This window comes from Enterobacter sp. MGH 33 (assembly GCF_000534535.1).
Classification (GTDB): Bacteria; Pseudomonadota; Gammaproteobacteria; order Enterobacterales; family Enterobacteriaceae; genus Enterobacter; species Enterobacter hormaechei_C.
Genome location: NZ_KI973212.1, coordinates 2169058 through 2630430, shown reverse-complemented (window position 1 = coordinate 2630430; position 461373 = coordinate 2169058). Strand labels below are relative to the sequence as shown.

General features: G+C 55.7%; 432 protein-coding genes, 2 tRNA genes, 1 other RNA gene, 6 pseudogenes and 1 other annotated feature (1 of these 442 only partly in view). Of the genes and pseudogenes, 214 read left to right on the top strand and 227 right to left on the bottom strand.

The genetic code is table 11. The annotated features are described in order from the left end of the window. The 3 genes in view from L379_RS11615 to L379_RS11625 are tightly spaced (at most 15 nt apart) and all read right to left on the bottom strand, a layout consistent with a single transcriptional unit that may run on beyond the window. Window positions 1-713, bottom strand: the start of a protein-coding gene (locus tag L379_RS11615) for an ABC transporter substrate-binding protein (protein ID WP_032653643.1). It extends 820 nt beyond the left edge of the window; only the first 713 of its 1533 coding nucleotides appear in the window; it begins with the start codon at window positions 711-713; its stop codon lies beyond the left edge, outside the window. Window positions 714-728: 15 nt separating this feature from the next. Further along, window positions 729-1301 carry a D-alanyl-D-alanine dipeptidase gene (gene ddpX, locus L379_RS11620; protein WP_032653640.1) on the bottom strand — a complete coding sequence of 191 codons (573 nt, stop codon included), beginning with the start codon at window positions 1299-1301 and terminating at the stop codon, window positions 729-731. 12 nt (window positions 1302-1313) lie between these two features. Beyond that, entirely contained in the window at window positions 1314-2168 is an 855-nt protein-coding gene (locus L379_RS11625) for a MurR/RpiR family transcriptional regulator (RefSeq protein WP_003857080.1), read from the bottom strand. A gap of 267 nt (window positions 2169-2435) precedes the next feature. Between L379_RS11625 and L379_RS11630 the strand changes: the two genes are divergently transcribed. The 11 genes from L379_RS11630 to dsbG all read left to right on the top strand — a co-directional run bounded on the left by L379_RS11630 (window position 2436) and on the right by dsbG (window position 15402). Continuing rightward, window positions 2436-3911: an alpha/beta hydrolase gene (locus L379_RS11630; RefSeq protein WP_032653637.1), complete on the top strand. Its 1476-nt coding sequence runs from the start codon at window positions 2436-2438 to the stop codon at window positions 3909-3911. 87 nt (window positions 3912-3998) lie between these two features. Beyond that, entirely contained in the window at window positions 3999-5210 is a 1212-nt protein-coding gene (locus L379_RS11635; RefSeq protein WP_032653636.1) for a diguanylate phosphodiesterase, read from the top strand. Between the two features lie 88 nt (window positions 5211-5298). Next, window positions 5299-6195: an aminoimidazole riboside kinase gene (locus tag L379_RS11640; RefSeq protein WP_032653634.1), complete on the top strand. Its 897-nt coding sequence runs from the start codon at window positions 5299-5301 to the stop codon at window positions 6193-6195. A 171-nt stretch (window positions 6196-6366) separates the two neighbouring features. Beyond that, entirely contained in the window at window positions 6367-7884 is a 1518-nt protein-coding gene (locus L379_RS11645; protein WP_023303760.1) for a carbohydrate porin, read from the top strand. Between the two features lie 66 nt (window positions 7885-7950). Further along, a complete protein-coding gene (locus L379_RS11650) occupies window positions 7951-9321 on the top strand; it encodes a sucrose-specific PTS transporter subunit IIBC (protein ID WP_017382323.1) in 1371 nt (456 codons plus the stop codon). Further along, window positions 9321-10727 carry a sucrose-6-phosphate hydrolase gene (locus L379_RS11655; protein WP_032619640.1) on the top strand — a complete coding sequence of 469 codons (1407 nt, stop codon included), beginning with the start codon at window positions 9321-9323 and terminating at the stop codon, window positions 10725-10727. Before L379_RS11650 ends, L379_RS11655 begins: the two co-directional genes overlap by 1 nt. Window positions 10728-10755: 28 nt before the next feature. After that, window positions 10756-11772, top strand: coding sequence for a LacI family DNA-binding transcriptional regulator (locus tag L379_RS11660; RefSeq protein ID WP_023303758.1), 1017 nt, complete (start codon window positions 10756-10758; stop codon window positions 11770-11772). A 95-nt stretch (window positions 11773-11867) separates the two neighbouring features. Then, window positions 11868-13418: a methyl-accepting chemotaxis protein gene (locus L379_RS11665; protein WP_023303757.1), complete on the top strand. Its 1551-nt coding sequence runs from the start codon at window positions 11868-11870 to the stop codon at window positions 13416-13418. A 189-nt stretch (window positions 13419-13607) separates the two neighbouring features. Next, the gene (locus L379_RS11670; RefSeq protein ID WP_015570500.1) at window positions 13608-14021 is read left to right on the top strand and encodes a hypothetical protein; all 414 of its coding nucleotides are present in this window, start codon (window positions 13608-13610) and stop codon (window positions 14019-14021) included. 5 nt (window positions 14022-14026) lie between these two features. Continuing rightward, window positions 14027-14584: an RNA polymerase sigma factor gene (locus L379_RS11675; RefSeq protein ID WP_170949734.1), complete on the top strand. Its 558-nt coding sequence runs from the start codon at window positions 14027-14029 to the stop codon at window positions 14582-14584. A 41-nt stretch (window positions 14585-14625) separates the two neighbouring features. Then, window positions 14626-15402: a thiol:disulfide interchange protein DsbG gene (gene dsbG / locus L379_RS11680; protein WP_032653630.1), complete on the top strand. Its 777-nt coding sequence runs from the start codon at window positions 14626-14628 to the stop codon at window positions 15400-15402. 38 nt (window positions 15403-15440) lie between these two features. Here dsbG and L379_RS11685 read toward each other — a convergent pair whose 3' ends face one another. The 3 genes from L379_RS11685 to L379_RS11695 form a co-directional block, all read right to left on the bottom strand. Beyond that, complete coding sequence (locus tag L379_RS11685) at window positions 15441-16730, bottom strand: glycoside hydrolase family 10-like protein (protein ID WP_017382329.1); 1290 nt, start codon at window positions 16728-16730, stop codon at window positions 15441-15443. 7 nt (window positions 16731-16737) lie between these two features. Continuing rightward, entirely contained in the window at window positions 16738-17025 is a 288-nt protein-coding gene (locus tag L379_RS11690; protein WP_003857097.1) for a VF530 family protein, read from the bottom strand. A 324-nt stretch (window positions 17026-17349) separates the two neighbouring features. Continuing rightward, complete coding sequence (locus L379_RS11695; protein WP_032653628.1) at window positions 17350-18831, bottom strand: UbiD family decarboxylase; 1482 nt, start codon at window positions 18829-18831, stop codon at window positions 17350-17352. 111 nt (window positions 18832-18942) lie between these two features. On the opposite strand from L379_RS11695, the gene L379_RS11700 reads away from it, so the two are divergent. Beyond that, entirely contained in the window at window positions 18943-19827 is an 885-nt protein-coding gene (locus L379_RS11700; RefSeq protein ID WP_017382331.1) for a LysR substrate-binding domain-containing protein, read from the top strand. On the opposite strand, the gene L379_RS11705 is transcribed toward L379_RS11700, so the two are convergent. After that, window positions 19818-20741, bottom strand: a complete 924-nt coding sequence (locus tag L379_RS11705) for a LysR family transcriptional regulator (RefSeq protein WP_032653625.1) — start codon at window positions 20739-20741, stop codon at window positions 19818-19820. The genes L379_RS11700 and L379_RS11705 overlap by 10 nt on opposite strands. A gap of 16 nt (window positions 20742-20757) precedes the next feature. Then, the gene (locus tag L379_RS11710; protein WP_032653622.1) at window positions 20758-21639 is read right to left on the bottom strand and encodes a LysR substrate-binding domain-containing protein; all 882 of its coding nucleotides are present in this window, start codon (window positions 21637-21639) and stop codon (window positions 20758-20760) included. A 109-nt stretch (window positions 21640-21748) separates the two neighbouring features. Here L379_RS11710 and L379_RS11715 point away from each other — a divergent pair, with 109 nt between their 5' ends. Next, window positions 21749-22333 carry a nuclear transport factor 2 family protein gene (locus L379_RS11715; protein ID WP_015570507.1) on the top strand — a complete coding sequence of 195 codons (585 nt, stop codon included), beginning with the start codon at window positions 21749-21751 and terminating at the stop codon, window positions 22331-22333. A gap of 117 nt (window positions 22334-22450) precedes the next feature. Here L379_RS11715 and L379_RS11720 read toward each other — a convergent pair whose 3' ends face one another. From L379_RS11720 to L379_RS11730, 3 genes are all read right to left on the bottom strand, one after another. After that, window positions 22451-23428, bottom strand: a complete 978-nt coding sequence (locus L379_RS11720; RefSeq protein ID WP_032653619.1) for an MBL fold metallo-hydrolase — start codon at window positions 23426-23428, stop codon at window positions 22451-22453. A gap of 107 nt (window positions 23429-23535) precedes the next feature. After that, complete coding sequence (locus tag L379_RS11725; protein ID WP_032653616.1) at window positions 23536-24420, bottom strand: SDR family oxidoreductase; 885 nt, start codon at window positions 24418-24420, stop codon at window positions 23536-23538. Between the two features lie 111 nt (window positions 24421-24531). Then, the gene (locus L379_RS11730) at window positions 24532-25059 is read right to left on the bottom strand and encodes a GNAT family N-acetyltransferase (RefSeq protein ID WP_032653615.1); all 528 of its coding nucleotides are present in this window, start codon (window positions 25057-25059) and stop codon (window positions 24532-24534) included. Window positions 25060-25190: 131 nt separating this feature from the next. Between L379_RS11730 and treZ the strand changes: the two genes are divergently transcribed. Genes treZ through glgX form a run of 3 tightly spaced genes read left to right on the top strand, consistent with a single transcriptional unit; the run spans window position 25191 to window position 31534 of the window. Further along, window positions 25191-26978: a malto-oligosyltrehalose trehalohydrolase gene (gene treZ, locus L379_RS11735; protein WP_032653613.1), complete on the top strand. Its 1788-nt coding sequence runs from the start codon at window positions 25191-25193 to the stop codon at window positions 26976-26978. Beyond that, window positions 26975-29443 (top strand): malto-oligosyltrehalose synthase, encoded by a 2469-nt coding sequence (treY, locus tag L379_RS11740; RefSeq protein WP_032653611.1) that lies wholly within the window; start codon window positions 26975-26977, stop codon window positions 29441-29443. The genes treZ and treY overlap by 4 nt, the downstream gene beginning before the upstream one ends. A gap of 15 nt (window positions 29444-29458) precedes the next feature. Continuing rightward, window positions 29459-31534, top strand: coding sequence for a glycogen debranching protein GlgX (gene glgX, locus L379_RS11745; RefSeq protein WP_032653608.1), 2076 nt, complete (start codon window positions 29459-29461; stop codon window positions 31532-31534). Here the strand turns inward: glgX and L379_RS11750 are convergent. Next, entirely contained in the window at window positions 31531-32079 is a 549-nt protein-coding gene (locus L379_RS11750; protein WP_003857118.1) for a winged helix DNA-binding protein, read from the bottom strand. The genes glgX and L379_RS11750 overlap by 4 nt on opposite strands. Before the next feature lie 224 nt (window positions 32080-32303). Between L379_RS11750 and L379_RS11755 the strand changes: the two genes are divergently transcribed. The 3 genes from L379_RS11755 to L379_RS11765 are packed head-to-tail and all read left to right on the top strand — an operon-like array spanning window position 32304 to window position 35014. Further along, window positions 32304-33026 (top strand): DUF969 domain-containing protein, encoded by a 723-nt coding sequence (locus L379_RS11755; protein WP_003857121.1) that lies wholly within the window; start codon window positions 32304-32306, stop codon window positions 33024-33026. Continuing rightward, entirely contained in the window at window positions 33023-34009 is a 987-nt protein-coding gene (locus L379_RS11760) for a DUF979 domain-containing protein (protein ID WP_017382341.1), read from the top strand. The genes L379_RS11755 and L379_RS11760 overlap by 4 nt, the downstream gene beginning before the upstream one ends. A gap of 9 nt (window positions 34010-34018) precedes the next feature. Next, entirely contained in the window at window positions 34019-35014 is a 996-nt protein-coding gene (locus L379_RS11765) for a DUF2891 domain-containing protein (protein ID WP_017382342.1), read from the top strand. Between the two features lie 22 nt (window positions 35015-35036). Here the strand turns inward: L379_RS11765 and L379_RS11770 are convergent, their stop codons facing one another. After that, the gene (locus L379_RS11770) at window positions 35037-36425 is read right to left on the bottom strand and encodes an MFS transporter (RefSeq protein ID WP_032653606.1); all 1389 of its coding nucleotides are present in this window, start codon (window positions 36423-36425) and stop codon (window positions 35037-35039) included. A 129-nt stretch (window positions 36426-36554) separates the two neighbouring features. On the opposite strand from L379_RS11770, the gene L379_RS11775 reads away from it, so the two are divergent. The 3 genes from L379_RS11775 to L379_RS11785 all read left to right on the top strand — a co-directional run bounded on the left by L379_RS11775 (window position 36555) and on the right by L379_RS11785 (window position 38287). Continuing rightward, window positions 36555-37484 carry a LysR family transcriptional regulator gene (locus L379_RS11775; RefSeq protein WP_032653603.1) on the top strand — a complete coding sequence of 310 codons (930 nt, stop codon included), beginning with the start codon at window positions 36555-36557 and terminating at the stop codon, window positions 37482-37484. A 63-nt stretch (window positions 37485-37547) separates the two neighbouring features. Next, the gene (locus L379_RS11780; RefSeq protein WP_003857131.1) at window positions 37548-37814 is read left to right on the top strand and encodes a type II toxin-antitoxin system TacA family antitoxin; all 267 of its coding nucleotides are present in this window, start codon (window positions 37548-37550) and stop codon (window positions 37812-37814) included. Further along, window positions 37802-38287 carry a GNAT family N-acetyltransferase gene (locus tag L379_RS11785; RefSeq protein ID WP_032653599.1) on the top strand — a complete coding sequence of 162 codons (486 nt, stop codon included), beginning with the start codon at window positions 37802-37804 and terminating at the stop codon, window positions 38285-38287. The genes L379_RS11780 and L379_RS11785 overlap by 13 nt, the downstream gene beginning before the upstream one ends. A gap of 50 nt (window positions 38288-38337) precedes the next feature. Here L379_RS11785 and L379_RS11790 read toward each other — a convergent pair whose 3' ends face one another. Both L379_RS11790 and L379_RS11795 read right to left on the bottom strand, forming a co-directional pair. Beyond that, a complete protein-coding gene (locus L379_RS11790) occupies window positions 38338-38907 on the bottom strand; it encodes a hypothetical protein (protein WP_032648331.1) in 570 nt (189 codons plus the stop codon). Window positions 38908-38922: 15 nt separating this feature from the next. After that, a complete protein-coding gene (locus tag L379_RS11795) occupies window positions 38923-39888 on the bottom strand; it encodes a hypothetical protein (RefSeq protein ID WP_032648329.1) in 966 nt (321 codons plus the stop codon). Window positions 39889-40142: 254 nt separating this feature from the next. On the opposite strand from L379_RS11795, the pseudogene L379_RS11800 reads away from it, so the two are divergent. From L379_RS11800 to L379_RS11810, 3 genes and pseudogenes are all read left to right on the top strand, one after another. Beyond that, window positions 40143-40471: pseudogene (locus tag L379_RS11800) on the top strand (ISNCY family transposase); the annotation flags it as partial. Between the two features lie 428 nt (window positions 40472-40899). Further along, the gene (locus L379_RS11805) at window positions 40900-41346 is read left to right on the top strand and encodes a DUF3290 domain-containing protein (RefSeq protein ID WP_032653595.1); all 447 of its coding nucleotides are present in this window, start codon (window positions 40900-40902) and stop codon (window positions 41344-41346) included. A gap of 9 nt (window positions 41347-41355) precedes the next feature. Beyond that, a complete protein-coding gene (locus L379_RS11810) occupies window positions 41356-41991 on the top strand; it encodes a DUF421 domain-containing protein (protein WP_015570517.1) in 636 nt (211 codons plus the stop codon). Window positions 41992-42174: 183 nt separating this feature from the next. Here L379_RS11810 and L379_RS11815 read toward each other — a convergent pair whose 3' ends face one another. From L379_RS11815 to L379_RS11825, 3 genes are all read right to left on the bottom strand, one after another. After that, window positions 42175-42789 carry an NUDIX domain-containing protein gene (locus L379_RS11815; RefSeq protein ID WP_080337332.1) on the bottom strand — a complete coding sequence of 205 codons (615 nt, stop codon included), beginning with the start codon at window positions 42787-42789 and terminating at the stop codon, window positions 42175-42177. Continuing rightward, window positions 42789-44081, bottom strand: a complete 1293-nt coding sequence (locus L379_RS11820; RefSeq protein WP_032653592.1) for a glycoside hydrolase family 28 protein — start codon at window positions 44079-44081, stop codon at window positions 42789-42791. The genes L379_RS11815 and L379_RS11820 overlap by 1 nt, the downstream gene beginning before the upstream one ends. A 104-nt stretch (window positions 44082-44185) precedes the next feature. After that, entirely contained in the window at window positions 44186-44944 is a 759-nt protein-coding gene (locus tag L379_RS11825) for a DeoR/GlpR family DNA-binding transcription regulator (protein ID WP_015570520.1), read from the bottom strand. A gap of 86 nt (window positions 44945-45030) precedes the next feature. Here L379_RS11825 and L379_RS11830 point away from each other — a divergent pair, with 86 nt between their 5' ends. Then, window positions 45031-45615, top strand: coding sequence for an NUDIX hydrolase (locus L379_RS11830; protein ID WP_032653590.1), 585 nt, complete (start codon window positions 45031-45033; stop codon window positions 45613-45615). An 84-nt stretch (window positions 45616-45699) separates the two neighbouring features. Next, complete coding sequence (gene tam, locus L379_RS11835) at window positions 45700-46458, top strand: trans-aconitate 2-methyltransferase (RefSeq protein ID WP_032653587.1); 759 nt, start codon at window positions 45700-45702, stop codon at window positions 46456-46458. Between the two features lie 6 nt (window positions 46459-46464). On the opposite strand, the gene L379_RS11840 is transcribed toward tam, so the two are convergent. The 9 genes from L379_RS11840 to L379_RS26080 form a co-directional block, all read right to left on the bottom strand. Continuing rightward, window positions 46465-47655 carry a cytochrome c biogenesis protein/redoxin gene (locus L379_RS11840; protein WP_032653583.1) on the bottom strand — a complete coding sequence of 397 codons (1191 nt, stop codon included), beginning with the start codon at window positions 47653-47655 and terminating at the stop codon, window positions 46465-46467. A gap of 135 nt (window positions 47656-47790) precedes the next feature. Beyond that, window positions 47791-49086 carry an ATP-binding protein gene (locus L379_RS11845; protein ID WP_032653580.1) on the bottom strand — a complete coding sequence of 432 codons (1296 nt, stop codon included), beginning with the start codon at window positions 49084-49086 and terminating at the stop codon, window positions 47791-47793. Next, window positions 49083-49823 (bottom strand): response regulator, encoded by a 741-nt coding sequence (locus L379_RS11850; protein WP_022651194.1) that lies wholly within the window; start codon window positions 49821-49823, stop codon window positions 49083-49085. The genes L379_RS11845 and L379_RS11850 overlap by 4 nt, the downstream gene beginning before the upstream one ends. 45 nt (window positions 49824-49868) lie before the next feature. After that, window positions 49869-50864 (bottom strand): alpha/beta fold hydrolase, encoded by a 996-nt coding sequence (locus L379_RS11855; protein ID WP_032653577.1) that lies wholly within the window; start codon window positions 50862-50864, stop codon window positions 49869-49871. 134 nt (window positions 50865-50998) lie between these two features. Next, a complete protein-coding gene (locus L379_RS0124040; RefSeq protein WP_254909581.1) occupies window positions 50999-51226 on the bottom strand; it encodes a GNAT family N-acetyltransferase in 228 nt (75 codons plus the stop codon). 11 nt (window positions 51227-51237) lie between these two features. Next, entirely contained in the window at window positions 51238-53445 is a 2208-nt protein-coding gene (locus tag L379_RS11860; protein ID WP_017382355.1) for a peptidase domain-containing ABC transporter, read from the bottom strand. Then, the gene (locus L379_RS11865) at window positions 53445-54698 is read right to left on the bottom strand and encodes an HlyD family secretion protein (protein ID WP_032653575.1); all 1254 of its coding nucleotides are present in this window, start codon (window positions 54696-54698) and stop codon (window positions 53445-53447) included. Before L379_RS11865 ends, L379_RS11860 begins: the two co-directional genes overlap by 1 nt. Window positions 54699-54712: 14 nt before the next feature. After that, window positions 54713-55357: a CPBP family intramembrane glutamic endopeptidase gene (locus L379_RS25010; protein ID WP_023300106.1), complete on the bottom strand. Its 645-nt coding sequence runs from the start codon at window positions 55355-55357 to the stop codon at window positions 54713-54715. 497 nt (window positions 55358-55854) lie between these two features. Next, entirely contained in the window at window positions 55855-56187 is a 333-nt protein-coding gene (locus L379_RS26080; RefSeq protein WP_071992876.1) for a hypothetical protein, read from the bottom strand. A gap of 444 nt (window positions 56188-56631) precedes the next feature. Here L379_RS26080 and L379_RS0124035 point away from each other — a divergent pair. Then, a pseudogene (locus L379_RS0124035) lies at window positions 56632-57180 on the top strand (GNAT family N-acetyltransferase). Here L379_RS0124035 and L379_RS11870 read toward each other — a convergent pair. The 8 genes from L379_RS11870 to sad form a co-directional block, all read right to left on the bottom strand. After that, the gene (locus L379_RS11870) at window positions 57168-58082 is read right to left on the bottom strand and encodes a bestrophin family protein (RefSeq protein ID WP_003857155.1); all 915 of its coding nucleotides are present in this window, start codon (window positions 58080-58082) and stop codon (window positions 57168-57170) included. The pseudogene L379_RS0124035 and the gene L379_RS11870 overlap by 13 nt on opposite strands. A gap of 202 nt (window positions 58083-58284) precedes the next feature. Beyond that, window positions 58285-59736, bottom strand: coding sequence for a tagaturonate reductase (locus L379_RS11875; RefSeq protein ID WP_032653574.1), 1452 nt, complete (start codon window positions 59734-59736; stop codon window positions 58285-58287). Between the two features lie 117 nt (window positions 59737-59853). Further along, entirely contained in the window at window positions 59854-60381 is a 528-nt protein-coding gene (locus tag L379_RS11880) for a GNAT family N-acetyltransferase (RefSeq protein ID WP_032653571.1), read from the bottom strand. 82 nt (window positions 60382-60463) lie between these two features. Further along, the gene (locus L379_RS11885; protein WP_032653568.1) at window positions 60464-61429 is read right to left on the bottom strand and encodes a sensor domain-containing diguanylate cyclase; all 966 of its coding nucleotides are present in this window, start codon (window positions 61427-61429) and stop codon (window positions 60464-60466) included. A 58-nt stretch (window positions 61430-61487) separates the two neighbouring features. Continuing rightward, a complete protein-coding gene (locus L379_RS11890) occupies window positions 61488-61850 on the bottom strand; it encodes a DUF4186 domain-containing protein (RefSeq protein ID WP_032653565.1) in 363 nt (120 codons plus the stop codon). Beyond that, entirely contained in the window at window positions 61850-62776 is a 927-nt protein-coding gene (gene glsB, locus L379_RS11895) for a glutaminase B (RefSeq protein ID WP_032653562.1), read from the bottom strand. Before glsB ends, L379_RS11890 begins: the two co-directional genes overlap by 1 nt. A 62-nt stretch (window positions 62777-62838) precedes the next feature. Continuing rightward, complete coding sequence (locus L379_RS11900; RefSeq protein WP_032653560.1) at window positions 62839-64428, bottom strand: methyl-accepting chemotaxis protein; 1590 nt, start codon at window positions 64426-64428, stop codon at window positions 62839-62841. Window positions 64429-64555: 127 nt separating this feature from the next. Beyond that, window positions 64556-65938 carry a succinate-semialdehyde dehydrogenase gene (gene sad, locus L379_RS11905; protein ID WP_032653557.1) on the bottom strand — a complete coding sequence of 461 codons (1383 nt, stop codon included), beginning with the start codon at window positions 65936-65938 and terminating at the stop codon, window positions 64556-64558. Window positions 65939-66037: 99 nt separating this feature from the next. Here sad and L379_RS11910 point away from each other — a divergent pair, with 99 nt between their 5' ends. Continuing rightward, window positions 66038-66916, top strand: coding sequence for a putrescine utilization regulator PtrR (locus L379_RS11910; protein ID WP_032653554.1), 879 nt, complete (start codon window positions 66038-66040; stop codon window positions 66914-66916). On the opposite strand, the gene L379_RS11915 is transcribed toward L379_RS11910, so the two are convergent. Continuing rightward, window positions 66913-67725 (bottom strand): PhzF family phenazine biosynthesis protein, encoded by an 813-nt coding sequence (locus L379_RS11915; RefSeq protein ID WP_032653551.1) that lies wholly within the window; start codon window positions 67723-67725, stop codon window positions 66913-66915. The two genes, L379_RS11910 and L379_RS11915, sit on opposite strands and share 4 nt — an antisense overlap. 22 nt (window positions 67726-67747) lie before the next feature. After that, a complete protein-coding gene (locus L379_RS11920) occupies window positions 67748-68536 on the bottom strand; it encodes a PhzF family phenazine biosynthesis protein (RefSeq protein WP_017693433.1) in 789 nt (262 codons plus the stop codon). Between the two features lie 176 nt (window positions 68537-68712). Here L379_RS11920 and L379_RS11925 point away from each other — a divergent pair, with 176 nt between their 5' ends. Continuing rightward, the gene (locus L379_RS11925; RefSeq protein ID WP_023296611.1) at window positions 68713-69909 is read left to right on the top strand and encodes a sugar transporter; all 1197 of its coding nucleotides are present in this window, start codon (window positions 68713-68715) and stop codon (window positions 69907-69909) included. Window positions 69910-70146: 237 nt separating this feature from the next. Here L379_RS11925 and L379_RS11930 read toward each other — a convergent pair whose 3' ends face one another. Further along, the gene (locus L379_RS11930) at window positions 70147-70812 is read right to left on the bottom strand and encodes a MarC family NAAT transporter (RefSeq protein WP_017693435.1); all 666 of its coding nucleotides are present in this window, start codon (window positions 70810-70812) and stop codon (window positions 70147-70149) included. Window positions 70813-71067: 255 nt separating this feature from the next. Here L379_RS11930 and marR point away from each other — a divergent pair, with 255 nt between their 5' ends. The 3 genes from marR to marB are packed head-to-tail and all read left to right on the top strand — an operon-like array spanning window position 71068 to window position 72151. Then, a complete protein-coding gene (gene marR, locus L379_RS11935; protein WP_017383983.1) occupies window positions 71068-71502 on the top strand; it encodes a multiple antibiotic resistance transcriptional regulator MarR in 435 nt (144 codons plus the stop codon). Between the two features lie 20 nt (window positions 71503-71522). Next, entirely contained in the window at window positions 71523-71903 is a 381-nt protein-coding gene (gene marA, locus L379_RS11940; RefSeq protein ID WP_001303241.1) for an MDR efflux pump AcrAB transcriptional activator MarA, read from the top strand. A gap of 32 nt (window positions 71904-71935) precedes the next feature. Then, entirely contained in the window at window positions 71936-72151 is a 216-nt protein-coding gene (gene marB, locus L379_RS11945; RefSeq protein ID WP_015570538.1) for a multiple antibiotic resistance protein MarB, read from the top strand. A gap of 38 nt (window positions 72152-72189) precedes the next feature. Here marB and eamA read toward each other — a convergent pair whose 3' ends face one another. Beyond that, window positions 72190-73089 (bottom strand): O-acetylserine/cysteine exporter, encoded by a 900-nt coding sequence (gene eamA, locus L379_RS11950; RefSeq protein WP_017383984.1) that lies wholly within the window; start codon window positions 73087-73089, stop codon window positions 72190-72192. 193 nt (window positions 73090-73282) lie between these two features. On the opposite strand from eamA, the gene ydeE reads away from it, so the two are divergent. Continuing rightward, window positions 73283-74500, top strand: coding sequence for an efflux MFS transporter YdeE (gene ydeE / locus L379_RS11955; protein WP_017383985.1), 1218 nt, complete (start codon window positions 73283-73285; stop codon window positions 74498-74500). A gap of 46 nt (window positions 74501-74546) precedes the next feature. On the opposite strand, the gene zinT is transcribed toward ydeE, so the two are convergent. The 8 genes from zinT to L379_RS11995 form a co-directional block, all read right to left on the bottom strand. Then, window positions 74547-75185, bottom strand: a complete 639-nt coding sequence (zinT, locus tag L379_RS11960) for a metal-binding protein ZinT (RefSeq protein ID WP_017693437.1) — start codon at window positions 75183-75185, stop codon at window positions 74547-74549. A 52-nt stretch (window positions 75186-75237) separates the two neighbouring features. Then, a complete protein-coding gene (gene urtE / locus L379_RS11965) occupies window positions 75238-75936 on the bottom strand; it encodes an urea ABC transporter ATP-binding subunit UrtE (protein ID WP_032103021.1) in 699 nt (232 codons plus the stop codon). 9 nt (window positions 75937-75945) lie between these two features. Beyond that, complete coding sequence (gene urtD / locus L379_RS11970; protein ID WP_032653548.1) at window positions 75946-76743, bottom strand: urea ABC transporter ATP-binding protein UrtD; 798 nt, start codon at window positions 76741-76743, stop codon at window positions 75946-75948. Then, window positions 76743-77816 carry an urea ABC transporter permease subunit UrtC gene (gene urtC, locus L379_RS11975; protein WP_015570542.1) on the bottom strand — a complete coding sequence of 358 codons (1074 nt, stop codon included), beginning with the start codon at window positions 77814-77816 and terminating at the stop codon, window positions 76743-76745. Before urtC ends, urtD begins: the two co-directional genes overlap by 1 nt. Then, entirely contained in the window at window positions 77816-79390 is a 1575-nt protein-coding gene (gene urtB, locus L379_RS11980; RefSeq protein WP_015570543.1) for an urea ABC transporter permease subunit UrtB, read from the bottom strand. The genes urtC and urtB overlap by 1 nt, the downstream gene beginning before the upstream one ends. Before the next feature lie 22 nt (window positions 79391-79412). After that, window positions 79413-80684 carry an urea ABC transporter substrate-binding protein gene (gene urtA / locus L379_RS11985; protein ID WP_015570544.1) on the bottom strand — a complete coding sequence of 424 codons (1272 nt, stop codon included), beginning with the start codon at window positions 80682-80684 and terminating at the stop codon, window positions 79413-79415. A gap of 200 nt (window positions 80685-80884) precedes the next feature. Further along, window positions 80885-81988, bottom strand: a complete 1104-nt coding sequence (locus L379_RS11990; protein WP_032653546.1) for a cobalamin-independent methionine synthase II family protein — start codon at window positions 81986-81988, stop codon at window positions 80885-80887. A gap of 156 nt (window positions 81989-82144) precedes the next feature. After that, complete coding sequence (locus tag L379_RS11995; RefSeq protein ID WP_017693440.1) at window positions 82145-82555, bottom strand: rhodanese-like domain-containing protein; 411 nt, start codon at window positions 82553-82555, stop codon at window positions 82145-82147. A gap of 73 nt (window positions 82556-82628) precedes the next feature. Between L379_RS11995 and ftrA the strand changes: the two genes are divergently transcribed. Continuing rightward, complete coding sequence (gene ftrA, locus L379_RS12000; RefSeq protein ID WP_032653544.1) at window positions 82629-83627, top strand: transcriptional regulator FtrA; 999 nt, start codon at window positions 82629-82631, stop codon at window positions 83625-83627. A gap of 148 nt (window positions 83628-83775) precedes the next feature. Here ftrA and L379_RS12005 read toward each other — a convergent pair whose 3' ends face one another. Next, window positions 83776-84138 carry a hypothetical protein gene (locus L379_RS12005; RefSeq protein WP_015570547.1) on the bottom strand — a complete coding sequence of 121 codons (363 nt, stop codon included), beginning with the start codon at window positions 84136-84138 and terminating at the stop codon, window positions 83776-83778. Window positions 84139-84381: 243 nt separating this feature from the next. Here L379_RS12005 and L379_RS12010 point away from each other — a divergent pair, with 243 nt between their 5' ends. After that, window positions 84382-84615 carry a DUF2554 family protein gene (locus tag L379_RS12010; protein WP_015570548.1) on the top strand — a complete coding sequence of 78 codons (234 nt, stop codon included), beginning with the start codon at window positions 84382-84384 and terminating at the stop codon, window positions 84613-84615. Here L379_RS12010 and L379_RS12015 read toward each other — a convergent pair. Continuing rightward, entirely contained in the window at window positions 84612-86576 is a 1965-nt protein-coding gene (locus L379_RS12015) for a peptidase U32 family protein (RefSeq protein WP_015570549.1), read from the bottom strand. The genes L379_RS12010 and L379_RS12015 overlap by 4 nt on opposite strands. 80 nt (window positions 86577-86656) lie before the next feature. Further along, complete coding sequence (locus L379_RS12020) at window positions 86657-87184, bottom strand: helix-turn-helix domain-containing protein (RefSeq protein WP_015570550.1); 528 nt, start codon at window positions 87182-87184, stop codon at window positions 86657-86659. A 92-nt stretch (window positions 87185-87276) separates the two neighbouring features. On the opposite strand from L379_RS12020, the gene L379_RS12025 reads away from it, so the two are divergent. Beyond that, a complete protein-coding gene (locus L379_RS12025) occupies window positions 87277-88443 on the top strand; it encodes a benzoate/H(+) symporter BenE family transporter (protein WP_032653541.1) in 1167 nt (388 codons plus the stop codon). Here the strand turns inward: L379_RS12025 and L379_RS12030 are convergent. Then, window positions 88423-89295 (bottom strand): helix-turn-helix domain-containing protein, encoded by an 873-nt coding sequence (locus L379_RS12030; protein ID WP_032653538.1) that lies wholly within the window; start codon window positions 89293-89295, stop codon window positions 88423-88425. The genes L379_RS12025 and L379_RS12030 overlap by 21 nt on opposite strands. 174 nt (window positions 89296-89469) lie before the next feature. Here L379_RS12030 and L379_RS12035 point away from each other — a divergent pair, with 174 nt between their 5' ends. Then, window positions 89470-90366 carry a DMT family transporter gene (locus tag L379_RS12035; RefSeq protein ID WP_023303719.1) on the top strand — a complete coding sequence of 299 codons (897 nt, stop codon included), beginning with the start codon at window positions 89470-89472 and terminating at the stop codon, window positions 90364-90366. 34 nt (window positions 90367-90400) lie between these two features. Here the strand turns inward: L379_RS12035 and L379_RS12040 are convergent, their stop codons facing one another. Continuing rightward, window positions 90401-91075 (bottom strand): DUF3313 domain-containing protein, encoded by a 675-nt coding sequence (locus L379_RS12040; RefSeq protein ID WP_015570552.1) that lies wholly within the window; start codon window positions 91073-91075, stop codon window positions 90401-90403. A gap of 133 nt (window positions 91076-91208) precedes the next feature. Beyond that, the gene (locus L379_RS12045) at window positions 91209-92804 is read right to left on the bottom strand and encodes an ABC transporter substrate-binding protein (RefSeq protein ID WP_032653536.1); all 1596 of its coding nucleotides are present in this window, start codon (window positions 92802-92804) and stop codon (window positions 91209-91211) included. 111 nt (window positions 92805-92915) lie between these two features. Here L379_RS12045 and pepT point away from each other — a divergent pair, with 111 nt between their 5' ends. Beyond that, window positions 92916-94145 carry a peptidase T gene (pepT, locus tag L379_RS12050; protein ID WP_032653533.1) on the top strand — a complete coding sequence of 410 codons (1230 nt, stop codon included), beginning with the start codon at window positions 92916-92918 and terminating at the stop codon, window positions 94143-94145. Here the strand turns inward: pepT and tehB are convergent. Together tehB and tehA are read right to left on the bottom strand one after the other, a co-directional pair. After that, the gene (gene tehB, locus L379_RS12055) at window positions 94142-94735 is read right to left on the bottom strand and encodes a tellurite resistance methyltransferase TehB (RefSeq protein ID WP_015570555.1); all 594 of its coding nucleotides are present in this window, start codon (window positions 94733-94735) and stop codon (window positions 94142-94144) included. The genes pepT and tehB overlap by 4 nt on opposite strands. Continuing rightward, window positions 94735-95730 carry a dicarboxylate transporter/tellurite-resistance protein TehA gene (tehA, locus tag L379_RS12060; protein WP_032653531.1) on the bottom strand — a complete coding sequence of 332 codons (996 nt, stop codon included), beginning with the start codon at window positions 95728-95730 and terminating at the stop codon, window positions 94735-94737. Before tehA ends, tehB begins: the two co-directional genes overlap by 1 nt. Before the next feature lie 120 nt (window positions 95731-95850). Between tehA and ydcK the strand changes: the two genes are divergently transcribed. Next, window positions 95851-96831, top strand: coding sequence for a YdcK family protein (ydcK, locus tag L379_RS12065; protein ID WP_023303715.1), 981 nt, complete (start codon window positions 95851-95853; stop codon window positions 96829-96831). On the opposite strand, the gene rimL is transcribed toward ydcK, so the two are convergent. The 4 genes from rimL to L379_RS12085 form a co-directional block, all read right to left on the bottom strand. Then, complete coding sequence (gene rimL, locus L379_RS12070) at window positions 96826-97365, bottom strand: 50S ribosomal protein L7/L12-serine acetyltransferase (RefSeq protein WP_032653529.1); 540 nt, start codon at window positions 97363-97365, stop codon at window positions 96826-96828. The two genes, ydcK and rimL, sit on opposite strands and share 6 nt — an antisense overlap. A 95-nt stretch (window positions 97366-97460) precedes the next feature. Then, window positions 97461-99116 carry a glucan biosynthesis protein D gene (locus L379_RS12075; protein WP_032653527.1) on the bottom strand — a complete coding sequence of 552 codons (1656 nt, stop codon included), beginning with the start codon at window positions 99114-99116 and terminating at the stop codon, window positions 97461-97463. A 230-nt stretch (window positions 99117-99346) separates the two neighbouring features. After that, the gene (locus L379_RS12080) at window positions 99347-100120 is read right to left on the bottom strand and encodes an ABC transporter substrate-binding protein (protein ID WP_032653525.1); all 774 of its coding nucleotides are present in this window, start codon (window positions 100118-100120) and stop codon (window positions 99347-99349) included. 10 nt (window positions 100121-100130) lie between these two features. Next, the gene (locus tag L379_RS12085; RefSeq protein ID WP_017384002.1) at window positions 100131-101300 is read right to left on the bottom strand and encodes a pyridoxal phosphate-dependent aminotransferase; all 1170 of its coding nucleotides are present in this window, start codon (window positions 101298-101300) and stop codon (window positions 100131-100133) included. A 113-nt stretch (window positions 101301-101413) separates the two neighbouring features. Between L379_RS12085 and L379_RS12090 the strand changes: the two genes are divergently transcribed. Then, window positions 101414-102256: a LysR family transcriptional regulator gene (locus L379_RS12090; protein ID WP_015570561.1), complete on the top strand. Its 843-nt coding sequence runs from the start codon at window positions 101414-101416 to the stop codon at window positions 102254-102256. Here L379_RS12090 and L379_RS12095 read toward each other — a convergent pair. Then, window positions 102243-103748 (bottom strand): carboxylesterase/lipase family protein, encoded by a 1506-nt coding sequence (locus L379_RS12095; RefSeq protein ID WP_032653524.1) that lies wholly within the window; start codon window positions 103746-103748, stop codon window positions 102243-102245. The genes L379_RS12090 and L379_RS12095 overlap by 14 nt on opposite strands. 42 nt (window positions 103749-103790) lie before the next feature. Beyond that, the gene (locus tag L379_RS12100; protein ID WP_032653522.1) at window positions 103791-105134 is read right to left on the bottom strand and encodes a 2-oxoadipate dioxygenase/decarboxylase HglS; all 1344 of its coding nucleotides are present in this window, start codon (window positions 105132-105134) and stop codon (window positions 103791-103793) included. A 227-nt stretch (window positions 105135-105361) separates the two neighbouring features. Between L379_RS12100 and L379_RS12105 the strand changes: the two genes are divergently transcribed. After that, on the top strand, window positions 105362-106285 hold the full coding sequence (locus L379_RS12105) for a LysR substrate-binding domain-containing protein (RefSeq protein WP_032104103.1): 924 nt from the start codon (window positions 105362-105364) through the stop codon (window positions 106283-106285). Between the two features lie 41 nt (window positions 106286-106326). On the opposite strand, the gene L379_RS12110 is transcribed toward L379_RS12105, so the two are convergent. From L379_RS12110 to L379_RS12120, 3 genes are all read right to left on the bottom strand, one after another. After that, window positions 106327-108018 carry a methyl-accepting chemotaxis protein gene (locus L379_RS12110; protein WP_032104104.1) on the bottom strand — a complete coding sequence of 564 codons (1692 nt, stop codon included), beginning with the start codon at window positions 108016-108018 and terminating at the stop codon, window positions 106327-106329. 159 nt (window positions 108019-108177) lie between these two features. Continuing rightward, on the bottom strand, window positions 108178-109296 hold the full coding sequence (locus tag L379_RS12115; protein WP_017693450.1) for an S-(hydroxymethyl)glutathione dehydrogenase/class III alcohol dehydrogenase: 1119 nt from the start codon (window positions 109294-109296) through the stop codon (window positions 108178-108180). A 32-nt stretch (window positions 109297-109328) separates the two neighbouring features. Beyond that, the gene (locus L379_RS12120) at window positions 109329-109604 is read right to left on the bottom strand and encodes a metal/formaldehyde-sensitive transcriptional repressor (protein WP_003857256.1); all 276 of its coding nucleotides are present in this window, start codon (window positions 109602-109604) and stop codon (window positions 109329-109331) included. A 606-nt stretch (window positions 109605-110210) separates the two neighbouring features. Between L379_RS12120 and L379_RS12125 the strand changes: the two genes are divergently transcribed. The 6 genes from L379_RS12125 (at window position 110211) to L379_RS12150 (ending at window position 113049) form a co-directional block, all read left to right on the top strand. After that, the gene (locus L379_RS12125) at window positions 110211-110522 is read left to right on the top strand and encodes a hypothetical protein (RefSeq protein ID WP_017693451.1); all 312 of its coding nucleotides are present in this window, start codon (window positions 110211-110213) and stop codon (window positions 110520-110522) included. 339 nt (window positions 110523-110861) lie between these two features. Then, window positions 110862-111485 carry a hypothetical protein gene (locus L379_RS12130; protein ID WP_032104107.1) on the top strand — a complete coding sequence of 208 codons (624 nt, stop codon included), beginning with the start codon at window positions 110862-110864 and terminating at the stop codon, window positions 111483-111485. 143 nt (window positions 111486-111628) lie between these two features. Next, window positions 111629-111901 carry an ElaB/YgaM/YqjD family protein gene (locus L379_RS12135; RefSeq protein WP_003857263.1) on the top strand — a complete coding sequence of 91 codons (273 nt, stop codon included), beginning with the start codon at window positions 111629-111631 and terminating at the stop codon, window positions 111899-111901. A 187-nt stretch (window positions 111902-112088) separates the two neighbouring features. After that, complete coding sequence (ycgZ, locus tag L379_RS12140) at window positions 112089-112328, top strand: regulatory protein YcgZ (protein WP_003857265.1); 240 nt, start codon at window positions 112089-112091, stop codon at window positions 112326-112328. Window positions 112329-112447: 119 nt separating this feature from the next. Continuing rightward, entirely contained in the window at window positions 112448-112747 is a 300-nt protein-coding gene (locus tag L379_RS12145; RefSeq protein WP_032653519.1) for a hypothetical protein, read from the top strand. A 23-nt stretch (window positions 112748-112770) separates the two neighbouring features. Next, the gene (locus L379_RS12150; RefSeq protein ID WP_017384011.1) at window positions 112771-113049 is read left to right on the top strand and encodes a biofilm development regulator YmgB/AriR family protein; all 279 of its coding nucleotides are present in this window, start codon (window positions 112771-112773) and stop codon (window positions 113047-113049) included. A gap of 84 nt (window positions 113050-113133) precedes the next feature. On the opposite strand, the gene L379_RS12155 is transcribed toward L379_RS12150, so the two are convergent. Beyond that, window positions 113134-114591, bottom strand: a complete 1458-nt coding sequence (locus L379_RS12155; protein WP_032653518.1) for an EAL domain-containing protein — start codon at window positions 114589-114591, stop codon at window positions 113134-113136. Between the two features lie 285 nt (window positions 114592-114876). On the opposite strand from L379_RS12155, the gene L379_RS12160 reads away from it, so the two are divergent. Continuing rightward, window positions 114877-115761: a hypothetical protein gene (locus L379_RS12160; RefSeq protein WP_032655601.1), complete on the top strand. Its 885-nt coding sequence runs from the start codon at window positions 114877-114879 to the stop codon at window positions 115759-115761. Between the two features lie 33 nt (window positions 115762-115794). Here the strand turns inward: L379_RS12160 and L379_RS12165 are convergent, their stop codons facing one another. From L379_RS12165 to L379_RS12180, 4 genes are all read right to left on the bottom strand, one after another. Next, window positions 115795-116970 carry an HlyD family type I secretion periplasmic adaptor subunit gene (locus L379_RS12165; RefSeq protein WP_032104109.1) on the bottom strand — a complete coding sequence of 392 codons (1176 nt, stop codon included), beginning with the start codon at window positions 116968-116970 and terminating at the stop codon, window positions 115795-115797. Then, a complete protein-coding gene (locus tag L379_RS12170) occupies window positions 116967-119132 on the bottom strand; it encodes a type I secretion system permease/ATPase (RefSeq protein ID WP_032653515.1) in 2166 nt (721 codons plus the stop codon). Before L379_RS12170 ends, L379_RS12165 begins: the two co-directional genes overlap by 4 nt. Before the next feature lie 176 nt (window positions 119133-119308). Continuing rightward, window positions 119309-137314 (bottom strand): Ig-like domain-containing protein, encoded by an 18006-nt coding sequence (locus tag L379_RS12175; protein WP_032653513.1) that lies wholly within the window; start codon window positions 137312-137314, stop codon window positions 119309-119311. A gap of 121 nt (window positions 137315-137435) precedes the next feature. Further along, a complete protein-coding gene (locus L379_RS12180; protein ID WP_032653510.1) occupies window positions 137436-138773 on the bottom strand; it encodes a TolC family outer membrane protein in 1338 nt (445 codons plus the stop codon). A gap of 732 nt (window positions 138774-139505) precedes the next feature. Here L379_RS12180 and L379_RS12185 point away from each other — a divergent pair. Both L379_RS12185 and L379_RS12190 read left to right on the top strand, forming a co-directional pair. Then, on the top strand, window positions 139506-140249 hold the full coding sequence (locus L379_RS12185) for a DeoR/GlpR family DNA-binding transcription regulator (protein WP_032653508.1): 744 nt from the start codon (window positions 139506-139508) through the stop codon (window positions 140247-140249). A 13-nt stretch (window positions 140250-140262) separates the two neighbouring features. Beyond that, on the top strand, window positions 140263-141330 hold the full coding sequence (locus tag L379_RS12190; protein ID WP_023303701.1) for an oxidoreductase: 1068 nt from the start codon (window positions 140263-140265) through the stop codon (window positions 141328-141330). Window positions 141331-141371: 41 nt separating this feature from the next. On the opposite strand, the gene cybB is transcribed toward L379_RS12190, so the two are convergent. From cybB to L379_RS12205, 3 genes are all read right to left on the bottom strand, one after another. Next, a complete protein-coding gene (gene cybB / locus L379_RS12195; RefSeq protein ID WP_015570570.1) occupies window positions 141372-141902 on the bottom strand; it encodes a cytochrome b561 in 531 nt (176 codons plus the stop codon). Between the two features lie 87 nt (window positions 141903-141989). Beyond that, complete coding sequence (gene aldA, locus L379_RS12200) at window positions 141990-143429, bottom strand: aldehyde dehydrogenase (RefSeq protein ID WP_032653504.1); 1440 nt, start codon at window positions 143427-143429, stop codon at window positions 141990-141992. A 198-nt stretch (window positions 143430-143627) separates the two neighbouring features. Next, window positions 143628-144422: a YdcF family protein gene (locus L379_RS12205; protein WP_032653500.1), complete on the bottom strand. Its 795-nt coding sequence runs from the start codon at window positions 144420-144422 to the stop codon at window positions 143628-143630. A gap of 214 nt (window positions 144423-144636) precedes the next feature. On the opposite strand from L379_RS12205, the gene L379_RS12210 reads away from it, so the two are divergent. From L379_RS12210 to L379_RS12220, 3 genes are read left to right on the top strand one after another with little or no spacing between them, the layout of a single operon-like run. Then, window positions 144637-146289, top strand: a complete 1653-nt coding sequence (locus tag L379_RS12210; RefSeq protein ID WP_032653497.1) for an MFS transporter — start codon at window positions 144637-144639, stop codon at window positions 146287-146289. A gap of 22 nt (window positions 146290-146311) precedes the next feature. Further along, window positions 146312-147394, top strand: a complete 1083-nt coding sequence (locus L379_RS12215; protein WP_032653494.1) for an HlyD family secretion protein — start codon at window positions 146312-146314, stop codon at window positions 147392-147394. Further along, entirely contained in the window at window positions 147391-148770 is a 1380-nt protein-coding gene (locus L379_RS12220; RefSeq protein ID WP_032653492.1) for an efflux transporter outer membrane subunit, read from the top strand. The genes L379_RS12215 and L379_RS12220 overlap by 4 nt, the downstream gene beginning before the upstream one ends. Before the next feature lie 204 nt (window positions 148771-148974). Here L379_RS12220 and hrpA read toward each other — a convergent pair whose 3' ends face one another. Continuing rightward, complete coding sequence (gene hrpA, locus L379_RS12225) at window positions 148975-152877, bottom strand: ATP-dependent RNA helicase HrpA (RefSeq protein ID WP_032653489.1); 3903 nt, start codon at window positions 152875-152877, stop codon at window positions 148975-148977. Between the two features lie 203 nt (window positions 152878-153080). Here hrpA and azoR point away from each other — a divergent pair, with 203 nt between their 5' ends. Continuing rightward, window positions 153081-153686 carry an FMN-dependent NADH-azoreductase gene (azoR, locus tag L379_RS12230; protein WP_015570577.1) on the top strand — a complete coding sequence of 202 codons (606 nt, stop codon included), beginning with the start codon at window positions 153081-153083 and terminating at the stop codon, window positions 153684-153686. 90 nt (window positions 153687-153776) lie between these two features. Then, on the top strand, window positions 153777-154463 hold the full coding sequence (locus L379_RS12235; RefSeq protein ID WP_017384499.1) for an RluA family pseudouridine synthase: 687 nt from the start codon (window positions 153777-153779) through the stop codon (window positions 154461-154463). Between the two features lie 7 nt (window positions 154464-154470). On the opposite strand, the gene L379_RS12240 is transcribed toward L379_RS12235, so the two are convergent. Continuing rightward, the gene (locus L379_RS12240) at window positions 154471-155010 is read right to left on the bottom strand and encodes a DUF2058 domain-containing protein (RefSeq protein WP_017384500.1); all 540 of its coding nucleotides are present in this window, start codon (window positions 155008-155010) and stop codon (window positions 154471-154473) included. Window positions 155011-155178: 168 nt separating this feature from the next. Here L379_RS12240 and L379_RS12245 point away from each other — a divergent pair, with 168 nt between their 5' ends. Beyond that, window positions 155179-156153, top strand: coding sequence for a DUF1852 domain-containing protein (locus tag L379_RS12245; RefSeq protein WP_023296571.1), 975 nt, complete (start codon window positions 155179-155181; stop codon window positions 156151-156153). A 25-nt stretch (window positions 156154-156178) separates the two neighbouring features. Next, window positions 156179-157207: a methionine synthase gene (locus tag L379_RS12250; protein WP_003857302.1), complete on the top strand. Its 1029-nt coding sequence runs from the start codon at window positions 156179-156181 to the stop codon at window positions 157205-157207. Window positions 157208-157210: 3 nt separating this feature from the next. Here the strand turns inward: L379_RS12250 and L379_RS12255 are convergent, their stop codons facing one another. After that, a complete protein-coding gene (locus tag L379_RS12255; protein WP_015570582.1) occupies window positions 157211-158143 on the bottom strand; it encodes a LysR family transcriptional regulator in 933 nt (310 codons plus the stop codon). Window positions 158144-158241: 98 nt separating this feature from the next. On the opposite strand from L379_RS12255, the gene L379_RS12260 reads away from it, so the two are divergent. Next, window positions 158242-158676: a DMT family transporter gene (locus L379_RS12260; protein ID WP_032653486.1), complete on the top strand. Its 435-nt coding sequence runs from the start codon at window positions 158242-158244 to the stop codon at window positions 158674-158676. A 4-nt stretch (window positions 158677-158680) separates the two neighbouring features. Then, window positions 158681-159139, top strand: coding sequence for a DMT family transporter (locus L379_RS12265; RefSeq protein WP_003857305.1), 459 nt, complete (start codon window positions 158681-158683; stop codon window positions 159137-159139). Here the strand turns inward: L379_RS12265 and L379_RS12270 are convergent. The 8 genes and pseudogenes from L379_RS12270 to L379_RS12300 all read right to left on the bottom strand — a co-directional run bounded on the left by L379_RS12270 (window position 159136) and on the right by L379_RS12300 (window position 164484). Beyond that, window positions 159136-159669, bottom strand: a complete 534-nt coding sequence (locus L379_RS12270; RefSeq protein ID WP_032653483.1) for a DUF3833 domain-containing protein — start codon at window positions 159667-159669, stop codon at window positions 159136-159138. The genes L379_RS12265 and L379_RS12270 overlap by 4 nt on opposite strands. A 23-nt stretch (window positions 159670-159692) precedes the next feature. After that, a pseudogene (locus tag L379_RS26435) lies at window positions 159693-159905 on the bottom strand (hypothetical protein); the annotation flags it as partial. Further along, on the bottom strand, window positions 159832-160140 hold the full coding sequence (locus L379_RS12275) for a DUF2878 family protein (RefSeq protein ID WP_017693466.1): 309 nt from the start codon (window positions 160138-160140) through the stop codon (window positions 159832-159834). The pseudogene L379_RS26435 and the gene L379_RS12275, both read right to left, overlap by 74 nt. Further along, window positions 160137-161357: an SAM-dependent methyltransferase gene (locus L379_RS12280; RefSeq protein WP_023303691.1), complete on the bottom strand. Its 1221-nt coding sequence runs from the start codon at window positions 161355-161357 to the stop codon at window positions 160137-160139. The genes L379_RS12275 and L379_RS12280 overlap by 4 nt, the downstream gene beginning before the upstream one ends. Continuing rightward, window positions 161354-162076 carry a DUF1365 domain-containing protein gene (locus L379_RS12285; RefSeq protein WP_023296566.1) on the bottom strand — a complete coding sequence of 241 codons (723 nt, stop codon included), beginning with the start codon at window positions 162074-162076 and terminating at the stop codon, window positions 161354-161356. The genes L379_RS12280 and L379_RS12285 overlap by 4 nt, the downstream gene beginning before the upstream one ends. Before the next feature lies 1 nt (window position 162077). Next, window positions 162078-163337: an NAD(P)/FAD-dependent oxidoreductase gene (locus L379_RS12290; protein ID WP_023303690.1), complete on the bottom strand. Its 1260-nt coding sequence runs from the start codon at window positions 163335-163337 to the stop codon at window positions 162078-162080. Next, window positions 163334-164053, bottom strand: coding sequence for an SDR family NAD(P)-dependent oxidoreductase (locus L379_RS12295; RefSeq protein ID WP_032653480.1), 720 nt, complete (start codon window positions 164051-164053; stop codon window positions 163334-163336). Before L379_RS12295 ends, L379_RS12290 begins: the two co-directional genes overlap by 4 nt. Further along, window positions 164050-164484: a nuclear transport factor 2 family protein gene (locus L379_RS12300; protein WP_023303688.1), complete on the bottom strand. Its 435-nt coding sequence runs from the start codon at window positions 164482-164484 to the stop codon at window positions 164050-164052. The genes L379_RS12295 and L379_RS12300 overlap by 4 nt, the downstream gene beginning before the upstream one ends. A 258-nt stretch (window positions 164485-164742) precedes the next feature. On the opposite strand from L379_RS12300, the gene L379_RS12305 reads away from it, so the two are divergent. Next, a complete protein-coding gene (locus L379_RS12305; protein ID WP_003857318.1) occupies window positions 164743-164940 on the top strand; it encodes a hypothetical protein in 198 nt (65 codons plus the stop codon). A 1-nt stretch (window position 164941) separates the two neighbouring features. Further along, window positions 164942-165694, top strand: a complete 753-nt coding sequence (locus L379_RS12310; RefSeq protein ID WP_022651152.1) for a hypothetical protein — start codon at window positions 164942-164944, stop codon at window positions 165692-165694. A gap of 57 nt (window positions 165695-165751) precedes the next feature. Here the strand turns inward: L379_RS12310 and L379_RS12315 are convergent, their stop codons facing one another. After that, the gene (locus L379_RS12315; RefSeq protein WP_032619718.1) at window positions 165752-167728 is read right to left on the bottom strand and encodes an alkyl/aryl-sulfatase; all 1977 of its coding nucleotides are present in this window, start codon (window positions 167726-167728) and stop codon (window positions 165752-165754) included. A 202-nt stretch (window positions 167729-167930) separates the two neighbouring features. On the opposite strand from L379_RS12315, the gene L379_RS12320 reads away from it, so the two are divergent. After that, complete coding sequence (locus tag L379_RS12320) at window positions 167931-168566, top strand: helix-turn-helix domain-containing protein (RefSeq protein WP_023296565.1); 636 nt, start codon at window positions 167931-167933, stop codon at window positions 168564-168566. Between the two features lie 42 nt (window positions 168567-168608). Here the strand turns inward: L379_RS12320 and paaY are convergent, their stop codons facing one another. From paaY to paaA, 13 genes are all read right to left on the bottom strand, one after another. After that, complete coding sequence (gene paaY / locus L379_RS12325; protein WP_032653477.1) at window positions 168609-169214, bottom strand: phenylacetic acid degradation protein PaaY; 606 nt, start codon at window positions 169212-169214, stop codon at window positions 168609-168611. Between the two features lie 9 nt (window positions 169215-169223). Beyond that, window positions 169224-170159 (bottom strand): phenylacetic acid degradation operon negative regulatory protein PaaX, encoded by a 936-nt coding sequence (gene paaX / locus L379_RS12330; RefSeq protein WP_032103751.1) that lies wholly within the window; start codon window positions 170157-170159, stop codon window positions 169224-169226. A 133-nt stretch (window positions 170160-170292) separates the two neighbouring features. After that, the gene (gene paaK, locus L379_RS12335) at window positions 170293-171609 is read right to left on the bottom strand and encodes a phenylacetate--CoA ligase PaaK (protein ID WP_017384511.1); all 1317 of its coding nucleotides are present in this window, start codon (window positions 171607-171609) and stop codon (window positions 170293-170295) included. A gap of 26 nt (window positions 171610-171635) precedes the next feature. Further along, on the bottom strand, window positions 171636-172841 hold the full coding sequence (pcaF, locus tag L379_RS12340) for a 3-oxoadipyl-CoA thiolase (protein WP_032103752.1): 1206 nt from the start codon (window positions 172839-172841) through the stop codon (window positions 171636-171638). Then, window positions 172841-173263, bottom strand: coding sequence for a hydroxyphenylacetyl-CoA thioesterase PaaI (gene paaI / locus L379_RS12345; protein WP_032653475.1), 423 nt, complete (start codon window positions 173261-173263; stop codon window positions 172841-172843). The genes pcaF and paaI overlap by 1 nt, the downstream gene beginning before the upstream one ends. Continuing rightward, complete coding sequence (paaH, locus tag L379_RS12350; RefSeq protein WP_032653472.1) at window positions 173253-174677, bottom strand: 3-hydroxyacyl-CoA dehydrogenase PaaH; 1425 nt, start codon at window positions 174675-174677, stop codon at window positions 173253-173255. Before paaH ends, paaI begins: the two co-directional genes overlap by 11 nt. A gap of 1 nt (window position 174678) precedes the next feature. Then, window positions 174679-175467 (bottom strand): 2-(1,2-epoxy-1,2-dihydrophenyl)acetyl-CoA isomerase PaaG, encoded by a 789-nt coding sequence (paaG, locus tag L379_RS12355; RefSeq protein ID WP_026094304.1) that lies wholly within the window; start codon window positions 175465-175467, stop codon window positions 174679-174681. Further along, the gene (gene paaF, locus L379_RS12360) at window positions 175467-176234 is read right to left on the bottom strand and encodes a 2,3-dehydroadipyl-CoA hydratase PaaF (protein ID WP_023303680.1); all 768 of its coding nucleotides are present in this window, start codon (window positions 176232-176234) and stop codon (window positions 175467-175469) included. Before paaF ends, paaG begins: the two co-directional genes overlap by 1 nt. Further along, window positions 176231-177301 (bottom strand): 1,2-phenylacetyl-CoA epoxidase subunit PaaE, encoded by a 1071-nt coding sequence (paaE, locus tag L379_RS12365; protein ID WP_017384514.1) that lies wholly within the window; start codon window positions 177299-177301, stop codon window positions 176231-176233. Before paaE ends, paaF begins: the two co-directional genes overlap by 4 nt. A gap of 7 nt (window positions 177302-177308) precedes the next feature. Further along, the gene (gene paaD, locus L379_RS12370; protein ID WP_003857347.1) at window positions 177309-177806 is read right to left on the bottom strand and encodes a 1,2-phenylacetyl-CoA epoxidase subunit PaaD; all 498 of its coding nucleotides are present in this window, start codon (window positions 177804-177806) and stop codon (window positions 177309-177311) included. 11 nt (window positions 177807-177817) lie between these two features. Continuing rightward, the gene (gene paaC / locus L379_RS12375) at window positions 177818-178564 is read right to left on the bottom strand and encodes a 1,2-phenylacetyl-CoA epoxidase subunit PaaC (protein ID WP_015570597.1); all 747 of its coding nucleotides are present in this window, start codon (window positions 178562-178564) and stop codon (window positions 177818-177820) included. A gap of 8 nt (window positions 178565-178572) precedes the next feature. After that, window positions 178573-178860, bottom strand: a complete 288-nt coding sequence (gene paaB / locus L379_RS12380) for a 1,2-phenylacetyl-CoA epoxidase subunit PaaB (RefSeq protein ID WP_003857353.1) — start codon at window positions 178858-178860, stop codon at window positions 178573-178575. 12 nt (window positions 178861-178872) lie between these two features. After that, window positions 178873-179802, bottom strand: coding sequence for a 1,2-phenylacetyl-CoA epoxidase subunit PaaA (paaA, locus tag L379_RS12385; RefSeq protein WP_032103760.1), 930 nt, complete (start codon window positions 179800-179802; stop codon window positions 178873-178875). A 285-nt stretch (window positions 179803-180087) separates the two neighbouring features. Here paaA and paaZ point away from each other — a divergent pair, with 285 nt between their 5' ends. The 7 genes from paaZ (at window position 180088) to L379_RS12415 (ending at window position 189349) form a co-directional block, all read left to right on the top strand. Next, complete coding sequence (gene paaZ, locus L379_RS12390) at window positions 180088-182127, top strand: phenylacetic acid degradation bifunctional protein PaaZ (protein WP_032653469.1); 2040 nt, start codon at window positions 180088-180090, stop codon at window positions 182125-182127. A 225-nt stretch (window positions 182128-182352) separates the two neighbouring features. Further along, window positions 182353-182835 (top strand): Hcp family type VI secretion system effector, encoded by a 483-nt coding sequence (locus L379_RS12395; protein WP_023303677.1) that lies wholly within the window; start codon window positions 182353-182355, stop codon window positions 182833-182835. Window positions 182836-182948: 113 nt separating this feature from the next. After that, a complete protein-coding gene (locus tag L379_RS24995) occupies window positions 182949-183242 on the top strand; it encodes a polymorphic toxin type 44 domain-containing protein (protein ID WP_223825170.1) in 294 nt (97 codons plus the stop codon). Next, window positions 183220-183615, top strand: coding sequence for a hypothetical protein (locus L379_RS12400; protein ID WP_023303676.1), 396 nt, complete (start codon window positions 183220-183222; stop codon window positions 183613-183615). The genes L379_RS24995 and L379_RS12400 overlap by 23 nt, the downstream gene beginning before the upstream one ends. 160 nt (window positions 183616-183775) lie before the next feature. Next, window positions 183776-186049, top strand: coding sequence for a primary-amine oxidase (tynA, locus tag L379_RS12405; protein ID WP_032653466.1), 2274 nt, complete (start codon window positions 183776-183778; stop codon window positions 186047-186049). A 168-nt stretch (window positions 186050-186217) separates the two neighbouring features. Beyond that, the gene (locus tag L379_RS12410; protein WP_023296555.1) at window positions 186218-188191 is read left to right on the top strand and encodes an alkyl/aryl-sulfatase; all 1974 of its coding nucleotides are present in this window, start codon (window positions 186218-186220) and stop codon (window positions 188189-188191) included. 51 nt (window positions 188192-188242) lie between these two features. Further along, window positions 188243-189349, top strand: coding sequence for a GGDEF domain-containing protein (locus tag L379_RS12415; protein ID WP_032653458.1), 1107 nt, complete (start codon window positions 188243-188245; stop codon window positions 189347-189349). 97 nt (window positions 189350-189446) lie between these two features. Here L379_RS12415 and L379_RS12420 read toward each other — a convergent pair whose 3' ends face one another. After that, window positions 189447-190946, bottom strand: a complete 1500-nt coding sequence (locus L379_RS12420; protein WP_017384522.1) for an aldehyde dehydrogenase family protein — start codon at window positions 190944-190946, stop codon at window positions 189447-189449. Window positions 190947-191187: 241 nt separating this feature from the next. Here L379_RS12420 and feaR point away from each other — a divergent pair, with 241 nt between their 5' ends. Further along, the gene (feaR, locus tag L379_RS12425) at window positions 191188-192096 is read left to right on the top strand and encodes a transcriptional regulator FeaR (protein WP_032653456.1); all 909 of its coding nucleotides are present in this window, start codon (window positions 191188-191190) and stop codon (window positions 192094-192096) included. Here feaR and L379_RS12430 read toward each other — a convergent pair whose 3' ends face one another. From L379_RS12430 to L379_RS12440, 3 genes are read right to left on the bottom strand one after another with little or no spacing between them, the layout of a single operon-like run. Further along, the gene (locus L379_RS12430) at window positions 192097-192414 is read right to left on the bottom strand and encodes a YdbL family probable chaperone protein (RefSeq protein WP_006808832.1); all 318 of its coding nucleotides are present in this window, start codon (window positions 192412-192414) and stop codon (window positions 192097-192099) included. Window positions 192415-192421: 7 nt separating this feature from the next. After that, window positions 192422-192613 (bottom strand): YnbE family lipoprotein, encoded by a 192-nt coding sequence (locus L379_RS12435; protein WP_003857369.1) that lies wholly within the window; start codon window positions 192611-192613, stop codon window positions 192422-192424. Then, a complete protein-coding gene (locus L379_RS12440; RefSeq protein WP_032653453.1) occupies window positions 192610-195249 on the bottom strand; it encodes a YdbH family protein in 2640 nt (879 codons plus the stop codon). Before L379_RS12440 ends, L379_RS12435 begins: the two co-directional genes overlap by 4 nt. Window positions 195250-195459: 210 nt before the next feature. On the opposite strand from L379_RS12440, the gene L379_RS12445 reads away from it, so the two are divergent. After that, window positions 195460-196449 (top strand): 2-hydroxyacid dehydrogenase, encoded by a 990-nt coding sequence (locus L379_RS12445; RefSeq protein ID WP_017384525.1) that lies wholly within the window; start codon window positions 195460-195462, stop codon window positions 196447-196449. A 180-nt stretch (window positions 196450-196629) separates the two neighbouring features. Here L379_RS12445 and L379_RS24990 read toward each other — a convergent pair. Next, window positions 196630-196802 (bottom strand): annotated as a pseudogene (locus tag L379_RS24990) (GnsA/GnsB family addiction module toxin). 305 nt (window positions 196803-197107) lie between these two features. Further along, the gene (locus L379_RS12450; RefSeq protein WP_003857380.1) at window positions 197108-197386 is read right to left on the bottom strand and encodes a YdgH/BhsA/McbA family protein; all 279 of its coding nucleotides are present in this window, start codon (window positions 197384-197386) and stop codon (window positions 197108-197110) included. Between the two features lie 227 nt (window positions 197387-197613). On the opposite strand from L379_RS12450, the gene L379_RS12455 reads away from it, so the two are divergent. Next, the gene (locus L379_RS12455; RefSeq protein WP_017384526.1) at window positions 197614-198204 is read left to right on the top strand and encodes a DUF4142 domain-containing protein; all 591 of its coding nucleotides are present in this window, start codon (window positions 197614-197616) and stop codon (window positions 198202-198204) included. 74 nt (window positions 198205-198278) lie between these two features. Here L379_RS12455 and L379_RS12460 read toward each other — a convergent pair whose 3' ends face one another. Then, entirely contained in the window at window positions 198279-200375 is a 2097-nt protein-coding gene (locus tag L379_RS12460; protein WP_032653450.1) for a pyrroloquinoline quinone-dependent dehydrogenase, read from the bottom strand. A 10-nt stretch (window positions 200376-200385) separates the two neighbouring features. Next, window positions 200386-200751, bottom strand: a complete 366-nt coding sequence (locus L379_RS12465; RefSeq protein WP_032653447.1) for a hypothetical protein — start codon at window positions 200749-200751, stop codon at window positions 200386-200388. A 434-nt stretch (window positions 200752-201185) separates the two neighbouring features. Between L379_RS12465 and L379_RS12470 the strand changes: the two genes are divergently transcribed. From L379_RS12470 to L379_RS12480, 3 genes are all read left to right on the top strand, one after another. Then, entirely contained in the window at window positions 201186-202166 is a 981-nt protein-coding gene (locus tag L379_RS12470) for an IS5-like element IS5 family transposase (protein ID WP_001575870.1), read from the top strand. A gap of 418 nt (window positions 202167-202584) precedes the next feature. Beyond that, the gene (locus L379_RS12475; protein ID WP_080473510.1) at window positions 202585-203847 is read left to right on the top strand and encodes an amino acid permease; all 1263 of its coding nucleotides are present in this window, start codon (window positions 202585-202587) and stop codon (window positions 203845-203847) included. 87 nt (window positions 203848-203934) lie between these two features. Beyond that, on the top strand, window positions 203935-204174 hold the full coding sequence (locus L379_RS12480) for a DinI family protein (RefSeq protein ID WP_003857390.1): 240 nt from the start codon (window positions 203935-203937) through the stop codon (window positions 204172-204174). A gap of 320 nt (window positions 204175-204494) precedes the next feature. On the opposite strand, the gene L379_RS12485 is transcribed toward L379_RS12480, so the two are convergent. The 3 genes from L379_RS12485 to fhuE form a co-directional block, all read right to left on the bottom strand. Then, a complete protein-coding gene (locus L379_RS12485; RefSeq protein WP_017384530.1) occupies window positions 204495-205241 on the bottom strand; it encodes a molybdate ABC transporter permease subunit in 747 nt (248 codons plus the stop codon). A gap of 14 nt (window positions 205242-205255) precedes the next feature. Further along, complete coding sequence (locus tag L379_RS12490; RefSeq protein WP_032653444.1) at window positions 205256-206170, bottom strand: extracellular solute-binding protein; 915 nt, start codon at window positions 206168-206170, stop codon at window positions 205256-205258. A gap of 594 nt (window positions 206171-206764) precedes the next feature. After that, window positions 206765-208933: a ferric-rhodotorulic acid/ferric-coprogen receptor FhuE gene (fhuE, locus tag L379_RS12495; RefSeq protein WP_032653441.1), complete on the bottom strand. Its 2169-nt coding sequence runs from the start codon at window positions 208931-208933 to the stop codon at window positions 206765-206767. A 164-nt stretch (window positions 208934-209097) separates the two neighbouring features. Here fhuE and L379_RS12500 point away from each other — a divergent pair, with 164 nt between their 5' ends. After that, window positions 209098-210156 carry a YncE family protein gene (locus L379_RS12500; protein ID WP_017694072.1) on the top strand — a complete coding sequence of 353 codons (1059 nt, stop codon included), beginning with the start codon at window positions 209098-209100 and terminating at the stop codon, window positions 210154-210156. 260 nt (window positions 210157-210416) lie between these two features. Here L379_RS12500 and dcp read toward each other — a convergent pair whose 3' ends face one another. After that, window positions 210417-212450 carry a peptidyl-dipeptidase Dcp gene (gene dcp / locus L379_RS12505; RefSeq protein ID WP_032653436.1) on the bottom strand — a complete coding sequence of 678 codons (2034 nt, stop codon included), beginning with the start codon at window positions 212448-212450 and terminating at the stop codon, window positions 210417-210419. Window positions 212451-212593: 143 nt separating this feature from the next. Here dcp and ydfG point away from each other — a divergent pair, with 143 nt between their 5' ends. Together ydfG and L379_RS12515 are read left to right on the top strand one after the other, a co-directional pair. Next, on the top strand, window positions 212594-213340 hold the full coding sequence (gene ydfG, locus L379_RS12510) for a bifunctional NADP-dependent 3-hydroxy acid dehydrogenase/3-hydroxypropionate dehydrogenase YdfG (RefSeq protein WP_015570609.1): 747 nt from the start codon (window positions 212594-212596) through the stop codon (window positions 213338-213340). 90 nt (window positions 213341-213430) lie between these two features. Further along, window positions 213431-214117: a GntR family transcriptional regulator gene (locus L379_RS12515; protein ID WP_003857403.1), complete on the top strand. Its 687-nt coding sequence runs from the start codon at window positions 213431-213433 to the stop codon at window positions 214115-214117. A 35-nt stretch (window positions 214118-214152) separates the two neighbouring features. On the opposite strand, the gene L379_RS12520 is transcribed toward L379_RS12515, so the two are convergent. Beyond that, window positions 214153-214584, bottom strand: coding sequence for a universal stress protein (locus tag L379_RS12520; RefSeq protein ID WP_015570611.1), 432 nt, complete (start codon window positions 214582-214584; stop codon window positions 214153-214155). A gap of 287 nt (window positions 214585-214871) precedes the next feature. Here L379_RS12520 and ydfZ point away from each other — a divergent pair, with 287 nt between their 5' ends. Beyond that, a complete protein-coding gene (gene ydfZ, locus L379_RS12525; RefSeq protein WP_003857405.1) occupies window positions 214872-215075 on the top strand; it encodes a putative selenium delivery protein YdfZ in 204 nt (67 codons plus the stop codon). A 44-nt stretch (window positions 215076-215119) separates the two neighbouring features. Here the strand turns inward: ydfZ and L379_RS12530 are convergent, their stop codons facing one another. The 7 genes from L379_RS12530 to L379_RS12560 all read right to left on the bottom strand — a co-directional run bounded on the left by L379_RS12530 (window position 215120) and on the right by L379_RS12560 (window position 223921). Next, entirely contained in the window at window positions 215120-216583 is a 1464-nt protein-coding gene (locus tag L379_RS12530; RefSeq protein WP_015570612.1) for a mannitol dehydrogenase family protein, read from the bottom strand. 223 nt (window positions 216584-216806) lie between these two features. After that, on the bottom strand, window positions 216807-218345 hold the full coding sequence (locus L379_RS12535; protein ID WP_032653433.1) for an MFS transporter: 1539 nt from the start codon (window positions 218343-218345) through the stop codon (window positions 216807-216809). Window positions 218346-218372: 27 nt separating this feature from the next. Beyond that, window positions 218373-219779 (bottom strand): glucuronate isomerase, encoded by a 1407-nt coding sequence (uxaC, locus tag L379_RS12540; RefSeq protein ID WP_032653431.1) that lies wholly within the window; start codon window positions 219777-219779, stop codon window positions 218373-218375. Continuing rightward, complete coding sequence (locus tag L379_RS12545) at window positions 219776-221161, bottom strand: MFS transporter (RefSeq protein WP_017694076.1); 1386 nt, start codon at window positions 221159-221161, stop codon at window positions 219776-219778. Before L379_RS12545 ends, uxaC begins: the two co-directional genes overlap by 4 nt. A 73-nt stretch (window positions 221162-221234) precedes the next feature. Further along, window positions 221235-222254: a Zn-dependent oxidoreductase gene (locus tag L379_RS12550; RefSeq protein ID WP_032653428.1), complete on the bottom strand. Its 1020-nt coding sequence runs from the start codon at window positions 222252-222254 to the stop codon at window positions 221235-221237. 14 nt (window positions 222255-222268) lie between these two features. After that, on the bottom strand, window positions 222269-223483 hold the full coding sequence (gene manD, locus L379_RS12555; RefSeq protein WP_017384541.1) for a D-mannonate dehydratase ManD: 1215 nt from the start codon (window positions 223481-223483) through the stop codon (window positions 222269-222271). Between the two features lie 111 nt (window positions 223484-223594). Continuing rightward, window positions 223595-223921, bottom strand: coding sequence for a YnfA family protein (locus L379_RS12560; protein ID WP_003857412.1), 327 nt, complete (start codon window positions 223919-223921; stop codon window positions 223595-223597). A 150-nt stretch (window positions 223922-224071) separates the two neighbouring features. Between L379_RS12560 and L379_RS12565 the strand changes: the two genes are divergently transcribed. Next, a complete protein-coding gene (locus L379_RS12565; RefSeq protein ID WP_006808856.1) occupies window positions 224072-224410 on the top strand; it encodes a DUF1283 family protein in 339 nt (112 codons plus the stop codon). Further along, window positions 224410-224970, top strand: a complete 561-nt coding sequence (gene speG / locus L379_RS12570; RefSeq protein ID WP_032653426.1) for a spermidine N1-acetyltransferase — start codon at window positions 224410-224412, stop codon at window positions 224968-224970. Before L379_RS12565 ends, speG begins: the two co-directional genes overlap by 1 nt. 17 nt (window positions 224971-224987) lie before the next feature. On the opposite strand, the gene L379_RS12575 is transcribed toward speG, so the two are convergent. After that, window positions 224988-225698: a YnfC family lipoprotein gene (locus L379_RS12575; RefSeq protein ID WP_050597035.1), complete on the bottom strand. Its 711-nt coding sequence runs from the start codon at window positions 225696-225698 to the stop codon at window positions 224988-224990. 136 nt (window positions 225699-225834) lie between these two features. Between L379_RS12575 and L379_RS12580 the strand changes: the two genes are divergently transcribed. The 7 genes and pseudogenes from L379_RS12580 to L379_RS12610 all read left to right on the top strand — a co-directional run bounded on the left by L379_RS12580 (window position 225835) and on the right by L379_RS12610 (window position 232156). Continuing rightward, window positions 225835-226590 (top strand): glycosyltransferase family 25 protein, encoded by a 756-nt coding sequence (locus tag L379_RS12580; protein ID WP_032653423.1) that lies wholly within the window; start codon window positions 225835-225837, stop codon window positions 226588-226590. A 128-nt stretch (window positions 226591-226718) separates the two neighbouring features. Further along, entirely contained in the window at window positions 226719-227024 is a 306-nt protein-coding gene (locus tag L379_RS12585; RefSeq protein ID WP_003857424.1) for a DUF1161 domain-containing protein, read from the top strand. A gap of 130 nt (window positions 227025-227154) precedes the next feature. After that, window positions 227155-229591, top strand: a pseudogene (ynfE, locus tag L379_RS12590) (selenate/tellurate reductase subunit YnfE). Between the two features lie 10 nt (window positions 229592-229601). Continuing rightward, window positions 229602-230219: a DMSO/selenate family reductase complex B subunit gene (locus L379_RS12595; RefSeq protein WP_017384545.1), complete on the top strand. Its 618-nt coding sequence runs from the start codon at window positions 229602-229604 to the stop codon at window positions 230217-230219. A gap of 1 nt (window position 230220) precedes the next feature. Further along, on the top strand, window positions 230221-231075 hold the full coding sequence (locus L379_RS12600; RefSeq protein WP_032653420.1) for a dimethyl sulfoxide reductase anchor subunit family protein: 855 nt from the start codon (window positions 230221-230223) through the stop codon (window positions 231073-231075). A 44-nt stretch (window positions 231076-231119) separates the two neighbouring features. Beyond that, on the top strand, window positions 231120-231734 hold the full coding sequence (gene dmsD / locus L379_RS12605; RefSeq protein ID WP_032653417.1) for a Tat proofreading chaperone DmsD: 615 nt from the start codon (window positions 231120-231122) through the stop codon (window positions 231732-231734). Window positions 231735-231844: 110 nt separating this feature from the next. Further along, window positions 231845-232156: a YebG family protein gene (locus L379_RS12610; RefSeq protein ID WP_017384548.1), complete on the top strand. Its 312-nt coding sequence runs from the start codon at window positions 231845-231847 to the stop codon at window positions 232154-232156. A gap of 114 nt (window positions 232157-232270) precedes the next feature. On the opposite strand, the gene L379_RS12615 is transcribed toward L379_RS12610, so the two are convergent. The 3 genes from L379_RS12615 to L379_RS12625 all read right to left on the bottom strand — a co-directional run bounded on the left by L379_RS12615 (window position 232271) and on the right by L379_RS12625 (window position 234271). Continuing rightward, entirely contained in the window at window positions 232271-232585 is a 315-nt protein-coding gene (locus L379_RS12615) for a hypothetical protein (RefSeq protein ID WP_017694081.1), read from the bottom strand. Between the two features lie 38 nt (window positions 232586-232623). Further along, the gene (catA, locus tag L379_RS12620; RefSeq protein WP_015570622.1) at window positions 232624-233301 is read right to left on the bottom strand and encodes a type A chloramphenicol O-acetyltransferase; all 678 of its coding nucleotides are present in this window, start codon (window positions 233299-233301) and stop codon (window positions 232624-232626) included. Between the two features lie 85 nt (window positions 233302-233386). Continuing rightward, window positions 233387-234271 carry a LysR family transcriptional regulator gene (locus L379_RS12625; RefSeq protein ID WP_017384550.1) on the bottom strand — a complete coding sequence of 295 codons (885 nt, stop codon included), beginning with the start codon at window positions 234269-234271 and terminating at the stop codon, window positions 233387-233389. 114 nt (window positions 234272-234385) lie between these two features. Between L379_RS12625 and L379_RS12630 the strand changes: the two genes are divergently transcribed. From L379_RS12630 to clcB, 8 genes are all read left to right on the top strand, one after another. Beyond that, complete coding sequence (locus L379_RS12630; RefSeq protein ID WP_032653414.1) at window positions 234386-235513, top strand: alpha/beta hydrolase; 1128 nt, start codon at window positions 234386-234388, stop codon at window positions 235511-235513. 57 nt (window positions 235514-235570) lie between these two features. Further along, on the top strand, window positions 235571-236755 hold the full coding sequence (locus tag L379_RS12635) for an MFS transporter (protein ID WP_032653411.1): 1185 nt from the start codon (window positions 235571-235573) through the stop codon (window positions 236753-236755). A gap of 146 nt (window positions 236756-236901) precedes the next feature. Then, the gene (locus L379_RS12640) at window positions 236902-237651 is read left to right on the top strand and encodes a YoaK family protein (protein ID WP_017384553.1); all 750 of its coding nucleotides are present in this window, start codon (window positions 236902-236904) and stop codon (window positions 237649-237651) included. 250 nt (window positions 237652-237901) lie between these two features. Beyond that, window positions 237902-238612 (top strand): osmoprotectant ABC transporter permease OsmY, encoded by a 711-nt coding sequence (osmY, locus tag L379_RS12645; RefSeq protein WP_032648184.1) that lies wholly within the window; start codon window positions 237902-237904, stop codon window positions 238610-238612. Between the two features lie 18 nt (window positions 238613-238630). After that, entirely contained in the window at window positions 238631-239530 is a 900-nt protein-coding gene (gene osmX, locus L379_RS12650) for an osmoprotectant ABC transporter substrate-binding protein OsmX (protein ID WP_017694085.1), read from the top strand. Between the two features lie 8 nt (window positions 239531-239538). Then, entirely contained in the window at window positions 239539-240186 is a 648-nt protein-coding gene (gene osmW, locus L379_RS12655; RefSeq protein ID WP_006808875.1) for an osmoprotectant ABC transporter permease OsmW, read from the top strand. Beyond that, on the top strand, window positions 240186-241334 hold the full coding sequence (osmV, locus tag L379_RS12660; RefSeq protein ID WP_003857446.1) for an osmoprotectant ABC transporter ATP-binding protein OsmV: 1149 nt from the start codon (window positions 240186-240188) through the stop codon (window positions 241332-241334). The genes osmW and osmV overlap by 1 nt, the downstream gene beginning before the upstream one ends. A 104-nt stretch (window positions 241335-241438) precedes the next feature. Next, window positions 241439-242749 (top strand): voltage-gated ClC-type chloride channel ClcB, encoded by a 1311-nt coding sequence (clcB, locus tag L379_RS12665; RefSeq protein ID WP_023296525.1) that lies wholly within the window; start codon window positions 241439-241441, stop codon window positions 242747-242749. On the opposite strand, the gene bioD is transcribed toward clcB, so the two are convergent. From bioD to L379_RS12680, 3 genes are all read right to left on the bottom strand, one after another. Further along, entirely contained in the window at window positions 242684-243379 is a 696-nt protein-coding gene (gene bioD / locus L379_RS12670; protein ID WP_015570628.1) for a dethiobiotin synthase, read from the bottom strand. The genes clcB and bioD overlap by 66 nt on opposite strands. 129 nt (window positions 243380-243508) lie before the next feature. Then, window positions 243509-244729, bottom strand: coding sequence for a sugar metabolism global transcriptional regulator Mlc (gene mlc / locus L379_RS12675; RefSeq protein WP_003857451.1), 1221 nt, complete (start codon window positions 244727-244729; stop codon window positions 243509-243511). A 121-nt stretch (window positions 244730-244850) separates the two neighbouring features. Further along, window positions 244851-245756, bottom strand: a complete 906-nt coding sequence (locus tag L379_RS12680; protein ID WP_032653407.1) for a LysR family transcriptional regulator — start codon at window positions 245754-245756, stop codon at window positions 244851-244853. A gap of 121 nt (window positions 245757-245877) precedes the next feature. On the opposite strand from L379_RS12680, the gene L379_RS12685 reads away from it, so the two are divergent. The 5 genes from L379_RS12685 to L379_RS12700 all read left to right on the top strand — a co-directional run bounded on the left by L379_RS12685 (window position 245878) and on the right by L379_RS12700 (window position 250242). Further along, entirely contained in the window at window positions 245878-247131 is a 1254-nt protein-coding gene (locus tag L379_RS12685) for an MFS transporter (RefSeq protein WP_032653405.1), read from the top strand. A gap of 74 nt (window positions 247132-247205) precedes the next feature. Then, complete coding sequence (locus tag L379_RS12690; RefSeq protein ID WP_032653403.1) at window positions 247206-248687, top strand: carboxypeptidase M32; 1482 nt, start codon at window positions 247206-247208, stop codon at window positions 248685-248687. 149 nt (window positions 248688-248836) lie between these two features. Then, complete coding sequence (gene asr / locus L379_RS12695; RefSeq protein ID WP_003857459.1) at window positions 248837-249142, top strand: acid resistance repetitive basic protein Asr; 306 nt, start codon at window positions 248837-248839, stop codon at window positions 249140-249142. A gap of 92 nt (window positions 249143-249234) precedes the next feature. Beyond that, window positions 249235-249318, top strand: a complete 84-nt coding sequence (locus tag L379_RS26430; RefSeq protein ID WP_057979992.1) for a small membrane protein YdgU — start codon at window positions 249235-249237, stop codon at window positions 249316-249318. Between the two features lie 102 nt (window positions 249319-249420). Beyond that, window positions 249421-250242 carry a trypsin-like serine peptidase gene (locus L379_RS12700; RefSeq protein WP_003857461.1) on the top strand — a complete coding sequence of 274 codons (822 nt, stop codon included), beginning with the start codon at window positions 249421-249423 and terminating at the stop codon, window positions 250240-250242. A gap of 5 nt (window positions 250243-250247) precedes the next feature. Here the strand turns inward: L379_RS12700 and mdtI are convergent, their stop codons facing one another. Together mdtI and mdtJ are read right to left on the bottom strand one after the other, a co-directional pair. Continuing rightward, window positions 250248-250577, bottom strand: a complete 330-nt coding sequence (gene mdtI, locus L379_RS12705; RefSeq protein WP_003857463.1) for a multidrug/spermidine efflux SMR transporter subunit MdtI — start codon at window positions 250575-250577, stop codon at window positions 250248-250250. After that, window positions 250564-250926 carry a multidrug/spermidine efflux SMR transporter subunit MdtJ gene (gene mdtJ, locus L379_RS12710; RefSeq protein WP_015570633.1) on the bottom strand — a complete coding sequence of 121 codons (363 nt, stop codon included), beginning with the start codon at window positions 250924-250926 and terminating at the stop codon, window positions 250564-250566. Before mdtJ ends, mdtI begins: the two co-directional genes overlap by 14 nt. A 421-nt stretch (window positions 250927-251347) precedes the next feature. Here mdtJ and L379_RS12715 point away from each other — a divergent pair, with 421 nt between their 5' ends. Continuing rightward, the gene (locus L379_RS12715; RefSeq protein WP_003857467.1) at window positions 251348-252388 is read left to right on the top strand and encodes an AI-2E family transporter; all 1041 of its coding nucleotides are present in this window, start codon (window positions 251348-251350) and stop codon (window positions 252386-252388) included. Here L379_RS12715 and L379_RS12720 read toward each other — a convergent pair. Beyond that, window positions 252385-253332, bottom strand: a complete 948-nt coding sequence (locus L379_RS12720; RefSeq protein ID WP_032653400.1) for a zinc-dependent alcohol dehydrogenase family protein — start codon at window positions 253330-253332, stop codon at window positions 252385-252387. The genes L379_RS12715 and L379_RS12720 overlap by 4 nt on opposite strands. Continuing rightward, the gene (locus L379_RS12725) at window positions 253325-254359 is read right to left on the bottom strand and encodes an LLM class flavin-dependent oxidoreductase (protein WP_017384559.1); all 1035 of its coding nucleotides are present in this window, start codon (window positions 254357-254359) and stop codon (window positions 253325-253327) included. The genes L379_RS12720 and L379_RS12725 overlap by 8 nt, the downstream gene beginning before the upstream one ends. Window positions 254360-254551: 192 nt before the next feature. Between L379_RS12725 and L379_RS12730 the strand changes: the two genes are divergently transcribed. Both L379_RS12730 and yajD read left to right on the top strand, forming a co-directional pair. After that, window positions 254552-255445, top strand: a complete 894-nt coding sequence (locus L379_RS12730; RefSeq protein ID WP_017694091.1) for a PhzF family phenazine biosynthesis protein — start codon at window positions 254552-254554, stop codon at window positions 255443-255445. A gap of 75 nt (window positions 255446-255520) precedes the next feature. Next, window positions 255521-255868: an HNH nuclease YajD gene (gene yajD, locus L379_RS12735; protein ID WP_006808895.1), complete on the top strand. Its 348-nt coding sequence runs from the start codon at window positions 255521-255523 to the stop codon at window positions 255866-255868. Between the two features lie 67 nt (window positions 255869-255935). Here yajD and L379_RS12740 read toward each other — a convergent pair whose 3' ends face one another. Next, entirely contained in the window at window positions 255936-256382 is a 447-nt protein-coding gene (locus L379_RS12740) for a hypothetical protein (RefSeq protein ID WP_017384560.1), read from the bottom strand. A gap of 212 nt (window positions 256383-256594) precedes the next feature. Between L379_RS12740 and L379_RS12745 the strand changes: the two genes are divergently transcribed. The 8 genes from L379_RS12745 to pqqF all read left to right on the top strand — a co-directional run bounded on the left by L379_RS12745 (window position 256595) and on the right by pqqF (window position 264617). Further along, window positions 256595-257860: a Y-family DNA polymerase gene (locus tag L379_RS12745; protein WP_032609083.1), complete on the top strand. Its 1266-nt coding sequence runs from the start codon at window positions 256595-256597 to the stop codon at window positions 257858-257860. Window positions 257861-257964: 104 nt separating this feature from the next. Next, window positions 257965-258984 (top strand): dipeptidase, encoded by a 1020-nt coding sequence (locus tag L379_RS12750; protein WP_032653397.1) that lies wholly within the window; start codon window positions 257965-257967, stop codon window positions 258982-258984. Between the two features lie 138 nt (window positions 258985-259122). Continuing rightward, window positions 259123-259194 (top strand): pyrroloquinoline quinone precursor peptide PqqA, encoded by a 72-nt coding sequence (gene pqqA / locus L379_RS24980; RefSeq protein ID WP_002905689.1) that lies wholly within the window; start codon window positions 259123-259125, stop codon window positions 259192-259194. Between the two features lie 55 nt (window positions 259195-259249). Continuing rightward, window positions 259250-260167, top strand: a complete 918-nt coding sequence (pqqB, locus tag L379_RS12755) for a pyrroloquinoline quinone biosynthesis protein PqqB (RefSeq protein ID WP_017384563.1) — start codon at window positions 259250-259252, stop codon at window positions 260165-260167. Window positions 260168-260169: 2 nt separating this feature from the next. After that, on the top strand, window positions 260170-260925 hold the full coding sequence (gene pqqC / locus L379_RS12760; RefSeq protein WP_003857506.1) for a pyrroloquinoline-quinone synthase PqqC: 756 nt from the start codon (window positions 260170-260172) through the stop codon (window positions 260923-260925). Between the two features lie 2 nt (window positions 260926-260927). Next, window positions 260928-261206: a pyrroloquinoline quinone biosynthesis peptide chaperone PqqD gene (gene pqqD, locus L379_RS12765; protein WP_003857508.1), complete on the top strand. Its 279-nt coding sequence runs from the start codon at window positions 260928-260930 to the stop codon at window positions 261204-261206. After that, window positions 261193-262335 carry a pyrroloquinoline quinone biosynthesis protein PqqE gene (gene pqqE, locus L379_RS12770; RefSeq protein WP_022651046.1) on the top strand — a complete coding sequence of 381 codons (1143 nt, stop codon included), beginning with the start codon at window positions 261193-261195 and terminating at the stop codon, window positions 262333-262335. The genes pqqD and pqqE overlap by 14 nt, the downstream gene beginning before the upstream one ends. 5 nt (window positions 262336-262340) lie before the next feature. After that, window positions 262341-264617: a pyrroloquinoline quinone biosynthesis protein PqqF gene (gene pqqF, locus L379_RS12775; RefSeq protein WP_032653394.1), complete on the top strand. Its 2277-nt coding sequence runs from the start codon at window positions 262341-262343 to the stop codon at window positions 264615-264617. An 87-nt stretch (window positions 264618-264704) separates the two neighbouring features. On the opposite strand, the gene L379_RS12780 is transcribed toward pqqF, so the two are convergent. Together L379_RS12780 and L379_RS12785 are read right to left on the bottom strand one after the other, a co-directional pair. After that, the gene (locus tag L379_RS12780) at window positions 264705-267134 is read right to left on the bottom strand and encodes a glucose/quinate/shikimate family membrane-bound PQQ-dependent dehydrogenase (RefSeq protein ID WP_032653391.1); all 2430 of its coding nucleotides are present in this window, start codon (window positions 267132-267134) and stop codon (window positions 264705-264707) included. A gap of 346 nt (window positions 267135-267480) precedes the next feature. After that, window positions 267481-267900, bottom strand: a complete 420-nt coding sequence (locus tag L379_RS12785) for a translesion error-prone DNA polymerase V autoproteolytic subunit (RefSeq protein WP_032653388.1) — start codon at window positions 267898-267900, stop codon at window positions 267481-267483. 325 nt (window positions 267901-268225) lie between these two features. Here L379_RS12785 and L379_RS12790 point away from each other — a divergent pair, with 325 nt between their 5' ends. Beyond that, complete coding sequence (locus tag L379_RS12790; RefSeq protein WP_003857516.1) at window positions 268226-268426, top strand: hypothetical protein; 201 nt, start codon at window positions 268226-268228, stop codon at window positions 268424-268426. 46 nt (window positions 268427-268472) lie between these two features. Here the strand turns inward: L379_RS12790 and L379_RS12795 are convergent, their stop codons facing one another. Beyond that, complete coding sequence (locus tag L379_RS12795; protein ID WP_032653385.1) at window positions 268473-269339, bottom strand: aldo/keto reductase family oxidoreductase; 867 nt, start codon at window positions 269337-269339, stop codon at window positions 268473-268475. Between the two features lie 145 nt (window positions 269340-269484). Between L379_RS12795 and L379_RS0124015 the strand changes: the two are divergent. Beyond that, window positions 269485-271145, top strand: a pseudogene (locus tag L379_RS0124015) (methyl-accepting chemotaxis protein). Window positions 271146-271177: 32 nt separating this feature from the next. Here L379_RS0124015 and smrA read toward each other — a convergent pair. After that, window positions 271178-271741: a DNA endonuclease SmrA gene (gene smrA / locus L379_RS12800; protein ID WP_032653382.1), complete on the bottom strand. Its 564-nt coding sequence runs from the start codon at window positions 271739-271741 to the stop codon at window positions 271178-271180. 350 nt (window positions 271742-272091) lie between these two features. Next, the gene (locus L379_RS12805; RefSeq protein WP_003857524.1) at window positions 272092-272997 is read right to left on the bottom strand and encodes a LysR family transcriptional regulator; all 906 of its coding nucleotides are present in this window, start codon (window positions 272995-272997) and stop codon (window positions 272092-272094) included. Window positions 272998-273172: 175 nt separating this feature from the next. Here L379_RS12805 and L379_RS12810 point away from each other — a divergent pair, with 175 nt between their 5' ends. The 6 genes from L379_RS12810 (at window position 273173) to uspE (ending at window position 280048) form a co-directional block, all read left to right on the top strand. Continuing rightward, entirely contained in the window at window positions 273173-274483 is a 1311-nt protein-coding gene (locus tag L379_RS12810; RefSeq protein ID WP_032653380.1) for a M20 family metallo-hydrolase, read from the top strand. Beyond that, the gene (locus L379_RS12815; RefSeq protein ID WP_032653378.1) at window positions 274483-275928 is read left to right on the top strand and encodes a M20 family metallopeptidase; all 1446 of its coding nucleotides are present in this window, start codon (window positions 274483-274485) and stop codon (window positions 275926-275928) included. The genes L379_RS12810 and L379_RS12815 overlap by 1 nt, the downstream gene beginning before the upstream one ends. Window positions 275929-275972: 44 nt before the next feature. Further along, on the top strand, window positions 275973-277499 hold the full coding sequence (gene abgT / locus L379_RS12820; RefSeq protein ID WP_032104209.1) for a p-aminobenzoyl-glutamate transporter: 1527 nt from the start codon (window positions 275973-275975) through the stop codon (window positions 277497-277499). A 9-nt stretch (window positions 277500-277508) separates the two neighbouring features. Continuing rightward, window positions 277509-278024: a methylated-DNA--[protein]-cysteine S-methyltransferase gene (gene ogt / locus L379_RS12825; RefSeq protein WP_032653376.1), complete on the top strand. Its 516-nt coding sequence runs from the start codon at window positions 277509-277511 to the stop codon at window positions 278022-278024. A 183-nt stretch (window positions 278025-278207) separates the two neighbouring features. Next, the gene (gene fnr, locus L379_RS12830; protein WP_000611906.1) at window positions 278208-278960 is read left to right on the top strand and encodes a fumarate/nitrate reduction transcriptional regulator Fnr; all 753 of its coding nucleotides are present in this window, start codon (window positions 278208-278210) and stop codon (window positions 278958-278960) included. Between the two features lie 137 nt (window positions 278961-279097). Further along, window positions 279098-280048 (top strand): universal stress protein UspE, encoded by a 951-nt coding sequence (gene uspE, locus L379_RS12835; protein ID WP_006808916.1) that lies wholly within the window; start codon window positions 279098-279100, stop codon window positions 280046-280048. 40 nt (window positions 280049-280088) lie between these two features. Here the strand turns inward: uspE and L379_RS12840 are convergent, their stop codons facing one another. The 3 genes from L379_RS12840 to pntA form a co-directional block, all read right to left on the bottom strand. Further along, on the bottom strand, window positions 280089-281198 hold the full coding sequence (locus tag L379_RS12840; RefSeq protein WP_017694101.1) for a mechanosensitive ion channel family protein: 1110 nt from the start codon (window positions 281196-281198) through the stop codon (window positions 280089-280091). Window positions 281199-281305: 107 nt separating this feature from the next. Further along, window positions 281306-282694 (bottom strand): Re/Si-specific NAD(P)(+) transhydrogenase subunit beta, encoded by a 1389-nt coding sequence (pntB, locus tag L379_RS12845; protein WP_032653374.1) that lies wholly within the window; start codon window positions 282692-282694, stop codon window positions 281306-281308. A 10-nt stretch (window positions 282695-282704) separates the two neighbouring features. After that, window positions 282705-284234: a Re/Si-specific NAD(P)(+) transhydrogenase subunit alpha gene (gene pntA / locus L379_RS12850; RefSeq protein ID WP_032648158.1), complete on the bottom strand. Its 1530-nt coding sequence runs from the start codon at window positions 284232-284234 to the stop codon at window positions 282705-282707. A 535-nt stretch (window positions 284235-284769) separates the two neighbouring features. On the opposite strand from pntA, the gene ydgH reads away from it, so the two are divergent. The 3 genes from ydgH to folM all read left to right on the top strand — a co-directional run bounded on the left by ydgH (window position 284770) and on the right by folM (window position 288044). Further along, on the top strand, window positions 284770-285714 hold the full coding sequence (ydgH, locus tag L379_RS12855; protein ID WP_000769339.1) for a DUF1471 family protein YdgH: 945 nt from the start codon (window positions 284770-284772) through the stop codon (window positions 285712-285714). A 185-nt stretch (window positions 285715-285899) separates the two neighbouring features. Beyond that, window positions 285900-287282, top strand: coding sequence for an amino acid permease (locus tag L379_RS12860; RefSeq protein WP_003857548.1), 1383 nt, complete (start codon window positions 285900-285902; stop codon window positions 287280-287282). Between the two features lie 39 nt (window positions 287283-287321). After that, entirely contained in the window at window positions 287322-288044 is a 723-nt protein-coding gene (gene folM / locus L379_RS12865) for a dihydromonapterin reductase (protein ID WP_003857550.1), read from the top strand. Here the strand turns inward: folM and L379_RS12870 are convergent. Then, window positions 288041-288376 (bottom strand): GlpM family protein, encoded by a 336-nt coding sequence (locus L379_RS12870; protein ID WP_017384576.1) that lies wholly within the window; start codon window positions 288374-288376, stop codon window positions 288041-288043. The genes folM and L379_RS12870 overlap by 4 nt on opposite strands. 127 nt (window positions 288377-288503) lie before the next feature. Here L379_RS12870 and rstA point away from each other — a divergent pair, with 127 nt between their 5' ends. From rstA to L379_RS12885, 3 genes are all read left to right on the top strand, one after another. Beyond that, window positions 288504-289220 (top strand): two-component system response regulator RstA, encoded by a 717-nt coding sequence (gene rstA, locus L379_RS12875; RefSeq protein ID WP_015570649.1) that lies wholly within the window; start codon window positions 288504-288506, stop codon window positions 289218-289220. Between the two features lie 390 nt (window positions 289221-289610). Next, the gene (gene iraM / locus L379_RS12880; protein WP_015570651.1) at window positions 289611-290030 is read left to right on the top strand and encodes an anti-adapter protein IraM; all 420 of its coding nucleotides are present in this window, start codon (window positions 289611-289613) and stop codon (window positions 290028-290030) included. A gap of 387 nt (window positions 290031-290417) precedes the next feature. Continuing rightward, the gene (locus tag L379_RS12885; protein ID WP_017384577.1) at window positions 290418-290636 is read left to right on the top strand and encodes a cold shock domain-containing protein; all 219 of its coding nucleotides are present in this window, start codon (window positions 290418-290420) and stop codon (window positions 290634-290636) included. A 161-nt stretch (window positions 290637-290797) separates the two neighbouring features. Here the strand turns inward: L379_RS12885 and L379_RS26200 are convergent, their stop codons facing one another. Next, window positions 290798-290962 (bottom strand): YnfU family zinc-binding protein, encoded by a 165-nt coding sequence (locus L379_RS26200; protein WP_213083756.1) that lies wholly within the window; start codon window positions 290960-290962, stop codon window positions 290798-290800. Between the two features lie 150 nt (window positions 290963-291112). On the opposite strand from L379_RS26200, the gene L379_RS12890 reads away from it, so the two are divergent. The 3 genes from L379_RS12890 (at window position 291113) to tus (ending at window position 293924) form a co-directional block, all read left to right on the top strand. Continuing rightward, window positions 291113-291340: a hypothetical protein gene (locus tag L379_RS12890; RefSeq protein ID WP_017384578.1), complete on the top strand. Its 228-nt coding sequence runs from the start codon at window positions 291113-291115 to the stop codon at window positions 291338-291340. Between the two features lie 281 nt (window positions 291341-291621). Further along, entirely contained in the window at window positions 291622-292920 is a 1299-nt protein-coding gene (gene rstB / locus L379_RS12895) for a two-component system sensor histidine kinase RstB (RefSeq protein ID WP_032653371.1), read from the top strand. A gap of 74 nt (window positions 292921-292994) precedes the next feature. Next, on the top strand, window positions 292995-293924 hold the full coding sequence (gene tus, locus L379_RS12900; RefSeq protein WP_023296464.1) for a DNA replication terminus site-binding protein: 930 nt from the start codon (window positions 292995-292997) through the stop codon (window positions 293922-293924). Here the strand turns inward: tus and fumC are convergent, their stop codons facing one another. Then, a complete protein-coding gene (gene fumC, locus L379_RS12905) occupies window positions 293925-295319 on the bottom strand; it encodes a class II fumarate hydratase (protein ID WP_017693543.1) in 1395 nt (464 codons plus the stop codon). A 182-nt stretch (window positions 295320-295501) separates the two neighbouring features. Beyond that, entirely contained in the window at window positions 295502-297148 is a 1647-nt protein-coding gene (gene fumA, locus L379_RS12910) for a class I fumarate hydratase FumA (protein ID WP_015570656.1), read from the bottom strand. Between the two features lie 199 nt (window positions 297149-297347). Here fumA and manA point away from each other — a divergent pair, with 199 nt between their 5' ends. Continuing rightward, on the top strand, window positions 297348-298523 hold the full coding sequence (gene manA, locus L379_RS12915) for a mannose-6-phosphate isomerase (RefSeq protein WP_032653368.1): 1176 nt from the start codon (window positions 297348-297350) through the stop codon (window positions 298521-298523). Between the two features lie 99 nt (window positions 298524-298622). Further along, window positions 298623-300149 carry a YdgA family protein gene (locus tag L379_RS12920; RefSeq protein WP_032653365.1) on the top strand — a complete coding sequence of 509 codons (1527 nt, stop codon included), beginning with the start codon at window positions 298623-298625 and terminating at the stop codon, window positions 300147-300149. Between the two features lie 101 nt (window positions 300150-300250). On the opposite strand, the gene L379_RS12925 is transcribed toward L379_RS12920, so the two are convergent. Then, entirely contained in the window at window positions 300251-301279 is a 1029-nt protein-coding gene (locus L379_RS12925; protein WP_022647925.1) for a Mal regulon transcriptional regulator MalI, read from the bottom strand. Between the two features lie 179 nt (window positions 301280-301458). Between L379_RS12925 and malX the strand changes: the two genes are divergently transcribed. The 3 genes from malX to add all read left to right on the top strand — a co-directional run bounded on the left by malX (window position 301459) and on the right by add (window position 305368). Further along, on the top strand, window positions 301459-303051 hold the full coding sequence (malX, locus tag L379_RS12930) for a maltose/glucose-specific PTS transporter subunit IIBC (protein WP_023324552.1): 1593 nt from the start codon (window positions 301459-301461) through the stop codon (window positions 303049-303051). A gap of 49 nt (window positions 303052-303100) precedes the next feature. Further along, window positions 303101-304273 (top strand): MalY/PatB family protein, encoded by a 1173-nt coding sequence (locus tag L379_RS12935; RefSeq protein WP_032653362.1) that lies wholly within the window; start codon window positions 303101-303103, stop codon window positions 304271-304273. Window positions 304274-304369: 96 nt separating this feature from the next. After that, window positions 304370-305368, top strand: coding sequence for an adenosine deaminase (gene add / locus L379_RS12940; RefSeq protein WP_032653360.1), 999 nt, complete (start codon window positions 304370-304372; stop codon window positions 305366-305368). 56 nt (window positions 305369-305424) lie between these two features. On the opposite strand, the gene L379_RS12945 is transcribed toward add, so the two are convergent. Next, complete coding sequence (locus tag L379_RS12945) at window positions 305425-306465, bottom strand: oxidoreductase (RefSeq protein ID WP_032653355.1); 1041 nt, start codon at window positions 306463-306465, stop codon at window positions 305425-305427. Between the two features lie 239 nt (window positions 306466-306704). Here L379_RS12945 and blr point away from each other — a divergent pair, with 239 nt between their 5' ends. The 12 genes from blr (at window position 306705) to gstA (ending at window position 316889) form a co-directional block, all read left to right on the top strand. Then, window positions 306705-306830, top strand: coding sequence for a division septum protein Blr (blr, locus tag L379_RS0124010; RefSeq protein WP_151884424.1), 126 nt, complete (start codon window positions 306705-306707; stop codon window positions 306828-306830). Between the two features lie 229 nt (window positions 306831-307059). After that, window positions 307060-307275, top strand: a complete 216-nt coding sequence (gene ydgT, locus L379_RS12950) for a transcription modulator YdgT (protein WP_000217941.1) — start codon at window positions 307060-307062, stop codon at window positions 307273-307275. Between the two features lie 85 nt (window positions 307276-307360). After that, window positions 307361-307801: a DUF2569 domain-containing protein gene (locus L379_RS12955; protein WP_015570663.1), complete on the top strand. Its 441-nt coding sequence runs from the start codon at window positions 307361-307363 to the stop codon at window positions 307799-307801. Window positions 307802-307877: 76 nt separating this feature from the next. Next, on the top strand, window positions 307878-308459 hold the full coding sequence (rsxA, locus tag L379_RS12960) for an electron transport complex subunit RsxA (RefSeq protein WP_000133206.1): 582 nt from the start codon (window positions 307878-307880) through the stop codon (window positions 308457-308459). Beyond that, entirely contained in the window at window positions 308459-309037 is a 579-nt protein-coding gene (gene rsxB, locus L379_RS12965; protein ID WP_015570664.1) for an electron transport complex subunit RsxB, read from the top strand. The genes rsxA and rsxB overlap by 1 nt, the downstream gene beginning before the upstream one ends. Next, complete coding sequence (rsxC, locus tag L379_RS12970) at window positions 309030-311051, top strand: electron transport complex subunit RsxC (protein WP_032653352.1); 2022 nt, start codon at window positions 309030-309032, stop codon at window positions 311049-311051. Before rsxB ends, rsxC begins: the two co-directional genes overlap by 8 nt. Continuing rightward, window positions 311052-312104, top strand: coding sequence for an electron transport complex subunit RsxD (rsxD, locus tag L379_RS12975; protein ID WP_032653350.1), 1053 nt, complete (start codon window positions 311052-311054; stop codon window positions 312102-312104). A 10-nt stretch (window positions 312105-312114) separates the two neighbouring features. After that, a complete protein-coding gene (gene rsxG / locus L379_RS12980) occupies window positions 312115-312735 on the top strand; it encodes an electron transport complex subunit RsxG (RefSeq protein ID WP_003857590.1) in 621 nt (206 codons plus the stop codon). Between the two features lie 2 nt (window positions 312736-312737). After that, a complete protein-coding gene (locus L379_RS12985) occupies window positions 312738-313424 on the top strand; it encodes an electron transport complex subunit E (RefSeq protein WP_003857592.1) in 687 nt (228 codons plus the stop codon). Continuing rightward, window positions 313421-314056 carry an endonuclease III gene (gene nth / locus L379_RS12990; protein ID WP_015570668.1) on the top strand — a complete coding sequence of 212 codons (636 nt, stop codon included), beginning with the start codon at window positions 313421-313423 and terminating at the stop codon, window positions 314054-314056. Before L379_RS12985 ends, nth begins: the two co-directional genes overlap by 4 nt. A 613-nt stretch (window positions 314057-314669) precedes the next feature. Then, complete coding sequence (gene dtpA / locus L379_RS12995; protein ID WP_003857596.1) at window positions 314670-316178, top strand: dipeptide/tripeptide permease DtpA; 1509 nt, start codon at window positions 314670-314672, stop codon at window positions 316176-316178. 105 nt (window positions 316179-316283) lie between these two features. Beyond that, on the top strand, window positions 316284-316889 hold the full coding sequence (gene gstA / locus L379_RS13000; protein WP_003857598.1) for a glutathione transferase GstA: 606 nt from the start codon (window positions 316284-316286) through the stop codon (window positions 316887-316889). A gap of 90 nt (window positions 316890-316979) precedes the next feature. Here gstA and pdxY read toward each other — a convergent pair whose 3' ends face one another. From pdxY to anmK, 5 genes are all read right to left on the bottom strand, one after another. Continuing rightward, window positions 316980-317840, bottom strand: coding sequence for a pyridoxal kinase PdxY (pdxY, locus tag L379_RS13005; RefSeq protein WP_015570669.1), 861 nt, complete (start codon window positions 317838-317840; stop codon window positions 316980-316982). Window positions 317841-317906: 66 nt separating this feature from the next. Then, window positions 317907-319181 (bottom strand): tyrosine--tRNA ligase, encoded by a 1275-nt coding sequence (tyrS, locus tag L379_RS13010; protein WP_017384594.1) that lies wholly within the window; start codon window positions 319179-319181, stop codon window positions 317907-317909. 125 nt (window positions 319182-319306) lie between these two features. Next, window positions 319307-319963: a pyridoxamine 5'-phosphate oxidase gene (gene pdxH, locus L379_RS13015; protein ID WP_032648127.1), complete on the bottom strand. Its 657-nt coding sequence runs from the start codon at window positions 319961-319963 to the stop codon at window positions 319307-319309. 57 nt (window positions 319964-320020) lie between these two features. Continuing rightward, the gene (gene mliC, locus L379_RS13020; RefSeq protein ID WP_015570672.1) at window positions 320021-320344 is read right to left on the bottom strand and encodes a C-type lysozyme inhibitor; all 324 of its coding nucleotides are present in this window, start codon (window positions 320342-320344) and stop codon (window positions 320021-320023) included. A 93-nt stretch (window positions 320345-320437) separates the two neighbouring features. After that, window positions 320438-321562: an anhydro-N-acetylmuramic acid kinase gene (anmK, locus tag L379_RS13025; RefSeq protein WP_015570673.1), complete on the bottom strand. Its 1125-nt coding sequence runs from the start codon at window positions 321560-321562 to the stop codon at window positions 320438-320440. A 255-nt stretch (window positions 321563-321817) separates the two neighbouring features. Here anmK and slyB point away from each other — a divergent pair, with 255 nt between their 5' ends. Further along, window positions 321818-322285 carry an outer membrane lipoprotein SlyB gene (slyB, locus tag L379_RS13030; protein WP_003857604.1) on the top strand — a complete coding sequence of 156 codons (468 nt, stop codon included), beginning with the start codon at window positions 321818-321820 and terminating at the stop codon, window positions 322283-322285. Between the two features lie 192 nt (window positions 322286-322477). Continuing rightward, window positions 322478-323842 (top strand): sensor domain-containing diguanylate cyclase, encoded by a 1365-nt coding sequence (locus L379_RS13035; protein ID WP_017384595.1) that lies wholly within the window; start codon window positions 322478-322480, stop codon window positions 323840-323842. 35 nt (window positions 323843-323877) lie between these two features. Here the strand turns inward: L379_RS13035 and slyA are convergent, their stop codons facing one another. Beyond that, a complete protein-coding gene (gene slyA, locus L379_RS13040; RefSeq protein WP_017384596.1) occupies window positions 323878-324318 on the bottom strand; it encodes a transcriptional regulator SlyA in 441 nt (146 codons plus the stop codon). Window positions 324319-324505: 187 nt separating this feature from the next. Between slyA and L379_RS13045 the strand changes: the two genes are divergently transcribed. The 3 genes from L379_RS13045 to L379_RS13055 are packed head-to-tail and all read left to right on the top strand — an operon-like array spanning window position 324506 to window position 327638. Beyond that, window positions 324506-324742, top strand: coding sequence for a DUF1656 domain-containing protein (locus L379_RS13045; protein WP_003857607.1), 237 nt, complete (start codon window positions 324506-324508; stop codon window positions 324740-324742). Between the two features lie 2 nt (window positions 324743-324744). Further along, window positions 324745-325605 carry an efflux RND transporter periplasmic adaptor subunit gene (locus L379_RS13050; RefSeq protein ID WP_026080710.1) on the top strand — a complete coding sequence of 287 codons (861 nt, stop codon included), beginning with the start codon at window positions 324745-324747 and terminating at the stop codon, window positions 325603-325605. Continuing rightward, the gene (locus tag L379_RS13055) at window positions 325605-327638 is read left to right on the top strand and encodes an FUSC family protein (RefSeq protein ID WP_026080711.1); all 2034 of its coding nucleotides are present in this window, start codon (window positions 325605-325607) and stop codon (window positions 327636-327638) included. Before L379_RS13050 ends, L379_RS13055 begins: the two co-directional genes overlap by 1 nt. Here the strand turns inward: L379_RS13055 and sodC are convergent. From sodC to L379_RS0124005, 3 genes are all read right to left on the bottom strand, one after another. Beyond that, window positions 327617-328135, bottom strand: coding sequence for a superoxide dismutase [Cu-Zn] SodC (gene sodC, locus L379_RS13060; RefSeq protein ID WP_023303563.1), 519 nt, complete (start codon window positions 328133-328135; stop codon window positions 327617-327619). The two genes, L379_RS13055 and sodC, sit on opposite strands and share 22 nt — an antisense overlap. Before the next feature lie 82 nt (window positions 328136-328217). Further along, window positions 328218-329114, bottom strand: a complete 897-nt coding sequence (locus L379_RS13065) for an aldo/keto reductase (RefSeq protein WP_015570678.1) — start codon at window positions 329112-329114, stop codon at window positions 328218-328220. 48 nt (window positions 329115-329162) lie between these two features. After that, a complete protein-coding gene (locus L379_RS0124005) occupies window positions 329163-329402 on the bottom strand; it encodes a DUF1289 domain-containing protein (RefSeq protein WP_017384600.1) in 240 nt (79 codons plus the stop codon). 147 nt (window positions 329403-329549) lie between these two features. Here L379_RS0124005 and eptA point away from each other — a divergent pair, with 147 nt between their 5' ends. The 5 genes from eptA to rnt all read left to right on the top strand — a co-directional run bounded on the left by eptA (window position 329550) and on the right by rnt (window position 334230). Further along, window positions 329550-331175 carry a phosphoethanolamine transferase EptA gene (gene eptA / locus L379_RS13070; RefSeq protein WP_015570680.1) on the top strand — a complete coding sequence of 542 codons (1626 nt, stop codon included), beginning with the start codon at window positions 329550-329552 and terminating at the stop codon, window positions 331173-331175. A 41-nt stretch (window positions 331176-331216) separates the two neighbouring features. After that, entirely contained in the window at window positions 331217-331816 is a 600-nt protein-coding gene (locus L379_RS13075) for a TetR/AcrR family transcriptional regulator (RefSeq protein ID WP_017384602.1), read from the top strand. A 53-nt stretch (window positions 331817-331869) separates the two neighbouring features. Beyond that, complete coding sequence (locus L379_RS13080; RefSeq protein WP_015570682.1) at window positions 331870-332967, top strand: alkene reductase; 1098 nt, start codon at window positions 331870-331872, stop codon at window positions 332965-332967. A 99-nt stretch (window positions 332968-333066) separates the two neighbouring features. After that, window positions 333067-333474 carry a lactoylglutathione lyase gene (gene gloA, locus L379_RS13085; protein WP_003857623.1) on the top strand — a complete coding sequence of 136 codons (408 nt, stop codon included), beginning with the start codon at window positions 333067-333069 and terminating at the stop codon, window positions 333472-333474. Between the two features lie 96 nt (window positions 333475-333570). Next, window positions 333571-334230 carry a ribonuclease T gene (gene rnt / locus L379_RS13090; RefSeq protein WP_003857625.1) on the top strand — a complete coding sequence of 220 codons (660 nt, stop codon included), beginning with the start codon at window positions 333571-333573 and terminating at the stop codon, window positions 334228-334230. Window positions 334231-334308: 78 nt separating this feature from the next. On the opposite strand, the gene grxD is transcribed toward rnt, so the two are convergent. Further along, the gene (gene grxD / locus L379_RS13095) at window positions 334309-334656 is read right to left on the bottom strand and encodes a monothiol glutaredoxin 4 (protein ID WP_003832760.1); all 348 of its coding nucleotides are present in this window, start codon (window positions 334654-334656) and stop codon (window positions 334309-334311) included. 338 nt (window positions 334657-334994) lie between these two features. On the opposite strand from grxD, the gene L379_RS13100 reads away from it, so the two are divergent. Both L379_RS13100 and sodB read left to right on the top strand, forming a co-directional pair. Continuing rightward, window positions 334995-335753: a C40 family peptidase gene (locus L379_RS13100; RefSeq protein WP_017384605.1), complete on the top strand. Its 759-nt coding sequence runs from the start codon at window positions 334995-334997 to the stop codon at window positions 335751-335753. A 122-nt stretch (window positions 335754-335875) separates the two neighbouring features. Continuing rightward, on the top strand, window positions 335876-336457 hold the full coding sequence (gene sodB / locus L379_RS13105; RefSeq protein ID WP_017384606.1) for a superoxide dismutase [Fe]: 582 nt from the start codon (window positions 335876-335878) through the stop codon (window positions 336455-336457). A gap of 37 nt (window positions 336458-336494) precedes the next feature. Here the strand turns inward: sodB and L379_RS13110 are convergent, their stop codons facing one another. Next, the gene (locus L379_RS13110) at window positions 336495-337661 is read right to left on the bottom strand and encodes an MFS transporter (RefSeq protein ID WP_017384607.1); all 1167 of its coding nucleotides are present in this window, start codon (window positions 337659-337661) and stop codon (window positions 336495-336497) included. A gap of 161 nt (window positions 337662-337822) precedes the next feature. Next, complete coding sequence (locus L379_RS25855) at window positions 337823-337912, bottom strand: cytochrome bd-I oxidase subunit CydH (RefSeq protein ID WP_003857632.1); 90 nt, start codon at window positions 337910-337912, stop codon at window positions 337823-337825. A gap of 297 nt (window positions 337913-338209) precedes the next feature. Between L379_RS25855 and purR the strand changes: the two genes are divergently transcribed. Then, complete coding sequence (purR, locus tag L379_RS13120; protein WP_003857634.1) at window positions 338210-339235, top strand: HTH-type transcriptional repressor PurR; 1026 nt, start codon at window positions 338210-338212, stop codon at window positions 339233-339235. A gap of 17 nt (window positions 339236-339252) precedes the next feature. On the opposite strand, the gene punR is transcribed toward purR, so the two are convergent. Continuing rightward, on the bottom strand, window positions 339253-340164 hold the full coding sequence (gene punR, locus L379_RS13125) for a DNA-binding transcriptional activator PunR (RefSeq protein WP_032653345.1): 912 nt from the start codon (window positions 340162-340164) through the stop codon (window positions 339253-339255). A gap of 112 nt (window positions 340165-340276) precedes the next feature. Here punR and punC point away from each other — a divergent pair, with 112 nt between their 5' ends. Both punC and cfa read left to right on the top strand, forming a co-directional pair. After that, window positions 340277-341476, top strand: a complete 1200-nt coding sequence (gene punC, locus L379_RS13130; protein ID WP_032653342.1) for a purine nucleoside transporter PunC — start codon at window positions 340277-340279, stop codon at window positions 341474-341476. A 298-nt stretch (window positions 341477-341774) separates the two neighbouring features. After that, window positions 341775-342923, top strand: coding sequence for a cyclopropane fatty acyl phospholipid synthase (cfa, locus tag L379_RS13135; RefSeq protein WP_032653339.1), 1149 nt, complete (start codon window positions 341775-341777; stop codon window positions 342921-342923). Window positions 342924-342954: 31 nt separating this feature from the next. On the opposite strand, the gene L379_RS13140 is transcribed toward cfa, so the two are convergent. Further along, entirely contained in the window at window positions 342955-343596 is a 642-nt protein-coding gene (locus tag L379_RS13140) for a riboflavin synthase (RefSeq protein WP_015570688.1), read from the bottom strand. Window positions 343597-343821: 225 nt separating this feature from the next. Here L379_RS13140 and mdtK point away from each other — a divergent pair, with 225 nt between their 5' ends. The 4 genes from mdtK (at window position 343822) to L379_RS13160 (ending at window position 347224) form a co-directional block, all read left to right on the top strand. Next, a complete protein-coding gene (gene mdtK, locus L379_RS13145; protein ID WP_017384611.1) occupies window positions 343822-345195 on the top strand; it encodes an MdtK family multidrug efflux MATE transporter in 1374 nt (457 codons plus the stop codon). Window positions 345196-345348: 153 nt separating this feature from the next. After that, window positions 345349-345425 (top strand) — tRNA-Val (locus L379_RS13150). A gap of 4 nt (window positions 345426-345429) precedes the next feature. Then, window positions 345430-345506 (top strand) — tRNA-Val (locus L379_RS13155). 122 nt (window positions 345507-345628) lie between these two features. Next, a complete protein-coding gene (locus L379_RS13160) occupies window positions 345629-347224 on the top strand; it encodes an FAD-NAD(P)-binding protein (RefSeq protein ID WP_032653336.1) in 1596 nt (531 codons plus the stop codon). Window positions 347225-347252: 28 nt separating this feature from the next. Here the strand turns inward: L379_RS13160 and L379_RS13165 are convergent, their stop codons facing one another. Continuing rightward, complete coding sequence (locus L379_RS13165; protein WP_015570694.1) at window positions 347253-347888, bottom strand: carbonic anhydrase; 636 nt, start codon at window positions 347886-347888, stop codon at window positions 347253-347255. Window positions 347889-347960: 72 nt separating this feature from the next. Then, the gene (locus L379_RS13170) at window positions 347961-348743 is read right to left on the bottom strand and encodes an MBL fold metallo-hydrolase (protein ID WP_032653333.1); all 783 of its coding nucleotides are present in this window, start codon (window positions 348741-348743) and stop codon (window positions 347961-347963) included. Window positions 348744-348868: 125 nt separating this feature from the next. Here L379_RS13170 and L379_RS25850 point away from each other — a divergent pair, with 125 nt between their 5' ends. Continuing rightward, the gene (locus L379_RS25850; RefSeq protein ID WP_003857665.1) at window positions 348869-349009 is read left to right on the top strand and encodes a hypothetical protein; all 141 of its coding nucleotides are present in this window, start codon (window positions 348869-348871) and stop codon (window positions 349007-349009) included. Window positions 349010-349067: 58 nt separating this feature from the next. Here L379_RS25850 and L379_RS13180 read toward each other — a convergent pair whose 3' ends face one another. Both L379_RS13180 and L379_RS26075 read right to left on the bottom strand, forming a co-directional pair. Beyond that, entirely contained in the window at window positions 349068-350474 is a 1407-nt protein-coding gene (locus L379_RS13180) for a DUF1996 domain-containing protein (protein ID WP_032653331.1), read from the bottom strand. Window positions 350475-350618: 144 nt separating this feature from the next. After that, entirely contained in the window at window positions 350619-350786 is a 168-nt protein-coding gene (locus L379_RS26075) for a hypothetical protein (RefSeq protein ID WP_032653328.1), read from the bottom strand. Between the two features lie 245 nt (window positions 350787-351031). Between L379_RS26075 and L379_RS13190 the strand changes: the two genes are divergently transcribed. From L379_RS13190 to L379_RS13205, 4 genes are read left to right on the top strand one after another with little or no spacing between them, the layout of a single operon-like run. Further along, on the top strand, window positions 351032-351862 hold the full coding sequence (locus L379_RS13190) for an ABC transporter substrate-binding protein (protein WP_044488997.1): 831 nt from the start codon (window positions 351032-351034) through the stop codon (window positions 351860-351862). Between the two features lies 1 nt (window position 351863). After that, complete coding sequence (locus L379_RS13195) at window positions 351864-352679, top strand: amino acid ABC transporter ATP-binding protein (protein ID WP_017384620.1); 816 nt, start codon at window positions 351864-351866, stop codon at window positions 352677-352679. Next, window positions 352679-353425: an amino acid ABC transporter permease gene (locus L379_RS13200; protein ID WP_032653326.1), complete on the top strand. Its 747-nt coding sequence runs from the start codon at window positions 352679-352681 to the stop codon at window positions 353423-353425. Before L379_RS13195 ends, L379_RS13200 begins: the two co-directional genes overlap by 1 nt. Next, a complete protein-coding gene (locus tag L379_RS13205) occupies window positions 353409-354095 on the top strand; it encodes an amino acid ABC transporter permease (RefSeq protein ID WP_015570700.1) in 687 nt (228 codons plus the stop codon). The genes L379_RS13200 and L379_RS13205 overlap by 17 nt, the downstream gene beginning before the upstream one ends. Here the strand turns inward: L379_RS13205 and fumD are convergent. The 4 genes from fumD to L379_RS13225 all read right to left on the bottom strand — a co-directional run bounded on the left by fumD (window position 354076) and on the right by L379_RS13225 (window position 356913). After that, entirely contained in the window at window positions 354076-354285 is a 210-nt protein-coding gene (gene fumD / locus L379_RS13210; RefSeq protein ID WP_003857676.1) for a fumarate hydratase FumD, read from the bottom strand. The two genes, L379_RS13205 and fumD, sit on opposite strands and share 20 nt — an antisense overlap. Window positions 354286-354393: 108 nt before the next feature. After that, a complete protein-coding gene (locus L379_RS13215; protein WP_003857677.1) occupies window positions 354394-355206 on the bottom strand; it encodes a MetQ/NlpA family ABC transporter substrate-binding protein in 813 nt (270 codons plus the stop codon). Between the two features lie 23 nt (window positions 355207-355229). Continuing rightward, complete coding sequence (locus L379_RS13220) at window positions 355230-355898, bottom strand: methionine ABC transporter permease (RefSeq protein WP_017384621.1); 669 nt, start codon at window positions 355896-355898, stop codon at window positions 355230-355232. Then, entirely contained in the window at window positions 355891-356913 is a 1023-nt protein-coding gene (locus tag L379_RS13225) for a methionine ABC transporter ATP-binding protein (RefSeq protein ID WP_017384622.1), read from the bottom strand. Before L379_RS13225 ends, L379_RS13220 begins: the two co-directional genes overlap by 8 nt. Before the next feature lie 399 nt (window positions 356914-357312). Here L379_RS13225 and L379_RS13230 point away from each other — a divergent pair, with 399 nt between their 5' ends. The 4 genes from L379_RS13230 (at window position 357313) to lpp (ending at window position 362188) form a co-directional block, all read left to right on the top strand. After that, entirely contained in the window at window positions 357313-358683 is a 1371-nt protein-coding gene (locus tag L379_RS13230) for a pyridoxal-phosphate dependent enzyme (RefSeq protein ID WP_017693563.1), read from the top strand. Window positions 358684-358695: 12 nt separating this feature from the next. Further along, on the top strand, window positions 358696-359841 hold the full coding sequence (locus tag L379_RS13235; RefSeq protein ID WP_017693564.1) for a trans-sulfuration enzyme family protein: 1146 nt from the start codon (window positions 358696-358698) through the stop codon (window positions 359839-359841). 376 nt (window positions 359842-360217) lie between these two features. Continuing rightward, window positions 360218-361639: a pyruvate kinase PykF gene (pykF, locus tag L379_RS13240; protein WP_015570703.1), complete on the top strand. Its 1422-nt coding sequence runs from the start codon at window positions 360218-360220 to the stop codon at window positions 361637-361639. 312 nt (window positions 361640-361951) lie between these two features. Further along, window positions 361952-362188 carry a murein lipoprotein Lpp gene (lpp, locus tag L379_RS13245; protein ID WP_001082307.1) on the top strand — a complete coding sequence of 79 codons (237 nt, stop codon included), beginning with the start codon at window positions 361952-361954 and terminating at the stop codon, window positions 362186-362188. A 60-nt stretch (window positions 362189-362248) separates the two neighbouring features. On the opposite strand, the gene L379_RS13250 is transcribed toward lpp, so the two are convergent. The 7 genes from L379_RS13250 to sufA form a co-directional block, all read right to left on the bottom strand. After that, the gene (locus L379_RS13250; protein ID WP_032653324.1) at window positions 362249-363262 is read right to left on the bottom strand and encodes a L,D-transpeptidase LdtE; all 1014 of its coding nucleotides are present in this window, start codon (window positions 363260-363262) and stop codon (window positions 362249-362251) included. A gap of 97 nt (window positions 363263-363359) precedes the next feature. Continuing rightward, complete coding sequence (gene sufE, locus L379_RS13255; protein WP_015570705.1) at window positions 363360-363776, bottom strand: cysteine desulfuration protein SufE; 417 nt, start codon at window positions 363774-363776, stop codon at window positions 363360-363362. Between the two features lie 14 nt (window positions 363777-363790). Then, a complete protein-coding gene (gene sufS / locus L379_RS13260; RefSeq protein ID WP_032653322.1) occupies window positions 363791-365011 on the bottom strand; it encodes a cysteine desulfurase SufS in 1221 nt (406 codons plus the stop codon). Beyond that, the gene (gene sufD, locus L379_RS13265; RefSeq protein ID WP_015570707.1) at window positions 365008-366279 is read right to left on the bottom strand and encodes a Fe-S cluster assembly protein SufD; all 1272 of its coding nucleotides are present in this window, start codon (window positions 366277-366279) and stop codon (window positions 365008-365010) included. The genes sufS and sufD overlap by 4 nt, the downstream gene beginning before the upstream one ends. Continuing rightward, the gene (gene sufC, locus L379_RS13270) at window positions 366254-367000 is read right to left on the bottom strand and encodes a Fe-S cluster assembly ATPase SufC (protein ID WP_003857736.1); all 747 of its coding nucleotides are present in this window, start codon (window positions 366998-367000) and stop codon (window positions 366254-366256) included. Before sufC ends, sufD begins: the two co-directional genes overlap by 26 nt. 9 nt (window positions 367001-367009) lie before the next feature. Beyond that, window positions 367010-368500 carry a Fe-S cluster assembly protein SufB gene (sufB, locus tag L379_RS13275; RefSeq protein WP_003857739.1) on the bottom strand — a complete coding sequence of 497 codons (1491 nt, stop codon included), beginning with the start codon at window positions 368498-368500 and terminating at the stop codon, window positions 367010-367012. Between the two features lie 8 nt (window positions 368501-368508). Then, complete coding sequence (sufA, locus tag L379_RS13280) at window positions 368509-368877, bottom strand: Fe-S cluster assembly scaffold SufA (RefSeq protein ID WP_017384628.1); 369 nt, start codon at window positions 368875-368877, stop codon at window positions 368509-368511. Window positions 368878-369373: 496 nt separating this feature from the next. Between sufA and L379_RS13285 the strand changes: the two genes are divergently transcribed. Both L379_RS13285 and L379_RS13290 read left to right on the top strand, forming a co-directional pair. Next, the gene (locus tag L379_RS13285) at window positions 369374-369733 is read left to right on the top strand and encodes a hypothetical protein (protein WP_032653321.1); all 360 of its coding nucleotides are present in this window, start codon (window positions 369374-369376) and stop codon (window positions 369731-369733) included. A gap of 1 nt (window position 369734) precedes the next feature. Next, window positions 369735-370187 carry a DUF3828 domain-containing protein gene (locus L379_RS13290; RefSeq protein ID WP_017384630.1) on the top strand — a complete coding sequence of 151 codons (453 nt, stop codon included), beginning with the start codon at window positions 369735-369737 and terminating at the stop codon, window positions 370185-370187. Window positions 370188-370296: 109 nt separating this feature from the next. On the opposite strand, the gene L379_RS13295 is transcribed toward L379_RS13290, so the two are convergent. Continuing rightward, entirely contained in the window at window positions 370297-371028 is a 732-nt protein-coding gene (locus L379_RS13295) for a MerR family transcriptional regulator (protein ID WP_032653320.1), read from the bottom strand. A 188-nt stretch (window positions 371029-371216) separates the two neighbouring features. Beyond that, window positions 371217-372437, bottom strand: a complete 1221-nt coding sequence (locus tag L379_RS13300) for a diguanylate phosphodiesterase (RefSeq protein ID WP_032653319.1) — start codon at window positions 372435-372437, stop codon at window positions 371217-371219. Between the two features lie 339 nt (window positions 372438-372776). On the opposite strand from L379_RS13300, the gene ycgZ (L379_RS13305) reads away from it, so the two are divergent. The 4 genes from ycgZ (L379_RS13305) (at window position 372777) to fdhF (ending at window position 375988) form a co-directional block, all read left to right on the top strand. After that, window positions 372777-373016, top strand: a complete 240-nt coding sequence (gene ycgZ, locus L379_RS13305; protein WP_017384632.1) for a regulatory protein YcgZ — start codon at window positions 372777-372779, stop codon at window positions 373014-373016. A gap of 4 nt (window positions 373017-373020) precedes the next feature. Then, window positions 373021-373341: a hypothetical protein gene (locus L379_RS24960; protein WP_045892962.1), complete on the top strand. Its 321-nt coding sequence runs from the start codon at window positions 373021-373023 to the stop codon at window positions 373339-373341. Between the two features lie 29 nt (window positions 373342-373370). Then, window positions 373371-373649, top strand: a complete 279-nt coding sequence (locus L379_RS13310; protein ID WP_032653318.1) for a biofilm/acid-resistance regulator YmgB/AriR — start codon at window positions 373371-373373, stop codon at window positions 373647-373649. A 188-nt stretch (window positions 373650-373837) separates the two neighbouring features. After that, window positions 373838-375988: a formate dehydrogenase subunit alpha gene (gene fdhF / locus L379_RS13315; protein ID WP_032653316.1), complete on the top strand. Its 2151-nt coding sequence runs from the start codon at window positions 373838-373840 to the stop codon at window positions 375986-375988. 52 nt (window positions 375989-376040) lie between these two features. On the opposite strand, the gene L379_RS13320 is transcribed toward fdhF, so the two are convergent. The 6 genes from L379_RS13320 to L379_RS13345 are packed head-to-tail and all read right to left on the bottom strand — an operon-like array spanning window position 376041 to window position 382047. After that, window positions 376041-376694, bottom strand: coding sequence for a helix-turn-helix transcriptional regulator (locus tag L379_RS13320; RefSeq protein WP_015570713.1), 654 nt, complete (start codon window positions 376692-376694; stop codon window positions 376041-376043). A gap of 41 nt (window positions 376695-376735) precedes the next feature. Continuing rightward, window positions 376736-377248: a fimbrial protein gene (locus L379_RS13325; protein WP_026094315.1), complete on the bottom strand. Its 513-nt coding sequence runs from the start codon at window positions 377246-377248 to the stop codon at window positions 376736-376738. Between the two features lie 11 nt (window positions 377249-377259). After that, window positions 377260-378207 (bottom strand): fimbrial protein, encoded by a 948-nt coding sequence (locus L379_RS13330; RefSeq protein ID WP_032653314.1) that lies wholly within the window; start codon window positions 378205-378207, stop codon window positions 377260-377262. A gap of 1 nt (window position 378208) precedes the next feature. Continuing rightward, window positions 378209-380752 (bottom strand): fimbria/pilus outer membrane usher protein, encoded by a 2544-nt coding sequence (locus L379_RS13335; protein ID WP_032653312.1) that lies wholly within the window; start codon window positions 380750-380752, stop codon window positions 378209-378211. 27 nt (window positions 380753-380779) lie between these two features. After that, window positions 380780-381457 carry a fimbrial biogenesis chaperone gene (locus L379_RS13340; protein ID WP_023303536.1) on the bottom strand — a complete coding sequence of 226 codons (678 nt, stop codon included), beginning with the start codon at window positions 381455-381457 and terminating at the stop codon, window positions 380780-380782. Between the two features lie 59 nt (window positions 381458-381516). Next, complete coding sequence (locus L379_RS13345) at window positions 381517-382047, bottom strand: fimbrial protein (RefSeq protein ID WP_032653309.1); 531 nt, start codon at window positions 382045-382047, stop codon at window positions 381517-381519. A gap of 354 nt (window positions 382048-382401) precedes the next feature. Here L379_RS13345 and L379_RS13350 point away from each other — a divergent pair, with 354 nt between their 5' ends. Together L379_RS13350 and L379_RS13355 are read left to right on the top strand one after the other, a co-directional pair. Beyond that, window positions 382402-383061 (top strand): winged helix-turn-helix transcriptional regulator, encoded by a 660-nt coding sequence (locus tag L379_RS13350; protein ID WP_015570718.1) that lies wholly within the window; start codon window positions 382402-382404, stop codon window positions 383059-383061. A 77-nt stretch (window positions 383062-383138) separates the two neighbouring features. Then, the gene (locus L379_RS13355; protein WP_032653306.1) at window positions 383139-383768 is read left to right on the top strand and encodes a helix-turn-helix domain-containing protein; all 630 of its coding nucleotides are present in this window, start codon (window positions 383139-383141) and stop codon (window positions 383766-383768) included. A gap of 46 nt (window positions 383769-383814) precedes the next feature. Here the strand turns inward: L379_RS13355 and L379_RS13360 are convergent, their stop codons facing one another. The 3 genes from L379_RS13360 to L379_RS13370 all read right to left on the bottom strand — a co-directional run bounded on the left by L379_RS13360 (window position 383815) and on the right by L379_RS13370 (window position 387558). Further along, on the bottom strand, window positions 383815-384009 hold the full coding sequence (locus tag L379_RS13360) for a YdiH family protein (RefSeq protein ID WP_003857766.1): 195 nt from the start codon (window positions 384007-384009) through the stop codon (window positions 383815-383817). Between the two features lie 85 nt (window positions 384010-384094). Continuing rightward, window positions 384095-384505, bottom strand: coding sequence for a 1,4-dihydroxy-2-naphthoyl-CoA hydrolase (gene menI, locus L379_RS13365; RefSeq protein WP_032653303.1), 411 nt, complete (start codon window positions 384503-384505; stop codon window positions 384095-384097). Further along, window positions 384502-387558 (bottom strand): D-2-hydroxyglutarate dehydrogenase YdiJ, encoded by a 3057-nt coding sequence (locus L379_RS13370; RefSeq protein ID WP_032653300.1) that lies wholly within the window; start codon window positions 387556-387558, stop codon window positions 384502-384504. The genes menI and L379_RS13370 overlap by 4 nt, the downstream gene beginning before the upstream one ends. A gap of 199 nt (window positions 387559-387757) precedes the next feature. Between L379_RS13370 and ydiK the strand changes: the two genes are divergently transcribed. Together ydiK and rprA are read left to right on the top strand one after the other, a co-directional pair. Next, complete coding sequence (gene ydiK, locus L379_RS13375) at window positions 387758-388873, top strand: AI-2E family transporter YdiK (RefSeq protein WP_015570721.1); 1116 nt, start codon at window positions 387758-387760, stop codon at window positions 388871-388873. 208 nt (window positions 388874-389081) lie between these two features. Beyond that, an RNA gene (rprA, locus tag L379_RS24955) (antisense sRNA RprA) lies at window positions 389082-389189 on the top strand. 5 nt (window positions 389190-389194) lie between these two features. Here the strand turns inward: rprA and L379_RS13380 are convergent. From L379_RS13380 to ppsA, 3 genes are all read right to left on the bottom strand, one after another. Beyond that, on the bottom strand, window positions 389195-391570 hold the full coding sequence (locus L379_RS13380; RefSeq protein ID WP_032653298.1) for a glycoside hydrolase family 3 N-terminal domain-containing protein: 2376 nt from the start codon (window positions 391568-391570) through the stop codon (window positions 389195-389197). Window positions 391571-391573: 3 nt separating this feature from the next. Next, window positions 391574-392974, bottom strand: a complete 1401-nt coding sequence (locus tag L379_RS13385) for an MFS transporter (protein WP_032653294.1) — start codon at window positions 392972-392974, stop codon at window positions 391574-391576. Between the two features lie 234 nt (window positions 392975-393208). Next, on the bottom strand, window positions 393209-395587 hold the full coding sequence (gene ppsA / locus L379_RS13390; RefSeq protein WP_017384643.1) for a phosphoenolpyruvate synthase: 2379 nt from the start codon (window positions 395585-395587) through the stop codon (window positions 393209-393211). Window positions 395588-395922: 335 nt separating this feature from the next. Here ppsA and ppsR point away from each other — a divergent pair, with 335 nt between their 5' ends. The 8 genes from ppsR to L379_RS13425 all read left to right on the top strand — a co-directional run bounded on the left by ppsR (window position 395923) and on the right by L379_RS13425 (window position 404053). Further along, a complete protein-coding gene (ppsR, locus tag L379_RS13395) occupies window positions 395923-396756 on the top strand; it encodes a posphoenolpyruvate synthetase regulatory kinase/phosphorylase PpsR (RefSeq protein ID WP_017384644.1) in 834 nt (277 codons plus the stop codon). Between the two features lie 150 nt (window positions 396757-396906). Beyond that, window positions 396907-397953 (top strand): 3-deoxy-7-phosphoheptulonate synthase AroH, encoded by a 1047-nt coding sequence (gene aroH, locus L379_RS13400; protein WP_015570722.1) that lies wholly within the window; start codon window positions 396907-396909, stop codon window positions 397951-397953. Between the two features lie 209 nt (window positions 397954-398162). Then, on the top strand, window positions 398163-398351 hold the full coding sequence (hemP, locus tag L379_RS0124000; RefSeq protein ID WP_015570723.1) for a hemin uptake protein HemP: 189 nt from the start codon (window positions 398163-398165) through the stop codon (window positions 398349-398351). 76 nt (window positions 398352-398427) lie between these two features. Beyond that, entirely contained in the window at window positions 398428-400410 is a 1983-nt protein-coding gene (locus L379_RS13405) for a TonB-dependent hemoglobin/transferrin/lactoferrin family receptor (protein ID WP_017693583.1), read from the top strand. 35 nt (window positions 400411-400445) lie between these two features. Next, the gene (gene chuS, locus L379_RS13410; RefSeq protein ID WP_032655592.1) at window positions 400446-401474 is read left to right on the top strand and encodes a hematinate-forming heme oxygenase ChuS; all 1029 of its coding nucleotides are present in this window, start codon (window positions 400446-400448) and stop codon (window positions 401472-401474) included. Then, window positions 401471-402289: a heme/hemin ABC transporter substrate-binding protein gene (locus L379_RS13415; RefSeq protein WP_032104821.1), complete on the top strand. Its 819-nt coding sequence runs from the start codon at window positions 401471-401473 to the stop codon at window positions 402287-402289. Before chuS ends, L379_RS13415 begins: the two co-directional genes overlap by 4 nt. After that, the gene (locus L379_RS13420; protein ID WP_017384648.1) at window positions 402289-403281 is read left to right on the top strand and encodes a FecCD family ABC transporter permease; all 993 of its coding nucleotides are present in this window, start codon (window positions 402289-402291) and stop codon (window positions 403279-403281) included. The genes L379_RS13415 and L379_RS13420 overlap by 1 nt, the downstream gene beginning before the upstream one ends. Then, a complete protein-coding gene (locus L379_RS13425) occupies window positions 403274-404053 on the top strand; it encodes a heme ABC transporter ATP-binding protein (RefSeq protein ID WP_015570728.1) in 780 nt (259 codons plus the stop codon). The genes L379_RS13420 and L379_RS13425 overlap by 8 nt, the downstream gene beginning before the upstream one ends. Here L379_RS13425 and selO read toward each other — a convergent pair. The 14 genes from selO to thrS all read right to left on the bottom strand — a co-directional run bounded on the left by selO (window position 404050) and on the right by thrS (window position 416691). Next, window positions 404050-405492 (bottom strand): protein adenylyltransferase SelO, encoded by a 1443-nt coding sequence (selO, locus tag L379_RS13430; RefSeq protein ID WP_032653291.1) that lies wholly within the window; start codon window positions 405490-405492, stop codon window positions 404050-404052. The two genes, L379_RS13425 and selO, sit on opposite strands and share 4 nt — an antisense overlap. Window positions 405493-405553: 61 nt before the next feature. Then, complete coding sequence (locus L379_RS13435) at window positions 405554-406267, bottom strand: EAL domain-containing protein (protein WP_023303526.1); 714 nt, start codon at window positions 406265-406267, stop codon at window positions 405554-405556. Window positions 406268-406559: 292 nt separating this feature from the next. Beyond that, on the bottom strand, window positions 406560-407024 hold the full coding sequence (locus tag L379_RS13440) for an NlpC/P60 family protein (protein WP_015570730.1): 465 nt from the start codon (window positions 407022-407024) through the stop codon (window positions 406560-406562). Window positions 407025-407096: 72 nt separating this feature from the next. Next, a complete protein-coding gene (gene btuD / locus L379_RS13445; protein WP_032653288.1) occupies window positions 407097-407852 on the bottom strand; it encodes a vitamin B12 ABC transporter ATP-binding protein BtuD in 756 nt (251 codons plus the stop codon). Beyond that, window positions 407852-408403 carry a glutathione peroxidase gene (locus L379_RS13450; RefSeq protein ID WP_017384653.1) on the bottom strand — a complete coding sequence of 184 codons (552 nt, stop codon included), beginning with the start codon at window positions 408401-408403 and terminating at the stop codon, window positions 407852-407854. The genes btuD and L379_RS13450 overlap by 1 nt, the downstream gene beginning before the upstream one ends. 33 nt (window positions 408404-408436) lie before the next feature. Next, window positions 408437-409417, bottom strand: a complete 981-nt coding sequence (gene btuC / locus L379_RS13455) for a vitamin B12 ABC transporter permease BtuC (protein ID WP_032653286.1) — start codon at window positions 409415-409417, stop codon at window positions 408437-408439. A gap of 103 nt (window positions 409418-409520) precedes the next feature. Continuing rightward, the gene (ihfA, locus tag L379_RS13460) at window positions 409521-409820 is read right to left on the bottom strand and encodes an integration host factor subunit alpha (RefSeq protein ID WP_003857805.1); all 300 of its coding nucleotides are present in this window, start codon (window positions 409818-409820) and stop codon (window positions 409521-409523) included. Between the two features lie 4 nt (window positions 409821-409824). Further along, on the bottom strand, window positions 409825-412212 hold the full coding sequence (pheT, locus tag L379_RS13465) for a phenylalanine--tRNA ligase subunit beta (RefSeq protein WP_032653284.1): 2388 nt from the start codon (window positions 412210-412212) through the stop codon (window positions 409825-409827). A 15-nt stretch (window positions 412213-412227) separates the two neighbouring features. Further along, the gene (pheS, locus tag L379_RS13470) at window positions 412228-413211 is read right to left on the bottom strand and encodes a phenylalanine--tRNA ligase subunit alpha (protein ID WP_003857809.1); all 984 of its coding nucleotides are present in this window, start codon (window positions 413209-413211) and stop codon (window positions 412228-412230) included. Window positions 413212-413273: 62 nt separating this feature from the next. Continuing rightward, window positions 413274-413398, bottom strand: a sequence feature (Phe leader region). Next, complete coding sequence (pheM, locus tag L379_RS25845; protein ID WP_001386830.1) at window positions 413349-413393, bottom strand: pheST operon leader peptide PheM; 45 nt, start codon at window positions 413391-413393, stop codon at window positions 413349-413351. (Overlaps the previous feature by 45 nt.) Window positions 413399-413514: 116 nt before the next feature. Beyond that, the gene (gene rplT, locus L379_RS13475) at window positions 413515-413871 is read right to left on the bottom strand and encodes a 50S ribosomal protein L20 (RefSeq protein WP_000124850.1); all 357 of its coding nucleotides are present in this window, start codon (window positions 413869-413871) and stop codon (window positions 413515-413517) included. A gap of 50 nt (window positions 413872-413921) precedes the next feature. Continuing rightward, window positions 413922-414119 carry a 50S ribosomal protein L35 gene (gene rpmI, locus L379_RS13480; protein ID WP_001124225.1) on the bottom strand — a complete coding sequence of 66 codons (198 nt, stop codon included), beginning with the start codon at window positions 414117-414119 and terminating at the stop codon, window positions 413922-413924. A 97-nt stretch (window positions 414120-414216) separates the two neighbouring features. After that, window positions 414217-414759 (bottom strand): translation initiation factor IF-3, encoded by a 543-nt coding sequence (infC, locus tag L379_RS0123995; protein WP_023616141.1) that lies wholly within the window; start codon window positions 414757-414759, stop codon window positions 414217-414219. Between the two features lie 3 nt (window positions 414760-414762). After that, window positions 414763-416691 (bottom strand): threonine--tRNA ligase, encoded by a 1929-nt coding sequence (gene thrS / locus L379_RS13485; RefSeq protein WP_003857814.1) that lies wholly within the window; start codon window positions 416689-416691, stop codon window positions 414763-414765. 321 nt (window positions 416692-417012) lie between these two features. Between thrS and yncL the strand changes: the two genes are divergently transcribed. Then, the gene (yncL, locus tag L379_RS24950) at window positions 417013-417105 is read left to right on the top strand and encodes a stress response membrane protein YncL (RefSeq protein ID WP_071842885.1); all 93 of its coding nucleotides are present in this window, start codon (window positions 417013-417015) and stop codon (window positions 417103-417105) included. Between the two features lie 98 nt (window positions 417106-417203). After that, a complete protein-coding gene (gene yniD / locus L379_RS25840; protein WP_003857815.1) occupies window positions 417204-417311 on the top strand; it encodes a small membrane protein YniD in 108 nt (35 codons plus the stop codon). Window positions 417312-417460: 149 nt separating this feature from the next. On the opposite strand, the gene L379_RS13490 is transcribed toward yniD, so the two are convergent. After that, window positions 417461-417694 carry a YdgH/BhsA/McbA family protein gene (locus tag L379_RS13490; RefSeq protein WP_015570736.1) on the bottom strand — a complete coding sequence of 78 codons (234 nt, stop codon included), beginning with the start codon at window positions 417692-417694 and terminating at the stop codon, window positions 417461-417463. 264 nt (window positions 417695-417958) lie between these two features. Beyond that, window positions 417959-418717 (bottom strand): DUF481 domain-containing protein, encoded by a 759-nt coding sequence (locus tag L379_RS13495; protein ID WP_032655590.1) that lies wholly within the window; start codon window positions 418715-418717, stop codon window positions 417959-417961. Window positions 418718-419013: 296 nt separating this feature from the next. On the opposite strand from L379_RS13495, the gene pfkB reads away from it, so the two are divergent. From pfkB to L379_RS13510, 3 genes are all read left to right on the top strand, one after another. Continuing rightward, window positions 419014-419946, top strand: coding sequence for a 6-phosphofructokinase II (gene pfkB / locus L379_RS13500; protein ID WP_032653281.1), 933 nt, complete (start codon window positions 419014-419016; stop codon window positions 419944-419946). Between the two features lie 91 nt (window positions 419947-420037). Next, complete coding sequence (ghoS, locus tag L379_RS13505; RefSeq protein WP_003857822.1) at window positions 420038-420328, top strand: type V toxin-antitoxin system endoribonuclease antitoxin GhoS; 291 nt, start codon at window positions 420038-420040, stop codon at window positions 420326-420328. A gap of 105 nt (window positions 420329-420433) precedes the next feature. Next, window positions 420434-421294: a fructosamine kinase family protein gene (locus L379_RS13510; RefSeq protein WP_015570740.1), complete on the top strand. Its 861-nt coding sequence runs from the start codon at window positions 420434-420436 to the stop codon at window positions 421292-421294. Window positions 421295-421330: 36 nt separating this feature from the next. Here the strand turns inward: L379_RS13510 and L379_RS13515 are convergent, their stop codons facing one another. Next, window positions 421331-421867: a YniB family protein gene (locus tag L379_RS13515; protein WP_015570741.1), complete on the bottom strand. Its 537-nt coding sequence runs from the start codon at window positions 421865-421867 to the stop codon at window positions 421331-421333. A gap of 141 nt (window positions 421868-422008) precedes the next feature. Here L379_RS13515 and hxpB point away from each other — a divergent pair, with 141 nt between their 5' ends. From hxpB to tcyP, 4 genes are all read left to right on the top strand, one after another. Beyond that, window positions 422009-422680 (top strand): hexitol phosphatase HxpB, encoded by a 672-nt coding sequence (hxpB, locus tag L379_RS13520; protein WP_003857825.1) that lies wholly within the window; start codon window positions 422009-422011, stop codon window positions 422678-422680. A gap of 128 nt (window positions 422681-422808) precedes the next feature. After that, the gene (kduD, locus tag L379_RS13525) at window positions 422809-423570 is read left to right on the top strand and encodes a 2-dehydro-3-deoxy-D-gluconate 5-dehydrogenase KduD (protein ID WP_017384658.1); all 762 of its coding nucleotides are present in this window, start codon (window positions 422809-422811) and stop codon (window positions 423568-423570) included. Between the two features lie 95 nt (window positions 423571-423665). Continuing rightward, entirely contained in the window at window positions 423666-424256 is a 591-nt protein-coding gene (locus L379_RS13530; RefSeq protein WP_015570742.1) for a metal-dependent hydrolase, read from the top strand. A gap of 127 nt (window positions 424257-424383) precedes the next feature. Further along, the gene (tcyP, locus tag L379_RS13535) at window positions 424384-425775 is read left to right on the top strand and encodes a cystine/sulfocysteine:cation symporter (protein WP_032653278.1); all 1392 of its coding nucleotides are present in this window, start codon (window positions 424384-424386) and stop codon (window positions 425773-425775) included. Between the two features lie 48 nt (window positions 425776-425823). Here the strand turns inward: tcyP and cedA are convergent, their stop codons facing one another. Beyond that, complete coding sequence (cedA, locus tag L379_RS13540; RefSeq protein WP_071524159.1) at window positions 425824-426078, bottom strand: cell division activator CedA; 255 nt, start codon at window positions 426076-426078, stop codon at window positions 425824-425826. A gap of 187 nt (window positions 426079-426265) precedes the next feature. Between cedA and katE the strand changes: the two genes are divergently transcribed. Next, entirely contained in the window at window positions 426266-428515 is a 2250-nt protein-coding gene (gene katE, locus L379_RS13545) for a catalase HPII (RefSeq protein WP_032653274.1), read from the top strand. Window positions 428516-428604: 89 nt separating this feature from the next. Here katE and chbG read toward each other — a convergent pair whose 3' ends face one another. From chbG to osmE, 7 genes are all read right to left on the bottom strand, one after another. After that, window positions 428605-429354 carry a chitin disaccharide deacetylase gene (chbG, locus tag L379_RS13550; RefSeq protein WP_032653272.1) on the bottom strand — a complete coding sequence of 250 codons (750 nt, stop codon included), beginning with the start codon at window positions 429352-429354 and terminating at the stop codon, window positions 428605-428607. 11 nt (window positions 429355-429365) lie between these two features. Continuing rightward, entirely contained in the window at window positions 429366-430721 is a 1356-nt protein-coding gene (locus L379_RS13555; protein WP_032653271.1) for a 6-phospho-beta-glucosidase, read from the bottom strand. Window positions 430722-430830: 109 nt separating this feature from the next. Continuing rightward, on the bottom strand, window positions 430831-431649 hold the full coding sequence (gene chbR, locus L379_RS13560) for a transcriptional regulator ChbR (RefSeq protein ID WP_017384663.1): 819 nt from the start codon (window positions 431647-431649) through the stop codon (window positions 430831-430833). A gap of 29 nt (window positions 431650-431678) precedes the next feature. Beyond that, window positions 431679-432026 (bottom strand): PTS N,N'-diacetylchitobiose transporter subunit IIA, encoded by a 348-nt coding sequence (gene chbA / locus L379_RS13565; protein ID WP_003857835.1) that lies wholly within the window; start codon window positions 432024-432026, stop codon window positions 431679-431681. 47 nt (window positions 432027-432073) lie between these two features. Beyond that, entirely contained in the window at window positions 432074-433432 is a 1359-nt protein-coding gene (gene chbC / locus L379_RS13570; RefSeq protein WP_017384664.1) for a PTS N,N'-diacetylchitobiose transporter subunit IIC, read from the bottom strand. 80 nt (window positions 433433-433512) lie between these two features. Next, on the bottom strand, window positions 433513-433830 hold the full coding sequence (chbB, locus tag L379_RS13575; protein WP_015570750.1) for a PTS N,N'-diacetylchitobiose transporter subunit IIB: 318 nt from the start codon (window positions 433828-433830) through the stop codon (window positions 433513-433515). A 281-nt stretch (window positions 433831-434111) separates the two neighbouring features. After that, window positions 434112-434456 carry an osmotically-inducible lipoprotein OsmE gene (gene osmE / locus L379_RS13580; RefSeq protein WP_003857836.1) on the bottom strand — a complete coding sequence of 115 codons (345 nt, stop codon included), beginning with the start codon at window positions 434454-434456 and terminating at the stop codon, window positions 434112-434114. 231 nt (window positions 434457-434687) lie between these two features. Between osmE and nadE the strand changes: the two genes are divergently transcribed. Then, window positions 434688-435515 carry an ammonia-dependent NAD(+) synthetase gene (gene nadE, locus L379_RS13585; protein ID WP_003857837.1) on the top strand — a complete coding sequence of 276 codons (828 nt, stop codon included), beginning with the start codon at window positions 434688-434690 and terminating at the stop codon, window positions 435513-435515. Between the two features lie 115 nt (window positions 435516-435630). Then, on the top strand, window positions 435631-436509 hold the full coding sequence (gene cho, locus L379_RS13590) for an excinuclease Cho (RefSeq protein ID WP_072204511.1): 879 nt from the start codon (window positions 435631-435633) through the stop codon (window positions 436507-436509). Here cho and ves read toward each other — a convergent pair. The 7 genes from ves to L379_RS13625 form a co-directional block, all read right to left on the bottom strand. Beyond that, the gene (ves, locus tag L379_RS13595) at window positions 436487-437044 is read right to left on the bottom strand and encodes an environmental stress-induced protein Ves (protein ID WP_017384666.1); all 558 of its coding nucleotides are present in this window, start codon (window positions 437042-437044) and stop codon (window positions 436487-436489) included. The genes cho and ves overlap by 23 nt on opposite strands. A gap of 167 nt (window positions 437045-437211) precedes the next feature. After that, a complete protein-coding gene (spy, locus tag L379_RS13600) occupies window positions 437212-437706 on the bottom strand; it encodes an ATP-independent periplasmic protein-refolding chaperone Spy (protein WP_015570753.1) in 495 nt (164 codons plus the stop codon). A gap of 337 nt (window positions 437707-438043) precedes the next feature. Beyond that, window positions 438044-439009 (bottom strand): succinylglutamate desuccinylase, encoded by a 966-nt coding sequence (gene astE / locus L379_RS13605; RefSeq protein ID WP_032653269.1) that lies wholly within the window; start codon window positions 439007-439009, stop codon window positions 438044-438046. Between the two features lie 9 nt (window positions 439010-439018). After that, window positions 439019-440344: an N-succinylarginine dihydrolase gene (astB, locus tag L379_RS13610; protein ID WP_023303517.1), complete on the bottom strand. Its 1326-nt coding sequence runs from the start codon at window positions 440342-440344 to the stop codon at window positions 439019-439021. Beyond that, window positions 440331-441818 carry a succinylglutamate-semialdehyde dehydrogenase gene (gene astD, locus L379_RS13615; protein WP_032653267.1) on the bottom strand — a complete coding sequence of 496 codons (1488 nt, stop codon included), beginning with the start codon at window positions 441816-441818 and terminating at the stop codon, window positions 440331-440333. The genes astB and astD overlap by 14 nt, the downstream gene beginning before the upstream one ends. Next, window positions 441815-442849, bottom strand: coding sequence for an arginine N-succinyltransferase (gene astA, locus L379_RS13620; protein ID WP_032653266.1), 1035 nt, complete (start codon window positions 442847-442849; stop codon window positions 441815-441817). Before astA ends, astD begins: the two co-directional genes overlap by 4 nt. Next, a complete protein-coding gene (locus L379_RS13625) occupies window positions 442846-444066 on the bottom strand; it encodes a succinylornithine/acetylornithine transaminase (protein WP_032653264.1) in 1221 nt (406 codons plus the stop codon). Before L379_RS13625 ends, astA begins: the two co-directional genes overlap by 4 nt. A gap of 433 nt (window positions 444067-444499) precedes the next feature. On the opposite strand from L379_RS13625, the gene xthA reads away from it, so the two are divergent. The 6 genes from xthA to L379_RS13655 all read left to right on the top strand — a co-directional run bounded on the left by xthA (window position 444500) and on the right by L379_RS13655 (window position 450675). Beyond that, a complete protein-coding gene (gene xthA / locus L379_RS13630; protein WP_015570756.1) occupies window positions 444500-445306 on the top strand; it encodes an exodeoxyribonuclease III in 807 nt (268 codons plus the stop codon). A 6-nt stretch (window positions 445307-445312) separates the two neighbouring features. Next, on the top strand, window positions 445313-445996 hold the full coding sequence (locus tag L379_RS13635; protein WP_017693601.1) for a TVP38/TMEM64 family protein: 684 nt from the start codon (window positions 445313-445315) through the stop codon (window positions 445994-445996). A gap of 6 nt (window positions 445997-446002) precedes the next feature. Then, on the top strand, window positions 446003-447172 hold the full coding sequence (locus tag L379_RS13640) for an ABC transporter substrate-binding protein (RefSeq protein WP_074174254.1): 1170 nt from the start codon (window positions 446003-446005) through the stop codon (window positions 447170-447172). Next, a complete protein-coding gene (locus L379_RS13645) occupies window positions 447145-448674 on the top strand; it encodes an ABC transporter permease family protein (protein WP_032653262.1) in 1530 nt (509 codons plus the stop codon). The genes L379_RS13640 and L379_RS13645 overlap by 28 nt, the downstream gene beginning before the upstream one ends. Further along, window positions 448674-449294, top strand: a complete 621-nt coding sequence (locus L379_RS13650) for an ATP-binding cassette domain-containing protein (RefSeq protein WP_032653261.1) — start codon at window positions 448674-448676, stop codon at window positions 449292-449294. The genes L379_RS13645 and L379_RS13650 overlap by 1 nt, the downstream gene beginning before the upstream one ends. A gap of 73 nt (window positions 449295-449367) precedes the next feature. After that, on the top strand, window positions 449368-450675 hold the full coding sequence (locus L379_RS13655) for a sulfurtransferase (protein ID WP_023303512.1): 1308 nt from the start codon (window positions 449368-449370) through the stop codon (window positions 450673-450675). Here the strand turns inward: L379_RS13655 and L379_RS13660 are convergent. Both L379_RS13660 and L379_RS13665 read right to left on the bottom strand, forming a co-directional pair. Continuing rightward, window positions 450672-451289 (bottom strand): CDP-alcohol phosphatidyltransferase family protein, encoded by a 618-nt coding sequence (locus L379_RS13660; protein WP_017693605.1) that lies wholly within the window; start codon window positions 451287-451289, stop codon window positions 450672-450674. The genes L379_RS13655 and L379_RS13660 overlap by 4 nt on opposite strands. Continuing rightward, window positions 451279-451851 carry a carboxymuconolactone decarboxylase family protein gene (locus L379_RS13665; protein ID WP_032653260.1) on the bottom strand — a complete coding sequence of 191 codons (573 nt, stop codon included), beginning with the start codon at window positions 451849-451851 and terminating at the stop codon, window positions 451279-451281. The genes L379_RS13660 and L379_RS13665 overlap by 11 nt, the downstream gene beginning before the upstream one ends. A 75-nt stretch (window positions 451852-451926) precedes the next feature. Here L379_RS13665 and L379_RS13670 point away from each other — a divergent pair, with 75 nt between their 5' ends. Further along, the gene (locus tag L379_RS13670; RefSeq protein ID WP_017384679.1) at window positions 451927-452343 is read left to right on the top strand and encodes a pyrimidine (deoxy)nucleoside triphosphate diphosphatase; all 417 of its coding nucleotides are present in this window, start codon (window positions 451927-451929) and stop codon (window positions 452341-452343) included. Here the strand turns inward: L379_RS13670 and L379_RS13675 are convergent. Beyond that, window positions 452303-452575 carry a YnjH family protein gene (locus tag L379_RS13675; RefSeq protein ID WP_003857857.1) on the bottom strand — a complete coding sequence of 91 codons (273 nt, stop codon included), beginning with the start codon at window positions 452573-452575 and terminating at the stop codon, window positions 452303-452305. The two genes, L379_RS13670 and L379_RS13675, sit on opposite strands and share 41 nt — an antisense overlap. A 225-nt stretch (window positions 452576-452800) precedes the next feature. On the opposite strand from L379_RS13675, the gene gdhA reads away from it, so the two are divergent. Beyond that, on the top strand, window positions 452801-454144 hold the full coding sequence (gene gdhA, locus L379_RS13680) for an NADP-specific glutamate dehydrogenase (protein WP_015570765.1): 1344 nt from the start codon (window positions 452801-452803) through the stop codon (window positions 454142-454144). A gap of 32 nt (window positions 454145-454176) precedes the next feature. On the opposite strand, the gene L379_RS13685 is transcribed toward gdhA, so the two are convergent. Genes L379_RS13685 through L379_RS13710 form a run of 6 tightly spaced genes read right to left on the bottom strand, consistent with a single transcriptional unit; the run spans window position 454177 to window position 459910 of the window. After that, window positions 454177-454437, bottom strand: a complete 261-nt coding sequence (locus tag L379_RS13685) for a DUF202 domain-containing protein (protein ID WP_050595163.1) — start codon at window positions 454435-454437, stop codon at window positions 454177-454179. Next, window positions 454434-454829, bottom strand: a complete 396-nt coding sequence (locus L379_RS13690) for a YidH family protein (protein ID WP_032653256.1) — start codon at window positions 454827-454829, stop codon at window positions 454434-454436. Before L379_RS13690 ends, L379_RS13685 begins: the two co-directional genes overlap by 4 nt. Continuing rightward, a complete protein-coding gene (locus L379_RS13695) occupies window positions 454810-455694 on the bottom strand; it encodes a MurR/RpiR family transcriptional regulator (protein WP_032653253.1) in 885 nt (294 codons plus the stop codon). The genes L379_RS13690 and L379_RS13695 overlap by 20 nt, the downstream gene beginning before the upstream one ends. Window positions 455695-455750: 56 nt before the next feature. Continuing rightward, window positions 455751-456608 (bottom strand): aldose epimerase family protein, encoded by an 858-nt coding sequence (locus tag L379_RS13700; RefSeq protein ID WP_032653252.1) that lies wholly within the window; start codon window positions 456606-456608, stop codon window positions 455751-455753. A 4-nt stretch (window positions 456609-456612) separates the two neighbouring features. After that, window positions 456613-458361, bottom strand: a complete 1749-nt coding sequence (locus tag L379_RS13705) for a sulfatase (RefSeq protein WP_032653250.1) — start codon at window positions 458359-458361, stop codon at window positions 456613-456615. A gap of 13 nt (window positions 458362-458374) precedes the next feature. Continuing rightward, complete coding sequence (locus L379_RS13710; RefSeq protein ID WP_032653249.1) at window positions 458375-459910, bottom strand: PTS transporter subunit EIIC; 1536 nt, start codon at window positions 459908-459910, stop codon at window positions 458375-458377. Between the two features lie 152 nt (window positions 459911-460062). Here L379_RS13710 and L379_RS13715 point away from each other — a divergent pair, with 152 nt between their 5' ends. Next, window positions 460063-461277: an anaerobic sulfatase maturase gene (locus L379_RS13715; protein WP_032104153.1), complete on the top strand. Its 1215-nt coding sequence runs from the start codon at window positions 460063-460065 to the stop codon at window positions 461275-461277. Window positions 461278-461373: the final 96 nt, after the last annotated feature.

Genomic DNA, 461373 nt, shown 5'->3' with positions numbered 1-461373 from the left:
CGGGAAAGTTGCAGGCGACGCGAGGCGCTTTCACCGATAATCTTCACCGAGACGCGCTTGAAGTGCGGCTTTTCACCCGGCCAGTGTGGGTTGGGCACCATCACCAGCTGCTGACCTTTCCGCCAGCTTTTCAGCATAAACGGTCCGGAACCCGCGGTGTTTTGCGCCAGGAAACCGCGCGCGTCGTCGGCGGCATTGGCTTTCAGCACCGCCGGGTTGACGATCGACGCGCCGTCATTGGCCAGCGTGTAGAGGAACGGGGCGAACGGCTGGCTGAGGGTGAATTTCACCGTATGTTCATCCACCGCGTCCACTTTCAAATCTTTCGGGAACGCTTCGGAAGGCCCCTGATTAATTTTCAGCAGACGTTCAAACGACAGCTTGACCGCTTCGGCGGTCACCGGCGTGCCGTCAGAGAATTTTGCATTATCTGCCAGGGTGAACGTCCACTCTTTCTGGTCGTCAGACGCCTTCCAGCCCGTCGACAGATCGCCTTCCACCTCCGTGGTGCCAGGCTTGTATTTCACCAGACGCTGGTACGAGGGGTAGGTCACCGTCCAGTCGTTGTTATCGATAGTGACCGCCGGATCCAGCGTTTGCGGATCGGCAGCTTTCCCAATCACCAGCATATCTTTTGGCACCGCCGCCAGCGCGAGAGGGGCGCTCAGGGCGAGCGTAGCGGCAATCAGGGTTGTAAGCAGCGTAGTTTTCATGGCCGGGCTCCAGAATTAGAGTGAGTGTGTGGTCGGATAACAGGCGAACTGGTCATCTAACAGCGGGTAGCTGGCGGCGTTCGGCAGTTCGAAATGCCACCACTCGCTGCTGATGCCCACAAAACCGCCGCCGTACATCACCGCGTTCAGGAGCAGACGATTTCGCTGCGCCTCGGGCGGAACGGAAGGGTGCCAGGCATGAGAACGGTCGTGCATTTCGTCAAACCCGGCGCCCATATCCAGCACGTTGTCGTGTTCATCCATCAGCGTGACGTCAATGGCGGTGCCCCGGCTGTGGTTAGAGCCAATTGCGACATCCACCACGTATTCCGGATTGGGGCAGGCATCCCAGAGTTGCGACTGCGCCTGCTTGGGGCGGTAGGCGTCGTAAACCACCAGCTTCAGACCGGCCAGCGCGGCGATGCTGATCGCTTTCGCCAGCGCGGTGGCGGCATCCGTATGCAACAGGCACGCGGCGTGCTGGTAGATCGGGCGGCCAGTGATGTTATCGGCGGTCGCGTATTTCAGATCGATATGCAGCGTGGGAAAGGTTTTCGCCACATCAATCAGTTGACTCTCTTCAGGCATAGCTCCGCTCCTTTAGCGTTCAAATTGACCAAACTCTTGTTGTAGTTGTCGGTTGATTGCCAGACGTTCCGGCAGCGCATCGCCCAGCGCCTCCACAACGCCCGACAGCAGCAGGTTGAAGAGACAGCTCACCGGCGCCAGCGAATCCCAGAAATGGCCGGTATCGGTCTTCACCTGGAGTAAATCAATCGGATAATCCCGCGCCCACGGGCACCAGATATCGGTGATCAGCGCCATCGCCAGGCCTTTTTCGCTCGCCACGCGGCAGTACTGGCGGGCAATGGCGGAGTAGGCGCGGGTATCCGTCAGCACGATATACGGGTTAGCAAAGCCGGAGTTAAGCGACTCCACCCAGCTACCGGAGAGCCCTTCGGAATAGCTCACCCGCGGGCGCAGATACTCAAGATGGCTGAAGAACGCATTGGCGATCCCGCGCGTGGACTGGATCCCCAGCACGAAGACGGCGTCGGCATGGGTAAGTTGCTGGACCACCTGCCTGAACGTTTCGCTTTGCGCCAGCTGGTAGACATGGGCAATGGCGTCCACCTCCAGCGACAGGGAGTGCTGAAGGCGATCCGACAGCGGCTGTTGCTGCTTCCAGGAGTCGAGACGCTCGTTAATGCCCCAGGGCTGGTGGGGATCGCGCAGGCTTTTTTTGGCGTCGTCCAGGTTGCGATAGCCCAGCTTGCGCAGAAAACGTCCGACGGTGATCCCGCTGGTGGCCGTGGCCAGCGCCACGCTCTCTGCCGTTTCAAAGGGGATCTGCCCGACGTGCGCCAGCATCCAGCTTGCCACCCGCTTTTCGCTCGGGGTGAGCTGGCTAAAGGTCGCTTCGATACGGCTCAACACCTCAGGTTTGGTCGTCATACCGCCTCGCTGTTAACTGGCTGTCAAAGGCCGGGTTTCTGTTACCGGATTAACAATGCAGGACGCGTGCCATGTTCACATTGCGGCGAAAACGCGCTGTGCAGCAAAGTTAATGCAATATTTGTTTAACGGATGCTCAACATTTGTGCAGCGTAGTTCACTTTTGGTGCAGTGTCCGGCCTGAGCGGTATCTATTTGGTGAATACGTCAGCCTCTTCACATTTTTTGGTAAGATAAACGCTCTGTGGATAAGGGAGGGAGCCTAACATGGCGAATTTGCCCTGGCGGGTCAGCGTGCGCCTGATGGCTCTCGCAAAAAAAATAGCGATGGTCATCGGGATCATTGTGCTCGTGCTGCTGGCGGTGCGGGTTTATCTTTCGCAGCAGGGGCCGGCCCTGCATCACTGGCACACCTGGCGGGCTGACGAAATGTCCGTGCAGGAGATGGATAACGCGACCTTCGCAGCGTATGTCGCGCGGGAAAACGCCATCTTCACCGCTCTCGACGCTGAGGTGACGGCGAAAGTCACCCCCGCAGAGCGCACGCCGCTGAACCGTTATTACCGCCAGAGCCTGGTGTGGCCAGGACACTTTTCCCCGGATGCAAACCGGTCATTCGTGCTGATGCCTGCCGGAAAGCCGCGCGGGGCGGTGGTATTGCTGCACGGTCTGACGGACTCGCCCTACAGCGTCAGGCATCTGGCAGAGAATTATCAACAGCACGGCTTTGTGGCCGTAGTGCCTCGTTTGCCCGGACACGGCACGGCGCCGGGCGCGCTGACAGACGTTGACTGGGAGGCTTGGCTGGCCGCATCGCGCCTTGCGGTTCGTGAAGCGACACGCCTGACGGGGAACGATCTTCCCCTGCATCTGGTGGGCTACTCCAACGGCGGGGCGCTGGCGATGAAATACGCCCTCGACGCCCTTGATGCGCCTGAACTGCGTAAACCTCAGCAGATCGTTTTGCTCTCACCGATGATTGGCGTCACGGCGTTTGCGCGCTTTGCCGGATTCGCCGGGCTACCGGCTATGTTACCGGCGTTTGCCAAAGCCGCGTGGCTCAACATTTCGCCGGAATATAATCCTTATAAATACAATTCGTTCCCGGTGAATGCAGCACGTCAGTCCTGGCTGCTTACCCAGGCGCTGCATGAGCAGATAAACCGCGATGTTCATGATCACAAACTGGCGCAGCTTCCGCCGGTGCTGGCGTTTCAGTCGGTCATGGATTCAACGGTCAGTACCCGCGCCGTAGTTAGCGGGCTGTTTGACCAGCTTCCGGCAAACGGCAGCGAACTGGTGGTTTTTGATATCAACCAGGCCGGCAGTTTCCGTCCACTGTTCAGGCCATCATCCTGGACGGCGGTGGCTGACCTGCTGCCCGAGGCAAAAAGGCGTTACAGTGTCACAATTGTGACCAATGCCAGCCCCGACAGGTTTGATATGGTGGCAAAGACGACGCCAGCGGGTAGCACCCGGGAAACGGTGATGCCGCTGTCTGTCGCGTATCCGCAGGAGGTTTATTCCCTGTCGCATGTTGCTATTCCGTTCCCGCCTGATGACGATCTGTATGGCCGCCATCCTGAGGTGAAAAACCACTACGGTATCAGCCTGGGGACGATAGCCCTGTGGGGAGAAACATCGGTTCTGAGCGTCGGCAAAGATGCGCTGATGCGCGTGACGTCGAATCCGTTCTACGATTATATGCAGACGCGGATCGACAGCCGTATCGGGGAGAATTAAGCCCAACGTGGAATAGATTAGGTCACACCGGGGAACTGTGTTAAACAGTACCGTTCAGGCGTATACCCCATACCGGACCCCGTTTCTGTGCTGACAACTCTTATTTATCGAAGCCAGCTGAGCTTAACCTGCACCTCCGCAGCGTTAAGCGCGCTGGTTGAACAGGCCAGGATCCGTAATACGGAGCAGGGCATCTCAGGCATTCTTCTCTCCCGTGGACGTGACGTTCTGCAAATTCTCGAAGGCACGGAACAGCGCGTCGTCGCGCTTTTTAACACCATCCGTGCGGATGACCGGCATACCGGCGTGGTGGAGCTGATGCGCGATTACGGCCCGCGCAGACGTTTCGAAGACGTGGGAATGCTGCTGTTTGACCTGGACGTTCAGACCCCGAAAGCGGTTCTGGCGTCGGTTCTGCATTACAGCAAGCTGGAAAGCTATCTGACTTCTGAGGATCGGGTCTTCAAATTTATTCAGACCTTTATTACCGGCAAAACCGCTATCCCACCCGCTTCGGACTATGAGCCTGATAAATGGACGCTTTCGCGAGAGCGCGCGCCGTTTGGTAAAGGGTTAGGTCTGCTGGCGGGACAGCCCTGCCAGTTTGCGCTGCAACCCATTGTCGAGCCGTCCGAAGGCAAAATCAGTTCTCTCGAAGCGCTTATACGCGGAAACGACGGCGGCAGCCCGGAGCATTTCTTCCGTAGTCTCGATCGTGAACAGATTTACGAAGTCGACCTGCAAACCAAAGCCTGGACCTTTGCGCTGGCGCAAAAGCTCGGCATCGGCAGCCACAAACTGGCGGTGAACCTGCTGCCAATGTCGCTGGTTAACGTGCCGGGCGCGGTAGAGTTCCTGGTAACGCAGATCAAAAAGCACAATCTACAGCCTGAGCAGGTGGTCATTGAAGTCACTGAGAGCGAGATGATCTCTGGCTTCAACCAGTTTAACAGCGCCATTAAACAGCTGCGCGCGGAAGGGGTTGGGCTGGCGATAGATGATTTTGGTTCCGGCTATGCTGGTCTTTCACTGCTCACCCGGTTTCAACCGGATAAGCTCAAAATCGACAGAGAGATCGTCAGCGATATCCATCTGAGCGGGCCCAAGCAGGCGATTGTGAAGTCGATAATCAGCTGCTGCACCGATCTGGAGATTACGCTGGTCGCAGAAGGCATTGAGAAGATAGAAGAGTGGTGCTGGCTTGAATCCGCCGGTATTCGCCGCTTCCAGGGCTTTTTGTTCGCCCGCCCGCAGCTCAATGGCGTAGGTGATATCCACTGGCCCCATCGGGTGGGTTAAGCAAATTTTCCCTCGCCATATTTCCCCGACACCCTGCCTGTGCTTAAATAGCTAAACCGGTTTAACATGATTTAGCTAAGAAGGTGATATGGAGATGATCTGGGTACTTGGCGATGCCGTGGTGGATCTGTTGCCCGACGGAGAGGGCAAACTGCTGCAATGTCCTGGCGGCGCACCGGCCAATGTCGCGGTAGGGGTTGCGCGTCTGGGCGGCAGAAGCGCCTTTATAGGCCGGGTGGGCGACGACCCCTTCGGGCGTTTTATGCAAAAAACGCTTGCGGATGAGCAGGTTAATACAGAATGGCTGCGCCTGGACCCGCAGCATCGCACTTCCACGGTGGTGGTGGATCTCGATAACGACGGTGAACGTTCCTTTACCTTTATGGTTCGCCCGAGCGCTGATTTATTCCTTGACTCTGCCGATCTCCCGCCATTCCGCGCCGGGGAGTGGCTGCACGTTTGCTCTATCGCGCTCAGCGCCGAACCCAGCCGTTCCGCAACGTTTCAGGCGATGGGCGCTATCAGACAGGCGGGGGGATTCGTCAGCTTTGACCCCAATATCCGCGCCGATCTCTGGCACGATGAAGTCGAGCTGCGTCAGTGTCTTGAGCGGGCATTAGCCTGTGCAGATGTGGTTAAAATCTCGGTGGAAGAGCTGGCGTTCTTAACCGGAAATGCGCAGGTCCATGAGGGGCTGGCGGCGCTGATGCGCACCTGTCCGGCCAGGCTGGTGCTGGTGACGCAGGGAAAAGAGGGCGTAACCGCCTGGCAGAAAGGCGCGTTGACGCACTATCCTGCATCACCCGTGGAATGCATTGATACCACCGGCGCGGGGGATGCTTTCGTCGCCGGGCTGCTGTTCGGTCTGGCTCGTGATGGCCAGGCCCGTCTTTCAGAGGTCATCACGCTGGCGCAGCGCTGTGGGGCGCTGGCGACAACCGCAAAAGGGGCAATGACCGCGCTGCCTTATCATCACGAACTGTAATTCACCTCTCCAGGCCTCCGGTCGGCGGCCTGAATTGTCGTCTCGATCACACTTACTAAAACGGTTTAGCAAAAAACGTTGCCGATCCAAAATTCAACGGTTTAGTATCATCAGCCTAAACCGGTTTAGCAATTTAGCACTTTCACCGATAGTTATTAGGGATGCGACAAAATGTATAAAAAACGCAGACTTGCCGTGATGATAGGCATGCTGGCCGGGAGTACCTCTGTTTTTGCCCAGACGGATATGACACGTATCGAAGCGCGCCTGGCGGCGCTGGAGCAGCGTTTGCAGGAGGCGGAAACCCGCGCGCAGGTTGCTGAAAAGCGCGCCACGGCAGCGGAACAGAAAACACAGCAGCTGGTGGCTGCGCAGCAGGAAGCGCAAACCTCCACACAGGCGGTGGCGCAACGTACCACGGTGCTGGAAGAAAAAGCCGACCGGACAGGCGGTTTTGAATTTCACGGTTACGCCCGTTCCGGCCTGCTGATGAACGACGCGGCCTCCAGCAGCAAAAGCGGCCCTTATCTGACGCCCGCCGGGGAAACTGGCGGGGCCATCGGGCGTCTGGGGAACGAAGCGGATACCTACGTTGAGCTGAATGTTGAGCACAAACAGACGCTGGAGAATGGTGCGACGACGCGCTTTAAGGCGATGCTGGCCGACGGTCAGAAAACCTATAACGACTGGTCGGCAGACAGCAGCGACCTGAACATTCGTCAGGCCTTTGCCGAGCTGGGCAATTTGCCTGACTTTACCGGTGCGCTGAAGGGCAGTACCTTCTGGGCGGGTAAGCGTTTTGATCGCGACAACTTCGACATTCACTGGCTGGATTCCGACGTGGTGTTTCTCGCCGGGACCGGCGGCGGCGTCTACGACGTGAAGTGGAACGATACGCTGCGCAGTAACTTCTCCCTTTATGGCCGTAACTTCGGCAGCGAAGAGGAGATCGACAACAACGTTCAGAACTACATCCTCAGCATGAATCACTTCGCCGGGCCGGTGCAGATGATGGTCAGCGGCTTACGGGCAAAAGATAATGACGACCGTAAGGACAGCAACGGCGATCCGATTAAAACCGACGCGGCCAATAACGGGGTACATGCGCTGGTTGGTCTGCATAACGAGAGCTTCTACGGCCTGCGGGAAGGTTCCGCCAAAACGGCGCTGCTTTACGGCCACGGTCTGGGCGCCGAGGTGAAAAGCATTGGTTCAGACGGCGCGCTGCTGTCAGAAGCCGATACCTGGCGTTTTGCAAGTTACGGTGTCACGCCGCTGGGCGGTGGCTGGCACATTGCGCCCGCCGTGCTGGCGCAAAGCAGTAAGGACCGCTACGTGAAGGGCGACAGCTATGAGTGGGTCACGCTCAATACGCGTCTGATCAAAGAGGTGACCCAGAATTTTGCCCTCGCGTTCGAAGGCAGCTATCAGTACATGGATTTAAGCCCGGAAGGCTACAAGGATCGCAATGCGGTTAACGGTAGCTTCTACAAGCTGACCTTCGCCCCGACGTTAAAGGCGGGCAAAATTGGCGATTTCTTCAGCCGTCCGGAGCTGCGCCTGTTCGCCACCTGGATGGACTGGAGCAGCAAGCTGGATAACTACGCCAGCGATGACGCCTTTGGCAGCAGCGGCTTCAACGCGGGCGGGGAATGGAACTTTGGGGTGCAGATGGAAACCTGGTTTTAACCCTTCACGCTCCCGCATCGCGGGGGCGTTTCGAACACCATAAAAAGAGGTCAGGAAGAGGTATCTATGGATTTTAATCATATTGCGCGCGAGCTTATTCCGCTGCTCGGTGGCAAAGAGAACATTGCCAGCGCGGCACATTGCGCCACGCGCCTTCGTCTGGTGCTGGTCGATGATGCGCTTGCCGACCAGCAGGCTATCGGCAAGGTTGAAGGCGTGAAAGGCTGTTTTCGAAACGCCGGGCAGATGCAGGTAATCTTCGGCACCGGGGTGGTGAATAAGGTTTACGCCGCGTTTATTCAGGCGGCAGAGATTAGCGAGTCCAGTAAATCGGAAGCGGCGGATATTGCGGCCCGCAAGCTGAACCCGTTCCAGCGTATCGCGCGTCTGCTCTCCAACATCTTCGTGCCGATTATCCCGGCGATCGTGGCCTCGGGTCTGCTGATGGGCCTGCTGGGGATGGTTAAAACCTACGGCTGGGTTAATCCGGATAACGCGCTCTATATCATGCTGGATATGTGCAGCTCGGCGGCGTTTATTATTCTGCCGATCCTGATTGGCTTCACCGCCGCGCGGGAGTTTGGCGGCAACCCGTATCTGGGGGCAACGCTCGGCGGCATCCTGACTCATCCGGCGCTGACCAACGCCTGGGGCGTAGCATCCGGCTTCCACACCATGAACTTCTTCGGTCTTGAAATCGCCATGATTGGCTATCAGGGAACCGTCTTCCCGGTGCTGCTGGCGGTGTGGTTTATGAGCATTGTGGAAAAACAGCTGCGCCGGGCGATCCCGGATGCGTTAGATCTGATCCTGACGCCGTTCCTGACCGTCATTATCTCCGGCTTCATTGCGCTATTGATTATTGGCCCGGCGGGACGCGCGCTGGGCGACGGGATCTCCTTCATTCTTAGCACCCTGATTGCCCACGCGGGCTGGCTGGCCGGGCTGCTGTTTGGTGGGCTCTATTCGGTGATTGTCATTACCGGCATTCACCACAGCTTCCACGCCATTGAGGCCGGGCTGCTGGGTAATCCGTCGATTGGCGTTAACTTCCTGCTGCCGATCTGGGCGATGGCGAACGTGGCGCAGGGCGGGGCGTGTCTGGCGGTGTGGTTCAAAACCCGCGATGCCAAAATCAAAGCCATTACCTTACCGTCGGCGTTTTCCGCGATGCTGGGCATCACCGAAGCGGCAATTTTTGGCATCAACCTGCGTTTTGTGAAGCCGTTTATCGCGGCGCTGATCGGTGGTGCGGCGGGCGGTGCCTGGGTGGTGTCGGTGCATGTCTACATGACCGCCGTTGGCCTGACGGCGCTTCCCGGCATGGCGATTGTCCAGGCCAGCTCGCTGCTCAACTATATAATCGGCATGGTGATTGCCTTTGGCGTGGCGTTCACCGTCTCTCTGCTGCTGAAATATAAAACGGACTCTGAATAATGACCTTATCTTCCCGCTGGCCTGCCGTGTTGCAGGCCGTTATGCAAGGCCAGCCGCGTGCGCTGGCGGACAGCCACTATCCGCAGTGGCATCCCGCACCGGTGACAGGGCTGATGAACGATCCGAACGGGTTTATCTGGTTTGCCGGGCGCTACCATCTGTTTTATCAGTGGAACCCGCTGGGCTGCGATCATCGCTACAAGTGTTGGGGGCACTGGAGCTCAGCAGATCTGGTGCACTGGCAGCACGAGCCAATGGCGCTGATGCCTGACGAAGAGTATGACCGCAATGGCTGTTACTCCGGCAGCGCCGTGGATAACAACGGCGTGCTGACCCTGTGCTATACCGGCAACGTTAAGTTTGACGATGGCGGCCGCACCGCCTGGCAGTGTCTGGCGGTGCAAAATGACGATGGCACGTTTGCCAAACTGGGACCGGTGTTGCCCCTGCCGGACGGGTACACCGGGCACGTCCGCGATCCGAAAATATGGTGGCATGACGGGCTGTGGTACATGGTGCTCGGCGCGCAGGATCGACAGCAGCGCGGCAAGGTGCTGCTGTTTACGTCAGCCGATTTACACACCTGGGCGTCCTGCGGCGAAATCGCCGGTCACGGCGTCAACGGACTCACGGACGCGGGCTATATGTGGGAGTGCCCGGATCTGTTTGAGCTTGATGGCACACACGTCTTGATCTGCTGCCCGCAGGGGCTGGCGCGCGAACCGCATCGCTATCTCAACACCTATCCGGCCGTCTGGATGAGTGGGGCATTTGATTATCAAACGCCTGCATTTGCGCACGGCGAGCTGCATGAGCTTGACGCCGGTTTCGAATTTTACGCGCCGCAAACCACGGTGGCAGAAGATGGCCGCCGCATCCTCATCGGCTGGTTGGGCGTGCCGGACGGCGAAGAGATGCTCCAGCCTACGCGGGCGCACGGCTGGATCCACCAGATGACCTGTCCTCGCGAGCTGCGCTACCGCGACGGTAAGCTCTGGCAAACCCCGGTCCGTGAGCTGGAAACGCTGCGCGAGGATGAACATCTCTGGCAGGGACGCGCCAGCGATGCCCCGGTGCTGGCGGGAGCGCGTCTTGAGTTCGAACTGAGCGCATCGAGCGTGAACGTGGATTTTGCCGGCGCGTTGCGGCTGATTGTGGATGATGAGGGGATCCGTCTGGAACGCGCCAGTCTGAAAACCACAGACACGCTGACCCGCTACTGGCAGGGCAATGTTCATCATTTACGCGTGCTGTGCGACTGTTCCAGCGTCGAAATTTTCATCAATCACGGTGAAGGCGTCATGAGCAGCCGCTATTTTCCTGACCATCCGGCCCAGGTACGCTTCGAAGGTGCGTCCGATATCACATTACGCTACTGGTCGCTGCGCAGCTGCATGATAGAATAGAGGTTTTGGCAGCCGGATCTAAGTCGTTGTGAGAAAAACAAAACGCGTCACCATTAAAGATATCGCGGAGCTCGCGGGGGTATCAAAAGCCACCGCCAGCCTGGTTCTGAACGGCCGCAGCAAAGAGCTTCGGGTGGCGGAGGAGACACGCGAGCGTGTGCTGGCGATTGCCAAAGAACATCATTATCAGCCCAGCATTCACGCCCGTTCGCTGCGGGACAACCGCAGCCACACCATTGGTCTGGTGGTGCCGGAAATCACCAACTACGGGTTTGCCGTTTTTTCTCATGAGCTGGAGACCCTCTGCCGCGAGGCGGGTGTTCAGCTGCTGATCTCCTGTAGCGATGAAAATCCGGGCCAGGAGACGGTGGTGGTCAATAACATGGTGGCCCGCCAGGTGGACGGGCTGATTGTCGCCTCCAGCATGCTCAACGACGCGGACTATCAAAAGCTGAGCGAACAGCTGCCCGTTGTGCTTTTTGACCGTCATATGAACGACAGTTCTTTGCCGCTGGTTCTCACCGATTCAATTACCCCAACCGCCACGCTGGTGGCCGACATCGCGCGCCAGCATCCGGATGAGTTCTACTTCCTCGGCGGTCAGCCGCGGCTTTCCCCGACGCGTGACCGTCTTGAAGGGTTTAAGCAGGGGCTGCGTGACGCTGGCGTCGAGTTACGTCCGGAGTGGATCATTCATGGTAATTACCATCCGAGCTCCGGCTACGAAATGTTTGCCGAGCTTTGCGCACGCCTGGGCCGCCCGCCAAAAGCCCTTTTTACCGCCGCCTGCGGTCTGCTGGAAGGGGTGTTGCGCTATATGGGGCAACATAATCTGCTGCAAAGCGATATGCGTCTGGCCAGCTTTGACGATCACTATCTCTATGATTCTCTGACCATTCCTGTCGATACCGTTCGTCAGGATAACCGCCAGCTCGCCTGGCACTGCTTTGATCTGATTGGCAAACTGATTGAAGGGGAAACGCCGGAGCCGATCCAGCGTAAGCTGGATGCCACCCTGCAACGGCGATACAAGTCCGTGGAGTGACAGGGTAACGTCTTAGGGTGACATCAATAACTTTAATTAATTAAAGATTGGATTCAGCCGATAACCAAAGGGAAATTATATCCCTGAGGTGTGTTATGTCGTTGAAAAAATCATCCCTGATTATCCTGTTTTCCCTGCTTTTCTTCTTTGTGGCCAGCACTATCACCAGCGTTGGGCTCATCATTAAAAGTAATACTTCGCTGGATAATGTGAACAAAGAAATTCAGGTGGTTCTGTCCATTATTGATCCCATTAACCACAGCCGAACCCTGCGCGTCAGGGTTATGGAGTATGTGAAAATGGTGGAAGCGGGGGACGCCACCGATCTGTCTGCGAAACTGGCCTCGGTTAAAGAGGCGCTGACCAAAGCCGATAGTGCATTTTCGGCGTTTATGGCCTCGCCGCGTTTGCCGGACGAAGCCCCGCTGGTCACTGCCTACCAGGAGGCGTGGCAAAACTACCGTAACCAGGGACTGGCGCCTCTCATCGCCGCTGCCGCCGCTCACGATGTGTCGCGGTTCAACGCTCTTATTCCCGTGGTGTCTCAACTCGATCGCCAATATGAAATTGTGCTCGATCAGGTTCTCTCCGTTCACCAGAAGTACGCCAAAACGCTGAACGAGGATGCGAGCCATAATTTCGTGTCGGGTCTGGTTATTATCGCCTGCATTGCGGTGCTGTTCGTGGTGGTGATCTTCGCCGTCAGCCTGCTGATGAAACGCGTGGTCTTTGCGCCGGTGAACCTGGCGCGCGAGCACTGTCGCCAGATTGCGGCCGGGAAGCTGGACGTACCGGTACCGATCAAGCGTGATTCCGGGAATGAAATCGATCACCTGATGTCCTCGATGGAGCAGATGCGCCAGGCGCTGCTCTCCACCATTTCTCAGGTGCGCGACGCCAGCCACACCGTGACGCATGCGGCGCAGGAAATTGCCTCCGGCAATATCGACCTGGCCTCCCGTACCGAGCAACAGGCTTCGGCCCTGACCCAGACGGCCGCCAGCATGGAAGAGCTGAGCGCGACGGTGGCGAATAACACCGACAACGTTTTCCAGGCCGGTAAGCTGGTGCAGGATGCCGTGAAAAATGCCCATACCGGTGAAGCGGTAACCCGTGAAGTCATCGAAACGATGAATACTATCGCGTCCAATTCGAAGCGTATTGAAGACATCACCAGCGTCATCAACAGCATTGCTTTCCAGACTAATATTCTGGCGCTAAACGCGGCCGTTGAAGCGGCGCGTGCTGGCGCGCAGGGGCGAGGATTTGCCGTGGTAGCAAGTGAAGTGCGCACCCTGGCACAAAAAAGCGCGGTGGCGGCGAAAGATATTGAAAGCCTTATCGCCCAGTCTGTTTCCAGCGTGAAAAACGGTGCACAACTGGTGAATCGTTCGGGAGAGGTGATTGATTCTATTATCAGCTCTGTGAATAAAGTGCATACGCTGATGGAACAGATTTCGGTTGCCTCAGAAGAGCAGAGCCGCGGGATTGGTCAGGTTGGGCAGGCCGTAACGGAGATGGACGGTGTGACCCAGCAGAACGCAGCGCTGGTGCAGCAATCCGCCGCCGCCGCGGCCTCGCTGGAGGAGCAGGCGCAGCAGCTGTCCCAGAGTATCTCGAGCTTTAGTTTGCCTGCTACGGCGTGATGTTCAGAGAGGCTCCTGAGGGAGCCTTTTTAATGTCTGCATGTAGCCGCTGCACAATCTCCTTCAGCCATTACTGTTATCCGTACAAAGCCGCTATGACATAAATTTTATCTTTCCCCGGCAATATTTCTGTTCCTCATCCGTCTACCTCCTCAGAGACCATAATCATTCAACATAAACGAGGTACACATGAGAAATTTTGATATGCACGGAAAAGGTCACGGGCGTGGTTTGGGCCGCCATCGTATGGGTAAGGGCATCGTGATTGGCGCAGTCCTGTTCGTGGTGCTTGGCCTGCTGGTCATGTCCCTGTGGAACGCGTTGCTCCCGGCCATCCTGGGGGTTAAAGCCATTGGCTTCTGGCAGGCGCTGGGGATCCTGCTGCTGAGCCGCATTCTTTTCGGTGGGCTGGGTTTCCGTCCGGGCATGTTCGGTGCGCACCGCCGTATGCACGAACAATGGATGAATATGAGCCCCGAACAACGTGAGGCCTTCATTCAGCAGCGTCGGGCGGGATTTGGGCGCCACGGTCATTGCCGGTGGCACGATGGCCGGGATGAAAAGCGAGATGATAACGGTGCAAAAGCGCCGGAAGCCGAGTGAGCGATATGAAAGCCGGTGAGGCGGGGGAATCATTACTGATCTCGGCACTCAATGCCTGCCGCGCGCGGCTAAAAGCCTTCATTCGCGGACGGACTGCGGTTCGTGATGATGTCGATGATATTCTTCAGGAAGTGACCTGGCAGTTGATGAAAGTGGAACAACCGGTCGAGAACGTCGCCGCCTGGCTGTTTCGCGCCGCACGAAATGAGATGATCGACCGGGCGCGAAAAAAGCACGAGGTTTCACTGCCGGGGTACCTGACAGCAGATAACGAGGACTTTCCTGAGCAGGAGATTGCAGAAACGTTATTCGGCGTACCGCAAACGCCGGAGGAAGAGTATCTCAACATGCTGCTATGGGAAGAGTTGGGGCAAGCCCTGTCGGAACTGCCGCCACCTCAGCGCGAGGTGTTTGAAAAAACGGAATTTGAGGGCTACAGCATGAAGATGCTGGCAGAGGAAACAGGCGACAGTGTGCAGGCGTTATTATCCCGCAAACACAAAGCCGTGCGATTTTTGCGTAGTCGCCTCAAGGATATTTATGAAGCGTTGACAGGGCAATAAACTTCGACCACTCTGAAAAACAATATCTTAGAGGGGTCGTTATGCTTCAACGGTTAGCAAAGAAAAAGGTGCTGTTACTCTCTGCTCTGATGGTTTCAGGGCTGGTCAGGGCAGAGGAGTCGCTTCCGGATGTGGTGAAGCACTTCAGTGAACAGCAGGACATCAAAATCATCAAGAAAATTGACGCTCCCGGCGGCGCGCCAGCGTGGCTGGGGAAATATCAGGACATGGGCGTGACGCTCTTTCTGACCCCTGACGGAAAGCACGTCGTGTCTGGCTATCTGTATGATGATAAGGGAAACAACCTCAGCGAGGCCTTTTTCCAGAAAGAGATCTACGCCCCGATGGGCCGCGAGATGTGGAAAAAGCTCAATGCGGCGCATCCCCTGAAAGAGGGCGCGGAGAGTGCCCCGCGCAAAGTCTTCGTCTTTGCCGACCCATTCTGCCCGTACTGCAAGCAGTTCTGGGCTGAAGCGCAGCCGTGGGTGAAGGCTGGCAAGGTCCAGCTCAACACGCTGCTGGTTGCGTTTCTTAACCCGAACAGCGGGCGTAACGCCTCCGCGATCCTGAATGCGAAAGATCCGGTGTCGGCCTGGAAAACGTACGAGCTGTCCGGCGGGAAAAAGCTGCCGAAACCTGAAGCTGCGGCTTCCCGGGAAACCGTTGAGATCCTGCAAAATCACCAGACGCTAATGGACAGTCTCGGCGCGAATGCCACACCGGCTATTTATTACCTGAATGAGCAAAACGAACTGCAACAGGTCGTGGGTATGCCAGACGCAAAACAGCTTGAGGCGATGTTCGGACCGAAGCCGTAAAAAAAAGGCAGAAACAGGACGTTTCTGCCTTTCTTCAGTCAACTACCCCAGCGTCCCCGGAGGTAATTTACCGCCTCCTGCGTCTGCGGCTGGTTAAGATAGTCTTCACGGAACAGGATGGTGCCCTTAACGTCTGGCAGTGAATCGTTGAGGTCGAGCTGTTTTTTCAGCTCCGGTACGCCGCCGTTCACCGTCCAGTCCGGTTCGTTTCTGGAAGGCGCGCCCACTTTGTAGAACGCGATCCCGATATACAGACGGGTATGGGTCGGTTTCACCACGTCAGCCCACCATTTTGTCAGCACATCGTAACGTGCCGCGTCGCGGGCGAAGGGCCAGTAGATCTGCGGCGCAATGTAATCCAGTAAACCCTGCTGTACCCATTTGCGCGTGTCAGCGTAGGATTCATCATAGGCTGCGGCACCGCGCGTGTCCGAGCCTGCCGGGTCGAAGGAGCGATTGCGCCAGACCCCCGCCGGGCTAACGCCAAATTCGACCTCAGGTTTAGCCTGCTTGATCGCCCTTGAGACCTGCACAATCAACTGCTGCGTATTGTGTCGACGCCAGTCCGCTTTTGACGCAAATCCTTCGCCATAGCGCCTGAAGGTCCAGGCATCATTCAGGGTGGCCCCCGGCGTCTCGGTGTAAAAATAGTCATCGAACTGAACGCCGTCGACAGGGTAGTGATTTACCACTTCCATCACCACCTGGGTTATCCAGTCCCGCACGTCGGGAATGCCCGGGTCGAGAACAAAACGATCCCCCGAGGTGCGGATCCACTCCGGATGCTGGACGTACACGCTGGAAGGATGAAGCGACGAGGTGCGGTTAAGCGCGGCGATGGTCGACGGCTTCGTGTTGGTGGAAACGCGGTACGGGTTAAACCAGGCATGAACCTTCATCCCGCGCTTGTGCGCTTCATCCAGCATAAACTGAAGCGGATCGTAACCGGGATCTTCCCCGATAGTCCCCGTCAGGGTATCTGACCACGGCAGTATTTTAGAGGCCCACAGCGCCGTACTGTCCGGTTTTACCTGAAAGAAGACGGTGTTGATCCCAAGTTTTTTCAGCTTATCGAGCTTGTCCGTCAGCGCCCGCTGTTGCTGGGCGATACGCTGGTCCGCGCTACGGCCATTCACCGATGACACGGGAGGCCAGTCGAGACGGGAGACGGTCGCCAGCCAGATCCCGCGCATGGGTTCGTTAGTCTGCTGTAGAGGTTTCGCCTGCGGCAGCGGGGTAACGAGTGATTTGGGTGGTTTGGAAGTGCAACTTACCAGTAAAAGCGCGCAGCCAAGCAGCGCGCCAGTCCGTTTTACGTGTCGCATCATTTGCGTGTTAGCTCCTGGGTGTCCGGCTATCCGTCCAGGGATTAAACGCCGGTTCGTCCTGTTCCCCGTTACCGTCATCGTGAAGAGAGTCGAGGTAGAGGGCTTCAACTTCCGCCCGCGCCCATGGGGTGCGGCGCAGGAACTTCAGACTCGATTTAACACTCGGGTCCTTGCGAAAACAGTTGATTTTGATTCGGTTGCCCAGTTCATTCCAGCCATATCGCGCAACCAGCGCGTTAACCTGCATTTCGAGCGTTACGCCATGCAAAGGATCGTTGGAAACATGTGCTGTCATAGGCGTCCGGTAGTCTCATTTTTTATGGGGATGTGATAAACGCTCAAAGGTTACAAGAAAGCAGGGGACGCGGCAATTTCAGCGTGAGGTTCTTCACCCGTGAAGGAGAGGGTTACCCAGTAATTTGAAAGAAAAAGCTATAACGTTGCCTCAGAAAAACTGAGGGCTTTCAGCGATGCCCTAAGTGAACGGAATGACCACCAGCGCCGTATGTTCCCCCTCACCCCAGCCCTCTCCCTCAAGGGAGAGGGGGCCGTCTGTGCAGGCATTATTTTGTGGGAAACCCTCAGTCCGTGAAGGGTGAAGAAGATTATCCGGTTAACGCTATTTTTTAAACAGTTCAGGCGCCCATGGCGTCGGGTCTACCTCCATAAAGGGCGCACGCTCAAAGCGGGACTTAAGCGCCCAGGGCACCGTACAGTCGAAAATCGTTTTGCAGGTGATCCCGTTGCCACGAATGGAGGGGCTGTAGTCCGGGGCCTGAGACGGATCGAGCTGGTGTCCGCGGATCCCCGGCAGATGGGTGATGCTGACATCGCCCTGCATACGGGTGGTCATCGCCCACAGGATGTCGTCGCTGTCGAAAATATCCACATCTTCGTCGACGAGAATAATGTTTTTAAGCTCGGAATAGGTGGCTAACGCGATGAGTGCCGCCTGACCCTGACGCCCTTCGTCAGAGGGCTGGCGTTTTTTCACCTGCAATACGCCAAGAAACTTGCCGCCGCCAGCGGTATGCGCATAGACGTTTTGCAGAAAACCGGGGATGGCTTCTTCGACCGCATTACGGATGCTGGCCTCCGTTGGCAAACCGGCCAGCGTGGTGTGCTCCTCGCCCGGTCCTACCAGGGTTTGCAGGATCGCCTGATGACGCATCGTGACGGCCTTCACTTTGATTACCGGTAAGGAGGGGTTAGCCTCCCCGCAGTAGCCGGGAAATTCCGGCATCGCGTGCCCGGTGTGGGTATGCTGATCTTCTTCTACACGCACGCCCGGCAGCAGTTCGCCTTCGATGATAATTTCCGCACGCGCTATCGCTTTTTCATTTACGGCCACACCCTGCACCAGCTCGACGGGGGTCTGACGTAACGCGCCGGCGACACCCAGCTCGTTGTAGCCGAAGGGCGTGGTAGGGGCTTCGAAACAGGCGCCAATATAGATAGCGGGATCGAGACCCATATTGATCGTGACCGGCAACGGTTTGCCCGCCTCCTCGGCTTTCTTACGGAACACTTCAATATGGCGGCCCGCGGCAAGAAACATGGAGAGCTCATCGCGCTCCTGCACGCAGAGACGGTGAATAGTGACATCGGTCAGTGAGGCATCTTCCGGATCGCTTGCCAGCACCAGCCCCAGACAGAAGAACGGACCGGCATCTATCGGCGTGTTGGTCGGTGCCGGAAGTAATTTACGCAGATCGAAGTCCGGATCGTCGGCATAAAATACCTGTTCCTGACACGGCGCCTGTGCCGCCGGAACCACAACGGGAGCAATCGGGTTTTTCACGGCCTGGCCGACATGTTTTGCCAGTTCAGAGGGCTCGCAGCCCAACAGGAGCGCCGCCCGCTCGCGGCTGGCGTGCATTCCGACCAGAATACGCGAGTCGGGATATCCCTTAATAGCGTTAAACATCATCGCCGGGCCAATGCGCGTCGGACGTTTTACCGTGCCGCCAGCACCAATATGCCGGTACACACCCGCCAGCTCCGCGTCAGGATCGACCGGATGGCTGGTTTCAAGGTATTGACCTTCATAGCGTTTGAGCAGTTCGATAGCACTTCTGAGATCGTTGATGTGTTTTTTCATATTTCCCTCCTCGGATGAAGGCTTCCATTCTTAACCGGACGAAGAGGGCTATCAATTGCATCATTTATGCTATTTTAATATGAATTTTATTATCAATAATAAAGGCATGGTATGCAGTTTCGACTGATGCGCAATTTTATCGTGGTGGCGGAAGAGCTTCACATGCATCGGGCGGCGGAGCGCCTTAACATGGCGCAGCCAGCGCTGAGCCAGCAGATAAAAACGCTTGAAGATCGTCTTGGGGTCTTGCTCTTTAGCCGGGCGAATCGTCGCCTGACGCTGACGCCAGCCGGTGAGGCATTTCTCAGTAAAGCCAGAGTCGCGATTTTAATGACCGATCAGGCGATTCTGGATGCCAGACAGACGGCCAGAGGGGAACAGGGCGTGCTGAATCTCGGATGTGTTTCAAGTGCGATATTCGACAGTAAGCTACCCGCCGCGCTACGGCTTTTACATGAGAAATGGCCCGCCATCAGCCTTTCCATGATGACGGGTAACGTGCAAACCCTTTATACCGGCGTGCAAAGCAACCAGCTGGATGTGGCCATTATTCGTGCCCCGTTACCGCTATTGCCTGACGATCTGCAAAGCCGTCCATTTACAACGGAAAAGGCCGTGCTGGCCTTACCTCGTCAACACAGCCTGGCGGGCTCCGCCGCGCTGACGCTTGCGTCGGTGAAAGAGGAGAAGTGGATCGCCCTGCGCGACCCGGAGGGGATGGGGCTGGAGCAATATTTCTATGATGCCTGCCACAGCGCGGGCATACAGCCTGACGTTGTGCAAAATGCCACCGATGTCCCCACGGTGATAAGTCTCGTCTCGGCAGGGTTTGGCATCGCCATGCTGCCGGCTTCAGCGAAGGCGATATGCGTACAAAACGTCGTCTTTGTGGATATTCTTGACCGACTCCGGGAGAGCGAGCTGACGCTGGTTTGCCACCGGATTATTCGCTCTGAGGTCCTGAAAAAATTGATGAGCATCCTCGATCATACCTGACGTCCGGCGGCCTGAAGAAGCTGTTCTCGCAGCCAGCGGTTAGCCGGATCCTGGCTGTTTTTCGGGTGCCAGTACATACCGATGACGATCGGAGGGAGATCCAGCGGCGGCGGAAAAATATCAAGCGTTTGCGTGAACCTTAGCAACATGCGTCTGGGTAGGGTGCAGAGCAAATCGGTACCGGCAACAATCGCAGGCGCCATCGCATAGCTTTGCGTCGACATCACCACGTTACGCTGGTGGCCAAGCCCCGCCAGATGCTGATCGACAAAGCCTGCGAACGGGTCGCCCTCGGATGAAACCACCAGGTGGAAAAGGCTGCAATAGCTTTCCAGATCCATCGGCCCCGTACCGCGCGGATGGCCTTTACGCTGGGCGGTGGCATATTCATCGTCAAACAGCTTGCGTCTGACCCATGCATCGTGCGCCCCCGCGTTAACGCCGACATAAATATCCACATCGCCATTTTCCATCTGCGCTGGCAGCAGCGGGGTTTCCGGGAGCGCAAAACGCAGGCGGATGCCTGGTGCTGCGCTGCTAATCTGATTCTGCAACTCTGCCCCCAGCATCAGCGCCGGGTTCTCGTGCAGGGCAATCACAAAGGTGCGGGTGCTGTTATGCGCGTTGAACGTGGTGGGTTCAAGCATCGCCGATATATCCTGCAAAACCGTCGCGACCTGCGGCCTTAACGCCTCGGCGCGCGGCGTAGGTAACACCCCACGTCCGTGTGGGGAAGGGATAAACAGCGGCTCATTGAACAGGACGCGCAGGCGCGCAAGGCGGGCAGACATCGCCGGCTGGCTGATGCCCAGCCGCGCGGCCGCATGGGTGATATTCTGATCCCTGAGTAACGCATCCAGCGTCAGGATCAGGTCCATATCCATATCGGAGGAGGGCATCTTATTGTGCGTCATAGCTTGCTGCCGTTGTTCAACAGGGAAGGTTAGCCATTGCCAGAAAAGCAGTCACTGCATTACCTGGCTCCTGCATGCGGCTGATCATGACCAGATTTGCGGTCAGCACCTGAGCATTCAGGTTGCGGTAAATCAGTCCGGGTATTTGCACCTGTTGCAGGGGGGCGGGAACCAGCGCCAGACCGAGCCCGGCTGCGGCAAATGCCAGAACGCTTAGCGTACTGTTTGAACGATGTGCCACGCAAAAACCATCCCCGAGCTGCTGCGCCAGCAGCAAAGTCAGATTTTCATTGGCGTCATGCGCGTCGTACAGGACCAGGGGATGACCGGCGAGCATTTCAACGGAGAGGTGCGGATGGATGGCTAAGGGATGATCGTCACACATTGCGATTATCATCTCCCAGTTTCCGGTTTTCTGCACCCTGATCTGCGGATCGGCTGTCGTACTGTTATCCGGTGTATAACCGACATCAATATGCCCTGCGAGGATCGCAGCTACCTGTTTCTGGGGAGCGATTTCCTGAATGGTGACTTCTGCATCCGGATGGGTTTTACGGAAGCGACGTACATCGGTAATCATTTTGCCACTAAAAATGGCGTTACCGGCAAAACCGACCCGTACACGCCCTGTCTCTCCCCGTATCGCACGCTGGACTGCCAGACGCGTGTGTTCCATCTGTTCCAGCATCAGTCTGGCTTCGCTGAGAAGAAGCGATCCGGCCTCAGTAAGTTCCACACGACGGCTGGTGCGGATAAACAGCGGACCGCCTAACTCGGTTTCAAGGGCTTTAATCTGCATGCTGAGCGCAGGCTGAACAATATTGAGTCGCTCAGCCGCGCGTCCAAAATGCTCTTCTTCTGCAACAGCCAAAAAATAGCGTAAGTGCCGGAGTTCCATTGCCACCCTGATTCATCATTAAAAATGATTGTTTAGTAAAATATATATATTTGAGTATAAACCGCTTCACGGCCAAACTGAACGCATCAACTCAAACAGGAACCAAACAATGCAAACTCACCAACTGCAAGACCGTCAGGATCTTAACGACCTCATGAATGGCTGGATGCACCGCGACCTGGGCGAATGGGAGCAGCTGCGTAATCTTTTTCATCCGGACGGCACAATCGAAATTACGTGGTTCGAAGGGCTCGCGAGCGATTTTGTCGAGGGTTCCATGCGTATGGGCGCTTCAGATTTGCGCACAAAACATATGATTGGCTCGCCCGTCGTCACTTTTAACGACCGCGGCGACAAAGCGATTCTTGAAACCAATGCGATGATCATCGCTGAAAATATAAAACTTAATATTGGATGCGAATGCCACAATCGTTTCTACGATCTGGCAGAAAAGAGAGAGGGCGTATGGAAGCTGTTCCATCGTCAGAGCATCTACGACATGGGTATTTTCACCTTTCCGCTGGGCCCGGTTGAGATTGATTCAAAAATTGCTGCCAACTATCCGCGGGAATATGCCGCGCTAGCTTATCTGCTGGAACAAAGCGGTTTCCCCCTCGGCCGCGTATTTGCCACGCGTGACAGTGAACTAGAAGCGAATATGAAAGCGAACGCAAAAAAATGGCTGGCTGTCTGACAGGTTGAGCGCAGGGCCGAACAGATTTCGCCGGCTGGTTAATACCCGGCCGCTGGGCCCTGGGCGTGAGATAGCGGTCCCAGGCTGAAATATTTAGCCTGGGACGCAGAGACTCTCTTATTGGGCGTCACGGTTGGTATAGGTCACCGGAACCCACGCGTAGCCTTCCCGCTCACCTTTCGTCACATAGCCGATCCCGGGGAAAGGCAGATGTGGCGCCGCAATCAGATCTTTGTTTTTCACAAACTCAGCGAAAGCTGCGTTGCGTACCCGGGCGGCGCCGTCCTGATCCTCATCGTACGCAATCGTCACGTTGGGCTGCGGGAACTGAACCGCGGCAACGTGAATGATGTCGCCGACAAACGTCATTTTTTCACCTTTGCTCTCCAGCGTGTAGAACGCGGAGCCTGGGGTGTGGCCCGGGTGTACCGTACCGCTGATGCCCGGCAGAAGCTGTTCCGTCCCGGAGAAAGTCTTCACTTTTCCGGCGTCAAGATAGGGCTTTAAGGTCTTGCGCGCGACGTCGAAGTAGTTCTGGTCATAGCCGGACTTTTTCTGGTTCTCGTCGTTAAAGAAGAAATCGATATCCGGTTTGCCGACATACACCTGCGCGCGGGTAAACACGCGCTGACCGTCTTTAACCAGGCCGCCAGCATGATCGGAGTGCGCATGGGTGATCAGGATATCGGTAATATCCTGCGGTGTAATGCCCTGCGTCGCCAGGCTTTCAATCAGCCGCCCGCCTTTGCCGGGGCCAAAGAGCTGACCGGAACCGGTATCCACCAGAATTTTGTGGCCGGGGATGGCGATATAGAACGCGTTAATCGACGCTTCCACCGGATTGGCCTGGAAGTTTTTAGCCAGTAACGCATCGGTATTTTCTGCCGTCGTCCGGCGCAGTAAGGCGTGCAGATCCTGCGGCACGCTGCCGTCCGTAAAGGCGGTGACAATCGTATCGCCAACCTGAACGCTGTAGCCGCCAGCCTGCTGTTTCACCACATGCTGCGGAACGCTGGCCACCGCGTGGATCGCGGGAAAGAACAAAACTGAACCGGTAAACAGGGTTGATATCGCAAGTTTTTTCACAGTAAACATGATGGGCTCCTCAATAGTAAGTTCATCATAGTTCAACTGAGATTTTTGAGAACAGCAGGGGAGTGAATGTGACCTATCCATGAAATGGATAGGTCTGAGAGGATGCTTTACAGCACGCCGGTGCCGCCGTCAGAGCACCACACTTGACCGGAGGCGTATGAGCAGGTATCGGAGGCAAACAGCACATACAGCGGTGCGATTTCAACCGGCTGGGCCGGTCGGCCCAGGGGCGTATCTTCCCCGAACTTCTGAACTTTGGACTGCGGCTGACCGCCGCTGGACTGAAGAGGCGTCCAGTATGGACCTGGCGCGACGGCATTCACCCGAATGCCACGCGGCCCCAGCTGCTGAGCCAGAGACTTGGTAAAGGCCACGTTACAGGCTTTGGTCTGCGCATAGTCCACCAGGATCGCGCTCGGTTTAAACGCCTGAACGGAAGTGGTGTTAATGATCACGGCGCCTTCCTGCAAATGGCGCAGCGCAGCTTTAGTGATCCAGAAGGGGGCATAGACGTTGGTTTTAAACGTCGCGTCGAAATCTGCCGTGGTGAGATCGTCGATCGATTCGCAGTACTGCTGGCGTCCAGCGTTGTTCACCAGGATATCCAGGCCACCCAGTTCCGCGACGGCTTTTTCCACCAGCGTATCGCAGAACGATTCCACGCGAATGTCGCCGGGAATGGCGACCGCTTTACGGCCTTCGGCCCGAATCAGCGCAATGACCGATGCCGCATCGGACTCCTCTTCCGGGAGATAGCCAATAGCCACATCTGCACCTTCACGGGCATAGGCGATCGCTACTGCGCGACCAATTCCGGAATCACCGCCGGTAATCAGCGCTTTTTTTCCTGCCAGTTTGCCTGATCCGATATAACTTGTTTCACCGTGATCCGGTATTGGCTTCATTTCCGATGCCAGCCCGGGGGCCCTTTGCGGTTGTTCAGCAAACGGTGGACGAGGGTAATGCAGCGTGTGATTATTTCCTGTAGACATACCGGCCTCCTTAATAGTGAATTCAAAGATTAGTCGTTAATTAAACGTAAGCGGGCAAAATTGACAAATTCAGACAAATCTATCTTCCGGGAGCGGATATAAAATATTTTCTCAAGCCAGCATGTAATACCAGAAAAGGGCGACCTCATCTTTTTCCGGCAGGGCGTTGTAAAGGTAGCGATCGTAACCGCCGAGAATAAACCCATAGTGACGATAGAACTGACAGGCAGAAACATTAACGTTCTGCGTCTCCAGCCGTAACCCGGGCGCATTGAGGCTTCGCGCCCAGACGTGGGTGGCGGACATCAGCTTGTGCGCCGCGCCCGTACGGCGTTTTGAACGCTCCACGGCAATGTAATCCACCGAAATAAATTTATTCCAGTTGCAGGACGCGGTAATAAAACCGGCGATTTCACCGTCATCCGTTTCGGCGATAAGAAATATTGAATCCGGATTAACGCAATGATTTTCCAGCGTCTGGAGATCAAGTTCATAGGTTTTAAGATAAGGTTCGGTCAGCGCCTCGATATGCAAATCACCATTGAGAAATGGCTCTCTGGCAATCTCATCAACCTTGAAAGAAAAATCACAACATTCAAGGCGGGCGAGGTCTGTACTTAATCCTTTTCGAATATGCATAGTATTCCTTAAGTGGGAGTTATAAATAGATAATAGACGAAGCGGCATCCCCTGCTGGCATAACACTCTGTAGATCCTGGTCTAAGCTTGTATTTCGTTCCGCGTAAAAGGTGGTCATTCGAGGACAATGAATGGAATTCAGAACATGTCGCAGGCACTGGGGTGCTGAGTTTATTTCCGATGACGTTGTACGTTTTCGCGTCTGGGCAGAAGGGCAGAAAGATCTCACATTACGTTTAACCGATACCGACATTCCCATGGCGGCGGTGGGCGACGGTTGGTTTCAGATTGACGTGCCCGGCGTCAGGCACGGTACGACCTATCAGTTTGTTTTACAGGATGGAATGGCGGTGCCGGATCCGGCCTCACGCGCGCAGCAGGCCGACGTCAACGGCCCGTCGGTGGTGATCGACCCGCGTCGCAGCCAGCCCACTCAGCGGGAATGGCAAGGACGACCGTGGGAAGAGACGGTGATCTACGAGCTGCATATCGGCACCTTCACCGGGGAAGGAACCTTCAGGGCGGCCATCGACAAACTGCCTTATCTGGCCGGGCTGGGTATTACTCAACTGGAAGTGATGCCCGTGTCCCAGTTCGGGGGCGCGCGCGGATGGGGGTATGACGGCGTACTGCTGTATGCCCCGCACTCGGCTTATGGCACACCGGATGATTTTCATGCCTTCATTGATGCCGCCCACGCGCTCGGGCTTTCCGTGGTGCTGGATATCGTACTCAACCACTTTGGCCCGGAAGGTAATTACCTGCCGTTGCTCTCGCCAGCGTTTTTCCATCAGGATCGTATGACCCCGTGGGGCAACGGTATTGCCTATGAGGTTGAGGCCGTCCGGCAATACATCGCCGAGGCGCCGTTATTCTGGCTCTCGGAGTATCATCTTGACGGTCTGCGCTTCGACGCCATCGACCAGATCCATGACGACGCTGAGACCCATATTCTTCCCGAGATAGCGCAACGGATCCGCGACGCATTTCCGGATCGGCATATCCATCTGACCACCGAAGACAGTCGCAACGTGATTTTCCTGCATCCGCGCGATGAGCATGGTCAGACGCCGCTTTTCACCGCCGAATGGAATGATGATTTTCACAACGCCGCGCATGTCTTCGCGACAGGGGAATCTCACGCCTATTATCAGGATTTTGCCTTTGAGCCGGAGAAAAAACTGGCGCGGGCGCTGGCAGAGGGCTTTGTCTACCAGGGGGAAATCTCGCTTCAGACCGGAAAATCGCGCGGGGTAGAGTGTCGCGAGCAACCTCCGCAGTTTTTTGTCGATTTTATTCAGAATCACGACCAGGTCGGCAACCGTGCCCAGGGGGAGAGGCTTATCTCTCTGGCAGGCGCGGATAAAACGCGTGTGCTGTTCGCGGCGCTGCTCATGTCGCCCCATATTCCGCTGCTGTTTATGGGCGAGGAGTATGGCGAAACGCATCCGTTCCTCTTTTTCACCGACTTCCACGGCGACCTGGCGAAAGCCGTGCGGGAAGGGCGCGCGAAAGAGTTCACCGGCCATGCCGGGCACGATGAAACCGTACCGGACCCCAATGACGTAAATACCTTTATGCGGTCCAAGCTTGACTGGAACAAGGCAGACACGGAGGAAGGCAGGGCGTGGCTGCACGCTACGCGCGAACTGATTGCGCTGCGTCAGCGCTTTATCGTCCCGCTACTGAAACAGCGGGGCGCCGTGGAGGGTAACGTCCTGCATACGGCGCTCGGCATGGTTGCCGTGAGCTGGCGTTTCCCGTCCGGTACGCTGTCGCTGGCGCTGAATATCGGCAAAAAGCCGCTCGCCTTACCGAACCTGCCCGGAAAAACGATCTTTAGCTGGCCGGAGGCAGTCGATAACCTGCCGCCAAACAGCATTGTTGTTCGCTTAGCTGATGGAGAAGCAGCGCTATGATCCCTTCCTCTACTTACCGAATTCAGTTTCGCAACGGCATGACCTTCGATCGCGTGGTGGACCTGATTCCGTATATGAAAGACCTTGGAATTAGCCATCTTTACGCGTCGCCTGTTTTCACCGCAACCACGGATTCCACCCACGGCTATGACGTGACCGACCCCAACGAAATCGACCCGGCGATTGGCGGGCGGGAAGGGTTTGACCGCATGGCGGCGGCGCTGAAACAGGCGGGGATGGGGCTGATTCTGGATATCGTTCCTAACCATATGTCGACCTCGCTGGAAAACCGCTGGTGGCGCGATGTTATAGAACAAGGCAGGCAGAGCCGCTATGCGGCGTATTTTGATATCGACTGGTCCCGACCGCTGACGTTGCCGTTTCTTGGCGACACCTTTGAAGCCGAGCTGGAGCGGGGGGCTATCACCTTAAAACGTGACAGTGTCACCAACAGCGCGGCGCTGGTTTACTATGATACCGCCTATCCGCTTAATCCCGGCACGTATGCCGAAGGCAAGAGCATCGCTGAGATCCACGAGGCGCAAAGCTGGCGGCTGATGTCCTGGCGGGAAGCGCCGAAACAGCTTTCATGGCGGCGCTTTTTTGAAATCACCGGGCTGGTCGGCGTGCGGGTAGAGGATGAGGCGGTCTTCGCAGACACGCACCGCCTGATCCTTGAGCTTGTTCACGCCGGGGTTGTCGATGGCCTGCGCATTGACCATGTGGACGGGCTTGCCGATCCGCTGGGCTATTTGGAGCGCCTGCGTGCGGCGACCGGACCGGATTGCTACATCACGGTAGAGAAGATCCTCGCCAAAGGGGAACAGCTTCCTCCGGAGTGGCCGGTCTCGGGTACTACGGGCTATGAGTTTATTGCCTCGCTGGCGGAAGTGCTGGTGGATGATACCAACCTCTCGCGACTGGAGACGCTCTACGACGAGACGCTGGGTACGACCGTGGACAGGCAGGCGGAACTTCGCAAAGCCAAAGGGCTGATGACCGATCGTAATTTTGAAGGTGAATTTACCACGCTGCTCAAAATCGCCAGCGAGCTGGCCGGGCATAACGGCGCCGAAATGGAGCATGAGGATATCCGCCATGCCCTGCGCGAGCTGCTTATCGCGTTTCCGGTGTATCGCACCTACGGCACCGGAGAGGGGCTGACGCCACCGGATGTGGCGCTGCTCAGCCGCGTGGTCGCCAGCGTCAACGCCTCTGAACCCGCTCTCAGCCTGATCGTGCGTATTCTTACCGGCGATCTGCCGGAGGATGACCACGCGCTGGCCTCGCTTTTCCGCACCCGTTTTCAGCAACTGACCGGGCCGCTGATGGCGAAATCGGTAGAGGATACGCTGTTCTTCCGCCATAACCTGGAGCTGGCCCTGAACGAAGTCGGCGCCGACCCGACGCCGCGCGCATTTTCACTTTCCCGTTTTCACCAGGAGATGCGCATTCGTCTTGCCCGCCAGCCCGATGCGCTGCTGGGAACCTCCACCCACGACACCAAACGCGGCGAGGATGCGCGAGCGCGACTATACACGCTGACGGAAGCGCCAGATCTGTGGGGGGAAAACCTGGCGCGCTGGCGCCAGATGAACCAGACGCAGGTTCGATTCCTCAACGACGGCACCGCGCCGAACGCCGCCGACACCTGGATGATCTTCCAGGCGCTGGCGGGCGTCTGGCCAGCCACGCTGTCGCCAGACGATCGTGATGGTCTTAAGTCACTGGAAGAGCGTTTCCTCGGCTTTATTGAGAAAGCCCTGCGCGAGGCCAAGCAGCGTACCGACTGGATCGACAGCAACGAAGGGTACGAGAGCGTGGTGCTGGACTACGTGCGCCATCTGCTCTCCCCGGATAACACCCTGTTCCTGCGTGATTTCAGTGCCGCACTCCAGCCGTTTATTCGGGCTGGGTTAATGAACAGCCTGAGCCAGACGGTGATCAAGCTGACTGCGCCAGGCGTACCGGACATCTACCAGGGCAGCGAAGGGCTTAACTTCAGCCTGGTCGACCCGGATAACCGCCGCGAACCGGATTTCACCGCGCTGGCGGAAAACCTCAGCGTAGCGGATGGAACCATTTTTAACGATGCGCAACGCTGGCGAGAGGGCAGCGTGAAGCAGTACGTCACCGCCACGCTGTTACGGCTGCGGCCGCATTACCCCGCGCTTTTCCGCTACGGCGACTGGCTGCCGCTGAAGGTGACCGGCGAGCGGGAAGAGAATCTGATCGTTTATGCCCGCATAAAAGATGACGAGGCGCTGATCGTCGCCGTGCCGCGTCTGGTGTTTGACGTCACCGACAATGCGATGCTGTGGGCCAATACTACGGTGGCCATACCCCAGGAGCTGGCCGGGAAGCACTACCGGGATCTGTTTACCGGTGAGCGCCGCCTTCTGCCAGAGACGCTGGATTTAACGTCTGAAAAGGGATGTTTGTTGGTTCTGCTTACCTGCGACTAATCGAGGAGAACAAAAATGCCAAAGGATACAACGTTTGAAATTCGGGCCGGTCATGGCCAACAGTTGGGCGCAAATTATGACGGGAAAGGAGTGAATTTCGCTCTGTTTTCCGCCCATGCGGAGCGGGTGGAGCTGTGTTTGTTTGACCCATCGGGAAAAACAGAAATCACCCGCCTGGAACTGCCGGAATATACCCATGAGGTCTGGCACGGCTATGTGCCGGATCTGAAACCGGGGGCGCTGTATGGTTACCGTGTGTATGGCCCTTACGATCCGGAGAACGGTCACCGCTTCAATCCCAATAAGCTGCTTATTGACCCCTATGCCCGTGAACTGGTGGGTGACATTGAGTGGAACGATGCCCACTTCGGCTATGAGCTGGGACACGATGAGCTGGATCTCAGCTTTGATACGCGAGACAGCGCGCCGTTTACGCCCAAATGTAAGGTCATCGACCCCAATGCCGTTGACTGGCAAGACTCCCGCCGACCCGATATCCCGTGGCCGCATACCGTGGTCTATGAGAGCCACGTCAAAGGTTTTACCCAGCTTAACCCGGCTATTCCGCCTGAACTGCGCGGTACGTTTGAGGGGATGGGGCATAAAGCGTCGGTGGAGTACATCAAAAGCCTCGGCATTACCTCGGTCGAGCTGCTGCCGGTTCACTGGTTCCCTGACGATCAGCACCTGCTCGATCGCGGTCTGAAAAACTTCTGGGGCTATAACTCGCTCGGTTTCTTTGCGCCAGCGTCACGCTATTACGGCCCGGCGGGGATCCAGGGTTTCCGCGACATGGTGCGTGCCTATCATGACGCGGGCATCGAGGTGATCCTCGACGTGGTCTATAACCACACGGCGGAGGGCAACGAGCTGGGGCCAACCCTGTCGTTTAAGGGAATTGATAACTTCTGTTATTACCGCACCATGCCGGATCAGCACCGGTATTACATCAACGACACCGGCACCGGAAACACCGTTAATACTTCACACCCGCGCGTATTGCAGATGGTCATGGACTCCCTGCGTTACTGGGCAGAATCGATGCAGATTGACGGTTTCCGCTTTGACCTCGGGACCATTCTCGGACGTGAGCCGGAGGGGTTCGATCCGCGCGGCGGCTTCTTCGATGCCGTGACCCAGGATCCGGTGCTGTCGAAGCTGAAGCTCATCGGTGAGCCGTGGGATATCGGCCCCGGCGGGTATCAGGTGGGAGGCTTCCCGCCTGGCTGGGGTGAGTGGAACGACAAATACCGCGATACGGTACGTGAATACTGGAAGGGGGATAACGTCTCTAACGATTTTGCCGCCCGTCTGTTAGGGTCCGGTGATTTGTACGATCTGCGCGGGCGTCGTCCGTGGGCCAGCGTCAATTTTATTACCGCGCATGACGGCTTCACGCTGAACGACCTGGTGTCGTACAACGAGAAACATAACGCCGATAACGGGGAAGATAATAACGACGGACATAACGATAACCGGTCGTATAACTACGGCGAAGAAGGGCCGACGGAGAACCCGGATATCATCGCCACCCGCGAGCGGCAAAAGCGCAACTTCCTCACCACGCTCTTCTTCTCGCACGGTACGCCGATGCTGCTGGCAGGGGATGAGTTTGGCCGGACGCAAAAGGGCAATAATAACGGCTACTGTCAGGACAGCGAGATCTCCTGGGTAAACTGGAAAGGGCTCTCTGAAAACGACGAGAAGCTGCGCGACTTTACCCGTCGGTTGATTGCCCTGCGCGCGACGCAGCCGCTGCTGCGACGTGAGAACTGGCGCGACGGGCTGGAGATCCGCTGGTTTAACGCCGGTGGCGGACCGCAGCAGTCGGAACAATGGGACGAGGGTTCCACCCTTGGTCTTGCCATCAGCCGCCCGGATCTTAAGCAGGAAGAGGGCGTCTGGCACGACGTGCTGATGCTGTTTAACCCGTTTGAAGGCACGGTTCCATTCCAGATCCCGCAGTTTGGCGAAGGGGGCTGGGTGCTGGAGCTTTCGACGGCGGATGAGGCCCCCACAGGGGAAATCATCACGGAATCCGTCGATTATGAACTGGCCGGGCGGAGTATGACGCTTTTCCGCCGTCCTTAAAGCGAGGCCGCCGCGCGTGCGGCGGTATCATACAGGGAGGAGATCGCGCGGAGTAACTGCGCGGTCTCGCCAATTGATGCTCCCGGAATGCCGCTTTCCGCATGAATGTTGATCAGGCAGGCCTCCCGCACCTCCCGGTACTTCATGCACAGCGCTTTTCCCTCCTCCGTGGTGGAGAAAAAAAGCTCTTTTCCGGCTTTCTCGCTGGTGACATATCCCGCCTTGACCAGCTTTTTCAGCGCATACGTCACCACGTGGGTATCTTCCACGTTCAGCACAAAGCAGATGTCGGCCAGCTTTTTCTTGCGGTTGCGGTGATTCACGTGGTGCAGAAGCGAAACGTCAAAGGCCCCCATATCCGGTTCACCCGCAGCGGTCATGCAGCGCACCATCCATTTGTTAAACGCATTGCTGGTCATGATCAGCGCATATTCCAGCTCTGATAATTCAGCACACCGCTCTGAGACGAGATGACGGGAGGAGACGATTCGCCCGTCCGCAATATCGTCGTGGTTTAACGCTGTCGTCTTTTTCTTTACTGTCATAACGATCCTTCCCCCGAAATGTAAACCCGTCGATAAAATAAGAACATTTTATTGATAAATTGTTTACATGTTTTTGACGTTCAGATATAGCTTTTTAGTGCAGGTTCTGTGGAGCCTGACGCAAAACACAACATCGCGCGCCGTAATGCACCGGCTTCGCTCTGCTGCGAAGTATAAAAAATAGCCGTCGGCGCGCAACGCTCACTTTGGATAGGGTAACGTTTATGGACAGTTCTACACTGTTGCCACTTATCGGGATTCCGGTGGTGGTTATTGGTTTTGCACTGCGTTTCAACCCGCTGCTGGTTGTCGTGGTGGCGGGGCTGGCGACGGGCCTGCTGGTTGGCATGGATTTCGGTATGCTGCTGGAAACCTTTGGCGAAAAGTTCGTGAATAGCCGATCGCTTGCCACCTTCATTCTGATCCTGCCAGTGATTGGCCTGCTGGAGTATTACGGGCTGAAAGAGCGCGCCCAGGCCTGGGTCGCGAAGATCGCCAGCGCCACCTCGGCGCGTATCCTGATGCTCTACTTTGTCGCCCGCGAAGGGACGGCTGCGCTGGGCCTGATGTCCCTTGGCGGCCACGCGCAAACGGTGCGTCCGCTGCTGGCGCCGATGGCGGAAGGGGCGGCCCTGAATGAATACGGCGAACTGCCGCAGACTATCCGCGACAAAATCAAAGCCCATGCCGCCGCGTGTGACAATATCGCGGTTTTCTTTGGGGAAGATATCTTTATCGCCTTTGGCGCGGTACTGCTGATTGATGCGTTCCTGAAAGAGAACGGGATCGAGGGGATCGAACCGCTGCATATCGGCCTGTGGGCCATTCCGACCGCTATTGCGGCACTGATCATCCATATGACGCGTCTGCTGCGCCTCGATGCCAGCATTCGTCGCGACGTGATGGCCTGGAAAGCAGAGCAGGGTACGCAGGAGATCGCACCATGATGACCCTCATCACCATTAACCGCGTGTATTACCTGATCGGCTTCGTCGTGATGCTGCTGGTTGTGATGACCCTTCGCGACCGCGCTAACCCGAAACGCTATACCACGGCGCTGTTCTGGTTTCTGTTCGGCGGGATCTTCCTGTTTGGCGATCTGATGGTGCAGGAGCTGGGTAAGTCGCTGGCGTATCGCATTATTGGCGGCGCCGTTATCGTGATTGCGCTGCTGGCCGGTTTCGGGCTGGTCGGGAAGGGGCATTATAAAATGTCGACCGAGGAGGAGCGTGTTGCCTCGTCGAACCGGCTGAAAAACTGGCTGTTTTTACCGGCACTGATGATCCCCGTGGTAACGGTCATCGGGACGCTGTTTCTGAAAGGCGTGTCGATTGGCGGCGTTTATCTGCTCGACCAGAAACAGCTTACGCTGGCGGCGCTCTGCGTAGCCTGCGTGGCGGCTATCCTTACCGGCTGGTGGCTGACCAAAGGTACGCCGCTGCATGCGGTGCGTCAGTCGCGTCGGCTGGTCGATACCATTGGCTGGGCGGTGATCCTGCCGCAGATGCTCGCCATGCTCGGCGGGGTGTTCGTGGTGGCGAATACCGGCGAATCGGTACAAAAGGTGGTCAGCCTGTTTGTGAACCCGGACAGCCGCTTCATGCTAGTGGTCATTTACTGCGTGGGGATGGCGCTGTTTACCATGATCATGGGTAATGCCTTCGCAGCCTTCCCGGTGTTAAGCGCCGGTATCGCTCTGCCATTCCTGATTAACGTCCATCACGGTAACCCGGCGCCGCTGCTGGCTATCGGTATGTACGCAGGCTATTGCGGCACGCTGATGACGCCGATGGCCGCCAACTTCAACATTGTGCCCGCCGCGCTGCTGGAGCTAAAAGACAAATATCAGGTTATCAAGATCCAGATCCCGACCGCGTTAACCCTGCTGGTGGTGAACGTGTTCTTAATGTATTTCCTCGTGTTTCGCTAAGGAGCTGCAATGGAATTAACGCAACATCAGGCTGACGCCTTCGCCAGAATGCCGTTGACCTATTTACGTCAGGAATACCCGAACCACATTATGCATCTGCTCAACGATGACGGCGACGTTTTGCCGCCTCGCGAGCTGCACCCGATCTTTTACGGCTGTTTTGACTGGCACTCTGCGGTGCACGGCTACTGGCTGCTGCTGCGCTGTCTGCGTCTCTGGCCCGAACTGCCGTGCCGGGAAGAGATCATCACTCTGTTCGAAGAACACCTGATCGACGAGAAGGTGGCGAAGGAGCTGGCCTATTTTACCGCGCCGTTCCGCGCGTCGTTTGAGCGGCCTTATGGCTACGGCTGGCTGCTGGCGCTGGCGCAGGAGCTGAAACAGTCGTCACTGCCACAGGCGGAGCGCTGGTACCAGACGCTGCAACCGTTAACGCGGGATATTCGCCAGCGGCTGGTGGATTACCTCAGCAAGCTCACCTATCCCATCCGCGTCGGAACACATTACAACACGGCGTTTGCGCTCGCGCTGGGGCTGGATTATGCCCGGGCGGTGACGGATGACGGGCTTGAACAGGCGATCCTGGACGCGGCGACGCGCTTTTATCATACGGACACGCAATATCCGGCGCATTATGAGCCGGGCGGCGACGAGTATATCTCCGGGGCGCTGACCGAGGCCCTGCTGATGAGTAAGGTGGTGGAGAATTTCCCGGCCTGGTTTGATGCGTTTCTGCCTGAAGTGGGTGCCGTTTCAGCGCTGATGAACCCGGCTGAGGTAAGCGACCGCACCGACCCGAAAATCGCACATCTGGACGGGCTTAACCTCAGCCGCGCGTGGTGTATGAAGCACATTGCCCGCGCTTTGCCGGAAAACCACCCGGCGCAACAGGCGTTACAGGATGCCGTTGCGCGCCATCTCTCGGCAAGCGTGGAGCATGTTGTCGGCAGTCACTACAGCGGCGGCCACTGGCTGGCGAGTTTTGCGCTGCTGGCGCTGGAGTAGCGCTTAGTTATATTTTTCGTGCTCATCCTGTTTCCGCAGGATGAGTGATTTTACGCAACCGGCTCGCGCTGACGACGACCGCTACCGCAGAAGCTGCGGCGGCGACCCACAGCGCAACATGAATTGACCTTTCATCTGCGGCCAGCAGAACGGCCACGGCGGCGGCGCCCAGACACTGCCCGAACGTGCGCATAATGGATAAAACACCGGATGCATAGCTCGCATGCTCACGAATAACGTTGGAAAGCATTTCCCGGTTATTAGGACTCTGAAAGCAGCCAAACCCCACTCCGCACACCAGACTCCGCAGGCAGATATCCCACACTGAAGGGCGGGCGGGTAATGTTGCCAGCAGGATCAAACCGACGACAAAAATCATCAGCCCCAGGGTGGATATCGCCGGGGCTGAAATCGTGTCTGCCCACCGGCCTGCATGCGGCGCAATCAGTACGATCCCTAGCGGCCACGGCGTAAACAGCAGGGCAGACAACACCGGGCTGTAGCCGTATTCGCTCTGAAACAGGAAGGGCAGCGCAATAAAGGTGATCCCCTGGCTGACAAAAGCAATCATCGACGTGAAGGCCGCGAGGGTAAAACGTTCATTTTTAAACATCATCGGCGGCAGTAAGGGGTTATCCGCGCGGCGGATCTGCCAGATAAACGCTATGCCGCTCAGCGCAGCGAGCATTGTCCAGCAAAGACTGCCAAGGTGATAAGTCGCGTCATGGAGGCTGTTCGCCGCCATGATCGTCGACCCCAACAGCAGCGCCGACAATATGGCGCCCGGGGTGTCGAAAGGCGCTTGCTTTCGAACCGCATCCCGCGGCAGCGCTTTGACCGCCAGCAGTAAGGCGAGGGTGCCGGGAACAACGTTTATCGCAAACAGCCATTGCCAGCTCAGGGTGTGAAGGATCGTCCCGCCCAATACCGGGCCGATAGCGGAGCTGGAGGCGATGAGCAGGGCGTGCAACCCCAGAATGCGGCCAAGCAATCGCCCGGGAAATACGGACCGCAGGATTGCGGGGGCAATACTCAGCGTCGCCGCGCCGCCGATCCCCTGAAGCACGCGCATACCGATAAGCACTTCGGGTGTATTCGCCAGCGCGCAACCCAGTGATGTCAGGGTAAAGGTCGTCAGACCTGCCAGAAATACGGGGCGATAACCCAGGCGGGCCGCAAGCGCCGCGAATATCGCCAGCGTCATCGCAGCCACCAGCAGATACCCGTTGGCGAACCAGACGGCAATACTGGCAGGTACCCGCATCTCCTGAGCCATGGAGGGCAGGGCAATGTTGATCATGGTGCCATCAAACACGCCCATTAAGGTGGTGGTCATAATTGCGGCCATCACCCGTGCGCGCGCCGGGCCAGGCAGTCCTTCGTCGCCGGGTTGACTGGAAAAGAGCGTCATTATGTTGTCCTCTGAGAAGAGTGTATGGATGACAAAACTATAAAGATGGCTTTTACAGGGCGGAAGGCGCACCATTTACACTTTATCGTTGCACGAAACGCCTTATCTGAATGAACAGGAATGAGCGCTATGACCGATCCTGATTTTAATTTACTGATTGCACTCGACATATTGCTGAGCGAAGCGAGTGTCGCAGGTGCAGCACGTCGTCTGAACCTCAGCACCTCGGCCATGAGCCGGACATTAAGCAGGTTACGCGACGTTACAGGCGACCCGATCCTGGTGCGCGCAGGACGTAACATGGTACTAACCCCGTGGGCCGAAGCGACCCGGGATCGCGCCAGACGTGCAGTGCACGAGGCGAGGGCGGTATTGCAGCCCTCAACTGAAACGTTCAGTGCGCAAAGTCTGGCGCGCCTTTTTACCATCAGGGCAAACGATGGTTTTGTGGTGGCGTTTGGGCCTGCGCTTATAGCGGCTGTGGCCGACGCCGCGCCGGACGTCTGTATACGCTTTGCGCCTAAGCCGGAAAAAACGTCGCGCTATCTTCGGGAAGGGCTGGTTGATCTGGAGATTGGCGTCCAGAGCAATATGGGGCCTGAAATACGGCTGCAACGACTGTTTGAGGATCGGTTTGTGGGCGTCGTGCGTAAGGGACACCCGCTGGCTAAGCAGGCAGAAATAGGCGTGAAGGATTATGTCGCCTGGGGCCATGTGGTAGCGTCACCCGAGGGCGCGTTGCACGGTTCCGTTGACGATGCGCTGGCCGAACTGGGGACAAAACGTAAAATCGCCAGCGTCGTACCGGGATTTCCGACGGCACTGTCCGTGGCGCTGGAATCGGATCTTATCGCCATGATACCCGCGCTCTATTTACTCAATCAGCAGGTAACGGACCAGGTACACGTTTTCGAGCTGCCGTTCAAAAGCCGTCGTATTACGGTATCGCAGATGTGGCACCCAAGAATGGAACGCGACCCTGGTCACCGTTGGCTGAGAGAGCAAATTCTTGCGATATGCGGTGTGGAGAGGTCAGACATGATAAAGGGCGCTGTATAGCGATTGCTATACACACTGCTTATGCTATGCTTGTAAAGCAATTGCTATACAAGAGGTATACCTATGAAATCAGATGTTCAACTCAATCTCAGAGCCAAAGAATCCCAGCGGGCGCTTATCGATGCCGCCGCAGAGATCCTCCATAAATCACGCACGGACTTCATTCTGGAGATGGCCTGTCAGGCAGCCGAGAATGTGATCCTCGATCGACGTGTATTCAATTTTAACGATGAACAGTACGCAGAGTTCATTGACATGCTCGATGCCCCGGTCGCGGACGATCCTGCCATAGAAAAACTGCTGGCAAGGAAACCGCAGTGGGACGTGTAACAGCACCAGAGCCCTTATCCAGCGTCCATCAACTGGCGGAGTTCGTCAGCGGAAAGGCCGTGCTTGACGAATGGCTAAAACAAAGAGGTCTGAAAAACCAGGCGCTCGGCGCAGCCCGAACGTTTGTCGTTTGTAAAACGGGCACGAAGCAGGTCGCGGGATTTTACTCTCTGGCTACCGGGAGCGTTAACCATACGCAAGCGACAGGTAATCTGCGGCGTAACATGCCGGATCCCATACCCGTGATTATACTTGCCCGTCTGGCTGTGGATGTCTCGTTACGCGGAAACGGGTTGGGAGCCGATTTACTCCACGATGCGGTTTTACGCTGTTATCGGGTAGCTGAGAATATCGGGGTGCGGGCGATTATGGTTCATGCACTCACTGAGGAAGCCAAAGCGTTTTATATCCACCATGGTTTCAAAGCATCGCAGACTCAGGAACGGACACTGTTTCTCCGGCTTCCCCAGTAGCGATAGTCGGATCGCCGCACGTAGCGGCGGGATTTTAATGGAATGAATGTTTAGCGCGTCTGGCTGATAAGCTTGCGCCAGACTCTGTTATGCAAAGTAAATAGCAGCATCTTATAGAAAGCGGTAGAGAGGATACAGATACCGCTAAGCCCAAGCATGACAATACTTACCAGCGCCGCGGTCAGACTGACGCCCGGAGAAGAATTACCGCTCAGCGCGGCCAGCAGATAGGCTGCCGTTAATACCAGGCTTAGCACCGCCAGCGTAAGATGTAACCGCACGGCACGCATGCTTCCTTTGCCAATCATAAACATCGTCACTCCGTTGATGCCAGCGAAGAGCAGGGCGATCAGCACGACCCACACGAATACGCGCTCTGCTGGCTGGCCGAGTGCGGCGAGTACGCCATACCCCAGCCACAGTTGCGGAATGGCGAAACTGACAATCACCCCGAGCGTACTGACCGCCGCCGGAATACCCATGGTATGTAGTCCCACAGGCTTAACCATATCTTCAGCCAACTGCGTCTTAAGCTGCTGCAACTGTGTCGGGGCGGCATTTTTTATGCTGGCGGACACCTCGTTACAATATTGCAGGCGACGGGTTAAAACTTTAAACATTTATATACTCAGCGTTTAGTTAGGTAAAAATGACTGCAGCACACCAACCACATAACGCCCTGACTGGACGGTATTTTGTGGGTTGCGGATAGTCCCTGTGAGTGAACTCCCCACAAAGGCCGATGCGTTGTTGACCGCACTCATTAACTCGCGCTGCAGTGATTTTTGTAACGATTCGCTGGGGAAACGTTTCGGATAAACACCTGCACGGATCGCGGCCTTTACGCCAGCACTGGAGATGCCTGGATTCTGCGCTTTAATAATCTCTTCCGTGATGCGCTTACGCTCGGCACGGCTCATGCTCTGGAACCAGGCGGTAACTTTACCTGAAGATGCCGCTTTCATCAGCTTGTACGTTTCTAAAGTACCTCGTAGCGCGGTTCCTGCCGCAGTCAGCGAAATGACATCCAGAACCGTCGTGGTGGCAACGTACCAGTCCTGGCTGTCGAGCCAGGCAACATCGGAACCATGGTCGTTATGGATAGCCAGCAGACGGCCCGCGCCAATCATGCATTGTGCTCCCGTAGCCAACGAGCCGGACAGGCTAATCGCCGCAATCACGCCGGATCCGCCAGCGGTAAAAGGCACAGCCGCACCAGCACCAAACGCCATGACAAGCGTAACAATCATCGCGCCACAGGCGAAACCGGTTGAAGTGATTTCAGTCGCAAGTGACGGCGTGGTTAACGTCGCCACCACGGCTTTTTCCGCACTGGTTTCCTTAGCATCCGGAATTTTACTGATGACCACATGGCTGACGGTGCTCTGATTCACATCAGCAATGCGTCGTGACGGACGAACCAGCCAGCGTTGCTTGCCATCATCGAAAATGATGCCGACATTGTAAAAGTTACGTGTACAGTCGAGCTGCGCGGCTAGCTTTTTAAAGTCGATATCAGTACCGGCCTGTAGGCCAAGGCTTCGAGAGACATCATAAGAGGGAAGGGTGCTGTCAGGCGACTGCTGACCGGGTAGATTCATCAGAGAGCTCCTTCATCCCGTGAGGACTGTGAATTAGCAGGATAATTTATTGAAAAAATTATGATTCCAACCTTAAGACTTAGATAATAGCAGCGTTAACTCAGCGATCAAATCACAAACTCATTATCACAACAGACCATTTAACATAATATACATTATGCGCACTAAGGTTGTAACAGCAAAATTGTAATGTCCGTTCTGGGATAAGGATAAGTTAAGTGTACATCACATAGATTCACCATCGAGGGATTCTGATGACGGCACACGCAGCGGAGTTTTTCACTATGGACAAAGTTAACCGACTCAAAATCATTCAGGACGTTGTCGTCCAGCCTCTGACCACACTGATGGCCGCGCAGCGCCTTGATATTTCAGACAGTCACAGCCAACGCCTTCTGTTGCGTTACAATGAATCTGGCCCACTGGGTATGGCTGGCCGTCGTCGCGGGAAACCCGGCAATAATCAACTACCGGATGGTCTTGCCCGGTACGCATTCAATATTATCCGCGAAAGCTATACTGACTTTGGGCCTACGCTGCCAGCGAGGAACACGAAGAACTGCACGATGTTCACCTGTCAAAATATTGGGAAGTACATTGAGGTCTGGCATTACCCGGATGGCCGGAAAGAACTCAGGCTAAACGGAGTCATCCTTCCCTACTTCACTTATAATCGTATTCAGGAAATTGATTAGGCTGCTATCGTGGACAACAAGCGCCTCGGGCAGATTCCTTAGTTTATTAAGCTGGTTCAGGACAAACGTTAGAAGATTATTTATACTCTGAATTCTTTTTCCGGTAGTGAGTGACCTGTATGGAAGAATGATAAATGCCCGACATGAGCGAAGAACGGAAGTTCTGAATGCTACTAACATTGAGATGCCTTGAGTCATAACAAGCAAGTCAACATAGTTGGCTTAAGGATAATGATCAATTTCAGCTGATAACTAATAAATGGAAATGTTTTACTATAATAAAATGTGGTTTTGAGGGGTTAGGGATTGAACTTATATGAAATTTTATAGCATAGATTATCTACAAATGCAGTCTAATATCAATGATTATTTAAAATACATAGTTATATTTAGTACTTTATTTATCTTGATCGTTGTTTTTAGCCTGTATATGCGTCATCGCCTGCAAACCAAATATCGTGACTTAACAATTATAGTTTTCTTGTTTTTGCTCTTCATTTCTGGTGTTCAGTATGCTGATTATACTGATAGTCAAAATATACATTCCCAATCCTCGCAAATGGTTAATTTTGTTAGGCTCCTATCACAAAAAAAAGATGTGAATGTAAATGCTATATTTTCCAGTTCCGTACAACTCTCTGATGGCATTATCGTTAAAATTAGTGATGTTTTTTATCGCGTCAATTTGAGCCCGGATCAAAAAACATACAATTTAGTAGAGGTTTCGTTAGTAAACCCAGAAATAGAAATCATAACAATCTGAGGTGTGGAAATGATAATTTATTTACCTATCATTATAAAGTTGGGCCTGGGGATACTGTGTTTAATTGTTCAAATAAATCTTATGGGAAAAGGAAATCTGGCCCCCTCATCTGCAATGGACCAGGTTCAAAACTATGTGCTGGGGGGAATTATAGGAGGCGTAATTTACAACGAATCTATATCGGTTCTTCAATTTATTCTGGTACTAATCATATGGACTCTTTTGGTCTTCGCTCTTAAATTCCTGAAGGAAAACAATCGATTAATTAAAAGGATAATTGATGGGAAACCGATTACCTTAGTACACAATGGCAGTGTTAATGTTAAGGAGTGTTTACGGAATGGTGTTTCTGCAAATGATCTAATGTTCAAATTAAGAGCAAATGGAATTTATGAGATAGAACAACTAAAACGCGTCGTTCTCGAACAAAATGGGCAATTAACCATCATACAAAGTGGCGATGAAAATATACGCTATCCAATTATAGTGGACGGTTTGGCCAACCATGACCTGCTAGAAATCCTTAATAAAGACAGTGAATGGTTAGAAACTGAAGTTACAAAGAAAGGCTTCAGTAAAATTAGTGAAGTATATTTAGGTGAGTACTTGTCAGGTAGGATTAATTTATACGGATATGAAAAATAACATCCAAACAATAACACCATTTTATCAGGAGGCAGCCATTTCTGGTGTGCCTCCGCCTGAGAATATTGACATTAACGTCCGCTCCTGGCACAGATCAAATATTTGAGCTTTGCGCTGCCCCGGGCATCTGAACTTGGCTTTGACAATGATGTGGAGACTCAATATTAATCTAAAACGTTATGATTAAGAGAACATATTTTTTGTTCTCGCCAGCAGGAATGCCGTAACTGAGGTGGCGTCAGTGATTTTGCCGTCACGTATTAATTGAGCAAAGGCACTAATTTTAATTTTTTTCACCGTCAGGCCGTATTCTTCCTCCTCCAGTTGCTGGCCGGTAAATGTCAGCTCCGTGGCAAGGTAAATATGATAACCCTGGGCTGAATAACCCTGTGCGAGCTTTTGATAACCGACGTACTCCATTTTCCCGGCGCTTAACCCGGTTTCTTCTTTAAGCTCGCCTCTGGCAACGTCTTCAGGTGCAGCGTCGCGAGAACATTCCCAACTTCCCTGAGGGAGTTCTGTGGTTCTCTGGCCCAGAGGGTATCGGTATTGTTCAACCAGATAGATTTCATCATTCTCAACCGGAATGATGACCACGAAATCATCTTTTTCAATGACGGAATAAAGCCCCTCGCTCCCATTGGCTCTCAGAATCCGGTCTTCCTTTAGCGACATCCAGCGGTTACGATAAATCTGTCTCGATTCCAGTGTTTTTATCTCTTTCTTCACGGTAAGCCCCTGATTTCTTTGCTTGTAGCTCTCTAACAGTAACGTTAACGCCTTCACCGTGCAATACATCAACGCTCATAACTGTCGTTACGGTCTTGCGTGTTCTCTACGGCAGTCACCTGCACATCCTTAAAGCGCAACCCATCCACACCGGAAATTTTCCCGAACTCTGACGCGTCAATCAAAATTCCGTCCAGCGTTAACCCGGTCACAGGACGCTCCGGATACCCCTCAATGAAAAATGCCCGCGAGAAATATTTGTTGTCTGAGCGACGCGCCGTCATATTTTTAATCGTCAGTCCGCTGACCGCAGTAAGACCGGCTTCGCCCTCAACACCTTCAGCCAGCTTGCGCCAGTGTTCTGGTTTATCAGATAAATTTCCCCGGTCGCCATAGCTGTACTGCGGAAACCAGTTCAGCTGGATCAGCACCGGAAAACGTACGTCCGTAAGATGTAAATTTTGGACGGTGATATCACGGATAAACCCGCCCCGGTTGCGGGCCGACTTAATGCGAAACCCGACGCCCGTACCGTTAAACGCGTTATCTTCTATCAGGACGCGTTCAATGCCGCCTGAGGTTTCGCTCCCCAGCGTGATCCCGGACCCCTTATTCAGCGTACAACCGCGAATCACTATATCCCGTGCTGTACGTGCTTTTTGCGCCGCTTCGCGTCCTCGTCCTGATTTTATGCAGATATTGTCGTCATTACAGGAAACAATGCAGCGTTCAACCCGCACCTGTTCACAGGAATCGATATCAATCCCGTCGGTGCTCGGCCCCGCAGAATTGCTGATTTTCACGCCCTCAACCGTGATATGGCGCGAATAACAAAAGTGCACGTTCCAGAATCCGGACTCCCGACTGGTAACATCACGCAGCAGAATGCTCTGGCTTTCAAAGACCAGAATATTGCGCGGGCGCTGACAGTCGTAATCAACCACCCAGCGCAATCCTCTGGCGCTGTAATCGCCGACCATGCCGCTGCGCTCGTCATCGCCCCAGAAGCGTCGCCACCAGATAACACCCTGCCCGTCTATCGTGCCTGTACCGGTAATACTGACGTTTTCACAATCGATGATATTAATAATGCCTGCCGGCCAGCGCATATCAATGCCCGCCACCCGGGTGTTTATCAACGGATAATCAGCCAGATCCTGGCTTCCAACGAGCTGTGCGCCAGCGTCCAGGCGAAGCGAAACACCGCTTTTCAGGAACAGTGCTCCGGTCAGAAAACGGCCTTGCGGAATAACAATGACATCGTTCTGTTGAGCGCTATTTATGGCCTGCTGAATGGCAGACGTTGACAGGCGTTGCGCGGTTGGGTCCGCGCCGCACGTCAGAATGGAGACCGCTTTCATGGCTTGTCCTTAAACAGATGAAAGCCTTAGTCTAGAAATCCGCGTGAAGGATAACCTTTGTCTGTTTGACAGCCACGCGGTCAGGCTGGCAAAAAAGCAGATATTTACTGGCTTGCGATCACCGCAACGCCCTTTTCTTTCAGAGCGCTCACCCAGCGTTCATCCGTTGTGTTTTCAACAACCAGCGTATTCACCAGCGACAGGTCGCCAATCACAAACGCCGAGGCCGTGTTGATCTTTTCCGGTGAGGCCAATACCACCGTTTCCGCCGCTCTGCCGGAAAATGCACGTTTGATGCACGCTTCTTCGTAATCTCCGGTGGTCAGCCCGGCCTCAGGATGGACGCCGGTGACCCCCATGAAGAACAGATCCGCATGAATATTATTGATGCCTTCAATAGCGGCCGCGCCGACCGTGACGATGGAGTGTTTATACAAACGACCACCAATCAGGATCACCTCTATGCATGGATGGTCGACCAGCCCCAAAGCGATACCCGGGCTGTGCGTCACCACGGTTATCCGTAAATCGGGTGGTAAGAACGTAATAAGTTCGGAGGTGGTCGTCCCGCCATCAATGATCACCACCTGCCCCGGTGAAATGAGCTGCGCGCCTCGCCGTGCCACGCGTTTTTTTGCATCCATTTTAACGGACTGACGCTCGGCAAAAGGCGCAATCGCTGACGATGCTGGCAGTGCGCCGCCGTGAACACGCTGCAAACGCCCTTCTGCCGCCAGTTCACGTAAATCCCGGCGGATAGTGTCCTCAGACACCGAGAAAAAGAGGCTGAGCGCAGTAGACTGGACCTGACCTTCCGCCTCCAGTTTTTCCAGAATCAACTGTTTACGCTGGCTTGTGAGCATGAATTATTCCTGTTGTTGCACGATATGCCTTGTATTTGCACGATAGTGCTGTTTATGATGCTTACTCTACGAGAGGAGAGCCAAACGTGCAATCAAAACGTGCAGATATACGCATTATCAACAGCGAAACGTTGTCCGACAACTGGTATAACCTGAAAAAATACACTTTTGACCTCCAGCGCAGCGATGGCGACTGGCAGCGACAAGAGCGTGAAGTGTATGACCGGGGGAATGGCGCGACGATCCTGCTCTATAATCGCGACAGCAAAACCGTCATTCTGACGCGTCAGTTCCGTTTCCCGGTGTTTATAAATGGTCACGAAGAGGATCTCATTGAGGCGGCCGCCGGGTTGCTCGATAACCTTGACCCGGAAAGCCGGATTAAGGCCGAAGCGGAAGAAGAAACCGGGTATAAGGTGACGCGCGTAGAGAAAATTTTTGAGGCCTATATGAGCCCGGGCTCGGTTACCGAGAAACTCTACTTCTATCTGGCGGAATATCACCCGCAGGATCGGACCAGCGCGGGCGGCGGCGTTAAAGCAGAGGGAGAAGATATCGACGTACTGGAAATGACGCTGGACGACGCGCTTCGGAGCATTGAAAATGGGCAGATTGTCGACGGAAAAACCATCATGCTGCTCTATCACCTGGCCCTGAAAGGCATTTTATAATCTCACCATTAGCCAGATACCTGCCCCGGCGCAGCTATTTGCCTGTGCTATTCTTGCTGAACACCTCAACATGGAGATGCGAAAATGGCCGACTGGGATCCCTCTCTTTATCTACAGTACAGCGCAGAACGCACACGTCCCGCCGCTGAGTTGCTCGCCCGGGTGCCGCTTGCTGACATAACCTCTGGCGTGGATTTGGGCTGCGGGCCAGGCAACAGCACCGCGCTGCTGAAACAGCGCTGGCCTTCTGCGCAGATCGCCGGCGTGGATAATTCCCCGGCCATGCTGGAGGAAGCCCGACAGGTCCTGCCAGACTGCCACTTTGTTGAGGCGGATATCCGGCACTACAAACCTGACCAGCCGCTCAGCCTGATCTACGCCAACGCCTCACTGCAATGGATCCCGGACCATTACCACCTTCTGCCACACCTGGTTTCACTGCTCCAGTTAAACGGCGTGCTGGCGGTGCAAATGCCTGACAACTGGCTTGAGCCGACGCACGCCCTGATGCGTGAAGTTGCCTGGGAACAGGGCTACCCCGATCGTGGCCGCGAGCCATTGCCGGGTATCCATGCCTACTACGATATTCTGACGGAAGCGGGATGCGACGTGGATATCTGGCGCACCACTTACTTCCATCAGATGAGCTCTCATCAGGCGATTATTGACTGGGTCAGCGCGACGGGGTTACGCCCGTGGTTACAGGAACTCAACGAAAGCGAGCAGAAAAACTATCTGAAACGCTACCTTGAGCTGCTGGAAGAGCAGTATCCGCTCCAGGAGAACGGGCAGATACTGCTGGCTTTTCCGCGCCTGTTTATGGTCGCTCAGCGGGTTCCGTAAGCCGGATCAGGAACGCGCTTCCTTGAGCAACTGCTGAATTACGGCCTCCTGCTTGTCGTAGTTCCCCTCGCCAAACGCGGTGTAACGCAGTTGCCCTTTCGCATCGAAATAGTAATGTGCTGGCCAGTACTGATTTCCGAACGCGCTCCAGATTTTGTAGTTATTATCCGTCACTACGCGGTACGGCAGCTGCCATTTATTGACCGCGTTTTTCACCGATGATAACGGCTTTTCCCAGGGGTATTCCGGGGTGTGGACGCCAATCACTACCAGACCTTCAGACTGATATTTCATCGCCCAGTCACGCACGTGCGGAAGCGTATGCTGGCAGTTGATACAGTCCCAGGTCCAGAAATCGATAAGCACAACTTTCCCCCGCAAGGCCTCAGAAGTGACAGGGTCACCGTTTACCCAACCCGTACCGCCGCTTAATGACGGTAGCTGGCTGCCCGGCGTCGCGTCAGCGACCGGTTGCAGTTTCACCTGCGTGGAGGTGGGTTGCGCAAGGCTCAACAGGGCATTTTCCAGCTGGTCGGCAATACCGTTGGCGCCTTTCAGAGCTGAGGTGATCCCGCTGGCGTTGCACGCAACGGCGGCTAACATCATCACTCCCGCTCCCTGACGCAAACGCGCCATCAATGCGGATTTGGCCCTCAGAGGGGTTATCAGCTTACGGCCCCCCGCGACAAGCAGCCCCAGCATCAACGCGCACCCACTGCCGTAAGCGGCTAACAGCGCTCCGGTTGCGATGGCCGAGTGGCCCGCAATATTAATGCTGAAGATCGCCCCGAGAATCGGTCCGGCACAGGGGGACCACAGCAGCCCAACGGCCAGCCCTGCCAGAAAAGCCGAAACCAGACCGCGTCGCTGCATGCTGTGGGTATTGAGAACGTTTCCCGCGCTGACCGCCGGGCGGGCAATGCGCTGAGCGAACTGCGGGAAGATCAGGGCCAGGGCGGCAATGCTCAGTACCAGCAGCGCAATCCAGCGACCGATAACGGTGGCGTCAGCGATCCACTCGCTGGCAACCGTTACTACCATCGCCACCAACATGAACATCACAATCATTCCCGCCAGAAGCGCCAGAATGTGTTTGCGCTGCCCCTGAAAGCCGGCGAACAGCAGAGGAATGACGGGAAGCGTGCACGGACTGAGCAGACTAATCATGCCGCCTAAAAAAGCGATTATCATAAACATAACGACCTCACGATACGGTTGCTGCGAAGATGCAGTGAGGTCATTTCATCGTACGAATGTGTTCAGGCCGTGTGTGAAAAGCTGGATTTTGTCTGCCTGCGTATCGGCGCGGGGTGCAGATACACAGGCGTACAATTAACCGCGCGGAAGGATCACGCTTACGGCCAGCCCTCCCTCTGCCCGGTTTGCAAGATGCAATTTCCCGTCAAGCTGGGCGGTGAGCTGCGCGGCAATGGCGAGGCCTAACCCGGTGCCGCCCGTTTCCCGGTTGCGCGACGTTTCAACCCGGTAGAACGGCTGTAACACCGCCTCCAGTTCTGCCTCCGGGATGCCAGGGCCGTTATCCATAATGCGGATCGCTACCTGCCTTTCATTTTCATCAATCTCTATTACCGCGCTATCGCCAAACTTCAGCGCATTATCGAGCAGATTGGTCATTACCCTGCGCAATGCCTGGGGACGAGTGACGATCGGCAGACGCGCATTGCGTGCATGAAACTGCACGTTTTTACCAATGTCCTGATAATCACTGGCGATGCTGTTAACCCACGCATTCAGCTCCAGCTTCAGCGTGGTCTCTTCCAGAGATTCTGATGACCGGGCATAGGCAATCCCCTCCCGTACCAGGCGCGACATATTATCCAGGTCGCTCAGCAGCTTATCGCGGAGTTCGGGCTGATCCGCCATTTCGATCCGCAGCTTCATGCGCGTGATGGGCGTCTGGAGATCGTGAGAAATGGACGCCAGAATCTGCGCGCGTTCACGCAGATAGGTCTGTATCCGCGACTGCATCTCATTAAAAGCGTGCGCTGCCTGGCGCACCTCAACCGGACCTTTTTCAGTCATCGGAGAATGGGCCGCAGGATCGAGGGAATCAACCGCGCGCGTGAATTGCAGGAAGGGCCGGACAACCTGGCGCACGGCAACCCAGGAGCAGAGCGCGACAAGTAACAGCTGAAGAACCAGCACCACGGGCAACCAGCTGGCGACAGGCGGCATGCGCGGGATCAGATCGATGGTGAGCGGTGCGCCGTCGCGGAGCGTCAGATGGGCCTGAATATGGGAAATCGGCCCCGGAACGGCCGTAAAACGCAGCGGATACTGGGAAGAAAGCGTCTCTTTCAGGGTTCGGACCGCATCGCGCGAGCGTTTATCCGTTGGTGCTGCGCCTGGCTCGCCCGGACCAAGAATATAACGATAATTACCGCGACTGAGGCGTTCCAGCCACTCTGGCCGCTCTTTGGCCGGAAGCCGGTCGAGAATGGCCACGCTGGTCGCGACGTCGTTCTCCAGATTGCCCAGCATAACCGTGCGCGCACTGCGCATTCGCTCAACCATGACCAGCGTCAGGCTGAGCGCGTTAGCCAGCAACAGCCCGAGCAGCACAATGATCAGCAGCCGGGCCAGTAACGTGCGGGGCCACAGCGTCATTCATTGGCCTCGACGATGGTCACCGGCATGGTAAAAACGTAGCCCTCGCTGCGTACGGTTTTAATGTAGGCTGGCGTGCGGGCATCTTCATTCAGGCGCTGTCGCACGCGGCTCACCAGGAGATCAATCGAACGCTCAAACAGCTCGGCATCACGTCCCTGCGTCAGGTTCAGCAGCTGGTCGCGGGTCAGCACCCGTTGAGGATGATCGAGGAATACGCGCAAAAGGCGATATTCCGCCCCGCTGAGCGCCACAACCATACCCTCGTTATCAATCAGATGACGCGCCACGGTATCCAGCTGCCATTCCCCGAACACCACCAGGCGCCCTGCCTCGGTCACCTGAAGATTAGGCGGCATAGTACGAAAACGACGCAGGATAGCTTTGATACGCGCCAGCAGTTCGCGGGCCACAAACGGTTTCACCACGTAATCGTCGGCGCCCATCTCCAGCCCCAGGATGCGGTCCGTGTCCTCGTTGCGCGCGGTGAGCATCAGGATCGGCAGATCCTTATGCCTGCTGCTGCGCAGCTGTCGACACAGCGTCAGGCCATCATCGCCGGGCATCATCACGTCCAGCACCACCAGGTCGATATGCTGTTTGTCGAGCACTACGCGCATCTCTTTCCCGTTCGCCGCGCCAGAGGCGTGGTAGCCGGATTTCACGAGGTAATCGACAATCAGCTCACGAATATCCCTGTCGTCATCGACGACAAGGATGTGATCAATATGCTCCACCGCAGGCTCCCTGATTAAGAGGTAACGGATTGAAAATAGCACATATCAGAGCTTATCCGCGTCGACAACGGCGTTAACAAAGTCCTGCGGATCTTCCTGCGGCGGGTTGTGGCCAACCGTTGCGCCGAAAGTCCGGTGCTCATATTTTCCGGTGAATTTCCCCGCATAGGCTGCGGGTGCAGGATGTGGTGCCCCGTTGTTACCGCCCTCGATGGTGATGGTCGGCACCGTAATGTTCGGCAGCTTAGCCAGCTTTTGTTCGTAGGCGTCATATTTCTGCTCCCCCTTCTCCAGCCCCAGACGCCAGCGGTAATTACTGAGCGTGACGGCAACGTGGTCCGGGTTATCGAGGGATTTGGCGCTCGCATTGAAGGTGGCATCGCTGAATTTCCAGTCAGGCGAAGCCTGGGACCAGATCAACCGGGCAAAATCGTGCGTATTTTTAGCATAGCCTTCCGCACCGCGCGGCGTGGCGAAATAGAACTGATACCACCACTGAACCTCTGCCTTCGGCGGTAAAGGCTGTTTGCCAATCGCCTGGCTGCTGATCAGGTAGCCACTCACCGAGACCAGCGATTTCACCCGTTCCGGCCAGAGCGCCGCAACGATATCCGCCGTACGCGCCCCCCAGTCATAACCGGCAAACACCGCCTGTCTGATATTCAGGGCGTCCATCAGGTTGACGATGTCTTTTGCCATCGCCGCAGGCTGGCCGTTTCGCGGCGTTTTTTCAGAAATAAAGCGCGTGGTGCCGTACCCGCGCAGGGACGGCACAATGACACGATACCCCTTCGCAGCCAGCGCGGGGGCCACGTCTGCATAACTGTGAATGTCGTACGGCCAGCCATGCAGCAGGATCACCGGTTGCCCCTCTTTTGGCCCGATATCGACGTAACCGACGTTCAAATCGCCAGCGTTAATCTGTTTTACCTGGTTGAAGGCCGACGCGTAATCCTTACCCGTCGCTTCCGCCTGACAGGACATCACGGTGCCAAGCGAAACGGTCAGGGCGACTGCTGAGTATGCGAGTTTGTTAAACATGATGTTATCTCCGGGTGAGTTCAGTTGACGGAGATATAACACCATGCGTTTGTATAAAGGATGTGTGCGGATGCGGCTTTATTGCATACCTGTGTATGTATCACAGACGCAGATACAGTGTGATACAAACCCGGTTAAGGGGTGATTCGGTACCGGACGTAATCGTCGGCTTCACCATAGTGGTCATACAGCTTACGCGCCGGATTGTGCATGCGGGTTACCCAGTAGAGTTTTGACCACCCTTCCCGCTTACCCTCATCGATCAGGGCGTCGATAAGCGCTTTACCCGCCCCTGCGCCACGTTCGGCAGCGTCAACAAATAGATCTTCCAGATAGGGGTAAGTTTGGATATCGAAAATTATGTACGTTAAGGTTAATTTTTTGCCATCACGTCATTAGTATATTCACAAACAGACTCGCCATTATTGACTGTATGCTGGAGATTCAGCTCCGTTAAGTAGCCGTCTGCCAGATACAAAACCCGGTCTGCAGAGGCTATGGTTTCCGGGCGATGGGCTATCAGCAGAACAGGCAGCCCCAGTTGACGTAAGGTCTGGCTTATCCGGATTTCACTCTCAACATCAAGGTGGCTGGTCGCTTCATCCAGTAACAGGAATCCCGGTTTCTTGTACAACGCCCTTGCCAGCAGAATGCGTTGTTTTTGTCCTCCGGAAAGCCCTCCGCCGGTTTCACCAATCAGCGTCTGATACCCCATCGGCATTGCCATAACATCGCTGTCGATAAGTGCCAGTCTTGCGCACTGGATCATTCGTTCATAATTTCGGTCATCACTGAAAAAAATAATGTTATCTGCTACAGAACCTTTGAAAAGATGGTCATCCTGCAGTACGGTACCGATACGCTGACGAACCTGAAAATAATCCGGATGCGTATGCAATATGCCAAATGCCCTGATCCTGCCCTCATCAGGGATGTGGATCCCAAGGATAAGCTTCACCAGTGTCGTTTTCCCGCATCCGGATTTACCTGTAATGGCAACGACTTCTCCGGGATTGAGTGTCAGCGACACCCCGCCGATTATCGGATTTTCCCCTCCCTTGTGGCTGAAGATGATGTGCTCAAGTACTAGAGGAGCATGAGCATATTCATCCATCTCCCTGCGGGATACAGAAGGAATGTGCGAAGCGTTGTTATGCTCACGAAAAGGCTGTTGCTGAAGGCCTTCTGTCGGGGTCAGTACAATATCAGCCAGTCGTTCGTTGTAAACATCGAGCATACGCCAGGAAAAAAACTTATCAGTCAGGCTACTGATACTGGAAGAAAAACGCGTCTGATAGGATAAATAAGCAACCAGCATGCCGACGGTGAAGGTTCCATTCAATACCTCCCCGGCGCCTTTCCACAAAATGATTGCTGATACCACGCTGCCGGTAAGAGTGTGAGCAATGTCATAGCACATCAGCAGACGGCTCTGACGCAACTGCGTATTTCTGCGGGCAACGTTGAGATTCAGCCAGGCGGCCTCACGATGTGCCGTCACACCGTTAATTCTCAGGCTGAGGATCCCGTTGAGTGTTTCAAGAAAATGCCCGGACTCCTTGGCACCTGCATCCCAGGCATCTTCTGCCGACTGTCGAAGGGACGGATACCACAGTGCCCTCAACACACCATAGAAAATGGCTGCAAGTACGGCGATCAATGTCATTTCAGGACTGTACAGCAGCATCATGCAAAGCGCAGTCACCACGAGCAACACATCCAGAATACCTTCCAGCACTTGCGTAGTCAGCGCCTGCTGGATGGTATCTACCGCCTCAAAACGAGCATTAATACTCCCCTTACTGCGTGCATCAAACCAGGCCAGAGGAAGATGGACCAGATGATGGAAAACCCGTGCTGTCCACTGCATGTTAAAATTGACGGACAGTGTAATACTCGCCCACTGGCGGGCCAGTGACAGCAGCATCTGGGTCAGTGACATCAGCAGAAGCGCAATAATAATGACGGTCAACAAACTCTGGTCGGCAGCCACCAGGACTTCATCAATCACCAGCTGGTTGAGAAGCGGGCTTCCCAGTGTCAGGATTTCGAGTGCCACGGCAAAAACGATAATTCGCGACATTGCCGACAACAGACCCGGTGTTTTACCTGTCAGTTGGCGCAGATGGATTTTTTTCCTTTCATCCCGAGCGGTAAAATCACTGGCTGGCATCAGCTCCAGCGCGACGCCGGTGAAATGTTTTCCAGCATCCTGTAGGGAGAGCGTTACTTTTCCCTTTTCCGGATCATGAATAACCAGCCTGCTTCCGCGAACTTTATGTAGCACAACAAAATGATTCATGTTCCAGTGGAGAATACACGGGAGAGAAAGGGATCTTAGGTCCTCAAGCTCCAGCCGAACTGCCCGGCTGGATAATCCGATACCGGCCGCACATTCAGTCAGTCTCTGCAGGGTCATCCCTTGTGAGCTGATACTGAAACGTTCGCGCAGTGTGGGTAAGTCTGTTTGCAGACCATGCCAGCAGGCCATCATGACCAGGCATGCCAGACCACATTCCGCTGACTCTGTCTGTCGGGTGAGAGGAAGCTGTTTTCTCCCGGTCCATTTAAGTGTATCCATCACAGCTTTCCTTTCAGGCTCCAGAGCGGCTCAGTCAGCCACTCCCACAAATTGCGGGTATCCAGGCTGACATCCCCCTCAAGAACCATGCCGGGGCGCAGGGCTTCCTGTTTCCCATAAGCCAGAATAAAAGTATTTTCAGGTTCAACGATGACGCGGTAATGACCTTCATTCTCCTTCCAGGTCACAGGAGATACGGAGAGTAAATCAGAAGATGTCAGCGTTGTATGGCTTATTTCACGGATAGTCCCGTACTGCACACCAAACTTCTGATAGGGGAAGGCAGAGAACCGCAGGGCAACACGCTGCCCCGCCTGAATAAAGCCAGCATTCTGACTGGTAGCATAGAGTTCTATCTGCAAACGGGCATTGTCGGGAATGAGGGTCATGACAGGTTCAGATGCCCTGACAGACTGTCCCTGTCTGACCAGCACGGCAGCAACGGTTCCGGATACCGGTGAAGTCAGCGTGAAATTTTCCTTACCTGCCAGTTCGTCCTGCTGTTGCCTGATCACCTGCAACTGCCTGTCCATTTCAGCCTTCCGGCTATCACCCTGAACGATGAGATGGTCAAGGTCGTCTTTAGCAGCCTCCATCGCGGTGTGCAGTTGCAGAAGCCCCTGACGCTGATCCTCAACGTTTTGCTGTGACGTTGAAACGTCAATCTGCTTCTGCTGGTATTCGATATCTGATACGTAATGCGTATCAGCAAGTTTCTTATAGCGCTCCATAACAGACACGGCCAGCGCAGCCTGATGCACGGCAAGTGACAGACGCTTTTCTGCACTTTTAACCTGAGGTTTCAGGGAAACTATTCGCTGTTGTATGGCATGCTGCTGCTGACTGTTGTCACGCAATTCCAGGGTCTGTTGAGAAGTCAGCATTGTAAACTGAGTTTGTAGGGAAAGTCTTATAGCAGCGAGTGTACCTGCCCCCTGTTCGTTGAAATGTTCACCGCTGATATGATAAAGAGTCTCACCGGCAATAATGTGTTGACCTTCTGAGGCGGTCAATTTGGTTACGTAGCCAGCATATTGAGGAGTGATTTTTACCAGCCCGGATGAGGGCATAACGATTCCGGAAAGGTGAGCCTTACGTGTATAGCTACCATAAAGAATAAAGAGTATCAGGCACAGAAATATGAATAACGTTGTGAGTGCGCTTACTGATAAACCGAATGACGCAGGTAAAACAATCTCACCATAATCAGAATCTGTTTGATGATTTAAAGCCTCTTCCCTGATGATATTCATATCCCAAATACCCTTCAAAAATTTAACGACAAAACAAAAGCATTCATGCACGAATGAATTATAATAGGATAAAAAAGCCCTCTGCTTCTTATTCTAACTATTAATAGCAATATTGACACCAAAAAAAGAATGGATTGATCTAAAATGTTATAATACTGTCCATGCATCAGACAAAAAGACAATGAAGTCAATATACATGGGATAATATACTTTTTATTAAAAATTGAGTGGAAAACACCGAAGATACAGCCCCTGTATATAATCTCCTCATAATATGGGACTACGAAGGTGGCTATTATAAATGCTATAAAACTAATATGGGAAGGTCCATAATGATATAAATTATCCCTGTAAAGATAAACATTATACTGAACCAGCAAAATGACAAACAACACAACAATAGAAAATTTTATTGAAGTTAAATCTCTACTTGGGCGTAATTTAAAACCATCCAACTTCCTTAAGTAAAAAATATACAAGAAAAATGCAATTGAAAATTCCGCAATAAACAATAAGAAAAATGACACATCGAGAGTAAGATAGCGGAGGGTTATGGATGGCGATAACGTAATTATTATTGAGATAACAGACGCAATAAAAAGAACAATTACGTTTTTCTTACTATAAATGAATGGATAGACATGCCTAAAGATTATCATGTTCAACCTATTATTAATTCATATTTTATATAAGAATCAACAAATATGGCTATGATATCGTAATCATTTTTTGATATCATGCACTTTAACTTCAGTGAACATTTGTAATGATTCCATTCTGCAACACAACAATTTTTATCGGAGTGTACTTTATTTACTTTTAAACCTATTCATCAAGTTAACGCCCCATCGAGTTACTGCTATTAATACAATCAACGCAATAAGAAACCTTGATATAATCCCTGGCCGTGATACTTCGTCAAACTCAAGAACTTCAGCGTATTTCAAAAGGGTAAATGCGATAATGAAAAAAAATAAGTAAATTAGGAAATTTAAAAATTGTTTCATGCTTAACCCGATACTTGTGATTACATTAACTTTATCAAAAATAATAGCTCATCATGACTACTTCGAATAATCATTAAATATCGAAACACCTAGAATAACATTCAGTTACAATGAGCTTTTAAATTATTATCACACACAACTCAAATTACTTACCAACGGCATTGTCCGGGGCCGTTGTAATTATTACTTTTATCTTTACTACCACGATCTGAAAAACTATCTTTTGTGCACTGACCAGCTATAGCTCCACCAATTACCCCAGCGGTCATACCCACTGGCCCCCCAGGAGAGCCGGCGATTAGACCACCGATGATTCCTGCGCCGCATGAGTCAACGCCCTTGTAAATAGAGCCATTGTTTCCTTTTGAATTACCAGGTTTAGAGCTGGTGTTACGACTACCGGCACCTTCATAATTACCGCTTCCATTGCCGCCACTTACTAATACTATCTCATTAAGGCTTAATGCTCTTATATTCGACATAAATCATTTCCATTTAATTTAGTTTTGCATTTTGTGCTAAAAAAATATCTTACATTACTTAATGTAAAGAAAGTGTATTTATGTAAGCAAATGTAAATAAGCTATTGAACTTCGTAAACCGTAGCTCCATTTGGGAGCAGTTCAGCTCCTGCATGGGCAGGCCTATAACACGAAATCGACCTGGAGGTACGGTAATGTTCAGGCATCTTTTCTGACGTCCAGCGCGCAATCACTTCTGCGTCGTAACAGATTTTACAGCCATGGCGCATCGCTTCGTTACGGACGTGCCAGAGTGTTTCGGCTTCTTCGGGCCTGGCTTTTCTTGGCATTACATACTCCTTTATGGATAAATCTGAATAACAAAAGCACGACCAACTGGAATGTGATATTGATGAAATATCAGAACCCAAACAAATGATAACGCTCAAATATGGAGATCACCGGATGACGATACCCACGCTTACGACAGAACGCTTATTACTTAAACCCCTTGTTGCCGCCGATGCCGTCCAGATCCAGCAACGCTATCCGCGCTGGGAGATTGTCCGCTATATGGTGGCTTCAGTCCCCTGGCCCTACCCGGAAAACGGTGCAGAAAATTATGTCAACAACGTTGCACTGCCCGATATGGCCAAAGGGATTGCGTGGTTCTGGACGATTCGCCGTCGCTAAGCGCCTGACGAACTGATGGGGTTGATTTGCCTGTATGACGTGGAGGACAACAATCGGGGCTTCTGGCTCGCGCCGGAATTTCAGGGCCAGGGATATATGCGCGAGGCGAGTATTGCGGCCACGGATTACTGGTTCAATACGCTTAACAAACCGGTGTTGCGCGCGCCGAAAGCGGCGGCCAACAGCCGCTCCCGACGTATTTCAGACAGCAGCGGCATGCGGCTCATCAGGACGGAGAAGAAAGCCTATGTCAGCGGCCTGCTGGATTCGGAGCTGTGGGAAATCACCCGCGACGAGTGGAATGCCCGTCAGGTCAGCTGATAATGCTTATCAGGCATCAGTCTTTCAGGGATATTCTCTTCATCGTTCATCTGCAACAGATCGCGCTCCATCATGTTGCAGATGGCGTCCAGCGGCAGATCGTTATCTTCCGTCCCAAACGGATCTTCCAGCTCTTCCGCCAGCGTGTCCAGCGAGATAAAGGTGTAGGAAATCAGCGCAGAGACAAAGGGCGTCATGTAATGCAGATCAACTACCAGCGCAAACGGCAGCATGATGCAGAACAGATACACCGTCCGGTGCAGGATCAGCGTATAGGCAAACGGGACTGGCGTATTGGCGATACGCTCACAGCCAGCCAGCACGATGGACATATCATTCAGGCGGTTGTTGAGGCTGTGAAACAGAATGTCTGAAAGGTGCCCGCTACGCCGCCGTACGGCCAGCCACTCCCCCATGATCAGCAGGATACGGTTCGCCGGCGAGTTGGCGTCCATCACTTTGCGTAAATCGTCAGGAGCCAGATAGCGGGACAGCTGATCGGCATTGGTTTCTCTGCGAAGGGTCATACGCAGACAGTTAGCAAACGCGATTTGCAGGCGGACAAACTCTCCAAGATGTTTATCATCCGGCAAGGTGTTTTTTACCTCGCGAAACAGCGAGCGCGCCGCTATCATCAACTGCCCCCAAAGCAGACGCGCCTCAACGTAGCGCGAATAACAGGCGTTATTGCGAAATCCCAGGAAGATGGCGATAGCCACGCCCAGAATGCTGAACGGCGCGACGGTAAACCGGATACCCAGCGAGGTGTACCACGGCAGCATGACAATCACGGCGATGGAAAGCAGGAAGTTAAGCAGCAGTCGGGTATAAATTTTGGGAAGTACCGAACCATGCCAGACAAAAATCAGTTGCAGCCAGTGCTGTTGAGGACGAACAATCATAATCAGCTTCAGAAAAGTAAAGAGCGCGGCTATTAAACGTGATCCCCCTCACGGTTGCAAGCATGTTAATAGTTCATTGCATTTTCTGACCTGTTAAGCCTCAACCGCACGGTGCTGCATGTGCTTTTTAAAAAAAAGAACGTATAGTATGTTGTAACTAAAGGTAGTCTGTAAAAAACCCGGCCAACGCCGGGCATTATGATTAGCAGAGCGGTTTTACCGCATCGCGCATGCCTTTGCTTAAAATTGCATCCAGATCCAGCACAACCTGGTCTACCAGTCCGTTCACCAGAGTGAGATCCTGTTCCCAGTGCTCGCTCACGCTCAATACTGACGATACCAGTTCACGGGTAGTGACCTGTTTGTCGTGATGTTGCGTCCACAACTGCTGGTAACGTTCAAGCCAGTGCGCATCGTCCTGCACCGGATAGCGCTCACCGTTGCGCTCGGCACGGTAAAATGCAATCAGCGCCGCCAGAGCAAAGGTCAGACGTGCTGGCAGTTTGCCGGTCGCCTTCTGCCCTGCCAGCAGTTGCGGCAGAATGCGGGTGCGGTACTTGGTCATCCCGTTCAGGGCAATCGACAGCAGCTGATGCTTAATGTACGGATTACGGAAACGCCCCGTTACGGCACTGGCGAAGGAGTGCAGCTCGTCGCGCGGCAGATCCAGGACCGGAATAATCTCCTCATAAATAGCCTTCTCTACGAACGCGCAAATTTCCGCGTCGTTCATGGCTTCCCCTACCGTATCCAGGCCGGCCTGAAAAGCGACCGGAACCAGCGCCGTGTGCGCGCCGTTGAGGATCGCCACCTTACGCTCTTTATACGGTTTGATATCGTCAACAATCAGGACGTTGAGTGGGTATTTATCCAGGCGCAGTTCAGCTGCAAGTGATTTCGGCCCCTGAATAACAAACAGATAGAAATGTTCCGCCGTGTCGAGGAAGCTGTCGTGATAGCCCAGCCCGGCTTCCAGCTCTGCCACCTCATCACGCGGATAGCCGGTAACAATGCGGTCAACCAGCGTCGAACAGAAAGTGTTAGCATCATTCAGCCACGCAATGAATGCCGCCGGCAGCGCCCACTCCTGTGCATAGCGCAGCACCAGTTCACGCAGGGCATCGCCGTTGTAGTCGATGAGTTCGCAAGGAATGATAATCCAGCCTTTATCCGCTGCCCCGTTAAAGTGGGTAAAACGCTCGAACAGCAGACGCGTCAGTTTGGCCGGATAGCTGACAGCTGGCGCATCGTCAAACTTATCCCCCGCGTGATAGCTGATCCCCGCCTCCGTGGTATTGGAGAAGACAAACCGCATGTCAGGGTTATGGGCGAGCTTCAGAAATTCATCGTACTGGCTGTAGACGCTGATTTCACGATTCACGGAACGAATAAGACGCGCATCGCTTACCGCTTCCCCCTGCTCATTCAGACCGCGAATAACCGTTGTATACAGACCATCCTGGGTGCTCAGGGACGGCGGAAAATCGCTCTGGATCGGCCGCACAATCACCACACCGGCATTGAGATCGGTATGCTCGTTTAAGAGGTCGATTTGCCAGTCAACGAACGCGCGCAGGAAGTTACCTTCGCCAAACTGGATGATACGTTCAGGATAGCGCGCACCGGGGAAATCACGACGGTTGAGTGTGTTCACAATGGAGGTCCTTTATGATTAGTCATACAGCCTGATAAGATTGGTGTGATAACTTATCAAAACTTCAGGACCATAACCCCTGTCTGGATCAACTCAGGATGCGATGGTGAAAAATAATCACAGAAATTTATAGAACACCGAGGTCGCCGTCATGTCCCCGTTCGGCATCAGGGCGTAGCGTGGGATCTCCCCCGCCTTTTGCCAGCCTGCTCTCTGGTAAAACGTCTCCGCGCCGCTGCCGGTTGAGGTATCAAGCACCAGTACCGTAAGCGCTTTTTCACGTGCAACCGCCTCCAGGGCTTCCATCAGCGCCATTGCCGCCCCTTTACGGCGCGCTTTCTCATGAACCAGCAATTTCGCGACATCTGCACGGTGCGGCTGGTTTTCAGGCTGATCGGTGATGAGCTGGACCGTGCCAACCAGCCCCTGCTCCGCATCAAAACAGCCCAGGACTGTACGCTCGTCGCGCCCGACGCTGTCTGCGACGCCGAGCCAGAAGGTTTGGGCTTTCCCGGCAGAAAAAGGCAGCATAAAGCTGACGGAGGCGCCGCCGTTGACACAGTTGACAAGAATATCGTTCAGGGCATCGATGTGGGTGAGGATGTCCTGCCGGGAGAGAGGTTTAATCAGCATGGGAGAGTTCATTGCGCGTCCTTAGGTTGAATCTCTCCACTTTGCTATTAACATTTTTGTAACGCAATAAGCGATGACATAGGATTTCGTTATGTCATTTTTCGCCGTGGTGTTGCCGCTTCATGGCGTACATTTGCGCATCCGCGTGTTTTAGCCATGCCTGCATATCGTTGCGGTGATGATCGAACTCGCTCAGCCCCCAGGAAAACTGTAACGACCAGGGATGCAGCTGACGCGCGTTATACTTTTCCGTTTGTTCAACGAGATACTGCATGGCGATCCAGGCGCCGGGTTCATCGGTATCCGCAAACAGCACCGCGAACTCATCTCCCCCGAAACGTACCAGCAGATCGGCCTCGCGGAACGAGGAACGCATCAGGGCGGCCATCGCTTTCAGAGCTTTGTCCCCCTCCTGATGTCCGAAGCGATCGTTAATGGTTTTGAAATGGTCCAGATCCAGCCAGCCAAGGGTTAAGGGTTCTGCCCGACGCTGCGAAACCGACAGTGCAAACTGCGCAAACTGGTTAAACCCGCGACGGTTAAACAGCCCCGTGAGTTCATCGGTTGTGGCCGCGCTAACGGCCGCAAATTCATCCTCTGCCAGCGCGCTGAGATCGGCCAGTACGGCGGCATCCGCCGCGGTAAACTCACGAGGCGCGTAATCAATGAGACACAACGATCCCACGCACGCCCCGTCACGTAAACGCAGCGGGTAACCGGCATAAAAGCGCACGCCAGGCTCTCCCGCCACCTGCGGATTGTCCGCAAAGCGTTCGTCCCGCAGCGTATCCCCCACCACCAGCGGCGCGTCCCCCAGGATCGTATGACCACAAAACGAGAGTTCGCGAGGCTGGCTGACGGGTACCCGCCCATCGGCAGACTTCACGATCACGGCGTGATCATCCACCAGCGTAATCATTGCCAGCGGCACCCTGAAAAAGCGTGTTGCCAGACGCGTCAGACGGTCAAACGCGGGATAATTGTCGATCTCAAGCAGACCGGACTCGCGCAGTGCATTCATGCGCTCCGTTTCATTAACGGGAATTAAAGGTGCTTTCATAACGTCTCCTGACGCTGAGCATTAGTAAAAGCGTAGCTTAAACAGAGACATTGTCAGTTCATGAGGCACGATTTACCTCAATGACCAGCCAATGATGGATCACGTTGACGATATACTGTTGTTGCTGCGCATTCAGCGGCACGCCCTGCGGGATAGCATGCCACTTAGCCAGACAGCCCCGACAGCAGGTTGCCGTGGCATGCTGGGCGATAAAGACCGGATGTCCACGCATCGGCGTCTGCTTACCGTCATTTACCGGGTGTGCAGGTGCCAGTCGCGCGGCGACAAAATCGGCGGCATGCCGATCGATAGTCTCCGCGCCTTTATCCCAGCAGTATTGCCGCTCTTTCGTTCCTAAATGAAAACGCGAACGAAACGTGGAGCGAGCCAGGCGCGCGAACAGAGGATCTAACGTGGACATCAGTATACGGACCGTCCAAGGCGTTTGGTCAGCTGTTCCAGCGCCGCCACGCCCGCCAGTGAATTTCCGGTCTCGTCCAGTTCCGGGCTCCAGACGGCAATCGCCATCTCGTGAGGGACAATCGCCACGACCCCACCGCCAACGCCGGATTTAGCCGGCAGCCCCACGCGCCAGGCAAACTCCCCGGCATTCTGATACATCCCGCTGGTTGCCATTAAGGCGTTGATCTGCCGGGCCTGCATCGGGGAGACAACGTCCTCGCCCAGATGCGGGGCATGGCCCTGATGCGCCAGAAACAGAAAAGTCTGCGCCAGTTCGACACAGTTCATCTTCAGCGCGCAGTAATGAAAATAGTTTTGCAGAACCGTGGCGACATCATTATGAAAATTGCCGAAGGACTTCATTAGCCAGGCAATCGCGGCATTACGTGCAGAGTGTTCAAACTCAGAGCGCGCGACCACCGAATCATAGGCAATGTCCTGCACGCCGGAAAGCTGACGCACAATTTCGAGCATCCGCTGGCGCGGCGCGCTCAGCCGACTTTGCAACATATCGCACACCACCAGCGCCCCGGCGTTAATAAACGGGTTACGCGGCTTACCCTGTTCGATTTCAAGCTGGAGAAGGGAGTTGAACGGCTGACCGGACGGATCTTTGCCTACCCGCTGCCAGATCTCCTGCTCGTCATACTGGCGCATGGCGGCAACCAGGCTGAGCACTTTTGAGATCGACTGAATCGAAAAGCGCTCCAGCGCGTCTCCCGCCTGAAAACGCTGACCGTCGACAGTACAAATGGCGATACCGAGCTTATTACCGCTGATCGAAGCCAGCGCGGGAATGTAATCGGCAACCTTACCCTGCCCCAGTAACGGACGAACCTGCGCCAGAATCTCTTCCAGCATCTCATTATGGATGACCGCAGCCACACTTTGCTCCTTGCCCTCAGGCTAAAACGGGCTGCGAGTATAACAGAGGCTTATACATCACGTCAGGCAGGGAGACGAAAACGCGAGACGGCCTGTAACAAAAGATCTGACTCCTGATGCAGACGCGCAGAGGCATTCGACGCTTCGCTAACCAGCAGATCTGTCTGACGCGATACCTGATTCAGCGCCTGAAGCTGACGGGTCATCTGGTGAATACTTTCCCCCTGATTCAGGGTGGCAAGCGAAATGTCATTCAGCAGGCTGCTCAGATTCGCCACCAGCCCGGTAACCTGTTGCAGATTATCTTCCAGACGGTTTACCACCTGGGAACCTTCTTCAATACCCTGTAGCGAATGGTTGATCAGCGCCTGGATGGTTTGCGTAGAGTGACTGCTTTTTCTGGCCAGCAGCCCTACTTCCCGGGCGACTACCGCGAATCCGCGCCCCTGCTCCCCGGCATGGGCGGCTTCAATGGCAGCATTGAGGGCCAGAATATTGGTCTGAAACGCCACGCTGTCGATCATCGCGACGATCCCGCGCATCTCTGAGGATCGCTCGACGATCGTCTGCATCGAGCCATTCACCGCTGACATCATTTGCTCCCCACCAGCGGCAGCCTGTCGGGCTTCATCCGCGCGCGAGCGGGCGAGTTTTGCATAACCCGTGTTCCCCTCAACGTGGGTTTCGAGATCGGCGATGTGTGCGGTCACCTCCTCCAGCTCTTTGGCCTGTCGCGTAGACTGCTGATAAAGCTTCTGATTCCCCTGCGCAAGCGATCCGATATTTTCAACCATGGAGGTAGTGGCCTCGCTGACCTGGGTCACCAGTTGCTGGAGCCCGCGCTGCATGGCGGTAATACTGCCGCTGAGCTGGCTGATTTCACGGTTAAAGCGCACAACGTCAGGCGGCGTGCCTGACAAATCCCCTGCCGCAAGCTGGTTAATCTGGATAATCAGACGGCGTAGCGGGGATATCACCCACTTCGCCATTCCGAACCAGACGGCTATGGCAATGGCCAGTAGCGCCAGCGGCGCAAACAGGAACAGCCGTTGCAGACCTGAGAGTTGTTCCATGAGCGACTGACGCCCCTGTATCGTCTGCTTCTCACTCCGTTGCTGATAGCGTGCGAAATTGTCATTAAAATCGGTCTGAAACGCCTGGGCAGGTACGGCGAAAAAGAGGTCGATGCTGTTGGTTTTCACCAGCCCCTCCGCCTGCTCTCGGATGGCGTCGAAAAACAGCTGATAGCTGTTAACCAACCCCTCGTCTTTCGGCGGATTAAGCGCGAGCCAGGCCTGCCATGCCTGCTGTGACGCAGCCAGGGATTTTTGCGCCTCGTCCATCAGGCTATGCCAGCTCCCTTCCGAGCCGGTCTCCTTGTCCTGCATAAAGTACACGCCGGAGCGGTTGAGCAGATCGCTGGCCGCCAGCAGAGAAATACGGGCCTGATCCAGCCTGCTCTGCTGCTGCCAGGCCAGCTGATTGCGCTGTTCGTTACGCTGGGCTTCATTCAGGGAGGCGGTCAGCAGGAAGGAGGAAGAGAGTTGCAGGGCGGAGAAAAGGCCAATAATACAAAAGATGCCGGTCAGCAGGCCAAACTGACGAGGGATAAAGCGCGGCGCAAGACGACTAAAAATTTGCGTTAGGTTCATAATTTTCTTCTGTAACAATACGTTAGACGCGAGCGAGTCTACGAAACGAAAATGACAGAACCATTACGCAAAAATGACAGGAAACGTGAATTGCCGGGTAGCGGCCTGGCCTTACCCGGCAACAAGACTAGACGCGATCCTTCCACACCGTCTGCACATTACAGAACTCATGCAGGCCGAAATGAGAAAGCTCTCGCCCGAAGCCGCTCTTCTTCACCCCGCCAAACGCGACGCGCGCATCGCTGGCGCTGTAGCCGTTGATAAACACCCCGCCGCACTCCAGCTCACGCGCGAAGGTTTCAGCCAGCGCATCGTTAGCGGTAAAGACCGTCGCCGATAAGCCAAAATCGCTGTCGTTAGCCAGCTGCAACGCGTGCGCCGCATCGTTCGCGATGGTAATTGCCGCCACCGGACCAAACAGCTCCTGACGAAAGGCCGTCATCTGTGGGGTGACGCCGCCGAGTACGGTTGGGGCATAATAGTTACCGCTCCCGGACATCTTCTCCCCGCCGAGCAGCAGGGTCGCCCCTTCCGCCAGCGTAGCCTGCACCTGCTGATGCAGTTCATCGCGAAGATCAAATCGCGCCATCGGGCCAATATAGTTATCTTCCTCATCCGGTGCGCCCATCTTCAGCGCCTTGACCGCGTCAACAAAGCGTTGGGTAAAGGCGTCCGCCACGCCCGCTTCCACAATAAAGCGTTTTGCCGCCGCACAAACCTGCCCGGTATTCTGATAACGTCCGGCCACCGCCGCGTTGACGGCCAGATCCAGATCGGCATCGTTCAGAACGATAAACGGATCTGAACCGCCCAGCTCCAGCACGCATTTCTTCAGCGCCGCGCCCGCCTGCGCGCCAATTGCCGCACCAGCCCGAACGCTGCCGGTTACGGTCACCGCCGCGATACGACGATCATTAATCGCCTGGCTGACGCCGTCATTCGTCGCGTTCACCCAGCCAAAGACCCCCTCCGGGAAATCGGCATCCGCGAATACCTTCCCGATCAGCTCCGCCGAGCCGAGCACATTAGGCGCATGTTTAAGCAGATAGCTGTTCCCTGCCAGCAGGATCGGCACCGCACCGCGCAGCACCTGCCAGAGCGGGAAGTTCCACGGCATCACCGCCAGAACGGGCCCAAGCGGACGGTACTCAATCACCGCATTTTCGACCTGGGTAGATTCCGGGTGCAGCATCGCCGGGCCGTGTTCAGCGTACCAGTCGCAAAGGCTGGCGGACTTAGCCACCTCCGCACGCGCCTGCATAATGGGCTTGCCCATCTCCCGGGAGATAGTCTGCGCCATCTCTTCCGCACGACTACGCAGCGCCGCACCCAGATCGCGAAGTTTTTGCGCCCGGTGCGCCACGCTTTCGCGTCGCCACTGACGAAAACCGGTATCCGCCTGCGCAATGGCACGCTCAACGTCATGGGACGTTGCCCACGGGTAAGCAGCCAGCGTTTCGCCGGTAGCCGGGTTGACAGAGTGGGCATGGGTAGCAGATGAATAGGTCATGATGTTCTCCACGTAATAACAGTTGATTGATTGTGGCCTACTCTGCTATTTCTTAAAAATGAATAATACTCACCACCTTATTCACGAATCGAGAACGGTATGGACTTAACTCAGCTTGAGATGTTTAACGCCGTCGCACTGACCGGCAGCATTACCCAGGCGGCGCAGAAGGTACACCGGGTGCCGTCAAACCTCACCACCCGCATCCGACAGCTAGAAGCGGATCTCGGCGTGGAACTGTTTATTCGCGAGAATCAGCGCCTGCGGCTTTCCCCCGCCGGGCACAATTTTTTGCGCTACAGCAAGCAGATCCTGGCGCTGGTTGACGAAGCGCGAATGGTCGTCGCCGGGGATGAACCGCAGGGATTATTCTCGCTCGGCGCACTGGAAAGTACCGCCGCCGTACGCATTCCGGAAAGTCTGGCGCGGTTTAACCAGCGCTATCCGCGCATTCAGTTTGCGTTGTCCACCGGACCTTCCGGTACGATGATTGACGGCGTGCTTGAGGGGACGCTCAGCGCCGCCTTTGTCGACGGGCCGCTCTCGCACCCGGAACTGGAAGGGATGCCGGTTTACCGGGAAGAGATGATGCTGGTCACCCCTGCGGGTCACGCAGAAGTATCAAAAGCCACGCAGGTGAGCGGCAGCGACGTGTATGCCTTTCGCGCCAACTGTTCTTACCGGCGTCATCTGGAGAGCTGGTTCCATGCCGACCGCGTCACGCCGGGAAGGATCCATGAGATGGAGTCCTATCACGGGATGCTCGCCTGCGTGATTGCCGGGGCAGGCATTGCGCTGATGCCCCGCTCCATGCTGGAGAGCATGCCGGGCCATCATCAGGTGGCGGCGTGGCCGCTGGCGGAAAACTGGCGCTGGCTCACCACCTGGCTGGTGTGGCGACGCGGGGCGATGACCCGCCAGCTTGAGGCGTTTATAGGGCTGCTAAACGAACGTCAGCCACCAGCGCCCAGTTGTTAATGATGAACGTAGTCCTGGAGTCGAAGGAAAATTTTTCCCTTCATATACAGCGTGGCCTGCCCGCCAATCAGCACGCGGTCGCCTTTCAGCTCGCAGCGCAGATCCCCGCCGCGCAAGGAGACCTGGCGGGCCGACATCTGCGTTTTACCAAGCTTTTCGCTCCAGTACGGGATCAGCATGCTGTGAGCTGATCCCGTCACCGGATCTTCCGGCACCCCTTCCCCCGGGCAGAAGAAGCGGCTGACGAAATCATACTCATCCCCCGGCGCCGTAACGCAGACCATTTTCCCCAGCGGGAGCATGGCCGCAATATCCGGCGCCAGCGCTTCCACCTGCCGCTGGCTGTCGAGCACCACCATGTAGTCACGCCCCACACGCACCTCGTCTGCTGCGTTAATGCCCAGCGCGCTGAACAGCACTGCGGGTGGAGTATCGACAACCTCGGTTGACCACGCCGGGAAATTAAGCGTCAGCCAGTCGCCGCTGCGTTGTACCGTCAGATCGCCGACAAAGCGCGTGGTGAAGGTGATTTCCGTATGCGGATAATCCAGGTATTCGAAAATAACGTGAGAAGCCGCGAGGGTTGCGTGGCCGCAGAGGTTAATTTCATCCTGCGTGGTAAACCAGCGCAGTTCAAACCCGTTATCCGTTCGGACAAAGAACGCCGTCTCTGACTGATTATGCTGCTTCGCCATCTTCAGCAGCGTCTCATCCGGCAGCCACGCTTCCAGCGGACACACCGCCGCCGCATTGCCGCCGAACGCCCTGTCGCTGAAGGCATCTACCAGATAAAAATCAATTTCCTGCATCGTTGGTTCCTCTTAGATTTGTTCAGCGCAGAAATACTGTGCCCTTCAGATACAGTGCCGCCTGCCCGCCCATCCGCACGCGGTCGCCCTTGAGTTCGCAGCGTACGTCGCCACCACGGGCAGATACCTGGCGGGCAAACATCTGTGTTTTGCCAAGCCGTTCACTCCAGTACGGGATCAGCATGGTGTGCGCGGAGCCGGTGACAGGATCTTCCGGCACGGCCACGCCTGGCGAGAAGAAACGGCTGACAAAGTCGTATTCCCCCTCGTCCCGGGCAGTGACGGCCACTTTATGCTCGCCCGGCGTCATGGCGGAGAAATCCGGATTAAGGGCTTCTACCTGCTCGCGGCTCTCCAGTACCAGCACCCAGGCGCGGCCTTTTCGCGCCTCGACGTAGTGGCTGATACCGAGTGCGGTGAGCATCTCCGGTGGCGGCGTCTGTGCCTGCGTCGGGCAGGCCGGGAAGTCCAGCGTCATCCAGTCACCTTCACGGCTGACGGTCAGGCGACCAGAGGCGGTGTCAAAATGAAGGCGTGAGTCCGGATAATCCAGTTCGTGAAACAGTACATACGCCGCGGCAAGCGTCGCGTGACCACAGAGATTAACCTCGGTGAGCGTGGTGAACCAGCGCAACTCGATCCCCCCTTTGGTACACACAAAAAACGCGGTTTCTGACTGGTTATGCTGTTGTGCCATCCTCAGTAACGTCTCATCCGGTAGCCACGCGTCGAGCGGGCACACCACCGCCGGGTTGCCGCCAAAGGAGGACGCGCTGAACGCATCTACCAGATAAAAATCAATCTCCTGCATCGTGTTACCGCCTGTTTTTGTTGTGTTGTTCTTTATCTTCGATGAAAACAACCCCGTTCGCTACCGCTGCATGAAGGTAAATTTTGTGATTCACATCACATAACGGTTGAGTTTTCGCCGTTTAAGGCTTTAAGATCGTCTCCTCATCTTTCAGGCAACGAATCCCAGATATCCCTATGACAACACACACGGTTTCCCGCAGGGTCGCGTGGCTACGCGTGGTCACGCTCGCCATCGCAGCGTTTATTTTCAACACCACGGAATTTGTTCCGGTTGGGCTGCTGTCCGATATCGCCGCCAGCTTCCATATGGAAACGGCACAGGTTGGCATTATGCTGACCATCTATGCATGGGTGGTGGCGCTGATGTCGCTGCCGTTTATGCTGCTGACCAGCCAGATGGAACGTCGTAAGCTGCTGATTGGGCTGTTTGTGGTGTTCATTGCCAGCCATGTGCTGTCATTTATGGCATGGAACTTTACCGTGCTGGTCATCAGCCGCGTCGGCATCGCGTTTGCCCATGCCGTTTTCTGGTCGATCACCGCGTCCCTCGCCATTCGTCTGGCTCCGGCGGGAAAACGCGCCCAGGCGCTGAGCCTGATTGCCACCGGAACGGCGCTGGCGATGGTGTTAGGCCTGCCGATCGGGCGCATTGTGGGACAATACTTCGGCTGGCGCACCACCTTCTTTGCCATCGGCATGGGGGCGCTGATCACCCTGGTGTGTCTGATCAAACTGCTGCCAAAACTGCCCAGCGAACACTCCGGCTCGCTGAAAAGTCTGCCGCTGCTGATGCGTCGACCGGCGCTGATGAGCATCTATCTGTTGACCGTGATTGTGGTGACCGCCCATTACACGGCCTACAGCTATATTGAGCCGTTTGTTCAGGTTGTGGCGGGCTTTAGCGCTAACTTTGCCACCGTTCTGCTGCTGATCCTGGGCGGCGCGGGGATTATCGGCAGCATCCTGTTCGGGAAGCTGGGCAATAAGCACGCGTCTGCGCTGGTAAGCAGTGCGATTGGTCTGCTGCTGGCATGCCTGCTGTTACTGATGCCTGCGGCAGGCAGCGAGAGTCATCTGGCGATCCTCAGTCTGTTCTGGGGCGTGGCAATCATGATTATTGGTCTGGGAATGCAGGTCAAAGTGCTGGCCCTGGCCCCGGACGCCACGGACGTAGCGATGTCGCTCTTCTCCGGGATTTTTAATCTGGGGATTGGAGCCGGTGCGCTGGTGGGAAATCAGATCAGCCTGCATGTATCGATGTCGGCCATTGGTTATCTCGGGGCGATTCCGGCGCTGATCGCGCTGATCTGGTCGGTGCTTATCTTCCGTAAATGGCCGGTCGCGATGGAAGAACAGTCCAGCCACGGTTGACGTTTGTTATGCCGGGTGGCGGCTTCGCCTTACCCGGCCTACGAAGCATTAATATCCGTGTTCTTCATCACCGCCAAGATAACGGAATCTTTCATCTGTCATTTTGGTCTGACAATCATAGATACCGATTCTCGTTGCCAGAGGAGTGGTTGCAGAAGACGCATCGCTTTATATTCATAAGAATTATATCCATTGCGAGTAGGCCGGGTAAGGCGAAGCCGCCACCCGGCAACGTTCTCAATGATACGTCTTAACAATCTCCAGCACGCCGTTAATAATAAACTGCACGCCCATACAGACCAGCAGAAAACCCATCAGTCGGGAGATAGCTTCAATCCCCCCCTTACCCACCCAGCGCATAATCGCCCCGGAGCTGCGCAATGACCCCCAGACGATAATAGCGATAAGCGCAAAAATGATCGGCGGCGCAACGGTGATAACCCAGTGCGGGAATGTCGTCCCATCACGCACCGTTGAGGCGGAACTGATGATCATCGCAATCGTCCCCGGCCCCGCCGTGCTCGGCATGGCTAACGGCACAAACGCGATGTTGGCGCTCGGTTCGCTTTCAAGCTCCTCCGATTTGCTTTTGGCTTCCGGGGATTCGTGCGCTTTATGCGCCGGGAACAGCATCCGGAAACCAATAAAGGCCACAATCAGCCCGCCAGCAATACGCAGACCGGGAATCGAAATACCAAAGGTATTCATCACCAGTTGCCCGGCGTAATAAGCCACCATCATTATGGCAAAGACATAGACAGAGGCCATCATCGACTGCTGATTGCGCTCTGCGCTGTTCATGTTCCCCGCCAGCCCCAGAAAAAGCGCCACCGTCGTTAACGGGTTCGCCAGCGGCAGCAACACCACCAGTCCAAGCCCCACTGCTTTAATCAAATCCAACATAATGCACCGCAGTCCTTATCCTTATTCAACATCGCAATTATAGGGGCAAATCCTCGTCCGGAGCCATCCGACAGCGTAACCATAATTGTCTCGCGTAATTCATAACCCCAGATTATCTGTATGATTTAAAAGCGTACAGAATAAGTTCCTGAAGCGTTTTAGCATTTCGTGGCATCGGCCGATTCATTCAGTTGACTTATACTTGCCTGAGCAATAATATCTGCCGTGACTAAACTACTTGCCAGGGCAACCATTGTGAAAAGCACCAGTGACCTCTTTAACGACATAATCCCACTGGGTCGTCTTATTCATATGGTTAACCAGAAAAAAGATCGCCTGCTCAATGACTATCTGTCACCGCTGGATATCACCGCAACACAGTTCAAAGTGCTGTGTTCCATTCGCTGCGAAGTGTGTATCACGCCGGTTGAGCTGAAAAAGGTGCTCTCTGTCGATCTGGGTGCGTTAACCCGCATGCTGGATCGTCTCGTCTGTAAAGGATGGATAGAACGAAGCCCTAACCCGAATGACAAACGTGGCGTACTGGTGAAACTGACCAGCGATGGCGCGGCCATGTGTGAGCAATGTCATCAATTAGTAGGACAAACACTGCACCAGGAACTGACAAAAAACTTATCGGCAGATGAAGTGGCAACGCTTGAGCTCTTACTCAAGAAAATCCTGCCGTAAACAGAAAAAGAGGTATGACGATGTCCAGACGCAATACTGACGCTATCACCATTCATAGCATTTTGGACTGGATCGAAGATAACCTGGAATCTCCACTCTCTCTTGAGAAAGTGTCTGAGCGTTCAGGTTACTCAAAATGGCACCTGCAACGGATGTTTAAAAAAGAGACCGGCCATTCATTAGGACAATATATTCGCAGCCGCAAGCTGACGGAGATTGCCCAAAAACTGAAAGAAAGCAATGAGCCGATCCTCTATCTGGCGGAACGCTACGGATTTGAATCGCAACAGACCCTGACGCGTACGTTCAAGAACTACTTTGACGTGCCGCCTCATAAGTACCGTATTACCAGTATGCCGGGTGAATCCCGTTATCTGTATCCGCTAAAACATTGCAGTTAATCATCGCCTGTTAAGACGTAACCGAGGAAATCATGAAATTTATCGCCTCCGCCGCCCTCACCTTGCTGGTGCTGGTTTCCGGCCAGAGCTTCGCGGAGCAAACCCCCAATGCGGGGCAGCAAAATAATCGTGACACCATGATTATGCCGTCCACGCAAAACCAGTCGCCCTGGGACTTCAATCACATGGGCGCTGGCAGCGACAAATCCGACGAATTAGGCGTGCCGTATTACAACCACGACCTGTAATTCGTTTTTGCCCCGCTAATGCGGGGCTTTTTTCTGCCTTAACCCCGCACCTGCGTTGCCCGACGCACCCGCAAGCCAAAGACGTTGATATACAGCCCGGCCATAATCAGCCCTGCGCCACACAGTTGCAGCACGCTGAGCGTTTCATCCAGCAACAGTGCGGCGCTGGCAAGCCCGACCACCGGTACCAGCAGCGATAATGGCGCCACACGCCAGGTTTCATAGCGTCCGAGCAGCGATCCCCAGATACCATAGCCAATGATTGAGGCGACTAACGCCAGGTAGATCAGCGACAAAATCGTCGTCAGGTCGATCTCCACCAGGCTTTTCAACATCGCCTGCGGACCATCCAGAATAAACGACGCGGCCATAAACGGCACGATTGGGATCAATGCGCTCCAGACCACCAGCGATAAGACCGGCGGACGCGTCTCGTGCTGCATTATCAGTTTGTTAAAGATATTGCCGCACGCCCAGCTCAGCCCCGCCGCCAGGGTGAGCATAAAGCCTAGCAGCGCGACATGCTGACCGTTGAGGCTGCCTTCAATCAGCACCAGCACGCCAAAGACCGCAAGGCTAATGCCCGCCAGCTGCTTGCCCTGCAAGCGTTCGCCGAAGACAAATGCGCCGAGAATGATGGTAAAGAACGCCTGCACCTGAAGCACCAGCGAAGCCAGGCCCGCAGGCATACCGAATTTGATGGCGCAAAAAAGAAACGCAAACTGACCAAAGCTGATGGTAAGGCCGTAGCCCAGCAGCAGCTTAAGGGGAATTTTCGGGCGGGCAACGAACAGCAGCGCCGGGAAGGCCACCAGCAGGAAGCGCAGCCCCGCCAGCATCAGTGGAGGCATGTTGTGCAACCCCATTTTGATGACCACAAAATTGAGTCCCCACACCACGACAACCAGCAACGCTAACAGCCCGTCTTTCCGCGTCATTTTCCGCCCCTGAATTATTAAAATTTTGTAAACACTTCAAGGTAACAGAAAAAATAGCCCCGCGAGAAGATCATTAATTCTGGTACTGGAGAGAAGCACCTGCGGATAAATTGGGTGCTATACAAGCTGCCGATCCCATGATAATCCTGTAATAACACAACAAAAAAAGCATAAGCATTTGTCGGGCAGGAAAATGAAACCATCAATCAGGCGCTCAACCGCAGCGCTGCTGGCATCGTCATTGTTATTAACAATTGGCCGCGGGGCAACGCTGCCCTTTATGACCATATATCTCACACGCGTGTACGATATGAGCGTGGAGAATATTGGCTATGCCCTTACCGTGGCGTTGACCATCGGCGTGGTGTTTAGCCTGGGGTTTGGCATCCTGGCGGATAAGTTCGACAAAAAACGCTATATGCTGATCGCCATCGTGGCCTTTATCGCCGGGTTTGTGGCGATTCCGCTGGTGAATAACGTGACGCTGGTGGTGCTGTTCTTTGCCCTGATTAACTGCGCCTATTCCGTCTTCTCAACGGTGCTGAAAGCATGGTTTGCCGACGTGCTGACCTCCAGCGAAAAGGCGCGCGTTTTCTCACTCAACTACAGTTTCCTGAACATTGGCTGGACGATCGGGCCGCCGATCGGCACCCTGCTGGTGATGTACAGCCTGCAACTGCCGTTCTGGCTGGCCGCCTTCTGCGCCGCACTGCCGCTCGGGTTTATCCATTTCTTTGTGCAGAAAAGCATAGCCTCAGACAGCCCTGAGGAGAAAATGCCGTGGCAGCCCTCGGTGCTGCTGAAAGACCGGGCGCTGTTCTGGTACACGCTCTCCGGCCTGCTGGCGTCGTATGTGGGTGGATCGTTCGCCACCTGCATTTCCCAGTATGTCCTCGCCGCACATGCGGACAGTGATTTCGCAGAAAAGGTGGTGGCCGTTGTGCTGCCCGTCAACGCGGCGGTGGTCGTCACCCTGCAATACGCGCTTGGACGTAAGATCACCGCCAGCAATATCCGTCCGCTAATGACCGCCGCGACGCTTTTTTTCATCCTCGGGCTGGGCGGGTTTATGCTTTCCGGCGAGAACCTGATTTACTGGGGGATCGCGGCGGCGATTTTCACCCTGGGTGAAATTATTTATGCACCGGGTGAATACATGCTGATCGACAATATCGCCCCGCCGGGCATGAAGGCGAGCTATTTCTCCGCCCAGGCGCTGGGCTGGCTCGGCGCGGCGGCGAACCCGATGATCACCGGGCTCATCCTGACCCATCTACCGCACTGGTCATTATTTATCATTATGATGGCCGCCATCATTGCGGCCTGGCTGATGATATTGCGCGGGATGCGCGTGAAAAGTGAAGATAGCGTGTCGGGTGGCGCTGCGCTTACCCGACCGACAAAACCCTAATCGTAAGCCGGGTAAGGCGAAGCCGTCACCCGGCAAAACCAACACCCTAGTGGTGCAACATCTCCTCCACCACCTGCTCTTTGTACATCTCATTCGGGTAGTAGGTCGGCCAGTTATCCATCTCTTTCAGCAGCGCCTCGTGGGAGGTGTTGCCCATAAAGATATGGAAGTGTGAAGAGGCTTTCGGCCCGATGATATGGTCGCTGAACTGCACAAACTTAGGCGCCTGGCTCGCGTTATCCTTGCATTCAAACAGGTAGCGCACGCCTTTTTTCCCCGACGCATAGGTCAGAATTTTGTAGCCGCTGTAGTCGTAGCGGCAGCTGCTCACCGTTTTGCCTCGGTGGAATTCCATCACGTTGTTTTCAATGCCGATGGCGTCCACGTCCGTCGCGTACCCCTTACGGTAGTAGGCCTTCACCTCGGCAGCGGATTTTTCTCCCTTCTGCGCTTTCTTTTCGAAAACCGGATCCAGCGAACCATCAAGCAGGAACGGATAAACGGACTGCCAGGTCCCGTCCCAGTCAGACAGCTTCCTGTCCCTGACGTCTTTATCCTCAAAGACGCCGTTTGCCGCCTTCTGTTCCGCCTCTGTCATCTGATGACCGTGCGAATGGGCAAAAAGCGAGCCGCTTACCAGCAGCGTTCCCAGAGTCAGCGCAATTTTTGCAAGTTGTGCAGCCACAGCAAAATCCTCATTCCGTTTTATAAGAATGAGGATGTTATATTATAACATTTCAGATCGCAACCAGCCCGCGAACGCCCTCCTGCTCCATGTTCTCCCCGCGCCCCTGCTGGACGATGCTGCCGCGCGACATCACCAGATAGCTGTCGGCCAGCTCTGCCGCAAAATCATAAAACTGCTCCACCAGCAGGATGGCCATATCCCCCCGGTTCGCCAGGCTGCGGATCACCTGCCCAATCTCTTTAATCACCGACGGCTGAATACCTTCCGTGGGTTCATCCAGAATCAGTAACCGTGGACGGCTCGCCAGCGCGCGACCTATCGCCAGCTGCTGCTGCTGACCACCGGAAAGATCGCCTCCGCGTCGGTGCTTCATCTCCTTCAGCACCGGGAAAAGCTGCCAAATCTCCTCCGGTACGCTCCTTGCGTTTCCCGCGGAGAAGCGTGACAGCCCCATCAGCAGGTTTTCTTCTACGGTCAGACGCGGAAAAATCTCCCGCCCCTGCGGAACATAGGCCACGCCGGACTGCACCCGCTGGTGCGGTTTACTGTGAGTGATGCTCTTTCCCTGCCAGACCACCTCCCCGCCTTTCACCGGGATCAGCCCCATCAGGCACCTCAGCAGCGTGGTTTTGCCCACCCCGTTGCGCCCCAGCAGGCAGGTAACTTCCCCGACGACCGCCTCAAAGCTCACCCCGCGCAGAATATGACTTCCGCCGTAGTACTGATTCAGTTCGCTAACCTGTAACATCACCTCTCCTTAACGTCCCAGATAGACGTCAATTACCTGTTCATTGGCCTGTACCTCGCGAAGCGAACCTTCCGCCAGTACCCGCCCCTGATGCAGCACCGTGACGTTGTCGGCGATGGTCTCGACGAAACCCATATCGTGCTCAACCACCATCAGCGAATGCTTGCCTGCCAGGGTGCGGAACAGCTCGGCAGTGTATTCCGTCTCTGCGTCGGTCATACCGGCGGCGGGTTCGTCCAGCAGTAACAGGTGCGGGTCCTGCACCAGCAGCATGCCGATCTCCAGAAACTGCTTCTGTCCGTGGGAAAGCAGCCCGGCACGGCGATCGCGCTCGCTGCCAAGCCGCAGCAAAACCAGCATCTCATCAATGCGGTCGCGCTGCTCGCCGCTGAGCGTGGCCCGCAGGCTCGCCCAGACGGACCTGTCGGCTTTCATGGCGATTTCGAGGTTTTCCCCTACGGTCAGCGCTTCAAACACGGTCGGCTTCTGGAACTTACGGCCAATGCCCTGACGGGCGATGGCCGCCGGTTCCAGGGCAGTCAGATCGATGGACTGATCGTAAATAGCTTTCCCGCTTTTTGGCCGGGTTTTGCCGGTAATCACGTCCATCAGCGTGGTTTTACCGGCGCCATTAGGGCCAATGATGCAGCGCAATTCTCCGACGCCGATGTTCAGCGAGAGATCGGTCAACGCCTGAAAACCGTCGAAACTGACGTTAATGGCCTCGAGCTGCAACACCGGATCGGTCTGCTCGCGGTAACGGTCGCCCGGTAGCTGGCGGGTAAAGAGTCCTTCAGAGGGCTGCATTAATTCTCTCCCTTACGAAACAGACCGAACACGCCGCGCGGTAAAAACAGCGTCACGGCGATGAAAATCAGCCCCAGAAACAGCTGCCAGTACTCCGGCATCGCCACGGTGAAAAAGCTCTTCGCACCGTTGACCAGCGCCGCGCCAATCACCGGGCCCACCAGAGTGCCGCGTCCACCCAGCGCTACCCAGATGGCCGCTTCAATCGAGTTGGTCGGCGACATTTCACCCGGGTTGATAATGCCCACCTGCGGAACGTACAGCGCTCCCGCCAGGCCACACAGCACGGCGGAAAGCGTCCAGACCAGCAGCTTGAAACCGCGCGGATCGTAGCCGCAGAACGTGAGACGGTTTTCCGCATCGCGCACCGCCGTTAAAATGCGGCCAAATTTACTCTTCGCCAGCGCATAGCCTGTACCCAGGGCCAGAAGCAGCAGCACGACCGTTGCGAGAAACAGCGCGATCCGCGTGGTGGTCGCCGTGACGGAAAATCCGAGCAGCGTGGTAAAGCCGGTAAAGCCGTTATTGCCGCCAAAGCCGGTTTCGTTGCGAAAGAACAGCAGCATGCCCGCGTAGGTCAGCGCCTGGGTCATGATGGAGAAATAGACCCCTTTGATCTTCGAGCGAAAAGCAAACCAGCCGAAGACCAGCGCCAGCAGGCCGGGGATCGTCACAATTAACACCAGAGCCCATGCAAAATGCTGCGTTCCCCACCAGAACCAGGGCAGCTCGCTCCACGAGAGAAACGACATAAACGCGGGCAGCCCGTCCCCGGCCGCCTGACGCATCAGGTACATGCCCATCGCATAGCCGCCCAGGGCGAAGAATATGCCGTGCCCCAGTGAGAGCATACCGGCATAGCCCCAGACCAGATCGAGGGCCACGGCGACAACTGCGTAGCAGAGGATCTTGCCGATGAGCGTCAACATCCACGTAGAAACGGCCAGCGGATGCGTTGCGGGCAACAGCGCGAGAAAAGGCAGCACCAGCAGCGCCGCAACCAGCAGACTGCCGAAGATTTGCGTGGAGCGCGGTGCCCTGCGCGCCAGTGTTAAGGTCAATGGCTGGCTCATCAGTCTGTCACCCTCCCTTTAAGTGCGAATAACCCCTGCGGACGTTTCTGAATAAACAGAATGATCGCCACCAGAATCAGGATTTTGCCCAGCACGGCGCCCATCTGCGGTTCAAGAATTTTATTGAAGATCCCCAGACCAAAGGCCGCCGCGACGCTACCGGCCAGCTGGCCGACGCCGCCGAGCACCACCACCAGGAACGAATCAATGATGTATCCCTGGCCCAGCTCCGGTCCCACGTTCCCCAGTTGGGACAATGCCACGCCGCCCAGCCCGGCAATGCCGGACCCGAGGCCAAACGCCAGCATATCTACCCGTCCGGTGGGGACGCCGCAGCAGGCCGCCATGCTGCGGTTTTGCGTCACCGCCCGCACGTTCAGCCCCAGACGCGTTTTATTCAGAATGAGCCAGGTGAAGAACAGCACCATCAGCACAAACCCGAGCACCACAATACGGTTCCACGGCAGCGTCAGGTTGGCGAAAACCTGCACCCCGCCGGACAGCCAGGCCGGGTTTGCGACCTCAAGGTTCTGGGCGCCAAAGGTCATGCGCACCAGCTGGATAAGCATCAGGCTGATCCCCCAGGTGGCGAGCAGGGTTTCCAGCGGGCGGCCATACAGATGGCGGATCACCGTGCGCTCCAGCACCATCCCGATACCTGCCGTCAGGCAAAACGCCACCGGCAGCGCCACCACCGGATAAAGCGCCAGCCACTGAGGCATCCACTGTGCCATAACCTGCTGCACCATCCAGGTGGCATACGCCCCGAGCATCAGCATTTCGCCGTGGGCCATGTTAATCACCCCCAGCAGACCATAGGTGATAGCCAGCCCGAGCGCGGCCAGCAAGAGTACCGATCCCAACGACAGGCCCATGAAGGCCTGCCCCAGCAGTTCGCCCCACATCAGCCGGTGCTGAATACGGTCCAGGCTCTCAGCGGCGGCGGCACGTACCCGTGCGTCCGGCTCGGTTTGCGCCCGGGTAAACGGCGTCAGCGTGGCCTGAACGTCCGGATCGTCAGACTGTCCCAACAGTTCAACCGCGTTGAGGCGCGTTTCCGCCTGCGGACTCGCCAGCTGAAGATTTGCCAGCGCCAGCCTCAGCGACTGTCGGGTGACGTCATCCGTTTCGCGGTTAGCCCGCTGTTGCAGAAACCCGAGCATATCCGGCTGGGCGTCACGCTGAAGTTGCCGCGCGGCATGACGCCTTTCGGTGACACTGTCACTGACAAGCTGATGCGTCGCCAGCGCCGTGACGGTTAACACGCGCAGCCGGTTGGTCAGCCGCACGGCTTTGGTCGTTCCTTCGGCGCTCTTTGCCGCGCCCAGGGCAACCATTTCGCCGTCGATGCGGGTAAAAGCCTTCTTCTGGCTGTCGGTGTAGAGGTTCTCCTGTTGCAGCGCTTTAAGCAGCGGCAAACGTGCAGGTTCCGGCGTGGCTGCCCAGCGGGTCAGCATAGCGGTCTGCTGGCTGCGGCTAGCGGCAACGAAATCATCGGCATCCGATGCCTGCACCATCCCTGGCAGCAGTCCGGTAAGCCACACAATCGCAATAATTATGCGCATGGCGTTCATGACGTCTCTCCCTGGTGGTGGCTTAGTTGCTGGCGGTTTTCATCGGCTGGTCAGGTTTTTTGTCATTCCCGGCGATAAACGGGCTCCACGGCTGAGCGCGTACCGGCTGTTCGGTTTGCCAGACGACATTGAACTGGCCGTTGCCTTCGATTTCACCAATCATGACGGGCTTATGCAGGTGGTGGTTGGTGGCATCCATGGTCAGCGTAAAGCCGGACGGCGCGTTGAACGACTGGCCCGCCATTGCCGCGCGCACTTTGTCCACGTCGGTTGTCCCCGCTTTTTCAACCGCCTGCGCCCACATATGCAGGCCGACATAGGTCGCTTCCATCGGATCGTTGGTGACGACGGTATCGGCATTCGGCAGCTTATGGGCTTTCGCGTAGGCTTTGTAGGCCGCGACAAAGGTCTGGTTGGTCGGGTTATCGACGGATTCAAAGTAGTTCCACGCCGCCAGGTTACCCACCAGCGGTTTGGTATCAATGCCGCGCAGTTCCTCCTCGCCCACCGAGAACGCCACCACCGGCACGTCCGTGGCTTTCAGCCCCTGGTTCGCCAGCTCTTTATAGAAAGGCACGTTGGAATCACCGTTGATGGTGGAGACCACTGCCGTTTTACCGCCCGCGGAGAATTTCTTGATACTGGCGACGATGGTCTGGTAATCGCTATGACCAAACGGGGTGTAGACCTCTTCAATATCTTTATCTTCCACGCCTTTCGAGTGCAGGAAGGCGCGGAGGATCTTGTTCGTGGTGCGCGGGTAAACGTAGTCCGTTCCCAGCAGGAAGAAGCGTTTCGCGCTGCCGCCGTCCTCGCTCATCAGGTACTCCACCGCCGGGATCGCCTGCTGGTTAGGCGCCGCGCCGGTATAGAAGACGTTAGGTGACATCTCTTCACCTTCATACTGCACCGGATAGAACAGCAAACCGTTCAGCTCCTCAAAAACCGGCAGAACTGATTTACGCGATACGGAGGTCCAGCAGCCAAACACCACGGCGACCTTATCCTGGCTCAGAAGCTGGCGGGCCTTTTCGGCAAACAGCGGCCAGTTGGATGCCGGGTCAACCACCACCGGCTCCAGCTTTTTCCCGAGCACGCCGCCTTTGGCGTTGATTTCGTCGATGGTCATCAGGGCGACATCTTTCAGGGGCGTTTCTGAAATGGCCATCGTGCCGGAGAGTGAGTGCATGATCCCGACTTTAATGGTCTCTGCGGCCTGGACGCCAAAACTGACCCCCATGGCGACCACGGAGGCGGACAAGGCGAACGCTTTTATAAAGGTACGACGGTGCATATTTTCACTCCTGAAAAAGAAAGCTGTGCGAAGACGTCCGTTACCGCCCGGACGCAGAAAAAGTAACGTCAGTTTCAGGAGAGCAAAAAGGGTGCCAGGTTGCAGAGGCAGGATTTAAACGGGTTCGAAGAGAGGATCTACGGGAAACGACTCAGAATGGTACAGCGCTGCACTGTAATAATGCAGCGCTGTGAACGATGTTACCAGACGTCGCTGGCGATTTGCGTCACCAGGCGAACTTTATCCCACTGCTGGGCTTCGCTCAGGCTGTTACCCTCTTCCGTGGAGGCAAATCCGCACTGTGGGCTGAGGCAAATCTGCTCTTTCGCCACGTAGCGCGCGGCCTCTTCCAGACGCGCTTTCACCCCTTCCGGGTTCTCCAGTTCACCGTGCTTGGTGGTGATTAGCCCCAGAACCACCTGCTGTTTACCCGGGCGCACAAAACGCAGTGGCGCAAAGTCGCCGCTACGGTCGTTGTCGTACTCCAGGAAGAACGCGTCGACGTTCACCGTACCGAACAGCACCTCCGCCACCGGCTCATAGCCGCCTTCGGAAATCCAGGTTGAGCGGAAGTTGCCGCGGCAGACGTGTAGCCCGATGGTCAGATCGTCCGGTTTGCCCTCCAGCGCCTTATTCAGCACCCGGGCATAGATTCGGGCAAGTTCGTCTGCATCATCACCGCGCTCGCGGATCTGCCGGCGCTGGTCTTCTGAACAAAGGTAGGCCCAGACGGTATCATCCAGTTGCAGATAGCGGCAGCCTGCATCGTAAAAGGCCCGAATGGCATCGCGCCAGGTGGTCGCCAGATCGTCAAAATAATCTTTCAGATCCGGGTAGACCGTGGCATCAATATCCTTGCGGCCACCGCGGAAGTGCAGCACGCTCGGGCTCGGAATAGTCATCTTCGGCTGTGCGTTACCGCTGATGCTTTTGAGGTAGCGGAAATCTTCCAGCATAGGATGATCGCCGAAGCCCAGTTTGCCCGTTACGCGCACGCCATGGGCTTTGGTCTGCACCCCGTTGAACTGAATGCCCTGCTGCGAATCATAACGCTCTACGCCCTGTAGCCCGTCAAAGAAGTCAAAGTGCCACCAGGCGCGGCGGAATTCACCGTCCGTTACCACATGCAGACCGCAGGCGCACTGCTGCTCGACAACATGGCGAATGGCCTCGTCCTCAACCGCGCGAAGCTGACCGGCATCGATCTCACCGCTGGCAAATTGCAGACGGGCCTGTTTAACAGAATCCGGGCGTAAAAAACTGCCGACTACATCGGCGCGGTACGGGGCGTGGTGTCGCTGCATGGAAATCTCCTCTGTCTGTCGGCGTTAATTGCCCACAGTGATAATTCATCTCTTGAATCTTTAGACTTCTGGATGTCTAAACGTCCTGAAAAGATGTCATACCGGCTCGCCGCCGACAAACGAGAAAATTTCATCTGTGTTGAAATAAATTCATGTTCACAGGGCGGGTGATGAAGATCCTGCAAACGCGAACCGCTCATCTTCCCAGCCGGTGATGCCCCCGAGCATAATCTTGACCGGCAGACCCAGACGCGCCAGCTTCAGCGCCGCCCTGTCCGCCCCGTTGCAGTGCGGGCCTGCACAATAGACGACAAACAGCGTGCCCTCTGGCCACGCTTTCATCCGCTCGGCGGTGATCTGGCTCCAGGGTAAATGCAGCGCGCCGGGCAGATGCCGCCGGGCAAAATGTTCAGGTTTTCCGACAACGTGCAGCAGAACAAAGTCCTGCTCACCGCTGGATACCGCGTGATGGACATCGGCGCAGTCCGTCTCGACGCTCAGACGACGCCGAAAATGCCCCACGGCTTCCTGCGGCTCAGCAGCCGGAAATTCAGTAACATAGCTCATGAATCTTCCTCATTTGTGGTGTTTGTGTTAACACTACTTTATCCCTTAATTCAGCCCATGAATGCGTCCGCCTATGCCAGAAAACAGCAAAAAGATGACAAACTTAAGACATCCCTCGCCGCGCGCGGTCGTGCTGGCATATGACGGTTTATGTACCTTTGAGTTTGGCGTGGCGGTAGAGATCTTTGGCTTGCCGCGCCCGGAGATGGGCGAGGACTGGTATCAGTTCGCCGTGGCGAGCGTGGATGACGGCGAGCTCCGGGCAACGGGCGGGATCCGTATTCTGGCCGATGGCGATCTGCGTCTGCTGGAGACGGCGGATCTGGTTGTCGTACCCGGCTGGCGAGGGCTGGACGAACCCGTACCCGACGCGCTCTGCCAGGCGCTCCGCGCGGCGCATGCCCGCGGCTGCCAGCTACTCTCAATCTGTTCTGGCGTTTTCGTTCTGGCAGCCTCAGGCCTGCTTGACGGGCGGAAGGCAACCACCCACTGGCGCTACACGCAAGCTCTGAAAGCACGCTATCCCGCTATCACCGTGGTTGAGGATGTGCTGTACCAGGATGAAGGCGATATTCTCACTTCCGCAGGCAGCGCCGCGGGGATTGATCTGTGCCTGCACGTGGTGCGCCGGAATTACGGTATTGAAGCGGCAAACCGCGTGGCGCGTCGGCTGGTGATCCCGCCCCATCGGGACGGCTCGCAAACCCAGCAGCTTAGCCGACCGGTGGCTCAGTTGCGGGAGAGCCAGCGCCTGGGCCAGCTGTTTGATTATCTTCACCAGCATCTGGCCGTTTCCCATACCGTCGAATCGCTGGCCCTGCGGGTGGGTATGAGTCAGCGCACCTTTCTGCGCCGTTTCCAGGACGCGACCGGAACAACGCCCGCGCGCTGGTTATTAACTGCACGATTGCAGCGGGCAAAAGATTACCTCGAAAACAGTCGGCTCAGCATCGACAATATTGCGGAACAAACCGGTTTTGGACAAAGCGGCACGCTGCGCCACCATTTCCGGCAGCAATTTGCGCTTTCGCCCGCGCAATATCGCAAACAATTTTCACAGCCGGTACGATAAACGGGCAAAAAAAAACCGCCATAATCTGGCGGTAAATGCTTGCATGGATAGATTTGTATTTTGGTATCTACGCTCCGGTATTCCATACCGGGATGTGGATCATCTGCAATCTACCACTGTGAGCCTCAACGAAGCATAAACGAATCGATTAACCCGCTTTGGTATTAATTTGCAGATAACGCATCAGCCCCTGCTCTGCACTCTGGCGGGCATCATCATTAATCGCTTCGAGATAAAACGCACGAGAGACCCCATACGGCGCCTGCTCGGATGGGTAAACGGCGAACTGGAAGGTTTTGCCCCTCGCCTTATTGGTACAGCCCAGCTCCCAGCGATCTTCACTTACCTGGGTGCTATTACATTCGACACGTCCGTAATCGCTGGTTAAATACGATCCGACACGGCTTTTTGCTGACTGAATATATTCTGGTTCTTCATTTGAATAGATGCTGGCCGCAGCACCCACCGCAACCACTACGCCCAGAAGTGATAGCACGATTATTTTTTTCATTTATTCGATCCAATCCTTAGCCAGAAAAATCTTATTGTAAATGATTTCCCAATAAATCTAGCTTCTCTTTGCATACCAGAAATGGGAGTTTACAACGGCGATATTGCTTTTAAGAATAGTCTTAAGTGAGTTTTATTGCGACCACAATTTTTGACAGACTATTTTCTCAAATTTAAACAGTCGAATAATTACTCTATGAAATTATCCCTACGATGACCGTAGCGTATTTTCAGGGGATAAAGGATGTTCAGAAAAGAATTTTCGCTACTGCTGGTGATTAGCGCCCTGTTCTCAGGGCAGATTATGGCGGAGCACAAAGGGCATGAATTTGTGTATGTGAAAAACGCCGACCATCAGCTTCGTCATGAAGCTGACAGCGACGAGTTACGCAGCGCGGCTGAGGAGTCTGCGGAGGGGTTGCGCGAGCACCATGCCTGGCAGAAATCGCGCAAACCGGATACCCACTCTGCGGGTTAGCTGCCTTTACGCTTCGGCAGGGTCTTCATCAAATCGTCAGGGCTGACGGAGGCCACAATGCTTCCCGGCGGCGGCATTTTGAAGATGTGATTCTTCATCTTGCCGATAACGTGCATTTCACACGGACGGCAGTCAAATTTCAGCGTCAGCACTTCATCGCCATTCACCAGCTGCATCGGCGTCGCTTTCCAGCTTTTAATATTGCCTTTCGCCTGTTTCGGACAAAGGTTAAAGGCAAACCGCAGGCAGTGTTTGGTGATCATCACCGGCACATCGCCCTTCTCTTCATGCGCTTCATACGCGGCGTCAATCAGCTGCACGCCGTGACGATGGTAAAACGCACGCGCTTTGTGGTTGTAAACGTTCGCGAGGAACGAGAGATGCGTGTCCGGGTAGACCGGCGCAGGCACCGTTTCGGCCTTACGGCTGCCGCGCGGATAGTTTGCCAGACGTGCTTCATCCAGCATCTCTGCCGTTTCACGGCGGAACTGGTTCAGCAGGCTGTTCGGCACGAACAGCGCGTCCGGCAGATTCACCTCAATATTGCGCGCGTAATAAATGGTCTGCCCCAGCTTCGCCACGCCATCCTTGAGGTTGCTAAGCGCTTTCTCCGCATTGTTCGCCACCTCGAACAGGCCGTCGAGCGTATGCGTCACGCTGATGCCGTCTTCGCAGGTCATGGTCAGGATCAGCTGCTCTTCCCAGCCCCCCAGCGCGATATCCACCGCAATGCGGCGCTCGCTGGAGGTCTTGAGCAAGGCCTGCTGCCAGTTGTGATCCAGGTTACGGTTAAGCGCCGCATTAGGACGGGCTTTGTAGAGATCGGCAGGCATTTCGTTCGGCCAGACGCGATAGCGATTTTCGCCGGTTTTCTCCACCGTATTGGCGCGGAAACCCACTACTTCACGTTTGATCATCACGTTGAGACCATCGCCGTTCGCCAGCGGCTCTGTAACCTGAACGTCAAGATGATCTTTCGCCACTTTCAGCACTTCACCCACCGGTAAACCGATAAACTTCGGTGAATCGAACGCGCCAATATCCCCTTTACGGGCATTCACGAAATAGTCCGTGCTGCCGCGGTGGAAGGTCTTGTCCGTCGACGGAATAAAGAAATGCTCTGTACGACCGGCGGACGCGCGCGCCAGGTCACCGCGATCGTCGATGATGGCATCCAGCATCTGACGATAATGGGCGGTGATATTTTTCACGTAGCTCATGTCCTTGTAGCGCCCTTCAATTTTGAAGGAGCGTACACCGGCATCGATCAGCGCGCCGAGGTTGGCCGTCTGATCGTTATCTTTCATCGACAGCAGGTGTTTTTCGAATGCCACCACGCGGCCCTGATCGTCTTTCAGGGTATAAGGCAGACGGCAGGCCTGAGAGCAGTCGCCCCGGTTCGCGCTGCGCCCCGTCTGGGCGTGAGAGATATTACACTGCCCGGAATACGCCACACACAGCGCACCGTGGATAAAGAATTCAATGGTCGCGTCGGTCGCCTGGTGGATATCGCGGATCTGGTTCAGGTTCAGCTCGCGCGCCAGAACAATCTGCGTAAACCCGACGTCCGAAAGAAACTTCGCCTTCTCAACGGTGCGGATATCGCACTGGGTGCTGGCATGCAGCTCAATCGGCGGGATATCCAGTTCCAGAACGCCCATATCCTGAACGATCAGGGCGTCAACGCCGGTCTGGTAGAGATCGGTAATAAGACGCTGCGCGGGCTCAAGCTCATCATCATGAAGAATGGTGTTCAGGGTCACGAACACCTTCGCCCCGAAACGGTGGGCGAACGGGACCAGCTCGGCAATGTCGCGCAGGCTGTTGCTGGCGTTATGACGGGCACCGAAGCCAGGGCCGCCAATGTAGACGGCATCTGCTCCGTGAAGAATGGCTTCACGGGCAATGGCGGCGTCGCGGGCCGGGCTTAGCAGTTCAAGATGATGGGAGTGCAGGCGCATACTTCGTCGTTATCCGTTATGGTCAAAATGGCGGCTATTGTAGTCAGAAGTCTGTGCCAGTGAAACCGTTTTGCGACGCTTTAGCGGGGATAATGGATCAGAGAGTGAAAATGCACCGTCCGGGCGCTGCTGTTGCGGTACGCGTGCGGTTTATCGCCGGCAAAACGCACGCCGGAATCAGCGTATAGCGTGCGCCAGACACCGTCAATCTGCATATCCAGCTCACCGCTTATCACCACCACGTGCTCGATCACCCCGGCTTCGTGCGGCGTGGACTCACTCAGCGCGCCGGGCGAGAGAGTAATGGAGAAATGGTCGAACTTAAGCTGCTCATCCCAGGGGAAAAGCGGTTTCACCACCATCGCCTGCTGCTGCGGATCGAACACCGCCTGCGGTTCGCTTTCTGGAGTGATAAACGCCGAAAAAGGTACGTTCAGCCCGGTGGCGATTTTCCACAAGGTAGAGACCGTCGGGCTGGACTCATTGCGTTCGATTTGCCCGAGCATCGCTTTCGACACGCCCGTCTCTTCCGCCAGTTTCGACAGGCTCCAGCCCCGCGCCTGACGCAGCGCTTTCAGTGTGGTTGCCAGGTGTTGAGTGATATCCATAGTTCCTCCCGTTGCGGCAAAGCATACCACTTGTACGCTATAGCGCACAGTGATACCTTATCCCGGACGTTATAACGCACAACGGAGTTTCCATGCGATCGACTGCCTCTCTCTTTCCTGCCGTGCTGGCCGGTTTTGTTGCCGTGCTGGTGGGCTATGCCAGCTCTGCCGCCATCATCTGGCAGGCGGCTGCGGCGGCTGGCGCCAGTACACAGCAAATCGCCGGATGGATGACCGCGCTGGGGCTCGGGATGGGGATCAGCACGCTGGCATTGTCGTGGTGGTATAAAGCCCCGGTGCTGACCGCCTGGTCGACTCCCGGCGCGGCGCTGCTCGCCACCAGCCTGCAAGGCGTGACGCTGGCGGAAACCGTCGGGGTATTTATATTCGCGAATGCGCTGATTCTGCTGTGCGGCGTCACCGGCCTGTTTGCCCGGTTGATGAAACTGATCCCGCACTCGCTTGCCGCCGCTATGCTGGCGGGCGTGCTGCTACAGTTTGGCCTGAAGGCATTCAGCAATCTTGAGGGACACATTTTTCTTTGCGGCAGTATGCTGGCCGCCTGGCTGGTGACCAAAGCCGTAGCGCCCCGGTACGCCATTGTCGCCACGCTGCTGGTGGGCGTGTTCGTGGCATGGGCCGGAGGTGACGTTGTCACGAACAGGATGACGTTATCAGTCATCATGCCGGAATTCATTGCCCCTGCGTTCACCTTCACCAGCCTGATCAGTATCGGCTTACCCTTCTTCCTGGTGACCATGGCGTCGCAGAATGCGCCCGGCTTCGCCACCATGCAGGCATCGGGCTATCCGCTGGCGGTCTCACCGCTGATCGTTGCCACCGGCGGGCTGGCACTGCTGTTGTCCCCCTTCGGCGTTTATTCTATATGCATCGCCGCCATCACTGCCGCCATCTGCCAGAGCCCGGACGCCCATCCGGATGCCAGTAAACGCTGGCTGGCCGCGGCGGCGGCAGGCGGGTTTTATCTGCTGGCGGGGGTGTTCGGCGGGTCGATTTCCGGGCTGATGGCCGCCCTGCCGCTGAGCGGCATCCAGACGCTGGCCGGGCTGGCCCTGCTTGGCACTATCAGCGGGAGTTTGTATCAGGCACTGAACCATGAAGCAGAACGCGACGCGACGATCGTTACCTTCCTGATGACCGCCAGCGGCGTCACGCTCCTGGGAATTGGCTCCGCCTTCTGGGGGCTGGTGCTGGGAGGGATCTGTTACGCCGTCTTCTCACGCCTTCGCCGCGCGTAGCTGTGACGGCGTGATGCCGGTCATGCTGCGAAAACGGTTACTGAAATGGCTGGCGGAGTTAAATCCGCAGGCCAGCGCGATGTCGGTGAGCGGCGTGGTCGTGTGCTGTACCAGCGCTTTGGCCTTCTCCATGCGGCGCTGCATAACGTACTGATGCGGCGCCAGCCCCATCGACTGGCGGAACATCCGCGCGAAGTGATACTCACTGAGTGCGGCCTGGCCCGCCAGTTCCGCCAGGGTTAAGGGTTGTGCAAGGTTTTCCTCGATAAAGGCCAGCACGTTGCGCAGTACAAACGGTGATAACCCGCCGGTCACTACCGGCAGCTTCCACTGTACGCTGGAATAGTGCTGGACCAAATGCGTCAGCAATAAGGTCGACGCGGTGCTCAGGGTGAGCTGATTGGCGTTTTGCTGCCAGTCGCAGCCGAGCAAAAACTGGCGATAAAGGGCGGTGATTTTCGGATCGCTGCCGAAGATTTTTTCCTCCAGCGTCAGCGATAGCGGTCGTTTATCCCAGATTTTCTCCCCCACGTCCCGCAGGTGTTCATCGGTGCAGTAGAGGTGCACAAACGACAGGTCGTCACGAATATCCCACGTGGATTCGCTCTCTTCCGGCATCAGACAAAAACGGTCCGGCCCGCCGCCATTTTTCCAGCCACCCGGCGTTTTTTGATAGCTTTCATAGCCATCCGCCACGTACAGGCTAAGGGTGTGATGGTTGCTTTTCACCGTGATTGTGTCGTGCTTGTTGTACCACGCCGCCAGTTGAATGCCAGTATTGAGCGCGACGGTTCCCCGCAGCACTGCATTTTGTTGGCGTAACGTTTCAAAGGTGTCGTAAACGAGAGACATGGCCGTAAACAGGTGATTAATCAGACTGTCAGTCTAAGAAGTGTTGCAGCCTGTTACCAGCCATTGTGCGAGAAAAAAGCGCAAGAATTTGCAAGTCCGGCGCAAGGCGATGAAAGCCGGCCCCCCCTTCTTTCGCCACACTGTCGTTTTTCGCGGTATGAGAAGAGAGACACCATGAACGCATTACTATATGGGCTGGTCGTTGTTATCTGGGGCACGACCTGGATCGCCATTTTTTTACAACAGGGGCCGGTTGCAGCGCCGGTCTCCATTTTCTGGCGCTTCGCCGTGGCCAGCGCCACGATGATGATCGTCCTGGTCGCCCTTCGCCGTCTGCGCAGGCTGGCGCTGCGGGATCATCTCTACTGCATGCTTCAGGGCTGCTGCGTTTTCTGTTTCAACTTCTGGTGCTTTTACACCGCCGCCGCCCATATCAATACCGGCCTTGAGTCGGTGATTTTCTCGATGGCCGTGCTGTATAACGCCATCAACAGCTTTATCTTCTTCGGCCAGCGCCCACCCGCACGCTTCTGGACGGCGGCAGCGCTGGGGCTTATCGGGATCATTACCCTTTTCTGGAACGATCTGCTCGCCAGCGGCTGGAGCGCGTCGTTGCTTACGGGCATCGGGCTTTCCGCCCTCGGCACCTACGGCTTCTCGCTGGGGAATATGATCAGCATGCGTCATCAGCGAAACGGGCTGGAAACTATGACCACCAACGCCTGGGCGATGCTGTACGGCACCGTCGTGATGGGCCTTATCGCGCTCTTCAGGGGCGATAGCTTTATGCCGGAATGGACGGTGAGCTATATGGGGGCGCTGCTCTATCTTGCGCTGTTTGGCTCGGTGATTGCCTTCGGCGCCTACTTTACGCTGGTAGGCCGCATTGGTCCCGGTAAAGCCGCGTACAGCACCCTGCTGTTCCCGCTGGTGGCGCTGTCGATTTCAACGGTGTACGAGGGTTACGTGTGGCATCTCAATGGGATCGTCGGCCTGCTGTTGATTCTGGGGGGAAATATGGTGATGTTTACGAAGCCGGAAACCTGGTTCCGCCGCCTGCGGACGGCATAAAAAAACGGCCTGCGAAAATGCAGGCCATTTTTTATTATTTTGTTGTCTGATGGACATCAAACATGGTGGCATCCGTCGCCATATCATCCACAACCTGCTTCAGGGTGCCGAAGCCCATTGGCGTATTCTCGTTCGCCAGCTCTTTCCCTTCACCCTTACGAACAACCTTAATCACTGGTTTGTTCGTGGCCGCATCGATTAACTCACCTTCGAAGAACAGGTGCGTATCCATGGTACGATGGCCCGTTGCCATCTGCGTACCCGCAACCAGCAGCGCCACAGGCACCACTTCATAGAACTGCAAACCTTCTTTGTCTGAGCTCACACCCGTGATGGCGCCGCGGAAGATCAGGCTATGTTTGCCCGGCGTCGTCACAATCGGCTTACGCTGGCCAATCGCGGTTTTCAGTTTGGTATTGGTATAATTCAACAGCTCATCAAGCGTTTTTTGCCCAAGCTGAGTGGTCGGTTTTGGCGTCGGATAATAGGTTATCGGCGTCCAGATAATGCTGTCGTAATTCGCCTCATTATAGGACGGGTCAACCCAACGCAGGGTTGGCTTCCCGGTTGCAGATTTCATCTCCTGCAAGCCGGAGTAATCTTTTAAAAAGCCTGAATATTGATCGGGGGCTGCGACTTTTGACGCACAGCCGGAAAGGGCCAACAGACCAGAAAGCACTGCAACTTTAAAAAAAGTGTGAGTACGCATGATGGTATTCCATGTTATCTGCAAGTATGCACTTGAAGTTATAACAAAAAACCGGGCGATGTGTTGTGGCAAAAAATGACTAAGACAGCACAAATAGCGAAAAAACTGCCCGACCGAAACCGGGCAGTGAAAATTACTCTTTCAGGTCCACTTGCCAGAACAGGTGTTTGCCGAAGGGATCGATTTCGTAACCCGTGACCTCTTTACGGACTGGCTCAAAAATCGTCGAGTGGGCAATCATTACCGCTGGCATTTGATCGTGCATCATCTGCTGCGCCTGCTTGTACAGCGCCACGCGTTTATCGCGATCGGTTATCGATTTTGCTTCGGCAATCAGGTTATCAAACGGCTTATAGCACCATTTGGCCGAGTTCGACCCGCCGTTGGCGGACGTACAGGTAAACAGTGGGCCGAAGAAGTTATCCGGATCGCCCGTCGCCGTTGTCCAGCCCATCAGTGCGGCCTGATGCTCCCCGCCCTTCACGCGCTTCAGGTATTCGCCCCATTCGTAGGTCACGATTTTGGTCTGCACGCCCACTTTCGCCCAGTCCGCCTGGATCATCTCCGCCATACGCTTCGCGTTCGGGTTATACGGCCGCTGCACGGGCATGGCCCACAGATCGATGCTTACGCCGTTGGCAAATCCCGCCTCCTTTAGCAGCGCTTTCGCTTTTTCTGGATCGTAATCATAGTCTTTCAGCTCGCTGTCGGCACTCCAGACGCCAGGCGGCAGCAGGTTTTTCGCCGCCGTGCCGGTGCCGTGGAACACCGCCTCAATGATGGCGGGTTTGTTAATCGCCATCGCCAGCGCCTGACGCACTTTTACGTTATCCAGCGGTGGCTTTTGCGTGTTAAACGCCAGGAAACCGGTATTCAGACCGGCCTTGCTCATCAGGTTGATGTCTTTGTTAGCCTTCATACGCGGCAGGTCCGCCGGGTTCGGGAACGGCATCACCTGGCACTCATTCTTCTCGACTTTGGCAAAACGCACCGAGGCGTCCGGCGTGATGGTGAACACCAGACGATCCAGCTTCGATTTTCCCTGCCAGTAGTCAGGGAAAGCGGTGAAGAGGATGCGGGAATCCTTCTGATATTGCGCCAGCTTAAACGGCCCGGTGCCAATCGGCTGCATATCAACCTTTTCTGGCGTGCCCGCTTTCAGCATGGCATCGGCATACTCCGCCGACAGAATGGAGGCAAAGTACCACGCCAGATCAGCGACAAACGGCGCTTCCGGATGCGCCAGGGTGAAGCGCACGGTGCGATCGTCAACTTTATCAATGGCGGTAATCAGGCTGCCGAACTCCAGACTTTCGAAGTTGGAATAACTGCCGTTGGAGACGTTATGGTAGGGATGATTCACATCTTTCTGGCGCATAAACGAAAAAATCACGTCGTCCGCGTTGAAGTCGCGCGTCGGCGTGAACAGCTTATTACTGTGGAATTTCACCCCCTTGCGCAGGTGGAAGGTATAGATCTTGCCATCGTCGCTTACCTCCCAGCTTTCCGCCAGGCTCGGCACCAGTTCGGTAGTGCCCGGTTTGAAATCGACCAGACGGCTATAAACCGGTACGGCGCTGGCGTCCACGCTGGTCCCCGACGTATAGAGCTGAGGATTGAAATTTTCCGGCGATCCTTCGGAGCAATACACCAGCGTTTTTGCCGCGACGGTGGAACTGACCGTCAGCGCAGCAAGCGCCAGCGTTATCATTGTGAATGTGCTTTTCATCATTTATTCCTGTCTTTTTAATTCGACGGCTAATTACTTCTTTTGCCATTTCATAAATAACATTAAAGTGATGGCGCAAACACATGAAAAATAAATACAGAAGGAAACACTATGGGCTCAGAACTCTCCAGACAATTAACCCAACGCTTTTTCCGCTATCTCGCCATCACCAGCCAGAGCGACCCGAAAGTCAAAACCCTGCCCTCCACCCCGGGTCAGCACGACATGGCGCGGGAGCTGGCGCAGGAGCTGAAAACGCTGGGGTTAGATGATATTGTGATAGATGAGTTCGCCACCGTTACCGCCGTGAAAAAAGGCAATGTTCCCGGCGCGCCGCGGATTGGTTTTATTACCCATATCGACACCGTCGACGTCGGTTTATCCCCGGATATTCATCCACAAATATTAACGTTTACGGGGGATGATCTCTGCCTGAATAAAGAGAAAGATATTTGGCTGCGCGTAAATGAGCACCCGGAAATTCTGGCTTATCCTGATGAGGAGATTATTTTCAGCGACGGAACCAGCGTATTAGGCGCAGATAATAAAGCGGCCGTCACCGTGGTCATGACGGTGCTGGAAAACCTCACCGCTGAACATAAGCATGGCGATATTGTGGTGGCGTTTGTGCCCGATGAAGAGATTGGCCTGTGTGGCGCGAAAGCGCTGGATTTGAAGCGCTTCGACGTCGATTTTGCCTGGACCATCGACTGCTGCGAGCTGGGGGAGATTGTTTACGAGAACTTTAACGCGGCGGCGGCTGAAATTCGCTTTACCGGCGTCACGGCTCACCCGATGTCCGCCAAAGGGGTGCTGGTCAATCCGCTGCTGATGGCAACGGATTTCATCAGCCATTTCGATCGCCGGCAAACCCCGGAATGCACCGAGGGGCGCGAAGGTTATATCTGGTTTAACGGCATCCAGGCCGGGCAGAACGAAGCGATACTGAAAGCCAATATTCGTGATTTTGACAAAGATGGTTTCGCCGCCCGCAAGCAGCACATTGCCGATGTGGCGGCGCAAATAGCCGCGCAGCATCCCACGGCAAACGTGGAATACCGCATTGAGGATACCTACAGCAATATCAGCAATGCGATTGGCGAAGACCGCCGCGCGATCGACCTGATGTTCGAGGCGATGGAATCGCTCGGCATCACCCCAAAACCGATCCCCATGCGCGGTGGCACGGATGGAGCGGCCCTGTCAGCCAAAGGCCTGCTCACCCCGAACTTCTTCACCGGCGCCCATAACTTCCACTCGAAGTTTGAGTTTTTACCGCTGTCGTCGTTCGAGGCCTCCTGTCGCACGGCCCTGCAACTCTGTCTGCTGGCCGCGCGTTAAGCGGGCTTGCGTGCGAGCATGGTAGCGAAGCGCAGCTTGATACGGTTCCCGTTGGCATCGGTACGGTGGAGTTCCCCTACCTCTTCGTTGTACTTGATCAGCTCCCAGCCTTCGTAGTAGTTGCTCAGTTCACCGGTTTTGAAGGCAAACGGGAAGCCGACTGTGCACGGATAATCCTCCGTATCCATGGCAGCAACGATCAGGTTATAGCCGCCTGGTCTGGTGCAACGCTGCATATTGGCGATAAGACCAGGGATGGTATTCGCTTCGAGGAACATCAACACGACGGTGGAAAGAATAAAGTCGTATTCGCCGTCAAAGGTCAGGTTGTTCAGATCCTTAATCGCCGTTTCCAGATTCGCGATCCCTTCCGCCGCCTTAATGCGCTCAATGTTATCGATGCTCATCGGGTTTTTATCCCACGCCGTCACGTCATAGCCGTTGGCAGCGAGGTAGAGGCTGTTGCGGCCATTTCCGCAACCCAGATCGAGCGTTTTACCCGGCTTAACAATGTCCGCGCTGAGCAGCACCTCTGAGTGCGTGCGGGTCAGCCCATATTTCTCAGTAAAGTAGTTTTCATCGACAGTCATTATTTTTCCTCAGATTGCATAAGCAGTGCCTTATCAGCGCGCACCAGAAGTTTGCCCTGCATCAGCAAGATAAAAGTACGGACCAGCAGCATCGCGATGATGACGTTGGTGAAAATAAACAGGGGAACCGCGAGGGCATGAAAGAACCCTGACGGACTGCTCTGCCCAAGATGTAAACCGGTGGTCGCCAGCGCCGACACCCCGAACGAGAAGCTCCAGAACGACGCGTTGAACGGCTGCGACAGATACCACGGCATCAGACGCAGCATAAACAGGAGTTGCAACAGGCCATAGCCGAAAAGCATTTTGGCGAAGGTGTCCGCTTCGCCGCCGTTGACGCTAAACCAGGCGCTACAGGCCACCAGGGCAGGCGCAAGCTGGATACCGAGCGAGGTACGAAGGGCAGCGGGCAGTTCGCCCGCGCTGCGCAGGCGTTGCAAAATGACCGGCTCCAGGCTCAGCCAGGAAAAGACCCCGGCACCAAGGAACACCAGCCCCGCGTCGTGGAAGCCTAGCGCACCGCAGGCCATCGCGCTGATAAAATTGTTCGCTACCGTCGGCAGATACAGTCCCGGCGTCGTGGCTTCTTCCGGATGCTTGCCGCGCCACAGCCCGGCGCTTTGCCAGGCGGCATACGCAAGCTGGATCACCATGCCCACGCTAAACAACCCCAGCGCCAGCGGGCGATACCACGGCACAAAGCCGATGGCCACCAGCAGCGTTGTGGCAGGAAACAGGCTGACAAAACTGCTCATTACCGGATGCCGCATCTCGGCCAGCACGCTATGTGGAAACCGTACCGCACGGGTAAGAAACGCCATGCTCAGAAGCAACCAGATCGCCACCGCCAGCGCCACCAGGATCTCGCCCGGCCAGCGCGTCACCGGCCAGATGGTGCCGGCGTAACGCCAGGCGAACCCCATGCCTATGGTCCCGAGGACCATACCGAAATACCCGGCGGGCAAGTTAAGAACGCGTTGGTTTTGGTTATGCATTTTTTTTAAACTTTAAAATGTATTTTAAATGCCATTTTAAGGGTTTCCTGAGTGGACGCCAGCACTTCGAAAAACCAAAACTTTGCTACGTTTATTGAAAGGCTTTTCAGGGATAACACGATGACAAAATATCGGCTTAGCAATGAAACGCGTCTCTGGCGCTGGCAGGACGGCTCAACGCCGTGCACAACGCCTCTCAGACAAATTATTGCCGTGAAGGATTTTAACGATGTGACCCGCGGGACTAAAGGCGGTTGGGTTGAGGATGAACACGCGCTCGCCCAGGATGGGGATTGCTGGGTTTACGATGAAAACAGCGTGGTGTTTGCCGGGGCCAGGATATCCGGTAACGCCCGCCTCACCCAACCCTGCATCGTAAGCCACCACGCAGACATTGGCGGCAACAGCTGGCTTGACGCCGCAGAGGTGAGTCACGGGGCGGTAATAAGTGACAACGTCACCATTCAGCACTCCACCGTACGCGGGGAATGCCGTATCGCGGGTGACGCGCGGGTGCTGCATAACAGCCTGGTGATTGCAGCCAAAGGGCTGACACCCGACCGTGAGCAGATCCTGCAAATCTATGACCGAGCCACGGTCAGCCAGTCGCGTATTGTGCATCAGGCACAAATCTACGGCGATGCCATGGTGACCTGGGCCTTTGTTGAGCACCGCGCCGAGGTGTTCGATCGCGCCATTCTTGAGGGCAACGCGCTGAATAACGTCTGGGTGTGCGACTGCGCCAAAGTGTACGGCAACGCCCGTCTGCTGGCCGGTCTGGAGGATGATGCCATCCCGACCGTGCGGTACAGTTCACAGGTCGCGGAAAACGCCCTCGTCGAAGGCAACTGCGTCATTAAACACCACGTATTAATAGGCGGCGAGGCGTGGTTACGCGGCGGGCCGATCCTGATTGATGACAAAGTGGTCATTCAGGGGCGGGCGCGTATCAGCGGCGATGTCCTGATTGAGCATCAGGTGGAAATAACGGACGATGCGGTTATCGAGGCGCTGGAGGGTGAAAGCATTCACGTCCGGGGAGCCAAAGTGATCAACGGCGACACGCGGATCACCCGGACGCCGCTGCTGGGGGCGCTATAGCGGGAAGATTCTGGCGTACAGGTTCACGTCATCGTAGCGACCGTTGAGCATTTCCGCTTCCCGCAAACAACCTTCCAGCGTGAAACCGTTGCGCTGCGCCACCCGGTTACTGCTCTGGTTATCCACGCGACACTTGATCACAAAACGGCGGATCTCGCCGCGCTCAACGTAATAGCGCATAAACGCCTGGAGCGCCTGAGAAAGAATACCCTGCCCCTGATGCGCCTCGTCAAGCCAGTAGCCGATATACCCGGCCTTATTCGCAGGCTCGATCGCGTTGAAGGAGAGCACGCCCACCAATTCGTCATTCATAAAAATCAGGAACATTTTGGCGTAACCGCGCTGGTGCAACATCTGGTTGCTCTGCACGTTGCGGCGCGTGTCCTCTTCGCTGCCGACATGCTGCGCCCAGTCAAAGGCGGTTTGCAGCCAGGTTTTGTTTTTGATTACGAGGTTATGCAGATCGGTGGTATAGCGCTCTTCGACGGCGCGAAGCTCGATTTCCTGGTTAACGGGGATGATTTCTGAAGACATGGTGCCTCTTAATTGCCGGGTGGCGCTAACGCTTACCCGGCCTACAAATGCGTCCGGAGCAGGCCGGGTCGCCACCCGGCACAAACCCATTAGGACTAGCGCATGATCCGGTCGTCAACGTAGTTACGTTTGTCCGGCGCGGGCGGGAAGTACTGGTACAGCCAGGTCTCGCTGATGGCATCGCCCTGACAGCGCAGGAACAGGCGCATATCCACCGGCTCGGTGGAGTCAGAGGTTGGATACCAGTCAAACAGAATGCGATACCCGTCGAACGGTTCGACATAGAGTATCTCCACCTGCTTCGCTTCACCGCTGGACAGGGTGATCACCGGCTCAATGCCCTTCGGTGCGGCGGCCTTCAGATCGCCCCCGACGAAATCAATGGCAAAGCGACGGGCCCACACTTTCGGGTAATTTTCACCCGGCGCCCAACCCTCCGGGAAGCCTCCCATACCGGTACGGGTGGCGTAGACGTTTGCCAGCGGGGAACGCACCGGCGGCTGTGCGCTCCAGTAGAGACGGTATTTGAAGTCCAGCTCATCACCCGCCTGCACCGGTTTCTCTGGCTGCCAGAAGCAGACCACGTTATCGAGCGTCTCGCCGGTTGTCGGGATCTCCATCAGGGCAATGGAACCTTTCCCCCAGTTGTTGCGCGGCTCGACCCACAGGCTTGGTCGCTTGTTATACCAGCCCATGACGTCCTGGTAATGGGAGAAGTCACGGTCAAGCTGCAACAAACCAAAACCCTTCGGGTTTTTATCCAGGTAGGCGTTAAATTGCAGCTTTTGCGGGTTGTTCAGCGGCCGGCAGATCCACTCCCCGTTACCGCGCCACATCGCCAGGCGGTCTGAATCGTGGATCTGCGGATGAATGGTGTCGCACATGCGGCGTTCGTTGTTGCCGCAGCTAAACATGCTGGTCATTGGCGAGATGCCGAGCTGCTTGATGTCTTTGCGCGCATAGAGATGGTTTTCGACGTCCATGATCACCTGGCTCTTCTCACAGTGGATCACAAACTTATAGGCACCGGTAATGCTCGGGCTGTCCAGCAGCGCATAGACGGTAAAGGTGGTATCACCCGGCTTCACGGTTTCAAACCAGAAGGAGGTGAAATCCGGGAACTCTTCCGGGGTGTCGGTAAAGGTATCCACCGCCAGACCACGCGCAGAGAGGCCGTACTGGTAGGTATCATCCACCGCGCGGAAGTAGCTCGCGCCCAGGAACGAAACGATATCGCGTCGCGCCAGCTCCGGCGCTTTAAAGACGCGGAATCCGGCGAAGCCGAGGTCGCTCTGCCCTTCAAGCTGGCGGGTATTCACGCCCGTATCGCCGTAGCTGAACAGCTCAGGCCGGAAGTGGATCTCACGCGCCTGAGAGGTGGTTTGATCCAGCGAGAACATGCGCACGCGGCGGCGGAACCCCATCCCCATATGGAAGAACTGGGCGTCCAGCTGACGGCCTTCAATGTTATTCCACAACGACTGCTTCTCATCGTAACGGATGGCGTTGTACGCCTGCGGCGTCATGGTGGCCAGCGTTTCCGGCAGCGGACGCGGCGCACCGCCCCACGCGGTTTTCGCCAGATCGTGCGCCATGGATTGCAGAACAGAGAAGTCAAAGCGACGGCTCTGACCGTCGGCAATGTCGGAGTCAGCAGCATACGCCGCCTGGGAAAACAGAGAAGCAAGGCCAGAAGTGCCGCTCAGGGCAGCCATTGCCAGGGAACCTTTGAGAAAACGTCTGCGATTCATGCCTGAGAAAACGTCCTTATGGTCGTGTGAATGAGTTTCGCGCGCAGCGAAATGACGGCAAGAAAGAACGCACAGCCTAAACAAAAACGGTTAAGAATCCAATTGTTGGCGGGTGATTATCTGAACAAACCGAGAAATATTTTCTGTCGACCAGAACGGCCTGAAAAAGGGGTAAAGTTATGTATAAAAGTGTCCCGGCTGGACATCAACAGCCGGGACCAACGAGGCGGTTATTTTACGCTGACATCGATACCCGGGAAGTACTTATCAGCCAGTTTAGCGATCGTGCCGTCGGCACGTACTTTATCAATTGCGGCATCAAGCTGCTTTTTGGTGGCCTCATCCCCCTTACGCAGCCCAAAGCCGATCCCACTGCCGAGGATGGTGTCGTCCGACACCGGTTTGCCGATAAAGCCAAACCCTTTACCCTGCGGCTTACTGAGGAAACCTGCCTGCCCGGCCGCTGACATGACCAGCGAGGCATCGATGCGGCCATTCAGCAGATCTCCCCAGGCCATATTCTGATCTTTATAAGACACCACGGTGACACCGTGCTTTTCCCAGTGCTCTTTGGCGTAAGTTTCCTGAATTGAACCCTGAAGAACGCCGATGGTTTTGCCCTTCAGCCCTTCGGGGGTAGCCTCTACCGCAGAACCGGCTTTGCCCACCAGCTGGGAGGGAATGCGATAGATGGGCTGGGTGAAATCAATGCTTTTGCGACGCTGTTCGGTGATGTTCATCGCCGAGTTTATGGCGTCGAACTTTTTCGCCACCAGACCGGGGATCAACGCATCAAACGAGGTTTCAACCCAGATGCACTTCAGCGCGGCGGCTTTACAGATGGCATTTCCCAGCTCTACGTCAAACCCTTCCAGCTCGCCTGACGCATTGCGGCTTTCAAACGGCGGATATTCCGCTTCCAGCCCGTATCGCAACTCGGTAGCGGCAAACGACGAGATTGAACACAGCAGTCCCATGCCGACAACTAACGCGCGTAATTTCATCTCAAATTCCTTAACGTGGTGTAACCCGACAAAGGGCCTGGGCACCTGCCCGTAACGTCGCCTCATCCTTCGCAAAAGAGAGACGGATCAGTTTATTGTCCGTGCCATCGGCATAAAACGCCGACAGCGGAATGGTGGCAACCCCGTACTCGACAATCAGCCTTTTCACCATCTCGCTGTCGCGCTCGTCGCTAAAGCCGCTGTAATCCGCCAGCAGGAAGAACGAACCGGCACTTGGTAGCAGCCTGAACGGTGAGTCGGCGAGCAAACTTTGCAGCAGATCGCGCTTGCGCTGATAAAACGCCGCCAGCGACAGCCAGGTTTGCGGATCGGTCATGTGTTCGGCAAACGCGTACTGCATCGGCGTATCGGCCGAGAACATTAAAAATTGATGGACTTTACATATCTCATCCATCAGCTCCGCGGGTGCCACACAATAACCCACGCGCCAGCCGGTGACGTGATAGGTTTTTCCGAAAGAAGAAATAATCACGCTGCGCTCCGCCAGCTGCGGGTGCGTCGCCATTCCGTGGTGCGGTTCGCCATCAAAAACGACGTGCTCGTACACTTCGTCAGACAAAATGATGATGTCGGTGTGGCGCGTCAGCGCTGCCAGCTGGTGCAGATCGGCGGCTGAAAACACCTGCCCGCTCGGGTTGTGCGGCGTATTGACGATGATCATCCGCGTGCGCGGGGTAATAGCCGCCCGTACTTCATCCCAGTTCACGGCAAAATCCGGTACCGTCAGCTTAATGGCGATCGGCGTCGCCCCTTGCAGACGCACAATCGGCGCATAGCTGTCAAAGGAAGGCTCGAAATAGATCACCTCATCCCCAGGATGAACCAGCCCGCTGATGGCTGAGTAAAGCCCTTCGCTGGCGCTGGCGGTCACCAGCACCTCACTCGCGGGGTCATAGCGTGTGCCATAGAGCGTGGCAATTTTGTCCGCAATGCGCTCCCTGAGCGGTTGCAGCCCGGTCATGGAGGCGTACTGGTTATGCCCTGCCTCCATGGCGCGGGTCACGCCGGTGATAAGTTTTGGGTCGCAGGAAAAATTCGGCGCACCCTGAGAAAGGTTGATGGCGTTATGCCGGGCTGAAAGCTGGCCGATAACGGTAAAAATGGTGGTTCCCACATCGGGCAATTTGGATCGTGTCTGCACCGGCGTTTTCAAAGTCATCCTCTGTCCCTTCTCGTGGTGAATGCATAACTATTCAAACAACAACTTCATTGCCGGGACAATCGAATTGTTGTCATAATAGCCATGACAAAAACGCATAGCTAAGGTGAGATATGTCGCGTCGTTCATTTCCGCTCAATGCCGTAGAGACGTTCATCGTGACCGCGCGTCACCTGAATCTAACCCATGCCGCCAGGGAGCTTTGTCTGACGCAGGGGGCGGTAAGCCGCAAAATCGCTTCGCTGGAAAGCTGGTTCGGCTTCCCGCTGTTCGAGCGCCATGCGCGCGGCCTGCGTCTCTCCTCTCAGGGAAGCGCCCTGCTGCCGGAGCTGCAATCTGCGTTTGAGCACCTGCTGAACGTTGCTGAACAGGCACGAACGCACCAGACCGTTATTCGTCTGAAAGCGCCTACCTGCGCGATGCGCTGGCTGGTGCCGCGGCTGCTACAGGTGGAGCGCGAACAGCCGGAACTCCAGATTGCGCTGACCACCACCACCGATCATAACGTCAATTTCAAAACCGAATCCTGTGACGCGGCGATTGTGTTTGGGACACACATGAGCGCCGGCGATCTGCTGTTCGAAGAGGCCTTAACCCCGGTGATGAGCCCGGTACGGGCCGGTTCTGCGCTGGAAACTCTCACCTTCCTTCACCCCACGCGGGACAAAACGGACTGGACGCTGTGGCTGGCGAAACAGCCGGGTCCGCCGCCAGCTATGCTCAAAAATCAACACTTCGAAACCATGGATCTGGCCATTACCGCCGCCATTCAGGGGCTGGGCATCGCCATCGCGGATGAAACACTGGTGGAGGAGGACGTGCGCGCCGGACGGCTGATGCGGCCTTTTGACACAAGCATAAAGACGGGGGCGAGCTATCGGCTGGTATTACGCGACGCACCCGGCCCGGAAAACGGACTGGATGCGTTTCGCGCCTGTCTGCTCAGTCGAGGCTGACGTGGTGTTTCATCACCCGTTTGAAGAGGCTCATACGGGCACGCATAAAGCGGTTTTCAAGCCGAAAACCTGCATGTTTATTCACACCAATACGTAACAGCACGTCCCGCCCTTTCCGGCAGGCGGGCCAGCGCGTGGGCCCTGCCAGGCTATCGCGTGCCCCCGCATCCCGGGCGAAGCTCACCCAGTAGTCCGCCACCTGAGCGGCGAAGGCCAGATCGCGTTCATTTACATACTGCCGCGAGGGTTCCACCTGTCCAAGGGTATCGAACACGTAGGGCACTTCGTTGCCGTGCCAGGCGCCGTTGATGTACGTCGCGTGCTCCGCTTCAGCCACATAATCAAACCAGTATCGCCAGCACAGGCCGCCCGCCCGCTGCTGCGCCTGCATCACCACGTATCCCATGGTGGTGAAGGCCATGTCGCGGCATACCTGCCTGCCAAGTTCCTCATCGCCCTTCACGCCAGGATAAAGCAGCTTAATCAGCCCCAGGCCAAAGCGCCGCTCGCGGCGAAGCTTCTGGATCTGCCCGGCCAGATCGACCCCGAACACCGACATCACGCTGGCTTCGTCGCTGTTTGACCCAATCATCACCGGTACAGGATGCTGGCGGGCCGCGAAGAAAACGTCGAGCATGGCCTCAGGCAAAACGCAATCCCCCACGATGGGCGCAGGGGCGATATTCAGCGGCGAGGTCAGCGGCCAGAACGCCTCAGGCGGGATCGCGCGAAGCTGTTCAGCGGTGGCATTTTGCAGGCCGAAATGGGCGGCAATCGCTTCGCCTTTATGCATGGCCTGCTCGCGTGGCGTGTCCGGCAGCGTGTACCCGCTTTGCACAATGGCTTTATGGAACAGTCCTCGCGCAAGCGGGGAGGCCATCAGCGACAGCACGCTGCGCGCGCCGGCCGACTCGCCAAATACGGTGATGTTCTCAGGATCGCCGCCGAACGCGGCGATGTTATCGCGCACCCATTCCAGGGCCTGGATCTGATCGAGCAACGCAAAGTTATGCACCACGCGCTCTTCTTCCCCCTCCAGCGCCGGATGGGCAAAAAAGCCGAGGTGCCCGAGACGGTAATTAATTGTCACCACCACCGCGCCGCGCTTCGCCAGCGCCCTGCCGTTATACGGAGGCAGCCCGCCAGCGCCGAGGGTAAAGCCCCCGCCGTGCAGCCAGACCATCACCGGAAGCGGCGCGGCGCGTGCGATCGGCGACCAGACGTTAAGGTAGAGGCAGTCTTCAGAGAACTGGCCGGGATCGCCGCCACCCAGCTCCTGACAGCTTTCGCTGCTCTGCCAGCTGGAGGCGGAGAACGCCGTCGCCGGACGCACGCCATCCCAGCGCGCGGGGGGACGCGGGGAGCGCCAGCGCCACTGGCCTACGGGCGGTGCTGCATAGGGAATGCCGCACCACACGTGGGTATCGCCTTCAGTAAAACCAATCAGTGCGCCCTGGCGCGTTTCAACCACAGGGGCGGAGGGATTTTCCATACCAACCTTCTTTTTCCATCACACCCTTGCAGAGTAACGGTTTCAGAGCAAACCGCAACGCTGTTTGCTGCGCGCTTCCGCCTCCTCGTAAAGCGAAAACTCGTCGTACACCGCACAGCCGAGCGCGGCTTCGAAGGCATTGCGGCTGGCATTGCCGTGGCTGCGCGCCTGCGTTTCATTGCCAAGATTCGACTGGAAGATCCCCGCCGCACTGACGGGCAGAAAATCCTCGTAGGTGATGGGCTGTGCCACAACCCAGCCCCGTTCGATCAGCGGCTGCGGATCGTCCCCGGGACGAAATGCGTGGCGATGCGCCTCACCTGTCGGGGTCAGACGGTAGCGGAAATAAGCCAGCCGCTGACGGCGCAGGAACATTTCACTGTCCGGGAAGGCGCTGAAGATCTCGCGCAGGTGAAGCTGGTGGGTCAGGTTGTCTTTGCCGGTCCCGGCCTGATTTAACAGACTGTCGTACAGCTCGCGCCCTTTCGGCGTAAGGGCCACGCCGCGCTGCTCAATCTCACCGAAACGCGCGGTATGGGTGCCCTTGTGTTCTCCCGCGAAAAGCACCGGCTCCTCCAGCGCCTTAAAGCTGGTCTGGCGCAGGAGGATCGGCACCTCGCGGCGCGGCGGGCCTTCAATCAGAATTTTCGGCTCAATGCCGTACTTCGGCATTAGCTCCTGCACCCGGTCGATATCCAGCGTGCGCGGCGTGAGATGGTTGATATGGCACCCCGGGAAACAGACCACGTCGGCAATCAGGCGATGTTCGTTGCTCAGCGCCAGATAGGTTTCCTGATCGACCGTCGCATGGCGATGCCAGCGGAAGGTTTCCAGGGCTTCCTGCACAAATTCGCGCGCCTGTGCCTCAGTAAAGTGTCCCTGCGTATCATGCAGGTCGATCAGTTCCAGGCAGCGCGGCGTAAAGATGTTGCGCCGGGAGAGGATCTCCGCCGCCCTTTCGCGCAGCGCAACGTTTTCAATCAGCTCAAGGCGCAGCAGCGAGGTAAAAATGCGAAACGGATTACGGCAGAGCGCCGCATCGTCTGTCGGACGAAACGCCGTCGAGTGGACGGGCACGCCCGCCTGGGAGAGATCGTAATAGCTGACCGGGTACATGCCCATAATGGCGAAGATCCGGCGCAGGGTGAAAAGCTCCTGCGCGGTGCCAACGCGGATCGCACCGTGACGTTCAACATTCAGGCGCGCCAGTTCGTCTGCGTTTGCCAGTTGTTCATGTAAAAGTGGGTTATTTTCCAGAACCGCCAGGTTAACGTCCGCCACCAGTTCCAGCAAGGTGCCGTACTGCGGAACTTCCTGCTGGTACATCGCCGACATAGCCTGCGAAAAGTGTTCCCGAATATCATCAGCCGTGATGGTGTTCGCCATGATGTCATGCCTCCAGTGAATACTACCTGGAGTGTAGAGAAGCCCGTTCCTTTCGTTGGGAAGAATTTACGAATTGTGATCCAGGCAGACGAGTGGTCAAAGCGTGGGCATTTTCGAAAAACGGTTGTAACTCAAATAGATCAAATGTTAAAAATATTTTGCTATCAGGTTATCAAATTCAAACATCTTAACTTGTCACCCGCGTCGCTCTGTTTTTAACATCGCCTATGGAAAAAAATGGTCTGTTCAGTCAGCGCATACGCTTGCGCCATTTGCATACTTTTGTGGCCGTCGCTCAACAGGGAACGCTGGGGCGAGCGGCTGAAACCCTTAACCTCAGTCAGCCTGCACTATCCAAAACGCTGAACGAACTGGAACAGCTTACCGGAACCCGCCTGTTCGATCGCGGCCGTCTGGGCGCTCAGCTTACTCTCGTGGGTGAACAGTTCCTGACGCATGCCGTTAAAGTTCTCGATGCCCTCAATACCGCCGGTCAGGCGCTCAACCGTAAAGAGGTGTCGGCCTGCGACATCGTGCGCGTGGGCGCGCTGCCAACGGCGGCGCTGGGTATACTGCCTGCGGCGATCGGCCAGTTCCATCGTCAGCAAAAGCACGCCACGCTTCAGGTCGCGACCATGAATAATACCATGCTGCTGGCGGGCCTGAAGTCAGGCGAGCTGGATCTGGGCATTGGGCGGATGTCCGATCCGGAACTGATGAGCGGCCTGAATTACGAGCTGCTGTTCCTGGAATCGCTGAAGCTGGTCGTGCGTCCGAATCATCCCCTGTTGCAGGACACCGTGACCCTGAGCCGCGTGATGGAGTGGCCGGTGGTGGTCTCACCAAAAGGAACCGTTCCGCGTCAGAATGCGGAAGCGTTGCTGCAAATGCAGGGCTGCACGCTGCCTTCCGGGTGTATTGAAACGCTTTCGGCGTCGCTGTCGCGCCAGCTTACGGTGGATTACGACTACGTGTGGTTTGTGCCGTCCGGCGCGGTGAAGGACGATCTGCGACGCGGCGTGCTTACGGCGCTGCCGGTAACATCGCCCGGCGCGGGAGAACCGATTGGGATCCTGACGCGGGTAGATGCCCCGCTCTCTGAAGGCGCCCAAACGCTGTTAAGCGCCATTCGTAAATCAATGCCTCTCTGACCCTAAACGCAGAACCCGCCGCGAGGGCGGGTCTGTCTTACTCAGAACGTTTCCCAGTTATCACCGGAGACGGCCGCCGCCGGGGTTAAAGGCGCGGGTTTCGCTGCGGTTGCAGCGGCTGAAGTCCGTTCTGCGCGCGCCCCGTTGAGACGAAACGCGCCAACGGCCTCCGTCAGACGTGCGCCCTGCTCTTCCAGCGAGGCCGCCGCCGCAGAAGCTTCTTCCACCAGCGAGGCATTCTGCTGCGTCACCTTGTCCATCTCGGAAATCGCCTGGCTCACCTGAACAATGCCGCGGCTCTGCTCATCGGACGCCGCTGCAATCTCCAGCATAATATCGGTGACGCGTTTAACCGCCTCGACGATCTCATTCATGGTATTGCCCGCCGCAACCACTTCCCCGGAACCCTGATCGATAAGCGACACAGATTCATTAATCAGGCTTTCAATCTCTTTCGCCGCATTCGCGCTGCGGCTTGCCAGGGTGCGGACTTCACTCGCCACGACCGCAAAGCCGCGTCCCTGTTCACCCGCACGCGCCGCCTCGACCGCCGCGTTGAGCGCCAGAATATTGGTCTGGAACGCGATACTGTTAATCACGGCGGTAATTTCAGAGATCTTCTTCGAGCTGGTGGAAATATTACCCATGGTTTTCACCACGCCGGAGACCATCTGCCCCCCGCGGCTGGCCTTACCGGAGGCATCTTCTGCCAGTTTACTCGCATGATGCGCGTTATCGGCGTTCTGTTTCACCGTCGCGGTGAGCTGCTCCATGCTGGCCGCCGTCTGTTCAATCGCCGCCGCCTGCTGCTCGGTACGGGAAGAGAGATCGGTGTTACCCGCGGAGATCTCGCTGGTTCCACGGTAGATCTCCTCCGCCCCTTGCCGCACGGTGCCCACGGTTGTCACCAGCGCGTGCTGCATCGTTTGCAGATCGCGCGTCAGGCGGCCAATTTCGCTGCGTCCGGTCGGTTCGTCCGGCATGGTCAAATCGCCTTTTGCGATATTTTCGATACGCGTAGCGGCTCGCTGGAGCGGGTTTATCACCGTACGGCGCAGCACCACAAAGGTGATCACCGCCAGCGCCAGCGCAAGGCCAAACGCGCCGAACATAAACATCAGCCCCAGCCGGGTGCGGGTGTGAGCCTGTGCCGTCAGCGCGTTGGCGCGTTCGGTGCGGATTTTTATCGCCTTCAGCAGCACCGCGTTATAGGCATCGTCCAGCGGACGCGCGGTCTCATTTTCGTGGTTAATAATGGCTTCAAACATGCCATTTTTGGCATATTTCAGCATCGGCTGCATACCGGCGATGTAGGCGTCATAGCGGGCTTTCAGATCGCCATCCAGCGCTTCATCAGCCGGGGTACGAACGGTGCGCTTCATATAGGCGGCAAATCCATCCTGCGACTGCCTGATGCGGATCTCAGCCTCAGCGATGTTTTGTTTCATCGCCTCCATCTCCGCGATACGGCTCGCCGCCCCCGCGTGGATCATGTTGATACGGGCGGTGCGTAAATGGTTGGAACTGTTTGACAGACCGGTGCGCACCTGGATTTCTGCCGTGACATCCTGCTGATCGTTATCGGCCTGGAGCAGGAAATAGCCTGCCAGACCTGAGCTCAATGCAAACAGGAGAATAATGCCACCGAGAATGGAGGAAAACAGCGGAACCAGCCGGATGTGATGCAAGAAACTCAGCTTAGGCTGCGCCTGCATCGATGTTGTGTTGTCCATGACCGTCGACTCTCTTATAGGTAAGATGCGTAATAACACGCCTGTAAAAGAGTCATCGGCACGCCAGGGAATTAAATTACGTCTAAAAGCGCCGGACAGGTCACACTTTAGAGAAGATCAGGGAAGAAATGCCAGCGGAAAAAACCGCTGGCAGAATAATCAGTTGTCGCCGAAATGGATAACGGTGCGAATGGATTTTCCTTCGTGCATCAGATCGAAGGCTTCGTTGATCTGCTCCAGCGGCAGGCGGTGCGTAATGAACGGATCAAGCTGAATTTTACCGACCATCGCATCTTCAACCATGCCCGGCAGCTGAGTACGGCCTTTCACGCCGCCAAATGCTGACCCGCGCCATACGCGCCCTGTCACCAGCTGGAAGGGACGGGTTTTGATCTCCTGACCCGCGCCGGCCACACCGATAATGATGCTCTCGCCCCAGCCTTTGTGGCAGCACTCCAGCGCTGAGCGCATTACGTTGACGTTGCCGATACATTCGAAGCTAAAGTCCACGCCGCCATCGGTCAGCTCAACGATCACGTCCTGAACCGGTTTGTCGTAGTCTTTCGGGTTGATAAAGTCGGTCGCCCCCATCTCACCTGCGAGCTTAAATTTCTCCGGGTTGGTATCCACAGCAATGATACGCCCAGCTTTCGCCTGTACCGCGCCCTGGATAACCGCCAGACCGATCCCGCCCAGGCCGAACACCGCCACGGTGTCCCCTTCTTTCACTTTCGCCGTATTATGCACCGCGCCGATACCGGTGGTGACACCGCAGCCGAGCAGACAGACTTTATCCAGCGGGGCCTGCGGATTCACTTTCGCCAGTGAGATCTCGGCGCACACCGTGTATTCGCTGAAGGTGCTGGTACCCATGTAGTGATAAATGGGCTCGCCGTTATAGGAGAAACGGGTGGTGCCGTCCGGCATAAGTCCTTTGCCCTGCGTGGCGCGCACGGCCTGGCAGAGGTTAGTTTTGCCGGATTTGCAGAACTTACACTCGCCGCACTCTGCGGTGTAGAGCGGGATCACATGGTCGCCGGGCTTCAGGCTGGTGACGCCTTCACCCACTTCCACCACCACACCGCCCCCTTCGTGGCCGAGCACCGCCGGGAATACGCCTTCCGGATCGTCACCAGACAGGGTAAACGCATCGGTATGGCAAACGCCGGTGTGGGTAATTTTGATCAGCACTTCGCCTTTCTTCGGCGGAGCAACATCAATTTCAACGATTTTCAGCGGCTGGCCTGGGCCGAACGCGACAGCTGCGCGAGATTTCATGATGTCTTTCCCTTGTTGTGAGGTGTGTGGGTTTATTTTAGATAAGAGCGCAGTAAATGGCCGACTTCCGCCATCCGCACTGCCCGCTGATCCGGGGTGGTCTCCCCCGTCACCAGCTCATCTTTGAGGTGAATTTCGACCATTTCACCCATCAGGCCATTGGCAGCGCCGCGCACGGCGGCAATTTGCTGCAAAATGGCGAGACAGGGATCGCCCGATTCCAGGGCGCGTTCAAGGGCATCAACCTGGCCCCGAATGCGGCGGACGCGGGTCAGAATACGTTTTTTATCTTCGGGTGAATGCGGCATACGCCCTCCTGATACTATAGGGGGGTATTGTATCTGTTAATACGATTTTATGTAAACATGAAGTTTAGTGTGGGTTTTAAGTAGAGCCGTAGGTAATGTGAAAAATCAGCGTCTGGAGTTAATATTGGTGACTCGCTGATATACCAGAAGTGGGCAATCAGGTGCGTCATGAGCGAAAAGTAGATTGGATAAATCCATGGCAGACATGCACTGCTCCTTTAAAATTAACGTGTTGGTCGTTCTTGTTATTAAGTGTAATGCAGGTGTGGTACAGATGAAGACATACAACGTCATTCTCCCTTAAAAATCCTACTTTTAAAGACTTGTGCAAGCACACTACCCCCCACTAAAGAATGTAGGTGTCATAAGAATACGAAAAAGAATAGACTAATACATGTTGGATATATTTATCTTTGATAACATTTAGCCTGTAGTAAACAAAATAAGTCGGATACAGCATGTTCGGACAGAAAACATTGCTGAAACTGGTTCGGATCCGGTTTATCTAATAGAATTTCTATACACTTTGATAAATATTACTATCACAATTGGGTTTTACAAATTGAATTCGGATCACAACGCTTCATCATTAAGGAATGACTAAGTATGAAAAGAATTGTTCTCGCCTCTTTGGTTTTATCTTTTTCGTTATCTGCTAACGCAAATCAATTAAGCATTGATGACCAAATTAATAATGCTTGCGCTAAGGCCTTAAGCGGTGACAAAGAACCTTTGGGTGACTTCCCGCCAGATAGTTATGCTGCAACAGTCAGTCCGAAAGTTAAAGATGCTTACAACGAAGTTTTAAAATCTCGGTCCTCTATTGTAAACGATCAGAGTTTACAGAATGCAACCAGTTGCGCCAACCTTGTTAGAGATAAACTGAAATCAAAAGGTGAGTACACAGAAGAAAAATAATTGCCAGGGTGGAGAAACAGCATTTTTTGTGGAACTGAACGCTTTCTCTATCAGAGTACGTTCTTAAGAAAATATCGACAAGATAGTTCCGCAGCTGTGTTTTCCACCTCTCGCTGGTCCCTCAATACCCTGACATCCCGTTGCCTGAAGGCACCCTCCGTAATGACAGCGCCCGCCTAAACAGCACAGACGAGGCTGACGATATTTACGCTTTCGTCTCGTCGTGACCAACCCTAATTAGCTCAAAATGTTAAAAATCCGCACTTATATGGCACAATGTGAACAGAAATAACATTCTCGTCACCTAACATATTCGCTACAAACAAAATGGTGGTGTTAATGATTGTACTAAAGAGCTTTTTATTCTTCGTTGGCGCGGCGGCCGCTTGCGCACTTATCGTACTGTGTCTTTGGGTTGATATGCGGTTTGTCGGCCATGATATTCCGGAATTATCACTGACCGAAATTATGCAGGAAACGGTATTAGCGACTATTGTCTTTCTCCATTTTCGTCTGGCGAAAATGGACGAATCCATGCGTTACTGTAATATTCTGGTGGGCGGATTTTTCCTGACAATGCTAATTCGTGAACTGGACGCGCTTTTTGATCTCATTTCTCATGGGAGTTGGGTGTGGTTCGCGCTGATTACGGCTCTGCTGGCGTTAATTCGCCCCGTTATGCATTTTCGCGCTACCCTGGAACAGCTGGCAAAATATACCCAATCCCCCTGGTACGGCATTCTGTTGAGCGGCCTGCTGGCTGTACTGGTCTTCTCCCGCCTCTTTGGAATGCAGGTGCTGTGGCACGACATCCTTGAGCATGGCTATATGCGTGTCGTGAAAAACGCCGTGGAGGAAGGTTCGGAATCATTCGGCTATATGCTGTGCCTGGCCGCATCCCTTGGCTATTACGTTACCTTTCGCACTCACGCACGGCAGAAACAGTCTCTTCGCGCTGCGTAGAGAACGACATTTTTTGGACTTTATGGTGGTCATGTAAGAAAGACATGTCCTAAAAAGGGGCAATCTGCCGTCGATTTCAGCGAATTCTCGCTCACTCCTGCAATCAGCGTCTATCCTTAGACTACCAACAAAAGGAGGCTGGAATGTCTGATTTCGACACTGATAAAAATGCACAGTACGCTGGCGATAAAGCCAAAAACAAACTTGATGAATTATCCGGCTCTGCGCAGCAGCAGTTTGGTGAATTCGTTGATTCCCCTAAACACCAGGTGAAAGGTGCAGCGAAAAAATATGCTGCCCAGGCCAGTGATGCCGTCTCGGATGTCACTGAAGCCGTCAGAAACAATCCCTTAACGGGCTTAATCGCTGCGGGTGCGGTAGGTATCGTTCTGGGACTTCTGCTGGGACGTAAATAATTTCAGGCCCTTCGGGGCCTTTCCTTTTCCCCTCTTTCCTGCTCTTTCCCCCCCTATAGTTGATAGTTTTCCTGACAAAAACACGATCCACGTGAAAAGTTGTACAATTTTAATGTACAGATTTGATCGAATAGTATAAATTCAATGCCACTGATGTTACAAAATTGTTTGTTAACGGTGGAAAATTATGCGTCGCAACCATGCTCCCTCTACAGCAGAAAGCGCTATCACCTTGTATTTTAACAAGGATAACGTCCCAACACAGCAGGAAACCCTTGGTGCTATCGTCAGTGAGATCATCAAAGAAAATGTACAACTGAGCAGAATGACAATCTGTACAAAGCTGTTGCGCAGAATCGAAGAGTCAACGTCTGACGTTGAGAAAGCGCACTATAACGGTCTGATAGCCCTCTTCTTCGAGCGTTAACCTGAACACTGTTTTTTTAACTTACTAAGTTAGTCATGCTGAGTGAGAATAGAGCTCCTGAATGCGATGACTAACCCCATGCTACAGCCTCCTGCGTGTAGCAGAGTGAGATTGAAGCTATGCATAGAACTAAATTTGAACGACTTAAGGATGACCTTATCGGTGAGGCCGTATTATCCATACTGAAAGAGAACGGACCTATTACCTTTGCGTCTCTTGCTGGTCGCCTGCGGGCGATGGCTAACGTTGAATCAAATGATGAACGTAAAAATGCATTGATTGCCGCTGAAGATGAAGTGCGCCAGCGTGTAACCGGCGTATCGCACGACCGGGGAAGAGTGATGGGCGATTATGAAATTGGGCGCATGCGCTCTCTCTTTACTCACAACACGCTTCTGACCCCAGACAAGAAACACTAATTTTAACCGAAACGGTGACCACCATGAGTAAAGCGATTATGCAGCAGACGTATAATTTTGAAGCCCTGCACGATAAAGAACTGGCGGAACATTTTCTTAATGCTGGAAAGCATCTCAGTGGTGAGGTTGAAGTGTTGGGCTCGGCAATACGCTGTATTATGCTGACCGGTGACAATCTCTCAAATAAAGAGATTATCCTGCAACTGATTCACGCCCTCGAAATTACCGAGGAGCCCGAAGCCTGCGATGTCATTCGAAACACGCTTGAAATTGTTGTCGGTTTTACGCGCGATGATATCTGATAACAGATTATTGCCCTGGTGAGTGACTGTTTTTGCTGGTGGTCGAAGAGTTAAGTCTGTCGTACCACCAGTATAGTGAAGCCATTAACTAAATAGCCGTACCATTCGATCCAGCTCATCTTCTTTAACCGCCCGGGAAAGATAATATCCCTGGAAGCGCTTAACCCCTAATGCGACAAGTTTTTCAAATTTTTCTTCGCTATCGACGCCTTCCGCAACGCATTCCCTTCCCGTCATGTCGCTGTATATCTGTATCGCTTTAATAATGCTATTGTCATTGTCGTTAGCAACAAAGTGCTCGACTATATCGCGGTCAAGCTTCAGTCCATCAAAATTAATCTGTCGGATGGGTAACATAGCGTAATGTCTGGAAAAGCAATCATCCAGAAACAGCCGGCATCCCTCGGCGCGTAAACGCTGGAGAGTGACAGGAATATTTGGATCCTTTGTTACATCAATGGTTTCAGCTAATTCAAAGACAAGTTTCCCGGCCCACTGCGGCTTCAGTAACATTTCAACGGCTTTTTTCGCCATTCCCGGCAGCGCGTTCCCGGCAGCCAGTTGAGGAGGAATATTAACCGAAAAATAATATTTCCCATTGTATCTGTTGATACCTGACACGGCCGCGTGAATGACTAACGCCGTCAGCTTGAGCCAAATTTCGCCATTTTTTATCCCATCCAGAAATTGGCCTGGTTTCAGGACCTGACCGTTTTTATGCCAGCGCAGCAGAATTTCAAAGCCCACACCTTTTTTATCGCCATCGGTAATAATTTGATAAGCCGCAAAGATTTCCCGCTTATGTAACGCCTGCAATATATTTATTTCTGCTTCCGAAAACCCCTGCGCTTTGTTCTTTACTGCACAGACCTCATCCCTTAAGACACGTGCATCGCTAAACCACACTCTGATAAGATATAATTTACCCAACCCCACTTTACGATGAGTATAAATGGTTTTATCTGACAAACCTAACCTCGCTGACTGCTCTTTTATCGAAATACCTCGATAAAAATTCAGCAATACGGTTAATTCACGTTTTGATAAACCATGCAGGCTTTCCTTACCTTCTTTCTCAGGTCCTTCACGCAATAAACGTGACGAATCGGCATGTACATCAGAAATATTCTCTACACAATTCATCACCTCTGAAATATTCGCCACCCTGATCCTCGACAACGATCTGGTATTATTAACGAGACTTTTCAGCGTGGCATAAAGCCACCTTTCTGGTATTGCACCATACAGGGTCACGCTACAAATAACCGGCAGTGCATTCAGAACCGAGACCAACCGTTTCAGGCTTTCAAGAAAGGCAGTCACGTCGCGACCAAGAAAAACAGAAACTTCAGGTTGTTGATTTTGCATCATTTTTTTCACATCACCTGAGCAAACTTCATCCTCTTCAAAATGGAGCCGCGTGGCGTTTACGCCACGAGACTTCAGAAGCAGGCTATACCCCTCGAAGGTGAAACCGCAGGCTGAAATAACGAATCGTTGCTTGTAGCAAGTACCTTGCATAAAAGGTAAGTTTTGAGACATAACCTGCTCCTGAGAATGTAAATATCATTCCCAAATGTGATTAAAGCCAATATTCTTTGTCGCATTGAATAATTTTACCGCACCCCATTTGGTTAATAAACCGTTATCAATGTTATGCACAGGAACATCTTTGCGTTAATCAACCCACTCATCCATATGCAGCATAAATATTACTTTCTTTTCATATAACGACAGTAAATATGCACTTCACAAGGTATAATGAAAATTCCGAAAAAGAAGACCAGACACTTCATCTTATCGGCCCAGACAAAAAGAGAAAATGCTATGGATAATCACATTTCATCCAGGGCTTTGCTACATCGAAGGGATGTTATTAAAAACAACCCGCGATTTGGTGAAGCTATAACAGAGCACTACAGAATTAATGATGCCATTTATAAAAAACAACCCTTGTTCTATAAAACGATGCTTCAGGAATCACGCTTCAACATAATACTGTCCATGTGTTGTTTTGTTTTTGGTAATCAGGCTGAGTCAGTTTCAGAGATAAAGGCACTGTGTACCCGCTATAATATCGCCAGCCCTAACAGTGTTATCGCGATTATCACCATACTTAAGACCACCGGGCGAATTAAGACCTGGCGCTGTACCGAAGATCGCCGAAAAACAAAAATCGCACCAACGGAAAAAGGACTGGATGAGCTGAAACGCTATATGTCCGGGGCGTTTACGCCTGTTAGCATTCTTTTTCCGACATTCAATATAAATGCTAACCTTCTGGACAATGATATTCTGAGGCACAACTTTTTCCGGCGCGCCGCAGAGTACCTTTTCCGCGGATTAACATTCAGGAAAGTGCTTCCGGAGGTGGGTTTATTTATTGATAAGGATGGTGGCCGAATGATTATGCTCTATCTCTATTTGCAGGCCATCAAAAACAAAACAGCACATGGTGCCATAATAGCGTATTCAGCCAGTACGCTGGCAAAAGAATTTTTCGTTTCGCGTATTCATGTTAAACGGATTATCAAATCGGCGCAGGAGGCAGGTTATCTTAAAGATCGCGGCGATGGCCGGATGTCGATTTATCCGGCCTTTATCGAGCTTGTCGAAAATTATGCCGGATTATATTTTGCGTATGTCACACATTACATCAATGTGGTACCAAAAGAACGACGCCATGTTGTCAACATGACGCCTACACTCTGATCTGACGGGCGTTCGGTTTGCTGAACGCCTTTTTTATCGCTCGCGCAGCGCCTCTTTTGCCTTATTCAACGGTTTCAGCAGATAATCAATGACGGATTTACTGCCGGTTTTGATATCAACCGTGGCTATCATGCCCGGGAACACCGGGAATTCCTTGCCCTGCCTGTTGGTCAGATGGTTACTGTCCGTACGGATATAAACGCGATAATAATAAACATCCCGTTTAACCTCGTCCTGAAGGGTATCCGGGGAAATCATCGTCACCTCCCCTTCCAGCCCGCCGTAGATCGAGTAATCATAGGCGGTGATTTTCACCAGCGCTTTTTGCCCGGGATGGATAAACGCGACATCGCGCGGCGAGATTTTCGCTTCTATCACCATCTGGTCATCAAGCGGTACCAGGCTCATCAGTTTGCCGTTCGGCGGGATCACCCCGCCCACCGTCGTCACGTCAATGTCCTTCACGATGCCACGCACCGGCGCATTAAACGTTAAGCGGGTGAGTGAATCTTCGCGCCCTTTCATGACGGAGCGCTGCGCTTCCATTTCCGCGTTCGCTTTTGCCAGTTCTTCGCGGGCGCGAACGTAGTACTGGTTTTTCATTTCGGTGATTTTGCTCTCCAGCTCATTTTTTTGACGTTCAAGGCGTAAGACTTCGACCTTACTGGCCGCCCCCTGCGTCACCAGCGGGCGTGTTAATGCCAGTTCACGTTGCACGAGATCTGCTCCCTGGCGTAAACCCGCCAGCCCTTTTTCAAGGCTTTCGCGACGTGACTGATAAAGCGCCGTTTCCTGTTTGACCAACTCAACGTCGTCATCCAGCTCTGCCGGGAATGTCAGCCCGGTGTCGTTTACCTCAGCATTCAGACGCGCGGCCGTCGCCATCGCGGCGTTTAATCGAGACTCGCTCTCCAGCACGCTGGACTCGGTTTTCGTCCGGTCCAGTTGGGCAAGCTGTTGACCACGCTCGACGATATCGCCCTCGCGCACCATCAGACTGTGGATAATCCCCCCTTCCAGGGACTGGATCACCTGCTCGTGGGAGGACGGGATCACCTTGCCGCTACCCGTCGTGACCTCATCCAGCTGGAACAGGCTGGCCCAGGTAATAAAGACCACCAGCAGGGCAAACAGCGACCATGCCACCAGCGACGAACGCGGCAGGCGCGGCTCCTTGAGCCGGCTGTTAAAGCGGGAGAAATCATTCATGCCACGCCCTCCGTTTTCAGTTTAACCGTGCGCTGCGGCGCCTGCTGCGGGGCCATTCCGTGCTGGCGTAAAATGGCATCACGAGGGCCATCCATCACCACTTTGCCGTTTTCCAGGACGATGATGCGGTCAACCAGGTCCAGAATCGGCAGACGATGCGTCGCCACCACCAGCGTCCGGCGCTTACCGAGCCACTGGTGCAGATGCTGGATAAACTGCTTCTCGCTGACCTCATCCAGCCAGGCGGTGGGTTCATCCAGCAGCAGAATATTCGGCGAGGTGATCAACGCGCGCGCCAGCAGCAGCGCCTGACGTTGCCCGCCGGAAAGCCCCGTTCCGCCCTCATTGATGATGGTGTTCAGCCCCATTTTCTGCTTGCGCACAAACTCCAGCGCGCCGCTGTTGACCAGCGCCTGATGGATTTCCTCGTCTGTCGCCAGCGGATTACCCATCAGGATGTTGTCGCGTACGGAGCCGAAGAACAGCCGCGCCTGCTGGCTGAGCAACTGCATGTCGCGGCGCACGTCGGCCGGGTCAAGATGATTGAGAGCAATATCGTCCAGCAAAATGCTGCCCTGCTGCGGCTCCTGCATTCCCGCCAGCAGATGCAGCAAGGTGCTTTTCCCCGAACCATTACGCCCGAGCACCGCCACGCGCTCCCCGGCGTGAATGCGCAGTTTGCTGATATTCAGCACGGTAAGCTTCTCTTCTTCATCGTAATAAAACCCGACGTCGTCCAGCCGATAATCACCGCGCAGATGGGCTTTATGCACTTTTTTGCCGTGCTGGGGATCGTCAATCGGGCGCTGCATCAGGTCATCCAGCCCCTTGCGGGCCACCTTTGCCGACTGCCAGCGGGAGAGCACGCCGGAAATCTGCGACAGGGGCGCGATGGTGCGGGACGCCAGAATCGAGGTCCCCACCAGCGCACCGGTGGTCATGTCGCCGCTGATGACCAGATAACACCCCACCAGCAGCACCACGGCGTAGACGATAGACTGCACCTCCTGGGTCCATGTCAGCAGCAGCCCCGTCAGCCAGCGCTGCTTCATGCCGACGCTCGCGGCAACGTCATTGGTGTTATTCCACTGGTTCTGGAACCTCTGCTCGGCGCGCATTAGCTTGATGTCCTCAAGCCCCTGCACCGCTTCCACCAGCGTGGCGTTACGAATCGCCGATTCACGCATCCCTTCGCTGGAGAGTTTTCCCAGCGGGCGCTGCACCAGCAGGCCGGGAATGAGCAGCAGCGGTACGGCCAGCAGCACCACCAGCACCAGCGGGCCGCCAATCATCCACAGAATGAAGACGAACAGCAGGAAGAACGGCAGATCGGAGATAGCGGCAATGGTGGTGGAAGTGATCAGCTCCCGCACCGACTCCAGCTCGCGGATCTGGGCGATAAACGACCCGGTCGATTTCGACCGTGCGCCGTTTTTAATCCTCAGGGCGTGGGCAAACACGCGCTCGGAAATACGCAGGTCGGCGCGTTTCCCTACCACGTCCGAAATATGCACCCGCAGCATGCGCATGATGAATTCAAACACGATGGCGATCATCACACCGCCAAACAGCACCCACAGCGTGGCCTCCGACTGGGACGGCACCACCCTGTCATACACCTGCATGGAAAAGACCATGCCGGAGAGCGCCAGCACGTTGGCGACCAGCGCCACCAGCATTATGTCGCTGTAACGACGCCAGTCTTTCAGCGCCAGCTGCCAGAACCAGTTTTTCTCATAGGGTTTGATGTAATCATCCACGCGCGCATCCGGCGTGGACTCCAGGGGACGCAGCACCATCAGCCCCTTTAACCGCGAACCGAGTTCGTCGCGCGTCAGCGTCGTCTCCAGGCCCCCGTCGCCGCTAAACTGCACGCTGACGTTCCCTTCGTTGTCCATACGGTTGATGACCGCAATTTGCCCGCCGGTGAACTCCGCCAGCAGCGGTAAACGCCACGGATCGAGCGCTACGGCTCCCGCCGCCACCCAACGCATCCCCAGCCCAAGCTGGCGCGCCATCTCCTCCAGCACCAGCTGGCGTGGAGACTGGCTTTCATGGTTAATCGTGACCCGAACATGCTCCGCCGAAAAATCCAGCCGATAATATTTCGCGATGATGAGCATGCCCTGCAACCAGGGTTCGAACTGTGGATGTGTCTTCATAATGCTACGTCCTGTTCAGGGCGATGATTTCGCACTGAAATGATACCTTTCCGGGATAATTAGAAATCGAACACTGTCTAAACGAGCCCGCAAAATAATCTTGTGAAATATAGGGTTATGGCTATTCGTGTAAAGAAACGCAAAAGGCCGCGAGGATCGCTCCCCGCGGCGTTGTTTTACGCAATTAACAGTTGATGATTGGCCAACAGCGTCGCCAGATCCGTCTGCACGCCGTTCAGCGTTACCAGCGTGGTGGGCGTGAACTGACCGCCCGTCCCGTCCAGGTCAACCTGGATCTCGGTGTTGCTGCCGTTTTGCACAACGCGGATGTAGTCGGCGATGTTGCCCGCGCTGCTGTCCAGCGTCGCCACGCCGTTCACGTAGCTCGCCGAGCCGGTGCCGGTATAGCCGCTGTCGGAAAGCAGGTCGCGCAGATCGATACGGTCCGTATCCGCCGTCCCTTCCCAGGTGCCGACGGTAAAGCCGTTCACCACATCGCTACCGTTGCCGCCCGTCGCGTCAGACGCGTTGATCAGCTTATAGAGCAACGTATCGTGACCGCCGCTGCCGATGTTGAAGGTGTCGTTCCCGCCCCGGCCTTCGAACTGGTTATCACCGCTGTTGCCGGTGATCACGTCGTCATAGTTGGAGCCGTTAATCCCTTCAATATTCAACAACCGCGTGGTACCGAATCCGGTGTCCTGCGCCGTTGAGAGGCGCAAATCAACGGTTATCCCAGAGGTGGCATTACGATAATCCACCACGTCCATGCCGCCGGTATTGCTCCAGGTGTCGTAGTCGGAATGGGTATTCCAGCCGCCGGAGCCGTTATAGGTATAGGTCCCATCCTCTGCGATAAAGGTGTCGTTATACCCGGTACCGGTAATGGTTCCGCTGTGGCCGCCGGTGGCCGCTTCGGCGGTGAGAACATAACCCTCTTTGCCGTTGCCCGCGTCCAGGCCGGTCCAGGTGACGTTATCCGAGACGCCGTTGGTGATCTTCACGATCTCCGCCGAGTAGGTTTCGTTCGGATCCAGCCCGTAGAAACTCACCAGCGCAGAGGTATCGTTCGAGCCAATGCCGGACTGAGCGTTGATGATCTGCGAGGCCACCAGCACGCCCGCAGCGTTATACAGATTGACCGTATTGCCGTAGTACGCGTTGATGCCTTCGCTATCGACAATGTGCAGATGCATCGCGGTACCGTCAGCGATCTCCGCATTGTTCTGCACCAGCACCACCTTACCGTTCTGCTGAGACACCAGCAGATCCTGCGCACCGTCCCAGTTGTAGTCCACCGCGGCGACGCCGGTGACGTTGGCCAGCCCAGAAGCCAGCTGGCTTGAAGTCCAGGTTGAGCCGTAGCCGTTGTTGGTGAACAGGGTCGCCGTCTGTGAGCTGCCGTAGGTGCTGAGCTTGATGATGTCCATCTGCCCGTCACCGTTCCAGTCTACCGCCACCGACAGATAGCCCGCCGTGGCGTTAGAGGCTTCCACCGCGCTTTTGGTCGTGGAAAGCTGCCCGGTACCGTCGTTGTAGTAAATCACCCCGCCGTTGTTGTTGTAGCTGCTGCCGAGGTACAGATCCATGTAGCCATCGCCGTTAAAGTCCGCCCACGTCATGGAAGCCGCCGTGGTGGTATTCGAGGCGTTGGCCACAAACACGTTGGTCAGGTTCTGGCCAATGGAAAGCGTACCGTTCCCGTTGTTGTTAATCACGGTGAGCGAGTACGCCCCGCTGCGGTTGGTGTGCTGCACGATGTCCACGGTACCGTCGTTGTTCAGGTCGACGCCGGAGATTTCACGCCCGGAATCGAACTGGCCGTAGAATCCACCTTCCCCGCCGGTGCCGTCCGGCGACAGAACGCCGTTGGTATTCACCAGGTAGGTCAGGGAGTCCATACCGGCATCGCCGTACGCCAGATCAAGATAGCCATCGCCGGTTTTGTCGTAGGCAATTACGCCGCCGTACCAGATGGTGGTTCCCATCGCCAGCTGGCTGGCGGTGTAGCTGCTGCCATCGTAGGTCCACATCACCTGCGTAGAGCCCGCGTAGGTGTTCTCCGTCGCAAAGATATCCTGCGTGCCGTTACGGTCAAAGTCAGCTGCCGTCTGGCTCACCACATAGTAGCTACGGGTGTTAGTTAACGTATTCCCGGCATAGGTTGAATCATCGCTGCTGGAATAAGACTGTCCATTAGCAATGATATTCCACAGCCCGCTGCTGTTCATGCCGAGAGTCATGGTTGAGTTGTTGCTGTTCCCCGCAGTGGTCGCCCAGTCGGTATTCACCGAGGTGGTATCGATCACCAGGCTACCGGTTGCCGTACCGGTGGTGTTACCGTTGCCCGCGCTACTCTTCACCTGCGCGGTTACGTCGTAACTCGCCACACTCAGGGCATCGCTGTCCGGGATCTGTAGATACCAGGTATTGTGATCCGGGTCGACGACCACCGCACCGCCGGTCTGGGAGGTGTAGGTTTTCCCGTTCACCGTCACCACCAGATATTCACCGTTCACCAGGTCTGCGGAGACCGTACCGCTGACAATCGGCGTGGTATCCGAGGTGGTCTGGGCAGTAATCGCCGCGGTGGTGGTCGGGATGCTGGTATCGACGTTCAGCACAAAGCCATCCGATTCCGTGTAGTTACCGGCTTTGTCGGTGACGCGCAGAATGTAGGTGTGATTCCCGTCGAGCAGGCCGTTGTCCTGATAGGACCAGCTTGCGCTGCCGTTCATCGTGACCTGACCCAGCAAGATCCCGTCCCGGTAAAGCTGCACGATTTCGCCATCTTCCGGAGCGCGGTTAAGCGTACCGTTGATCAGCGGCGAGGTATCGTCCGTCGCGACTGATGCGCCGTACGTGCCTGTACGTTCACCTTCCCCGTCGGTATAGCTGACCACCGTTCCCACCGTGTCAGGCGGCGTGGTATCAACCGTTACCACCTGCGAAGAGGTTGAGCCGACGTTGCCCGCCTGGTCGATGATCCGCACCTGGTAGGTGTAATCCCCGTCCGCCAGATCGCGGGTATCCGTATAGCTCCAGCGCTGGTTAGTGACGGTAGTGTCAATCCAGGTATTACCGCCGTCGAGGCTGATCTGTACGCGCTCGTCGCTGGCCAGCGCGCTGCCCAACGAGCCGTTGATCGTCAGCGAGGTGTCCATGGTGATGAAATCACTCCCGGACTGCCCGGTATCTTCGCTGATGCTGTCAATGGTGATGCCGTACTGCGGCGCCTGGGTATCCACCGTCACGTCCTGCGTGGTGGTGGCCCCAACGTTGCCCGCCTGATCGACAACCCGCACCTGATAGCGGTAGTCGCCGTCGGCCAGGGTGCGGGTGTCGTTATAACTCCACCGGGTGCCGCTTACCGTGGCGTAAACCCAGGTGGTGCCGCCATCCATGCTCACCTGCACATACTCACCCGCCCCGAGTTCGGCCCCGAGCGTCCCGTTGAGCGTGTACGAGGTCGAACTGGTCAGGAAGTCGTTATTGTCGAAGCCGGTATCGACGGTGATGTTATCCACGGTCACCGTAATCGCCGCATCCGGCGCGACCGTATCGACCGTCACCTGCTGATGAGCGCTGGCACCTACGTTGCCTGCCGCATCCACTACGCGAACGTAGTAGTCATAGGTCTGGTTACCCAGCGTGCGGCCGTCCACGTAGTACCAGCTGTTGCCCGTGACGATCACGTTCTGCCAGGTGACCCCGCCGTCGATGCTGATCTGGGCATATTCGCCGTCGGCCAGCGTTGCGCCGAGCGAGCCGTGCAGCGTCAGGGAGGTATCATTGGTGATAAAGTCGCTGCTGCTCAGGCCGGTATCGTCGCTGATGCTGTCGATAGCGATCGTTTTGCTGGCGTCCGGCGCGACGGTATCAATGGTCACCACCTGGCTGGTAGTGGCGCTGATATTCCCCGCGTCGTCAATCACCCGCAGCTGATAGTTGTAGTCTCCGTCGGCCAGCGTGCGGCCGTCAACGTAGGTCCAGCTCAGGCCGCTGACGCTCACGTCAGTCCAGGTTGCGCCACCGTCGAGGCTGATCTGAGCGTGGTCGCCGCTGCCCAGGGCCGCGCCGAGCGTCCCTTTCAGGCTGATCTGGTTGTCGCTGGTAATAAAGTCGCTGTCGGACAGGCCGGTATCCTGCGAGACGGAATCCACGGTAATAGTCGCCGCCGCAGGCTTCGTCAGATCGATTACCACGTCCTGGCTGTCCGTTGCCCCAACGTTGCCTGCATTGTCGATCACGCGCACCTGGTACTGGTACGTACCGTCGGTCAGGGTACGGCCATCGGTGTAGCGCCAGGTGGTGCCGGTGACGGTCAGGTCAATCCAGGTGGTACCGCCGTCAAGGCTGATCTGCGCCTTCTCGTTATTGCCGAGCTGCGCGGTCAGGGAACCATTCACCACCACCTGGCTGTCGTTGGTGATGAAGTCATTCGCGCTGAGGCCGGTATCGTTTTGCAGGGAATCAATGCTGATCCCCATCGACGGTGCGGTGAGATCCACGGTAACGGTATGGTTATCGCTGGCGCTGTTGCCGATGGCGTTGCTCACCTGCGCGTTAATCACGTACGAACCGCCGTCCGCCAGCGCGGTCACGTCTGCGCTGCCGACCGTATAGCTCCAGGTGCCGTCATTTTGAACGGTAGCCGTGTAGGTTTTACCGTTAAGCGTAATGGTCACCGTCTGGCCCGTTGGCGCATCGGTGGTGCCGCTGATAACCAGCGGCGTGCCGTGCTCGGCGGCGTTGACGATATCATCCTGCGCAAAGGTGTTAATGGCGATGGTCGGCACGTCACCGTTCAGCGTCACGTCGTGCGTTGCGCTGCCCGGGTTACCTGCCTTATCGCTCACCGTAGCCGTAATGGTGTAATCCCCGTCGCTCAGTCCGAGGAAGTCGCGTCCCGGCACGAAGACGGACCAGGAGCCATTCGCCGCCACGGTCGCCTGATAGCTGTGGCCGTTGAAGGAGACGGTCACCGTCTGGCCCTGCTCCGCGGTGGTGGTCCCGCTGATGGTCTGTCCCGCCAGCTGCTCGGCGTCGTTGACGATATCGTCATCGGCCACGGTGCTGATGGTCACGGCTGGCGCGACGGTATCGACCGTTAAGGTATGCGTCGTCTGGCCGTTATTACCCGCCTTGTCGTTCACCGACGCGGTGACCGTCAGCGCGCCTTCGCTCAGGTTGGCAAGATCGGCGGCCGGGACGTCGAGCGTCCAGGTGCCGTCGTTTGCCACAAGCGCAGTGTAGGTTTTCCCGCCCAGCGTGACGGTCACCGTCTGGCCTGCTTCCGCGCTGGAAGAGCCGTGTACGGTGAGCGGCTGCTGGGCTTCCGCCGCATTCAGCACATCGTCGCCCGACAACGTGTTCACGCTAATCACCGGCGCGGTGGTGTCCACGCTGATGGTGTGCGTCGCCGAGGCGCTGTTCCCGGCGCTGTCCTGCGCCGAAACAGAAACCTGGTAGCTCGCGCCGTCGGCCAGGGTGCCCACGTCGGCGGCCGGTACGGTGGTTGCCCAGGAGCCATCGCTCTGGATAGTGGCCGTATAGCTCTTACCATTCAGGGTGATAGTGACCTGCGTACCGCTGGCGAACTGCGCGCTGGAGCCGTTGATGACCAGCGACGCCCCCGCTTCTGCCGCATTGATCACGTCATCGCCGCTGAGGGTGTTGACGGTCAGCGCGACCGATGCGGTATTTACCACCACGTCATGGGTCTGGGTGCTGCTGTTGCCCGCGCTGTCGGTGATTGTCGCGCTGAGGGTCACGGTGCCGTCGGTCAGGGCAGAAATGTCGCTGGCAGGAACGCCCACGCTCCATTTGCCACTGGCGTCAACGGTGGTGGTGTACTGGTTCGAACCTATCGTGATGACCAGCTTATCGCCGACGCTGGCACCGGTTGCGGTGCCGCTGACGACCTGCGCCTGCCCGTGCTCAACGCTGTTGATGACGTCATCGCCCGCCACGACGTTAAAGCTGACGGTCGGCGGCGTGGTATCGAGCGTAATCGCTTTGCCCGCGCTGCCCGGGTTACCCGCGGCGTCACTCACGCTCACCTGCACGGTGTAGCCGTTATCCGCCAGAGTGGACAGATCGGCGGCCGGCACGTTAATGCTCCAGACGCCGCCCTGCTGAACCTGTGCGGTATAGCTGTTTCCACCGAGGTTAACGGTTACCGTCTGACCGACTTCAGCCGTGGTGGTGCCGGAAATGGCCACGCCCGCAGCCGCTTCGCTGCCGTTGATCACGTTGTCGCCGGCTACCGTGTCAATGGTCACGGTTGGCGCCGTGGCATCCACGCTGTACTCCCGGCCCGCAGACGCGCTGTTGCCGTTCACATTGGTCACGCTCACCTGCACGCTGGCGTCGCCGTCTTTCAGACCCGCAAGATCCGAGGAAGGCACGGTGGCCGTCCAGTTGCCGTCGGCATCGACTTTGGCGGTGTAAGACTTGCCGCCAAAGGTGATGGTCACGGTCTGGTTCTCTTCCACATTGGAGGTGCTGCCGGAAAGCACCAGATCCGCACCTTTCTCCGCCGCGTTAATCACGTCGTCGGTAGCAATCGCATCAATACTGATAGCGACTGCCGCCAGATCCACCGTCACGTCATGACTGATGGTCACCGGATTGCCCGCCGCGCTCTGGCCTGCAACGGTCACGGTAACCGTGCCCGCAGCCAGGGCCCCGACGTCTGCTGCCGGGATCGCCGCGCTCCAGGTACCGTCTGCCAGCACGGAGGCCGCATAGGTTTTGCCATTGACGGTCACGGTGAGCGTAGTGCCTGCCGCCAGTCCGTCGCTGGAGCCGGTGACAATCAGGTTCTGTCCATGCTCGATGCTGTTAATCACATCGTCGCCCGCGACGGTATCCACGCGCAGGCCCGGCAGGCTGGCGTCGATAGTGATATCGCGCTCGCCCGTTCCCGTATTGCCATGGTCATTAGTGACGGTTGCTGACACCTTTAAATCGCCGTTGCCCAGCGCCGTCAGGACGGAATCCGGCACGTTGACGGACCAGCTGAGATCGCTCTGCACCGTCGCGGTATAGGTGTTGCCGCCGATGTTCACCGTCACGGTGTTACCGATGTCCGCGTTCGCCACCTTACCGGTAATGGTCTGGCCTGCGGCCACTTCCGCCGCGTTGATGACGTTGTCCCCCGCCACGGTATTGATGGTGACGGTTGGCAGCGCGGTATCGACAAGCAGGTTCGTCGTAGTGCTGATGCTGTTGCCCACGACGTTGGTGGCCGTCGCGCTCAGAGTGTAGCTGGCTTCACCGAGGCCTGACAGATCCGCAGCCGGAACCGTCAGGCTCCAGGTGCCGTCTGAGCCAGTCGTCGCCGTATAGTTTTTACCGTTCAGGGTCACGGTGACCACGGTGCCTTCCGCCAGGTTGGCGCTGGTGCCGCTGACGCTCAGATCCTGCCCTTTTTCTACCGCGTTCAGGACGTTGTCATCGCTGATGGCGTTGAAGCTGACCGACGGCAGACCGGTATCGACGGTCACATTATGCGTGCCGCTGCCGGTATTGCCCGCCGCGTCGGTGACTGACGCAGTGACGGTCACGCTGCCGTCGCTGAGGCCTGAAATCACATTCGCCGGAACGCCCACGCTCCAGTTACCCGCCGCATCCAGCACGGTGGTGTACGACTGACCGCCGATGGTGACGGTGACGGTGTCGCCCGCCGCCGCGCCGGTCGCGGAGCCGCTGACGATCTGCGCCTGATTGTGTTCAGCCACGTTAATCACATCGTCACCTGCAACGGTGTGGATGGTCACCGCAGGTACGGTGACGTCCACCGTCAGGGTGTGGTCAACCGACGCCGGGTTACCCGCCTTGTCGCTGACTGAGGCGGTGACCGTCACGCTGCCGTCGGTTAATCCTGCCAGATCCGCCGCCGGAACGTTCAGCGTCCAGCTGCCGTTCGCGCTGACGGTTGTGGTGTGATCTTTGCCGTTCAGCGATACGGTCAGCGTCTGGCCTGCTTCGGCGGTACTGGTGCCGGAGATTGCCAGGTCTGACTGCGCTTCCGTGGCGTTCAGGATATCGTCGGTGGCAATCGTGTTGATGGTCACGGACGGCGCGGTAGCATCCACGCTGTACTCGCGTCCCGCAGACGCGCTGTTGCCGTTCACGTTGGTGACGCTTACCTGCACGCTGGCGTCGCCATCCTTCAGGCCAGCCAGATCCGCTGACGGCACGGTATAAGTCCAGTTGCCGCTGTCGTCCACGGTGGTGGTGTAGATCCTGCCGTTCAGACTGATGGTCACGGTCTGCCCGGCTTCCACGTTGGTGGTCGCACCGGACAGCACCAGATCCGCGCCCTTCTCCGCCGCGTTAATCACGTCGTCGGTGGCAAGCGCATTGATGCTGATGGCAACGGTAGCCAGATCCACGGTCACGTCGTGGCTGATGGTGATCGGATTACCCGCCGCGCTGTCACCGGTAACGCTGATTTTCACGGTGCCTTCCGGCCACGCGCTCACGTCGGTGGACGGGATCGCCGCGCTCCAGGTGCCGTCTGCCAGTACCGTTGCCGCGTAATCTTTACCGTTGACGGTAACCGTCAGCGCCGTGCCCGGCGCCAGCCCGTCGCTGGAGCCTGAAACAATCAGGTTCTGCGCGTGCTCGATGGTGTTGACCACGTCGTCACCCGCCACGGTATTCACGCGCAGGCCCGGCAGGTTAGCGTCGATAGCGATCTCGCGTTCGCCGGTGCCGGTGTTGCCGTGGCCGTTGGTGACGGTCGCCGTCACGCTCAGGCTGCCGTTGCCGAGTGCGGTCAGCACGTCAGACGGCACGTTGACGGACCAGGACAGATTATTCTGCACCGTTGCGGTGTAGCTGTGGCCACCGATAGTCACGGTCACGGTGTTGCCCGCTTCGGCATTCGCCACGGTGCCGCTCAGTGTCTGGCCTGCCGCCACTTCCGCCGCGTTGATGACGTTGTCGCCCGCCACGGTGTTGATGGTGACGGTTGGCAGCGCGGTGTCGACAAGCAGGTTCGCAGAACTGCTCACGCTGTTGCCCACGCCGTTGGTGGCCGTCGCGTTCAGGGTGTAACTGGCCTGACCGAGACCGGCCAGATCCGCAGCCGGAACCGTCAGGCTCCAGGTGCCGTCTGCCGCAGTTGTCGCCGTGTAGTTTTTACCGTTCAGGGTCACGGTGACCACGGTGCCTTCCGCCAGGTTGGCGCTGGTGCCGCTGACGCTCAGATCCTGGCCTTTTTCAACGGCGTTCAGGACGTTGTCATCGCTGATGGCGTTGAAGCTGACCGACGGCAGACCGGTATCGACGGTCACATTATGCGTGCCGCTGCCGGTATTGCCCGCCGCGTCGGTGACTGACGCAGTGACGGTCACGCTGCCGTCGCTGAGGCCGGAAATGACGCTGGCCGGGACGCCCACGCTCCAGTTACCCGCCGCATCCAGCACGGTGGTATAAGTCTGGCCGCCGATCGTGACGGTGACCTTATCGCCCGCCGCCGCGCCGGTGGCGGAGCCGCTGATAATCTGCGCCTGATTGTGTTCAGCCACGTTAATCACGTCGTCGCCTGCCACGGTGTGGATGGTCACTGCCGGAACGGTGACGTCCACCGTCAGGGTGTGGTCCACCGACGCCGGGTTACCCGCCTTGTCGCTGACGGCCGCGGTCACGGTGACGCTGCCGTCGGTTAATCCTGCAAGGTCAGCTGCCGGCACGTTCAGCGTCCAGCTGCCGTTCGCGCTGACGGTTGTGGTGTAATCTTTGCCGTTCAGCGATACGGTCACCGTCTGGCCTGCTTCGGCGGTGCTGGTGCCAGAGATTGCCAGGTCGGACTGCGCTTCTGAGGCGTTCAGGATATCGTCGGTGGCAATCGTGTTGATGGTCACGGACGGCGCGGTAGCATCCACGCTGTACTCGCGTCCCGCAGACGCGCTGTTACCGTTCACGTTGGTGACGCTGACCTGCACGCTGGCGTCGCCGTCTTTCAGACCGGTCAGATCCGCAGACGGCACCGTGGCGGTCCATTTACCCTCAGCGTCCACCGTGGCGGTGTAGTTCTTGCCGCCGAAGGTGATGGTGACGATCTGGTTTTCTTCGACGTTCGAGGTGGTGCCGGAGAGCACCAGATCCGCACCCCTCTCGGCGGCGTTGATCACGTCATCGGAAGCGATGGCGTCAATGCTGATGGCGACGTTTGCCAGATCCACCGTCACATCATGGTTGATAGTCACCGGATTGCCCGCGCTGCTCTGGCCTTCAACGTTCACGGTGACCGTGCCTGCGGCAAGGGCACTCACGTCCGCAGAAGGGATCGCCGCGCTCCAGGTGCCGTCTGCCAGCACGGTAGCCGGATAGGTTTTACCGTTTACGGTGACGGTCAGCGCTGTGCCCGCCGTCAGGCCGTCGCTTGAACCCGTGATAATCAGATTCTGCCCGTGTTCGATGCTGTTAATCACGTCATCGCCCGCTACGGTGTCCACGCGCAGGCCCGGCAGATTCGCGTCGATAGTGATATCGCGCTCGCCGCTGCCGCTGTTGCCCACGCCGTTCGTGACGCTGGCGGTCACGGTCAGATCGCCATTGCCCAGCGCGGTGAGCACAGAATCCGGTACGCTGACGGACCAGGTGAGATTGTCCTGTACCGTTGCGGTGTAGCTGTGGCCGCCAACAGACACAGTCACGGTGTTGCCCGCTTCGGCATTCACCACTGTGCCGCTAATGGTCTGGCCGGTTGCCAGCTCCGCTGCGTTGATCACGTCGTCGCCCGCCACGGTGTTGATGATGACGCCAGGCAGCACGGATTCCACGTTCACGGTGTGCGAGGTGCTGGAGCTGTTGCCGACGCTGTCCGTCGCGGAGGCCGACACGGTGTAAAGCGCTTCACCCAGTTGCCCCACCTCGCTCGCCGGAACGGTTGTGGTCCATTGGCCATTGGTGTCCACCGTGGCGCTGTACGCTTTGCCGTTGAGCATCACGGTGACCACCGCGCCCGCTGCCAGCCCGGAAGCCGTACCTGTGATGGTCAGATCCTGCGTTTTCTCGCTGCTGTTGATCACATCGTCACCGGACACGGTGTCAATGGTCAGCACCGGCGCGGTGAGGTTGACTTCAACCTCGTGCGTTGTGCTGTTGCTGTTTCCGGCTTTATCGGTCAGCGCCGCGGTGATGGTGTAATCCCCGGCGGCCAGGGCACTCACGTCCGCCGCAGGCACACCCACGCTCCACCTGCCGGAAGTGTCCAGGGTCGCGGTGTAATCTTTGTTATTGATGGTGACGGTCACCACGTCGCCCGCCGCCGCACCGGTCACGGAACCGGTGACAATCAGCGCCTGCGCATGCTCGGCGCTGTTGATCACGTCGTCGTCGGAAACGGTGTTAATGGTCAGCTGTGGCACCGTGGTATCCACCAGCACATCGCGGTCCGCCGAGGCCGGGTTACCCGCCTTATCCGCGACGGCTGCCGTGATGGTGTAATCGCCGTCGGTAATCGCGCCGATATCCGCAGACGGTACGGTGACGCTCCAGCTGCCGTTCGCCTGTACGGTGGTGGTGTAGTCCACGCCGTTCAGCGTCACGGTCACGGTCTGACCCGCTTCGGCGTTGGAGACACCGTTAACGACCAGATCCTGCTGCGCTTCGGCCGCGTTGATGATGTTGTTGTCGCTGACGATCTCGATGGACACCGTCGGCGCGGTGGCGTCCACGCTGTATTCGCGGCCCGCCGAGGCGCTGTTGCCGTTCACGTTGGTGACGCTGACCTGCACGCTGGCGTCGCCGTCTTTCAGTCCGCCCAAATCGGCAGACGGTACGGTCGCCGTCCAGTTGCCGCTGGCATCCACCGTCGCAGTGTACAACTTGCCGCCGAAGGTGATGGTAACGGTCTGGTTTTCTTCCACGTTGGTGGTCGAGCCAGACAGCACCAGGTCCGCGCCTTTCTCAGCCGCGTTGATTACGTCGTCAGAGGCAATCGGATTAATGCTGATGGCGACTGCCGCCAGATCCACTTTCACGTCGTGGCTGATGGAAACCGGGTTACCCGCCGCGCTCTGGCCGTCAACGGTCACGGTGATTGTGCCTGCGCTCAGCGCGCCGACATCCGCCGCCGGAATAGCCGCCGTCCAGGTGCCGTCCGCCAGCACGGTTGCCGCGTAGGTTTTGCCGTTGACGGTGACCGTCAGCGCCGATCCGCTCGCCAGCCCGTCGCTGGAGCCGGTGATAATCAGGTTTTGACCATGTTCGATGCTGTTGATCACATCGTCGCCTGCTACGGTATCCACGCGCAGGCCCGGCAGGCTGGCATCAATCGTGATGTCGCGTTCGCCGGTGCCGGTGTTGCCGTGGCCATTGGTCACGCTCGCTGTTACGGTGAGATCGCCGTTACCGATAGCGGTTAAGACGTCAGACGCCACGTTAACCGACCAGCTCAGGTCGTCCTGAACCGTCGCGGTATAGGTGTTGCCCCCGATACCGATCGTGACAGTGTCACCGCTCGCCGCGCCGCTCACTTTCCCGCTCAGGGTTTGTCCGGAAGCCACTTCCGCCGCGTTAATCACGTCGTCGGTGGCAACCGCATTAATGGTGACCTGCGGCAGCGCGCTGTCGACCAGCACGCTATGGCTGGTATTCGCGCTATTACCCGCGGTATCGGTCACGCTGGCCGTCACGCTGTAGCTTGCTTCGCCCAGTACCGAGACGTTTGCCGCCGGAACGGTGACGCTCCAGTTACCGCTGGCATCGGTGGTGGCGGCGTAACTGATACCGTTCAGGGTTACGGTGATGCGGGTCCCGTCCGGCTGGTTGCTGGTGCCGGAGATCAACAGGTCCTGGCCTTTTTCGGTCGCGTTGATCACGTCGTCAACCGCCAGGGTATTGATGGCAATCACCGGCGCGGTCAGGGAGACGTCAAACGCGTGCGTCGCGCTGGTGCTGTTGCCCGCTTTATCGGTGAGTGTCGCGGAGATCGTCTGATCGCCGTTAGCCAGCGCGCCCACGTCCGTCGCCGGAACGCCCACGCTCCAGTTGCCGGACGCATCCAGCATCGCGGTGTAGTCTTTCCCGTTCAGGGTCAGGGTAATCACATCGCCCGCCTGCGCGCCCGTCACCTTGCCGGTGACAATCAGCGCCTGGCCGTGCTCGGCAATATTAACAATGTCGTCGCCCGCCACAATGTTGAAGATAATCTGCGGCACGGTAGTGTCGACCAGCACGGACGCCCCCGCGCTGGCCGGGTTGCCCGCTTTATCGGACACGGTCACCGTGACCGCCGCGCTGCCGTCGGCGATCCCCGCCAGATCCGCCGCCGGAACGTCCAGCGTCCAGCTGCCGTTCGCCTGCACCTGGGCGGTGTACTGATTGCCGTTGAAGGTCACGGTGACCGTCTGGCCTGCTTCGGCAGTAGACGTCCCGCTCAGGGTCAGATCCTGCGCCGCCTCTGCCGCATTCAGCATGTTGTCGCCGCTGATGGTGTTGATGGTGACCGCTGGCGCGGCGGTATCGACGCTGAATGCCTGCGAGGAAGAGGCCGCGTTGCCGTTCACGTTGGTGACGCTGACCTGTACGCTGGCGTCGCCGTCCTTCAGGCCGCTCAGATCGGCAGCCGGTACGGTGCAGGTCCAGTCGCCGTTGGCATCGACCGTCGTGGTCCAGGTTTTACCCGCAAAGATAATGGTAACGGTCTGGCCCGCTTCAACGTTCGAGGAGGAGCCGGACAGCACCAGATCCTGGCCTTTTTCTGCCGCGTTAAGCACGTTGTCGTCCGTCACGCTGTTGATGCTTATCGCCACCGGGGCGAGATCGACATCCACAACGGTACCGATATTCACCGGGTTGCCGGAGGTATCCTGCGCGCTGGCGCTGATGGTGAGCGACCCGTCTGCCCACCGGGAGACGTCGGCGGCCGGAACCGCAGCCTGCCAGGTGCCATCCGCCAGTACCGAGGCGGAATAACTCTTGCCGTTGATGGTCACGGTAACGGTGCTACCCGCCGCCAGGTCGGTGCTGGTGCCGGAGATAACCAGGTTCTGCGCGTGTTCAATAACGTTAATGACGTCGTCACCGGCGACGGTATCAATGCGCAGGCCGGGCAGCTGGGCGTCAATGGTGACATCCAGGGAAGACGATCCGGTATTGCCGTGCGCGTTCGTTACGCTGGCCGATACGGTCAGGTCGCCGTTGCCGAGCGCGGTTAACTGACTCTGGGTTAACGGCAGGCTCCAGGTGAGATCGTCCTGTACGGTGGCCGTGTATGTCTGCCCGCCGAGGATAATCGTGACGGTATCGCCCGATGCCGCGTTAGAAACCTTTCCGGTCAGGGTTTGCCCTGCGGCCACTTCCGCCGCGTTGACGATATTGTCGCCCGCGAGGGTGTTGATGGTGACCACCGGCAGCGAGCTGTCCACCAGCACATCGTGCGTGGCAGCGGCGCTGTTGCCCACATTATCGGTGACGCTCGCCGTCACGGTGTAATTGGCTTCACCCAGCGCGCTCACCGCAGAGGCGGGGACGGTAACGCTCCAGTTGCCGCTGGCGTCGGTGGTGGCGGTGTAGTTGATACCGTTCAGATTAACGGTGATGGTGGTTCCTTCCGGCTGGTTGCTGGTACCGGAAAGCAGCAGATCTGCGCCCTTCTCTGCCGCATTGATCACGTCATCCGCGGCCAGCGTGTTAATACCGATAACGGGCGTCACAGTATTGACCACCACATCCACTGAACTGCTGCCGGTGTTGCCGGATTGGTCGGTCACGGAGACGTTAATGGTCCAGGTGCCGTCCGTCAGCCCCTGAACGACGGACGCAGGCAGGCCGAGGCTCCAGTTGCCTGCCGCATCCACCACGGTGGTGTAGTCCACGTTATTGATGGTGATGGTGACCAAATCGCCCGCCGCCGCGCCGGTGACGGAGCCGCTCAGGATCTGCGCCTGAGCATGGGCCAGCTGGTTAACGGTGTTGGTGTCGGTGACGAAATCGTTGATGGTCACCTGCGGCACGGTGGCATCCACCAGCCCAACGCGGTCCGCGCTGCTGCTGTTGCCCGCCACGTCACTGACGGTGGCCGTCACGGTGACATTGCCATCGGTCAGCGCGCCTACGTCGGCGGCAGGCACGTTCAGCTGCCAGCGACCGTCCGCCTGTACCGTGGTCTGGTAAGATTTACCGTTCAGCGTCACGGTGACCGTCTGGCCCGCTTCAGCGGTTGTGCTGCCGCTGAGCACCAGATCCTGCTGCGCTTCTGCCGCATTAATGATGTTGTCGTCGGTCAGGTTATCAAGCGTAATGGCTGGCGGCTGCGTATCGACGATCACCACGCGTGAGGCGTCCGCGCTGTTGCCGTTGACGTTAGTCACGCTGACGCTCACCTGCGCACGCCCGTCGATCAGCGTTTCCATCGCGCTCGCCGGAACGGTCAGGTGCCAGGAGCCGTCCTGCTGCACCTGTGCAGTAAAGGTTTGATCCGCGAATTTTACCACCACGGTCTGCCCGGCCTCCACGCCCTGCGTCTGACCAGAAAGCGTGACATCCGCACCTTTTTCCGCCGCGTTGAGCATATCGTCAGTGGTTACGGTATCGATGGTGACGGCCACCGCATTCAGGTCAAGCTCGATCGGGTGTTCAGCCGCCACAGTGTTGCCCCAGGCATCTTCCGCGCTGACGCTGACGGTCATGCCTCCCGCCGTCCATGCCTGAAGGTCCGCCGCCGGCACGCCAATCTGCCAGTTGCCGCTGGCGTTAACCGTGGTGACGTATTCGACATTATTGATGGTAACGGTGATCTGTGTGCCTTCGGCCAGATGAGTGCTGGAGCCGGTTACGGCCAGATCCTGCTGCTGCTCGATGGCGTTAATCACGTCATCGCCAGAGATCGTGTTCACGCGCAGGCCCGGCAGTTCGGCGTTGATGTTGATATCACGTACGCCGGTGCCGGTATTGCCGTGCGCATTGGTGACAGAGGCGCTGAAGGTTAAATCGCCGTCGCCAAACGCCTGGAGGTCGGCCGATGGGATCGTCACGCTCCATTTGAGGTCGCTGCCAACCGTCGCGGTGTAGCTCTTGCCGCCCACGGTGACAGAGACGGTATCGCCCGCCGCCGCGCCGGTGACGCGTCCACTGAGGGTTTGGTCAACCGCCGCTTCGGCGTTATTGACCAGGTTATCCCCGGCAAAGGTGTTGACGATCACCTGCGGCAGCACGGTGTCTACCAGCAGATTCGCCTCGGCGGAGCCGCTGTTACCCACGCTGTCGGTGCCGCTGACGCTGACGGTGTAAAGGGTATTCGCCAGATCCAGCACGTCGGAAACCGGCACCTGAACGGACCAGCGACCGTTCTCAACGGTGGCCTGATAGTTAACGTTGTTCAGCGTCACGGTGACAGCGCTGCCGTTCGGCAGATTACTGGTCCCGCTCAGGCTCAGGGGCTGCATGGCCTCCTGCGCATTCAGGACGTTATCCTGGCTGATGGGGTCAAGGGTAAATTCCGGCGGGTTGCCGCTCAGCGTAATGCCGTGCGTCGCGCTGCCGGTGTTGCCCGCCGCATCGGTCACGGAGACCGAAATGCTGTGGCTACCTTCCCCCAGCGCGCCAATGACGGAGGCAGGCACGCCGACGCTCCAGCTGCCGTCCGCCTGGACGGCACCGGTAAAGGTCTTGCCGCCAACGGTCACGGTGACAATGTCGCCCTCCGCCGCGCCGTTCGCCTGGCCGGAAATAATCTGCGCCTGCCCCTGCTCGCTGGTGTTCAGAATGTCGTCGCCCGCGACGGTGTTGATAGTGACCACTGGCGCTGCGGTATCGACCGTGAAATCGGCGGTGGTGGATGACCCGTTACCCGCTTTGTCGCTGACGTTTACCGTCAGGGTGTGCTCGCCGTTAGCCAGCGCCTGTACTTCACTGGCCGGAAGCGTAACGGACCAGCTGCCGTCGCTGCCCACGGTCGCCGTGTGATTTTTGCCGTTTAGCGTGACCGTCACAATCTGGCCCGCTTCCGCATCGGTTTTCCCGGTCAGCGTCAGCGGCTGATTATGTTCAGCCGCGTTGATGATGTTGTCCTGGGCGATCGTGTCGACAGAGATCACTGGCGAGGCGGTATCCACGCCAATCGTCTGGCTGCCGGACACGGTGTTGCCCGCCGCGTCTTTTCCGCTGACGTTGACCGTCCAGGTACCATCGCCCAGCGCCTGTGCGTCGGCAGCAGGGACCTTCACGCTCCATGCGCCGTTTGCCCCCACTTCTGCGGTATAGGTTTTACCGTTGAGCGTAACGGTAAGCGCCGTTCCCTGCGCCAGGTTTTTGCTGGTGCCGGACAGCGTAAAGCCAGCGGCCTGCTCGCTGGCGTTGATCACGTTATCGCCCGCCGTGGTGGCGAGCGTCACGCTGGTATCCGCTGTAGAAACGGTTACGGTAATACTGCCCGCAGAGGTCGTTTTACTGCCGTCGATCTGTACGACGGACCAGGTATGTTCCCCGTCCGCCTGGGTCGGGAGTGTTACCGTCCAGGTGCCGTCCTTCGCAACCATGGTGCTGGCGATGGTGCTGCCGTTGCCGTCTTTAACCTGAATGGTCGCGCCCGGCTGCCCGGTACCGCTAAAGGTTGGGGTGTTGTCATCCGTGACCGCTTTTGCACTCAGCACGCCCTGCTTGTCACCCGCGTTGTCCGTCAGCAAAAATGTCGGCGTGGCGCTTTCGACTTCTTTTGTATTATCAATAACCCTGGTTTTGGTTTCACCATCGCCGCCGTGAGCCAGCAGTGCGCCGATCGCACCGCCCCCTAACGCCGCACCGGCAATCCAGCCCCACGGCGCATCGCTTAAGACGCTTCCCTGCTCCAGGAAAGGTTCAATGCTGCTAATGGGTGCAGCCTGTGCGGTTAATTCGGTGGCGGCAACGCCTGATGCTTCCCCGGCATCGGCAAATGAAATATGCGTCAACGCCTGGTTATCGTTAAATACCAGCTCGGAATGATTATGGGTTTCCGTGTCTTCGACAAAATAATTATTGCAGCGGATCACGCTGCCATCTTTCATATAAATGAGGAGGTCATTCCCCTGGCGGACATAACGCACCACGTCCTGAGCAGAACCCTGAATTTCAATCACGCTCGGTGAGGAAATAGAGACCGAGAGATTCCCCTCTCCGGTTAATTTCGTCTTCTCTGCCGTTTTGCGAATGATGACATCAACAACTTTTGCGGTACTCATATTCTTCTCCTTGCAGGTGCGCGTATTCCTGTGGATATGTCCACCAGAGGGATGTAGCTATCCTTGGGAAAAATCACCCATTATTGTCTGACTTATTTCGCGCAGAAAGGCGCGCCTTTTTTTAACTTAAATCAGGTAATTTCGCGGCAGCGTTTTTCTCTATTCCGATAAGCGGCATGAGATTATCCACCGCGGAGGCGTAATTAATCGCCGCACTCCAGCCATCGTATTCAGCCATTATTTTCGCTGAGGTGGCAGACCAGACATCCTGCTCCACGCTGAGCAGATCGTTAATGCTGCGCTTGCTCAGGGTATATTCATTTTTGTAGACATCGCGGGCGCGCAACGCATTTTCCAGCTGACGCTTCCCGGCTTCCATTCGTCCACGCGCCCCGGTCCAGTCGGCCTGTGCGACGGAGGCTTTTTGCAGGACATCAAAACGGGCCTGATCGACCTGGGACGATGCCATTGCCCTTGCGCCCTCGGCCTGACGGACGCGCGCCGAGACCGCGCCGCCCTGATAAAGCGGTGCGTCAATATTGAGCTGGATCTGATCATCCCAGTACGCGCGATTATCAGACTCATAGCGGGTGCGGCCCCCTTTCAGGCTTAAGGTCGGCCAGTGCTGAGACCTGGCGGTTTCTACGCCGTACTGGGCTGAACGCTCCATGTTCTGCGCGGCCATCACCGTTGGGATCAGTGAATAATCAATCCGGTTGAGAGAATCCGGCTCCACGGCCAGACCTCCCGGAACCGGTGAATAGCGTTCAGCCTGTATGCCAGTTAATACCGCCAGCCGCGCGCGGGCGCTGTTCAGAGACGCATTATACTGCTCTACCGTCGCCTGCATCCCGGCGATACGGGTGCGGGTCTGAAGCTCATCAGAGGTGGAGCTTACGCCAGCATCGGCGCGGAGTTTTGCCAGTTGCTCAACGTTTTTAAGCGCCTGCACGTTCTCTTTTGCCGCCTGCAACAGATCGCTGTAGCGTTTTACTTCCACATAGCTGAGGGCCGTTTTTTCCGCGACGGCAGACATCGTGCTCATCAGCTGGTAGCGATAGCTGTCACGCTGAGCTGAAGACTGGCTGATGCTGTTATTGGTCTTGCCAAAATCGTACACCAGCTGCGTCAGGCTCAGGCCCCAGGCTGCGGAATTTCGCAACGAGCCGCTTGAATCGGTGGTCTGGCTGTGACCCGTACTCCCGTTCAGGGCTATTTGTGGCATCCAGCCACTGCGCGCTTCGTCTATTTGTGCCTGGCCGATCCCCAGTTGCGCTGCCTGCTGGCTCACTGAGGGGTCGCGATCGAGAGCGAAAAGAATACTTTCTTTCATCGTCATTGCCGCAACGGGAGATATCCCCGCCTGGCCGTTATTTGCATTAGCCGCAGTCACCACCAACGAAATTAAGGTCAGGGAGGCAGATAGTCTGAGTAACCTGTTATTGCATTTCATCTTCATAATATCCCCCGACTCCAGGTGATAGCCAAATAAATACCCAGGAAGAGGTACAAATAATTCGCCAGAAATCCCTTACTCCTTCTCGATTAATTCGGGTAATAGTTCCCCATACCCATTTCAATTGAGATGAGAGCCGTTCATTCTCTTTTTTTCTTTTAAGAATTTGCTTAAATATTTATTGATTCGCAGCATAACAAAATGTGATATGAGCAACCACACCCGTAATGTTAATGCGGTGTTACAAATAAGAAAAAAGATGGGGTTTCTGGACAAAACGTTATAAAAGGCCTTTCAGATGAAACAAATAAACCCCCTGTAATATAAAGAAAATTCTAAAATGCCCCGGTGTACATTTTTGCGTTAATTTCACCCCGAATCAGACACAAAGATTTTCAAAGAAATGTCAACTTAAGTAATACACCGAATAAAATTGAATTATTTTACTTTAAAAATAAAAACTAATAGATATATGCACTAATTTATAATTACAAATTAGTTAAACATTCTGGTTAGAGCCAATAATCCGGCAGCTTAAGCCAAATTTTCAAGTAAAACATAGCGATAACAACATACCTAAAAGATACATACATGTTTTTGATGACTGATTAATGCAATATCAATAATCACACCATCAAACTGTTTTTGGATAACATCCCGCACCTGTCGCGATTCCCTTTCCTGCAAAATGCTGTAAACTGCGAAGTATTGCGACATTTTGCAGGATACTGCCCCATGCATAAAACCGCCAGACAGAAATATGTGCTTGATATCATTACTGAGCAAGGCCAGGCCAGCATTAACGAGCTGGCAGAGCGATTGCAGGTTTCGGCGGACACCATCCGTCGCGATCTGACCGACCTGGAAAAACAGGGACTGGCACAAAAAAACCATGGCGGCGCCATCGCGCTGAATCTCTCGACGATGACCCGAGTAAGCAGGAATAGCTTGCTCCCTGAAATTAAGCAGCGGCTGGGTAAACAGGTTGCGCAATGCGTGCCTGCGGGCTCGACGCTTTTTCTGGACGCCGGAAGCACACTGCTGGCCGTTGCCGCTTTCCTTCAGGGGCCGCTGACCATCATCACCCCTTCTCTTGATATCGCCCAGCAGGTTAGCGATCGGGAAGATATTGACCTGATCCTGCTCGGTGGAAAGTGGGATCAGAAACAACGCCTGTTTGCCGGAAGCGCCACCCTTTCCCTGCTCTCTCGCTACCGGGCGGATATTGCCATCCTTGGCGCATGCGCCATCCATGCCGAACTCGGATTGAGCGCCAGTCAGGAGGCGGATGCCGAAGTGAAGCGTGCCATGCTGGCCGCAAGCCAGGCGCACTGGGTAGTCGCCGACCATCTAAAACTCAACCAGTGCGAACCGTATCTGGTGTCAGGGTTATCCGAGATTCATCAACTGTTTTTAGATCGTCCCTGGGCAGAGCTCGGGGACCATAGCGCCTTGCAGGTTACCGTTGGCGCGCATTAACGTGGAGAAGGTCATGAATAAAGTGAAGACAATGAATATTGCGCTGATCGGGTATGGTTTTGTAGGTAAGACGTTCCATGCCCCGCTGATCCAGTCCGTCGAAGGCCTGAAGCTGGCGGTGGTCTCATCCCGGGATGAAGAGAAAGTGAAACGCGACCTGCCGGACGTCCTCGTTGTCGCCACGCCGGAAGAGGCCATTCAGCACCCGGATATCGACCTGGTGGTTATCGCCTCCCCTAACGCGACCCATGCGCCGCTGGCCACCCTGGCGCTCAATGCCGGCAAGCATGTGGTAGTGGATAAGCCGTTTACGCTGGATATGCAGGAAGCGCGAGATCTGATTGCGCTTGCGCAAGAAAAACAGCGCCTGCTCTCGGTCTTCCATAACCGCCGCTGGGATAGCGATTTTCTCGGCATTAAGCAGGTGATTGAGCAAGGCCGTATCGGTAAGGTGAAACATTTTGAGTCGCATATCGATCGTTTCCGTCCGGAGGTTCGCGTGCGCTGGAGAGAGCAAAACGTGCCCGGCAGCGGCCTGTGGTTCGACTTAGGCCCGCACATGATTGACCAGACGCTACAGCTTTTTGGTCTGCCGCAGTCGGTACAGGGCAACATCGCCACCCTGCGTGACGGCGCGGAGATTAACGACTGGGCGCACGTGGTGCTGAATTATCCGGAACACAAAGTGGTCCTCCATTGCAGCATGCTGGTGGCGGGTGGCGTTGCCCGCTTTACCGTCCACGGCGATAAGGCCAGCGTGGTGAAAGCGCACATCGATCAGCAGGAAGCCCAGCTGCTGGCAGGCGTCGCTCCGGGTAGCGAAAGCTGGGGTGAAGACAGCGACGCTATGGTGCTGTTTAATGCCCAGGGTGAAGCCAGCGCTATCCCTGCGCCAAAAGGCGACCAGCGGCAGTACTATATAAACGTGCGCGATGCCCTGAACGGCAAGATTGACAACCCGGTCCATCCGGTGGAAGCCCTGGCGGTGATGGCGGTGCTGGAAGCGGCGGTAAAATCTTCGGAAACGGGTTCAACTCAGGAACTGGACTTAACGGCGCAGGAGCGCGCGCAACTGCAATAAGCCGCAAAAAAATGCCCTGCGGGTTCGCAGGGCATTATCGGTTACTGGCGCTTTTTCGGCATCATGCGCAGCAGCGTGTTGTCCTTCCAGAAGTAGTGATGCATCAGCGCGGCAAAGGCGTGCAAACCAATCACGAAGTACCCCAGATTCGCCAGCGTTACGTGCCACTCCTTTAGGGTATCCACCAGGTCAAAATTCCCCTCCGCCGCATGCGGCATCGTCAGGCCAAACGCAAACCAGTCATTTCCCCGGTTATACATCATCACCATACCGATCAGCGGCAGCGCAATGAACAGCAGGTAGATTACCAGATGCCCGAGATGGGACAGCCCGGTGATCATCGCTTTTGGTTTCGGTTGAATAGGCGGAGCCGGGAATTTGAGGCGGATAAGCAGGCGCGCCACCATCAGCACCAGGATGCTGATCCCGCAGGAAACGTGGATCATATTAATAAGCGGACGATCGGTTCTTGGGAACCACCCTCTGAACTCCATGGCGCAATAGGCCATAATGACTAACAGAAAAACCAGCCAGTGAATGCTGATTTGCAGACCCGTATATTTTGTGCGCATGTTGTTTCCCGATAAAGAATCATTATCGCGCCAACATAACCACCTTTCCTGAAAATGTGAACCCCCTCGCATGGAGGGGGCTCCTGATTACGACTGCAAATAGACCACCTGCGTCTGCAAATACTCATTCAGACCGTGTTTGCCATCCGCCCCGCCGATACCGGATTTACGCCAGCCTGCATGGAAGCCCTGCATCGCTTCAAAGTTTTCACGGTTAATGTAGGTCTCGCCGAACTTAAGCCCCTTAATGGCTTTCATGGCGACGTTCAGGTCCTGCGTATAAACAGACGAGGTTAAACCGTAGTCGCTGTCGTTGGCCATTTTCAGCGCCTCTTCCAGGGTGTCGAAAGCCACCACCGGCAGCACCGGGCCAAAGGTCTCTTCGTGCATGATGGTCATATCCTGACGTACGTCCAGCAGCAGCGTTGGGGGATAAAAATACCCTTTGCCTTCTGCCGCTTTACCGCCAAGGACCACTTTAGCCCCCTCCTGCACCGCGCGCGCCACCTTGTGCTCCACGCGCTCCAGCGCGGCGGCGTTGATCAGCGGCCCCATGGCAATATCCGTTCGCTCAGCCGGATTGCCAAACTGGACGGCTTTCATTGCCTCGCCCAGACGATTCACAAAGCGGTCGTAGATCCCCTTCTGGACATAGACACGTTCCGCACAGTTACACACCTGTCCGGTATTAATGACGCGTGAATCCACAATGGCCTTCACGGCCAGCTCGAGGTCGGCATCGTCCATCACGATGGCCGGGGCTTTACCGCCCAGCTCCAGCCCCACTTTGGTGATGTTTTTCGCCGCCGCAGCCATGATCTTTTCACCTGCCCCGACGCTGCCGGTCATGCTGACCATCGCCACTTTCGGGTTCCCGGCCAGCTCCTGTCCGACGGTTTCACCCCGGCCCAGCACAAGGTTAAAGACGCCTTTCGGCAGGCCAATCTCATCGACGATTTTGGCAAACGCAATAGCGTTGTTTGGGGTAAATTCGCTCGGCTTGATAACGATGGTGTTACCGGTGAGCAGCGCGGGAGCGAGCTTACGGGCAATCAGGAAGAAGGGGAAGTTCCACGGCAGAATGCCGGTGGTGACGCCCAGGGCACGCTTAAACACCAGAATATTTTCGCCCGGACGGTCGCTCTGAATGATTTCCCCTTCATAACGGCGCGCCCACTCGGCCATATAGTCGATATAGTCAGCGGTAAAGTTCACTTCCACTTCCGCCAGCTGCTGGATCTTGCCGCCTTCGGCCACAATCAGCGCGCTGATTTCACTGACGCGCTCGCGGATCCCGGCGGAAATTTTACGTAGCCAGCTGGCGCGTTCAATAGCAGGCAGCGCCTCCCAGCCAGCCTGCGCGCGATCTGCCGCGTCAATGGCCTTGCGGGCGTCCTCGGCGCTGCCGTCGGGAATACGGGAAATGACCTCTTCCGTGGCCGGATTTATCACGTCAATCCATGCATCACCCTGCCAGGCAACAAACTGTCCATCAATATACATAGGATGTTGTACGGGTACTGTCATAACCTGCTCCTGTAATCACACTGTTTTTAACAAGTAAACTTAATGTTAAAAACTATAATTACCGGGGCAATTGCCTACTCTATGAGTCTGTTTTTGTGAGATATCTCATAAAAGAAACGGGTCAGCCCGTTTCCAAAATCACAAATCGGCAACACAGGATGCCCGTTTGCGTAAAAGATGGCGCAAACGGGCAGAGCATTACAGCAGAGAACGGCTCACCAGCGCGTCGGTGAGAATGACGTCGTTTCGCAAGATCTGCCACGCGGCGTCCACGTCGGCAGGGATATCGACATGGGCAATGAAATCACGTCCCGCCGGACCGTAGCCGTTGATGTCGTCCCTGAGTCGCGGAAATTCACCCAGCACCAGCGACAAGTAGCGCTCTACCGGCCATAACCCCTCGACCGGGCCGCTAAACACCAGACCGTCGTCGCTGTTTTGCAGCACGGGCGTCAGGCCGGGATGACTCACCCATGCGGGCGATGCGGCCTCGTCGCGGCAAACGCGGGCAAACGTAGCCATTGTGCGACGCTGCATCGTCGGGTCCTGCACCACCAGCACCCGGGCGGCGTTCAGTCCGGATTGTTTCATCAACGCCCGGCTGAAGCGGGCGTTTTCGCCACAGTTGGTCGACTGATCCTCAACGTGAAGATGCGCAGCCGTAATGTTCCAGAATTCACGGGCGATGTCGGCCAGAATAGCCGCCTCAGCACGTCCGGTGGTGGGTATCCTGTTATAGCGGGCGTGTTTCGCAATCGCGGCGTAGAGGAAGGTCGTCGAGTGACCGATCCCGCCGCTGATGATCAGAGGAACACCCTGTTCAGCCGCGATTTTACAGGCAGCATCAATCGCGGGGATCACCGCATTACCCGCCAGAATCACCAGATCAACGGGCTGGTTGTCCTGAGAGTCGTCCTGAGCAAGCCACGCCCCAACGGTATTCACGGCGTCGAGGGTTGTGCCAGGCAGACAGGGAAAAAGTGCCATTGTCATCGTTACCTCCTTACAGCATACAGAGCCTTCGATTATCCCCCTTTCTTCGCGTCATGCTATGGCATGAATGCTGAAAAAACGGGCCGGGATGTGCTCAAAAAGCACTCACATTTGATTAACATGAGAAAATCGTATTCACTTGAATTATGATTTGCGTCAGCCTTAGAATCATTAGCCCGCTCACAATTCAACTTTTTGAAAGGTAAACCCCGTTATGCGCCTGCCCCAACGCGACCCTTATGCTCCTCGCGAGTGGCAGCCACACGAGAAACCCGCCCTGCTGGGTTCCCCTTCCACCCCGGAGCATCCGACGTCGAAACGAATCGCCTATGGCGTGGTCGGCCTGCTGGTGTGTCTGACCGGGGCGCTGGGTAACGCGGTCGTCACCGCCAATCTGCAAAATCTGCAAGGCACCTTTGGCGCCTGGTCGACTGAAATCGCCTGGCTCCCCGCCGTCTATGTCATGACCAACGTCTCCATCAACCTGCTGCTGGTAAAATTTCGCCAGCAGTACGGTTTGCGCGCCTTTACGGAAGGCTTCCTGGTGCTGTATGTGCTGGTCACCTTTTTCCACCTGTTTGTGAACGATCTCAGCTCGGCGCTGATGGTACGGGCGGCACACGGGATGGTCGCCGCCGCGCTCAGCTCGCTCGGCATTTATTACCAGATACAGGCCTGGCCCGCGAAGCACCGACTGAAGGCGCTGACCATCGGCATAACCGGGTCGTCGCTGGCGATCCCGCTGGCGCGGCTGTTCTCCACCGAGCTGTTACAGCTTGATGAGTGGCGCGGGCTGTACTTCTTCGAGCTGGGTCTGGCCCTGATCTCCCTGGCCTGCGTGATGGTGCTCAAGCTGCCGCCGGGCGATCGGCGCAAAGTCTTCGAGAAGAAAGATTTCATCACCTTCTTTTTGCTTGCGCCCGGCATGGCGCTGCTGTGCGCGGTTCTGTCGTTAGGGCGTCTGGACTGGTGGTTTGAAGCGCCGTGGATCGGCTGGGCGCTGGCTCTCTCGCTGGTGCTGATTGTCTCCGCGATCGTGTTTGAACATAACCGCAACAACCCGCTGCTTAATACCCGTTGGCTCTCCAGCGGCAGCATCGTACGCCTGGGGCTGATTATGCTGCTGATCCGCATCGTACTGGCGGAGCAGAACACGGGCGTCATCGGCTGGCTGCAATATGTAGGCTTACAGAATGAACAGATGACCCATCTGGCGTGGGCTATTTTCGCCGGGATCGTCTGCGGTATCGTCACCAGCTGTCTGACGATTAAGCCCACTAAACTGGCCTGGCCGATTATCACCTCGCTGGCGCTGATGATCATTGCCTCGCTGCTGGACAGCCAGTCCAACAACCTGACCCGGCCGGATCAGCTTATATTCAGCCAGTTCCTGCTGGGCTTCGGCAGCGCGTTCTTCCTTGCGCCTGCGATGCTGGCCGCCATTGGCGGGGTGATCGCCGATCCGCGCAATCTGGTCAGCTTTTCCGTGATGTTTGGCATGAGTCAGAACCTTGGGGGCCTGCTGGGTTCCGCGATCCTCGGCACCTTCCAGACCTGGCGCGAGAAGTACCATTCCAGCCTGCTGGCTGACCAGCTCACCACCCTTAACCCGCTGGTGAACGAACGGATTCAGCTTTACACCCAGATGTACAAAAGCCTGATTGGTGACAGTTCCCTGCTGGGAACCCAGGCCATAACCCAGCTCCAGACGGTGACGACGCTTGAGGCAAACATTCTGGCTTACAACGATACTTATCTCCTGACGGCGAGCATAGCCACTGCCACGCTGGTCTGGATTTTATGGCGCTTGCTACGCCTGCGCATCACCGCCCGTATGGCCTTAAAGAACGCCACTGGCAACAAGTAATGACTATTTTTCAGGAGAAGTTATGAGTCAGCAGGATGCCGCCAAAGAGCAGGCCAACACCCGCAAAAATGTGCGCGTCGTTTCCATTTTCACCGCCGCGGCTATCGGCATTGTTGGGGTACTGGTGATCCTTTATGCCTGGCAACTGCCCCCGTTCACGCGTCATGCCCAGTTTACCGATAACGCCTACGTGCGCGGCCAGACCACGTTCATCAGTCCCCAGGTAAACGGCTACATTACCGAGGTCCATGTTCAGGATTTCGCGCAGGTTAAAAAAGGCGAGCTGCTGTTGCAGATAGATGACCGCATCTATCGCCAGCGCGTCCATCAGGCCGAGGCGCAGCTGGCAATGAAAATTGCAACCCTGAATAACAACCTGCAACAGCGCAAAAGCGCGGAAGCGGTGATTGCCAAAAACGAGGCGGCGCTGAAAAACGCCCGTGCCCAAAGTCTGAAAACCCAGGCGGATTTGAAACGCGTGAAAGAGCTGACCGCGGACGGCTCCCTCTCCATTCGCGAGCGCGATTCGGCGCTGGCCAGTGCCGCCCAGGGGAGCGCCGATATCGACCAGGCGAAAGCAACGCTTGAGATGTCGCGCCAGGATTTACAAACGGTCATCGTCAATCGCGGTTCGCTGGAAGCGGACGTTGAGAATGCGAAAGCCGCGCTGGAGCTGGCGCAAATCGATCTGCAAAACACCCGGATTGTCGCGCCGCGTGACGGTCAGCTCGGGCAGATTGCGGTGCGTCTGGGGGCGTACGTCACCGCCGGGACGCACCTTACCACGCTGGTCCCGCCGCAGCACTGGGTGATCGCCAATATCAAAGAGACGCAGCTGGCGAATTTACGCGTCGGACAGCCGGTGAAATTCACCGTCGATGCCTTAAACGATAAAGCCTATCAGGGCCGCGTGGAGAGCATATCCCCGGCCACAGGCGTCGAGTTCAGCGCTATCACCCCGGACAACGCCACGGGCAACTTTGTTAAAATCGCCCAGCGCATCCCGGTACGCATTGAGGTACTCGGTGAGCCGGAGGCGTACCGGCTGCTGCGTCCTGGCATGTCGGTGCAGGTGACCATCGACACGCGGGAGGCGAAACAATGACGCTTCGCCCGATAGCCGGCCTGCTGATAATGGCTATTCTGGCGGGATGCCAGTCGGTAGACGTTGAGCCCGCCAAATCGTCCCTGCACATACCGGCCCAGTGGCGCGCGACGTCGGGACCAGCCAGCCCGACAGAGCAGCTCTGGTGGCGAAATTTTCACGACAGCAATCTGAATCGCTATGTGGATCAGGCGCTGAAGAATAACAGCGACGTGCTGATTGCCCGCGAGCGGATTAACGAGTACCAGGCCCGGGTGTACGCCGCCGACGGCAGCCTGTTCCCGTCGCTTGACGCGGGCGTGACCGGGACGCGCGCGCGCTCGCAGTCCGCCGCCACGGGGTTTCCGGTATACGGTACGTTGTACAAAGGCAGCCTGACCGCCAGCTACGACGTGGATATCTGGGGCGTAAACCGCAGCACCTCCCGTGCCGCTGAAGCGTCGCTGGAGGCACAAAAGGCGGCGGCCGCGGCGGCTGATCTTACCGTCGCATCCTCGGTGGCCTCCGGGTACGTCACCCTGCTGTCGCTGGACGAACAGCTTCGCGTCACCCAGTCCACGCTGAAGTCGCGTGAAGAGGCGTTCAACCTCGCCAAGCGACAGTTTGAGACGGGATACAGTTCTCGCCTTGAGCTGATGCAATCGGATTCTGAGCTGCGCGCCACCCGCGCCCAGGTTCCACTGCTTCAGCACCAGATTGCGCAGCAGGAGAATGCGCTTAGCCTGCTGCTGGGCAGCAACCCGGGTGACGTTGCGCGCGGTGAAAGCTTTGATGCCCTGACGCCGCTGAAACTGCCCTCCCAGCTGCCATCGACGCTACTGAACCGGCGCCCGGATATCGTCCAGGCTGAACGTCAGCTGATCGCGGCGGACGCGACGCTGGCGGCATCGCGCGCCAGCCTGCTGCCGTCGATCAACCTCACGGCCACGGGATCGGTACAGGATCGCACGCTGTCGGGTTTGCTGGATAACCCGCTACAGCTCTGGAGCGTGGGCGGCAGTATTCTTGCGCCGCTGCTGAACCGTCAGGCGCTGAATGCGCAGGTAGATATCTCTCAGTCCCAGCGGAATCAGGCGCTGTATAGCTACGAAAAAACCGTGCGTAACGCGTTTGCTGAGGTGAATGACAGCCTTGATGCCATCACCCGCTATCAGGAACAGCTTACCGAGCTGCTGGCACAGCAGACGGTCGCGCAGGAGACGCTGCGGATTGCGCAAAACCGCTACCGCAACGGATACTCTTCTTATCTGGATGAGCTCGATGCGCAGCGCACGCTGTTCTCGGTGCAGACCAGCGTGGTACAGGTGAAAAACAACCTGCTGCTGGCGCAAATTGATTTGTATAAAGCGCTGGGCGGCGGTTGGAGCAGTGCGTGAAAACATGCCGGGTGGCGGCTACGCCTTACCCGGCCTACGTGCTCTACATGCTCTCCCGTAGGCCCGGTAAGCGCAGCGCCACCGGGCAAGGATTATACCCGGAGAAACGATAAAAAGCCGGGTGGCGGCTACGCCTTACCCGGCCTACATGTTCTACATATTCTCCCGTAGGCCCGGTAAGCGCAGCGCCACCGGGCAACGGTTTTAGCCGGAAATCTGCTCCATCGCCTGCAAGATACGCTTATCCGAAATGGGATACGGCGTTCCCAGCTGCTGAGCGAAGAAGCTGACGCGCAGCTCCTCGATCATCCAGCGGATCTCCCGCACGTCGTCGTCATCGCGACGCGCCGGCGGCAGTTTGTTGAGCCACTGCTGCCACGCCTGCTGCACGTTTTCGACTTTCAGCATCTGCGCACGATCGCGATGCGGATCGACCGCCATTTTCTCCAGACGCTTCTCTATCGCCTGCAAATAACGCAGCGTATCGCCCAGACGCTTAAAGCCATTGCCGGTGACAAAGCCGCGATACACCAGCCCCGCCATCTGCGCCTTAACGTCCGACAGCCCCAGGGCCATGGTCATATCCACCCGCCCCTTCAGGCGCTTGTTGATATTGAACACGGCGGTAAGGATCTGCTCGACCTGTTTGGCAATCTCGACCACGGTGTCGTTCAGCTCCGCGCGCACCTTTTCATGAAGCTGAGCAAAGCCCTCTTCCGTCCAGACCGGACCGCCCGCCTCGTGGATAAGCTTATCCACACCGCAGGAGATGCAGTCGTCGATCAGGTCCAGCACCTTACCGTACGGGTTAAAGTAGAGCCCCAGCTTGGCTTTGTTCGGCAGCTTCTCGTGCAGATACTTAATCGGCGACGGGATGTTAAGCAGAAGCAGTCGGCGCAGCCCGCGCCACATCATCTGCTGTTGCTCCTGCGGATTGTCAAAGAGCTTAATCGCCACGCTGTCGCGCTCATCCACCAGCGCGGGCCAGGCTTTCACCTTGTAGTTCCCGCGCTTCTGCTCGTAGCTTTCCGGAAGCTGACCAAAGCTCCAGATGTGCAGCCCGCTCTGCTCAATGCCGTCATCGGCCACCGCAGAGAGCGTCTCCTGGACTTTACCTTTCAGCGCCTCTTTCAGCTCCGTCAGAGAACGGCCTTCGAGCAGCTTTTTGTTTTTATCGTCCACCACGCGGAATGTGATTTTCAGGTGATCGGGCACCTGATCCCAGTTCCAGTCGTCGCGGTCGATGGTGGTTCCGGTCATGCGGCGGAACTCACGCTCCAGGGCGTCCAGCAGCGGCAGCTCCAGCGGTGTGACGCGGCCTAAAAACGCTTCGGCGTAGTTCGGCGCGGGCACAAAGTTACGCCGCACCGGTTTAGGCAGGGATTTGATTAACGCAATGACCAGCTCGCGGCGCAGGCCGGGGATCTGCCACTCAAACCCGCTCTCTTCCACCTGGTTTAACAGCGGCAGCGGAATGTGCACCGTCACACCATCGGCATCCGCGCCCGGCTCAAACTGATAGGTCAGACGCAGCTTGAGGTTGCCCTGATGCCAGAAGTTCGGATAATCGAGCTTGCTGACCGACTCCGCGCCCTCTTTGATCAGCATGCTCTTTTCGAAGTTGAGCAGGTCCGGGGCCTCTTTGCTGGCTTTCTTCCACCAGCTGTCGAAATGGCGCGCCGAGATCACATCGTGACTGATGCGCTGATCGTAAAACTCAAACAGCGTCTCGTCGTCCACCAGAATGTCGCGACGGCGGGACTTGTGCTCAAGCTCTTCCACCTCGGCGCGCAGCTTCAGGTTTTCGCGGAAGAAGGCATGACGCGTCTGCCAGTCGCCTTCCACCAGCGCATGGCGGATAAACAGCTCGCGACTCAACGCCGGATCGATCTGGCTGTAGTTAACCTTACGCGCGGCCACCACCGGCAGGCCGTAGACGGTGACTTTTTCCGTCGCCATCACCGCGCCCTGCCCGCGCTCCCAGTGCGGCTCGCTGTATGAGCGTTTCAGCAGGTGCTGCGCCACTGGTTCAACCCACTCCGGATCGATACGCGCGGCGATACGCCCCCACAGACGGCTGGTTTCCACCAGCTCGGCGACCATGGTCCACTTCGGCGGCTTCTTAAAAAAACCGGAGCCCGGGAAGATGGAGAAACGCGCGTTGCGTGCGCCGGTATATTCCTGCTTATCCGCATCCTTCATCCCGATATGAGACAGCAGGCCGGTCAACAGGGCGATATGGATTTCGCGGTACTCCGCCGGTTCACTGTTCACCGGTATACCCAGCTCTTTCACCACCTGGCGCAGCTGGGTGTAGATATCCTGCCACTCGCGTACGCGCAGATAATTGAGGAAATCCACCCGGCACTGACGGCGGAACTGGTTCGAGGAGAGCGCTTTTTGCTGCTCGCCAAGGTAGTTCCACAGGTTCACAAAGGCGAGGAAATCGGACTCTTTATCGTGGAAGCGACGGTGTTTTTCATCCGACGCCTGCTGCTTATCCATCGGACGCTCGCGCGGATCCTGAATGGAGAGCGCCGAGGTGATGATCATCGCCTCGCGCACGCAGCCGTGTTTTTGCGCCTCCAGCACCATGCGCGCCAGACGCGGGTCGACCGGCAACTGGCTAAGCTGGCGGCCCAATGGCGTTAGCTTGTAGGCCGTCGCCTGTTCGTCGGTGGTGATGGCCCCCAGCTCTTCCAGCAGCCGCACCCCGTCCTGAATATTGCGCTTATCCGGCGCTTCCACAAACGGGAAGGCGGCGATATCGCCCAGCCCCAGCGCGGTCATTTGCAGAATAACGGATGCCAGGTTGGTCCGCAGGATCTCCGGATCGGTAAACTCAGGGCGCGACAGGAAATCGTCTTCCGAATAGAGACGAATACAGATCCCTTCCGACACGCGGCCGCAGCGGCCCTTACGCTGATTAGCCGACGCCTGCGAAACCGGCTCAATCGGCAGGCGCTGAACTTTGGTGCGGTAGCTGTAGCGGCTGATGCGCGCCGTACCCGGGTCGATCACGTATTTAATGCCCGGTACGGTCAGCGAAGTTTCGGCCACGTTGGTCGCCAGCACGATGCGGCGCCCGCTGTGCGGCTGGAACACGCGGTTCTGCTCGCTGTTCGACAGGCGCGCGTACAGCGGCAGGATCTCAGTATGGCGCAGATCGCGCTTGCTGAGCGCATCGGCGGTATCGCGGATCTCGCGCTCGCCGCTCATGAAGATCAGAATGTCGCCAGAACTCTCGTTGCCCAGCTCGTCGACGGCATCAAAGATGGCCTGAAGCTGGTCGCGCTCGGTATCGTCCGCCTCTTCCACAATCGGGCGATAGCGCACTTCCACCGGATATGTGCGTCCTGACACCTCGATAATCGGCGCATTGTTGAAATGTTTTGAGAAGCGCTCCGGGTCGATGGTCGCGGAGGTGATGATGATTTTCAGATCGGGACGCCGGGGCAGCAGCTCTTTCAGGTAGCCGAGCAGGAAGTCGATGTTCAGGCTGCGCTCGTGCGCTTCATCGATGATGATGGTGTCGTACTGCATCAGCAGACGATCCTGCTGGATTTCCGCCAGCAGGATACCGTCGGTCATCAGCTTAACCATGGTGTTATCGCTGACGTGGTCGCTGAATCGCACCTTGTAGCCGATGCAGCCGCCCGGCTCCGTTTGCAGCTCTTCCGCAATACGGTTCGCCACGGTGCGCGCCGCCAGACGACGCGGCTGGGTGTGACCGATCAGCCCTTTCACCCCGCGGCCCAGCTCCATGCAGATTTTCGGCAGCTGAGTGGTTTTACCTGAACCGGTTTCCCCCGCGACGATCACCACCTGGTGGTCGCGTACGGCCTCAAGAATGTCCTGTTTCTTCTGGCTGACGGGCAGATTTTCCGGATAGGTAATCTCCGGACGTGCGGCTTCACGCAGCACAACTTTCCCTGCCGCCTGTTCAATCTCGTTGGCCATCTCCTGGTAAATGGCCTGTTGTGCATCAGGATTTTTAACCTTCTTAACGCCGTGCAGACGGCGCGCAAACCGCTGTTTATCGCGCAGCATCAGCGAATCAAGCTTTTGCATCAGCATCGGGAAGGTCAATTTTTGGTGTTCTGTCATAGCGTTAACGGGCAGTGCACTGCCGGATAAAATCTCTTTTTAATGATTGGTATAGAGTACCACATCAGCGCTTTTCGCGCCTTATTCAAAAAATTCGAACATAGGCTTCGATATATTGCGCTATCCCTGTGGCAGGATTGTGAATAAAGTGTCAACAAGCAACGGGGCAACCCCCTCAATCAAATACAAAACAGGAATTTCCCATGAGCAAAGTATTAGTGTTGAAATCCAGTATTCTGGCAGGGTATTCACAGTCTGGTCAGCTGTCTGACTATTTCGTTGAACAGTGGCGTGAACAGCACAGCGCGGATGAAATCACCGTGCGTGACCTGGCGGCAAACCCAATTCCTGTGCTGGACGGCGAGCTGGTTGGCGCGCTGCGTCCGAGCGATGCGCCTCTTACCCCGCGTCAGCAGGAAGCCCTGGCGCTCTCCGACGAGCTGATTGCTGAGTTGCAGGCGCACGACGTTATCGTGATCAACGCCCCAATGTACAACTTCAACATTCCTACCCAGCTGAAGAACTACTTCGACCTGGTGGCGCGTGCTGGCGTAACCTTCCGTTACACCGAGAACGGCCCGGAAGGTCTGGTGAAAGGCAAGCGTGCGGTTGTACTGACCAGCCGCGGCGGTATTCACAAAGATACCCCTACCGACCTGGTCGCACCGTACCTGACGCTGTTCCTGGGCTTCATCGGCATTACCGACGTGAACTTCGTGTTCGCTGAAGGTATCGCTTACGGCCCGGAAGTGGCCACCAAAGCGCAGACCGACGCGAAAGCCGCTATCGACAGCCTGGTCGCTGCCTAAGTTTTCCCCCTCTCACCGCCCGGTGGGAGGGTTTTTCTTTTCCCCCGTATTTCGTTATCATCCGCACCCACTCTCCAGCCCGGCGGCCTGATGTCTGTCATTATCGATACGTTTATTGCACCACCCTGTCACGACGACATTGAGATCCTCTGGCAGGACGAGCATCTGCTGCTGATCAATAAACCTTCCGGTCTGCTCAGCCTGTCGGGGAAAAATCCGCAAAACCTCGATTCCGTCCACCACCGTCTTGTTCAAACCTTTCCCGGCTGCACGCTGGTGCATCGTCTTGATTTTGGCACTTCGGGTCTGATGGTCATTGCGCGTAACAAAGCGATCAACGCCGCGCTTTGCCACCAGTTCAGTCAGCGCGCCGTGAACAAGGTTTACACCGCCCTGTTGTGCGGACATGTGGAACAGGACGAAGGGACCGTGGATGCGCCGATTGCCAAAGATCCGGCGCTGTTTCCGCTGATGACGATCTGTGCCCGCACCGGTAAGCCCGCTCGCTCGCGCTATCGGGTGGTGGAACGTATTTACCAGGATACGATAATGCCGCTGACGCGGGTTGAGCTTACCCCGGAGACCGGGCGCACCCACCAGCTGCGCATTCACTGCCAGCAGTTAGGCCACCCTATTCTTGGGTGCGATCTGTATGGTGGTCTGGAATGGCCGGGGGCGGAAGAAACGCCCCGGCTGATGCTGCATGCAAGCGCTCTGAATTTTATTCATCCGCTGAGCGGCGAAACGATAAACGCCCGTCACGCCGCGCCGTTCTGAGCGGGGATTACCACATTAAATCGTCAGGGATTTTGAAGTCTGCGTACGGATCGTCTTCGTCCTGCTCTTCCTGACTCAGGGCGCTGTTTAGCACAATGCTGTCCGCATCGCGCTGGGCAATTTTATCCGCCACTACCGCCGGGATAATCGCGTAATCACAGTCGCCATTCGCGTTAATCACCAGTCGGGCAATCGCCAGACGGCCGTTGATCAGCTGGGTTTGCGTCTGCTTATCGACCTCGATTTTTTTGATAAGGTTGCCGTCGGTAAAGTTAAAGGTAATGTTGCCCTTCGCCACGGTGATGCGGTTCATCTCAATCAGCTGCTTCACCTGCGCCCTGAACTCTTTTGCCAGCACCGCCTGTTTTTGCTGTTCGCTCAGCTGCTTATCACGCTCCAGCTGGGCTTTCTTGTTCTCTTCAACAGCCTCTCTCGCCTCGCGAGCCTGGACGCGGGATTTTTTCGCCGTGCGCTGGACCTTCGCCATCTTTTTACTGCTGACTAAGCCCGCTTTCAGCATCTGCTCTTGTAGGGTGAGTTTTGTCATGTTCGTTTAAACCGGTTGGAAATGTCGGGGGATTATACCTGAATCGCGCAGTTCATGAAGAACCCTCATGTTGCAGTGAAATTAAGTCACTTCCCCTGCGCCAGTGGCTCAGGCATAAATTATGCATTGATAACGTTCCGGCAACATGAACTTAGGATGCATAACCAAATGAGTCAGGCTTTCACATTTACCCTTAAGCGCAGTTGCTTTGATGAAAATTATAACCCGTCAGAAAACACGCGTACCACCACCAACTTCGCCAACCTGGCGCGTGGCGAGAAGCGTCAGGAGAACCTGCGCAATACGCTGGTGATGATCAACAACCGCTTTAACGCGCTGGCGAGCTGGGATAACCCGAAAGCTGACCGCTATGCCGTCGAGCTGGAGATTATTTCAGTCGATATGAATATCGGCGGCGATTTTACTTTCCCGGCCATCGAAATTCTGCAAACGACGATCGTGGATAAAAAAACCCACGAGCGCATCGAAGGCATCGTCGGAAATAACTTCTCATCGTATGTTCGTGACTATGATTTCAGCGTCCTGCTGCTGGAGCATAATAAAGACCGGGCCCGTTTCTCTCTCCCCGAGAATTTTGGCGAGCTGCACGGCAATATCTTTAAAAGCTTCGTTCATTCTGCGGAATATCAGGCGAACTTTAAAAAAGCGCCGGTGATCTGCCTGAGCGTCTCCAGCAAAGACACCTATCGTCGTACCGGTAACCACCACCCGGTGCTGGGCTATGAGTACCAGCCGGACGGCGAGTCGCTAACGGAACAGTACTTCGCGAAGATGGGCCTGAAGGTTCGCTATTTCATGCCGGAAAACAGCGTCGCGCCTTTTGCCTTCTTCTTCACCGGCGATTTACTGCGTGATTACACCAATCTGGAACTGATCGGCACCATCAGCACCATGGAGACGTTCCAGAAGATCTATCGACCAGAAATTTACAATGCCAATTCCGCTGCGGGACAGTGCTATCAGCCCGACCTGAATCAGCAGGATCACTCATTAACCAAAATCGTCTATGACCGTGAAGAGCGCAGCCGGCTGGCCATTGAACAGGGTAAATATACCGAAGAGCGGTTTATCAAACCCTATAAAACCCTTCTTGAGCAGTGGTCTCAACACTTCACGCTTTAATTTAATACGGATAAAAGGTTCTTTTATGAAAACATTGCTCCCGACATCAACGGCTGGCAGCCTGCCGAAACCCACCTGGCTTGCGCAGCCGGAAACGCTCTGGTCGCCGTGGAAACTCCAGGACGAGGAATTACTGGCAGGGAAACAGGATGCGCTGCGTTTGTCTCTGGATGAACAGATTCGCGCCGGGATTGATATCGTCAGCGACGGGGAACAAACCCGCCAGCATTTTGTCACCACCTTTATTGAACATCTCAGCGGCGTGGATTTTGAGAACCGTCAGACGGTGCGCATCCGTAACCGCTACGATGCGAGCGTGCCGACCGTGGTAGACGCGGTGGCGCGACAGAAGCCGGTGTTTGTTGACGACGCTAAATACCTGCGCCAGCTGACTGACAAGCCGATCAAGTGGGCGCTGCCCGGCCCGATGACCATGATCGACACGCTATACGATGCCCACTATAAAAGCCGCGAAAAGCTGGCCTGGGAGTTCGCTAAAATTCTCAATCAGGAGGCCCGCGAGCTGGAAGCGGCCGGCGTCGACATTATTCAGTTCGACGAACCTGCCTTTAACGTCTTTTTCGACGAGGTGAATGACTGGGGTATCGCCGCACTGGAGCGCGCCATTGAAGGGCTGAAATGCGAAACCGCGGTACATATCTGTTACGGGTACGGCATCAAAGCCAATACGGACTGGAAAAAGACGCTCGGCTCCGAGTGGCGCCAGTATGAAGAGGCATTTCCAAAGTTACAGACCTCGAAGATCGATATCATCTCGCTGGAGTGCCACAACTCGCGCGTGCCGATGGATCTGCTGGAGCTTATCCGCGGTAAAAAAGTGATGGTCGGGGCAATTGACGTCGCCACCCAGACCATCGAAACGCCGGAAGAGGTGGCCGATACGCTGCGCAAGGCGTTGCAGTTTGTTGATGCAGACAAGCTCTATCCGTCCACCAACTGCGGTATGGCCCCCCTTTCCCGCCAGGTCGCCAACGGTAAGCTGAAGGCGTTAAGCGCCGGGGCTGACATTATCCGTCGCGAGCTTGCCCGCTAACCTTCAGGTTTGCCAGTACAGTGGCGTACCGAATCGCTCAATATAGTAATCAATCACCGCCCTGACGTTCAGGGGCGGATGACGCGCGTTCGGGTAAATCGCCGCAATCGTCAGTGGCTCCGTATTAATTGAACACTCCATTTCCGGCAGCAGTGCCACCAGCTCACCGCTTTTGAGCCGTTCGCTCACCATCCAGTCCGGGAAAAGCACAACGCCCATGCCGCCCAGCGCCGCAATCAGGAGCGTTTCCGCGTTATTGGAAGTCATCAGCGGTACAATGGGATAGTGAACCCACGCCTCGCCCGGCCGCCGGATCAGCCAGCGGTTAGGCCCGGACGAGCCGCGGTAAACCAGACAGTGGTGACGGCTGAGATCGTCTGGCCCCTCGGGCGCGCCATGTTTTTGCAGATAGTCCGGCGAGGCCGCCAGATGATAGAACTGCTGCCCGAACACCCGGGCGTGAAACGAGGAGTCCGTCAGCGCGCCGATGCGGAAGATAACGTCCGCGGCGTCACGGTGCGGATCGATAAAATCGTCGGTGAGGGTCAGTTCAATGGAGAGACGAGGGTAACGCGCCAGAAGCCCCGGCAGGCCCGGCGCGATGTGCCTTTGTCCGAAAAAGACCGGGCCATTGATACGCAGCGTGCCCGACGGCTCGCGGGCGCGTTCATCCAGCTCGCGTCGCGCGTCCTCCATATTCCCGGCCATCGCCCGGGCATAGCGCACAAAAAGATGCCCGCTCTCTGTGGGCATAATCGCCCGCGTGTTGCGGTAGAAAAGCTGTTGCCCGAGGGCGTCCTCAAGCTGGTGGATCACGCGTGAGACCTGCGACGCAGAAATCCCTTCCCGCCTCGCCACCACGGAAAAATTCTGCGTTTCATAAACGTCGATGAAGATCAGCAGCGCGCGAATGCTGATATGTCCGGCATCCATCATTAATGCATTTCCTGCAAAGGTGTTTCCTGCATTATGGCATTTTTCTCAATGATGTTCAGACGTAATCTTCTCCGCCTGGAAAAAGGAGAAAAAGCGTTATGCACATTATTTTAATTTTACTGGTGATTGCCGGCGGCATGGGGCTGTCCGTGGAAGCCGGGCTGCTGGGGCCGCTGGGCGCAGAGGTGGGCGACCTGTGGGCGGCGTTCAGCATATTCAGCGTGGGAACGGGGCTGACGTTTCTGCTGATGCTGTTTTTCAGCCCGCGCAACAGTCCCTCATTTTTTGCGCAGCCTTCATGGCACCTGTTGGGCGGCGTGCTCGGCCCGGTTTACGTCATCATTCTCACCATTGCCACGCCTGCGATCGGCATTGCCATGACGATGATCGGCATTCTGGCAGGCCAGGTTTTTAAAAGCCTGATTATCGACCACTATGGCCTGCTGGGTACGCCGCACCGCAGGATCGATACAAAACGCATTATTGCGCTGGGATTTATCATCGCCGCGCTCATTCTCGTGGCGCGGGGGTAACGTTATGACAGTAATTATGATTATTCTGGCGGTGATTGGCGGCGCAACGCTGAGCATTCAGGCTGCCATTAACGGGCAATTAGGCAGCAGCGTGGGGGTATTTAAAAGCGCGTTTCTGACGTTTTCCGTCGGCGCGCTGGTGACCGCCCTGCTGATCTTCTTTTTTGAGCCGAAACAGGCGGTCAGCCTGATGGATGTACCCAAATGGCAGCTTCTGGGCGCCCTCTGCGGCGTGCCCTATATCGTGATTATGGTGCTCGCAGTGCAGCGCATCGGGACCGCCGTTGCCACGGTAGCGGTTATCCTGGGCCAGCTGGCCATGAGCATGCTGATTGATAACTTTGGCTGGCTGAACAATGAAGCCATTCCGTTTTCAGTGAGCCGTTTCGGGGCCGTCGTCTGCCTGAGTATTGCGCTCTTCTTCATCTACTCAAGCAGTAAACCTCAGCCCGAAGAGGATTAACCGCCCTCTTTGCGGGTAAAGAACAGCGTCACCGTGGCGACGGTGACGCCAAATTTCTTCATCTCGGTTTTATTAAACAGACGGGTGCTGTCCTGCAAATACATCCAGTCATCAAAGTGCAGCAGCCAGGTTTTACCGTCCGCCTTCACGTTCATACTGTAGCGCCAGTTAAGGGCATTGCCCGCCGCCTGGCCTGTCGCGACACCTTCTATGTCACCCGCCGTGCCTTCATAGCGATTCTGCCCTACGCGGCGGATATGCCAGACGCGCTGCTGCTTCTCGCCGTCATCGTAGACAAAATGTTCATTCAGGGTCAGCGTATCGCCGATAACATCCCCGGCGATCTCGACGTGAAAACGACGGATCTGCTTACCGCTGCGATCCTGCACCATCCCCCACGCCTCGGTTTTCCCCTGGAAGTAAGTAAAAATATCAAGCCGTGGCTGCTGCTGACGATACTCTGTCACCTCGGTGCTACATCCGGCCACCAGCATCGTCAGGGCAAGCGCCATTAACAGGAAACGTTTCATTGTGGTCCTCCGATTAACTGCTGACGCAGTTCAGGATACTCGCTCAGCCATGCTTCACTCTGCGGCTCCTGCTGCAAAATGCCCTGCGCCTGCCACTGGTCGCGGGTCGCCTCAACCAGGTCGTCACCATCGATGTCCCGGGCATAGGTGATAATCAGCGCATTATCGCCGTCTAACCCTGTATAGCTGCCGTCGGGCGTCAGAAGCTGAGAGGTATAAACGGTAAATGGCCCCCAGACGCTCGCCGATCAGGTAGGCCACCGGCCCGCCCAGGGTCGCCAGCACCGTCAGCAACCAGCCCGGCAAGGTGGTCGTGCGGGTCAGTTGCGTCCAGACGGTGGCAAACATTAGCCACAGCGCCACCATCCATAGCGGCATCAGGGACGCGCCCGTGAACGCAATCAGCCCCGTCAGCGTCCAGTAGAGATCAAACCCGATGGCCAGCAGAAATACCTGCCCGTAGCGCTTCACACGCGTTCCGCAGTCAGCTGCACCACGCTGATGGTGCGGGCATTAAACCCGGCTTCACAGTAGCCGAGGTAGTACAGCCACATCCGGCGGAAACGGTCATCAAACCCGAGCTTTTCAATCTCCTGCCAGGCGTGAACGAACCGCTGACGCCAGTGCGCCAGCGTGCGGGCGTAGTCCGGTCCCATATCGAAGAGGTTACGCACCACAAAATCGGTATGGCGGGTCATGAGTTCATTCATGGCGGTGATGCTGGGCAAAAAGCCGCCGGGGAAGATGTAGCGCTGAATAAAATCGACGCTTTTGCTGTAGTCGCGATAGCGTTGATCCTGAATGGTGATGGCCTGAATCGCCATCCGCCCGCCTGGACGCAGACGCGCCTGGCAGGTGCGGAAAAATGTTGGCAGGTAGCGTTGACCGACGGCCTCAATCATCTCAACCGACACCAGCTTGTCGTAGACCCCGGACAGATCGCGGTAGTCGCAGAGCAGCACCTCAACACGATCCTGCAACCCTGCCCGGGCGATGCGCGCGGTGGCCCAGTGGTACTGCTCCTGCGACAGCGTGGTGGTGGTCACCCGGCAGCCGTAATGACGGGCGGCATATTCCGCCATCGCCCCCCAGCCGGTGCCAATCTCCAGCAGATGATCGTTTGCCGTGAGCGCCAGCTGGTCACACAGCCTCGCCATTTTCGCCTGCTGAGCCGCGGTCAGATCCTGCTCGTCCCCGCTAAACAGCGCGCTGGAGTACAGGAGATGTTCATCAAGGAAATGGGCGTAAAAGGCGTTGCCCAGATCGTAATGGGCGGCAATATTTTCCCGCGCCTGCGCGCGGGAGTTGCGCCGCATCCAGTGCCGCAGCCGCTCCACCGGTTTCCCGAGCAGGCGAAACCCTTTTTCCAGCTTTCCGAGGATTTGGCTATTGCGCGCAATCAGCTCCAGCAGCGGCGTCAGGTGGGGCGTCTCCCAGTCGCCATCCATCCACGCCTGTGCCGCGGCGAGGCTGCCCCCGGTTAAAATGCGCCAGTAGACGCCCGGAGCAAGTACCTGCACCTCAGCGTGAAGCGCGGCGGAAGCGTCGCCGAACTGGAACGTCTGCGCACCTTCACGCAGCGTCAGCGAGCCACCGTGCAGGCCATTCAGCAGGCGGAAGAGCAACCATCGCGCGACGCGGACGTTGCGCGGGATATCGGGTTCAAGCGCAAAGACGGGATTGGTCATGAGCGTTCACTCCTGCTGAGGGGATGGTTATGCAGCGGTACGCGCTTCAGCCACAGCCTGAGCGCCTGCCAGTAAATGGCGAAAACGGTTTTGAGGGTCATCAACGGGATCCGCGCCAGCAGCGAACGCAGCGCCGTGCGCGTCAGCGGGACCCGGCGCAGCGTCAGGGTGGCATCAAACACCTTCGTCTCCTGATGGTTTTCGATATGCATGCGCAGCGTGCTGTCCGGGCTGTTGAAGCGCCAGTGGTAGATCATATCCATCGGATTAAAGGGCGAGACGTGAAACGCTTTCTCCGTCGGCGGGGCGTCCCGCCCCGCTACCGCGTAGTAATGTCGTTCATTCCACGGCGTGTTACGGACTTCGGCGAGAACCCAGCGCAGGGTGTCTTCCCCGTCATAGCAGTAGTAAAAATTGACCGGGTTGAAATGAAAACCGAAATAGCGCAGCTGAGTCAGAAGCATGACCCGCCCCGCCGGACGTTCGCCGGTCAGATTTTCCAGACGCTCAAGGACACGCGCTTTGAGCGGCGTGCCCAGCGGGTAATCCGCATCATAAAATGCCGCGGGCGCAACGCGGTTACGACGCACGCCGACAGAGGGCAGCGCGTCCAGCTCATCCAGATCGAGCCAGGCCATAAACACGCTGTAGGTAAAGTGGTGCGCTTTCGGCGCAAGCCGACGATGGCGCAATGTACCGTGGTAAAGGCAGCTGTTCATCTCAGTTGCCCTCCCCGGTCGCGATAGCGTTGACCACGTCCAGCGCACTGCGCACGCCATCTTCGTGGAAGCCGTTGTACCAGTACGCGCCGCAGAACCAGCTCCGCTGGCGACCGTTTATTTCGCCTCGCCGGGCCTGAGCTTGCCAGCTTTGCGGGTTAAAAAGCGGATGCTCATAGACAAAGCGGCGCAGCACAAACCGTTCCTCCACCGGCGTTTCCGGGTTGAGGGTGACGCAAAACAGCGGGCTACCCGGCGGCAGTCCCTGCAAGATATTCATGTTGTAGGTGACGCAGGCGCTGGCCTGATCCTGCTCGCTGAGGCGGTAGTTCCAGCTCGCCCACGCGCGTTCGCGCACCGGCAGCCAGCGCGGATCGCGGTGAAGCACCACCTCGTTACGCTGCCAGCCGATATCCCCCAGCACCTCGCGTTCAGCCTGCGTTGGGCTGGCGAGCATCGCCAGCGCCTGAGCGGAGTGGCAGGCGAAGATCACCTGATCAAAAGTATCTGTTACGCCCTCACGCGCAATATCAACCCCACGATCGTGGCGAATAACCTGCTGCACCGGCGCGTTAAGGTGCAGCGTCAGGCGATCGCCGAGCGTATCCAGCATCGCGCGGATATACTCCCTGGAGCCGCCTGGCACCACGTACCACTGTGGACGATGGGTAATGTCCAGCAGACCGTGGTTTTCAAAAAAGCGTAAAAAGAGCGGCAGCGGAAAGCGTTTCATCTCCTGTAGCGACGACGACCAGATAGCCGCCCCCATTGGCAGGATGTAGTGGCGCGCAAAAAAGGGCGTAAAACGGTGCTGGCGCAGGAACGTTTCCAGCGTGGCGGAACCATCGACTTCGCCCCGGAGCGTCTGTTTCGCCAGCCGGTTAAAGCGCACGATCTCCTTCAGCAGCGTCCAGAAAGCCGGGTTGAGCAGATTACGTCGCTGGGCGAACAACGACGTCAGCGTGTGCCCGTTGTACTCCAGCCCGCTCTGCGGGTTGTGCACCGAAAAGCTCATCTGCGTTTTTTGCCCGCAGATGCCCAGTTCGCTGAGCAACCCCATGAAGCGCGGATAGGTGCGGTCGTTGTAGACGATAAAACCGGTATCGATGGCAAAGCTGCCCTGCGGCGTGTCGACATCCACCGTTGCGGTATGGCCGCCCGGCGTGGCCTGCGCCTCAAACAGCGTGACCTGGTGATGTCCGGCGAGCCGCCAGGCACAGGTTAACCCGGCGATACCGCTGCCGATAATTGCGATTTTCATGGTCGCACCATCCTGCGCAGCAGTGCGCGCTGAAGTACATCGGGCAGGCCGGAAAGCAGGCGCAACGCCAGGCTGAACCCGGCGGGAAACGCGATGTGATCCTTCCCTTTTGCCAGACCGCTACGAATGGCGTGGACGGCGTCCCCCACGCTGACCCGGCCCGGCATCGGGAAATCGTTTTTGCGGGTCAGCGGCGTGTCGACAAAACCGGGTGAAACGACCGTGACGGCAATCCCTTTCGGTTCCCAGTCGAGGCGCAGTGTGTCGGCAAACCAGGTTAACGCCGCTTTAGAGGCGCCATACGCTTCGGCTCGCGGGAAGTGAAGCCAGTGCGCCATCGAACTGACCAGCACCACGCGGTTGCCGGATACCAGCTGCGGCTGCAACGCCGCAAGGCAGTTTACCGGCCCGATGAAATTGGTGGTCATGACCCGCGTCACCAGCTCGGCATCCACCTCGCCGCGGTCGAGATACTCGCAGGTTCCGGCGCAGAGAATCACCGTGTCGGCAGTACAGTCCGCCAGCGCCTGGCGACAGGCGTCCCTGTCTGTCATATCGAACAGGCGCACCGTAATGTTGGGGCTGTACTGATGCACGGCTGCCAGACGTTGCGCATCGCGCCCGCAGGCAATCACCCGGTAACCATCGTCGGCAAAAGATTTCGCCAGCCCCGCCCCGATGCCCGAGCTTGCGCCGGTGATCAGAACCGTTTTCATGATTTCACTCTTCGCTTCACGCCGCGCACGGCCCAACCGAGTATCGGGAGATGTTCGTAAATCATCTCTCCGGCATCGTAGTAATCCCGCTGGCGAACAATGCGATCGTCGCGCATGTCTACCACGGAGCAGCCCGGCAGTTGGCGCATTGCCCCCCCGGCGATACGCGGGTGCGACCAGTGCATCATCCAGGTGACAACAAAGCGATCGCTCTGCTGCAACGGTGCATCGACGGTAAAGCGACAGTGTTGAACGTTAGCCAGCAGATGGGTGAAATAGCGCTGAATCGCGAACACCCCGCTGTGTTCGCCAAAAGGATCGATAAGCGTGGCATCGGCGCGATAAATCCCCGCCAGCGCCGAAGGTGGCTGGGTATCCAGCGTGGCGTAGTAATCAACGAACCGACTGATGACGGACGGCAACGTGCTCATGGGTCACATCCTGGGTGTAAACAACGTAGCGGAATCGCATAATTTAAACTTACACAATTAACTTTATTTGTCCAAGTTTGCGCAGGTATATTTTTTATTCTTATTATTTTTCAGTTACATGGAATATCACCACGCACAACCATTTTGTGAAAAATATGAATTTCGCCGCCAGGCTGCCGTTTTTTTAGGGATAACCTTAAGGCAAAGGTGCCATTTATCTTCCAGACTTATCCTTTTAATTCATAAGGATGTCACGCGATGAAACATTTACTGATGACGCTCTTTTCCAGCCCGGAATCCTTGTTGCAGGTCATGAGTCACCAGGAAATTATCGAAGCCGTAGAGGATGGCGACCGCATCATCATCGATCAGGATGGAAACGCCTCGGTTAACTACAAAAGCCACGAAGTACGGCAGGACTTTCTGCGCCATGTCAACGCGCTGAAGAGGGCCTGAAATGGGAACGGCAATATTCATGGTATTGATGGTATGCGGGTACTGGTACACCAGCCGCGACCTCTCAACACGGTTTAAAATCAAGCGATCCTTTGGCTGGGACGTCTATTTTCTTGTTGCACTGTATGGCTGTATTTTTGTTCTTCAGGGGGTGATCGCCACCGGCCTGCTGTGGCTGCTGTTGTTCGCCCTCTCCGCCGCCGATAACACGTTCCATTTCACGTCAGCAAAATATGCCGACTGGCAAATTGATTTTATGAACTGGAGCTTCCTGGGGATTCAGGCCCCGGTGGTGGTGATGCTGACCTTCGCGATCCTGTTTTGTCTCTACCGCTCGAACTGGGCCGGAAGCGCGCGGCTGGACGGTGAGGGCCGGAAAAAATTGTACAAGCGGCTGGCGCAGTCGAGCGGGATTGAACAGCTGCTCTATCAGTGCATGGAGGAAGGTGAACTGGCGCACGTCACGCTGAAATCGCGGCGGATCTATATTGGCATGATCCATACCGCCACGCTGGAGTATGAAAAAACGGCCAATATCGTGCTTATTCCGATGCTGAGCGGCTACCGTGACGGGAAGAACATGCAGCTCTGTATCGAACATAACTACAGCAAATGGTATGCCGAGCATGACATTACGCTCGATTCGGAGCCCAAAAGCGCCATGGATTTTCGCAAAGTGATCATGCTGGATCAGATCGAGAGTATTTCGCTGTTCGATCCGGCAAGCGCCAGCGCGCTGGCGATGCGTGAATGAAAAAAATGGCGCCTTATCGTAATAAGGCGCCAGGATTAACCAGGATGAACGCTAAACTTATGGCGTGACAATATTGAACCAGAAGTCAAATGTGTCCATGTAGCTCAGCATCTCTTCTAGCTTCGCTCTGTCTCCGCTCACCTTGACGTCACCCTTGTCCATCGCCTGCTTGAGCGTCTCTTTCTTAAGGATGATGTCATTCAGCGTGGTGCGGTCCAGGGTGATGGTTGCGTCGGCATCCTTCGCCTGCGCGTTGGCGGTATGGTTCAGCACGCCGTTTTCCAGCTCCAGCTTGTATTTGCCGCCATCCTTACCGAGATCGATGTTAAAGACCGCTTTCGCGTTACCGGCCCGCACCCCGTTGATGTGCACGCCCAGGTAGTCGAAGAACATTTCCGGAGTCATCGCCCGCACGGTATCCGGGCTGGCGGTGTTCGGCGTCGGCAGCTTCTTCACGCCATTACGCAGTTCCTGCGCGCCGGTCAGGTAGAAGTTACGCCAGGTGCCCGCTTCCGCCTGGTAACCTAACTGCTCCAGCGCGTCGGCTTCCAGATTACGTGCCGTAGCGTTCTGCGGATCGGCGAAGACAATTTTGCTGGTCACCTGCGCCACCCAGCGGTAGTTGCCCTGCTGATAGTCAGCTTTGGCTTTCTGCATGATGGCATCGGCCCCTCCCATGTATTCCACAAACTTCTTCGCAGCCTGTTCAGGCGGCAGTTCGTCGAGGGTAGCCGGGTTGCCGTCGAACCATCCGAGATAAAACACGTAGGTGGCTTTTACGTCGTGGCTGACGGAACCGTAATAGCCGCGGCTCGCCCACTGTTTTTCCAGCGATTCCGGCAGTGTAAATTCAGCGGCGATCTCGTCGCGGGTCAGCCCCTTGTTTGCCATACGCAGGGTCTGGTCGTTGATGTAGCGATACATATCGCGCTGGCCTTTCATCAGCTTGACGATATTCTCGTTGCCCCAGGTCGGCCAGTGGTGCTGCGCAATAATCACTTCCGCGTCCGCGCCCCAGCGCTCAATGGCGGCGTTGATGTACTTAGACCAGGCCAGCGGATCGCGGATTTTCGCGCCGCGCAGGGAGTAGGTGTTGTGCAGGGTATGGGTCACGTCCTCTGCGGCTTCGATCATTTTCTTCTCTTTGACATACCACAGCATTTCGGACGGGGCTTCTGAGCCCGGCGCCATCATAAAGTCGTAGGTCAGCCCGTCAATCACTTCCTGCTGGCCGGTATGGGTAATGTAGTTGGTCGGCGGGATCAGGGTCACCGTACCCGCAGAGGTGGTGGTGCCAAGACCCGCCCCCACCTGGCCTTTTGCATCCGGCTTCAGCAGGTTGCCGTACATATAGCTCGCACGGCGGCTCATCGCATTCCCGGCCATAATGTTTTCGGAAACCGCTTCTTTCATAAAGCCTTCCGGGGCGTAGATCTTCACTTTGCCGGACTTCACGTCGGCTTCGTCAACCACACCGCGCAGGCCGCCGTAGTGGTCGACGTGACTGTGGGTGATCACCACAGCGACGACCGGTTTCTTGCCGCGGTTTGCATAGTAGAGATCCAGCGCTTCTTTCGCCGGTTCAGCGCTTAACAGCGGGTCGATAACGGTGATGCCCTTCTCGCCTTCAATGATGGTCATGTTGGAGAGATCGAGATTGCGGATCTGATAAACGCCGTCGGTGACCTTAAACAGCCCGCCAATGTTGATCAGCTGTGACTGACGCCACAGGCTCGGGTTTACCGTATCCGGGGCTTTTTCACCCTCTTTCACGAAATCATATTTCGCCGGGTTCCAGATAACGTTCCCCTGCTCGCCTTTAATCATGTTTTGTGGCAGCGGGGCGATAAAACCTTTATGGGCGTTCTCAAAGTCGGTTTTATCGGCAAACGGTAATTTTTTATACAGGGCGTTATTTGCCTGCCGGGTTGTGGCAGTGGCATCCTGCGGCTGCACTTCCGCAAACGCGGAAAGCGACAGCGACGTCAACACACCGGCAAGCGCCAGATGTTTAGCAATTAGGGTTAATTTCATTGAATGGCCTCGTAGATTAATTGCGCCGCCTGGATATTTACTGTTGGCGGATAATTTTAATGCGAACTCATTGACGACCATTCTAATCAGAATACTTTCTCATCATAGTCCCATATGGGACTGGTTATTTATCGGTTCGTAATCCGGGGGCTATTGCTGCTATACTCGTTACCACGGCAGACGTTGCGGGGAGAGGCTTAGCGTGAATTTCCAGGATATCCATACCTATTATCAGCAACTCAATATTGGGCAATTCTTTCCGCACATGCTTTGTAAAGGCGAGGCCTTAACCGTTGCCGCAAATAAAAAATTCACCGTCGAGCCTGGCTATATCTATTTTTGCACTGAAGGATCGCTGACAATATTAATGCCTGATGATGGCCTAAATATTGGCAATACTATCGAGTATATGCCGATAGGGTTAATGGAAAGGTATTGTCCACTGGCGAAGTATGAATATCGCAGCAGTGCAAAGGTGAAGCTGGTGAGAATAGCCTGGGCCGACTTCGACCAGCTATTTTTCGAGGGCGGGTCTGAGCGCATGCAGGCGCTGGCCACCATACTGACCTACATGTCCATTTTCACCATCGACCTGCACAATGAACGCAGGCAGGTCACCAGCTACCAGACCATAAAACCGATGCTGTACCGCTATCTCTATCGGCAGGAGACCCACACGGGAGAGAATGAGGGCCTGGCGCTGTTTATCATTAAGCGCACTAACCTGTCACGCACGCATGTCTTTCGCGTGCTGGCAGATCTCAAAGCCGGGGGCTATATCACCATGAAGCGCGGAAAGCTGGTGTCGATTGACCGGCCCCTGCCGGAAGCGTATTAAGCTCATCTTCACGCCTTGAGCAACACGCGGGAACGAACGGCCTTATTTATCCCGGCCAGCCGACTTGGGCCGTAAATTCTCATCGAAGACCAGCCGTTTGCGTCCGGGCTCTTCTTCCCGCAGCGGCTCCACCTGATGCAGCGTCTGCTTACAGCGATCCACCAGTACCTGATACTCCCGCGTGCCCTGCTTTTTCCACTCTATTTCCTGCGCGCTTAACTCACGAATCGCTTTCGCCGGACTGCCAAGAATTAAGTGATTCGCAGGCATCTCCGCTTTGGCCTTCACAAACGCCGCCGCCCCGACGATGCTGTTTTCGCCGATCGTCGCCCCGTCCATCACGACCGCATTCATCCCCACCAGCGCATTACGGCAGATAATGCAGCCGTGCAGGATCGCGCTGTGGCCGATATGCCCGTCCTCTTCCACCACCGTGTCCTGCTCCGGAAAACCGTGCATCACGCAGTTATCCTGGATGTTCGCGCCGTCTTTCACCACGATCCGGCCAAAATCACCGCGCAGGCTGGCGTTAGGGCCCACGTAAACGCCTTTGCCGAGGATCACGTCGCCAATCAGCACCGCGGTCGGGTGAACATAGCTCTCTTCAGGCACGACCGGCGTCAGACCATCAATTTGATAAACAGGCATACCCTCTCCTTATGTGATATTCAGACCACCAAAGCGCTGGTGATAAAGCGTGCCGGGAGCGGGCAGTTCGCCCACGGAGGTTTCCCCCTTCTCACTGACAAACGCCAGGGCTCCCGCCGCCACGCGCTGGTAGATGTTAATGCACAGCTGTCGCGCGCTCTGTCCCGCCCAGTGCGCAGGAAGTAACTCCTCCGGCAACAGCGGATCTTTCAGCACCACGCGACGATAAAAATGAATGAGTAACAGCTGGATCTGGAAGCAGCGTTCCGGGGTCAAATCCTCAGGCGGCGCCTCTTTCAGCAGCGGCAGCAGCGGACGGAACGAGTTGATAAACGTTTCGTACATCGCGTTTTGTTCGGTCAGCTGCCAGCACTCTTCCACCCGGGATCGTAACGCCGCGCGTGACAAGGCCAGCGGAGAATGGGCTTCAAAGAAAATGACGTTTTCCGCCACGCCCGCGTCATGCAGCAGAGACTGCACGTCCGCCAGGTTCTGCGACGGCGAGGCCATCAGGCTCGGCGCCAGCGTGCCGAACCCTTGCCAGATGAGCTGTTTTTTCACGTCCGCGAGCGTGGTTTTATCCAGCCCCTCGGAAAGCAGCAGCAGCCATTTACCATCCCACGCCGGCAGTTCCGCACGGTAGATTTTATTTTCCGCGCGGCGGGTCAAACGCAGCCCCTTATCGCTGAGACGGTAAAAGCTGCGACGGCCAATGCGGGACACGTCCAGCCAGCCCTCTTTGTTGAGGCGAAACAGCGCGGTGCGCACAAAGCGCTCCCCGAAACCCATCCCTTCCAGCAGGGCCGCCAGGCTGCCGAGCCAGATCTCTCCGCCGCGATGGGAAAGCGCATCGCCATACAGCGAGGAGATAAGCGACGTTCCGCTGACGGGAACAGAGCTGACCGCGTGCTGGATAAAGGCATCAAGTTTATTCATGTGATTCATTCTGTTGTTATTTTTTTCCTGGATGAATCATAGCATACGAATCTGGGGTGTACCCTCACCCTAAACCTCTCTCAAAGGGAAAGGGAACTTAATACACCCTCTCCCTTTGGGAGAGGGCTGGGGTGAGGGAAATTCAACCGTTGGCTGCCACTTTACGCAAATCAAATACCCGGCAGGCTTTACCCTCGGAGCGCGGTATACTGCCGCAGTTCACGATCATCACGTCGGTCGAGATCCCCACCATCGATTTAATCCGATGACGCAGCTGATGGCAGACCTGACAGCGCTGTTCATGGGTCAGCGTTAAGCTGCTCTGTTTCAGCTCGACCTTCACCGAAAGTGAATCAAGATGCCCGCGGCGGTTCACCTCCAGCTGATAGTGCGGCGAAAGGTGTTCGAACTTAACGATCTCCTCTTCCAGCTGTGACGGGAAGACGTTAACCCCGCGAATGATGAGCATGTCGTCGCTGCGCCCGCTGATGCGATCCATCCGGCGCATGGTGCGTGCGGTGCCCGGCAGCAGGCGCGTCAGATCGCGGGTGCGGTAGCGGATCACCGGCAGCGCCTCTTTGGTCAGCGTGGTGAACAGCAGCTCACCCTGCTCGCCGTCGGCCAGCGGCGTGCCGTCATTCGGGTTGACGATCTCCGGGTAGAAGTGATCTTCCCAGATGGTCGGGCCGTCAGCGGTTTCAAGACACTCCATCGCCACGCCCGGCCCCATCACTTCGGAGAGACCATAGATATCCAGCGCGGTAATGCCCAGCCGTTTTTCAATTTCGCGGCGCATCGCCTGCGTCCACGGCTCGGCGCCAAACACGCCGACGCGCAGGGAACAGGCGCTGGCATCGCCGCCCATCTGACGCTCCAGCTCTTCAATCAGGTTCAGGCAGTAAGACGGCGTCACCATGATCATATCCGGCTGGAAATCGCGGATCAGCTGCGCCTGCTTCTCCGTCTGGCCGCCGGACATCGGGATCACCGTCGCTCCCAGACGCTCGGCACCGTAGTGCGCCCCCAGCCCGCCGGTGAAGAGCCCGTAACCGTAGGCGACGTGAATTTTATCCTTCGCGCTGCCCCCGGCAGCGCGCAGGGAACGGGCGACGATATTGGCCCAGTTGTCGATATCATTCTGGGTATACCCCACCACGGTCGGCTTTCCGGTGGTGCCCGACGAAGCGTGGATGCGTACCACCTGTTCCATTGGTACCGCAAAGGTATCAAACGGGTAGTTGTCGCGCAGATCCTGCTTGGTGGTGCACGGGAATTTTTGCAGGTCCGCCAGCTCGGTGAAGTCGTCAGGGTGAACGCCCGCGGCATCAAACTTGCGTTTGTACATCGGAACATTGTTGTAGGCGTGGTGCAGCGTCCACTTCAGGCGCGCGGTCTGCAACGCCTGCAATTCATCAATGGACGCGGTTTCGATCGGATCAAGCTTTGTTGTATTTATCATCGCAGGGTACTCACATTATTGTTCGCTCAAACACGCTCAAGGATCATGGCAATGCCCTGACCCACACCGATGCACATCGTACACAGCGCGTAGCGCCCGCCGCGTCGGTGCAATTCATTGCTTGCGGCCAGCGCCAGTCTGGCACCGCTCATTCCCAGCGGATGACCTAACGCGATCGCCCCGCCGTTCGGGTTGACATGCTCGGCGTCATCCGGCAAGCCCAGCTGACGCAGCACGCCCAGCGCCTGTGCGGCGAAGGCTTCATTAAGCTCAATGACGTCCATATCGGTGATACTGAGTCCGGCACGCTCCAGCACCTTGCGGGTGGCGGGCACCGGGCCTAATCCCATCAGGCGCGGCTCGACGCCCGCTGTCGCCATGGCCACAATGCGGGTGCGCGGGGTTAACCCCTGGGCAAGCGCCATCGGCTCGCTGGCGATAATCAGCGCCGCCGCCCCGTCGTTGACGCCAGAGGCGTTCCCCGCCGTCACCACACCGTTCTTACGGAACGGGGCTTTCAGCGCGGCAAGCTGTTCCAGGGTGGTTTCGGCGCGCGGATGCTCGTCCACGCTCACTTCCGTTACCGCACCTTTTTTGCCCGCCACCTGTACCGGGATAATCTCCTGCGCCAGAACGCCATTCTGCTGCGCCCGCGCGGTGCGCTGCTGGCTGCGCAGGGCAAATGCGTCCTGATCGGCACGGCTTATATTTAACAATTCCGCTACATTCTCTGCCGTTTCCGGCATGCTGTCAGTTCCGTATTGCTGATGCATGAGCGGATTCACAAATCGCCAGCCGATGGTGGTGTCGAAGATCTCCGCCTGACGCTGAAACGCCGCCGTGGCTTTGCCCATCACGAACGGCGCACGGGACATGGATTCGACGCCACCTGCGATCAGCAGATCGCCATCCCCGGCCCTGATGGCGCGCGCCGCAAAGCCAAGGGCATCCAGACCGGAGCCGCACAGGCGGTTAATGGTGGTGCCGGATACCGTCTGCGGCAGCCCGGCCAGCAGCGCCGACATGCGCGCCACGTTGCGGTTATCCTCTCCGGCCTGATTCGCGCAGCCGAAGATCACGTCATCTATGCGCTCCAGATCGAGCTGCGGGTAACGCGCCAGCAGCGCACGCAGCGGCACGGCCCCTAAGTCATCGGCGCGCACGCTGGATAATCCTCCGCCGTAGCGACCAACCGGGGTACGCACCCCCTCACAAATAAATGCGTCACGCATCAGACTTCTCCTGTCACACTGCCGCCGGTGCGGTGCGATTTCCCGCGAAAAAGAGCGACGGTTTTCTGGTGTTGGTTCTGAATTTCAATGTCGTAGACGCCGGTCAGTTTGCCCTGATGCTTCACCCGCGCGGTGGCGGTGAGCTTATCTCCGGCAAAGCCCGGACGCAGAAAATCGATGGCGCAGCCTGCGGCCACCGCCGCCAGCCCCTGACTGTTGCAGGCGTAGGCAAAGGCGGTATCGGCCAGCGAGAACAACTGTCCGCCGTGGCAGGTTTTATGCCCGTTGAGCATCTGCGGGGTGATGGTCATGGTCACCACCGCGTAGCCCTCGCCCATGTCGATAATGTCCATCCCCATCGCCTGCGCGCAGGCGTCCCGTTCGTACATCGCGCGGGCGTTATGCCAGGCGTTATGACTCATAGCTACTCTCCAGAAGCGCACGCTGGCGCAGCAGTGAACAGGGGCGATAGCGTTCCTCGCCGTAGTGACGTTGCAGGTTTTCCAGCAGCGTTAACAGACGCTGCCAGCCAAGGCGCTCGCCCCAGGCGATGGGCCCGCAGGGATAGTTGACCCCTAAGCGCATGGCGGTATCGATGTCTTGCTCGCTGGCGACCCCTTTTTGCAGGGCGTCCAGCGCTTCGTTGGCAATCATCGCTACCGTGCGCCAGACCAGCAGGCCGGGGTAATCGGCAATCTGTACCACCCGTTTCTCCTGGTGCTGCAACCAGTAAATGGCTTTCTGCGTGGCGGCGTGCGGGTTGCCAGGCGCGGCGGCTATCACGGCTACATCCCGCTCGATGCGGTCGACCACCACCACCGGGCAGCCGTGGCGCAGCGCCAGCGACTGCGCGGTTTCACCCTGCGTTTCGATCAGCAACAGATCGTCAATTTCCGTGACACCGTCACTTCTTCGCTGTACGCGCATCGGGCTGAAGCTGTCGCTGACCGGGGCGAGCCAGCTGACGGCGGGTTTCTCCTCCTGCCAGCGGTAAACCCCCTGCCCGCTTTTCTTGCCCAGACGCCCGGCCAGCACCAGCTCCTGCTGCACCAGCGACGGCAGAAAACGACGCTCCTGCCAGAAGGCGTTAAACACGGAGCAGGTCACGGCAAAGTTGACGTCCTGACCAATCATGTCCGTCAGCTCAAGCGGCCCCATCGGGAAGCCTCCGCCGTCTCGCAGGGCGGCGTCGATCGCCTCGGGCGTTGCCACCTGCTCTTCCAGCGCGCGCCAGGCTTCCGAGTAGAACGGGCGCGCCACGCGGTTGACGATAAACCCCGGCGTGGACTGGCAGCGTACCGGCTGCTTTCCCCAGCTCAACGCCAGCTCGCACAGTGCATCGGCCACTTCGGGAGAGGTCGCCAGCCCGCTGACCACTTCCACCAGCTTCATCACCGGGGCAGGATTGAAGAAGTGCAGCCCGGCGACGCGTTCAGGGTGGTTTATCTCCGCTGCAATCGCGGTAACGGAAATGGACGAGGTATTGCTGGCAAGCAGCGTCTGCGGCGGGCAGATCTCTGCCAGCTGGGTAAACAGCGCTTTTTTTACCTCAAGCCGCTCGGAGGCCGCCTCGATCACCAGATCGGCTTTCGCCAGAGCACTGATAGTCGTCACCGGCGTCAGGCGGGCGAGGATCTGTTCCCCGGCGTCGGCAGAGAGTTTTCCGCGCGCAACGCGAGAGGAGAGCCGCTGATGAATGCCGTCGATGGCGCGGGAAATCGCCGCTGCATCAATGTCGTACACCAGAACCGGATGACCGTGGCTGGCTGCCACTTCGGCAATACCGGCGCCCATGGTGCCGCTGCCAATGACGGCGACCGTATGGATATTCACCATCTTATTTCCCCGTAAAGTTCGGCGCGCGTTTTGCCAGGAACGCGCTGACGCCTTCCCGGTAGTCGTCGCTGCGTCCGGCCAGACGTTGATAGTCGCGCTCCAGATCAAGCTGGGCGTCGAGGGTATTGGTTTCGGCGGCGTTGATCGCCTGCTTGATCAAGCCCAGGCCAAAGGTCGGCTGCGAGGCAAAATGCAGCGCCATCTGCTGTGCGGTGGCGGAGAGCTGGTCGTCGTCCACCACCTGCCAGATCATTCCCCAGGCCTGTGCCTGCTCGGCGCTGAGCTTATCGCCCAGCAATGCCAGCCCCATGGCGCGGGCGCGTCCGGTCACGCGCGGCAGCAGCCAGGTTCCGCCGCAGTCCGGTACCAGCCCGAGCTTGCTGAAGGCCATCACAAAGCTGGCTGAACGGGCCGCAATCACCATGTCGCAGCCGAGGGCCAGCGTGGCCCCCGCGCCCGCCGCCACGCCGTTAACCGCGCAAATCACCGGCTTCGGCAGTTTTGCCAGGCGGCGCACCAGCGGGTTGTAAAAAGTCTCAACGGACATGCCCAGATCGGGCGCGGGGCCGTTCGGGTCGACGTTACGGTCGTTAAGATCCTGCCCGGCGCAGAAACCGCGTCCTGCCCCGGTGATCAGCAGGCAGCGGATGGCGTCATCGCGCTCGGCCTGCTTCAGGCATTCGGAAAGCTGCTGGTGCATGACGTCGTTAAAGCTGTTCAGGCGCTCCGGGCGGTTCAGCGTAATGGTCATTACGCCCTGCTCAACATGGCTCAGAATAGATTCCACAATTAGCGTCCTTTAAAGTCTGGGGTGCGTTTTTGTAAAAAGGCGTTGATACCTTCCCGGCGATCGTCGGTGGCCGCGAGCAGCGCAAACAGCTGACGCTCCTGCGCCAGCCCGGCCTGAAGCGGGACTTCCTGCGACTGGCGAAGCGCCTGCTTCGCCGCCTGTAGCGCCAGCGGCGAGTGGCGCGCCATCAGCGCCGCCTGCTTCAGGGCGTACTCCAGCGTCAGCGAGGCCGGGTAGACGTCGCTGGCCAGCCCGGCGCTGTGCGCCTGAACCGCCGTGATGCTTTCGCCCGTCAGCACCATTTTGCTGGCCAACGATTTGCCCACGCTGCGGATCAGCCGCTGGGTGCCCCCTGCGCCCGGCATGATCCCGAGGGTGATTTCCGGCAGGCCAAAACGGGCGTTATCACCGGCAATCACCACATCGCAGAGCAGCGCCAGCTCACAGCCTGCCCCCAGCGCGAAGCCGTTCACGGCGGCAATCAGCGGTTTGGTGAAGGCGTTGATCCGCGCCCACAGCTGCGGACGGATATCGTTCAGGGTGGCGGGCAGGTCTTTCTCCGCCATTTCGTTGAGATCGGCCCCGGCGGCAAAGCAGCGTTCGTTGCCGTACACCACGCAGACGGCGATCTCAGCATCCGCGGCGGCGGCCTCAAGCTGCTCCGCGATTTGCAGGAGCAGCGCATTGTTGAGCGCGTTGCGCGCCGCCGGACGGTTAAGCGTCAGCTGCAACACGCGGCCATGACGGGTGACAATCAGTTCGCTCATGCCATCCCCTTCGCATCAAAATCGACGATAACATCGGCGGTTAACGGCAGCGCCTGACAGCTCAGCACATAGCCTGCGGCCAGCTCGTCCGGCTCCAGGCTGTAGTTGGTCGCCATATCGACTTTTCCGCGCAGCACTTTGCATTTGCAGGTGGCGCATACGCCGCCCTTGCAGGCGTAAGGCAGATCCGCCCCCTGACGCAGGGCCGCGTCAAGAATGCTCTCGTCGTCCGCCGTCAGGGTGATCTCCCTGTCGCGCCCGTCCTGACGGACGGTGACCTTCTGCCCGTCGGCCTGCACGCTGGCTGTCCGTTTAACGGCGGTACCCGGCGTGTTAAAGCGCTCAAGATGGATCGCTGTTTCCGGCATACCCAGCGCTTGCAGCGCCGCTTCGGCCTCATCCATCATCGCCGACGGGCCGCAGATGAAGGCTTCATCGTACTGACGGAAATTCACCAGCGTTTTTGCCAGCGCCTGGAGCTTTTCCCCGTCAATGCGGCCATGGAGCAGATCGCTGTCGAGCGTCTCCTGGCTGAAGATGGCGATCAGCTGCAAACGCTGCGGGTATTTATCTTTCAGGTCCGCCAGCGCCCGGCGGAACATCATGCTCTGGCTGCTGCGGTTGCCGTAAATCAGGGTGAAGTGGCTGTGGGCTTCAGTGGCCAGCGTAGCGGACAAAATCGCCAGCATCGGGGTGATCCCGGACCCGGCGGCAATCGCCAGATAGTGGCCTTCGCGTTCGGCCTGCGGCTGGTAGCCAAAATGCCCCTGGGGCACCATTACCTCCAGCGCCATGCCCGGTTTGATCTCGTCCCGGGCATAGCGGGAAAAACGTCCGCCCTCGATGGCTTTGACCGCCACGCTGATCTCACCGCACGCGGTGCTCCGGCAGATGGAGTAGCAGCGGCGCAGTTCATCCCCGCCAGGACTGGCTTTCAGGGTCAGATGCTGACCGGGACGGAAGCGGTACGCCTCCTGTAACGCCTGCGGCACCGCGAAGGTAATGGTCACCGCGTCGCGGGTTTCGGGTTCTACTTTTGCCACTGTTAATGAATGAAACGTTGTCATGGCAGCCTCAAATACATTTGAAATAGTCGAAGGGCTCACGGCAGGTATTGCAGCGGTAGAGCGCTTTGCAGGCCGTAGAACCAAATTCACTGATAAGCGAGGTATCGGTGCTCGCACAGCGCGGGCAACTCACCTCCGCGGGAACGTGGGCATGGCAGCTATGGCCGACAGGCGGGCTGATGCCATATTCACGCAGGCGCCTGCGGGCATCGTCGGTCATCCAGTCGGTGGTCCAGGCGGGTTCCAGTTGCAGCACAATATGTACCGGACTAAAGCCGTTTCCGGTCAGGGTTTCGCGGATCGCCCCCAGCAGATGCTCCGTTGCCGGACAGCCCGAATAGGTTGGCGTGAAGCCGATGACCCAGCCTTCCCCCTGCGCCTTCACGCTGCGCACCATGCCTAAGTCGGTGATGGTCAGCACCGGCACTTCCGGGTCGGGGATCTGGCTTAACAGCGCCCAAATCTGCGGGATTTGTGCAGGCGCGATGTCGACGAGGCGTTGCATGGCGTCCTCCTTTACCACTGCTGGCCGGGGTAAACACGCTGGAGATACTGCATCTCTGCCAGCATCGGCCCGAGGTGTTCGGTATGTAGCCCCTTCTTGCCGCCCGTGCGATACGCCACCTCTTCGGGCACGCGGAGGGTGGCTTCCGCCAGGCCAGCAAACACTTCGCGCTCCCACGGGTCCCGCAGGTCGCGCGGGTCAACCGCCACGCCGTCATCAATCAGCGCCAGCTCGACGTCGTCGGCGTCGAACAGTTCAGCCGTAAAGCGCCACAGGCTATCCACCGCCTGCTGCATTTTTTGTGCGGAGGTTTCTGTTCCGTCCCCCAGCCGCACCAGCCAGCCGCGGCTAAAGCGCAGGTGATAGCGCGCCTCTTTAATGGCTTTTGCCGCGATGGCGGCAAGCTGACTGTCGCTGCTGTGGATCAGCCGCTCGTAGAGCGCCACGTTCCACGCATCCATCAGATACTGACGGGCAATGGTGTCAGCGAAGCTGCCGTTTGGTTGTTCCACCAGCAGCAGATTGCGGAACTGACGCTCATCGCGGCCATAGGCCAGGGTGTCTTCATCGCCCTTACCCTCCCGTTCAGCGGCGTAGGTCAGGAAATTGCGCGCCTGCCCGAGCAGATCAAGGCCGATATTGGCGAGCGCCAGGTCAATTTCCAGCTCCGGCGCGTGGCCGCACCAGGCGCCCAGACGCTGTGAGAGCACCAGACCGTTGTCGCCCAGACGCAGGGCATAAGCAGATACGTTGTTCATCCCCAACCTCACATATGCTCGATGCCATCAGGGATGGTGTAAAACGTCGGATGGCGGTAGACCTTGCTTTCCGCCGGATCGAAAAACTCCCCGCTCTCTTCCGGCTGGGAAGCGACGATTTCACTCGCCTTCACCACCCAGATGGAACAGCCTTCGCTGCGGCGGGTATAGGCATCGCGCGCGTTTTCCAGCGCCATGCGGTCGTCGGCAGCGTGAAGGCTGCCCACATGCCGATGCGACAGCCCCTGCTTCGAACGGACAAAAACTTCGTATAACGGCCAGTAAACATTGCTCATGGTTGATTCCTCTTATGCGGCCTGGCGGGCGCGTTGTTTTTCCGCGTGGGCCAGAGCGGCTTCACGCACCCATGCGCCGTCGTCCCAGGCTTTACGTTTTGCGGCCAGACGTTCGTGGTTGCAGATCCCGCGCCCGGTGATCACCTCGTCAAATTCCTGCCAGTCGATTTCGCCGAAGCGGTAGTGGCCGCTCGCTTCATCGAAACGCAGGTCGGGGTCCGGCACGGTCATACCGAGCATCTCCACCTGAGGCACCGTGTTGTCCACGAAGCGCTGGCGAAGCTCATCGTTGCCAAAGCGTTTGATCTTCCAGGCCAGGCTGCGGGCGCTGTTTGGGGAGTTGTCGTCGTTGGGTCCGAACATCATCAGCGCGGGCCACCAGAAACGGTTGATGGCGTCCTGCAACATCTGCCGCTGGGCTTCGCTGCCCTGCGCCAGCGCCATGCAGGCCTCAAAACCCTGACGCTGATGGAAGCTCTCTTCTTTACAGATTTTCACCATCGCCCTGGCATACGGGCCGTAAGACGTACGGCACAGCGCCACCTGGTTCACAATGGCCGCCCCGTCCACCAGCCAGCCAATGACGCCGATATCGGCCCAGCTCAGGGTCGGATAGTTGAAGATGGAGGAGTATTTCATCTTGCCGTCGAGCATCTTTTGATAGATGTCCTCCCGGGCGCAGCCCAGCGTTTCCGCCGCGCTGTAGAGGTACAGGCCGTGTCCGGCTTCATCCTGCACCTTCGCCAGCAGAATGGCTTTCCGGCGCAGGGTCGGCGCGCGGGTGATCCAGTTACCTTCCGGCAGCATGCCGACAATCTCAGAGTGGGCGTGCTGTCCAATCTGGCGGATCAGCGTCTTGCGGTAGGCATCCGGCATCCAGTCCTGCGGCTCGATGGCCGTCTCCTGTGCGATGCGTTGCTCAAAGCGTTGTTCTTGCGTCACATAACCACCTTTGTGATTCGTTAAATCACCACAAATAGCAAAATGGTGAATCATTTGGTTTCTTAAAAGTTACACAAAGGTTAAATATAACCCCAAGAAACGTTTGTTTATTTTGTGACGACGCTCGCAAGCCTTTTCATGAAAGGCCGATGATGCAAGGCTTTCGGGTGGTCAGGCTAAGCAATACAGATCACAACGTTAACAATTCATTAAAACTCAGCTTGATTTTTATGATTCACGATCAAACTATTGATAGTGAAATCACGAAACATCTGGAGAGAAGAAATGCAGCAGTTAGCCAGCTTCTTGTCCGGCACCTGGCAATCGGGCCGGGGCCGCGAGCGCACCATCACCCACGCCATCAGCGAGGAAACGCTATATGAAGTGACCAGCGAAGGGCTGGATATGGCGGCCGCGCGCCGTTACGCCATTGAACACGGCGGAGAAGCGCTCCGCGCAATGAGCTTTATCGAGCGCGCCGCCATGCTGAAGGCGGTGGCCAAACATCTGCTGAGCCAGAAGGATCGCTTTTATGCCCTGTCAGCCCAGACCGGCGCGACGAAGGCCGACAGTTGGGTGGATATTGAAGGCGGTATCGGCACCCTCTTCACCTACGCAAGCCTCGGCAGCCGTGAGCTGCCGGACGATACCCTGTGGCCGGAGGATGAGCTGATCCCGCTGTCGAAGGAAGGCGGCTTTGCGGCACGTCACGTGTTAACGTCGAAATCCGGCGTGGCGGTGCATATCAACGCGTTCAACTTCCCGTGCTGGGGGATGCTGGAAAAGCTCGCGCCCACCTGGCTTGCCGGGATGCCCGCCATCATCAAGCCCGCCACCGCCACCGCGCAGGTGACTCAGGCGATGGTGAAAGCGATCGTCGAGAGCGGACTGGTGCCCGACGGCGCCATCAGCCTGATCTGCGGTGGCGCGGGCGATCTGCTGAACCAGCTCGACAGCCAGGACGTGGTGACGTTTACCGGGTCGGCCAGCACCGGGCAGAGTCTGCGCGTCCACCCGAATATCGTCGCGCATTCCATTCCGTTTACCATGGAAGCGGATTCCCTTAACTGCTGCGTGCTGGGTGAGGACGTGACGCCGGAACACCCGGAGTTTGCGCTGTTTATCCGAGAAGTGGTGCGCGAGATGACCGCCAAAGCCGGACAAAAATGTACCGCCATCCGCCGCATCATCGTGCCGGAAGCGCAGGTTGACGCCGTCAGCCAGGCGCTGATTGCGCGGCTGGAGAAAGTAGTCGTCGGCGATCCGGCCAAGGAAGGGGTGAAGATGGGGGCCCTCGTCAACAGTGAGCAACGTGCTGACGTGCAGGAAAAAGTCGATCATCTGCTTGCCGCGGGCTGCCAGATCCGTCTGGGTGGTAAAGCCGATTTGCAGGCGGCTGGCGCATTCTTCCCGCCCACCCTGCTGTTCTGCCCGCAGCCGGACGAAACCCCGGCCGTCCACGCCACCGAAGCCTTTGGCCCCGTCGCAACCCTGATGCCCTGCCGTAACACCGAACACGCCATGCAGCTGGCGCGGGCGGGTGGCGGCAGCCTGGCGGGAACGCTGGTTACGGCAGATACCCGCGTGGCGCGGCAGTTTATTGCCGGGGCAGCGCGCGCCCACGGACGTATTCAGATCCTCAACCAGGAATCCTCGAAAGAATCCACCGGCCACGGTTCACCGCTGCCGCAGCTGGTGCACGGTGGTCCGGGACGTGCGGGCGGCGGCGAAGAGCTGGGCGGCCTGCGCGCGGTGAAGCACTATCTTCAGCGCACGGCCATTCAGGGCAGCCCGTCCATGCTCGCCGCGATCGGTAAACAGTGGGTCCGTGGCGCGGAGGTGCAGGAAGATCGCGTTCATCCGTTCCGTAAATACTTCGAGGAGTTACAGCCGGGCGACAGCCTGCTGACCCCGCGTCGTACCCTGACGGAAGCGGATATCGTGAATTTTGCCTGCCTGAGCGGGGATCATTTCTACGCCCATATGGACAAAATTGGCGCGGCGGAGTCGATTTTTGGCGAGCGCGTGGTACACGGTTATTTCCTGATTTCCGCCGCGGCGGGGCTGTTTGTCGATGCCGGGGTTGGGCCGGTTATTGCCAACTACGGCATGGAAAACCTGCGCTTTATCGAGCCGGTCAAGCCGGGTGATACCATTCAGGTGCGCCTGACCTGTAAACGTAAAACGCTCAAGAAACAGCGCACTGCCGAGGAAAAACCCACCGGCGTGGTGGAATGGGCGGTGGAGATCTTCAACCAGCACCAGCAGGCCGTGGCGCTCTACTCCATCCTGACGCTGGTGGCGCGCCAGCAGGGTGACTTTTAATCAAAGCAATAGCATTAACCTTGCTGCCTCGAGTGTTTGAGCGCATCAAAATCAGCGGAAGGTAAAACATGGACTGGATGGCTTTGATTAATCGAACCATCCAGTCTGCCTGGTTTGGATAAGTTACAACCGGAAACACTAAGCAAATTGACCATGTAGTTAGCATGATTATTATTTAGCGCCGGGAATATTCCCGCATTAAATTACATGGATGATTAACAGACTATGGCAATTCCTGTTTACCTTTTCTTAACTGACGATGGTGGGTCAAAAATTACAGGCTCGGTGGATGTTCGTTACCGTGAGGGAAGCATTGAAGTCACCGGCTTTACACACAATCTTCGCCTCCCAACCGATCCATTGACCGGGAAAATTACCAGCAAACGTAACCATGCCCCAGTCGTATTTCAAAAAGAAATCGATTCCTCCTCCCCTTACCTGATGAAAGCCGTTGCGACTGGCCAAACCCTTAAAACGGCTGAGTTCAGGTGGTATCGCATTAATGACGCCGGGCAGGAAGTAGAATATTACAATATGCGTCTCGATAATATTCGCGTCGTTTCCGTCACGCCATTGATGCATGACATTAAAGACCCGATGAAAGAAAAACATAATCATCTTGAAGTCGTGGAGCTACGCTATGATAAAATAACATGGACATATTGCGATGGTAATATACAGTTTGCAGACTGTTGGGCTGAGCGTTAAATATGCGCACTCCTTCCTATTCAACACCCTATAATATTGCATCCTTTGCACCACCTGGCGTGGACGTGGTTAGCCACATGGTAATAGCGCGATTCCATGGTGGACCCTCATTAATGACCTACATATGGTTTTATCAAATGGTCAGAAACCATGGTCCCTGGGATTACAAACAAGGCCGTGCAGAGTATGCTAATTTTGGCAATTTTCATTACGGTGCCGTTGGTGCGGCAGCAGGCATTCCTGAGGGAATTTTGCTCCGGGGGGCAGGTACTGCACAGATTCTCGCCGGGACAAGCGATCCTGCCGAATTTGCAAAATTCCAGAACAATAATAATTACGGTGATGACCCAGTCGATCAGTTATGGATAAGGGCAGGAATAGATTATGCGCGACGTTCGGGTTTTTAACTGGCGAACTGGAGTCATTATCTTTATTTTTCTTATATTCATTGCATACCCTTTCCGCGATCTGTTTACCGTGTATGAAAACTTGCAGGAAAAAATCAAGGTTAACGATCGTTTAACTCTTTACATCACCCAGGTTGAGACGGGCTCACTATCTAAAAACAGGTATCATATTTATCTCGTTGATGCGAAAAAAAGCCCGGAAGACTTCATGTCTAACATTAAAGATATCAATCCCGTCATGATCACCGATGACGATAAAGCTTCTGTGGCAATTAAAAATGGAGACATTTATCTTCGCGTTCGCGGTACGGTTTATTCGTTCACGACGGCAGGTTTTGATGTCCGCATGCATCTCGATAGCTCGCCTTACTGAAGCACACTTTATCTGTCACGGGGGTGTGATTTACCCCCGCTCTTTTTTTAACCTGGCAAGACTGACAAACAACCTGGCAGATGCAGGCAAACGCTTTTCGTGCGCGCCTGTCAGGATAAGGCTGACACAACACAATAAACACAACAAGATGAGGTCTGCGATGGGAAGCAATTCTTCTTTTTCTGCCCGTAGAACGGCACTGGCCATGGCCGTTGCGCTCTGTTACGCCTGGCAATCCCCTGTTTACGCTCACGGCAGCGAGGCGCATATGGTCCCGATGGACAAAACGCTTCAGGCGTTTGGCGCGGACGTGCAGTGGGATGATTACGCCCAGATGTTCACCATCGTCAAAGACGGTGCCTTTGTGAAGGTCAAACCCGGCGCAAATACCGCCATCGTTAACGGCAAACCGCTGACGCTCCAGGTGCCCGTGGTGATGAAGAACAATAAGGCGTTTATCCCGGAGACCTTTATCAACGATGTCTTTCAGTCCGGTCTTGATCAGACATTCCAGGTTGAAAAAAGCCCCCACCCGTTAAACGCGCTGACGGCTGATGAAATCAACCAGGCCGTAGCCATTGTGAAAGCCTCTGCGGATTTTAAACCCAATACCCGCTTTACCCAGATTGCGCTGGCGGAGCCAGAAAAGGCCAAAGTCTGGGACTTTGTGCTTAACGGCACGGCGGTGGATGCGCCCCGCCAGGCCAATATCATCATGCTTGATGGTAAACACATCATCGAAAGCCGGGTGGATCTGAAGCACAAAAAGATCCTCCGCTGGGAGCCGATCAAAGACGCGCACGGCATGGTGCTGCTGGATGACTTCAATACCGTGCAGCAGATCATCAATGAAAGCCCGGAGTTTGCCGCCGTGCTGAAAAAGCGCGGCATTACCGACCCGAAGAAAGTGATCACCACTCCGCTTACCGTCGGCTTTTTTGACGGCAAGGATGGGCTGAAACAGGAAGACCGCCTGCTGAAAGTGATCAGCTATCTCGACGTGGGCGACGGTAACTACTGGGCGCACCCGATCGAAAACCTGGTTGCGGTGGTGGATCTCGAGCAGAAGAAAATCCAGAAGATTGAGGAAGGCCCGGTCGTGCCGGTTCCGCTCACGCCGCGCCCTTATGATGGCCGCGACCGCGTTGAAACGGTGAAAAAACCGCTGGAAATTATCGAGCCGGAAGGCAAGAACTACACCATCACCGGGGATAGGGTGCACTGGCAGAACTGGGATTTTCATCTGAGCCTGGACTCACGCGTCGGCCCGATAATCTCCACCGTGACCTATAACGACAACGGCAAAAAGCGACAGGTGATGTATCAGGGATCGCTCGGCGGCATGATTGTGCCGTACGGCGACCCGGATATCGGCTGGTACTTTAAAGCCTATCTGGACTCCGGCGATTACGGCATGGGTACCCTGACCTCCCCGCTGGTGCGCGGCAAGGATGTTCCGTCTAACGCCGTGATGCTCAACGAAACCATCCCGGATTACACCGGCGCGCCAATGGAGATCCCCAGGGCGATCGCCATTTTCGAGCGTTACGCCGGGCCGGAATATAAGCATCAGGAATTAGGTAAACCCAACGTCAGCACCGAACGCCGCGAGCTGGTGGTGCGCTGGGTCAGCACCGTGGGTAACTACGATTACATCTTCGACTGGGTATTCCACGAAAACGGCACTATCGGCATTGATGCAGGGGCTACGGGCATTGAAGCGGTGAAAGGCGTGCAGACGAAAACCATGCATGATGCCACCGCGAAGGATGACACCCGATACGGAACGCTGATCGACCATAATATTGTCGGTACCACCCACCAGCACATCTACAACTTCCGTCTGGATATGGACGTGGACGGCATCAACAATAAGCTGGTGGCCATGGATCCGGACGTCAAACCGAACACCGCTGGCGGACCGCGCACCAGCACCATGCAGGTTAATCAGTATGATATTGATACCGAACAGCAGGCGGCGCAGAAGTTTGACCCGGGCACCATCCGCCTGCTGAGCAATACCAGCAAAGAGAACCGCATAGGCAACCCGGTCTCGTATCAGATCATCCCTTACGCGGGCGGCACACACCCGGTAGCGTCCGGCGCGAAGTTTGCCCCGGACGAGTGGATTTATCACCGCCTGAGCTTTATGGATAAACAGCTGTGGGTGACGCGTTACCATCCCGACGAGATGTACCCGGAGGGAAAATACCCGAACCGTTCCACGCACGATACCGGCCTCGGCCAGTACAGCAAAGATAACGAATCGCTGAACGACCAGGATAACGTCATCTGGATGACCACCGGCACCACCCATGTCGCCCGCGCCGAGGAGTGGCCGATAATGCCGACGGAATGGGTGCACACGTTACTCAAGCCGTGGAATTTCTTTGACGAGACGCCAACGCTCGGCAAGAAAAAAGAGCAGAAATAACCTACCGACCGGGCGTAATGCCCGGTTTTTCATCCGCTTACTTGCTGAATTACTCTCCCCGATTATAGTTATTGTTACCTCGCTTAATCCTTTTGCATTTCTTGACACACTTTCACCAGGATTCGAAGTCCCCACAAACAACGTCACAGTTTACTGAGAGGTTTTAGGATGAGAATCAATGAGATCGTCAGGAGTCTCGCGCTGGCGGGATGTTTTATTTCTGCCAGTTCCGCCTGGGCCGCAGAAGCACCTAAGGATGCCACCGCAGCAACGCAACAGGCCAACAACGCACTCTTCAACCAGCTTCCTTTCTCCGATAACACCGATTTTACCAACGCCCACAAAGGGTTTATTGCCCCGCTGCCTCAGGACATTATCAAAGGTGAGCAAGGCAACACCGTCTGGGATCCGCAGCAGTACGCTTTTATCAAAGAAGGCGATAAGGCGCCCGACTCGGTTAACCCGAGCTTATGGCGTCAGTCCCAGCTGATTAACATCAGCGGTCTGTTTGAAGTGACCGAAGGCGTCTACCAGATACGTAACCTCGACCTGTCAAACATGACCATTATTGAAGGTAAAGAAGGCATTACCGTGGTCGACCCGCTGGTGTCGGCGGAAACGGCCAAAGTCGGGATGGATCTTTACTATAAAAATCGCGGTAATAAGCCTGTGGTCGCCGTTATTTACACCCACAGCCACGTTGACCACTATGGCGGCGTGCGCGGCGTGGTGGACGAAGCAGATGTGAAGTCCGGTAAGGTGAAAATCTACGCGCCCGCCGGATTTATGGAGGCCGCCGTCGCGGAGAATATCATGGCGGGTAACGTCATGAGCCGCCGCGCCAGCTATATGTACGGCAACCTGCTGAAGCCGGATGCGAAGGGCCAGGTCGGCGCGGGTCTCGGTACCACCACCTCCGCCGGGACGGTGACCCTGATCGCCCCGACCAATATCATCGAGAAAGATGGTCAGAAAGAGGTGATCGACGGCCTGACCTATGATTTTATGCTCGCGCCGGGATCGGAAGCGCCTTCCGAGATGCTCTGGTATATCGAAGAGAAAAAGCTGATCGAGTCTGCGGAAGATGTCACCCATACCCTGCACAACACCTACTCCCTGCGCGGCGCGAAAATTCGTGAGCCGTTGCCATGGTCGAAATACATCAACCAGGCGATTGTACGCTGGGGTGATAAAGCCGAAATCATTATGGCGCAGCACCACTGGCCGACATGGGGCAATGACAACGTGGTTAACCTGCTGAAAAGCCAGCGCGACCTGTATCGCTACATCAACGACCAGACCCTGCGCATGGCGAACGAAGGGCTGACCCGTGACGAGATTGCCGCCAACTTCAAACTGCCAAACTCCCTGGCCAATACCTGGGCAAACCGTGGCTATTACGGTTCTGTCAGCCATGACGTTAAAGCAACCTACGTGCTCTATTTAGGCTGGTTTGACGGCAACCCGGCGACCCTGGACGAACTGCCGCCTGAAGAAGCCGCGAAGAAATTTGTGGACTATATGGGCGGCGCGGATGCCATCCTGAGCAAAGCGAAAACTGACTTTGACCAGGGGAACTACCGCTGGGTGGCTCAGGTGGTCAGCAAGGTGGTCTTTGCCGATCCAAATAATCAGGCCGCGCGAAACCTGGAAGCGGATGCGCTGGAGCAGCTGGGTTATCAGGCTGAATCAGGCCCGTGGCGTAACTTCTACCTGACCGGCGCCCAGGAGCTGCGTAACGGCGTGGTGAAAGGACCGACCCCGAACACCGCCAGCCCGGATACCGTGCGCGCGATGACGCCAGAAATGTTCTTTGACTATCTGGCGGTGCACATTAACGGTGAAAAAGCGGCGGATGCAAAATCGGTGTTTAACATCGACCTCGGCAGTGACGGCGGTAAATACAAGCTGGAGCTGGAAAATGGCGTGCTGAACCACACGGCGAACGCCGAAGCGAAAGACGCTGACGCGACCGTGACCCTCAACCGCGATACGCTGAATAAAATCATCCTGAAAGAAGTGACGCTTAAACAGGCGCAGGATAACGGCGATATCAAAGTGACCGGCGATGCCGCAAAACTTGATGCCATGCTCGGTTACATGGATAAATTTGAATTCTGGTTTAACATTGTGACCCCGTAAAGGCAGCACTCGCGGGCGGACGTTCCGCCCGCTCAAGGAAAATTCTCTTCAATGGAAAAAAGACATCCAGCCACACCCGAACCCGCGACATGGCCTACCCGTAAATCAATGGTTGTTCACGGGCTGGCCGTGAACCTGCCGTGGCTCGCCTTTGTGAATGCCAGCTTTGCCCTTATGGTCCTGCTGCGCAATTCGCTGTTCGGCCATATCGATGCCCTCCTGCACATCAGCCCCCCTCTGCGGCAGATGATTGACGCCTCCATGCTGGGCGTGGTGATCCTTTCCGTAGCGCTGGTGATCATGGCCTGGCGCCACATCCGCGGCGTCAGCGCCGTTTTGTTTATGTGCAGCCTGCTGTGGTCGATAAGTTGTTACTGGTTTATCAACGTGTTACAGCTTCCTCATCCCTGGCCTATATTCGTTACCCTGCTGATGGCCGGTATGACCGCGCTCTATTTTCACCCGGTTGCACTGCTCTGCTTCACCGTTCCGCTATGGGTAAGCCTGCCCGTTGCCAGCATGCTGCTGAATCAGGAAATTAATTATCGCTTTGCCGGGCTGTGGGTGGTGTTCACGTTCATTCTCGTGTGCGGGCGCTATATCCTGTTGAGCTGGTTTGAAGAGGCGTGGCGTCGCAACCAGCAGAATCAGCGTTTAATTTCACGGCTGGATGCGCTGGCCCATCAGGATCCGCTGACGAAAACGGCCAACCGCCGGGCGATGGAGCTGGTGCTGGAAAATGCCGTAGAGCAAGGCAAACGCTTCGCGGTGCTGATGCTGGATGTCGATTACTTCAAACTGTATAACGATACCTACGGTCACCAGGCCGGAGATGCGTGCCTCGCGCGGGTGGCAGAGGTGCTGAACACCTCGGTGCGCACGCCAGAGGATGTGGTTTCGCGCTACGGTGGCGAGGAGTTTGTGGTGATCCTCTTTGACTGCGAAGAAAGCGTTGCTGAGAAAGTCGCCGCGCGGATCCAGGCTGGCCTGCGCAACGCAGCCATTCCGCACAGCGCGTCGAAGGTGAGTGAATGTGTGACGGCGAGTATGGGCATTGCAGGCTATACCGCAGGGCTGGCCGGCCCGGAAATCATTGCCCGCGCCGATGCGGCGCTGTACAGGGCGAAGGAGGCCGGGCGGGATCGGTGGTCGCTGTAAGTTACGCCGGGTGGCGCTGCGCTTACCCGGCCTACAAAACCAACCTTTTCCTTGCTCCCGTAGGCCGGGTAAGGCGTAGCCGCCACCCGGCGTTTTTTTAATACCGCACACACACCGACTTGGTTTCACACCAGCCGTCCAGCCAGTCGGGGCCGAAATCGCGCCCGGTGCCGGACTGCTTCATGCCGCCGAACGGCAGGTTGGCGTCTATCAGCGTGTGGCTGTTCACCCACACTGTTCCGGCCTGTAACCTGTCGGTATACGCCAGCGCTTTACTGATGTTCTGCGTCCAGACGCTGGCCGTTAAGCCATATTCAGTGTCGTTCGCCAGCTGAAGCGCCTCTTCCCCGTCGGCCACACGAACCAGGTTCACCACCGGCCCGAAGACCTCTTCACGCGTCAGTCGCAGATGATTATCCGGGTTGACCACCAGCGTTGGCGAAACGTAATAGCCTTTGCCGTCTGGGCCCCGGTTCCCGGCGATCAGCTCCGCATTGTGCGCCTTCGCCTCATCCAGGAACGCCTGGACCTTATCGCAGTGGGCGCGCGACACCAGCGGGTTGATAAACGCCTCCGGCGACATGCCCGGCCCGACGCTGAGGGATTTCACGGCCTGTTCAAACCCGCTGACCAGCGTGTCGAACAGCGGAGCCTCAATATAAATGCGCGAGCTGGCCGCGCAGACCTGCCCCTGGTTCAGGAAGCTGCCGGTCATCAGTCCTTCAATCACCCACGCCGGATCGGCATCTTTCAGCACGATGGCCGGGTTTTTGCCGCCCAGCTCCAGCGTCACGCCCGTTAGCGTGTCCGCCGCCGCGCGGGCAATCTGCTTGCCCGTCGCCGTCGAACCGGTAAAGCTCACTTTGGCAATGCGCGGGTGCGAGGTCAGCGCCGCGCCACAGACGGCGCCACTGCCGGTCACCACGTTGAACACACCCTCCGGGATCCCCGCCTCGCTCGCCAGTTCCGCCACCCGTAACAGGGTGAGCGGCGTGGTTTCCGACGGTTTGATCACGATGGAGCAACCTGCCGCCAGCGCGGGCATCACTTTCCACATGCCAATCATCAGCGGGAAGTTCCACGGCACAATCCCCGCCACGACTCCCACCGGCTCTTTACGCGTCCACGCCTGATAACGCGCGCCCTGCGGCAGTGGAATCGAGAGATCGAGAGTTTTACCGGCAATTTTGGTGGTCAGCCCTGCCGTGTAGCGCATCCAGTTCAGGGTGCAGCCCACCTCGAAGGCGCGGGAAATGTTAATCGATTTCCCCTGCTCCAGGGTTTCGAGCTGTGCCAGCTCTTCGCCATGCTGTTCCACCAGATCCGCAAACCGCAGCAGGATACGTTCCCGCTCTGCCGGCAGCCGTCCGGCCCAGCTTCGGGCGACAAAGGCGCGCCAGCCAGACATCACCGCACGATCGACATCATCGACGCTGGCATCGGCGGTAGAGGCAATAACCTCTCCGGTCGCCGGGTTGTAGACGTTCAGACGCTTTTCGCTATCGGATGCCGCCTGACGCCCTTCGATCCACAGGCCGTGCTGGCGATCTAAAAACTGCTGCACGCCCGGCAGGATGGCGACATGTGATTCGGACATAGAATACTCCTTCGTTATGCTTCGCAGGGTGTGTATGCAGTCTAAGAGGGGATTCGCATTCCTGCTTTTGTCTGTGTGACATTCGCTTTGCCAGCTGTGACAGGGTCCGCAAATCGTGATAATTCCCGCTTATATCGCTGTAACCGTTGAGTGTTCTTTCCTATAGTCAGCCTCGTAGCCCTGACAAAATGCAACATAAATGCAACAATGCGAAAACAGTGACGGTGCAGCGAGAACATCAATGGCGTGTGCAAGCGAACAGGACAATTTTCAGCAGTGGCTGGCGCAAATTAACCAGGTTTGTGGGCGCTTTGCGGCACGTCCGTTAGAGGGGGCGTTTCTCGGCGAGCTGGAAACCAGCTACACCCAAAGTCTGAAGCTGAGCACGGTGACCGCCGCAGGCGTTAACCTGTTTCGCACCCGTCAGGAGATCAAAAACGGCAACGACGCCTGGTTCTACACCGTGTTTCAGCTGGAAGGCAGCGCCGGAATCGAACAGGACGACCAGCGCGCGATGCTGAAAGCCGGGGATATCACGCTGATTGACGCCTCCCGCCCGTGCTCCATTTACTGGCAGGAGCGTTCCCGCCAGATTTCGCTCCTGCTCCCGCGACAAATCATTGAGCAACACGCGCGTTTTCAGGAAGTGAGGTGCGCGCTGCCCCTCTCCCGCAATCTGCCTACCGTACAGCTGAGCTACCGACTGCTACAGGAGAGCATGGGCAATGCCGATCTCAGCGCCAGTGAAAGCGAAGCGGCGCTTGAGGCGATGGTGTGTCTGCTGCGTCCGGCCTTCCAGCAGCGTGACGAGGTGCTGCCGCGCAAGGAGCGTCAGTTCCGCCACGTTCTGTCCCTGATTGATGATCATATTCAGTCGGAGGCGTTAAGACCGGAGTGGATAGCTTCAGAGAGCGGCATGTCCGTGCGTAGCTTGTACCGCATGTTTGCCGGGAAAGGGCTGGTGGTAGCGCAGTATATTAAGAACCGTCGCCTCGATTTATGCGCTCAGGCGCTGCGTTCCATCAGCGATGACGAAAAGCTGGCGGGGATTGGCTACAGCTGGGGTTTCACCGACCATAGCCATTTTTCCACCGCCTTTAAGCAGCGTTTCGGGGTTTCGCCGGGCGAATACCGCAGGCGTTATCGCTAGCTATTTTTTCAGCCACTTGCCGTTAATTCCCTTCACGTACTCACCCGGCTGCGCGCGGGCCACCAGCTTTTGTCCCGCCATTTTCGCCACCTCGTCGACGGGTAAATTATTACTGTCAGCCAGCTGCTGGTAACTTTCCGTGCGTGCGGCGTTGATACGGTTCACCAGCGCCAGGGTTTCAGCGTCGTGCTGAACGGGCGCAAGATAGCCGCTCAGGGTTTCCCCTACGCGCCCCTGGGCACGCGCATCGTTGAGCGTAAGCGTGGCGGCGTGAACGTTCATCCCCAGCGCCAGTAACATCAGAGCTAATCGTTTCATGACATCCTCAGAACAGATCGCTGCGGGATTTCAGCAGGGCTTCAACGTCTTTATCCACCTTGATATGGATTTCATGCTCGATTTTCACGTTCATGTTGATGGTGATCGGCTCTTTGGGCGCCGCCACTTCAATGCGCGGCGTGCAGCCTGACAGCAGCGCGACGACGGCCACGGTGAGTACACCAGCCCTCTTTTTCATTGTTGTTCCTCACTTTCCTTGCCTGTCGAACCGCGGAGAAGGGGTATCGCCGCATGTTGCTCAAACCATGTTTGCAGATTGTCCCCAAAGCGCAGGCTGCGCCAGAGGGTAAAAATGTTCTCTTCATGGGTGTAATTCAGGTTTACGAAACTGCTTTTACCTTCGACGCGGCTGGTGCCTTTAATGGCCGCCTGCATGGTTAACACACCCAGATTATCCACATTGAGTTTTGTCCACGACTGCGAAATTTCCATATAGCGGAGCCAGTTGATCGCCGCCCCGGCAACCATGTTGTCTTTCACAATGGCATCCGCCGTGTCCTGGTCGATGCGCAGCGTCATCGGCCCCGGGTTGGTCAGCCAGCCATCTTTAATGATCCATTTTTCATTGTCCAGCCAGAACGGCAGCGCGCCGCTCACCGGGCCGGACATGGCAAACTGCTTCGGATTCACCGCGCTTATCAGTTCGCTGGAGGAAATATTATCCACGCGCAGTAAAGCCGGATCGTGCTGCGGCATTCTCAACTGCTGCATGGTGATTTTCCCGCCGAGCGCTTCCACCTTCACGTTGGTGAGCAGGAGCGGGTTCGCTTCGGTCCAGGGATAATCGCCCTGGAGATCCGCGGTGATATTTCGGGCTGTGACCAGGTTTTTCACCTCGTCGATTCGTAACGTTACCGGCCCGCGCGTGCCCAGCGACCAGGTACCCTGGCTTAAGCGGAACGGAAGAACAAAATCCACGCCGTTGATCTCGTTATCCGGCATCCACGCGCTGCCCGCTTTCAGCACCCCGTGCCCCCCGGCCTCAAACCCCTGATCGGGGGCCGCGGAGAAAGCCACCTGCGCGTACATTTCGCCGCCGCGCAGGGTCATTTTCCAGTCTGGCGGGATCAGCGGCTGAAACACCGTAAGAGACTGTTTTGGCCACCAGGCCTGACCGCGAAGGCGTTCGCCGTCCCAGCGTCCATTCACCTGGACCGGGCCGATGTCGTCCGCATGCAGGTTCCCTTTAAACTGGAACACCGTCGGGTCTGTCCCGTCAACACTGAAGGTCAAAACGGACGGCGGCAGCACGCTTCCGCCTGAAAAGCTTGTTTGCCCGGCGTTAAGCGCGAGCGCGCCGCTAAAGGTGGGGTTATCCGGGTCCCGCGACCAGCGCACCGGGTGATCCAGCACCAGGCGTGGCTTGCTGACCAGCATCGTACCGTACTGCAATTTGTCGAACCCCGTGGAAAGATCGGTCAGTTCGATAACGTTGTCGCGCCACTCCCCGGTTCCCCGGACATCCCAGCGCGCGTTCATTGGCGTGAAATTCCCTTTACCCCAGTAGCGCCACTGCCACAAACCGTTGTCCGGTAAAAAGTCGTTAGCCTGGCCGTCCAGATGCAGCTCAAAATCGCCCATCTCGTTTTCATGCGCCCGCAGAATGGCTTGCAGGCGGCCGTCCACGCCCTTCTGCGTGAGCTTCACGCCCGCCAGCGGCCAGCGGATCTCATCGATATCCAGCGAGTCGATGATGCGCCCGCGCGAGCGCAATAAAGCGCCGGGTTCAAACGTAAGCTGCGGATCGTAAAGGCTGCCGGTCAGCATCGCCGGGAGCCTGGCATACAGGATCAGATCGTTTTGCTTGGCTTCCCCGCTCAGGTGCAGCGGCATAGCGCTGTTATCCATACTGAGCGAGCCGGGACCGATATTCAGCACCGCGTTGCCCTTACCCGCATCCCCCTGGGTCAGCACGTTGAGCCGCCCCGTGAAGGTGGCTTTCTCCAGCCCCTGCTGCCAGTTATCCACTTTCAGCCCGACGCGTCCGCTCATTGGCACGCCGGAGGCTAACCAGTTCCAGCGTCCGTCGCTGATGGTCAACTGCTGAGCGGTGATCTGCCACGGTAAATCGAGCAGCGGATCGGGGTTGTCCCGCGCCATGACCACCAGCTGGCCCTGATTGTCCTCCCAGTCCAGTTCGGCATCGACCAGCGAGGATAACTGTGGCACGTTAAAGGTCGCGACCGTATGCCCTTTCACCGGCACGCCGTCCGGCACCAGCGGCAGGGTAAATTCACCGACCAGCTTCACGGGCTGCGGCTGATCCGGCAGTTGCACATCGAACTGGCTGATGGAAAGGGTCTGGCCGCGTAACTGCCCCTTAATGCTCACCTGCTCGCCTTTATAGGTGATGTCCTGGCGGGCTGGCGTCAGTGAGGCATGCAGCTCACCTTCCCACTGCTGCCAGGGAGAAAGGGTAAAGCGATGGATGGTCAGCCAGGTGTTGGGCAGGATGGCCTGCCACTGCGCCAGCGTTTTCGGCGCCACCGTAGATGGCGCCGATTGCGGTAATTTGCTCAGGCAGACAGAGTTAAGTTCAAGTGCGCCAATATCCAGATCCCAGCGGCTGGGGTGTGACAGAGTCACGTTTTCCACGCGGGCAATTTCACACTCTTCTACCAGATAGCGGAGATCGGGGATGATCAGGGCGTGACGCGTGAGCCGTGGGCTTTTTTCAAACGCGATGCGCGTTCCAACGGGGAGCCAGATCCCGGCGAGCGTGGGTACCCACTGGGCGAGCGTCATCAGCAGCGTCAGCGGCACAAGAAATAGCAGCAGTAATAGCGCGATTGCGGCTTTGTATTTACCCTTCATGGGCAGTTAATATCCTGATTTTGCGAAAAAAATAAGCCGTTCTTGCCGCTCATTGTCGCATGTTTAGCCAGTCAGTTGAAGGTAATGCCATTTTTAAGAGTAGATGCTCTACAATAATTCATAGAACTTATTGATTTCAATGAATTTTGAAAAATTGTAAGATAATTTTAAACATGCTAACGTGGTTCCAAAATCACTGGAGAAAGTCTTATGAAACTCGCGGTATATAGCACAAAGCAGTACGACAAAAAGTATCTGCAACATGTTAACGAGACGTACGGTTTCGATCTTGAATTTTTCGACTTTCTGCTAACTGAAAAGACGGCTAAAACCGCCCACGGCTGCGAAGGCGTGTGTATCTTCGTTAACGACGACGGTAGCCGACCGGTGCTGGAAGAGTTGAAAAAACAGGGCGTGAAATACATTGCCCTGCGCTGTGCGGGCTTTAACAACGTCGATCTCGATGCCGCCAAAGAGCTGGGTCTGAAGGTCGTTCGCGTCCCGGCCTATTCTCCGGAAGCCGTGGCAGAACATGCGGTCGGGATGATGATGTCGCTCAACCGTCGTATTCACCGTGCCTATCAGCGAACCCGTGATGCTAACTTCTCTCTGGAAGGGCTGACCGGCTTTACCATGTACGGTAAAACCGCAGGCGTCATCGGTACCGGCAAAATTGGCGTGGCCGCCCTTCGCATCCTGAAAGGATTTGGCATGCGCCTGCTGGCGTTTGATCCGTACCCAAGCGCCGCTGCGCTGGAGCTGGGCGTGGAGTATGTCGATCTGAAAACGCTCTTCTCGCAGTCTGACGTTATCTCCCTGCACTGTCCGCTGACCCCGGAGAACTATCATCTGCTTAACCAGTCGGCGTTCGACCAGATGAAAGACGGCGTGATGATCATCAATACCAGCCGCGGCGGGCTGATCGACTCTCAGGCGGCTATCGAAGCGTTGAAAACGCAAAAAATCGGCGCGTTGGGTATGGATGTGTATGAGAACGAACGCGATCTGTTCTTTGAGGATAAATCTAATGACGTGATCCAGGACGACGTGTTCCGTCGCCTGTCTGCCTGTCACAACGTGTTGTTCACAGGACACCAGGCGTTCCTGACCGCCGAAGCGCTGATCAGCATTTCGGAAACCACGCTGGGGAATTTGCGTCAACTCGAAAAGGGCGAAGCGTGCCCGAACGCGATAGTGTAAGCCTGGTAAGCCGGGTGGCGGCTACGCCCTGCCCGGCCTGTGGATTGCGTTAATTGTAGGCCCGGTAAGCGCAGCGTCACCGGGTTTTTTGGGCTTCAATCCTGCCACGCGCAGGATAGTCCTGGCTGACGTTTGCCACTCTGCTTTATCCAGTGACCCGAAAACAGGTAATATTTTTAATTAAATAAGTTTGATTTTTACCTCATATCCCTCGAGGCCTGTCATGGCTTCACGAGCGATAAACTCAATTTCAGACACTTCCTGCCCTGTTTTTTTACGTAACTCTGAAATTTTTTGGTTATAAGCGCTGAAATTTCTTCTTCTGCCTTTTGCGTCAGTGCGTCAACGTTCATGTTTACCTCTTGCAACCGTTTACTGTTTCCCTTCTCCAGCAGGCGACAGCTAACGATTAACTGCCTTTCACCATAACTGTATGTAAAGAGTAGACTATCTGTGTAACGTATGCTGCCGTCGCATTTAAATATGCATTTAGATTGCATTATTTAAACAAGGTGTTATTGTCCCAAAGCCTTAGAGCACAAAATAGATAAATATAAGAAAAGCTTTGACTCACACTCGCCCCGCATCAGGGGCATTTTTTTGGCTGTCTGTAAGCAAAAAACCCGCCAGAAGCGGGTTTTTGTGTTATTTGAGAAAATTATTTAAAGACTTCTGCGACGGCCTGGAAGTTAGGGCCATGCTCGCGGGCAGCGATGATGACGTAGTATTTCCCGCCCTTCTCGTCTGCCAGTTTTGAGAGTTTTTGATGAAGATCTGAAGGTGAAGAAATTTGTCCACCTGAAGCCCCTACAGATACATTACCAAGGTATTCAAGCTTGAAGTGGTGCGCTTCATCCTTGGAAATCATATCTGCCGCAGATGCGCCGAAGCTTGCTACTGTTAAAGCCAATACACTCCCTAATAGTGCTTTTTTCATATCATTCCTCCTGTTGATGAATCTATATATTTAACATTAGCAGCAAATATGTAAATGATCCGTATCAATATTGTAGAAGGATTGAGCATCACGACCAGCCATCACTGACCTGAACAGCGGGTACAGCAGGTTCATCTACTATACTGACCTGTGCAGTCGCCATTTATCTGCCGGTTGCGCCTGAAGCAATTGAAACTTACCTGTACCATGACCATCAGGAGAACAATATGCACACGAGTAAAACCCTGAAAAGGCTGCTAGCCGTATCAGCAGTTGCAGCAATGTTCAGCACCGTTGGCGTACAAGCCCAGACAACCAGCGCCGCGCAAACTCAAACTGCGGGCCAGGCTCAACCGGACGCCAGACTCAGCTCCGGCGACGAGAAAGCATTGAAGGACATGGCGCAGGCCAATATCAACGAAGTTGCCGCCGCCAGGCTCGCCCTCGACAAGGCCCAAACCAGTGAAGTGAAAACATTCGCCCAGAAAATGGTCGACGATCACGGCGCCGCGCTGACCAAAGTCAAGACCGTTGCCCAGAAAAAGGGCGTGGAGCTGCCGACCGAACCAGACGCCGCGCATAAAGCCCTGAACTCAAGGCTGGAAAACCAGCGCGGTGACGCTTTTGACAAAATGTATATGGAATATGCTGGCGTGAAGGACCACGAGAAGGTGCTGTCGAAGCTTAAAAGCGACGCCAGTAAAATCGACGATCCAGATGTGAAGGCTCTGGCCAACGAGCACACTCCGGTCGTTGAGCAGCATCTGAAGTCCGCCGAGCAGATGTCAGCGCGTGCTGGCGCATCAGCCGATAAATAACGCGTCGGTAAAACAACTACTGCAAAATAAAGTGGGGCCCGCAGGCCCCACGCTTATTTCCCCTTCCTGCTGAATTATTCCGGCAAGGCGTAGACCACCACCTGATCGCCCACCTGATCCTTCAGGATCGTATTCCCGCCAGCCACGAAGGCCACATACTGGCGACCTTTATATTCATAGACGGACGGGTTCGCTACCGCCGGAGCTTCGGCCTGATCGGACCACAGCTCTTCACCGCTCTCTACCGAGTAGGCACGCACTTTGGCATCCATTGAGGCACCGATGAAGATCACGCCGCCCGCCGTCACTGCCGGACCACCAATGGTAGGCGAACCCCAGCTTTCCGGCATGAAGAAGCCATACTGCTGGGAGGCGCCAACCGGACGACGCCATTTCACATCGCCCGTGTGCATGTCCAGCGCCACGATTTCACCAAACGGCGGTTGCCAGCACGGCATGCCAAGCCAGTTGCTCGCCACCAGCAGACGCATACCGTACGGGGCGCCTTCCTGTGGGGCAAAGCCGCTTTCGTTGCCGGAGTCTTTGTCTGCGTTATCGTAATCCTCACGGCTGTACAGCTTCACGTACTGGACGATATGCGAGGTGTTGACGATAGCGATCTGTTTTTGCGGATCGAACGCCACCCCACCCCACTGGACGCCGCCGGCGCTATCGGGATAGGTGAGCGTGCCTTCGCCTTTGGTGGTTGGCGGGGTATACATTCCCTCATAGGTCAGGTTATCCCACAGGCGGGAGCACTGGCCGCCACCGACGATATCCGCCAGCTTCCAGATTTCCGGTTTTTTCGACTGGTCGAGCAGCGGCGCGGGTTTGGTCGGGAATGGCTGCGTGGGCGAGAGAACTTCGCCCTGAACCGACCCATCACCCTGCGGAACCGGACGTTCTTCGATTGGCCATACGTCCTCCCCCGTCAGGCGGTTAACCACAAACAGGAAACCCTGCTTGGTGGCCTGCACCAGCGCCGGGATCTGCTTGCCGTCTACGGTGATGTCCATCAGCGTCGGGGCGGAGTTGATATCGTAATCCCAGACGTCGTGGTGTACCCACTGACGGGACCAGACCACTTTACCGGTGTTGATGTCCAGGGCGGTGGTCGAGGTGCCAAGCGGAATAGCGTCTACGCGGTTGCCACCCCAATAGTTGGGAGACGGCGATGAGACCGGGAGATAGACCAGACCGTTGGCCTCATCGGCGGACATGTGCGTCCAGACGTTGGCGGTACCGGTACGCTTGCGGATCTCTGCCGGGATCGCCTCAAAGGTCCACTCAAGCTTACCGGTCTGAGCGTTGACTGAAAATACGGTGCCCGGAGGGGCTTCGGCATAGGCCCAGTCTTTCCCGGCCCAGCCCACCAGCAGATGGTTGCCGACAACGGTTGGCGGTTGCAGGACAGAGAGCGGATACTTCGCGTTAACGGTATTCCACTGGTTCAGATCCAGCACGCCGTTATCCGCAAAGCTGCTGCACGGTTTGCCTGAATCGGCATCCAGCGCAAAGAGCTTACCGTCAACGGTGCCCATATAAACCATCTTCTGGCATGCCTCTCCGCTCACCGGATTTTTGGCCTGCCAGTAGGAAACGCCGCGGTTTTTCAGCACCGGCTGGGTCAGCGCCTTGCGCGACGATTTGGTGTCATAGTGCCACTTCTCTTTACCCGTCCCCGGATCCAGCGCAATCAGGCGATCGAATGGCGTGCCAATGTACAGCGTATCGTTGGCGAAAATGGGCGTTGCGGACCAGACGGTAGCTGGCGTATCGCCTTTACCGTCCGAGACGTCGCCGGTATGGAACTCCCAGACTTTGGTTAATTTCCCGACGTTATCCGCCGTAATTTGGGTCAGCGGACTGTATTTCTGCGCGTTAAGCTGGCCGTGGAAGCTGTCCCAGGTGGCGGTGCCGGGCACCAGCGGCGTCGCGGGCTGGCTGGCCGAGGCGACTTTCTTTTCGTCACCGCTGCCGGTTGAGGCATCATCGGTGGTTTTTGTGGTTCCGGGCGCCTGCTGATCGGCCGCATCAACATTCAGTGATTTCTGGGTCCCCTGAGAGGCTTCAGCGGCCTTATCCTGCGCCTGTAGCGCGAGCGGAGCGACCAGCAGCGCCAGCGCCGTCATGCTGACTTTTATGAAGGGATAATGCTTATCGTTGTGCACGGGCGGCTCCTCAGCTTCTGACGGGATGGTTGTAACGGGCGGAATGGCTGCTCAGCATAATCAGACCCACCAGGCCGACCACCATGGCTGCCGTTATGATGTACTGGTGCAGCAGCGCGGCGGCGAAAGCAATACCCGCCAACACCACCAGGGTGACAATAATCAGGAAAACGCGCGCCCCGCGACGCGATGCCGCGCGTAGCATAAAGGTCAGGATCGCCAGCACCACGCTGGCAATGACCACGCCCAGTGCGCCAATGGTGCCAGTGACGCCGGTAAGCGGCGTCCACCAGGCGTATAGCGCCACCGCGAAGGCTATTATCGCGCTCAGCAGCAGCAAAATGCTGCCGATGCGCGAGGATTGAGAATGCAACATACCAGGAGTCCCCCTCTGAAAAATGCAAAATTGACCATCATTAAGGCGTTTTCGTGGATATATGCCCCTGCTGCCCGTCGCTATTAAGGCAACGCGACGTGTGGTGCGGCGGCATATTTCACTAAACGTAACTGAGTATAGAAGAGGATTTTTTTATGGGACGTTTAATAGCAGGCATAAGACACCTTGTGCCCCTTCGCCACCATAAAGAGAGCGTTATGTTACAAGACGGTTCGAAAGCTACGAGCGGGTTACGCGATTGTCTACATTCTGTTTTTTAATTTCAGGCATAACGGGATAATTTCACGCCCAATAAAATAATTAAATAAGCCCCCCTTCAATATGATGGCGCCTTATGGTACTTAAGGAAGGTGCGAACAAGTTCCTGATATGAGATCATCATATTCATCCGGAGCGCATCCCAGAGGGACATCATGAGCCATCAACTCACCTTCGCCGATAGTGAATTCAGCACTAAGCGCCGTCAGACCCGAAAAGAGATTTTCCTCTCCCGCATGGAGCAGATTCTGCCATGGCAGAATATGACCGCTGTCATCAAGCCGTTTTATCCCAAGGCGGGCAATGGCCGACGGCCCTATCCGCTGGAGACCATGCTGCGTATTCACTGCATGCAGCATTGGTACAACCTGAGCGACGGTGCCATGGAAGATGCCCTGTACGAAATCGCCTCCATGCGTCTGTTTGCCCGGTTATCCCTGGATAGCGCCTTGCCGGACCGCACCACCATCATGAATTTCCGCCACCTGCTGGAGCAGCATCAACTGGCCCGCCAATTGTTCAAGACCATCAATCGCTGGCTGGCCGAAGCAGGCGTCATGATGACTCAAGGCACCTTGGTCGATGCCACCATCATTGAGGCACCCAGCTCGACCAAGAACAAAGAGCAGCAACGCGATCCGGAGATGCATCAGACCAAGAAAGGAAATCAGTGGCACTTTGGCATGAAGGCCCACATTGGTGTCGATGCCAAGAGTGGCCTGACCCACAGCCTAGTCACCACCGCGGCCAACGAGCATGACCTCAATCAGCTGGGTAATCTGCTGCATGGAGAGGAGCAATTTGTCTCAGCCGATGCCGGCTACCAAGGGGCGCCACAGCGCGAGGAGCTGGCCGAGGTGGATGTGGACTGGCTGATCGCCGAGCGCCCCGGCAAGGTAAGAACCTTGAAACAGCATCCACGCAAGAACAAAACGGCCATCAACATCGAATACATGAAAGCCAGCATCCGGGCCAAGGTGGAGCACCCATTTCGCATCATCAAGCGACAGTTCGGCTTCGTGAAAGCCAGATACAAGGGGTTGCTGAAAAACGATAACCAACTGGCGATGTTATTCACGCTGGCCAACCTGTTTCGGGCGGACCAAATGATACGTCAGTGGGAGAGATCTCACTAAAAACTGGGGATAACGCCTTAAATGGCGAAGAAACGGTCTAAATAGGCTGATTCAAGGCATTTACGGGAGAAAAAATCGGCTCAAACATGAAGAAATGAAATGACTGAGTCAGCCGAGAAGAATTTCCCCGCTTATTCGCACCTTCCTTAATAAAACAGGGTGTTTATTCTTTAATTAACAGACGTGCAGGCAGGGAAAGTCAGTCGTTATTTGTTCGTTAATTTAACAAATCCCTTTCTTAATTAACCGCCTGTTAAAGCATCGTCAAAGAATAACGATAGTTATTGCAGGCATACACATAAGGTTTTCGGTATGCAACATCAAACCCCTCCCAACCGTGACGTAATGGCGCAGCGACGACTACAGACAGATAAAAACTAAATAAGTCGTCGCCCCTCTAACAACGCGGTAAAATATGATGAATAAAGCCACAACTCTCTCAGCTAATATTACAACACGCTCTAACTGGCACTGGCAGGATAATATCTGGACGCTGGGCCTTTATGGTACAGCCGTCGGAGCGGGAACACTGTTCCTTCCCGTGGAAATCGGCACCCGTGGTCCGGTTATTTTTCTGGTTATGCTCCTGCTGGGGCTGCCGTTATCCCTGATCCCCCATTTACTCCTTTGTCGTGTATATATGCGTGAAGAGAAGACTGAAAACGGCACGTTGCCGATCTTCGGCTCCTTCTTCAGCGGAAGGGGTGAAAAGCTGATCACCCTGTTCTATTGTGTGACCTTCTTCCCGGTAACCCTGGTTTACGGGGTGGCGCTGATTAATGCGCTGAGTAATTTACTGGTGGAGCATCTGCATATTACCGCCCTCAGCCGTGGGCCATTGTCGTTTATCGTGGTTGCTGCGCTGTATGTGGTGCTTAGCAAGGGCCGGGACAGAGTCGTGGCCATTATGAGCGCACTGGCGCTGCCGTTCGCGGCATCTGTACTGCTGATCGCCGTATCACTTATCCCGGGATGGTATCTGTCTAACCTGACCGATACGGCCGCTGAAATGAACGCCACGCCGCTGCCGGTAACGCTGAAAAATATCTGGCTGACGCTGCCGCTTATTACCTTCTCGTTTTGCTGTGCGCCTATGGTCTCCCCGCTGAGCTCTTACTACCGGGAGAGGAAAGCGGAGGGTGAGAAAAAGGCACTGTTCGTGATCCGCATCGCCTACTTAGCTATCTTCGCCAGTATCCTATTTTTCGTGCTGAGTTGCGTGCTGGGGATCCCCCATGACAACTTTGTGCGAGCGAAGGCGGAAAACCTGAATGTGCTGTCGGTGATGAAGGGAAACGGTGATTTCAGCCTGATTTACCACATTGCCCCGCTCATTGCTATCATCGGTATGACGAAATCCTTCCTCGGCGTAGGTCTGTCGGTCGCACAAACGTTTGGCCAGTTGGCTGCCAGCGTATCCGGCAAAAAGGCCAGCGCCAGCAAGCGGCTGGCCTCTCTGGCGCTGTTCCTGCTGACCTATGGCATTGTTTATGCCAATCCGGATGTGCTCAGCCTGATTGAAATGTTCTGCGGACCACTGATCGCGGTGATCCTGTTCCTTATCCCGGCGTACCTCATATACACCCGCCCCTCGCTGGCAGAGCTTCGCGGCGTGACGGTGTTTTTGGTTGTTCTGGGCGGGCTGGCAACGCTGTCTGCATTGCTCTGGACAATGCTTTAGTCTGAACGCCGTTTGACTGTACCCATATACAGTAGTATTTTACGTTCAGGCTGAATCACATGCGTAATATCCATAAGGTAAACAATCATGTTTGTGGAACTGGTTTATGACAAGCGAAACGTACAGGGGCTGGAGGGAGCCAGGGAAATCATTCTGGCCGAACTGACAAAACGCGTGCACCGGATTTTTCCTGATGCCAGCGTGACGGTTAAGCCAATGCAAGCGAACGGCCTGAACAGCGACGCCAGCAAAAGCGACCGTGAAAAGCTCAACCGCATGCTTGAGGAGATGTTCGAAGAGTCGGACATGTGGTTAATACAAGAGTAACCGGGCGCAAAGCCCGGTTCTGGCTTCGGGAGACAAAGAGCATACAACGTTAACTTTACGTAATTTCTTCCGCTATCGCGACGTACCGATTTACGCCTCCATGGTTCCCACAGCATAATCCCACCGATCCGATTGTAAGACATATCCAGCGCGCGCCACATTTTCTTCCTGCCCTGTACTTTCAGTCTGACTGACTGGGGGTTTCTGTGTGTGGCCTTTTATGAAGAATCCGGTTTGGGGTTATTCGAGATAGCCCGCTGAAATGGAAACGTGAGCAAGCTCATCCGCTATGAACGAGGAACGGACGATCTAAGGGGTGTTCATTTCCTGGCCATTCGTTTGCCAAGAGCAAAGCAGACCATTGGCAGGGGAAGCGTCACTACCAGCAGCATCCATAGCAAAGTATATACTGTGTCCACCCCGTCATTTTGCAGATTGGTATACAGCTTTACCGGTATACCCTGCGGGAAATAAGCAAAGATCATCACGATCCCGAACTCGCCTACCGCGCGAACCCAGGCGAGTGTTACGGCAGAAGCCAGCCCAGGCAATGCCAGGGGTAATGTAAGAAAACGAAAGCGGTTCCAGGGAGAAGCTCCCAACGTTTGTCCCGCTTCAAGAATATTTTTGGGAACAGTGGCAAACGCCGAACGCGACACCACGATAAAATAAGGCAAAGCGCCGTAAACCTGAGCCAGCACAAACGCCGCCGGATTATTTACCAGCGTAGCTCCCAACAGTGAAAGCCAGCGGCCAATCACGCCATAAGGCCCGAAAGCCGAAACCAGCAAAATCCCCATTGCCAGCGGTGGCGTCAGCAGAGGGATCATCACCAGCAGTTCACCGATCAATCGTTTTCGACCCGTGGCTTGTGACAGCCACCATGCCACCGGCATGCCGATAAGAATGATAATTCCGAGCGCCAGCACACCCAGTCCCATTGAGACGGCAATGGCGCTGTCGTCGCGCCAGGCCAGCTTCAGATGATGCCAGGGCGTGACGCTAATCAGCGTGATAAAGGGGATACTTAACAGCAGGATAGCGGGCAGAGATAACCACCCCGCCACCCAGCCCGGTTTTCTTAGCGGGCGTATAAGCTGTCTCCTTTAGGTTCGGCGTAGCCAAACGCTTTGAACAATTTCTGCCCCTCGGCGCTTTGCATGAACGATACGAACTTTTGTCCCTGTTCTACACCATTCGGCGCGTTTTTCAGCACCGCCGCATAGAACACCATTGGTTGAGTGTGCAGAATTTGATCCTGGCCTTTGCTGTCTTTAATGGTAAAACTGACGGTGTCATACCACTGTTTCGTCATCGCCGGGTTGCTGAGGTTTATTTCATCCGGCAGCGCGACATACGGCAAATGCGCTGAGCGAACTTCACTCTCGTATCCCGCTGCTGCATCCACCTGACCGCTTTCCAGACGCGCCAGCAGCCCTCCTTCCTGATGAGTCTGCTGTGGGTTTTGCAGCGAGCCTAAAATTTTATCGGTGATGCCCGGCATGTTGTAATACTTTTCCGCCAGCATCAGGCTAAACACAATATTCTGGCCTTTTGGGTCGACATAAGGATCGGTGCGGCCAAATAAGACATCTTTCTGCGTCAGCAGAGTCAGCCACGAGCCGTCTTTCTTTCTGTTGGCCTGTTCAAACTGCGCTGCATATTTACCCTCAGGACTGTAAGCGACCACCATGCTGGTACTGGCGACAGGGACCGCCTCATCTATCAGCCCGGCGTCTTTGAGAATTTGCATCGGCCCCGGGGTGATGGAGACAAACACATCGGCCTCAATTTTGTGGTTTGCAAGCAGGCGTGCCATCCCGTATGCACCCTGGCCCTGCCCCTGATAGCCGTCGTTATTTGCTCTGGAAAAGGCCGGACCTAACCCCTGGTCCATTACTTTGCCCATGGAACCGGCATAAGTCACCCTGATATCCTTTGCCAGCGCCATGGATGGCATTTGCATCAGCGCAACCGCCACCAGCACAACCTGCATTCGTTTCCTGGCCATAAACACCCTCTCGCTATATATTCTTTTATATATCGAATTTTCCAGAAAAATCACCGCAATGACAACCTCCTCAAGCGCGCCGTTGATGCAAGGTTGAATTAAAGGAAATCGGTCTGGGTGGTGCATGGTCGACTTAGTCAGATGTTGTCATCCAAATGTGGGCAATTATTCATGAAACATGCTGCGTAAACTCCTCGTGGCTTTGCGTAGAAGAATCTTGAACTCATTGTCATCAAGGTCTTTTGCACAGTTGTAGCCCAACTCGCTTTATAGATAGATACATAGTGATTAAATAACTTGAGGAGTTGTGTATTGCTCAGGATTACCCTCGAGTCTGAGGGCGTCCTGTTCATTGAATATTTACGCTTTTGCGTCTGGCTGTTTTACTGCATATCCAACATACGTCTTCTTTTACTGATCCAATGTTTCCGGCACCAGGCTCGTCCCCCGTTCAAACCGGCACATTATTCGTTACCAGGATGGCAATGGCATGGCGGCCATCGCCGTGCCGTTGCCGCTGGTGGGGCCGAAGCGCATTTCGGAACAGGTGATGGCCAGGATAGCGATAAGCTGATTAGATCAGAATGTGTAACTCATGCTTACCGAGACGCTACGCGGTTCGCCATAGACGGCAGAGTCATCGAGGTAGGAGTAGTATTCGCGGTCGAACAGGTTACGAACGTTTGCCTGCACCGCCAGCTGTTTCGTCAGCTGATACTGCGCGAACAAGTCGACGAGCGGATAGCTGCCCTGATAGAGGCGCTGCGTCTCGCCGTCCGGACCGGTGACATCTTTGTACACCTGATTCTGCCAGTTCACGCCGCCGCCTACGGTCAGATCCGGAAGCGTCGGGACGCGGTAACGGCTGAACAGCTTAAGCTGCGTCTGCGGCGCAAAGCTGTTGAAGCGGCCATCTGAATCACGGGCAACATAGCGGGTCGCGCTGAAGGTAAGCTGTAGATTGTCGGTAACGGCACCGTTCACCTCAAATTCCGCCCCTTTGCTCACTGCGCCTTTGGTTGCGCGATAAGCTTGTTCGCTGGATCCATTAACGAATACCCCGCTGATTTCCTCCCCCGCGTTCTCCTGTTCTATGCGGAATACGGCAACGTTGGTGGTCAGTCGACCGTCCATCCAGTCTGCCTTCAGGCCGGTTTCATAATTTTTACCGGTGACGGGAGAGAGCCATGCACCCTCTTTCGTGCGTTTGGTTTGCGGGGCAAAAATTGAGGTATAGCTGGCGTAAGCGGAAAGGCTGTCGTTGATGTCATACACCAGCCCGCCGTAAGGGGTGGTGTTGTATTTACGCATATCGCCGCTGCTGCCATCTGAGCTGTACTGGGTATAACGTGCGCCAACGATTAGCGACAACGGATCCGCCAGCGACAGGCGTGCCGCCGTATACACCGATTTTTGCCGCACGATATCATCCGCATTTTGATACCAGTCGCCCCACTCCGGCTCGGCCACGCTGCCGTCCCAGCTGTTGTTGAAGATGCCAATCTGAGCACTGTCCATTGGCCCGTCTTTGCTGAAGGTAGCATTGTGCTGTCGGCTATAGTTGGCTCCGGCCATCAGCTGATGTTGACGCCCGAGAAGTTCAAAAGGCCCGCTGGCGTAGGCATCAAAGGCGTCCAGAGTGCGCTTGCCGCGATCCTTACTACCCCAGCCTGATGCGCCTTCTCCGGTGGTGGCGTCCGGATTGCCCATCACATAAAGCAGGGTATCATTGAACGTTTGCTCGCCGTGGGTTCCATTGAAACGCACCGACCAGCCGTTATCCCAGTTGTGGGTGAGGTTAGCAAAAACTTTACGCGACTCAACGGAGTATCCCGTCCAGTCTGCCGAGGTATTGACGTTGCGATCGTAATGGGTACGGCTGCCGTTACTGTACAGGCTGGGTAATCCGCCCCAGGTCGGGTTGGCTGTGTTTGTTTGCTGATAGTCCCAGCCCAGCGAGGCCGTCGTGTGTTCCGTTACATCGCCTTCAATGACGCCATAGAGAAATTTCTTGCGCTTGCCATATCTGTCAAGCCAGCTGTCCTGATCCTGATAACCTGCCACGACGCGCCCACGCAGGCTGCCGTCGGAATTGAGGGGCACGGAGATGTCGCCCACATAACGCTGTTTGTTCCAGCTTCCGTAACTTGCGCTGACGTTGCCCCTGAAGGTTTTACTGTCGGCACGTTTACGCACCATGTTCACCGTTGCTCCCGGATCGCCAGCGCCGGTCATCAGGCCGTTTGCGCCACGCACAATCTCTATACGATCATAAATGGCAGTATCTTCCTGCGCATCGCCAAAGTTCCACGCGTCGCCCATTGATGTGGGGATCTCATCGTAGGCGAAATTGGTGATTTCAAAGCCGCGGGAAAAGTAGCTGGAACGCTCGCTATCAACCTGCTGCGACGAAACGCCGGTGGCATTGGTAAGTACCTGGTCAATGGTTTGCAGGTCTTGATCCTGCATACGCTGGCGCGTCACGACGCTGACTGACTGGGGGATATCGCGCGGGGTCAGCAGCATTTTGGTGCCTGAACGCGTGGTTTTTACCGCATAATCCTGCTGCGAGTCGGCGCTCCCGTTCCCGTCACCGTAGACAACCATCTCTTGTTCTTGCGTATTTTCATCCGCCTGTGCCGGGTGCATGACGGCGGACATTGCCAGCGCAAGCAGTGAAAGTGAGAAGGAAGCAGGAATTAATCCTGCGGACGCTTTCGCGCGATTAGCCCTGCCTTTAAAAATCATCATGTTACCTGTCTGTTGTTGTCGTTATGTGCAAATCATTCATCCAAATAAGAATGGAAATGATAATTATTTGCTTTATTATGCACAGGTAATTTTGTAAGTTAAATGTAAATAAATGTATATTTATCAAAATCAGCGCGGCTCGCGCATGACAGGAACAAAAAATGAACACATTCCATTGGCTAAAAGGAAAGACATGGGGCTTAAGCATTCTTACCGCGGCGTTAACCCTGAGCGCAACGGCGTCAGCAGCCCTCCCGGGTTCGGCTGAGCTCAAGCAGCGCGAACTCGCTGACGGTCTGTATGAGATGGTTTACTCCCCAACGGCAAACGCGTTGTACGTTGCGAGCGCACAGAGTTTCAAAAACGTCAACGGCGGGGTGCTCTATAAACTGGATCCCACAACGCTTGCCACGCAAGGTGAAACCCACACCGACCTGAAAAACTTCGGCATGGCAGCGGACGATAATGGCAAGGTCTACTACACCACCAACACCCTTGATGGCGGGGTATCGAAAGTGGACGTGCAAAGCGGCAAGGTGCTACAGCGCCTGATGTTTGAAGGCAAAGACAAGGATGGCGACCCGGTTGGTGCGCGTGAAATCCTCTTCCACAAGGGACAACTGTTTATCGGCGGCGTTGCCGACCCTGGGTTTATCTCCGTGGTTGATGCCAACACCATGACGCTAAAAGCCCGAATCGAAAATGCCGGGAAATGGGTGACGGGTATTATTTATTCGCCGCTGACAGACCGCCTTTATGCCGCCAATGGCGGCGGTGAAATTCTGGTGATTAACCCGGAGACGTATAAAATCGAACAGCGCTGGACGCCGGGAGATAAAAAAGCGTATTTGTTCCTGAATATGGCAGAAGATCCGGCCACCGGGCGCCTGTTCGTGACTGATGATTCAAAAGCCAAAACCACACTGGTATTTGATGAGCGCAGCGGGAAAGTTATCAAGCGTCTTAAAGGCGATGCGCTGGGAATTAAGTTTAACGCTGAGCGCAACGAAATTTTCATCACTCAGCGCGAATCCAGGAAGGTGTTGCAGCTTGACGCCGGGAGCTATGCTGTGAAAAACAGCTGGACGTTCACCAGCCATCCCAACAGTCTTCTGGTAACACCGGACGGTAAAACGTTATACGTAACCGTGAAGCAGGACTTCAATGACGACAACACGACGAAAGGCCCGGATAGTGTGGTTCGTATTTCATTAAATTAAACAATATACAGCCATCCTGTGAGGGATGGCTGACTTATAAACGTGGACGCTGAAGCAGTATATTTAGTCCGGCCAACGGATAAAGTCGGGTTAAAGCGCCAGATGTTCTAAAGTCGCGGGGATCCTTACTGGGTAAAAGTAAAGGTGTAGCTACGTGAAGCTGGCCCCTATCCTCCTGCAAATTTCGCAGAATTAAGGATTCATTTTGGGAAAGAAAAAACCGGGCCTCGCGCCCGGTTCTGTTCCCACACTAAAAAGCCTTACGCACTCAATCCGCGATTCTCCAGCATCGGTTCGATCTTCGGATCGTGCCCGCGCCAGTTCCGGTAAAGTTCAGCTAAATCAGTGCTGTTGCCGCGGGACAAAATCGCCTCGCGGAATTTCTGTCCGTTCACGCGCGTCAAACCGCCCTGCTCGACAAACCACTGGTAGCCATCGTCCGCCAGCATCTGCGTCCAGAGATAGGCGTAATAGCCCGCCGCGTAGCCGCCGCCGAAGATGTGGGCGAAATAGCTGCTGCGATAGCGCGGCGGTACGGCTGGAAGATCCAACCCCTCTTTTTTCAACGCGGCGGCTTCAAAGGCTTCCACGTCTTCAACGGGCTCCTGAATGCCGTGCCAGTTCATATCCAGCAGCGCGGCGCTCAATAGCTCCGTCATGTCATAACCCTTATTAAACTGGGTCGCATTGAGCATTTTTTCCCGCAGCGCATCCGGCATCGGTTCGCCTGTTTGATAGTGACGAGCAAAGTGCGCAAACACCTGCGGATGGCTGGCCCAGTGTTCATTGATTTGCGAAGGAAATTCAACGAAATCACGTGGCGTGTTGGTGCCTGAAAGCGTGGCATAGCGCTGGCTGGCAAACAGGCCATGCAGGGTATGGCCAAACTCGTGGAACAGGGTAATCACATCATCCCAGGAGATCAGCGCGGTCTGCCCGTTCGCCGGTTTTTGATAGTTGCAGACGTTATAAATCACCGGACGCGCGGCAAACTCATAAGACTGCTCAACAAAATTCCCCATCCACGCGCCGCCCGCTTTGGAATCACGCGCGAAAAAGTCGCCGTAGAACAGCGCCATGCCTTCACCCGTGTGGTCGAAAATCTCCCACACGCGAACATCCGGGTGGTAAACCGGAATATCAAAACGCTCGACAAAGCGGATACCGAACAGCTGCGTGGCGGTCCAGAATACGCCATCTTCCAGCACGGTATTGAGTGCGAAATAGGGTTTGATCTGCGACTCATCCAGCGCGTATTTCGCTGAGCGCACGCGTTCGGCATAAAACGCCCAGTCCCAGGCCTGTACCGTAAAACCACCCTGCTCGTCGTCGATGACCTTCTGAATATCCGCCTGCTCCAGCGCGGCCCTGCCGCGTGCCGCAGGAACTATCCCGCGCATGAATTCGAGCGCGGCTTCCGGCGTTTTCGCCATCTGATCGGCAATGCTCCAGCTCGCATAGTTGTCAAAGCCGAGCAGCTGCGCCTGTCTTGCCCGTAACCCGGTAAGCCGACGGATCAGCTCGCGCGTATCGTTTTCGTCGCCTTTCTGAGTGCGTTCCCAGCCCGCGCTGAACAACTTTTTACGGGTCTCGCGCAACGACAGCGCCGCCAGCGCGGGCTGTTGCGTGGTATTCAAAAGCGGGATCAGCCAGCGATCCGTCAGCCCTTTTTCTGCGGCAGCGTGAGCCGCGGCAGCCACCTCCTCCGCACTGAGCCCGTCAAGCTGGTGAACATCGTCCACCACCAGCCCTCCCGCCTTGTTCGCCGCCAGCAGGCGCTGGTTGAACTGGCTGGTCAGGGTGGCGGCTTCGGTATTCAGGGCTTTCAGCTCGGCTTTTTCATCGGCATTCAGACGCGCGCCAGCAAGAACAAAGTGCTGATACATCTCCTCCGTCAGTCGTCGGGATTCGGCATCCAGCGCCTCGCGATCCTGCCAGACGGCTTCCACGCGGGCGAAAAGCGTATCGTTTAGCCAGATATCGTTCGCCAGCCCGGCCAGTTCGGTGGAGAACTGCTCGTCCAGTGCCTGAAGATCATCGTTGGTGTGTGCGGACGTCATGGCGAAGAACACGCTGCTCACGCGTGACAGCATGGCCCCGCTCTTTTCCAGCGCCAGCACGGTATTGTCGAAGTCCGGCGCGGCGCGCTGCGCGATAATCGCGTCAATGTCTGCACGCTTCAGGCGCATTGCTTCATCAAATGCCGGACGATAATGGCTGTCGTTAATCGCATCAAAACGTGGCGCCTGATAAGGCAACAGGCTAATTTCAAAAAAAGGATTGTTGACCGACATCGTTTACTCCTGAGCACGGTATTTCTCCCCAGAGTAGGCCAGCCTGCGCCGGCCTGCAATGGCGTCATACAAATGTTGCCTTAACGACGTGCCGGAGAGCGTGCTATGTTTGTACAACACAAAAAGCGTTGAGGAACAGTGAGATGATTATTTTAGTTACCGGGGCGACAGCGGGTTTTGGTGAAAGCATCACGCGTCGCTTCGTCGCCAACGGACACAAAGTGATTGCAACAGGGCGTCGTCAGGAGCGTTTGCAGGAGCTAAAAGACGAGCTGGGTGACAGCATTCTGACCGCACAGCTGGACGTGCGCAACCGCGCCGCCATTGAAGAGATGATTGCCAACCTGCCTGCCGAATGGCGTGAAATTGACGTGCTGGTCAATAACGCCGGCCTGGCGCTGGGCATGGAGCCTGCCCACAAAGCCAGCGTGGAAGACTGGGAAAACATGATCGACACCAACAACAAAGGGCTGGTGTACATGACCCGCGCCGTGCTGCCGGGCATGGTTGAACGTAACCGTGGCCATATCATTAACATCGGTTCCACCGCCGGAAGCTGGCCTTACGCGGGCGGCAACGTCTATGGCGCGACCAAAGCCTTTGTCCGCCAGTTCAGTCTGAACCTGCGCACCGACCTGCACGGAACCGCGATCCGCGTGACCGATGTTGAACCGGGTCTGGTAGGCGGAACTGAATTCTCCAACGTGCGTTTCAAAGGCGACGACGCGAAAGCGGATAAAACCTATGAAAACGCGAATGCGCTGACGCCGGAAGATATCACCGAAACCGTCTGGTGGGTCGCGAATCTGCCGAAGCATGTCAACATCAATACGGTTGAGATGATGCCCGTCAGCCAGACCTATGCCGGACTCAGCGTGCATCGCGGTTAATTTACCCCACCCGGCCTGCGGGCCGGGTATGTGATGGCAGGGAAAAGAATGGTAGTATGTTCAGGTTAACTCTCTGAGAAATCACAACCCATGGCCGCTGAATCGCAACTTAATCCAACCCAGCCCGTTAATCAGCAAATATATCGCATCTTACGCCGTGATATTGTTCGCTGCCTGATCCCACCGGGAACGCCACTCTCAGAAAAAGAGGTTTCGGTACGTTTTGACGTTTCCCGTCAGCCCGTACGTGAGGCGTTTATTAAGCTTGCAGAAAACGGCCTTATTCAGATCCGCCCTCAGCGCGGCAGCTATGTAAATAAAATTTCGCTTTCGCAGGTACGGAATGGCTGTTTTGTTCGCCAGGCCATCGAGTGCGCCGTGGTGCGTCGCGCCGCGTCGCTCATCAACGATAACCAGTGCTACCTGCTGGAGCAAAACCTGCATCAGCAACGAATCGCCATCGACCGCAAACAGTTAAACGACTTTTTCCAGCTTGACGACGAGTTCCACCAGAAACTGGCGCAGATCGCCGAGTGCCAGCTCGCGTGGGATACCGTCGAAAACATCAAAGCTACCATCGACCGCGTGCGCTACATGAGCCTAGACCATGTTTCTCCGCCAGAGATGTTGCTGCGCCAGCATCATGATATTTTCAGCGCGCTGGAAAAACGCGACGTGGAAGCCGTAGATAAAGCGATGACGCTTCACCTTCAGGAAATTAGTGAGTCAGTTCAGTTAATTCGCCAGGAAAACCGCGAGTGGTTCAGCGAAGAATAAAACTTCGCCGCCCCCTTTCGGTTGCGGCGAAGTAATTAGCGGACCACTAATACCGGAATAGTGGCGTAGCGCAGGATAGTTTCAGCATTCGAACCCAGCAGATGGGTTGTAATGCTCGGATTTTTTGATCCGATAACAATGACATCATATTTCCCCTCTTTGCTGAGCTTGATGATTTCATCGCGTACGTTGCCGAAGCGAACTTCACAGTCAATATTGTCCGGGGACATATCAAAGAGCCGTTTCAGCGCCTTCATCTTCTTATCAGACTCGGCGGTCATATACTCTTCGAACTTCTTAATATCGGCATTGAACCCCCGCAGTAACGAACGGCTGCTGTTAGGGAGAATGTTGACCAGGGTGATCGTCGCGCCTTCCGCCTTCGCGAGGTTGACCGCGTGGCGTACCGCTTTATCGCTCAAATCCATTTCAAACACGTCAACAGGCATCAAAATTTTCTTATACATAAGCCTGACTCCTTTTCCGATGAAGGGTTATTTTCTGCCTCCAGAATGACATTGTGGATATAAACAAGGCCTAAACACTTGCACCCGGAAACTATCAATTAAGGAAAATAACTGTCCGCTTTGTAAAGTGGTGTCCTGAACCGTCAACGCCTGCATGAAATAAGAAAAAAGTGTGAGCTTGATCAAAAGCAAATAATTTCGTTAAAGAGAGGCGTATTAATAGTGCCCCGTGAACGGCAGCCGTTGAATTAGCGCCGTAACGGATAAGTACGAGAGGAGAAAATACCATGATGACATACGACCGTAACCGAAATGCAATCACCACTGGCAGCCGCGTCATGATTAGCGGCACAGGCCAGTTCGGCGTGATTAAAGCGATCCACAGCGACGGCCTTAATGCCGAGCAGGTGCGTCGTGGTAAAACGGTTGAAGTCGAGGGATGCGAAGGTAAGTTCGAACCGATTGAGCTGATTCGCCTGGGGATGCACTAAGCTGCGCCCCGACATGCCGCCGCGGACGGCGGCATGTCATCGCGTTAAAGCCGGGAGGCGTACTCAGCAACCGTGGCCTTCGCGCCTTTTTGCAGCAACGTTTGATAGGCCTGCATGACCGCAGCCACAAACACCGCGTCCTTCGGCAGCTCGTTACCGAAAATAGCCTCAATGCCCAACAGCGCGCTAACGCGGCTTTCGCCTTCAGCGCTACCGTTTACCGCCGCCTGAATCACCGCCAGCTGCGGATCGCTCACCTCAATCGCGTTACCCTGCTCATCCACACCGCCGACATAACGCATCCAGCCCGCAACACCGAGGGCCAGCAGCGGGAAGGGTTTCTGGTGGACAAGGTGCCAGCGAACGGAATCGAGCATCCGCTGCGGCAATTTCTGGCTACCGTCCATGGCGATTTGCCAGGTGCGGTGACGCAGGGCCGGATTGCTGTAACGTGCGATCAGCTGGTCGGCATAGTGAGCTAAATCCACCCCCTTCACTTTCAGCGTCGGCGCCTGCTCTTTCAGCATCAGCGCATGCGCGGCTGCGCGATAATGTTCATCTTCCATGCAGTCGTTAATGTGCTGATAACCGGCCAGGTAGCCGAGATAGGCCAGGAACGAGTGGCTGCCGTTAAGCATACGCAGCTTCATCTCTTCAAACGGAATGACATCAGAAACCAGTTCCGCACCGGCCTTTTCCCACTGTGGACGTCCGGCGACGAAATTATCTTCCACCACCCACTGGCGGAACGGCTCGCAGGCGACACCTGCCGGATCGCGTACGCCGGTCAGCTGTTCAATTTTATCCAGCGTTTCAGCCGTGACGGCGGGCACAATACGGTCCACCATGGTTGACGGGAAGGTGACGTTCGCTTCAATCCAGTCGGCCAGTTCGCCATCAACAGCGCGCGCGTAGGCGCAGGTGACATTGCGCATCACGTGGCCGTTTTCCGGCATGTTATCGCATGACATCACGCTGAATGCTGGCAGCCCCGCCGCCTTACGCCGCGCCAGCGCTTCAACCACTACGCCTGGCGCAGATTTCGGCTGATGGGGGTTTTGCAGGTCGGCAACGATTAACGGATGATCGAACATCAGTTGTCCGGTTGCCGGGGAGTGGCAATACCCTTTCTCGGTGATGGTCAGGGAAACAATGGCGACCTGCGGATCGCACAGCGCCGCCAGCACGGTTTCAAGGCCGTCGACCTGCGCATGCAGCGCATTTTTGACGACGCCGACCACGCGCGCCGTCCACGCATCGGCAGACATCTCTGCTACGGTATAAAGATTATCCTGTGCCTTCAGATCGGCGATCTGCTGTTCGCCGCCAATCAGGTTAACTTCGCAGTAACCCCAGTCGCTGCCCTGTTCTGCGGCGAGTATATCGGTGTACACCGCCTGGTGCGCACGGTGAAACGCGCCAAACCCTAAATGAACAATGCGTGCCTTGAGGCTGTCGCGATCGTACTGAGGACGCGTTGCCTTCGCCTGTAATAAACGGTTTTCCATGATTGAGACTCGTTAATTATGAACGCTGAGATCCGCAGCCGCTCTGGTGACAGTGCGGCTGCGCCGGTTGACTAAACCAACTAGAATGGCAGTGTCATTACTTTATCCTGCCGATCACAATACTGGTTATGCTGCCATGAACATTGATTTACATTAACTTTCGGCCAAGTGGTGTGATATAAAAATCAAGTTGTGTGACATCTGGCAAAAGATATAAACCAGATCATACAGGGGTGCGCACCGTCTGCTCGCCGGACCGGACCGTCGGCTCACGCCACAACCTGTCGTAGGAATAGCCTGTTAAATCTTCCACGACCCGGCGAGCTTCGGCGGATACGCGTTGGGGAGAGCAGTTGGCTTTCAGGCGATCCAGCTCATCCACAAAGATTTTGTGCGTACGCTTGTTCAGGTTGAATGTCAGAGCCTGCCACAGGGCCAGGATAAGCAAGGCAGCAGTGCCGATGAACATCAGCATTGCGATGGTGTGGATGGCTTCGGTTGGCTGCGTCTGGCTCCCTTTTACAAATCCGCCGCTTTGTAACAGGAGACCCACAATAAAGGTGGCAATAGCGACCGTGGTTTTTCGGGAGAATGTCATTACCGCGGCAAACAGTCCCTCACGACGCTGACGGCTGACCATTTCATCGATATCTGGAATGAACGGGAACACGTTCCACGGTGTAAACTCAAGGACGCAGCGCCCCACCTGATACACCCCGGCCAGAATGACCAGCGTCGCGACGGTATTCAGCGCAGGGATCTGGTACACGGCAAAGAAGCCCCCCAAACAGAGCAACATCAGTGAATAGGCAAATACATATAGCTTTGATGGCCCATATCTGATGATCCCTATACCCGCAATTAACGTGACGGGCAGCCCCACAATACTCATCGACAGCAGCGTGCCTGCCAGTGAGGAAGAGACATTCAGACAGTACACGCAGAAAAATACAAATACCGTGTTGTAGACATCTTTGCCGGTAAACGACAGCAGATAGATGGCGAGATGTTTCCTGAAGGCCCGGATTTTCAGGGTGGAACCATACTCCTTAAAAAGTCGTCCAAAGGCAGCCAGCTTCTCCCCTGCTGTTTGTGGGCGTGTGTTTTTTTCCAGCCCGGAGAGCATTTCCGGCGTCAACTCGCGTTCCCAGGTCACTTTCCACGAGATGAATACACATACCATAAACAGTACAGCAAAAATAACGCCGTTTATGAGGTAGGCATGGGCGCTGTTTTCCCCGAAATAGCCTATCAGTAATCCGGGAATAAATGTCGCCAGAAACGTCCCGGACGCTGAAAGAAACATGCGACAGGTAGAGAGTTTGGTCCGCTGGTTAAAGTCTTTTGTCATTTCTGACGGTAACGTTTCCCACGGGATCAGTACCATTGCAGCAATAATTTCAAATGCTAGATAGACGGCGAGATAAAAACCGTATGTCATGCCATCAAGCCACAGCAATGCATAGACCAGCATCAACGGTGCACCGATCAGCAAAAAGAAACGTCGGCGACCAAATTTTTTACCAAAATAGTTTTTGTAAAAATGGTCAGTGAAACTTCCCATAAACAAACTAACGATAGCATCGACAATGCGCGCTATAGCAACAATAGACGCCGCTTCAACCGGTGACAACCCAACAAATGTCGTATAGAAGAATAATAACCAGGCGCCGATAACGGTAAAGGCACCGCCGCCCATAATATCCGTTAGTCCGTAGCCGATACTAACCGGAATAGTAATTTTTTTCGCAGTATGAGACATGTTCCATCCCCACTCAGTGAGTAGAATTTAGAATCTGAAATAGTTTTCAGCGTTGTCATGGCAAATATTTTTAACCATCTTCGTTAGGATGGCGTTATTATCCGGAACTTCACCACGCTCCACCCAGCCACCAATGATATTGCACAAAATACGTCGGAAATAATCGTGGCGAGTATACGAAACCAGACTACGGGAATCGGTTAACATACCGACAAAATTCATTAATAGCCCCTGATCCGCAAGGCTATGTAGCTGGTTTTCCATTCCGCGTTGAGTGTCGTTAAACCACCATCCGGAGCCAAACTGTATCGGCGATTTAACGCCCAATTCCGCAGTCTGAAAATTAGCGATAGTCGTCGCGACAATATCGTTATAGCTGGCGTTGAGGTTATATAGAAGGGTTTTGGGCAAAGCTTCAGCCTGCGCCATTGCATCCAGGAGTTGGTTGAGATTGGCCGCAAGATTCGACTGATCGGTCAGCGAGTCAAAACCAGTATTACTACCCAAAGAACGGTACATGCGGGAATTATTATTGCGAATCGCACCGAAGTGTATCTGCATTGCCCAGTTATGCTGCCTGTAATTATGCGCCAGCATAATAAAAATGGCACTGTCAAGAATCGCATTATTACGGGCGTCCAGATTTTCACCCCGGCGCTTTCGGGCAAACACGGATTCAACCTGTCTTTCATCTGCTGACTGAAAATGGATCTCCACGGGTCCGTGATCGGAAATTCGGCACCCCATTTCGTGGAACCAGGCAATACGCTGGCTCATTCCCTTAACAAAATCGCTGAATGTCTGGATTTTAGATCCTGTCGTCTCACCTAATCGATCGATAAAGTCGGCAAACTGTTCCGCGTTTTGCGCAAAAACATCGTCCGGACGAAAGGTCGGTAATACCTTAACGTTGAACGTCGCGTCATCACGCAATAATTGATGGTAGCGTAAATCATCAAGCGGAGCATCTGTCGTGCAAATAACTTCTACCCTGGAGCGTTTAATGAGTTCCCTCGGCGTAAAATCAGGCTGCTGCAATAGCAGATTACAGCGCTCCATTATTTCACGCCAGTTATGCCTGCCCAGCGGTTCGTCACAGTTAAAATAGTGGTGAAGTTCTAAATGAGTCCAGTGATATAGCGGATTTCCATAGCTCGCTTCGACCGTTTCAGCCCATGCCGCAAATTTATCCTCCGCCGGGGCATCGCCCGTAATGTATTTTTCGTCAATACCGTTGGCGCGCATGGCGCGCCATTTATAATGATCGCCAGCCAGCCAGAGTTCGGCAATATTATCGAGATTTTTATTCTCGAAGATATCTTTCGCGTCCAGGTGACAGTGATAATCAATAATTGGCAGCGCTTTCGCGACGTTACGATAAAGTTCAACACCTCTCGCATTGCCAATCATAAAGTTATCGTTAATAAAACTCATGACAGGGCTCCATATTTCCGCTGCTTCGCTGCGGTATCGCTCTGGCGCAGGGGTTCAGCTGCATCTTCCACCAGGCTCAAATCGCGGTCGCGCACTTCTGGCATCAGCAAAGCGGAGACCAGCCCAATCAGCGAGTACGCCACCAGCATCGCCACAATCGGCCACCAGGACCCGGTCATATTGCAGAAGATCCCCGCCAGCACTGGACCAAAGCCTACCGCCACCAGACCGCCCGCCTCTTTGGAGATCGCCATGCGGGTAAAGCGGTTTCGCGAACCAAACATCTCCGCCATGGTGATGTTTTCCAGCGCAAACAGCCCGAGCACCGCAAAGTTATGAATAACGATGATAGAGAGCATAATCACGCCCGGCGCGTAACTCTTATCGACGATAATCGACAGCATCGGGTAAGCCAGAATAATGGCTGAAATGTTAAGGATGATATATGGCAGACGGCGCCCCACTTTATCGGACAGCCAGCCCAGCAGCGGGATGGAGACGAAGCCAAGAATCGAGCTGATCATCAGCGCATCGGTTGGGATCGCCTTATCAAATAACAGCGTCTGTACCAAGTACCCGGCAAGGAAGGTCTGGATAAGCCCAGAGTTACCGGCCTGACCAAAGCGCAGCCCCGTCGCCAGCCAGAACGATTTGCTCTTAAACATCGCGCCGACCGAGGTATCCTGCGCAGCAACCGGCGCAACGGCTTCGGCATCGTTTACCTTCTCAAACACCGGGCTCTCTTTAAGGTTCATACGCAGCCAGATGGCGAAGATCATCACCACCACGCTGGCGAGGAACGGCACGCGCCAGCCCCAGGCAATAAGTTCTTCACGATCGAGGGCAAAGAACATCACGGCCCAGATCGCCGTGGCGCTCAGCGTCCCGCAGTTGGTGCCCATGGCCACCAGCGAGGAGATGATGCCGCGTTTACCCTTCGGGGCGTATTCGGCCAGCATGGTGCCTGCGCCGGAGATTTCAGCCCCCGCGCCCAGCCCCTGAATAATACGCAGCGTCACCAGCAGCACCGGTGCGAAAATCCCGATCTGCGCGTAGGTTGGCAGGACGCCGATTAAGGTGGTGCAGATCCCCATCATGGTGATGGTGATAAACAGCACTTTTTTACGGCCAATTCTGTCGCCCATTCTACCGAAGATAAATGCCCCGACAATACGCGCGATGTAGCCTGCGCCGTAGGTGCCCATCGCCAGGATCAGCGCCATGGCCGCGGACTGCTCAGGGAAGAAAATTTCATGAAACACCAGCGCGGCGCCAAGGGAGTAGAGCTGGAAATCCATAAACTCCAGGGCGGTGCCCAGCCAGCCAGATACGGCGGCTTTCACCAGATCTGACGTACTTCTTTGAGGTTGTGCTTGAGTCATAATGGCTATCTCTGCAAGGTAAGATGCGTACCACTGAGAGCCTGTCTTCGCAGGCTCTTAACCGCGTGAATTATTATTGGTCGAACGTGAGCAAGACTTTGCAGCACTGCCGCTGGTCTTTTTCAAACAGTTCGATGGCGTCTGTAACGTGGTGATAGTCAAATGTATGGGTGACCAGTTTTTCAGGGTCGATCAGCCCTTTTTCCAGCCAGTCAATGACCACCGGGAATTTGTTGGCATTCAGGCGCGAAGAGAAGATCGACAGCTCTTTGCCGGTGATCCCCTGCTGCACAATCTGGCTCGGGTCGCTGGAGAAGCCCATCAGCACGATGCGCGCCGCCGGAGACGCCAGCGTAATCGCTTCCTGTAAAATGGACGGATGACAGGCAGCATCGATGATTAACGTCGGCTTGATGCCTCTTTCATCCAGCGCGGTCTGTAAGGACTGCTCGCCGTTGTTGAAAACCCAGTCTGCGCCGCTGCGTTGCGCCATCTCCAGCCGCTCATCAATGCGATCCACCACGATGACCTGCTTCACCTTGTAAACGCCCTTCAGCGCCTGCACGGTGACCAGCCCCATCGGGCCTGCGCCGTAAATCAGCGCCACATCCTGTTCGGTGGGTTTCGCCTGCCCCGTCACGTTGGCGGCAATGGTGAATGGCTCAACCATCACCGCGTGGTGGTCAGGGATCGCATCCGGAATGCGCCAGGCATTTTTCGCCGGCACCACGGCGTATTCGCTGAAGCCGCCGTCACGGTGGACGCCCAGCACCACCAGCGAAGTACAAACGTTCGGTTTTCCAACGGAACACGGGTAGCAGTGCCCGCAGCTGATCACCGGATCAACCGAAACGCGCTGGCCCAGTCGGGAGCCCTCCACGCCTTCGCCAACCGCGTCTATTTCGCCAAAGAACTCGTGACCGATTACCCGCGGGTATTTCGCAAACGGGTTATGCCCGCGATAGATATGGCTGTCTGAACCGCAAATACCGGCGAGCTTAATTTTGACGCGGACGTCGCCTGCGCCCGGCAACGGGAGAGGACGCTTTTCAATCACCAGCACATCCGGCTGTTGGATCACTACGCTTTTCATCATTCGCTCCTCGTTTACCAGTTCCAGAGGGTGCCGTCTTCCAGACGAGCCACCGGCAGATAAGCCGGATCGTACGGGTATTTCGCCGCCAGCTTCTCATCAAACTCAATGCCCAGCCCTGGCTTGTCGCCCGGGTGCATATAGCCGTTATCGAAGCGCCAGCTGTGCGGGAACACTTCCAGCATCTGCTCCGAATACCCCATATACTCTTGCACGCCAAAGTTCGGTACCCACAGGTCAAAATGCAGCGCCGCGGCGTGGCAAATCGGCGACAGATCCGACGGGCCGTGTGAGCCGGTACGCACCTGATAAAGTGAGGCAAAGTCCGCAATGCGACGCATCCCGGTGATGCCGCCCGCATGGGTTATGGTGGCGCGGATATAGTCAATGAGCTGCTCTTCAATCAGCTGCTTGCAGTCCCAGATGCTGTTGAACACTTCCCCCACCGCAATTGGCGTGACGGTGTGCTGGCGGATCAGGCGGAAACACTCCTGGTTTTCAGCGGGAGTCGGATCTTCCATCCAGAACAGACGGTACTCTTCAATGCTTTTGCCGAATCGCGCCGCTTCGATGGGCGTCAGACGGTGGTGCATGTCGTGAAGGAGATGTTCATTGAAGCCGAACTGACTGCGCACTGCGTCGAACAGTTTCGGCGTGAAGTCGAGGTATTTTTCAGTGGACCACAGCTGCTCTTCCGGCCAGGCGCCCTTGGTCGCTGGCTCATACGCCAGCCCTTTTCCTTTTGCCATGCCGTAGGTGGTTTTCATTCCCGGCACGCCGCACTGCACGCGAATTGCCTTGAAGCCCATCTCTTTATGACGGGCATAATCTTCTAGCACGTCGTCAATGGTGTGCCCGGTGGTGTGACAATAAACCATCACCCCTTCCCGGGAGGCTCCGCCCAGAAGCTGATAGAGCGGCATGTTCGCGGCTTTCGCCTTAATGTCCCACAGCGCCATATCCACGGCAGAAATCGCTGACATGGTGACCGGACCACGACGCCAGTAAGCGCCTTTATAGAAGAACTGCCAGATATCTTCGATGCGGTGCGCATCGCGGCCAATCAACTGAGGGCACAGGTGATCTTTCAGGTAGGAGGCAACGGAAAGTTCACGTCCGTTCAGCGTGGCATCACCCAGGCCGACAATGCCCTCATCGGTGGTGATTTTAAGGGTGACAAAGTTACGCCCCGGGCAGGTGACAAATACTTCAGCCCCGACAATCTTCATAATCCATTTCCTTACATCGCTCGTTGTGATGCAGGAAATTTACGCAACTACACTACTACCATACAAGTATAATAATCGTAAAATCAGCGGGCGATCACACTATAAGGACGCTTATGCGCGTCCCCAACCGGCCACGATGATCAACATGCCGCACAGGGCAATCAGCGCGCCTGCCCAGTCATACAGGCTTAGCCTGACGCCATCGACAACGCGCAGCCACAGCAGCGCGGTACAGACGTACACTCCGCCGTAGGCCGCATATACCCTCCCGCTGGCGGCCGGATGCAGGGTGAGCAGCCAGACAAAAAGGGCCAGGGACACACCCGCCGGGATCAGCAGCAGCGCGGAAGCGCCCCGCTTTAGCCAGAGCCACGGCAAAAAGCATCCGATGATTTCGCACAGCGCGGTCGCGAAAAAAAGCAGCGTCGTTTTGAACATTTTTCTCGTTTCGTGAGGATTGATTTAGACATCATACGCGATAATGTTCACATCGTTCCCATACCTGCCGCGCGGGTATGACACTCTTTCGGATTGGTGTAGAATCCAACGGGGTAATCCGATTGTCTGCACCCGTTTAAAGGAAACGCTATGACTACATTAAGCAAACGCCTTTGTCTGACAGCCGTACTGGCGCTGTCATCGTTCGCCTTCGCCGCAACGGCATCAGCCGAAACCAGCAAACTCATCATTGAGTCTGGAGACAGCGCGCAAAGCCGTCAGAACGCCGCCATGGACAAAGAACAATGGAATGACACCCGCAGCCTGCGTCAGAAAGTGAATAAGCGCGTGGAAAAAGAGTGGGATAAAGAAGACGTCGCGTTTGATGCCCGCGACAAATGCCAGCAAAGTGCCAACGTCAACGCCTATTGGGAGCCTAACACCCTGCGCTGTCTGGATCGTCGCACTGGCCGCACGGTAGCACCGTAATGTCGACGCCGTGTGACTTTAAGCTCCGTCCGCTGGAGCGCGAAGATTTACGCTTTGTTCACCAGCTCGACAACAATGCCAGCGTGATGCGCTACTGGTTTGAAGAGCCTTATGAGGCGTTTGTCGAGCTGTCCGATCTCTACGACAAGCATATCCACGATCAGAGTGAACGCCGGTTTGTGGTGGAGTGCGAAGGTGAGAAAGCCGGGCTGGTTGAACTGGTTGAGATCAACCACGTTCACCGTCGAGCGGAATTTCAGATCATTATTTCACCGGAGCACCAGGGGAAAGGTCTTGCGTCGCGGGCGGCAAAGCTGGCGATGGATTACGGGTTTAACGTCCTGAATCTCTACAAGCTTTACCTTATCGTCGACAAAGAGAACGAAAAAGCGATTCATATCTACCGTAAGCTGGGCTTTATGGTGGAAGGTGAACTGATCCATGAGTTCTTTATTAACGGCGAATACCGTAACACCATCCGCATGTGCATTTTCCAGCATCAGCATCTGGCCGGGCATAAGTCCTCCTCCGCCAGCCTGCTTAAACCCACCGCGCAGTAACCTGCGCGGTTTTATTCTCAATAATATTCAATGCTGTTTTTTATGGTGTACTTGTGCTCAACGGCAGGTTTGTCGCTGTCATCGGTGATCACCAGCTCACAGCTCACCGGGTTATTGTGGCGATCGTAATCACAGCTCTGCTTTACATTGCCCATCGGTTTATCGTTCAACAGGCTTACCGCCGTATAATCCATGCGCTTGCGCAGATCTTTCGACGGCACCGACTTGACCGATAAACGCTTGTCGCCGGAAACCGTAGTTTTACCCAGCGGGTAGCCGTCGGCGTCATACTGGTACTTCACTTCCATCTCTTTGCTGTGCGCGGCAACCACAAACCCGTTATCGTCGGTGTCCCACGTCAGGCCGGCAGACGGCAGTTCCGCCAGCTGACATTTCCCCTGCAACTTTACCTTCTGCTGCTGGGTTTCCGCATCGACGTAGTAGTTAGCATCCAGCACCAGCGCAACGCCCGTATTAGCGTCGAGATCGTGCAGTTCAAGCGTATCGAAACACCCTTCCGTTGACATCGTGCCGGTCACACGTTTAGAGACTTCACCCTTATCGTTGAACAGCGTCTGGGTAAAATCCTTCACCGGCCCGCGCAGAGGATCAAAGTCAAACTCGTTCGAAAAACTCGCCATCTCCGGCGTAAATGACAGCGGCGCGGTGTTGTTGTCGCATCCCACCAGTACCGTTGCCAGTAGCGTTATCGCTGCGTATTTATTCACATCATTTACCAAAAGAATGAAAGGATTGTGGCACTCATAGTAGCAAATAGTATGGTAGCGATGTTGAATTGGTTCGAATACTGGTAAAATGTACGAATGTAGTCCAGCCAAACAGTCTTCAAGGAACGTTCAAAGGATGAGAACTTTTATAATCAATCTCAAACACTCGCTCGAGCGTCGTGCAAAAATGGAATCTCAACTATTAAAGTTGAACATTGCACACGAATTTATCGAAGCAATTGACGGTCGGAAAATGACTGAAACTGAACGCAGAAATGTCACGCGTGAGGTGAATTATGCTTTTCTCCCAGGTGAAGTGGGTTGCGCATTAAGTCACCAGGAAATATATAAAAAAATAACATATGAAAATATCGACGCAGCTCTCATCCTCGAGGATGATGTCGTAATAAATAATGATTTACGTGAAATACTCGACAACGTAACGCTTAGCACGACTAAACCTGAGATTCTACTTCTTAGTCGAGTTAATAAATATTACAAAAAACCTCTCAAAAGCATAAATGGCTCATATAGCATTCATAAAACTCAACAAGCCACGACTGCTCACGCTTATATTATTAATCAAAAAGCTGCCAGTAATCTCCTTCAGAACCTATACCCTGTGTGGATGGTTTCTGACAAATGGAGCTTATTCGAAGATTTATCTTTGGCTAAAATTCATTCAATCATACCTTTTCCTGTATGTCTTTCCGAAGAAGCGAACGCCTCAACTATTAATGAATCGAAAGGCGATGCCGCTTTAGATGCCAAAAAGAAAGAAATCTGGGAATTGCTGATGCGGGAAAGACCTTTAGCTGCAAAGCTTCGCCATCGTTACCGACGCGCGATTACACCATTGTTCAATCCAATAATAAATCAAGGGAAAGGGTAAGAGTATTATTCTTTTTAATTACCGAGCGATTTAGCATTTCCAGGACAATTCAGAAAGACAGGTCCAAAAACAAAAGCTTACCCTAACCCTGCTATGCTTACAGTCCACACAGTGAAAAGGAGCTACAGATGAAACGGTTACCCTGGATTACCGCCCTGCTGTTAATGAGTGCTTCACCCGCTCTTCTTGCGGCCCCGGACTCCTGCGAGCGCGTGAAAAGCGACATTCAGCAGAAGATTATCAACAACGGCGTACCGGAGTCTGGCTTTACCCTGAACATCGTCCCGAACGATCAGGCCGATCAGCCGGATGCGCAGGTCGTTGGGCATTGTGCCAACGATACTTTCAAAATTTTGTACACCCGCACCAGTAGCGGCAACTACCCGGTGAGCGGCGCAGGTACGCAAGAGAATGCGCCCGCTGAGCCGCAATGATTTTCCCACTCAATTCCCCTGATTTGACGAGGATTAATATTTAATACCTCTAAATAAGTAACACTCCCCCCATCATTAGCCCGGTTGTAGTCACGGGTGAAAATAATTATTAACAATGATGGGGTGAGTTATGTCCGAAGTTGAACATCACGGCGGTATAAGCCGTCGAACTCTGGTTAAATCTACTGCCATAGGATCTCTGGCGCTTGCCGCCGGTGGGATCGCATTACCTTTTGGTCTGAAAAGCGCCGCCGCCGCTGTGCAGACCGCTATTCAGCCCGCAGAAGACAAAGTCGTCTGGGGCGCCTGCTCGGTAAACTGCGGTAGCCGCTGCGCGCTGCGTCTGCACGTTCGCGATGACGAAGTCTACTGGGTTGAAACGGATAATACCGGCGAGGATATTTACGGCAACCATCAGGTTCGCGCCTGTCTGCGAGGCCGTTCAATTCGCCGTCGCATTAATCACCCAGACCGTCTGAACTATCCGATGAAACGCGTGGGCAAACGCGGAGAAGGCAAGTTTGAGCGTATCACCTGGGAAGAAGCGCTGGACACCATCGCCGCGAGCCTGAAAAGCGTGGTCGAAAAATACGGCAACGAAGCGGTCTACATTAACTACTCCTCCGGAATTGTAGGCGGCAACATCACCCGCTCCTCCCCTTATGCCTCGCTGGTCGCGCGCCTGATGAACTGCTACGGCGGCTTCCTCAGCCACTACGGCACCTACAGCACCGCGCAGATCGCCTGCGCAATGCCCTACACCTACGGCAGCAACGACGGCAACAGCACATCGGATATCGAAAACACCAAACTGGTCGTGATGTTCGGCAATAATCCGGCGGAAACGCGCATGAGCGGCGGCGGGATCACTTACTACCTTGAGCAGGCGCGCGAACGGTCAAACGCGCGGATGATCGTTATCGATCCGCGCTATACCGACACTGCCGCAGGGCGTGAAGACGAGTGGATCCCGATTCGTCCGGGCACCGATGCCGCGCTGGTGGCAGGTATTGCGTGGGTGCTGATTAATGAAAATCTGGTCGATCAACCTTTCCTCGATAAATACTGCGTGGGTTATGACGAAAAAACCCTGCCGGAAGGCGCACCGGCTAATGGTCATTACAAAGCCTATATTCTCGGCCAGGGTGATGACAAAACCGCGAAAACCCCTGAGTGGGCGTCTCGCATAACGGGCATCCCTGCCGATCGCATCATTAAGCTGGCCCGTGAAATCGGTTCGGCGAAACCGGCCTACATTTGCCAGGGCTGGGGCCCGCAGCGTCAGGCTAACGGGGAGCAAACGTCCCGCGCCATCGCCATGCTGCCGATCCTGACCGGCAACGTCGGCATTAACGGCGGCAACAGCGGCGCGCGCGAATCGACCTACACCATCACCATCGAACGCATGCCGCTGCCGGAAAATCCGGTGAAAACGCAAATTTCCTGCTTCAGCTGGACGGATGCCATTGCCCGTGGACCGGAGATGACCGCCCTGCGCGACGGCGTACGCGGCAAAGATAAGCTCGATGTGCCGATCAAGTTCATCTGGAACTACGCGGGTAATACCATCATCAACCAGCACTCCGATATCAACAAAACTCACGACATTTTGCAGGATGAGAACAAGTGCGAAACGATCGTCGTCATCGACAACTTTATGACCTCGTCCGCGAAGTATGCCGATATTGTTCTGCCGGACCTGATGACCGTCGAGCAGGAAGATATCATCCCCAACGATTACGCCGGCAACATGGGATACCTGATTTTTCTCCAGCCGGTTACCGCCCCGAAGTTCGAGCGCAAGCCCATCTACTGGATCATGAGTGAAGTGGCGAAACGCCTCGGACCGGATATCCATCAGAAATTCACCGAAGGCCGTACGCAGGAGCAGTGGCTGCGCTACCTGTACGCCAAAATGGTCGCCAAAGATCCGCTGCTGCCATCCTACGATGCGCTGAAAAAAATGGGTATTTATAAGCGCAAAGATCCTAACGGACATTTTGTCGCCTATAAAAAATTCCGTGACGATCCGGATGCCAATCCGCTGAAAACCCCGTCGGGCAAAATCGAGATCTACTCCAGCAAGCTGGCGGATATTGCGGCAACCTGGGAACTGCAAAAAGACGAAACCATCACCCCGCTGCCGGTCTATACCTCAACCTTTGAAGGCTGGGACGCGCCCGAGCGCAGCAAGTTCCCGCTGCAACTGTTCGGTTTCCACTTTAAAGCCCGTACCCACTCCAGCTACGGCAACGTGGATGTTCCAGGCCGCCTGTCGCCAGGAGGTGTGGCTTAACCCTGTGGATGCGGAGCAACGTGGTATCAAAAACGGTGATATGGTGCGCGTCTTCAACGACCGCGGCGAAGTGCGTATTGCCGCCAAAGTCACCCCGCGCATCATGCCCGGCGTAAGCGCGATGGGCCAGGGCGCCTGGCATGACGCCAACATGAATGGCGATCGTGTCGATCACGGCTCCTGCATTAATACCCTGACCACGCACCGCCCGTCACCGCTGGCGAAGGGCAACCCGCAGCACACGAACCTGGTGCAGATCGAGAAGGCATAAGGATTAACCGATGACTACCCAGTATGGATTTTTTATTGATTCCAGCCGCTGCACCGGGTGTAAAACCTGCGAGCTGGCCTGCAAGGATTACAAAGACCTGACCCCGGACGTCAGCTTCCGGCGTATTTATGAATATGCGGGCGGCGACTGGCAGGAGGACAACGGCGTCTGGCATCAGAATGTCTTCGCCTATTACCTGTCGATTGCCTGCAACCACTGCGAAGATCCGGCCTGCACCAAGGTCTGCCCGAGCGGGGCAATGCACAAGCGCGACGACGGTTTTGTGGTGGTGGACGAGGATGTCTGCATCGGCTGTCGCTACTGCCACATGGCCTGCCCGTACGGCGCGCCGCAGTACAATGCCGCCAAAGGCCACATGACCAAATGCGACGGCTGCCACAGCCGCGTGGCGGACGGCAAAAAGCCCATCTGCGTCGAATCCTGCCCGCTGCGCGCGCTGGACTTTGGCCCGATTGAAGAGCTGCGCAAAAAACACGGTCAGCTTGCTGCCGTCGCGCCGCTGCCGTCTGCGCACTTCACGAAGCCGAGTATTGTGATTAAACCTAACGCCAACAGCCGTCCGACGGGTGACACCACCGGCTACCTGGCAAACCCGAAGGAGGTGTGAGATGGGAAGTGGATGGCATGAATGGCCGCTGGTGATCTTCACCGTTTTCGGGCAGTGCGTGGCCGGCGCGTTAATCGTGATGGGCTTCGTCTGGCTTAAGGAAAATGATGACAAGGCCAGAATGCGTATCGTGCGCAGCCTGTTTTGTCTCTGGCTGGTAATGGGTATTGGGTTTATGGCCTCGGTACTGCATCTTGGCTCCCCGCTGCGTGCTTTCAACTCGCTTAACCGCGTGGGCGCGTCAGCGCTGAGTAATGAGATCGCGGCGGGTTCGATCTTCTTTGCCGTGGGCGGTTTCTGGTGGCTGGTGTCGGTTATCGGTAAAATGCCCCCAGCTTTGGGCAAAATCTGGCTGGTTGTCAGCCAGATCCTGGGCATCGTTTTTGTCTGGGCGATGACCCGTGTCTATCAGATTGAGACTGTCCCGACCTGGTATACGGGTTACACCACGCTGAGCTTCTTCCTGACGATGGTTCTGGCTGGTCCTCTGCTGGCCGCGCTGCTGCTGCGCGTCGCAAACGTGACATTCAAAGGTACTCTTGCCGCGTCAGTCAGCGTACTGGCACTTATCGTCTGCGTGGCGGTCGTCGTGTTGCAAAGCAATACGCTGGGGACAATACAGAGTTCCATCCAGCAGGCTAACGCCCTGCTTCCGGATTATGGTTCGCTTCAGGTATGGCGCATCGCGTTGCTGGCGGCGGGTTTAGGCTGCTGGATCTGCCCGCTGATTCGTCGTCAGGAGCCAAAAACGCTCGGCCTGTTTGCAGGTGTCGTGCTGGTGGCGCTGGGTGAACTGATTGGCCGTGGGCTATTTTATGGTCTGCATATGACCGCAGGGTTAGCAATTGCAGGTTAACACAGGTGCGCGGGGCTACCCGCGCGCAAGTAAGGAAAGTTGTAATGAATGACGTCTCACACCGCGAATCGTTCGCGTTCAGCGCCCGGGTACTGGGCGCGCTGTTTTATTTCGCTCCAGACAGCGAGCAGACCGCGCCGCTGGTGAGTGCCCTGACCGCAGGTGACTGGGTTCAGGACTGGCCGCTGGCGGAGGAAAATCTGCTGCCTGTCGCCAGTATGTTTAAGACCCCATCGGATGAAGCGTTGAAAGACGCCTGGCTGCGTCTGTTTATTGGCCCGTATGCCCTGCCCGCCCCCCCGTGGGGCTCGGTCTGGCTTGATCGCGAGTCCGTGCTGTTTGGCGATTCGACCCTCGCGTTGCGTCAGTGGATGCGTGAAAACCATATCGCCTTTGAGATGCAGCAGAATGAGCCCGAAGATCATTTCGGAACGTTGCTGATGCTGGCGGCATGGCTTGCCGAGAACGGTCGCGAAACAGAACGCGACCAGCTTCTTGCCTGGCATCTGCTGCCATGGAGCACGCGTTTCCTTAGCGTATTCGTTGAAAACGCGGCCCATCCGTTCTACACCGCGCTGGGTAAACTTGCCCAGCTGACGCTGGCGGAATGGCAGTCCACTTTGCTGATCCCGATTGCCGAAAAAACGCTGTACCGATAACAGCACCTGGCTTGTCCACCCGTTGTGCAGGCCAGGCTCGCACATTTTTGCTGCAACACAACATCACAACTGCTATACTGTATATAATTACAGTATACGGGGGGTGCACAATGGCTGTTGAAACAAAATTTGTTGTCGTAAGAAAAGGTGAAGAAAAAATGACATTTGCCAGTAAGAAAGAGGCTGACGCTCACGACAAGCTGCTCGATATGGCAGAAGCGTTTACCGACTGGCTGTTGCAAAGCGGAATGCAGATGGATGAAACGCAGGCGGAGAACCTTGGTCTTTATCTCGCCGAGCAGAAAGAGTCCGTGCAGCATATCCTGCGTACCAGCAAGCTTCCCGAGCTCAATGCTGAAACGGATAAAACAGCATCAGATGCGGACAGCAGCAAAAAAATCCGGGCCGTCAAAGCCGCCTGATCGTCAGAGCGTCTAATCACCTGTCCTTCCGCCGCGGGCCGGAAACGGCTCGCGGCTTTATTAAGGTCGGCTGAACCTTATATTCATCAACCGTAACCCTGAAAATACGTCCTGTTATCTTGATTTGTCCGCCTCAACGTTTACGCTGATATTCAGCCTTTTTGCTTCCATGGTTATCATTGTTTTGGCCAGGTCCTTATCGCCCCCGTGCACTTTATCTATCAGATCCTGTACAAGGGTCATCATCAGGAAGTTTTTATTTGCAGGATAGAAATCTGTCGTAGTGATCCCGTTATCCTTCAGGCGCTGATGCGCCACCGTCTCTGTATCTGCGATTATTTCAGCTACTTTCTCATGCATGATCTCGATCTGCTCGAAAACAATGCGGTTAATCATTTCAATCTGTTCTGGCGTAAAATTCGGTTCCATTATTTCCCCTCGTCAGGCGTATGTTAAAAACACGTGAATCACACGTTGAGCGCCTCTGAATGGTGCGGTAAATTATCACACAACTCTTGTAACTCGTTGATCAGCCTGGCCACATGGAAACCGTCACAGACAGAATGATGGACCTGAACGGCGAAAGGCAACAAGACCTTTCCATCCTGGTTATAGTATTTTCCAAACGTGAACATGGGCGCAAAAAAATTCCGCATGTTAGCGACGTTGACGTTGAAACTGCTAAAGCTGACCCACGGAATATCCGATATGAAGAATATATTCTCCCGGGACTCTTCTTTAGGCCAGTAAGCAAGGATATTGCCATAGCGGGCAACATCTTCTGCATAAACGCGCTGAAAATGGTGAATATTTCCATCGTAATGACTCCATAACGATGAAAATGTCTCCGTTTCTTTATGGAAAAGGGTATAGCTTGGATGAACCTCATTCCATATTACAAGTTCATCATCCTTCATGGCCATACGGAATTCCGGATGCCGGTTTACGACGTCAGAAATAAGGGAAATAATCGCAGGATAAAATTTCCAGCCAACCTCTTTGATATGCTTTAGCAGCACGGTAATGTCCAGCTGAACCGTTTGGTTAAATGTAGATTGAGCAAAGCCCTGAAATACTTCAAAGTGTTCCTTTCTTGCCCAACGTGATAAGTCAACTACCGTATATTCTGGCATTATTTTTGTCATTTCAGAGCCTTAGTTGAGCTGCGCTATATAAAATAGTAGCGTATCACAAACGTAGGGGCTGTATAGACCGTAGCGAAGAGGCACCCTAAATTTTCAGCGTATCAATCACCGCTCTCAGCGCCGGGGATACGTTGCGGTGTGGATAATAGAGGTACAGTCCGTCCATCCGCAGGCTGTAGCGCTGTAAGACGCGTATAAGCGTGCCACGCTCCAGATCGTCAGCCACCAGCTCAACCGGGACATAGGCCAGCCCGAGTCCCAGCCGGGCCGCTTCGGCCTCCATGTAGCTGTCGGAAAAGGCCCATTGCCCCTCCGGGCGGTGAGTAACATGCTTCCCGTCCTGAACAAGCTCCCATTGATAGTGGTTACCGTCGGCAAACTGGTAGGCAATGCAGGGATGAGCATCCAGATCGGCGGGCGTCTGCGGGAAACCATAGCGCCGAAAATGCGCCGGAGCGGCAACCACAGCCATCTCCATATCGGGCGTGATGCGCACGGCAATCATTCCTTGTCCCACCTCCGGCCCAAGCCGGACGCCCGCGTCGAATCGCTCGGCAATGATATCCACGAACCGGCTCTCATTCATCAATTCCAGACGGATATCCGGGTAACGCTGTTTGAAGATAGCGAGCTTTGGCAGCAGGCATTTTTCGATGGCGTGCTGGCTGGCATTAATGCGCACCGTGCCGGACGGCGTCTGGCGGTAATGCGCCAGTCTGGTCAGCCCGGTATCGAGCGCATCAAAGGCTGAACCAGCGGTCTGGTAAAGTTGCTCCCCGGCGTGGGTCAGCGACAGTTTGCGCGTTGTACGCACCAGAAGCCGAACGCCCAGCCGCTCTTCCAGCTCGCGAACCGATCGACTGATCCCGGATTGTGCCAGCCCGAGCCGTTGCGCGGCTGCCGTGAAGCTTCCCTCCCGCACCACCTGGATAAACAGATACAGCTCATTGTAGTTTTCCCGCTTCGCCATCATGCCTCATCAATTCATAACAATATGATATTAATCCTAGCAGCCTTTGGCCTCTAATCAGCACTATTCCTGCTAACTATAATGACCGCATTACAACAACACACGGTACCTCTTATGCAAACATTCACCCAAAAACTGTCCGTTGCGCTGCTGCTATGCGCATCATTAAGTGGAGTGACAACAATGAGTTATGCAGAAACACGAAATCCTGCCGCCCCCGTTTCGATGGTGACAACCTGGGATAAGACCTTCGCCGAGAGCAATAAAGTCGACCACCGCAAGGTGACGTTCGAGAACCGATACGGGATCACCCTGGTCGGCGATCTGTACATTCCCAGGAACAGCGGCGACCAGAAGCTGGCGGCGATTGCCGTCAGTGGACCATTCGGTGCGGTTAAAGAACAATCCAGCGGTCTTTACGCCCAGACTCTGGCTGAACAGGGGTTCGTGACCCTGGCCTTCGACCCATCCTACACGGGTGAAAGCGGCGGCCAGCCGCGTAACGTTGCCTCCCCTGATATCAACACCGAAGACTTTAGCGCCGCAGTGGATTTCCTCGGATTACAGAAAGAAGTCGACCGTAACCGTATCGGCATTCTCGGGATCTGCGGCTGGGGTGGTATGGCGCTGAACGCGGCATCCATGGATACCCGCGTGAAGGCGGTCGCCACCAGCGTAATGTACGATATGAGCCGCGCGATGGGTCACGGCGTGGGCGACGGGAGAGATCGTTATTCAGCGGCCGATCGCCGGGCCGTGTTGCAGTATCTGAACGCGCAACGCTGGAAAGATGCTGAAAGCGGCACCTTCGCCCATGGCGGCCACGATATTTATGTCGATGAAAACGGTAAGGTAACGGCGGCCGGGCGTATTCTGCCGGAAGCATTGCCCGCCGATCCGCATCCGGTACTGAAAGAGTTCTATGATTACTACCGTATGCCGCGCGGCTTCCATGCCCGTTCCGTAAACTCCACCGGCGCATGGACCGCGACCATGCCGTTGTCCTTTATGAATATGCCGCTGCTGAGCTATGCCGGGGAGATCACCATCCCAACGCTGATTGTGACCGGTGAAAACGCGCACTCACGTTATTTTGCGGAAGATGCGTTTAAAGCTGTCGGCAGCAAACAGAAGGAACTGGTGATTGTTCCCGGTGCGAATCACGTTGATCTCTACGATAACGTCGCAGGGAAAATCCCGTTCGCGCAGTTCGGGCAGTTTTTCAAAACCAGTCTGGATTAATTCTCTTAGCCCCCGGCAATCAGGGGGCTTATCTTCTCTTCGCCGTGAATTACACCTATGTCCACACTGAATCAAACCTCATCCCGTGATGCTGAGCGTGCACACTGGGGCGGTATTTTTGCCATGACCCTGTGCGTTTTTGTCCTCATTGCCTCGGAATTTATGCCCGTCAGTCTGCTCACGCCCCTCGCCAGAGATTTAGGGGTGACAGAGGGGACGGCTGGCCAGGGGATCGCCCTCTCTGGTGCGCTGGCTGTCCTGACCAGCCTTTTACTTTCCCGGCTTGCCGGGAATATGAATCGCAAACATCTTCTTTCAGGCATGACCGTCCTGATGGCGCTGTCAGGGATCATTATCGCCTTCGCCCCAAACGCTTTGATGTATATGGCAGGCCGGGCGCTGATCGGCATCGCCATCGGCGGTTTCTGGTCGATGTCTGCTGCCACCGCCATTCGGCTGGTGCCTCAGCATCAGGTCTCTCGTGCGCTGGCGATTTTTAACGGCGGCAACGCGCTGGCGACGGTGGTCGCCGCCCCGCTGGGCAGTTATCTCGGCTCGACCATTGGCTGGCGCGGCGCGTTTCTTTGCCTGGTTCCCGTGGCGATTGTGGCGTTCATCTGGCAATATTTTAGCCTGCCCAACATGGGCGGGAACCAGCGGCCGTCGCCACGTAAAAGCGTATTTCGCCTGCTCCACCAGCCTGCGGTTTCGGTGGGTCTGATGGCGTGCGGCCTGTTCTTCATAGGACAGTTTGCGTTATTTACCTATGTGCGCCCCTTCCTCGAAACCGTCACCCACGTCAGTCCTTCCGGCTTATCGCTGATCCTGCTCACTATCGGTATCGCAGGTTTCATCGGCACGCTGATCGTCGCGCTGGTCCTGAATGCCGCGTTTTACCTCACCTTAATGGCCATACCGCTGCTTATGGCGCTGATTGCAGGGGTATTAATGCTCACCGGGGACAGCCTGTGGATCGTGGCCCTGCTGTTAGGTTTCTGGGGAATGCTGGCAACTGCGGCCCCTACGGGCTGGTGGACGTGGATCGCCCGTACGTTACCGGAAGATGCCGAGGCTGGCGGCGGGCTAATGGTCGCGGTGATCCAACTCTCCATTGCGCTTGGCTCAACGGCGGGTGGCGTGGTGTTTGATACCTTTGGCTGGCAGAGCACCTTCGCTTTAAGCAGCATATTACTCCTGAGTGCAGGGGTGCTGACTTTTACGACGTCGCGCCATCGGGAATAAGGCTTTATATTAACAGGGTTGTTTTATTTAATTACAAAACCTCGCTCACCTCCCGTAGAAATAATAATTAAGCAATATCCTGGTCAGCCAGCGACATCGCTTTGTTAGCTTGAGCATTCAGGCAAAGCTCAAACCGGAGGTATTCTTTGCTGATTAAATTAAAGAAAGAACGAACGCATCAGGAAGATCGTCGTCTTGCCCTCTGGCTGGCGACCTCCGCGGGACTGCTGAATGCCATTGCGCTGGGCGCGTTCGGTTTTTTTCCCTCGCATATGACGGGCAATACCTCGCAGCTATCCAGCGAAGTTTCCTCCACCGATCTCAGCGATATTCTTTTCTTTGGCGCCATTATTCTTTCGTTTGTCTCAGGCGCCATCGCTGCGCGGATTATTGTTATCTGGGGGATTATCCATAACGTCAGGCTGGTATTCAGCCAGGTTCTGTTTGTTGAAGGGCTATTATTGGCCGGGGTATCCCTGTACGAAATGTATTTTCACTCCTTCGCCACGAATCAGGAGATTATTATTTTCCTGTGCGGGTTGATGGGAATTCATAATTCCACCTCCACTCAACTATCCGGCGGTCGAGTGAGATCCACGCACATCACCGGCACGCTGACCGATGCGGGCATTTCGCTGGCCTCCGTTATGGTCGCCATGCTGCGCCGGGATTACTCCAAAGATACGGCCGCGCAAAAGAGTCAGCTCAAAACCCATTTAACTACCCTTTTCTCCTTTATCAGCGGCGGGATCGCGGGGCTGATCCTGTTCAGAGAGTTTGGATTCCACGCGATGCTGGCGCTGGGCCTGTTGCTGGTAATCGTCGCCGCCTTCTCTATCGTCCGCATCTCGTGGCGCGTACGCAAGGTGCGCGCCGCGCTCAGTCGACAAGTATAATCAGCACGCTTTATGTGACGTTGTCACGTAAGGCGTACTTCTTTAAGACTATTCTGCCTGCCCACTGACAGCCCTTATGCCATAAGGCTTCACTCAGGTTGTCACTAATTTCATAGGGTTACTGATTTACCCCCTTCGCTGGAACCCTTCCGTTTCGCTTGCTATAGGTGAAGTACCCCTGCCGAAACATGGCATAACAACAGGCAACCGGTGGTTGCTATAACGCATGCGCACAGGGAGACACACCGCAATGCACCCATTACTTAAACGTTCGCTGCTTTTTGTCGGCGCGATTATCGTGGTTCTCGCTCTCCTCACCTGGGGAATAGGACTGGAAACGATTAAGGCGCGCCAGGTTGACCTGATTTACCTCGGGCAACAGCACCTGATTCTGGTCTTTTCATCCATGTTCTTTGCCCTGCTGGTGGGCATTCCAAGCGGTATTCTGCTGAGCCGTCCGGCCGCGCGTGGTATCGCCGAATATGTGATGCAAATCTTTAACGTGGGCAACACCCTGCCGCCGCTGGCCGTTCTGGCACTGGCGATGGTGGTGATTGGCATCGGTGATAAACCGGCCATTATCGCCCTCTTTCTGGCCTCTCTGCTGCCGATTGTGCGTAACACCTATGCCGGGCTGTGCTCTGTTCCCGCGTCGTTGCTGGAAGCGGCAAACGGTATCGGCATGACCAAATGGCAGCGCCTGAGTCAGGTTGAGATCCCAAACGCTTGGCCGGTGATGCTTTCCGGTATTCGCATTGCCACTGCGATTAACGTCGGTACCGCACCGCTGGCATTCCTGATTGGCGCCAGCAGCTACGGCGAGCTGATTTTCCCGGGGATCTATCTGAATGATTTCCCGACGCTGATCCTGGGCGCGGCGGCCACCGCTCTGTTCGCCCTGATTCTGGATACGCTGCTGGCGGCACTGGGCCGATTACTGAGCCCGCATCTCGCGCGATAATTATAACAAGGAGCTTCTATGAGACTGTTTTCCGGGCTGACGGCGCTATGCGCCGCCGCGCTCTTCACCAGCCAGGCGCTCGCCGCGCCGCTGATCCTGGCCACCAAGAGCTTTACCGAGCAGCACATTCTCTCGGCCATGACCGTGCAGTATCTGCAAAAGAAAGGGTTTCAGGTACAGCCTCAGACCAATATTGCAACGGTGATTTCCCGTAACGCGATGATCAACAAGCAGATTGATATGACCTGGGAGTATACCGGCACCTCGCTGATCATCTTCAACCACATCAACAAACGCATGTCGCCGCAGGAATCGTACGAGACGGTGAAACGCCTCGATGCGAAGCACGGTCTGGTGTGGCTTAAACCTGCCGATATGAACAATACCTATGCCTTTGCCATGCAGCGCAAGCGCGCCGAGGCTGAACATATCAATACCATGTCTGAGATGGTGGCAAAGATTGAGCAGATCCGTAAAACCGATCCGGATAACAACTGGCTGCTGGGCCTTGACCTGGAATTTGCCGGGCGCAGCGACGGGATGAAACCGTTGCAGGCAGCCTACAACATGGAGTTGGACCGCCCGCAGATCCGCCAGATGGATCCGGGCCTGGTCTATAACGCGGTGCGCGACGGGTTTGTCGATGCGGGGCTGATCTACACCACCGACGGGCGCGTAAAGGGCTTCGATCTTAAAGTGCTGGAAGATGACAAAGGCTTCTTCCCGAGTTATGCCGTGACGCCAGTTGTTCGGAAAGACACGCTGGAGGCTAATCCGGGGCTGGAGGAGGCGCTGAACACCCTTTCAGCCCAGCTCAATAACGACGTTATCACCGAACTGAATAAGAAGGTGGATATCGACCATCAGTCACCGCAGCAGGTCGCCCGTGATTTCCTGCGTAGCAAACAGTTGCTGTAGGAGGCGCTATGGAGACGATTCACTATATTCTCGACAACTGGGACTATCTCTTAACCCTGACGCTGCAACACCTGTGGCTGGTGGCGCTCGCCGTGGGCCTGGCGATTATTATTGGCGTGCCGCTGGGCATTTTAATTGTCCGCCATAAATGGCTGGCAACGCCGGTGCTGGGAATTGCCACCATTGTGCTCACCATCCCGTCAATTGCGCTTTTCGGCCTCATGATCCCGCTCTTTTCGCTGATCGGTCAGGGCATTGGCGCCCTGCCCGCGATTACGGCGGTGTTCCTCTATTCACTGCTGCCGATTGTGCGTAACACCCACACGGCGCTCGACAGCCTGCCGCCGGGCCTGCGTGAAGCGGGACGCGGCATCGGCATGACCTTCTGGCAGCGTCTGCGCTGGGTGGAAATCCCGATGGCGTTGCCGGTGATTTTTGGCGGCATCCGCACCGCCGTGGTGATGAACATCGGCGTCATGGCGATTGCCGCCGTAATCGGTGCGGGCGGGCTGGGCCTGCTGCTGCTTAACGGTATTGGCGGGAGTGATATTCGTATGTTGATTGCGGGCGCACTGATGATTTGTCTTTTAGCGATTGTGCTCGACTGGTTGCTGCACCGTTTGCAGGTGGTACTGACTCCGAAGGGGATTCGATAATGATAAAACTGGAAAACCTCACCAAACAATTTTCACAGAAACACGGCCAGACGTTTAAGGCCGTCGACAACGTCAACCTGAACGTGCCTGAAGGGGAAATGTGCGTGCTGCTCGGCCCGTCCGGCTGCGGGAAAACCACTACCCTGAAGATGATCAACCGTCTCATTACGCCAAGCAGCGGGACGATCCTGATTAACGGCGAAGACACCAGCGGAATGGACACCGTGACCCTGCGTCGCAACATTGGCTACGTGATCCAGCAAATTGGCCTGTTCCCGAACATGACCATCGAAGAGAACATTACCGTCGTGCCGCGCATGCTGGGCTGGGATAAAGCGCGCTGTAAATCCCGTGCCGAGGAGCTGATGGATATGGTGGCAATGGATCCGCATAAATTCCTTCACCGCTATCCACGCGAAATGTCCGGCGGTCAGCAGCAGCGTATCGGCGTCATCCGCGCGCTGGCAGCGGATCCTCCGGTCCTGCTGATGGATGAACCGTTCGGCGCGGTCGACCCGATTAACCGTGAGGTGATCCAGAACCAGTTCCTGGAGATGCAGCGCAAGCTGAAAAAGACCGTGATGCTGGTGAGCCACGATATTGACGAAGCGCTGAAGCTGGGCGACCGTATTGCCGTATTCCGTCAGGGACGTATCGTGCAGTGCGCCAGCCCGGACGAGCTGCTGGCGAAACCCGCGAATGAGTTTGTTGGCTCGTTTGTTGGCCAGGACCGGACGTTGAAACGCCTGCTGCTGGTATCGGCGGGCGACGTCACCGACCAGCAGCCTACCATTACGGTACGCGAATCGACGCCGCTGCCGGAGGCCTTCGCCACCATGGATGACAACGATATTCGCGCCATTACCGTGGTTGATGAGCACGGCAAACCGCTCGGCTTTGTGAAGCGCCGCGAAGCGCGTAACGCCAGCGGCAGCTGCGGGGATATTCTGCATCCGTTCCGCATGACCGGTAAGGCCGAGGATAACCTGCGCGTGGTGCTTTCTCGCCTGTATGAGAGCAACACCAGCTGGATGCCGATTGTGGACGAGGACGGACGCTATAACGGCGAGATATCCCAGGATTATATTGCGGAATATTTGAGTTCAGGGCGTACGCGCCGGGCATTAAATATTCATAGCGAGAGTTAAGCATTCAGGCCGGGTACTGCCCGGCCTTTTCCGCACGCATACCTTTTGCTAACCTCCCGATTTCCCGCCACAATATTGTATCGTCCCCGTTAAATCACGACTTCATGCAACGTCTTCACGCTTACCCCGACATCCGCGCGATGTTTCGTCGTCTCCTGATTGCTACCGTCACCGGCGTGCTGGCGGCGCTGGCCGTTGCGGTGTTCCGCCACAGCATGTATCTGCTGGAGTGGCTATTTCTCAGCAACGAAAGCGGAAGTCTGGTGAACGCCGCAGCCGCGTTATCACCCTGGCGGCGGGCGCTGACGCCTGCGCTGGGTGGTCTGGCCGCGGGAATGCTACTGTGGGGATGGCAGCGCATGACGGCACAACGTCCCCACGCCCCCACCGATTATATGGAAGCGCTTGAGACGGGTGACGGCCAGTTTGATTACGGCGCCAGCCTGGTGAAATCCCTCGCGTCGTTGCTGGTGGTCGCCAGCGGCAGCGCCATCGGCCGTGAAGGCGCCATGATCCTGCTCGCCGCCCTCGCCGCCTCCTTTTTTGCACAACGTTGTACGCCGAAATCCGAATGGAAACTGTGGATCGCCTGCGGTGCCGCCGCCGGGATGGCCAGCGCCTATCATGCGCCGCTGGCGGGCAGCCTGTTTATCGCAGAGATCCTGTTTGGCACGCTGATGCTGGCCTCCCTCGGCCCGGTGGTGATTGCTGCTGTAGTGGCCCTGCTGACCACGCGCCTGTTAAGTCCCGGCGCGAATACGCTATATGATGTCCATCTCAGCGAGATGCTTACGGCGGTGGATTATTTCCTGATCGTTGGCGTGGGTCTGCTGGCTGGCGTTTGCGGCCCGCTGCTGATGTGGCTGATGGCGGCCAGCCACAGGCTGTTTCTGCGTCTCAAACTTTCACCGCCGTGGCAGCTGGCGCTGGGTGGTCTGATCGTCGGGCTGCTGTCGCTGCTAACGCCGAAGGTATGGGGGAATGGCTATAGCGTGGTTCAGGCGTTTTTGCAGTCGCCGCCGCTGCTGTCGGTGATTGCTGGCGTCTTTATTTGCAAGCTGCTGGCGGTGCTGGCAAGCAGCGGGTCCGGCGCGCCGGGAGGCGTGTTCACGCCAACCTTGTTTGTCGGTATGGCAACGGGAATGCTGTTTGCGCAGATCTTTGCGCTGTGGTTTCCTGGCTCTGAGACGGCGATCCTGCTCGGGCTGGCGGGTATGGCGACGCTGCTCGCCGCCACAACGCATGCGCCAATCATGTCGGCCTTGATGGTATGTGAGATGACCGGGCAGTATTTTTTACTTCCCGGTTTGCTGGTTGCCTGTGTTGTGGCGTCGGTATTGTCGAGAACGCTACGCCACGACTCGATCTACGGCCAGCATACCGCCGAAAGCCGAGAGATCGATGTAGTGCGCTAATTCGCGCTGCTCGGCGCGGGGCAGATAAGGCAGTTCGCCCACCAGCGGGCCAGGCAGCTTTTTGCTCAGCACATCGATGATTTCAGCGTAGTGCGCAAGGCCCGGGTTAATACGGTTCGCCACCCAACCAATCAGCGGCAGGCCGTCATTAGCGATAGCCTGCGCCGTCAGCAAGGCATGGTTGATGCACCCTTCCTGAATGCCCACGACCATAATCACCGGCAACTGCTCCTGCACCACCCATTCGGAAAGGGGACGTAAATCGTTCATCAGGCTGCGCCAGCCGCCGGTCCCTTCAACGACAACGTGGTCAACCTTTTCACTCAGATTTGCCAGGCCATCAGAAAGCAGGCTGTAGTTGATAAGCCCACTGTGAGCGACGCTGCTTTCCTCTTCGCTTAAGGCGATAGGATTAACGGCATCATAAGGCAGTTCCAGAGACGAGACGCTTTGCAGAACCAGGGCATCCTTATTGCGCAGCCCTTCTGGCGTCTCTTTACTGCCTTTTGCAACCGGCTTGTATCCTGCAACGCGTTTACCGCTTGCCGCCAGGGCCTGAAGTAACGCGCGGGATACGACTGTCTTCCCGACAGACGTATCCGTACCAGTAATAAAGAAACGCTTAAGCATGACTCATTCCACCTCTTGGGTATGCCTCAAAATATAAACCAGGTAAATAATTCAGTGGGGAAAGTCTACGGGATGCGTGCGCTACCGGGCTTGAGATAGCGCAATTTTTCGTACATCTCTGGAAAAGAGTTAGCCCTGTAGCAAACGAATCAGTAACGAGCCGTTGTACATCGCATCTTTTACCAGCGCGGCGCCGGCCATCGTACCCTGGTTGGAAAATTGCGTACTTTCGACCACGATGTTTTTACTGTACGCGGGAAGCGCCTGCTGATTGATGCAGGCGGAAATCGCCGGAAAGAGGATATCCGCCGCCTGGCTGAGCGGGGAGCCGATCAGTATTTTTTGCGGGTTAAACAGGTTCACCATAATGGCCAGAATGCGCCCGACATTATTGCCCACGCCGGTAATAATGTCCTTCGCCAGCAGATCGCCCTGCCTTGCCGCAGCGCACAGTGCCTCGACGCTTAACGGTTGACCGTGCAGCGTGGAGCTCATCGACTGGCTGAGCCGCACCTGCGCCAGCTCCAGCACGCTTTCGACGCTGGCAATCGTCTCCAGACAGCCATGGTTACCGCAGTAGCAGCGTTTTCCGTACGGATCGACCTGCGTATGGCCGATCTCCACCAGGCTACTGCTGCCAGCATGCAACAGACGCCCGTCGGTGATCACACCTGCGCCAACGTTATGATCAATCACCACCTGAATTACGTCGCGCGCGCCCCGGGAGGCACCAAACAATGCCTCCGCCATCGTCCAGGCGCTGATATCATGCTGAATGTAGACCGGCACACCGGTGTGGTTTTCCAGCACGTCGCCCAGCGGCATCTCTTTGACGTTTTCATAAAACGGCATGCGGTGAACAATGCCATTTTCGGTATCAATAATTCCCGGCAGGGTGATCGCAATCGCCGTTAAACGTTCAAGACGCTGCTGGTGACGAATAAAGAACTGGTCGATGTGGGTCAGAATGGCATCGAGAAGTGGTTGCTCTGCATTAAGCGGGAGTTCCAGCCGGTCCTCCACCACCAGCTTGCTGCTGAGGTCGCGCAGCGCGAGGAAGATTTCCCCGCGGCTAATCCGCAGCGACAGGTAGTGCCAGGCTTCCGTTTCCACCACCAGCCCTACCGCCGGACGGCCACGGCTGCCCGGCTCCTGAATTTCTGTTTCCTGAACCAGATGGGCTTCCAGCATTTCGCGGACAATCTTGGTAATACTGGCGGGTGCCAGTTGTGCCAGGCGCGAAAGATCGATACGCGAAACCGGACCAAGCTGATCAATCAGGCGATAAACGGCACCCGCGTTGGTCTGCTTGATCTGATCGATATGCCCTGGCTGACTATCAGCAACCACCTCGTACTCCCTTATTTTCGAGCTTCGAAATAAACTGAGGGCTATGGTGAAGCACTTCAATGGCTGACGTCAAATTTTTACTTAGCCATGTGATTTACTGCACATTTTCGCCCACTTTTCCCTATAAATAACGCCCGCGAGAAGCGGTAATTAATTGTTCTTTGAAACGCTGTGCCGCATGGCTCTGTTCATGATGTTTAGACCACACCAGCCACATCTCTGAGACTGCATCCTGCTCGGCTATCTTCACCCAGCGCATTTCCGCCAGTTGTACCCGTTTAAATGAGGCCGGGAGAATCGACACGCCAAGCCCTGCGGCAACGAGACCAATGATCGTCATGGCTTCCCCCACCTCCTGCGCGATAGTCGGGACAAGGCCATATCGCCGCATCAGACCAAGAATATCGTCATACAACCCGGTACCCACCTGTGGGTCAAAAAAGACAAACGGCTCTTTCGCCAGTTCAGCCAGCGAGACGCTGTGCTGCGCGGCGAGCGGATGATCCCGGGGGATCATCGCCATCAGCGGTTCGCGGAGGATCACCTGCCACGCCAGGGTATCAGGCAACTGCGTGTTACGCATCAGCCCCAGGTCGAGCGATCCTTCGTTAAGCGGCGATATCTGCTCCCGGGTATTTATTTCGCGCGTCTGAATATGCACATCCGGAAAGTTACGGCGAAACGAGGATAGCGTTTGTGAAACAGCGCTGATAAAGGGGGCCGATGAGGTAAACCCGATGCGCAGCTCCCCCGTCTCCCCAAGATAAAGCCGTTCCGCTCTGGCGGCGGCGTCCTCCACCATACTCAGGATCTGCCGGCTATCGGCGAGAAACTGTTTTCCCGCCGCCGTCAGGCTCACGCTGCGGTTGGTTCGCGCCAGCAGACGCGCCCCGACCTGCTGCTCCAGGATCTGGATCTGCTGGCTTAGCGGTGGCTGAGAGATATTCAGCCTTGCCGCCGCACGACCAAAATGCAGCTCTTCGGCGACGGCGACAAAATAGCGCAGATGGCGCAGCTCGATATTCATATTTTTAAAGTATCATTTGAGATTATTAATATATTAGACAGAATATTTACATTTTCCTACCCTAATCTTGTGGTCATACCCGTCACCAGAAACCACGGGGATGTTTAAGCAAGGATTATGTGTGAGCCGTACAACGACCGTTGATATCGCGCCGGCCAGCGACATTGATGATTTACCCGCAGCACCGCAGCCGGTTCAGTTTATTAAACGTGGTACCCCCCAGTTTATGCGCGTCACGCTGGCGCTCTTCTCAGCGGGTCTCGCCACTTTTGCCCTGCTCTACTGCGTTCAGCCGATCCTGCCGGTCCTGTCGCATGAATTTGGCGTGTCGCCAGCCAGCAGCAGTATTTCGCTCTCCATTTCAACCGGGATGCTGGCGATCGGTCTGCTGTTCACCGGGCCACTTTCGGATGCCATCGGACGTAAGCAGGTCATGGTAACGGCGTTAATGCTGGCCTCCGTGTGTACCTTGCTGTCCACCATGATGACCAGCTGGCACGGCATTCTGGTCATGCGCGCGCTGATTGGGTTATCCCTCAGCGGCGTGGCGGCGGTCGGGATGACCTATCTCAGCGAGGAGATCCACCCGAGCTTCGTGGCCTTCTCCATGGGGCTATACATTAGCGGGAACTCTATCGGCGGGATGAGCGGACGCCTGCTCAGCGGTGTGTTTACTGATTTCTTTAACTGGCGCATTGCGCTGGCCGTTATCGGCTGCTTCGCCCTCGCTTCGGCGCTGATGTTCTGGAAAATCCTGCCGGAATCGCGCCATTTCCGCCCGACCTCCCTGCGTCCGAAAACGTTATTTATCAACTTTCGTCTGCACTGGCGCGATCAAGGGCTGCCCCGTTTGTTCCTGACCGGTTTCCTGCTGATGGGCTCGTTCGTGACGCTGTTTAATTACATCGGCTATCGTCTGATGCTTTCACCGTGGCATCTTAGTCTGGCATTGGTGGGTTTGCTCTCTGTGGCATATCTCACCGGGACATGGAGTTCGCCAAAAGCGGGCGCCATGACCGCGCGCTTCGGTCGTGGTCCGGTGATGCTGGTTTCCACCGCCGTGATGCTGTTCGGACTGCTGATGACGCTTTTCTCTTCCCTGTGGCTGATTTTTGCCGGAATGCTGCTCTTCTCTGCGGGCTTCTTTGCCGCGCATTCCGTTGCCAGCAGCTGGATTGGCCCACGCGCGCGCCGCGCCAAAGGTCAGGCTTCGTCACTGTATCTGTTCAGTTACTATCTTGGTTCCAGCATAGCCGGTACGCTCGGCGGGGTGTTCTGGCACAACTACGGCTGGAACGGCGTGGGCGGATTTATCGCGCTGATGCTGTGCGCTGCGCTGCTGGTGGGCGCGAGCCTGCATAAACGACTGCATTAACATTCAGCCCTCTTCGTGTTTAAATCGAGCCGATGCTAATTTTTGTCATCGGCTGATTCAGACACGAGGACTTCATGAAAAACAATAATTATCAACAACTCACCCGCACCTTCCAGCGCCTCTCCCGCTTCTCGCACCTCTCCTCCATCGCCAGCTGGGACATGTTCACCATGATGCCGCCAGGCGGCAGCGCCGCGCGCGGTGAAGCGCTGGCGGAGATGAGCGTCCTGCAACATCAGATCCTGACCGATAAAAAAGTGGGTGAATGGCTGGCGGCGGCAGACGAAGATCTGAACGACGTTGAGCAAGCCAACCTGCGTGAAATGACACGCCACTACCAGCAGGCCACTTTACTGCCGGAATCGCTGGTGGAGGCCAAATCGCTGGCGGGCAGCAGGTGTGAACACGCGTGGCGCACTCAGCGTCCGGCCAACGACTGGCAGGGCTTTTCAGCCAACCTGAAAGAGGTGGTGAAACTCAGTCGTGAAGAAGCCCGCCTGCGCGCTGAGGCTAAAGGCTGCACGCCTTACGACGCGCTGCTGGATATCTTTGAACCCGACATGACCAGCGCTCGCCTGGATGTGCTGTTCGGCGATCTGAAGTCCTGGCTGCCGGAGCTGCTGGCAAAGGTTGTGGAAAAACAGGCTCAACGATCGTTCGTTCCGCCACAGGGTCCCTTCCCGACCGCCACGCAGCGCGAGCTGGGTCTGAAAGCGATGAAAATGCTTGGCTTCGATTTTAACGGCGGTCGTCTGGACGTTAGCGCCCACCCGTTCTGCGGCGGCGTGCCGGAAGATGTGCGTATCACCACGCGTTACGATGAAGATGAACTGCTCAGCGCGCTTTTCGGCGTGATCCACGAAACCGGACATGCCCGCTACGAGCAAAACCTTCCGCGAGCGTGGGCCGGCCAGCCCGTTGCGCTGGCGCGCTCTACGGCGATCCATGAATCCCAGAGCTTGTTCTTTGAAATGCAGCTGGGCCGCAGCGACGCTTTCCTGAAGCATCTGCTTCCGGCGGTTCATGCCCGTTTCGGTAGCCAGGCGGCATTCAGCGAAGAGAATTTTATTGCCTGGAACCAGCGCGTGAAGCCGGGCTACATCCGCGTTGATGCGGATGAAGTGAGCTATCCGGCGCATGTGGTGCTGCGCTATGAGATCGAGCGCGCGCTAATCAATGGCGAAATTGAAGTCGATGATATTCCCGCGTTATGGGATGAGAAAATGCAGGCCTGGCTTGGGTTATCCACCAAAGATAACTACCGCAACGGCTGTATGCAGGATATCCACTGGACCGACGGCGGTTTTGGCTACTTCCCGTCTTACACGCTGGGGGCAATGTATGCGGCACAGCTGTTCCATGCCGCCAAAACTGCGCTGCCCGGGTTGCAGACATCCATTGCCGGGGGCGATTTCTCAGCACTGTTTGACTGGCTGCGTCAGAATATCTGGCAGCACGGCAGCCGTTTCAGCACGTCGCAGCTCATCACCCAGGCCACGGGCGAAGACCTGAATATCCGCTACTTCCGCGAACACCTGACGTCCCGCTATCTGTAACCGAACGCGCCGGGGGTCCACCCCGGCGTTGTACATATGGTTACACGCCGATACCAATCACTCACGGAAACCCCGAATTTACAGGGATATAGTTATTTCAACGGCCCCGCAGTGGGGTTAAATGAGAAACCAAATTCGAGGGTATGAAAATGAAAAAAGTATTAGCTCTGGTCGTTGCCGCTGCTATGGGTCTGTCTTCCGCTGCATTCGCGGCTGAAACTACCGCCACCGCAGCGCCTGCGGCATCCACCGCTGCTCCGGCCAAAACGGTTCACCATAAAAAACATCACAAAGCGGCTAAACCAGCGGCAGAACAGAAAGCGCAGGCCGCGAAAAAGCACCATAAAAAAGCGGCAAAACCTGCGGTAGAGCAGAAAGCCCAGGCGGCTAAAAAACATCACAAAAAAGCGGCAAAACACGAAGCGGCTAAACCTGCTGCACAGCCAGCAGCGTAAGAGTACAAGCTTAACCGTGCCCTTCGGGGCACGTTGGTAAACCGGCGCTGAACGGGTTTGCGGTCAGCGCCGTTTTTTTATCCGGAGGGCGTATGCTGCGGCGCTATCGGTTTGAGTTCATTCTTATCCTGCTAATTTTATGCGCGCTCATCGCCAGCCACTTTTATCTTTCCTGAATGTAGCACGCTGATTTTACTCCCACTTTCTCGCCGTCGCGTCTATAGTATTTTCATAGGGTTCACTTTTAATAATCATAATTACCCCCACCAGAGTGTGATATGCGTAAATCTGTTGTGTTGTTACTGGGAACGTTTAGCCTTTTTGCTGGCTTTTCACATGCGGATGATGGCGACGATGACGCCATTAGCGCCAAAGAGGTAAAGACGCTGTTTTTTGGTCATGACGATCGTACGCGTGTCACCGATCCTACCGAATCGCCCTGGGATGCCATCGGGCAACTGGAAACCGCCAGCGGCAATTTATGTACCGCAACCCTCATTACGCCACGCCTTGCGCTGACGGCGGGTCATTGCCTGTTAATGCCGCCTGAAGGCAAACCGGATAAAGCGATCGCCCTGCGCTTTGTGTCGCAAAAAGGAATATGGCGCTACGAAATTCACGGTATTGAGGGGCGAGTGGATCCGTCGCTTGGCAAACGCCTGAAACCGGATGGCGATGGCTGGATTGTGCCGCCCGGGGCGGCCTCCTGGGATTTCGGGCTGATCGTTTTACGTTATCCGCCGTCCGGGATCACCCCGCTGCCGCTCTTTGATGGCGATAAGGCCGCGCTCACCGCCGCCCTGAAAGCCGCCGATCGAAAAGTGACGCAATCAGGTTATCCTGTTGATCACCTCGATTCGCTGTACACCCATACGGACTGCGTGGTGACGGGTTGGGCGCAAAACAGCGTACTGTCGCATCAGTGCGATACGCTACCGGGTGATAGCGGATCGCCCCTGATGTTAAAAACCGATAACGGCTGGCAGCTGATTGGCGTTCAGAGTTCTGCGCCAGCGGCGAAAGACCGCTGGCGCGCAGATAACCGGGCGTTGTCGGTGACCGGTTTTCGCGACCGGCTGGAAGCCCTGGCGCAGCAGTAGGTCACTCAGGCCAGTTTAATCATGATCATGCCGGCGAGCAGTAATACCAGCCCTATCCAGCCTTTATTGTTTAAACGCTGCCCGAACATAATCCAGCCTGCCGCCAGGGTGGCGGCAATACCGAAGCCCCCCCACAGCGCATAGGCCACGGACAGATCGATGCCTTTCACCGCCTGCGACAGGGCGCTAAACGCCCCCAGAACCGCGGCAATCGATAACAGGCCGTAGGCTTTGCGACGAAAACCGTCGGAGAACTTCAGAAAGACGTTGGCAATAATTTCCAGAACGATGGCAAAAGCCAGCCAGGCCGCGTGGATCCATTCAAACTGCTGCATGGGTCTGCTCCTTCTGCTGTTTTGCCGGTTTGCGTGTACCCGATTTAATCAGCACGATACCTGCGACCAGGGTCGTCAGCCCGGCAATTTTCATTGTCGTCAGGGTTTCATCAAATAACATGACGCTAAACAGCGTAATCAATAAAATACCAATACCTTCCCACAATGCGTATGCCACGCCCAGCGCGATTTTTTTAACCGCAAAAGAGAGGAAAATATAGGAAAGCGTAATCATGACCAGCATCAAAATAAAACCGGTGCTGCCATCACTCACGCTTGCCCATTTCATCGACAAGGTGCCGGTAATTTCAGCGACGATCGCCAGAGCTAATAAAATCCAGTAAAACATGTTTTTTCTCCTGCTTGAGAATATAATCCATCGAGGCTCGCTGCGGACAGCAAACCAAAAAATTAGGAATTAAATCAGTTAGCTAAGCGCATAGCGCCAGCTCAGGCAGAAGACGTGACTATAGCGCGGAACGCCAGTGTTGCTCACCAGAAAGCAGGCAGAGGGAGGTTGAAAACAGAGCAGAGTTGTTTGAAAAATACGTCCTGAACAAATTGTCCATAAAATTACAATTATCCGCGGTGTTGCTTCTCGTCTTTGCGGATGAAAATTGTCCTCGGTAGTTGAACACGCCTGATTTGTATCATAAGCCAGGAATTTACTCAAAGCCTTTTCATTTCTTTACCCAGTCTGTTTGATTTTGGTTAGTTTTTTTAATCCGCTTTCCCCTCTATTATAAATAAAAAACTGTTCAGGAACGTCCATGGCCAAACCTATTATCACCCTCAACGGGCTTAAGATCGTCATCATGCTGGGCATGCTGGTGATCATTCTGACCGGCGTTCGTTTTGCGGCCGATATCATCGTGCCTTTTATCCTGGCGCTTTTTATCGCGGTGATCCTCAATCCACTGGTGCAGCGAATGGTGCGGCTGCGCATCCCGCGTGTGCTGGCGATAAGCCTGCTTATCAGTATTATTATCGTTGCGATGGTGCTGTTAGTCGCCTATCTGGGAACCTCCCTGAACGAGCTGGCGCGGACGCTACCGACATACCGCTCTTCCCTGGCGACCCCGCTGCTGCAAATTGAACCCTGGCTGCAACGCGCGGGTATCGAAGTCTCGGTTGAGGAACTGCTTAAATACATCGATCCGAATGCCGCCATGACGATTGTCACCAGCCTGCTGGCACAACTCTCCAACGCCATGACCTCGATTTTCCTGCTGTTCCTGACGGTTGTGTTTATGCTGCTGGAAGTTCCACAGCTGCCTGCAAAGCTCCAGCACATCATGGTGCGTCCGGTAGAGGGAATGGGCGCCATTCAGCGCGCGCTCGACAGCGTTTCACGCTATCTGGTGCTGAAAACGGCCATCAGCCTGGTGACGGGATTAGTGGTCTGGGGGATGCTCGCCGCGCTGGATGTGCGTTTTGCCTTCGTCTGGGGGCTGCTGGCCTTTGCGCTCAACTATATTCCTAACATCGGCTCCGTGCTGGCGGCGATCCCCCCTATCCTTCAGGTGCTGGTTTTCAGCGGTTTGTATGATGCCCTGATTCTGCTGGCAGGCTATCTGGTGATTAACCTTGTCTTCGGGAACATTCTCGAACCACGGATAATGGGACGCGGGCTGGGGCTTTCAACCCTTGTTGTGTTCCTGTCCCTGATTTTCTGGGGCTGGCTGCTCGGGCCTGTCGGCATGCTGCTCTCCGTTCCGCTGACAATTATTGTCAAAATTGGCCTGGAGCAGACTGCCGGTGGACAAAGTATCGCTGTGCTGCTGAGCGACATGAGCCATAAGGCCGATTAATTGTCCATCGACAGCATGGGCTTGCCCGTTCTTCCCGCTTCGCGATAGTTGCCCACTGCCCGCTGCCATTCCGACAGCGGGTAGAGGGTGACATCGCTGCACTCGCTGGCGCGCAGTTTAGGCCAGATGCGCCGAAACTCCGCCTGCCACGCCTCAGCGCTCAGCGCGTCCAGATAGTTACGAATGTGAAACCACGCCACGCGCGGCAACGGCCGCTGCTGCCGGAAGGTCTGCCCGGAGAGTAGCCCGTAGCAGACAAAGGTGCCGGTTTCGGGCATCACGCTCAGGATCGTCTCCGCCAGACTGCCGCCCGTGGCGTCGTACACCACCTCCGCTTGCGCGGCGGCAGCGTTGACGGCGGCCGTATCATGTTGCGCAATCGGGACGATCCCCATTTCAGCCAGACGTTGAGCGTGCACGGGCGAGCGATGGATCCCGTAAACCGCCTCCGCACCCGCCTGGCGTGCCCATTGCCCGAGCAGAACGGCGCAGTCAGAACCGGCAGCGGTGAGCAGCACCGTTTTCCCGACCGGAGGATAGCGGTCCAGCATCATCTGTGCGGCAAGCGGGTTGATATACGCCCGCGCGGCAAGTAGCGAGTCGACGTCGTCCGGGACGGGAACCGCATACGCCGCCGGGCAGTCGACATAGCGCTGCCAGGTTCCCTGCCCCCGTAACGGCAGGACCCGCTTGCCCAGCAGCGCCGGATAAGCGGCGGGCGTTTCGGTCACTATTCCGACCCCTTCATAACCAGCTATCGCAGGCAGCGGCGTGCGATGGCGATATGCTCCGGTGATGGGGATGAGATCGGAGGCGTTCACCGGTGAAAAAAGCATGCGCACACGTATCTCTCCCGGCTGTCGCGGCGACAATGGTGTGGTTTCCGCTTGCAGTACCGATTCAGGCTCACCAAACCGGCGATACCAGAGGGCCAGATTAAGCATTGCGATCGCGCCATCCCATTTCCGGTGCGACATGTTTCAGGATGGACTCGATCACATGTGCGTTGTATTCCACGCCCAGCTGATTCGGCACGGTAAGTAACAGCGTATCCGCTTCCGCGATCGCTTCATCCTTTTTCAACTGTTCAATCAGCTTGTCTGGCTCTGCGGCATAGCTGCGTCCGAAAATGGCCCGCGTTTTCTCATCCAGATAGCCCACGCTGTCGCTCTCATTGCGGCTTGAGCCGAAATACATCCGGTCGCGATCGTCCATCAGGGCAAAAATACTGCGGCTGACCGAAACGCGTGGCTGACGGGTATGCCCTGCCTCAGCCCAGGCCTGTCGGTAGGCACGGATCTGTTTTGCCTGCTGAATATGGAACGGCTCGCCGGTTTCATCATCTTTCAGCGTTGAGCTTTGCAGGTTCATCCCCAGTGTTGCCGCCCATACTGCCGTTGCATTAGAGCCAGCCCCCCACCAGATACGATCGCGTAAGCCTTCTGAATGCGGCTCCAGACGCAACAATCCCGGCGGGTTTGGGAACATCGGCTGTGGGTTAGGCTTCGCAAACCCTTCACCGCGTAATACATCAAGCAGTACCTCAGTGTGGCGGCGCGCCATATCAGATTCGTTTTCCCCTTCCTGCGGCACGTAACCAAAATAACGCCAGCCATCAATCACCTGCTCCGGGGAACCCCGGCTGATACCAAGCTGTAATCGCCCGCCGGAGATGAGATCTGCCGCGCCAGCATCTTCCGCCATATACAGCGGATTTTCATACCGCATGTCGATCACGCCCGTCCCGATTTCGATGCGTTTGGTTTTCGCGCCTATTGCAGCCAGCAAGGGGAATGGCGAACTGAGCTGGCGGGCAAAGTGATGCACACGGAAATAAGCCCCGTCCGCGCCCAGCTCTTCGGCGGCGACCGCCAGATCGATGGACTGTAGCAGCGTGTCAGCCGCGGTTCGCGTGCCGGACTGAGGTGACGGCGTCCAGTGACCAAACGACAAAAATCCGATCTTTTTCATAGTGGAGTATCCTGATAAAGCATTGCGTTATCCCTACTCTACGCATTAACGGATGAGAATAAATGGTGATTATTTAACGGAATGCTTCAAATAAACTGACAGAGACCATCAAGTTTCAATTTATTCTACTCTGGTTATCTGTTTGATTTAGCGCTATTACTGTAAGCCATTTCCCGCCAGGCAGAACAGATAATGAAAAGACGCTATGTCATTGCAGATGTTTTTACGAATACGCCGTTTCTCGGCAACCCAGTCGCCGTTGTCCTTGATGCTGAAGGTATGAGCAGTGAACAGATGCAGCAGGTTGCCGTTGAATTTGGCTACAGCGAAACGACGTTTGTGCTGCCGCCAGAAAATCTCTCGAGTACGGCACGCGTGCGGATATTCACCCCCTCGCGCGAAATACCTTTCGCCGGGCACCCTAACGTCGGAACTGCCTTTGTGTTGGCGCATCACGCCATAGAAAACGGGCAGACATTATCCGACACCTTGCACTTCGAAGAAATCGCGGGAATGGTGCCGGTGCGGCTGTTAAAACAGAACGGCACAGTGACGGGAGCTGAGCTGTTAGCTCCTGAGGCGCTTTCCTGCCATTCTGAAGTCAGCGCGGAACAGGTTGCAGCCTGCCTTTCCTTAAGCCCGGATGATATACGCAGGGACGTGCATAATCCTGTTGTTGCCTCGGTGGGCCTGCCCTTTTTGATCGTAGAGCTGGTCTCCCGCGATGCGCTTCGTCGATGCGTGCCCAACTTACAAGGTTTCCGCGCGATTCTGCCGCTTGACGGCGCAGTCTCTGTCTATACGTATACCTTAGACAGGGCTTCAGATGAGTCCTGCGATCTTCAGGCACGTATGTTTACTCCTCGAATGACGGAAGATCCGGCAACAGGCAGTGCAGCCGCAGCAGCCACGGCGTTGCTGGCCCTGCGTCGTGATCAAACCACACTTTCACTGAAGATTAGCCAGGGCGTTGATATGGGGCGTACAAGCGTGTTGTTTTCGGAATACGATGCATCGTCAGGAAGGGCTGTGGTTCGGGTCGGTGGTGAATGTGTCATTACGCTTGAGGGAACATTTACGCTTTGAGGCAGAGACGCGTTCCCCTTCCGTTCTCTTATGGGATATATTGGCACTAAGATTTTTTAACAGGTAACATCAGCAATGGCTCTGATCCCCAAAAACTACGCACGGCTGGAAAGCGGCTACCGTGAAAAAGCGCTAAAAATCTACCCCTGGGTTTGTGGACGCTGCTCGCGTGAGTTTGTTTATTCAAATCTTCGTGAACTCACGGTTCACCATATCGACCACGATCACACCAATAACCCGGAAGATGGCAGTAACTGGGAGCTGTTGTGCCTGTTTTGTCACGATCACGAACACTCAAAGTACACCGAAGCGGATCAATATGGCACCACCGTTGTCGCGGGTGAGGATGCGCAAAAAGACGTGGGTGTCGCCACGTTTAACCCCTTTGCCGATCTCAAGGCGATGATGAACAAGAAGAAGTAATATCGACGGCTTCACTGCCCATACCTGTCGTATGGGCAGTCAGAAAGCCACATATGTTGTATTCCAGTCACAGGTTGAACAATGATACGGCTTTAATATCTGCCTCAGGGTTCACGCGTTTTACTGCCTCTAAAAACGCAGCGAAGTTTTGATTAAACACCGTCAGATTATTATAAAATTGCACCTGTTTTTCACGGGTTCCCTCAAGATAAGTCACAGACCAGATCCGCCTGTTATTTATCACTATCGAGCCTGGTTTAATTTTTATGATAGTCGCCAGCTCAATTTTACGGGTGCTGCTCTTTATAACCTCGTATAAATACTGCTCATCATAAAAGTAGGTTTTACCTGACGAGCCGCCAAACCAGACAGGATGGGTTGAGATTTTTTTCATTCCCCGGCTGTCGGCAACGATGCGCGTTGGATGCCGAATACGCCTGACGAAAAAGCGTATCAGCATAATCAGTGCCACAAAAGACAGCACCACAAAAAGAACGTTAATGCTCTCCCGCATATTTCGTTACCTGACATGCATAGTTATAAGTGAAGAAGTATACCCAAATAGTCTGGTCGTGATAATTACCCTTCTACGCCCGTACGCCATGATGCCTTGTTACCCTTGATCTTTGCTATCAACATACAATACTGTATATAAATACAGTCTTAATTAACGGTGATCATAATGCAGTTTTTCACCCCTCCTGGCGATACCAGAGCGAGCTGACCATGTTTGCACTGTGTGATGTGAACGCTTTCTATGCTTCCTGTGAAACGGTTTTTCGCCCGGACCTGAAGGGACGACCGGTGGTCGTGTTGTCCAATAACGATGGGTGCGTCATCTCTCGCTCCGCTGAAGCCAAACCCTTTGTGAAAATGGGTGAACCGTACTTCAAACAGAAAGATCTCTTCAGGCATCATGGCGTGGTTTGTTTCAGCAGTAATTATGAACTTTACGCGGATATGTCCAACCGGGTAATGAACACGCTTGAAGAGATGTCGCCTCGTAGCGAAATATACTCAATTGATGAGATCTTTTGCGATCTTACCGGCGTGCGTAATTGTCGCGATCTTTCCGATTTTGGGCATGAAATGAGAGCGACCGTACTGCAACGCACCCATCTGACCGTCGGGGTGGGCATCGCACCCACAAAGACGCTGGCGAAACTGGCAAATCACGCGGCGAAACGCTGGCAGCGCCAGACGGGAGGCGTTGTTGATTTATCCAATGTGGATCGTCAGAGAAAGCTGATGGCGGCGCTACCCGTCGAAGACGTTTGGGGTGTAGGACGTCGCATAGCGAAGAAGCTTGAGATGATGGGGATTAAAACCGTCCTGCAACTGGCAGACACCGATATCCGGTTCATAAGAAAACATTTCAATGTCGTGCTGGAGAGAACGGTGCGTGAATTACGGGGCGAATCGTGTCTTGAACTGGAAGAGTTTGCCCCGGTAAAGCAAGAAATCGTCTGTTCGCGCTCGTTTGGCGAACGCATCACGGAATATGACGATGTACGCCAGGCCATCTGTAGTTATGCCGCCCGGGCAGCAGAAAAACTTCGCAATGAGCATCAGCATTGCCGCTTTATCTCCGTATTTGTTAAAACCTCGCCCTTCGCGCTTAACGAGCCATATTATGGCAATAGCGCGTCGGTAAAACTGCTCACCCCAACCCAGGATAGCCGGGATATTATCGGCGCATCAGTTCGTTGTCTGGATGCGGTCTGGAAGAACGGCCATCGGTACCAGAAAGCCGGAGTGATGCTGGGAGATTTTTATAGCCAGGGCGTCGCGCAACTTAATCTGTTTGACGACAACGCCCCCAGGAAAAACAGCCAAAAGTTAATGGATGTATTAGACCATCTGAATGCTGAAAATGGCCGTGGCACGCTTTACTTCGCGGGACAGGGTATACAGCAGCCGTGGCAGATGAAACGGGAAATGCTTTCACCCCGCTACACCACCCGCTTTGCGGATCTCCTCACTGTTAAGTGATATTAACAATTGCTGCTAAGTTGTAATTTTCCCCTTGCCGGACCGGACAAATCGGTTATCGTGCCAGGCAACTTTCGCAGCAATAAAAGACAGTGGGATGCGCTATGGCGATTTTTGATGGTCACAATGACCTGTTGCTTAATTTATGGCTTCACCATCGCCAGGATCCGGTAACGGCCTTCTTCTCCGGCATTGAGAAGGGACACCTCGATTATCCACGCATGCAGCAAGGCGGATTTTCCGGCGGGCTGTTCGCGCTGTTCGTGCCGCCGCAGGAGTATATCGCCCGCATGGCGCCACAATACGCCAGCGAGCCGTGGCAGCCGGTCGACATTCTCTGGCAGCAGCTGACGATCCTTAAGCAGCTTGTCGCCCACTCCGATGGCCGGGCGCGATTGTGCCTGAGCGCGGCGGATATCGAACGCTGCCGTCAGGATAAAGTGCTGGCGATGGTGGCGCATATTGAGGGCGCGGGCGGTTTTGACGGCGAGGGAGACGATCTACAGGCTTTCTATGCCGCCGGGGTGCGCAGCATTGGGCCTTTCTGGAACATTGCTAACCGTTTTGGCACCGGCGTTAACGGGGCGTTTCCCGGCAGCCCGGACAGCGGCCCAGGGCTTACCGCTGAGGGTATCGCCCTCATTAAGCACGCTAACGCCCTGAACATGCTGATTGACGTTTCGCATATGAATGAAAAAGCGTTCTGGGATACCGCTCGTCATTCCTCTTCACCGCTGGTCGCCACCCATTCCAACGCCCATACGCTGTGCCCGCAACCGCGCAATCTGACCGATCGGCAGCTACTGGCTATCCGCGACAGCGGCGGCGTGGCAGGCGTCAATTTCGGCAACGCGTTTTTGCGCGCCGACGGTAAACGCGATAGCGATACCCCGCTGAGCACAATCGTTCGTCATATCGACTATCTTATTAACATCATGGGTGACGATCATGTCGCGCTGGGCTCCGATTTTGACGGCATTACGTTGCCTGATGATTTACACGATGTGAGTGGTTTACCACGGCTAATCAGCGCATTGCGTGACAGCGGCTATGATCAATTTGTGCTGAATAAGCTGCTGTGGGGCAACTGGCAAAAGGTATTGCAAAATGTTTGGCAACAATAGGTTACGTTGTAAACATTAAGTTAATTCCTTACATCTTTCGGGTTGAGCTTTGCCCTCCTGTGACGCATTATTTGATGACCATCACAAAACTGGCACAAACAATGGCGTTGGTGCTGCTTTTTTAAAGAGGAAAAAACGATGTGGAAGAAACCTGCTTTTATTGATTTACGTCTTGGCTTGGAAGTGACCCTGTACATTTCCAACCGCTAATCGCTCTGCCCGCCATCCGTGCGGGCATTTTTGTTTGACTACCTGGCCCATCTTCATGTTTATTAAAGTCCTCGGTTCCGCCGCTGGCGGTGGTTTCCCCCAGTGGAACTGTAACTGCGCCAACTGTCAGGGTTTGCGCGACGGTACCCTTCAGGCGACCCCTCGCACCCAGTCGTCGATCATCGTCAGCGATAACGGCAAAGAGTGGGTGCTGTGTAACGCCTCCCCCGATATCAGCCAGCAGATTGCCCATACGCCAGAACTGAATAAGAAAGAGGTTCTGCGCGGCACGCATATTGGCGGCATTATTCTCACCGATAGCCAGATTGACCACACCACCGGGCTGCTCAGCCTGCGCGAGGGGTGCCCGCATCAGGTATGGTGTACGCCGGAGGTGCATGAAGATCTTTCCAGCGGATTCCCGATTTTTACCATGCTCCGGCACTGGAACGGTGGCCTGATTCACCACCCGATCGCGCCGCTCACCGCCTTTAGCGTGGAAGCCTGCCCTGATTTGCAGTTTACCGCTGTCCCCATCGCCAGTAACGCACCGCCCTATTCGCCGTGGCGCGACCGCCCGCTGCCGGGGCATAACGTGGCGCTGTTTATCGAAAACCGCCGCAACGGTCAGACGCTGTTCTACGCACCAGGTCTCGGTGAACCCGATGACACCATCCTGCCGTGGCTTAAAAAAGCGGACTGTCTGCTGATTGACGGCACCGTCTGGCAGGACGATGAACTCCAGGCCACCGGCGTCGGGCGCAATACCGGCCGCGACATGGGCCATCTGGCGCTCGGCGATGAACACGGCATGATGGCGCTGCTGGCCTCGCTGCCGGCAAAGCGCAAGATTCTGATCCACATTAATAACACCAACCCGATCCTTAACGAGCAGTCGCCGCAGCGTCACGCCCTTGCGCAGCAGGGAATAGAAGTGAGCTGGGACGGGATGAACATCACGCTTCAGGACTAACTATGCACATTCGCGAAACGCTCTCGCCGCAAGAGTTTGAGCACGCCCTTCGGGCGAAAGGCGCCTACTATCATATTCACCATCCGTACCATATCGCGATGCATAACGGCGAGGCCAGCCGCGAGCAGATCCAGGGCTGGGTGGCGAACCGGTTTTACTACCAGACGACGATCCCGCTGAAAGACGCGGCAATTATGGCGAACTGCCCGGATCCGCACACGCGTCGCAAATGGGTGCAGCGGATCCTCGATCACGACGGTAGCAACGGTCATGACGGCGGTATCGAAGCCTGGCTACAGCTGGGCGAAGCCGTGGGGCTCAGCCGCGAGGACTTAATCAGCGAACGCCACGTGCTGCCCGGCGTCCGTTTCGCCGTCGACGCTTACGTTAACTTCGCCCGCCGCGCCAACTGGCAGGAGGCGGCATGCAGCTCGCTCACCGAACTGTTCGCCCCGCAAATCCATCAGTCGCGTCTCGACAGCTGGCCACAGCACTACCCGTGGATCAAAGAGGAAGGCTATTTTTATTTCCGCAGCCGCCTCAGCCAGGCCAGCCGCGACGTTGAACACGGTCTGGAGCTGGCGAAGCGTTACTGCGATAGCGCGGAAAAGCAGAATCGGATGCTGGAGATCCTTCAGTTCAAACTCGATATCCTGTGGTCGATGCTCGACGCGATGACCATGGCCTACGCGCTACAGCGTCCGCCTTATCACACGGTCACCGACAAAGCGGCCTGGCACACAACCCGACTGGTATAAGCATGCAAAAAAACTCCATCGTCGCCTTTCGTCGCGGCTATCGCCTGCAATGGGAAGCCGCTCAGGACAGCCATGTCATCCTCTATCCGGAAGGCATGGCCAAACTCAATGAGACCGCGGCCGCGATCCTCGAACTGGTCGATGGCCAACGCGACGCGGCGGCCATCATTGCCATACTCAACGAACGGTTCCCGGAAGCCGGCGGCGTGGATGACGACGTCGTAGAATTCCTGCAAATCGCTTATCAACAGAAGTGGATTATTTTCCGTGAGCCAGAATAAACCCGCTGTCAATCCACCGCTGTGGCTGCTGGCGGAGCTGACCTATCGCTGTCCGCTACAGTGTCCTTACTGCTCTAACCCGCTGGACTTCGCCCGGCAGGATCAGGAGCTGACCACCGAACAGTGGATTGAGGTTTTCCGCCAGGCGCGGGCGATGGGCAGCGTGCAGATAGGTTTTTCCGGCGGCGAACCGTTGACGCGTAAAGATCTGCCGGAGCTGATCCGCGCCGCCCGCGATCTCGGTTTTTATACCAACCTGATCACCTCGGGAATTGGCCTGACGGAAAGCAAGCTCGACGCGTTCAGCGAGGCCGGTCTGGACCATATCCAGATTAGCTTCCAGGCCAGCGATGAAGTGCTCAACGCTGCGCTGGCGGGAAATAAAAAAGCCTTCCAGCAGAAGCTGGCGATGGCCAAAGCGGTCAAAGCCCGTGATTACCCGATGGTGCTGAATTTCGTCCTGCACCGACATAATATCGATCAGATCGATAAAATCATCGAGCTGTGCATCGAACTGGACGCCGACGACGTCGAACTTGCCACCTGCCAGTTCTACGGTTGGGCGTTCCTTAATCGTCAGGGGCTTCTGCCGACGCGGGAACAGATCGCCCGCGCGGAACGCGTGGTTGCCGAATATCGGCAAAAAATGGCCGCCAGCGGCAATCTGACCAACCTGCTGTTCGTCACCCCCGATTATTACGAAGAGCGGCCAAAAGGTTGTATGGGCGGCTGGGGGTCGATTTTCCTCAGCGTGACCCCGGAAGGCACGGCGCTGCCCTGCCACAGCGCGCGCCAGCTGCCGGTGGATTTCCCGTCGGTGCTTGAGCAGAGTCTGGAATCCATCTGGTATGACTCTTTCGGCTTCAACCGCTATCGCGGGTTTGACTGGATGCCAGAGCCGTGCCGCTCCTGCGATGAAAAGGAGAAGGACTTCGGCGGCTGCCGCTGCCAGGCCTTTATGCTCACCGGGAATGCTGATAACGCCGATCCGGTGTGCAGCAAATCGCCGCATCATCATAAAATCCTCGAGGCGCGCCGCGAAGCAGCCTGTAGTGATATGAAGATCGGTCAGCTTCAGTTCCGCAACCGTACCCGTTCTCAGCTTATCTATAAAACCCGGGAACTGTAACGATAATGACCACCCGCATCGTGGAACTGGCAGGCGGTTTGCGCGCAACGCTGGTGCATCAGCCGCAGGCGACACGCGCGGCGGCGCTGGCGCGCGTGAGTGCCGGAAGCCATCACGAGCCACCGCGCTTCGCCGGTCTGGCGCATTTGCTTGAGCACCTGCTGTTCCGCGGTAGCCAGCGCTATCAGGGCGATGATCGACTCATGGCCTGGGTCCAGCGCCAGGGCGGCAGCGTCAATGCCACCACGCTGGCTCGCCACAGCGCTTTTTTCTTCGACGTTGCCGCCGATAACCTGTCCGACGGCGTCGCGCGGCTGCGGGATATGTTGCAGGCGCCACTGCTTTCACCGCATGACATACAGCGCGAAGTGGCGGTCATTGATGCGGAAAACCGGCTCATCCAGCAACATGATTCCGCCCGGCGCGAAGCGGCGGCGCGCCACGCGATGGAAGAACCCGCGGTTTTTCGCCGTTTTCAGGTGGGTAGCAAGGAGTCTCTCGGGCAGGACCCGGGATCGCTGCAAGCCGCGTTGCTCGACTTTCATCGTCGCTATTATGTGGCAGGACACCTGCAATTGTGGCTGCAAGGGCCGCAAACGCTGGATGCGCTGGCCGAGCTTGCCCATACGTTTGCGTCTGGTTTTGCGTCAGGAGGCATGCCTGAAACCGCTCCCCCGTTGCGTCTTAGCGCTGAAGCAGATTATCAGCTGGCGGTGACGGAGCGACCCGCACTGTGGCGTTGTCCGCTCATTCGAAAAAGTGACAACGTCACTTTATTTCGGGAGTTTTTACTGGACGACGCCCCCGGAAGCCTGATTGCCGGGCTACGGGCGCGTGAACTGGCAGAAGAAGTCGCCCTGAACTGGCTTTATCAGGATGATGATTACGGCTGGCTGGCGCTAACGGTTGATAGCGAACGGCCCGAGGACATTGACCCGCATATTACCCACTGGCTACGGGCGCTACAGCAAACGACGGATGAGCAGCAGCGGCATTATTATCGGCTGGCACAGCAGCGTTTCAGCGCCCTGCCGACGCTGGAGCAGCTGCGCCAGCGGGCATTTGGTTTTGCGACCGGTGCGGCGCCCGTAGGTTTTTCCGCCTTCTGTGCTGACTTACTGGCGGCGCCAGTCTCGTATCTGGCCTGCAAAAAAATGGAAACCGCTGAAATTATTGCCAGCCAGGGTTTTGCCCTGCCGCTTAGCCATTGGCGTCGCCAGCCGGTTGCAGATGATAGCCCCATCGCGTTTTCCTTCTACCCGCAGACTGCCAGGTATGCTGCGCCAGCCCCGACGTCAGAAGCTGCTCCACTGCTGCATTTGTCGGCGCAGACACAACCGCCGACGCTGATCCTGCGCAGGCCTTTTTATTCGCGCGTGGACAGGTCTCAGGGGGTGGCGATGGGCAAACAGTTACGCCCTCTTCTTGCTGAACTGCGCCATATCGACGGCAGCGGCGAGTGGCAAACGGTTGACGGTAGCTGGCAGCTCACCCTGCGGCTTCCTGACGCCATGGTGACGGCGGAACCCATCATCGGGGCGATAATCGATCGCCTCTCCCACCCCGCACCTGCTATTACGCCAGCGCCAGAAGGCATTGCCATCCGTGAGCTGCTTCAGCAATTACCTGAACGTCTGGCATCGGACCCGCCACGGGACGGCTGGCTGGCGGCGTTAGTTGGCGGCAGCGCCGGACACGCGCACGGGTTAGCCCGGCAGCTTGGCCTGCTCCGGGTTCCGGTTAACGCTAAGCCGTTGCCGTTAAGCGGTTGTCCCGGCGGGATCGAACACATCCCGCACGCCAGCGCGGATTCGGCGCTGCTGGTGTTTATTCCCCTGCCGCCGGGCGCGTCGCTCGCCGCGCTGCGGCTGCTGGCGTTATGCTGCGAACCGCAATTTTTCCAGCGCCTGCGCGTGGAACAGCAGATCGGCTACGTGGTCAGCTGTCGTTATCAGCGTATTGCCGATCGCGATGGCCTGCTGCTGGCGTTACAGTCGCCTGACCGTTCTCCCGTGAACCTGTTGGGTTGCTGCAAACGATTTTTGCGTGAGCTGACGCCGTGCGATGAGGCAGCGTTCAGCGTGTTGCGACAGCAACTGGCGACGCAGATCCGCTCACCGATGGATGCCAGCGCCACGGCAGTGGCCGCCCTGCGCCAGCGCTATGGTTTGCCGGTGTTAACGCCGCAGGCTATTGATGCCCTGCAACCTGACGAGATAGTCGCGCTATGGCGCGAGATGACTCGCCGTCGCCGACGCTGGCGGGTGCTTTTCACGGGCTGACCGGAATCGCCGCTTTCTTCCTGTGCGTGGTTTTTAGTCAAAAAAAAAGCCCCGTACTACGACGGGGCCGGGCTGCTTATTTCGCTGTTATTTATCCAGCGCGTAGGCAATCACGTAGTCACCACGATCCGGCGACTGGCGTGCACCGCCGGCAGAGATCAGAATGTACTGTTTGCCGGTTTTCGGTGATACATAGCTGACAGGTCCGCCCTGGCTACCCACCGGGAGACGCGCTTTCCACACTTCTTCCCCCGTAGAGGAATCAAAGGCGCGCAGGTAGTAATCCTGGGTTCCCGCAATGAAGACCAGACCGCCCTGCGTGGCCAGCGTACCGCCCAGCGTCGGCATACCGACAGGCATCTGCATACGCATTTTTACCCCAAACGGACCGGTATCCTGAACGGTACCGACCGGCACCTGCCAGACGATTTTCTGCGTTTTCAGGTCAATCGCGGAGAGAGAGCCAAACGGTGGTTTCTGGCACGGAATGCCCAGCGGTGACATGAAACGGTTTTTGTTGACCGAATACGGCGTTCCTTTCATCGGAACAGCGCCCATCCCGGCGTTCACGGCTTCACCGCCCGTGTTTGCCACCGCGCTCTGCGGATCTTGTTTAATCAGCTGGACCCACAGACCCAGACGCATGTCGTTGACGAAGATGTACTGGTTGTTCGGATCCGTGGACAGACTACCCCAGTTCATTCCCCCCAGCGAGCCCGGGAAGCTCAGGGAAATATCGGTTCCCGGCATCGTGTACAGACCGTCATAACGCATTGATTTGAAGTTGATACGACAGGCCAGCTGGTCAAACGGCGTCGCCCCCCACATATCCGATTCTTTCAGGGTTTCCGCGCCAATCTGCGGCATTCCCACAGAGCGCGGCTGCGTTGCCGGGTACTGTTCACGTGGAATATCCGCTGGTTTTACCGGAACCTCTTTCACTTCAGTGAGCGGTTTACCCGTCAGGCGATCAAGAACATAAATTTGCCCCGCTTTGGTGCCCACCACCACCGCGGGCTTGTTGCCCTCTTTTGTCGGGAAATCAACCAGGCTCGGCTGCATCGGGATATCGAAATCCCAGAGGTCGTTATGTACAGTCTGGTATACCCACTTCTCTTTCCCGGTAGTCGCATCCAGCGCGAGGATTGAGGTGGCGTATTTATGATCTTCCGGAATACGGTCAGCGCCCCACAGGTCGACAGAGGAACTTCCCATCGGGATAAACACGGTATTCATCGACGCATCCCAGGACATAGGGGCCCAGGAGTTTGCAGAGCTACGTTTGTAGTGTTCGCCCGGCTTCAGAACATAGTTCGGATCCGGATTACGCGGGTCGAACGCCCAGCGCAGCTGGCCGGTGATCACGTCATAACCACGTATAACGCCTCCCGGCATATCGGTGCTGACGTTATCCGCAACGCGGCCGCCAACGACAACCGTCGTACCCGCCAGCGTCGGGGCCGACGTCAGCACGTAGGTGGGATCTGACGCGTCGCCCATCCCTTCATGCAGGTTAACGCTGCCGTTAGTGCCGAAGTCCGGGCAGAACTTGCCGTTATCGGCGTCTAACGCGATCAGCTTACCGTCGATGGTATTCATCAGGATACGGCGCTGGCATGCAGCGCCCGGTGCGACCTGCGCTGGCAGAACTGGCGTGGAGCCAGCTACCGTTGGCTGTGCCAGCGGTTTGGTGGCATCGAAGTACGCCAGGCCACGGCAGCGCATCCAGATTGCAGACTTGGCGTTGATTTCCGCTTTCCAGATCTCTTTCCCGCTATCGGCATCCACGGCGATCACGTTGTTATGCGGCGTACAGAGGAACACACGATCGCCAACCTGTAGCGGCGTTTGCTGATCTTCTGCGCCATTGCCGTCCGGACTTTCCGGTACGTCACCGGTATGGTAGGTCCAGACCGGTTTCAGGTTTTTCACGTTGTCACGGGTTATCTGGTCCAGCGCCACAAAGCGACTACCGCCAGCCGTATTACCGTAGTGATCCCAGTTCTGCTGTTTCGCATCATCTTTTACCGGCACCAGCGGGCGTTTTTCACCGCTAAACGGCACGGTCGGATGGGGTTGAAACATCTGAACAAAGGTGACGCCCATGGCGATAATAAGGACCGCGCAGACCCCCACGGCCCCTTTTGCGCAGGACGGTTTTCCTTCACGTTTACGCAATGCAGGCCAGGTAGCGGCTGCCAGCACCATCAGCCCGGCGGGTACCATTAAACGGGAAACCAGCGGCCAGAAATCGAGCCCGGCATCGAAAAATGCCCAAATCAGGGTGCCAAGAAACACCAGGGCAAACAGCCCCACGGCAGAGGACTTGCGGCGGAAGAACTGAATCGCAGAGAGCAGAGTGATAACCCCGGCGATGAGAAAATACCAACTCCCCCCCAGGGAAACCAGTTTAAAACCGCCGATGGCAAAAAAGAGCCCCGTTACAAGAAGTATCACACCCACCAGCAGGCACCACGGGCCTAACCAGCCGGATGGGCGGGGATTATTGTCTGACATAAAAATGAATCTCCTGATTACTTTATAACAGCAGGGTTTTATTGACTGCCACGATGCTAAAACCCCGCACAACATCAATTGTTCGTGTGCGAATCATAAATTAAAATTATAATGTAGACAAAATGTATTCTGTCGGAAAAAAAGAAAACTCACTAAAGTGCAGGAACATAACAAAATAAAAAAATGGGATATCACTCTGTAATTCGCCAATACCAGAATATTTGACCAGTCAGTTCCGGCTTATGCGATGAATATCAGGTTTGCCGACAAGTCAGCCCGGATAACGTAAGATTTTTGCATGGTGAAAATTAACTCATTGCTTATTAATTAAGCTTCGCAAATACGATCAGCTCGCGGATTTCACGATATACGTCACCACACCAAAGATATCGAGCGTATCGTCGCTGCCGACAATAATCGGCGAATAGGCGCTGTTCATGGGGTTGAGTTGAATGTTGGGACGCAACTGGAGGCGCTTCACGGTAAATTCGCCCTCTACCGCCGCAATCACGATATCGCCATGCTCAGGCTTGCGGGAACTGTCTACCACCAGCAAATCACCGTTATTAATCCCCCCTTCTATTATCGAGTCACCGGCGGCTTTGACAAAGTAAGTGGAGCTGGGATGGGCGACTAATAACTCGTTTAAATCGATACGCCGCTCTACATAATCCGCTGCCGGGCTGGGGAAGCCGCACTGTACTAAGTCGCTGAAAAGTGGAATAGCAACGATTTCACGCAACTCTGCGGGTCTGAAAAAGATCATAATAAACACCTCCATACTGTTTTTATATACAGTAGTTTTAACTGAGGTATCGATCAAGCCATGTCAGCGTAAGCGGCTGGCTACGCCTTAACCGCTTCGCTTATAACCCTCTATAGCAATGAAGATTATTTGTTTTGTAAATTTTTACGCATGGGCAAGCTTAACGCGTCATAAAACATCACTATGTTATGACTTTTAAATGACTACAAAAACAAAACAAGGTGACCACAAATCACTCCACATACACTATCCGTTGACTTTCTATTTAGACTAGCGCATATTTTACAGCACAAATTAACAAGACAATTTTTGGAGGACGTTTTCTATGCCCGCCCGTGATTATCCCGATAAGCGTGTTGCTCGCGGTGTCGCAAAGGAGGCCGAACTCAGGATGTTAAGCGCGCGCATCGATCCTGCGCTGATGGAGTACATCCGCATTACTGCGTATGAAACACGGAAAAGTAAGCAAGAAATCGTGGCGGAAGCATTAGCGCTTCACCGCCAAAGAAGTCAGATTGGATCATAAACAGCAAAAGCCCGAAAAATCCTCCGGGCTTTTGCTGCCGTCGGGATTACCCCACCAGCGAATTTAACGTCTCCAGCGCCTCAGGCGGCAATACCAGTTCGGCTGCCGCCAGGTTTTCACGCAGATGCGCCACCGACGAGGTTCCCGGGATCAAGAGGATATTTGGCGAGCGTTGCAGCAGCCATGCCAGCGCCACCTGCATCGGCGTCGCGCCCAGCGAATCCGCCACCGCCTGTAGTCCGGAAGATTGCAGTGGCGTGAAACCACCCAGCGGGAAGAACGGCACCCAGGCAATCCCCTGCTGCGCCAGTGAATCGACCAGCGCATCGTCACCGCGATTCACAACGTTGTACATGTTCTGTACGCACACCACGGAAACCATCTTCTGCGCTTCAGCAACCTGCGAAGCGGTGACGTTGCTCAGCCCAATATGACGAACCAGCCCCTGCTGTTGCAGCTCCGCAAGGGTGCTCAGCGGCGCGGCAATCGAGCCTTCCGCCGGTCCGTGGGCGCTAAACATGATCCGCAGGTTAACCACGTCCAGCACATCCCGCTTCAGGTTACGCAGGTTGTCATGCACCGCCTGCGTCAACTCCTGCGCGGAAAACGCCGGCAGCCAGGAGGCATCCTCGCCGCGTCGGGCTCCGATCTTGGTCACAATCGTAAGGTCGTCCCGGTACGGATGAAGCGCCTCGCAGATAAGCTGGTTGGTCACATGAGGTCCGTAAAAATCGCTGGTATCAATGTGATTCACACCCGACGCCACCGCTTCACGCAGCACCGCCAGCGCCGCATTTTTGTCTTTTGGCGGACCAAAAACGCCAGGCCCGGCAAGCTGCATCGCGCCATAGCCAAATCGTTTAACCGTACGCGTTCCGAGCGTGAACGTTCCGCTTTTATCTATGCTGCTCATGCTGACCTTCCTCATAAAAAATGATCCGGATTTACAACAGGTTCCGCAACGAAACCATTAGTTAAGCAATAGTAAAATTAAAGTTTAAATTCGCTACGACGATAGTATTGATGTAACCCTGCCTCTTCTCTTACGGATGACCGCCATGCTGAAAAATCTGCACGTGATTACCGGTATTATCTTTGCCCTAACCATATTCTGTCTGCTGCAAGTTGTCACGGGAGGGTTGTTCTACTCTGCCGTTAACAACGATCGTCACAACTTTCAGAACTCCGGGTTACTCAATGCCCAACAGGAGAGCCTGAGCGACAGCGTGAACACGCTGGTGAAAACGCGCGTTACCGTCACCCGCGTGGCGATCCGCTACCTGAAAAACCAGCGCGATCCGGCCTCTCTCGCAGCAATCAACACGCTGTTGGGCACCGCGAACGGTTCGCTGACCAAAGCCGAAGACTATTACAAAAACTGGCAGGCGATTTCGCAGGTGAAGGGCCAGAATGCCGCGCTCACCGAAGAGATGCAGAAAGCCTGGAAGCAAATGCACGAGGTGATGCGCTTGTCCATTGAGTATCTGCGCGCCGATAACTATCAGGCCTATGGCGACCTGGACGCCCAGCAGGCGCAGGATGAGATGGAGGCGGTCTATACCCGCTGGCGCGCTGAAAACAACGTGCTGCTGAAAGCCGCCGCCGAAGAGAATCAGAGCAGCTTTACCCAGATGCAGTGGACGCTGGCGGCGATCTTCCTGACTGTGATCGCCGTGCTGGTGGTGATCTGGCAGGGTTTACAGCACCTGCTCCTGAAACCGCTCAACGCCATCATGAACCATATTCGCACCATCGCGAGCGGCGATCTGACGCAAAATGTCGCGATTACCGGGCGCAACGAGATGGGCCAGCTGGCTGCTGGTCTGCACGAGATGCAGCAGTCGCTGGTGAGCACCGTCAGCGCCGTGCGCGGCAGCACAGATTCTATCTACACGGGCGCAGGAGAAATTGCCGCCGGGAGTAACGACCTTTCCGCGCGAACCGAGCAGCAGGCAGCCTCGCTGGAAGAGACCGCCGCCAGTATGGAAGAGCTGACTGCCACGGTGAAACAGAACTCGGATAACGCCCGTCAGGCGACGCTGCTGGCGAAGAATGCGTCTGAAACCGCCGCTCGCGGCGGTCAGGTGGTGGATAACGTGGTGCGTACCATGAATGACATTGCCGACAGTTCTCAGCAAATTGCGCATATCACCGGCGTATCGATAGCATTGCCTTCCAGACCAACATTCTGGCGCTCAACGCGGCGGTTGAAGCCGCCCGTGCCGGGGAACAAGGTCGCGGCTTTGCGGTCGTGGCAGGTGAAGTACGGACGCTGGCCAGCCGCAGCGCGCAGGCGGCAAAAGAGATCAAAGGGCTTATCGAGAACTCTGTCAGCCGAGTGAATACCGGCTCGGAACAGGTGAGCGAGGCGGGTGCGACCATGAAAGAGATCGTCGCGGCCGTGACGCGCGTAACCGATATTATGGCTGAGATTTCCTCGGCGTCTGACGAGCAGAGCCGCGGTATAGAGCAGGTCAGCCTGGCGGTCTCGCAGATGGACAGCGTCACGCAGCAAAACGCCGCGCTGGTACAGGAGTCGGCAACGGCGGCGGCAGCGCTGGAAGATCAGTCTGAACAGCTGCGTCAGGCCGTGGCGGCATTCCGGCTGAACGCTCAGGCATCGCTGGCGGCTCGCCCTAAAAACGTGAAAACGCCCGTACTGCTGCGCCCGTCAGCGGCAGGCGCGAATACAGCTGACGCGAACTGGGAAACCTTCTGAGTGACAGGCGGGCATCTCGCCCGCCTTCCTGATTAGCGACTGCGCTTGGCGTGGCGCTCCCAGTTATCTCGCTTCGCATCCTCTGACTTACGCAACGAGACATAGCATGCTCCGCTGCCACCGTGATACGGCTGCGCTTCGCAAAAGGCCTGTACTTCGTCGAACTCGGTCAGCCAGCGCGCAAGATAGCTGCGCACCACGTTAGGATGCGACTGCTGTTCACGCCCTTTACCATGCACGATGATCAGGTTGCGTAGCCCGTCACGTCCGGCCTGGCGAATAAAGGAATAGACCAGCTGGCGGCATTGCTCCGCAGGCTGGCGTAACAGCGTTAAGCTGGCCTGACGGGAATATTTGCCGGAACGCAGCTTATCAAATACCCCCTGCTGTACCCCTTCGCGCTGGAACATCAGCGGCTCGTCAAGGGGCAACAGTTCCAGAAACCCCAGCGTCAGAAAGTTATCGAGCTGCTCAGTATCTATTTCCTGACGCGCCCGCGTGTTGCGGCTCTGCTGCCAGTGAATATCCGCGCAGCGTTTGAGCGGCTGGACATCCTCCATGGCGTCAAGAAAAAGTGATTTGTCGTCAGGGTTCATGGAAATCCTCCGGCTACATCTGAGTGATGTACTATACCTGCGCCCGTTGCGGGTCTCAATCATCCAGGCACGGGTTCAAATAATGGCTTAAGGAACAGATAATCGCAGACGCAATAAATTTAATCTAACCTTAACTTAAATTTCAGCCGTAATTAATTAAATAATTTACGTTAAAAAATCGTGAAATCAATCACTCAACGTCCTTCTCTTTTAAGAAAAAGCTGTTATAACTTAATAAACCTGCCCAATGGATAATGCATGTAGGATCCGCGAAAGGACGCACGACTGTGTGTACTGTGGAGTCTGTCTGATGTCGGGCAGACTCTATTTTTTTATTGTTGTTATTTTGATTAAATTAATTTCCTGGCTTCCCTTCGAAACTGCGTGATTAATGATTCGGCAAGCGGTGTCTGGCGAGAATCACGACGCTGAATTAAATAATATGCTGCTTTAGGCAGGGTTTCGACAACCGGCAGCATTATCAGACGGTGCGCCAGAAGCGGATCGCAGCCCAGCTCCTGCGGTAAAATGCTGATGAAATCGCTTTGTGCGACGAGGCTAATACAGGAGGAAAAGGTCTCACAGACAACGCCAATTCGCGGTATTTGAGAGCGATGGTTAAAAGTATCCTGCAACTGCTTATAATAACTTCCCCGGGGCGTAGGCATCGTCCAGTTATATTGCAAAAGCTCATTAATTGAGGTCGCCCCTGTCGCCGGATGCCCTGCCCGACAAAATACAGCAAAAGGCTTTTCGAACAGCTTTTCAAACGTAAATTCGTGATCGTACGGCCCCTGATAATAGGTATTGATGGTAAAGTCCAGCTCACCCTGACGTAATTCATTAATCATCGACACCAGCTGGCCTTCCATAATCCGGACGTTGACCTGAGGATGCTGCGCATGAAAACGCGTAATGACGGCCGGCATCAGGCTGCGTGAAATGCTGGCTCCCATCCCAATATTGATCTGCCCGGCAAGCTCGCCCTGTCGCTGGCGGATGTCATCCTGCGCTGCACGCAGCTCTTCCAGAATCAAATTAGCGCGGTGATAAAACCCTTCCCCGCACTCGGTCAGCGCGACGCCTTTACTCCGGCGCACAAATAGCTGGGCCGCCATACCCTCCTCCAGCTCTTTAATGGATTTGGTCAGCGCGGGCTGCGAAAGATTAAGCGTCCGGCTGGCGCCGCGAATGCTGCCCTGACGCGCCACTTCGACAAACGCCCTGATTTGATGAAATTTAATCTGAAATGACATAACGAGACCGATAACCGTTGTTTATCAGAGTAAAGAAACTGTCATCTACTTTAATGGAAACGGATGTGCGAGGGTAATTCCTGAACGGTTAAAACTGTGAAAAAACGATTAGTGATAAGTAAAAACTATCACAGCGTGAAGCAGTTCACATATTTTAATGATGACAGGAAAAGATATGAACGCACTGGCGCAGTACATTCAGACATTAGCTCCACAACTGAGCGCATGGCGTCGCGATTTCCACCATTTTGCGGAATCCGGCTGGGTAGAGTTTCGAACAGCTGCGAAAGTCGCGGAGATCCTCGACTCGCTGGGCTACGAACTGGCGATGGGCCACGACGTGGTCGATGCCGAAAGCCGTATGGGACTGCCCGATGACGCCACCCTTTCACGAGAGTTTGCCCGCTCCCGGGCGCAGGGTGCGCCGGAGAAATGGCTGGCGCCGTTTGAGGGCGGATTTACCGGCATTGTGGCGACCCTGAATACCGGACGTCCGGGCCCAACGCTGGCGTTTCGGGTAGACATGGATGCACTTGATTTAAGCGAAGCGCTTGACGAAAGTCATCGCCCCTTCCGCGACGGTTTTGCCTCCTGCAACCCGGGCATGATGCACGCCTGTGGCCACGACGGGCATACCACCATTGGTCTGGGGCTCGCGCAGGTGCTTAAGCAGCATGAGGCGCAGCTCAACGGCATCATCAAACTGATCTTCCAGCCTGCCGAAGAGGGTACGCGCGGCGCGCGGGCTATGGTCGCCGCAGGCGCGCTGGACGGCGTGGACTACTTTACCGCCATTCATATCGGGACCGGCGTTCCGGAAGGGACGGTGATCTGCGGCAGCGATAACTTCATGGCGACCACCAAATTTGACGTGCGCTTTACCGGGGTCGCCGCACACGCTGGCGGTAAACCAGAAGAGGGCCGTAACGCCCTGCTCGCGGCTGCCCAGGCCGCCATCGCGCTGCATGGCATCGCACCACACAGCGAAGGCGCGTCCCGGGTTAACGTCGGGGTCATGCAGGCGGGCAGCGGACGCAACGTGGTTCCGGCTGATGCGTTGCTTAAGGTTGAAACCCGCGGCGAAAGCGAGGCTATTAATCAGTATGTCTTTGAGCGCGCACAGGCGGTAATTACCGGCGCGGCGGCGCTCTACGGCGTAAGCGCCGAAATACGCCTGATGGGTGCCGCCACCTTCAGCGCGCCGACGCCGGCCTGGGTTGCTTATCTGCGCGAACAGGCGAGCCAGGTTTCCGGAATTGAGCATGCAATTGATAAGGTGACAGCGCCTGCGGGCTCCGAAGATGCCACGCTGATGATGGCCCGCGTTCAGCAGAACGGCGGCATGGCGTCGTATATGGTCTTCGGCACCGAGCTGAGCGCCGGACATCATAACGAAAAATTCGATTTTGATGAGCAGGTGATGAACGTTGCCATCGAAACGCTGGCGCGAACTGCGCTTAATTTCCCGTGGACGCGAGGTGTGTAATGCAGGAGAACTACGCTTTTATCGCTGATGCCATCGACACGCGATGTCAGACGTTTACCGATATTGCCGACGACATCTGGGATCATCCCGAAACGCGCTTCGAAGAGTTCTGGTCCGCCGAACGGCTCGCCAGCGCGCTGGAAGCCGAGGGCTTTACCCTGACGCGGGAAGCCGGAGGCATTCCCAACGCCTTTATTGCCAGCTACGGCAGCGGCAAGCCCGTTATCGCCCTTCTGGGCGAATACGATGCCCTGGCCGGGCTAAGCCAGCAGGCGCACTGCGCGACGGCGCAATCCGCCACCCCGGGGGCGAACGGCCACGGCTGCGGGCATAACCTGTTAGGCACTGCTGCCTTCGCCGGGGCGGTGGCGGTGAAAAGCTGGCTGGAGCAGCACGGCGGCAGCGGAACGGTGCGATTTTACGGCTGCCCCGGCGAGGAAGGCGGCTCCGGTAAAACCTTTATGGTGCGTGAAGGTCTGTTTGACGACGTGGACGCTGCCGTGACATGGCACCCGGAGGCCTTTGCCGGGATGTTTAACGTCAGCACGCTGGCCAATATTCAGGCCGCCTGGCGGTTTAAGGGGATCGCCGCTCATGCCGCAAACTCCCCACATCTGGGGCGCAGCGCGCTGGATGCCGTGACGCTGATGACCACCGGTACAAATTTCCTCAACGAACACATCATTGAAAAAGCGCGCGTTCATTACGCCATCACCGATACCGGCGGGATTTCGCCCAACGTGGTACAGGCCCAGGCCGAGGTGCTGTACCTGATCCGCGCCCCGGAGATGGCCGATGCGCAGCAGATCTACGCGCGCATCGAGAAAATCGCCCAGGGTGCGGCGATGATGACCGAAACCACCGTCGAGTGCCGCTTTGATAAAGCCTGCTCCAGCTATCTGCCGAACCGTACGCTCGAAGCGGCGATGTACCGCGCATTGCAGCATTATGGCACGCCGGCCTGGACGGAAGAGGAACGCGAATTTGCCCGTGAAATCCGCGCCACGCTCACGGCAAACGACCTGCAAAACAGCCTGAAAAACATTGCCGCAACGGGGGGCGAAGAGGGAAAAGCGTTTGCCCGACGCCATCAGGAGACGCTGCTGGTGGATGAAGTTGCCCCTTACGCCATCACCGATAACGTGCTGGCAGGCTCCACCGATGTGGGGGATGTCAGCTGGAAGATGCCTGTTGCACAGTGCTTTAGCCCCTGTTTTACCGTCGGCACCCCACTGCATACCTGGCAATTAGTGGCGCAGGGGCGTACCTCAATTGCCCATAAGGGCATGTTGCTGGCCGGAAAAGTGATGGGCGCGACCGCGCTGCATCTGCTTCAGGATGCCGACCTGTTGCGAAAATGCCGGGAAGAGTTCGAACAACACATAACAGAAAAACCGTACGAGTGTCCGATCCCGCAGGGCGTGACACCGTCACCTTTAAAATAAAAAAACACAACACAACAACACAACAACAGTCCCGAGGAACGCCCATGAGTATGTCTTCCATACCTTCGCATTCCCCATCCGGTAAGCTCTATGGCTGGGTTGAAAGGATCGGCAATAAAGTGCCGCACCCTTTCCTGCTTTTTATCTATTTAATTGTCATCCTGATGGTCGCGACGGCCGTGCTGTCCGCCTTTGAGGTGAGCGTGCGCAGCCCGGCCGACGGCAGTATGGTAGCAGTGAAAAACCTGCTCAGCGTTGAAGGGTTGCACTGGTTTTTGCCGAACGTGATTAAAAACTTCAGCGGTTTTGCGCCGCTGGGCGCCATCCTGGCGCTGGTGTTAGGCGCGGGACTGGCCGAACGCGTGGGTCTGCTGCCCGCGCTGATGGTGAAAATGGCCTCGCACGTCAGCGCGCGTTATGCCAGCTATATGGTGCTGTTTATTGCCTTCTTCAGCCATATCTCGTCCGACGCGGCGCTGGTGATCATGCCGCCGATGGGGGCGCTGATTTTCCTCGCCGTTGGCCGTCATCCTGTTGCGGGTCTGCTGTCGGCGATTGCGGGCGTCGGCTGTGGGTTTACCGCTAACCTGCTTATCGTGACCACCGATGTGCTGCTCTCCGGCATCAGTACGGAGGCAGCCAGCACCATCGATGCGACTATGCACGTCAGCGTGATCGACAACTGGTACTTTATGGCCAGTTCGGTGATTGTCCTGACGATTGTCGGGGGGCTGATTACCGATAAGATCATTGAGCCGCGCCTGGGTAAATGGGAAGGCCGGAGCGATGAAAAGCTGGAGACGCTGAGCAAAGAGCAGCAGTTCGGCCTGCGCGTAGCCGGGATCGTCTCGCTGGCGTTCATTGCGGTGGTGGCGCTGATGGTGGTGCCGGAAAATGGCGTGCTGCGCGATCCGATCAAACACACCGTACTGCCCTCGCCGTTTATTCAGGGCATTGTGCCGCTGATAATTCTCTTCTTCTTCGTCGTTTCGCTCGCGTTCGGCATCGCCACCGGCAAAATCCGCCGTCAGGGAGATCTGCCGCACCTGATGATCGAGCCGATGAAGGAGATGGCGGGTTTTATCGTGATGGTGTTCCCGCTGGCGCAGTTTGTGGCCATGTTTAACTGGAGCAATATGGGCAAGTTTATGGCCGTGAGCCTGACGGACGCGCTGGAGGCGGCGGGGTTGAGCGGTGTTCCGGCGTTTGTCGGCCTGGCGCTGCTGTCGTCCCTGCTGTGCATGTTTATTGCCAGCGGGTCGGCCATCTGGTCGATTCTGGCGCCCATCTTTGTCCCCATGTTTATGATGCTCGGCTTCCATCCTGCGTTCGCCCAGATCCTGTTCCGTGTCGCCGATTCCTCGGTGATCCCGCTGGCGCCCGTGTCACCCTTCGTTCCGCTGTTTTTAGGCTTCCTGCAACGCTACAGACCGGAGGCTAAGCTGGGTACCTATTATTCGCTGGTTCTGCCCTATCCGCTTATCTTCTTAGGGGTATGGCTGGTGATGCTGGTGGCGTGGTATCTTGTCGGCCTGCCGATTGGACCGGGTGTTTACCCGAGGCTGAACTAAGGAGTACTGATGCTGAGATTACTCGAAGATAAGATTGCGACGCCGCTGGGGCCGCTGTGGGTTATCGCGGATGAAGCGTTCAATCTGCGCACGGTTGAATGGGAAGAGCACAGCGACCGGATGGTTGAGCTGCTCAACATCCATTATCGCGCCGAGGGTTACGAGCGTATTACTGCCCGTAATCCTGGCGGGCTGAGCGATAAACTGACGGCCTACTTCGAGGGCGATCTCAGCATTATTAATACCCTGCCAACCGCCACGGCGGGTACCCCTTTCCAGCGCGAGGTGTGGCAGGCGCTGCGTAATATTCCCTGCGGGCAGGTGATGCACTACGGTCAGTTGGCAGAACAGCTTGGCCGTGCCGGCGCGGCGCGCGCGGTCGGTGCGGCAAATGGCTCTAACCCCGTCAGCATTGTGGTGCCTTGCCATCGCGTGATCGGGCGCAACGGCACCCTCACCGGCTATGCCGGGGGCGTACAGCGCAAAGAGTGGCTGCTGCGTCACGAAGGGTATTTTCTGCTGTAATTCCCAGGCTTTTTGTGCTTAATTTTCTTCCTGTTAGGTTCATAATCCTTAATCATTCTGTGGAATTTCAAGGAGATGGCAACACGCTGCCGTCTCTTGTCTTTATTGGGGGTTTGCCAGACTTACGTCCTTACCAAAAAGATGTTAAAATTGACCAATATCAATTAAGGCTTGAGCAAACCTATGATCCCGGAAAAGCGAATTATACGACGCATTCAGTCTGGCGGTTGTGCTATCCATTGCCAGGATTGCAGCATCAGCCAGCTCTGTATCCCGTTTACTCTGAATGAGCACGAACTCGATCAGCTTGACAATATCATCGAGCGCAAAAAGCCTATTCAGAAAGGGCAGACGCTGTTTAAGGCGGGAGACGAACTGAAATCGCTCTATGCTATCCGTTCTGGCACCATCAAAAGCTACACCATTACCGAACAGGGCGACGAGCAGATCACCGGCTTCCATCTGGCAGGCGATTTAGTCGGCTTTGACGCCATCGGCAGTGGCCATCACCCGAGCTTTGCTCAGGCGCTGGAAACCTCTATGGTCTGCGAAATTCCGTTTGAGACGCTGGACGATCTGTCCGGTAAGATGCCGAACCTGCGTCAGCAGATGATGCGTCTGATGAGCGGTGAGATTAAAGGCGATCAGGATATGATCCTGCTGCTTTCCAAAAAGAATGCCGAAGAGCGTCTGGCCGCCTTTATCTATAACCTCTCCCGCCGTTTCGCGGAGCGTGGCTTCTCCCCGCGTGAATTCCGTCTGACCATGACGCGCGGTGATATTGGTAACTATCTGGGCCTGACCGTGGAAACCATCAGCCGTCTGCTGGGTCGCTTCCAGAAGAGCGGAATGCTGGCGGTTAAAGGTAAGTACATCACCATCGAAAACGGTGAAGCGCTGGCCATTCTGGCGGGTCACTCACGTAACGTGGCATAACTCTCCCGGATATCTTATGCCAGGTCGATAAATTTTCATGATTATTGATCTGGCAAAAACTTCCCCCCTGTTTCATTCAAGATATATAGGTTACTCTTTTACTTACAGACTGTGGTGACAGTAGTAAGGAGACCTGTATGGCAAAGTATCAAAACATGCTGGTGGCTATCGATCCTAACCAGGACGATCAGCCGGCATTACGACGTGCTGTGTATTTACATCAACGGATTGGTGGCAAAATTAAAGCCTTTTTGCCGATTTATGACTTCTCATACGAGATGACCACCCTTCTGTCGCCTGACGAGCGCACCGCTATGCGTCAGGGAGTGATCAGCCAGCGTACCGCGTGGATCCGCGAGCAGGCGAAATATTACCTGGAAGCGGGCGTACCGATTGATATTAAAGTGGTCTGGCACAACCGACCTTTCGAAGCCATTATTCAGGAAGTGGTGGCCGGTGGGCATGACCTGCTGCTGAAAATGGCGCACCAGCATGACAAACTGGAATCCGTGATTTTCACTCCAACCGACTGGCACCTGCTGCGCAAATGCCCTTGCCCGGTATGGATGGTGAAAGATCAGCCATGGCCTGAGGGCGGGAAAGCCGTCGTGGCGGTGAATCTGGCCAGCGAAGAGGATTATCACAATTCGCTGAACGAGAAGCTGGTGAAGGAAACCATCCAGCTTGCCGACCAGGTTAACCACACCGAAGTCCATCTGGTGGGTGCCTATCCGGTTACGCCAATCAATATCGCCATCGAGTTGCCTGAATTTGACCCGAGCGTGTATAACGACGCGATTCGCGGTCAGCATCTGCTGGCCATGAAAGCGCTGCGCCAGAAATTCAGTATCGATGAGAATATGACGCACGTAGAAAAAGGGTTACCGGAAGAGGTTATTCCGGATCTGGCGGAGCATTTGCAGGCCGGGATTGTGGTGCTGGGCACCATTGGCCGGACCGGTATCTCTGCCGCGTTCCTGGGAAATACCGCCGAGCAGGTGATTGACCACCTGCGCTGCGACCTTCTGGTCATCAAACCGGATCAGTATCAAACGCCGGTTGAACTGGACGATGAGGAAGACGATTGACCCCAAAATGAAAGCCCGCCGGTAACGGCGGGCTTTTTTATTACGCTTCGCTCAACCGCTGCGTCGGTGCCTCGTCGCCGGCATTCATCCAGGGCGCGTGCAGAACCATGCTCGGCAGCGCCAGCTTGATCTCCTGCTGGTTCAGCCCCTCCAGAATACGGATATTGATCTCCTGCTGAATATCCATGTACTTGTTGTAGTCCGCCGTATTAACGATATGGACCACCTCGAAGGTCAGGCGATCGCGATCGAAGCCCAGGAAATGGGCGCGGTCAAACTTCGTTTCCCCGACGTCGGTAATGATCTGTTTGACCATATCACCCACTGAACGCAGTTTGTCCGGCGCCGTGTCGCTGGCAACCCCGAAGGTAAAGACGATCCGGCGCGTTTGCATCCGTTTGTAGTTATGCAGCGTCTGTTGCAGCAGAATGGCGTTCCCGCAGACAATCTGCTCCCCGCTCAGGCTGCGGATACGGGTGGTTTTCAGGCCAATGTGCTCTACCGTCCCGGCGACATCGTTAAACACCACAAAATCGCCAATTTCGAACGGCTTATCAAAACCGATGGAAAGCGATGCAAACACGTCGCTCAGGATCGTTTGCACCGCGAGGGCGATTGCAATACCCCCTACCCCAAGGCTGGCAACCAGAGCAGTGATGTTGACGCCCGCGTTAGCAAGAATAGACAGCAGCATCACTGACCAGACTATGGCACGGAGGATAAGCCCCGTGATCACCAGCGTCACCGGGTTTTTATGGCTTCCCGGCGCCAGCATGACGTGACGAAGCCACGACACCACCCCCTGATCCATCCACAGCGCCACCTGGATAGCGAAAACCAGGAACCAGGCGTGGCTCACGGTACCAAAGAGATGATCCGGTAAGTCGACGAAACGCAGGCTGAATAACAGCGCCACGACAAAAAGCAGGAAGCGGCTGGTGCGGTTAAGCATATCCGTCAGGATAAAACGCATCCGGTTGGTGGTGGGGTGCTTGTCGCCCCAGGTAGTGATCCCTTTCTTAACGAAGGCGATCAGACGCGTCAGCAGCCAGTACACCAGCAGAGTCACAAAAACCACCGTGGCGACGCCGATCCAGAAAGATGGCGTCATCATCAGCTCGATGATGTCGAAGCGGGACAAAAATCGCATTACACCTCCTCGTATTACACAAAGGGTAAAGTATAGACAGAGGAGAAAAGCTGGCCGCAGAAATAAGAAAACCGCCCCAGGGGGCGGTTTGTCAGGATGAAGCGCAATTACAGCGCTTTCAGGATCGCATCCACGCTGGCCTTGGCGTCGCCAAACAGCATGTGGGTGTTATCTTTAAAGAACAGCGGGTTCTGCACGCCAGCATAGCCGGTGTTCATAGAGCGTTTGAAGACAATGACGTTCTGCGCCTTCCACACTTCGAGAACAGGCATACCCGCAATCGGACTACGCGGGTCGTCCTGCGCCGCCGGGTTAACGGTGTCGTTGGCGCCAATCACCAACACGGTGTCGGTGTCGGCGAAATCATCGTTGATCTCGTCCATTTCCAGCACAATGTCGTAAGGCACCTTCGCTTCCGCCAGCAGCACGTTCATGTGGCCTGGCAGACGCCCCGCCACCGGGTGAATACCAAAGCGAACCTTGATGCCGCGCGCGCGGAGTTTCTCGGTGATTTCCGCCACCGGATACTGCGCCTGCGCCACCGCCATGCCATAGCCTGGGGTGATGATGACGGAATGCGAGTTTTTCAGCATCTCTGCGGTGTCTTCCGCGCTGATTTCACGGTGTTCACCCACTTCCTCATCAGAACCGGTTGATGAGCCGTCAGAACCGAAGCCACCCGCGATGACGCTGATAAACGAACGGTTCATCGCCTTACACATGATGTAAGACAGGATCGCACCGGAAGAACCGACCAGCGCACCGGTGACAATCAGCAGGTCGTTGCTCAGCATAAAGCCTGCCGCCGCCGCCGCCCAACCGGAGTAGGAGTTCAGCATGGAAACCACCACCGGCATATCTGCTCCGCCGATAGACGCCACCAGATGCCAGCCGAAGGCCAGCGCGATGATGGTCATCACCAGTAACGCCAGCACCTGCAAGCCTACGCTTTCGGTACGCACGAAGACCACCAGCAGCACAAAGGAAACGACCAGCGCCGCCAGGTTCAGCTTGTGGCGGTTAGGCAGCATCAGCGGTTTGGAAGAGATCTTCCCGCGCAGCTTGCCGAACGCCACAATCGACCCGGTGAAGGTCACCGCACCGATGAAGATGCCGAGGAACACTTCGGTCAGGTGGATGTTCACCAGAATCGGCTCCAGGCCCGGTTCGTGGTACAGGTAGCTGTTGAAGCCCACCAGCACCGCCGCCAGACCCACGAAGCTGTGCAGAATGGCAACCAGCTCCGGCATCTCGGTCATTTCAACGCGTTTCGCCAGACGAATACCAATCGCGCCGCCGATGATCATCGCCACCAGGATCCACGCCACGTTGCCGGTGTCCGGCCCAAAGATGGTGGCAATCAGCGCAATCACCATCCCGGCGATACCAAAGTTATTTCCCTGCTGAGACGTTTCGTGTTTGGAAAGCCCCGCCAGACTGAAAATAAACAGGATTGCAGCAACAATGTATGCGGCTGTAACTAATCCTCCAGACATATGCTACCCCTTAGCCTTTACGAAACATTTTCAGCATGCGCTGAGTCACGGTGAAACCACCGAAAATATTGATACTGGCGATCAGCACCGCAATGAAGCTCAGGAAGCTGATCCAGCCGCCATGACCAATTTGCAGCAATGCCCCGACCACGATAATCCCGGAGATGGCATTGGTGACCGACATCAGCGGGGTATGCAGCGCATGAGAAACGTTCCACACGACGTAGTAACCCACCACGCAGGAGAGCGCGAAGACGGTGAAGTGGCCAAGGAACTCTTTTGGCGCGACATCCGCCAGCCAGCCAAACAGGATAATAACCAGCGCCATGATGGCGTATTTGCGCCACGGCGACGCAGGTTTTGCTGGCTCCGCGGGCTCTGGCGCCGCTTTCGGCGCAGCCTGAGGTTGAGCGGAAACCTGAATCGGCGGTGCAGGCCAGGTGATTTCCCCTTCACGCACCACGGTAACGCCACGCACCACCACATCATCAAAATCAACGGTAATGTTGCCGTCTTTCTCTTTGCAGAGCAGCTTCAGCAGGTTAACGAGGTTCGTGCCGTACAGCTGAGAGGACTGGGTTGGCAGACGCCCTGGCAGGTCGGTATAACCGATCACCTTCACGCCGTTCGCGGTCGTCGTGACCTGGTTTGGCACGGTATACTCACAGTTACCGCCGTTTTGCGCCGCCAGATCGACAATAACGCTGCCCGGCTGCATGGAATCCACCATCTCACGGGTGATCAGCTTCGGCGCCGGTTTACCCGGAATAAGCGCGGTGGTGACAATGATGTCCACCTCTTTTGCCTGCGCCGCAAAGAGCGCCATTTCCGCCTTAATAAAGGCTTCAGACATGACCTTCGCGTAACCATCACCGCTGCCCGCTTCTTCCTTGAAGTCCAGCTCAAGGAATTCGGCGCCCATACTCTGCACCTGCTCCTTCACTTCCGGCCGGGTATCAAACGCGCGAACAATAGCGCCCAGGCTGTTTGCGGCCCCGATAGCGGCAAGTCCTGCCACACCGGCACCAATCACCATCACCTTCGCGGGTGGTACTTTACCTGCCGCCGTAATCTGACCGGTAAAGAAGCGACCAAACTCATGCGCAGCTTCGACAATGGCGCGATAGCCGGCAATGTTCGCCATGGAGCTCAGCGCATCCAGAGACTGCGCGCGCGATATACGCGGCACGGAGTCCATCGCCATCACGGTGACACCGCGTGCTGCCAGCTTCTCCATCAGCTCCGGGTTTTGGGCTGGCCAGACAAAGCTCACAAGCGTCGTGCCCGCGTTCAGCAGTTCAATTTCACTCTCTTCCGGTGCGTTGACCTTCAGAATGATGGGTGATTGCCAGACCTCAGCACCGTCCACTACTTCCGCGCCAGCCTGAGTAAAGGCCTCGTCATCGAAACTCGCCAGTTTGCCCGCGCCGCTTTCAATCGCGACGGTAAAACCCAGTTTAAGCAGTTGCTCCACCGTTTTTGGTGTTGCCGCTACGCGGGTTTCATTGGCTAACCGTTCTTTTGGTACCCCAATACGCATAGTTTTCCCTTCCATCGGTTTTTGATGATGGTTTGTCGATAATTGCCCACGGTTTGTATCAATTTTCACCATCGAGATATCGACGGAGAATGATTAACCCCGGAAAATAAAACAGTAACAAACTTTCTATAACCTACTGAAAATAGCGCCCGTGATCTACCGCCAGAAAACACTATTTCTTACTTTATCTGTGAAAAATAAGCGATCGGGGTCACTGACAGAGATATTTACCTTAAATTCGCCTTCAGGACCGATAAATCGCGCAAGCGAAGCGGTAAAAACATGATATAGCGCCATAAAAGAACAACTCATTAACATTAAATTAACTTGTAAAAGTCATATGCTTAATCAGTTTTGCTTGTGAAACGCCTGTTTTTTCCACATATCACAAAATGTTATCGAATCAGGTCCTTTGGTGAGCACAGGCTGTGAAAAATGCCGCAGACAGCGACGGGTGTTAAATGCCATAATCGGGACCGTCTCAAATTAACAACAACACCAGTACATGGTTTGCGCAAGGCGAAGGATTATTTTTATGAAGCTTAAGAACACACTCCTGGCGTCCGCACTTCTTTCCGCGACCGCCCTGTCTGCGAATGCCGCGACAGAGTTGACGCCGGAGCAAGCGGCAGCGTTAAAACCTTTTGACCATACGGTCATTGTGGGTCGCTATAACTCTATTGGCGATGCCGTCGCCGCCGCATCAAAAGCCGCCGATAAAAACGGCGCTGCCTCGTTTTACGTTGTTGACCAGTCCGATCAGGGCAACAGCGGCAACCAGCGCGTAACGATTGCGCTGTACAAAGAGAATGCCCCAAAAGCAGACGAACAGAAAAATCGCGTGATTAACGGCATTGTTGAACTGCCGAAAGATCAGGCTGTTCAGCTGGAACCGTATGACACCGTGACCGTTCAGGGCTTCTACCGCAGCCAGCCTGAAGTTAACGATGCCATCACCAAAGCCGCGAGAGAAAAAGGCGCTTACGCGTTCTATATCGTGCGTCAGGTTGATGCCAACCAGGGCGGAAACCAGCGCATCACCGCCTTCATCTATAAGCAAGATGCGAAAAAACGCGTAGTACAAAGCCCGGATGCCATTCCAGCGGATTCAGATGCGGGACGTGCCGCGTTAGCGAAAGGCGGTGAAGAAGCGAAGAAAGTGGAAATTCCGGGCGTTGCAACCTCGGCGGCACCAAGCGCTGAAGTGGGTCGTTTCTTTGAAACCCAATCCACCAAAGGCGGACGTTATACCGTTACGTTACCAGACGGCACGAAAATTGAAGAGCTGAACAAAGCCACTGCCGCGCAGATGGTTCCGTTCGACAGCATCAAGTTTACGGGCAACTATGGCAACATGACGGAAATCTCCTATCAGGTGGCGAAGCGTGCTGCGAAGAAAGGCGCGAAGTATTACCACATCACCCGCCAGTGGCAGGAACGTGGTAACAACCTGACCATCAGCGCCGATCTGTACAAGTAACAAAACGGTTTCATAAAGGCGGCGCAGTGCCGCCTTTTTTGTTACTTTTTTTCTGATTTCTGCCACACGTCATTGCATGCATCCTTCACACTCCGTAAAATCCCGCGCCTTAGCGTGATCCACCATTTTTATGCGCCTTAGCGAAATAATTATTCTGGATTTGGACTTTTCATAACAGGAAGCCAATGGAAAAGAAACTTGGCCTGAGTGCTTTAACTGCACTTGTATTGAGCTCAATGCTGGGCGCGGGCGTATTCAGTTTGCCGCAGAACATGGCGGCCGTCGCCAGCCCGGCCGCATTACTGATTGGCTGGGGCATTACCGGTGTCGGGATTTTGCTGCTGGCGTTCGCCATGCTGCTGCTGACCCGTATCCGACCGGATCTGGACGGCGGAATATTCACTTACGCCCGGGAAGGTTTCGGCGAGCTGATCGGCTTCTGCTCCGCCTGGGGTTACTGGCTGTGCGCGGTGATCGCCAACGTCTCCTATCTGGTTATCGTCTTCTCGGCGCTCAGCTTCTTTACCGACACGCCCGAACTGCGCCTGTTTGGCGACGGCAATACCTGGCAGTCCATCGTCGGCGCCTCGGTGCTGCTGTGGATAGTTCACTGGCTGATTTTGCGTGGCGTCCAGACCGCAGCCAGCATTAACCTGGTGGCGACGCTGGCCAAGCTGGTGCCGCTTGGCCTGTTCGTCGTGCTGGCCTTCCTCGCCTTCCGTCTCGATGTCTTTACGCTCGATTTCAGCGGCATTGCGCTGGGCGTCCCCGTCTGGGAACAGGTGAAAAATACCATGCTGATCACCCTGTGGGTGTTCATCGGCGTTGAAGGTGCCGTCGTGGTCTCTGCCCGCGCGCGTAACAAGCGCGATGTGGGACGCGCCACGCTGCTGGCCGTACTGGCGGCGCTGGGCGTTTATCTGCTGGTGACGCTGCTGTCGCTCGGCGTGGTAGCTCGCCCTGAACTTGCGGAAATGCGTAACCCGTCCATGGCCGGGCTGATGGTGAAAATGTTGGGTCCCTGGGGGGACGTGATTATCGCGGCGGGTCTGATTGTTTCCGTTTGCGGCGCCTATCTGAGCTGGACCATTATGGCAGCGGAAGTCCCGTTCCTGGCCGCCACGCACAAAGCGTTCCCGCGCCTGTTTGCCCGTCAGAACAAAAACAGTGCGCCATCGGCCTCTCTGTGGCTCACCAACATCAGCGTGCAGGTCTGTCTGGTGCTGATCTGGCTCACAGGATCGGACTATAACACGCTGCTGACCATCGCCTCCGAGATGATTCTGGTACCCTATTTCTTAGTGGGCGCATATCTGTTAAAAATTGCGACCCGCCCGGCACACTATGCGGTAGGCGTCGGCGCCTGTATTTACGGTCTATGGTTGTTGTATGCTTCCGGACCGATGCATCTGCTGCTGTCCGTGGTGCTCTACGCGCCGGGCCTGCTGGTGTTTATCTACGCTCGCCGTACACATCAGCTTGATAATGCCCTTAAGCGCCGCGAAATGGCATTGATAGGTTTGCTGTTAGTCGCTGCCGTACCGGCAACGTGGATGTTAATGGGATAGCGCCGCCTGTCCCATTGTTGAACTGAAAAGGAGATTACGATGGGACACACGCAGCAACGCCCAATATTGATCACTGGCGCAGGCCGTCGCATTGGCCTCGCCCTCGCCCATCACTTTCTCAATCTTCGCCATCCGGTTATCGTCAGTTACCGCACGGAATATCCCTCCATTGAAGGGCTACGAAATGCCGGAGCAGTCTGCATTCAGGCGGATTTCTCCACAGATGAAGGTATTCTCGCCTTCGCGGACAAAGTGAAGTCGACCACCCACGGACTGCGGGCGGTTATTCACAACGCCAGTACCTGGCTTCCCGAAAAAGCAGGACATTCACTCAGCGAAACGCTCGCCTGCATGATGCAGATCCACGTTAATGCGCCTTATCTGCTCAACCATGCCCTACAGGATTTACTGCGCGGACACGGCCATGCCGCAGGAGACATTATCCATTTCACCGATTACGTGGTGGAGCGAGGAAGCGACAAACACATCGCCTATGCGGCCAGCAAAGCCGCGCTGGATAATATGACCCGCTCTTTCGCACGCAAGCTGGCGCCCGAGGTAAAGGTCAACGCGATTGCTCCGGCGATGATTTTATTTAACGAAGGCGATGATGCCGAGTATCGTCAGCAGGCGCTCAACAAGTCGTTAATGAAAATTGCGCCCGGCGAGAAAGAGGTGATCGACCTGATCGATTATCTGCTGACCAGCTGTTACGTCACGGGCCGAACGTTTGCCGTGGACGGTGGCCGCCCGCTGCGCTAGTGAAAGCGGCTCCAGAAGAAGATGAGCACCCAGGCGCTGAGGCTCCAGCAGACCACCGCCCCGCCCAGCGCCAGGGGCAGACGCATAAAACCGGTGAAGTACCACAGCGACAGCAGGTAGATAAAATATGGGATGATCGACCACATCCCGAACACAATGGTGGCGCGCAGTGCCTCAATACCCCGCTCAGAGGCCACAATATAGTGCGCGATTAACGCAAAGGTGGGAAACAGCGGGATCAGCCCGGCAATGTAGTAGTTCTTCGTTTTAGCCAGCACCCCAATCAGCAGCACGACCAGCGCACCTAGCGCGGCTTTTATCACCAGCCCCATTCTTTTCCCTTAACAATCAAATAACATTCCCGTGCAGGATAACGGAACTCCGGCTAATTTTGAAAGATTAATGGAAGGTTAAGGTTGCGCGGTGTATGTTGACGTTTTTCGCGATGACAGACGTTGTATGAATAAGATTGTTTATGTTGAAGATGAACCCGAGGTGGGGCAATTAATCGCCGCTTATCTGGGTAAACATGATATGGAAGTGGTTGTCGAGCCTCGTGGCGATCGCGCTGAAGACGTCGTCAACCGCGAAAATCCGGATCTGGTGTTGCTGGACATCATGCTGCCCGGGAAAGATGGTATGACGCTCTGCCGGGATCTGCGCGCGAAATGGGACGGCCCGATCGTGCTGCTGACCTCTCTCGACAGCGATATGAATCATATTCTGTCGCTTGAGATGGGCGCAAACGACTACATCCTGAAAACCACGCCGCCGGCGGTTCTGCTAGCCCGTTTACGCCTCCATCTGCGTCAGCGTGCCAGCGCTGAGCGTGAAGCGCCTGCGCCCTCCTTAACGCCGCATAAAGCGATGCGTTTCGGCACACTTTCTATCGACCCGGTCAACCGACAGGTTATGCTTTCCGGGGAGCTGATTGCGCTCTCAACCGCAGATTTTGACCTGCTGTGGGAGCTGGCAACCCATGCCGGACAAATTATGGACCGGGATGCATTACTGAAAAATCTGCGCGGCGTAAGTTACGACGGAATGGATCGTAGCGTTGATGTGGCGATTTCACGACTGCGTAAAAAACTGTTGGATAACGCCACGGAACCTTACCGCATCAAAACCGTACGCAACAAGGGCTATCTGTTTGCACCGCACGCCTGGGAAACCTGAAAAAGGAGCAAACAGGAATATTCGAAAAATAACTGACGATGCATCGGAATTGTTATCGATGTTCGTCGAAAGTTATCGATTATATGCATCGTCAGTTATGACATATCCCCTGGTCTGATTCCTCTCTCCAGTTCTATTTCGATGTGCATTTTTCGCGTAAACAAAAGTAGCGCTAATGTATTTGATTGCTATAGTACAATATATATTCAGCAGAGCAGGCACCATCATCGATCAAAAATCCGTCACTTAAATGCACATTAGGCTAAAAATGATCTTTACAATTGACTTAATCATTATCTTATCCTTATGAAAACAAAGGGGATAATGGCGAACATATAAATAATATCGATCTTTTTCAATAGCTTACGTGTTTGCAGAAATCTAATTCTCATGCTAAACCTTATACTCTCTCAATTATTTAATGAAAGAGGTATAGCAATGTCATGGAGAGTCATTAGCTCGGTAATTTGTCCTAACACGGGAATCGTTTATTCAAGCATCTTGGGACTCAAGTTCTTGAAACTCATCATTTGGTATGAAAGCGATGTCTATTTGTACCCCGGTGACAGGATATATCCGACAAAAAATGGCGTCTTCATAAATGGTGTTTTCAAGCCTATATCGATATACAACATATCACCTTACAACGAAATGTTGTGGAGTGAAATTAAAAACAAGATGGCCTGCCCATACAATCGAAACCAGCACGAGGAGATATGCACTTACGCGGTGCATTGCAACGCGCGGAAATGCCCGCATGGGTTTGCCACCAACCCACTGATTGTCAGCACAGGTAAATCCAGACATTAGCGAAAATCGGAAATATTGAGATCAAGATAATTAATATTTCTGCTGCACCGCCTTTGTCCGGATAAATCTCCGTGACTACAGCCCAAATGCTCCTGTGGGGACATTTGGGCTGTAGTCACGCCTGGCAACTCTGGCTTCTTGTATCAAATTAATTTTTATTGTGCAATTTTAAGCAAGCCATCCGGAAGGCTAAAATAAAAATTGCTAATTAACCCTGCCCGTGCATTAATGGTCTCGTTAGTCCGATCCAATAATAGTTGGACAAGTTGCATGACAATTCTCATAACCAGGCGCTATCGCTGATATCCCCTCCTTTTGAGTCCACACCTTAGCATTATATGTTTATTAGCTTTTATATCACTTCGGAAATGTTCAAATGGAGTCTTTATGTCATCAAAAATTTTAGGTCTGGTTAAGTGGTTTAAGGAAGATAAAGGCTTTGGTTTTATCTCCCCTGTAGATGGCAGCAAAGATGTTTTCGTGCATTTCTCTGCCCTTCAGGGAGAGAACTTCAAAACACTTTTTGAAGGTCAGAAAGTCGAATTTATCATCGTAAGCGGCGATAAAGGCCCTGCTGCTGCGAATGTAACGCTTTGCGATAAATAATATCAGCACACAGCCGCGTTGACGATGATGTTGCTTCTGGCTCGTGGACTGCACAAGCAGTCTACAATCCGATGCTAACTGCTTGTAAATCAGTAAAGTGTTATTGAGGTCAGGCGGCCGCGAAAAACATCGTCTCTTCCACTTCTTGTATGAGTATTTCTTCAGAGACGCTGAGAGGATTTAAACAAAGCGCTACAGTAGGGACAGACAAGCTGGGCCCCCTTTTGTATGCGAGTGAAACTGTGCTCTGACTCTTTAGCGCAGTTTGGACATGAACATTTGACTAAATAATTGCGACGAAGTTGCGAGTTTTTACGTCCCGACATAGGCTGCTCCTGAATGAAAAGGATTGCCACCATACACGTTAAGGCAGGATATTGCTTGCTTTTATTTCCCAAAGAGAGCAAAAATGGAAAGGAGCCACGCTTCTGGAACATTCTTACCTTACACAATCACAAAGAGATATAGAGTGATATATGAAAAAGGTGATCATTTTTTTTAATGCCAACCCCAGCAAAGTCATTATCGTGCTTAAGGGCATAACGTCTGTACGCCAGACATATCCGGATGGTGAAGAAATTAATCTTCAGATCATGACTGCAAGCTTTCCGTCGTTGACGGGAGATCATAATTCTATCTATGTTGCTTCAGACAGGGAACTTACCTCTCAGGAAATATCTGATGCTGCCAAACAATATTTATAATATTTTCTGTCACTAGTCCGGTTAACAACACAGCATTTATTTCACTCAGAATGAGAAAAATTACAATCCATCATTATTAATGCCTGCAAAATGCAGGCTTTTTTACGACATTGCCCTTTAAATTTAACTATTCCGCATAATCGTGCTGCTCACTTTGCTCCCTCTGTTTCCGAAGAAAGTGTATCATCAACCTTCTTCGTTCCTGTGGTGATATGGATGTCCACGCAGGGCTGACGAAGTAAAGCCGGGTTCTTAATTGATTGATTTAGCGGTGCTATCCAATGAAAAAGCTGTTTGTGCAGTTTTATCTCCTGCTGTTTGTCTGCTTTCTGGTGATGACCATGCTGGTCGGGCTGGTCTACAAATTCACCGCAGAGCGCGCGGGCAGGCAATCCCTGGACGATCTGATGAAAAGCTCGCTCTATCTGATGCGTAGCGAGCTGCGAGAAATTCCTCCTCATGACTGGGCGCACACGTTAAAAGAGCTGGATCTGAATCTGTCGTTTGATTTGCGTATCGAACCCATGAAGGATTTTGACTTAGCGCCGCCTGCGATGCAGCGTCTGCGCGACGGAGACATCGTCGCACTGGACGAGAAATATACCTTCATTCAGCGTATTCCGCGCAGCCATTATGTTCTGGCCGTCGGGCCAGTGCCCTATCTCTATTACCTGCACCAGATGCGCCTGCTGGATCTCGCTCTGCTGGGCTTTATTGCCATTTCGCTCGCTTTACCTGTGTTCATCTGGATGCGACCGCACTGGCAGGACATGCTGAAACTGGAATCCGCCGCACAGCGTTTTGGAGAGGGTCATTTAACTGAACGCATACATTTCGACAGCGGTTCCAGTTTTGACCGGCTCGGTATTGCCTTCAACCAGATGGCCGATAACATCAACGCCCTGATTGCCAGCAAGAAGCAGCTGATCGACGGCATTGCGCATGAACTGCGCACTCCGCTGGTACGCCTGCGTTATCGCCTGGAGATGAGCGAGAACCTCACCGGGGCGGAATCGCAGGCGCTCAATCGGGATATTGGCCAGCTTGAAGCGCTGATTGAAGAGCTGCTGACCTATGCCCGCCTCGATCGGCCTCAGACGGAGTTGCACCTCAGTTCACCGGATCTCCCCGTCTGGCTACAGACGCATATTAACGATGTGCAGAGCGTTAACCCTCAGCGAAAACTGCTGACAGCCATTACCCCCGGCGCGTACGGCGCACTGGACATGCGCCTGATGGAACGCGTGCTGGATAATCTGATGAACAACGCCATGCGCTACAGCGAAACGACGCTGCGCATAGGTTTAGATTTGCAGGGAAGCCAGGCGATTCTGTGTGTGGAAGACGATGGCCCCGGCATTGAGCCGGCGGAGCGTGAAAAAGTTTTTGAGCCGTTTGTGCGCCTCGATCCCAGCCGCGATCGGGCTACCGGCGGCTGTGGTCTGGGGCTGGCTATTGTCCGTTCTATTGCCCAGGCGATGGGCGGTTCGGTTCGCTGCGAAGCGAGCGAGCTGGGTGGAGCCCGGTTCGTCTTTAGCTGGCCGATCTATCACAATCTTCCCCTTCCCGTACCTGCCTGACCTAAACCGCACGCTGGCCTGACCCGGCGTGTTATGCTATATCAATAGTATGTTGTAACTAATTAAGGGCTGCCATGGCAACTTACGATCTCATCGAAAGGCTTAACACCACATTTCGGGAAATAGAGCAGGCGTTACTGACCCTCACGGGGCAACTTCAGGACTGCCGCCTGCTGGCCGCCCGCGTCTTTTCCCTGCCCGAGGTGGCGAAAGGCGCGGAGCACGACCCGCTGAACACCATTGAGGTGACGCAGCATATTGGCAAGGCGGCGCTGGAAATGACGTTGCAGCACTTTCGTCGCCTTTTCATCCAGCAGCAGTCCGAAAATCGCAGCAGTAAGGCCGCCGTTCGCCTGCCCGGCGTCATCTGCCTGCAAACGGATGCCGCAACGCGTGAAGGAATTGAGGCGCAGATTACGCATATCAATACGCTGAAAGCCGCCTTTGAGAAGATTGTAACCGTTGAGTCCGGGCTGGCGCCGGCTGCCCGTTTTGAATGGGTGCATCGCCAGCTTCCGGGGCTGATCACCCTGAATGCTTACCGCACGCTGACGGTACTGCGCCACCCCGCCACGCTGCGCTTCGGCTGGGCCAACAAGCACATCATTAAAAATTTCACGCGCGATGAGATCCTGGCTCAGCTGGAGAAAAGCCTGAAATCGCCGCGAACGGTCGCCCCGTGGTCGCGGGAACAGTGGATTGAACGGCTGGAGCAGGAGTACCACAGCATTGCCTCCCTGCCAGCTGATACCCGTCTTAAAATAAAGCGTCCGGTGAAGGTACAGCCTATCGCCCGCGTCTGGTACGCCGGACAACAAAAGCAGGTGCAATACGCCTGCCCGACGCCGCTGATTGCGCTCTACGATGCCGATCAGGGTGCGGTGGTGCCGGATATCGGGGAACTGCTGAATTACGATGCTGAAAACGTTCAGCATCGCTATAAACCCCAGGCGCAGCCGCTACAGCTGATTATTCCGCGGCTGCACCTGTATGTGGCGCAGTGATTATCTGAGGCTGCCCACCATCGCTTCCGGGCGGACCCAGGCATCAAACTCGGCGTCCGTCAGGTAGCCCAGCGCCAGCGCAGAGGCTTTCAGGGTAAGCCCCTCTTTGTGCGCTTTTTTAGCGATTTCGGCCGCTTTGTCATAACCAATATGGGTGTTCAGCGCCGTTACCAGCATCAGAGACTCATTCAGCAGCTGGCTGATTCGCTCGCGATTAGGCTCAATGCCCACCGCGCAGTGCTCGTTAAAGCTCTCCATGCCATCGGCCAGCAGACGAATCGATTGCAGTACGTTGTGGATCACCATCGGACGATAGACGTTAAGCTCGAAGTTACCCGACGCGCCGCCCATGTTAACCGCCACGTCATTACCCATCACCTGACAGCACAGCATGGTCATGGCTTCGCACTGGGTCGGGTTCACTTTACCCGGCATAATGGAGCTGCCCGGCTCGTTTTCCGGAATGCTGATTTCGCCGATGCCGCAGCGCGGGCCGGAGGCCAGCCAGCGCACGTCGTTGGCAATTTTCATCAGCGAGGCCGCAAGCCCTTTCAGCGCGCCATGGGTATGCACCAGCGCATCACAGGTCGCCAGCGCTTCGAATTTATTCGGAGCGGTAACAAACGGCTGCCCGGTGATCTTCGCCAGCTCTTCGGCCACGCGCACCGCGTACTCGGGATGGGTGTTTAAGCCAGTGCCCACCGCCGTCCCGCCGAGCGCCAGCTCCGCCAGATGCGGCAGGCTGTTGTCGATATGCTTAAGATTGTGCTCCAGCATTGCCACCCAGCCGGAGATCTCCTGACCAAGCGTCAGCGGCGTGGCGTCCTGAAGGTGCGTACGACCAATTTTAACGATGTCGCGGAAGGCCTGCGCTTTCTCGTTAAGCGTAGATTTAAGCACGTTGAGCTGCGGGATAAGCTGCTCGCGGATTGCGATGACGGCCGCCACGTGCATGGCCGTCGGGAACACGTCGTTGGAACTCTGGCTTTTGTTCACGTCATCGTTCGGGTGGACCTTGCGCTCCATGCCGCGCACGCCGCCAAGAAGCTCGCTTGCGCGGTTCGCCAGCACCTCGTTCATGTTCATGTTGCTCTGGGTGCCTGAGCCGGTCTGCCAGATGGCAAGGGGGAATTCGTCGGGATGTTTGCCCGCCAGCACTTCGTCGGCGGCATTGATGATGGCGGTGGCTTTATCGGCATCCAGCAGGCCCAGATCCTGATTGACTTTGGCGGCAGCGCGTTTGGTCAACGCCAGCGCCTGGATTAGCGAGACGGGCATTTTCTCTGTCGAAATGCGGAAATGCTCCAGCGAACGCTGGGTTTGTGCGCCCCATAGCTTGTCGGCCGGGACGTCGATGGCGCCCATGGAGTCTTTCTCGCGGCGATGCATTGTCATTACTTACTCCTTGATAACAAAGATGGGATTGCTCACATGCTTAAGAGATAAGTATTGATGACTTCTGAGAAACGTTATGGCGCTTTGTGCGCTCTTTTTGATGTCGGGTGGTGGCTGCGCCTTACCCGACCTACGAGAATGCAGGCCGGGTAAGCGTCAGCGCCACCCGGCAATTTACAGACTTACTTCACACACGCCGAACACTGGGAAGACTGGATCTGTTTGAAGAAGTCGTTACCTTTGTCATCCACGAGGATGAACGCCGGGAAGTCTTCCACTTCAATTTTCCAGATCGCTTCCATACCCAGTTCCGGGTACTCCACGCACTCCAGGCTCTTGATACTGCCCTGCGCCAGCACCGCTGCCGGGCCGCCTATGCTGCCGAGGTAGAAGCCGCCGTGCTTGTGGCACGCGTCCGTCACCTGCTGGCTGCGGTTGCCTTTCGCCAGCATGATCATGCTGCCGCCGTTGGCCTGCAACTGGTCGACGTAGGAGTCCATACGGCCCGCTGTGGTTGGGCCTAACGAGCCGGAAGCATACCCGTCAGGCGTTTTTGCCGGGCCTGCGTAGTAGATCGGGTGATCTTTAATGTACTGCGGCAGCCCTTCGCCGTTGTCCAGGCGCTCTTTCAGCTTCGCATGGGCGATGTCGCGGCCCACGATAATCGTCCCGTTCAGGGAAAGGCGCGTTGAAACCGGATACTGCGAAAGCTGCGCGAGGATCTCTTTCATCGGACGATTCAGGTCCACGCGAACCGCTTCCCCCTCGCCCGCTTTACGCAGTTCTTCAGGAATATATTTGCCCGGGTTGTTCTCCAGCTTCTCGATCCAGATGCCGTCGCGGTTGATCTTCGCCTTGATGTTGCGATCCGCCGAGCATGAGACGCCCATGCCCACCGGACAGGAAGCACCGTGGCGCGGCAGGCGGATTACGCGAATGTCATGCGCGAAGTATTTGCCGCCAAACTGCGCGCCCAGGCCCAGATTCTGCGCTTCGGCCAGCAGTTCCTGCTCAAGCTGCACGTCCCGGAACGCCTGACCATGTTCGTTACCTTCCGTTGGCAGGCCATCGTAGTATTTGGTTGATGCCAGCTTAACGGTTTTCAGGGTGCTTTCGGCAGACGTACCGCCAATCACAAACGCGATATGGTACGGCGGGCAGGCCGCGGTGCCGAGGGTGCGCATCTTCTCGACCAGATAATTCTTCAGCTTGCCCGGGGTAAGCAGCGCTTTGGTTTCCTGGTAAAGATAGGTTTTGTTGGCTGAACCGCCGCCTTTGGCGATGCAGAGGAATTTGTACTCGTCACCGTCGACGCTGTAGAGGTCAATCTGCGCAGGCAGGTTGGTGCCGGTGTTCACCTCTTTGTACATATCCAGCGCCGCGTTTTGCGAATAGCGCAGGTTGTCTTCGGTGTAGGTATTGTAAACGCCGCGCGCCAGCGCCGCTTCGTCACCGCCGCCGGTCCAGACGCGCTGGCCTTTTTTACCGGTGATAATCGCCGTGCCGGTGTCCTGGCAGGTCGGCAGAATGCCTTTCGCCGCGATATCAGAGTTACGCAGGAATTGCAGAGCAACGTACTTATCGTTCTCACTGGCTTCCGGGTCGCTCAGGATATCAGCAACCTGCTGCTGATGCGCCGGACGGAGCATAAAGGAAGCATCATGGAAGGCTTGCTGCGCCAGCAACGTCAGCGCCTGCGGGTCAACTTTGAGGATTTCCTGCCCTTCAAACTCAGAGACAGAAACGTAATCGCGGGTTAACAGGTAATACTCGGTCTGATCCTGACTGAGGGGGAAAGGATCCTGATAATGGAAGGGTTTATTCGACATTGTTCTCTCACTTACTGCTTCGGTCTGTTTATTCAGGGCAGATGTTCCGCTGCCCGGCTTAAAAGCGAGTCAGCTTATCCTACACAATTTTTTAACAAAAACTGAGACTAGTACGACTTTTTACATCCGCAGGTTACTTCCATTCGGTTTATTGCTTTAATACGCGGAGTTAATTCCACATATGAATCAGGGCTTGATAATGCAAAAACTCATCAACTCAGTGCAAAACTACGCCTGGGGAAGTAAAACTGCGTTAACGGATCTCTACGGTATCGCCAACCCGGACAACCTGCCGATGGCAGAGCTGTGGATGGGCGCGCATCCGAAGAGCAGCTCAAAAATTGAAGATGCCAGCGGCCAGGTTCGCAGCCTGCGTGACGTCATCGACGCCGACAAAGCCGCACTGCTCGGCGATAAAGTGGCGAATCGTTTTGGTGAGCTGCCGTTTCTGTTCAAGGTATTGTGCGCCGACCAGCCGCTCTCCATTCAGGTTCACCCGAACAAAAAAGCCTCTGAGCTGGGCTTTGCCAAAGAAAATGCCGCCGGTATTCCGTTAGACGCCGCAGAGCGTAACTACAAAGATCCTAACCACAAGCCGGAACTGGTTTTCGCCCTGACCCCTTTCCTGGCGATGAATGCCTTCCGCGAGTTTTCCGAGATCATCTCCCTGCTGCAACCGGTCGCCGGGGCTCACAACGCGATCGCCCATTTCCTGGAAAGCCCGAACGCAGAAGCCTTGAGCGAGCTGTTTGCCAGCCTGCTGAATATGCAGGGCGAGGAAAAATCCCACGCGCTGGCGGTGCTGAAAGCCGCGCTGAACAGCCAGCAGGGTGAGCCATGGGACACCATTCGCGTAATTTCCACGTTTTATCCGGACGACAGCGGTCTCTTCTCTCCGCTGCTGCTGAACGTGGTGAAGCTCAACCCGGGCGAAGCGATGTTCCTGTTCGCTGAAACCCCGCACGCCTACCTGAACGGCGTGGCGCTGGAGGTGATGGCTAACTCCGATAACGTACTGCGCGCGGGCCTGACGCCAAAATACATCGACATCCCTGAGCTGGTTGCCAACGTGAAGTTCGTGGCGAAACCTGCTGCGGAGCTGCTTACGCAGCCGGTGAAAAACGGCGCAGAGCTGGACTTCCCGATTCCGGTTGACGATTTTGCCTTCTCGCTGCACGACCTCAGCGCAGACGAAACCGCCATTGCACAGGAGAGCGCAGCGATCCTGTTCTGTGTAGAAGGCGAAGCGACATTGCATAAAGATAGCGAGCGTCTGGTGCTTAAACCGGGTGAATCCGCCTTTGTCGCGGCCAACGAGTCGCCTGTCCGGGTGAGCGGTACCGGTCGCCTGGCGCGTGTTTTTAATAAGCTTTAGGGACTTACTGAATTTTTTAACAACTCTTGCTAAGCTAGTAACAGGCGTTGTAACACCAGGCGGTTTTAACCGCCTGGTTTCATTTTAGGGATAATCGCAATGAAAAAATCGGTCGTAGCGGTAGGAGTGATTGTTGCTTTAGGCGTGATCTGGACGGGTGCTTCCTGGTATACCGGGAAACAGCTGGAAAGCCGTCTGGCAGAGATGATGACGCAGGCAAACAGCGAGATTAAGCGCAGCGCGCCTGAAGCAGGTCTGGAGCTGAGCTACCAGAACTACCAGCGTGGCGTGTTTACCAGCCATATGCAGGTGGTGGTGAAGCCGGTTGCGGGTAATCAGAACGCCTGGCTGAAACCGGGCCAGAGCTTGGTGCTGGATGAAGTGGTCAGCCACGGTCCGTTCCCGCTGGCGCAGTTGAAAAAGTTTAACCTGATCCCCTCCATGGCATCCGCCAGAACCGTACTGGTGAATAACGAGGTGACGAAGCCGATTTTCGATATGGCGAAAAATGAGTCGCCGTTTGAGATCAATACCCGCATCAGCTATGCCGGTGATACGCATTCCGACATCGACCTGAAAGCCCTGAATTACGAACAAGGCACTGACAAAGTCGCCTTCAGCGGCGGTAATTTCCAGCTTGATGCCGATCGCGACGGCAAGAATGTCTCCCTGACCGGCGATGCCGCCAGCGGCCTGGTGAATTCAGTCAATGAATATAACCAGAAGGTTCAGCTTACCTTCAACAACCTTAAAGCCAGCGGCAATAGCCGTATGACCGATTTTGATGAGCGTATCGGCGACCAGAAACTGAGCCTCGATAAGATCGCCATTGCGATCGAAGGCAAAGAGATGGCGGTGCTGGAAGGCATGGATCTGGACGGTAAGTCTGACGTCTCCAAAGACGGTAAAAGCATCAACACCCAGCTGGATTACAGCCTGAAAAGCCTGAAAGTACAGAATCAGGATCTGGGTACCGGTAAGCTGTCTCTGAAAATCGGCAACATTGACGGCCAGGCGTGGCATGAATTCAGTCAGAAATACAGTAAAGAGAGCCAGGCTCTGCTGACCGATGCCGCCCTGCAACAGAACCCGCAGGCGTACCAGCAGCAGGCGATGACGGTGCTGTTTAATAACCTGCCGATCCTGCTGAAGGGCGAGCCGGTGATTACCGTTGCGCCACTGAGCTGGAAAAACGGCAAAGGCGAAACCAACTTCAACCTGTCGCTGTTCCTGAAGGATCCGGCCGCTGCGACCGGCGAACCGCAGACCCTGGCGCAGGAAGTTGACCGCAGCGTGAAATCGCTCGACAGCAAGCTGACCATCCCGATGGATATGGCGACCGAGTTCATGACGCAGATTGCGAAACTTGAAGGGTATGGTGAAGAAGATGCAGGGAAACTGGCAAACCAACAGGTGAAAGGCCTGGCGGCGATGGGCCAGATGTTCCGCATCACGAAGGTGGAAGACAACACCATTTCCACCAGCCTGCAATATGCTAATGGCCAGGTGACGCTCAACGGCGACAAAATGCCGCTGGAAGAGTTTGTCGGTATGTTTGGTATGCCGACGCTGGGCATTCCGGCACCGGCTGAACCGGCAGCGCCACCGGCAGTGCCGCAGCAGTAAACGAAAAACCCCTCGCATGAGGGGTTTTTTATTGCCGGGTGGCGCTGACGCTTACCCGGCCTACGATCATGAGCCGTTGCAGGCCCGTGCAAGCAAAGCGTTTACTTCACGGTCACTAACCGCGCAGCCACAATCTGATGCCCGGCCTGCACGTCCGTATTTTCAATGCGCTGCATGATCCTGTCTGCCAGGGTGTACCCCATTTCACGAGCCGGCGTCGTCGCCCAGACGATGGGGAGATCGTCTAACGCATTTTCACCGACATCCGCAAACGCCCCCAGCGCCACCTGATGGCCGAAGAACGTTTCTACCCCGCCCTCACCGCTCTGGCGTCCGGCGCGGATCAAACCGAACCACGCCCCCATCGCAATGACGTCGTTATAGCAAATCACCGCGCTGATCGTCGGGCTGTTGCGGAGCAACGTGCCGATGGCTTCCGCGGCTTTTTTCTGGCTGGATTCACACTCCACCACCCATTCGCTGTGAAACGGCAGGCCATATTTGATGAGCGTGGAGCAGTAACCGCCCACCCGCTCGGCACGCGTCAGGGACGAGCTTTTACCGCCGAGCCAGGCGATGCGCTGATGGCCGCGATGAATAAGATGCTCGGTCAGCATTTGCGCGGCCTGCATGTTATCCGGCCGAAGGGTATCGGCTTCGTCGAGATAGCTGGCGCGCGACGCAAACACCAACGGTACGCCTTTCTGCGCCGCGCGCTCACACAATTCACTGCCCACGCCGGACGCGCCGGCCACGATCACCCCATCCACCCCTTGCGTCAGCAGCATATCCAGCCTGGAGAGCAGCTGCTCCGGTTCGCGCCCACCGTGGAGCAGGAAAACCATTCGCCCCTGAGCCTCAAGCGCCTCGGTAAGCCCGGCGGTCAGTTCCGCATAAAACGGCGACGCGAGGTCGCGAACGATCAGCCCTATCACCCCGCTTTGCCCACCGCGCAGCGCCGACGCCTGGCGATTACGCACAAAGCCCAGCTGCTCAACGGCCTCGTTGACGCGCTGACCCGTTGCAGGAGAGATGCGCCCCTTCCCGCTCAATACCAGCGAAACGGTGCTGACGGAAACCCCCGCCGCGAGCGCGACATCGTTGATGGTGATCTTTTTCGCTACAGCCATGTGGTGGCGTGACTCCTTGATAATGAGATCGCTAAAACGTTTTATCAATACGTTATCTTTATACTACCAGTAAAAGCCTGAGAATGTGATTTAGCGCGCACTAAAGTTTGATAAAACGTTTTATCTTCTCGCCCCATCGAGGTCGTTAAATCTCTTTCTACCATTTAAGGAGTCGTTTTATGACGACGAAAGCAGCACAAAAAATATCGCTGTGGGAGTTTTTCCAGCAACTGGGTAAAACCTTTATGCTGCCCGTGGCGCTTCTCTCTTTTTGCGGGATCATGCTGGGGATTGGCAGCTCGTTAAGCAGCCATGACGTCATTACCCTGATCCCTTTCCTCGGAAATCCGGTACTTCAGGCGATCTTCATCTGGATGAGCAAGGTCGGATCGTTTGCCTTTAGCTTCCTGCCGGTAATGTTCTGTATCGCCATCCCTCTGGGTCTGGCGCGCGAAAATAAAGGCGTGGCGGCGTTTGCGGGCTTCGTTGGCTATGCGGTCATGAACCTTGCGGTTAACTTCTGGCTGACTGCCAAAGGGATCCTGCCCACGACCGACGCGGCGGTACTGAAAGCCAATAACATTCAGAGCGTGATTGGTATTCAGTCCATCGATACCGGGATCCTTGGAGCCGTGATCGCGGGGGTAATTATCTGGATGCTGCACGAGCGCTTCCACAACATCCGCCTGCCCGATGCGCTGGCCTTCTTCGGCGGGACCCGCTTTGTGCCAATCATTACGCTGGTTGTGATGGGTCTGTTTGGTCTGATCATCCCTCTGATTTGGCCGATTTTTGCCATGGGGATCACCGGTATCGGCCGCATTATCAATGGCGCGGGTGATTTCGGCCCGATGATTTTCGGTACGGGTGAACGTCTGCTGCTGCCATTTGGTTTACAGCATATCCTGGTTGCCCTGATCCGCTTTACCGAAGCCGGCGGTACCATGGACGTTTGCGGTCATTCCGTTAGCGGTGCGCTGACCATCTTCCAGGCCCAGCTGAGCTGCCCGACCACTCACGGCTTCTCTGAAAGTGCGACGCGTTTCCTCTCTCAGGGTAAAATGCCTGCCTTCCTCGGCGGCCTGCCGGGCGCAGCGCTGGCGATGTACCACTGTGCCCGTCCGGAAAATCGTCATAAAATTAAAGGTCTGCTGATCTCCGGCGTTATTGCCTGCGTGGTGGGCGGTACGACAGAACCTATCGAGTTCCTGTTCCTGTTCGTAGCGCCGGTACTGTACCTCATCCACGCCGTACTGACGGGCCTGGGCTTTACCGTGATGGCTGTGCTCGGTGTGACCATCGGTAACACCGACGGTAACGTGATTGACTTCGTGGTATTCGGTATCCTGCACGGCCTGTCCACCAAGTGGTATCTGGTGCCGGTTGTGGCCGCCATCTGGTTCGCGGTTTACTACGGGATCTTCCGCTTCGCCATCACCCGCTTTAACCTGAAAACGCCTGGCCGCGATACCGATACGGCCACCAGCGTTGAACAGGCGGTAGCCGGTACCGTTGGGAAATCCGGATATAACACGCCGGCTATTCTGGCGGCGCTGGGCGGTGCGGATAACATTACCTCTCTGGATAACTGCATCACCCGCCTGCGTTTGTCGGTGGCGGACATGTCCAAAGTGGATACCAACGCACTTAAAGCTAACCGGGCTATCGGCGTGGTACAGTTAAATCAACACAATTTGCAGGTCGTCATTGGCCCGCAGGTACAGTCAGTGAAGGATGAGCTGGCAACCCTGATGCGAACCGTCGAAGCCTGATGCCTCGCCCCCCTCGTCATGAGGGGGTTTTACTTTACGGAGCACCGTCATGTTTGATTTTTCTACCGTCGTGAATCGACACGGCACCTGGTGTACCCAGTGGGATTATGTCGCTGACCGTTTTGGCGCTGCCGACCTGCTGCCCTTCACCATCTCTGATATGGATTTCGCCACCGCCCCCTGCATTACCGATGCGCTGCACCAGCGAATAAACCACGGGGTGTTTGGCTACAGTCGCTGGAAAAATGACGAATTTCTGGCCGCCGTGGCGCACTGGTTCCGGCAACGCTTTAACAGTCAGATTGATACCGAAACCGTGGTGTATGGGCCGTCGGTCATTTATATGGTCTCGGAGCTAATCCGCCTCTGGTCCTCGCCTGGCGACGGCGTGGTGGTCCATACCCCGGCTTACGATGCCTTTTATAAAGCCATCGACGGCAACCAGCGTACCGTTGTTTCCGTGCCGATGCAGAAAACAGCGCATGGCTGGGAGGGCAATATGGCCGCGCTGGAAGCAGCGCTGTCAAAACCGGAAAACAAGGTGCTGCTGCTGTGTAGCCCGCAAAACCCGACCGGCAAAGTCTGGACGCGGGAAGAGCTGACCACAATGGCGGCCCTGTGTGAACGTTATGACGTAGCGGTGATCAGCGACGAAATTCATATGGACATGGTATGGGGCACGCATCGTCATACCCCGTGGAATGAGGTTGCGCGCGGTAAATGGGCGCTGCTGACCTCGGGTTCCAAAAGCTTCAACATTCCGGCGCTGACGGGTGCCTGGGGGCTTATCGCCGATGACGCCAGCCGTAGCGCCTATCTGAATGCATTAAAAGGTCGGGACGGACTCTCTTCCCCTTCCGTGCTGGCGCTGACCGCGCACATTGCTGCCTACCGACAGGGAGAACCCTGGCTGGACGCGCTGCGGACCTATCTCGAAGAAAACCTGCGCTACATTGCTGACGAACTGAATACTGCATTTCCGACACTCAACTGGCAACCGCCCGAGGCCACCTATCTGGCATGGATCGATCTCAGCCCGCTTGGCATTAATGACAATACGCTGCAAAACGTGCTGATTGATCAGCAAAAAGTGGCCATCATGCCGGGATATACCTATGGGGATGAAGGTAAAGGCTATGTGCGTCTGAACGCCGGCTGTCCGCGTAGTAAGCTTGAACAGGGCGTTCAACGCCTTATCGCCGGCATCAACACTCTGCTGTAAATCATTTGCGCAACGGAATATTCCCTTGCGCAAATAGCTTTTTACCCCGTTTTGTTTTTATAATATGGCGCACTTTAACCAGCAAAGAGTGCGACCATGATTGATACACGCCTGCCTTTAACTGATATTCACCGCCACCTCGACGGAAACATTCGTGCCCAAACCATTCTCGATCTTAGTCGCCAGTTCAATTTAACCCTCCCTGCCGAAACGCTTGAAACCCTGATCCCGCATGTTCAGGTCACGTCGAACGAACCGGATCTGGTGAGTTTTCTGAGCAAGCTCGACTGGGGCGTGAAGATGCTGGCCTCGGTCGATGCCTGTCGCCGTGTCGCCTTTGAAAACATCGAAGATGCTGCGCGTAACGGCCTGCACTATGTTGAACTGCGTTTCTCCCCGGGCTATATGGCGATGACCCACAACCTCCCCGTAGCGGGCGTGGTTGAAGCGGTCATTGAAGGCGTGCGTGAAGGCTGCAAAACCTTTGACGTTCAGGCGCGTTTGATTGGCATTATGAGCCGTACCTTCGGTGAAGCGGCCTGTCTTCAGGAGCTGGAAGCATTACTGGCGCATCGCGACCAGATCACCGCCATCGACCTGGCCGGTGACGAGCTGGGCTTCCCGGGCAGTCTGTTCCTGTCTCATTTCAACCGCGCACGTGATGCAGGATGGCATATTACCGTTCATGCGGGGGAAGCTGCGGGGCCGGAAAGCATCTGGCAGGCCATTCGTGAACTGGGTGCGGAACGTATAGGTCATGGCGTGAAAGCCATTGAAGATCGCGCGCTGATGGATTTCCTCGCCGAACAACGTATTGGGATCGAATCCTGCCTGACCTCCAATATTCAGACCAGTACAGTAGCGTCGCTGGCGCAACACCCGCTGAAAACCTTCCTCGAACACGGGGTGCTGGCTTCGCTGAACACGGACGATCCGGCGGTTCAGGGCGTGGATATTATTCACGAATACAACATCGCCGCACCACAGGCCGGGCTGAGCCGCGAGCAGATCCGTCAGGCGCAAATCAACGGGCTGGAGATCGCCTTCCTGACGCCTGAAGAGAAACAGGCGCTGCGCGATAAAGTTGCTCAGTAGTCCTCTTTACTGCCGGGTGGCGCTGCGCTTACCCGGCCTACGAAAGCGTTTGGCACTTATGCCAGACAGAGCGTTGCGCGATGTTTGGCAGATTCGATCCCGAGCTCGATGAGCTCCATAATCTGGATTGCCTGGCTTGCGGGAACCGGATTTTCACCTGAACCGTTCAGCGCGTCACGAATGGCGGCGTAATACGCCGGATAGTTCCCCGGCAGGGTCAATACCGTCTCTTCAACCAGTACCTCACCCTCTGCACGCGTCACCACCCCGTCGCGCATGTCGTAGCCCCAGTCCTCCTGCGGTAAGCGTTCGCCATTTTTGAGGCGATCTTCCTGCGGATCCAGGCCGAACTTCACATAGCTGCCGCGCGCCCCGTGGATGATATAGCGGGCCGATTCCGCCGCCGCAAGCATTGTCCCGTGCAGCACAATGCGCCGCTGCGGATAACTCAAAATGGCATGGAAATAGTCGGTGGTCTGCGCCCCCGGCCTGAGCTGCGCTAATTCGACCGTCATGCTCACGGGCAAACCAAACAGATGAACGGCCTGATCGAGAAGATGCGGCGCTAAGTCATACCAGATGCCGCTACCCGGTCCCGCCTGCTCGCGCCAGCGATCTCGCACCTGCGGACGATAACGATCGAAGTGCGACTCAAAAAAGGCAATTTCGCCGAGCGTGCCTTCGTTTATCAGCGCTTTAACCGTCAGGAAATCGCTGTCCCAGCGCCGATTGTGAAAGACCGATAATAACCGACCCAGACTTCGCGCCAGCGCATCCAGCTCGCGCGCCTGTGACAACGTCACGGTGAAGGGCTTATCGACAACAACATGTTTCCCTGCCTCCAGCGCCGCTTTCGCCAGGGGGAAATGAGTGTCGTTAGGAGTAGGAATGACAATAAGGTCAATATTAGGATCGTTAAACAGATGCTTAGGCTCCGTTACCACCGGCACGGCTGGCCAGTCGGCGCGGACCTTAGTCTCATCGCTGCTTGTGATAGCCGCCAGTTCCATTCCCGGCGTGCCGGCAACCAGCGGAGCATGAAAGGTTTTGCTTGCGTACCCGTAGCCAATAAGACCGACGCGGATGTTTTCACTCATCGTTTACCCCCTCGCTGTGCGCTTATTTATCACTGGCCTTGTGCTTAACGCACAGATTAATAATGTGCCCTGTGAGTTAAAATAGCATCTCGCGACAGCGTTTTTTGTTACCTCGCATTAAAGTGTGTATATGGGTTCGAGGAATCGTTCCCAAAGCGCTTGCTCTGGCGAAAAGGGCGCTGTAACATTTGTAATCTGTATTTATGGATAAATTACAAACACAAATTATGTCGTCAATAATTAATCGAATCATTGAATTAGCGGGATGGATTGTCCTTGGGGTTTCAGTCGTGTTGCTCGGCATTGCCAGCCATATCGATAACTACCAGCCGCCGGAGCCTGTTACTGTCGCACAACAAAAGTAAGCCGTGTCGTCATAAAGCGTGACACATTACGTCATGGAACGTATTGCCAGCCGTAATGAACGGGGTTACCCTTCTCTTCCAGGCATCTGCTGATGCCTGATTCTTCGCAAAGAAAACTCCTAATTTCGTCGCGTTACCCGAGTGGACAGTTTACGTCTTTATTAATCCGTTTATTATTCGAACGCATTACCTTTATGGGTATTACCCTTTTATATGGAAACTTATTAATATGACAGTTCAGGACTATTTATTAAAATTTCGCAAGATCAATTCCCTTGAAAGCCTGGAAAAACTGTTTGACCATCTGAACTACACGCTGTCGGATAATCAGGACATCATCAATATGTACCGCGCTGCTGACCATCGTCGCGCCGAACTGGTCTCTGGCGGTCGTCTGTTCAATGTGGGGGAAGTGCCTAAATCCGTATGGCGTTACGTTGTATAAGAAAGTAGCCTTCGGCGTGAAATGTTATATACTCTTCGCCCTGCAAATTTCTGTATAACATTTCGCGCAGACTATGGGAGAGCGTATGACCGCATTGCCTGGAGAGAGAATTGGGGGCTGGTTAATCGCCCCGCTGGCATGGCTGCTGGTGGCATTATTAAGCGCTTCGCTGGCGCTGTTGCTATACACCACCGCACTGGTTACGCCTCATGCTATCCAGACACTGATGTCCCAGAGTGCGCTCAATATTGCAACGTGGTTTGTGTCGTTCGTTTTCGCGATCGCGATGTGGTACTACACGCTGTGGCTGACTATCGCCTTCTTCAAACGCCGCAAAAGCGTGCCAAAACATTACATTATCTGGCTGCTGGTCTCCGTGCTGCTGGCTGTCAAAGCATTCGCTTTCTCGCCAGTGTCTGACGCGCTGGCGGTTCGCCAGTTACTGTTTCCGCTACTGGCGACGGCGCTTCTGGTCCCTTATTTCAAGCGTTCGACGCGCGTTAAGAAGACCTTTGTCAACCCGTAATAACCTTACAGTTAACCTGTTGTGGCCTGTTGTCGTTTATCCGATAATAGGCGGCTATTTTATTTCAGGCTAAATAATGACCGATTACTTACTGCTCTTTGTCGGAACTGTGCTGGTTAATAACTTCGTACTGGTGAAGTTCCTTGGCCTGTGCCCGTTTATGGGCGTCTCCAAAAAGCTGGAGACGGCAATGGGCATGGGGCTGGCGACCACCTTCGTGATGACGATGGCCTCCATTTGCGCATGGCTGATTGATACCTGGATCCTGATCCCGCTCGACATGCTCTACCTGCGCACCTTGTCCTTTATTCTGGTCATTGCGGTTGTGGTGCAATTTACCGAGATGGTGGTGCGGAAAACCAGCCCTGCCCTGTATCGCCTGCTGGGCATTTTCCTGCCTCTCATCACCACCAACTGCGCGGTGCTGGGCGTGGCGCTGCTCAATATCAACCTTGGGCATAATTTCCTGCAATCGGCGCTGTACGGTTTTTCCGCGGCGGTCGGTTTCTCTTTTGTTATGGTCCTGTTCGCCTCGATTCGCGAGCGTCTGGCCGCGGCGGATATTCCCGCGCCGTTTCGCGGTAACGCCATCGCTCTGGTGACCGCAGGTTTAATGTCTCTGGCCTTTATGGGCTTTAGTGGTCTGGTGAAGTTGTAATGAGTGCTATCTGGATTGCCATCGCGTCCATCAGCGTACTGGGACTCGTCTTTGGCATCATTCTGGGTTATGCCTCCCGCCGGTTTGCGGTGGAGGACGATCCGGTGGTTGAAAAAATTGATGAACTTTTACCGCAGAGCCAGTGCGGGCAGTGCGGCTACCCTGGCTGCCGCCCTTACGCTGAGGCGGTGGGCGTGCAGGGCGAAAAGATCAACCGCTGCGCACCGGGTGGCGAAGCGGTCATGCTTAAAATAGCTGCCCTGCTGAACGTCGATCCCCAGCCTGTCGACGGCGATGAACAGGCCCAGGAGCCCGTTCGTGCCCTTGCTGTCATCGACGAAGCCAACTGCATTGGCTGCACCAAATGTATTCAGGCGTGTCCTGTTGACGCCATTGTGGGCGCAACGCGCGCGATGCACACCGTTGTGGCGGATCTGTGCACCGGCTGTAATCTCTGCGTGGCGCCCTGCCCGACGCAGTGTATAGAACTACGCCCGGTTGAAACGACTACTGAAAGCTGGAAGTGGGACCTTCAGACCATTCCGGTTCGCAATATTCCTGTGGAACAACATGCTTAAGTTATTTTCTGCCTTCAGAAAAGAGAAGATCTGGGATTTCGACGGCGGCATTCATCCGCCTGAGATGAAATCGCAGTCTAACGGCACGCCGCTGCGCCAGATCCCGCTGGCGACCCGTTACGTTATGCCCCTTAAACAGCATATCGGCGCGGAAGGTGAACTGTGCGTGAAAGAAGGCGATAGCGTTCTTCGCGGCCAGCCGCTGACCTTTGGTCGCGGACGGATGTTGCCGATACATGCCCCGACTTCCGGTAAGGTGGTGGCTGTTGCCCCCCATACCGTTGCCCATCCGTCGGCGTTGTCTGAGCTGAGCGTGATCATTGAAGCCGATGGTGAAGACCGCTGGATCGATCGTGACGGCTGGAGCGACTACCGTTGCCACAGCCGTGAAGCGCTGATTGAACGCATTCATCAGTTCGGCGTGGCGGGTCTGGGAGGCGCAGGCTTCCCGACTGGCGCTAAGCTTCACGGCGGCGGCGATAAAATCGAAACGCTGATCATCAACGCCGCCGAGTGCGAACCGTACATCACCGCCGATGACCGTCTGATGCAGGACTGTGCCGCGCAGGTGGTGGAAGGGATTCGCATTCTTGCGCATATTCTGCAACCCCGCGAAGTGCTGATCGGTATTGAGGACAATAAACCGCAGGCCATTTCGATGCTGCGTGCGGTACTGGCGGACAGCCACGATATCGCCCTGCGAGTGATCCCGACCAAATACCCGTCCGGCGGGGCAAAACAGCTGACGCAGATCCTGACCGGCAAACAGGTCCCCCACGGGGGCCGTTCGTCCGACATCGGCGTGCTGATGCAAAACGTGGGAACCGCCTACGCGGTGAAACGTGCGGTGATTGATGGCGAGCCATTGACCGAGCGCGTCGTCACGCTGACCGGCGAGTCCGTCTCCCGTCCCGGCAACGTCTGGGCGCGTCTGGGTACGCCGGTGCGTCATCTGCTGGAACAGGCTGGCTTCTGCCCGGGTAGCGATCAACTGGTCATTATGGGTGGCCCGCTGATGGGCTTTACCCTGCCGTGGCTGGATGTGCCGGTGGTGAAGATTACCAACTGCCTGCTCGCCCCTTCCCCAACGGAGATGGGCGAAACGCAGGAAGAGAAAGGCTGCATACGCTGTAGCGCCTGTGCGGACGCATGCCCGGCAGATTTACTGCCGCAGCAGTTGTACTGGTACAGCAAAGGCCAGCTGCACGATAAAGCCCAGGCGCATAACCTGGCTGACTGTATTGAATGCGGTGCCTGCGCCTGGGTCTGCCCAAGCAATATTCCGCTGGTGCAATACTTCCGTCAGGAGAAAGCCGAAATCTACGCCATCTCCATGGAAGAAAAACGTGCCGCTGAAGCGAAGGCCCGCTTTGAAGCGCGTCAGGCGCGACTGGAGCGCGAGAAACAAGCCCGTCAGGAACGCCATAAGCAGGCTGCCGTCCAGCCTGCGGCGAAAGATCAGGATGCCATTAACGCAGCCCTGGCCCGCGTGCGCGAGAAGAAAGCCACCGCCGCCCAGACGGTTGTGATCGCTCCGGGAGAAAGACCGGACAACAGCGAAGCGATTGCGGCCCGCGAAGCGCGTAAAGCCGAAGCTCGCGCGCGTCAGGCGGAGAAAGCGCAACACGCCAAACCGGAAGCCGATATCGACCCGCGTAAAGCGGCAGTGGAAGCGGCTATCGCCAGGGCAAAAGCCCGTAAGGCCGGTCAGCAGACAGTGGTGGTTGAACAGGAAGCGACGGATCCGCGCAAGGCGGCCGTTGAAGCCGCTATCGCCCGTGCCAAAGCACGAAAAGCGGCACAGGTTCAGCCTGCCGAAGAGAGTGAAGCGCCTGTCGACCCGCGTAAAGCCGCCGTTGAAGCGGCCATCGCCCGTGCCAAAGCACGAAAAGCGGCACAGCAGGACGAACGGCCTGCTGCCGCCAACGACGATCCACGCAAAGCCGCAGTCGCCGCCGCGATTGCGCGCGTTCAGGCAAAGAAAGCCGCGCAGCAAGCCGTTAACGAGGATTAAATGGTTTTCAGAATTGCAAGTTCCCCTTATACCCATAACCAGCGCCAGACATCGCGTATTATGATGCTGGTGTGCCTGGCCGCGCTGCCAGGTATTGCCGTACAGTGTTGGTTTTTCGGCTGGGGTACGCTTTTCCAGTTAGTTCTGGGTTGCGCCAGTGCCGTAGCAGCGGAAGCAGCGATCCTGAAGCTGCGCAAAATGGAAGTGACTCGCATCCTGAGCGATAACTCCGCCCTGTTGACCGGCCTGTTGCTGGCCATCAGCATTCCCCCGTTCGCCCCGTGGTGGATGGTGGTATTGGGAACGGTGTTTGCGGTGATCATCGCCAAGCAGCTGTACGGCGGGCTGGGCCATAACCCGTTTAACCCGGCGATGATTGGCTACGTGGTACTGCTGATCTCCTTCCCGGTACAGATGACCAGCTGGCTGCCGCCGCATGAGATCGCCGCCACCGTCCCCGGCTTTATGGATGCCCTGCACGTTATCTTTACCGGCCACACCGCGCTGGGCGCAGATATGAACGCGCTTCGCATGGGCGTGGACGGCATCAGCCAGGCCACCCCGCTCGATACCTTCAAAACCTCCCTGCGTGCCGGACACAGCGTGGAGCAGGTGATGAAATCGTCTATTTACAGCGGCGTACTGGCGGGTGCTGGCTGGCAGTGGGTCAATCTGGCCTATTTGTTGGGCGGCGCGTTCCTGCTGCAACAGAAGGCAATCCGCTGGCATATTCCGGTGAGCTTCCTGGTGACGCTGGCCGCCTGCTCAACGCTCGGCTGGGTCATCTCACCTGAGTCACTGGCCAGCCCGCAGCTCCATCTGCTCTCCGGCGCGACCATGCTCGGGGCATTCTTTATTCTGACCGATCCGGTCACCGCCTCTACCACCAACCGAGGACGTCTGATTTTCGGCGCGCTGGCGGGTTTGCTGGTCTGGCTTATTCGCAGCTTTGGCGGTTATCCGGACGGCGTGGCATTTGCCGTGCTGCTGGCTAACATCACCGTTCCGCTCATAGACTACTACACGCGGCCACGCGTGTACGGTCATCGCTAAGGGTCACGCCATGCTAAAAACAATGCAAAAACACGGCGTTACGCTGGCGATCTTCGCTGCCGCCCTCACCGGGCTGACCGCGCTGGTAAATGAACTGACGAAAACTACCATTGCAGAGCAGGCAATGAAGCAGCAAAAGGCGCTGTTCGATCAGGTGATCCCATCCGACCTCTACGATAATGACCTGCAAAAAAGCTGCTTTGTCGTGCAGGCTCCGCAGCTCGGTAAAGGACCCCATCGTGTTTATATTGCCCGCAAGGGCGATAATCCCGTGGGTGCCGTCATGGAAGCCACCGCGCCGGACGGTTACTCCGGTGCGATTCAGCTGCTGGTTGGCAGCGATTTTTCCGGCACCGTGCTGGGCACGCGCGTGACGGAACATCACGAAACGCCGGGCCTTGGAGACAAAATTGAAACACGCTTAAGCGACTGGATCTTACACTTCGCCGGAAAGATGATTCATGGCGAAGACGATCCTGCTTTCGCGGTGAAAAAAGATGGCGGCGAGTTTGACCAGTTCACGGGCGCCACGATTACCCCACGCGCGGTGGTCAACGCCGTCAAGCGCGCCGGGCTGTATGCCGAAACGCTGCCCGCGCAGATCAATCATCTTTCCACCTGTGAGGAGTGACCATGAGCCAGGTTAAAGAGGTTATCGTCCAGGGTCTCTGGAAGAACAACTCCGCGCTGGTACAGCTGCTGGGGCTGTGTCCGCTGCTGGCGGTGACGTCTACCGCCACCAACGCGCTCGGGCTGGGGCTGGCGACCACGCTGGTGCTGACCCTGACTAACTTTTCCATTTCTGTTTTGCGCCGCTGGACGCCGTCGGAAATCCGTATTCCGATCTATGTCATGATCATTGCGTCGGTGGTCAGCGTGGTGCAAATGCTGATTAACGCCTACGCATTTGGCCTGTACCAGTCGCTCGGGATTTTCATTCCGCTTATCGTGACTAACTGTATTGTCGTAGGCCGCGCTGAAGCCTTTGCGGTGAAAAACAATCCGGCCATATCCGCGCTGGATGGTTTTTCCATCGGCATGGGCGCGACTGCCGCCATGTTCGTCCTCGGCTCTCTGCGTGAAATTTTGGGCAACGGTACGCTCTTCGACGGTGCGGACGCGCTGCTTGGCGGCTGGGCGAAGTCGCTGCGTATTGAGGTGTTCCATACGGACACTCCATTCCTGCTGGCCATGCTGCCGCCTGGCGCCTTCATTGGCCTTGGGATGATGCTGGCGTTAAAATACCTGATTGATGAAAAACGTAAACGCCGCGCCGCTGAGCGCAGCGTACAGGAAGGGATCCCCGAGAAAGCAGTATGAATAAAGAGAAACGCATTGCGATCCTGACGCGCCTGCGCGATGAGAATCCTCATCCAACGACAGAGCTGAATTTTAACTCGCCGTTTGAACTGTTGATCGCGGTGCTGCTCTCTGCACAGGCGACGGACGTGAGCGTCAACAAAGCCACGGCCCTGCTCTACCCTGTCGCCAATACGCCGCAGGCCATGCTGGAGCTGGGCGTTGAAGGTGTGAAATCCTATATCAAGACCATTGGCCTGTTTAACAGCAAGGCCGAAAACGTCATTAAGACCTGCCGGATCCTGCTGGAGCAGCACGGCGGTGAAGTCCCGGAAGACCGCGCTGCGCTGGAAGCGTTGCCGGGCGTGGGGCGTAAAACGGCAAATGTGGTGCTGAACACGGCGTTTGGCTGGCCGACTATCGCCGTGGATACCCATATCTTTCGCGTCTCTAACCGTACCCGGTTCGCGCCAGGTAAAAACGTGGAAGAGGTGGAAGAGAAGCTGTTAAAAGTGGTCCCGGCGGAATTTAAGGTGGACTGCCACCACTGGCTGATCCTGCACGGACGGTATACCTGTATTGCCCGTAAGCCACGCTGCGGTTCCTGCATTATCGAAGATCTCTGCGAATACAAAGAAAAAGTCTATCCCTGAGCGTAAACCACCTTACTTCTTACCTGTTCAAGCCCTTAAAATTAACAAGGGCTCTGATATCTTCCCGATTGACCATAAATTGCCCTCTCTTTCTCCTTTAGGCATTGTCGATTCTTCGGTCATTTAACACTCAAACAGGTTAATAGTTTTTTCATCACCAAAAATTTCTATACATCTGTGATCGCGATCACTCTGATAACCTGATGTTGGATTTTTGTTGTTAAAACCCGCACAACCCCTTTGTCAGACAAGATTTCATCGATTCCACACCGCACATAAGACCAGTCATTTTTCAGAATATGGGCTATATCACTGCCATTCACCCAAAATAGCAGAACATATCGCCATACAGCCATCAAACAGGGTCGATTACAGTGAAAAAAACCATCAATTTTGAACGGATGAGATTTAACGCTGTATAACATTTGCATGAACCGATGATTATACCGCCAGAGTTATATGTAACAGATTATTACAAACGTATTGCCAGATGGGGCTGGATAGTGAACATTACCCGCCGTTTCCCCTCCCAATATAACTATAAAGCGGATGGACTACGGTCATCACGCTATGAACACCCCCGTTAATATGGGATGTAAAAAAAGAGGTATATGTGTCTACTGCAAACAATAAACCAACAGATGAGAGCGTAAGTCTTAACGCTTTCAAACAGCCTAAAGCGTTCTATCTCATTTTCTCTATCGAATTATGGGAGCGTTTTGGCTACTACGGCCTGCAAGGGATCATGGCGGTTTACCTGGTTAAACAACTGGGTATGTCTGAAGCCGATTCCATCACGCTGTTCTCTTCCTTCAGCGCCCTGGTGTATGGCCTGGTCGCTATCGGCGGCTGGTTAGGCGATAAAGTCCTCGGTACTAAACGAGTCATTATGCTGGGCGCCGTTGTTCTGGCGATTGGCTATGGGCTGGTTGCCTGGTCCGGGCACGATGCAGGTGTGGTTTACATGGGCATGGCTACCATCGCGGTAGGTAACGGCCTCTTCAAGGCGAACCCGTCTTCCCTGCTCTCTACCTGCTACAGCAAAGATGACCCACGTCTGGACGGTGCATTTACCATGTACTACATGTCCATCAACATCGGTTCCTTCTTCTCTATGCTGGCAACCCCATGGCTGGCCGCAAAATTCGGCTGGAGCGTAGCGTTTGCGCTGAGCTTCGTGGGTATGCTGATCACCGTTGTGAACTTCCTGTTCTGCCGTAGCTGGGTTAAAGACTACGGTTCAAAACCAGACTTCGAACCCGTGCACATGGGCAAACTGCTGGCAACCATCGTCGGCATCGTGATCCTGGCCGCTGTCGCCACCTGGCTGCTGCACAACCAGGGCGTTGCACGTGCCGTACTGGGCGTGGTTGCGCTGGGTATCGTGATTATCTTCGCGAAAGAAGCCTTTGCGATGCAGGGTGCGGCACGTCGTAAGATGATTGTGGCGTTCATCCTGATGCTGGAAGCGATCATCTTCTTCGTTCTGTACAGCCAGATGCCAACGTCTCTGAACTTCTTCGCTATCCGCAACGTTGAGCACTCCATCCTTGGTATCGCGTTCGAGCCGGAGCAGTATCAGGCCCTGAACCCGTTCTGGATCATGATTGGTAGCCCGATTCTGGCCGCTATCTATAACAAGATGGGCGACCGTCTGCCTATGCCGCACAAGTTCGCTATCGGTATGGTGCTGTGCTCTGGCGCATTCCTGGTGCTGCCGCTGGGGACGAAATTCGCCACCGACGCGGGTATCGTGTCTGTTAACTGGCTGATCCTGAGCTATGCGCTGCAATCTATCGGTGAACTGATGATCTCCGGTCTGGGCCTGGCGATGGTTGCGCAGCTGGTCCCTCAGCGTCTGATGGGCTTCATCATGGGCAGCTGGTTCCTGACCACCGCTGGCGCGGCTATCATCGCAGGTAAGATTGCGAACCTGATGGCGGTACCAGACAACGTTACCGACCCGCTGGTTTCCCTGAATGTCTACGGCACCGTGTTCATGCAAATTGGTATCGCGACCGCCGTGATTGCCGTGCTGATGCTGCTGACCGCACCTAAACTGAATCGTATGACCCAGGACGACGACAAATCCGCTAAAGCGATCAAAACCGCGAACGCGTAATGTCATCGGGAAACGACTGAACAGAAGCCGCTAATTGATTAGCGGCTTTTTTTTTATCCGAACGCGCACTAACATAGCTGGAACCTCAGCAAAAAGGAGTTACCGATGAAACTGTTCTATAAACCGGGCGCCTGCTCTCTTGCTTCCCATATTACGCTTCGCGAGAGCGGTAAAGATTTCACGCTGGACGGCGTTGACCTGATGAAAAAGCGTCTGGAAAACGGGGATGACTTTTTTGCGATTAACCCAAAAGGCCAGGTTCCGGCCCTGCTGCTGGATGATGGCACCCTGCTGACCGAAGGGGTGGCGATTATGCAATTCCTGGCGGACAACGTACCGGATCGTCAGCTCCTTGCCCCCACCGGCAGCATTGCGCGTTATAAAACGCTGGAGTGGCTGAACTATATTGCCACCGAACTGCACAAAGGCTTTACGCCCCTGTTCCGCCCGGACACGCCGGAAGAGTACAAACCTACCGTGCGCGCGCTGCTGGAGAAAAAGTTGCAGTACGTTAACGACGCGCTGAAAGACGACCAGTGGATCTGTGGCTCGCGTTTCACCATCGCCGATGCCTATCTGTTTACCGTTCTGCGCTGGGCGCGCGCGGTTAAGCTGAACATGGAAGGATTAGACCATGTCGCATCGTATATGACGCGCGTGGCGGAGCGTCCTGCGGTGGCAGCGGCGCTGAAAGCGGAAGGATTGAATTAACCGAGCGACCTGGATTGCCGGGTGGCGCTGACGCTTACCCGGCCTATAAATTCCATAGGCCCGTGCAAGCGCAGCGCCGCCGGGCGTTTTCTAAAGCTGCGTTGCGCTAAAATAGTGCTCCGGCTTCGCGATGCGATCCTGCGCCGCGACGACCTGAAGCTCATATTCCTGCATCGTCTTCGTCGCAATCATGATTTCATAAACGGCTGCGGTGACGTGCTCCAGCGCATCGCGCAGGCTCGCGCCCTGCAATAGCTTCACCAGCAGCAAACCGCTGGTCACATCCCCGACCCCGACAGGCTGACGTGCACCGAAATCCACCAGCGGTCGACTGATATGCCAGGCTTCATCCTTCGTCACCAGCAGCATTTCAAAACGGTCCTGGCTCAACCCTGCGCGTGCCAGGTGCTTAACCAGCACAATCTCTGGCCCCTGGGCGATCAGCTCGCGAGAGGCGCTTACCGCCTCTTCTACGCTGTTGACCGGATGCTCGCACAGGATCTCAAGTTCAATCAGGTTGGGGGCAATAATATCGCTGGCGGGCAATGCATGACGGACATGAAACTCCGCAACGCCCGGCGCTACGATGCAGCCTTTTTCCGGATGTCCCATCACCGGATCGCAGAAATATTTCGCCGCGGGGTTTGCCGCTTTCACCTGGCGCACAATGCCGAGGATATGTTCCCCCTGCTCCGCCGAACCCAGATAGCCGCTCAGTACGGCATCGCAGCGTTTAAGCTGGTCGATATCCGCAATCCCCTGAACGATTTCCGTCAGATGCGACGGCGGCATTACGCAGCCGGTCCATTTACCGTACTGGGTGTGATTCGAGAACTGGACGGTATTGAGGGGCCAGACGTTAACGCCGAGGCGGCGCATCGGGAATTCCGCAGCGCTGTTGCCAGCATGTCCAAACACAACGTGGGACTGAATGGCGAGGATGTTCTTCATGTTGTACTTACCAAACCCTGTCAAAACAAAAGGGGCGTGGTTTCCCACGCCCCTGCATACTTTTAATTACTTCCAGCAGACCAGGCAGTAATTTTTCTTACCGCGACGCAGCAGCGTGTAGCGACCATAGAGACGGTCGTTCTCGGTAAAGGTGTATTCCGGATCGGCCTGTTTTTCGCCATTAATGGTGATCGCGTTAGAGGCGATGGTTTTACGCGCCTGACCGCGAGACGGCTGGAGCTCGGAGTCCACCAGCGCCTGCATCAGATCGGCGCCTTTTTCCATCTCAACCATCGGCACGCCATCCTGCGCCAGCTGTTCGAAATCCGCTTCGCTTAAATCGCTCAGGGTTCCGTTGAACAGGCTAGCCGTAATGCGCTTCGCCGCCGCCAGACCTTCTTCGCCGTGAACCAGTTTAGTCACTTCGTCCGCCAGCACGTACTGGGCGCGTGGTGCTTTACCGCTGTTCTTGTCTTCTTCTTCCAGCGCATTGATTTCTTCGATATCCATAAAGGTGAAGAACTTCAGGAAGCGATAAACGTCGGCATCCGCCGTGTTGATCCAGAACTGGTAGAACTTGTACGGGCTGGTTTTCTTCGGATCCAGCCATACCGCGCCGCCTTCGGTCTTACCGAACTTGGTACCGTCGGCTTTGGTGATCAACGGCACGGTCAGACCAAACACCTGATTCTGGTGGAGGCGACGGGTCAGATCGATACCGGAGGTGATGTTACCCCACTGGTCGGAACCGCCAATTTGCAGAGAGACGCCGTGCAGTTTGTTCAGGCAGGCGAAGTCATACCCCTGCAACAGGTTGTAGGAGAACTCCGTGAAAGAGATACCCTGATCGTCACGGTTAAGACGCTGCTTTACTGCTTCTTTGTTAATCATCTGGTTAACAGAGAAGTGTTTGCCGATGTCACGCAGGAACGTCAGCACGTTCATGCCACCAAACCAGTCGTAGTTGTTCGCCGCAATCGCAGAGTTGTCACCGCAGTCGAAATCCAGGAACGGTGCAACCTGTTTACGGATCTTATCCACCCACTCCTGCACGGTGTCTTCGGTATTCAGCTTACGCTCAGCGGCTTTGAAACTTGGGTCGCCAATCAGACCGGTCGCGCCGCCAACCAGTGCGACAGGCTTATGGCCGGCCATCTGGAAGCGTTTCAGGCATAACAATGGAACAAGATGCCCCAAATGCAAGCTGTCAGCGGTGGGATCGAAGCCGCAATAGAGCGCGATCGGGCCTTGCGCCAGTCGCTCTGCTAACGCTTCCTCGTCCGTCACCTGGGCCACGAGGCCCCGCTCTTGCAATTGTTTAATCAAGTTACTGCTTGCCATCAAATTCTCCATGTATAAACGACTGCACCTTTGCCGGTACACGACTTTTCGCCTGATGCGAAAGGACCATAGAATAAAGCGCCAGCGCGGTGTGCGCTAGCGCTTAAATCAACAAATTTTGGGGATTACGGGGCCAGTCTGTCGATTTTCCAGCCACCGTTGTCGCGCTGGTATAAAAAGCGGTCGTGGAGACGGTGTTCACCGCCCTGCCAGAACTCTATCTGTTCAATGGGAATGCGGAACCCGCCCCAGAAACTCGGCAGCGGTACTTCACCCTGCTGAAACTTCTGTTTGAGTTCGAGGAATTTACTCTCCAGCACGCCGCGGGCTGAGATTCGGCTGGACTGTTTAGAGACCCAGGCGCCGATCTGACTGTCGCGCGGGCGGCTGTGGAAATATTTTACCACTTCGAGCGTAGAGAGGCGCTCCGCCTTGCCGGTGACCATCACCTGGCGCTCCAGCATATGCCACGGGAAGAGCAGGCTAATACGCGGATTATTTTCAAGGTGATGCGCTTTACGACTGCCAAGGTTGGTGTAGAACACCAGCCCTTTCTCGTCATAATGCTTGAGAAGAACGATGCGTTGATACGGCTGACCATTTTCATCAACCGTGGCAACGACCATTGCCGTCGGGTCAGCCAGTTTCGCTTCGCAGGCCTGCTTCAGCCAGCGTTCAAAAAGCACCAGCGGTTCGGCGGGAAGATCCTGGCGGCGCAGGCCGCCTTTGGTGTATTCACGGCGCAGATGCGCAATTTGCTGTAGTTCGTCGTTATCTGACATGGCGTTAGCTGAAAGTGAGATTGTGTGGCGCTATTGTGCGCGCCCCCTTCAAAAATCTCAACGCTTCGGATTTTCAAGCTGACAATTGTTCAGCACAATGCGGTCACGCTTGTAGACGGTGGCGCTGTCGCCTTTCGACCAGAAGACGTAGATCCCGTCTGAGTAGCGCGCACCGGAGGCCGACATTCCCTGCTTCAGCGTTAACAACTTATTGTCATAAACAAAGCTGGCTTCCTGATGCGGGTTGTTCAGCTTCACCGTCAGCGGTTTTTCATCACAACGATATTCCAGCGTATCGGTTTGCATACGCTCAACGAACTGGTTATAGACGCTGCATCCGGTCATAAGAAAAGGTACAGCAATGAGAAGAAGTTTTTTCATGGGCAGATTCCGAAGACTATCCTGGTCCTGGAGGGCCTAACCGCCCTCCTGTTTTTCCCTATTTTACGGGTTACGCCTCCCGCTGAATTTCAGTTAACTCTGATTATGGCGCGGGTTTGCGGGGAAAATGGCCCCAAGGACGCTCGCCTCCCGCGCACCGGTTACGGAGGGTAAATTCCCCGGCAGACCGGCAACCGTACGCCAGGCAAGCCAGGCGAAGGCCAGCGCTTCCATATCGTCTCCGCTGATCCCGGCTTCATCAGTGGTCGTGACTTCGGTGCCCGGCAGCAAGGCGGCGAGGCGTGCCATCACCAGCGGGTTGCGGCTTCCGCCTCCGCATACCAGCAAGCGCTCACATCCGCCGCTCAGCAACACCTGTTCAGAGATCGACACCGCGGTGAGCTCCGTCAGCGTAGCCTGCACATCCTGAGGCGCAAGGCCGGGGAAGCGCGCCAGCTGACGTTCAAGCCAGCCGTAGTTGAAATATTCCCGCCCCGTGCTTTTCGGCGCGGGCAGAGCAAAGAAAGGATCGCTTAACAGGGTTTGCAGCAAGGGAAGGATCACTTTCCCCTGGCTGGCCCACTGCGCGTCTTTGTCGTAGGCTTTACCGCTCTGACGCCAGATCCAGGCATCCATCAGCATATTACCGGGTCCGGTATCGTACCCCCGCACGGGCTGCCCGGGAATAAGCATCGACAGGTTGGCGATCCCGCCGATGTTCAGGACCATCCTGCGCTCTACCGGGTGCGCCAGCAGCGCCTGATGAAATGCCGGAACCAGCGGCGCCCCCTGCCCGCCGAGGGCCATATCGCGACGACGGAAATCACCCACCACCGTCACGCCGGTTTTTGCCACAATCTGGTTGTTATCGCCAATTTGCATCGTGTGCGGCGCCTCGCCGACAGGTTCATGCCAGACGGTCTGCCCATGGCAACCTATTGCCACGATATCCTGCGGGTGGAGTCTTTCCTGCTGCATCAGGGCCAGTACCGCCTCAGCAAACAGCGCCCCCAGACGCACATCCAGTTGGCCCAGTTGGGAAAGCGTCAGCTGTTGTCCCTGGCAGATGTTCAGGATCTCTTCTTTTAACGAGACAGGAATAGGCCAGGTCAGGCTTGCCTGCTGCGCCACCATGTTTTCATCAATGGCGGCCAGAACGACATCCACACCGTCAAGACTGGTACCAGACATCACACCGATATAGCGACCCGATTTCATGCGCTTTCCTTACGTTACATGGGCTAAGTGCAAACACTCCATCATAAATAACGCGGCTTTGCTATGCGGTGATAATATTTTTTAACAATCTCAGACCTGTAGCACAGACGGTTTTTGTTTATGTCCCGTTAAGCCCTGTTGAAGTAAAATTTATCTATTCGGCATGCAAAGATATGAACTGTGGTCAGGAATGCCATATAATTTAGCCATAACGGATGCCCCAACCGGGCGTTTTTTGGTGAACAGGAGAGTCAAATGATTTTACGTGTACTGGGCGTTTCGCTGATTGGTTTAACACTGGCGGGTTGTGTGAATGACAGTTCACTCTCCGGCGACGTATATAGTGCTTCTGAAGCTAAACAGGTACAGAACGTGACATACGGTACTATCGTTAATGCCCGTCCTGTTCAGATTCAGGGTGGCGATGACACGAACGTGGTGGGCGCAATCGGTGGTGCTGTGCTGGGTGGTTTCCTGGGTAATACCATTGGCGGCGGCACCGGACGTTCTCTGGCTACCGCTGCGGGCGCAGTTGCAGGCGGCGTAGCGGGTCAGGGCGTTCAGGGTGCGATGAACAAAACTCAGGGCGTTGAGCTGGAAATCCGTAAAGACGATGGCAGCACCATTATGGTTGTGCAGAAACAGGGTAACACCCGCTTCTCTGCTGGCCAGCGTGTTGTACTGGCAAGCAACGGCAGCCAGGTTACCGTCTCCCCGCGCTAATATCCTGATGGATGTGGTCTGTTCAGACCGCATCCATTTAACAAAATCATCGTTTCCAACAATATATTTGCACAATACATTCACACGGTGAATTATTCATTTCATCTATTTTTGTCCGTGCGCAAAGTATTTTTTATTTCCCCCACTTAGACTCTTCGCAATCTCTTTTCTTTTTTAATTTTTAAATTCTCTATGCTTGCGATCTGTCGATTTGTAAAGAACCGCTTTGTGGCCTTCGCGCTTGGATGCATTGTTATCATTGCCGTATTACAAGCTTTTTTTATAAAACTTGTTGAATGGGTCCCTTCGTTTTCACCTTTGTTTTTCCCTACGCTGACGATATTTCTTCTGGTGTTTCATCTGTTTATTGCCTGTTTTATGGCAATGAAATACTGGTGCGACAGAAGGCGATTATATCTTGTTCCCATTGCCCTGGCCTTTGCCGGCTCAGCGTTATTGATGGTGGGGACTCTGTCCAGCTTCCCGGCCTGGCTTGATCTCTATCAGTTCAACGTGGCGAACTATAATGACGCCATGATTTTCTATATGTTCCGCCACTTTTTAATGGCGGTGCTGATAATCATCTCGGCATTGCTGTATACCCTGCGTACGTCCGCTCTCTCACGAAGCACCCACATCGGTATCGTTGTCGGCGCCTCGCTCTTTACGGGCAGTATGCTTGGGCTGGCATTGTTCTATTCCAGCCATTCAACCCTGCTCACACTGGACCTGGTAGACAATGAAACCCGACAGTTTATGGTTCTCTGGAGCCAGGCGATTAATATCATTTTGATCGTCCTGTGGGTAGTAACGTTAATCACCCTGATGGCCATTACCCGCGTGAGGAATTTGTTTTGGGTCGGCGGCAATTTTTTATGCGTCTGTTATATCGTCACCCTGCTCATGCTATTGTTAGGCGGACACGCTGAAGATATTTCATGGTACCGGGCACGGTTATTCGAAACTGTCGCTACATTAATCATTATCTTCATCTTACTTTCCGATGTATTTAATTTGTATCGTGACTCGCATGTAAAATATCAGCAGTCTTATCAAAACTCGATCCGCGATCCCCTCACCCGTCTGTATAATCGTAGCTATTTCTATGATTCATTAAACCACGCGCTGAGTACAGCAACCCTGGCGCACCCGGTATCGGTGATCGTGAGCGATCTTGACCGTTTCAAACGCATTAACGACTGCTACGGCCATTTGCAGGGGGATAAGGTTTTACAGTTTGTCTCAAACCTGTTGACCGATTCAGTGCGACCGCAGGATATCGCAGCGCGGATCGGCGGCGAAGAATTTGTGCTCATGCTGACAAATACCCCTTCCGATCTTGCGCAACAGGTTGCCGAACGCATACGTCTCAAATTGAGCGGTTTCGACAACGTCAGCAGCGGCGGTTATCTCCCGGAACCGATAACTATCAGTATGGGGGTATTCACCGCCACCTCGCCGGAGACCAGCGCTGAAACCTGTGTGGAAAGCGCGGATAAAGCCATGTACGAGGCAAAAGAGACGGGCCGCAACCGGGTGGTGGTGTTCAGAACATGACAGAGGCCTTGCACCAGCAAGGCCTGTGAATAACGTCAGTCGCGCGACTGTAAATCGTGGATGTTTTGTTCAAGACGGGCGATGAGTCCGATCAGCATCTCCAGCTCAGTGGGGGAAATACCGGCCAGGATCTCCCCTCGCGTTTTACTGATGACGGTCTCCATCTCAGTAATAATCGGGGCCGCTTTTTCCGTCAATTTAATCCGCTTGGCGCGACGATCGCTGGCGCAGGTTTGTCGGGAGATGAGTCCCTTCTCTTCCAGCTGGTCAAGGGTACGCACCAGAGAAGGCTGCTCAATACCAATCGCTTTTGCCAGTTGGATCTGTGACTGATCGGGCGGGAGCTGATGAATGTTATGCAGCGTAACCCAGTGCGTCTGCGTAAGTTCCAGAGGTTTCAGGCGATGGTCAATCAGAGCACGCCAGATGCGTACCAACCTTGCCAGATCAGAACCTAATGGCGATTCCAATTTCATCTCCTTATAATTAGCTTGCTAAGTGATTATAGTGATTTTAGAATAGTTTGCAGTATTTGTATTGCCAAAACAAATGCAATCACGGTATTCATCATTCCTTAAAGGATGATTTACACTGAATGGTAATGCGCCATCGCATTGAAATCTGCCAATGTGGCCCTCATTCCACCGCAAAGGATCGCTGCTTGTGACGTTGTTTTCCTTCTCCGCAGGGTTGCCCCTCCAGGATTTGATTGTTGGCGCATCGGTCTACTTTCCGCCACTGTTTAAAGCCGTGATGGTCGGTTTTGTAATCTGGCTCATTGCGCATCGTTTGCTGCGCGACTGGATGTATTCTGGTGAAATCTGGCACCCGATGTTAATGGATCTCTCCCTGTTTACCCTCTCCGTCTGTCTTGGCCTTGCCGTGTTAACCGTGTGGTGAGAATAGCATTGAAAACGTTAAAATATTTTTCCACTCTTTTCGTTTTAGCGCTGGCGGTGATGGCCGGCTGGTGGCTCTGGAATTATTACATGCAGTCGCCCTGGACGCGTGACGGCAAGATCCGCGCGGAACAGGTCAGCATCACGCCACAGGTGTCCGGCAGTATCAGCGCGCTTCTGGTGAAGGACAACCAGTACGTTCATGCGGGCGATGTGCTATTCCGTATCGATGAGACCCCTTTCCACATTGCGGTGCTTAATGCCCAGGCGCAGCTCGCAAAAGCTCAATCAGATCTGGCAAAAGCCAATAACGAAGCCGAACGCCGCCGCCATCTGTCGAGAAATTACATCTCTGCGGAGGATCTCGATACCGCCAATATCAATGTAAAAGCCATGCAGGCCAGCCTGAAGGTTGCAGAGGCAACGCTGAAACAGGCCGAGTGGCAACTGACCCAGACCGTAGTCAAAGCCCCGGTGGATGGATGGATCACGAGCCTGTCTACCCGTGTGGGTGATTACGCCACCACAGGCCAGCCGGTCTTCGCCCTGGTCGATAGCCACTCTTTCTATGTTGTAGGTTATTTTGAAGAGACCAAGCTGCGCCATATCCGCGAGGGTGCGCCTGCCCGGATCACGCTTTACAGCGGTGCAGAAACGTTACAGGGTCACGTTAGCAGCATAGGTCGGGCAATATACGATCAGAGCGTGGAAACCGATTCTGGCCTGGTGCCTGACATCAAACCCAACGTCCCGTGGGTGCGCCTGGCTCAGCGGGTGCCTGTTCGCGTCGAGTTTGATCAACTGCCGAAAGACATTACCCTGGTCTCTGGCACAACCTGCACCGTCGCCATCGGATCGCGATGATGAACCTGGGGGCTTTCTCCTGGCGCAATACGCCGTGGATAAAAGCGACACGGCCGCAGTGGCGTTATGCGCTGCGCAACGGCATCGCCATGTGCCTTGCGCTTACGGTTGCCTATTATCTGAATCTGGATGAGCCTTACTGGGCGATGACCTCTGCGGCGGTCGTCAGCTTCCCTACCGTCGGGGGCGTTATCAGTAAAAGCCTCGGGCGCGTGGCGGGTAGCCTGCTGGGGGCAACCGCCGCACTGCTTCTTGCCGGCCATACCCTGAACGATCCCTGGCTCTTTCTGTTAAGCATGTCGGCATGGCTGGGGCTGTGTACCTGGGCCTGCGCCCATTTTACCAATAACGTTGCCTATGCGTTTCAGCTGGCGGGTTACACCGCGGCCATTATCGCCTTTCCGGTCGTCAACGTGCTGGATACCACCGAGCTGTGGGATATCGCCCAGGCACGCGTGTGTGAAGTGATGGTTGGCATTCTGTGCGGGGGCGTCATGATGATGATCCTGCCCAGTACCTCAGATGGCACTACGCTTATCACCGCCCTTAAAACTATGCACGCACGTTTGCTGGAACATGCCAGCCTGCTCTGGCAGCCTGACAGCAGCGATGACATCCGCCTCGCGCACGAAAAGGTCATCGGCCAGATCCTGACCATGAACCTGTTGCGCATCCAGGCTTTCTGGAGCCACTACCGTTTTCGTCGCCAGAACACGCTTCTGAACTATTTACTGCACCAGCAATTGCGGATGACGAGCGCGATCTCAAGCCTTCGCCGGATGTTGCTGAACTGGCCTGCACCGCCAGCCCATACCCGGGAGATTATCGAGGCGCTGCTCGCCGCTCTTGCGCGTCCGGATGCCGATATCTATACCGTGGCCCGCATTATCGCGCCGCTCGCCCCAACGGATGAATATGACTACAGGCACCGTGCCTTCTGGCAGCGTCTGAACTATTTCTGCCGCCTGTATCTGCGCAGCAGCCGCTGGTTAAAAGCCGTCGAGAATGCCACGCCCGTCACCGAATTTTCCGTTCCCGGTAGTCCTGCTCTGGCGCGCCATACCGACGCAATGGAGGCGCTGTGGAGCGGTTTTCGTACGTTTTGCGCGTTAACGGCCGTGGGCGCATGGGCCATCACCACGCAATGGGATGCGGGCAGTGCGGCCCTGACGCTTGCGGCAATCAGCTGCGTGCTCTATTCCGTCGCCGCTTCCCCCTTTAATTCCCTGACGCTTCTGCTGCGTACGCTGGTACTGCTGTCGCTATTCAGCTTCGTGGTGAAATTTGGTTTGATGGTGCAGATAACCGACCTCTGGCAATTTCTGCTGTTTCTCTTCCCGCTATTAACCACCATGCAGTTGCTCAAACTGCAAATGCCTAAACTGGCCGGTCTGTGGGGTCAGTTGATTGTTTTTATGGGCTCATTTATCTCTGTAACGAATCCACCGGTTTACGATTACGCTGATTTTCTCAACGACAACCTGGCGAAGATCCTCGGCGTGGGGCTGGCGTGGCTGGCTTTCGCTGTGCTACGCCCGGGCTCGGACGCGCGTAAAAGCCGCAGGCATATTCGGGAGTTGCGCAGGGGTTTTGTCGATCAGCTGAGCCGCAGGCCGCATCTGCGCGAAAGCGAGTATGAATCGCTGGTTTACCATCATGTCAGCCAGCTGAACAACAGCCAGGATTCACTCTCCCGTCGCTGGCTGCTGCGCTGGGGCGTGGTGCTGTTAAACTGTTCGCACGTGGTGTGGCAACTGCGCGCCTGGGAGACGCGTTCCGATCCGCTGTCGCAGGTCCGTGATAACTGTATTTCCATGCTCCGAGATGTGATGAGCGAGCGCGGGGTGCAGCAGCGCCCCCTGAGCGTCACGCTCGCCGAGCTTCAGCGTATTTGCGACGCGCTGGCGCACCATCATCAGCCTGCGGCCCGCGATCTGGCGTCCATTATCTGGCGGCTGCACTGCTCCCTGTCACAGCTTGAACAGGCGCCGCCACCCGGTACGATTGGCGATCAGATCACCCCGCAGGCATAGCGCGCCCCGCCGCCGCCAAGCGGTTTAGGCTGATCGGACATGTTATCGCCGCCCACGTGGACCATCAGCGCCTTGCCTTTGACCTCGTCAAGCTTTTTGAGTCGTGGCGCCACAACCGGATCGGTGGCTTTACCATCGTTATTTACCACCAGCACCGGCAAATCGCCGAGGTGCCCCATCCCTTCCGGGCCTTCATGCTTACCGGAGTTGTGCGGGTCGAGATGCCCCCCTGCGGCTTCCGCAGCTGTTGGTTTCCCCTCTTTCATCGCGGGTTGACAGCTGCCTTTGGCATGAACGTGAAAACCATGTTCGCCGGGTGGAAGAGCCTTGAGATCGGGAGCAAATTCCAGCCCTTTATCGGTTTCGGTGATTTTCACCGTCCCGATGGACTGGCCTACCCCCTGAGAAGTGACGAGATTCATTTCAACGTCCTCGCTGGCTGCCTGCGCACCTGCACAAACAACCAACGTGACCATTGCCAGAGCAAAACGCTTCATAAGACCTCCACGGGTTATTTTTTTGCACCTTAAGTCTATACCAGCGGCGCAGATTTCACCGGAAAGTCAGGTTCAGGCGTGCTCAGGGTACGTCGTAGCCCAGCGCCGCCTTGCGGATGCGGAACCACTGCTGACGCGTCATATCCAGCTCCTCAGCCACAAGCGCAGCGCGGACGCGCTCAATTTTGCCGGAGCCAATAATTGGCAGCGGTTTAGACGGCAGGCGCAGGATCCAGGCGTAAACCACCTGCTCGATACTCTCCGCATTCAGTTCGCGCGCCACCGTTTCAAGCTCGTTACGCAGCGGCTGGAATGCCTCATCGTTAAACAGGCGGCCGCCTCCCAGACAGGACCATGCCATTGGACGGATGCGCAGCTGTTGCAGTTGGTCGAGCGTGCCATCCAGCAGCAGCGGCTGATGAACAGGCGAGATCTCCACCTGATTCGTCGCCAGCGTAAACGGCAGGCGAGACTGCAATAGCGCAAACTGTGCCGGGGTGAAGTTAGACACGCCAAAATGGCGCACTTTGCCGCTCTGGTGCAGCGTCAGGAAGGCTTCCGCGACCTCATCCGCATCCATCAACGGATCGGGTCGGTGGATCAGCAGCAGGTCGATACGATCGGTGGCCAGGTTAATCAGTGACTGCTCGGCGCTTTTAACGATATGCGCGCTGTCAGTGATGTAATGCCCAAGCGCATGCTCCGGTTTTGCTGTGGTGGCAATACCGCATTTGGTCACAATCTCCATACGTTCACGCAGCGCCGGCGCACGCTTCAGCGCTTCGCCAAAGGCAGCCTCGCACTGATAGCCGCCATAAATATCAGCGTGATCGACGGTGGTGATCCCGAGATCGAGATGCTCTTCTATAAAGTCCGCCAGCTGGACCGGAGACATATTCCAGTCCATAAGGCGCCAGTAGCCCATAACAAATCGGGAGAATTCCGGGCCCTGCGGGGCAAGGGTAATACGCTGAACCATAACATTTTCCTCAAGGAAGTCATGTCACCAGTATACGCAATTACCCTGCTAAAACAGTGAAGGTTGCTGAGGTTCTTCGCTTTCAACCGCTTTGTTTGCACGAATTTTACGCAGCAGACGCTGTCGACAGAGCCGTAAGACCTCCTGCTTTTGCGCGTCGCTGAAATTTTGCCAGTTAAAACGTTCATCGCGCGTGCGCATGCAGCCACGACAGTATCCTCGTTCATCTACCTGGCAAATACCCCGGCACGGGCTCTGGACAGGGAAAAACTCCAGTTGCTCTGCCACACCTACCTCCAGAACGTCATTATTCCCTACAGTGAAGACCCTAAATGGCTTACATGCAAGGATGACCCCCACATACAGGGCATTAAGGTTTCGCTAATCTTCCCTTCTTATACTCGCCGCATTGATATAACGAATGGTCTGGTCATCATGTGGTTCACTAAAAAGTTACACTGTAACGATATAAAATTTACTCTGGGCTGTGCACTTTTCTTCACCGTACTGAATGCACTGTTTATCCAGCGCAGCTGGTCAATCATTGCGCCTGCGCATCTGCACGATCTCCTGTTTGCTGCCAGCGTGCCGCTGGTGCTGTTCTGCGGCTGGGTGATTGTCTTCAGCCTGCTGAATATTCCCTTTATTCGCAAGCCGCTCATGATTGTCCTGACCCTGGGATGCGCCGCCGCAACCTGGTTTATGTATACCTATGGCACGGTTATCGATCAGAACATGATTGTGAACGTGTTCGAAACTAATTCCCAGGAAGCGACTGCCCTGGTGACGCCGCAGATGATCCTGTGGCTGGTCGTTGCGGGTCTGGTTCCATCGATTATTTTAGCCCTGACGCGCATTCGCACCGGAAAATGGTGGTATGCCCTCCTGACGCGTGTCGCCGCTATGCTGGGCGCGCTGCTGGTGATCATCCTGGTCGCGGCGGTGTTTTATAAAGACTATGCTTCTCTGTTCCGCAATAACAAAAGCATCGTCAAAATGGTTACCCCGGCGAATTACGTGAGCGCCGTGGTGAAATACAGCAAAATGCGCTGGTTTGCCGGCGACCAGACGCTGGTCCGCATTGGCGAGGATGCTCATAAAGGCGCGCTGATTTCCAGCCAACGCAAGAAAACCGTGCTGATTGTGGTGGTGGGCGAAGCCTCCCGCGCCGCAAACTACTCGTTAAATGGTTACCCGCGTGAAACCAACCCCGAGCTGAAAAAGCAGGATGTCATCAACTTCCCCCAGGCCTCCTCCTGTGGCACGGAAACCGCCGTTTCCGTCCCCTGCATGTTCTCCGGCATGACGCGGAAAAAATATGACGCGGACCTCGCCCATCACCAGGAAGGTCTGCTCGATGTACTTAACCATGCCGGTTTCAACCTGCTGTGGCGCGACAACGACGGCGGGTGTAAAGGCGCCTGCGACCGCGTGCCGCACACGGACATGACCCAGTGGAAACTGGATCAGTTCTGTAAGGACAAATCCTGTATCGACGACGTCAACCTCTACCGTCTGGACAACGTACTGGATGGAATAAAGCAGGATACGGTTCTGGTTATTCATCTGATGGGCAGCCACGGTCCGGCCTACTACAACCGTTATCCGGACAGCTTTCGCAAGTTCACCCCAACCTGCGATACCAATGAAATTCAGGATTGCGATCATCAGTCGCTGATCAATACCTATGACAACTCGATTTTGTATACCGACAGCGTGGTCAGCCGAACCATCGACGCGCTAAAAGCCCGGCAGGCCAACATGAACACGGCGCTCATTTACCTCTCCGATCACGGTGAATCGCTGGGTGAAAGCGGAATTTACCTGCACGGTACGCCGTATATGCTGGCCCCGGAGCAGCAAACGCATATTCCGTTTATGTTCTGGCTCTCCCCGGATTATGCGAAAAACTTCGGCGTAAACACGGTTTGCCTGCGTGACCATGCCGCAAAAGAGGCGGTTTCACAGGACAATTTATTCGCCACCGTTCTGGGCATGATGGACGTGAAATCAGCGGTTTATCAACCGCAGCTGGATATTCTGTCGCAATGTCGTCGCTAAGCGTGCTTGCATTAGACCGAACGGTCTATTAGAGTAAGGGCATGAGCAGACACACTGAACACGATACACGAGAACATTTGCTGGCTACCGGCGAGCGCCTTTGCATGCATCGCGGGTTTACCGGTATGGGGCTGAGCGAGTTGTTAAAAACCGCTGAAGTACCTAAGGGATCGTTTTATCACTATTTTCGATCCAAAGAGGCGTTCGGCGTTGCCATGCTGGAGCGGCACTACGCCAGCTACCATCAGCGCCTGGCAACCCACTTCGCCAGCGGTGAAGGTGACTACCGGGATCGTGTTCTGAACTACTATCAGGAAACGCTGACGCAGTTCTGTCAGCAGGGCATCATCAGCGGCTGCCTGACGGTAAAACTGTCTGCCGAAGTGTGCGATCTCTCCGAAGATATGCGCACCGCAATGGATAAAGGGGCCAGCGGCGTTATTGCCCTGTTGGCTCAGGCGCTGGAGAGCGGGCGCAATGAAAAAACGCTCTCCTTCTCCGGCGATCCGCTCACGCAGGCACAGGTGCTCTATTCCCTCTGGTTAGGCGCCAACCTGCAAGCAAAAATGTCTCGCAGCGCCGTGCCGCTCGAAAGCGCGCTGGCGCATGTGAAAAACTGTATTACCGCGCCTGGCGTGTAGCCGGCGTTTTTATTTACCCTTTTACTAGTCGACTGGTCTACTCAGGAGCCGTTATGTCCGCTGAAAAGCTGTTTACCCCACTGAAAGTGGGTGCCGTTACTGCCCCAAACCGCGTGTTTATGGCCCCACTTACCCGTCTGCGCAGCATCGAGCCGGGCGATATCCCAACGCCATTGATGGGTGAGTATTACCGCCAGCGCGCCAGCGCGGGCCTGATTATCTCCGAAGCCACGCAGATTTCTGCTCAGGCAAAAGGCTACGCCGGTGCACCGGGTCTGCACAGCCCGGAACAGATCGCCGCGTGGAAAAAAATCACCGCAGGCGTGCATGCTGAAGATGGCCGTATTGCGGTTCAGCTGTGGCACACCGGTCGTATCTCACACAGCAGCATCCAGCCTGGCGGTCAGGCGCCGGTTTCTGCCTCTGCCCTGAACGCCAATACCCGCACTTCCCTGCGCGATGAAAACGGTAATGCGATCCGCGTCGACACCACCACGCCACGCGCGCTGGAGCTGGACGAGATCCCGGGTATCGTGAATGATTTCCGTCAGGCCGTCGCCAACGCCCGGGAAGCGGGCTTCGACCTGGTTGAGCTTCACTCTGCGCACGGTTACCTGCTGCATCAGTTCCTGTCCCCGTCTTCCAACCAGCGTACCGACCAGTACGGCGGCAGCGTTGAAAACCGCGCGCGTCTGGTGCTTGAAGTGGTGGATGCTGTCTGTAATGAGTGGAGCGCAGACCGCATTGGTATTCGTGTCTCCCCGATCGGTACTTTCCAGAACGTCGACAACGGTCCGAACGAAGAAGCAGACGCGCTGTATCTGATTGAAGAGCTGGCGAAACGCGGTATCGCCTATCTGCACATGTCCGAGCCGGACTGGGCAGGTGGCAAGCCTTACAGTGAAGCCTTCCGTCAGAAAGTGCGCGAGCGCTTCCACGGCGTGATTATCGGGGCGGGTGCGTATACGGCAGAGAAAGCCGAGGATTTGATCGGTAAAGGCCTGATCGACGCAGTGGCCTTTGGCCGTGACTACATTGCTAACCCGGATCTGGTTGCCCGTTTGCAGAAGAAAGCCGAACTGAACCCGCAGCGCCCTGAAAGTTTCTATGGCGGCGGCGCGGAAGGTTATACCGACTACCCTTCACTGTAATCCCGCTTTGTACATTGATAGCGGCGACCTTTCGCCGCTATACTAAAACATCGTTTCTGTTCAAAAAGATAATCCATTCCACTGGTTAATGAGGAAATTATGCGCCTACTTCACACCATGCTGCGCGTTGGCGACCTGCAACGTTCCATCGATTTCTACACTAACGTTCTGGGCATGAAGCTGCTGCGCACCAGCGAAAATCCGGAATATAAATACTCCCTGGCGTTTGTCGGTTACGGCCCGGAATCTGATGAAGCGGTCATCGAGCTGACCTACAACTGGGGCGTGGACAGCTACGAGCTGGGTACAGCTTACGGCCACATCGCGCTGGAAGTGGATAACGCCGCCGAAGCCTGCGAACGTATCCGCAGCAATGGCGGTAACGTCACCCGTGAAGCCGGTCCGGTTAAAGGCGGTACCACCGTAATTGCGTTTGTGGAAGATCCGGACGGTTATAAAATCGAACTGATCGAAGCCAAAGACGCTGGTCGCGGCCTGGGCAATTGATCCCGCAGGGCGCACTTTGCGCCCGTTGTTTTGCTGCATCCCCTCTCAAAATTTGCCATAATGCGCACTGCTTTTTCCCCCTTGTAAGAGACCCTGATGTCCGATAACGCTCAATTTACCGGTCTGTGCGACCGTTTTCGTGGTTTTTATCCCGTTGTCATTGATGTTGAAACAGCCGGATTTAACGCTAAAACCGATGCGCTGCTTGAGATTGCCGCCATCACGCTGAAGATGGATGAACAGGGCTGGCTTGTACCGGACACCACGCTGCATTTCCACGTTGAACCCTTTGAAGGGGCAAACTTACAGCCAGAGGCGCTGGCCTTTAACGGTATCGATCCGACAAACCCGCTGCGCGGGGCGGTAAGCGAATACGAGGCGCTGCACGCCATTTTCAAAATGGTGCGCAAAGGCATGAAAGAGAATGACTGTAGCCGCGCCATTATGGTGGCCCACAATGCCACCTTTGATCACAGCTTCACTATGGCTGCCGCCGAGCGTGCCTCGCTCAAGCGTAATCCATTCCATCCGTTTGTGACCTTCGACACCGCCGCGCTGAGCGGCCTGGCGCTGGGGCAAACCGTGCTCTCTAAAGCCTGCATCACGGCGGGTATTGCGTTTGACGGCACCCAGGCGCATTCCGCGTTATACGACACCGAGCGTACGGCGGAGCTGTTCTGTGAGATCGTCAACCGCTGGAAACGTCTCGGCGGCTGGCCGCTGCCGATGGGCGACGAGGCCGATCTTCAATCGTAGGTTGGGTAATCAATAGCCCCACAGGACAAAAAAAAGCGACCAACATAATGTGGTCGCTTTTTTATATCCGCAGAAAACTTACTCTGCGTCCGGCTCTTCGGTTTTATACTTCGCCGCAGTCTCTTTGATCAGCTGTTGCAGTTCGCCGCGCTGATACATTTCAATCAGGATGTCGCATCCGCCGACCAGTTCACCATCAACCCACAGCTGTGGGAAGGTCGGCCAGTTGGCGTATTTTGGCAGTTCAGCGCGAATGTCCGGGTTTTGCAGGATATCAACGTAAGCAAAACGCTCACCACAGGCGGACAGTGCCTGAACCGCTTGCGCGGAGAAGCCGCAGCTTGGCAGCTTCGGAGAACCTTTCATGTACAGGAGAATCGGGTTTTCAGCGATCTGGCGCTGAATTTTTTCAATAGTGGTGCTCATGTCTTGCTTCCTTTAACTTCTGTTACGGCATCAGTCTGACATTGTAGCGGGTCAGGCCGACATCGGAAAATAACATTTTTGTCACGTCTAATTATATTATCGCTTATCGCATAAAGTTGCATTGCTAATGTCGTTTATCCCCAGACGAGGTGCGGTTTTGCTTAAGGAGCGAACAGGAGTGCGTCAGAATGGTGAATTTTTTTGCACTTGCTAACGAAACATAATTTTTGAATGAAAAATGCTATTAACTTCTTCTGAATTTATGGATTAGAATCGACAGGTTTTGTAAATCTCACGCGGGTATGCATTGTGGCCTGCATTTATCAGGGGACTGCCCAGTGGCGCGGATAACTAAAATCTCGATGACGCTCTGTGCTTTACTGTTTACCACACTCTCATTTACGCCAGCGGCGAACGCCTCTGAACAGGCGCGGCATTCTGCTGTACAAAAATCGCATCTGGCAAAAACCACAGAACGTAAGAAAAAAACCACCAGTAAAACAGTAAAGAAGAAAACCACCGCTCAGACCAAAAAGACCGCCTCCAGTAAACCCAAAACTCTCCGTTCCGGCACGCACAAAACCACCCGCACGACCGCCAGCCTGGTGAATGAAAAATGCACCGTGCGCAAAGGCCATAAAACGAAATGCGCAAAAGTGACGAAGCTGGCTGACGTGCATAAAGCGCGTATGCAGAAAGCGCAAAAAACGGCGATGAACAAACTGATGGGGCAAATAGGTAAACCCTATCGCTGGGGTGGCACCTCTCCGCGCACCGGTTTTGACTGTAGTGGGCTGGTTTATTATGCCTATAAAGATCTGGTGAAGTTTCGCATTCCACGCACCGCCAATGAGATGTACCATCTGCGCGACGCCGCGCCTGTAAACCGTGGCGAACTGCAAAATGGCGACCTGGTGTTCTTCCGCACCCAGGGACGCGGTACGGCCGATCACGTTGGGGTGTATGTGGGTAACGGTAAATTTATCCAGTCACCGCGCAGCGGTCAGGACATTCAGATCACCTCTCTCAGCGAAGATTATTGGGTGCGCCACTATGTGGGTGCGCGCCGCGTGATGACGCCAAAAACCATTCGCTAAACCCTGCCCTGCCGCCTCCATGGCAGGGTAAGTTCCTCTTTTGCATACCCTTTCAATTTGCTATTCTGTCCTTGTTGTCTGTAGGGTTATTGGCAACGTATAAAACTATAAGGAGAGAAGCAATGTCGTTCGAATTACCTGCACTACCGTATGCAAAAGACGCCCTGGCCCCGCATATTTCCGCGGAAACCCTGGAATACCATTACGGCAAGCATCACCAGACCTATGTCACCAACCTGAATAACCTGATCAAGGGCACCGATTTTGAAGGCAAAACGCTGGAAGAGATCGTGCGCAGTTCAGACGGTGGCGTATTCAACAACGCCGCTCAGGTGTGGAACCACACCTTCTACTGGCACTGCCTGGCCCCAAACGCAGGCGGAGAACCTGCCGGTGAGCTGGCGGCAGCGATTAACGCCGCGTTCGGCAGTTTCGCGGATTTTAAAGCGAAGTTTACTGACGCAGCCGTTAAAAACTTTGGCTCCGGCTGGACCTGGCTGGTAAAAGAGGCTGATGGCAAACTGGCTATCGTTTCCACTTCTAATGCGGGTACCCCTCTGACCACCAGCGCCACGCCGCTGATGACCGTGGACGTATGGGAACACGCCTATTACATTGATTACCGTAATGCGCGCCCGAACTACCTGGAACACTTCTGGGCACTGGTTAACTGGGAATTTGTTGCGAAGAACTTCGCCGCGTAAGAGACACGCAGAAGGGGCAGCCCTTCTGCGTTTTTGTTTATTCCGCCGTACACACCGCTTCAGGCTGTTTACGACCAGACATCATCACCAGCAGCAGGCCGAGTGCAGCAATGATCGCCCCCATCACCGGCACAAAGCTGTAACCCAAACCACCGGAGATCACCGCCCCGCCCGCTGCGGCCCCCAGCGCATTGCCCAGGTTAAACGCACCGATATTCACCGACGAAGAGAGCCCCGGCGCTTCGTGCGCAACGCGCATTACGCGCATCTGCAACGGTGGCACCACGGCAAAGGTTGCGGCGCCCCACACCACCATGGCAATCGCGGCCCCCACTTCGTTACGCGCCAGCCACGGGATCGCCACCATGATGACAATCAGCAGCGTTAAAAAACCTTTCAGCGTACCGCTGACGGAGCGGTCGGCAAATTTCCCGCCGAGATAGTTGCCAATCGAGAACCCGACACCAATCAGCACCAGCATCGCGGTAACAAAGAGTGGCGTTGCGTGGGTAATGTCGTGCAACACCGGGGAGATATAGGTGTAGAGCGTAAACATCGCCCCCGCCCCCAGCACCGTGGTGAGCAGCGCGGACAACACCTGAGGACGCATCAGCACCGCCAGCTCTTTACGTACTTCCGGACGTTCTCCCGCACTTCCTTTCGGCAGTGAGAAGAACAGCGCAACCATCGCGACCACGCCCAGTCCGGCGGTTGCGAGGAAAGACATACGCCAGCCGATGGCTTCTCCCAGCCAGGTGGCAGCGGGAACGCCGCCGATATTAGCGATGGTGAGGCCCATAAACATAGTGGCTACCGCGCTGGCCTGCTTATGTTTTGGCACCACACTGGCGGCGACAACCGAGCCCAGTCCGAAGAAGGCGCCATGGTTGAGGCTGGTCAGAATGCGCGAAAGCATCAGAGTGGTGTAATCGGGCGAAATCGCGGAAAGCACATTTCCGAGGGTGAAAATCGCCATCAGGAAAATCAGCGCATTGCGGCGAGCGCGGTGCGAAAGCAGCAGCGTCATCAGCGGCGCGCCCACCATCACGCCAATCGCGTAGGCGCTAATTAACATACCAGCCGCAGGGATAGAGACATCCACACCCCGGGCGATAACAGGCAATAACCCCATCGGGGAGAATTCAGTGGTGCCAATCCCAAAGGCGCCAATCGCCAGGGCCAGCAGGGGAAAATTGATTTTCATGAAGAGACTCCGGATACCGTGCCATAACCCGGCACAGAACTAAGAAGTCAAAAGCATGACATCAATCACAAAAAATGAGAAGTTAACATTTTGGCAAAAGATTTTTGCCGGAGAGGTAACAATAGCAGCAAGAGAGGGAGAAAGTTCTCCCTCCGCCTGAATCAGTGCAGTGCAGCGGTTAAACCACCGGCAACAATCAGAGCAAGAACAACAATGGTGGTAAACAGCGAAAACTTCAGATCGGTACTCATCAATTTTTCTCCTTTTATTCACCCTACGAAAAGTGAGCTTGCTCATTTTTACACAGTTCAGGTCAAAAATCTTCCAGGATTTAAACGGATATCCACTTTACCTCTTCCCCTTTTCATCAAGATAGGACAAAATTCCACGCTAAATTTATTAGCGTACCGGCCACTGACCCCCTCCTGACGTCCTGTGTCGTTTTCCCGGCGTGTCGCAACTCATGTTTGCGTGATAAGGGTGAGAGAAGGCAAACGTTTACCTTCAATTTTTTCAGGAGCTTAGGATATGGTCTGGAGTGACATTTAATGGCAACAATTAAAGACGTAGCAAAACGCGCAAACGTTTCCACTACAACCGTATCACATGTTATTAACAAAACGCGTTTCGTCGCTGAAGAGACGCGTAATGCCGTCTGGGCGGCAATCAAAGAACTGCACTACTCGCCAAGTGCCGTCGCCCGCAGCCTGAAGGTTAATCACACCAAATCGATTGGCCTGCTGGCCACCAGCAGTGAAGCGGCCTACTTTGCTGAAATCATCGAAGCCGTTGAAAAAAACTGCTTCCAGAAAGGCTATACCCTGATTCTGGGCAACGCGTGGAACAACATTGAAAAACAGCGCGCTTACCTGTCAATGATGGCGCAAAAGCGCGTCGACGGCCTGCTGGTAATGTGTTCTGAATACCCTGAGTCGGTCCTTTCCATGCTGGAAGAGTATCGCCACATTCCGATGGTGGTCATGGACTGGGGCGAAGCGCGCGCAGACTTCACCGACTCCGTTATTGATAACGCCTTTGAAGGCGGCTACATGGCGGGGCGTTATCTGGTAGAACGCGGTCATCGTGAAATTGGCGTGATCCCGGGTCCGCTGGAGCGTAACACCGGAGCTGGCCGTCTGGCCGGTTTCATGAAAGCGATGGAAGAGGCGCTGATCACCGTGCCGGAAAACTGGATTGTTCAGGGCGACTTCGAGCCGGAGTCGGGCTATCGCGCCATGCAGCAGATCGTCTCCCAGCCGCATCGCCCTACCGCGGTGTTCTGCGGCGGCGACATCATGGCGATGGGCGCGCTCTGCGCGGCGGATGAACTCGGCCTGCGCGTCCCGCAGGATATCTCGGTGATCGGCTATGACAACGTGCGCAACGCCCGCTTCTTTACCCCGGCGCTGACCACCATTCACCAGCCGAAAGATTCGCTGGGTGAAACGGCCTTCAACATGCTGCTGGACAGGATCGTCAACAAGCGTGAACAGTCCCAGTCCATTGAAGTTCACCCGCGCCTGATTGAACGCCGTTCCGTTGCGGACGGTCCGTTCCGCGACTACCGTCGTTAATCACTTTACGGGGCCAGCTATGCTGGTTCCCGCAACCACTCCCGGTTCAGCGTTTCGCTGTCGCCCAGATAATCCAGCAGCCAGGCCATGGCGGGCGAGACGTCGTTTTGCTGCCACGTCAGACAGCACGCGGCATCCGGGAAGGGGTTTTCCAGCGTCAGAGCCACCCACTCTCCCGCGTCGATGCGCGGGCGCGCAAAATGCACCGGCACCATGCCAACGCACAGCCCCGCGCTCAGACAGGTGGCCGACGACTCCCAGTCCGGCGCGACCACGCGGCGCTGATTATCCAGCAGCCAGGTAATGCGCTTGGGCAGCGAGCGGGAGGTATCTTCCAGCACCAGCGAGGGCCAGTTGCGTAAGGTGTCATCGCTCAGCGGACCTTCCTGCGCCGCCAGCGGGTGATCGCGCGCGACCACGCAGGTCCAGCTCAGCATGCCCATGTCGCGAAACGCGTAGCGCCCCCCAACCGGGATCGCCTGGGTTGCACCAATCGCCATCTCCGCCCTGCCGTCCGCCAGCGCATCCCAGACGCCGTTGAACACTTCCTGCGAAACACGCAGTTCGACGTCGGTAAAATGACGATAGAAATCGACGATCATCTGCCGGGTCCGTTCCGGCTTAACGATGTTATCCACCGCGATAGCGAGATGCCCGCGCCAGCCGTTGGCGATCTGCTGGCACTGCTCACGGGTGATCTGCATTTTTTTGATAACAGACCGCCCTTCCTTCAAAAACCACGCGCCGGCAGGCGTGAGCTCCACGTCGCGATGGCGCCGCTCGAACAGCGGGACCGCCAGCCACGCTTCCAGCTGGCGCACCGTATAGCTGATAGCCGAGGGAACGCGATGCAGCTCCTGGGCGGCACCGGTAAAGCTGCCGTTACGCGCCACGGCATCAACCACTTCAAGGGAATAATCTGACCACATCTTTAGCCTGCAAATTTTTTGAATGCACCCGCCAAATATTAGCGTTTCACAAGCCGCTTTGCACTCCCTACACTCTGCGCCAACGTACACCTGCCTCCTCAGGAGAAAAAAAGTGCAACCCAGGAAAGGATTTTTAGTCTGGCTCGGCGGCTTAAGCGTGCTGGGCTTTTTGGCGACCGATATGTATCTGCCCGCGTTCGCCGCGATGCAGGAAGATTTGCAAACCCCTGCCGCCGCCATCAGCGCCAGTTTAAGTTTGTTCCTCGCCGGCTTTGCTTTTGCGCAATTGCTGTGGGGGCCGCTCTCGGATCGTTTCGGCCGTAAGCCCGTCCTGTTGTTGGGTCTGGCGATTTTTGCCGTAGGCTGTCTGGGCATGCTGTGGGTCCGCGATGCCGCCTGGCTGCTGGCGCTGCGCTTTATTCAGGCGGTCGGTGTCTGCGCCGCAGCGGTGACCTGGCAGGCGCTGGTGACCGATTACTACCCCGCCTCGCGCACTAACCGCATATTCGCCACTATTATGCCGCTGGTCGGCCTGTCGCCGGCGCTTGCCCCGTTACTGGGCAGCTGGATCCTGGCGCATTTCGACTGGCAGGCCATTTTCGCCACGCTCTTTGCTATTACGCTGGTCCTGATGCTGCCTGCTTTCGGGCTTAAACCTGCGCATAAAAAAGAGACGCATCCGGACGCAAAGCCCATCACCTTTACCTCTTTACTGCGGTCGAAAGCCTATCGCGGTAACGTGCTGATTTATGCTGCCTGCTCTGCCAGCTTCTTTGCCTGGCTAACCGGTTCGCCGTTCATTCTGCATGACATGGGCTACAGCCCGGCGGCTATCGGCCTGAGCTATGTACCACAGACCATCGCCTTCCTGGTGGGTGGCTATGGCTGTCGCGCCGCGCTGCAAAAATGGGAAGGCCAACAGATGCTGCCCTGGCTGCTGGTTTTGTATGCGCTAAGCGTGATTGCGACCTGGGCTGTCGGCTTTATACCCGGCGCCGGGCTTGCAGAAATTTTGATTCCGTTCTGCGTCATGGCGATCGCTAACGGGGCCATCTACCCTATTGTTGTAGCCCAGGCGTTGCGTCTATTTCCGCAGGCGACAGGCCGCGCTGCCGCGCTGCAAAATACCCTGCAACTTGGCCTGTGCTTCCTGGCAAGTCTCGTGGTCTCTGCGTTGATTGCAACCCCGCTGCTCACCACTACCAGCGTGATGCTGGTCACCGTTGCGCTGTCGGGTTTGGGCTATCGCATGCAGTCCTCAGCCCATCGCGAGCAGAGTGAAAACGCGCAGACAGAAACGTCGCACGCCTGATTGCGCGGGAAACTATGTTAAATACCAGTGATTAGGTTGCTAACAATTTTCTGTTGAATCACCAAATTTTGCGGCCTATACTAAATTTGGTTCGATTAAATACGATAAATATTAAGTGTTAACGGGAGCCGGAGCGCTCCCGTTTTACCATGGAAGGCATTTCGGCAAGGGTTATCTCCCTTCCTCTGTTCTACGTCGGATATTAGCCTCGCGGGCATTTACCGTGAGATTTCTCACAAACCAAAAAAGCGTCTACGCTGTTTTAAGGTTCTGATCACAGCAAGGTGATGGAGAAGCTATGAGTTCATCGTGTATAGAAGAAGTCAGCGTTCCGGACGATAACTGGTCCCGGATCGTCAGTGAACTATTGGGACGTGCGGGCATTACGATTAATGGCTCATCCCCCTCCGATCCCCAGATAAAGCATCCCGATTTTTTCAAACGCGTGTTACAGGAGGGGTCGTTAGGGCTGGGTGAAAGCTATATGGACGGCTGGTGGGAGTGTGAGCGGCTGGATATGTTCTTCTCCAGCGTATTACGCGCCGGTCTTGAAAAACAGCTCCCTCGTCATTTCAAAGATACCTTACGTATCGCCTCCGCCCGCCTGTTCAATCTGCAAAGTAAAAAACGGGCGTGGATCGTCGGTAAAGAGCATTACGATCTTGGCAACGATCTGTTCAGCCGTATGCTCGATCCTTTCATGCAGTACTCCTGCGGATACTGGAAAAAAGCGACGACCCTGGAAGAGGCGCAGCAGGACAAGCTGCAACTGATCTGCGATAAATTGCAGTTACAGCCCGGTATGCGTGTGCTGGACATCGGCTGTGGCTGGGGTGGTCTTGCCTGGTTTATGGCGAAAAATTACGGCGTCAGCGTAGTCGGCGTCACGATTTCCGCTGAACAGCAGAAGATGGCGCAGGAACGCTGTCTGGGTCTGGATGTTGATATTCGGCTTCAGGACTACCGCGACCTGAACGAGCAGTTCGATCGCATTGTTTCCGTAGGTATGTTCGAGCACGTGGGGCCGAAGAACTACAAGACTTACTTCGAGGTCGCCGATCGTAACCTGAAGCCTGAGGGAATTTTCCTGCTACACACCATCGGCTCTAAACGCACCGATAACAATGTGGATCCCTGGATCAACAAATATATCTTCCCGAATGGCTGTTTACCCTCTGTTCGCCAGATTGCGAACGCCAGCGAACCGCATTTTATTGTGGAAGACTGGCATAACTTCGGCGCAGATTACGACACCACCCTGATGGCCTGGCATGAACGTTTCCAGGCTGCATGGCCTGAAATCGCCGACAACTATTCGGAACGATTCAAACGGATGTTTAGCTATTATCTGAATGCCTGTGCGGGCGCGTTCCGTGCGCGGGATATACAGCTTTGGCAGGTGGTGTTTAGTCGTGGGATTGAGCACGGTTTGCGTGTGGCTCGCTGAAAAAATAACCCCGGTTAACCGGGGTTATTTTTTATTCTTCTTCCATGGTTTTAATTATCGCCGCCTCTTTCGCCGCCAGTACGCGCTCAACGGTATCCACGACCGCCTGGGTCTGGGGATCAATTTCGATATTTACGCGCTGCCCCAGTTTTTTTGCGCCAAGCGTAGTACGTTGCAGCGTTTCAGGAATTAAATGCACGCAAAAACGCGTTGGCGTCACTTCACCGACGGTCAGACTAATCCCATCGATGCCAATAAATCCTTTATAAAGGATGTATTTCATTAATGACGGATCCTGCACCTTAAACCAGATTTGACGGTTATTTTCCGAGGTCACGATTTTCGCCACTTCTGCGGTGGTCATAATATGGCCCGACATCAGATGCCCGCCAATCTCATCGCTGAATTTCGCCGCGCGTTCCACGTTGACGATATCTCCCACCACCAGCTCACCCAGGTTAGTGATACGCAGCGTCTCTTTCATTAAATCAAAGCTAATCTGGTTACCGTTAATTTCGGTCACCGTCAGGCAGCAGCCGTTATGCGCTATCGACGCCCCGGTTTCAATGCCGTCGAGCATATATTCAGGCAGCTCAACTACGTGAGTGCGGAAATTCGGTTTTTCATCAATGGACACCACTTTGGCAGTGCCCTGCACAATACCAGTAAACATGCTTACAGCTCCTGTTCATTCCGAACGGCGATGACACCGTATAATTCCACCACAATAACAGTTGAAAAAACAGGTTGCCAGTGATGCGCAATTTCTGGCGATTTTTTCACTAGATAATTAGTTAAACCCCGCTACAATAGCTGGCATCCCTCTGTTTTTTCTTCTTGCTGCCAGTAACGGCGGCCTTTTTAGTCTCTCAAATAACTACAATACAAAGGTGTTCACGTGCAGAAGTATATGATCGAAGCGCGTCAGTTATTGGCACTGGCCATACCGGTGATCGTCGCGCAGGTAGCCCAAACCGCAATGGGATTTGTGGATACGGTAATGGCCGGTGGTTACAGCGCCACCGATATGGCCGCCGTGGCGATCGGAACCTCAATCTGGCTTCCGGCCATTCTTTTTGGTCACGGCCTGCTGCTGGCGCTGACGCCCGTTATCGCGCAGCTTAACGGCTCCGGTCGACGCGACCGCGTGGCCCATCAGGTGCGCCAGGGCTTCTGGCTGGCCGGGGGTGTCTCCGTCCTGATTATGATCGTCCTGTGGAACGCCGGGTATATTATTCGCGCCATGCATAATATCGACCCGGCGCTGGCGGATAAGGCGGTCGGTTATCTGCGCGCCCTGCTCTGGGGCGCGCCCGGCTATCTGTTCTTCCAGGTGGCACGTAACCAGTGTGAAGGGCTGGCAAAAACCAAGCCGGGCATGGTGATGGGCTTTATCGGCTTGCTGGTGAACATTCCCGTGAACTATATCTTCATTTACGGTCATTTTGGCATGCCGGAACTCGGCGGCGTGGGCTGCGGCGTGGCAACGGCTGCGGTGTACTGGGTGATGTTCGGCTGTATGCTCACCTACATTAAACATGCGCGATCCATGCGTGACATTCGTAACGACACCTCGTTCAGCGCACCTGACTGGACGCTCATGACCCGTCTCATTCAGCTGGGGTTACCCATTGCGCTGGCGCTGTTCTTCGAAGTGACGCTGTTTGCCGTCGTCGCCCTGCTGGTCTCGCCGTTAGGGATTATTGATGTCGCAGGACACCAGATCGCCCTGAACTTCAGCTCTTTGATGTTCGTCCTGCCGATGTCCCTGGCTGCCGCGGTGACGATTCGCGTGGGCTTCCGTCTGGGGCAAGGCTCGACGCTGGACGCGCAAACGGCAGCCCGCACCGGCCTCGGCGTCGGCGTCTGCATGGCAGTCTGTACCGCGCTCTTTACCGTGCTGTTGCGTGAGCAAATTGCCCTGCTCTATAACGACAACCCGGAGGTAGTGACCCTGGCCTCGCATCTGATGCTGCTGGCGGCCATTTATCAGATCTCTGACTCCATCCAGGTAATTGGCAGCGGCGTGCTGCGTGGGTATAAAGATACGCGTTCCATCTTCTTCATCACCTTTATCGCTTACTGGGTGCTGGGTCTGCCGTGCGGGTACATTCTGGCGCTCACGGATCTGGTGGTGGATCGCATGGGGCCAGCCGGATTCTGGATGGGCTTTATCATCGGCTTAACGTCTGCGGCCATTATGATGATGCTGCGTATGCGCTTCCTGCAACGTCAGCCGTCTGCGGTAATTTTGCAGCGCGCTGCACGTTAATGACACAGTAGCCGCCGGCTGGCGGCTACTTTCTCTTCACTTTGCGCGGTAATGAAGCAATCGCGTGAAATCAGAGAGAAAAATGCATTTTCCCTCTTGCCACCTTGGGGCTGTGCCGCTAATATTCGTCCCCGTTGTCACCGACAACACAATGCGTTCATAGCTCAGTTGGTTAGAGCACCACCTTGACATGGTGGGGGTCGTTGGTTCGAGTCCAATTGAACGCACCATTCTGCGTCCGTAGCTCAGTTGGTTAGAGCACCACCTTGACATGGTGGGGGTCGGTGGTTCGAGTCCACTCGGACGCACCATTTCAGTCCTGAAATGGTGCAAAATTCCTCTTCTAAACGTCTTAATTTTTTTCTTCATTGAATGATTTAACCTTTCTCCTGCTACGCTTATTTTATGGTTCAGAAATGCAGGAACGCTTTCGATGAAAAAAATCGCCATTATCGGCTCAGGTCCAACAGGGATTTATACCTTTTACTCACTTCTTAACAACGCAGCACCGCTTTCGATCACCGTGTTCGAAAAGGCAGACCAACCCGGTGTCGGGATGCCCTACAGCGACGAGGATAATTCCCGGCTGATGCTGGCGAACATCGCCAGTATCGAAATCCCGCCCATTTTTATTACCTATCTCGACTGGCTCAAACAGCAGAGTGCGGCCCATCTTGCCCGCTATAACGTCGATAGTGAGAAACTGCACGACCGGCAATTCCTGCCGCGTATTCTGTTGGGTGAATATTTTCACGATCGGTTTCTCGCCGTCGTTGCTGAGGCGAAAAAGTCGGGCTTTCATGTCGAGGTGCACCCCAACGCAGAAGTCACGGATATTAAGGCTGATGCAGACGGCGTGGCCCTTTCAGTGAACGATGCCCCTTTCTCAAGGCGGTTTGATCTTGCGGTTGTTGCCACCGGCCACGTCTGGCCTGATGAAGATGAAACCACCCGCGCATATTTCCCAAGCCCATGGTCAGGGCTGATGGACGCGGAGGTCCGAGCCTGTGAGGTGGGGATCATGGGTACCTCCCTCAGCGGGCTGGACGCTGCAATGGCGGTTGTGATGCAGCATGGCCGGTTTAGCGGGGAGCAGTTCGTTGTCAATAAAGGCAGCGAAGGGCTAAAAATCACGCTGATGTCCCGCACGGGCGTTCTGCCGGAGGCCGACTTTTACTGCCCTATCCCTTATGAACCGCTGTCCGTGTTAACGGAGTCTGTGGCGGAAAGTGAAATCGCCAAAGGCCCGGACGGGCTGCTTGACCGCATCTTTGCGCTGATGGTGAAAGAGCTCGAGCTGGCCGATCCGCGCTGGTGCCAGGCGATATCGCTCGGTACGCTGAATGCCGACACGCTTCGTGATGTCTGGTTTGAGGATCGTAAAAAGCATGGCCCTTTCACCTGGGCCGAAGCGAATCTGAAAGAAGTGGAGCGCAACAAGCGCGAAAAACGCACCGTTGCCTGGCGCTATACCGTGCTTCGTCTGCATGAAGTGGTTCAGGCCATCGTCCCTTCACTCAGTGAGCATGACAGAGAGCGGTTTAAATCCGGGCTGGAGCGTGTGTTTATCGATAATTATGCCGCCATTCCACCGCAGTCTATCCGCCGTTTACTGGCGCTGCGCGAGGCAGGGATCATTAGCGTGGTCGCACTCGGTGATGATTACGACCTGGATATCGGCAGCGATCAGACCGTCATCACCACGGCAGAAAAGCGTTACCGCTTCGACGTGTTTATTGATGCGCGCGGGCAAAAGCCGCTCAGAAACAAGGACATTCCCTTCCCCACCCTGCGTAAACAGCTTGCGGAAACCGGCGATGACGTCCCGGATGTGGGGGAAGACTATACGTTGCTGGCGCCTGCATCACTGCGGGGGCGCATCGCTTTTGGGGCGATCCCCTGGCTGATGCACGATCATCCCTTTGTTCAGGGTTTGTCTGAGTGCGCTGAAATTGGTAAAGCGATGGCGAAAGCGGCTGGAAAACCTGCGACAGGCGTGCGAAGGAAGTTACCATTCATGGAATTTTAACAGAGCTTCCCTGCCCTGCGGGGTCGGGTTACTCGAAGAAGACGTCCGGGTTTTCCGACAGCGACACGAACGATTTAGTGTTCTTGTCCAGGGCAAGGATTTTGCCGCTTTCGATGTCATATACCCAGCCGTGCAGGCGAATGGCGTTGTTGCGCAGGCCTACCGCCACCGACGGATGGGTCTTGATATTGCTCAGCTGCGCAAAGACGTTCTCCTGCACCATCGCATTCACCTTATCGATTGGCTTATCCCATGTTTTCTTCTCAACCACCGCTTTTGCCGCATCAGAATAGCGCAGCCAGTGGGAAACGGCCGGCATCGGCTCCAGATCGGCGTTGTCAGCAATCGCCTTCATTGCGCCGCAGTTGGAGTGGCCGCAAATAACGATATCGGTCACGCCCAGGGCAACAACAGCATATTCGATGGTCGCAGAGACACCGCCAGGCTCCGGCCCGAACGGAGGCACAATGTTGCCCGCGTTTCGAATGACAAAGAGCTGTCCTGGCTCCTGTTGCGTAACCAGTTCCGGAACCAGACGGCTGTCGGAGCAGGAGATGAACAGCGCTTTGGGATTCTGACTGGACGCTAAACTACGAAAAAGCTCTTTACGTTGCGGGAAAATCTCTTTTTGAAAGCTGAGAAAACCTTCAATGATATGTTGCATAGCCATTTCTCTTTTATCTGTTTTAATTTAGGTATGATCGCGATCACACTCGTAAAATTTAACCACCGCGCCTTAGCGGAGACAAGCAATATATTTCTGGCCCGACCGCTGCACGATCTCATCCGCGTTCGCCAGGATGTTCTGCCCTTCAAAGGCCCCGTACAGGCGCTGGTACGTTTTCCCTGTCAGTCGGCCAATCACCGACTCAACGGTGCGGACAGGCAGTGGCAGCATATTCGGATAACTCCACATAAACGACACGGCGTCTTTACCGGGCGTAACCTGCAAAATATCACCGGCCAGCAGCACGCCGTCGCCTGACTGCCAGTGCAGCACCGTGCCGCCTGCAAAATGCCCGCCCAGCCGCAGAAGAGTCACCAAAGGCATAATCTCCAGGGCGTCCTCCTCCCAGAAGCGTATCGCCGGGCTGTCACGCATCACCCACTGCCGATCGCTGGCGTGCAGGTAGATCGGTGCGTTAAACGCCGCGGCCCACTCCTGCATGGTGGTGTAGTAATGCGGGTGCGAAATCGCGATCGCGCTGATTCCCCCGAGCGCGTCAACTAACGCTCTGGTCGCCGGGTCAAGATTGGCGATGCAGTCCCACAGAACATTGCCCTGTGGCGTACGCAGCAGAAGCGCCCGCTGGTTGATGGCAAAAGAGGGAACAGTTTTGATGCTGAACAGCTGCGGCTCCAGCTGTTGCCATTTGTTGGTGTGCGTGGTCGTAAGGCTGTCGATGTCCGTCCATGTCTGGCCCGTCACCGGGACATACTGGCGCTCATCGTCGCAAATCGGGCAGTTTTTGGGCTGTTCATCGTAAGCGGTACCGCAGGTTTTACAGAGTGTAATCATCGGCTTTTCTCAGCAATAAATCACTGAGTATGGCAGGGATTATCCATATGTGCTGAGGGGTGCCTGGCCCGCTTTTTTTGACTTATACTGTGCGAGTATCAAAAACTGAATAACGCAGGTGGCACATGGAAATTGATCTCGATAACTTAGTCTTTAACGGGCTGGATGAAGCAGAAGAGCGCAACGCGGAACGTCTCGACGATGCGGATAAAAAAGCTCAGGCGATTGTCGCCGATGACGACTGCGGCGATGCCTGCAAGATCTGAAGAAAAAGCACCGGGCTCCCCGGTGCTTTTTTTTATGAATGCCTTTTGCTACCCGCTATCAGATCTCCGGCGTTTTGCTAAACCCGGTCAGCATCAGGATCAGGCTTTGGGGAGATGACCCCATCTCAAACTGATAGTGATTTCCCTGACGATCGCCGCCGATATACCACGAAATGTCGGTTTTCCCTTCTGCCAGCGCCTTGCGCACCGCTTTATCCACGTCCACCATCCGGTATTCGCGGGAGTGGTTCAGGTACAGCACCGCATCCGAGCGATAGTTGCAGGACGGTCGTGACTGCCAGCTCACGGTGGCCGGTTCCCAGTCGTTACTCGCCGGATAGAAGAAGATTTGATCCGCGCCGTCAGTTTCCACTTTCCCGCCATAAATTCTCACGCGGTATTTAAACTGGGCAGGATCCTGTCCGGCAGGCAGCGGAGGGATGTTGAACTTCACCAGCGACAATGTTTCGCTGTTTTTCGTGCGTCCACCGTTCTTCCAGTTATCCTGCACCAGTAAGACCTGGGGATCGGGCTGTGAAAGTGCCGGTTCCATGCTGCTGAGCCAGACGTTAGCCTTCGCTTTTGAATAACCATACGGCACGGTGGTGCCGCAATCCATTCCCCGGTTCATGCACAGGTCGGTCATAAATCGCGCGGCATCTTCCGTCCAGCCGTTCATGAAGTCAGCATGCGCCGTATACAGGCTCCCCCACCGCTCTTCACGCTCACTGCCATGCATGATGGGGTCGAGGGAAAGCTGGACTTTACTGGTATCCAGAGAGCTAATTGTCGGGAGCACGTACGCAATATTCATGTTCACCGTCGGGATCTTCACCGGGAAGGCGGACGGACACTGTCCTTTCGTATCGTAGGTGGCGTTAGCCAGGCCGTGGGCGGGCTTCAGGTTGACCCCGTCCCAGCAGTTCGGGAACTGAATGCCGATATTAAACTGCACGGCATCCTTCGCCTTGCGTAAGCCGCAGACTTCACCCGTTCTGGTGGTGTAGCCCTTGCCATTGGCGCATAAAAAGGTGATATGCGGATTTGGCGCGGTGCCATGATGATCGCCCGCCAGCAGCGACAGCCCCGGCGGAAACGGATGAAGCGGCCAGGCGTCAACATTCGATGCCTGATAATAGGTTTTTTGATAGGCGGGTTTGACCACCGTTCCGTCCGGCAATTTTAGCGACGGAGCCCAGTAGGCCGAGCTGTCTGCTTTGTTATCGCAGGTGGTCTTTTCCTGGGTACGCAGAGATTCACGGCTGGAGTAAGCATCCGCGTGCACGTTACCAAAAAAATCGTGCAGCATAGCCTCATTGGGCATGCCGAACATCATAATGGCATCATCGCCGAGGGTGTGGGAATAACTGCATACAACATGCGCCTGTGGACCAGCGTGTACCGCCTGCATGGTAAGCAGAAGTGCGGAGGCAGAAAGCGCGGGGGTTAATACTGTCCGTTTCATTATTATCTCCATCTGTGAAAGGAGATAGTGGTAACAAAACGGCCATCATTTACCGAGGATTTGCCTGGGTATTTTTCCCTTCATCCTCGCTTTACAGACACCACGCACAGCTCATTCCAGTACATTTCGCGCGTCCGGCGCAGTTCAGCGTGACGTTTTATCATGGAACCACTCCGGGTCGATGTTGGCTACGTCCACGCCATACAGGCTGGCGACAGGTAGTATTGACTCAAGAACACGTTGCGCGCTGTTCTCCGCATTCACTGGTCGGGGCGCAAAAAACCGCCGTAACGTGCTTATCCATTTTTTCATCGTCATTACCCTTCTCGCTTAACCTGTCCTCAGTTAAACACCCAAATTGCGCCCGGGGGAAATATCAAAATCCACTGTCGATGTGCAGGATCTGCAAATAGCGCCCCGCCTTCAGCTCTCTTCTTTAACACCTTGTTCACTCATGCTTTTTTTCTCATAGCAAAGAACGATTTCTTATTTGGCGATAGCTTTCCCTTATGGGAGCGTAACGGGGTAAAACAAAAACAACGGGATGGCGTATGACTATGGCTGCAAAAATGAAAGGGTTTAAAAAACGGGCGCAGGTTCTGGGATTAGTGGCAGCCTGGGGCCTGGTTTCAGCGCAGGCGCAGGCCGATCGGCTGGCGGATATCAAGGCAGCAGGCGTGGTGAAAGTGGCCACGTTTGATGCCAATCCACCCTTTGGCTCGATTGATGCCAAAACGCATGAGATCGTGGGTTACGACGTGGACTTCGCCAAAGCGCTGGCGAAATCGCTCGGCGTCAAGCTTGAACTGGTCGCCACTAATCCGGCTAACCGTATACCGCTGCTACAGTCCGGAAAAGCGGATCTCATCGTGGCGGATATCACGATCACTCCGGAACGCGCACAGGTCATTGATTTCTCAACGCCTTACTTTGTCACCGGCCAGCAGTTCCTGGTTCCGGCAAAATCACCGGACAAGCTTGATGACTATAGCCGGGCACGCATTGGCGCCGTAAAAGGTACGACGGGTGAACAGGCGCTGCACCAGCGTTTTCCGCAGTCCCGCGTCCTCTCTTATGATGATATTCCGCTGGCGCTGACGGCACTGCGCAATGGCAACGTGCAGGCCATTACCCAGGACAGCACCATTCTGGCCGGTCTGCTGGCGCAGGCGCCGGATAAAGCCGACTTCAAAATCCTGCCCGACCTGCTCAGTAAAGAAGAGATTGGCGTGGGGGTGAAAAAGGGTGAAACGGCGCTGCTGAAAGCCGTTAACGATGAGCTGGTAACCCTGGAGAAAAACGGCCAGGCGGCAAAAATCTATGACGTCTGGTTCGGTCCAGGCACCCCAGCTCCACAGCCTCGTAACTTTAAAATAGAAGCCCGGTAATATGCTCTCAGGTTTATTTTCACGCTCCGCGGCCAATGCCGCGGATTTTTCACTTCTGGAACAGGCCAGCGTTGAGTTTCGCCATGTGGACAAACGCTACGGCGATCATCCGGTTTTAACCGACATTAACCTCACCATCATGCCGGGTGAAGTGGTTGCCATTCTCGGCCCTTCGGGTTCCGGAAAATCGACCCTGATTCGGCTTATCAACCAGCTTGAGAGCCTGAGCGGCGGGGAGATTCTGATCGACCACAAGCCGACCGGACAGCTTTCCGGCAGCAGGCTACGTCAGTTACGCAGCCGCGTCGGGTTTGTGTTCCAGCAGTTCAATCTCTATGCCCACCTTACCGCCAGTCAGAACATCACCCTGGCACTGGAGCACGTTCACGGCTGGAAACCCCTGCCCGCCCAGGAGCGCGCGCTGGCGCTGCTGGAGAAGGTCGGCATGCTGGAGAAGGCGCACCGCTTCCCCGCTGAACTTTCCGGCGGACAGCAGCAGCGCGTGGCGATTGCCCGTGCTCTGGCCTCGTCGCCGCAAATCATTCTCTTTGACGAGCCGACGTCGGCACTCGACCCGGAAATGATTGGCGAAGTGCTGTTTGTGATGAAAACCCTCGCCCACAGCGGGATCACCATGATTGTCGTTACCCATGAGATGCAGTTCGCCCGGGAAATTGCCGATCGAATCGTCTTTATCGACGGCGGAAAAATTCTGGAAACCGCGCCCCCGGCGCAATTTTTCAATCAACCGTCGCATCCCCGTGCGAGGCGTTTCCTGCAAAAAGTGCTGGATCCGCTGCATCAGGAGCAACTGTAATGCCCGCTCTGGACTGGCAGGGGGTGCTGGCCGGACAGCCCCTGCTCTGGATCCTTTCCGGATTTCTCACCACTCTGTGGGTGACGCTGGCGGGGATTATGCTGGCCAGCCTGCTCGCCTTGTTCTTTATGCTTTTGCGGCTTTCCGGGGGACGTTTCGGGACATTGATCGTCAGCTGCTGGGTATCGCTGTTTCGCAATACGCCGCTGCTGGTACAGCTGCTGTTCTGGTATTTCGCCGCCTGGAACGGGTTGCCGCAGGGGCTGCGTGACGCGGTGAACGCAGACCACAGCTGGTCCATTTTGCCCGGTGACGTCTGGTGGTTTACGCCCGAGTTTTTATGCTCCGCCTGGGGGTTAGGCGTCTTTACCTCGGCGTTTTTAATCGAAGAAGTGGAATCGGGGCTGCGTTCCGTGCCTGCCGGACAGCGGGAGGCGGCGCTCGCTCAGGGATTTTCCTCATGGCGTCTGTTTCGCTACATTCTTCTGCCTCAGGGGCTCGCTAACGCGTGGCAGCCGGTCGTCGGCCAGTACCTTAACCTGATGAAGCTCTCCTCGCTCGCGAGCGGGATTGGCTTCGCCGAACTGACCTACCAGGTCCGCCAGATAGAAAGTTACAACGCCCATGCACTGGAAGCCTTCACCGTCGGTACGGTGCTCTACTTGCTTACCGGGATGGTGACGGGAAGCGTGCTGGTGCGCCTCGGCCCCCATTCAGGGAGGAAATATCATGATCCCCGGATTTAACGTTATTGTCGAAAACCTGGATTATCTGCTTTGGGGACGTGCGGCTGCGGGAGAACCCGGCGGCGTACTGCTCTCACTGCTGATGGCCGCAGGCGCCGCCGCGCTTGCCCTGCCCGGCGGGATTGTGCTGGCTTGCGTCGCCTGGCGCTATCCCGGCGTGGTGCGCAGTGCGCTGTTTGCGTGGGCAGAGTTGATTCGCGGGATCCCCCTGATCTTCGTGATATTCTGGATGTGGTATCTGCTGCCACTGATAACCGGCAGGGATCTCCCGGGCGCGACGACCGTCACGCTGGCGCTAGCCTGGTTTACCGCGGCTGCGGTGATGCATTCGGTGTTAGCCGGACTGAGAGCCCTGCCGTCGGGCCAGAATGAGGCCGCGCTTTCTCAAGGGTTCAGTACGCAGCAAACGCTGTGGCGCGTGCTGCTGCCGCAGGCGCTGAGAAATATTCTGCCGTCGCTGGTGGGGATTTTTATCAGCCTGCTGAAGGATACGTCGCTGGCATTTATCGTGAACGTTCCTGAACTGACCACGGTGGCGGGACAGATCAACAACCGGGTGCAAATTTACCCGGCGGCCATTTTTATCTTCACGGGTGTGATCTATTACCTGCTCTGCTGCTCGCTTGAGCTGCTCGCGAAGCGCTGGCGAGTTAGCCGGCCAGCGCTTTAACCACCGTTTCCATCGCTTTGGTGGTCAACTCACTGCGCTTAACGCGCTGGTTCGCCAGCGCGGTACGCAGAACGCCCGCAATGACAATATGTTTCGGCTCCTGCCCTAAATCACGCATTTCGAGAACGACCTTGCCTACCACCCGACACATCTCCTGGTACAGCGCTTCGTCTTTGGTCACATTGCCCATTGCCATCACTCCGTTGCCCTAAACCGTCAGCTTAAATCATTCGTCGGCTGGATACAAAAAAGAAGCCCGGCGTGTAGTTCGCCGGGCTTCGTCTGGAAAATCAGGAGATTAGTTGTTTACCGGGATGACTGCGCCTTTGTATTTGGTGCGGATCCAGTCCTGAATCTCTTTGGAGTGCAGCACGTTCACCAGCGCGACGATATCCTTCTTCTTCTCGTCACCGCGATGAACGGTAATGATGTTGGCGTACGGGTTATTCTCACCGCTTTCAACCGCAATGGGATCGTGCACCGGATCCAGACCGGCATCAATTGCGTAGTTGGCGTTGATCACCACCGCAGCACCTTCGTCGTTGTTGTACATCTGCGGTAGCAGAGATGCCTCAACGTTAGGGGTGAATTGCAGCTTTTTCGGGTTCTCCACGATATCGCTGATGCGCGCGGTCACTTTATCGATGCCTGGCTTCAGCTTGATCACGCCCTCTTTTTCGAAGATGGAGAGAATACGCCCTTCCTCGGACACCGCATCACGCATGATGATTTTGCCGCCTTCCGGCAGATCCTTCAGCGATTTGTATTTTTTCGAATAGATACCGATCGGCTCAATGTGGATTGCGCCCGCACTGACAAAATCATAATCCTTATCGCCCGCGTGATCTTTCAGGACGCTGTTCAGGTAAGGGATGTGCTGGAAATAGTTGGCGTCAATGTCATGCCCCGCCAGCGCCGTGTTTGGCAGAATGTAGTCCTGGAATGGTTTAATCTCCAGATCGATCCCCTGCTTCGCCAGAATCGGCTTAGCCTGCTCCAGAATTTCCGCGTGCGGGGTGTTGGACGCCCCCACGGTGAGCGTGTCCGCCCAGGAGGCAAAGCTCAGGGCACTCAGGGTTGCGGCGGCGATCAGTGTCAGTGTCTTTTTCATGATGTGGTTCCTGTGTGTATTTATTAGCGTTTATCTAACAGTGAAGTAATGGCATCGCCGCAGAACTGGATAATGAACACGATGATCAGAATGGTCACCGTTGCCACCAGCGTGACGTCACCATGGTTGCGCTGGAATCCTTCCAGATAAGCCAGATTTCCCAAACCGCCGGCACCTATCACCCCTGCCATTGCGCTGTAGCTCACCAGCGCAATCAGCGTCACCGTCATACCTGAAACCAGTGCGGGTGAAGATTCCGGCAATAAAACCCGAAACACTAACGTGCTCAGCCGCGCGCCCATCGAACGCGTGGCCTCAATGACTCCTTTGTCTACTTCTCGCAAGGCAATCTCGACCAGACGGGCGTAGAACGGCGCCGCGCCCACAATCAGGGCGGGCAGCGCAGCGTTAGCGCCGAGAATGGTCCCCACAACGGTCTTGGTGAACGGGATCAGCAGAACGATGAGAATGATGAACGGAATCGAGCGGAACACGTTCACCACAATCGACATCACGCTGTAGACCGTGCGGTTGTGGAATAACCCGCCGCGGGCGGTTAAAAACAGCGCCAGACCGAGCGCGATCCCCAGGACAAACGTCGCCACGCCGGAAAGCGCGGTCATGTAAAGCGTCTCCTGGGTTGCAGCCCAAAGCTGATCCCACTTCAGGTGCGGAAAGAGTTCTTCAGCCATGCTTGATTACCTCGCCTTCAATATCGCTTTGCTTCAGGTCGGCGAGGATATTGTTCAGTTGTTCGTCCGATGCCACCACGTGCACCCAGAGCTGCCCGAAAACACCGTGGGCGGTTTGCGTCATTTTGCCGTGCAGGATGTTAAACGGCAGGCCGTAGCGCAGGGTCAGTTCACCGACGATCGGCCTGTGCGTGCTGTGTCCGGTGAAGGTCAGCCTGATCACCGTGCCTTCCAGATCGTTTGCCAGTTCGGTATTGAAGGTCTCTTCCTCCGCGTACTGGCTCACCTGGCGGACAAACTGCCGGGTGATCGGCTGCTGCGGATGCGTAAACACGCTCAGCACGTCCCCCTCTTCCACCACCTTGCCGTTTTCCATCACCGCCACGCGGTCGCAGATTTTGCGCACCACGTGCATCTCATGCGTAATGAGTACGATGGTCAGGTTAAAGCGACGGTTAATGTCCAGGAGCAGATCGAGGATCTGATCGGTGGTCTGCGGATCCAGCGCCGAGGTGGCTTCGTCACACAGCAGTACGTCCGGATGATTGGCCAGCGCGCGGGCAATGCCCACACGTTGTTTTTGCCCGCCGCTCAGCTGGGATGGGTAGGCATTCTCGCGCCCCTTCAGGCCGACCAGCTCCACCAGCTCGGCAACGCGAGCCTGAATTTGCGCTTTTGGCACACCGGCAATTTGCATTGAAAAGGCGATATTTTCCTTCACCGTGCGCGACCAAAGCAGGTTAAAGTGCTGGAACACCATGCTGATTTTCAGGCGTGCCTGACGCAGCGCTTCTCCCTTCGCGGCGGAGATATCCTGACCGTTAATGGTGACGCTGCCGGCGCTGGGCTTTTCCAGACCGTTCAGCAGACGGATCAGCGTACTTTTCCCGGCCCCGCTGTAACCGATGATCCCGTAAATCTGTCCCTGTTCTATCGTCAGGTTGACGTTATCTACGGCTGTCAGCGCCTGTTTCCCGTTGTCAAAAACCTTCGAAATATTGCTGAGTACAATCATTCTTATTCGTTATCCGTTTCGCATATAGCGGTTTAGCAGTATGGATGTCCAAAAGATAGTAAACAGCCGTTATCAGCTTTTAAATGACCAAAAAAGAATTTCTTATAATGCTCAGGAATAAGCAGCGAACTGGCGGGTGAAAAGCATTTAGATGAATATCAGCAATAATTATCTGCCATTTGCATATCAGGTCTTACTCACCCGACGAAATCGGCTAATTTTGCAGCACTTTATGCGGATATAGCCATCCTCACATCCGGACAACTTTACGTCTTGCTGTCTTTCCATCTGAAAACACAAGGATTATTCCTTTCCGTTCTAAAACTCAGTGAAAGGTTCTTTATTGAGAAAATTTCATGGTTCTATCATCCGGTCATCACCCCTTCACAGGACATGACCATGACGCTTTACCACTCCGTCACCGAACTGATTGGCCGTACGCCGCTCATCCAGCTGCACAAGCTGGACACCGGCCCCTGCTCGCTGTTTCTGAAGCTGGAAAACCAGAATCCCGGCGGCTCGATTAAAGACCGCGTCGCGCTGTCGATGATTAATGAAGCCGAGCGTACGGGCCAGCTACGGCCCGGCGGCACCATTATTGAAGCCACGGCGGGGAACACCGGCCTGGGGCTGGCGTTGATTGCGGCGCAGAAGGGCTACTCGCTGATCCTGGTGGTGCCGGACAAAATGAGCCGCGAGAAGATTTTCCACCTGCGCGCGTTAGGGGCGCAGGTCGTGCTGACCCGTTCAGATGTGAATAAAGGGCATCCGGCCTACTACCAGGATTATGCCCGGCGGCTGGCGAACGAACTGCCAGGCGCGTTTTATATTGATCAGTTCAATAACGCGGCCAATCCGCTGGCGCACCGCACCACTACCGCACCGGAACTGTTTGAACAGCTTGACGGCCAGATCGATGCCATCGTCGTCGGCGTGGGGTCCGGCGGTACGCTGGGCGGCTTACAGGCGTGGTTTGCAGAACATTCGCCGCAGACGGAATTTGTGCTTGCCGATCCGGCCGGGTCGGTGCTGGCGGACCAGGTTGAGACCGGACGCCATCACGATGCCGGATCGTGGCTGGTTGAGGGGATTGGCGAAGACTTTATCCCTCCGCTGGCGCACATCGAAGGGGTTAACCGCGCCTGGCGCATTACCGATGGCGAGGCGTTCACCACCGCCCGCGATCTGCTAAAAACGGAAGGGATCCTGGCGGGCTCTTCCACCGGCACGCTGCTGGCGGCGGCGCTGAAATATTGCCAGGCGCAGACTACGCCAAAACGTGTGGTCACCTTCGCCTGCGACAGCGGCAATAAATACCTCTCGAAGATGTTCAACGACGACTGGATGCGCCAGCAGGGGCTGATTTCGCGTCCGCAGGCAGGCGATCTCTCGGACTATATTGCCCTGCGCCACGATGAAGGCGCGACGGTGACTGCCGCCCCGGACGACACGCTTTCCACCGTGCTGGCCCGCATGCGCCTGTACGACATCTCCCAGCTGCCGGTGCTCGATAACGACAAGGTCGTCGGCATCATCGACGAGTGGGACCTGCTGCGACACATCGGGGGAGATGCCGATCGCTTCTCTCTCCCCGTGACGGCGGCCATGACGCGTCAGGTCGAATATCTGGATAAGCAGGCCCCGGAGAGCGCCCTGTACGCCATCTTTGACCGTGGCCTGGTGGCGATTATTTATGACGAAGATCGCTTTCTGGGTCTAATCACACGCAGTGATGTACTCACCGCCTGGCGTAACCGCCTGACAAAATAAAAGGAGCAAAAGATGAAAAACCTGGCCACCCTCAGCGTTCACAGCGGTGAGTATCACGACCCGCACGGCGCCGTGATGCCGCCAATTTACGCCACGTCGACGTTTGCGCAACCGGCACCGGGTGAACATACCGGCTACGAATACTCCCGGAGCGGCAATCCAACCCGCCACGCGCTGGAGACCGCCATCGCCGAACTGGAAGGCGGCACGCGCGGGTACGCTTTCGCGTCAGGGCTGGCAGCCATTTCCACCGTGCTCGAACTGCTGGATAAAGACAGCCATATCGTCGCCATTGACGACGTGTATGGCGGTACGTATCGCCTGATCGAAAACGTGCGCAAGCGCAGCACCGGGTTACAGGTGAGCTGGGTTAAGCCGGACGATGTAGCCGGGCTTGAGGCCGCCATTCGCCCGGACACCCGCATGATCTGGGTGGAAACGCCGACGAACCCGCTGCTGAAACTGGCCGACCTGGAGGCCATCGCGGACATTGCCCGGCGCCATAATGCGATCAGCGTGGCGGATAATACCTTCGCCTCCCCGGTCATTCACCGGCCGCTGGAGGCGGGGTTCGACATAGTGGTCCACTCCGCCACTAAATATCTCAACGGTCATTCAGACGTGGTTGCCGGGCTGGCTGTTGTCGGGGCAAATAAGGATCTCGCGGAGCGTCTGGGCTATCTGCAAAACGCGGTTGGCGGCGTTCTGGATCCGTTCAGCAGCTTCCTGACGCTGCGGGGGATTCGCACCCTCTCTCTGCGCGTTGAGAAGCACAGCGCCAACGCACTGGCAATTGCGCAATGGCTGGAGCAGCATCCGCAGGTAGACCGCGTGTTCTATCCCGGGCTGGCGTCACATCCCCAGTATGCGCTGGCACGCAGACAAATGGCGCTGCCGGGCGGCATGATCTCCGTTGTGATTAAAGGCGATGTGCAACGCGCGGCAGAGGTGATCCGTCATCTTACGCTCTTTACCCTGGCGGAAAGTCTGGGCGGTGTGGAGAGTCTGGTGAGCCAGCCCTACAGCATGACCCACGCCTCCATACCTCTGGCGCAGCGTCTTGCAAACGGCATTGTGCCGCAGCTTATCCGCCTGTCGGTGGGGATTGAGGATGCGAAGGATCTGATCGCCGACCTTCAGCAGGCGCTGGAAAAGTGAGCAAAAAACGGCGGGCGTTGCGCCTGCCGTCATAAGATGACATTAGACCTTAACGCCTTGATAACAAACTTATGTGAATCTGCACAGATTGTTTTGAAACGCTGTTTCCATTTTCCTTTTTACTGTAAATCAGCGTATAATGCGCGCCAAATCCCTGGTGAATGGTTTCAGCGCTTGGAATACAAAAAACAACGTACAACTTCTCCTCTCCTTCGTTGGGCTGGCACTCAGGCACACTTTCTTCTGCACGCTCATTTGATGTCACCTATTCTTAGTGCGTGTCATATACTCTTTCGCAACACAGGTTTGACTCCGCGGCGGTGCGCCCCCGGAGCGAGATTTCCATATCCTTCCCAACTTAAAGACTAAGACTGTCATGAAAAAGACGAAAATTGTTTGTACTATCGGCCCGAAAACCGAATCCGAAGAGATGCTGAGCAAAATGCTGGATGCCGGCATGAACGTGATGCGTCTGAACTTCTCCCACGGCGACTATGCTGAACACGGTCAGCGTATCCAGAACTTGCGCAACGTGATGAGCAAGACCGGGAAAAAAGCGGCAATCCTGCTCGACACCAAAGGTCCTGAAATCCGCACCATCAAACTGGAAGGCGGTAACGACGTTTCCCTGAAAGCGGGCCAGACCTTCACCTTCACCACCGACAAATCCGTTGTGGGTAACAACGAAATCGTTGCCGTGACCTACGAAGGCTTCACCAGCGATCTGTCTGTTGGCAACACCGTGCTGGTAGATGACGGCCTGATCGGCATGGAAGTGACGGCGATCGAAGGTAACAAGGTTATCTGTAAAGTGCTGAACAACGGCGATCTGGGCGAAAACAAAGGCGTTAACCTGCCGGGTGTGTCCATTGCGCTGCCAGCGCTGGCTGAAAAAGACAAACAAGACCTGATCTTCGGCTGCGAACAAGGCGTGGACTTCGTTGCTGCCTCCTTTATCCGTAAACGTTCTGACGTGGTTGAGATCCGTGAGCACCTGAAAGCGCACGGCGGCGAGAACATTCAGATCATCTCCAAGATCGAAAACCAGGAAGGCCTGAACAACTTCGACGAAATCCTCGAAGCGTCTGACGGTATCATGGTAGCGCGTGGCGACCTGGGCGTAGAAATCCCGGTTGAAGAAGTGATCTTCGCGCAGAAGATGATGATCGAGAAATGTGTTCGCGCGCGTAAAGTGGTTATCACCGCAACGCAGATGCTGGACTCCATGATCAAAAACCCACGCCCTACCCGCGCTGAAGCAGGCGACGTAGCAAACGCCATCCTCGACGGTACCGATGCCGTTATGCTGTCTGGCGAATCTGCAAAAGGGAAATACCCTCTGGAAGCGGTCGGCATCATGGCGACCATCTGTGAGCGTACCGACCGCGTGATGAAAAGCCGTCTGGATTACAACAACGACAGCCGTAAACTGCGCATTACCGAAGCCGTGTGCCGTGGTGCGGTAGAAACCGCTGAGAAACTGGAAGCCCCACTGATTGTCGTGGCGACCCAGGGCGGTAAATCTGCGCGTGCCGTGCGTAAATACTTCCCGGATGCGACCATTCTCGCGCTGACCACCAACGAAACTACCGCGCGTCAGCTGGTGCTGAGCAAAGGTGTGATCCCACACCTGGTGAAAGAGATTGCCTCTACCGATGATTTCTATCGTCTGGGTAAAGAAGTGGCTCTGGAACTGGTTGATTGTGGCCTGGCCCAGAAAGGCGACGTGGTGGTCATGGTTTCTGGCGCGCTGGTTCCAAGCGGCACCACTAACACTGCATCTGTCCACGTGCTGTAATATTTCACGAACAAATTATTGTTTTGTTAAAAAGCGTCCTTCGGGGCGCTTTTTTTATTCCCGCCTTTAACCAGAACTATTCAAAAAGCAAATCGGGTTTTTCTATTTAATCGCGATTTATCTAAGATGAATCCGATGAAAAATGCCTTTTTTAACATAGCTTTTTCGTCAAAATTGCCGATTTCGTTGCTTCTTTGAGCGAACGATCAAAAATAGGCGTAATCCCATCAAAAAAATATTCTCAACCCAAAAAACTTTGTGTAATACTTGTAACGCTACATGGAGATTAACTCAATCTAGAGGGTATTAATAATGAATCGTACTAAACTGGTACTGGGCGCGGTAATCCTGGGTTCAACTCTGCTGGCAGGTTGCTCCAGCAACGCTAAAATCGATCAGCTGTCTTCTGACGTTCAGACTCTGAACGCTAAAGTTGACCAGCTGAGCAACGACGTGAACGCAATGCGTTCCGACGTTCAGGCTGCTAAAGACGACGCAGCTCGCGCTAACCAGCGTCTGGACAACCAGGCTACTAAATACCGTAAGTAATAGTACCTGTTAATAAAATGGCGCACATTGTGCGCCATTTTTTTTGCCTTCGTCAAACCTCTACTGAAGCGCTTTCTCTCCCTCGCCTTCCGCCACCGCCGCTGAGACACGACTGTTCTGTACCGACAGGACAGAATTGCTGGCTGAAGAACCACTGCCTGCTGACACGGCAACCGGGATCCCCGCTCTGCGCGCCAGGGCTTTATCGATAAGCGTTTTATCGCTACCTGATTCCGCTGCAAAGGCGGTAAACGCCGCCGAGTGCGTGAACGGCACCGTCTGTGGGTTTTCGCCCTCAGCCTGCGCCAGCGGCCTGTGCACTTCGATATAACGTTTGCCGTCCGGCTCGACGGAGAACTTCACCGGCTCATTGATGATCTGCACCCGCGTGCCGACGCGCACTTGCTCAAACAACGCTTTGATATCCGGCGCGTTCATCCGCATACAGCCCGAGCTGACCCGCAGCCCTACGCTGTCCGGCGCGCTGGTGCCGTGAATAAGATATTCCCCATTCCCGATGCCCAGACGCAACGCAAAGCGCCCCAGCGGGTTATTTGGCCCTGCGGGTACCACAGGCGGCAGTTTAATGCCCTGGGCCAGTGAGCGCGCTCTGATGCCCGCTGTGGGGGTCCATGTAGGATTAGGGATTTTCTGACTCACACGGGTGGTGCTGACCGGTGTTTCCAGCCCAAGCTGACCAATACCCAGCGGATAGACCTGCACGATATTTTCGCCTGGCGGATAGAAGTAAAGACGCAGCTCCGCCAGATTCACCACGATGCCCTCGCGCTCGGTGTCCGGCAGTAGCATCTGGGAAGGGATCGTAATGACCGTTCCTGGCGCAGGGTTCACCGGTGCAATGGTATTATTGGTTTCAAGGATCAGCTGTGCGGCGGTATTAAAGCGACGAGCGATAGACTGAAGTTTATTGTCACCTTCCTGAATGGTGTATGTCTGGTTTTGCCCAATCAGGCGGCTGCCTGCGGGCGGTAAAGGATAATCAACCGCCCAGGCTGAATTAACAGTACTGAGCGAACCAAGGAGTAATAAAGTTATTAGAGACGCGCGCTTCATGCTGAGATTCCTTATTCACTGACCAAACGTCAGAAAGCTGAAAAACCAGCGAGGTGGAAACCACCCCGCGAAACAGAATGAATGCTGTTCTGTCAGTTTAGCTAAGGATTGCGGCTTTGGCGCGTATGGCGCGGATCATCGCTTCGAGTCCCTGGGATCGGGACGGGGTGAGGTGCTGGGTTAAGGCCATTTTTTCAAACCACGGGCGAACGTCAAAGGCGACAATATCCTGCGCCGACATCTGGTGATAAAGAATAAATACGACGGCAATAAGCCCCTTCACAATGGCGGCATCGCTGTCACCCTGTAATTGAATTACGCCTTCATCCGTCTGTTGCATCAGGATCCAGACCTGGCTCTGGCAGCCCTGAATGATGTTGTCCGGGTTATGCGCCTCTTCGCTGAGCGGCGGCAGGCGCTGACCCAGTTCGATGATATAAAGGTATTTCTCTTCCCAGTTCGCGCAACGCCCAAAGTTGCGCAGCAATTTATCTCTGTCCGGCAAATCTGCCATCTCTCGCCTCTCCGTTAGCCAAGCAGCTGGTGAATACGTTTTAGTCCCGCCACCAGTCTGTCGACCTCTTCCGTTGTGTTGTACATCACCAGCGATGCGCGGCACATAGCCGGTACCTGATAATACGCCATCAGCGGCATCGCGCAGTGATGCCCGGTACGTACGGCGACGCCGTAATTATCAAGGAAACTGCCCACATCATAGGCGTGATGCTTACCGAGGTTGAAGGCTATCACACCCAGACGGTCAGCAGGGCCATATAAGGTCAGTTCCGGGACGCTGGCCAGCTCCTGCAAGGCATAATGCATCAGCAGCTGTTCGTACTCCTGAATCGCCGCCAGCCCCGTTTCAGAGACGTAGCTAATGGCCGCGCCCAGCCCGATGATCCCGCCCGTGTTGGGCGTACCCGCCTCGAAGCGCCAGGGCGCACGGGCGTAGGTTGTGCCGTCCGTCAGGCTGACGGTGGCGATCATTGACCCGCCCCCTTCCCACGGCGGCATGGTCTGGAGAATGTCCTCTTTCACATACAACACGCCGATGCCCGTCGGGCCATACAGCTTGTGCCCGGAGAAGACGTAGAAATCGCAGTCCAGAGCCTGAACGTCAACCGCATGGTGCATCACCGCCTGGGCGCCATCAATCAACACTTTCGCACCAACCTGATGGGCTTTGTCGACGATCAGCGCCACCGGATTTTCCGTCCCCAGCACGTTTGAAACGTGGGTCACCGCCACCAGCCGCGTTCTGTCGTCCAGCAGGGCGTCCAGCTTTTTCAGCTGGAGCGTGCCGTCTTCATTCAAGGGGATCACCCGCAGTTGCGCCCCCACACGCTCACAGAGCATCTGCCAGGGCACGATGTTGGCGTGGTGCTCCATCTGGGTGATGATGATGTTATCCCCCGCGTGCACCTGCGCATTGCCCCAGCTGTTAGCCACCAGGTTGATCCCTTCGGTGGTGCCGCGCACGAATACCAGCTCTTCCGGCGAACGCGCGTTGAGGAAGGCCGCAACCTGAGTGCGCACGTTTTCCATGCGCTGGGTCGCCTCGGCGCTCAGGGTGTGGATCCCGCGATGTACCGCCGCATAACCGTGGCGGTAAAACTCGGCTTCCGCATCCACCACCTGATTTGGTTTTTGCGCGCTGGCCGCACTGTCGAGATAGGCCAGCGGCAGACCGTTCACTTCGCGGGTCAGTACCGGAAAATCTGCCCGGACTTTCTCTACGGGAAATGTCATGCTTCGCCTCCAGGCAGCCGCTGACCGATACGGGCCAGCACCTGCTGTTTAAGTCCGCCATCGGGCAGCGCTTCCGTCAGCTCAGCCGCAAAGGCGTAAATAATCATCTTTTGCGCGGCCTGCTGGTCTATCCCGCGCGAGCGCAGGTAGAACATCTGCTCATCGTCAATACGCCCGACCGTCGCGCCGTGGCTGCATTTCACGTCGTCCGCATAGATTTCCAGCTGTGGTTTGGTGTCCACCTCTGCCAGACGTCCCAGCAAGAGGTTGTTGTTGGTCATCTGCCCGTCAGTTTTGATGGCGTGCTGCGCCACGTTGATCAGGCCGTTAAACACCGCACGTCCTTTGTCGCTGACGATGGTTTTGTGCAACTGACGGCTGTTGCAGTAGCCTTTGTTATGCTCAAGCCAGGTGCGCGTGTCGCACACTTCTGACTTCACCGGCATCGCCAGGCTGTTAATACGCAGCGTAGTGTTTTCACCGTTCAGCTGGGTGCTGGTATTGTGGCGCAGCACCGCGCCGCCAAGCAGGAAGCTGTGGCTGTACGCCGCGGCATCCTGGCCCAGCAGAATATCGTTGTGGGCGAAGTGGTGACTGAGCGGATTCTCAAACGCCAGCTTGATGTGGTGCAGCTGGGCATTGGCCGCCACGTTCATCGTCAGACGCGAACCGGTAAAATGACGGGTGTCGTTAAGGCTGACGTAATGCTCGATCACCGTCGCCTCCGCCCCTTCTGCCAGCTCAAGATGGTGGCGATAGTGGGCGGTGTTAATCTCATCACCCTCAACGCCCTGGGTGATATGCATCAGCAGCAGCGGTTTCGCCGGGCGCTGGTTACGCTTAACGCGAATATGGGTGACAGATTGCGACAGGCTCTCTGTCAGGTGCAGGAAGACTTCAGGCTGAACGGGCGCGTTCAGCGACTGACGTTCATCGTTAATGACGATATCGAACCCGCTCTCCTGCACGCTGTCGCTCAGCTCCGCACGGAACAGACCGTCGACAAACACCAGACGCACGGCATCCACGCTCAGCGCCAGCATGTCGCGCTGATCGGGGCTGACCTGCGCCAGACGGGTGACAAACTCGCCGTTCAGCAGGCCATCCAGCGGGGTATATTTCCAGTTCTCATGTTTACGCGTCGGTAAACCGAGACGCAGCATCTGCTGGAGATGGTGCTGAGCCTGTTCAGAGCGCGCTCCACCCTGCGCTTCAAACAGCCGGTGCCACTGCTGAAGTGCATTACTGCTGTTCGGTAAGCCAGCCATAACCCTGCTCCTCCAGTTGTTTAACCAGCGTAAAGTCACCGGATTTCACAATGCGTCCCTGGTAAAGCACGTGGACATAGTCCGGTTTGATGTAATCCAGAATTCGCTGATAGTGAGTCACGATGATAAATGAGCGGTTGCCGTCACGCAGGGAGTTCACCCCGTCGGCAACGATCTTCAGGGCATCGATATCCAGCCCTGAATCGGTCTCATCGAGAATGCACAGCGCCGGTTCCAGAACCGCCATTTGCAGAATATCGTTACGTTTCTTCTCACCGCCGGAGAAACCCACGTTTACCGAGCGGGTCAGCAGATCTTCCGGCATTTTCAGCAGCTTGATCTTCTCTTCCATCAGATCCTGGAAGTCAAAGCGATCCAGCGCCTCAAGGCCGCGATACTTGCGCACCGCGTTCAGCGCGGTTTGCAGGAAGAACTGGTTGCTGACGCCCGGAATTTCCACCGGATACTGGAAGGCCATAAAGATGCCCTCGCCGGCACGCTCTTCCGGCGACATCTCCAGCAGATCTTTGCCGTTAAACTCAACGGAGCCGCTGGTGACTTCATAATCTTCGCGTCCTGCCAGCGTCGCTGAAAGCGTACTTTTCCCGGAGCCGTTTGGCCCCATGATGGCGTGAACTTCACCCGGTTTGACGTCAAAATTGAGGCCACGCAGGATCTCTTTCTCTTCCACGCTAACCTGTAAATCTTTAATGCTTAACATGTGCTTTCCTTAACCGACGCTGTGTTCAAGACTAATGGCGAGGAGTTTCTGGGCTTCAACGGCAAATTCCAGCGGCAGTTCAGAGAACACGTCCTTACAGAAGCCGTTAACGATCATTGAAATCGCATCTTCTTCACTGATCCCGCGTTGCAGGCAGTAGAAAAGCTGATCTTCACCAATACGTGACGTAGTTGCCTCATGCTCAAGCTGGGCGCTGTTATTGCGGCATTCCACATACGGGAAGGTATGCGCCCCGCAGTCCGCGCCAATCAGCATGGAGTCGCACTGGGTGAAGTTACGCGCGTTGGTTGCCGTCGGCATGATTTTCACCAGCCCGCGATAGCTGTTCTGGCTGTGACCAGCAGAGATCCCTTTTGAGATGATGGTCGATTTGGTGTTTTTACCGATGTGGATCATCTTGGTGCCGGTATCGGCCTGCTGATGACCGCTGGTCAGCGCCACGGAGTAAAACTCACCGATGGAGTTGTCGCCGCGCAGAATACAGCTCGGGTATTTCCAGGTAATGGCGGAGCCGGTTTCTGACTGCGTCCAGGACATCTTGCTGTTTTCGCCTTCGCACAGCGCACGCTTGGTGACGAAGTTCAGAATACCACCTGTGTTGCCGTCGCCCGGGAACCAGTTCTGTACCGTAGAGTATTTCACTTCCGCGTCTTTATGGATGATCACCTCTACCACCGCCGCGTGCAGCTGGTAGCTGTCGCGCACAGGTGCCGAACAGCCTTCGATATAGCTGACGTAGCTGCCTTCATCAGCCACCAGGATGGTGCGTTCAAACTGGCCGGTTTTTTCCGCGTTGATGCGGAAATAGGTCGAGAGCTCCATCGGGCAGCGCACGCCTTTCGGCACGTAGATAAAGGTGCCGTCTGACGCTACCGCCGCATTCAGTGCCGCGAAGAAGTTATCGTTACTCGGCACCACGGTACCGATGTACTTTTTCACCAGCTCCGGGTGATCGTGAATGGCTTCCCCGAAGGAGCAGAAAATAATCCCCTGCTCCGCCAGTTTTTCACGGTAGGTGGTTGCCACCGAGACGGAGTCAAAAATGGCGTCTACCGCCACCTCTTTGCCTTCGCGCACGGGCACGCCGAGCTGATTGAACGCCTCTTCCACCTCTTTACTCAGGAAGCTGTTCTCGGCACCGGTTTGCTGTACCGCGCCGGGTTGCGAGGCACAGGTATCATCACAGCTGCCGCAGGAGGGCGCGGAGTAGTAGCTGTAATCCTGATAGTTCAGCTTATCGTAATGCGCTTTCAGCCAGTGGGGTTCTTCCATCTCCAGCCACGCGCGGAATGCGCTCAGGCGAAACTCCAGCATCCACTCCGGCTCGTTACGTTTCGCCGAAATGGCGCGCACGACCTCTTCGTTGATGCCTTTCGCCAGCTCATCGGTTTGCAGCTGCGTGAAGAAACCCTCTTTATAGTTGAGGTGTCCGCCGCTCCAGGTGTTTACATCACTCGTTGCTTCAGTATTACGAGACATAGTACCGCCTATACCCCAAAGCTTTCGCCGCAGCCGCATTCGTTCTGGGCTTTCGGGTTATGAAATTTGAATAACTGGTTTAAACCTTCCCGAACGTAGTCGACTTCGGTTCCATCGATAAACGGCATCGCCTGTAGCGCGACGTATAACTTTGCACCGTCGGTTTCAAAGACCAGATCGTCCTTTTGAGGTTCGGTTACGGTGTCCAGCACGTAGCCAAATCCCGCGCAGCCAGTCTGCTTAACGCCTAAGCGTACGCCGAGGATGTCGGGATTTTTTGCCACCAGCTCATGAATATGCGCCGCCGCCGCGGGCGTCAGCGTTAAGCCACGCCAGGCAAAATCGGCCGGATTGAAGGTTTCTGAATGCAGTTCCATAGGTCCACCTCATCTGATAAGCCACCAGGGCATAACACCATGTTAGTGATAACGATTATCACTTCAACCCCCTGCGAGCAGGGGCTTTGGGCTAAACCGCCCTTTTTGGCTACTTTCATTAAGCATAGACCCTGTGACGGGATGCGGATGGGATGGTTAGATTTGTTCAATGCATTGATAAATAATGCATTTCATAAGAAAGGCGGTAAGGTGACGGGCAATGATAAAAATTGTATTGGAAATACCTATTTTTAAGATAGCTAAAGTACGCGCAGGCACCATATACATTTTTTACGTATGCCTCCCCCTTAAGACAGGTTCTTTTTAATCCTTTTTTGCCTTACCTGGGCGCGCATAAAGACGTTTGATGGAAAAGTTAACCATTATTTATCAGTCTGATAGTGGTTAAATTCCGATCATGATTAATTACATAAACTCATCCCTTTTCGGCGTAATGTTTCCCTTGTTAACCATTTATTCAATAAGGGATTAAATTATGTGGAATGCCCATAAAGCCGCAGTTCATGCTCGCCAGCATGCAGGTCAGTATAGCCAGAAAAGATGTGCAGAATTTGTTTCGAAATCCATTCGCGCCGGCGGTGCTAATCTACAGAACACACATTATGCTAAGGATATGAAAAGCAATTTAATTCTGGCGGGTTTCCACCAGGTTTACGGTGAGCCTGTTGAGGGCGATGTGGCGGTGATCCAGCCCACTGCGCACCACCCATATGGCCACGCTTGCATCTATGGTGGGAACGGCGTCTGGTACTCTGATTTTGTTCAGCGAACAATGTATCCGGGAAAGGAATACCGGGAATTAAAGCCAGCGTATGCAATTTACAGGCATGACTGACATGAAAAAAATAATTCTGGCGATCCTGCTTCTGCCCACTCTCGCATCCGCTGCACAGAAGTTCCCCCCTGAGGTATCCGCTGCCCTTCAGTTTAATAAGTGGTACATCTCGCAAATTATTATCGGGAAAGAGCCCCTGAAAAACTATGAAGCGCTGAGGCCATATGTAACCCGCGAAACTATCAGCAAACTCAAAGCCATGGATAAGCTGGATCCAGATGAATATGACGTGCCTGACGTCGATATGTTCATCAAGGCTCAGGGATATGAAGATGACTGGGGCATCGTCAGTGCGCGGGCGCTGGATTACGATGCCGCCTGTATGCAGGTTTATATCTCATTCGGCAAAAAGCGGGATCACACCGTGATTGACTGCATGGTCAAGGAAGATGGCGTGTGGAAAGTTGAATCCGTGGCCAGTATGAATATTTCAGACAACCTGATGATGGAATAAACCGACGATATGACAGGGGTACTGATGCTATGCATCGTCGCGGATATCCCTGTCGTATCGCCAGAAGGCAAAATCCCGCACTGGCGGTTTACCGTTGGCCCCCTTAACATCAGTGATGGAACGAAACGGCGAAACCCTGTTCACGCCAGTGGTCGAGCTGCTCCTGTTGACGAGGCGTAGGCGCTTTACCGGTCCAGACGAAGATTTTTTGCCCGGGGAAGAGTTCAGGACGTGGAGAATCAATCGGCTCAGCCAGCACGTCGATATGCCAACCCTTGTAGGCAAGACGGGCCGCTTCCAGCCACAAATGCGTACGGTCGTCGCACTCCCACCCGACCAGCAGCGCATCCTTACCTGCTTTTTTTCGCGACTCACCCAGGCTTGCAACGGCAAACTCAATCAGGACACCGTCCAGCAGGCTCGCCATGTGACGCACCGTATTCTGGTCCTGGTTCATTCGCTGCCGCACAGGGGTGATGATGTTATCTATCAGAACATCCATCGCATGGTCACGGCTGAACTCGCCGATTTTGGCGCGCAGTTTTGCCGGACTGGCATAGCGCAGAACGGTTAACATCTCTTCCTGAAACGATGCCCAGTTTCCCTGAGTCATTACTTCTGTTGTATTTTCAAGAAGCGCTTTTACTTTACCGACCGAAACACCCGTTTTCATCAGGCGTTTGATCTCTTCGATACGCAGGATATCTTCATCGTCAAACTGACGATGACCCCCTTCGCTTCGCTGCGGCTTCAACAATCCATAACGGCGCTGCCAGGCACGCAGCGTAACGGGGTTGATACCGCATCGTTCGGCCACTTCGCCGATACTGTAATAGGCCAATAACTCCCTCACGCACAATACTTCCATACCTAACCAAACCAACCTTATCAGATTGTACAAATCATTTGTATAACTAACTCCTCGTTCTGAGACAAGTGAATGGCTCAACGAACCACTCACTCGTTAATGTATTGTTGTATAAATTTAGCCGTACGTACAGGTCACTTTTAAGAGTTACGTACAGGTTTTTATAAATCGTACTTTTTCTCGGGCCAGGCAATCGCCGGTATGCCCCCCAGGCGCGGGCTGGCGAAAAGGTGTCCCTGGAACTGAGAAATCCCGGCAGATTCCAGCCACATCCACTCTTCAGCCAGCTCTACGCCTACCGCACAGAACAGAATTTCCAGGGAGGCGCAGCATTTAATAATTGACTGAATGATCGCCTGACGAGGGCCGCTCTTGTGCACGTTGGCAATCAAGTCACGGTTAATCTTGATTCTGTCCGGCTGAAACTGGGCCAGCAGTTGCAGACCGGCGAATCCCGCGCCAAAGTGATCGATGGCCACGCTGATCCCGGCGCTTTTAAGCTGTCTGACTGCGCTGGTGAACTCTTCGAAGCGCGAGATCGCCTCGCTCTCGGTGAACTCGACCACAATTTGCTCCGGCACAAAACCGTTCGCCTCAATTGCCGTCAGTAAAAAATCGACGGCGCCAGGAACATTGACCAGCGTCATCGGCAGCAGATTGATGGATAACGTTTGAGTCTGTAGGCCCAGCGCGCTGGCCATCGACAAAGCCACCTGCTTACTCTTCAGATCCGATTCGTACAGCGCCTCACGCGACAGGTTGGCAAAATAGCTTTCCGGAGACTCACCGGACGGCGTGCGGATCAGGGCTTCCCAGGAAACCACCTGCTGCATAAACGGATCGACGATAGGTTGAAATGCGAAACTACAGTCCGCGCCCTTTGCCACTACCGTCGGCTGGGTGGATAACGGCGTGTTTTCGGTGACAAATTCCCAGGCGTCAGCCGGAGGCAGCTCAAAGTAGTTGGCTTTTTCAGTAGACTCAACGAAGGTGCGGAAAAATTGCAGGGCGCGATCGTTATAGGTCAGCTGATAGCGGGTTGTGCCTTTATCAAGAACCTGTTGCAGCACTTCGTCGGTATCGTACTGACGAAGGTCAAAGAGCTCCATACCCACGTTGCCAAAACGTCTTGAAGGCCCGTGATCGCTTAATAATTCGACCACGTTGTGATGCCGTGGGTCACGGCAGATGAGCTCATAGATCTCCTTAACGTTATCAGCGGGCCCTTCAAGTAACTGAAAAAAGTGTGTGCCGTTAAACAGCAAAATCCCCGTAACATCGAACTGGCGATTTCTACAATTTGCAGCAGCGACCATGTCTTCCAGCGCTTTAACTGGAACGTCCTCGCAGATATGACTGCGGTAAATGATGGTTGTGAGCATGCTAATCCTGAAGATTGAGGGGGTGACCACGAAAACACGTGGGGAGAACTCTGTTATAGCACATTAATTGCCCAACAAATAATTTACATCTCAACGATTTACACGGCTTTTTTGCGTCATTTACGGGCTTGTACAACTCTGCAACGCCGCTTCGGATTGTACAATATATCTTGTGAATCCCGCAGTAAATCGTATAAGAATAAACACTTGATAAATAATGATTTTATAAAATATATAATAAAATCTTTAAAAAATTGTACATTTTAAATGTACAGATTTGAAAATTATGTATACCTTAAATGTAACGTTACTGATTACGAAAATTTACAGGAGCGAAACATGCAGCAGAACGGACACCTCGCAGACTCGGCAACAGCGATTGCGCAGTATTTCGAAAAAGCCGCGCTTCCAACCCAACAGGAAACATTGGGTCAGGTTGTTGTTGAAATTCTTAGCGACGGGCGAAATCTGAATCGCAAATCGCTCTGCACAAAACTGTTGAGTCGCCTTGAAAAGGCCAATGGCCCGGAAGAGGAACATCATTATCACATGCTTCTTGGCCTGCTCTTCGAACGTTAATGTCATGAACAGCAGTGATGCGGACAGACTGATCGACCAGCTTATTGGAGAAGCCGCTCTTTCACTTTTGAAGGAGCGCGGTCCCGTGACGACCGAGGGATTGGTTCAGCGTCTGCGTAACATGCAAGCATATGAAACGGATCCCCAGCGGCGGGAGACATTAGCGCGAGTGATAGCTGAAATCAGCTCTGGTACGCTCGCTTTTAAAGGTCGCAGAACCGCACAAGGACGAATACAGAGAGAGGGATCTCTCAAAAATAACCGAGACAATGTAGTGCCGTTATTTGGAAATGGAAAACCGTCCGATCCTAAAAAGATACATTGACTACAACTTTACAGCTACGGTGAGAACAAATGAGACAAAATATTCAGCTTCAACCCGAATACCACTCGGCCTTTTTAGATAGCGCGTTGTCGGAGTATTTCCGTCACGCAGGCGATCGCTTTGCTGAAGAGTCTGCCATTTTTTCGACTGCGGTTCGTTGTGTTCTCGCTTCCGAAGGTCATTTGACCAATAAAGCGATCATTCTCTGGCTAATCCAGGCGCTGGAATCCACCGACGATGTCGTTAAGGCGGATGTGATCCGCAAGACGCTGGAAATTGTCGTCGGTTACACCATGGACGATCTTTAACGCCTCCCCCATCCCTACGGATAGCGTGTCATCGTCAATTCTGACGAACAGACTGACGATGACACACCCTCTCTCCTTTAACGCCCTGTTAATCAAGAACGCTGAATGTGGCATGGATCCTGCTTAGTCCGCTAAGGGACTGGGCTTTCCAGTAAACATTGCTTCATTTCTTAACAGGTCTGTTATTGATGAAAAAAATCGCCAGCGTCTGCCCCTACTGCGGTGCAGGCTGCAAACTAAACCTCGTCGTTAAAAATAACCGGATTATCCGTGCCGAAGCCGCTGATGGCGTAACCAATCAGGGCACGCTTTGCCTGAAAGGGTTCTACGGCTGGGACTTTCTTAACGACACACGGCTGCTTACCCCCCGTCTGACGCAGCCCATGATCCGCTACAGCAAAGGCGAGGCCTTTACCCCTGTTACCTGGGAAGAGGCCATTCGCTATACCGCTCACAGGCTTAAAAGCACCAAAGAACAGTATGGCCCTCGGTCCATTATGACTACGGGTTCCTCACGGGGAACGGGCAATGAGACCAACTATGTGATGCAAAAATTTGCCCGAGCGGTGCTGAATACTAACAACGTCGACTGCTGCGCCCGCGTCTGTCACGGTCCGTCCGTTGCCGGTTTACAGGAGACCCTCGGCAACGGCGCCATGAGCAATTCCATTAACGATATTGAAAACTCAAAATGCCTGCTGGTATTCGGCTATAACTGCGCCGACTCTCACCCCATCGTCGCCCGACGTGTGCTTAAAGCACGTGAAAATGGCGCTAAAATCATCGTCTGCGATCCGCGTCATATTGAAACGGCACGCATTGCCGATCTTCATCTTCAGCTAATAAATGGCAGTAACATGGCGCTGGTCAATGCCTTTGGCTATGTCCTGCTGGAAGAGGAACTGTACGACAAAAACTACGTTGCCCGCTTTACAGAAGGGCTTGAGGCGTACCGGCTGACGGTAAAAGATTACGCACCCGAGCAGGTTGAACATCTGACGGGGATCCGCGCGCGGGATGTTCGTCAGGCAATGCGCATGTTCGCAGCGGCGCCTTCAGCAACGGTGATGTGGGGGATGGGCGTCACGCAGTTTGGTCAGGCGGTCGATGTGGTGAAAGGTCTCTCCAGCCTGGCGCTGCTGACCGGCAACCTGGGCCGCCCTGCCGTCGGCGTGGGTCCGGTTCGCGGGCAAAATAACGTTCAGGGTGCCTGCGATATGGGCGTTCTGCCCAATATGTTCCCCGGCTACCAGGACGTCACTGACCCGGCGGTCAGACTGAAATTTGCCGATGCGTGGAAAATCAATGTCAACCGGATGGACGATCGCGTCGGGACGCGTATCACCGAAGTGCCGCATCTCGCGCTGGAAGGAAAGATCAAAGCGTATTACATCATGGGGGAAGATCCGCTTCAGACAGAAGCCGATCTGGGGCTGGTCCGCCGCGGCTTTGAGGCGCTCGATTTTGTGGTGGTTCAGGACATCTTTATGACCAAAACGGCAGAGGTGGCTGACGTGCTGCTCCCTGCCACCTCATGGGGAGAACACGCCGGCGTGTTCACCTGTGCCGATCGCGGCTTCCAGCGTTTCGGCAAAGCCATTGAGGCCAGCGGCAACGTGAAGCGCGACTGGGAGATCATCAGCCTGCTGGCCACGGAGATGGGCTATCCCATGCATTACGAGGATAACCAGCAGATCTGGGACGAAATGCGCGAGCTGTGCCCCCTCTTCTACGGCGTGACCTACGAAAAAATGGGCGAGATGGGCCATGTGCAGTGGCCTTGCCCATCCCTCGATCATCCCGGCACCCCCTACCTGTACAAGGATAATCAGTTCGACACCCCTACTGGCAAAGGACAGCTATTTGCCGCCCCCTGGCGCGCCCCGGCGGAGACACCGGATGCGGATTACCCGCTGGTACTGTGCACGGTGCGCGAAGTGGGTCACTACTCCTGTCGCTCAATGACCGGGAACTGCGCGGCGCTGCAAAGCCTGGCCGACGAGCCGGGCCGGGTGCAAATGAACCCGGCCGATGCGGATGAACGGGGGATTGCCGAGGGCCAGCTGGTCTGGGTACGTTCACGCCGGGGTAAAGTGATCACCCGCGCCAGCATCAGCGAGCGCATCAATGCGGGAGCAATCTATATGACCTACCAGTGGTGGATTGGCGCCTGTAATGAGCTGACGCAGGATAATCTCGACCCGATCTCCAGAACGCCGGAAACGAAATATTGCGCCGTGCAGCTGGAGGCGATCGAGGACCAGCGCTGGGCGGAGGATTTTGCGGCTTCCGCGTACCAGACCATGAAGACGCGTTTGATCGCTGCGGTTAACGTTTAAATGCATTGCCGGGTGGCGGCTATCGCTGCCCGGCCCGCTATCCGCTGCTGTTTTACGTTATCTGTTGTGCATAATTATTTTCCAGGTAATCGCGAAGCAGGTTCGGACGGCTCTTTTTCTCCATCAGCCTTCTCAACAGTACGATCAGCTCGTAATCGCTTCGCAGATTAAATTTCTGCATCATCATATATTTATGGGTAAAGACCGTTTTTTCGCTCATCTTCAACGCGTTCGCGGTCTGCACCACCGACAGCCCCCGGTAAAAATTGACCATAATACGAATCTGTTGCCGGGATAACCCTTTATGCTGGCAGTCGAAACAGGTCTTTTTATTCAACGTGTAACCTGGTAATTGCGTCCTGAACCACGCGATAAACAGAACGCCGCTAATACGATCAAGCGACGCCCGGCGCGGAAGAAAAATAATGTCCTGAAAGCAGGAAGGCAGCGCCGAAAAACGCAGCTCATCGTCGACGAGACCTATCACAATTCCTTTTTGCCGGGCCAGTAACTCCGGAAAACAGGTCAGCGTTTCCCCCTGACATAATGAAAGAACAATAATATCGGCCTGGCTGACGTTTTCATTGGTCAGCGCCAGGTGAAATGTGATGGAGCGATGAAAGTTATGCTTAAAAAAATCGTCGAAAAAGCTCTGTAGCCCAGCCTGAAAAAACAGATCCGTTTCCTGAATCAGAATATTTAACATAGTTCACACCAACGTCTTTAAAAAAGGCTTATCACCGGCATTTAGTTGTACTGCATCGTCATTACCACAACCGCGCTGATGCTTCCCGGCGTGGCGCCTCCCGGCATGGATTTTACCGAGGCCAGCATAGCCAATGTCGCGGTTCTGTCCGCGGCAATGGTCTGGGTCATACTGGTGCCTGTTCCTTTAAGCGCGCCGGTTTGGGCATCGCGCATGGCTATCGCCACGTGCGTGGCCGAACCGCTGTTCATGAAATAGTCCGCTCCCGCCTCGGGATCGGGGCTGCCGGTGAAAGCGACGGTCACACTCTGCGTTCCCGTTGGGCACTGGGTAAACAGCAGACTGAAAGGCACCGGATCCGATGTTGAGCCCGGCGTCGCCATATTGGTTGCCTGAATATTGCCCAGGTTGACATCGAGGCTGTTACTGCCGCCATTAAATATGCACGGCGACGCAACGATATTTCCCGTCACACCGATGTTGACGCTATCAGCGGAGCATACCTTCCCGCTGAGTAAGGCAAGTAAAAGCAGTGTCCTGCATCTTATTTTCATCTTCTTACCTGCTACTGGTAGGTCACATTAAGGGTGGCGGAGGCATTCGCTGAACCTGACTCCACGCGGGTTAACGTCTGGTAATACCGGGCCGTTAATGGCAACGTCTCTTGCCCCCCGGCAGACTGCCGCAAGAATAGTCGGCTGTTCATCACCAGCGGTGCACCGTTATAGATAAGCTGCACCCCCACCCCTTTCGCAGTGCCGGCATTTCCCTGCCCGGTTAAGGCCATCACGCTGGTATTGGCGCTGTCCGGATTCTGTATTCCACTGAGCGAGACCGTAATATTGGTTCCGGCGGCGCAGGTTAAGCCCAGGTTTTGCGTGTTCTGTGCCCCCATCGGCGTGGTGCCCACCGTGGAGCCGAACGCCGAGGCGGGAATATCCCCTATCGGAAACGTCAGCTGGGCCGTATTCACCGTGCACGCCAGCGCATTGATGGTGCCGGAGGTGAGCTGCGTGGTCAGACCGTCACGGTAGAGGCCATCGCTTCCCTGAAGCGCCACGACGCCGATCGTCCCGGGGGTTAATACCCCCGATGAGACCGGGCCCGTCACCACCAGCTCAATCCTCCCGCCGTACCAGTCCACATAGGAGGTCTGCGCATTGTAGGAAAATGTATTGCTCGGGTTTTCAAAAAAGCCGTTGGAAGAAAAGCGTATCCCTATCCCGCTGACGTTCGTGTTGTAAACATGGTTGCCGTAGCTGCTCAACGTGGCGCCGTTGTAGCGCAGGCTGAATCCCAGCATCAGCGGATTCGTACACCCGGTAAGATAGGAGCCTGTGGCTGACGCCGCGCCGGAAAATACCACCGTGCCGACAGGCGCATCGCGCTGCACGTTGATCGTCCCCACGGACAGGGTTGAAAGCTGTGGGGTGATGGTGGTGCAGGTACCGGCCCGAGCCATATTTGCCGCCGCGAGCAAACAGAGCAGCAACATCGCGTTAAGACATTTCATGTTAGCGTTCCTGACGGCAGGTGGCGCGCATATCAGCGATCCCACCGTACGTTGAGTGATTCGGCAGCGTGAAATCAGCGCGGCATTGCTGGCTGGCTTGACTTCCCCATGTGGCGACTAACGTTCCCTGCTCGCGCATCCCGGTTAAATAGACCTGACCGCGATCGCCGACAATAAAACTGCCGCTGTCATCACCCACAAGGGTGACCACCGCCCCAAACGGAACGGCGCGATCGTTGTCGGTCAAGGTCATCAGCACCCGGCGACCTGACTTCGGCAGATAATCGGCTCTCACCACCGCTCCCCGCGTCGGCGTCACCGTGCGAGTGTTGATCTCCAGCTCGACATCGTCCGGCATCGTTTCCGGGTCGAGGGTGAGATCGTTTTTCCGGTAGACAGAAAGGTTGCTCACGACCGTATATCCGCGAAAATCTGTCCGTACACCGGGCTGATTGCGGATATCCACGTCGTGGGCGCCAGGGGCTTTGATTAAGACGCTGGTCTCCCCCAGCGGCTGGGAAAGCGTGATGCCATCAGCATGGGCGAGAATGCCGCCTTGCAGCCCGTAATTCAGGCGTTCACTGTTTTTGTCATAACCATAACCTGCCGTGACTTCGCCATAGGCGCCTTTGTAGTCCGCGTTAACATTGCCGGTATAGCCCACGCCCTCTGTGCCGTATCCCTGCTGTACGTTCCAGCTCAGGGCACGGTTCTCGAGCGCTACCCCGTTCAGGCCGACGTTATGCGTCGTCCCGTTATTCCCGCTGGCGTTCATGCCATAGTTAGCCCATGTCTGCGGCAAAAATTTATCCAGCGGAATGCTGACGTTGAACGCCAGAAGCTGGTCGTGGTTAGCGTTTTTTTGGCTGTCGCGGGTTTCTGACGCTGAGCGGACATTTTTGCTGTAAGTCCATGTCAGGCCATAGCTGATGTTATGCCAGTAGTTGCTATAGCCGACGCTCCACGAAGCCATCGACTTACCGTCATTCCAGTAATCTTCCCGCGCCGCACTGAGGGTAAGCGCGCCCAGGTTGTCCCCCAGCGTCTGGCTCATCGTCACCTCGGCACGGTTACGTCGCCTGTCCTGAAGCGCGCGGCTGTCGCCGTACGAATCGAGGACGTCCTGCATCCCGTAATAGCCGCGGGTCGAGTAGCGATACCCGGCAATCGAAAAGTTGGTCCCGGTATTGATAAAATTCTTGCTGTATCGGGCCCGCCACGACTGACCGTTTGTTTTCGCGGCATGCTCCGGCGTTGACCAGCCCTGAGTGACGTCTGCGGATATCGCCCCGAGATCGCCCATATTCATGCCCACCCCCAGAGCCGCCGACTGGTACTTATCTGCCCCCTGGACGCCGCCATAGAGCGTAATACCGTGAGGGAGGCCGTAAATTCCGGTCAATTGCCCGAAGGGGGTTTTCTCCACGCTACGGTTATACGAGCGATACTGCCCGGCGGTAAGGGCATATTTCAGGCGCCCCTCCCGTTGCAGGACCGGCAGCGAAGCGTACGGCAGGGTGAAATGTTGCTCACTACCATCAGCTTCGACGATCGTGACATCAAGGTCTCCCGCGCCGCCGGTGGGATACATATCCGCGATCTCAAACGCGCCCGGCGCCACATAGCTTTGGTAGATTTGATAGCCATTCTGACGCACCACGACCTGCGCGTTAGTCCGCGCAATACCGCGCACCACCGGCGCATAGCCTTTCAGGGAATCCGGCAGCATATCGTCGTCGGACGCCAGCTGGACGCCGCGAAACGGCATGCTGTCAAAGACATCGGCAGGCGCGGAACTGTCTCCGAGCGTAAGCTGGGCTTGCAGGGGAATAATCGCGCGCTGCATCAAGGTATAGACGTTGTCCCACTTATCCTGGCCGGACGCATCGCGGGACCAGGTGGTGTAGTTGCGTAACCGCCAGGGACCGACGTTGATCCCCGGCCGCAGGTTTGCATACTGGCTGTCGCTGCGGGTGCCTGCCCCGCTTCTTGCCCGGCTGTTTGCCCCGCTCAGGCTGTAGTTGAGCATGGCCGCGGTAATGCCTTCATCCCACATATCCGGCGGAACGTAACCTCTCGCTGGCAGGTCTATAGCCGCCTGTGGAATGCTAATCGCCAGACGCTGGGCGCCAAACTGAAAATCCGCGCTGGCCTGTGGAATCGCCCTGAGATCGGCGCATTCACTTTCCCCGGCGGCGAGCTGCGGGAAAAGCGCCGTTTTCACGCCCCACGCTTTTAACTGCCCGATACTCAGGCACGGCTGCAACGTTTCACTGCCGTTAGCATCCTTCACTGCCATAAAACGAATATCCCGCGTTTCCAGCAGCCGATCGTCAAGAATAATATCAACGTGGTATGTCCCGGGCGCCTGCGAGCCGGATTCAAAGGCAGATAAATCCGCTTTTCCCATTCCGGGATTATCCAGCTCTACCAGTTCCGTATTAAACGTCTCACTGGCATACAGTGTGGGAGAGACACCAGCAAGCGCGAGGGCAATAAATATTGCCAGGCGCGCAGGCTGCATTGTATTCAATGCCATTGTCATGACGAACACCTGATTAACGCGTAAGGATCACAAACTTGCCCGGTGTAATTCGCCAGGGCTGCCATAATCGTTAATGACTTTAAACGTCAGCGTATTGCCACTGGTTCCGTTCGGTAACGGAAAACGGGCTGTGCCTGAAGGCATCACGTACGTGACATCGTCAAGTTTCTTATTACCCAACGTAATTTCATTGAAATTGATAACGTACGGCGTAGGGTTATTAACCTGAAGGGTATTTCCCGCACGACGCCAGGTTAATTTATTGGCTTGCTCCTCGGGGGTAGACGCACGAAGAGTCTCTGGTCGATAAATTAATTTGATGCGCGTTTTGACGGCAATTTGCAGCGAGTTCATCTGCTTTGAGGCTGAAGGAATAGCTTTAATGTTCAGCCAGAATAAACTCTCCTGCCCCTGAGGCAGTGAGCCGGTCATGACAATACGCTCAAGGTTTTTTTGCCCGCCGTCCAGCCGATACAGTGGTGGCGTAATAATAAAAGGCGCTTTACCCGATTGTTCATCCTGAACATCTATCCACGACTGGATTAAATAAGGAACGTTATCAGGATTAGTAATACCTATTGACGCCTCTTTTTTAGTCCCATCAAAAATAATACGGGTGCCGCCAATAATTACTCCTGCACTGACGGATGTTAACGTCAGCGGTAACAGCGCCATAGCCAGGCCCGTTGTCGTGATAAAACGCATTTTTTTTTACCTCATAAAACAAGGGGCCGGGCGGCCCCCCGCCAATTACTGCCATTGACTTAGTTGTACACCACTGAGAAGTTTGCGACCGAGTTAGCCGGGCCCGCGGTCACGGATGCCGCGGTGGAGATATACTGCGCGTAGAAGTTCAGCGTATTATCAGCCGTACCGCTGAGCGGGTAAATATAGCTGTTGCTGCCGTGCAGCGGCAGATCGGCTTTATCTGCCGTCATCAGGTTAATCGCCACCCCGGTGGCCGCCCCCGCCACGGACGTATCAATCGCCAGCAGGCTAGCGTTGGTTAAATCCGGCGTGCCGTCAAAACGGACTTTTGCATTGGTGACCGTTACCGGACAGTTTTTCAAAATAATATTGAATTGCGTCGCAGCCGTTCTCGCCCCGGTTGTCGGGAATTCCGTTTTATAATAATCGCCTAATACCACCACCTGATTCTGGGATGCCACATCAACGTCGCAGGCAGAATCCAGAATATTCCCGTTAAAATTAACGGTACCGGCCGCTGCGAATGCATTGGTCATGGTGAGTACAGAACCTGCCGCTAACATTGCCATCATCAATTTTGTATTCATAATTTTATATCCCGTATTACTTTATTAATTACCGACATTCAGTTGCAGAAACAAAAGACCTTCCGACGAGTCAAAATTTATACAACTCTTTTTCCGCATACAATCAATTTTGAGGTCTAGCTGTAGACCCTCTTTTAACAATTACAAAACATATTCACTCGGAAACACCTTAAGAATAATGGCCAAAGTCTACTTTTAGACCTGAATAAAAAAGGTTTCAATTTCAATTAATTAAGACTCAAAAAAAAGCGAGTCTATAATTAGACTCGCCGCAAACATTCCCTGATCTGCTGGTTTTTAAGATAATTCTTTATGCCGATCAAAAAATGATCGCATCAGTCAGTGAGGTTTCACATGAATACCCGTTTCGCGCCTGAGTCAGATATTGATAAGTCAACAGTGCTCGGCGCTAAGCCTTTTAAGCACATTGAAAAAATAATCGATAATGTTTTGCCGCATGCGGAGAGAAGCATTATTGCCAGAGGAGAAATTATCCATTATTGCTCCGGCGATACCCGTCAATGCTTTTTACTGTTGCATGGCAGCGTGGCGTTGCACCGTCGCGGGGACGGTATCGTCTTAAATTCTGAATCCGCGCCATTTATACTCGGCGTGAGCAGCCAGTTATCGTCTGAACACCTGTACGTCAGAGCGCTGGAAACCTCAGAGGTGGCCAGCGTTTCGCTGGCGTGTTTCAATCATGTTGTCGCACAACAGAATTTATGGGAGCACTTCTCAAACCTGCTGATCTACACCGCATCGCGCGTCTACGAACATTGTGCCCAGATATCGCAAATGTCGGCTTATGACATTATCCGCTTTCAACTGGTTGAGTTGATGCAGGAGCCGGAAGCCATAAGACAAAACATTACCGCCGCGGCCTATATCAAAAGCCGCACCTATCTTTCACGCAGCGGCATTATGCGGATCCTCGCGGAGTTGCGGACGGGGAAATACATCACCATGGAGCGTGGCGTACTAGTTGAGATCCATCACTTACCCCGTAAGTACTGAGGCTGTATTTATCTCTGGAGAAGGTGGAAAAGAAGAGCGACACTATAGAGAGTACAGTCTCTTTCCAGGTTAACGCTATGTCTTCTGACAAACCATCGCATCGCGGCTCTCCCTATGCTCAGGAACTGATTTCTCATTTACAGCCGCACTGCGCCACGCATAAAACCGATCCCGGCGAGCAACTTGATCTCCAGGTTGACGGGCAGAGCATGTGTTATTTAATTCTTGATGGCACGGTCGCCATATACAGAAGAAGCGACGACATGATGCTTTCAACGGCGCGCAGTCCCGCCCTGTTTGGCCTCGCTAACCTGACGGACATTTATTTTAATGACTACCTCCGAACGGTAACGCCTTGCCTGATTGGTGTGCTCACGACCGATCGGGTGGCTGAAATTATCAAAGAGAAGGCGCTGTGGGGGCTGCTTTCTAATCATCTGATGTTTGTCTATAACCGCCTCTATCACAACGTCATGCCGAAAGGCGCGCCAACCGCGTACGAGATGATTCGCCAGCAGCTCGTGCTGCTGATGCAGGAAGATGACAGCTACCGACGCAGCGTGACGGCGGAAAGGTATATCAGGAATAAAACCCATCTTTCCCGCAGTGGCGTAATGCGGATCCTGGCTGATCTGAAAACGGGTGGGTTCATCGAAATGGAAGAAGGCCGGCTGATTAAAATTAACAAACTGCCTGCCAGATACTGAATGTCAGACACAAAAAAGGCCGCGCTTGCGGCCTTTTCTTCACTGCTTAATGGACGTGAACGCCCAACCGCCAGGCAAAGTAGATCTCTTCTTTCAGTTCGTTTGAAGAGAGCGCCAGCAAATCCGTAAATTCCAGCTCAAGCTGTTTCAGCTTTTTCAGGTACTGGGCGGGAGACAGATTGCTTTTATCGCGACGTAAATATTCAATTGCCAGCTGTGTTGGGGTTATTTCAGTATCCATGATGTCCTCGCTTATGTTCAAAACGTGACCAGTATATCACAATCAGGCGGCTAATTTTTGACCAAAAACAAGACATCCGGAAACTTTACACAACGGCCGTCGTCAGCCTGGATGAACAACACAGGCGATCCTGCTCGTCCAGAAGATCAATCTGCCACACCTGATGACGGCTTCCGGCATGCAGCGCCCGGCAGACGCCGCGCACGCGCCCGCTGCGAACGGAGCGGATGTGGTTGGCATTGACCTCCAGACCCACCACCTTCTGCTCTCCTTCCGTACACAGGTAGCCCGCCACCGACCCCAGCGTTTCGGCCAGCACGACGGACGCGCCGCCGTGCAACAGGCCAAACGGTTGATGAGTACGGCTGTCTACCGGCATCGTCGCTTCCAGTTCGTTGTCGCCAATGCGCGTGAACTGGATGTCCAGCAAACCAACCATGTTCTCCGCGCCCATGGCATTTAAGGCCTCAAGGGTGAACGCACGTTTCCAGATCATCCGATAATCTCCAGTAAAGCCTGCAATGGATGGCGGACGCCGTTACCTTCCACCCGTTTCACCTGGCTGCGGCAGGAGTAGCCCGTCGCCAGACAGCGGTTGCGTGGCAGGCGCTGCATCGCCTGATGCCATGACAGCTCGTAAATGCCGAGCGAATTAGCGTGGTTTTTGACTTCATGGCCGTAGGTTCCGGCCATGCCGCAGCAGCCCACGTTAACGCTTTCCAGCTTCGCGCCAAACCGGGCAAAGATAGAAGCCCACTGGGCAGGCGCCGTCGGCAGCGCCGTCACTTCGGTGCAGTGCCCAAACAGATACCAGGCTTCTCCACTCACCTCCTGAGTGGGCGTTTGCGTCAGCACCGCAGGCAGCCACTCGTGCACCAGTAAGACCTGAAAATCACCGCGCTTATCGCCGAGCGTCTGCTTATATTCATCCCGGTAACAGAGCACCAGCGCAGGATCGACGCCCACCATCGGCATGCCGAGCTGCGCCACGCGATTCAGGAAATCTGAAGTTTTCTGCGCGGTTTTCGCAAAGCGGGTGAGGAAACCTTTTATGTGCTGCGCCTTGCCGTTCGGCGAGAACGGCAGCACCACCGGCTGGTAGCCGATTTTCTCGGCCAGTCGGACAAAATCGGCCACCACCTGGGCATCGTAATAGCTGGTAAACGGATCCTGCACTACCAGCACCACCTTCGCTTTCTGCTCAGGGCTTAATGCTTCCAGTTGTTCCAGGGTCATGTTCGCCGAGCGGTGCCCCACCAGCCGACGCTGGAGCGATGGCACCGACAGCAGCGGCAGGTCCACCATGCCGATATGTTTTTCTGACAGTTTGCGCACCAGCGGCTGGTTGATAAAGAAGTTAAAGGTTTTTGGCGCACGGGCCATCAGCGGCGCGTAACTCTCCACCGTCGCCACCAGATGATCGCGCATCGGGCGCAGATAACGCGTGTGGTACAGCTGGAGGAAGCGGGAACGGAATTCCGGTACGTCAATTTTAATTGGGCACTGGGTTGAACACGCCTTGCACGCCAGGCAGCCGGACATTGCCTCTTTCACCTCATGCGAGAAATCGTATTCGCCTTTGTTCGCATGCCAGCTGTTGCGGGTGCGTTCGATAAGCCCGCGCAGGCTGGCGCGTTTTTCCGGCAGCTCCTGTTCCAGCTTGAGCGGGTCAACGCCGCGGTCGGCCAGCAGGCGCAGCCATTCGCGCACCAGCGTGGCACGCCCTTTCGGGGAATGAATGCGGTTGCTGGTGATTTTCATCGACGGACACATCGGGCTTTTCACATCGAAGTTGAAGCACAGCCCGTTGCCGTTGCACTCCATCGCGCCGCGCCAGGAAGCGCGTACCGCAATCGGAATTTGTCGGTCATAGGTACCGCGCTTGACGGCGTCCACCTGCAACATCGGCGCATCAATGCCCTCCGGCGGGCAGATTTTTCCCGGGTTAAGGCGGTTATCGGGATCAAAAGCGGCTTTTACCTTACGCAGCTCGGCGTAAAGTTGTTCGCCAAAAAACGCCGGGCTGTACTCGGCGCGGAATCCTTTGCCGTGCTCGCCCCATAACAAGCCGCCGTATTTGGCCGTGAGGGCCACGACCTCGTCGGAGATCTCCTTCATCAGGATCTCCTGCTGCGGGTCGCACATGTCCAGCGCCGGGCGCACGTGCAGCACACCCGCGTCCACGTGCCCGAACATGCCATAGCTCAGACCATGGCTGTCGAGCAGCGCGCGAAACTCCACAATATAATCAGCAAGGTGCTCCGGCGGCACGCAGGTATCTTCCGCAAACGGAATCGGCTTCGCCGCCCCTTTCGCGTTGCCGAGCAGCCCCACCGCTTTTTTACGCATCGCGTAGATTCGCTCGATGCCGGAGAGATCATTACACAGCTGCCAGCCAATGACGCCGCCTTCCCCCTGGGCAATCAGCTCGTCCAGACGCTGGCAGAGCGTGCTTACCTGGCTCTCAATCAGCTCTGCGTCATCCCCGGCGAACTCGACGATGTTCAGGCCGAGCATCTCTTTATCCGGCACGTCGGTAATCAGTTCGCTCACCGAATGCCAGACGATATCTTCCCGGGCCAGGTTCAGAACTTTTGAATCGACGGTTTCCACCGACAGCGCCCGCGCCTCCACCATAAACGGTGCATTACGCAGCGCGGAGTCAAAGGAGTTGTATTTGACGTTCACCAGACGGCGCACCTTTGGCAACCGGGTGATATCCAGACGCGCCTCGGTGATGAAGGCCAGCGTCCCTTCTGACCCGGTCAGTACGCGGGTAAGATCGAACTGGCTCAGATCGTCATTAAAGACATGGCGCAGATCGTAGCCCGTCAGGAAGCGGTTAAGCTTCGGGAATTTGTTGAGGATCAGTTCGCGATTTTCGCGGCAGCGCTCCAGCACGGTACGATAAATCCGTCCGCTGGTGGTGCTCTCTTTTGCCAGCGTTTCGGCCAGCTCGATCGGCATCGGTTGGGTATCGAGGATATCGCCCCCCAGCAGCACCGCCCGCACACCCATAACGTGATCGGAGGTTTTGCCGTAGACCAGCGAGCCCTGCCCCGAGGCATCGGTGTTGATCATCCCGCCAATGGTCGCGCGGTTACTGGTGGAAAGCTCTGGCGCAAAAAAATAGCCGTAAGGTTTCAAAAACTGATTCAGCTGATCTTTGATCACCCCCGCTTCCACTCGCACCCACCCCTCTTCCGGGTTGATCTCAATGATGCGGTTCATATAGCGGGACATATCAATGATGATGCCCTGGTTCAGCGCCTGCCCGTTGGTACCTGTCCCGCCGCCGCGTGGGGTAAAGACCAGGGAACTGAAACGCTCCTGCGACGCCAGACGGGCGATGAGCGCCACATCGGCGGTAGAGCGCGGGAAAACGACGGCATCGGGAAGAAGCTGGTAAATACTGTTATCGGTCGCCATCGTCAGCCTGTCGGCATAATCGGTGGCGGTGTCACCTGTAAAACCCTGTTGCTCCAGTGCCTGCAAAAAATTAAGCACCAGCTGAACGACGCCCGGTGCCTGAGAAATCTGTGGGATCATTGCTGTCGACCCTAATGAGAATAGTGTGAAATCGTTTGCGTTGTGTCTGGAAAGTTTTATCACATTTTTTTCTTATGTGCTTCGTAGAATTACGGGCAAAATCCGCCTGTCAAAAATCGCTGAAATCACTAATGATTAGAGAGATGCGGTTTATATTCCCATCAGCCTTGCTGGTGTTCATTTAAGGAAAGTTTCGTTTATGGTCAATCTTCGTCAGCCCAGGGATGTCGCGCAGATACTGCTGTCGGTGCTGTTCTTAGCCATTATGATTATTGCGTGTCTGTGGATTGTTCGTCCTTTCGTGCTCGGATTTGCCTGGGCCGCGACCGTCGTCGTCGCAACCTGGCCTTTACTCTTACGTTTGCAGAAACTGCTGTTTGGTCGCCGCGGCCTGGCCGTGCTGGTGATGACGCTGCTGTTGTTCCTGCTGTTTATTATTCCCATTGCACTGCTGGTTAACAGCCTGGTTGACAGTAGCGGCCCGGTTATTCGCGCGGTCACCAGCGGTGATATGACGCTGCCGGATCTCGCGTGGCTGAACAGTATTCCTGTTGTGGGCGCAAAACTGTACAGCGGCTGGCACAGCCTGCTGGAGATGGGCGGTAGCGCGCTGATGGCCAAAGTACGTCCGTACATCGGCACAACCACCACCTGGTTTGTGGGGCAGGCTGCGCACATTGGTCGCTTCATGATGCACTGTACGTTGATGCTGGTCTTCAGCGCCCTGCTGTACTGGCGCGGCGAGCAGGTTGCGCTGGGGGTACGTCATTTCGCCACCCGACTGGCAGGTAAACGCGGCGATGCGGCCGTGCTGCTGGCAGCCCAGGCCGTCCGCGCGGTAGCGCTCGGCGTGGTGGTCACAGCGCTGGTGCAGGCTGTACTTGGCGGAATCGGGCTGGCAATTTCCGGCGTACCTTATGCCACCATTTTCACCGTCGTCATGCTGATGACCTGTCTGGCTCAGCTCGGTCCGCTGCTGGTGCTGGTTCCCTGCATTATCTGGCTTTACTGGACGGGGGACACGACCTGGGGCACGGTGCTACTGGTCTGGAGTTGCGTGGTGGGCACCATGGATAACGTGATCCGTCCCCTCCTCATCCGCATGGGCGCTGACCTGCCGCTAATTCTGATCCTGTCCGGGGTGATCGGGGGGTTAATTGCCTTCGGCATGATTGGCCTGTTCATCGGTCCGGTGCTGCTTGCGGTAACCTGGCGTCTCTTCTCCGCCTGGGTGCATGAAGTGCCGCCGCCGGGAACCGACCCTGACGTCATCTTAAGCGAACTTGAAGAACTGGAAGATAAGAACGCGCAGTAAGAACGTAGGCCGGGTGGCGCTAACGCTTACCCGGCTACACTCTCCACAGCAATACTTAAACGTTGCTAAACTATTTATTCTCTGCACACTGGTCAGACCCGCCTTTTTCTGCCTAAAACCGTCATTCTCTTCAAGAAATCTTTACCTGCCTTTAACTATTGAGACGAATCCGATCGACTCAAAATCCTGGCATGCCTACTATTAAGACACGGTTATAAATCAACACCTTGATTTATAAGCATGGAAATCCCCTGAGTGAAACAACGAATTGCTGTGTGTAGTCTTTGCCCATCTCCCACGATGGGCTTTTTTTTATCCTTTTTACGCCCGTGTAATGTCACAGCGGCTGAGCATACGCCATTCCCCCGCCAGCTCCCGCGTCTCCCCGGTTACCAGCACGTTCACCACCTCGCGTATATCCGCCGAGGACGCGCCAACCTGTAGCTCAAATTCCCCTGGCTCGACAATCCGCTTCCCGTCCCGGCGGGTGAAATTAAACATCTCCACCGGCAGGGTAAAGGTCAGCGTGGCGGTTTCTCCCGGTGAAAGCGTAACGCGCTGGAACGCTTTCAGCTCCTGAAGCGGACGCACCTGCGTGGCGACCTTATCGCGTACGTACACCTGTACCACTTCGCTGCCGCTGCGCTCGCCGGTGTTGGTGATATCGACGCTTAACGCCACCTCTCCGTCGATCGGGACGCGGCTTTCCGTCAGGCGGGCCGCGCCCCAGCGAAACTGCGTCCAGCCGAGACCGTAACCGAACGGGTAAAGTGCGCCGAAATGGAACGCAAACGGCGTGCCGCCGCTTTTCAGCTTGTGGTTATAGTAGTACGGCATCGCCCCGGCGTTTTTCGGCACGCTCACTACCAGCCTGCCCTGCGGCTCCTCGCGGCCGGTTAAGACATCGGCAATCGCCCAGCCCCCTTCCTGCCCCGGCGCCCAGGCCATCATCAGCGCGGCCACCTTCTCTTCCAGCCCCTGAAGGTTATAAGGACGCCCACCCGTCATGACGACAATCACTGGCTTACCGGTTGCCACCAGCGCCTCCAGCAGTTGTTGCTGCACGCCCGGCAGATCCAGCGAATCGGTATCCGAACCTTCCCCCACGGTGCCGCTCTGGAATAGCCCGGCGAGGTCGCCCACGCAGGCCACCACCACGTCACTCTCTTTTGCCGCGCTCACGGCGTCGGGGATCAAATCCGTGCGTTGTGAAACCGGCGATTGCTGCATCGGCTTACCGCCGCTGTCGCCCGGGAACACCGGTGCGCCCGCCATCCGTTTTTCGATAATGTGACACCCTTTGGCGTAACGTATCTGTGATGCGCCAAGGTACTGTTTCAGCGCCGCGCGCGGGGTGGTCACCTGCGAAGTCTCTTCAACCATATCGCTGATAATCAGGTGAACCGGGAAGCTGTAGCCGCTCAGTAACGCCAGTGGATCGTCCGCCGTCGGCCCCACTACCGCTACACGGGGTTTTCCGCCGAGGGGCAAAATGCCGTTATTTTCCAGCAGCGTGATCGATTTTGTTGCCACCTCGCGCGCCACCTGCCGGGTCGCCTCATTCTGCAAATCGATACCGTCTTCGTCGGCGTACGGTTTTTCAAACAGCCCGAGACGGAATTTTTCACTTAGCACGCGCGCCACAATCTCATCCACTTTCGCCATTGAGATGAGCCCACGCTCTACCGCTTCCGCCAGATGACGCGCGCAGTCATCCTTCGGCAGTTCCACGTCCAGCCCGGCGTTAAACGCCAGCGCCGCCGATTGTGCTGGATCGTGAGAAATCCCGTGGTGCTGGTGCAGCAGGCTGACGCCGCCGTAATCCGCCACGATAATGCCGTCGAAGCCCCACTGTTCACGCAGCACGGTGGTGAGCAGAAAATGGTCGCTGTGCCCTGGCTGATTATCAATGTCGTGATAGGCTGGCATCACCGAACCGGCGTTGGCCAGCTTTACCGCCATCTCAAACGGCAGCAGGAAGGTATCGTTAAGCTCGCTGAAACCGAGATGGACCGGCGCATGATTGCGCGCCCCTTCGCTGAAGGAGTGGCCGACGTAATGTTTCAGGGTCGCCAGCAGATCGCGCTTATCGCCCTGCAACCCCTTCACGTACGCCGTCGCCATCACCCCTACCAGCCACGGATCTTCCCCAAAGGTCTCTTCCGTCCGTCCCCAGCGCACGTCGCGCGAGACATCCAGCACCGGGGCCAGCCCCTGCTGGCACCCGACAGACCGGGCCTCTTTGCGAATCTGCTCCGCCGCGCGCTGCACCAGCGCCGGGTCCCAGGTAGAACCGTAGTTCAGCGACGACGGGAACAGCGTTGCATCTTTGCACAGCAGCCCTACCAGACACTCCTCATGAAACAGCGCCGGAATGCCGAGCCGGGTCTCCTCCATCATCATGCGTTGCAGGCGGTTGGCGGCACGCACGCCGGTTTTTGCATCAACAATGTGCGTGCCGAGCGGGCGGGTGATCTGCCCGACGCCGAACTTCAGTCTTTCGCTGAGGGACGCCTGTTCGCTCACGCCGGCGAATTCATCGCTCAGATCGCTGCGCTCGCGGTGGTTGCCGTGTTCATCGAGGATCAGCCAGTACGCGTGCATTTGGGCAAATTTCTCTTGCGGCGTCATACGCGCCAGTAAATCAGCGACACGCTCGTGTACGGAACGTCCCGCGTCCTTGTAGATCGCAGTCATGGTTTACTCCTGTAGTGCGGATTGGGTTGCCGGGCTGAGCTGCCCCGCATCGTTTCGACTATCGCGTTTGCTGGCCAGCTCGCGGGCGATGCTGTCCACCAGCCGGCTGTTAAGTTTGTAGATGGCAAGGAGCGCCACCATGCAGAGGAACAGCGCGCAGGGGATCAGGGTGAACAGGGCATTGATGGTTGCGAGAACGTGAGGCGCCTGGTTTGCCTGACCGGGAGCGTAATCCACCATGCCAAGCACCCAACCGACCACCGCCCCACCCAGCGCCAGCCCAAACTTGATGGCAAACAGGGCGGTAGAAAAGACCAGCCCATCCAGGCGGCGGCCGCTACGGTGTTCTTCGTAGTCCACCACATCGGAGAACATGGTCCATTGCAGCGGCGTGGTCAGGTTCTGAATAAAACTAAACACAATATTCAGACCGAATATCAGCCACACCTGCGAGGGCGGAATGAAGAAAATCAGCGCGCCAAAAATAACGAAAGAAATAATGGTCCACTGATAGGCACGCACCCGGTCAAATTTGCCCAGCAGGCGTTCAGATAATAATGCGCCGCTTAAGGAGGCCACCATGCCTGAAACAATAAAGGCAAAAACCAGTTCCGGACGTAACAGAACATAGTTAACGTAATACATGGTCGCAGAGCCACGCGTCACGACGGCGGTTAACAGTAAAATATTAAACAGAAAAACAATTCGCCACTGGCTATTGGCGGCCAGCAGTTTTAAATCCGTCAGCATCGAGCCGGAGGTGTCATTGCGCGGCGAGTAACGCTCCCGGGTCATAAAGAAGCAGCAGGAGAATAAAACAATGCCCAGCAGCCCCATCAGGCTCATGGCATAGAAATAGCCTTTTTGCACATTCCCCTGGCCTAATAATGAGACCAGCGGCAGCGCGATGACGGTTACAATCAACCCGCCGATAAACGACAGGCCAAAGCGCCAGGATTGCAGCGAGTGGCGTTCGCGCGGGTCGAGCGTCAGCGCGCCAGGCATGGCACAGTAAGGGACGTTAATCGCGGAATAGATCAGACTCAGGATGGCATAGGTTACGCAGGCATAGACAATTTTCGCCGTCGCCCCGGCATCGGGTACGTAGAAGGTAATCAGGCAGCTCACGCCAAACGGAATGGCAAACCAGAGCAGCCAGGGACGAAAACGACCGTGGCGGGTCTGAGTGCGGTCCACCAGCGCGCCAATGCACGGGTCGACAAACGCATCGACCACGCGCACCACTAAAAACATGGTGCCCATAATGGCCGCAGGCAAACCGAATACGTCCGTATAGAAATAAGCGAGAAATAACGTTGCCGTTTGCCAGACCAGCGCGCTGGCCATATCGCCGAGGCCGTAACCTATTTTATCTTTGGTACGTAATACAGAGGAGATTGTCATTGTTATTTGCCTTTTTATCAGGTTAAAACGTATTTCAACCAGTCGCGCATCATCCCGACGGATGTACGCGGTAAGGCTCAAGTATTAGCAACGCCCTGCCCGCTAACAATTGTCTAAATTAACAGATAAATTATGATATTTGGTTTTTTGTTTTATTTGTGATGGTGAGCATATTCGCAGGAAAATAAAAAAGGCGAGGACAGATATCCTCGCCTTTTTCAGGTTGTGCAGGTTTTACTTGTTCAGCTCTGCCAGGCTCAGCCAGGTCTGCACCACGGTGTCCGGGTTCAGGGAGAGGCTATCAATCCCCTCATCCATCAGCCAGGCCGCAAAGTCTTCATGGTCAGAAGGACCCTGGCCGCAAATCCCGACATATTTACCCTGTTTCTTCGCCGCGCGGATGGCCATGGAGAGCAGCGCTTTCACCGCCTCGTTACGCTCATCGAACAGCTCAGAGACGACGCCGGAGTCGCGGTCCAGGCCGAGCGCCAGCTGCGTCATGTCATTCGAGCCAATGGAGAAGCCGTCGAAGTGCTCCAGGAACTGCTCGGCCAGCAGGGCGTTGGACGGAATTTCACACATCATGATGATCTTCAGCCCGTTCTCGCCGCGCTTCAGCCCCTGACGCGCCAGCTCATCCACCACCGCTTTCGCCTGATCCACGGTACGGACGAACGGGATCATGATTTCCACGTTGGTCAGACCCATGTCATTGCGCACGCGTTTTACCGCCTCGCACTCCAGCGCGAAGCAGTCGCGGAAGCTTTCCGACACGTAGCGTCCGGCGCCGCGGAAGCCCAGCATCGGGTTCTCTTCTTCCGGCTCGTAGCGTTCGCCGCCCACCAGGTTGGCGTATTCGTTGGACTTAAAGTCCGACAGACGCACGATCACGCGTTTCGGGTAGAAGGCCGCGCCGAGCGTGGCGATCCCTTCCGTCAGACGCCCCACATAGAACTCTCTCGGCGAGTCGTAACCCTTCATCATCTCGCGGATTTCGTTTTGCAGTTTTGCGTCCTGGTCGTCGAACTCCAGCAGCGCACGCGGGTGCACCCCGATCATACGGTTAATAATAAATTCCAGACGCGCCAGGCCCACGCCTTCGTTCGGCAGACAGGCGAAGTCAAACGCGCGGTCCGGGTTGCCGACGTTCATCATGATCTTCAGCGGCAGGTCCGGCATGGTATCCACGCTGGAGCTTTTCACGCTGAAGTCGAGGATATCGGCATACACGTAACCGGTATCGCCTTCAGCGCAGGAGACCGTCACCTTCTGGTCATCCTTCATGCGTTCGGTCGCGTCACCGCAGCCGACTACCGCCGGGATCCCCAGCTCACGGGCGATAATAGCCGCGTGACAGGTACGGCCGCCGCGGTTGGTGACGATGGCAGCCGCTTTTTTCATGATCGGTTCCCAGTCCGGGTCGGTCATGTCGGTTACCAGCACGTCGCCCGGCTGGATGCGGTTCATTTCGCTGATGTCGTGGATCACTTTCACCGGACCGGCACCGATGCGGTGACCAATTGCGCGGCCTTCCGCGACAATTTTGCCCTGCGCGTGCAGGGTGTAGCGCTCCATGACCTGACCGCGTGAACGGACGGTTTCCGGACGCGCCTGAACGATAAACAGCTTGCCGGTGTGTCCGTCTTTCGCCCACTCGATGTCCATTGGACGGCCATAGTGTTTTTCAATCTGCACCGCCTGCTTCGCCAGCTCTTCCACTTCGGCGTCGGTCAGTGAGAAGCGATCCCGCTGCTCCTGCGGCACATCTTCAATGGTGACCTGCTTGCCATGCTCTTGCGTCGGAGCATAGATCATGCGGATTTTTTTCGAGCCCATGGTGCGACGTACCACTGCCGGACGGTTAGCCGCCAGCGTAGGCTTGTGCACGTAGAATTCGTCAGGGTTTACCGCCCCCTGCACCACCATCTCGCCCAGACCCCACGCGGAGGTGATAAACACCACCTGGTCGAAGCCGGATTCAGTGTCGATAGAGAACATCACGCCGGAAGAGCCTACGTCGGAACGCACCATGCGCTGTACGCCTGCGGAGAGCGCGACGCCGCGGTGGTCATAGCCCTGATGGACGCGATAGGAGATGGCGCGGTCGTTGAAGAGGGAGGCGAAGACGTGCTTCACCGCCACCAGCACCGCATCGTAACCCTGAACGTTCAGGAAGGTTTCCTGCTGTCCGGCGAACGAGGCATCGGGCATATCTTCTGCGGTTGCAGAAGAACGCACGGCAAAGGAGGCCTGCGCATCGTCAGCGGAGAGCTGGTTGTAGGCGTCGTGAATGGCTTTTTCCAGTTCCGGCTGGAAAGGTGTGTCGATAATCCACTGGCGGATTTGCGCGCCGGCTTTGGCAAGCTCGGTGACATCATCAATATCCGTTTTATCCAGCAGGTCGTAAATGCGCTGGTTTACACCGCTCTGGTCTAAAAACAGGTTAAACGCATCGGCGGTTGTGGCAAACCCGTTAGGTACGGAAACACCCATACCGGACAGATTTGTAATCATTTCACCCAGGGAGGCATTTTTGCCCCCAACTCTGTCTACATCATTCATGCCGAGTTGGTTATACCAAAGCACCAGCGGTGACGAGCCATTGTTGGACATCGAAACAATCCTTTTGTGATATTTGATCGGAGTAAGAAACACCTGACTACGTATTTATACTGGCATATTTATTTCCGCTAAAAAAACGGTGAATCGTGTAAGCAATTTAAATTTTCAACTTTTCGGACAGTTTCCCGGCACTCGCTAACCCGATGATTCCTATAGATTCCGGCAAAAACCATAGAAATAAAGCCGCTATTCGAAAAATGAAATCCACTTTTCAGGAAAATCAAAAACACCATTTCATTTTGAATTCAGATAAGTTCTTTGCTGTGAAATTAACTTTTTTAATTTATGCTTTCAGGCAATTACGTACGCTATTCAGGGTGGATAAAATGGATAATGCTGTCGATCGCCACGTTTTTTATATTTCTGATGGGACGGCGATTACCGCCGAGGTGCTGGGACACGCGGTGATGTCGCAGTTTCCGGTATCGATAAATAGCATCACGTTGCCGTTCGTGGAAAATGAGAGCCGGGCCAAAGCGGTCAAGGACCAGATCGACGCCATTTACCAGCAGACCGGCGTTCGTCCGCTGGTGTTCTATTCCATTGTGATCCCTGAGATCCGCAACATCATTTTGCAAAGCGAGGGCTTCTGTCAGGACATCGTGCAGGCGCTGGTTGCTCCCTTGCAAAGCGAGCTGAAGCTCGACCCAACGCCGATCGCCCACCGTACCCACGGTCTGAACCCCGGCAACCTGACCAAATACGATGCACGTATTGCCGCCATTGACTACACCCTGGCGCACGACGACGGGATCTCCCTGCGCAATCTCGACCAGGCGCAGGTGATTTTGCTCGGCGTGTCGCGCTGCGGTAAAACCCCCACCAGCCTTTACCTGGCCATGCAGTTTGGCATTCGCGCCGCCAACTACCCCTTTATTGCCGATGATATGGATAACCTGGTGCTGCCCGCCGCGCTCAAGCCGCTCCAGCATAAGCTGTTTGGGCTGACCATCAACCCGGAACGACTGGCAGCGATCCGCGAAGAACGTCGCGAGAACAGCCGCTACGCCTCGATGCGCCAGTGCCGAATGGAAGTCTCCGAAGTCGAAGCGCTGTACCGGAAAAATCAAATTCCCTGGCTGAACAGTACCAACTATTCAGTAGAAGAAATTGCCACCAAAATCCTCGATATCATGGGGCTGAATCGCCGCATGTACTAATATGCTAGTACATTAATCCAGTTTCAGTTATTATCACGCCATCTTCGGGGCGACGTGCCCCGAACTTGAAATCAGCAGGGATTGGTTTAAGGTGATGCCCATCACTTCCCGGTAGTCTGCCGATGAAGCAAAAAATTTCTGAGACACTCCATGAATAAAACCGACGAACTGCGCACCGCGCGCATTGATAGCCTGGTCACACCGGCTGAACTGGCCCGGCTGCATCCCGTTTCCGCCGAGGTGGCGGACCATGTGACGGCCTCCCGTCGCCGCATCGAAAAAATTCTCAATGGTGAAGACAAACGTCTTCTGGTGGTGATTGGCCCCTGCTCCATCCACGACCTCGACGCGGCAATGGATTATGCACAACGCCTTCAGACGCTGCGCGGCACGTATCAGGATCGCCTGGAGATCGTGATGCGTACCTACTTTGAAAAGCCCCGTACCGTCGTGGGCTGGAAAGGATTGATTTCCGATCCCGATCTGAACGGTAGCTACCGGGTGAATCACGGTATTACGCTGGCGCGCAAGCTGCTGTTACAGGTTAACGAACTGGGCGTGCCAACTGCCACCGAATTTCTGGATATGGTGACCGGACAGTTTATTGCCGACCTCATTAGCTGGGGCGCGATTGGCGCACGTACCACCGAAAGCCAGATCCACCGTGAAATGGCGTCGGCGCTCTCCTGTCCGGTGGGCTTCAAAAACGGAACGGACGGCAATACCCGAATTGCCGTAGATGCCATCCGCGCGTCACGCGCCAGCCATATGTTCCTCTCCCCGGATAAAAACGGCCAGATGACCATCTACCAGACCAGCGGCAACCCGTTCGGACATATCATTATGCGTGGCGGTAAAAAACCGAATTACCATGCAGAAGATATTGCCGCCGCCTGCGAAACGCTGGCGGAATTTGACCTGCCGGAGCATCTGGTGGTGGATTTCAGCCACGGCAACTGTCAGAAACAGCACCGCCGCCAGCTGGACGTCTGCGAGGAAGTTTGCCAGCAGATCCGCAGCGGCTCGACCGCCATTGCAGGAATTATGGCGGAGAGTTTTATCAAAGAAGGCACGCAGAAGATCGTCGCCGGACAGCAAATGGTCTACGGCCAGTCAATCACCGACCCGTGCCTGAGCTGGGAAGACAGCGAGCTGCTGCTGGAGAAGCTGGCTTCAGCCGTGGACACACGCTTTTAAAATCCTGCCGGGTGACGCTGCGCTTACCCGGCCTACGGTACGTGCCCTTCTCCCTCTACTCGTGGGAGAGGGTCGGGGTGAGGGCATCAGACCGCACCTCTCCCCCAAATTTGATCCCGTCACACAATTTTCACAAAAACGCTTGCCGTGAATTTGCAGTTTATTGATAATGATTATCATTGTTACATTGATTGTTATTTATAAACATTATGTCACCTACCGATAACAGCGCGGCAACGCCAACAAAAACACACACAGCGCCGTCCCCTGCTCCCACCGATCGCCGAATCGACAGCAAAAGCCTGTTGGGTGAGGAGGGACGGGTCATTATCGAGCATGACGGCCAGCACTACCTGCTGCGCCAGACCAATGCCGGAAAACTGATCCTGACTAAATAAACCAGACAACACATTCGCCAGCCACCCAGGTGATCCCCAGGCAGCCAGCGCTTTTCAATTCTTATGGAGAGTTGCTATGCCACACCTGCAATCCGCGTCTTTACGTCCGTCTCTTCTGGCGCTGGCGATTGTCAGCACCCTGCCGGGCGTTACGTTTGCCGCCGCAGACGAGATCACCGTCACCGCCACCGGCAATGCCCGCAGCGCCTTTGAAGCCCCCATGATGGTGAGCGTGATTGACGCCACCGCGCCGGAAAACCAGACCGCCAGCTCCGCCGCCGACCTGCTGCGCAAGGTGCCCGGTCTGACGCTGGACGGCACCGGGCGCACCAACGGTCAGGACGTTAACCTCCGGGGCTATGACCGCCGTGGCGTGCTGATACTGGTGGATGGCGTGCGCCAGGGCACTGATACCGGACACCTGAACAGCACGTTCCTCGATCCGGCGCTGATCAAACGTATTGAAGTAGTACGTGGTCCTTCCGCCTTGCTGTACGGCAGCGGCGCGCTGGGCGGCGTAATTTCGTATGACACCGTCGACGCCAGCGATCTGCTGGATGCAGGTAAAAACAGCGGCTATCGCGTATTTGCTACCGGTGCAACGGGCGATCATAGCATCGGGATGGGTGCCAGCGCCTATGGCCGCACCGATACCCTGGACGGTCTGGTCTCCTGGTCCAGCCGCGATCGCGGCGACATTCGTCAGAGTGACGGCGCGAGGGCGCCAAACGACGAATCCATCAACAATATGCTGGCGAAAGGCAGCTGGAAAATCGATCCGGCGCAGACGCTGAGCGGCTCCCTGCGCTACTACAACAACGACGCGCAGGAGCCGAAAAATCCGCAGACCACGGATGCCAGCAGCAGTAACCCGATGACCGATCGTTCCACCATTCAGCGCGATGCCCAGCTTGGCTACCGCATTGCGCCAGCCGGAAACGACTGGCTGAACGCCGATGCGAAAATTTACTGGTCCGAAGCGCGGATCAACGCCCAGAACATCGACGCCAGCGGCGAGTTCCGTAAGCAGACTACCAAAGGCGGCAAAGTGGAAAACCGCACCCGCCTGTTCAGCGACTCCTTCGCCTCGCACCTGCTGACCTACGGCGGGGAATACTATCGTCAGGAGCAACACCCTGGCGGCGCGACCACCGGCTTCCCGGACGCGAAAATCGACTTCAGCTCCGGCTGGTTGCAGGATGAGATCACCCTGCGCGACCTGCCGGTAACGCTTCTCGGCGGGACGCGTTACGACAACTACCGCGGCAGCAGCGACGGTTACGACGACGTGGATGCGGATAAGTGGTCATCACGCGCCGGGTTAACCGTGAGTCCAGCCGACTGGCTGATGCTGTTCGGCTCTTACGCCCAGGCCTTCCGTGCGCCAACGATGGGCGAGATGTATAACGACTCGAAGCACTTCTCTATCGGCAGCTTCTACACCAACTACTGGGTGCCGAACCCGAACCTGCGTCCGGAAACTAACGAAACCCAGGAGTTCGGTTTTGGGCTACGTTTTGACGATCTGCTGCTCGCCAACGACGCGCTGGAGTTCAAAGCCAGCTACTTCGACACCAAAGCGAAAGATTACATCTCCACTACCGTCGATTTTGCGGCGGCCACCACCATGTCCTATAACGTACCAAATGCCAAAATCTGGGGCTGGGACATGATGGCGACCTACGCGACCAGTCTGTTCAACCTGGACGTGGCCTACAACCGCACACGCGGGAAAGATACCGACACGGGCGAATACATCTCCAGCATCAACCCGGACACCGTCACCAGCAAGCTGGATATCCCCGTGGCGCAAAGCGGCTTCTCCGTGGGCTGGATCGGCACCTTCGTCGAACGTTCAACGCACATCAGCAGCAGCTACAGCGAGCAGCCTGGCTACGCAGTGAATGATTTCTACGTCAGCTATAAAGGTCAGCAGCAGTTCAAAGGCATCACCACCACCCTCGTGCTGGGGAACGCCTTCGACAAAGCCTACTGGTCACCACAAGGCATCCCGCAGGATGGCCGCAACGGCAAGATCTTCGTCAGTTATCAATGGTAATTCCCTTCGGGGCAACGATTCAGAAGGATAAGATTATGGGTCACTACACACGCTGGCTTGAGCTTAAAGAAGAACATCCGGGTAAGTACGCCCGTGATATCGCCGGATTAATGCACATCAGCGAAGCAGAGCTGGCATTTGCGCGCGTTGGACACGACGCCTGGCGGCTGCGCGGTGAAATCCGTGAGATTCTGGCAGCGCTGGAGTCGGTGGGGGAAACCAAATGCATCTGCCGTAACGAATATGCCGTTCACGAGCTGGTCGGGGCGTTTACTAACCAGCACCTCGGCGGCCACGCCGGGCTGGTGCTGAATCCGCGCGCGCTGGATCTGCGTTTGTTCCTCAACCAGTGGGCGAGCGCGTTTCACATAAGTGAAACGACCTCCCGCGGCGAACGTCAGAGCATTCAGTTCTTCGATCATCAGGGCGACGCTTTACTGAAGGTCTACACCACGGATCACACCGACGTTGCCGCCTGGGGCGACGTGCTGACCCGTTTTATCATTGCCGATAACCCCACTCTGGCACTGAAGGCTGTCGATGCCCCTGCGCATTCCGACGGTGCTGATGCAGGCTCGGTGGAGAAAGAGTGGCGCGCCATGACCGATGTGCATCAGTTCTTTAGCTTACTGAAGCGCCATAACCTGAGCCGCCAGCAGGCGTTTCGTCTGGTGAGTGACGATCTGGCCTGTAAAGTGGATAACAGCGCGCTGGCACAGCTGCTGGAGACGGCGCGACAGGACGGAAACGAAATCATGATCTTCGTCGGCAACCGCGGCTGCGTGCAGATCTTCACCGGTGTGGTGGAAAAACTGACGCCCATGAAGGGCTGGCTGAACATCTTCAACCCAACCTTTACCCTGCATCTGCTGGAGGAGACTATCGCCGAGACGTGGGTAACGCGCAAGCCTACGGCGGACGGACACGTTACCAGCCTGGAGCTGTTTGCTGCGGACGGCACTCAGATCGCCCAGCTCTACGGGCAGCGTACCGAAGGCGAGCCTGAGCAGAGCCAGTGGCGCCGCCAGATTGACGCCCTGACGCCAGAAGGGCTGGCCGCATGAAAAACTGGTTCGCCCTGCTCTGCGCCCTGCCGCTGGTCGCCGTCGCCGCGCCGGAGAGAATTGTCGCCCTCGGCGGCGACGTGACGGAGATCGTCTACGCCCTCGGCGCGGAGTCTTCTCTGGTTGCGCGCGACAGTACCAGCCAGTGGCCGCAGGCGACAAACGCGCTGCCTGACGTGGGGTATCTTCGCCAGCTGAATGCGGAGGGGATTTTGTCCGTACGCCCGACGCTGGTGCTGGCAAGCGACCAGGCGCAGCCCTCTCTGGCGCTGAAACAGGTTGAACAGAGCCACGTCCGGGTGGTTACCGTTCCCGGCACGCCTGACCTGCGCGCGATTGACGAAAAAGTACGGGTGATAGCTCAGGCGACGCATCATGAGGCGCAAGGGGAAACCCTGCGCAACTCGCTGCGTCAGGCGCTGGCGGCACTGCCCTCAACACCGCTCAACAAGCGGGTGCTGTTTATCCTCAGCCACGGCGGAATGACCGCAATGGCGGCCGGGCAACAGACCGGCGCGGATGCGGCAATACGCGCCGCCGGGTTGCAGAACGCCATGCAGGGCTTTACCCGCTATCAGCCGCTTTCCCAGGAGGGGGTGATGGCCAGCCAGCCGGATCTGGTGGTGATTTCGCAGGACGGTCTTAACGCGCTGGGCGGCGAAGAAAATCTGTGGAAACTGCCCGGCCTGGCGCAAACGCCAGCGGGACGAAGCAAGCAGATGCTGGCTATTGATGATATGGCCCTGCTGGGCTTCAGCGTCCGCACGCCGAAAGCCATACAACAGCTGCGTGCCAGAGCGGAGCAACTGCCCTGATGTCCCGGCGCATCACGTTATCGTTATGGCTTCTGGCGGGGTTGCTTACCGTCATGACGTTCATGGCCACCGGTTTTGGGGCGTTACGCCTGCCGGTGAACGTGCTGTGGAGCGGCAGCGATGAGACGCTACGCCAGATCTGGCTTACCATCCGTCTGCCCCGCGTACTGCTGGCGCTGGTGATTGGCGGATCGCTGGCGCTCGCCGGCTGCGTCATGCAGGGGCTGTTCCGCAATCCACTGGCCGACCCGGGCCTGCTCGGGATCAGCAGCGGTGCGGCGCTGGCCGTCGCCCTGTGGGTGGTGCTCCCGCTCTCGCTGCCCGCGCTGGTGATGCTTTACGCCCCTATGCTGGCGGCATTTCTTGGGGCGCTGGCAGCCACTGGCGTGATCTTCCTGCTCAGCAAGCAGCGTGACCCCTCTCTGTCACGTCTGTTGCTGGTGGGTATCGCCATCAATGCCCTGTGCGGTGCGGCAGTGGGTGTGCTTTCGTGGGTCAGCAATGACGCCCAGCTGCGTCAGCTTTCACTCTGGGGAATGGGAAGTCTTGGTCAGGCACAGTGGTCAACGCTGCTCGCCGTGACCTCGCTGATGGTGCCTGCCGTTCTGGCGATCTGGCGTTGTGCCAGCGCATTAAATTTACTGCAACTGGGTGAGGAGGAAGCGCATTACCTTGGCGTGGACGTTGCCCTTGTACAGCGAATATTACTGTTATGCAGCGCCCTGCTGGTCGCGGCGGCTGTCGCCGTCAGCGGCGTGATTGGCTTTGTCGGACTCGTGGTGCCGCACCTGATGCGCATGTGGCTGGGCGCCGATCACCGGGCAACCCTCCCCGGCACGGTACTCGCGGGCGCATTACTGCTGCTGGTGGCGGATACGGTCGCGCGCACCCTGGTCGCTCCGGCAGAAATGCCGGTCGGCCTGCTCACCAGTATCCTTGGTGCTCCCTGGTTCTTATGGCTCATTTTTCGTCGTGGAGAACAGCATGGCTGAACGTTATACGGCTGAAAATCTTACTTTTACCCGATCTGGCCGCACGCTGACAGATAACGTTTCGCTGTCACTGTCGCAGGGAGAGCTGGTTACATTGATCGGCCCCAACGGCGCGGGGAAATCCACGCTGCTGCGGCTGCTGACCGGCTACCTGAAACCCGACAGCGGCGGCTGTTCGCTGGCGGGAAAAGCGCTGGATGAATGGCATCCGCAGACGCTGTCCCGCTATCGGGCGGTGATGCGCCAGCAGTCTCAGCCTGGATTTGACTGGCAGGTGGAGGAGATTGTTGGCATGGGGCGTGCGCCCTGGACGCGTCACCCGGAACCGTCGATTGTGCGTGAGGTGTTGCAGCTGACCGGTTGCCTGCCGCTGGCCGGCAGGCGTTATCATGCCCTCTCCGGCGGCGAGCAGCAGCGCGTCCAGCTCGCCCGCGCGCTGGCGCAGCTGTGGCGTGACGGAACGCCGCGCGGCTGGCTATTTCTCGACGAACCCACTTCCGCGCTGGATCTCTACCACCAGCAGCATCTGCTGCGCCTGTTGAAATCGCTGACCCGTCAGGGCCATCTTCACGCCTGCGTGGTGCTGCACGATCTCAATCTTGCCGCATTATGGTCGGACCGGATCCTGCTGTTACACAACGGCAGGATTGTTTCTCAGGGCATACCGGAGACGGTTTTGCAGGCCGACGCGCTGGCACACTGGTACGGTGCGCAGGTGCACGTCGGCAGACATCCGGCGCACGCCGCACCGCAGGTTTTTCTCGCCCCTTAGCTTGAGCAGCTCACTTCCAGCCGCTTGCCCCAGTCCGGCGGGCGGCTGACATAGTCATCCTCCCGGTCGGCAAACGGCGTGCGCAGGGCGATATGCAGCCGATGCAGCTCGGTATAATCCCCCTGCTCTGCCTGCTCAATGGCCCGCTGCGCCAGCCAGTTGCGCAACACCATCGCCGGGTTAACCGCCTTCATCCGCGTCTGGCGGGTATCGTCATCAATCTGTTCCTGCTGTAAACGCGTCCGGTAAACGGCAAACCAGTCATCAAACGCCTGACGATCGATGAACTCGTCGCGCAGCGGTGACGCGGCGCTCTGCTGCGCGGTCTGGCTCAGCATACGGAAGGTTCGGGTATAGTCGCTGCCTTCACGCACCATGATGGCAAACAGCCCATTCAACAGCGCGTTATCGCCTTTTTCCTGCGTCATCAGCCCCAGCTTGTTGCGCATTAACACACCATATTCCCGCAGCAGGATCTCCTGATAGCTGTCCAGCGCATCGTTCAGGGCATCGACGTCGATAAACGGCGACAGGCTTTGCGCAAGCCGCTGAAGGTTCCACAGCCCCACCGCAGGCTGGTTGTCGAAACGGTAACGCCCCTGATAGTCCGAATGGTTACAGATGTAACCCGGCTGATAGTCATCAAGGAAGCCGTACGGACCGTAGTCAAACGTCAGCCCTAACAGGGACATGTTGTCGGTATTCATCACCCCGTGGGCAAAGCCGACGGCCTGCCAGCGGGCAATCATTGCGGCAGTGCGCGCGACAATATCACGGAACCAGAGAACATAGCGGTCCGGCTCGTTTTGCAGGTGCGGCCAGTGACGGCGAAGGGCGTAATCGGCAAGCTGGCGGACCTTATCCGGCTCGCGGCGATAGTAGAAGTGTTCAAAATGACCGAAACGCAGATGGCTTTCCGCCACGCGGATCAGCATCGCCCCCTGCTCCATCGTTTCCCGGGCCACCGGCGTGTCGCTGGTGACAATGGACAGCGCGCGTGAGGTGGGGATCCCCAGGGCATGCATCGCCTCGGAAGCCAGACCTTCACGGATGGTTGAACGCAGCACCGCGCGGCCATCCCCCATGCGTGAGTACGGGGTTAGCCCTGCCCCTTTCAGGTGCCAGTCGAGCGTTTCGCCATTCGGCAGAAGCTGTTCACCCAGCAGGATGCCGCGGCCATCGCCGAGCTGTCCCGCCCAGACGCCAAACTGATGTCCGCTGTAGACCTGAGCCAGCGGCTTCATGCCCGGGAGCAGCGTTTCGCCGCCCCAGACGCCGGCGCCTTTTTCTGGCTGAAAAAGCGTCGAAGGGATGCCAAGCGAATCCGCTAATGCATCGTTATGCCAGATAAGACGCGCGTTCTGTAATGGCGTTGGCTTAAGCGCGGTGTAAAAGCCGGGTAATTCATCGTGCCAGTGAGCAGTAAAAGACAGGGTCATAAGTCCTCCTGCTTTAAGTGTAGAGGGTTTCCCTGGACGTAAACACGGGCGAAGAAAGGGGTTATTGCTGAACGAGAGTCGTGACCCGCTCTGCCGGGACGGCAGGCCACAGGCTTCCCTGCATTGCACCAAAATTGAAGGGCAGCACGCGTTGTAAGATGCCGTGATCGTCAATTCCCGAGACCATGACCGACTGACAATGCGGCGCGATCTGCCAGAGAATAGCGCGCATAAAAGGCTCAAACGAGAGTGCCGACGCGCGCTGCTGGATAAAGTTTTTATCCAGAATCACCCGTTTGAACAGACCATCATAAACCGGTTTAAGGGAAGATGCCCCTGCACCAAAGTTAGCCAGTACTAAGGGGAAATGGATCGCCATTCTTGCCAGACAGGGATCGTCTTTCCCGTTATTTAAACCTGGATAGTTCTCATTAACAGTAAACTCAAGAAACGGATAACGCTCGAGGATTGAAACAGCGTTCTCATTAGTTAATAAAAACTCAACAATTGCAGGTGTAATATTGATCCATGCAATTAACTGATGCTGAATAAAAAATAGCTTACAGGTATCGAGTAATTGCAGTTTCTCCTGAAACAGCGCTAATTCATCTTCCTGAGAAAGATGTGGGATAACCAGTTCAGTCGGGATCCGTACGTCCGCACCCACGCCAGTAAAGTTAACCAAAATCTCTAAACCTTTAAGCAAACCTGCACTATCACGCGCCGGAAGGAGTAAAAGTTCAGACTGGTAAGCATTATCTAGCGTAATAATCATCGCGCTTGTCCTGCATTAAAGATGAGAGAGAACATCCTGGAGCAATTGCAGGCACAATTCCACTGTCTTGATTTTAATAAGATTAATTTCATTCTTTCCGTATTAATTTTCAGATTTTTCCCTGAATCTAAATTAATTTTATCCTGGTTATTGAATAATAGCCAGTTTTAGATAAAACAGGCACATGCGGACATAAATAATTGGGCAAAAATTTAACTTTAATCAACCCGCAAGAAAAGCCTGACGTCTATTTTCACCGCCAGGCCCTCCGCACTGCATTTTTATGCAGCGGTTAAATACGTCTGGCCTGCCAGAAGTTTTTACGCCAGTAAACATTATCCAGAGAGGAGCGCATCACGCCACGGCTGGTCGAGGCATGAATGAACTGATTATCGGTATCATAGATGCCGACATGAAGGCCGCTTTCACCGGAGCCCGTTTTAAAAAAGACCAGATCGCCGGGCAGGAGCTCGTCTTTATCAATTTCAGTGCCGATTTTCGCCTGCATACGCGTTTCACGCGGAAGCTGGAGGTCAAATTTATCGCGGAAGGTCATCAGCACGAATCCCGAGCAATCCACCCCGCCCCGGCTCATGCCGCCGTAGCGATAAGGTGTGCCGCGCCAGTTGCTGAGCTGATCGTTCAGGCTGGCAATGACCGTAATGGAATCGGAAAGCCGTGGGTTGGGCGGAGGTGCACGATGGCTGCTGCATCCTGCAAGAAAGAGCGCCGCAACAAGGAGAAACCAGAATCGCATTTCAGACGAATCCTCTGCTTTTTTTGTTCTTTCGGTAATTTAGCGTGCATCTATGCAGCTGTGCAAGAAAGGTTATTCCTGCGCCGTGGAAATGAGCATCTTGTGGCCTTCAATATCCAGCCTCCGGAACGACATGTGGTAAGCGCTCGCAAGATTGGCGGCCGTCAGCACGCTGTCGCGCGTTCCGCTGGCAATCAGCTTGCCACGCGCCAGCAACCACACCCGATGCGCGTGGCGCAACGTATGGTTTAAATCATGGCTGCTCATCACAATGGCGATCCCCTTGCGACATAGCGCGCTGAGCAGGGTATCCAGCGCTGCCTGCTGGGCAACGTCCAGCCCACTCATCGGCTCGTCCAGCAGCAGCAACCGCCCGTGAGGATTTCCCGCCGGATGGATCTGAAGGATAACGGCCGCCAGACGCACGCGCTGCCACTCGCCGCCGGAAAGCTGATTTGCCTGCCGGGTAAGCTTGTCGTCTAACCCGAGTGCCGCAGCAACCTCGTTGAGCAATCCCACCTGATTTTTGTCAGGCAGATGCAGCGTCAGGTAGTGCCAGACGGGCATCGCAAAGGGCGGAACCTGCTGCTGAACCAGATAGCTTCGACGGGAGGCAAGTGTAGCGGGTAGCCAGTCGACGAGCGATTGCCCGAGGAAGGTAATCTCCCCTTCCCCGCTGGTCAGCCCCGCCATACGCGCCAGCAGCGTGCTTTTTCCGGCGCCGTTTGGCCCAACCAGGTGAAGGATTTCACCTGCGTTGACTGCGGCAGTCACAGGCTCAAGACGTCCCTTCCCGGCAACGTCCGTGAGCTGCATCAGCAGCGTCATTATTTCGCCAGCGCCAGCTTGATTGATTCCATCACGATAGGATCTTCAGGCGTCATGTCAGGCGAAAAACGCTGCACGACCTCACCGTCACGGCCAATCAGGAATTTTTCGAAGTTCCACAGAATATCGTCCGGATAGAGCGGCGCGCGGCCTTTACTTGCCATACGCTCATAGAAACCACTCTCTTCAGGCGCAACGGCGGTCGGCGCCGCGGCCACCAGTTTGGCATACAGCGGATGACGATTTTCACCGTTCACGTCAATTTTGCTGAACATCGGGAACGTCACGCCATAGGTTGTGCTGCAAAAGGTCTTAATCTCCTCTTCGCTACCCGGCTCCTGGCCCAGGAACTGGTTGCACGGGAAGCCGAGTACGGTAAAGCCGTCTTTTTCCCAGGCTTTATGAATGTTTTCCAGCTGTTCATACTGCGGCGTAAGGCCACATTTCGACGCCACGTTCACGATGAGCAGCACCTTGCCCTTGTAGCCTTCCAGCGTGGTTTTCTCGCCGTCAATGGTCGTCACTTCGGTATTCAGAATATCAGACTGCATAGCATTCCCTCAGGTTGACTTACTGGTTGTGTTTTAACGTCCAGCTTTTAATAGTAGCCAGATAAAGACCGGCGCGCCCAGCGTTGCGGTCACCACGCCTATGGGCAACTCAGCGGCCGTCAGGGCGAGCCGGGCGATGATATCGGCAATCAGCAGCGTTGCCGCCCCGGCAACCGCCGAGGCCGGGAGCAGGGTTCGGTGGTCCGTAATGCCGCACAGGCGCAGCATATGCGGGATCACCAGCCCAATAAAGCCAATCGCCCCCGCCAGCGCCACGCTTACGCCTACCATCCAGCCAATGGCGATAACCAGCACGTTGCGCCAGAATCCAATCGGCATCCCGAGCTGGCGAGCAGACGTTTCGCCCAGCGCGAGAATATTAAGAGGCTGCGCCTGGAACGCCGTCCACAGGATGACCGGGATCAGGAGCACCATCAGCCACCCCTGACGCCAGTCAACACCCCCAAATCCCCCCATCATCCAGTACATTAACTGGCGCAGATCGAAGGAGGTGGAGAAGTAGACGGCCCAGGTCATCAGCGCACTACAGATGATCCCCAACGCTACCCCGGCAAGCAGCAGCCGACTGGTGGATATGTGGCGGCGGGCAAAGCGCAGAAGGATAAGGGTTATCAACAGCGCGCCAAGGATGGCGCTGAGGCTAATCCCCCAGCCGGAGAGCTCGCCTCCCCCCAGCATCACGGCGGCGATAAGCCCGACGCCTGCGCCATTCGAGACCCCGAGAAGCCCGGGTTCCGCCAGAGGGTTTTCAAATAATGCCTGCATGATCGTGCCGCACAGCGCCAGCGCAGCGCCGACTAAAAGGACAGCCAACGTCCGCGGCAGGCGGATCTGCCAGACAAAGAGCTGTCCTTCAGGCGTAAACCAGCTTTCCGGCCCCAGCCACCGATCGCCCGCACACAGGCTGACGGTGGTGGCGACAATCAACAGCACCCCGAGCAGACACAGGCGGCGAAGATCGGAGCGGTGCTGGCGGCGGGCAAGATCAAGCATAGACGATAGGTTATCCGGTTGAGATATCATTGATTTTACGGCGGGTTTAGCAAATAGCGCAAAGAAAAAAGGCCGCGTGAGCGGCCTTTTTAGTTAGTTCATATTACTCTGCTTTGGGCGTTGCGTTTTCGACACGGCTTTTTAACTTCTGTCCGGGTCTGAAGGTCACCACGCGGCGGGCTGTAATGGGAATATCTTCCCCCGTCTTCGGGTTACGGCCCGGACGTTGGTTTTTGTCTCGCAAATCAAAATTGCCAAAGCCGGAGAGTTTAACCTGCTCACCATTTTCCAGAGCACGACGGATCTCTTCGAAAAACAGCTCTACCAGCTCTTTGGCATCCCGTTTGCTAAGCCCAAGCTTATCAAACAGATATTCTGACATTTCAGCTTTTGTAAGCGCCATAGGTTCAATCCCTCAATGATGCCTGGAATCGCTCTTTTAATGCCTCTACACATTTGGCGACGGTAGCGGCAATCTCCTCTTCTTCGAGTGTACGGCTGGTATCCTGAAGGATAAGGCTAATAGCGAGGCTCTTGAAACCTTCTGCTACGCCCTTGCCGCGGTACACGTCAAATAAGTTTACGCCAACTACCTGATTTACGCCAACTTTCTTACATTCGGCCAAAATATCTGCTGCGGGCACATTTTCAGCGACCACAACCGCGATATCACGGCGGTTTGCCGGGAAGCGGGAGACGTCCTGCGCCTGAGGAATGACGCGGTCTGCAACCGGGTTCCACTCCAGTTCGAATACGATGGTACGGCCATTCAGATCCAGCTTACGTTCCAGTTCCGGGTGAACAACCCCAATGAAACCAACACGTTTGCCGTCTAAATAGATCGCCGCACTCTGACCCGGATGCAGGGCTGGAATCGCTTCTGCGCGGAATTCAATTTCGGATAATTTACCGGTCAGATCGAGAATCGCTTCCAGATCGCCCTTCATATCGTAGAAATCAACCGTCCCTTTTGCCAGGTCCCAGTGCTCTTCAAAGCGGTTACCGCTGATGGCGCCGGCCAGCATGAGATCCTGACGGATGCCTAAATTCGCCTGAGTATCCGGTACAAAGCGCAAACCGCTTTCGAAAATACGCACGCGGTTTTGCTGACGGTTCTGGTTATAAACGATAGTACCCAGCAGCCCCGTCCACAGGGACAGACGCATCGCTGACATCTCGCTGGAAATCGGGCTTGGCAGGATCAGCGCTTCCTGAGCCGGGTGGATCAGCTGTTGCAGCTTAGGATCAACGAAGCTGTAGGTGATCACTTCCTGGTAGCCTTTGTCGTTCAGCATGGTTTTCACACGCTTCAGAGACAGATCGGCCTCGCGATGGCTGCCCATCACCAGACCCGCCTGCACCGGCTCGTCAGGGATGTTGTTGTAGCCGTAAACGCGGGCCACTTCTTCCACCAGATCTTCCTCGATCTCCATGTCAAAACGCCAGGACGGCGCAACGGCTTTCCACTCGTCCTGACCCTCAGTAACTTCGCAGCCCAGACGCGTCAGAATGTCGGTCACCTGCGCATCGGCAACGTGGTGACCAATCAGACGATCCAGTTTGCTGCGGCGCAGGGTAATGGTCGCACGCTTCGGCAGCGTCGCTTCGGTGGTCACATCGATAACCGGACCCGCTTCGCCGCCGCAGATGTCGATCAGCAGGCGAGTCGCACGCTCCATCGCTTTGTATTGCAGCGCAGGATCCACGCCACGCTCGTAGCGGTGAGAAGCATCAGTGTGCAGACCGTGACGGCGTGCGCGGCCGGTGATGGAGAGCGGGCTGAAGAACGCGCATTCCAGCAGGACGTTTTGCGTCTCGTCGTTGACGCCAGAGTGCTCGCCGCCGAAGATCCCGCCCATCGCCAGCGCTTTGTTGTGATCGGCAATCACCAGGGTGTCAGCGTTCAGTTTCGCTTCGCTGCCGTCCAGCAGAACCAGGGTTTCTCCCTCTTTCGCCATGCGCACGACGATCCCACCTTCGATACGATCTTTATCAAAGGCGTGCATTGGCTGGCCCAGCTCCAGCAGAACATAGTTGGTGACGTCGACGACCGCATCGATAGAACGGATACCGCAGCGACGCAGTTTCTCTTTCATCCACAGCGGGGTTGGCGCTTTAACGTTAATACCTTTCACCACACGACCGAGGTAGCGTGGGCAGGCCTCAGGCGCGTCTACCTGTATCGGCAGCACGTCACTGATGGTTGCCTCAACCGGAGCGATCTCCGGCACGTTCAGTTCAGTCTGGTTCAGCACGGCCACGTCGCGGGCCACACCGATGATGCCTAAACAGTCAGCACGGTTTGGCGTTACGCTGATTTCGATGGTGTTGTCATCAAGCGTCAGGTATTCGCGGATATCAGTACCAACTGGCGCATCCTGCGGCAATTCAATAATGCCAGAGTGATCGTCGGAAATACCCAGTTCGGAGAAGGAGCACAGCATGCCTTCAGACGGCTCACCGCGCAGCTTAGCCGCTTTGATTTTGAAATCGCCCGGCAGCACCGCACCGACGGTCGCCACGGCCACTTTCAGGCCCTGACGGCAGTTTGGCGCACCGCAGACGATATCCAGCAGACGGTCACCGCCCACATTGACTTTTGTTACGCGCAGTTTGTCAGCGTTAGGGTGCTGACCGCATTCAACCACTTCGCCCACGACCACGCCGGTGAAGGCGCCAGAAACCGGCTCTACACCGTCAACTTCCAGACCCGCCATGGTGATCTGGTTGGAAAGCGCGTCGCTGTCCAGCGTGGTGTTCACCCATTCGCGTAACCACAGTTCACTGAATTTCATTGTTCTGTCCTGCCCTTATTTAAACTGTTTGAGGAAACGCAGATCGTTTTCGAAGAACGCACGTAAATCGGTTACGCCGTAGCGCAGCATGGTCAGACGCTCCATGCCCATACCGAACGCAAAGCCGGAATACACTTCCGGATCGATACCCACGTTGCGCAGCACGTTTGGATGCACCATGCCGCAGCCCAGCACTTCCAGCCATTTGCCGTTTTTACCCATCACGTCAACTTCCGCAGACGGTTCGGTGAACGGGAAGTAGGACGGACGGAAGCGAACCTGCAAATCTTCCTCAAAGAAGTTGTTCAGGAAATCGTGCAGCGTGCCTTTCAGGTTGGTAAAGCTGATGTTTTTATCAACAATCAGACCTTCCATCTGGTGGAACATTGGGGTGTGGGTCTGATCGTAGTCGTTACGGTATACGCGACCCGGCGCGATGATGCGGATTGGCGGCTCCTGCTCCTTCATGGTACGGATCTGAACGCCGGAAGTCTGAGTACGCAGCAGACGGGTAGCGTCAAACCAGAAAGTGTCGTGGTCAGCACGTGCCGGATGATGGCCAGGAATGTTCAGGGCATCGAAGTTGTGGTAGTCATCTTCAATTTCCGGGCCAGTCGCCACGGTAAAGCCGAGCTCACCGAAGAAACTTTCAATACGATCGATAGTACGAGTCACCGGATGCAGACCGCCGTTTTCAATACGACGACCCGGCAGAGAAACGTCAATCGTTTCTGCCGCCAGACGCGCATTCAGTACTGCGCTTTCCAGCTCGGCTTTACGCGCGTTCAGCGCCTGCTGTACCTGCTCTTTGGCTTCGTTAATCACTGCACCGGCTGCCGGGCGCTCCTCTGCTGGCAGTTCACGCAGGGTAGTCATCTGAAGGGTCAAATGCCCTTTCTTGCCCAGATATTCGACGCGGACATTGTCTAACGCGGCAACATCTGAGGCCTGGTTAATGGCGGCCGTTGCACTGGCAACCAGCTCTGCGAGATGTGACATGGTTTTCCTCATTATGTCGGTGCAGACACCGAATTGTTGGACGTATTCTCTTAACTTCAGGCACAAAAAAAGCCTCCATCGGGAGGCTTATCTGGCGCTGTTTTTCGTTTCATCTTTCACGCGCTAGCCTCCTGAAGTCAGGTGCTAAAGTAAAAGAAGAAGCGGAAAATAGCAGCATTCATGCTTGCGTTACCTTGTAGGGTAAAAACCGTTAGACCTTATTGAAAAGCCTGCACGGATAAATGTCAATCTTCTGATGGTGTTAAATGAAAAGAGGAGGCAAAGCCCCCTCTCTCAACTGGCTTATGCCAGTGCTGCTTTCGCTTTTTCGACCAGAGCGGTGAACGCTACTTTGTCGAATACTGCGATGTCAGCCAGGATCTTACGGTCGATTTCAACAGAGGCTTTTTTCAGGCCGTTGATGAATTTGCTGTAAGAAATACCGTTCTGACGTGCTGCTGCGTTGATACGCGCAATCCACAGTTGACGGAACTGACGCTTACGCTGACGACGGTCACGGTAAGCGTACTGACCTGCTTTGATAACAGCCTGGAAGGCAACGCGGTATACGCGTGAACGCGCACCGTAGTAGCCTTTAGCTTGTTTCAAAATTTTCTTGTGACGTGCACGTGCAATTACACCACGTTTTACGCGAGCCATGTGTGCTCTCCTGTATCTATTCTAAGTTAAAAAAGTTAAACGTTAACGACTTATGCGTACGGCAGGCACGCGATGACCAGGCCCAGATCGCCTTTAGAAACCATGGCTTTTGGACGCAGGTGACGTTTACGCTTGGTAGCTTTCTTAGTCAGAATGTGACGCAGGTTAGCGTGCTTGTGCTTAAAACCACCTTTACCGGTTTTTTTGAAGCGCTTAGCAGCACCGCGTACGGTCTTAATTTTTGGCATTTTAATAACTTCCACTTCGCATTGTTAAATAAACGAAACATAGGCGAACAAAACCTATGGGGCCCGAAGGCTCCACAGATTTTGCTGCTTGAAGGCCTTACTGTTTCTTCTTAGGAGCGAGCACCATGATCATCTGGCGGCCTTCGATCTTCGTAGGGAAGGATTCGACTACTGCCAGTTCACTCAGATCGTCACGGACGCGGTTAAGCACTTCCATACCAATCTGTTGGTGGGCCATCTCACGACCGCGGAAACGCAGCGTGATCTTGGCCTTATCGCCATCTTCCAGAAAGCGAATCAGGCTGCGGAGTTTTACCTGATAATCGCCATCGTCGGTACCAGGACGGAATTTAATTTCCTTAACCTGGATAACTTTTTGCTTCTTCTTCTGTTCCTTAGAAGACTTACTCTTTTCATAAAGGAACTTGCCGTAGTCCATGATACGACAAACTGGCGGTTCGGCGTTAGGGCTGATTTCAACTAAATCTACTCCAGCTTCTTCAGCCTTTTCGATCGCTTCTCTCAGACTCACAATCCCCAGCTGCTCGCCTTCCAGACCTGTTAAGCGAACTTCCTGGGCGCGAATCTCGCCATTGATACGATTCGGACGTGCCGTTTGAACTCGTTTTCCGCCTTTAATACCTTATTCCTCCAGTTGTTGAAGACTGCGGCTGCGAATCTCTTGTTGCAGCTTCTCAATCACTTCACTTACGTCCAGGCTCCCCAGGTCTTTACCACGGCGGGTGCGAACGGCAACTTTGCCTGCTTCCACCTCTTTATCACCACAGACCAACATATACGGGACACGACGTAAAGTGTGCTCGCGGATTTTAAAGCCAATCTTCTCATTTCTCAAGTCTGCTTTTACGCGAATGCCCGCATTTTGTAGTTTCTGCGTCAATTCTTTAACGTAATCCGCCTGAGAATCGGTAATGTTCATCACCACTACCTGCACTGGCGCAAGCCAGGTTGGGAAGAAGCCCGCGAACTCTTCGGTCAGGATGCCGATGAAGCGCTCCAGTGAACCGAGAATCGCACGGTGAATCATAACCGGCACCTGACGCTCGTTGTCTTCGCCAACATAAGAGGCGCTTAAACGCTGCGGCAGGGAGAAGTCCAGCTGTACCGTTCCGCACTGCCATGCGCGATCGAGGCAGTCATACAGGGTAAATTCAATTTTCGGACCGTAGAATGCGCCCTCGCCCAGCTGGTATTCGAACGGAATACCGTTCTCTTCCAGCGCTACGGCAAGATCCGCCTCTGCGCGATCCCATGTCTCATCGCTGCCGATACGTTTTTCCGGACGCGTTGAGAGTTTGACCACGATCTTCTCGAAGCCAAAGGTGCTGTACATATCGTAGACCATACGAATACAGGCGTTAACTTCTTCACGGACCTGATCTTCAGTACAGAAGATATGCGCATCATCCTGAGTAAAGCCACGAACACGCATCAGACCGTGCAGCGCACCTGATGGCTCGTTACGGTGGCAGCTACCGAATTCCGCCATACGCAGCGGCAGATCGCGGTAGGATTTCAGACCCTGGTTGAAGATCTGAACGTGGCCCGGGCAGTTCATTGGCTTGATGCAGTATTCACGGTTCTCAGACGAAGTGGTGAACATCGCATCTTTGTAGTTGTCCCAGTGGCCGGTTTTTTCCCACAGCACACGGTCCATCATGAACGGGCCTTTCACTTCCTGGTACTGGTACTCTTTCAGCTTGGAGCGCACGAACGTTTCCAGTTCACGGAAGATAGTCCAGCCGTCGTTATGCCAGAACACCATCCCCGGCGCTTCTTCCTGCATATGATACAGGTCAAGCTGCTTACCGATTTTACGGTGGTCACGCTTAGCCGCCTCTTCCAGGCGTTGCAGGTACGCGTTCAGGGCCTTCTTATCGGCCCACGCGGTACCATAAATACGCTGCAACATTTTGTTGTTGCTGTCGCCACGCCAGTAAGCGCCTGCGATTTTCATCAGTTTGAAGTGATGACAGAAGCGCATGTTCGGCACGTGCGGTCCACGGCACATGTCGACGTATTCCTGGTGATGGTACAAGCCAGGCTTGTCATCATGAGCGATGTTTTCATCAAGAATCGAGACTTTGTAGCTCTCGCCGCGCTTCACGAAGGTTTCACGCGCTTCGTGCCAGCTGACTTTCTTCTTAATGACGTCATAGTTGGTTTCGGCGAGCTCGTGCATTCGTTTCTCGAGCGCGTCGATATCTTCCTGAGTCAGGGTGTGGTCAAGGTCAACGTCGTAGTAGAAACCGTTGTCGATAACCGGGCCGATTGCCATTTTGGTGTTTGGCCACAGCTGCTTGATAGCATGGCCTAACAGGTGCGCACAGGAGTGACGAATGATCTCCAGACCTTCTTCGTCTTTCGCGGTGATGATCGCAAGCGTTGCATCGCTTTCAATCAGATCGGACGCGTCTACCAGCTCGCCGTTTACGCGACCTGCGATGGTTGCTTTTGCGAGTCCAGGACCGATATCCAGGGCAACATCCATTGGGCTAACAGCATGGTCGAAATGGCGTTGGCTGCCATCAGGAAGAGTAATTACAGGCATTTTATATCCTTATTTGCAGTGATGCCCCACACATAAGAGCATATACAAAGAAAATAATCGTGATTAAACAGTAGATTACGAAACCATCTGACCAACAATCGTCAAATTGGTTCGTCATCATGCACCTGCCGATTCAGATAAATGCGAATTTACGGCAAGCAGGGTAATGGTAACACTATTGAAAGGGCGAATGCACCTTCTGCGACCGTTTGAACCGTTCATCCTTTTGTCTGCGTTCATGAACTTTTGCTGACGGAGGCTCGCAATCCGAAAGTGCTGAGCTATTCTTGACTTGGTCCTTAAACATCGAAGGGGTATCACATGAATGTATCCAGCAGAACCGTTGTGATATTGAATCTACTTTCCGCTGCTTGCCTGGTATTGATTCTGGCTGACAGATTCCATTGGTTTTAAGCCGAACCGGTGTTCCGGCATAACCTGTTGTCCAGGGTTGAGCGCTTTCTGGCGCAGATTTTGGTAGACTAAGGGTATCAACTGACAAGGATTAGGTTATGCCAACAAAAAGATTTGCCGTGAAGCACTGGAAAATGGTCGTGGTGTTAATTGCTATTTGCGGCGCGATGTTGCTGCTGCGCTGGGCCGCAATGATCTGGGGCTAATATTTTGTCAGCGAAAACGTGCCGTGAATTTACTGAATAAATCTTAACTATCTTTACGATAATTTATGGTCCAAAACCGGTACGTCATAATCCGGTTTTCGACAGGCTGTGACAGCGTATATATTCCGTCACACGTGGCAGTTGAAATATCAGGACCACTCACCTGCCACCAGCTTGTGTACATCAAATGCATCATTCATTGACTGGCCGGTAGACTGAGAGCCAGGGGCAATGTTGGAGCCTGCTTCTACATCCGAGGCTTTAGCGATCCCGATTGGGCTGTTAACGTCACTGGCAGGTTGCGTCATATTATCAGCAGCAAATACGCCAAATGAAAGTGCGGAAAGCACCATAGCTGCTGTAGCGGTTTTGATTTTTTTCATAATTTTATTCTCATACTTATTTAATGCGATATGCCTGAGGCGAGTTTTTCGCCTGTGCCGTAAGTGTAGATCTGGATCACATTCTTGCCTAGTCAAATTATTTATCAATTCGTGTCAAATAAACTGAATAAGCCCTGGTCGGCTAATTATGGAGAAATTATGAAGATGAAACCATACCCATTATTTTAAAACGCCGTTTAATATAAATAAGCACAGTTTCAGAAAATAAAAAAACGGGCCGAGAATAATCCCGGCCCGACGATATTACATTTTATAACCTAAAGAAATCGTGGTTCGGCGATCGGTATGTTCCGGCGCAGAATCAGGTGGGGATGAGTTCCAGGTTACGTTGTACGCCACCTTGAGTCCAAAGTGTTCGTTGATGGCCACATTCAACGCACTTTCTGAGTTCAGCGTTGTATCTTCAGCACCAAACACCGACACACCCTGGGTGAATTTTGCGTTGTCCGTAATCTGCCATGCATAGGTGCCCGATGCATAACCCAGCGGCTGGGTTTCATCTTCGCCGTTGGTGTACTCGTCGTAACGGACACCCGGACCGAATTCAAAACGCAGGCTGTGCACCGGCCCATTGAGGAACTGACGACCATAACCCGCAGTTACGACATCACGCTGGCGATAGCCGTTGTAGCGGTCAGTCAGCCAACTCGCCTGCCCGAACAGGTAGTCATAATCGGTCATGTTGTATCGGCTACGTGCGCCTACCGCGTATTTCTCTGATGAGCGTTGATCGTTAGCAGAGGTGTTGCTGGCATTTCCCCACAGCGACCAGGCCGTGGTGTTGCCGTACCAGGTCAGGGTGCTGTCTGCGGTCAGGGAGGAGCTTTTCGTATTACCGGATTGCGCCAGATACCCGGCATTCACGTTACCTTCAAAGGGTTTTTTGGCAGTGGAGGGATCGTCCATGACAGTAAAAACGGTATCATCGGCGGTTGCATTCAGTGACGCAAATACGCCACCCGCCAGCATCAGTGCTGCGGGTACTGTCTTCAAAAGCTTCATTTTATTTAAGGAGTCCGTACAACATAAAAAGAGACCGTCACGGTCTCGGAAACTTTCTTGCGGATCAATGACAAGGCGACCATAGAAAGGTAACAAATTATAAAAAGCCGCAAATAACATAGCAATATTTTCTTCTTTCATTTTTTGAATAAGAACGATCCCAAAACGTGTTTTATTTTATATGCCCGGCGCAGGTTATTTGTCAGCATTCATATTTAAAATCATACTGTTATTTACGTTGCCTTCCTGCCAAACGGTGCCAGGCTTAAAAGAACCCATGATAAAAGGAGGTCATGATGGCTTCGATTTATACGCTGACACTCTCCCCTTCCCTCGACTCCGCGACCATGACGCCGCAAATCTACCCGGAAGGTAAGCTGCGCTGTAGCGCGCCGGTGTTTGAGCCGGGCGGCGGCGGCATCAACGTGGCGCGCGCTATTACCCATCTCGGCGGAAAAGCCACCGCCATCTTCCCCGCTGGCGGCGCCACGGGAGAACATCTGGTTGCGTTGCTGGCAGATGAACAGGTGGCCGTAGACACCGTCGATGCTAAAGACTGGACCCGGCAGAACCTGCATGTCCATGTTGAATCCAGCGGCGAGCAATATCGTTTTGTGATGCCGGGGGCGAAATTAAGCGATGATGAGTTTCGTCAACTGGAAGAGAAAGTGCTGACCATTGAAAGCGGCTCATTACTGGTGATCAGCGGTAGCCTGCCGCCGGGCGTCAAAACAGAAAAACTGACGGCGCTGGTTCAGGCAGCGCTCCAGCGCGGCATCCGCTGCATTGTCGATAGCTCGGGCGAAGCCCTGAAGGCGGCGTTAGAACCCGGACAACTTGAACTCGTTAAACCTAACCAGAAAGAGCTCAGTGCCCTGGTTAATCGAGAACTCAGCCAGCCTGATGACGTTCGTACTGCCGCACAAGAGCTGGTACGTACGGGCAAAGCGCATCGCGTTGTGGTCTCTCTCGGTCCTCAGGGTGCGCTGGCCGTCGACAAGACGGGCTTTGTACAGGTTGTGCCACCGCCGATGAAAAGCCAGAGCACCGTGGGCGCCGGTGACAGTATGGTTGGCGCGATGGTGCTGAAGCTGGCGCAGGGCGCTTCGCTTCTGGAGATGGCACGCTATGGCGTCGCGGCAGGGAGTGCAGCCACCATAAACCAGGGAACGCGTCTGTGTTCGCTTGCGGATACCCAGAAAATTGTCGATTACCTGGAGAGAAGCTGAACCTGCTTCCCCTTCCCATGGAGGGGGAAGTCGCTAAACAGGGCATATCGACTATGCTAAGAAAACTTTCAGGATAACAACGAGGTGAATTATGAGCAGTGGTGATATCACCCGCTACGTCGTAACCGTGAATATTCATGAGGCGTCGCTGACCGAACTGAATGAACTCAACAACGCGTTCACGCGCGCCAATTTTCTGCTCACGCTGACGGACGATGAGGGCAATATTCACGATCTCGGCTCACTGGCATTTGGCCTGATAAGCCCGCTGAGTCAGGAAGAGGTGAAGGCGCTGGCCAGTAGCCTGGTGGAAAGCGTAACTGACAAAGCCACGGAAATTGATGTGGATAGCTGGGAAAACTGGCATAAAAAAGAACAATAAGTGCCCTGTACAAAATTAAACCGCTCAGTTGTGCGTTAGTTCCTGTTTTTTTATAGCCGTTTTGCGCTAACTTTATGATCTGGCAGACAACATGGGAGAGACATCATGTGGCAGGCTATCAGTCATCTTTTAAGTGAGCAGCTGGGTGAAGGTGAAATTGAACTGCGTAACGAACTGCCAGGCGGAGAGATCCATGCCGCATGGCATTTACGTTACGCCGGGCGCGATCTTTTCGTTAAATGTGATGAGCGTGAATTGCTCCCCATTTTTACTGCCGAAGCCGATCAGCTTGAGCTGTTATCGCGCAGTAAAACAGTCACCGTTCCGCAGGTTTTAGCCGTCGGCAGCGATCGTGACTATAGCTTTCTGGTGATGAACTATCTTCCCGCGCGCCCTCTGGATGCGCACAACGCCTTTATTCTCGGGCAACAGATCGCCCGTTTGCACCAGTGGAGCGATCAACCTCAGTTCGGGCTCGATTTTGATAACGACCTCTCCACTACCCCACAGCCAAACGCATGGCAGCGCCGTTGGTCGACCTTTTTCGCCGAGCAGCGCATCGGCTGGCAGCTGGAGCTGGCCGCTGAAAAGGGATTAGCGTTCGGCAACATCGACGCGATTGTTGAACACATTCAGCAGCGTCTGGCTTCGCATCAGCCTCAGGCTTCCCTTCTGCACGGAGATTTATGGTCAAACAACTGTGCACTTGGGCCTGATGGTCCCTATATATTTGACCCGGCCTGCTATTGGGGCGACAGAGAATGTGACCTCGCAATGCTGCCGTTGCACCCTGAACAGCCGCCGCAAATTTATGATGGCTATCAGTCTGTTTCGCCGTTACCTGCGGGTTTCCTTGATCGTCAGCCGGTTTATCAGCTGTACACCTTAATAAACCGGGCTATTTTGTTTGGCGGGAGTCATCTGGTGAATGCCCAGCGGGCGCTGGACCGCATTCTGGCGGCATAGCGGGAGGGGGCGGCTTCACGCCCCTTCCCTTAGGATTTACAGGAAGCCAAGCAGCGTAAAGAAGAAATACCCGGCCACAATGATAATGACCGGCAGGATGTAGAGCGGGAAAAACTGCACAAAAATGGTATGACGCGGAACGACAATGCGCGATTCGATCTGCTCGCGGCTCATCCCGTCAGGGCCTTTCGCCTTCTCGAGGATCAGCTGGTCTTCCACCCCTTCGCGCAAAAAGCGGGTCTGGCGACTCATGCGCGCGCCGGAGGCCTGCAACGCCATCGCGATAAATATCAACGCATAGATTATCCAGAAACCGACATTCAGCTGGTGGTGAAAATCCGGCGTGGGCGAGTTGAACCAGAAGACGTTCAGGAACGGGGTATTAAACCGCATCATCTCAATCATGACGTGCGCAAAATCAAGCATGACGGCATTGATGCCCGGCTGTTTTTCGCTGTGATCGTACATAAATTTGAGTACGGAGATCAGCGTTGAAATCAGGGCGGGAATGAAAATAACCCAACCAGCAATACGTTTTAAGACCGCGATGCGTCCAGCTTGTTGATACGTCATTAGTTCCTCTTCATAAAGACGCGTTATTTGTGCCTAAGTCTACCTGCTGTCGGTCATTTTCGCCCGCTCTTTGAATGCAATATGCTAAATTGCTTGTGCTTAGCACCGTTTGTCTTACCCCCAAGATAAGGAGATGTTGTAATGTCGACCCCGCGCCAGATACTTGCCGCTATTTTTGACATGGATGGATTGCTGATTGATTCCGAACCCCTGTGGGATCGGGCTGAACTGGACGTGATGGCCAGCCTCGGCGTCGATATCAGTCGTCGTAACGAGCTTCCCGATACCCTGGGGCTGCGCATCGATATGGTGGTTGACCTCTGGTATGCCCACCAGCCATGGGTTGGCCCGGATCGCGACGAAGTAACGGCGCGCATTATCAACCGCGCTATCTCCCTCGTAGAAGAGTATAAGCCGCTGTTGCCGGGCGTACGCGACGCTATCGCCCTGTGCAAGGCGCAAGGGCTGAAAGTGGGGCTGGCCTCGGCCTCACCGCTGCATATGCTGGAAAAAGTGCTGACGATGTTCGGGCTGCGCGACAGCTTCGACGCGCTGGCCTCGGCCGAAAAGCTTCCTTACAGCAAGCCACATCCGCAGGTATATATGGACTGCGCCGCGAAACTGGGGCTGGATCCACTTACCTGTGTGGCGCTGGAAGATTCGGTTAACGGCATGGTGGCGTCCAAAGCCGCACGTATGCGCTCCATCGTTGTGCCGGCTGAAGAAGGCCGACACGATCCCCGTTTTGCCCTCGCAGACGTCAGGCTGACGTCTCTTGAAGAATTGACTGCCCGCCATCTGCGCGGGGAGTAACGCTCTTTCAGGCAGCTTCGGCTGCCTGCTTCGCCAAATCAAAACAACGTTTTACTTTATTTGCTTTTCTCATTCCAGACTCCTATTCTTACGTGCAGAATGACAACAACCTGACTTCTGAGGCGCGTATGATACTGGATGCTTTTACTCTGGCAGGAAAAGTGGCGATGGTGACCGGGTGCGATACCGGTCTGGGGCAAGGTATGGCCATTGCCCTCGCCCAGGCAGGATGCGATATCGTGGGGGTTAACCGCAAGGTTCCTGACGAAACGGCAGCGCGCGTTACGGCGCTGGGACGACGCTTTATCGCGATTCGCGCCGATCTTGGCAAGCAGGAGAGTATTCAGAGCGTGGTGGATACCGCAGTCGCTGAGATGGGCCGCATCGATATTCTGGTTAACAATGCCGGCACCATCCGCCGTGCCGATGCGCTGGAATTTAGCGAGAAGGACTGGGACGAGGTCATCGATCTCAATCTGAAATCGGTCTTTTTCCTCTCTCAGGCAGTGGCGAAACAGTTTATCGCGCAGGGTCAGGGCGGCAAGATTATTAACATTGCCTCCATGCTCTCCTTCCAGGGCGGCATCCGGGTGCCCTCCTATACGGCGTCCAAAAGCGGCGTGCTGGGCCTCACCCGCCTGCTGGCGAACGAATGGGCAACGCTGGGCATTAATGTGAATGCTATTGCGCCGGGTTACATGGCGACCAATAACACCCGGCAGCTTCGCGATGATGAGCAGCGCAGCCAGGCGATCCTCGACCGTATTCCGGCGGGTCGCTGGGGTCTGCCGGAGGATTTACAGGGTCCGGTGGTGTTCCTGGCCTCGTCGGCCTCTGATTACGTTAACGGTCATACCCTCGCCGTAGACGGTGGCTGGCTGGCGCGCTAACCGTGCGTTTGTGACAAAGAGTTACACCGTCACCTCTTTCACACACTGTATAAAAACCCTATACTGTATGAATCGACAGTTTACCGGGTTTTATCATGACGGCGGAAGGCCACCTGCTTTTTTCACTTGCCTGTGCAGTGTTTGCCAAAAACGCTGAACTGACCCCTGTGCTGGCACAGGGGGACTGGTGGCATATTGTCCCTTCCGCCGTGCTGACCTGCCTCCTGCCGGACATAGATCATCCAAAGTCATTCCTTGGCCAGCGGCTGAAGTGGATTTCAAAACCCATCGCCAGAGCCTTTGGTCATCGCGGGTTTACCCACAGCCTGCTGGCCGTATTCGGCCTGCTTACACTCTTCTATTTGAAGGTTCCGGAGAGCTGGATCGTCCCGGCGGATGCCATTCAGGGCATGGTGCTCGGCTACTTAAGCCATATCCTCGCCGATATGCTGACGCCAGCAGGTGTACCGCTGCTCTGGCCCTGCCGCTGGCGTTTCCGTCTGCCAATCCTCGTGCCGCAAAAAGGCAACCAGCTGGAGCGCGTTCTGTGTATGGCGCTGTTTGCGTATGCCGTGTGGATGCCGCAGACATTGCCCGAAAATGGTGCAGTGCGCTGGTCATCGCAAATGATCAACTCGCTACAATTTCAGTTCAATCGTTTTATTAATCACCAGATTGAACATTAAACCGACAATATAATCACTTTTGTCATAAACCATTCCATATGGATATAAGCGCGACATCACACTTCTGATAACCTTGCGCCAACAGGTTCGGTAAAAACCGACCGTATAATAAATCAGGAGAACGGGGATGAATTTTCCACTCATCGCGAACATTGTTGTGTTCGTCGTATTGCTATTGCTTCTCGCCCAGGCTCGCCACAAAGAGTGGAGCCTGGCGAAAAAGGTACTGGTCGGTCTGGTCATGGGCGTGGTGTTTGGCCTGGCCTTACACGCCATTTACGGCTCCGATAGCCCGGTACTGAAAGATTCTATTCAGTGGTTCAACATTGTCGGTAACGGCTATGTACAGCTGCTGCAAATGATCGTTATGCCGCTGGTATTCGCCTCTATTCTGAGCGCCGTAGCCCGCCTGCATAATGCCTCTCAACTGGGTAAAATCAGTTTCCTGACCATTGGTACCCTGCTCTTCACCACGCTGATTGCGGCGCTGGTGGGTGTGCTGGTAACCAATCTGTTTGGCCTGACTGCTGAAGGTCTGGTGCAGGGTAGCGCTGAAACCGCGCGTCTGACGGCGATTGAGACCAACTACGTGGGTAAAGTGGCCGATCTGACCGTTCCGCAGATGGTGCTTTCCTTCATTCCGAAGAACCCGTTCGCTGACCTGACCGGTGCAAGCCCAACCTCCATTATCAGCGTGGTGATCTTCGCGGCATTCCTGGGCGTGGCTGCGCTCAAGCTGCTGAAGGACGATGCGCCGAAAGGCGAGCGCGTTCTGACAGCCATCGATACCCTGCAAAGCTGGGTGATGAAGCTGGTGCGTCTGGTCATGCAGCTGACGCCGTACGGTGTCCTGGCGCTGATGACCAAAGTCGTGGCAGGCTCTAACCTGCAAGACATCATCAAGCTTGGCAGCTTTGTGATCGCCTCTTATCTGGGGCTGGGCATTATGTTTGTGGTGCACGGTATCCTGCTGGGCGTGAACGGCGTTAGCCCGCTGAAATATTTCCGCAAAGTCTGGCCGGTGCTGACCTTCGCCTTCACCAGCCGTTCCAGCGCGGCATCTATCCCGCTGAACGTGGAAGCACAGACCCGTCGTCTGGGCGTACCGGAGTCTATCGCCAGCTTCTCGGCCTCCTTTGGCGCCACCATCGGGCAGAACGGCTGTGCGGGTCTCTACCCGGCGATGCTGGCCGTGATGGTTGCCCCAACCGTGGGGATTAACCCGCTGGATCCGGTCTGGATTGCGACGCTGGTGGGTATCGTGACCATTAGCTCCGCCGGTGTTGCGGGCGTGGGCGGCGGCGCGACCTTCGCTGCGCTGATCGTTCTGCCTGCGCTGGGACTGCCGGTGACGCTGGTTGCCCTGCTGATCTCTGTTGAACCGCTGATCGATATGGGGCGAACCGCCCTGAACGTGAGTGGCTCAATGACCGCCGGTACCCTGACCAGCCAGTGGCTGAAGCAGACCGACAAAACGATTCTCGACAGTGAAGAAGATGCGGAACTGGCCCATCGTTAATCACGGCTGAAATAAAAAAACCGCCTGCGGGCGGTTTTTTTATGGCTGTTATTCTTCAACCTCTTCATCCTGGCGGGTCTGCACAGCCCATCGCTGCGCCGATTCCGGCACCGTAAACGCAGGGGAGCGACGGAAGTGCTCGCCAATCAGCACGAAGGCAACGTATTTACCCCGTAACATCCAGACATCGCGAAAACCATCCACTTTCAGGGCATGGTCAGGCGGCGCGGGTTCAACGCGGGGCACATAGCTAATAACCTGGCGGTTTTGTTGACGAAGAGGTTTCATAAGCGACGGGTTCACTAAAGCAAATTCTTAAAGCAGGAAATTTCTATCATAGCCGATTCCCCCCCCACCCGTCGCGCCTGACGTGAGGCAGATGGCTCCTTTCGCTAATCACTTATCTGAAAACGCTTAGTTCGCCTGCTAATTCATCACATTGTTCTATCCTTAATAGGGTTTTCAGGAACGAACAAAGGAGAATCGTGCAATGTCGAACAATGATAAACCACATCAAGCCCCTATTCATGGCACCGAAGAATCTCAACCGGGAATGGACTCACTCGCCCCTGCGGATGGCTCTCATAAACCGTCGCCGGGCCTGTCCGCGCCGGGCGAGCAACCTACTGCACCGGGAAGCGTGAAGTCGCCCGATGCGGATAACGAGAAGTTAAAATCTCTCGACCCGCACCGCAAAGGGGGTGAAGGCTATGCGCTGACCACCAATCAGGGCGTGCGTATCGCCGATGACCAGAACTCCCTGCGCGCCGGAACGCGCGGCCCGACGCTGCTGGAAGATTTCATCCTGCGGGAAAAAATCACCCATTTCGACCATGAGCGTATTCCTGAGCGTATCGTTCACGCTCGCGGCTCCGCGGCGCACGGCTATTTCCAGCCGTACAAGAGCCTGAAGGCGATCACGAAGGCGGATTTCCTTTCCGATCCGAACAAAATCACACCGGTATTTGTGCGCTTCTCTACCGTACAGGGCGGCGCGGGTTCGGCCGATACGGTGCGTGATATCCGCGGCTTCGCCACCAAATTCTATACCGAAGAGGGCATTTTCGACCTCGTCGGGAATAACACCCCGGTTTTCTTCATTCAGGATGCGCATAAGTTCCCTGACTTTGTCCATGCGGTAAAACCAGAGCCACACTGGGCCATACCGCAGGGACAAAGTGCGCATGACACCTTCTGGGACTACGTCTCCCTGCAACCGGAAACCCTTCACAACGTGATGTGGGCGATGTCTGACCGGGGGATCCCACGCAGCTATCGCACCATGGAAGGGTTTGGTATTCATACCTTCCGTCTGATTAACGCTGAAGGTAAAGCGACGTTTGTGCGTTTCCACTGGAAACCGGTCGCGGGGAAAGCATCCCTGGTGTGGGATGAAGCACAGAAGCTGACCGGGCGCGATCCGGACTTCCACCGTCGCGAACTGTGGGAATCCATTGAAGCCGGTGATTTCCCGGAATACGAGCTGGGGTTACAGCTGATCCCGGAAGAGGACGAGTTCAAATTCGACTTCGACCTGCTCGACCCGACCAAGCTTATTCCTGAGGAGCTGGTGCCGGTTCAGCTAGTGGGCAAAATGGTGCTTAACCGCAACCCGGATAACTTCTTCGCGGAGAATGAGCAGGCTGCGTTCCACCCGGGCCATATTGTGCCGGGGCTGGATTTCACCAACGATCCGCTGCTACAGGGCCGGCTGTTCTCTTACACCGATACGCAGATCAGCCGTCTCGGTGGACCGAACTTCCACGAAATTCCTATCAACCGTCCGACCTGCCCGTACCATAACTTCCAGCGTGACGGGATGCATCGCCAGGATATCGATACCAACCCGGCGAACTACGAGCCAAACTCCATTAACGATAACTGGCCGCGTGAAACCCCGCCGGGGCCAAAACGTGGCGGATTTGAGTCGTATCAGGAGCGCGTGGACGGAACAAAAATTCGCGAGCGCAGCCCGTCATTCGGCGAATATTACGCTCAGCCTCGCCTGTTCTGGAACAGCCAGACCCCGATTGAACAGCAGCACATTATCGGCGGTTTCAGCTTTGAGCTGAGCAAAGTGGTGCGTACCTACATTCGCGAGCGCGTGGTCGACCATCTGGCGCATATTGATATCCAGCTTGCTCAGGGCGTGGCGAATAATCTCGGCATCACGCTGACTGACGAGCAATGCCATGCCGCACCGCCAAAAGACGTGAACGGGCTGAAGAAGGATCCGTCCCTGAGCCTGTACGCGGTACCTGGCGGGTCAATTAAAGGCCGCGTAGTGGCTATCCTGCTGAATGATAAACCGCGCGCCAGCGACGTGCTGGGGATCATGAAGGCGCTCAAAACCCAGGGCGTACATGCCAAACTGCTTTACTCCCGCATGGGTGAAGTGACAGCCGACGATGGCTCTGTCCTGCCAATTGCCGCGACCTTCGCCGGGGCACCGTCGCTGACGGTTGACGCGGTGATTATGCCGTGCGGCGACGTTGAGAGCCTGCTCGGTAACGGTGATGCCGCCTATTATCTGCTGGAAGCCTATAAGCACCTGAAGCCAATCGCCCTGGCAGGCGATGCGCGGAAGTTTAAATCTCTGCTGAAGGTACCGGATCAAGGGGAAGAAGGCATTGTCGAAGGTGATAACATTGACGATGCGTTTATGACCCGGTTGTTTGACCTGCTTGCCGCGCACCGTGTGTGGTCGCGCAGCAGCAAGACCGACCAGATACCGGCGTAAAAAAAAGCCGGGTGGCGCTGCGCTTACCCGGCCTACATTTCGATTGCTTTTGTAGGCCCGGTAAGGCGAAGCCGCCACCGGGCTTTATCTCAAAGATCCCTGAACGTCCCCAGACGATACCCACGCTCGGCAATCGCGTACTTCAACGACGCCGACGTCAGCACATCCAGTTCCGCCAGACGCGGCCAGCAGTAGGCGCTCTTACGTACGATGTTATCGACAAACGCCGGGTGCGCCATTACCTCAAGCGAGCGCTCCCCTTTCGCGGCGGACTCATCCAGCACCTTCAGGAACAGCGCTTCGTCGATCTCGTCGCCATAAAATGCGCTGCTGAACGCCTCCGTTGACGTCACCGCGACGTCCGGCAGCCCGCGCACCTCACGATCCATGCGCATCGCCACGCCTCTACGTTGCGCAAACTCTGCCACAAGCGGGAAAATCGCCGGGATCATATGCACATGATGATGGCTGTCAATATGGGTAGGCTCGCGGCCAAACACATCCACAAAGCGGTTAAACTGGCAATCCAGCTCGCGGGCAATCTCATCGAGCGGCAGAGCGTCCTGCTCCGCCATTTCCCAAATCCATTTCCCCAGCTGGCCGTCGCGCGTCAGGCCCGGCATTGGCGAAAGGGGCAACCCAAGCGTCAGCACAAAGTGCATGCCCACGCCCAGCTCGGGCAGCTCACGGCTTAACTGCGCCGCATGTTCCACCGCCTCACCGTTGATGAGCGCTGTTGTAGAGGTCACGACGCCCCGGCGACAGGCTTCAATAATGCCGTAGTTCTGCCCTTTTGACAGACCAAAATCATCGGCATTGACGATCAGCAGGTTTTCCATCGCGCCTCCTCTTAACGGTGTGTGAGTTTCAGTTTCTCAACCGTTGCAGCAAAGTTTGGCAGCCATTTTTCATGCGCCAGGATCATCTCACCCGCGAGTTTTTCAGCGTCACGGTCAGAATGCACCAGCGGGCTGAGGTTCAGCGCCAGCAGCACGTCATTCAGCTCGCCGCTCAGGGCCGCATTGCTCGCCGCCACTTCAAAGCCTTTGATGGTGTGAATCAGGCCCATCACCTTATCGTCGAAGTGGTTAATGCGGGGATGCGGTTTTGCACCCTCGCGCCCAAGGATGCAGGTCATCTCAACGGCCCAGTCTGCCGGGATATTATCGATGTGCCCGTGATGGGGAACATTTACATAGTGCTCGGCCTGCTTGTCATTGTAAATGGCGTTAATCACTTCACACGCGGCATCCGAATAGTATGCCCCGCCGCGCTGCTCCAGCTCTTTCGGTTTGACGTTCAGGTTCGGATCTTTATACAAATCAAAAAGCTGCTTCTCTACTTTCTGTACAACCTGAGCGCGTGCGCCACCTTTGTAGTATTCGCCCATTTCAATGGCCAGCATCTCTTTCTGCTTGAAGTAGTAGAGCAGATACGAGCACGGCAGCAGATTCAGGGAGCGGATCAGCCCTTCGCTGAACGGCAGATCGAAAATGTTTTTCACCGAGGCCGCGGTCAGGCGACCAGAGGCGACGCCGTCGAGCAGTTCCGCAAAGCGCGATTGCCCGTTCACTATCACATCTTTGATAAAGACCATGTGATTCAGGCCGAACAGATCAATGGACAGATCATCGTTATCGGTCAGTTCCAGTACATCGCGGATGAACATCTTCATGCCAATCGGAATATTGCAGACGCCGATAAAGCGTTTGAAACCGGTGTGGCGATAGACTGCCTCGGTGACCATCCCGGCCGGGTTGGTAAAGTTGATCACCCAGGCGTTCGGGCAGATCTCCTCCACGTCTTTAATGATGTCAAAAATGACCGGAATAGTACGCAGGCCTTTAAACAGGCCACCTGCCCCGTTGGTTTCCTGGCCCAGATAACCGTGGCTCAGCGGAATGCGCTCGTCCAGCTCACGCGCCTTCAGCTGGCCGACGCGCAGCTGCGTGGTCACGAAGTCAGCATCTTTCAGTGCCAGGCGGCGATCCAGCGTTTTATGCACGGTTAAGGGCACGCCCGCTTTTTCAACCATGCGTTTGCACAGTTCAAAAATAATATTCAGCTTCTCCTGACCTTCTTCAACATCCACCAGCCATAATTCGCTGACCGGTAATTCATGATACCGTTTCAGGAAACCTTCAAGTAATTCCGGGGTATAGCTGCTGCCGCCACCAATGGTTACGACTTTTAATTTCTGTTGCATAATATCTCCCTTAGCGTATCAGGTTAATCGCCTGCAAGGTATAGCGTACTCTTCCCGCTATTTGGGCAAGCCATTACGTCACGGTTCCTGGCGGATAAACCGCCGAAAGTTAATTAATTACCGTTAAATTTTTGCGGTAACTGTTCGGTGTGAATGAAGTCAATTTTTTAAAGGTTTTAATAAACAGGCTGGGGCTGCTGTAACCCGATTCGTAAGCGATATCGGTGACAGAGTAGTTAGTAATTTCCAGCTGTTTTTTGGCAAAGTTAATGCGGATTTCATTAATGATTTGCACAGGCGTTTTACGGTAATAACGCTGCGTGGCGCGCGTCAAATATTCCTGCGATTTACCCGACAGCGCCACCATATTCTCCAGGGCGTTATCGCTGAACTGTCCTTTATCGTGCATCAGCTCCACGGTACTGCGCAGCCACTGAGGAATATCATCCACCACCTGCTGTTCTTCACGGTGATGGCGGAGGCGATTCATGACGTAGAACGTCACGGTTTCAATAAATTCATCAAATTCATTGTCGCGGAAATTCAGCGATGCGATAACCGTTTCAATCCAGGTCATAAACTCATTTTTAACGCGATACACCTGTGACGCCACAAAGCAGAACGGCACCAGCGGCAGATAGTGCTTCTCGAAGAAACGCCTGCTCACCCCTACGTTCAGAATGCGCGTCGCACCAAACTCATAAAAGCTCTGGTGATAAGATCCCATTGGCAGGAAGACGAAATCGCCACGCTCAAGCAGGACGCGCTTACCGTTGATCTCCTGATAGTAGCGGCCGGTCAGAACAATCGTGAACTCGTAGTAGTCATGCTGGTGCAGACCGCTGGCGCTCTCCGTTTTGTTGTAAATCACCACGTGAAAATTTTTGCCATTAAACAGCTGTTGCTCATGTGCGGTTTTGATTTCCATCGTGCTGACCTCCTGCTACTTCAACTGACTTATTGCATCTTCTCGTGAAGCTCGATGAGCTCCGCGACCAGCTCGCGTGCCAGCATGGAGGTCATCAGATGATCCTGCGCATGTACCAGCACCAGACTCACTTTCATCTTCCCTTCGCCCTGGTCGCTTTCGATGAGCTTCGTCTGCACCAGATGCGCTTCGTTTAACGCTGTACGGGACTGCTCCATCATGGTTTTCGCGGCAACGAAGTCGCCCTGCTTAGCCTGCTTAAGCGCCGCATACGCCAGGCTGCGTGCCTGCCCGGAGTTGATGATGAGGCCCATCACCACCTCTTCCAGATCATTCTCTGCGGTTTCTTCGGCAACGATACTCTCTAAATCTAACATCTTTAAGCTCCTTTCCGCTGGCGCGGGTTGCCCCGCGCCGTGCAATTTTAGAATTTCAGTGCGAGGGCGATATCCTCTTCGCTCTCTTCTTCATCGATAACCGTTGCGGCCTTGTTCGCAATCGCCACGAACGGCATGTAGAGCAGGGTTGCAATCCCGAGGTTGAATATCGCCAGCAGGAAGGCCGCCACGCTACCGTTGGTGTTGAAGAACGCGCCCAGACCAGCCGGCATCGTCCACGGCGCAATGTTGGTCACCGGCGGGATAATGCCCAGGTAGTACGCCGTCAGCGTAATCGCGGCCAGCAGCGGCTGAACCAGGATGAAGGGAATGAACATCACCGGGTTCATGATAATTGGCAGACCAAACAGGATCGGCTCGTTAATCTGGAAGATGCCTGATGGCAGGGCCAGCTTCGCAACCTGACGATGGTCGGCGCGGCGAGAGACAATAAAGACCGCGATGATCAGACCCAACGTCGCCCCGGTACCGCCCAGGAAGATATAGGAGTCAAGCATCGGCTTCGCCCACACATGGAAGGTTTTACCGGCCGCCAGCGCCGCATCGACGGAGCCGTACTGCTGGTAAAGCGCGACGTTTTCCAGTGCCCACGGGGTCATAATACCGCTGTCCAGCGCCGCCAGTGCCAGTGAACCATGCACGCCGAAGAACCACAGCAGGGAGGTAAAGATGACATACGCCCAACCGACTACGCTACCCATCGACGCCAGCGGCGTTGAGATAGAGTCCATAATGATCTGGTGGAAGTTTGTGCCCCAGTGAGAGAGCGCCCAGGCAATAATCCCCATGATGGAGAGAATAATGAAGCCCGGAATCAACGCGGAAAAGGAACGAGAAACGGAGGCCGGAACGCTATCCGGCAAGCGGATAACCCAGTTACGGCGAATAATGAAGGTGAACATTTCGGCCACCACCAGCCCGATAATAATACCGGAAATGATGTTTGCCCCACCCAGCCAGTTGGCGCCAACGGCGTAAGCGTCACCCACGCTGTACGGTGTGACGGTCATGAACGCGGCAATGGACAGTAAGCCTGCCGCAAGCGGATCCACTTTACGCTCTTCCGCCAGCGCCATTCCGATAAAGAAAGGCGCCATTAGCGACATAATACCCAACGTACCATTGTATACGTTGCCGCCAATGGCTTTTAAACCATTAAGGGTTTCAATAGTTGAAGCATCTAACCTAATTCCTAATGAATAAAAAAAGGAACCTTCTCCAAAGCTCAGAAAAACGTTGTTAATTAAAACGAACATTGCCCCGGCTAATGTCAACGGCATTAATTTAATAAAGCCGTTCTTAATGGCATTAACGTGAGGCTGCTTTCCTATTTTAACAGCAAAAGGAAGGAGTACCTTTTCAAGTGAAGCGATGACTTTACTCATAGGAAAATACCCTTAAATGCCGCAACGACCGTTACGGCGTATTGTGTGTGAAATAACTCTTTGACGGGAAAAATAAAAAATTAATTAGCAGCTTTTTTAATCGCCGCAACGGCAGCTTTTAATACACCTAAACCATCAATCTTGCCGTATAAAACGGAATCGATCACTTCGACCGGCTTATTGGGTAGCAGACGCTGAATTTCTGGCAGCATATAAGCGATTTGCGGCCCGAGTAAAATAACGTCTGCTGTCTGGCCCTTCTCGCCCGCCAGCGTTTCCGGAAACGCCTCAATCACCACAGGGACTTCATATTTTTCGGCCTGCGCGCGCATTTTGGAAACCAGCAGCGAAGTGGACATGCCCGCAGAGCAAAACAGATAGATATGTTTCTTTTCCATGATAACTTCCCTCTTGTTTGGCTACCCGCCGTCTCGCTATCACTCGACTCGCTATCCTGGCTGACGGGCAGTGTGCTGAACATTGTTTGTCGTTGAAGTGAGTATACGCAATGGTACAGGGAGGGGATAATTCTGGATAGACTGAAATTGTCTCTCATTGACCTGGCTTGTTGACTACCTTCACATTTCAGGCAAATAATTCGCGCCAAGAAATAAGATTCACGTATGCATAAAAAAACCGGCCTTCCGACCGGTTTGTTAACGCTCTCAGGCAAGCAGGCTTACTGTGCCTTAGGTGCCTGTGGGTCGGTGTCGTATTCGGCACAGGTCTGGTAACCAGAATTGATCACGTGACCCGTATCATCCAGGGCGACAAAATAGGTCTCTGCCTTACCATCACGTTGACCCAGAATATAGGTCTGGCAGGTACCACGCGCGTGGATCATAGTGACTTCTGAAGAAGGTTTACCGGCAATGGCTGCAACCTGGGAACGCGTCATGCCTTTTTTGACGTCTTTTACCACTGGCTGTGTGAACTGATCTTTAGTGCGATCGTAAGCTGTACACCCTGCCAGCATAGTCAGTACCGCCGCTGCGCTTAAAATTCCTGCTACGTTCTTGTTCATATTCCGTCCTCTTGTTTATCAGCGTGTTAACTAAGCATGGGATAAAAATTACTATTGTTCAACTTTGCGAGTTACGCCAGACGAATTTCGGAAAATTCTAATAAAACAACGGTAAGCTGCTAAATCGCTGTAAAACAGTACACTCAAAACTGTGATCCTTGTCGTTTCCCCGACAAAGGGTTAGTTTTAACAGATCACACTTTCTGTTTGGTTCTGCATAGGGAGGGCGTAATGGCTCTGCAACAAGAAATTATTCAGGCGCTGGGCGCGAAACCTGCGATTGATGCCAATGAAGAGATCCGTCGTAGCGTTGATTTTTTGAAAGCTTACCTGTCTGCACACCCTTTCCTGAAGACGCTGGTGCTGGGCATCAGCGGCGGTCAGGATTCCACTCTGGCCGGTAAGCTGAGCCAGATGGCCATCTCCGAGCTGCGTGACGAGACCGGTGACACCGCGCTGCAATTTATTGCCGTACGTCTGCCGTATGGCGTGCAGGCCGACGAGCAGGACTGTCAGGATGCGATTGCGTTTATTCAGCCGGACCGTGTTCTTACCGTAAACATCAAAGGTTCGGTACTGGCCAGCGAGCAGGCCCTGCGTGAAGCCGGTATTGAACTGAGCGATTTTGTCCGCGGCAACGAGAAAGCCCGTGAGCGCATGAAAGCGCAGTACAGTATCGCAGGGATGACCAAAGGGGTCGTCGTCGGCACCGACCACGCCGCGGAAGCCATCACCGGCTTCTTCACCAAATACGGCGATGGCGGCACGGATATTAACCCCCTCTTCCGTCTGAACAAGCGTCAGGGCAAGCAACTGCTGGCGGCGTTGGGCTGCCCGGAGCACCTGTATAAGAAGGCGCCAACGGCGGACCTGGAGGACGATCGCCCTTCCCTGCCGGATGAAGCGGCGCTGGGCGTTACGTATGACAACATCGATGATTATCTGGAAGGCAAAACGCTCGACGAAGGTACCGCTAAAATTATCGAAGGCTGGTATCTGAAAACCGAGCATAAGCGCCGTCCGCCCATTACGGTGTTTGATGATTTCTGGAAAAAGTAAAAGCAAAACGGTAACTCCGCTTTGCAGGCCGGGTAAGGCGTAGCCGCCACCCGGCTCTTTTTTAACCACCGAACACCTGCTACACTGTATGCCTGAACAGTATATGGAGCAGTATGTGAGCAGGCGTCAATCCGCCCCGCGTCTTGAGTTTGAAGCGGCGGCTATCTACGAATATCCCGAGCATCTTCGCCCCTGGCTTGAGGCACTGCCTAAACAGCCTGGCGTCTATTTCTTCCACGGCGACAGCGACACCATGCCGCTCTATATCGGCAAAAGCGTGAATATCCGCAGCCGGGTGATGTCGCACCTGCGTACGCCGGATGAAGCATCGATGCTCAGGCAGTCCCGGCGGATCACCTGGATCGAGACGGCAGGCGAACTGGGCGCGCTTCTGCTCGAAGCCCGGCTCATCAAGGAACAGCAGCCGCTGTTTAACAAACGCCTGCGCCGCAACCGCCAGCTGTGTTCCTTGCAGATTAACGCAGGAAAACCGCAGATCGTTTATGCCCGGGAAGTGGATTTTTCGCATGAACCCAATCTTTACGGTCTGTTTGCCAACAAACGTGCCGCACTGCAAACCCTGCAATCCCTGGCTGATGAATTACAGCTTTGTTACGGCCTGTTAGGACTGGAAGCCACCACCCGTGGTCGCGCCTGTTTCCGCTCAGCGCTGAAACGCTGCGCCGGGGCGTGCTGTGGAAAAGAGAGCGTTGAAGAACATCATGCCCGGTTTATGGCTGGCCTTGCCTCTATCAGCGTTAACTGCTGGCCGTGGGAAGGCGCGGTGGCGCTGAAAGAAACCCGCGATGGGATGACGCACTATCACATCATCCGCAACTGGCTCTGGCTTGGCGCCGTTGAAAATCTGGATGACGCTACCGCTCTGCTGCGCACCCCTGCCGGTTTCGATCAGGATGGTTACAAAATTCTCTGCAAGCCACTGTTAACCGGAAAATATGAGATCATCGTCCTCAATGACCCGGCAGCCAGGTAATTTCACTGAACAGCAGCGACCCCTTCGTTTCCAGTAAACGGAGGGTATGACTGCCCGCTTCCCAGCTGGCGCCCTGATCGGCGGTCAGTAATTTGTCGCCCAGTTGCCAGGCGCCGCTTAATACGAATGCCACCCCACCGCGTGATGCGAAGGTAGTGAACGTCCGGGTAGCAACGCGCACCTTTGCCTGGCAGCAATCCCGTCGGGTCATGATGTTGAAGTCCATCGACATCTGCCCCTCTGTGAGCACGGCTTTCACCGCCAGATCGCCCGCAAATCGGTAAGGCTGATGATGCTTCAGGGTATGACAAAACGCCCTGCCTGCATCCAGGGTCACCTCGCCGCCCTCCAGCAGCGTAATCACCCGGTCGACGCCCGGGAACGCGGAAAATTCGCCGTTACTGGCGATGGAGGCAATACTGGCCCGCCAGAAAAAATCCCGCGTCGCGGGAGGAAAACAGCAAATCTCACGCGTCTCACCCGCACCATTACGCCAGAGACTGACCGGCATTTTACGGATATCAAAGAATTCCATGACCACTCCTGAAGGACGCACCGTGCGCCAGCGCATTTTCACAAACGTATTATCGGCAGCAGTCAGGCCAGACCTTAGGCATGGGATAAAAGAAAAACCGCCGGTCCTGTCCACAGCGTTTTCGCTTTTGTAGACAGGAGCCCGGCGGTCTTAAGAGAGTGAACCGATTATTCGGTTGGTGCAGGCATTTTACCTTCCGGCGCTGCACGTTCTGTCAGACGCTTCTCAAAATTGGCATTAAATTGCTTTTTCTGTTCCGGCGTCAGAATGTTGTAAATCTTGTTCTGGGTTTCCATGTGGGCCAGCATGCGCGCTTTATGCTGCTCGGCCATTTTGTCGATCTGCGCTTCCGCTTTTGCTTTATCGAAGCTGTCGCTGGCAATGATGTCATGCATTGCGCGGCGCTCTTCCAGCGGAGGACGTTTCATCTGGTCACGCTGGCTTTTCATGATGTCGCGGATCTGCTGCTTCTGCGCATCGGTGAGGTTCAGATCTTTAAACATCATCATCTCATGGTGCATACCCGGCTTGCCTTTATGATGCATCATCATTTTGCCTTCCGTCGGCGCGGCGGTAGTGGTCGCGGTATCGGCGGCGAACGCCATGCTGGTAGCGCCCAGAGCCAGGGTAGAGGCAACAAACAGTGCAGTTAATTTACGCATAATGTCTTTCCTTACTTTCAGTTATTCTTCGGCGCTATGCCGTGTTGACGAGATTAACTTTACGGGGTTTATCGTCAATTAGTCAGAGCAACGGTAAAACAATGAAAGTGTAAAAAACAACTTTTCGCCAATTGTGGAGAAATTAAGGAAAAAGCGTGGAGAGATGAAACAAAAATATTCAACAGGATGATTTTAAAGAGATTATGGAGAAGTATAGCGAAGTGCCGTTTAATAATAAAGCAATTCTCCAGGAATATTCCGCAAACAATACCAGAGCGCTTTTAACGCTAAGAAATTTATTCTTCATTTCCCCTCCGGTCTGCGCGAGGGGAGACGATCAGGGCATTTTTTCCAGCATCAGGCCTGCTCGCAAACCAAACGCGACCGACGGATTAGGAAATAAAACATATTCCGTGGATTTCTGTACCGCATAGCGCGTCTCACCATCTTCCGCCAGCAGGACGCCCTGGCGAAACGGCGTAAAGTTCAGCGTATGGGGCGCCATATGTAGCTGGAAAGCCTCGCTTTGACGCGTGAGCTGCTGCACGACCCGATAGCGCACAACGGGTTCCCGGGAGGGTTCCGGCGCAACCCCGGCGAGCAACGCCCGAAGCGCCTGATGCGTAGGGGCAAAACGCGTCAGGTCGTTTTGCCCGAACGGCAGCGCTTTTCCCAGCTCCAGGGTGCAGGATAACGCGCCAACATTCTCGCAGGTGAAGTGGGTAAACGTGCCGCCTGGCGTCTGGTGGAAAACCAGCGCCTCCAGCCCCGCGTCGCCAAGCCAGGTCAGAAACGCCTCATCCCACGGCTGATGACGCTGCGGTAACACGCCAAAACGCACGTGGTACGAGGCGCGAATGGCCGTATGCAGATCGAGGTGCCAGCGTGTTTCCCCCGCCCCGGCAAAAAACGCCGTGACCACCTTCTCCAGCCATTGCGCGCGTGTCGTCTCATCACTCTGTGGAAACTGCGCCCAGCGACCACCAAACATGCGGTTGATGTCGCTCACGAGATACCGTTTATTTTGCGCCAGCGCAGGCGGATTTCCCAGCACCACCAGCAGACGGCAGTGCAGCGTGATCTCTGCGCGAAACAGCGCGCGCAGCAAAAGATCGACAATCTCCACGGGCGCGGTTTCGTTTCCGTGAATGCCGGTCGAAAGCAGCAGCGACAGGTCATATTCCCCCGTCGGCGTCAGTTCAAGCACGCCCCGCCCCAGCCATCGCCAGTGGAACGAGGGGCCTTCCCCCTCTTGCCGCTCCGGTGTCTCTTCGGCCAGCGTCAGCGCCAGTAAGTTTTCCATATCATCTCCTTAGCGCTGGAACGGATAAACCGATCCCAGTTGCAGGATGGTCGATAATGCATCCAGCGCCTCGCGGCCTTCGCGCAGCAGCTGCGGATCAACCAGATCGGCCTGAACCAGACGGTCGCGATAATAGCGGTCCACCCAGTCATTGAGGGTATTGAACAGCGTGTCGTTCATCATCACCGCCGGATTCACGGCCTGCATCTCCTCCGGCGTTAACACCACGCGCAGTCGCAGGCACGCCGGTCCCCCGCCGTTGGCCATACTTTCCCGCAGATCAAACACGCGCAGTTCATCAATCGGGTTATCCGCCTGCACCAGTTCGCTGAGATAGCGCCAGACGCCCTGATGGTTGCGGGACTCCTGCGGCAGCACCAGCATCATGCTGCCATCATCCCGGCTCAGCAGCTGGCTGTTGAACAGATACGTTTCGACCGCATCCTGTACGCTTACCGCCTGCGTGGGCACCTGAATCGGCATAAATCCCGGCACGCGTTCGCGCAGCGTGGCCAGCAACTTTTCCTGATGGGCAAACGCCTGCTCGTGGCAGAACAGCACCTGACGGTTGGAAACGGCAATGACGTCGTTATGAAACACGCCCTGGTCGATCACCTGCGGATTTTGCTGGGCAAAAATCACCTGAGAAGGATTAACCTGGTTCAGCCGCGCAACCGCCTGGCTTGCGGCTAAAGTTTGTCTCGCCGGATAACGAACCGGCGCGGCGTGGCCGCCCTCTTCCCGTCCATAGATAAACAGCTGCAAACCCGGCTCGCCATAGTCGCCGCCCAGACGGTTGTGGTTTGCCGCCCCTTCATCGCCAAACATCGCGACCTGCGGCAGCGCCGAATGCACCTCGAAATGCGCTTCATGATTAAAAATGGCGCGCAGCACGCGCCCGGTGGTCTCCGCTTCGCTGGCGCGGTGGAATTTGTTGTTCAGGTTAGCAACGGTCAGATGCACTTTGCCGTCCAGCGTATCCGCCGACGGCGCAACGGTGGCGGCATTCGCCACCCACATCGAGGAGGCTGAACTGGCCGCCGAAAGCAGGTGTGGCGTCTGCGTGCCTGCTTTTTCCACCACCTGTTCATCCGTACCGCTGAACCCCAGCTGGCGCAGCACGGCCACGTTTGGTCGCTCCTGAGGCGGGATCACCGCCTGCGGGAAACCGGCATCGGACAGCGCCTTCATTTTCAACAGACCCTGCTTCGCCGCCAGCTTCGGGTTCGAGACCTGGAAACGGTGCTTCGTCGAGGCTTCATTACCGAACGACAGCCCGGCATAGTGGTGCGTCAGCCCCACGAGGCCGTCAAAGTTAACCTCACGCGCTTTCATGGGCGTCACCCTCTGTAAAATCCAGCCCCGGATTCAGCGTCTCCGGCAGCGTCAGCGCCGGGGTTTCCAGGCTTGCCATCGGCCACGCGCAGTAATCGGCGGCATACCAGGCGCTGGCGCGATGGTTGCCCGACGCCCCTACGCCACCAAACGGCGCGGTGCTCGCCGCACCGGTCAGCGGTTTGTTCCAGTTCACGATCCCGGCGCGCGCTTCCAGCAGCAGCTGTTCGAATTTCTCGCGATGCGGCGATATCAGGCCGCTCGACAGGCCGTAGCGGGTGTTGTTGGCCATCTCGATCGCCGACTCAAAATCGTCATAGCGCCAGACGCACAGCAGCGGGCCAAAGACCTCTTCATCCGGCACGTTGCTCGTCGCACTCATCTCAATAATCCCCGGCGTCAGCAGCGACGTGCCCGGCTGAACCAGCTTCGGCTCCAGCAGGGTTTTCGCCCCGCGCGCCACGTGCTCCTGCCACGCTTTCAGCACGTTCAGCGCCGCCTGCGCGGAGATCAGCCCGCCGATAAACGGCTGCGGCTCGGCATCCCATTTCGCGGGAACCAGACGCGCGCTCACCTCCACCAGACGCTTCAGGAACGCATCCCCCTGCGCGCCGCGTTTAACCAGCAGGCGGCGGGCGCAGGTACAGCGCTGTCCGGCGGTAATGAACGCCGACTGAATGGTCAGATGGACCGCGGCATCGATATCATCCGGATCTTCCACAATCAGCGGGTTGTTGCCGCCCATCTCCAGCGCCAGAATTTTTTCCGGCTGCCCCGCCAGCTGACGATGCAGCTGATAGCCCGTTCCGGCACTGCCGGTGAACAGCAGACCGTCAATGTCGCTCAGCGCACTCAGCGCCTGACCTGTTTCACGCCCGCCCTGCACCAGATTCACCACCCCCGGCGGCAGCCCCGCCTGCTCCCAGAGTTTTATGACTGCTTCTCCGGTTAAGGGGGTTAACTCACTCGGCTTGAAGATGACGGTATTCCCCGCCAGCAGCGCAGGCACAATGTGCCCGTTCGGCAGATGTCCGGGGAAGTTATACGGGCCAAACACCGCCAGCACCCCGTGCGGACGGTGGCGCAGCGTGGCGGCGCCGTCTGGCATCTCGGTATGCTGCTCGCCGGTGCGGGTATGGTACGCCTTCACCGATATCGCAATTTTGTTGATCATCGCCGTGACTTCGGTTGTTGCCTCCCAGCGCGGCTTGCTGGTTTCGCAGGCAATGATGCGGGTCAGCTCGGCTTTATTGGCCTCCAGCAGCGCAGCAAATTTCTCAACCAGCGCCTGGCGCTCGGAGAATGGCCGTTTCGCCCATGCCGTAAACGCGCGGCGTGCAGCCTGGCAGGCCTGCTCAACCTGCCCGGCGCTGGCGTCGTTCCCCGACCAGAGCACCTCCTGACCGACCGGGTTAGTTTTTGTCCGCGCGTCACCTTCGCCCGTTACCCAGTCACCGTTAATCCATAGAGTCATGCTGTTTTCTCCTCAGGGCAGAGCCGCACCAGGCGAACCGTGTCGCCAGCGTTACATTTCAGGGCATCCAGTTGCGCAGCCGTCAGTACCAGACGCTCGCATGTTGGGTTGGTTCGCACCAGCATGGCGCGGAAGTTGGTGTAATTCTCGTTCGAGACCAGGCAGGCTGGCCACTCGCCCGGCGCGGGCTGGCCTTCTGAAACCTCAACCAGGCGGCTTTTACGGATGGCGCGAACGCGGTCAATGTCGCATTCCAGCGTCGGGCCGCCGTCGAAGATGTCGACGTAGTTACGGTAGCGAAATCCCTCTTTCTCCAGCACTGCGCGGGCCGGGGCGGTTTGCGGGTGAACTTCGCCGATCACCGCCTGCGCTTCAGGCGTTAAGAAATGGGTATAAATAGGATGCTTCGGCATCAGCTCGGCGATAAACGCCTTCTGACCGGTCCCGCACAGGTAATCCGCCCGGCTAAATTCCATGGAGAAGAAGCGTTCGCCCAGACTCTCCCAGAACGGCGAGTAGCCCGTCTCATCAATCACGCCGCGCATCTCCGCGACCACTTTTTCGTTGAAGCCTTCGCGAAAGGCGGCCATAAACATAAAGCGCGATTTGGAGAGCAGATAACCGTTGCCCTCTTTGCGCCAGTCCGGATCGAGAAACAGGGTGCAGAGTTCGCTGGCGCCGGTATGGTCATTACAGAGGAAGAGCGTCGGCAGCGCGTTGTAAACGTTCAGCTCTTTCGAGGCGTGGACCATCGTGCCGACGCGGTAGTTGTACCACGGATCGTTAAGCCCGACGGCCACCTCGATAGCGCAAATCCCCGCCACGGTTCCCGTGTCAGTATCTTCCAGCACGAACACATAGCCCTGTTCGCTTTTTGGCAACGTCCCCTGCCAGGTTTGCAGGGCGCGCTCAATGCGCGCCGACAGCGTTTTTTCATCGGCAGGCAGCGAGGTCAGCCCGCCCCCTGTCTTACCGGCAAGCTGCATAAGCCCGGCGAGATCGCCGTGCGCAACGGGACGGATGACCATCATGATGACACCCCGGACTTCACCTGTTCGCAGGCCAGCGCAAAACGATCTAAGCCAGTTCTGACCTCTTCCTCGCTGACGATCAGCGCAGGGGCAAACCGCACCACGTTAGCACCGGCAATCAGCACCATTACGCCCTGCTTTGCCGCTTCCTGTGAAATCAGCTTCGCTTTGCCGGCAAACTCAGGGGCAAGCTCACAGCCTATTAACAGCCCCAGACCGCGGATCTCGTTGAACAGGCCAGTTTTGCTGTTAATGGCAGTAAGGCGCTCAACAAACCACTGGTGACGCTGCTTCACGCCGTTAAGCACCTCAGGGGTGTTGATGATATCCAGCACCTGTCCGGCGACAGCGGTTGCCAGCGGGTTGCCGCCGTATGTGGTGCCATGAGTGCCCACGGTCATCACGCTGGCGAATTTATCGGTGGTCAGCATCGCCCCCACCGGGAAACCGCCGCCGAGCGCTTTGGCTGTTGAGAGCACATCCGGGGTCACGCCATAGTGCATGTAGGCGTACAGCTCACCCGTGCGGCCCACGCCGGTCTGGACTTCGTCAAAAATCAGGACCGCGTTATGCCGATCGCACAGCTCGCGCAGCCCTTGCAGGAACGCTTTCTGGGCGGGCATGACGCCGCCTTCCCCCTGCATGGGCTCGACAATCACCGCACAGGTGGTGTCGTCAATCAGCTCGCTGGCAGAGTGTAAATCGTTATACGCCGCATGCCGGATATCCGGCGGCAGCGGCGCAAAATCCTGAGAATATGAGGGCTGACCACCCGCGCTGACGGTAAACAGCGTGCGGCCATGGAAGGCATTTTTAAAGGCTACGATGCCGCTCTTGTGCGCGCCGAATTTATCGTGCGCATATTTGCGCGCCAGCTTCAGCGCCGCTTCGTTCGCTTCCGCGCCGGAGTTACAGAAAAAGACTTTTTCTGCGAAAGTGGCGTCGATCAGCTTCTTCGCCAGACGCAATGCCGGTTCGTTGGTATAACCGTTGCCGGTATGCCAGAATTTCGCCGCCTGGTCATTCAGCGCCTGCCGCAGCGCTGGGTTTGCATGCCCCAGCGCATTCACCGCAATCCCACCCGCAAAGTCGATATACTCTTTGCCCTGCTGATCCCACAGGCGAGAGCCTTCCCCACGTACCGGAATAAAAGCCGCCGGAGCGTATACCGGCATCATCCATTCATCGAAATTTTCACGCGTAACTGACAGAGACATAGCGACCTCATCCGGTAAATAAAAGGTTGTTTAAATGTTAAATAATTGAGTGTTTGCACTGTGAATGTAGATTGCAGCGTTCGTGCCAGCCAGCGATAAAAATGCATAAACGGGTTGGGGTAACAGAATATCAATGAGTTACAATATGGAGTTATTCACTTTTAATGCATAAATAGTGAATATTATTACGACAAGCGGCGCTTTACCGCATGAAAACAAGAAAGAGTATGCAGAGGCCAAATATAATTCTGTAATTGTGATCGCTCGCGAAATTTATCGGTCCTTTATGCCCTGTTCGAGGGCAAAACGCGCCGAAATGGTGCAAATATTGCACCGTCGGCATTATCTGTCGCAGTAATTGGGCGAAGCGGATAACAGACGACGTAAATTCTGCTACCATCCTTGCACTATTCACCTTGCATTGGCAGCGACTATGAAATTTGTCTCTTTTAATATCAACGGCCTGCGTGCCCGCCCTCACCAGCTTGAAGCGATTGTTGAGCAACATCAGCCAGATGTGATCGGCTTGCAGGAGACAAAAGTTCACGACGATATGTTCCCGCTCGAAGAGGTAGCGAAGCTGGGCTATAACGTTTTTTACCACGGTCAGAAAGGCCACTACGGCGTTGCGCTGCTGACCAAAGATACGCCGGTGTCGGTGCGTCGTGGCTTCCCGGGTGACGATGAAGAGGCGCAACGCCGCATCATCATGGCGGAAATTCCTTCCGCGCTCGGCAATGTGACCGTCATCAACGGCTATTTCCCGCAGGGTGAAAGCCGCGATCATGAAACCAAATTCCCGGCCAAAGCGAAGTTTTATCAGGATCTGCAAAACTACCTGACAACCGAACTCAAAAAAGAAAACCCGGTGCTGATCATGGGCGACATGAATATCAGCCCGACGGATCTGGATATCGGTATTGGCGAAGAGAACCGTAAGCGCTGGCTGCGCACCGGCAAATGCTCTTTCCTGCCGGAGGAGCGCGAGTGGATGGAGCGCCTGCTGGGTTGGGGGCTGGTGGATACTTTCCGCACGGCTAACCCGGCGACGCAGGATCGCTTCTCGTGGTTTGACTATCGCTCTAAAGGCTTCGATGACAACCGGGGCCTGCGTATTGATCTGCTGCTGGCGAGCGCCCCCCTGGCCGAACGCTGCATCGAAACCGGTATCGACTATGACATCCGTAGTATGGAAAAGCCGTCCGACCATGCGCCGGTATGGGCAACGTTCAAGCTGTAAACTTCAGTGAATATTAAAAAAATCAGTCTCCTGTGCGCCCTTCTGGGCGCATTTGTTTTGACCGTTGTTTTGCTTCCTCCAGGCATGCTCTCCCTCGACACGCTAAAAATGCACCAGCAAACGTTGATCGATCGTGTGGAGCAGGCGCCTCTTCAGAGCGCGCTGATCTATTTTGCGGTTTACGTTCTGCTCTCCGCGCTGTCGATCCCCGGAGCCGCGCTTCTGACGCTGCTCGGCGGGGCGCTTTTCAGCCTGTGGGAGGCGACGCTGTTGGTGTCATTTGCCTCGACGCTCGGCGCCACGCTTGCCATGCTCGTCAGCCGTTATCTGCTGCGCGACTGGGTGCAACGGCGCTTTGCCGCACAGATGAGCACGATAGATGCGGGGATGGATCGCGACGGCGCACGCTACCTTTTTGCCCTGCGCCTGATGCCGTTGTTCCCGTTCTTTCTGGTCAATTTGCTGATGGGGCTAACCCGTCTCAGGGTGCGTCACTACTGGTGGGTCAGCCAGCTTGCAATGCTACCTGCCACCGTCATTTATCTGAACGCCGGACGCGAGCTGGGGAAACTCACCGCGCTGCGCGATATTCTGTCGCCGGGACTGCTGTTCGCCTTTACACTATTAGGGTTATTACCGCTGGTCACTCGCTGGCTGTTTTCCCGTTACATCCCTTCGATTAAAAAGTGAGGCATTATGCGCCGGGTGCGTTTTTGCGCGTTTCTGACGAGTCTGCTGCTGGCAACCTCTGCCTTCGCCGCAGAGAGCTGGCAATCCATTCAGCAACAGGCCACCGGGCAGACCGTCTGGTTTAACGCCTGGGGCGGTGACGAGGCCGTTAACCGCTACCTCGACTGGGTAAGCGGCGAGATGAAAACGCACTACGCCGTCAACCTGAAGATCGTTCATCTGGCCGATGCCGCCGACGCGGTGAAGCGGATCCAGACGGAACATGCCGCAGGACGCAGCAGTAACGGGTCGGTGGATCTACTCTGGGTAAACGGGGAAAACTTCCGCAACCTGAAAGCGGCAAACCTGCTGCTCACCGGCTGGGCGCAAACCCTGCCCAACTGGCGCTACGTCGATACCCGTAAACCGGTAACGGAAGATTTTGCCATCCCGACCGATGGGGCAGAATCCCCGTGGGGCGGCGCGCAATTAACCTTTATCGCCCGTAAAGCGAGTACGCCGACACCACCGGCAGATCCCCACGCGCTGCTGGTATACGCCCGACAGCACCCTGGCAAGGTGAGCTATCCGCGACCGCCGGATTTTACCGGCACGGCGTTTCTTGAGCAGCTACTGCTGGCGCTGACCGCCCATCCGGAGGCGTTAAAAAACGCGCCAGACAGAACCTTTGCGCAGGTCACCGCACCGCTGTGGGATTACCTTGATACGCTGCACCCCCTGCTGTGGCGCGAAGGGAACGATTTTCCTCCGTCGCCTGCGCGCATGGATACGCTGCTGGCCAGCGGCAGCCTGAACCTGTCGCTCACCTTTAACCCCGCCCATGCGATGCAAAAGGTGGCGAGCGGTGAACTGCCTGCCGACAGCTACAGTTTCGGCTTTCTCAAAGGCATGATCGGCAACGTCCATTTTGTCGCCATCCCGGCAAACGCCAGCGCGAGCGCAGGTGCGAAAGTGGTGGCGAATTTCCTGCTGTCACCACAGGCGCAGATCCGCAAAGCTAATCCTGCCATCTGGGGTGACCCGAGCGTACTGGATGGCGAAAAACTGCCTGCGAAAGCGGCAAAACAGCTTCGCGCCTTTACCCCCTCAGGCACGCCTGATGTACTTCCCGAACCGCACGCCGCCTGGGTTAACGCCCTGGAGCAGGAATGGCTTCGCCGCTACGGAACCCGCTAAGCGGGCTGGTCTGGGCGGCAATGGCGGTCATCTATCTGCCACTGCTTCCCGCCAGCGGCATGCTACTGGCCCCGGCGTTTTCTCCCGGCAACTGGGCGACGCTGTTTGCCGACCCGCAGCTGCCGCAGGCGCTGGCCGCCACGCTGGTTTCCACGCTTATCGCGACGCTGGGCTCTCTGTTTATCGCTTTGATCCTGCTTGCGCTTCTCTGGCCGGGTGAAGGCTGGCAGCGCCTTAGCACCCGTTTGCCGTGGCTGTTAGCCGTGCCGCACGTCGCCTTCGCCACCAGCGCGCTGCTGCTGTTTGCGGAAGGCGGCCAGTTTTACCGGATCTGTACGGTCTGTTCGCCGCAGCTTGACCGCTACGGTATCGGGCTTGGCCTGACGCTTTCGGTCAAAGAGAGCGCGTTTGTTCTGTGGGCAATCTACGCCGCGCTGCCTGAAAAGCGCCTCGCACAGCAGAAAATTGTCCTGCATACCTTCGGCTACGGACGAATGCAGGCGCTCAACTGGCTCGTCCTCCCGGCAATCGCCCCCGCGCTGGGCGCAGTCATGCTGGCGGTGCTGGCCTGGTCGCTTTCCGTGGTGGATGTGGCGATCGTGCTCGGGCCAGGCAACCCGCCTACGCTGGCGGTACTGGCCTGGCAGTGGCTCGCCCAGGGTGATGCACAACAGCAAACAAAGGGAACGCTGCTGTGTCTGGTGTTGCTCCTGCTGCTGGCGGCGCTTGCCGCGGTGGGATACGGCTTCTGGACGGCATGGCGGCGCGCCCAGCGTGACCCCTCCGGAGTTCGTCGCGCTTCGCATACTGCGCTGCCCGCACGGACGTTGGGCGGGTTACTGCCGCTGTGCGGCGTGCTCTGTGCGCTGGTTCTGCTGATGCTGGCACGCCGGGACGACATCGGCCCCGTCAGCGACAGCCTTTCACTGGGACTGCTGTCCAGCCTGACAGCGCTGGCCATCCTCATGCTCTGGCTTGAGTGGGGACCCCAGCGCGGCGCGGTGTGGGTCTGGCTGCCGCTCGCCCTCCCGGCGCTGCCCCTCGTGTCCGGGCAATATGCCGTGGCGCTGTGGCTGGGCATCGACGGCCAGTACGCTGCGGTGCTGTGGAGCCATATGCTCTGGGTTCTCCCGTGGATGCTCCTGGTGCTGCAACCGGCCTGGCGCAGGCTCGATCCCCGGCTTATCCTCACCGCCAGAACGCTGGGCTGGCGACAGGCGAAAATTTTCTGGTTCGTGAAATGCCCCCTGATGATTCGTCCGGCCCTGCTGGCCTTTGCCACCGGCTTTTCCGTGAGCATGGCCCAGTACATGCCGACCCTCTGGCTGGGAGCGGGACGTTTCACCACCCTGACGACGGAGGCGGTCGCCCTCAGCAGCGGCGGCAGCATTCCGATCCTCGCCAGCCGGGCGCTGGGTCTGTTGCTGTTGACCAGCAGCGTATTTGCCCTTGCCGCGCTGCTCTCCCGGCTCGTGGGCCGTCACAGACAAGGATTACGTTAATGCTGAACGTGAAAAATCTCACCATTGCGCCACTCTTCCGTGAGGTCAACTTCCTCGTCCCGGCGGGGGAGATTGTCACGCTGATGGGGCCCTCCGGGAGCGGGAAATCGACCCTTTTCGCCTGGATGGTGGGGGCGTTATCCGCTGATTTTAAGGCGCACGGCGAGCTGTGGCTGAACGATCGCCGCTGCGATATGCTTCCCGTGGAAACGCGCGGGATCGGCATTCTGTTTCAGGATGCCCTGCTGTTTGACGCCTTCAGCGTGGGGCAAAACCTGATGCTGGCGCTGCCGGCGCACATCGTCGGGCGCGCCCGCCGCAACGCGGTAGAACAGGCCCTGGACACTGCCGGGCTGGCAAACCACTACGCCAGCGATCCGGCGACCCTGTCCGGCGGCGAGCGCGCCCGGGTCAGCCTGTTGCGCGCTCTTCTCGCCCAGCCGCAGGCATTGCTGCTCGACGAGCCGTTCAGTCGACTGGATAAAACGCTGCGCGCCTCATTCCGGGCGTGGGTATTCGAGGTTACTCGCCAGCGCAGGATCCCGGTGGTGCTGGTCACGCATGATGAGGACGATATTCCGCCCGGCGGCGAGGTGATTGAGATTTCTCGCTGGCAATAATGTGCTAACGCAATGTTTTTGGCTTCAGGAGAGACGACAATGCCCCCCTCTTTTAATGACGTCAGGTTTTTCGATGAAACGTGTTTCTCAACTGACCGCGCTGGCCCTGATCTGCGGCCTCGCCTCACTCTCCTCCACGGCGGCTGATATGCCCCACTCCCTCACGCTGGACCAGCTCCAGGCGCAAAACGGCGCGGTAATTGATACGCGCGTCAGTGCGTTCTATAACGGCTGGCCGCAGACCCTGAGCGGAACGTCCGGGCATGAACCCGCCGCGCTTAATCTCTCTGCCAGCTGGCTTGGGGCAATGAGCGATGAACAGCTCAGCGGCTGGGCAAAACAACATCGGCTTACGCCAGACATGCCGGTCGCGCTCTATGGCAACGATGATGACAACCAGACCGTCAAAGCGCGGCTGGAGAAAGCGGGCTTTACCCACGTCTCCACCCTGAGCGATGCCCTGCAACAATCCGACCGTCTGCAACGTCTGGCACATTTCGAACAGCTGGTTTATCCGCAGTGGATCCGCCAGTTGCAGCAGGGCAAACCCGTTACCGCCGCACCAGCCGGAGAATGGAAGGTGATCGAGGCTGGCTGGGGTGCGCCGAAGCTTTATCTCCTGAGCCACATTCCCGGTGCGGGCTATATCGACACCAATGAAGTGGAAAGCGAACCGCTGTGGAATAAGGTCTCTGACGAAAAGCTGAAAGCGATGCTGGCGAAGCACGGGATCCGTCACGATACCACCGTCATTCTGTACGGTCGCGACGTGTATGCCGCCGCGCGCGTGGCGCAGATCATGCTCTACGCGGGCGTGAAGGATGTGCGAATTCTGGATGGCGGCTGGAAGGCGTGGTCCGACGCCAGCCTGCCCGTTGAGCGCGGAACGCCTGCAAAGGTGAAGCCAGCCCCTGATTTTGGCGCGCCGATCCCGAGCCAGCCCCGGCTGATGGTGGATATGGAGCAGGCCCGGGGAATGCTGCACCGTCAGGACGCCTCGCTGGTGAGCATTCGTTCCTGGCCAGAGTTTATCGGTGAAACCAGCGGCTACAGCTATATCAAGCCAAAAGGTGAGATTGCCGGTGCGCGCTGGGGCCATGCGGGCAGCGACGCGACCCACATGGAAGATTTCCACAATCCGGATGGCACCATGCGCAGCGCCGATGATATTGCCGCCATGTGGAAAACATGGAATATCCTGCCGGAGCAGCACGTTGCGTTTTACTGTGGTACCGGCTGGCGCGCGTCTGAAGCCTTTATGTACGCCCGCGCGATGGGCTGGCAGAACGTTGCCGTCTACGACGGCGGCTGGTACGAATGGAGCAGCCATCCGCAGAACCCGGTCTCCACCGGGGAGCGCGGACCGGAAAGCGCACGCTAGCGGGGAAGTGATTTCAGCGTGATATAACCGCTCCAGATGCGCGTTGTGGTGGTCAGCCAGCACAACGCGCCAAATGTCCAGGCAAACAGCGCGAAATGCGCCGGAAACAGGCAGCACAGCACAAACAGCGCGATGGTCTCCGTTCCTTCCGTTAATCCTCCAATGTAATAAAGCGACTTGTGCGCATAGCCGGGGTTGTCGATATCATGCTTCCCCGCCAGCGCGGCAAAGGCCAGGAAGCTGCTGCCCGTCCCCATAAACGCGAACAGCAGCCAGGCGGCGGCGATCGCGTTATCAGCCGGAGCGGCCAGCGCAAAGCCAAACGGCACCAGGGCGTAGAACAGGAAGTCGAGGGCGATATCAAGAAATCCTCCCGCGTCCGTCAGGCCACGGCGACGCGCCAGCGCGCCGTCCAGACCATCCAGCAGCCGGTTCAGCACAATGGCGATCAGCGCCGCCGGATACCAGCCCAGCGCCAGAAACGGTAACGCCAGCACGCCAATCGCAAACCCGGCGAGCGTTAAGCCATCAGGCGTGATAAACGGTTTATCCAGCGTGGCGGCCAGCTGATTTAACCCGGGTTTCAGTCGGGGGTGCAGATGTTTATCCAGCATGCGGTTTACCTTTAAACTTGGCGCACAGCCCCTGAGCCGGGATATCCAGCGCGGCGTTAAAGCGGGCGGAAAGATTCTGAAAGGCAATCAGAGCCGTCATTTCGGTGATGGTCTCTTCCGTAAAGTGGCGCTTCAGCAGACTTTTGATATTTTCATCCACCTGAGGTGGCGTGGCGGTGACCGCTTCCGCATAGGCCAGCGCCGCGCGCTCCTCTTCGCTGAACAGGGTGGAATTTTGCCAGTCGCTGACGGCCTGCACTTTATCCAGCGCCCCGCTCCGTTCGGCCAGACGCAGGCTGTTGGCATCAATACAAAATGCGCAGTGGCAGATCTGCGAGACCCGCGTCATTAGTAGCGATCGCAGAACCGGCGTCAAACGCGCCTTGCGCCGCTCCAGATAGCCGACAAACAGCGCCACCAGCCAGAAAAGACGCGGCATGCGCCCCCACCAGCGCGTGGGGTTCAGCACCACGCCGAAGTGTTTTTTCTGCATGGCGGCGATGGGGCTGAGGCTGACGGGAAGGGTTTCCATGGGCGCAACCCAGGCGGATGTCTCTTTCACCTGATTCTCCTGATGACTGGACTCTTTGGAAGGGCACGATAATATGTCGTTTTTCGCTATTAATTATTGACGAACATGCTGAAAACACTCGATGTGGTTGCGGCCATCCTCGAAAAAGAGGGCAAGATTTTGCTGGCGCAGCGTCCCGAACATGCCGATCAGCCAGGAATGTGGGAATTTGCAGGCGGGAAGGTTGAAGCCGGTGAGACCCAGCCGGAAGCGCTGATCCGCGAACTGCGCGAAGAACTCGGCATTGAAGCCGTGCCCGCGCGGTATGTGGCAAGCCACCAGCGGGAGGTGTCGCAGCGGCTGATTCACCTCCACGCCTGGCATGTGCCTGAATTTAGCGGTCAGCTGAAGGCGCATTATCACTCGGCGCTGGTATGGTGCACGCCAGAAGACGCGTTCACGTATGCTTTAGCCCCGGCGGATATACCGCTGCTGGAAGCGTTTATTCTTTTACGCGACGCCAGACCAGCGGATTTGTACTGAGGGTGCGTTCATCACGCTGGCACTGCAACAGCACGCCATCTGCCCTGACTACTGCGCCTTCGGAATAGTTTTGATCCTGATAGATACAGCACTGATTACACGGCTGCGCACGCTGGCCGCCAGCGCTAAAAACCTCTGGCGGCACGTTGACCTCGACATCCGGGCGAATGCGGTCAGCCTGTGCCCCGGCGGACACCATCAAACATAACGCGGCCATTGCGTAACGGTTCATAGACTTTATTTCCTTTGCATCGTTTATATCTATAACGGTCGATCCGGACGGGATCTTTAATTTATCTCGTCATCGCTTTTGGTTATGACGCGCGCCCTGTCATTAATTTCCCTTGCGGCATAAATTTCTGCTTGCCTCTCAAAGCGGTGCGGGTGGTATAGTCAAAAAAACGACACAAAACATCTACGCCACACGCATAAATTATTATAAGAGGTTCTTATATCTATGGATCAGACACGCTCTCTGGAAAGCTTTCTTGCCCATGTTCAGCAGCGCGACCCGCACCAAAGCGAGTTTGCCCAGGCCGTTCGTGAAGTCATGACCACCCTGTGGCCCTTCCTTGAGGAAAATCCGCGTTACCGTCAGATGGCGCTGCTTGAACGTCTGGTAGAGCCGGAGCGCGTCATCCAGTTCCGCGTGGCGTGGGTGGACGACCGCAATCAGGTGCAGGTCAACCGCGCGTGGCGCGTGCAGTTTAACTCCGCCATTGGGCCGTTTAAGGGCGGGATGCGCTTCCACCCCTCGGTGAACCTGTCGATTCTGAAATTCCTCGGCTTCGAGCAGACCTTTAAAAATGCGCTCACTACCCTGCCGATGGGCGGCGGTAAAGGCGGGAGTGATTTCGATCCGAAAGGCAAGAGCGAAGGCGAAGTGATGCGCTTCTGCCAGGCGCTGGTCACTGAGCTCTATCGCCACCTTGGGCCGGACACCGACGTTCCTGCCGGGGATATCGGCGTGGGGGGGCGTGAAGTGGGCTTTATGGCCGGGATGATGAAAAAGCTCTCCAACAACAGCGCCTGCGTCTTTACCGGCAAAGGTCTGTCGTTTGGCGGTAGCCTGATTCGCCCGGAAGCGACGGGTTATGGTCTGGTCTATTTCACCGAAGCGATGCTTAAGCGTCACGGGCTGAGCTTCGAGGGGATGCGCGTGGCGGTCTCCGGCTCCGGCAATGTGGCGCAGTACGCTATCGAGAAAGCGATGGCGTTTGGCGCGCGCGTAGTGACCGCCTCCGATTCCAGCGGTACCGTGGTGGATGAAGCTGGCTTTACGGCAGAAAAACTGGCGCGTCTGTGCGAAATCAAAGCCAGCCGTGACGGTCGGGTAGCGGATTATGCCCGTGAATTTGGCCTGACCTATCTGGAAGGTAAACAGCCGTGGGGCGTGCCGGTGGATATCGCCCTGCCGTGCGCGACGCAAAACGAACTGGACGTGGATGCCGCCCGGACGCTGATTAGCAATGGCGTGAAAGCGGTAGCGGAAGGGGCAAATATGCCCACCACTATTGAAGCGACCGACCTGTTCCTGGACGCGGGCGTGCTGTTTGCGCCAGGCAAGGCGGCGAACGCTGGCGGCGTGGCAACATCCGGTCTGGAAATGGCGCAAAACGCCGCGAGAATGGGCTGGAAGGCAGAGAAAGTGGATGCCCGTCTGCACCACATCATGCTCGATATTCATCACGCCTGCGTGGAGTACGGCGGCGAGGCCTCGCAAACTAACTACGTGCGCGGGGCGAATATCGCCGGGTTCGTGAAGGTGGCCGATGCGATGATCGGACAGGGTGTGATCTAACCGCGATTCGCCCGGCGATATGTTTCGCCGGGCTAGAAACGTACCACTATTCCGGCCAGCAGTAGCGCGCCACTTCCGCTAACCAGCAGCGAAACAACGCTGTGTCTGCGCATTATGCCGCATAACATCCCCAGCCCCACAGCCAGCAACAATACAGCACTCACCATATGCAGCGCTTCGCCGAAGCGTAGCCAGTGACGCAGACAGAGCAGCGCCGGAACCAGCGTCGCCCATCCGGTACGACGCCATGCCAACAACGTTCGCTCTGGCTGGAGTCCTGGATCGCGATTCACGGCGCCCCCTGCCACAGCAATACCGCAAGCAGCAATCCTGACAACAGGATAAATCCCCCCAGCAGAAGTAATCCGCGCGTATAGGGTAGATCGCTCCCCAGCCGCATCGCATATTCATTGTGACGCCAGCGCCGCCAGGCGATGATCCCCAACGCTGATGCTACGCACAGCAGCAACGCGGAAAGGATGGTGCGCAACGCAACGGAGGAAAGCTGAGGCGAAAATTGTTCAATCCCCACTGCCCCCGCCATCAGGGCCAGCGCGGTGCGGATCCACGCCAGGAAGGTACGCTCATTTGCCAGCGTAAACCGGTAGTCTGGCGTTTTGCCCGCCAGCCACCATTTACCGCGCGGGCGTGGAGGAAATGACGAATTATTCTCCTGAAGACTCACGTTTGATTCTTTCCTTAATCAACAGTTCTTTTATAGAAAGCCCGGTTGACGCACTGTCGCGCAGATTATGCCGGGTGATTTCGGTGCAGAGGAATTCGATAATAAAAAGCTGAGAAAGTCGTGTGGCGATAGAATCCCCCTGAAACGGCCCTGCGCTGCCGCAGGTTAATAGCCAGTTATCGGCAAGCTCGGTCAGCGGCGACTGGAGGTTATGGGTAATCGCCAGGCAATGCGCCCCGGCCTTACGCGCCAGCCGGAAAGCGTTGACCACCTCTGGCGTTTCGCCCGAGTGAGAAAAGGCTACGACCAGATCTTCCGGCTTAAGATTGGCGAGCTTAAGGGTCATCGTAAAACGATCGGTGTAAGCCTCTGAGTCAATTCCCTGACGGTTCATTTTGTCCCTGGCTTCCATGGCTGACAGGCCTGATGCGCCGAAACCAACAAACAGCACCCGGCTGGCCGTCAGGAAACGGTCAACCACCGGATGCACCACTTTCATATCGAGCAGACCGATGGTTTCTTTTACTGTCGTCTCCAGCGTTAGCGCAATTTTCTGCGCCACTTCATTTCGTGAATCATCCAGGAAAATGTCCGGCGAGACAGGCAACGGCTGCTCACTCTCCTCAAGCAATTCACGTTTCAGCGCTGCCTTGAGATCGAGCAGGCCGCCATAGCCAATCCTTTTGCAAAAACGCACGATCGTTGCCTCACTGACCTGAATCGCCTCCGCCAGCCGGCTTACTGGCATCTGTGCCACCTGAGCCGGTTGCTCAAGAATAAACCCGGCGATACGGCGATCGGTCTCACTTAAGCCCCCCAAAATATTGCTGATATAGACCCGCACGTTTTCCCGATTCACGCTCATGGCGACGTTTCGCTCCTTTTGCGATAAAGACTGCCCGTATTCTGGCAATCCCCCGCTCATGCGTCCACCGTAAAGCGCAACCGGACGGTAAAAGTCTGGCTTTCTCCCGCGGCCAGATGCCGCATACCTCGTTTATTCATCGTCTGTCCGTCGGCATCCGGTGCATCGGTGGTACCGGCTAACGGCTCAATACAGAGTAAATCGGCCCCCGGCACGCCCCACAAGGCCAGCCAGGGCTGTTCGCCCGTCTCCAGCGTTAAGGCGAGCGAACCGTCGGGGGCACGAACAGAAATAATCCTGCGCTGACATTCGCCGAAATAGACGGCCCCCGCCGCAAAAGATGCTCTCGTTAGCGCAAATCGTGTTGTAGCCCGCTGTTGCCCGCCAGTGTTTAGCGTGCGATCGCAAGTAAAGAACGGCCCGCTTACCGCAGCGCTAAATTCCACCCACCAGCCGGGGCGGGAGGCAATGGCCAGGGCGAAACCAGGATGCCAGCCAGCCGAGTAAGGCAACGTTCGGCTGTCGTCATTAAAGACCGTCTGTCGAAAAGTCAGTCCACCGCCGTCGAGAGTGATTGCCTGCCGCACCCGCCAGCGGCGCGGCCAGTGTTTCAGTGTCTGCGCCGTGGAGCAGGCTTCCAGCGTCAGCGCATCCGACGTCTGCTCAACGCAACAGAACGTTTGCTCGCGCAGAAAACCATGTGCCGGGAGTGACCAGAATTCGCCGTCCAGCCACAGCCCGTCGTGTATGAGTCTCCCGACCACCGGAAATAACGGCGTGGCCGTATGGTTCCAGACCGCCGCCTGCGGTTGCCATAGCCGCTCAGTACGCGTTTGTTTGTGCCATAGGCTGACCAGCTCACCGCCTGTGGCCTGCACCGTTGCGGTATAACGTTCGTTTTCAAGTGTCCACATGCCGTTATTCTGTCCGTAACAATAGTCGGGTCTGGTAAACCAATGCCCGGTGCCGATCGCCACTAAAAAAAGCGTCGATCAGGGTAAAGATATCGTCGTCGCGGAGTGTTTTCCCCGCAGGGAAATGCGCCAGCAAATCATTATGGGCAACCCCACGCGCCTTCACGGCATGGAGGATAAAACGCAGCGCTTCTTCCACACCATGATGCTCGCACTCGGCCAGGCAATTCAGCCGTGACCAGCGCCCGGCGAAGGCCGCCTCGCGCGATGCGCTAATGGTGTCCAGTTCGAAACGGGCAAATAACTCGGAAGGTGCATCATGCGCCTGCATCATCGCGCGCATCGCCTGTGCGTAATGCAGCGTTTTTTCGCTGTCCGCAAGCGAAACCATTTGTCCCGGATCGGCATGCAGATCAAACAGCTTATCGCCGAATCGCCACGGGTTGAGGTAGCCGAAGGTCGCCGGGATCCGCATCACCTGCGCCCCTTGAGTAAAATCGAACCCCGGATGAAGCGTAATATTTTGCAGTTCGCTGACGTTAAACATGCTGTCGATACGCGTTGGCATTAAGGTGTATTCGTACAGACTGTCTTTACCTTCTTCCCGAGGACAGCGCATATAGACGAAATTACCATCGGTGATATTGATGTGGCCGCCAAAATAGCCGAACAGGGCGTAGTCTCGCACTGGCCTGTCATGCGCCACTGCTTCACCCAGCGGCCGGCCGGTCATCGTTGCCGGGCGCGGCAGATTAAAATAGTCGAGCAGCGTGGCGGGAATATCGATAGTCTGCGCCAGCGCCTGCCGCCTCACTCCGTGTTCGCGGCTACGTGGATCGCGGATGAAAAATGGCGTATTCGCGATTTCGTTATAGACCGGCATAATATTTTTGCCCCACCACTGGTGCTCGCCGAGCAGGAAACCGTGATCGGTGCAGACGATAAAGAGGGTGTCCTCCCACAGGTTCAGCGCCTTCAGTTTATCCATCACCTGACCAAGGTAGTCATCGCACATGGTGACCAACGCCTGGTAAAACTTGCGAACCTTTTCCTCATTCTGCCCGCCCGGCGCGCCGCAGTAATACGGCACCCAGCCGTCGAATTCATCGGCAGTACAGCCGTACTGCGCGAGGTATTTTTCCGGTACAAAGAATGGCTCATGGGGATCAAAACATTCGATCTGCAAAAACCAGTTATCCTGGTGCTGATTGGTTTCAAGAAATTCAATGCCCGCCTGAATGGTACGATGCGTATAGTGTTCTTCCTGCCCCGGCATCGCTGCGCGGTTGATGAGATCCTGGGTCATCCGTCCGCTGCGCCTGCGCAGGGTTTCTTCATCCTCCTGACCCTGCCAGTTAATGGTCGGTTTTTCGACCTGGCCTTTCCAGCAGTCCCCCTCCTGCCCGCGAATAAACTCAAAGGTAGTGTAGCGGGTATGGTAAGTGGCTCCGCCGTCTCGCCAGTAGTGTTTGTGGTCAGTCACCAGATGAGTATGGATCCCTACCTCACGCATAGCCTGAAAGGTTGAGAAGTCGTATGGCTCCACAGGACCCCAACTACGATGCAAAAAATTATAGCGGCCGGTATGCAGTTCCCGGCGGGCGGGCATGCACGGCATACTACCCACGTAAAAGCGATCGAACTGCGCAGACTCCTGCGCAAGACGGGTAAAATTGGGGGTAATCGCGTCGCCGCCATAGGGAGCAAGATGATTACGGGTTAGCGTATCGAACATCAACATGACTGCTTTCATAAGACGTCTCTTTTTATGAACCGATAAATTCTTCGACTTCGTTCTTAATCAGGGTGACATGGGGCCCGTACACTATCTGCACCCCTTCCCCACGAATAAAAGCACCGCGGCTGCCGAGCCGTTTAAAGTCGTCAATGACGACATCTTGCGCTTTCTTCACGGTTACGCGCAGGCGGGTGGCACAGCAGTCCACGTCGATGATATTGTCGCGCCCACCCAGCGCATGCACGATACCGGCGGCGCGTTCATTGCCCGCCATGGCCATATCTACGGCATCCTCTTCCTTCTCGCGACCCGGTGTCTTCAACTGTCGCCACTGGATCAGGAAGCGGAAAGAGAAGTAGTACAGACAGAACATCACCGCACCGAGCGGCAACATAAGCAGCCAGTTAGTTTTGGCGTTGCCCTGAAGCACACCAAACAACATAAAGTCGATAAGCCCACCGGAAAAAGTCTGCCCGACAGTGATTTGCAGGATGTGAGTTAGCATAAATGCCACGCCAGTGAGCACGATATGGACCCCGTAAAGCAGCGGCGCGCAGAACATGAATGCGAACTCAAGGGGCTCGGTGATGCCGGTAACAAACGCGGTCAGTGCAGCGGATAGCATCAGGCTGGCGACCTTTTTACGATTTTCCGGACGCGAGGTGTGGTAGATGGCCAGCGCCGCGCCTGGCAGACCAAACATGAAGTCGGCAAAGCGGCCAGCCATAAACCGTGACACGCCAATGTAGTATTCGGACACCGTAGGATCGGCAAGCTGAGCGAAGAAGATTTTCTGTGTTCCCTGGACTACCTGACCGTTAACCACCATCTCTCCGCCAACGCTGGTCAGCCAGAACGGCAGATAGAACAGGTGATGCAGGCCCAGTGGAATCAAACATTTAAGGATCATGCCGTAGAACAACGTTCCCACGTAGCCCGTTTTTTCCACCACTCCACCCAGGTGACTGATACCTGCCTGTATGTGCGGCCAGACAAAAAATAGCGCTACACCGAGAAAGATGGCGAAGAACGAGCTAACGATGGGCACAAGACGCGAGCCGCTAAAAAAGGCCAGCAGATCCGGTAACGCCGTTTTACCGAAGCGTTTTTGCACCCAATATGCCAGCAGGCCGCTCATGATGCCGCCCATTACGCCGGTTTGAAGGCTAACGATGCCCAGGACGTTTGCTTGTCCTGCCGCGGCCAGATTGTCCGAGGCCAGCGTGCCTGAAAGGAGCAGCGAGGCGTTAATGGCCTTGTTCATGACGATGTAACAAAGCACCGCAGCCAGCCCGGCAGTCCCTTTGTCGCTGCGCGCCATGCCAACCGCGATACCCACCGCAAACAGTAGTGAAAGGTTATCGAACACCACGCTGCCACACAGTTTCATCACGGTAAATAATGTCTGAAATACCGTGTTATCCAGCATCGGATAGGTCGCAAGGGTCACCGGATTGGTAAAGACGCCGCCAAAGCCCAATAACAGCCCGGCGGCGGGCAGAACCGCAATAGGTAGCATGAACGACTTACCCAGATTTTGTGCGCCCGCAAACAATTTGTTCATAAAAGCCCCTGATATTGGCGTAATGAAGTTTATGTTTCATGTTTTTCGTGTTTATATGAAATCTATATTTCGATCGTTTTTTTATAAAGTCAAAACGCAGTGAGAGAAAAGTGAACAGCATCACCTTTTACCTGGAAGGCTAAGGAGCCTGTATGAACCGTCCCTTTCATCTGATGGCAAAGTCTGTGAGCTATCAGTGCAACATCGCCTGTGACTACTGTTTTTATCTGGAAAAAGAGCACGGGACGCTTCAGCCCCGTCAGCCGTCGCGACACATGGATGACGCAACGCTGGACGCGTTTGTCCGTCAGTACATTTCGGCGAACCCAGGGCCGGAGGTGGAATTCACTTGGCAAGGCGGTGAACCAACGCTGGCAGGCATTGCTTTTTATGAGCGGGCGCTGCGGTTACAGCGTAAATATGCCGATGGGAAACGCATCACCAACAGTATTCAGACCAATGGGGTGCTCATTGATGAAGCGTGGGCATCGTTCCTGGCCGCAAACCATTTTCTGGTGGGACTCTCGATTGATGGTCCCGCCTGGTTACACGATCGTTACCGCAAAACCCGTAGCCAGGGCTCAGTGTTTGACAAGGTTGTCCGCGCCATGTCGCTACTGCAACAACACAATGTCGACGTGAATGTGCTGACCGTCGTAAACAACGTCACTGCCGAACACCCGCAGGAGATCTATCGTTTTCTCACCCAAGAGTTGGGGGCAAGATTTGTTCAATTTATCCCTGCCGTTGAGCAACGACCGCTGGCAGAAAAATACGGCGAACTGCTTTATCCACAGTCGCTTGCCGGGGGTAGCGTCACCGAATGGTCAGTATCCGGCGAGCAATGGGGAAAATTTATCAATGGCGTTTTCGACCTGTGGGTACGCCACGATGTGGGGCAGGTTTATGTCCAGCTGTTTGACAGCGCTCTTGCAGCGTGGCTGGGGGAGAAACCCTCTTTATGCGTGATGCAATCCTCATGCGGTTATGGGCTCGTCGTAGAGCAAAACGGTGACGTCTACAGTTGCGATCACTATGTTTACCCTGAGCACCGTCTGGGCAATCTGCGCAGAGATAGCCTGGTAAAAATGGCGAACAGTAAAAAGCAGCGGAAGTTTGGTTTAGCGAAAACAGCGGTATCCGCAGAGTGCATGCGCTGCGACTGGCGCTTCGCCTGTCACGGAGGGTGTCCGAAGCACCGTATCCATAAAAACGGGCAGCGGTGGCACAACCATCTTTGCGCAGGCTATAAAGTCATATTCAGTCATATGGATCCGTATATGCGTTTTATGGCGCAGCAGATCCGGGTGCGACAACCGCCTGCAAAGGTAATGGAAGTGGCAGGGATTATTGCCGGGCGGCAATAGTGTCAACAACACCATTGCTGTTTTCGTGGAGATGATCCCTTTTTCCTCGTGAAGCAGGTTTATTATTACCGACGTTTTGGGTGCAAGAATATCGTC

Excerpts from the sequence above, each read along its gene's own strand:
- ddpX (WP_032653640.1), bottom strand. The coding sequence starts at position 1,301 with ATGCCTGAAGAGAGTCAACTGATTGATGTGGCGAAAACCTTTCCCACG.
- L379_RS11625 (WP_003857080.1), bottom strand. The coding sequence starts at position 2,168 with ATGACGACCAAACCTGAGGTGTTGAGCCGTATCGAAGCGACCTTTAGC.
- L379_RS11630 (WP_032653637.1), top strand. The coding sequence starts at position 2,436 with ATGGCGAATTTGCCCTGGCGGGTCAGCGTGCGCCTGATGGCTCTCGCA.
- L379_RS11640 (WP_032653634.1), top strand. The coding sequence starts at position 5,299 with ATGGAGATGATCTGGGTACTTGGCGATGCCGTGGTGGATCTGTTGCCC.
- L379_RS11645 (WP_023303760.1), top strand. The coding sequence starts at position 6,367 with ATGTATAAAAAACGCAGACTTGCCGTGATGATAGGCATGCTGGCCGGG.
- L379_RS11650 (WP_017382323.1), top strand. The coding sequence starts at position 7,951 with ATGGATTTTAATCATATTGCGCGCGAGCTTATTCCGCTGCTCGGTGGC.
- L379_RS11655 (WP_032619640.1), top strand. The coding sequence starts at position 9,321 with ATGACCTTATCTTCCCGCTGGCCTGCCGTGTTGCAGGCCGTTATGCAA.
- L379_RS11665 (WP_023303757.1), top strand. The coding sequence starts at position 11,868 with ATGTCGTTGAAAAAATCATCCCTGATTATCCTGTTTTCCCTGCTTTTC.
- L379_RS11670 (WP_015570500.1), top strand. The coding sequence starts at position 13,608 with ATGAGAAATTTTGATATGCACGGAAAAGGTCACGGGCGTGGTTTGGGC.
- L379_RS11675 (WP_170949734.1), top strand. The coding sequence starts at position 14,027 with ATGAAAGCCGGTGAGGCGGGGGAATCATTACTGATCTCGGCACTCAAT.
- dsbG (WP_032653630.1), top strand. The coding sequence starts at position 14,626 with ATGCTTCAACGGTTAGCAAAGAAAAAGGTGCTGTTACTCTCTGCTCTG.
- L379_RS11685 (WP_017382329.1), bottom strand. The coding sequence starts at position 16,730 with ATGATGCGACACGTAAAACGGACTGGCGCGCTGCTTGGCTGCGCGCTT.
- L379_RS11690 (WP_003857097.1), bottom strand. The coding sequence starts at position 17,025 with ATGACAGCACATGTTTCCAACGATCCTTTGCATGGCGTAACGCTCGAA.
- L379_RS11695 (WP_032653628.1), bottom strand. The coding sequence starts at position 18,831 with ATGAAAAAACACATCAACGATCTCAGAAGTGCTATCGAACTGCTCAAA.
- L379_RS11700 (WP_017382331.1), top strand. The coding sequence starts at position 18,943 with ATGCAGTTTCGACTGATGCGCAATTTTATCGTGGTGGCGGAAGAGCTT.
- L379_RS11705 (WP_032653625.1), bottom strand. The coding sequence starts at position 20,741 with ATGACGCACAATAAGATGCCCTCCTCCGATATGGATATGGACCTGATC.
- L379_RS11710 (WP_032653622.1), bottom strand. The coding sequence starts at position 21,639 with ATGGAACTCCGGCACTTACGCTATTTTTTGGCTGTTGCAGAAGAAGAG.
- L379_RS11715 (WP_015570507.1), top strand. The coding sequence starts at position 21,749 with ATGCAAACTCACCAACTGCAAGACCGTCAGGATCTTAACGACCTCATG.
- L379_RS11720 (WP_032653619.1), bottom strand. The coding sequence starts at position 23,428 with ATGTTTACTGTGAAAAAACTTGCGATATCAACCCTGTTTACCGGTTCA.
- L379_RS11725 (WP_032653616.1), bottom strand. The coding sequence starts at position 24,420 with ATGTCTACAGGAAATAATCACACGCTGCATTACCCTCGTCCACCGTTT.
- L379_RS11730 (WP_032653615.1), bottom strand. The coding sequence starts at position 25,059 with ATGCATATTCGAAAAGGATTAAGTACAGACCTCGCCCGCCTTGAATGT.
- treZ (WP_032653613.1), top strand. The coding sequence starts at position 25,191 with ATGGAATTCAGAACATGTCGCAGGCACTGGGGTGCTGAGTTTATTTCC.
- treY (WP_032653611.1), top strand. The coding sequence starts at position 26,975 with ATGATCCCTTCCTCTACTTACCGAATTCAGTTTCGCAACGGCATGACC.
- glgX (WP_032653608.1), top strand. The coding sequence starts at position 29,459 with ATGCCAAAGGATACAACGTTTGAAATTCGGGCCGGTCATGGCCAACAG.
- L379_RS11750 (WP_003857118.1), bottom strand. The coding sequence starts at position 32,079 with ATGACAGTAAAGAAAAAGACGACAGCGTTAAACCACGACGATATTGCG.
- L379_RS11755 (WP_003857121.1), top strand. The coding sequence starts at position 32,304 with ATGGACAGTTCTACACTGTTGCCACTTATCGGGATTCCGGTGGTGGTT.
- L379_RS11760 (WP_017382341.1), top strand. The coding sequence starts at position 33,023 with ATGATGACCCTCATCACCATTAACCGCGTGTATTACCTGATCGGCTTC.
- L379_RS11765 (WP_017382342.1), top strand. The coding sequence starts at position 34,019 with ATGGAATTAACGCAACATCAGGCTGACGCCTTCGCCAGAATGCCGTTG.
- L379_RS11770 (WP_032653606.1), bottom strand. The coding sequence starts at position 36,425 with ATGACGCTCTTTTCCAGTCAACCCGGCGACGAAGGACTGCCTGGCCCG.
- L379_RS11775 (WP_032653603.1), top strand. The coding sequence starts at position 36,555 with ATGACCGATCCTGATTTTAATTTACTGATTGCACTCGACATATTGCTG.
- L379_RS11780 (WP_003857131.1), top strand. The coding sequence starts at position 37,548 with ATGAAATCAGATGTTCAACTCAATCTCAGAGCCAAAGAATCCCAGCGG.
- L379_RS11790 (WP_032648331.1), bottom strand. The coding sequence starts at position 38,907 with ATGTTTAAAGTTTTAACCCGTCGCCTGCAATATTGTAACGAGGTGTCC.
- L379_RS11795 (WP_032648329.1), bottom strand. The coding sequence starts at position 39,888 with ATGAATCTACCCGGTCAGCAGTCGCCTGACAGCACCCTTCCCTCTTAT.
- L379_RS11805 (WP_032653595.1), top strand. The coding sequence starts at position 40,900 with ATGAAATTTTATAGCATAGATTATCTACAAATGCAGTCTAATATCAAT.
- L379_RS11810 (WP_015570517.1), top strand. The coding sequence starts at position 41,356 with ATGATAATTTATTTACCTATCATTATAAAGTTGGGCCTGGGGATACTG.
- L379_RS11815 (WP_080337332.1), bottom strand. The coding sequence starts at position 42,789 with ATGTATTGCACGGTGAAGGCGTTAACGTTACTGTTAGAGAGCTACAAG.
- L379_RS11820 (WP_032653592.1), bottom strand. The coding sequence starts at position 44,081 with ATGAAAGCGGTCTCCATTCTGACGTGCGGCGCGGACCCAACCGCGCAA.
- L379_RS11825 (WP_015570520.1), bottom strand. The coding sequence starts at position 44,944 with ATGCTCACAAGCCAGCGTAAACAGTTGATTCTGGAAAAACTGGAGGCG.
- tam (WP_032653587.1), top strand. The coding sequence starts at position 45,700 with ATGGCCGACTGGGATCCCTCTCTTTATCTACAGTACAGCGCAGAACGC.
- L379_RS11840 (WP_032653583.1), bottom strand. The coding sequence starts at position 47,655 with ATGTTTATGATAATCGCTTTTTTAGGCGGCATGATTAGTCTGCTCAGT.
- L379_RS11845 (WP_032653580.1), bottom strand. The coding sequence starts at position 49,086 with ATGACGCTGTGGCCCCGCACGTTACTGGCCCGGCTGCTGATCATTGTG.
- L379_RS11855 (WP_032653577.1), bottom strand. The coding sequence starts at position 50,864 with ATGTTTAACAAACTCGCATACTCAGCAGTCGCCCTGACCGTTTCGCTT.
- L379_RS11860 (WP_017382355.1), bottom strand. The coding sequence starts at position 53,445 with ATGGATACACTTAAATGGACCGGGAGAAAACAGCTTCCTCTCACCCGA.
- L379_RS11865 (WP_032653575.1), bottom strand. The coding sequence starts at position 54,698 with ATGAATATCATCAGGGAAGAGGCTTTAAATCATCAAACAGATTCTGAT.
- L379_RS25010 (WP_023300106.1), bottom strand. The coding sequence starts at position 55,357 with ATGATAATCTTTAGGCATGTCTATCCATTCATTTATAGTAAGAAAAAC.
- L379_RS26080 (WP_071992876.1), bottom strand. The coding sequence starts at position 56,187 with ATGTCGAATATAAGAGCATTAAGCCTTAATGAGATAGTATTAGTAAGT.
- L379_RS11870 (WP_003857155.1), bottom strand. The coding sequence starts at position 58,082 with ATGATTGTTCGTCCTCAACAGCACTGGCTGCAACTGATTTTTGTCTGG.
- L379_RS11880 (WP_032653571.1), bottom strand. The coding sequence starts at position 60,381 with ATGAACTCTCCCATGCTGATTAAACCTCTCTCCCGGCAGGACATCCTC.
- L379_RS11885 (WP_032653568.1), bottom strand. The coding sequence starts at position 61,429 with ATGAAAGCACCTTTAATTCCCGTTAATGAAACGGAGCGCATGAATGCA.
- L379_RS11890 (WP_032653565.1), bottom strand. The coding sequence starts at position 61,850 with ATGTCCACGTTAGATCCTCTGTTCGCGCGCCTGGCTCGCTCCACGTTT.
- L379_RS11900 (WP_032653560.1), bottom strand. The coding sequence starts at position 64,428 with ATGAACCTAACGCAAATTTTTAGTCGTCTTGCGCCGCGCTTTATCCCT.
- sad (WP_032653557.1), bottom strand. The coding sequence starts at position 65,938 with ATGACCTATTCATCTGCTACCCATGCCCACTCTGTCAACCCGGCTACC.
- L379_RS11910 (WP_032653554.1), top strand. The coding sequence starts at position 66,038 with ATGGACTTAACTCAGCTTGAGATGTTTAACGCCGTCGCACTGACCGGC.
- L379_RS11915 (WP_032653551.1), bottom strand. The coding sequence starts at position 67,725 with ATGCAGGAAATTGATTTTTATCTGGTAGATGCCTTCAGCGACAGGGCG.
- L379_RS11920 (WP_017693433.1), bottom strand. The coding sequence starts at position 68,536 with ATGCAGGAGATTGATTTTTATCTGGTAGATGCGTTCAGCGCGTCCTCC.
- L379_RS11925 (WP_023296611.1), top strand. The coding sequence starts at position 68,713 with ATGACAACACACACGGTTTCCCGCAGGGTCGCGTGGCTACGCGTGGTC.
- L379_RS11930 (WP_017693435.1), bottom strand. The coding sequence starts at position 70,812 with ATGTTGGATTTGATTAAAGCAGTGGGGCTTGGACTGGTGGTGTTGCTG.
- marA (WP_001303241.1), top strand. The coding sequence starts at position 71,523 with ATGTCCAGACGCAATACTGACGCTATCACCATTCATAGCATTTTGGAC.
- marB (WP_015570538.1), top strand. The coding sequence starts at position 71,936 with ATGAAATTTATCGCCTCCGCCGCCCTCACCTTGCTGGTGCTGGTTTCC.
- eamA (WP_017383984.1), bottom strand. The coding sequence starts at position 73,089 with ATGACGCGGAAAGACGGGCTGTTAGCGTTGCTGGTTGTCGTGGTGTGG.
- ydeE (WP_017383985.1), top strand. The coding sequence starts at position 73,283 with ATGAAACCATCAATCAGGCGCTCAACCGCAGCGCTGCTGGCATCGTCA.
- urtE (WP_032103021.1), bottom strand. The coding sequence starts at position 75,936 with ATGTTACAGGTTAGCGAACTGAATCAGTACTACGGCGGAAGTCATATT.
- urtD (WP_032653548.1), bottom strand. The coding sequence starts at position 76,743 with ATGCAGCCCTCTGAAGGACTCTTTACCCGCCAGCTACCGGGCGACCGT.
- urtC (WP_015570542.1), bottom strand. The coding sequence starts at position 77,816 with ATGAGCCAGCCATTGACCTTAACACTGGCGCGCAGGGCACCGCGCTCC.
- urtB (WP_015570543.1), bottom strand. The coding sequence starts at position 79,390 with ATGAACGCCATGCGCATAATTATTGCGATTGTGTGGCTTACCGGACTG.
- urtA (WP_015570544.1), bottom strand. The coding sequence starts at position 80,684 with ATGCACCGTCGTACCTTTATAAAAGCGTTCGCCTTGTCCGCCTCCGTG.
- L379_RS11990 (WP_032653546.1), bottom strand. The coding sequence starts at position 81,988 with ATGCAGCGACACCACGCCCCGTACCGCGCCGATGTAGTCGGCAGTTTT.
- L379_RS11995 (WP_017693440.1), bottom strand. The coding sequence starts at position 82,555 with ATGAGCTATGTTACTGAATTTCCGGCTGCTGAGCCGCAGGAAGCCGTG.
- ftrA (WP_032653544.1), top strand. The coding sequence starts at position 82,629 with ATGCCAGAAAACAGCAAAAAGATGACAAACTTAAGACATCCCTCGCCG.
- L379_RS12005 (WP_015570547.1), bottom strand. The coding sequence starts at position 84,138 with ATGAAAAAAATAATCGTGCTATCACTTCTGGGCGTAGTGGTTGCGGTG.
- L379_RS12010 (WP_015570548.1), top strand. The coding sequence starts at position 84,382 with ATGTTCAGAAAAGAATTTTCGCTACTGCTGGTGATTAGCGCCCTGTTC.
- L379_RS12015 (WP_015570549.1), bottom strand. The coding sequence starts at position 86,576 with ATGCGCCTGCACTCCCATCATCTTGAACTGCTAAGCCCGGCCCGCGAC.
- L379_RS12020 (WP_015570550.1), bottom strand. The coding sequence starts at position 87,184 with ATGGATATCACTCAACACCTGGCAACCACACTGAAAGCGCTGCGTCAG.
- L379_RS12025 (WP_032653541.1), top strand. The coding sequence starts at position 87,277 with ATGCGATCGACTGCCTCTCTCTTTCCTGCCGTGCTGGCCGGTTTTGTT.
- L379_RS12030 (WP_032653538.1), bottom strand. The coding sequence starts at position 89,295 with ATGTCTCTCGTTTACGACACCTTTGAAACGTTACGCCAACAAAATGCA.
- L379_RS12035 (WP_023303719.1), top strand. The coding sequence starts at position 89,470 with ATGAACGCATTACTATATGGGCTGGTCGTTGTTATCTGGGGCACGACC.
- L379_RS12040 (WP_015570552.1), bottom strand. The coding sequence starts at position 91,075 with ATGCGTACTCACACTTTTTTTAAAGTTGCAGTGCTTTCTGGTCTGTTG.
- L379_RS12045 (WP_032653536.1), bottom strand. The coding sequence starts at position 92,804 with ATGAAAAGCACATTCACAATGATAACGCTGGCGCTTGCTGCGCTGACG.
- pepT (WP_032653533.1), top strand. The coding sequence starts at position 92,916 with ATGGGCTCAGAACTCTCCAGACAATTAACCCAACGCTTTTTCCGCTAT.
- tehB (WP_015570555.1), bottom strand. The coding sequence starts at position 94,735 with ATGACTGTCGATGAAAACTACTTTACTGAGAAATATGGGCTGACCCGC.
- tehA (WP_032653531.1), bottom strand. The coding sequence starts at position 95,730 with ATGCATAACCAAAACCAACGCGTTCTTAACTTGCCCGCCGGGTATTTC.
- ydcK (WP_023303715.1), top strand. The coding sequence starts at position 95,851 with ATGACAAAATATCGGCTTAGCAATGAAACGCGTCTCTGGCGCTGGCAG.
- rimL (WP_032653529.1), bottom strand. The coding sequence starts at position 97,365 with ATGTCTTCAGAAATCATCCCCGTTAACCAGGAAATCGAGCTTCGCGCC.
- L379_RS12075 (WP_032653527.1), bottom strand. The coding sequence starts at position 99,116 with ATGAATCGCAGACGTTTTCTCAAAGGTTCCCTGGCAATGGCTGCCCTG.
- L379_RS12080 (WP_032653525.1), bottom strand. The coding sequence starts at position 100,120 with ATGAAATTACGCGCGTTAGTTGTCGGCATGGGACTGCTGTGTTCAATC.
- L379_RS12085 (WP_017384002.1), bottom strand. The coding sequence starts at position 101,300 with ATGACTTTGAAAACGCCGGTGCAGACACGATCCAAATTGCCCGATGTG.
- L379_RS12090 (WP_015570561.1), top strand. The coding sequence starts at position 101,414 with ATGTCGCGTCGTTCATTTCCGCTCAATGCCGTAGAGACGTTCATCGTG.
- L379_RS12095 (WP_032653524.1), bottom strand. The coding sequence starts at position 103,748 with ATGGAAAATCCCTCCGCCCCTGTGGTTGAAACGCGCCAGGGCGCACTG.
- L379_RS12100 (WP_032653522.1), bottom strand. The coding sequence starts at position 105,134 with ATGGCGAACACCATCACGGCTGATGATATTCGGGAACACTTTTCGCAG.
- L379_RS12105 (WP_032104103.1), top strand. The coding sequence starts at position 105,362 with ATGGAAAAAAATGGTCTGTTCAGTCAGCGCATACGCTTGCGCCATTTG.
- L379_RS12110 (WP_032104104.1), bottom strand. The coding sequence starts at position 108,018 with ATGGACAACACAACATCGATGCAGGCGCAGCCTAAGCTGAGTTTCTTG.
- L379_RS12115 (WP_017693450.1), bottom strand. The coding sequence starts at position 109,296 with ATGAAATCTCGCGCAGCTGTCGCGTTCGGCCCAGGCCAGCCGCTGAAA.
- L379_RS12120 (WP_003857256.1), bottom strand. The coding sequence starts at position 109,604 with ATGCCGCATTCACCCGAAGATAAAAAACGTATTCTGACCCGCGTCCGC.
- L379_RS12125 (WP_017693451.1), top strand. The coding sequence starts at position 110,211 with ATGAAAAGAATTGTTCTCGCCTCTTTGGTTTTATCTTTTTCGTTATCT.
- L379_RS12130 (WP_032104107.1), top strand. The coding sequence starts at position 110,862 with ATGATTGTACTAAAGAGCTTTTTATTCTTCGTTGGCGCGGCGGCCGCT.
- L379_RS12135 (WP_003857263.1), top strand. The coding sequence starts at position 111,629 with ATGTCTGATTTCGACACTGATAAAAATGCACAGTACGCTGGCGATAAA.
- ycgZ (WP_003857265.1), top strand. The coding sequence starts at position 112,089 with ATGCGTCGCAACCATGCTCCCTCTACAGCAGAAAGCGCTATCACCTTG.
- L379_RS12145 (WP_032653519.1), top strand. The coding sequence starts at position 112,448 with ATGCATAGAACTAAATTTGAACGACTTAAGGATGACCTTATCGGTGAG.
- L379_RS12150 (WP_017384011.1), top strand. The coding sequence starts at position 112,771 with ATGAGTAAAGCGATTATGCAGCAGACGTATAATTTTGAAGCCCTGCAC.
- L379_RS12155 (WP_032653518.1), bottom strand. The coding sequence starts at position 114,591 with ATGTCTCAAAACTTACCTTTTATGCAAGGTACTTGCTACAAGCAACGA.
- L379_RS12160 (WP_032655601.1), top strand. The coding sequence starts at position 114,877 with ATGGATAATCACATTTCATCCAGGGCTTTGCTACATCGAAGGGATGTT.
- L379_RS12165 (WP_032104109.1), bottom strand. The coding sequence starts at position 116,970 with ATGAATGATTTCTCCCGCTTTAACAGCCGGCTCAAGGAGCCGCGCCTG.
- L379_RS12170 (WP_032653515.1), bottom strand. The coding sequence starts at position 119,132 with ATGAAGACACATCCACAGTTCGAACCCTGGTTGCAGGGCATGCTCATC.
- L379_RS12175 (WP_032653513.1), bottom strand. The coding sequence starts at position 137,314 with ATGAGTACCGCAAAAGTTGTTGATGTCATCATTCGCAAAACGGCAGAG.
- L379_RS12180 (WP_032653510.1), bottom strand. The coding sequence starts at position 138,773 with ATGAAGATGAAATGCAATAACAGGTTACTCAGACTATCTGCCTCCCTG.
- L379_RS12185 (WP_032653508.1), top strand. The coding sequence starts at position 139,506 with ATGCATAAAACCGCCAGACAGAAATATGTGCTTGATATCATTACTGAG.
- L379_RS12190 (WP_023303701.1), top strand. The coding sequence starts at position 140,263 with ATGAATAAAGTGAAGACAATGAATATTGCGCTGATCGGGTATGGTTTT.
- cybB (WP_015570570.1), bottom strand. The coding sequence starts at position 141,902 with ATGCGCACAAAATATACGGGTCTGCAAATCAGCATTCACTGGCTGGTT.
- aldA (WP_032653504.1), bottom strand. The coding sequence starts at position 143,429 with ATGACAGTACCCGTACAACATCCTATGTATATTGATGGACAGTTTGTT.
- L379_RS12205 (WP_032653500.1), bottom strand. The coding sequence starts at position 144,422 with ATGACAATGGCACTTTTTCCCTGTCTGCCTGGCACAACCCTCGACGCC.
- L379_RS12210 (WP_032653497.1), top strand. The coding sequence starts at position 144,637 with ATGCGCCTGCCCCAACGCGACCCTTATGCTCCTCGCGAGTGGCAGCCA.
- L379_RS12215 (WP_032653494.1), top strand. The coding sequence starts at position 146,312 with ATGAGTCAGCAGGATGCCGCCAAAGAGCAGGCCAACACCCGCAAAAAT.
- L379_RS12220 (WP_032653492.1), top strand. The coding sequence starts at position 147,391 with ATGACGCTTCGCCCGATAGCCGGCCTGCTGATAATGGCTATTCTGGCG.
- hrpA (WP_032653489.1), bottom strand. The coding sequence starts at position 152,877 with ATGACAGAACACCAAAAATTGACCTTCCCGATGCTGATGCAAAAGCTT.
- azoR (WP_015570577.1), top strand. The coding sequence starts at position 153,081 with ATGAGCAAAGTATTAGTGTTGAAATCCAGTATTCTGGCAGGGTATTCA.
- L379_RS12235 (WP_017384499.1), top strand. The coding sequence starts at position 153,777 with ATGTCTGTCATTATCGATACGTTTATTGCACCACCCTGTCACGACGAC.
- L379_RS12240 (WP_017384500.1), bottom strand. The coding sequence starts at position 155,010 with ATGACAAAACTCACCCTACAAGAGCAGATGCTGAAAGCGGGCTTAGTC.
- L379_RS12245 (WP_023296571.1), top strand. The coding sequence starts at position 155,179 with ATGAGTCAGGCTTTCACATTTACCCTTAAGCGCAGTTGCTTTGATGAA.
- L379_RS12250 (WP_003857302.1), top strand. The coding sequence starts at position 156,179 with ATGAAAACATTGCTCCCGACATCAACGGCTGGCAGCCTGCCGAAACCC.
- L379_RS12255 (WP_015570582.1), bottom strand. The coding sequence starts at position 158,143 with ATGATGGATGCCGGACATATCAGCATTCGCGCGCTGCTGATCTTCATC.
- L379_RS12260 (WP_032653486.1), top strand. The coding sequence starts at position 158,242 with ATGCACATTATTTTAATTTTACTGGTGATTGCCGGCGGCATGGGGCTG.
- L379_RS12265 (WP_003857305.1), top strand. The coding sequence starts at position 158,681 with ATGACAGTAATTATGATTATTCTGGCGGTGATTGGCGGCGCAACGCTG.
- L379_RS12270 (WP_032653483.1), bottom strand. The coding sequence starts at position 159,669 with ATGAAACGTTTCCTGTTAATGGCGCTTGCCCTGACGATGCTGGTGGCC.
- L379_RS12280 (WP_023303691.1), bottom strand. The coding sequence starts at position 161,357 with ATGACCAATCCCGTCTTTGCGCTTGAACCCGATATCCCGCGCAACGTC.
- L379_RS12285 (WP_023296566.1), bottom strand. The coding sequence starts at position 162,076 with ATGAACAGCTGCCTTTACCACGGTACATTGCGCCATCGTCGGCTTGCG.
- L379_RS12290 (WP_023303690.1), bottom strand. The coding sequence starts at position 163,337 with ATGAAAATCGCAATTATCGGCAGCGGTATCGCCGGGTTAACCTGTGCC.
- L379_RS12295 (WP_032653480.1), bottom strand. The coding sequence starts at position 164,053 with ATGAAAACGGTTCTGATCACCGGCGCAAGCTCGGGCATCGGGGCGGGG.
- L379_RS12300 (WP_023303688.1), bottom strand. The coding sequence starts at position 164,484 with ATGAGCACGTTGCCGTCCGTCATCAGTCGGTTCGTTGATTACTACGCC.
- L379_RS12305 (WP_003857318.1), top strand. The coding sequence starts at position 164,743 with ATGAAACATTTACTGATGACGCTCTTTTCCAGCCCGGAATCCTTGTTG.
- L379_RS12310 (WP_022651152.1), top strand. The coding sequence starts at position 164,942 with ATGGGAACGGCAATATTCATGGTATTGATGGTATGCGGGTACTGGTAC.
- L379_RS12315 (WP_032619718.1), bottom strand. The coding sequence starts at position 167,728 with ATGAAATTAACCCTAATTGCTAAACATCTGGCGCTTGCCGGTGTGTTG.
- paaY (WP_032653477.1), bottom strand. The coding sequence starts at position 169,214 with ATGCCTGTTTATCAAATTGATGGTCTGACGCCGGTCGTGCCTGAAGAG.
- paaX (WP_032103751.1), bottom strand. The coding sequence starts at position 170,159 with ATGAATCACATGAATAAACTTGATGCCTTTATCCAGCACGCGGTCAGC.
- paaK (WP_017384511.1), bottom strand. The coding sequence starts at position 171,609 with ATGATAAATACAACAAAGCTTGATCCGATCGAAACCGCGTCCATTGAT.
- pcaF (WP_032103752.1), bottom strand. The coding sequence starts at position 172,841 with ATGCGTGACGCATTTATTTGTGAGGGGGTGCGTACCCCGGTTGGTCGC.
- paaI (WP_032653475.1), bottom strand. The coding sequence starts at position 173,263 with ATGAGTCATAACGCCTGGCATAACGCCCGCGCGATGTACGAACGGGAC.
- paaH (WP_032653472.1), bottom strand. The coding sequence starts at position 174,677 with ATGGTGAATATCCATACGGTCGCCGTCATTGGCAGCGGCACCATGGGC.
- paaF (WP_023303680.1), bottom strand. The coding sequence starts at position 176,234 with ATGAGCGAACTGATTGTCACCCGTCATGGCCGCGTGTTGCAGCTGACG.
- paaE (WP_017384514.1), bottom strand. The coding sequence starts at position 177,301 with ATGACAACGTTTCATTCATTAACAGTGGCAAAAGTAGAACCCGAAACC.
- paaD (WP_003857347.1), bottom strand. The coding sequence starts at position 177,806 with ATGCAACGCCTCGTCGACATCGCGCCTGCACAAATCCCGCAGATTTGG.
- paaC (WP_015570597.1), bottom strand. The coding sequence starts at position 178,564 with ATGAACAACGTATCTGCTTATGCCCTGCGTCTGGGCGACAACGGTCTG.
- paaB (WP_003857353.1), bottom strand. The coding sequence starts at position 178,860 with ATGAGCAATGTTTACTGGCCGTTATACGAAGTTTTTGTCCGTTCGAAG.
- paaZ (WP_032653469.1), top strand. The coding sequence starts at position 180,088 with ATGCAGCAGTTAGCCAGCTTCTTGTCCGGCACCTGGCAATCGGGCCGG.
- L379_RS12395 (WP_023303677.1), top strand. The coding sequence starts at position 182,353 with ATGGCAATTCCTGTTTACCTTTTCTTAACTGACGATGGTGGGTCAAAA.
- L379_RS24995 (WP_223825170.1), top strand. The coding sequence starts at position 182,949 with ATGACCTACATATGGTTTTATCAAATGGTCAGAAACCATGGTCCCTGG.
- L379_RS12400 (WP_023303676.1), top strand. The coding sequence starts at position 183,220 with ATGCGCGACGTTCGGGTTTTTAACTGGCGAACTGGAGTCATTATCTTT.
- tynA (WP_032653466.1), top strand. The coding sequence starts at position 183,776 with ATGGGAAGCAATTCTTCTTTTTCTGCCCGTAGAACGGCACTGGCCATG.
- L379_RS12410 (WP_023296555.1), top strand. The coding sequence starts at position 186,218 with ATGAGAATCAATGAGATCGTCAGGAGTCTCGCGCTGGCGGGATGTTTT.
- L379_RS12415 (WP_032653458.1), top strand. The coding sequence starts at position 188,243 with ATGGAAAAAAGACATCCAGCCACACCCGAACCCGCGACATGGCCTACC.
- L379_RS12420 (WP_017384522.1), bottom strand. The coding sequence starts at position 190,946 with ATGTCCGAATCACATGTCGCCATCCTGCCGGGCGTGCAGCAGTTTTTA.
- feaR (WP_032653456.1), top strand. The coding sequence starts at position 191,188 with ATGGCGTGTGCAAGCGAACAGGACAATTTTCAGCAGTGGCTGGCGCAA.
- L379_RS12430 (WP_006808832.1), bottom strand. The coding sequence starts at position 192,414 with ATGAAACGATTAGCTCTGATGTTACTGGCGCTGGGGATGAACGTTCAC.
- L379_RS12435 (WP_003857369.1), bottom strand. The coding sequence starts at position 192,613 with ATGAAAAAGAGGGCTGGTGTACTCACCGTGGCCGTCGTCGCGCTGCTG.
- L379_RS12440 (WP_032653453.1), bottom strand. The coding sequence starts at position 195,249 with ATGAAGGGTAAATACAAAGCCGCAATCGCGCTATTACTGCTGCTATTT.
- L379_RS12445 (WP_017384525.1), top strand. The coding sequence starts at position 195,460 with ATGAAACTCGCGGTATATAGCACAAAGCAGTACGACAAAAAGTATCTG.
- L379_RS12450 (WP_003857380.1), bottom strand. The coding sequence starts at position 197,386 with ATGAAAAAAGCACTATTAGGGAGTGTATTGGCTTTAACAGTAGCAAGC.
- L379_RS12455 (WP_017384526.1), top strand. The coding sequence starts at position 197,614 with ATGCACACGAGTAAAACCCTGAAAAGGCTGCTAGCCGTATCAGCAGTT.
- L379_RS12465 (WP_032653447.1), bottom strand. The coding sequence starts at position 200,751 with ATGTTGCATTCTCAATCCTCGCGCATCGGCAGCATTTTGCTGCTGCTG.
- L379_RS12470 (WP_001575870.1), top strand. The coding sequence starts at position 201,186 with ATGAGCCATCAACTCACCTTCGCCGATAGTGAATTCAGCACTAAGCGC.
- L379_RS12475 (WP_080473510.1), top strand. The coding sequence starts at position 202,585 with ATGAATAAAGCCACAACTCTCTCAGCTAATATTACAACACGCTCTAAC.
- L379_RS12480 (WP_003857390.1), top strand. The coding sequence starts at position 203,935 with ATGTTTGTGGAACTGGTTTATGACAAGCGAAACGTACAGGGGCTGGAG.
- L379_RS12490 (WP_032653444.1), bottom strand. The coding sequence starts at position 206,170 with ATGCAGGTTGTGCTGGTGGCGGTTGCGCTGATGCAAATGCCATCCATG.
- fhuE (WP_032653441.1), bottom strand. The coding sequence starts at position 208,933 with ATGATTTTTAAAGGCAGGGCTAATCGCGCGAAAGCGTCCGCAGGATTA.
- L379_RS12500 (WP_017694072.1), top strand. The coding sequence starts at position 209,098 with ATGAACACATTCCATTGGCTAAAAGGAAAGACATGGGGCTTAAGCATT.
- dcp (WP_032653436.1), bottom strand. The coding sequence starts at position 212,450 with ATGTCGGTCAACAATCCTTTTTTTGAAATTAGCCTGTTGCCTTATCAG.
- ydfG (WP_015570609.1), top strand. The coding sequence starts at position 212,594 with ATGATTATTTTAGTTACCGGGGCGACAGCGGGTTTTGGTGAAAGCATC.
- L379_RS12515 (WP_003857403.1), top strand. The coding sequence starts at position 213,431 with ATGGCCGCTGAATCGCAACTTAATCCAACCCAGCCCGTTAATCAGCAA.
- L379_RS12520 (WP_015570611.1), bottom strand. The coding sequence starts at position 214,584 with ATGTATAAGAAAATTTTGATGCCTGTTGACGTGTTTGAAATGGATTTG.
- ydfZ (WP_003857405.1), top strand. The coding sequence starts at position 214,872 with ATGATGACATACGACCGTAACCGAAATGCAATCACCACTGGCAGCCGC.
- L379_RS12530 (WP_015570612.1), bottom strand. The coding sequence starts at position 216,583 with ATGGAAAACCGTTTATTACAGGCGAAGGCAACGCGTCCTCAGTACGAT.
- L379_RS12535 (WP_032653433.1), bottom strand. The coding sequence starts at position 218,345 with ATGTCTCATACTGCGAAAAAAATTACTATTCCGGTTAGTATCGGCTAC.
- uxaC (WP_032653431.1), bottom strand. The coding sequence starts at position 219,779 with ATGAGTTTTATTAACGATAACTTTATGATTGGCAATGCGAGAGGTGTT.
- L379_RS12545 (WP_017694076.1), bottom strand. The coding sequence starts at position 221,161 with ATGACTCAAGCACAACCTCAAAGAAGTACGTCAGATCTGGTGAAAGCC.
- L379_RS12550 (WP_032653428.1), bottom strand. The coding sequence starts at position 222,254 with ATGAAAAGCGTAGTGATCCAACAGCCGGATGTGCTGGTGATTGAAAAG.
- manD (WP_017384541.1), bottom strand. The coding sequence starts at position 223,483 with ATGAAGATTGTCGGGGCTGAAGTATTTGTCACCTGCCCGGGGCGTAAC.
- L379_RS12560 (WP_003857412.1), bottom strand. The coding sequence starts at position 223,921 with ATGTTCAAAACGACGCTGCTTTTTTTCGCGACCGCGCTGTGCGAAATC.
- L379_RS12565 (WP_006808856.1), top strand. The coding sequence starts at position 224,072 with ATGACTACATTAAGCAAACGCCTTTGTCTGACAGCCGTACTGGCGCTG.
- speG (WP_032653426.1), top strand. The coding sequence starts at position 224,410 with ATGTCGACGCCGTGTGACTTTAAGCTCCGTCCGCTGGAGCGCGAAGAT.
- L379_RS12580 (WP_032653423.1), top strand. The coding sequence starts at position 225,835 with ATGAGAACTTTTATAATCAATCTCAAACACTCGCTCGAGCGTCGTGCA.
- L379_RS12585 (WP_003857424.1), top strand. The coding sequence starts at position 226,719 with ATGAAACGGTTACCCTGGATTACCGCCCTGCTGTTAATGAGTGCTTCA.
- L379_RS12595 (WP_017384545.1), top strand. The coding sequence starts at position 229,602 with ATGACTACCCAGTATGGATTTTTTATTGATTCCAGCCGCTGCACCGGG.
- L379_RS12600 (WP_032653420.1), top strand. The coding sequence starts at position 230,221 with ATGGGAAGTGGATGGCATGAATGGCCGCTGGTGATCTTCACCGTTTTC.
- dmsD (WP_032653417.1), top strand. The coding sequence starts at position 231,120 with ATGAATGACGTCTCACACCGCGAATCGTTCGCGTTCAGCGCCCGGGTA.
- L379_RS12610 (WP_017384548.1), top strand. The coding sequence starts at position 231,845 with ATGGCTGTTGAAACAAAATTTGTTGTCGTAAGAAAAGGTGAAGAAAAA.
- L379_RS12615 (WP_017694081.1), bottom strand. The coding sequence starts at position 232,585 with ATGGAACCGAATTTTACGCCAGAACAGATTGAAATGATTAACCGCATT.
- catA (WP_015570622.1), bottom strand. The coding sequence starts at position 233,301 with ATGACAAAAATAATGCCAGAATATACGGTAGTTGACTTATCACGTTGG.
- L379_RS12625 (WP_017384550.1), bottom strand. The coding sequence starts at position 234,271 with ATGGCGAAGCGGGAAAACTACAATGAGCTGTATCTGTTTATCCAGGTG.
- L379_RS12630 (WP_032653414.1), top strand. The coding sequence starts at position 234,386 with ATGCAAACATTCACCCAAAAACTGTCCGTTGCGCTGCTGCTATGCGCA.
- L379_RS12635 (WP_032653411.1), top strand. The coding sequence starts at position 235,571 with ATGTCCACACTGAATCAAACCTCATCCCGTGATGCTGAGCGTGCACAC.
- osmY (WP_032648184.1), top strand. The coding sequence starts at position 237,902 with ATGCACCCATTACTTAAACGTTCGCTGCTTTTTGTCGGCGCGATTATC.
- osmX (WP_017694085.1), top strand. The coding sequence starts at position 238,631 with ATGAGACTGTTTTCCGGGCTGACGGCGCTATGCGCCGCCGCGCTCTTC.
- osmW (WP_006808875.1), top strand. The coding sequence starts at position 239,539 with ATGGAGACGATTCACTATATTCTCGACAACTGGGACTATCTCTTAACC.
- osmV (WP_003857446.1), top strand. The coding sequence starts at position 240,186 with ATGATAAAACTGGAAAACCTCACCAAACAATTTTCACAGAAACACGGC.
- clcB (WP_023296525.1), top strand. The coding sequence starts at position 241,439 with ATGCAACGTCTTCACGCTTACCCCGACATCCGCGCGATGTTTCGTCGT.
- bioD (WP_015570628.1), bottom strand. The coding sequence starts at position 243,379 with ATGCTTAAGCGTTTCTTTATTACTGGTACGGATACGTCTGTCGGGAAG.
- L379_RS12680 (WP_032653407.1), bottom strand. The coding sequence starts at position 245,756 with ATGAATATCGAGCTGCGCCATCTGCGCTATTTTGTCGCCGTCGCCGAA.
- L379_RS12690 (WP_032653403.1), top strand. The coding sequence starts at position 247,206 with ATGAAAAACAATAATTATCAACAACTCACCCGCACCTTCCAGCGCCTC.
- asr (WP_003857459.1), top strand. The coding sequence starts at position 248,837 with ATGAAAAAAGTATTAGCTCTGGTCGTTGCCGCTGCTATGGGTCTGTCT.
- L379_RS26430 (WP_057979992.1), top strand. The coding sequence starts at position 249,235 with ATGCTGCGGCGCTATCGGTTTGAGTTCATTCTTATCCTGCTAATTTTA.
- L379_RS12700 (WP_003857461.1), top strand. The coding sequence starts at position 249,421 with ATGCGTAAATCTGTTGTGTTGTTACTGGGAACGTTTAGCCTTTTTGCT.
- mdtI (WP_003857463.1), bottom strand. The coding sequence starts at position 250,577 with ATGCAGCAGTTTGAATGGATCCACGCGGCCTGGCTGGCTTTTGCCATC.
- mdtJ (WP_015570633.1), bottom strand. The coding sequence starts at position 250,926 with ATGTTTTACTGGATTTTATTAGCTCTGGCGATCGTCGCTGAAATTACC.
- L379_RS12715 (WP_003857467.1), top strand. The coding sequence starts at position 251,348 with ATGGCCAAACCTATTATCACCCTCAACGGGCTTAAGATCGTCATCATG.
- L379_RS12720 (WP_032653400.1), bottom strand. The coding sequence starts at position 253,332 with ATGCTTAATCTGGCCCTCTGGTATCGCCGGTTTGGTGAGCCTGAATCG.
- L379_RS12725 (WP_017384559.1), bottom strand. The coding sequence starts at position 254,359 with ATGAAAAAGATCGGATTTTTGTCGTTTGGTCACTGGACGCCGTCACCT.
- L379_RS12730 (WP_017694091.1), top strand. The coding sequence starts at position 254,552 with ATGAAAAGACGCTATGTCATTGCAGATGTTTTTACGAATACGCCGTTT.
- yajD (WP_006808895.1), top strand. The coding sequence starts at position 255,521 with ATGGCTCTGATCCCCAAAAACTACGCACGGCTGGAAAGCGGCTACCGT.
- L379_RS12740 (WP_017384560.1), bottom strand. The coding sequence starts at position 256,382 with ATGCGGGAGAGCATTAACGTTCTTTTTGTGGTGCTGTCTTTTGTGGCA.
- L379_RS12745 (WP_032609083.1), top strand. The coding sequence starts at position 256,595 with ATGTTTGCACTGTGTGATGTGAACGCTTTCTATGCTTCCTGTGAAACG.
- L379_RS12750 (WP_032653397.1), top strand. The coding sequence starts at position 257,965 with ATGGCGATTTTTGATGGTCACAATGACCTGTTGCTTAATTTATGGCTT.
- pqqB (WP_017384563.1), top strand. The coding sequence starts at position 259,250 with ATGTTTATTAAAGTCCTCGGTTCCGCCGCTGGCGGTGGTTTCCCCCAG.
- pqqC (WP_003857506.1), top strand. The coding sequence starts at position 260,170 with ATGCACATTCGCGAAACGCTCTCGCCGCAAGAGTTTGAGCACGCCCTT.
- pqqD (WP_003857508.1), top strand. The coding sequence starts at position 260,928 with ATGCAAAAAAACTCCATCGTCGCCTTTCGTCGCGGCTATCGCCTGCAA.
- pqqF (WP_032653394.1), top strand. The coding sequence starts at position 262,341 with ATGACCACCCGCATCGTGGAACTGGCAGGCGGTTTGCGCGCAACGCTG.
- L379_RS12780 (WP_032653391.1), bottom strand. The coding sequence starts at position 267,134 with ATGTCAGACAATAATCCCCGCCCATCCGGCTGGTTAGGCCCGTGGTGC.
- L379_RS12785 (WP_032653388.1), bottom strand. The coding sequence starts at position 267,900 with ATGATCTTTTTCAGACCCGCAGAGTTGCGTGAAATCGTTGCTATTCCA.
- L379_RS12790 (WP_003857516.1), top strand. The coding sequence starts at position 268,226 with ATGCCCGCCCGTGATTATCCCGATAAGCGTGTTGCTCGCGGTGTCGCA.
- L379_RS12795 (WP_032653385.1), bottom strand. The coding sequence starts at position 269,339 with ATGAGCAGCATAGATAAAAGCGGAACGTTCACGCTCGGAACGCGTACG.
- smrA (WP_032653382.1), bottom strand. The coding sequence starts at position 271,741 with ATGAACCCTGACGACAAATCACTTTTTCTTGACGCCATGGAGGATGTC.
- L379_RS12805 (WP_003857524.1), bottom strand. The coding sequence starts at position 272,997 with ATGTCATTTCAGATTAAATTTCATCAAATCAGGGCGTTTGTCGAAGTG.
- L379_RS12810 (WP_032653380.1), top strand. The coding sequence starts at position 273,173 with ATGAACGCACTGGCGCAGTACATTCAGACATTAGCTCCACAACTGAGC.
- L379_RS12815 (WP_032653378.1), top strand. The coding sequence starts at position 274,483 with ATGCAGGAGAACTACGCTTTTATCGCTGATGCCATCGACACGCGATGT.
- abgT (WP_032104209.1), top strand. The coding sequence starts at position 275,973 with ATGAGTATGTCTTCCATACCTTCGCATTCCCCATCCGGTAAGCTCTAT.
- ogt (WP_032653376.1), top strand. The coding sequence starts at position 277,509 with ATGCTGAGATTACTCGAAGATAAGATTGCGACGCCGCTGGGGCCGCTG.
- fnr (WP_000611906.1), top strand. The coding sequence starts at position 278,208 with ATGATCCCGGAAAAGCGAATTATACGACGCATTCAGTCTGGCGGTTGT.
- uspE (WP_006808916.1), top strand. The coding sequence starts at position 279,098 with ATGGCAAAGTATCAAAACATGCTGGTGGCTATCGATCCTAACCAGGAC.
- L379_RS12840 (WP_017694101.1), bottom strand. The coding sequence starts at position 281,198 with ATGCGATTTTTGTCCCGCTTCGACATCATCGAGCTGATGATGACGCCA.
- pntB (WP_032653374.1), bottom strand. The coding sequence starts at position 282,694 with ATGTCTGGAGGATTAGTTACAGCCGCATACATTGTTGCTGCAATCCTG.
- pntA (WP_032648158.1), bottom strand. The coding sequence starts at position 284,234 with ATGCGTATTGGGGTACCAAAAGAACGGTTAGCCAATGAAACCCGCGTA.
- ydgH (WP_000769339.1), top strand. The coding sequence starts at position 284,770 with ATGAAGCTTAAGAACACACTCCTGGCGTCCGCACTTCTTTCCGCGACC.
- L379_RS12860 (WP_003857548.1), top strand. The coding sequence starts at position 285,900 with ATGGAAAAGAAACTTGGCCTGAGTGCTTTAACTGCACTTGTATTGAGC.
- folM (WP_003857550.1), top strand. The coding sequence starts at position 287,322 with ATGGGACACACGCAGCAACGCCCAATATTGATCACTGGCGCAGGCCGT.
- L379_RS12870 (WP_017384576.1), bottom strand. The coding sequence starts at position 288,376 with ATGGGGCTGGTGATAAAAGCCGCGCTAGGTGCGCTGGTCGTGCTGCTG.
- rstA (WP_015570649.1), top strand. The coding sequence starts at position 288,504 with ATGAATAAGATTGTTTATGTTGAAGATGAACCCGAGGTGGGGCAATTA.
- iraM (WP_015570651.1), top strand. The coding sequence starts at position 289,611 with ATGCTAAACCTTATACTCTCTCAATTATTTAATGAAAGAGGTATAGCA.
- L379_RS12885 (WP_017384577.1), top strand. The coding sequence starts at position 290,418 with ATGTCATCAAAAATTTTAGGTCTGGTTAAGTGGTTTAAGGAAGATAAA.
- L379_RS26200 (WP_213083756.1), bottom strand. The coding sequence starts at position 290,962 with ATGTCGGGACGTAAAAACTCGCAACTTCGTCGCAATTATTTAGTCAAA.
- L379_RS12890 (WP_017384578.1), top strand. The coding sequence starts at position 291,113 with ATGAAAAAGGTGATCATTTTTTTTAATGCCAACCCCAGCAAAGTCATT.
- rstB (WP_032653371.1), top strand. The coding sequence starts at position 291,622 with ATGAAAAAGCTGTTTGTGCAGTTTTATCTCCTGCTGTTTGTCTGCTTT.
- tus (WP_023296464.1), top strand. The coding sequence starts at position 292,995 with ATGGCAACTTACGATCTCATCGAAAGGCTTAACACCACATTTCGGGAA.
- fumC (WP_017693543.1), bottom strand. The coding sequence starts at position 295,319 with ATGACAATGCATCGCCGCGAGAAAGACTCCATGGGCGCCATCGACGTC.
- fumA (WP_015570656.1), bottom strand. The coding sequence starts at position 297,148 with ATGTCGAATAAACCCTTCCATTATCAGGATCCTTTCCCCCTCAGTCAG.
- manA (WP_032653368.1), top strand. The coding sequence starts at position 297,348 with ATGCAAAAACTCATCAACTCAGTGCAAAACTACGCCTGGGGAAGTAAA.
- L379_RS12920 (WP_032653365.1), top strand. The coding sequence starts at position 298,623 with ATGAAAAAATCGGTCGTAGCGGTAGGAGTGATTGTTGCTTTAGGCGTG.
- L379_RS12925 (WP_022647925.1), bottom strand. The coding sequence starts at position 301,279 with ATGGCTGTAGCGAAAAAGATCACCATCAACGATGTCGCGCTCGCGGCG.
- malX (WP_023324552.1), top strand. The coding sequence starts at position 301,459 with ATGACGACGAAAGCAGCACAAAAAATATCGCTGTGGGAGTTTTTCCAG.
- L379_RS12935 (WP_032653362.1), top strand. The coding sequence starts at position 303,101 with ATGTTTGATTTTTCTACCGTCGTGAATCGACACGGCACCTGGTGTACC.
- add (WP_032653360.1), top strand. The coding sequence starts at position 304,370 with ATGATTGATACACGCCTGCCTTTAACTGATATTCACCGCCACCTCGAC.
- L379_RS12945 (WP_032653355.1), bottom strand. The coding sequence starts at position 306,465 with ATGAGTGAAAACATCCGCGTCGGTCTTATTGGCTACGGGTACGCAAGC.
- ydgT (WP_000217941.1), top strand. The coding sequence starts at position 307,060 with ATGACAGTTCAGGACTATTTATTAAAATTTCGCAAGATCAATTCCCTT.
- L379_RS12955 (WP_015570663.1), top strand. The coding sequence starts at position 307,361 with ATGACCGCATTGCCTGGAGAGAGAATTGGGGGCTGGTTAATCGCCCCG.
- rsxA (WP_000133206.1), top strand. The coding sequence starts at position 307,878 with ATGACCGATTACTTACTGCTCTTTGTCGGAACTGTGCTGGTTAATAAC.
- rsxB (WP_015570664.1), top strand. The coding sequence starts at position 308,459 with ATGAGTGCTATCTGGATTGCCATCGCGTCCATCAGCGTACTGGGACTC.
- rsxC (WP_032653352.1), top strand. The coding sequence starts at position 309,030 with ATGCTTAAGTTATTTTCTGCCTTCAGAAAAGAGAAGATCTGGGATTTC.
- rsxD (WP_032653350.1), top strand. The coding sequence starts at position 311,052 with ATGGTTTTCAGAATTGCAAGTTCCCCTTATACCCATAACCAGCGCCAG.
- rsxG (WP_003857590.1), top strand. The coding sequence starts at position 312,115 with ATGCTAAAAACAATGCAAAAACACGGCGTTACGCTGGCGATCTTCGCT.
- L379_RS12985 (WP_003857592.1), top strand. The coding sequence starts at position 312,738 with ATGAGCCAGGTTAAAGAGGTTATCGTCCAGGGTCTCTGGAAGAACAAC.
- nth (WP_015570668.1), top strand. The coding sequence starts at position 313,421 with ATGAATAAAGAGAAACGCATTGCGATCCTGACGCGCCTGCGCGATGAG.
- gstA (WP_003857598.1), top strand. The coding sequence starts at position 316,284 with ATGAAACTGTTCTATAAACCGGGCGCCTGCTCTCTTGCTTCCCATATT.
- pdxY (WP_015570669.1), bottom strand. The coding sequence starts at position 317,840 with ATGAAGAACATCCTCGCCATTCAGTCCCACGTTGTGTTTGGACATGCT.
- tyrS (WP_017384594.1), bottom strand. The coding sequence starts at position 319,181 with ATGGCAAGCAGTAACTTGATTAAACAATTGCAAGAGCGGGGCCTCGTG.
- pdxH (WP_032648127.1), bottom strand. The coding sequence starts at position 319,963 with ATGTCAGATAACGACGAACTACAGCAAATTGCGCATCTGCGCCGTGAA.
- mliC (WP_015570672.1), bottom strand. The coding sequence starts at position 320,344 with ATGAAAAAACTTCTTCTCATTGCTGTACCTTTTCTTATGACCGGATGC.
- anmK (WP_015570673.1), bottom strand. The coding sequence starts at position 321,562 with ATGAAATCGGGTCGCTATATCGGTGTGATGTCTGGTACCAGTCTTGAC.
- slyB (WP_003857604.1), top strand. The coding sequence starts at position 321,818 with ATGATTTTACGTGTACTGGGCGTTTCGCTGATTGGTTTAACACTGGCG.
- L379_RS13035 (WP_017384595.1), top strand. The coding sequence starts at position 322,478 with ATGCTTGCGATCTGTCGATTTGTAAAGAACCGCTTTGTGGCCTTCGCG.
- slyA (WP_017384596.1), bottom strand. The coding sequence starts at position 324,318 with ATGAAATTGGAATCGCCATTAGGTTCTGATCTGGCAAGGTTGGTACGC.
- L379_RS13055 (WP_026080711.1), top strand. The coding sequence starts at position 325,605 with ATGAACCTGGGGGCTTTCTCCTGGCGCAATACGCCGTGGATAAAAGCG.
- sodC (WP_023303563.1), bottom strand. The coding sequence starts at position 328,135 with ATGAAGCGTTTTGCTCTGGCAATGGTCACGTTGGTTGTTTGTGCAGGT.
- L379_RS13065 (WP_015570678.1), bottom strand. The coding sequence starts at position 329,114 with ATGGTTCAGCGTATTACCCTTGCCCCGCAGGGCCCGGAATTCTCCCGA.
- eptA (WP_015570680.1), top strand. The coding sequence starts at position 329,550 with ATGTGGTTCACTAAAAAGTTACACTGTAACGATATAAAATTTACTCTG.
- L379_RS13075 (WP_017384602.1), top strand. The coding sequence starts at position 331,217 with ATGAGCAGACACACTGAACACGATACACGAGAACATTTGCTGGCTACC.
- L379_RS13080 (WP_015570682.1), top strand. The coding sequence starts at position 331,870 with ATGTCCGCTGAAAAGCTGTTTACCCCACTGAAAGTGGGTGCCGTTACT.
- gloA (WP_003857623.1), top strand. The coding sequence starts at position 333,067 with ATGCGCCTACTTCACACCATGCTGCGCGTTGGCGACCTGCAACGTTCC.
- rnt (WP_003857625.1), top strand. The coding sequence starts at position 333,571 with ATGTCCGATAACGCTCAATTTACCGGTCTGTGCGACCGTTTTCGTGGT.
- grxD (WP_003832760.1), bottom strand. The coding sequence starts at position 334,656 with ATGAGCACCACTATTGAAAAAATTCAGCGCCAGATCGCTGAAAACCCG.
- sodB (WP_017384606.1), top strand. The coding sequence starts at position 335,876 with ATGTCGTTCGAATTACCTGCACTACCGTATGCAAAAGACGCCCTGGCC.
- L379_RS13110 (WP_017384607.1), bottom strand. The coding sequence starts at position 337,661 with ATGAAAATCAATTTTCCCCTGCTGGCCCTGGCGATTGGCGCCTTTGGG.
- L379_RS25855 (WP_003857632.1), bottom strand. The coding sequence starts at position 337,912 with ATGAGTACCGATCTGAAGTTTTCGCTGTTTACCACCATTGTTGTTCTT.
- purR (WP_003857634.1), top strand. The coding sequence starts at position 338,210 with ATGGCAACAATTAAAGACGTAGCAAAACGCGCAAACGTTTCCACTACA.
- punR (WP_032653345.1), bottom strand. The coding sequence starts at position 340,164 with ATGTGGTCAGATTATTCCCTTGAAGTGGTTGATGCCGTGGCGCGTAAC.
- cfa (WP_032653339.1), top strand. The coding sequence starts at position 341,775 with ATGAGTTCATCGTGTATAGAAGAAGTCAGCGTTCCGGACGATAACTGG.
- L379_RS13140 (WP_015570688.1), bottom strand. The coding sequence starts at position 343,596 with ATGTTTACTGGTATTGTGCAGGGCACTGCCAAAGTGGTGTCCATTGAT.
- L379_RS13160 (WP_032653336.1), top strand. The coding sequence starts at position 345,629 with ATGAAAAAAATCGCCATTATCGGCTCAGGTCCAACAGGGATTTATACC.
- L379_RS13165 (WP_015570694.1), bottom strand. The coding sequence starts at position 347,888 with ATGCAACATATCATTGAAGGTTTTCTCAGCTTTCAAAAAGAGATTTTC.
- L379_RS13170 (WP_032653333.1), bottom strand. The coding sequence starts at position 348,743 with ATGATTACACTCTGTAAAACCTGCGGTACCGCTTACGATGAACAGCCC.
- L379_RS25850 (WP_003857665.1), top strand. The coding sequence starts at position 348,869 with ATGGAAATTGATCTCGATAACTTAGTCTTTAACGGGCTGGATGAAGCA.
- L379_RS13180 (WP_032653331.1), bottom strand. The coding sequence starts at position 350,474 with ATGAAACGGACAGTATTAACCCCCGCGCTTTCTGCCTCCGCACTTCTG.
- L379_RS26075 (WP_032653328.1), bottom strand. The coding sequence starts at position 350,786 with ATGAAAAAATGGATAAGCACGTTACGGCGGTTTTTTGCGCCCCGACCA.
- L379_RS13190 (WP_044488997.1), top strand. The coding sequence starts at position 351,032 with ATGGCTGCAAAAATGAAAGGGTTTAAAAAACGGGCGCAGGTTCTGGGA.
- L379_RS13195 (WP_017384620.1), top strand. The coding sequence starts at position 351,864 with ATGCTCTCAGGTTTATTTTCACGCTCCGCGGCCAATGCCGCGGATTTT.
- L379_RS13200 (WP_032653326.1), top strand. The coding sequence starts at position 352,679 with ATGCCCGCTCTGGACTGGCAGGGGGTGCTGGCCGGACAGCCCCTGCTC.
- L379_RS13205 (WP_015570700.1), top strand. The coding sequence starts at position 353,409 with ATGATCCCCGGATTTAACGTTATTGTCGAAAACCTGGATTATCTGCTT.
- fumD (WP_003857676.1), bottom strand. The coding sequence starts at position 354,285 with ATGGGCAATGTGACCAAAGACGAAGCGCTGTACCAGGAGATGTGTCGG.
- L379_RS13215 (WP_003857677.1), bottom strand. The coding sequence starts at position 355,206 with ATGAAAAAGACACTGACACTGATCGCCGCCGCAACCCTGAGTGCCCTG.
- L379_RS13220 (WP_017384621.1), bottom strand. The coding sequence starts at position 355,898 with ATGGCTGAAGAACTCTTTCCGCACCTGAAGTGGGATCAGCTTTGGGCT.
- L379_RS13225 (WP_017384622.1), bottom strand. The coding sequence starts at position 356,913 with ATGATTGTACTCAGCAATATTTCGAAGGTTTTTGACAACGGGAAACAG.
- L379_RS13230 (WP_017693563.1), top strand. The coding sequence starts at position 357,313 with ATGACGCTTTACCACTCCGTCACCGAACTGATTGGCCGTACGCCGCTC.
- L379_RS13235 (WP_017693564.1), top strand. The coding sequence starts at position 358,696 with ATGAAAAACCTGGCCACCCTCAGCGTTCACAGCGGTGAGTATCACGAC.
- pykF (WP_015570703.1), top strand. The coding sequence starts at position 360,218 with ATGAAAAAGACGAAAATTGTTTGTACTATCGGCCCGAAAACCGAATCC.
- lpp (WP_001082307.1), top strand. The coding sequence starts at position 361,952 with ATGAATCGTACTAAACTGGTACTGGGCGCGGTAATCCTGGGTTCAACT.
- L379_RS13250 (WP_032653324.1), bottom strand. The coding sequence starts at position 363,262 with ATGAAGCGCGCGTCTCTAATAACTTTATTACTCCTTGGTTCGCTCAGT.
- sufE (WP_015570705.1), bottom strand. The coding sequence starts at position 363,776 with ATGGCAGATTTGCCGGACAGAGATAAATTGCTGCGCAACTTTGGGCGT.
- sufS (WP_032653322.1), bottom strand. The coding sequence starts at position 365,011 with ATGACATTTCCCGTAGAGAAAGTCCGGGCAGATTTTCCGGTACTGACC.
- sufD (WP_015570707.1), bottom strand. The coding sequence starts at position 366,279 with ATGGCTGGCTTACCGAACAGCAGTAATGCACTTCAGCAGTGGCACCGG.
- sufC (WP_003857736.1), bottom strand. The coding sequence starts at position 367,000 with ATGTTAAGCATTAAAGATTTACAGGTTAGCGTGGAAGAGAAAGAGATC.
- sufB (WP_003857739.1), bottom strand. The coding sequence starts at position 368,500 with ATGTCTCGTAATACTGAAGCAACGAGTGATGTAAACACCTGGAGCGGC.
- sufA (WP_017384628.1), bottom strand. The coding sequence starts at position 368,877 with ATGGAACTGCATTCAGAAACCTTCAATCCGGCCGATTTTGCCTGGCGT.
- L379_RS13285 (WP_032653321.1), top strand. The coding sequence starts at position 369,374 with ATGTGGAATGCCCATAAAGCCGCAGTTCATGCTCGCCAGCATGCAGGT.
- L379_RS13290 (WP_017384630.1), top strand. The coding sequence starts at position 369,735 with ATGAAAAAAATAATTCTGGCGATCCTGCTTCTGCCCACTCTCGCATCC.
- L379_RS13300 (WP_032653319.1), bottom strand. The coding sequence starts at position 372,437 with ATGCTCACAACCATCATTTACCGCAGTCATATCTGCGAGGACGTTCCA.
- ycgZ (WP_017384632.1), top strand. The coding sequence starts at position 372,777 with ATGCAGCAGAACGGACACCTCGCAGACTCGGCAACAGCGATTGCGCAG.
- L379_RS24960 (WP_045892962.1), top strand. The coding sequence starts at position 373,021 with ATGAACAGCAGTGATGCGGACAGACTGATCGACCAGCTTATTGGAGAA.
- L379_RS13310 (WP_032653318.1), top strand. The coding sequence starts at position 373,371 with ATGAGACAAAATATTCAGCTTCAACCCGAATACCACTCGGCCTTTTTA.
- fdhF (WP_032653316.1), top strand. The coding sequence starts at position 373,838 with ATGAAAAAAATCGCCAGCGTCTGCCCCTACTGCGGTGCAGGCTGCAAA.
- L379_RS13320 (WP_015570713.1), bottom strand. The coding sequence starts at position 376,694 with ATGTTAAATATTCTGATTCAGGAAACGGATCTGTTTTTTCAGGCTGGG.
- L379_RS13325 (WP_026094315.1), bottom strand. The coding sequence starts at position 377,248 with ATGAAAATAAGATGCAGGACACTGCTTTTACTTGCCTTACTCAGCGGG.
- L379_RS13330 (WP_032653314.1), bottom strand. The coding sequence starts at position 378,207 with ATGAAATGTCTTAACGCGATGTTGCTGCTCTGTTTGCTCGCGGCGGCA.
- L379_RS13335 (WP_032653312.1), bottom strand. The coding sequence starts at position 380,752 with ATGACAATGGCATTGAATACAATGCAGCCTGCGCGCCTGGCAATATTT.
- L379_RS13340 (WP_023303536.1), bottom strand. The coding sequence starts at position 381,457 with ATGCGTTTTATCACGACAACGGGCCTGGCTATGGCGCTGTTACCGCTG.
- L379_RS13345 (WP_032653309.1), bottom strand. The coding sequence starts at position 382,047 with ATGAATACAAAATTGATGATGGCAATGTTAGCGGCAGGTTCTGTACTC.
- L379_RS13350 (WP_015570718.1), top strand. The coding sequence starts at position 382,402 with ATGAATACCCGTTTCGCGCCTGAGTCAGATATTGATAAGTCAACAGTG.
- L379_RS13355 (WP_032653306.1), top strand. The coding sequence starts at position 383,139 with ATGTCTTCTGACAAACCATCGCATCGCGGCTCTCCCTATGCTCAGGAA.
- L379_RS13360 (WP_003857766.1), bottom strand. The coding sequence starts at position 384,009 with ATGGATACTGAAATAACCCCAACACAGCTGGCAATTGAATATTTACGT.
- menI (WP_032653303.1), bottom strand. The coding sequence starts at position 384,505 with ATGATCTGGAAACGTGCGTTCACCCTTGAGGCCTTAAATGCCATGGGC.
- L379_RS13370 (WP_032653300.1), bottom strand. The coding sequence starts at position 387,558 with ATGATCCCACAGATTTCTCAGGCACCGGGCGTCGTTCAGCTGGTGCTT.
- ydiK (WP_015570721.1), top strand. The coding sequence starts at position 387,758 with ATGGTCAATCTTCGTCAGCCCAGGGATGTCGCGCAGATACTGCTGTCG.
- L379_RS13380 (WP_032653298.1), bottom strand. The coding sequence starts at position 391,570 with ATGACTGCGATCTACAAGGACGCGGGACGTTCCGTACACGAGCGTGTC.
- L379_RS13385 (WP_032653294.1), bottom strand. The coding sequence starts at position 392,974 with ATGACAATCTCCTCTGTATTACGTACCAAAGATAAAATAGGTTACGGC.
- ppsA (WP_017384643.1), bottom strand. The coding sequence starts at position 395,587 with ATGTCCAACAATGGCTCGTCACCGCTGGTGCTTTGGTATAACCAACTC.
- ppsR (WP_017384644.1), top strand. The coding sequence starts at position 395,923 with ATGGATAATGCTGTCGATCGCCACGTTTTTTATATTTCTGATGGGACG.
- aroH (WP_015570722.1), top strand. The coding sequence starts at position 396,907 with ATGAATAAAACCGACGAACTGCGCACCGCGCGCATTGATAGCCTGGTC.
- hemP (WP_015570723.1), top strand. The coding sequence starts at position 398,163 with ATGTCACCTACCGATAACAGCGCGGCAACGCCAACAAAAACACACACA.
- L379_RS13405 (WP_017693583.1), top strand. The coding sequence starts at position 398,428 with ATGCCACACCTGCAATCCGCGTCTTTACGTCCGTCTCTTCTGGCGCTG.
- chuS (WP_032655592.1), top strand. The coding sequence starts at position 400,446 with ATGGGTCACTACACACGCTGGCTTGAGCTTAAAGAAGAACATCCGGGT.
- L379_RS13415 (WP_032104821.1), top strand. The coding sequence starts at position 401,471 with ATGAAAAACTGGTTCGCCCTGCTCTGCGCCCTGCCGCTGGTCGCCGTC.
- L379_RS13420 (WP_017384648.1), top strand. The coding sequence starts at position 402,289 with ATGTCCCGGCGCATCACGTTATCGTTATGGCTTCTGGCGGGGTTGCTT.
- L379_RS13425 (WP_015570728.1), top strand. The coding sequence starts at position 403,274 with ATGGCTGAACGTTATACGGCTGAAAATCTTACTTTTACCCGATCTGGC.
- selO (WP_032653291.1), bottom strand. The coding sequence starts at position 405,492 with ATGACCCTGTCTTTTACTGCTCACTGGCACGATGAATTACCCGGCTTT.
- L379_RS13435 (WP_023303526.1), bottom strand. The coding sequence starts at position 406,267 with ATGATTATTACGCTAGATAATGCTTACCAGTCTGAACTTTTACTCCTT.
- L379_RS13440 (WP_015570730.1), bottom strand. The coding sequence starts at position 407,024 with ATGCGATTCTGGTTTCTCCTTGTTGCGGCGCTCTTTCTTGCAGGATGC.
- btuD (WP_032653288.1), bottom strand. The coding sequence starts at position 407,852 with ATGACGCTGCTGATGCAGCTCACGGACGTTGCCGGGAAGGGACGTCTT.
- L379_RS13450 (WP_017384653.1), bottom strand. The coding sequence starts at position 408,403 with ATGCAGTCTGATATTCTGAATACCGAAGTGACGACCATTGACGGCGAG.
- btuC (WP_032653286.1), bottom strand. The coding sequence starts at position 409,417 with ATGCTTGATCTTGCCCGCCGCCAGCACCGCTCCGATCTTCGCCGCCTG.
- ihfA (WP_003857805.1), bottom strand. The coding sequence starts at position 409,820 with ATGGCGCTTACAAAAGCTGAAATGTCAGAATATCTGTTTGATAAGCTT.
- pheT (WP_032653284.1), bottom strand. The coding sequence starts at position 412,212 with ATGAAATTCAGTGAACTGTGGTTACGCGAATGGGTGAACACCACGCTG.
- pheS (WP_003857809.1), bottom strand. The coding sequence starts at position 413,211 with ATGTCACATCTCGCAGAGCTGGTTGCCAGTGCAACGGCCGCCATTAAC.
- rplT (WP_000124850.1), bottom strand. The coding sequence starts at position 413,871 with ATGGCTCGCGTAAAACGTGGTGTAATTGCACGTGCACGTCACAAGAAA.
- rpmI (WP_001124225.1), bottom strand. The coding sequence starts at position 414,119 with ATGCCAAAAATTAAGACCGTACGCGGTGCTGCTAAGCGCTTCAAAAAA.
- thrS (WP_003857814.1), bottom strand. The coding sequence starts at position 416,691 with ATGCCTGTAATTACTCTTCCTGATGGCAGCCAACGCCATTTCGACCAT.
- yncL (WP_071842885.1), top strand. The coding sequence starts at position 417,013 with ATGAATGTATCCAGCAGAACCGTTGTGATATTGAATCTACTTTCCGCT.
- yniD (WP_003857815.1), top strand. The coding sequence starts at position 417,204 with ATGCCAACAAAAAGATTTGCCGTGAAGCACTGGAAAATGGTCGTGGTG.
- L379_RS13490 (WP_015570736.1), bottom strand. The coding sequence starts at position 417,694 with ATGAAAAAAATCAAAACCGCTACAGCAGCTATGGTGCTTTCCGCACTT.
- L379_RS13495 (WP_032655590.1), bottom strand. The coding sequence starts at position 418,717 with ATGAAGCTTTTGAAGACAGTACCCGCAGCACTGATGCTGGCGGGTGGC.
- pfkB (WP_032653281.1), top strand. The coding sequence starts at position 419,014 with ATGGCTTCGATTTATACGCTGACACTCTCCCCTTCCCTCGACTCCGCG.
- ghoS (WP_003857822.1), top strand. The coding sequence starts at position 420,038 with ATGAGCAGTGGTGATATCACCCGCTACGTCGTAACCGTGAATATTCAT.
- L379_RS13510 (WP_015570740.1), top strand. The coding sequence starts at position 420,434 with ATGTGGCAGGCTATCAGTCATCTTTTAAGTGAGCAGCTGGGTGAAGGT.
- L379_RS13515 (WP_015570741.1), bottom strand. The coding sequence starts at position 421,867 with ATGACGTATCAACAAGCTGGACGCATCGCGGTCTTAAAACGTATTGCT.
- hxpB (WP_003857825.1), top strand. The coding sequence starts at position 422,009 with ATGTCGACCCCGCGCCAGATACTTGCCGCTATTTTTGACATGGATGGA.
- kduD (WP_017384658.1), top strand. The coding sequence starts at position 422,809 with ATGATACTGGATGCTTTTACTCTGGCAGGAAAAGTGGCGATGGTGACC.
- L379_RS13530 (WP_015570742.1), top strand. The coding sequence starts at position 423,666 with ATGACGGCGGAAGGCCACCTGCTTTTTTCACTTGCCTGTGCAGTGTTT.
- tcyP (WP_032653278.1), top strand. The coding sequence starts at position 424,384 with ATGAATTTTCCACTCATCGCGAACATTGTTGTGTTCGTCGTATTGCTA.
- katE (WP_032653274.1), top strand. The coding sequence starts at position 426,266 with ATGTCGAACAATGATAAACCACATCAAGCCCCTATTCATGGCACCGAA.
- chbG (WP_032653272.1), bottom strand. The coding sequence starts at position 429,354 with ATGGAAAACCTGCTGATCGTCAATGCCGATGATTTTGGTCTGTCAAAA.
- L379_RS13555 (WP_032653271.1), bottom strand. The coding sequence starts at position 430,721 with ATGCAACAGAAATTAAAAGTCGTAACCATTGGTGGCGGCAGCAGCTAT.
- chbR (WP_017384663.1), bottom strand. The coding sequence starts at position 431,649 with ATGGAAATCAAAACCGCACATGAGCAACAGCTGTTTAATGGCAAAAAT.
- chbA (WP_003857835.1), bottom strand. The coding sequence starts at position 432,026 with ATGTTAGATTTAGAGAGTATCGTTGCCGAAGAAACCGCAGAGAATGAT.
- chbC (WP_017384664.1), bottom strand. The coding sequence starts at position 433,432 with ATGAGTAAAGTCATCGCTTCACTTGAAAAGGTACTCCTTCCTTTTGCT.
- chbB (WP_015570750.1), bottom strand. The coding sequence starts at position 433,830 with ATGGAAAAGAAACATATCTATCTGTTTTGCTCTGCGGGCATGTCCACT.
- osmE (WP_003857836.1), bottom strand. The coding sequence starts at position 434,456 with ATGAACAAGAACGTAGCAGGAATTTTAAGCGCAGCGGCGGTACTGACT.
- nadE (WP_003857837.1), top strand. The coding sequence starts at position 434,688 with ATGGCTCTGCAACAAGAAATTATTCAGGCGCTGGGCGCGAAACCTGCG.
- ves (WP_017384666.1), bottom strand. The coding sequence starts at position 437,044 with ATGGAATTCTTTGATATCCGTAAAATGCCGGTCAGTCTCTGGCGTAAT.
- spy (WP_015570753.1), bottom strand. The coding sequence starts at position 437,706 with ATGCGTAAATTAACTGCACTGTTTGTTGCCTCTACCCTGGCTCTGGGC.
- astE (WP_032653269.1), bottom strand. The coding sequence starts at position 439,009 with ATGGAAAACTTACTGGCGCTGACGCTGGCCGAAGAGACACCGGAGCGG.
- astB (WP_023303517.1), bottom strand. The coding sequence starts at position 440,344 with ATGAAAGCGCGTGAGGTTAACTTTGACGGCCTCGTGGGGCTGACGCAC.
- astD (WP_032653267.1), bottom strand. The coding sequence starts at position 441,818 with ATGACTCTATGGATTAACGGTGACTGGGTAACGGGCGAAGGTGACGCG.
- astA (WP_032653266.1), bottom strand. The coding sequence starts at position 442,849 with ATGATGGTCATCCGTCCCGTTGCGCACGGCGATCTCGCCGGGCTTATG.
- L379_RS13625 (WP_032653264.1), bottom strand. The coding sequence starts at position 444,066 with ATGTCTCTGTCAGTTACGCGTGAAAATTTCGATGAATGGATGATGCCG.
- xthA (WP_015570756.1), top strand. The coding sequence starts at position 444,500 with ATGAAATTTGTCTCTTTTAATATCAACGGCCTGCGTGCCCGCCCTCAC.
- L379_RS13640 (WP_074174254.1), top strand. The coding sequence starts at position 446,003 with ATGCGCCGGGTGCGTTTTTGCGCGTTTCTGACGAGTCTGCTGCTGGCA.
- L379_RS13645 (WP_032653262.1), top strand. The coding sequence starts at position 447,145 with ATGGCTTCGCCGCTACGGAACCCGCTAAGCGGGCTGGTCTGGGCGGCA.
- L379_RS13650 (WP_032653261.1), top strand. The coding sequence starts at position 448,674 with ATGCTGAACGTGAAAAATCTCACCATTGCGCCACTCTTCCGTGAGGTC.
- L379_RS13655 (WP_023303512.1), top strand. The coding sequence starts at position 449,368 with ATGAAACGTGTTTCTCAACTGACCGCGCTGGCCCTGATCTGCGGCCTC.
- L379_RS13660 (WP_017693605.1), bottom strand. The coding sequence starts at position 451,289 with ATGCTGGATAAACATCTGCACCCCCGACTGAAACCCGGGTTAAATCAG.
- L379_RS13670 (WP_017384679.1), top strand. The coding sequence starts at position 451,927 with ATGCTGAAAACACTCGATGTGGTTGCGGCCATCCTCGAAAAAGAGGGC.
- L379_RS13675 (WP_003857857.1), bottom strand. The coding sequence starts at position 452,575 with ATGAACCGTTACGCAATGGCCGCGTTATGTTTGATGGTGTCCGCCGGG.
- gdhA (WP_015570765.1), top strand. The coding sequence starts at position 452,801 with ATGGATCAGACACGCTCTCTGGAAAGCTTTCTTGCCCATGTTCAGCAG.
- L379_RS13695 (WP_032653253.1), bottom strand. The coding sequence starts at position 455,694 with ATGAGCGTGAATCGGGAAAACGTGCGGGTCTATATCAGCAATATTTTG.
- L379_RS13700 (WP_032653252.1), bottom strand. The coding sequence starts at position 456,608 with ATGTGGACACTTGAAAACGAACGTTATACCGCAACGGTGCAGGCCACA.
- L379_RS13705 (WP_032653250.1), bottom strand. The coding sequence starts at position 458,361 with ATGAAAGCAGTCATGTTGATGTTCGATACGCTAACCCGTAATCATCTT.
- L379_RS13710 (WP_032653249.1), bottom strand. The coding sequence starts at position 459,910 with ATGAACAAATTGTTTGCGGGCGCACAAAATCTGGGTAAGTCGTTCATG.
- L379_RS13715 (WP_032104153.1), top strand. The coding sequence starts at position 460,063 with ATGAACCGTCCCTTTCATCTGATGGCAAAGTCTGTGAGCTATCAGTGC.